The organism is Lutibacter sp., from assembly GCF_033723435.1.
Taxonomy (GTDB): Bacteria; Bacteroidota; Bacteroidia; order Flavobacteriales; family Flavobacteriaceae; genus Lutibacter.
Genome location: NZ_JAWVXC010000001.1, coordinates 115,344 through 576,716, shown reverse-complemented (window position 1 = coordinate 576,716; position 461,373 = coordinate 115,344). Strand labels below are relative to the sequence as shown.

The 461,373-nt window shown below is 28.4% G+C and carries 421 protein-coding genes, 2 tRNA genes, 2 other RNA genes and 1 riboswitch (2 of these 426 running past the window's edge); of the genes, 205 read left to right on the top strand and 220 right to left on the bottom strand.

The features are described from left to right. Positions 1–1,002, top strand: partial view of an endopeptidase La gene (gene lon / locus R3342_RS02655; protein WP_318938118.1) — the 3' portion only. Its footprint begins 1,452 nt before the window's first position; only the last 1,002 of its 2,454 coding nucleotides appear in the window; the start codon falls outside the window, past its left edge; it ends in the stop codon at positions 1,000–1,002. 47 nt (positions 1,003–1,049) lie between these two features. On the opposite strand, the gene R3342_RS02650 is transcribed toward lon, so the two are convergent. From R3342_RS02650 to ruvX, 5 genes are all read right to left on the bottom strand, one after another. Beyond that, entirely contained in the window at positions 1,050–1,781 is a 732-nt protein-coding gene (locus tag R3342_RS02650) for an SDR family NAD(P)-dependent oxidoreductase (RefSeq protein ID WP_318938117.1), read from the bottom strand. Between the two features lie 57 nt (positions 1,782–1,838). Continuing rightward, positions 1,839–2,618, bottom strand: a complete 780-nt coding sequence (mazG, locus tag R3342_RS02645; RefSeq protein WP_318938116.1) for a nucleoside triphosphate pyrophosphohydrolase — start codon at positions 2,616–2,618, stop codon at positions 1,839–1,841. A 2-nt stretch (positions 2,619–2,620) separates the two neighbouring features. After that, the gene (locus R3342_RS02640; protein ID WP_318938115.1) at positions 2,621–3,043 is read right to left on the bottom strand and encodes a DUF5606 domain-containing protein; all 423 of its coding nucleotides are present in this window, start codon (positions 3,041–3,043) and stop codon (positions 2,621–2,623) included. Positions 3,044–3,050: 7 nt separating this feature from the next. Continuing rightward, complete coding sequence (gene def / locus R3342_RS02635; RefSeq protein WP_318938114.1) at positions 3,051–3,638, bottom strand: peptide deformylase; 588 nt, start codon at positions 3,636–3,638, stop codon at positions 3,051–3,053. A 69-nt stretch (positions 3,639–3,707) separates the two neighbouring features. Further along, on the bottom strand, positions 3,708–4,121 hold the full coding sequence (gene ruvX / locus R3342_RS02630) for a Holliday junction resolvase RuvX (protein ID WP_318938113.1): 414 nt from the start codon (positions 4,119–4,121) through the stop codon (positions 3,708–3,710). Between the two features lie 94 nt (positions 4,122–4,215). Between ruvX and R3342_RS02625 the strand changes: the two genes are divergently transcribed. The 4 genes from R3342_RS02625 to R3342_RS02610 are packed head-to-tail and all read left to right on the top strand — an operon-like array spanning position 4,216 to position 8,054. Further along, positions 4,216–5,031, top strand: a complete 816-nt coding sequence (locus R3342_RS02625; protein ID WP_318938112.1) for a 2,3,4,5-tetrahydropyridine-2,6-dicarboxylate N-succinyltransferase — start codon at positions 4,216–4,218, stop codon at positions 5,029–5,031. Between the two features lie 16 nt (positions 5,032–5,047). Beyond that, on the top strand, positions 5,048–6,052 hold the full coding sequence (locus tag R3342_RS02620; protein WP_318938111.1) for a glycosyltransferase family 2 protein: 1,005 nt from the start codon (positions 5,048–5,050) through the stop codon (positions 6,050–6,052). 16 nt (positions 6,053–6,068) lie between these two features. Then, complete coding sequence (locus R3342_RS02615; protein WP_318938110.1) at positions 6,069–6,629, top strand: L-threonylcarbamoyladenylate synthase; 561 nt, start codon at positions 6,069–6,071, stop codon at positions 6,627–6,629. Positions 6,630–6,632: 3 nt separating this feature from the next. Continuing rightward, the gene (locus tag R3342_RS02610; RefSeq protein ID WP_318938109.1) at positions 6,633–8,054 is read left to right on the top strand and encodes a CCA tRNA nucleotidyltransferase; all 1,422 of its coding nucleotides are present in this window, start codon (positions 6,633–6,635) and stop codon (positions 8,052–8,054) included. Positions 8,055–8,085: 31 nt separating this feature from the next. On the opposite strand, the gene R3342_RS02605 is transcribed toward R3342_RS02610, so the two are convergent. Genes R3342_RS02605 through R3342_RS02590 form a run of 4 tightly spaced genes read right to left on the bottom strand, consistent with a single transcriptional unit; the run spans position 8,086 to position 13,187 of the window. Next, complete coding sequence (locus tag R3342_RS02605) at positions 8,086–9,912, bottom strand: ABC transporter ATP-binding protein (RefSeq protein ID WP_318938108.1); 1,827 nt, start codon at positions 9,910–9,912, stop codon at positions 8,086–8,088. Then, complete coding sequence (locus R3342_RS02600) at positions 9,912–11,627, bottom strand: phospho-sugar mutase (RefSeq protein ID WP_318938107.1); 1,716 nt, start codon at positions 11,625–11,627, stop codon at positions 9,912–9,914. The genes R3342_RS02605 and R3342_RS02600 overlap by 1 nt, the downstream gene beginning before the upstream one ends. A 60-nt stretch (positions 11,628–11,687) precedes the next feature. Continuing rightward, complete coding sequence (locus R3342_RS02595; RefSeq protein ID WP_318938106.1) at positions 11,688–12,635, bottom strand: glycosyltransferase family 2 protein; 948 nt, start codon at positions 12,633–12,635, stop codon at positions 11,688–11,690. Positions 12,636–12,650: 15 nt separating this feature from the next. Then, positions 12,651–13,187 carry a DUF4199 domain-containing protein gene (locus R3342_RS02590; protein WP_318938105.1) on the bottom strand — a complete coding sequence of 179 codons (537 nt, stop codon included), beginning with the start codon at positions 13,185–13,187 and terminating at the stop codon, positions 12,651–12,653. Between the two features lie 179 nt (positions 13,188–13,366). Between R3342_RS02590 and ffs the strand changes: the two genes are divergently transcribed. The 4 genes from ffs to R3342_RS02570 all read left to right on the top strand — a co-directional run bounded on the left by ffs (position 13,367) and on the right by R3342_RS02570 (position 15,961). Beyond that, positions 13,367–13,465: signal recognition particle sRNA small type (gene ffs / locus R3342_RS02585), an RNA gene on the top strand. Positions 13,466–13,546: 81 nt separating this feature from the next. Further along, positions 13,547–14,350: an SDR family oxidoreductase gene (locus R3342_RS02580; RefSeq protein WP_318938104.1), complete on the top strand. Its 804-nt coding sequence runs from the start codon at positions 13,547–13,549 to the stop codon at positions 14,348–14,350. Between the two features lie 51 nt (positions 14,351–14,401). Then, complete coding sequence (gene fsa / locus R3342_RS02575) at positions 14,402–15,055, top strand: fructose-6-phosphate aldolase (RefSeq protein ID WP_318938103.1); 654 nt, start codon at positions 14,402–14,404, stop codon at positions 15,053–15,055. A 102-nt stretch (positions 15,056–15,157) separates the two neighbouring features. Then, positions 15,158–15,961 (top strand): dienelactone hydrolase family protein, encoded by an 804-nt coding sequence (locus tag R3342_RS02570; RefSeq protein ID WP_318938102.1) that lies wholly within the window; start codon positions 15,158–15,160, stop codon positions 15,959–15,961. On the opposite strand, the gene uvrB is transcribed toward R3342_RS02570, so the two are convergent. From uvrB to R3342_RS02540, 6 genes are all read right to left on the bottom strand, one after another. Next, on the bottom strand, positions 15,958–17,946 hold the full coding sequence (uvrB, locus tag R3342_RS02565) for an excinuclease ABC subunit UvrB (protein WP_318938101.1): 1,989 nt from the start codon (positions 17,944–17,946) through the stop codon (positions 15,958–15,960). The genes R3342_RS02570 and uvrB overlap by 4 nt on opposite strands. A gap of 74 nt (positions 17,947–18,020) precedes the next feature. Further along, entirely contained in the window at positions 18,021–20,795 is a 2,775-nt protein-coding gene (locus R3342_RS02560) for a T9SS type B sorting domain-containing protein (protein WP_318938100.1), read from the bottom strand. A 49-nt stretch (positions 20,796–20,844) separates the two neighbouring features. Further along, positions 20,845–23,253, bottom strand: coding sequence for a T9SS type B sorting domain-containing protein (locus tag R3342_RS02555; protein WP_318938099.1), 2,409 nt, complete (start codon positions 23,251–23,253; stop codon positions 20,845–20,847). 90 nt (positions 23,254–23,343) lie between these two features. After that, positions 23,344–26,721 carry a T9SS type B sorting domain-containing protein gene (locus tag R3342_RS02550; RefSeq protein ID WP_318938098.1) on the bottom strand — a complete coding sequence of 1,126 codons (3,378 nt, stop codon included), beginning with the start codon at positions 26,719–26,721 and terminating at the stop codon, positions 23,344–23,346. 59 nt (positions 26,722–26,780) lie between these two features. Beyond that, positions 26,781–27,626: an ABC transporter permease gene (locus tag R3342_RS02545; RefSeq protein ID WP_318938097.1), complete on the bottom strand. Its 846-nt coding sequence runs from the start codon at positions 27,624–27,626 to the stop codon at positions 26,781–26,783. Position 27,627: 1 nt separating this feature from the next. Further along, positions 27,628–28,527 carry an ABC transporter ATP-binding protein gene (locus R3342_RS02540; RefSeq protein WP_318938096.1) on the bottom strand — a complete coding sequence of 300 codons (900 nt, stop codon included), beginning with the start codon at positions 28,525–28,527 and terminating at the stop codon, positions 27,628–27,630. A 91-nt stretch (positions 28,528–28,618) separates the two neighbouring features. On the opposite strand from R3342_RS02540, the gene R3342_RS02535 reads away from it, so the two are divergent. Further along, the gene (locus R3342_RS02535; protein WP_318938095.1) at positions 28,619–29,695 is read left to right on the top strand and encodes a hypothetical protein; all 1,077 of its coding nucleotides are present in this window, start codon (positions 28,619–28,621) and stop codon (positions 29,693–29,695) included. 7 nt (positions 29,696–29,702) lie between these two features. On the opposite strand, the gene R3342_RS02530 is transcribed toward R3342_RS02535, so the two are convergent. Further along, the gene (locus R3342_RS02530; protein ID WP_318938094.1) at positions 29,703–30,203 is read right to left on the bottom strand and encodes an IS1096 element passenger TnpR family protein; all 501 of its coding nucleotides are present in this window, start codon (positions 30,201–30,203) and stop codon (positions 29,703–29,705) included. A 79-nt stretch (positions 30,204–30,282) separates the two neighbouring features. Between R3342_RS02530 and R3342_RS02525 the strand changes: the two genes are divergently transcribed. Genes R3342_RS02525 through R3342_RS02515 form a run of 3 tightly spaced genes read left to right on the top strand, consistent with a single transcriptional unit; the run spans position 30,283 to position 32,642 of the window. Then, the gene (locus R3342_RS02525; RefSeq protein WP_318938093.1) at positions 30,283–30,702 is read left to right on the top strand and encodes a PaaI family thioesterase; all 420 of its coding nucleotides are present in this window, start codon (positions 30,283–30,285) and stop codon (positions 30,700–30,702) included. Positions 30,703–30,705: 3 nt separating this feature from the next. Then, on the top strand, positions 30,706–31,566 hold the full coding sequence (locus R3342_RS02520) for an alpha/beta fold hydrolase (RefSeq protein WP_318938092.1): 861 nt from the start codon (positions 30,706–30,708) through the stop codon (positions 31,564–31,566). An 8-nt stretch (positions 31,567–31,574) separates the two neighbouring features. Further along, positions 31,575–32,642 (top strand): chorismate-binding protein, encoded by a 1,068-nt coding sequence (locus R3342_RS02515; RefSeq protein WP_318938091.1) that lies wholly within the window; start codon positions 31,575–31,577, stop codon positions 32,640–32,642. Between the two features lie 187 nt (positions 32,643–32,829). Here R3342_RS02515 and R3342_RS02510 read toward each other — a convergent pair whose 3' ends face one another. After that, entirely contained in the window at positions 32,830–33,954 is a 1,125-nt protein-coding gene (locus tag R3342_RS02510) for a helix-turn-helix domain-containing protein (RefSeq protein WP_318938090.1), read from the bottom strand. Between the two features lie 137 nt (positions 33,955–34,091). Here R3342_RS02510 and menD point away from each other — a divergent pair, with 137 nt between their 5' ends. Together menD and R3342_RS02500 are read left to right on the top strand one after the other, a co-directional pair. After that, the gene (menD, locus tag R3342_RS02505) at positions 34,092–35,768 is read left to right on the top strand and encodes a 2-succinyl-5-enolpyruvyl-6-hydroxy-3-cyclohexene-1-carboxylic-acid synthase (RefSeq protein WP_318938089.1); all 1,677 of its coding nucleotides are present in this window, start codon (positions 34,092–34,094) and stop codon (positions 35,766–35,768) included. A 2-nt stretch (positions 35,769–35,770) separates the two neighbouring features. After that, positions 35,771–36,190, top strand: a complete 420-nt coding sequence (locus tag R3342_RS02500) for a DNA-binding protein (protein ID WP_318938088.1) — start codon at positions 35,771–35,773, stop codon at positions 36,188–36,190. A 56-nt stretch (positions 36,191–36,246) separates the two neighbouring features. Here R3342_RS02500 and R3342_RS02495 read toward each other — a convergent pair whose 3' ends face one another. The 3 genes from R3342_RS02495 to R3342_RS02485 form a co-directional block, all read right to left on the bottom strand. Next, complete coding sequence (locus R3342_RS02495) at positions 36,247–37,404, bottom strand: C1 family peptidase (protein ID WP_318938087.1); 1,158 nt, start codon at positions 37,402–37,404, stop codon at positions 36,247–36,249. A 7-nt stretch (positions 37,405–37,411) separates the two neighbouring features. Further along, positions 37,412–38,614: an alpha/beta hydrolase gene (locus R3342_RS02490; RefSeq protein WP_318938086.1), complete on the bottom strand. Its 1,203-nt coding sequence runs from the start codon at positions 38,612–38,614 to the stop codon at positions 37,412–37,414. 110 nt (positions 38,615–38,724) lie between these two features. After that, positions 38,725–40,287, bottom strand: a complete 1,563-nt coding sequence (locus R3342_RS02485) for an NAD(P)/FAD-dependent oxidoreductase (protein ID WP_318938085.1) — start codon at positions 40,285–40,287, stop codon at positions 38,725–38,727. A gap of 154 nt (positions 40,288–40,441) precedes the next feature. Between R3342_RS02485 and R3342_RS02480 the strand changes: the two genes are divergently transcribed. Beyond that, complete coding sequence (locus R3342_RS02480; RefSeq protein ID WP_318938084.1) at positions 40,442–41,281, top strand: 1,4-dihydroxy-2-naphthoyl-CoA synthase; 840 nt, start codon at positions 40,442–40,444, stop codon at positions 41,279–41,281. Positions 41,282–41,335: 54 nt separating this feature from the next. After that, the gene (locus tag R3342_RS02475) at positions 41,336–41,947 is read left to right on the top strand and encodes a fumarylacetoacetate hydrolase family protein (protein WP_318938083.1); all 612 of its coding nucleotides are present in this window, start codon (positions 41,336–41,338) and stop codon (positions 41,945–41,947) included. Positions 41,948–41,951: 4 nt separating this feature from the next. Here R3342_RS02475 and R3342_RS02470 read toward each other — a convergent pair whose 3' ends face one another. Then, complete coding sequence (locus R3342_RS02470; protein ID WP_318938082.1) at positions 41,952–42,365, bottom strand: hypothetical protein; 414 nt, start codon at positions 42,363–42,365, stop codon at positions 41,952–41,954. A 108-nt stretch (positions 42,366–42,473) separates the two neighbouring features. Between R3342_RS02470 and R3342_RS02465 the strand changes: the two genes are divergently transcribed. The 20 genes from R3342_RS02465 to R3342_RS02370 all read left to right on the top strand — a co-directional run bounded on the left by R3342_RS02465 (position 42,474) and on the right by R3342_RS02370 (position 63,518). Further along, a complete protein-coding gene (locus tag R3342_RS02465) occupies positions 42,474–43,721 on the top strand; it encodes a competence/damage-inducible protein A (protein ID WP_318938081.1) in 1,248 nt (415 codons plus the stop codon). 76 nt (positions 43,722–43,797) lie between these two features. Beyond that, on the top strand, positions 43,798–44,037 hold the full coding sequence (rpmB, locus tag R3342_RS02460) for a 50S ribosomal protein L28 (RefSeq protein ID WP_318938080.1): 240 nt from the start codon (positions 43,798–43,800) through the stop codon (positions 44,035–44,037). A 10-nt stretch (positions 44,038–44,047) separates the two neighbouring features. Beyond that, the gene (gene rpmG / locus R3342_RS02455; RefSeq protein ID WP_318938079.1) at positions 44,048–44,233 is read left to right on the top strand and encodes a 50S ribosomal protein L33; all 186 of its coding nucleotides are present in this window, start codon (positions 44,048–44,050) and stop codon (positions 44,231–44,233) included. Positions 44,234–44,242: 9 nt separating this feature from the next. Then, the gene (locus tag R3342_RS02450; RefSeq protein WP_318938078.1) at positions 44,243–44,395 is read left to right on the top strand and encodes a DUF4295 domain-containing protein; all 153 of its coding nucleotides are present in this window, start codon (positions 44,243–44,245) and stop codon (positions 44,393–44,395) included. A gap of 90 nt (positions 44,396–44,485) precedes the next feature. After that, entirely contained in the window at positions 44,486–45,439 is a 954-nt protein-coding gene (gene ftsY, locus R3342_RS02445) for a signal recognition particle-docking protein FtsY (protein WP_318938077.1), read from the top strand. Between the two features lie 84 nt (positions 45,440–45,523). After that, the gene (locus R3342_RS02440; RefSeq protein WP_318938076.1) at positions 45,524–47,173 is read left to right on the top strand and encodes an amidase family protein; all 1,650 of its coding nucleotides are present in this window, start codon (positions 45,524–45,526) and stop codon (positions 47,171–47,173) included. Between the two features lie 64 nt (positions 47,174–47,237). Continuing rightward, positions 47,238–48,554: a 30S ribosomal protein S12 methylthiotransferase RimO gene (gene rimO / locus R3342_RS02435; RefSeq protein WP_318938075.1), complete on the top strand. Its 1,317-nt coding sequence runs from the start codon at positions 47,238–47,240 to the stop codon at positions 48,552–48,554. Positions 48,555–48,655: 101 nt separating this feature from the next. Next, positions 48,656–49,315, top strand: coding sequence for a methyltransferase domain-containing protein (locus R3342_RS02430; RefSeq protein WP_318938074.1), 660 nt, complete (start codon positions 48,656–48,658; stop codon positions 49,313–49,315). 6 nt (positions 49,316–49,321) lie between these two features. Continuing rightward, positions 49,322–50,917 carry a bacillithiol biosynthesis cysteine-adding enzyme BshC gene (bshC, locus tag R3342_RS02425; protein WP_318938073.1) on the top strand — a complete coding sequence of 532 codons (1,596 nt, stop codon included), beginning with the start codon at positions 49,322–49,324 and terminating at the stop codon, positions 50,915–50,917. Positions 50,918–50,965: 48 nt separating this feature from the next. Then, positions 50,966–51,643 (top strand): response regulator transcription factor, encoded by a 678-nt coding sequence (locus R3342_RS02420; RefSeq protein ID WP_318938072.1) that lies wholly within the window; start codon positions 50,966–50,968, stop codon positions 51,641–51,643. Next, a complete protein-coding gene (locus R3342_RS02415; protein ID WP_318938071.1) occupies positions 51,636–52,901 on the top strand; it encodes a HAMP domain-containing sensor histidine kinase in 1,266 nt (421 codons plus the stop codon). The genes R3342_RS02420 and R3342_RS02415 overlap by 8 nt, the downstream gene beginning before the upstream one ends. A gap of 54 nt (positions 52,902–52,955) precedes the next feature. Then, entirely contained in the window at positions 52,956–53,714 is a 759-nt protein-coding gene (locus R3342_RS02410; RefSeq protein WP_318938070.1) for a phosphatase PAP2 family protein, read from the top strand. Between the two features lie 15 nt (positions 53,715–53,729). Beyond that, positions 53,730–54,458 carry an outer membrane beta-barrel protein gene (locus R3342_RS02405; protein ID WP_318938069.1) on the top strand — a complete coding sequence of 243 codons (729 nt, stop codon included), beginning with the start codon at positions 53,730–53,732 and terminating at the stop codon, positions 54,456–54,458. A 55-nt stretch (positions 54,459–54,513) separates the two neighbouring features. Next, positions 54,514–55,716, top strand: coding sequence for a glycosyltransferase family 4 protein (locus R3342_RS02400; RefSeq protein WP_318938068.1), 1,203 nt, complete (start codon positions 54,514–54,516; stop codon positions 55,714–55,716). A 2-nt stretch (positions 55,717–55,718) separates the two neighbouring features. Then, positions 55,719–56,897, top strand: coding sequence for an acyloxyacyl hydrolase (locus R3342_RS02395; RefSeq protein ID WP_318938067.1), 1,179 nt, complete (start codon positions 55,719–55,721; stop codon positions 56,895–56,897). A gap of 73 nt (positions 56,898–56,970) precedes the next feature. Further along, positions 56,971–57,627: a hypothetical protein gene (locus R3342_RS02390; protein WP_318938066.1), complete on the top strand. Its 657-nt coding sequence runs from the start codon at positions 56,971–56,973 to the stop codon at positions 57,625–57,627. A 90-nt stretch (positions 57,628–57,717) separates the two neighbouring features. After that, on the top strand, positions 57,718–58,200 hold the full coding sequence (locus R3342_RS02385; protein ID WP_318938065.1) for a PepSY-like domain-containing protein: 483 nt from the start codon (positions 57,718–57,720) through the stop codon (positions 58,198–58,200). A 100-nt stretch (positions 58,201–58,300) separates the two neighbouring features. Continuing rightward, positions 58,301–59,587 carry a TolC family protein gene (locus R3342_RS02380; RefSeq protein ID WP_318938064.1) on the top strand — a complete coding sequence of 429 codons (1,287 nt, stop codon included), beginning with the start codon at positions 58,301–58,303 and terminating at the stop codon, positions 59,585–59,587. An 8-nt stretch (positions 59,588–59,595) separates the two neighbouring features. Continuing rightward, positions 59,596–60,501, top strand: coding sequence for an efflux RND transporter periplasmic adaptor subunit (locus R3342_RS02375; RefSeq protein ID WP_318938063.1), 906 nt, complete (start codon positions 59,596–59,598; stop codon positions 60,499–60,501). A 2-nt stretch (positions 60,502–60,503) separates the two neighbouring features. After that, on the top strand, positions 60,504–63,518 hold the full coding sequence (locus tag R3342_RS02370; RefSeq protein ID WP_318938062.1) for an efflux RND transporter permease subunit: 3,015 nt from the start codon (positions 60,504–60,506) through the stop codon (positions 63,516–63,518). A gap of 22 nt (positions 63,519–63,540) precedes the next feature. On the opposite strand, the gene R3342_RS02365 is transcribed toward R3342_RS02370, so the two are convergent. The 4 genes from R3342_RS02365 to R3342_RS02350 form a co-directional block, all read right to left on the bottom strand. Next, positions 63,541–63,978: a hypothetical protein gene (locus R3342_RS02365; RefSeq protein WP_318938061.1), complete on the bottom strand. Its 438-nt coding sequence runs from the start codon at positions 63,976–63,978 to the stop codon at positions 63,541–63,543. Between the two features lie 57 nt (positions 63,979–64,035). Further along, the gene (gene lpdA, locus R3342_RS02360; protein WP_318938060.1) at positions 64,036–65,424 is read right to left on the bottom strand and encodes a dihydrolipoyl dehydrogenase; all 1,389 of its coding nucleotides are present in this window, start codon (positions 65,422–65,424) and stop codon (positions 64,036–64,038) included. 121 nt (positions 65,425–65,545) lie between these two features. Continuing rightward, entirely contained in the window at positions 65,546–67,321 is a 1,776-nt protein-coding gene (argS, locus tag R3342_RS02355) for an arginine--tRNA ligase (protein ID WP_318938059.1), read from the bottom strand. A gap of 53 nt (positions 67,322–67,374) precedes the next feature. Further along, positions 67,375–68,898: a serine hydrolase gene (locus R3342_RS02350; protein WP_318938058.1), complete on the bottom strand. Its 1,524-nt coding sequence runs from the start codon at positions 68,896–68,898 to the stop codon at positions 67,375–67,377. Between the two features lie 73 nt (positions 68,899–68,971). Here R3342_RS02350 and R3342_RS02345 point away from each other — a divergent pair, with 73 nt between their 5' ends. After that, entirely contained in the window at positions 68,972–69,469 is a 498-nt protein-coding gene (locus R3342_RS02345; protein ID WP_318938057.1) for a YkgJ family cysteine cluster protein, read from the top strand. 384 nt (positions 69,470–69,853) lie between these two features. Next, entirely contained in the window at positions 69,854–70,237 is a 384-nt protein-coding gene (locus R3342_RS02340) for an HU family DNA-binding protein (protein WP_318938056.1), read from the top strand. 441 nt (positions 70,238–70,678) lie between these two features. On the opposite strand, the gene R3342_RS02335 is transcribed toward R3342_RS02340, so the two are convergent. After that, a complete protein-coding gene (locus tag R3342_RS02335) occupies positions 70,679–71,893 on the bottom strand; it encodes a DUF1343 domain-containing protein (RefSeq protein WP_318938055.1) in 1,215 nt (404 codons plus the stop codon). Between R3342_RS02335 and R3342_RS02330 the strand changes: the two genes are divergently transcribed. Then, positions 71,893–73,128, top strand: coding sequence for an ABC transporter permease (locus tag R3342_RS02330; protein ID WP_318938054.1), 1,236 nt, complete (start codon positions 71,893–71,895; stop codon positions 73,126–73,128). The two genes, R3342_RS02335 and R3342_RS02330, sit on opposite strands and share 1 nt — an antisense overlap. 5 nt (positions 73,129–73,133) lie before the next feature. Here R3342_RS02330 and R3342_RS02325 read toward each other — a convergent pair whose 3' ends face one another. Continuing rightward, positions 73,134–73,343, bottom strand: coding sequence for a hypothetical protein (locus tag R3342_RS02325; protein ID WP_318938053.1), 210 nt, complete (start codon positions 73,341–73,343; stop codon positions 73,134–73,136). A gap of 236 nt (positions 73,344–73,579) precedes the next feature. On the opposite strand from R3342_RS02325, the gene R3342_RS02320 reads away from it, so the two are divergent. Beyond that, positions 73,580–74,941, top strand: a complete 1,362-nt coding sequence (locus R3342_RS02320; protein WP_318938052.1) for a pyridoxal-phosphate dependent enzyme — start codon at positions 73,580–73,582, stop codon at positions 74,939–74,941. Between the two features lie 48 nt (positions 74,942–74,989). Beyond that, complete coding sequence (locus tag R3342_RS02315) at positions 74,990–75,421, top strand: DUF2846 domain-containing protein (RefSeq protein ID WP_318938051.1); 432 nt, start codon at positions 74,990–74,992, stop codon at positions 75,419–75,421. Positions 75,422–75,446: 25 nt separating this feature from the next. Here the strand turns inward: R3342_RS02315 and R3342_RS02310 are convergent, their stop codons facing one another. From R3342_RS02310 to R3342_RS02300, 3 genes are all read right to left on the bottom strand, one after another. Then, on the bottom strand, positions 75,447–77,033 hold the full coding sequence (locus R3342_RS02310; RefSeq protein ID WP_318938050.1) for a peptide chain release factor 3: 1,587 nt from the start codon (positions 77,031–77,033) through the stop codon (positions 75,447–75,449). Between the two features lie 67 nt (positions 77,034–77,100). Next, on the bottom strand, positions 77,101–77,547 hold the full coding sequence (locus R3342_RS02305) for a MarR family winged helix-turn-helix transcriptional regulator (RefSeq protein ID WP_318938049.1): 447 nt from the start codon (positions 77,545–77,547) through the stop codon (positions 77,101–77,103). Between the two features lie 69 nt (positions 77,548–77,616). After that, positions 77,617–78,195, bottom strand: a complete 579-nt coding sequence (locus R3342_RS02300) for a YceI family protein (protein WP_318938048.1) — start codon at positions 78,193–78,195, stop codon at positions 77,617–77,619. 190 nt (positions 78,196–78,385) lie between these two features. Between R3342_RS02300 and idi the strand changes: the two genes are divergently transcribed. Both idi and R3342_RS02290 read left to right on the top strand, forming a co-directional pair. Next, positions 78,386–78,904, top strand: coding sequence for an isopentenyl-diphosphate Delta-isomerase (gene idi / locus R3342_RS02295; RefSeq protein WP_318938047.1), 519 nt, complete (start codon positions 78,386–78,388; stop codon positions 78,902–78,904). A gap of 7 nt (positions 78,905–78,911) precedes the next feature. After that, positions 78,912–79,322 (top strand): 6-pyruvoyl trahydropterin synthase family protein, encoded by a 411-nt coding sequence (locus R3342_RS02290; RefSeq protein WP_318938046.1) that lies wholly within the window; start codon positions 78,912–78,914, stop codon positions 79,320–79,322. A gap of 69 nt (positions 79,323–79,391) precedes the next feature. On the opposite strand, the gene R3342_RS02285 is transcribed toward R3342_RS02290, so the two are convergent. The 4 genes from R3342_RS02285 to R3342_RS02270 all read right to left on the bottom strand — a co-directional run bounded on the left by R3342_RS02285 (position 79,392) and on the right by R3342_RS02270 (position 81,811). Next, complete coding sequence (locus R3342_RS02285; RefSeq protein WP_318938045.1) at positions 79,392–79,601, bottom strand: DUF2892 domain-containing protein; 210 nt, start codon at positions 79,599–79,601, stop codon at positions 79,392–79,394. 58 nt (positions 79,602–79,659) lie between these two features. Continuing rightward, positions 79,660–80,250, bottom strand: coding sequence for a tRNA (guanine-N1)-methyltransferase (locus R3342_RS02280; RefSeq protein ID WP_318938044.1), 591 nt, complete (start codon positions 80,248–80,250; stop codon positions 79,660–79,662). 62 nt (positions 80,251–80,312) lie between these two features. Further along, positions 80,313–80,804: a tRNA (N6-threonylcarbamoyladenosine(37)-N6)-methyltransferase TrmO gene (gene tsaA / locus R3342_RS02275; protein WP_318938043.1), complete on the bottom strand. Its 492-nt coding sequence runs from the start codon at positions 80,802–80,804 to the stop codon at positions 80,313–80,315. Beyond that, positions 80,804–81,811, bottom strand: a complete 1,008-nt coding sequence (locus R3342_RS02270) for an adenosine deaminase (protein ID WP_318938042.1) — start codon at positions 81,809–81,811, stop codon at positions 80,804–80,806. The genes tsaA and R3342_RS02270 overlap by 1 nt, the downstream gene beginning before the upstream one ends. Before the next feature lie 104 nt (positions 81,812–81,915). On the opposite strand from R3342_RS02270, the gene R3342_RS02265 reads away from it, so the two are divergent. Beyond that, positions 81,916–82,455 (top strand): peroxiredoxin, encoded by a 540-nt coding sequence (locus tag R3342_RS02265; protein ID WP_318938041.1) that lies wholly within the window; start codon positions 81,916–81,918, stop codon positions 82,453–82,455. 27 nt (positions 82,456–82,482) lie between these two features. Here R3342_RS02265 and R3342_RS02260 read toward each other — a convergent pair whose 3' ends face one another. Continuing rightward, entirely contained in the window at positions 82,483–82,848 is a 366-nt protein-coding gene (locus R3342_RS02260) for a hypothetical protein (protein ID WP_318938040.1), read from the bottom strand. A gap of 623 nt (positions 82,849–83,471) precedes the next feature. On the opposite strand from R3342_RS02260, the gene R3342_RS02255 reads away from it, so the two are divergent. From R3342_RS02255 to R3342_RS02230, 6 genes are all read left to right on the top strand, one after another. After that, positions 83,472–83,957, top strand: a complete 486-nt coding sequence (locus R3342_RS02255; protein ID WP_318938039.1) for a hypothetical protein — start codon at positions 83,472–83,474, stop codon at positions 83,955–83,957. Positions 83,958–84,024: 67 nt separating this feature from the next. Then, positions 84,025–84,855, top strand: coding sequence for a DUF692 domain-containing protein (locus tag R3342_RS02250; protein ID WP_318938038.1), 831 nt, complete (start codon positions 84,025–84,027; stop codon positions 84,853–84,855). Further along, a complete protein-coding gene (locus R3342_RS02245; RefSeq protein WP_318938037.1) occupies positions 84,839–85,564 on the top strand; it encodes a putative DNA-binding domain-containing protein in 726 nt (241 codons plus the stop codon). The genes R3342_RS02250 and R3342_RS02245 overlap by 17 nt, the downstream gene beginning before the upstream one ends. Continuing rightward, positions 85,561–86,004, top strand: coding sequence for a DoxX family protein (locus tag R3342_RS02240; protein ID WP_318938036.1), 444 nt, complete (start codon positions 85,561–85,563; stop codon positions 86,002–86,004). The genes R3342_RS02245 and R3342_RS02240 overlap by 4 nt, the downstream gene beginning before the upstream one ends. A 109-nt stretch (positions 86,005–86,113) precedes the next feature. Next, positions 86,114–86,380 carry a hypothetical protein gene (locus tag R3342_RS02235; protein ID WP_318938035.1) on the top strand — a complete coding sequence of 89 codons (267 nt, stop codon included), beginning with the start codon at positions 86,114–86,116 and terminating at the stop codon, positions 86,378–86,380. A gap of 103 nt (positions 86,381–86,483) precedes the next feature. After that, a complete protein-coding gene (locus R3342_RS02230) occupies positions 86,484–86,681 on the top strand; it encodes a hypothetical protein (RefSeq protein ID WP_318938034.1) in 198 nt (65 codons plus the stop codon). A 9-nt stretch (positions 86,682–86,690) separates the two neighbouring features. On the opposite strand, the gene R3342_RS02225 is transcribed toward R3342_RS02230, so the two are convergent. Beyond that, positions 86,691–87,638 carry a hydrogen peroxide-inducible genes activator gene (locus R3342_RS02225; RefSeq protein ID WP_318938033.1) on the bottom strand — a complete coding sequence of 316 codons (948 nt, stop codon included), beginning with the start codon at positions 87,636–87,638 and terminating at the stop codon, positions 86,691–86,693. A 120-nt stretch (positions 87,639–87,758) separates the two neighbouring features. On the opposite strand from R3342_RS02225, the gene R3342_RS02220 reads away from it, so the two are divergent. From R3342_RS02220 to R3342_RS02205, 4 genes are all read left to right on the top strand, one after another. Next, positions 87,759–88,229 (top strand): Dps family protein, encoded by a 471-nt coding sequence (locus R3342_RS02220; RefSeq protein ID WP_318938032.1) that lies wholly within the window; start codon positions 87,759–87,761, stop codon positions 88,227–88,229. Between the two features lie 150 nt (positions 88,230–88,379). After that, positions 88,380–89,072, top strand: coding sequence for a helix-turn-helix domain-containing protein (locus R3342_RS02215; protein WP_318938031.1), 693 nt, complete (start codon positions 88,380–88,382; stop codon positions 89,070–89,072). A gap of 7 nt (positions 89,073–89,079) precedes the next feature. Next, positions 89,080–90,909: a SulP family inorganic anion transporter gene (locus tag R3342_RS02210; protein WP_318938030.1), complete on the top strand. Its 1,830-nt coding sequence runs from the start codon at positions 89,080–89,082 to the stop codon at positions 90,907–90,909. Positions 90,910–90,932: 23 nt separating this feature from the next. After that, entirely contained in the window at positions 90,933–91,550 is a 618-nt protein-coding gene (locus tag R3342_RS02205) for a carbonic anhydrase family protein (RefSeq protein WP_318938029.1), read from the top strand. A 5-nt stretch (positions 91,551–91,555) separates the two neighbouring features. Here the strand turns inward: R3342_RS02205 and R3342_RS02200 are convergent, their stop codons facing one another. The 4 genes from R3342_RS02200 to R3342_RS02185 are packed head-to-tail and all read right to left on the bottom strand — an operon-like array spanning position 91,556 to position 94,375. Further along, complete coding sequence (locus R3342_RS02200; protein ID WP_318938028.1) at positions 91,556–92,368, bottom strand: lysophospholipid acyltransferase family protein; 813 nt, start codon at positions 92,366–92,368, stop codon at positions 91,556–91,558. A gap of 44 nt (positions 92,369–92,412) precedes the next feature. Further along, a complete protein-coding gene (locus tag R3342_RS02195) occupies positions 92,413–93,045 on the bottom strand; it encodes a CoA pyrophosphatase (RefSeq protein ID WP_318938027.1) in 633 nt (210 codons plus the stop codon). Further along, positions 93,045–93,656, bottom strand: a complete 612-nt coding sequence (locus tag R3342_RS02190) for a trimeric intracellular cation channel family protein (RefSeq protein WP_318938026.1) — start codon at positions 93,654–93,656, stop codon at positions 93,045–93,047. Before R3342_RS02190 ends, R3342_RS02195 begins: the two co-directional genes overlap by 1 nt. Continuing rightward, the gene (locus R3342_RS02185; RefSeq protein WP_318938025.1) at positions 93,656–94,375 is read right to left on the bottom strand and encodes an RDD family protein; all 720 of its coding nucleotides are present in this window, start codon (positions 94,373–94,375) and stop codon (positions 93,656–93,658) included. Before R3342_RS02185 ends, R3342_RS02190 begins: the two co-directional genes overlap by 1 nt. A 104-nt stretch (positions 94,376–94,479) precedes the next feature. Here R3342_RS02185 and R3342_RS02180 point away from each other — a divergent pair, with 104 nt between their 5' ends. The 6 genes from R3342_RS02180 to R3342_RS02155 all read left to right on the top strand — a co-directional run bounded on the left by R3342_RS02180 (position 94,480) and on the right by R3342_RS02155 (position 100,622). Then, positions 94,480–95,439 (top strand): stage II sporulation protein M, encoded by a 960-nt coding sequence (locus R3342_RS02180; protein WP_318938024.1) that lies wholly within the window; start codon positions 94,480–94,482, stop codon positions 95,437–95,439. Beyond that, complete coding sequence (locus tag R3342_RS02175; RefSeq protein ID WP_318938023.1) at positions 95,439–96,317, top strand: hypothetical protein; 879 nt, start codon at positions 95,439–95,441, stop codon at positions 96,315–96,317. Before R3342_RS02180 ends, R3342_RS02175 begins: the two co-directional genes overlap by 1 nt. A 92-nt stretch (positions 96,318–96,409) precedes the next feature. After that, positions 96,410–97,078 (top strand): DUF4129 domain-containing protein, encoded by a 669-nt coding sequence (locus tag R3342_RS02170; RefSeq protein WP_318938022.1) that lies wholly within the window; start codon positions 96,410–96,412, stop codon positions 97,076–97,078. After that, positions 97,071–98,276 (top strand): DUF4350 domain-containing protein, encoded by a 1,206-nt coding sequence (locus R3342_RS02165; protein WP_318938021.1) that lies wholly within the window; start codon positions 97,071–97,073, stop codon positions 98,274–98,276. The genes R3342_RS02170 and R3342_RS02165 overlap by 8 nt, the downstream gene beginning before the upstream one ends. After that, positions 98,266–99,249: a MoxR family ATPase gene (locus R3342_RS02160; RefSeq protein ID WP_318938020.1), complete on the top strand. Its 984-nt coding sequence runs from the start codon at positions 98,266–98,268 to the stop codon at positions 99,247–99,249. The genes R3342_RS02165 and R3342_RS02160 overlap by 11 nt, the downstream gene beginning before the upstream one ends. 41 nt (positions 99,250–99,290) lie before the next feature. Continuing rightward, complete coding sequence (locus tag R3342_RS02155) at positions 99,291–100,622, top strand: DUF58 domain-containing protein (RefSeq protein ID WP_318938019.1); 1,332 nt, start codon at positions 99,291–99,293, stop codon at positions 100,620–100,622. Here R3342_RS02155 and ppgK read toward each other — a convergent pair. The 8 genes from ppgK to R3342_RS02115 are packed head-to-tail and all read right to left on the bottom strand — an operon-like array spanning position 100,615 to position 109,491. Next, entirely contained in the window at positions 100,615–101,358 is a 744-nt protein-coding gene (gene ppgK, locus R3342_RS02150) for a polyphosphate--glucose phosphotransferase (protein WP_318938018.1), read from the bottom strand. The genes R3342_RS02155 and ppgK overlap by 8 nt on opposite strands. Before the next feature lie 24 nt (positions 101,359–101,382). Next, a complete protein-coding gene (locus R3342_RS02145; protein ID WP_318938017.1) occupies positions 101,383–102,039 on the bottom strand; it encodes an alpha/beta hydrolase in 657 nt (218 codons plus the stop codon). Positions 102,040–102,091: 52 nt separating this feature from the next. Then, complete coding sequence (locus tag R3342_RS02140; protein WP_318938016.1) at positions 102,092–102,421, bottom strand: hypothetical protein; 330 nt, start codon at positions 102,419–102,421, stop codon at positions 102,092–102,094. A gap of 12 nt (positions 102,422–102,433) precedes the next feature. Further along, positions 102,434–103,690 carry a dihydroorotase gene (locus R3342_RS02135; RefSeq protein ID WP_318938015.1) on the bottom strand — a complete coding sequence of 419 codons (1,257 nt, stop codon included), beginning with the start codon at positions 103,688–103,690 and terminating at the stop codon, positions 102,434–102,436. Beyond that, positions 103,687–105,645, bottom strand: coding sequence for a BatA domain-containing protein (locus R3342_RS02130; protein WP_318938014.1), 1,959 nt, complete (start codon positions 105,643–105,645; stop codon positions 103,687–103,689). Before R3342_RS02130 ends, R3342_RS02135 begins: the two co-directional genes overlap by 4 nt. Before the next feature lie 40 nt (positions 105,646–105,685). Further along, positions 105,686–106,420, bottom strand: coding sequence for a 5'-methylthioadenosine/adenosylhomocysteine nucleosidase (locus R3342_RS02125; RefSeq protein ID WP_318938013.1), 735 nt, complete (start codon positions 106,418–106,420; stop codon positions 105,686–105,688). A 6-nt stretch (positions 106,421–106,426) separates the two neighbouring features. Further along, the gene (locus R3342_RS02120) at positions 106,427–107,089 is read right to left on the bottom strand and encodes an ABC transporter ATP-binding protein (protein ID WP_318938012.1); all 663 of its coding nucleotides are present in this window, start codon (positions 107,087–107,089) and stop codon (positions 106,427–106,429) included. A gap of 41 nt (positions 107,090–107,130) precedes the next feature. Continuing rightward, on the bottom strand, positions 107,131–109,491 hold the full coding sequence (locus tag R3342_RS02115) for a DUF5916 domain-containing protein (protein ID WP_318938011.1): 2,361 nt from the start codon (positions 109,489–109,491) through the stop codon (positions 107,131–107,133). A gap of 241 nt (positions 109,492–109,732) precedes the next feature. Here R3342_RS02115 and sucC point away from each other — a divergent pair, with 241 nt between their 5' ends. Next, positions 109,733–110,926, top strand: a complete 1,194-nt coding sequence (gene sucC / locus R3342_RS02110; protein ID WP_318938010.1) for an ADP-forming succinate--CoA ligase subunit beta — start codon at positions 109,733–109,735, stop codon at positions 110,924–110,926. A gap of 73 nt (positions 110,927–110,999) precedes the next feature. On the opposite strand, the gene R3342_RS02105 is transcribed toward sucC, so the two are convergent. Both R3342_RS02105 and R3342_RS02100 read right to left on the bottom strand, forming a co-directional pair. Continuing rightward, a complete protein-coding gene (locus R3342_RS02105) occupies positions 111,000–111,374 on the bottom strand; it encodes a PUR family DNA/RNA-binding protein (protein ID WP_318938009.1) in 375 nt (124 codons plus the stop codon). A gap of 79 nt (positions 111,375–111,453) precedes the next feature. After that, entirely contained in the window at positions 111,454–113,208 is a 1,755-nt protein-coding gene (locus tag R3342_RS02100; protein WP_318938008.1) for an ABC transporter ATP-binding protein, read from the bottom strand. Between the two features lie 173 nt (positions 113,209–113,381). Here R3342_RS02100 and nusB point away from each other — a divergent pair, with 173 nt between their 5' ends. The 8 genes from nusB to R3342_RS02060 all read left to right on the top strand — a co-directional run bounded on the left by nusB (position 113,382) and on the right by R3342_RS02060 (position 119,833). Further along, positions 113,382–114,320 carry a transcription antitermination factor NusB gene (nusB, locus tag R3342_RS02095; protein WP_318938007.1) on the top strand — a complete coding sequence of 313 codons (939 nt, stop codon included), beginning with the start codon at positions 113,382–113,384 and terminating at the stop codon, positions 114,318–114,320. Between the two features lie 28 nt (positions 114,321–114,348). After that, on the top strand, positions 114,349–114,801 hold the full coding sequence (locus R3342_RS02090; RefSeq protein ID WP_318938006.1) for a DUF1573 domain-containing protein: 453 nt from the start codon (positions 114,349–114,351) through the stop codon (positions 114,799–114,801). Between the two features lie 21 nt (positions 114,802–114,822). Continuing rightward, positions 114,823–115,146 carry a preprotein translocase subunit YajC gene (yajC, locus tag R3342_RS02085; RefSeq protein WP_318938005.1) on the top strand — a complete coding sequence of 108 codons (324 nt, stop codon included), beginning with the start codon at positions 114,823–114,825 and terminating at the stop codon, positions 115,144–115,146. A gap of 72 nt (positions 115,147–115,218) precedes the next feature. Then, positions 115,219–116,187 (top strand): YbbR-like domain-containing protein, encoded by a 969-nt coding sequence (locus R3342_RS02080; RefSeq protein WP_318938004.1) that lies wholly within the window; start codon positions 115,219–115,221, stop codon positions 116,185–116,187. Next, complete coding sequence (gene coaE / locus R3342_RS02075; RefSeq protein WP_318938003.1) at positions 116,184–116,774, top strand: dephospho-CoA kinase; 591 nt, start codon at positions 116,184–116,186, stop codon at positions 116,772–116,774. Before R3342_RS02080 ends, coaE begins: the two co-directional genes overlap by 4 nt. A 91-nt stretch (positions 116,775–116,865) precedes the next feature. After that, positions 116,866–118,434: a HAMP domain-containing sensor histidine kinase gene (locus R3342_RS02070; protein ID WP_318938002.1), complete on the top strand. Its 1,569-nt coding sequence runs from the start codon at positions 116,866–116,868 to the stop codon at positions 118,432–118,434. Between the two features lie 10 nt (positions 118,435–118,444). Beyond that, a complete protein-coding gene (locus R3342_RS02065) occupies positions 118,445–119,143 on the top strand; it encodes a response regulator transcription factor (protein WP_318938001.1) in 699 nt (232 codons plus the stop codon). Between the two features lie 69 nt (positions 119,144–119,212). Further along, positions 119,213–119,833, top strand: a complete 621-nt coding sequence (locus R3342_RS02060; protein WP_318938000.1) for an L-threonylcarbamoyladenylate synthase — start codon at positions 119,213–119,215, stop codon at positions 119,831–119,833. On the opposite strand, the gene R3342_RS02055 is transcribed toward R3342_RS02060, so the two are convergent. Next, positions 119,820–120,827, bottom strand: coding sequence for a glycosyltransferase family 2 protein (locus R3342_RS02055; RefSeq protein ID WP_318937999.1), 1,008 nt, complete (start codon positions 120,825–120,827; stop codon positions 119,820–119,822). The two genes, R3342_RS02060 and R3342_RS02055, sit on opposite strands and share 14 nt — an antisense overlap. A gap of 34 nt (positions 120,828–120,861) precedes the next feature. Continuing rightward, a complete protein-coding gene (locus R3342_RS02050; protein ID WP_318937998.1) occupies positions 120,862–121,311 on the bottom strand; it encodes a type I restriction enzyme HsdR N-terminal domain-containing protein in 450 nt (149 codons plus the stop codon). A 29-nt stretch (positions 121,312–121,340) separates the two neighbouring features. Here R3342_RS02050 and holA point away from each other — a divergent pair, with 29 nt between their 5' ends. After that, positions 121,341–122,345, top strand: a complete 1,005-nt coding sequence (holA, locus tag R3342_RS02045; protein WP_318937997.1) for a DNA polymerase III subunit delta — start codon at positions 121,341–121,343, stop codon at positions 122,343–122,345. On the opposite strand, the gene R3342_RS02040 is transcribed toward holA, so the two are convergent. The 5 genes from R3342_RS02040 to rlmH are packed head-to-tail and all read right to left on the bottom strand — an operon-like array spanning position 122,342 to position 126,280. Next, a complete protein-coding gene (locus R3342_RS02040; RefSeq protein WP_318937996.1) occupies positions 122,342–123,364 on the bottom strand; it encodes a M28 family metallopeptidase in 1,023 nt (340 codons plus the stop codon). The genes holA and R3342_RS02040 overlap by 4 nt on opposite strands. 37 nt (positions 123,365–123,401) lie before the next feature. Then, entirely contained in the window at positions 123,402–124,199 is a 798-nt protein-coding gene (locus R3342_RS02035) for an ABC transporter ATP-binding protein (protein ID WP_318937995.1), read from the bottom strand. A gap of 2 nt (positions 124,200–124,201) precedes the next feature. Then, positions 124,202–125,230 (bottom strand): iron ABC transporter permease, encoded by a 1,029-nt coding sequence (locus R3342_RS02030; RefSeq protein ID WP_318938162.1) that lies wholly within the window; start codon positions 125,228–125,230, stop codon positions 124,202–124,204. Then, on the bottom strand, positions 125,230–125,814 hold the full coding sequence (locus tag R3342_RS02025) for a non-canonical purine NTP diphosphatase (protein WP_318937994.1): 585 nt from the start codon (positions 125,812–125,814) through the stop codon (positions 125,230–125,232). The genes R3342_RS02030 and R3342_RS02025 overlap by 1 nt, the downstream gene beginning before the upstream one ends. Then, positions 125,807–126,280 (bottom strand): 23S rRNA (pseudouridine(1915)-N(3))-methyltransferase RlmH, encoded by a 474-nt coding sequence (gene rlmH, locus R3342_RS02020; protein WP_318937993.1) that lies wholly within the window; start codon positions 126,278–126,280, stop codon positions 125,807–125,809. Before rlmH ends, R3342_RS02025 begins: the two co-directional genes overlap by 8 nt. 77 nt (positions 126,281–126,357) lie before the next feature. Here rlmH and nadC point away from each other — a divergent pair, with 77 nt between their 5' ends. From nadC to folE, 5 genes are all read left to right on the top strand, one after another. Beyond that, positions 126,358–127,221 carry a carboxylating nicotinate-nucleotide diphosphorylase gene (gene nadC, locus R3342_RS02015; RefSeq protein WP_318937992.1) on the top strand — a complete coding sequence of 288 codons (864 nt, stop codon included), beginning with the start codon at positions 126,358–126,360 and terminating at the stop codon, positions 127,219–127,221. Continuing rightward, a complete protein-coding gene (locus R3342_RS02010) occupies positions 127,214–128,149 on the top strand; it encodes a YihY/virulence factor BrkB family protein (protein ID WP_318937991.1) in 936 nt (311 codons plus the stop codon). Before nadC ends, R3342_RS02010 begins: the two co-directional genes overlap by 8 nt. Further along, positions 128,146–128,886, top strand: a complete 741-nt coding sequence (kdsB, locus tag R3342_RS02005) for a 3-deoxy-manno-octulosonate cytidylyltransferase (protein ID WP_318937990.1) — start codon at positions 128,146–128,148, stop codon at positions 128,884–128,886. The genes R3342_RS02010 and kdsB overlap by 4 nt, the downstream gene beginning before the upstream one ends. A 65-nt stretch (positions 128,887–128,951) precedes the next feature. Continuing rightward, positions 128,952–130,328 carry a histidine--tRNA ligase gene (gene hisS / locus R3342_RS02000; RefSeq protein ID WP_318937989.1) on the top strand — a complete coding sequence of 459 codons (1,377 nt, stop codon included), beginning with the start codon at positions 128,952–128,954 and terminating at the stop codon, positions 130,326–130,328. 36 nt (positions 130,329–130,364) lie between these two features. Next, entirely contained in the window at positions 130,365–131,051 is a 687-nt protein-coding gene (gene folE, locus R3342_RS01995; protein ID WP_413468696.1) for a GTP cyclohydrolase I FolE, read from the top strand. A 65-nt stretch (positions 131,052–131,116) separates the two neighbouring features. On the opposite strand, the gene R3342_RS01990 is transcribed toward folE, so the two are convergent. Then, on the bottom strand, positions 131,117–131,473 hold the full coding sequence (locus R3342_RS01990; protein WP_318937988.1) for a DUF6249 domain-containing protein: 357 nt from the start codon (positions 131,471–131,473) through the stop codon (positions 131,117–131,119). Positions 131,474–131,609: 136 nt separating this feature from the next. Between R3342_RS01990 and R3342_RS01985 the strand changes: the two genes are divergently transcribed. Both R3342_RS01985 and R3342_RS01980 read left to right on the top strand, forming a co-directional pair. After that, the gene (locus R3342_RS01985; RefSeq protein WP_318937987.1) at positions 131,610–132,185 is read left to right on the top strand and encodes an RNA polymerase sigma factor; all 576 of its coding nucleotides are present in this window, start codon (positions 131,610–131,612) and stop codon (positions 132,183–132,185) included. Then, positions 132,182–132,598 carry a hypothetical protein gene (locus R3342_RS01980; RefSeq protein WP_318937986.1) on the top strand — a complete coding sequence of 139 codons (417 nt, stop codon included), beginning with the start codon at positions 132,182–132,184 and terminating at the stop codon, positions 132,596–132,598. Before R3342_RS01985 ends, R3342_RS01980 begins: the two co-directional genes overlap by 4 nt. Before the next feature lie 13 nt (positions 132,599–132,611). Here R3342_RS01980 and R3342_RS01975 read toward each other — a convergent pair whose 3' ends face one another. The 4 genes from R3342_RS01975 to R3342_RS01960 are packed head-to-tail and all read right to left on the bottom strand — an operon-like array spanning position 132,612 to position 134,644. Beyond that, positions 132,612–133,283, bottom strand: coding sequence for a PrsW family intramembrane metalloprotease (locus tag R3342_RS01975; protein ID WP_318937985.1), 672 nt, complete (start codon positions 133,281–133,283; stop codon positions 132,612–132,614). Positions 133,284–133,293: 10 nt separating this feature from the next. Further along, complete coding sequence (locus R3342_RS01970) at positions 133,294–133,692, bottom strand: DUF2752 domain-containing protein (RefSeq protein ID WP_318937984.1); 399 nt, start codon at positions 133,690–133,692, stop codon at positions 133,294–133,296. A 1-nt stretch (position 133,693) separates the two neighbouring features. Continuing rightward, entirely contained in the window at positions 133,694–133,969 is a 276-nt protein-coding gene (locus R3342_RS01965) for a CD225/dispanin family protein (RefSeq protein ID WP_318937983.1), read from the bottom strand. Positions 133,970–134,017: 48 nt separating this feature from the next. Beyond that, positions 134,018–134,644, bottom strand: coding sequence for a hypothetical protein (locus R3342_RS01960; protein ID WP_318937982.1), 627 nt, complete (start codon positions 134,642–134,644; stop codon positions 134,018–134,020). Positions 134,645–134,721: 77 nt separating this feature from the next. Between R3342_RS01960 and R3342_RS01955 the strand changes: the two genes are divergently transcribed. After that, positions 134,722–135,279, top strand: coding sequence for a DNA mismatch repair protein MutS (locus tag R3342_RS01955; RefSeq protein ID WP_318937981.1), 558 nt, complete (start codon positions 134,722–134,724; stop codon positions 135,277–135,279). On the opposite strand, the gene R3342_RS01950 is transcribed toward R3342_RS01955, so the two are convergent. Beyond that, on the bottom strand, positions 135,280–135,765 hold the full coding sequence (locus R3342_RS01950) for a hypothetical protein (RefSeq protein ID WP_318937980.1): 486 nt from the start codon (positions 135,763–135,765) through the stop codon (positions 135,280–135,282). A 51-nt stretch (positions 135,766–135,816) separates the two neighbouring features. Between R3342_RS01950 and R3342_RS01945 the strand changes: the two genes are divergently transcribed. After that, the gene (locus tag R3342_RS01945; protein ID WP_318937979.1) at positions 135,817–136,953 is read left to right on the top strand and encodes a cysteine desulfurase family protein; all 1,137 of its coding nucleotides are present in this window, start codon (positions 135,817–135,819) and stop codon (positions 136,951–136,953) included. After that, positions 136,953–137,921: a type I phosphomannose isomerase catalytic subunit gene (locus R3342_RS01940; RefSeq protein ID WP_318937978.1), complete on the top strand. Its 969-nt coding sequence runs from the start codon at positions 136,953–136,955 to the stop codon at positions 137,919–137,921. The genes R3342_RS01945 and R3342_RS01940 overlap by 1 nt, the downstream gene beginning before the upstream one ends. On the opposite strand, the gene murB is transcribed toward R3342_RS01940, so the two are convergent. After that, on the bottom strand, positions 137,918–138,919 hold the full coding sequence (gene murB, locus R3342_RS01935) for a UDP-N-acetylmuramate dehydrogenase (RefSeq protein ID WP_318937977.1): 1,002 nt from the start codon (positions 138,917–138,919) through the stop codon (positions 137,918–137,920). The two genes, R3342_RS01940 and murB, sit on opposite strands and share 4 nt — an antisense overlap. Continuing rightward, entirely contained in the window at positions 138,920–140,113 is a 1,194-nt protein-coding gene (locus R3342_RS01930) for a pyridoxal phosphate-dependent aminotransferase (RefSeq protein ID WP_318937976.1), read from the bottom strand. Between the two features lie 153 nt (positions 140,114–140,266). Here R3342_RS01930 and R3342_RS01925 point away from each other — a divergent pair, with 153 nt between their 5' ends. Beyond that, positions 140,267–141,607, top strand: coding sequence for an aspartyl protease family protein (locus tag R3342_RS01925; RefSeq protein ID WP_318937975.1), 1,341 nt, complete (start codon positions 140,267–140,269; stop codon positions 141,605–141,607). Between the two features lie 48 nt (positions 141,608–141,655). On the opposite strand, the gene R3342_RS01920 is transcribed toward R3342_RS01925, so the two are convergent. Next, positions 141,656–142,102, bottom strand: coding sequence for a DUF1573 domain-containing protein (locus tag R3342_RS01920; RefSeq protein WP_318937974.1), 447 nt, complete (start codon positions 142,100–142,102; stop codon positions 141,656–141,658). A 110-nt stretch (positions 142,103–142,212) separates the two neighbouring features. On the opposite strand from R3342_RS01920, the gene R3342_RS01915 reads away from it, so the two are divergent. After that, on the top strand, positions 142,213–144,837 hold the full coding sequence (locus R3342_RS01915) for a valine--tRNA ligase (protein WP_318937973.1): 2,625 nt from the start codon (positions 142,213–142,215) through the stop codon (positions 144,835–144,837). A 70-nt stretch (positions 144,838–144,907) separates the two neighbouring features. Here the strand turns inward: R3342_RS01915 and R3342_RS01910 are convergent, their stop codons facing one another. The 15 genes from R3342_RS01910 to R3342_RS01840 form a co-directional block, all read right to left on the bottom strand. Beyond that, positions 144,908–145,249 carry a tRNA-binding protein gene (locus R3342_RS01910; protein ID WP_318937972.1) on the bottom strand — a complete coding sequence of 114 codons (342 nt, stop codon included), beginning with the start codon at positions 145,247–145,249 and terminating at the stop codon, positions 144,908–144,910. A gap of 1 nt (position 145,250) precedes the next feature. Beyond that, a complete protein-coding gene (locus R3342_RS01905; protein WP_318937971.1) occupies positions 145,251–147,347 on the bottom strand; it encodes an OmpA family protein in 2,097 nt (698 codons plus the stop codon). Next, the gene (locus tag R3342_RS01900) at positions 147,344–147,817 is read right to left on the bottom strand and encodes a DUF962 domain-containing protein (RefSeq protein WP_318937970.1); all 474 of its coding nucleotides are present in this window, start codon (positions 147,815–147,817) and stop codon (positions 147,344–147,346) included. The genes R3342_RS01905 and R3342_RS01900 overlap by 4 nt, the downstream gene beginning before the upstream one ends. 88 nt (positions 147,818–147,905) lie before the next feature. Beyond that, positions 147,906–148,970, bottom strand: a complete 1,065-nt coding sequence (gene corA, locus R3342_RS01895; protein WP_318937969.1) for a magnesium/cobalt transporter CorA — start codon at positions 148,968–148,970, stop codon at positions 147,906–147,908. Between the two features lie 61 nt (positions 148,971–149,031). Continuing rightward, positions 149,032–149,727, bottom strand: coding sequence for a hypothetical protein (locus R3342_RS01890; protein WP_318937968.1), 696 nt, complete (start codon positions 149,725–149,727; stop codon positions 149,032–149,034). Between the two features lie 83 nt (positions 149,728–149,810). Then, on the bottom strand, positions 149,811–150,743 hold the full coding sequence (locus R3342_RS01885) for a peptidylprolyl isomerase (protein WP_318937967.1): 933 nt from the start codon (positions 150,741–150,743) through the stop codon (positions 149,811–149,813). A gap of 62 nt (positions 150,744–150,805) precedes the next feature. Then, positions 150,806–153,874 (bottom strand): S41 family peptidase, encoded by a 3,069-nt coding sequence (locus R3342_RS01880; RefSeq protein WP_318937966.1) that lies wholly within the window; start codon positions 153,872–153,874, stop codon positions 150,806–150,808. 215 nt (positions 153,875–154,089) lie between these two features. Then, a complete protein-coding gene (locus R3342_RS01875; RefSeq protein WP_318937965.1) occupies positions 154,090–154,248 on the bottom strand; it encodes a hypothetical protein in 159 nt (52 codons plus the stop codon). Positions 154,249–154,298: 50 nt separating this feature from the next. Continuing rightward, complete coding sequence (locus R3342_RS01870; RefSeq protein ID WP_318937964.1) at positions 154,299–155,171, bottom strand: nucleoside phosphorylase; 873 nt, start codon at positions 155,169–155,171, stop codon at positions 154,299–154,301. Positions 155,172–155,173: 2 nt separating this feature from the next. Then, a complete protein-coding gene (locus R3342_RS01865; RefSeq protein ID WP_318937963.1) occupies positions 155,174–155,524 on the bottom strand; it encodes a translation initiation factor in 351 nt (116 codons plus the stop codon). Positions 155,525–155,648: 124 nt separating this feature from the next. Continuing rightward, entirely contained in the window at positions 155,649–156,593 is a 945-nt protein-coding gene (locus tag R3342_RS01860; RefSeq protein ID WP_318937962.1) for an isopenicillin N synthase family dioxygenase, read from the bottom strand. A 37-nt stretch (positions 156,594–156,630) separates the two neighbouring features. Next, positions 156,631–157,323 (bottom strand): DUF6048 family protein, encoded by a 693-nt coding sequence (locus tag R3342_RS01855; RefSeq protein WP_318937961.1) that lies wholly within the window; start codon positions 157,321–157,323, stop codon positions 156,631–156,633. Continuing rightward, positions 157,289–157,747 carry a DUF6452 family protein gene (locus R3342_RS01850; protein WP_318937960.1) on the bottom strand — a complete coding sequence of 153 codons (459 nt, stop codon included), beginning with the start codon at positions 157,745–157,747 and terminating at the stop codon, positions 157,289–157,291. The genes R3342_RS01855 and R3342_RS01850 overlap by 35 nt, the downstream gene beginning before the upstream one ends. 5 nt (positions 157,748–157,752) lie before the next feature. After that, positions 157,753–159,162 carry a 23S rRNA (uracil(1939)-C(5))-methyltransferase RlmD gene (rlmD, locus tag R3342_RS01845; RefSeq protein ID WP_318937959.1) on the bottom strand — a complete coding sequence of 470 codons (1,410 nt, stop codon included), beginning with the start codon at positions 159,160–159,162 and terminating at the stop codon, positions 157,753–157,755. 73 nt (positions 159,163–159,235) lie between these two features. Next, positions 159,236–159,691 carry a c-type cytochrome gene (locus tag R3342_RS01840; protein WP_318937958.1) on the bottom strand — a complete coding sequence of 152 codons (456 nt, stop codon included), beginning with the start codon at positions 159,689–159,691 and terminating at the stop codon, positions 159,236–159,238. A gap of 229 nt (positions 159,692–159,920) precedes the next feature. On the opposite strand from R3342_RS01840, the gene rocD reads away from it, so the two are divergent. Beyond that, complete coding sequence (gene rocD, locus R3342_RS01835) at positions 159,921–161,162, top strand: ornithine--oxo-acid transaminase (protein ID WP_318937957.1); 1,242 nt, start codon at positions 159,921–159,923, stop codon at positions 161,160–161,162. 25 nt (positions 161,163–161,187) lie between these two features. On the opposite strand, the gene R3342_RS01830 is transcribed toward rocD, so the two are convergent. Then, the gene (locus R3342_RS01830) at positions 161,188–162,987 is read right to left on the bottom strand and encodes a DEAD/DEAH box helicase (protein ID WP_318937956.1); all 1,800 of its coding nucleotides are present in this window, start codon (positions 162,985–162,987) and stop codon (positions 161,188–161,190) included. A gap of 92 nt (positions 162,988–163,079) precedes the next feature. Beyond that, positions 163,080–164,471: a hypothetical protein gene (locus tag R3342_RS01825; protein WP_318937955.1), complete on the bottom strand. Its 1,392-nt coding sequence runs from the start codon at positions 164,469–164,471 to the stop codon at positions 163,080–163,082. Positions 164,472–164,647: 176 nt separating this feature from the next. Between R3342_RS01825 and R3342_RS01820 the strand changes: the two genes are divergently transcribed. Next, positions 164,648–166,273: an ABC-F family ATP-binding cassette domain-containing protein gene (locus R3342_RS01820; RefSeq protein ID WP_318937954.1), complete on the top strand. Its 1,626-nt coding sequence runs from the start codon at positions 164,648–164,650 to the stop codon at positions 166,271–166,273. Positions 166,274–166,303: 30 nt separating this feature from the next. On the opposite strand, the gene R3342_RS01815 is transcribed toward R3342_RS01820, so the two are convergent. From R3342_RS01815 to R3342_RS01785, 7 genes are all read right to left on the bottom strand, one after another. After that, on the bottom strand, positions 166,304–166,762 hold the full coding sequence (locus R3342_RS01815) for a hypothetical protein (protein ID WP_318937953.1): 459 nt from the start codon (positions 166,760–166,762) through the stop codon (positions 166,304–166,306). A gap of 15 nt (positions 166,763–166,777) precedes the next feature. After that, entirely contained in the window at positions 166,778–167,392 is a 615-nt protein-coding gene (locus tag R3342_RS01810; protein WP_318937952.1) for a hypothetical protein, read from the bottom strand. 31 nt (positions 167,393–167,423) lie between these two features. Further along, complete coding sequence (locus R3342_RS01805; RefSeq protein WP_318937951.1) at positions 167,424–167,966, bottom strand: RNA polymerase sigma factor; 543 nt, start codon at positions 167,964–167,966, stop codon at positions 167,424–167,426. Between the two features lie 60 nt (positions 167,967–168,026). After that, complete coding sequence (locus R3342_RS01800) at positions 168,027–169,481, bottom strand: TonB-dependent receptor (RefSeq protein WP_318937950.1); 1,455 nt, start codon at positions 169,479–169,481, stop codon at positions 168,027–168,029. Positions 169,482–169,580: 99 nt separating this feature from the next. Continuing rightward, complete coding sequence (locus tag R3342_RS01795) at positions 169,581–170,969, bottom strand: NAD(P)(+) transhydrogenase (Re/Si-specific) subunit beta (protein ID WP_318937949.1); 1,389 nt, start codon at positions 170,967–170,969, stop codon at positions 169,581–169,583. After that, positions 170,969–171,277 carry an NAD(P) transhydrogenase subunit alpha gene (locus R3342_RS01790; protein WP_318937948.1) on the bottom strand — a complete coding sequence of 103 codons (309 nt, stop codon included), beginning with the start codon at positions 171,275–171,277 and terminating at the stop codon, positions 170,969–170,971. Before R3342_RS01790 ends, R3342_RS01795 begins: the two co-directional genes overlap by 1 nt. 2 nt (positions 171,278–171,279) lie before the next feature. Continuing rightward, on the bottom strand, positions 171,280–172,392 hold the full coding sequence (locus R3342_RS01785; protein WP_318937947.1) for a Re/Si-specific NAD(P)(+) transhydrogenase subunit alpha: 1,113 nt from the start codon (positions 172,390–172,392) through the stop codon (positions 171,280–171,282). Positions 172,393–172,801: 409 nt separating this feature from the next. On the opposite strand from R3342_RS01785, the gene R3342_RS01780 reads away from it, so the two are divergent. Next, entirely contained in the window at positions 172,802–173,563 is a 762-nt protein-coding gene (locus R3342_RS01780; RefSeq protein ID WP_318938160.1) for an MBL fold metallo-hydrolase, read from the top strand. Between the two features lie 7 nt (positions 173,564–173,570). On the opposite strand, the gene R3342_RS01775 is transcribed toward R3342_RS01780, so the two are convergent. From R3342_RS01775 to R3342_RS01740, 8 genes are all read right to left on the bottom strand, one after another. Then, a complete protein-coding gene (locus R3342_RS01775; RefSeq protein ID WP_318937946.1) occupies positions 173,571–174,740 on the bottom strand; it encodes an ATP-grasp domain-containing protein in 1,170 nt (389 codons plus the stop codon). Positions 174,741–174,810: 70 nt separating this feature from the next. Then, positions 174,811–175,245, bottom strand: a complete 435-nt coding sequence (locus R3342_RS01770; protein ID WP_318937945.1) for a universal stress protein — start codon at positions 175,243–175,245, stop codon at positions 174,811–174,813. Continuing rightward, positions 175,235–175,534, bottom strand: coding sequence for a chaperone modulator CbpM (locus tag R3342_RS01765; protein WP_318937944.1), 300 nt, complete (start codon positions 175,532–175,534; stop codon positions 175,235–175,237). The genes R3342_RS01770 and R3342_RS01765 overlap by 11 nt, the downstream gene beginning before the upstream one ends. Further along, a complete protein-coding gene (locus tag R3342_RS01760; RefSeq protein WP_318937943.1) occupies positions 175,531–176,433 on the bottom strand; it encodes a J domain-containing protein in 903 nt (300 codons plus the stop codon). Before R3342_RS01760 ends, R3342_RS01765 begins: the two co-directional genes overlap by 4 nt. 68 nt (positions 176,434–176,501) lie before the next feature. Next, the gene (locus tag R3342_RS01755; RefSeq protein WP_318937942.1) at positions 176,502–177,146 is read right to left on the bottom strand and encodes a DUF4937 domain-containing protein; all 645 of its coding nucleotides are present in this window, start codon (positions 177,144–177,146) and stop codon (positions 176,502–176,504) included. Between the two features lie 11 nt (positions 177,147–177,157). Then, complete coding sequence (locus R3342_RS01750) at positions 177,158–177,877, bottom strand: phosphatase PAP2 family protein (protein WP_318937941.1); 720 nt, start codon at positions 177,875–177,877, stop codon at positions 177,158–177,160. A 5-nt stretch (positions 177,878–177,882) separates the two neighbouring features. Next, a complete protein-coding gene (locus R3342_RS01745; RefSeq protein ID WP_318937940.1) occupies positions 177,883–179,187 on the bottom strand; it encodes an APC family permease in 1,305 nt (434 codons plus the stop codon). Positions 179,188–179,199: 12 nt separating this feature from the next. Continuing rightward, positions 179,200–179,895, bottom strand: coding sequence for a VIT1/CCC1 transporter family protein (locus R3342_RS01740; RefSeq protein ID WP_318937939.1), 696 nt, complete (start codon positions 179,893–179,895; stop codon positions 179,200–179,202). A 331-nt stretch (positions 179,896–180,226) separates the two neighbouring features. On the opposite strand from R3342_RS01740, the gene R3342_RS13480 reads away from it, so the two are divergent. Next, the gene (locus R3342_RS13480; RefSeq protein WP_413468695.1) at positions 180,227–180,484 is read left to right on the top strand and encodes a CBU_0592 family membrane protein; all 258 of its coding nucleotides are present in this window, start codon (positions 180,227–180,229) and stop codon (positions 180,482–180,484) included. Between the two features lie 163 nt (positions 180,485–180,647). Here the strand turns inward: R3342_RS13480 and R3342_RS01730 are convergent, their stop codons facing one another. From R3342_RS01730 to purL, 23 genes are all read right to left on the bottom strand, one after another. After that, positions 180,648–181,289 (bottom strand): DUF6266 family protein, encoded by a 642-nt coding sequence (locus tag R3342_RS01730; RefSeq protein ID WP_318937937.1) that lies wholly within the window; start codon positions 181,287–181,289, stop codon positions 180,648–180,650. Positions 181,290–181,301: 12 nt separating this feature from the next. Further along, complete coding sequence (locus R3342_RS01725; protein ID WP_318937936.1) at positions 181,302–181,844, bottom strand: DUF6943 family protein; 543 nt, start codon at positions 181,842–181,844, stop codon at positions 181,302–181,304. A gap of 245 nt (positions 181,845–182,089) precedes the next feature. Further along, complete coding sequence (locus R3342_RS01720) at positions 182,090–182,386, bottom strand: helix-turn-helix domain-containing protein (RefSeq protein WP_318937935.1); 297 nt, start codon at positions 182,384–182,386, stop codon at positions 182,090–182,092. A gap of 334 nt (positions 182,387–182,720) precedes the next feature. Next, positions 182,721–183,701 carry a hypothetical protein gene (locus R3342_RS01715; protein WP_318937934.1) on the bottom strand — a complete coding sequence of 327 codons (981 nt, stop codon included), beginning with the start codon at positions 183,699–183,701 and terminating at the stop codon, positions 182,721–182,723. Positions 183,702–183,726: 25 nt separating this feature from the next. Further along, entirely contained in the window at positions 183,727–184,116 is a 390-nt protein-coding gene (locus tag R3342_RS01710) for a hypothetical protein (protein ID WP_318937933.1), read from the bottom strand. Further along, positions 184,104–185,924: an AAA family ATPase gene (locus R3342_RS01705; RefSeq protein WP_318937932.1), complete on the bottom strand. Its 1,821-nt coding sequence runs from the start codon at positions 185,922–185,924 to the stop codon at positions 184,104–184,106. Before R3342_RS01705 ends, R3342_RS01710 begins: the two co-directional genes overlap by 13 nt. Next, positions 185,921–187,174 carry a 5-methylcytosine restriction system specificity protein McrC gene (locus R3342_RS01700; protein ID WP_318937931.1) on the bottom strand — a complete coding sequence of 418 codons (1,254 nt, stop codon included), beginning with the start codon at positions 187,172–187,174 and terminating at the stop codon, positions 185,921–185,923. Before R3342_RS01700 ends, R3342_RS01705 begins: the two co-directional genes overlap by 4 nt. Then, entirely contained in the window at positions 187,174–189,153 is a 1,980-nt protein-coding gene (locus R3342_RS01695) for an McrB family protein (protein ID WP_318937930.1), read from the bottom strand. Before R3342_RS01695 ends, R3342_RS01700 begins: the two co-directional genes overlap by 1 nt. Positions 189,154–189,156: 3 nt before the next feature. Continuing rightward, positions 189,157–192,714, bottom strand: a complete 3,558-nt coding sequence (locus R3342_RS01690) for an Eco57I restriction-modification methylase domain-containing protein (protein ID WP_318937929.1) — start codon at positions 192,712–192,714, stop codon at positions 189,157–189,159. A gap of 2 nt (positions 192,715–192,716) precedes the next feature. Continuing rightward, positions 192,717–195,962 (bottom strand): helicase-related protein, encoded by a 3,246-nt coding sequence (locus tag R3342_RS01685; RefSeq protein WP_318937928.1) that lies wholly within the window; start codon positions 195,960–195,962, stop codon positions 192,717–192,719. 16 nt (positions 195,963–195,978) lie between these two features. After that, complete coding sequence (locus tag R3342_RS01680) at positions 195,979–196,176, bottom strand: helix-turn-helix transcriptional regulator (protein ID WP_318937927.1); 198 nt, start codon at positions 196,174–196,176, stop codon at positions 195,979–195,981. Positions 196,177–196,262: 86 nt separating this feature from the next. Then, on the bottom strand, positions 196,263–198,470 hold the full coding sequence (locus R3342_RS01675) for a Piwi domain-containing protein (RefSeq protein WP_318937926.1): 2,208 nt from the start codon (positions 198,468–198,470) through the stop codon (positions 196,263–196,265). A 2-nt stretch (positions 198,471–198,472) separates the two neighbouring features. After that, positions 198,473–198,769 carry a helix-turn-helix domain-containing protein gene (locus R3342_RS01670; protein ID WP_318937925.1) on the bottom strand — a complete coding sequence of 99 codons (297 nt, stop codon included), beginning with the start codon at positions 198,767–198,769 and terminating at the stop codon, positions 198,473–198,475. 210 nt (positions 198,770–198,979) lie between these two features. Then, positions 198,980–199,999, bottom strand: a complete 1,020-nt coding sequence (locus R3342_RS01665; RefSeq protein WP_318937924.1) for a hypothetical protein — start codon at positions 199,997–199,999, stop codon at positions 198,980–198,982. 1 nt (position 200,000) lies between these two features. Continuing rightward, the gene (locus R3342_RS01660) at positions 200,001–200,999 is read right to left on the bottom strand and encodes a DUF6617 family protein (protein ID WP_318937923.1); all 999 of its coding nucleotides are present in this window, start codon (positions 200,997–200,999) and stop codon (positions 200,001–200,003) included. Continuing rightward, positions 200,999–202,093 carry a site-specific integrase gene (locus tag R3342_RS01655; RefSeq protein WP_318937922.1) on the bottom strand — a complete coding sequence of 365 codons (1,095 nt, stop codon included), beginning with the start codon at positions 202,091–202,093 and terminating at the stop codon, positions 200,999–201,001. Before R3342_RS01655 ends, R3342_RS01660 begins: the two co-directional genes overlap by 1 nt. 6 nt (positions 202,094–202,099) lie before the next feature. Continuing rightward, positions 202,100–202,552, bottom strand: a complete 453-nt coding sequence (locus R3342_RS01650; RefSeq protein ID WP_318937921.1) for a helix-turn-helix domain-containing protein — start codon at positions 202,550–202,552, stop codon at positions 202,100–202,102. A gap of 130 nt (positions 202,553–202,682) precedes the next feature. After that, positions 202,683–204,089: a tRNA uridine-5-carboxymethylaminomethyl(34) synthesis GTPase MnmE gene (gene mnmE, locus R3342_RS01645; RefSeq protein ID WP_318937920.1), complete on the bottom strand. Its 1,407-nt coding sequence runs from the start codon at positions 204,087–204,089 to the stop codon at positions 202,683–202,685. A 31-nt stretch (positions 204,090–204,120) separates the two neighbouring features. Beyond that, a complete protein-coding gene (locus R3342_RS01640; protein ID WP_318937919.1) occupies positions 204,121–204,702 on the bottom strand; it encodes a tRNA-(ms[2]io[6]A)-hydroxylase in 582 nt (193 codons plus the stop codon). Then, positions 204,702–206,621: a monovalent cation:proton antiporter family protein gene (locus tag R3342_RS01635; protein WP_318937918.1), complete on the bottom strand. Its 1,920-nt coding sequence runs from the start codon at positions 206,619–206,621 to the stop codon at positions 204,702–204,704. Before R3342_RS01635 ends, R3342_RS01640 begins: the two co-directional genes overlap by 1 nt. A gap of 21 nt (positions 206,622–206,642) precedes the next feature. Continuing rightward, positions 206,643–208,337 (bottom strand): DNA polymerase III subunit gamma/tau, encoded by a 1,695-nt coding sequence (dnaX, locus tag R3342_RS01630; protein WP_318937917.1) that lies wholly within the window; start codon positions 208,335–208,337, stop codon positions 206,643–206,645. Between the two features lie 60 nt (positions 208,338–208,397). Continuing rightward, positions 208,398–210,179 carry an AMP-dependent synthetase/ligase gene (locus R3342_RS01625; RefSeq protein ID WP_318937916.1) on the bottom strand — a complete coding sequence of 594 codons (1,782 nt, stop codon included), beginning with the start codon at positions 210,177–210,179 and terminating at the stop codon, positions 208,398–208,400. Between the two features lie 251 nt (positions 210,180–210,430). Next, the gene (gene purL / locus R3342_RS01620; RefSeq protein ID WP_318937915.1) at positions 210,431–214,087 is read right to left on the bottom strand and encodes a phosphoribosylformylglycinamidine synthase; all 3,657 of its coding nucleotides are present in this window, start codon (positions 214,085–214,087) and stop codon (positions 210,431–210,433) included. Between the two features lie 404 nt (positions 214,088–214,491). Here purL and hisG point away from each other — a divergent pair, with 404 nt between their 5' ends. From hisG to R3342_RS01570, 10 genes are read left to right on the top strand one after another with little or no spacing between them, the layout of a single operon-like run. Continuing rightward, the gene (hisG, locus tag R3342_RS01615; protein ID WP_318937914.1) at positions 214,492–215,349 is read left to right on the top strand and encodes an ATP phosphoribosyltransferase; all 858 of its coding nucleotides are present in this window, start codon (positions 214,492–214,494) and stop codon (positions 215,347–215,349) included. Between the two features lie 12 nt (positions 215,350–215,361). Continuing rightward, entirely contained in the window at positions 215,362–216,654 is a 1,293-nt protein-coding gene (gene hisD, locus R3342_RS01610; RefSeq protein WP_318937913.1) for a histidinol dehydrogenase, read from the top strand. Further along, complete coding sequence (hisC, locus tag R3342_RS01605) at positions 216,651–217,688, top strand: histidinol-phosphate transaminase (protein ID WP_318937912.1); 1,038 nt, start codon at positions 216,651–216,653, stop codon at positions 217,686–217,688. Before hisD ends, hisC begins: the two co-directional genes overlap by 4 nt. Before the next feature lies 1 nt (position 217,689). Next, positions 217,690–218,826 carry a bifunctional histidinol-phosphatase/imidazoleglycerol-phosphate dehydratase HisB gene (hisB, locus tag R3342_RS01600; protein WP_318937911.1) on the top strand — a complete coding sequence of 379 codons (1,137 nt, stop codon included), beginning with the start codon at positions 217,690–217,692 and terminating at the stop codon, positions 218,824–218,826. Continuing rightward, positions 218,826–219,407 carry an imidazole glycerol phosphate synthase subunit HisH gene (gene hisH, locus R3342_RS01595; RefSeq protein WP_318937910.1) on the top strand — a complete coding sequence of 194 codons (582 nt, stop codon included), beginning with the start codon at positions 218,826–218,828 and terminating at the stop codon, positions 219,405–219,407. The genes hisB and hisH overlap by 1 nt, the downstream gene beginning before the upstream one ends. A 2-nt stretch (positions 219,408–219,409) precedes the next feature. Next, positions 219,410–220,135, top strand: a complete 726-nt coding sequence (hisA, locus tag R3342_RS01590; RefSeq protein ID WP_318937909.1) for a 1-(5-phosphoribosyl)-5-[(5-phosphoribosylamino)methylideneamino]imidazole-4-carboxamide isomerase — start codon at positions 219,410–219,412, stop codon at positions 220,133–220,135. A gap of 1 nt (position 220,136) precedes the next feature. Then, complete coding sequence (gene hisF / locus R3342_RS01585) at positions 220,137–220,892, top strand: imidazole glycerol phosphate synthase subunit HisF (protein WP_318937908.1); 756 nt, start codon at positions 220,137–220,139, stop codon at positions 220,890–220,892. Continuing rightward, positions 220,889–221,488 carry a bifunctional phosphoribosyl-AMP cyclohydrolase/phosphoribosyl-ATP diphosphatase HisIE gene (gene hisIE, locus R3342_RS01580; RefSeq protein WP_318937907.1) on the top strand — a complete coding sequence of 200 codons (600 nt, stop codon included), beginning with the start codon at positions 220,889–220,891 and terminating at the stop codon, positions 221,486–221,488. The genes hisF and hisIE overlap by 4 nt, the downstream gene beginning before the upstream one ends. Before the next feature lie 27 nt (positions 221,489–221,515). Then, positions 221,516–221,908 carry an acyl-CoA thioesterase gene (locus tag R3342_RS01575; protein ID WP_318937906.1) on the top strand — a complete coding sequence of 131 codons (393 nt, stop codon included), beginning with the start codon at positions 221,516–221,518 and terminating at the stop codon, positions 221,906–221,908. A gap of 1 nt (position 221,909) precedes the next feature. After that, complete coding sequence (locus R3342_RS01570; RefSeq protein ID WP_318937905.1) at positions 221,910–222,575, top strand: DUF2461 domain-containing protein; 666 nt, start codon at positions 221,910–221,912, stop codon at positions 222,573–222,575. Here R3342_RS01570 and R3342_RS01565 read toward each other — a convergent pair. Next, entirely contained in the window at positions 222,568–223,776 is a 1,209-nt protein-coding gene (locus R3342_RS01565) for an RsmB/NOP family class I SAM-dependent RNA methyltransferase (protein WP_318937904.1), read from the bottom strand. The two genes, R3342_RS01570 and R3342_RS01565, sit on opposite strands and share 8 nt — an antisense overlap. A gap of 102 nt (positions 223,777–223,878) precedes the next feature. On the opposite strand from R3342_RS01565, the gene recG reads away from it, so the two are divergent. Beyond that, positions 223,879–225,981: an ATP-dependent DNA helicase RecG gene (gene recG, locus R3342_RS01560; protein WP_318937903.1), complete on the top strand. Its 2,103-nt coding sequence runs from the start codon at positions 223,879–223,881 to the stop codon at positions 225,979–225,981. A gap of 45 nt (positions 225,982–226,026) precedes the next feature. On the opposite strand, the gene R3342_RS01555 is transcribed toward recG, so the two are convergent. Next, positions 226,027–227,127 carry a DUF2911 domain-containing protein gene (locus tag R3342_RS01555; protein ID WP_318937902.1) on the bottom strand — a complete coding sequence of 367 codons (1,101 nt, stop codon included), beginning with the start codon at positions 227,125–227,127 and terminating at the stop codon, positions 226,027–226,029. Positions 227,128–227,305: 178 nt separating this feature from the next. Between R3342_RS01555 and pheT the strand changes: the two genes are divergently transcribed. From pheT to guaB, 9 genes are all read left to right on the top strand, one after another. Beyond that, on the top strand, positions 227,306–229,732 hold the full coding sequence (gene pheT, locus R3342_RS01550) for a phenylalanine--tRNA ligase subunit beta (protein ID WP_318937901.1): 2,427 nt from the start codon (positions 227,306–227,308) through the stop codon (positions 229,730–229,732). A gap of 63 nt (positions 229,733–229,795) precedes the next feature. Beyond that, on the top strand, positions 229,796–230,830 hold the full coding sequence (locus R3342_RS01545; RefSeq protein WP_318937900.1) for a quinone-dependent dihydroorotate dehydrogenase: 1,035 nt from the start codon (positions 229,796–229,798) through the stop codon (positions 230,828–230,830). Then, entirely contained in the window at positions 230,831–231,448 is a 618-nt protein-coding gene (locus R3342_RS01540) for a LysE family translocator (protein WP_318937899.1), read from the top strand. Between the two features lie 24 nt (positions 231,449–231,472). Then, entirely contained in the window at positions 231,473–232,327 is an 855-nt protein-coding gene (locus R3342_RS01535; RefSeq protein WP_318937898.1) for a hydroxymethylglutaryl-CoA lyase, read from the top strand. Between the two features lie 137 nt (positions 232,328–232,464). Beyond that, a complete protein-coding gene (locus R3342_RS01530; protein ID WP_318937897.1) occupies positions 232,465–233,607 on the top strand; it encodes a hypothetical protein in 1,143 nt (380 codons plus the stop codon). Between the two features lie 60 nt (positions 233,608–233,667). After that, positions 233,668–234,192: an FMN-binding protein gene (locus R3342_RS01525; RefSeq protein ID WP_318937896.1), complete on the top strand. Its 525-nt coding sequence runs from the start codon at positions 233,668–233,670 to the stop codon at positions 234,190–234,192. Beyond that, positions 234,192–234,680, top strand: a complete 489-nt coding sequence (locus R3342_RS01520; protein ID WP_318937895.1) for a hypothetical protein — start codon at positions 234,192–234,194, stop codon at positions 234,678–234,680. Before R3342_RS01525 ends, R3342_RS01520 begins: the two co-directional genes overlap by 1 nt. Before the next feature lie 76 nt (positions 234,681–234,756). Next, positions 234,757–236,277, top strand: coding sequence for a bifunctional metallophosphatase/5'-nucleotidase (locus R3342_RS01515; protein WP_318937894.1), 1,521 nt, complete (start codon positions 234,757–234,759; stop codon positions 236,275–236,277). A 59-nt stretch (positions 236,278–236,336) separates the two neighbouring features. After that, the gene (gene guaB, locus R3342_RS01510; protein ID WP_318937893.1) at positions 236,337–237,806 is read left to right on the top strand and encodes an IMP dehydrogenase; all 1,470 of its coding nucleotides are present in this window, start codon (positions 236,337–236,339) and stop codon (positions 237,804–237,806) included. A 73-nt stretch (positions 237,807–237,879) separates the two neighbouring features. Here the strand turns inward: guaB and ftcD are convergent, their stop codons facing one another. Beyond that, positions 237,880–239,571 carry a glutamate formimidoyltransferase gene (gene ftcD, locus R3342_RS01505; protein WP_318937892.1) on the bottom strand — a complete coding sequence of 564 codons (1,692 nt, stop codon included), beginning with the start codon at positions 239,569–239,571 and terminating at the stop codon, positions 237,880–237,882. 152 nt (positions 239,572–239,723) lie between these two features. Between ftcD and R3342_RS01500 the strand changes: the two genes are divergently transcribed. The 4 genes from R3342_RS01500 to R3342_RS01485 all read left to right on the top strand — a co-directional run bounded on the left by R3342_RS01500 (position 239,724) and on the right by R3342_RS01485 (position 244,650). After that, positions 239,724–240,797 (top strand): NAD-dependent epimerase/dehydratase family protein, encoded by a 1,074-nt coding sequence (locus R3342_RS01500; RefSeq protein WP_318937891.1) that lies wholly within the window; start codon positions 239,724–239,726, stop codon positions 240,795–240,797. Between the two features lie 31 nt (positions 240,798–240,828). Further along, the gene (locus tag R3342_RS01495) at positions 240,829–241,497 is read left to right on the top strand and encodes an HAD family hydrolase (protein WP_318937890.1); all 669 of its coding nucleotides are present in this window, start codon (positions 240,829–240,831) and stop codon (positions 241,495–241,497) included. Between the two features lie 48 nt (positions 241,498–241,545). After that, the gene (gene namA, locus R3342_RS01490) at positions 241,546–242,610 is read left to right on the top strand and encodes an NADPH dehydrogenase NamA (protein WP_318937889.1); all 1,065 of its coding nucleotides are present in this window, start codon (positions 241,546–241,548) and stop codon (positions 242,608–242,610) included. A gap of 75 nt (positions 242,611–242,685) precedes the next feature. Beyond that, positions 242,686–244,650 (top strand): M1 family metallopeptidase, encoded by a 1,965-nt coding sequence (locus R3342_RS01485; RefSeq protein ID WP_318937888.1) that lies wholly within the window; start codon positions 242,686–242,688, stop codon positions 244,648–244,650. A 53-nt stretch (positions 244,651–244,703) separates the two neighbouring features. Here R3342_RS01485 and R3342_RS01480 read toward each other — a convergent pair whose 3' ends face one another. Continuing rightward, positions 244,704–246,053: a peptide MFS transporter gene (locus tag R3342_RS01480; RefSeq protein WP_318937887.1), complete on the bottom strand. Its 1,350-nt coding sequence runs from the start codon at positions 246,051–246,053 to the stop codon at positions 244,704–244,706. A 299-nt stretch (positions 246,054–246,352) separates the two neighbouring features. On the opposite strand from R3342_RS01480, the gene R3342_RS01475 reads away from it, so the two are divergent. From R3342_RS01475 to R3342_RS01365, 23 genes are all read left to right on the top strand, one after another. Beyond that, positions 246,353–247,219: an ABC transporter permease gene (locus R3342_RS01475; RefSeq protein ID WP_318937886.1), complete on the top strand. Its 867-nt coding sequence runs from the start codon at positions 246,353–246,355 to the stop codon at positions 247,217–247,219. A gap of 18 nt (positions 247,220–247,237) precedes the next feature. Further along, a complete protein-coding gene (locus R3342_RS01470) occupies positions 247,238–248,518 on the top strand; it encodes an ABC transporter ATP-binding protein (RefSeq protein WP_318937885.1) in 1,281 nt (426 codons plus the stop codon). Between the two features lie 5 nt (positions 248,519–248,523). Next, complete coding sequence (locus tag R3342_RS01465) at positions 248,524–249,342, top strand: class I SAM-dependent methyltransferase (RefSeq protein WP_318937884.1); 819 nt, start codon at positions 248,524–248,526, stop codon at positions 249,340–249,342. A 24-nt stretch (positions 249,343–249,366) separates the two neighbouring features. Beyond that, positions 249,367–250,275 (top strand): glycosyltransferase family 2 protein, encoded by a 909-nt coding sequence (locus tag R3342_RS01460; RefSeq protein ID WP_318937883.1) that lies wholly within the window; start codon positions 249,367–249,369, stop codon positions 250,273–250,275. Positions 250,276–250,287: 12 nt separating this feature from the next. Further along, positions 250,288–251,241, top strand: coding sequence for a glycosyltransferase family 2 protein (locus tag R3342_RS01455; protein ID WP_318937882.1), 954 nt, complete (start codon positions 250,288–250,290; stop codon positions 251,239–251,241). Further along, positions 251,241–252,182, top strand: coding sequence for a glycosyltransferase family 2 protein (locus R3342_RS01450; protein WP_318937881.1), 942 nt, complete (start codon positions 251,241–251,243; stop codon positions 252,180–252,182). Before R3342_RS01455 ends, R3342_RS01450 begins: the two co-directional genes overlap by 1 nt. Next, entirely contained in the window at positions 252,169–253,182 is a 1,014-nt protein-coding gene (locus tag R3342_RS01445) for a glycosyltransferase (RefSeq protein WP_318937880.1), read from the top strand. The genes R3342_RS01450 and R3342_RS01445 overlap by 14 nt, the downstream gene beginning before the upstream one ends. A gap of 9 nt (positions 253,183–253,191) precedes the next feature. Then, complete coding sequence (locus tag R3342_RS01440; protein ID WP_318937879.1) at positions 253,192–254,106, top strand: glycosyltransferase; 915 nt, start codon at positions 253,192–253,194, stop codon at positions 254,104–254,106. 24 nt (positions 254,107–254,130) lie between these two features. Then, a complete protein-coding gene (locus R3342_RS01435) occupies positions 254,131–254,799 on the top strand; it encodes an acylneuraminate cytidylyltransferase family protein (RefSeq protein WP_318937878.1) in 669 nt (222 codons plus the stop codon). A gap of 104 nt (positions 254,800–254,903) precedes the next feature. Next, entirely contained in the window at positions 254,904–255,944 is a 1,041-nt protein-coding gene (gene neuB / locus R3342_RS01430) for an N-acetylneuraminate synthase (protein ID WP_318937877.1), read from the top strand. 61 nt (positions 255,945–256,005) lie between these two features. Further along, on the top strand, positions 256,006–257,130 hold the full coding sequence (neuC, locus tag R3342_RS01425; protein WP_318937876.1) for a UDP-N-acetylglucosamine 2-epimerase: 1,125 nt from the start codon (positions 256,006–256,008) through the stop codon (positions 257,128–257,130). Position 257,131: 1 nt separating this feature from the next. Next, on the top strand, positions 257,132–257,917 hold the full coding sequence (locus tag R3342_RS01420; protein WP_318937875.1) for a hypothetical protein: 786 nt from the start codon (positions 257,132–257,134) through the stop codon (positions 257,915–257,917). A 21-nt stretch (positions 257,918–257,938) separates the two neighbouring features. Next, the gene (locus R3342_RS01415; RefSeq protein WP_318937874.1) at positions 257,939–259,339 is read left to right on the top strand and encodes a UDP-glycosyltransferase; all 1,401 of its coding nucleotides are present in this window, start codon (positions 257,939–257,941) and stop codon (positions 259,337–259,339) included. Next, positions 259,336–260,481, top strand: a complete 1,146-nt coding sequence (locus R3342_RS01410) for a glycosyltransferase family 4 protein (protein WP_318937873.1) — start codon at positions 259,336–259,338, stop codon at positions 260,479–260,481. Before R3342_RS01415 ends, R3342_RS01410 begins: the two co-directional genes overlap by 4 nt. Further along, positions 260,478–262,025, top strand: coding sequence for a glycosyltransferase family A protein (locus R3342_RS01405; RefSeq protein WP_318937872.1), 1,548 nt, complete (start codon positions 260,478–260,480; stop codon positions 262,023–262,025). Before R3342_RS01410 ends, R3342_RS01405 begins: the two co-directional genes overlap by 4 nt. Then, positions 262,015–263,013, top strand: a complete 999-nt coding sequence (locus tag R3342_RS01400; RefSeq protein WP_318937871.1) for a glycosyltransferase family 2 protein — start codon at positions 262,015–262,017, stop codon at positions 263,011–263,013. Before R3342_RS01405 ends, R3342_RS01400 begins: the two co-directional genes overlap by 11 nt. Continuing rightward, positions 263,010–264,350: a glycosyltransferase gene (locus tag R3342_RS01395; RefSeq protein WP_318937870.1), complete on the top strand. Its 1,341-nt coding sequence runs from the start codon at positions 263,010–263,012 to the stop codon at positions 264,348–264,350. The genes R3342_RS01400 and R3342_RS01395 overlap by 4 nt, the downstream gene beginning before the upstream one ends. A 58-nt stretch (positions 264,351–264,408) precedes the next feature. Further along, positions 264,409–265,488, top strand: a complete 1,080-nt coding sequence (locus R3342_RS01390) for a glycosyltransferase (protein WP_318937869.1) — start codon at positions 264,409–264,411, stop codon at positions 265,486–265,488. After that, the gene (locus R3342_RS01385; RefSeq protein WP_318937868.1) at positions 265,485–266,828 is read left to right on the top strand and encodes an O-antigen ligase family protein; all 1,344 of its coding nucleotides are present in this window, start codon (positions 265,485–265,487) and stop codon (positions 266,826–266,828) included. Before R3342_RS01390 ends, R3342_RS01385 begins: the two co-directional genes overlap by 4 nt. Beyond that, a complete protein-coding gene (locus tag R3342_RS01380) occupies positions 266,800–267,828 on the top strand; it encodes a glycosyltransferase (RefSeq protein WP_318937867.1) in 1,029 nt (342 codons plus the stop codon). The genes R3342_RS01385 and R3342_RS01380 overlap by 29 nt, the downstream gene beginning before the upstream one ends. Beyond that, the gene (locus tag R3342_RS01375; protein ID WP_318937866.1) at positions 267,812–269,203 is read left to right on the top strand and encodes a hypothetical protein; all 1,392 of its coding nucleotides are present in this window, start codon (positions 267,812–267,814) and stop codon (positions 269,201–269,203) included. The genes R3342_RS01380 and R3342_RS01375 overlap by 17 nt, the downstream gene beginning before the upstream one ends. Continuing rightward, positions 269,196–270,410 carry a glycosyltransferase family 4 protein gene (locus R3342_RS01370; RefSeq protein WP_318937865.1) on the top strand — a complete coding sequence of 405 codons (1,215 nt, stop codon included), beginning with the start codon at positions 269,196–269,198 and terminating at the stop codon, positions 270,408–270,410. Before R3342_RS01375 ends, R3342_RS01370 begins: the two co-directional genes overlap by 8 nt. Beyond that, a complete protein-coding gene (locus R3342_RS01365) occupies positions 270,410–271,798 on the top strand; it encodes an exopolysaccharide biosynthesis polyprenyl glycosylphosphotransferase (protein WP_318937864.1) in 1,389 nt (462 codons plus the stop codon). The genes R3342_RS01370 and R3342_RS01365 overlap by 1 nt, the downstream gene beginning before the upstream one ends. Here R3342_RS01365 and R3342_RS01360 read toward each other — a convergent pair. The 3 genes from R3342_RS01360 to R3342_RS01350 are packed head-to-tail and all read right to left on the bottom strand — an operon-like array spanning position 271,795 to position 275,066. Beyond that, a complete protein-coding gene (locus tag R3342_RS01360) occupies positions 271,795–272,979 on the bottom strand; it encodes a DUF4105 domain-containing protein (RefSeq protein ID WP_318937863.1) in 1,185 nt (394 codons plus the stop codon). The genes R3342_RS01365 and R3342_RS01360 overlap by 4 nt on opposite strands. A gap of 1 nt (position 272,980) precedes the next feature. After that, positions 272,981–274,045 (bottom strand): PorV/PorQ family protein, encoded by a 1,065-nt coding sequence (locus tag R3342_RS01355; RefSeq protein WP_318937862.1) that lies wholly within the window; start codon positions 274,043–274,045, stop codon positions 272,981–272,983. A gap of 55 nt (positions 274,046–274,100) precedes the next feature. Next, positions 274,101–275,066 (bottom strand): YheT family hydrolase, encoded by a 966-nt coding sequence (locus tag R3342_RS01350; RefSeq protein ID WP_318937861.1) that lies wholly within the window; start codon positions 275,064–275,066, stop codon positions 274,101–274,103. Positions 275,067–275,133: 67 nt separating this feature from the next. Between R3342_RS01350 and R3342_RS01345 the strand changes: the two genes are divergently transcribed. Continuing rightward, positions 275,134–275,895 (top strand): CDP-alcohol phosphatidyltransferase family protein, encoded by a 762-nt coding sequence (locus tag R3342_RS01345; RefSeq protein ID WP_318937860.1) that lies wholly within the window; start codon positions 275,134–275,136, stop codon positions 275,893–275,895. Here R3342_RS01345 and lptB read toward each other — a convergent pair. Genes lptB through R3342_RS01325 form a run of 4 tightly spaced genes read right to left on the bottom strand, consistent with a single transcriptional unit; the run spans position 275,892 to position 278,777 of the window. Further along, positions 275,892–276,626, bottom strand: a complete 735-nt coding sequence (gene lptB / locus R3342_RS01340; RefSeq protein WP_318937859.1) for an LPS export ABC transporter ATP-binding protein — start codon at positions 276,624–276,626, stop codon at positions 275,892–275,894. The genes R3342_RS01345 and lptB overlap by 4 nt on opposite strands. 10 nt (positions 276,627–276,636) lie before the next feature. Next, positions 276,637–276,987, bottom strand: a complete 351-nt coding sequence (locus R3342_RS01335; protein ID WP_318937858.1) for a carboxymuconolactone decarboxylase family protein — start codon at positions 276,985–276,987, stop codon at positions 276,637–276,639. Next, the gene (gene tatC / locus R3342_RS01330) at positions 276,980–277,810 is read right to left on the bottom strand and encodes a twin-arginine translocase subunit TatC (RefSeq protein ID WP_318937857.1); all 831 of its coding nucleotides are present in this window, start codon (positions 277,808–277,810) and stop codon (positions 276,980–276,982) included. Before tatC ends, R3342_RS01335 begins: the two co-directional genes overlap by 8 nt. Before the next feature lies 1 nt (position 277,811). Then, on the bottom strand, positions 277,812–278,777 hold the full coding sequence (locus R3342_RS01325) for a KpsF/GutQ family sugar-phosphate isomerase (protein WP_318937856.1): 966 nt from the start codon (positions 278,775–278,777) through the stop codon (positions 277,812–277,814). A 174-nt stretch (positions 278,778–278,951) separates the two neighbouring features. Between R3342_RS01325 and recQ the strand changes: the two genes are divergently transcribed. Beyond that, the gene (gene recQ / locus R3342_RS01320; protein ID WP_318937855.1) at positions 278,952–281,150 is read left to right on the top strand and encodes a DNA helicase RecQ; all 2,199 of its coding nucleotides are present in this window, start codon (positions 278,952–278,954) and stop codon (positions 281,148–281,150) included. Here recQ and R3342_RS01315 read toward each other — a convergent pair. Continuing rightward, positions 281,147–281,818, bottom strand: coding sequence for a ZIP family metal transporter (locus R3342_RS01315; protein WP_318937854.1), 672 nt, complete (start codon positions 281,816–281,818; stop codon positions 281,147–281,149). The two genes, recQ and R3342_RS01315, sit on opposite strands and share 4 nt — an antisense overlap. Beyond that, complete coding sequence (locus R3342_RS01310; protein ID WP_318937853.1) at positions 281,815–282,543, bottom strand: class I SAM-dependent methyltransferase; 729 nt, start codon at positions 282,541–282,543, stop codon at positions 281,815–281,817. The genes R3342_RS01315 and R3342_RS01310 overlap by 4 nt, the downstream gene beginning before the upstream one ends. A 136-nt stretch (positions 282,544–282,679) precedes the next feature. Between R3342_RS01310 and R3342_RS01305 the strand changes: the two genes are divergently transcribed. Beyond that, entirely contained in the window at positions 282,680–283,846 is a 1,167-nt protein-coding gene (locus R3342_RS01305) for a class I SAM-dependent RNA methyltransferase (RefSeq protein WP_318937852.1), read from the top strand. A 19-nt stretch (positions 283,847–283,865) separates the two neighbouring features. Here the strand turns inward: R3342_RS01305 and R3342_RS01300 are convergent, their stop codons facing one another. Together R3342_RS01300 and R3342_RS01295 are read right to left on the bottom strand one after the other, a co-directional pair. Then, on the bottom strand, positions 283,866–284,852 hold the full coding sequence (locus R3342_RS01300) for a hypothetical protein (RefSeq protein WP_318937851.1): 987 nt from the start codon (positions 284,850–284,852) through the stop codon (positions 283,866–283,868). Between the two features lie 142 nt (positions 284,853–284,994). Then, positions 284,995–286,017: a cytochrome-c peroxidase gene (locus R3342_RS01295; protein ID WP_318937850.1), complete on the bottom strand. Its 1,023-nt coding sequence runs from the start codon at positions 286,015–286,017 to the stop codon at positions 284,995–284,997. Positions 286,018–286,183: 166 nt separating this feature from the next. On the opposite strand from R3342_RS01295, the gene priA reads away from it, so the two are divergent. Next, positions 286,184–288,628, top strand: coding sequence for a primosomal protein N' (priA, locus tag R3342_RS01290; protein ID WP_318937848.1), 2,445 nt, complete (start codon positions 286,184–286,186; stop codon positions 288,626–288,628). Here the strand turns inward: priA and R3342_RS01285 are convergent. Further along, positions 288,625–290,847 carry a TonB-dependent receptor gene (locus R3342_RS01285; RefSeq protein WP_318937847.1) on the bottom strand — a complete coding sequence of 741 codons (2,223 nt, stop codon included), beginning with the start codon at positions 290,845–290,847 and terminating at the stop codon, positions 288,625–288,627. The two genes, priA and R3342_RS01285, sit on opposite strands and share 4 nt — an antisense overlap. A gap of 173 nt (positions 290,848–291,020) precedes the next feature. Between R3342_RS01285 and rpsF the strand changes: the two genes are divergently transcribed. From rpsF to R3342_RS01255, 6 genes are all read left to right on the top strand, one after another. After that, positions 291,021–291,362, top strand: a complete 342-nt coding sequence (gene rpsF / locus R3342_RS01280; RefSeq protein ID WP_318937845.1) for a 30S ribosomal protein S6 — start codon at positions 291,021–291,023, stop codon at positions 291,360–291,362. A 3-nt stretch (positions 291,363–291,365) separates the two neighbouring features. Then, entirely contained in the window at positions 291,366–291,662 is a 297-nt protein-coding gene (gene rpsR / locus R3342_RS01275; protein ID WP_318937843.1) for a 30S ribosomal protein S18, read from the top strand. Between the two features lie 13 nt (positions 291,663–291,675). Next, on the top strand, positions 291,676–292,128 hold the full coding sequence (gene rplI / locus R3342_RS01270) for a 50S ribosomal protein L9 (protein WP_318937842.1): 453 nt from the start codon (positions 291,676–291,678) through the stop codon (positions 292,126–292,128). Between the two features lie 128 nt (positions 292,129–292,256). Beyond that, the gene (locus tag R3342_RS01265; protein ID WP_318937840.1) at positions 292,257–294,368 is read left to right on the top strand and encodes a M3 family metallopeptidase; all 2,112 of its coding nucleotides are present in this window, start codon (positions 292,257–292,259) and stop codon (positions 294,366–294,368) included. A gap of 139 nt (positions 294,369–294,507) precedes the next feature. Beyond that, complete coding sequence (locus R3342_RS01260; RefSeq protein ID WP_318937838.1) at positions 294,508–297,636, top strand: carboxypeptidase regulatory-like domain-containing protein; 3,129 nt, start codon at positions 294,508–294,510, stop codon at positions 297,634–297,636. Between the two features lie 47 nt (positions 297,637–297,683). Then, entirely contained in the window at positions 297,684–298,154 is a 471-nt protein-coding gene (locus R3342_RS01255; protein ID WP_318937836.1) for a DUF6495 family protein, read from the top strand. On the opposite strand, the gene R3342_RS01250 is transcribed toward R3342_RS01255, so the two are convergent. Next, positions 298,135–298,818: an SIR2 family NAD-dependent protein deacylase gene (locus R3342_RS01250; RefSeq protein WP_318937834.1), complete on the bottom strand. Its 684-nt coding sequence runs from the start codon at positions 298,816–298,818 to the stop codon at positions 298,135–298,137. The genes R3342_RS01255 and R3342_RS01250 overlap by 20 nt on opposite strands. A gap of 55 nt (positions 298,819–298,873) precedes the next feature. Between R3342_RS01250 and R3342_RS01245 the strand changes: the two genes are divergently transcribed. Further along, the gene (locus R3342_RS01245) at positions 298,874–299,551 is read left to right on the top strand and encodes an RNA methyltransferase (protein WP_318937833.1); all 678 of its coding nucleotides are present in this window, start codon (positions 298,874–298,876) and stop codon (positions 299,549–299,551) included. Here the strand turns inward: R3342_RS01245 and R3342_RS01240 are convergent. Genes R3342_RS01240 through R3342_RS01225 form a run of 4 tightly spaced genes read right to left on the bottom strand, consistent with a single transcriptional unit; the run spans position 299,544 to position 303,088 of the window. Then, complete coding sequence (locus R3342_RS01240) at positions 299,544–299,912, bottom strand: hypothetical protein (RefSeq protein ID WP_318937832.1); 369 nt, start codon at positions 299,910–299,912, stop codon at positions 299,544–299,546. The two genes, R3342_RS01245 and R3342_RS01240, sit on opposite strands and share 8 nt — an antisense overlap. 1 nt (position 299,913) lies before the next feature. After that, the gene (locus R3342_RS01235; protein WP_318937830.1) at positions 299,914–301,116 is read right to left on the bottom strand and encodes an alanine dehydrogenase; all 1,203 of its coding nucleotides are present in this window, start codon (positions 301,114–301,116) and stop codon (positions 299,914–299,916) included. Then, complete coding sequence (gene tsaE, locus R3342_RS01230) at positions 301,109–301,525, bottom strand: tRNA (adenosine(37)-N6)-threonylcarbamoyltransferase complex ATPase subunit type 1 TsaE (protein ID WP_318937829.1); 417 nt, start codon at positions 301,523–301,525, stop codon at positions 301,109–301,111. The genes R3342_RS01235 and tsaE overlap by 8 nt, the downstream gene beginning before the upstream one ends. 12 nt (positions 301,526–301,537) lie before the next feature. Beyond that, positions 301,538–303,088, bottom strand: a complete 1,551-nt coding sequence (locus R3342_RS01225) for a PglZ domain-containing protein (protein WP_318937828.1) — start codon at positions 303,086–303,088, stop codon at positions 301,538–301,540. Between the two features lie 39 nt (positions 303,089–303,127). On the opposite strand from R3342_RS01225, the gene R3342_RS01220 reads away from it, so the two are divergent. The 13 genes from R3342_RS01220 to R3342_RS01160 all read left to right on the top strand — a co-directional run bounded on the left by R3342_RS01220 (position 303,128) and on the right by R3342_RS01160 (position 319,905). After that, on the top strand, positions 303,128–304,357 hold the full coding sequence (locus R3342_RS01220) for an HD domain-containing protein (RefSeq protein ID WP_318937827.1): 1,230 nt from the start codon (positions 303,128–303,130) through the stop codon (positions 304,355–304,357). Between the two features lie 30 nt (positions 304,358–304,387). After that, positions 304,388–305,446, top strand: a complete 1,059-nt coding sequence (gene lpxD / locus R3342_RS01215; RefSeq protein ID WP_318937826.1) for a UDP-3-O-(3-hydroxymyristoyl)glucosamine N-acyltransferase — start codon at positions 304,388–304,390, stop codon at positions 305,444–305,446. Continuing rightward, the gene (locus R3342_RS01210; RefSeq protein ID WP_318937824.1) at positions 305,421–306,818 is read left to right on the top strand and encodes a bifunctional UDP-3-O-[3-hydroxymyristoyl] N-acetylglucosamine deacetylase/3-hydroxyacyl-ACP dehydratase; all 1,398 of its coding nucleotides are present in this window, start codon (positions 305,421–305,423) and stop codon (positions 306,816–306,818) included. Before lpxD ends, R3342_RS01210 begins: the two co-directional genes overlap by 26 nt. Then, the gene (gene lpxA, locus R3342_RS01205; protein WP_318937821.1) at positions 306,815–307,597 is read left to right on the top strand and encodes an acyl-ACP--UDP-N-acetylglucosamine O-acyltransferase; all 783 of its coding nucleotides are present in this window, start codon (positions 306,815–306,817) and stop codon (positions 307,595–307,597) included. Before R3342_RS01210 ends, lpxA begins: the two co-directional genes overlap by 4 nt. Before the next feature lie 16 nt (positions 307,598–307,613). Beyond that, positions 307,614–308,180, top strand: coding sequence for an elongation factor P (gene efp, locus R3342_RS01200; RefSeq protein ID WP_318937820.1), 567 nt, complete (start codon positions 307,614–307,616; stop codon positions 308,178–308,180). Between the two features lie 3 nt (positions 308,181–308,183). Beyond that, positions 308,184–309,107, top strand: a complete 924-nt coding sequence (locus R3342_RS01195) for a UDP-3-O-(3-hydroxymyristoyl)glucosamine N-acyltransferase (protein WP_318937818.1) — start codon at positions 308,184–308,186, stop codon at positions 309,105–309,107. 73 nt (positions 309,108–309,180) lie between these two features. After that, positions 309,181–310,053, top strand: a complete 873-nt coding sequence (gene sucD, locus R3342_RS01190) for a succinate--CoA ligase subunit alpha (RefSeq protein ID WP_318937816.1) — start codon at positions 309,181–309,183, stop codon at positions 310,051–310,053. 89 nt (positions 310,054–310,142) lie between these two features. After that, positions 310,143–310,889, top strand: a complete 747-nt coding sequence (fabG, locus tag R3342_RS01185; RefSeq protein ID WP_318937815.1) for a 3-oxoacyl-[acyl-carrier-protein] reductase — start codon at positions 310,143–310,145, stop codon at positions 310,887–310,889. A gap of 12 nt (positions 310,890–310,901) precedes the next feature. Further along, on the top strand, positions 310,902–312,926 hold the full coding sequence (locus R3342_RS01180; protein WP_318937814.1) for a VWA domain-containing protein: 2,025 nt from the start codon (positions 310,902–310,904) through the stop codon (positions 312,924–312,926). A gap of 145 nt (positions 312,927–313,071) precedes the next feature. Next, positions 313,072–313,452: a hypothetical protein gene (locus R3342_RS01175; protein ID WP_318937812.1), complete on the top strand. Its 381-nt coding sequence runs from the start codon at positions 313,072–313,074 to the stop codon at positions 313,450–313,452. A gap of 77 nt (positions 313,453–313,529) precedes the next feature. Beyond that, positions 313,530–317,861, top strand: coding sequence for a CusA/CzcA family heavy metal efflux RND transporter (locus R3342_RS01170; RefSeq protein ID WP_318937810.1), 4,332 nt, complete (start codon positions 313,530–313,532; stop codon positions 317,859–317,861). Between the two features lie 3 nt (positions 317,862–317,864). Further along, positions 317,865–319,007 carry an efflux RND transporter periplasmic adaptor subunit gene (locus R3342_RS01165; RefSeq protein ID WP_318937808.1) on the top strand — a complete coding sequence of 381 codons (1,143 nt, stop codon included), beginning with the start codon at positions 317,865–317,867 and terminating at the stop codon, positions 319,005–319,007. Positions 319,008–319,077: 70 nt separating this feature from the next. Continuing rightward, positions 319,078–319,905 (top strand): prohibitin family protein, encoded by an 828-nt coding sequence (locus R3342_RS01160; protein WP_318937807.1) that lies wholly within the window; start codon positions 319,078–319,080, stop codon positions 319,903–319,905. Positions 319,906–319,937: 32 nt separating this feature from the next. On the opposite strand, the gene R3342_RS01155 is transcribed toward R3342_RS01160, so the two are convergent. The 5 genes from R3342_RS01155 to R3342_RS01135 all read right to left on the bottom strand — a co-directional run bounded on the left by R3342_RS01155 (position 319,938) and on the right by R3342_RS01135 (position 328,393). After that, entirely contained in the window at positions 319,938–321,068 is a 1,131-nt protein-coding gene (locus R3342_RS01155; RefSeq protein WP_318937805.1) for a glycerate kinase, read from the bottom strand. 3 nt (positions 321,069–321,071) lie between these two features. Further along, positions 321,072–322,760: a sugar phosphorylase gene (locus R3342_RS01150; RefSeq protein WP_318937804.1), complete on the bottom strand. Its 1,689-nt coding sequence runs from the start codon at positions 322,758–322,760 to the stop codon at positions 321,072–321,074. A gap of 23 nt (positions 322,761–322,783) precedes the next feature. Then, positions 322,784–324,406 (bottom strand): sodium:solute symporter family transporter, encoded by a 1,623-nt coding sequence (locus tag R3342_RS01145; protein WP_318937802.1) that lies wholly within the window; start codon positions 324,404–324,406, stop codon positions 322,784–322,786. A gap of 12 nt (positions 324,407–324,418) precedes the next feature. After that, on the bottom strand, positions 324,419–325,729 hold the full coding sequence (locus R3342_RS01140; RefSeq protein WP_318937801.1) for an MGH1-like glycoside hydrolase domain-containing protein: 1,311 nt from the start codon (positions 325,727–325,729) through the stop codon (positions 324,419–324,421). Between the two features lie 75 nt (positions 325,730–325,804). Next, the gene (locus tag R3342_RS01135) at positions 325,805–328,393 is read right to left on the bottom strand and encodes a TonB-dependent receptor (RefSeq protein ID WP_318937800.1); all 2,589 of its coding nucleotides are present in this window, start codon (positions 328,391–328,393) and stop codon (positions 325,805–325,807) included. Between the two features lie 162 nt (positions 328,394–328,555). Between R3342_RS01135 and R3342_RS01130 the strand changes: the two genes are divergently transcribed. Further along, positions 328,556–329,587, top strand: coding sequence for a LacI family DNA-binding transcriptional regulator (locus R3342_RS01130; protein WP_318937798.1), 1,032 nt, complete (start codon positions 328,556–328,558; stop codon positions 329,585–329,587). A gap of 13 nt (positions 329,588–329,600) precedes the next feature. On the opposite strand, the gene R3342_RS01125 is transcribed toward R3342_RS01130, so the two are convergent. Then, on the bottom strand, positions 329,601–330,425 hold the full coding sequence (locus R3342_RS01125; RefSeq protein WP_318937796.1) for a carboxypeptidase-like regulatory domain-containing protein: 825 nt from the start codon (positions 330,423–330,425) through the stop codon (positions 329,601–329,603). Positions 330,426–330,769: 344 nt separating this feature from the next. On the opposite strand from R3342_RS01125, the gene R3342_RS01120 reads away from it, so the two are divergent. From R3342_RS01120 to R3342_RS01105, 4 genes are all read left to right on the top strand, one after another. Further along, on the top strand, positions 330,770–331,690 hold the full coding sequence (locus R3342_RS01120; protein WP_318937795.1) for a carbon-nitrogen hydrolase family protein: 921 nt from the start codon (positions 330,770–330,772) through the stop codon (positions 331,688–331,690). Between the two features lie 102 nt (positions 331,691–331,792). Beyond that, positions 331,793–332,398, top strand: coding sequence for a diheme cytochrome c-553 (locus R3342_RS01115; protein WP_318937793.1), 606 nt, complete (start codon positions 331,793–331,795; stop codon positions 332,396–332,398). Positions 332,399–332,458: 60 nt separating this feature from the next. After that, on the top strand, positions 332,459–333,508 hold the full coding sequence (locus R3342_RS01110) for a proline iminopeptidase-family hydrolase (RefSeq protein WP_318937792.1): 1,050 nt from the start codon (positions 332,459–332,461) through the stop codon (positions 333,506–333,508). Between the two features lie 208 nt (positions 333,509–333,716). Next, positions 333,717–337,151 carry an endonuclease gene (locus tag R3342_RS01105; protein WP_318937790.1) on the top strand — a complete coding sequence of 1,145 codons (3,435 nt, stop codon included), beginning with the start codon at positions 333,717–333,719 and terminating at the stop codon, positions 337,149–337,151. A gap of 66 nt (positions 337,152–337,217) precedes the next feature. On the opposite strand, the gene R3342_RS01100 is transcribed toward R3342_RS01105, so the two are convergent. Together R3342_RS01100 and R3342_RS01095 are read right to left on the bottom strand one after the other, a co-directional pair. Then, positions 337,218–337,301, bottom strand: a tRNA-Leu gene (locus R3342_RS01100). Between the two features lie 55 nt (positions 337,302–337,356). Then, a tRNA-Lys gene (locus R3342_RS01095) sits at positions 337,357–337,429 on the bottom strand. A gap of 115 nt (positions 337,430–337,544) precedes the next feature. On the opposite strand from R3342_RS01095, the gene R3342_RS01090 reads away from it, so the two are divergent. Further along, positions 337,545–338,054: a shikimate kinase gene (locus R3342_RS01090; protein ID WP_318937788.1), complete on the top strand. Its 510-nt coding sequence runs from the start codon at positions 337,545–337,547 to the stop codon at positions 338,052–338,054. Here the strand turns inward: R3342_RS01090 and R3342_RS01085 are convergent. From R3342_RS01085 to R3342_RS01070, 4 genes are read right to left on the bottom strand one after another with little or no spacing between them, the layout of a single operon-like run. Beyond that, entirely contained in the window at positions 338,046–338,543 is a 498-nt protein-coding gene (locus R3342_RS01085) for a phosphoribosyltransferase family protein (protein ID WP_318937786.1), read from the bottom strand. The genes R3342_RS01090 and R3342_RS01085 overlap by 9 nt on opposite strands. A gap of 7 nt (positions 338,544–338,550) precedes the next feature. Beyond that, positions 338,551–339,138 (bottom strand): methyltransferase domain-containing protein, encoded by a 588-nt coding sequence (locus R3342_RS01080; protein ID WP_318937785.1) that lies wholly within the window; start codon positions 339,136–339,138, stop codon positions 338,551–338,553. A gap of 1 nt (position 339,139) precedes the next feature. Next, positions 339,140–339,925 carry an SDR family oxidoreductase gene (locus R3342_RS01075; protein ID WP_318937783.1) on the bottom strand — a complete coding sequence of 262 codons (786 nt, stop codon included), beginning with the start codon at positions 339,923–339,925 and terminating at the stop codon, positions 339,140–339,142. Then, the gene (locus R3342_RS01070; protein ID WP_318937781.1) at positions 339,915–340,283 is read right to left on the bottom strand and encodes an RNA-binding S4 domain-containing protein; all 369 of its coding nucleotides are present in this window, start codon (positions 340,281–340,283) and stop codon (positions 339,915–339,917) included. Before R3342_RS01070 ends, R3342_RS01075 begins: the two co-directional genes overlap by 11 nt. A gap of 80 nt (positions 340,284–340,363) precedes the next feature. Between R3342_RS01070 and R3342_RS01065 the strand changes: the two genes are divergently transcribed. Then, a complete protein-coding gene (locus R3342_RS01065; RefSeq protein WP_318937780.1) occupies positions 340,364–341,203 on the top strand; it encodes an FKBP-type peptidyl-prolyl cis-trans isomerase in 840 nt (279 codons plus the stop codon). A gap of 30 nt (positions 341,204–341,233) precedes the next feature. On the opposite strand, the gene R3342_RS01060 is transcribed toward R3342_RS01065, so the two are convergent. From R3342_RS01060 to smpB, 6 genes are all read right to left on the bottom strand, one after another. Continuing rightward, complete coding sequence (locus R3342_RS01060) at positions 341,234–341,947, bottom strand: outer membrane beta-barrel protein (RefSeq protein ID WP_318937778.1); 714 nt, start codon at positions 341,945–341,947, stop codon at positions 341,234–341,236. Between the two features lie 132 nt (positions 341,948–342,079). Further along, the gene (locus R3342_RS01055; RefSeq protein ID WP_318937776.1) at positions 342,080–342,718 is read right to left on the bottom strand and encodes an outer membrane beta-barrel protein; all 639 of its coding nucleotides are present in this window, start codon (positions 342,716–342,718) and stop codon (positions 342,080–342,082) included. 46 nt (positions 342,719–342,764) lie between these two features. Then, entirely contained in the window at positions 342,765–343,718 is a 954-nt protein-coding gene (locus tag R3342_RS01050; RefSeq protein ID WP_318937775.1) for a transketolase family protein, read from the bottom strand. A 51-nt stretch (positions 343,719–343,769) separates the two neighbouring features. Next, a complete protein-coding gene (locus R3342_RS01045) occupies positions 343,770–344,351 on the bottom strand; it encodes a Maf-like protein (RefSeq protein WP_318937774.1) in 582 nt (193 codons plus the stop codon). 2 nt (positions 344,352–344,353) lie between these two features. Continuing rightward, positions 344,354–345,262 (bottom strand): geranylgeranylglycerol-phosphate geranylgeranyltransferase, encoded by a 909-nt coding sequence (locus tag R3342_RS01040; protein WP_318937773.1) that lies wholly within the window; start codon positions 345,260–345,262, stop codon positions 344,354–344,356. A gap of 5 nt (positions 345,263–345,267) precedes the next feature. Continuing rightward, positions 345,268–345,726, bottom strand: coding sequence for an SsrA-binding protein SmpB (smpB, locus tag R3342_RS01035; protein WP_318937772.1), 459 nt, complete (start codon positions 345,724–345,726; stop codon positions 345,268–345,270). Between the two features lie 111 nt (positions 345,727–345,837). Here smpB and R3342_RS01030 point away from each other — a divergent pair, with 111 nt between their 5' ends. Next, the gene (locus tag R3342_RS01030) at positions 345,838–346,479 is read left to right on the top strand and encodes an OmpW/AlkL family protein (RefSeq protein ID WP_318937770.1); all 642 of its coding nucleotides are present in this window, start codon (positions 345,838–345,840) and stop codon (positions 346,477–346,479) included. Positions 346,480–346,526: 47 nt separating this feature from the next. On the opposite strand, the gene R3342_RS01025 is transcribed toward R3342_RS01030, so the two are convergent. From R3342_RS01025 to clpB, 9 genes are all read right to left on the bottom strand, one after another. Beyond that, positions 346,527–347,039 (bottom strand): phosphoglycerate mutase family protein, encoded by a 513-nt coding sequence (locus R3342_RS01025; RefSeq protein ID WP_318937768.1) that lies wholly within the window; start codon positions 347,037–347,039, stop codon positions 346,527–346,529. A gap of 112 nt (positions 347,040–347,151) precedes the next feature. Beyond that, positions 347,152–347,580 (bottom strand): Hsp20/alpha crystallin family protein, encoded by a 429-nt coding sequence (locus R3342_RS01020; protein ID WP_318937766.1) that lies wholly within the window; start codon positions 347,578–347,580, stop codon positions 347,152–347,154. A gap of 277 nt (positions 347,581–347,857) precedes the next feature. Continuing rightward, positions 347,858–348,748 (bottom strand): hypothetical protein, encoded by an 891-nt coding sequence (locus tag R3342_RS01015; protein WP_318937764.1) that lies wholly within the window; start codon positions 348,746–348,748, stop codon positions 347,858–347,860. A gap of 70 nt (positions 348,749–348,818) precedes the next feature. Further along, on the bottom strand, positions 348,819–349,508 hold the full coding sequence (locus tag R3342_RS01010) for a DUF6799 domain-containing protein (RefSeq protein WP_318937763.1): 690 nt from the start codon (positions 349,506–349,508) through the stop codon (positions 348,819–348,821). Between the two features lie 32 nt (positions 349,509–349,540). Continuing rightward, the gene (locus tag R3342_RS01005) at positions 349,541–349,909 is read right to left on the bottom strand and encodes a hypothetical protein (RefSeq protein ID WP_318937761.1); all 369 of its coding nucleotides are present in this window, start codon (positions 349,907–349,909) and stop codon (positions 349,541–349,543) included. Positions 349,910–350,185: 276 nt separating this feature from the next. Continuing rightward, positions 350,186–351,058, bottom strand: coding sequence for a hypothetical protein (locus R3342_RS01000; protein ID WP_318937758.1), 873 nt, complete (start codon positions 351,056–351,058; stop codon positions 350,186–350,188). A 57-nt stretch (positions 351,059–351,115) separates the two neighbouring features. Then, entirely contained in the window at positions 351,116–351,775 is a 660-nt protein-coding gene (locus R3342_RS00995) for a DUF6799 domain-containing protein (RefSeq protein WP_318937756.1), read from the bottom strand. Between the two features lie 167 nt (positions 351,776–351,942). Beyond that, a complete protein-coding gene (locus tag R3342_RS00990) occupies positions 351,943–353,172 on the bottom strand; it encodes a hypothetical protein (RefSeq protein ID WP_318937754.1) in 1,230 nt (409 codons plus the stop codon). 272 nt (positions 353,173–353,444) lie between these two features. Beyond that, positions 353,445–356,036, bottom strand: a complete 2,592-nt coding sequence (clpB, locus tag R3342_RS00985) for an ATP-dependent chaperone ClpB (RefSeq protein WP_318937752.1) — start codon at positions 356,034–356,036, stop codon at positions 353,445–353,447. A gap of 124 nt (positions 356,037–356,160) precedes the next feature. On the opposite strand from clpB, the gene ytxJ reads away from it, so the two are divergent. Continuing rightward, positions 356,161–356,493, top strand: coding sequence for a bacillithiol system redox-active protein YtxJ (gene ytxJ, locus R3342_RS00980; RefSeq protein WP_318937750.1), 333 nt, complete (start codon positions 356,161–356,163; stop codon positions 356,491–356,493). A 10-nt stretch (positions 356,494–356,503) separates the two neighbouring features. Here ytxJ and R3342_RS00975 read toward each other — a convergent pair whose 3' ends face one another. Both R3342_RS00975 and fahA read right to left on the bottom strand, forming a co-directional pair. Beyond that, positions 356,504–357,691, bottom strand: a complete 1,188-nt coding sequence (locus R3342_RS00975) for a hypothetical protein (protein WP_318937749.1) — start codon at positions 357,689–357,691, stop codon at positions 356,504–356,506. 107 nt (positions 357,692–357,798) lie between these two features. Then, a complete protein-coding gene (gene fahA / locus R3342_RS00970) occupies positions 357,799–359,088 on the bottom strand; it encodes a fumarylacetoacetase (protein WP_318937746.1) in 1,290 nt (429 codons plus the stop codon). A gap of 114 nt (positions 359,089–359,202) precedes the next feature. On the opposite strand from fahA, the gene glyA reads away from it, so the two are divergent. Beyond that, entirely contained in the window at positions 359,203–360,477 is a 1,275-nt protein-coding gene (glyA, locus tag R3342_RS00965) for a serine hydroxymethyltransferase (RefSeq protein ID WP_318937744.1), read from the top strand. A 206-nt stretch (positions 360,478–360,683) separates the two neighbouring features. Beyond that, on the top strand, positions 360,684–361,412 hold the full coding sequence (locus tag R3342_RS00960; RefSeq protein WP_318937743.1) for a peroxiredoxin: 729 nt from the start codon (positions 360,684–360,686) through the stop codon (positions 361,410–361,412). Positions 361,413–361,446: 34 nt separating this feature from the next. Here the strand turns inward: R3342_RS00960 and R3342_RS00955 are convergent, their stop codons facing one another. Beyond that, a complete protein-coding gene (locus R3342_RS00955) occupies positions 361,447–362,766 on the bottom strand; it encodes a DNA recombination protein RmuC (RefSeq protein WP_318937742.1) in 1,320 nt (439 codons plus the stop codon). 90 nt (positions 362,767–362,856) lie between these two features. Between R3342_RS00955 and R3342_RS00950 the strand changes: the two genes are divergently transcribed. Further along, positions 362,857–363,396 carry a 1-acyl-sn-glycerol-3-phosphate acyltransferase gene (locus R3342_RS00950; RefSeq protein WP_318937740.1) on the top strand — a complete coding sequence of 180 codons (540 nt, stop codon included), beginning with the start codon at positions 362,857–362,859 and terminating at the stop codon, positions 363,394–363,396. On the opposite strand, the gene gcvT is transcribed toward R3342_RS00950, so the two are convergent. Further along, the gene (gene gcvT, locus R3342_RS00945) at positions 363,393–364,475 is read right to left on the bottom strand and encodes a glycine cleavage system aminomethyltransferase GcvT (RefSeq protein ID WP_318937738.1); all 1,083 of its coding nucleotides are present in this window, start codon (positions 364,473–364,475) and stop codon (positions 363,393–363,395) included. The genes R3342_RS00950 and gcvT overlap by 4 nt on opposite strands. 172 nt (positions 364,476–364,647) lie before the next feature. Between gcvT and R3342_RS00940 the strand changes: the two genes are divergently transcribed. Then, positions 364,648–366,111: an aminopeptidase P family protein gene (locus R3342_RS00940; protein WP_318937736.1), complete on the top strand. Its 1,464-nt coding sequence runs from the start codon at positions 364,648–364,650 to the stop codon at positions 366,109–366,111. A gap of 14 nt (positions 366,112–366,125) precedes the next feature. On the opposite strand, the gene R3342_RS00935 is transcribed toward R3342_RS00940, so the two are convergent. From R3342_RS00935 to R3342_RS00890, 10 genes are all read right to left on the bottom strand, one after another. Next, positions 366,126–367,259, bottom strand: coding sequence for a trans-sulfuration enzyme family protein (locus R3342_RS00935; protein ID WP_318937734.1), 1,134 nt, complete (start codon positions 367,257–367,259; stop codon positions 366,126–366,128). A 15-nt stretch (positions 367,260–367,274) separates the two neighbouring features. After that, complete coding sequence (locus R3342_RS00930) at positions 367,275–368,252, bottom strand: D-cysteine desulfhydrase family protein (RefSeq protein WP_318937733.1); 978 nt, start codon at positions 368,250–368,252, stop codon at positions 367,275–367,277. A 46-nt stretch (positions 368,253–368,298) separates the two neighbouring features. Then, positions 368,299–369,600: a threonine synthase gene (gene thrC, locus R3342_RS00925; RefSeq protein ID WP_318937732.1), complete on the bottom strand. Its 1,302-nt coding sequence runs from the start codon at positions 369,598–369,600 to the stop codon at positions 368,299–368,301. A 1-nt stretch (position 369,601) separates the two neighbouring features. After that, positions 369,602–370,534 (bottom strand): homoserine kinase, encoded by a 933-nt coding sequence (locus tag R3342_RS00920; RefSeq protein ID WP_318937730.1) that lies wholly within the window; start codon positions 370,532–370,534, stop codon positions 369,602–369,604. A gap of 5 nt (positions 370,535–370,539) precedes the next feature. Beyond that, the gene (thrA, locus tag R3342_RS00915) at positions 370,540–372,984 is read right to left on the bottom strand and encodes a bifunctional aspartate kinase/homoserine dehydrogenase I (RefSeq protein WP_318937729.1); all 2,445 of its coding nucleotides are present in this window, start codon (positions 372,982–372,984) and stop codon (positions 370,540–370,542) included. A 357-nt stretch (positions 372,985–373,341) separates the two neighbouring features. Further along, on the bottom strand, positions 373,342–374,547 hold the full coding sequence (gene lysA, locus R3342_RS00910; protein WP_318937727.1) for a diaminopimelate decarboxylase: 1,206 nt from the start codon (positions 374,545–374,547) through the stop codon (positions 373,342–373,344). 162 nt (positions 374,548–374,709) lie between these two features. Further along, a complete protein-coding gene (gene pepT, locus R3342_RS00905) occupies positions 374,710–375,945 on the bottom strand; it encodes a peptidase T (protein WP_318937725.1) in 1,236 nt (411 codons plus the stop codon). A gap of 62 nt (positions 375,946–376,007) precedes the next feature. Further along, positions 376,008–376,562 carry a hypothetical protein gene (locus R3342_RS00900; RefSeq protein ID WP_318937724.1) on the bottom strand — a complete coding sequence of 185 codons (555 nt, stop codon included), beginning with the start codon at positions 376,560–376,562 and terminating at the stop codon, positions 376,008–376,010. A 7-nt stretch (positions 376,563–376,569) separates the two neighbouring features. Further along, positions 376,570–377,610, bottom strand: coding sequence for an oxidoreductase (locus R3342_RS00895; protein WP_318937723.1), 1,041 nt, complete (start codon positions 377,608–377,610; stop codon positions 376,570–376,572). A 94-nt stretch (positions 377,611–377,704) separates the two neighbouring features. Continuing rightward, the gene (locus tag R3342_RS00890) at positions 377,705–379,192 is read right to left on the bottom strand and encodes a S41 family peptidase (protein ID WP_318937722.1); all 1,488 of its coding nucleotides are present in this window, start codon (positions 379,190–379,192) and stop codon (positions 377,705–377,707) included. A 150-nt stretch (positions 379,193–379,342) separates the two neighbouring features. Here R3342_RS00890 and R3342_RS00885 point away from each other — a divergent pair, with 150 nt between their 5' ends. The 5 genes from R3342_RS00885 (at position 379,343) to R3342_RS00865 (ending at position 383,901) form a co-directional block, all read left to right on the top strand. After that, complete coding sequence (locus R3342_RS00885; protein ID WP_318937721.1) at positions 379,343–379,852, top strand: RNA polymerase sigma factor; 510 nt, start codon at positions 379,343–379,345, stop codon at positions 379,850–379,852. Continuing rightward, positions 379,839–380,261: a hypothetical protein gene (locus tag R3342_RS00880; RefSeq protein WP_318937720.1), complete on the top strand. Its 423-nt coding sequence runs from the start codon at positions 379,839–379,841 to the stop codon at positions 380,259–380,261. The genes R3342_RS00885 and R3342_RS00880 overlap by 14 nt, the downstream gene beginning before the upstream one ends. Before the next feature lie 7 nt (positions 380,262–380,268). Beyond that, positions 380,269–380,787: a DUF4252 domain-containing protein gene (locus R3342_RS00875; RefSeq protein ID WP_318937719.1), complete on the top strand. Its 519-nt coding sequence runs from the start codon at positions 380,269–380,271 to the stop codon at positions 380,785–380,787. 1 nt (position 380,788) lies between these two features. Next, the gene (locus tag R3342_RS00870; RefSeq protein ID WP_318937717.1) at positions 380,789–381,337 is read left to right on the top strand and encodes a DUF4252 domain-containing protein; all 549 of its coding nucleotides are present in this window, start codon (positions 380,789–380,791) and stop codon (positions 381,335–381,337) included. Between the two features lie 125 nt (positions 381,338–381,462). After that, positions 381,463–383,901, top strand: coding sequence for a M1 family metallopeptidase (locus R3342_RS00865; RefSeq protein WP_318937715.1), 2,439 nt, complete (start codon positions 381,463–381,465; stop codon positions 383,899–383,901). Positions 383,902–383,954: 53 nt separating this feature from the next. Here R3342_RS00865 and R3342_RS00860 read toward each other — a convergent pair whose 3' ends face one another. Further along, entirely contained in the window at positions 383,955–384,356 is a 402-nt protein-coding gene (locus tag R3342_RS00860) for a helix-turn-helix transcriptional regulator (RefSeq protein ID WP_318937713.1), read from the bottom strand. A gap of 290 nt (positions 384,357–384,646) precedes the next feature. Here R3342_RS00860 and R3342_RS00855 point away from each other — a divergent pair, with 290 nt between their 5' ends. The 10 genes from R3342_RS00855 (at position 384,647) to R3342_RS00810 (ending at position 394,498) form a co-directional block, all read left to right on the top strand. Continuing rightward, positions 384,647–385,750, top strand: a complete 1,104-nt coding sequence (locus R3342_RS00855; RefSeq protein WP_318937712.1) for a M14 family zinc carboxypeptidase — start codon at positions 384,647–384,649, stop codon at positions 385,748–385,750. Between the two features lie 72 nt (positions 385,751–385,822). Then, on the top strand, positions 385,823–386,302 hold the full coding sequence (locus tag R3342_RS00850) for an Lrp/AsnC family transcriptional regulator (protein ID WP_318937710.1): 480 nt from the start codon (positions 385,823–385,825) through the stop codon (positions 386,300–386,302). 121 nt (positions 386,303–386,423) lie between these two features. Then, positions 386,424–388,397, top strand: a complete 1,974-nt coding sequence (locus tag R3342_RS00845; RefSeq protein ID WP_318937709.1) for a dehydrogenase E1 component subunit alpha/beta — start codon at positions 386,424–386,426, stop codon at positions 388,395–388,397. An 87-nt stretch (positions 388,398–388,484) separates the two neighbouring features. Further along, positions 388,485–389,246 (top strand): MBL fold metallo-hydrolase, encoded by a 762-nt coding sequence (locus R3342_RS00840; protein WP_318937708.1) that lies wholly within the window; start codon positions 388,485–388,487, stop codon positions 389,244–389,246. A 153-nt stretch (positions 389,247–389,399) separates the two neighbouring features. Beyond that, entirely contained in the window at positions 389,400–390,443 is a 1,044-nt protein-coding gene (locus tag R3342_RS00835) for a cyclic nucleotide-binding domain-containing protein (protein WP_318937707.1), read from the top strand. Positions 390,444–390,564: 121 nt separating this feature from the next. Then, entirely contained in the window at positions 390,565–391,011 is a 447-nt protein-coding gene (locus tag R3342_RS00830) for an Hsp20/alpha crystallin family protein (RefSeq protein WP_318937706.1), read from the top strand. A gap of 70 nt (positions 391,012–391,081) precedes the next feature. Beyond that, a complete protein-coding gene (locus R3342_RS00825) occupies positions 391,082–391,525 on the top strand; it encodes a hypothetical protein (protein WP_318937705.1) in 444 nt (147 codons plus the stop codon). A 637-nt stretch (positions 391,526–392,162) separates the two neighbouring features. Further along, positions 392,163–392,435, top strand: coding sequence for a hypothetical protein (locus R3342_RS00820; protein ID WP_318937703.1), 273 nt, complete (start codon positions 392,163–392,165; stop codon positions 392,433–392,435). Between the two features lie 186 nt (positions 392,436–392,621). Then, complete coding sequence (locus R3342_RS00815; RefSeq protein WP_318937701.1) at positions 392,622–394,061, top strand: amidohydrolase family protein; 1,440 nt, start codon at positions 392,622–392,624, stop codon at positions 394,059–394,061. A 23-nt stretch (positions 394,062–394,084) separates the two neighbouring features. Next, positions 394,085–394,498: an ester cyclase gene (locus tag R3342_RS00810; protein WP_318937698.1), complete on the top strand. Its 414-nt coding sequence runs from the start codon at positions 394,085–394,087 to the stop codon at positions 394,496–394,498. 70 nt (positions 394,499–394,568) lie between these two features. Here the strand turns inward: R3342_RS00810 and R3342_RS00805 are convergent, their stop codons facing one another. Both R3342_RS00805 and R3342_RS00800 read right to left on the bottom strand, forming a co-directional pair. Continuing rightward, positions 394,569–395,489 (bottom strand): DUF6624 domain-containing protein, encoded by a 921-nt coding sequence (locus R3342_RS00805; protein WP_318937696.1) that lies wholly within the window; start codon positions 395,487–395,489, stop codon positions 394,569–394,571. Positions 395,490–395,493: 4 nt separating this feature from the next. Next, positions 395,494–395,868, bottom strand: coding sequence for a hypothetical protein (locus tag R3342_RS00800; protein ID WP_318937694.1), 375 nt, complete (start codon positions 395,866–395,868; stop codon positions 395,494–395,496). A 212-nt stretch (positions 395,869–396,080) separates the two neighbouring features. On the opposite strand from R3342_RS00800, the gene R3342_RS00795 reads away from it, so the two are divergent. The 3 genes from R3342_RS00795 to rsgA are packed head-to-tail and all read left to right on the top strand — an operon-like array spanning position 396,081 to position 398,937. Continuing rightward, on the top strand, positions 396,081–397,139 hold the full coding sequence (locus R3342_RS00795) for a sensor histidine kinase (protein ID WP_318937692.1): 1,059 nt from the start codon (positions 396,081–396,083) through the stop codon (positions 397,137–397,139). Continuing rightward, on the top strand, positions 397,132–397,818 hold the full coding sequence (locus R3342_RS00790) for a response regulator transcription factor (RefSeq protein WP_318937690.1): 687 nt from the start codon (positions 397,132–397,134) through the stop codon (positions 397,816–397,818). Before R3342_RS00795 ends, R3342_RS00790 begins: the two co-directional genes overlap by 8 nt. A 54-nt stretch (positions 397,819–397,872) precedes the next feature. Beyond that, positions 397,873–398,937 carry a ribosome small subunit-dependent GTPase A gene (gene rsgA, locus R3342_RS00785; RefSeq protein WP_318937688.1) on the top strand — a complete coding sequence of 355 codons (1,065 nt, stop codon included), beginning with the start codon at positions 397,873–397,875 and terminating at the stop codon, positions 398,935–398,937. Here rsgA and R3342_RS00780 read toward each other — a convergent pair. The 4 genes from R3342_RS00780 to R3342_RS00765 all read right to left on the bottom strand — a co-directional run bounded on the left by R3342_RS00780 (position 398,934) and on the right by R3342_RS00765 (position 402,341). After that, positions 398,934–399,932 (bottom strand): acyl-CoA desaturase, encoded by a 999-nt coding sequence (locus tag R3342_RS00780; RefSeq protein ID WP_318937687.1) that lies wholly within the window; start codon positions 399,930–399,932, stop codon positions 398,934–398,936. The two genes, rsgA and R3342_RS00780, sit on opposite strands and share 4 nt — an antisense overlap. 446 nt (positions 399,933–400,378) lie before the next feature. Next, complete coding sequence (locus tag R3342_RS00775; protein ID WP_318937685.1) at positions 400,379–400,570, bottom strand: cold shock domain-containing protein; 192 nt, start codon at positions 400,568–400,570, stop codon at positions 400,379–400,381. 166 nt (positions 400,571–400,736) lie between these two features. After that, a complete protein-coding gene (locus tag R3342_RS00770) occupies positions 400,737–401,192 on the bottom strand; it encodes a cold shock domain-containing protein (RefSeq protein WP_318937682.1) in 456 nt (151 codons plus the stop codon). Between the two features lie 231 nt (positions 401,193–401,423). Beyond that, a complete protein-coding gene (locus R3342_RS00765) occupies positions 401,424–402,341 on the bottom strand; it encodes an EamA family transporter (RefSeq protein ID WP_318937680.1) in 918 nt (305 codons plus the stop codon). A gap of 488 nt (positions 402,342–402,829) precedes the next feature. Between R3342_RS00765 and R3342_RS00760 the strand changes: the two genes are divergently transcribed. The 3 genes from R3342_RS00760 (at position 402,830) to R3342_RS00750 (ending at position 405,079) form a co-directional block, all read left to right on the top strand. After that, positions 402,830–403,261 (top strand): hypothetical protein, encoded by a 432-nt coding sequence (locus tag R3342_RS00760; protein WP_318937678.1) that lies wholly within the window; start codon positions 402,830–402,832, stop codon positions 403,259–403,261. Positions 403,262–403,342: 81 nt separating this feature from the next. After that, the gene (locus R3342_RS00755) at positions 403,343–403,774 is read left to right on the top strand and encodes a hypothetical protein (RefSeq protein WP_318937676.1); all 432 of its coding nucleotides are present in this window, start codon (positions 403,343–403,345) and stop codon (positions 403,772–403,774) included. 78 nt (positions 403,775–403,852) lie between these two features. After that, on the top strand, positions 403,853–405,079 hold the full coding sequence (locus tag R3342_RS00750) for a glycosyltransferase (RefSeq protein WP_318937674.1): 1,227 nt from the start codon (positions 403,853–403,855) through the stop codon (positions 405,077–405,079). 16 nt (positions 405,080–405,095) lie between these two features. Here the strand turns inward: R3342_RS00750 and R3342_RS00745 are convergent, their stop codons facing one another. The 3 genes from R3342_RS00745 to R3342_RS00735 all read right to left on the bottom strand — a co-directional run bounded on the left by R3342_RS00745 (position 405,096) and on the right by R3342_RS00735 (position 407,548). Next, positions 405,096–405,494, bottom strand: coding sequence for a thioesterase family protein (locus tag R3342_RS00745; RefSeq protein WP_318937672.1), 399 nt, complete (start codon positions 405,492–405,494; stop codon positions 405,096–405,098). Positions 405,495–406,030: 536 nt separating this feature from the next. After that, a complete protein-coding gene (locus R3342_RS00740; protein ID WP_318937669.1) occupies positions 406,031–406,528 on the bottom strand; it encodes a CAP domain-containing protein in 498 nt (165 codons plus the stop codon). 573 nt (positions 406,529–407,101) lie between these two features. Further along, positions 407,102–407,548 (bottom strand): MarR family winged helix-turn-helix transcriptional regulator, encoded by a 447-nt coding sequence (locus R3342_RS00735; RefSeq protein WP_318937667.1) that lies wholly within the window; start codon positions 407,546–407,548, stop codon positions 407,102–407,104. Positions 407,549–407,979: 431 nt separating this feature from the next. Between R3342_RS00735 and R3342_RS00730 the strand changes: the two genes are divergently transcribed. After that, positions 407,980–408,378 carry a NifB/NifX family molybdenum-iron cluster-binding protein gene (locus tag R3342_RS00730; RefSeq protein ID WP_318937666.1) on the top strand — a complete coding sequence of 133 codons (399 nt, stop codon included), beginning with the start codon at positions 407,980–407,982 and terminating at the stop codon, positions 408,376–408,378. A 71-nt stretch (positions 408,379–408,449) separates the two neighbouring features. Here the strand turns inward: R3342_RS00730 and R3342_RS00725 are convergent, their stop codons facing one another. The 3 genes from R3342_RS00725 to R3342_RS00715 form a co-directional block, all read right to left on the bottom strand. Next, positions 408,450–409,097: a DUF2202 domain-containing protein gene (locus tag R3342_RS00725; RefSeq protein WP_318937664.1), complete on the bottom strand. Its 648-nt coding sequence runs from the start codon at positions 409,095–409,097 to the stop codon at positions 408,450–408,452. 134 nt (positions 409,098–409,231) lie between these two features. Beyond that, positions 409,232–411,001 (bottom strand): translational GTPase TypA, encoded by a 1,770-nt coding sequence (gene typA, locus R3342_RS00720; RefSeq protein ID WP_318937662.1) that lies wholly within the window; start codon positions 410,999–411,001, stop codon positions 409,232–409,234. 303 nt (positions 411,002–411,304) lie between these two features. After that, on the bottom strand, positions 411,305–412,471 hold the full coding sequence (locus tag R3342_RS00715; protein ID WP_318937661.1) for a proline dehydrogenase family protein: 1,167 nt from the start codon (positions 412,469–412,471) through the stop codon (positions 411,305–411,307). 84 nt (positions 412,472–412,555) lie between these two features. Between R3342_RS00715 and aroB the strand changes: the two genes are divergently transcribed. Next, positions 412,556–413,623 carry a 3-dehydroquinate synthase gene (gene aroB, locus R3342_RS00710; RefSeq protein WP_318937659.1) on the top strand — a complete coding sequence of 356 codons (1,068 nt, stop codon included), beginning with the start codon at positions 412,556–412,558 and terminating at the stop codon, positions 413,621–413,623. Here the strand turns inward: aroB and bshA are convergent. The 4 genes from bshA to dnaB form a co-directional block, all read right to left on the bottom strand. Continuing rightward, the gene (gene bshA / locus R3342_RS00705; RefSeq protein WP_318937658.1) at positions 413,620–414,753 is read right to left on the bottom strand and encodes an N-acetyl-alpha-D-glucosaminyl L-malate synthase BshA; all 1,134 of its coding nucleotides are present in this window, start codon (positions 414,751–414,753) and stop codon (positions 413,620–413,622) included. The two genes, aroB and bshA, sit on opposite strands and share 4 nt — an antisense overlap. Before the next feature lie 116 nt (positions 414,754–414,869). Beyond that, positions 414,870–415,715 carry a transketolase gene (locus tag R3342_RS00700; RefSeq protein ID WP_318937656.1) on the bottom strand — a complete coding sequence of 282 codons (846 nt, stop codon included), beginning with the start codon at positions 415,713–415,715 and terminating at the stop codon, positions 414,870–414,872. Positions 415,716–415,804: 89 nt separating this feature from the next. Next, positions 415,805–417,037, bottom strand: coding sequence for an asparagine synthetase B (locus tag R3342_RS00695; RefSeq protein ID WP_318938159.1), 1,233 nt, complete (start codon positions 417,035–417,037; stop codon positions 415,805–415,807). 48 nt (positions 417,038–417,085) lie between these two features. Further along, positions 417,086–418,588, bottom strand: coding sequence for a replicative DNA helicase (dnaB, locus tag R3342_RS00690; protein ID WP_318937654.1), 1,503 nt, complete (start codon positions 418,586–418,588; stop codon positions 417,086–417,088). A 269-nt stretch (positions 418,589–418,857) separates the two neighbouring features. Here dnaB and R3342_RS00685 point away from each other — a divergent pair, with 269 nt between their 5' ends. From R3342_RS00685 to R3342_RS00650, 8 genes are all read left to right on the top strand, one after another. Then, positions 418,858–419,931, top strand: a complete 1,074-nt coding sequence (locus R3342_RS00685) for a DUF3810 domain-containing protein (RefSeq protein ID WP_318937652.1) — start codon at positions 418,858–418,860, stop codon at positions 419,929–419,931. 22 nt (positions 419,932–419,953) lie between these two features. Further along, positions 419,954–420,760: an RNA methyltransferase gene (locus R3342_RS00680; RefSeq protein ID WP_318937651.1), complete on the top strand. Its 807-nt coding sequence runs from the start codon at positions 419,954–419,956 to the stop codon at positions 420,758–420,760. 4 nt (positions 420,761–420,764) lie between these two features. Continuing rightward, complete coding sequence (locus R3342_RS00675; RefSeq protein ID WP_318937649.1) at positions 420,765–421,997, top strand: M48 family metallopeptidase; 1,233 nt, start codon at positions 420,765–420,767, stop codon at positions 421,995–421,997. A gap of 44 nt (positions 421,998–422,041) precedes the next feature. Continuing rightward, positions 422,042–424,258, top strand: coding sequence for a RelA/SpoT family protein (locus R3342_RS00670; protein ID WP_318937647.1), 2,217 nt, complete (start codon positions 422,042–422,044; stop codon positions 424,256–424,258). Between the two features lie 101 nt (positions 424,259–424,359). Then, the gene (locus R3342_RS00665; RefSeq protein ID WP_318937646.1) at positions 424,360–424,803 is read left to right on the top strand and encodes a transcriptional repressor; all 444 of its coding nucleotides are present in this window, start codon (positions 424,360–424,362) and stop codon (positions 424,801–424,803) included. Between the two features lie 11 nt (positions 424,804–424,814). Then, positions 424,815–426,086 carry an adenylosuccinate synthase gene (locus R3342_RS00660; protein ID WP_318937645.1) on the top strand — a complete coding sequence of 424 codons (1,272 nt, stop codon included), beginning with the start codon at positions 424,815–424,817 and terminating at the stop codon, positions 426,084–426,086. Positions 426,087–426,253: 167 nt separating this feature from the next. Beyond that, the gene (locus R3342_RS00655) at positions 426,254–427,777 is read left to right on the top strand and encodes an OstA-like protein (RefSeq protein ID WP_318937644.1); all 1,524 of its coding nucleotides are present in this window, start codon (positions 426,254–426,256) and stop codon (positions 427,775–427,777) included. Further along, positions 427,778–428,968: an aspartate aminotransferase family protein gene (locus R3342_RS00650; protein ID WP_318937643.1), complete on the top strand. Its 1,191-nt coding sequence runs from the start codon at positions 427,778–427,780 to the stop codon at positions 428,966–428,968. Between the two features lie 295 nt (positions 428,969–429,263). Here R3342_RS00650 and R3342_RS00645 read toward each other — a convergent pair whose 3' ends face one another. Next, the gene (locus R3342_RS00645) at positions 429,264–429,821 is read right to left on the bottom strand and encodes a TlpA family protein disulfide reductase (protein WP_318937641.1); all 558 of its coding nucleotides are present in this window, start codon (positions 429,819–429,821) and stop codon (positions 429,264–429,266) included. Between the two features lie 213 nt (positions 429,822–430,034). On the opposite strand from R3342_RS00645, the gene R3342_RS00640 reads away from it, so the two are divergent. Continuing rightward, entirely contained in the window at positions 430,035–432,914 is a 2,880-nt protein-coding gene (locus R3342_RS00640; protein ID WP_318937639.1) for a TonB-dependent receptor, read from the top strand. Between the two features lie 59 nt (positions 432,915–432,973). On the opposite strand, the gene R3342_RS00635 is transcribed toward R3342_RS00640, so the two are convergent. The 17 genes from R3342_RS00635 to R3342_RS00555 all read right to left on the bottom strand — a co-directional run bounded on the left by R3342_RS00635 (position 432,974) and on the right by R3342_RS00555 (position 456,718). Continuing rightward, positions 432,974–435,376: a glycoside hydrolase family 31 protein gene (locus R3342_RS00635; RefSeq protein ID WP_318937637.1), complete on the bottom strand. Its 2,403-nt coding sequence runs from the start codon at positions 435,374–435,376 to the stop codon at positions 432,974–432,976. A gap of 93 nt (positions 435,377–435,469) precedes the next feature. Next, positions 435,470–437,377 carry a 1,4-alpha-glucan branching protein GlgB gene (glgB, locus tag R3342_RS00630; protein WP_318937635.1) on the bottom strand — a complete coding sequence of 636 codons (1,908 nt, stop codon included), beginning with the start codon at positions 437,375–437,377 and terminating at the stop codon, positions 435,470–435,472. A gap of 3 nt (positions 437,378–437,380) precedes the next feature. After that, a complete protein-coding gene (locus R3342_RS00625) occupies positions 437,381–438,643 on the bottom strand; it encodes a glucose-1-phosphate adenylyltransferase (protein WP_318937633.1) in 1,263 nt (420 codons plus the stop codon). 3 nt (positions 438,644–438,646) lie between these two features. Then, on the bottom strand, positions 438,647–440,056 hold the full coding sequence (locus R3342_RS00620; RefSeq protein WP_318937631.1) for a glycogen synthase: 1,410 nt from the start codon (positions 440,054–440,056) through the stop codon (positions 438,647–438,649). A 123-nt stretch (positions 440,057–440,179) separates the two neighbouring features. After that, a complete protein-coding gene (locus R3342_RS00615; RefSeq protein WP_318937630.1) occupies positions 440,180–441,751 on the bottom strand; it encodes a DHA2 family efflux MFS transporter permease subunit in 1,572 nt (523 codons plus the stop codon). A gap of 3 nt (positions 441,752–441,754) precedes the next feature. Beyond that, positions 441,755–442,837, bottom strand: coding sequence for an HlyD family secretion protein (locus tag R3342_RS00610; RefSeq protein WP_318937629.1), 1,083 nt, complete (start codon positions 442,835–442,837; stop codon positions 441,755–441,757). A gap of 12 nt (positions 442,838–442,849) precedes the next feature. Next, positions 442,850–444,154 carry a TolC family protein gene (locus R3342_RS00605; RefSeq protein WP_318937627.1) on the bottom strand — a complete coding sequence of 435 codons (1,305 nt, stop codon included), beginning with the start codon at positions 444,152–444,154 and terminating at the stop codon, positions 442,850–442,852. Beyond that, the gene (locus tag R3342_RS00600) at positions 444,144–444,764 is read right to left on the bottom strand and encodes a TetR/AcrR family transcriptional regulator (protein ID WP_318937625.1); all 621 of its coding nucleotides are present in this window, start codon (positions 444,762–444,764) and stop codon (positions 444,144–444,146) included. Before R3342_RS00600 ends, R3342_RS00605 begins: the two co-directional genes overlap by 11 nt. 162 nt (positions 444,765–444,926) lie before the next feature. Next, positions 444,927–447,188, bottom strand: a complete 2,262-nt coding sequence (locus R3342_RS00595) for an aconitate hydratase (protein WP_318937623.1) — start codon at positions 447,186–447,188, stop codon at positions 444,927–444,929. A 181-nt stretch (positions 447,189–447,369) separates the two neighbouring features. Then, an RNA gene (gene rnpB / locus R3342_RS00590) (RNase P RNA component class A) lies at positions 447,370–447,675 on the bottom strand. A 159-nt stretch (positions 447,676–447,834) separates the two neighbouring features. Further along, positions 447,835–448,965: a molecular chaperone DnaJ gene (dnaJ, locus tag R3342_RS00585; RefSeq protein WP_318937622.1), complete on the bottom strand. Its 1,131-nt coding sequence runs from the start codon at positions 448,963–448,965 to the stop codon at positions 447,835–447,837. A gap of 9 nt (positions 448,966–448,974) precedes the next feature. After that, a complete protein-coding gene (locus tag R3342_RS00580; protein ID WP_318937620.1) occupies positions 448,975–449,493 on the bottom strand; it encodes a nucleotide exchange factor GrpE in 519 nt (172 codons plus the stop codon). A 96-nt stretch (positions 449,494–449,589) separates the two neighbouring features. Continuing rightward, on the bottom strand, positions 449,590–450,906 hold the full coding sequence (gene murA / locus R3342_RS00575; RefSeq protein ID WP_318937618.1) for a UDP-N-acetylglucosamine 1-carboxyvinyltransferase: 1,317 nt from the start codon (positions 450,904–450,906) through the stop codon (positions 449,590–449,592). A 17-nt stretch (positions 450,907–450,923) separates the two neighbouring features. Continuing rightward, the gene (locus tag R3342_RS00570; protein WP_318937617.1) at positions 450,924–451,541 is read right to left on the bottom strand and encodes a DUF4290 domain-containing protein; all 618 of its coding nucleotides are present in this window, start codon (positions 451,539–451,541) and stop codon (positions 450,924–450,926) included. A gap of 62 nt (positions 451,542–451,603) precedes the next feature. After that, on the bottom strand, positions 451,604–453,943 hold the full coding sequence (locus tag R3342_RS00565; RefSeq protein WP_318937615.1) for an ATP-dependent helicase: 2,340 nt from the start codon (positions 453,941–453,943) through the stop codon (positions 451,604–451,606). Positions 453,944–454,012: 69 nt separating this feature from the next. Further along, positions 454,013–455,239 (bottom strand): hypothetical protein, encoded by a 1,227-nt coding sequence (locus tag R3342_RS00560; RefSeq protein WP_318937613.1) that lies wholly within the window; start codon positions 455,237–455,239, stop codon positions 454,013–454,015. Between the two features lie 117 nt (positions 455,240–455,356). Then, positions 455,357–456,718 (bottom strand): OmpP1/FadL family transporter, encoded by a 1,362-nt coding sequence (locus tag R3342_RS00555; protein WP_318937612.1) that lies wholly within the window; start codon positions 456,716–456,718, stop codon positions 455,357–455,359. 187 nt (positions 456,719–456,905) lie between these two features. Between R3342_RS00555 and R3342_RS00550 the strand changes: the two genes are divergently transcribed. Then, entirely contained in the window at positions 456,906–457,445 is a 540-nt protein-coding gene (locus tag R3342_RS00550; protein ID WP_318937609.1) for a hypothetical protein, read from the top strand. Positions 457,446–457,477: 32 nt separating this feature from the next. Here R3342_RS00550 and R3342_RS00545 read toward each other — a convergent pair whose 3' ends face one another. Further along, positions 457,478–459,385 (bottom strand): TonB-dependent receptor plug domain-containing protein, encoded by a 1,908-nt coding sequence (locus tag R3342_RS00545; RefSeq protein WP_318937607.1) that lies wholly within the window; start codon positions 459,383–459,385, stop codon positions 457,478–457,480. 85 nt (positions 459,386–459,470) lie between these two features. Beyond that, a riboswitch (cobalamin riboswitch) is annotated at positions 459,471–459,674 on the bottom strand. A gap of 66 nt (positions 459,675–459,740) precedes the next feature. Between R3342_RS00545 and R3342_RS00540 the strand changes: the two genes are divergently transcribed. Beyond that, positions 459,741–460,874, top strand: coding sequence for an ABC transporter substrate-binding protein (locus R3342_RS00540; protein ID WP_318937605.1), 1,134 nt, complete (start codon positions 459,741–459,743; stop codon positions 460,872–460,874). Here the strand turns inward: R3342_RS00540 and R3342_RS00535 are convergent. Then, positions 460,866–461,373 carry the end of a DNA gyrase/topoisomerase IV subunit A gene (locus R3342_RS00535; protein ID WP_318937604.1) on the bottom strand. It continues 2,129 nt past the right edge of the window, so the window shows 508 of its 2,637 coding nt (coding positions 2,130–2,637); the start codon falls outside the window, past its right edge; it ends in the stop codon at positions 460,866–460,868. The genes R3342_RS00540 and R3342_RS00535 overlap by 9 nt on opposite strands.

Below are 461,373 nucleotides of genomic sequence, written 5' to 3'. Positions count from 1 at the left end.
AACACCACTTTTTACGATAATTATTTAGAATTAGATTACGATTTATCTAAGGTTTTATTTATTGCAACTGCCAATAGTTTATCTACAATTCCTTGGGCATTACGTGATAGAATGGAAATAATTAATGTTTCAGGGTATACTATTGAAGAAAAAGTAGAGATTGCTAAAAGGCATTTATTGCCAAAACAATTAAAAGAACATGGTCTGTCTTCAAAAGATTTAAAAATAGGTAAAAAACAATTAGAAAAAATTGTGGAAGCTTATACACGTGAATCTGGAGTCCGTGGTTTAGAAAAGCAAATAGCAAAAATGGTTCGTTATGCAGCAAAATCTATTGCAATGGAAGAGGATTATGAAGTTAAAGTTTCTGTTGAAACCATAGAGAAAGTGTTAGGCCCATCGCATTTGGAACGCGATAAATATGAAAGTAATAATGTTGCTGGTGTAGTTACAGGTTTAGCTTGGACACAAGTTGGAGGAGATATTTTATTTATTGAGTCCATAATTTCTAAAGGAAAGGGATTAACCATTACTGGAAATTTAGGGAAAGTAATGAAAGAATCTGCAACCATAGCGATGGAATATATTAGAGCTAATGCAAATGATTTTGGAATTAATAGTAAATGGTTAGATGAATATAAAGTACATATTCATGTTCCGGAAGGAGCAACGCCAAAAGATGGACCAAGTGCAGGTATAACTATGTTAACATCTTTGGTGTCTGTGTTTACACAACGTAAAGTAAAATCTAAATTAGCCATGACAGGTGAAATTACGTTGCGTGGAAAAGTTTTACCAGTTGGAGGAATAAAAGAAAAGATACTAGCAGCAAAAAGAGCTAATATTAATGAAATTATTTTATGTATTGAAAACAAAAAAGATATTGAAGAAATTAAACCGTCCTATTTAAAAGGAATGAAATTTCATTACGTTTCTGAAATGAAAGAAGTAATTGATTTGGCTTTAATGAAACAAAAAGTTAAAAATGCTAAAAAATTATAAAATAAAAAAGCAGCCAATTGGCTGCTTTTTTATTATGTTATTAAAGCTTAGACATTTCTAATATCTAAAATTAAACCATTTGTTAATTTTCCAGTTTTATCTAGTTTATATATCTTTTTAGCTACTTCTTTAGGTGAACTTAATTCACCATTATTATAAAAATCAATAAAACGTTGAACGGACTTAAAGTTTTCTTTTGGCGTATTTCTAGCTTTTGATTGCATATCTGTATCTACAATTCCAGGATAGATTGAAACGATTTTAACACTGTTTTCATGATGTTTTTGCTCTTTAGAAATTACTTTAGTCATCATATCTATTCCTGCTTTTGAAGCACAATAAAGCGACCAACTTTCATAAGGATTTATAGCAGCTCCCGATGAAATATTAATAATTTCTTTTTTGCAATTAAACTCTTTTGTTAATTTGATGAAAGTAGCATTTAGTATTAAAGGAGCTATTAAATTAACTTGAATGGTGTAATTAATATCTTTAGGATTTATATTTTCTATGGTATTAACAGTTCCTAAATCTCCGGCATTATTTATAAGAAGAATTTTTTTAGTATTAGTAGTATCTAAATGAGAAAATACTTCTGTTAAAGTAGGCTCAATAGTTTCTACTTTACTTAAATCACAAGAATATTGTTCTGCGGTATAAAATTTTTCTTTTATGGAACGAGAAATTGAAAAAACTCGGTAACCATTTTTATGGTAAACTTTTGATAGCCCTTCTCCTAATCCCTTATTTCCACCAGTTATAATAACTATTTTTTCCATTTTTTAACTAATTTAATCTAGTACTAAAATAATGAAAATTATGGACTATAAACAGGATTATTTATAGAATTCTTTGGCTTTATTCCAATAAATATCCATTTCAGATAAGGACATATCATGTAAAGATTTTCCTATTTTTTTTGCTTCTTTTTCTAAATATTGAAATCGGTTTATGAATTTTTTATTGGTACGCTCTAAAGCATTTTCAGGGCTAACTTTAATAAATCTGGCATAATTTATCATTGAGAAGAGTACATCGCCAAACTCTGCTTCAATATTTTTTTGGTTTCCTTTTTCAATTTCAGCATTTAGTTCCGCAAGTTCTTCTTGTACTTTTAGCCAAACTTGTTCTGGTTTTTCCCAATCAAATCCAACTCCTGCAACTTTGTCTTGAATTCTATTAGCTTTTACCAACGCAGGTAATGATTTTGGAACACCTTCTAAAACAGAGTTTTTTCCTTCTTTAAGTTTTAGTTGTTCCCAGTTTTTTTTAACATCATCTTCATTTTCAACTGTAACATCACTATAAATGTGCGGATGCCTGTGAATTAATTTTTCTGAAATAGCAGTTGCTATATCTGCAATGTCAAAAGAATCGGTTTCAGAACCTATTTTAGCATAAAAAACGATATGCAACAGTACATCACCAAGTTCTTTTTTTATTTCTTGTAAATCGTTATTAAGAATTGCGTCGCCTAATTCGTAGGTTTCTTCAATAGTTAAATGACGTAAAGATTGAAACGTTTGTTTTTTATCCCAAGGACATTTTAAACGCAACTCATCCATAATGTCTAACAATCTGCCAAAGGCTTGAAGTTGCTGTTCTCGGGTATGCATAATTATGCTTGTTCTTTTTCTTCGGTTTCTTCTTCAGAAATAGCACTAAAATCAAAGTTTGTTGAAGCTAGTAAATTATACCACTGGATAACTTTTTTTATGTTAGAAGTATATACGCGTTCTTCATCAAAGTTTGGTAAAATTTCTCTAAAATAGGAAGTTAAAACTTTACCATTTTCTTTATGACTGATAGCCTCTTTACCATTTTCTTTTTCTCCAATGGTTTTGAAAACAATTCTTAATGGAATTTCTTCTTCATAGGTATATATTGAAATTTCGTTTAATGCACTAATATTATGCATTGCTGTAATTGGAAATTTTTTGTCATCTAACAATGATTGAACTATAATTCCGCCTTTAGATTGTGCTTTTATTTCAAATAGACCTGGCTTACCATTAATAGCAACTATATCTTTTAACTCCATATAATAATTATTTCTTTTTTAATTGAGGAAATTTCATCCTGTAATCTGGATTTATTTTTCCTTTACTAATATTTTCTAATTTCTTTTTAATTAATCGTTTTTTTAGTGAGGAAATTTTATCAGTAAACAAAATACCTTCAATATGATCATATTCGTGTTGTACAACTCTGGCAGCTAAACCATCTAGAACATCTGTATGTTTTTCAAAATTTTCATCTACATATTCTATGGTAACTTTTTCTTGTCTGAATACATCTTCACGAATGTCAGGAATACTTAAACACCCTTCTGTAAAAGGCCATTCATCACCTTCTTCTTTAATTATTTTTGCATTTATAAATACTTTTTTAAAATCTTTTAAAAATGCTCTTTCCTCATCTTCAAGCTCATCATCTTCAGCAAAAGGAGAAGTATCTACAATAAATAAACGTATTGCTTTACCTATTTGTGGAGCAGCTAATCCAACACCTTGAGCACTTATCATGGTTTCCTTCATGTTTTCTATTAGCTCTTCTAAATTAGGATAATCTTTGTCGATATTAATACCAACTTTCCTTAAAACGGAATCACCATAGGCGATAACAGGTAAAATCATATAATATATTTTTGGTTTGCAAAATTACAAAGAATCAAGTTATTAGGCAAAAGGTGTATGTGAAAAAAATTATAATCTATTATATAAATAGGATTGTAAAATTATTGTTGCACTAATTTCGTCAATTAAAGCTTTGTTTTGACGTTGTTTTTTCTTCAACCCACTTTCCCTCATGCTCTGAAAGGCTAATTTAGATGTAAATCGTTCATCAATTCTTTTTATAGGGATTTTAGGGAAAGTTGTTTCCAGTTTTTTGATAAACGGAGCAATAAATTGTTCACTTTCACTAGGTTTATTATCCATTTGTTTAGGTTCACCAACTAGAAATAACTCTACACTTTCAGTTTTTAAATAGTTAGTTAAAAAAGAAAACAGGTTTTTAGTAGCTACAGTAGTTAAACCAGAAGCTATTATTTGCAATTCATCTGTAATTGCAATACCAGTTCTTTTTTCTCCGTAATCTATCGCTAAAATTCTACTCAAAATACTAACATATTTTATAAAAGTGTTCAAATTTACATAAATTGAATTATAAAACTATTTTAAACTTTATATTTGCCATAAAAGAAGTTAAAATATGAAGTTGTTAAGAGAACAAATTGAAAAAGCTTGGGGAAATAGAGATTTGTTAAAAGAATCCTCTACTAAAGAAGCTATTAGAAATGTTATAAGTTTATTAGATAGTGGAAAATTACGTGTTGCTGAGCCTACAAATAGTGGTTGGCAGGTAAATGAATGGGTAAAAAAAGCAGTAGTATTATATTTTCCTATTCAAAAAATGGAAACACAGGAAGTTGGTATTTTTGAATATCATGATAAAATACCTCTTAAAACTGGTTACAAAGAAAAAGGAATACGAGTAGTTCCACATGCAGTTGCACGTTATGGATCTTATATTTCGGCAGGAACTATTTTAATGCCAAGTTATGTAAATATTGGTGCTTATGTGGATGAAGGAACTATGGTAGATACTTGGGCTACAGTGGGTAGTTGTGCACAAATAGGTAAAAATGTTCATTTAAGTGGTGGTGTTGGTATAGGTGGCGTTTTAGAACCATTACAAGCAGCACCAGTAATTATTGAAGATGATGTTTTTGTTGGTTCACGCTGTATTGTTGTTGAAGGTGTATACGTTGAAAAGGAAGCAGTTTTAGGTGCAGGTGTTGTATTGACAATGAGCACTAAAATTATTGATGTTACTGGTGAAAAACCTGTAGAGTTAAGAGGAAGAGTTCCTGCTCGTTCAGTAGTTATTCCAGGTAGTTATAAAAAACAATTTCCAGCAGGAGAATTTAACGTGCCTTGTGCTATGATTATTGGAAAACGAAAAGAAAGTACTAATAAAAAAACTTCTTTAAATGATGCGTTACGTGAAAATGATGTAGCAGTTTAGTTAACCATTTTATTAGATGAATCTTCAACAACAAGAGGTAATAGCTGTTCCAAAAATTTCTGTAGTTATAGTAAATTATAGAAGTTGGAAGCATTTAACAAATTGTTTAAATTCTTTAAACGTTATTGTTTCAGAGAAATTTAATTTAGAAGTTGTTGTGGTTGATAATTGTTCTAATGATGGTTTTCTAGAAAAATTCAAGCAAAAATATAAGGCAGTCAAATTTATTGAAAACTCAGGAAATAACGGTTTTGCAAATGGATGTAATGTTGGAGCTAAAAATGCAAATGGAGACTATTTACTATTTTTAAACCCTGATACTATTGCGGCTAAAGATGCTTTATTAGAAATGCTCTATTTATCAAAAACTAATGAGGATTATGGTATCATTTCTTGTTCTCAGGTAAATCCTAAAGGAAAAAGAGAAAATGAAATTAGATTATTTCCTAAATTACAAACATTATTTGGCTTGTCAAGAGCAATTTTTAAACGAACTCATAAAAAAGAAATTCATAAAATTTATGATGTAAATAAGAAAGTAATATTTCCGGATTGGGTATCTGGTTCTGTTATTTTTATGAGTAAGTTTTGGTTTAATCAGGTAAATGGTTGGGATGAAAATTTTTGGATGTACTTTGAAGATGTAGATTTGTGTAAACGCGTACAAGAAAAAAAGGGTAAAGTAGTTCTTTCTAGAAATGCTAAAATTATTCACAATCATGGTGGAGCTTCAAGGTTAAACGTAAAAACAACATCCATAACTAAAACCGAAGTTATTATTTCAAAACATGTATACATAAACACACATTTTAATGGTTTAAATAAATTTATAGCTTTGATTTTGTTGGTTTTAAATACATTTTTAACCAAGTTTGTTTTGGGTATATTTGGACTCGTTTTTTATCCAATTCCTAAAATGAGATTACAATTATTTTTGTTTTTAAAAATTCTAAGTTATTATGCAAATGCAATTTTTCATTCAACTTGGATTAGTAAAAAATCATTAAATTATTCTAAATAAAACCTTTCTTTATAAGATGTTAAAGGAAATAAACAATTCATTAAAAAGTCTTAATCAAAAAGAAATTATTTTATACCCTACTGATACGGTTTGGGGAATTGGTTGTGATGCAACTTCAGAAAGTGCTGTGGCTAAAGTTTTTAAAATAAAGCAACGTTCCGAAAGTAAAAGCTTAATTATTTTAGTTAATGGAATTGAAATGCTTAAAAAGTACATTCCTACTATTTCCAACAAAATAATAGACATATTAAATACGACTTTAAAACCAACAACCATAATTTATAACAACCCAATTGGTTTAGCCAAAAATGTAGTTGCTTCAGACAATACTGTGGCAATTAGAATTGTACAAAATGAATTTTGTAAACAATTAATTACAGCATTTAAAAAACCTATTGTTTCAACTTCAGCAAACATAAGTGGTATGCCAACACCTAAAAGTTTTAAAGAAATTGATGTCGCTATTTTGGATAGCGTAGACTATATTGTAAATTTGCATCGCGAGGAAATCAATACCAAGTCTTCAACCATAATTAAAATAGGAGATAATGATGAATTAATAGTGCTTCGTGAATAATTTATGTTAAAAAACACTACCTATAACGATGCTTTAACGCATACTATTTTTGAATATATATCTAAAGCCGCAACTAATTTAGAATTAGAAACTTATGTGATTGGCGGTTTTGTTAGAGATTATTTTTTAAAGCGAAATATTCCGAAAGATATTGATATTGTGGCTGTTGGTAGTGGTATTGCACTAGCTAAAAAAGTAGCGGAGTTATTACCAACAAAACCAAAAGTACAGGTTTTTAAAACTTATGGAACCGCAATGTTACGTTTTGAAGATGTAGAAATAGAATTTGTTGGAGCTCGTAAGGAATCATATTCAGAACATAGCAGAAATCCAGAAGTTGAAATAGGAACTTTAGAAGATGATCAAAATCGTAGAGATTTTACCATAAACGCATTAGCTTTTAGTTTAAACGAAAATAATTATGGAGCATTACTTGATCCTTTTAATGGTTTAAATGATTTAGATGCTAAAATTATAAAAACACCTTTAAATCCTGATATAACTTATTCTGATGATCCTTTGCGAATGATGCGTGCTATTCGTTTTGCATCGCAATTAAATTTTACCATTGAAGAAAAATCTCTCCAAGCAATTTCAAAAAACGTAAACCGTATTGATATTATTACGAGGGAAAGAATTATGGACGAGTTTAATAAAATAATGTTGTCAGAGGTTCCGTCTGTCGGGCTTTTATTGTTACATAAAACTAAGTTGTTAGAGCGTTTTTTACCTGAATTAACAAATTTACAAGGTGTTGAAGAAGTAGAAGGACAAAAGCATAAAGATAATTTTTACCATACTTTAGAGGTTGTAGATAATATTTCTAAAAATACTGGCGATTTATGGTTGCGTTGGGCAGCTTTATTACACGATATTGGAAAAGCTCCCACAAAAAAGTTCCATAAAACAATCGGTTGGACTTTTCACAGCCATGAATTTGTAGGCTCTAAAATGGTATACAAATTATTTAAAAGACTAAAATTACCATTAAATAATAAAATGAAATTTGTGCAAAAAATGGTTTTTTTAAGCTCCCGACCAATTGTGTTAGCAACGGATGTTACGGATTCGGCAGTTCGTCGTTTAGTTTTTGATGCTGGTGATGATATTGAAAGTTTAATGACTTTATGTGAAGCAGATATAACTACTAAAAATCCAATGCGATTTAAAAAATATCATAACAATTTTAAGGTAGTTCGTCAAAAAATTAAAGAAGTTGAAGAACGAGATCATATACGTAATTTTCAACCACCAATTTCAGGAGAATTAATTATGAAAACTTTTAATTTAAAACCTTGTAGAGAAATTGGTCAACTAAAAGATGCGATAAAAGAAGCTATTTTAGAAGGAAAGATTGCAAATAATTATGACGAGGCTTATAGTTTTATGTTAAAACAAGCTGCAAAATTAGGAATTAAACAGTAGTAACTTTTTAAAATTAGGGATACTTATTCAATTAAAAAGACTGCATAGAAACTAATTTAAAATACTCCCCTTTTTTGTCTAATAATTCTTGATGTTTTCCTTGTTCAACTATTTTTCCTTTTTTCATCACAACAATTAAATCAGCCTTTTGAATAGTTGATAAACGATGCGCAATTACTAATGACGTTCTGTTTTCCATCATTTTTTCCAACGCTTTTTGTACTAACTGTTCACTTTCAGTATCCAAAGCAGAAGTAGCTTCATCTAAAACCATAATAGGAGGATTTTTAAGTACAGCACGTGCAATACTTAAGCGTTGTTTTTGTCCACCAGATAAAGTATTTCCACTGTCGCCAATATTGGTTTCGTATTTTAAGGGTAAATCTTTAATAAATTCGTGTGCATTTGCAATTTTAGCAGCCTCAATAACTTCTTCATTTGTAGAAGTCTCTACTCCTAAACTAATATTGTTTTTGACTGTATCATTAAATAAAATAGAATCTTGAGTAACAATACCCATTAAATTGCGTAACGATTTTTGGGTAATATCTTTAATATCTACTCCATCAATTTTAATACTTCCTTTATTTACATCGTAAAATCGAGTAATTAAATTTGCTAAGGTAGATTTTCCACTACCTGATTGACCAACTAAAGCAACTGTTTGACCTTTTTTTAATTGTAACGAAAAGTTATTTAAAACATATTCATCTTTGTATTTAAAGGATATATCTTCAAAAGTAATATTATCTTCAAACGATTTTTTATCAATAGCGTTTGGTTTGTCAATAATGGTATTTTCGGTTTCTAAAATAGCTAAAATTCGTTCAGCAGAAGCATTTCCTTTTTGTATGTTGTAAAATGCTGTAGTTAGGGCTTTTACTGGGTTTAGAATTAAGTAAAATAAACCAATATAAGTTAAAAACTGTTCAGGACGTAAAGCACTATTATCTCCTAAAACCAGTTTGCCACCATACCATAAAATGGTAATAATTGTTGCTGATCCTAAAAACTCACTCATAGGTGAAGCAAGTGTTTTTCTTTGTAAAACACTATTCATTAGCAACTTAAAATTATTAGTAGAATTTTGAAATTTATCTTTTATTTTGTCTTCAGCATTAAATCCTTTAATTACTCTTAAACCAGTTAAAGTTTCTTCTATAAATGATAAAAAATTACCTGTTTCTTGTTGAGCTTTAAGTGATTGTGCTTTTAGCTTTTTACTGATAGAAGAGATTATAAAACCTGAAATTGGTAATAAAATAAATACAAATAAGGTAAGTTTTGTACTTATAATTAGCATTATTGTTAATGAAATTACTATGGTTAGAGGTTCACGAACTACTGCTTCTAGTGATGTTAAAAACGAATTTTCTATTTCTTGCACATCCGAAGTCATACGGGCAATAATATCACCTTTCTTTTTTTCGGAAAAATAGGCTATAGGTAGTTCAATAATTTTTTGATATATGCTATCTCGTAAATCTTTAACCACACCATTTCTTAAAAATGCTAATACGAATGAAGCTATATAACGAAAGAAATTTTTAAAGAAAAATAAAAATAGCGTTAAAATACACACAAAAACTAAGGTTTTTATTGCTCCATCATTTTCCATTTTTTGGGAAATGAAATAATAAAAACTGTCTTGAGCATATTTCCCCAAAGAAAAAATACCGTTATAAACTGGCTCAGCTTCAATTTTGTTTTCTTGTTTAAACAATATATTTAAAACAGGAATAAAAGCTACTATTGTTAATACATTAAAAATAGCATACAAAATATTAAACAGAATATTAAGCCAGGCAAATTTAGTATAAGGTTTAGCGTATTTTATAATTTTCTTAAAGTAGTTCATTAAGCAAGTTTCATTTCTTTAATAATTCGCTGAATTTTAGCATCTAGCTTAGATTCTGTAGAGGTAGCATTTTCCAAATTATCTAAAGGAGTATTAACACTAAAATAGAATTTTATTTTTGGTTCTGTCCCACTTGGTCTTGCAGCAACTTTTGTTCCATCAGCAGTTTCATAAATTAAAACATTTGATTTTGCAATAGCAATACTTTCAACTTTACCAGTTAATAAATTAGTTTTAGTTGAAGCCTGATAATCATGCAAATACTCCACTTTAGAACCATCAATTTCACTTATAGGATTTTCTCGTAAATCTACCATCATTTTACTAATAATCTCTGCGCCATCCATTCCTTTTTTTACTACAGCAATTAAATGTTCTTTATAAAAATTATGGTTTACGTACAGTTGAATTAGTTCTTTATAAAAAGAACTTCCGTTTGCTTTAGCATTTGCAGCAATTTCACAAGCTAAAAGAGTTGCAGTTACAGCATCTTTATCGCGTACAAAATCGCCAACCATATAGCCAAAACTTTCCTCTCCACCGCCTATAAAATCTAATTTACCTTCTTCATCACGAATCATTTTGGCAATCCATTTAAATCCAGTCAGTCCAATATGAGTTTCTACACCATAACTATCTGCTATTTTATTAACTAAATTGGTAGAAACTATTGTAGAACCCACAAATTGTTTTCTGTTTAATTTACCTTGTTTTTTCCAATTTTTAATTAGAAAATCTGTCATTACACTCATGGTTTGGTTACCATTAAGTAATTGCATATCACCTTTTAAGTTTTTTACTGCAATTCCAATTCTATCACTATCAGGATCAGTTCCAATAACTATATCTGCATCAAGTTTTTTTGCTAATTCAGTAGCCATTTTTAAAGCGGCAGGTTCTTCTGGATTTGGTGAAGCTACAGTTGGAAAATCACCATCCGGAACTTCTTGTTCTTTTACAATATTAACATCGGTATAACCTGCAGCGGCTAATGCATCTGGAATCAATTTTATAGATGTTCCGTGTAACGAAGTATAAACAATTTTTAATTTCTCGCGTTCCTTAGTATCAAAAGTTCCATTAGCAACAGATGCTTTTATAAAAGCATTATCTATAGGTTTGCCAATATATTCAATTAAGTTTTCATTTGTATTGAAGTTAATTTCAGAAAAATCTAAGCTATTAACTTCATTAATTATATTAATGTCATTTGGAGGTACAATTTGACTACCATCATTCCAATATACTTTATATCCATTGTATTCTGGAGGATTATGAGAAGCTGTTAATACAATACCTGCATCGCAATTTAAATGTCTAACTGCAAATGAAAGTTCAGGTGTTGGACGCATATCTTCAAATAAAAAGACTTTTATATTATTTGCAGAAAGGACATTTGCAACAATTTTTGCAAAAGTATTGCTGTTGTGTCTGCAATCGTAAGCAATAGCTACTTTTAATTGTTTATTTGGAAAGGATTGTTTTAAGTAATTTGCTAATCCTTGAGTGGCTTTACCTAAAGTATATTTGTTAATTCGGTTAGTTCCAGCTCCCATAACACCTCGCATTCCACCAGTTCCAAATTCTAAATTTTTATAGAATCGTTCTGTTAATTGTTCAGGATCATTATTAATAAGAGTTTGAATTTCTTGTTGGGTAGTTGCATCAAAAGTGTCAGATAACCAAAGTTTGGCTTTTTCTAAAATTGTGCTCATAATCTTTAAATTAAATTTTTATGCAAAAATACTATTTAATAGTAGTTTTAAAGAAATTTATCAGCAATTAATTTTTGTTGAAATATTGTAACGTTTGGTATCGGTTTTGGTACGCAAAATAATTTCACCTAAAAAGCCTGCTAAAAAAAACTGTGTACCTATAACCATAGTAGTTAATGCTAAATAAAATTCGGGGCGTTCAGTTATTAATCTACCAGATGTATGGATAAAAAGTTTATCAACACCTAAATAGAAGGAAAATGCAAATCCAATAATAAACATAATGGTACCCAATAAACCAAATAAATGCATTGGGCGTTTTCCAAATTTGGACAAAAACCAAATGGTAATTAGGTCTAAAAAACCATTTATAAAACGATCCATGCCAAATTTAGTAACTCCATACTTTCTGGCTTGATGAAGTACTACTTTTTCACCAATATTAATAAAACCTGCATTTTTTGCAAGTACTGGAATATATCTGTGCATTTCGCCACGTACATCAATATTTTTAACTACAGTGTTTTGATAAGCCTTTAAGCCACAATTAAAATCGTGTAGTTTTAAACCAGAAGTTTTTCGTGCAGCAGCATTAAATAATTTTGAAGGTATATTTTTACGAATTTTAGAATCGTAACGCTTTTTTTTCCATCCAGAAATTAGGTGGTAACCTTCATTTTTAATTAAGTTAAATAATTCAGGAATTTCATCAGGACTATCTTGTAAATCGGCATCCATAGTTATTACTACATCTCCTTTAACTTCTTTAAAACCAGCGTTTAGTGCTTGAGATTTTCCGTAGTTTTTTTGAAATTGGATTCCTTTTACGTTATTATCTTTTTTAGAAAGGTTTTCAATTACCTTCCAAGAACTGTCTGAACTTCCGTCATCTATAAAAAGAATTTCATAAGAATAACGATTGGATTGCATAACTTTTGCAATCCAATCGTATAATTCATTTAAAGATTCTTCTTCGTTTAATAATGGAATTACTATTGATATATCCATTTAAGGTTTTAATTTTTAAATACTAGTTACTTCTTCTTTAGTTTTTTTCATAATTAAACCACCAATTAAACCTACAATTAATCCGTAAACCAAGTTAAAAATTATTATAAAAGCAGAAGTAACCATATTATTACTAAATTTCTCTTGCATTTTCATTGCATTTTCTAGTTGTTCATCACTCATGTTAGGGTAAGTATCTAACATAATTTGCTTTTTAAATTCTAATGATCTGGCATAGAATTCTGGCTCAATAAAATTTGTAAATAGTATAAAATAAATTAAAAAAATTATCGCTGAAATTAATACTATACCCAAAGATGTTTTTATTGCTTCTCCAAGTTTTAAATAGCCATTATTTTGCTCTTTTACTTTTTTAATTCCCATTACAATAAATACAACTGGAATTATAAATCCAATAACAGTTACAATCCAATGAGGTTTGTATATATTACCGAAGGCATAATTAGCTACACTGATTACAATTGATACTAATCCAAGTAACAATCCATAATTTATCATAATTTGTTTGGCTGAAGTTTTTTGTTTTTCCATGATGTTTGATTAGGTTTAAGTTTAACAAATATACTAAATAGCCTTTAATATTAATTGTTTTATAAAATTTATGCTATTTGTACGTAATAAAATATTAGTAAACAGTTAATTAAAATTGTTACATAAAAATAGTTAAAAAATGATTGGTTTAAACAATAAATGATTGTAAATTTGCAGCCTGGCAAGTCCTACACAACCAGCTCCCTTTGAATCCTCCAGGGCGGGAACGCAGCAAAGGTATTAGGTTGTAGCGGTGTGATGTAGGTAGCTTGCCTTTTTTTATGCGCTTTTGTTAAGTTTTTTTCTTCTCTTAACTTTAACTTTTTAACTTTACAACTTTTAATCTTTATCCTAATTTTATGTCTAAAGTTATATTAATAACCGGTGGTTCTTCAGGAATAGGTAAATCTGTAGGTGAATTTTTAACTCAAAAAGGGTTTATAGTTTATGGAACTAGTAGAAATCCATCAAAAATAAAAAATCATCCTTTCAAATTAATTCCTTTAGATGTAACCAATTTAGAAAGTATAAATAACGCTGTAAAAATGGTTATTAGTGAAGAAGGTAAAATAGATGTTTTAATCAATAATGCTGGAATGGGAATTACAGGCCCGATAGAAGATACGCCAACAGATGAAATGCGAAAAGTATTTGAAACTAATTTTTTTGGTGCTATTGATACTATGAAAGCTGTTTTACCACAAATGCGTAAACAAAAAAGTGGACTAATAATTAATGTTACTTCTATTGCAGGCTATATGGGATTACCTTTTAGAGGAATTTATTCCGCTACAAAAGGAGCCTTGGAATTAGTAACAGAAGCCATAAACATGGAAGTTAAAAACTTTGGAATTAAAGTAACCAACGTTGCGCCAGGTGATTTTGCTACCAATATTGCTTCAGGAAGGTATCATACACCAGTTTTCGATAATTCTGCTTACAAAGAAGTGTATCAACAAAATTTAGATTTAATGAATACGCATGTAGATAGTGGAAGCAATCCTATTGAAATGGCAAAAGCAATTTATAAAGTTATAGAAACTCCTTCTCCTAAAATTCATTATAAAGTAGGTGATTTTATGCAAAAGTTTTCTATTTTTTTAAAAAGAATACTTCCAGATAGTATTTATGAAAAGTTATTAATGAACCACTATAAATTATAATCAAATACGTATTTTTGCACAACAATTTAAATTAATTAAAAACACAACTACATGAAATTTTTTATTGATACTGCTAATCTAGACCAAATTAAAGAAGCACAAGCTTTAGGTATTTTAGATGGAGTAACTACTAATCCATCTTTAATGGCTAAAGAAGGAATAACAGGAAAAGACAATATTTTAAAGCATTATGTTGCAATTTGTAATATTGTGGATGGTGATGTTAGTGCAGAAGTAATTGCAACTGACTTTGAAGGAATGGTAAAAGAAGGTGAAGAATTGGCAGCTTTACATCCTCAAATTGTTATTAAATTACCTATGATTGCTGATGGAGTTAAAGCTTGTAAATATTTTTCGGATAAAGGGATTAAAACTAATGTAACTTTAGTTTTTTCTGCTGGACAAGCATTATTAGCTGCTAAAGCAGGAGCAACTTATGTATCTCCGTTTATTGGTAGATTAGATGATATTTCAACAGATGGATTACACTTAATAGATGAAATTCGTTTGATTTATGACAATTATAATTATGAAACTGAAATTTTAGCAGCTTCAGTTCGTCATACTATGCATATTATAGATTGTGCAAAATTAGGTGCTGATGTTATGACTGGGCCTTTATCTTCTATTAAAGGATTATTAAAACATCCCTTAACGGATATAGGTTTAGCTAAATTTTTAGAAGATTATAAAAAAGGAAATTAGTTTAAAAATTAGATATAATAATATGACCCTGCTTTTGCAGGGTTTTTTTATGATTATAATTTAAAAGTGTATATTTGACTATACTAACTAAAATATTTTACTATGAGAATTTTAAAAAAATTCAGTGTCTTTTTATTTATAATTATATTTAATGTGAGTTGTGGAGGAGGAAATGGAAATTCTATCGTTCCAAACGATAGAACAGCAGAAGATGTAAAAAATGACTTTAGTAATTTAGATATTCAGCCTGGTATTAATGACTTTACTCTAGAATCTACAGTTGCAGGTTATTATTGGAATTTTAGAATTATAGCTCCTGAAAATGTTTCAGAATCTAATAAACGCCCTTTAATTATAGATTTACATGGTGGAGCTTCAAACATTTACGAGGATGCTCATAAAGTAACTAATAGTTGTTTAGCACAACCTGCATTTGCAGATTTGAATGCATATATAATAAGTCCCAATAGTAATGGTTATTATTGGTTTGATCAAGAAAACCAGGTGCAAGTACTTGCTCTTTTAGATTTAGCTAAAACATATTTACCTATTGATGAAAATAAAATTGTAATTACAGGCTATAGTGATGGAGGAAATGGTAGCTGGTTTTATGCAGATTATTATTCTGACCTTTTTTCTGCAGCTATTCCAATGGCAAGTTCTTACAATCCTGCTAAATCTAATGGTGATGTTTTAAAAATTAATATACCTTTATATGTAATTCACGGAGGAGATGACGAGTTATTTCCTGTTGCTCAAACAGAAGAATGGGTAAATCAGTCAATTGCAGCAGGTAGTGATATTACCTTTGTAGTAGCTGATGGTTTAACTCATTTTGAACCTTGTGATTATGTGGATTATTTAAAAGATGCTTCAGTTTGGCTTCAAACAGATGTATGGAATTAAACTAATTCTTTTAACTTCTTAATTTCGTCTCTTAACTTGGCTGCAGCCAAAAAGTCTAAGGCTTTGGCAGCTGTTTCCATTTGCTTTTGTTTTTCACGAATTCTTTTATCAATTTCAGATTTTGAAAGATAACTTAATTCTTCATCGGCAGCTAAATTTACTGTATTATCATAATGATAAGAGGATATAGTATTTTTTGCTAATGTGTTTTCAATACTTTTTCTAATTTGAGTAGGAGTAATGTTATTAGCGGTGTTATAAGCTATTTGTTTTTCTCTTCTACGTTCTGTTTCATCTATGGTTAATTGCATACTTTTTGTGATTTTATCTGCATACATAATAGCCTTTCCTTCTATGTTTCTAGCGGCTCTTCCTATTGTTTGAGTTAAAGAACGATGTGAACGTAAAAAACCTTCTTTATCAGCGTCTAAAATAGCTACTAAAGAAACTTCAGGTAAATCTAATCCTTCACGTAAAAGGTTAACTCCAATAAGTACATCAAATAAACCTTTGCGTAAATCGTTCATAATTTCAACTCTTTCAAGTGTATCAACATCAGAGTGAATATACCTGCATCGAACTTGAATTCGACTTAAATATTTAGTTAATTCTTCTGCCATTCTTTTAGTAAGAGTTGTAACTAAAGTTCGTTCATCTTTTTCAACACGGATTTGAATTTCTTCAATTAAATCATCAATTTGATTGATGCTTGGACGGACTTCAATTTCAGGATCTAATAAACCTGTAGGTCTAATAACTTGTTCTACAAAAACACCTTCTGTTTTCTGTAATTCATAATCGGCAGGAGTTGCACTTACATAAATAACTTGATTTTGAATTTCTTCAAATTCATCAAATTTTAAAGGTCTATTATCCATAGCGGCAGGTAATCTAAATCCATAACCTACTAGGTTTTCTTTCCTAGATCTATCTCCACCATACATTGCGTGTACTTGGGGAATAGTTACATGACTTTCATCAATAACCATTAAAAAATCATCTGGAAAATAATCTAATAAGCAGAAAGGTCTAGTTCCAGGTTCTCGCTGATCTAAATAGCGAGAATAGTTTTCAATTCCACTGCAATAGCCTAATTCACGTATCATTTCTAAATCGAATTCAGTACGTTCTTTCAATCGTTTAGCTTCTAAATGTTTACCAATTTCATTAAAATAGTCAAATTGTTTTACCAAATCATCCTGAATGTTTTTAATAGCATTTTGTAAAACATCAGGAGAGGTAACAAATAGATTAGCAGGATAAATTTTAAGATCTTCAAATTTTTCAACTACTTTATTATTTTCAACATCAAAACTTTCAATTTCTTCTATTTCATCTCCAAAAAAGTGAATTCGGTATGCATGCTCACCATAAGATGGGTAAACGGTAATTATATCTCCTTTAACTTTAAAGGTACCACTACTTAATTCAGTTTCAGTTCTAGAATATAAACTTGCTACTAATTGATGTAAAAATTTAGTTCTTGAAAGAACTTGGTTTTTGTGAATTGAAATAACATTCTTTTTAAACTCTACTGGGTTTCCAATTCCGTAAATACAAGAAACAGAAGCAACCACAATAACATCTCTTCTTCCTGAAAGTAATGCTGAAGATGCACTTATTCGCAACCTCTCAATATCTTCATTAATAGATAAATCTTTTTCAATATATGTTCCAGTAACAGGAATATAAGCTTCTGGTTGATAATAATCATAATACGAAACAAAATATTCTACAGAATTATTTGGAAAGAACTGTTTAAACTCTGAATATAATTGAGCTGCAAGTGTTTTATTATGCGCTAAAATTAGGGTTGGTTTTTCAACTTTTTCAATCACATTTGCAACAGTAAAAGTTTTCCCAGAACCAGTAACCCCTAATAATGTCTGATATTTTTCATTGGATTGTATGCCTTTTATCAATTGATTAATTGCTTCTGGCTGATCTCCTGTGGGTTTAAAATGTGAATCTAATTTAAAATGCATGGTACAAAAGTAAACTAATTTGAGTTGAATTTTGTTTGCTGAATTGTGTAAGTTAAGATTTGAAGAAAAATTAACTATTTTCTTAATAAACTGAAATGCCCTTTGTAAGTTTTAGTTATATTATTTTTGTCAGTGACATTAATAGAAAACCAATAATCGTCTGAATTAAGCCTTTTTCCATTATAAAAGCCATTCCAATTTGAGTGTGGGTCAATGCTTATAAGATGTTTCCCAAACCTATTAAAAATGTTTATGTTTGAATAGGTGAAATCACTAAAATTTAACCCTTTTATTTCCCAAATGTCATTAATACCATCATTGTTTGGTGTAAAAAACTTCGGGAAACCTAGCACAAAAATTAATTTACTTGTAACTCCACAGTTGAATTTATTTTTTAGATAAATAGTATGTGTTCCTGGCGATACATCTGTAAAGACATTTTCCGGTTGGAATTCACTAAAAGGATTATCTAATGCGTATAAATTATCATTATTTAAATTGGTATTAATAATGATGATACTGTCATCTATATTAATATCAACATTAGTAACAATAGGAGGGGATACTTTTTTAACATTAAATGTTACTAGTTTCTCACAATTATATAATTTATCAGTAATTGTAACTGTAACTACTTCTTGGGAAGGCTCAATAATGCTGTATGAAGAACTTCCATTACTCCAGTAATACGTGTAATTATCTTTTTGGTCAAAAGAAATAGGAGCATTAATAGTTACTGGAAAATCGTTTTCACAGATATTTAAAGTTTCATCAAATGGAACTATTGGAAAATGATTAATTTTTAGGCCAAAAGTTCCTGAACCATAACAAACCCCATTATTGCTAGCTTTAAAATAAATTGTTTTTTCCGACGAGATGTAATCTGAATTTAATGGATTTGTTTCATTAATTGCATCTGTTTTAGTTTCATAATAACTAATTTCAACTGTGCTTGGTAAGCTAAGTGAAGTTTTTATATCTGTAGTTTTTTTATTTAAATCAAATTCTCCCATATTATCGTTAGCTTCACAGCCAACTAAATCGTCAGTTTCAAGTAAACTACTAACTACAGCAGTTAGTTTTACTTTGCCAAGGCTATAACAATCAGAATCTTTATACATTATTTTAGCAAATAAAATTTGATCTGGAGTTATGTTTGTATAGGTTGTTGGCAATGAATGCTGGTTATAATTATCATCCTCGGCATCTGTTTCATTTAAATAAAAATAAACTAAATAATCATCTGGCTTATGCAGTGTTAGTTCGTCAATAGCACTATTTAAATTAAATGTAGCCAAACCATCATTTGGATTACTGTCATATGAATCACATTGAGATAATTCATATGTTGAGTCAAGAATTTCTGGTTTTTCTTTAATTATTACATCTTTAGTTAATGGATCTCCTTCATCTCCATCAACTGTTTTAGTTAGTGTTACCGTATATGTACCAGGAGCGCTGTATTGGTGTGTTGTGTCAAAATCAGTAGAAGTTGTTCCATCTCCAAAATCCCAAAGAACACTATCAATAGGTTCTAAAGAAGTTATAAAAAAATGTGTATAATCCCCAAAACAAGTAAATTCGTATTTAAAATTAAATAAAAATAGAGATTGAATAAAAGGAGGTAGACCTAAAGTAGCTTTATTTCCTCCTAAACTAATTTTATTATATTCAAAATCACATGCAGTGCCTTTTTCTTCAGGTTTATTAATTACGGAAAGAAAACCACTATTGTAATCTTTATAACCTGCTCTATATATTTTGTCATCAATAGCAAGTTGTAATGCTCCTGCAGAATTGTCATTCTTAACTATTAACACTTTTGATGTTGCAATATTATCTGCAGTTAAATCAAATTGATATAATGAACTTCCATCAGATTCAGCGTTACTATCAAAATGATTGACTGTTACATATAATTTTTTTGATTTTGATGAGAATTCAATACCATACGGATTGTCTCCAGCCATTAATAAATTTTCATTAGTAACTTTGCCTGTAGCATTATCAAAATCATATAATAAAACTTTCCCTGTATTCCAAACTAATAAATTAGTTTTTGGAGTTCTTTCATTATTTTTTCTACTTGAGTAATGTGCAATTGCTAATTTTTTACCATTTGGAGAAGATTTTAAGTAGCCAATTGCGTTTCGTAGATATCCACCAGTTTGAATATCGGTAGGTGTAGAAGATATTACAGGAGTGCTGTTAACTCCATTATAGTCAATTCTAAAAGCATAAAATCTATTTGTAAAATTAGTAATTACCCAAAATGAATTACCATCAGCATGTTGAATAGCAGTAATTTTTTCAGAACATTTAAACGCTACCTCATTACTATGATGCTGGTTATAAGTAATTAAATGTATATTTTTTTTAAGAGGGTTTATCCCCCCTAAACCTCCATTTAAATTCATATCAACTTCAGAATAATTTAATCCATCAATACTACCATCATCTGTATCATTAATTGTTGTATCATCTGCATTTTTCTCATCTGGTTGATCTACAGTGAAAATATAATAAATTGATGGATTATTTGGATTTGGGACTATAATAGCGGATTGCGTACTAGATTTATGTCCAAGTAAACCTGTCCCATTTTGCATTATAGAATTATTTGCATCCCAAACTGTTGAACCATCTGTATAAAATAATAGATTTCCTTGTGGATCCGAAATTGATGCGCAACCTTCAATTGTTTCTAAAGCCCCTGTAAGAGGTACTGGAGTCCCAGAATTAAAGTCTAATCCAGCACCATATCCAAAGTACCAATTAGCAGCTTCTCTTTGGGAGAAAGCGAGAGTTATATTTAATAACAGAAGTAATATGGCTATTTTTGATTTCAACTATATAACAATTAAATGAGGTTAAATATATTAAAAAAGAATCATACGGCTATCTTCTTATTAAACTAAAATGACCTTGGAGTAACCTACCATCCTCTAATTCAACACGATACCAATAATCTGTAGAAGGTAAAGGATTACCTTTATATAAACCATTCCATCCATTACCTAAAGGATTTAAAATTGCAATTAATTTTCCAAACCTATCAAAAACGTATATTTTAGAGTTTGGTTGATTTTCAATACCAGTAACCTGCCAAGTATCATTTATTCCATCATTATTTGGAGTGAAAAAATTTGGAATACTAATTATATTTACTTCAACACTTGCTTCTAAACAATTATCAAGATCTCTAATTGTAACAGTGTGTAATCCTCCAGAAACATTTTGAAAAATGTTTTCAGTTTGAAAATCTCCAGAATCCAACGCAAATTCATAATTACTATCAGGCAAGCTATTTGTATTTACAGTTATGCTATTATTTGCTGTACTATCTATAATTTCAAGGTTGTTTACACCAAAATTAGGAAGTGGCTGCATAGGAGCAATAACTACTTGAATACTTTTTGACATCTGACAATTACTGTTATTAGTATCTGTTGCTGTAACGGTATAAGTATCTCCAGTATCTACAACAATTTGTTGAGTTGTACCATAATTATCTCCATTGCTATTTGTCCATAAATAAGAATAGTTTCCTAATGGGTTTTCTGCTCCTATTGTTATATTAGAAAAATTTGAACATAGAGTAATATTTGGTTGAAGATCAAAAGTAGGCATAGGTGTTGCTTCTAAATTAATCTGAGCAGTTTCAAAACAACCTGTTGTGTTTTCAATTCTTGCCCAAACTGTAGGTTGTGTGCCGTTTGAAAATGAAGTTTGATTTGAAATTAATGCATTTGAATCGGCATTTACTGCTGCAATTGAATCTGTGTAATAAGTAAAAGTTTCATTAAGGTAATTTGCAGAAATTAAAGAGTTAGCATCTTCTAAATTGAAATTTTGAATACCGTCAAAGTTGTCATCACATTCTGTAAGTGTAACAGGAGAAGTTACTACTGGTGAATCATAAATAGTAATATCTAAAGTTAAATTAAATGGATTTGCACCTATTGTTCCTGTAGCAGTTACTGTAAAAACTCCTGAAGAAGTAAAAATATGTGTTGGATTTTCTAATGTTGATGTATTATCTACTCCAGAAGTTGGATCTCCAAAATCCCAAGTAATAGTAGTTGGAGGAGAAGAGGAATTAAAGTTGAATTGTGTAGGTAATCCAAAACAAACATCATTCGCGGTAATATTAGGCTCTTCAAAATACGATTGCATAAATGGAGGTAAACCTTCTACAACTTGGTGAGTAGGAAAAGTTTCTCCTAAAGTTACATCAATTGCTTCATGTACGTAATTACAAGCAGCTCCAATTCCTTCAGGACTATTGATAACTCCTAAATAATTTGTACCTACTTGATTAATGCCTGAAACAGATAAAGCTCGGTATATTTTACCATCAATTGCAAGTTGGAGAGCTCCACGTGTATTAGTTTTAGAAGAGTGAATTAAAGTTCTATTATTAGCATTTGTTAAATCAAATTGATATAATTTTCCTGGAGGTGCAGAATAATTTCCAGAAAGTTGACAAGTGGTAACATAAAGCCGTTGCGATTGCGGAGAAAATTCTACGCCGTAAGGAATATCATTGGTATCATCAAAATTAAGTGTGGTTTCATTACTAACAATTCCTGTTGAAGTATTAAAATCATAAATACGCATTTTACCTCCTGGGCCAAAATTTGCACAAGCAATTTTGCTACCATCGTTTGAAATTTTTAAATACCCTCTAGAAGCAAAAGGAGATCCTGTAGTAACTGTTGAAGTTATTGGAGCATTAATACCTGTAGCATCAATTTGCCAAGCATAAAATGTATCGTCAATAAAAGTAAGTAACCAAAAGGAGTTATTGTTTGCGTGTTTTATGGCCATTACTTTTTCATAACCATTTGCAATTAATTGTACATTTTTAGTTGTAATATCTCCATTTCCACCGTTAAAGGTTAAATCTACTATGGAGTAGTTTATACCCATATTATTATCTGTTGAACCAACAACATTTTCATCTGCAGTGAAAATATAATACTGGTCGGCATTATTTGGTTTCGGAACGATAATTGCAGATTGTGAACTTGAGGAATTTCCATTCAATCCTGTTCCATTAGGCATAATATTATGGTTTTTGTCATAAACCGTAATGCCATCTGTATAAAAAAGTAAATTTCCTGAGGCATCACTAATTGTTGCGCATCCTTCAAAAGTGGATAACTGTCCGTCAGTTAAAACTACTGGAGAACCTGAATTAAAATCTAACCCTGCATTTTGACCAAAATACCAAATAGCAGCTTCATTTTGCGAAAAGGTCAAAATTGGCAAAAGAATTAGCCAAAAAATCATAATTCTTTTCATAGTAATAAAAAATAGCTATAGGTTAAATATAAAATAAATATCTTGTTTATAATAATTTATAACTATAAAACCTTGGAAATATTGTAGAATTTATCGTCTGATTAAGCTAAAATGGCCTTTTTTAATTCTTACATTTCCATCTTTATCAATAAGTTCTACGGAAAACCAGTAATCAGATGCTGGTAAGTACTGACCATTAAAGACACCATTCCAACCTTCGCCTTTTGGGTCGATATTGGTTATTAGTTTTCCAAACCTATCAAATATAAAAATAGTTGAGTTTGCATAAAAATTTTCATTTACACCTAAAACCTTCCAAGTATCATTTACACCATCATTATTTGGGGTAAAGAATTTTGGATAACCAATTACCGAAACATCAGTTTGAGCAATGCCACAGTTGTTTTTGTCTTGAATATAAACAGTGTGAATTCCTGGAGCTACATTTGTAAAAACAGGCTCATCTTGGTAATTTCCAAAACTGTTGTCTAAGGCAAATTCATAGTCTCCAATTCCAAGGTTATTGGTATTTATAGTAATAGAATTATTTTCAGAATCATCTACTATTTGAATATCATTTTGGGAAATAGCAGCAATAATTGATGGATTAACTTGAATGGAATGAGGGAAAGATTCACAATTATATTGTGATGTTGCAATAACGGTGTATTTACCTTCAGATGATATAATTGCATTAGAAGAATTACTAATAACGGTATTATTTTCATCTGTCCATTGATAGGTGTAATTTCCTTTAGGATTGTATGTAGTAAGTGTTATTGGATTCAAATTTTGACAGTAAATTGCTGTGCTATCTAGCTCAAATTCAGGTCTTTTATTAACAGTTAACTGTAAATGAGGACCAAGTCCAAAACAAGCACCATTATCTTCACTTTCCACTCTAACATAAATAGTTTGGTTTTCAGAAATTTCATTAGAATAAGGATTGTTTTTATCAATCTCATTTTGTTCTAATTGCGCATCATTTAAATTTCTATAATAGGAAACAGTTAAATTTTGTCCAGATGGAAATTGATTAATAATAGCCGTATCATTTTCTTTTAAAATAAAAGTAGATATTCCATCATTTATATCATCTAAATCACAAGTAGAAACTGTTTTTAAATAATTGGTAGAAAAATGTGTAGAAGAAACTAATAAATCTATTTGAGCAATTCTATAACAACCATTCTCATTTTCTATTCTAGCATAAACGGTGCTTTGTGTTTGGTTAGAAAATGGATATGGATTAATGGAATTATTTCCTGAATTAGCATCATCTGTATTTAAATAATACGTTACGGTTAGAGAGGAATTATTATTATTATTGGTTAAATAAGTATTTGCTTCGGTTAAATTAAAATCTGTAAAACCATCACTTGTACCATCTTCATCACATTGTTTAAATTCAAAATAATTGGTAATGGTTGGTAATTCAAATACTTCAATAATAAAGGAGGTAGAATTTATGCAATTAGGATTATTATTGTTAACAATTTCAGCATAAATAGTTTGTGGATTACTTGTATTTTGAAAATTATTAGGAGTCAAAACAGGATTACTTAAAGTGGCATCTGTGAAATAGGTAATTGTAAAGTTATTTGAAGATTGTCCGTTTAAAATTTCAGAATTTTTACTATTTAAATTAAAAGTTTCTATTCCGTCTGTATCCGTTCCAGTAATGTTAGAGTCACAAATGCTATAATTTGAAATAGTTGTAGGAGGATTAGGAGTTTCAAAAACAGTTACTACAAAACTTGCAGTTTCATAACAAATAGGATTATTTTTATTTTGAATTCGTGCAATTAAGGTATCAGAACTATATGGTGTATTGTTTGTGTAATTTACTAAAATAGTATTGGTATTATTATCTGCATCTATTTGATTTTTAAAATAAAGCACTTCAAATTCATTGGGGTCTTGCCCATTTAGTACTTCAGAATCTTTTAAAGTATGTAAATCAAATGTATAAAAACCATCATTATCATTATCACATTGATTAATATCAGATGGTTGTGTTATTGTTGGTGGGTTATAAACTTCTAAAGTAACTTCTCCTTTATAAGTAATTCTAAATCCACAGTTATCTGTAGTTTCAACAGTAAGATAATATGTACCAGCTGAAGAAGATGTAAGAGAACCTAAATTAAGAGACGCTGTTGTACTAACTACATTGTTATTAAATGTCCATTCGTAAGTTGGGCTTCCTGTTATGTTTTCAGCAGTAATAGAGTAGGTTTCACCTATGCAACGTTTAACAGTTGTTTTATTAATATTTTGATTAGAATTATTGTCTGTAATTTCAATTGGTAAAAGCAAAGAAGCAATAAAAGGAGGAAGACCTTGCATAGCAACACCAGGGCTTAAATTTATTACATCTGTTTCAAAATCACATGCAGTTCCTAACTCGTCAGGAGCATTAATTGCGTCTAAAAATTGAGTTCCGACACTATAATTTACAGGAATAGTTGCGTAAATTTTTCCATTCGGAGCCAATTGTAACGCACCTCTAAATCCTAATTCATTATGTATTAATATTTTAGAGGCGGTAATATTACTGCTATTTAAATCAAATTGGTAAAGTTTATAAGTGTAGTCATTCGTTGGCTGATTATAAGAAGCAGTTGAGCAGTATAGTTTAGTAGATAAAGTTGAAAATTCAACACCATATGCTTGATCAATATAATTACTATTTGAAAGTAACATTTCACCATTATTTGTAGTTATTCCATTGGTATCATCAAAACTATATAATAGTAAATTGCTATTAGGACCATAAGTTGCACTAGCTAACTTTTTCCCATCAGGAGAAACTTTTAAATAACCTCTTGGGTCATTAGCATAATTATTTACGGTTGAGATTACTGGTGTAGCAATTAAACCTGATGTATCAATTTTGTAACTATAAAAGGTATTATTAACTAATGAAATTACCCAAAATGTATTGCATTCAGATCCTTTTACAGATGTTACTTTTTCAGTCCAATATGTATTTAAACCATTAGATAAATCGATAGGATTACCAATTACATCTCCTAAACCTCCATTAGCAGTAATATTTACGGTATAACATTGTAGTCCTTCTGTTGGTTTAACTAAATTTCCTTGGTTATCATAATTGTTTGCTCCAACAGTAAAAATATAATAAAGGTTTGTGTTACCTGGATGAGGTACAATTATTGCAGATTGAGAACTTGAAGGATCTCCTTTTAAGTTATTCCCATTTGGCATAATAGATCCGTTTTTATCCCAAACTTTAGTTCCATCTGTATAAAAAAGTAAATTTCCATTTGCATCAGAGAAAGAAGCACAACCTTCGTAAGTAACTAAATTTCCAGTAATAGGTGTTGGCGTAGAGGAATTAAAATTAAGCCCAGCACTTTGTCCAAAAAACCAATTATTAGCTTCTCCTTGTGAAAAAGCAGATATTGAGAATATTAGTAAGAAAATTTGTGCTATCTTTTTCATTCTATTTGGTTGTTAGAATGTCAAAAATAGGAATAACTATTTAATTAAATAAATGTTGTTTATAAATCTCTAACTTTTAATAATTTGTAGGATAGAAAAATAAAAATAGCGGTCCAAATAAGAACAATTATAACATCTAATGGTTGTACGGAAAAATCTTTAGATAAATTTTCACCAACTTGTTTTGCAACTGTTTTTACCGCACTTAATCGAGTAAAAGGTTCTTTTATTAGGTTAGACATTGCTTCTAAAGGTAAAAAGCGCATAATGCTGTTTACATGTTCTGTAGTATTTGTAGCGTCTTTAAATTGCCAAAATAGATAGCCCTTTAAAATACTTTCTCCAAAAAACCAAACTAACATTCCTCCAACTGCAAAAGCAGAACGTTTAACTAAAATTCCTAAAAATAATCCAAAGGAAAAGAAGCCAACTAATTTTACAAAAAAGGCTAATAAATATTCTAAATCTGAAAAAACAATAGAAAATTCTGTGAAATCAGAATAAATATATCCTAATATCAAAGAAACTACAAATACAAATACAGTAGAAATTAGTGCTAGTAAAATAACTGTATAAAATTTAGAAAGCACAAATTCTTTTTTGCTTAATCCATCAATTAAATTTTGCTTTAAAGTTTTATTGCTGTATTCATTAGCCATCATAGAAACTATTACAAGTAATAGAAAGAATTTAAAAATAGAGGCTATAAACGTGTTAAAATGCCAAATATAAGGGAAGTTAAAAATACCTTGTTCGGCTAAATGAAATTGTACGGGACCAATATCAAAATTTATTGCTGCAATTAAAGCTATTGAAGTAAGTAATACAAAATAGATGATTATTAATACTCTACTTGCACGGTTATATTTTAATTTATGGAGTTCTATATTTAAAAGACGTAGCATGTTAATTGTTGTTAGTAAGTGTTAAAAATTGTTGTTCTAAACTTGGTTTTCTTTTTACTAAGTGTGTTAAAACAATTTTGTGATTAAACAAAAACTCGTTAATTTCATTTGCAGAAATTTCTTTATTTAGAGTTGCAATTACCAATTCGTTTTCAATTTTAGTTGTTGAAATTCCATCAAATCCTGCAAGCACTTTTTGAAGATTTTCTAATTCGGTATTGGCTTTAAGCTCAACAATACCATGAGAAGCAGTCATTTCATCAACTCTGCCAGAATATAATTTAATGCCATTTCTTATTACTACTACATGCGTACAAACTTTTTCAACTTCATCTAATAAATGTGAAGCTAACAAAATAGTTGTACCATTTTGAGCAATATTTTTTATAATTTCTCTAATTTCATGAATTCCCTGAGGATCTAAACCGTTTGTTGGTTCATCTAAAATTAAAATTTCAGGGTCATTTAACAATGCAGAAGCAATAGCTAAACGTTGTTTCATTCCTAATGAAAATGTTTTGAATTTACTGTTTCTTCTTTCAAATAAATGAACAGCTTTAAGTTTTTCGTTAACTTTTTCAGATGAAATTTCTTTTATTTTACAAACCAATTCCAAATTTTGGATAGCGGTCATATATGGATAAAAGTTTGGGCGTTCAATAATTGCTCCAACTTTTTTTAAAGCTTCGTGGGTAGATAAATCGCCGTTAAACCAGCTAAAACTTCCTGAAGTTTTATTAACTACGTTTAAAATAATTCCTAAAGTTGTAGATTTACCGCTTCCGTTAGGTCCTAGAATTCCATAAACATTCCCTTTTTTTATATCAAAAGATAAATTGTTTACAGCATGAACCTTTCCAAATTTTTTGTTTAGTTGGTTAATGGTTAAAATAGTTTCCAAATTTTTTGTGTTTAGTATAAAATTAAGACGATAATTTGTATATTTTGTTACAGCAATATACTAAATTTGGAAAAGAATGCGAATATAAATTATGGAAGAAAAGTTAATTTCAAAAAAAAAACCTGCATATCCAATAAACGATGAGTTGTATTCTTACCTTACAGACTACAATCGAAATATTAAAATTCCTATTTTTTATGAAGATTTGCTTCGTTTTGATGGTGCAATTGTAGTTTATGATAAAAAAGGAGAAGACTCTTTATGGGTTAGAGTTTATTATAGTGAGCATGAAAGGGATGAAATTGATTTGAGTTTAAAGCAAATGTACATGATTTTGCATGGTGATGGTACTGAAGATTCGTTGCCATATTTAACAGTTGATGCTATTGACTATTGCACTTTTGGTAATTCAAAACCTTTCCGAGTTAAAATTCGTAATATTTTAAATGATAATTACTCATATATTTATGTGAAAATTGCAGATGCTTCAAGGGTTTATGGTTTGGAATTAGAGCATATTTTATCTCCAAACAACATCAATTTTTTAATTTATAAAGATACTTTAATTGAAGAACACGTTTTAGGTGTTCCGGGTGATGTTTTTTTGGAAGATATATTACCAACTGTTTCAGAACAAGGCAGAAAAAAGATTTCTAAAGAATTTGTGAAATTTAATGAACGTTGTATGATTCGTTTATTAGGCGATATGAGAGCATACAATTTTGTAATAGTTGCTTCTTACGATTTTGATCAGGTTGAATATAGAATTAGAGCTATGGATTTTGACCAACAAAGCTATGAAGGAAATTTAAAAGTATATTTTCCACAATTTTTTAAAGATAATTATCCGTTTGTTAAAATGGTATCAGAAAGTTTGCATGAAGAATCAATTGAACAGTACAAAAAAGAAGAAAGATCTGCTATAGCTAGAAGGATTAAAGGAGATCATGAAAGAATACATGATTTATTAAACTGTATGATGAAGGATAAAATATCTACTTCAGAAAAAGTAAAACAACTTAAAAACGATTTATTTAAATATACCAAAGATGTTAAATTTAAAAAAAGTAACAATATGGGAGATATTCTAAAAGTTGGTTTTGATTTTGTAGTTAGAAATTATGAAAATGTGAACACATATTTACTTAAAGGTAAACGAGAAATATAATAAATGTTTAATAATTTTCAACATCAAAATCTTCAAAATTATCAAAATCATCAGATTCATTAAAATCGTTAAAAGTATCTAAATCATTTTCGGCAATAAACTCTTTTTCAGGAGCTTTTTCTGGCGTATTTCCAAATTGAAAAATAACTTTAGGTGATTGATTTTCAGTAGATTTTATAGTGTTTATGAATTCAACAAAAAATGTCCACATCGCAAAAAAATCATATACATAAATTAGTTTGTCTCCTTTATTAATAAAAATATCTTTTAGCTTAGTATTTTGCATTGTTGGAGCACTTTTATCTTCCGACATATTAAATAAAGGTATTTCTTCACCTTGTTCCCATTCATTATTTGCTTTAAAAAATGAAGCCATCTCTTGACCTTTAAATCCAAATGATTTGGCAATAGCTAAATGAAACTCCTCTAAATTACTATTTTCATCAATAACAATGTCTCTAATAACATCTGTAGGTACATCTAAAATAATTCTAACTCGGTAAGCCATTTTAAGTTTGCTATAATTTAATGCAAAGGTACTATTTAAACTTTTAAATTATTATTTTTACAGAGTAACAATTTAACTTATGACTTCAAAAGAAAAAACATTGGCTCATTTAAATAGTTTGTGTAAAAATACGCTAATGGAAACCCTTGATATTAAATATATAGACTTTGGTAATGATTATTTAGTAGCAACTATGCCAGTAACAAGTAAAGTTTATCAACCAGATGGAATTTTAAATGGAGGAGCCAGTATGGCTTTGGCTGAAAGTGTTGGTAGTCCAGCATCCATGTTAGCTGTTGATCCTGAAAAATTTATGGTTAGAGGGATTGCGTTTACGGCAAATCATGTACGAAGTGTAAAAAGTGGTAAAATAACAGCTACAGCAACTATTATTCATAAAGGTAGAACTACACATTTAATTGAAATTAAAATTACGGATGATTTAGGTAAATTAGTATCTCATTGTAAGCTTACCAACATTATTTTACCAAAAAAATAATCCATGAGAAAACGCTTAAAACAAGTTTTAAAAATAATTGGTTTTTTATTTTTAGCAATTATAATTCTTGTTGTTGTACAATTTTATAGGTTTTCTACTCCAAAAACAGATGTGGCAATTTTTAAGGAATTTAAAAGCCATAATGTTCCTGTTTTTATTTATAAAAAAGAATTTAAAAGTTTTGATTATAGAGTTTTAGCTACTCAAAAAGTAGTGGATACAACAAAACCAACTATAGTCTTTATTCATGGTTCTATTGGTTCTGCGTTAGATTTTAAAAAATATATGCTAGATAGCGTTTTGCGAAAAAAAGCAAATTTAATTAGTTATGATAGAATTGGATATGGAATTTATCAAACGGGAAAAGTTCAAGAATCTATTGCTTTTGAAAAGGAAATGTTAGAAAATTTAATAGCTAAGCTTAATCCAACTAAAACCATATTGGTTGGTTATTCTTATGGCGGTCCAATTGCGTTATCTTCAAAAAAGAAATATAAAAAAATAGTTTTGTTAGCACCAGCAGTATATTCTAATCAGGAAAATATGCCTTGGTTACTTAATTTATATAAATGGAAAATTACACGTTGGTTAGTGCCTAAAACATGGCAAGCAGCTTCAAAGGAAAAATTAACTCATCAAAAAGATTTGCAAAATTTTGAAAAATCTTGGAACGATAATCCTTCAAGCATAATTTGTATTCAAGGAGATAGCGATTGGATTGTTCCGTATAAAAATTCCTTGTTATTACAGCAACAAATTTCTCCCGAAAAATTTAAATTGGTAACCTTAAAAGATGCAGGGCATGGTTTAGTTTGGACTAATTTTAAGGATATTAAGCAGGTATTGATTCAGCAACTTAATTAGTAATTATAGTGAATAATTTTGATAGATATATAAAAGAAATCATTCAAACTTTTAAGTCTAAAAGTCCATTTGTAGTATTTAAAAAACCAAATGAATTTAAATTAATAGCTTATTTTATCAACACAAAAGAAATAGTTTATCTATCTGATTTTAAGGAAGAAGGTTTTGTTTTTTCTCCATTTAATAATAACGATACAATTTTATTTCCATTAAATAAATGTGTTAAAAAAGAAATTACTTTTAAGGAAGAAGATGTAATTAATAATGATTTTAAAAGTAGTTTCATTTTAAAAAATGATGAAGATAAAACTTCTAAACAAAAACATATAAAATTAGTTCAAAAAGCAATTGATTTTATAGAAGATGGTAAAGCAGATAAAATTGTACTTTCTAGGATGGAAAAAATAACTGCTTTAAACTTTGATTTAGAAAAATCCTTTAAAAAGATGTTAGGAAAGTATCCAAATGCCTTTGTGTATATTTGGTTTCATCCAAAAATTGGATTATGGATGGGGGCAACTCCTGAAAAGTTAATTTCTGTAGAAAAGAATACTTTTAAAACCATGGCTTTGGCTGGTACGCAAGTTTATAAAAATAAGCTTGATGTTAACTGGAAACTAAAAGAACAGAAAGAACAGCAATTTGTTACTAATTATATTGTTGAAACTATAAAGCCTTTTTCGAAAGAGGTTAAAATTACCAATCCATTTACAGTTAAAGCAGGAAATTTATTACATATTCGAACTGATATTTCTGCAAAACTAACCTCAAAAAACACTTTAAAACCATTAATTTTTGCTCTGCATCCTACACCTGCAGTTTGCGGATTACCTAAAAATGTAGCAACAAAATTCATTTTAGAAAACGAAAATTATGATAGAAGTTATTATACAGGTTTTTTAGGAGAACTGAATATTCAAAATAAAAGTAATTTATTTGTGAATTTAAGGTGTATGCAGTTAAAAGGAGATAAAATTCATATTTATGTAGGCGGCGGAATAACCAAAGAAAGTAGTGCTGAAAAAGAATGGGAAGAGACTGAAAATAAAGCTTTGGTAATAAAAAGTGTTTTATAAAAAAATACTAAGATTAACATTTGTTAGCAATTTTTGAATTTTTCCTGTGTGGGGATACTTGATAAATAGCAAATAGCAAACTTCCCAATTGAAAACGTAACCTTAGTATTTTTATATGTTATAAAATTACTTGAATTTGGTTTTTAGCAATACCTAAATCGTAAAAAATAAGTTTCAAATCGTAAAATTATGAGTTCTTTTTTCTGTAATTGGTAGGAGTTTGGTTTTCAGCTTTTTTAAAAATTCGTATAAAGGAATTTACAGATCCAAAACCTGTAATATCGCTAATTTCTGTAATTGGTGTTTTTGTTTTTTTAACTAGCAATTTTTTAGCTTCTTCAATTCTGTAGCTATTTACAAAGGCATTAAAATTATCGTGAAAATTTTCATTAATAATATGTGATATATATGTTCTGTTAGTACCAATATGATTAGCAACATCCCAAATACTTAAATCTGGGTGTAACCATGGTTTTTCTTTTTTAAAATAATTCAATAATCTATTTTCAATGGCAGCCATTTCTTTGTCATAAATTTCATGTTTTTTAGAACTACCGTTTAAATTTTCTATAGAAGGAATTTGTTTTAGCCCAACAATTGCAAGTATTATATATAAAAGAGTAAAAATAATACTTAAATATAGCAGTGAAAAATCGTTATTTGAAAATTGTACTCTGCCCATTAATGTAATATAAAAACCAGGGATTGACATTAGTGCAATAAAAGAAATAGTTATTGTATAAAAATATTGCAACTGATAATTATCTAGATTAGAAAATGAGTTAGCTATAGATTTTTTCCCAATTAAAATAATTCTAATAGCTAAAAAAGTATATAAAACTATTTGTAAAAGATGAATTATTCTTCCTAAATCATAAATAAAATCTAATGTATTTGCAGGTTTTGTTGTTAATGTTGTTCCATAAAGGTTATTATTCATATAAACTTGAAAGTCTTCTGGTTTAGCAATAATAGAAGCAATTATCATTATTATAGCAATTAGTATAGATGGAATAAAATGATAAATCCATTTTGCTTTAACAATTTTAAAATTAAAAGCGCTAAAAAGGTACAAGTAGTAAGATGGATAAAAAGCTAAAAGTGCTGCTAGAAAAATAAAATCGTAATAATGTACAATTTGCCAATAATTGTAGAAAGCCAAAAAGTTTCCGAAAAAAACTAAAAAACTAATTAAAAAAAAGAATCCTAGTAATAACCTGTTTTTAAGTTTTTTTGTGGAAAGTGTAACTAAAAAAATAGCTCCAAATGCAGTAATAAAAAGTACTAATAATAAAGCAGTTAACTTAATCAAGGATTTTAATTTTAGAAATTAAAATTATATTAAAATTTCTAAAATTAAAATGATAATTATCAAGTTAGGCTAAACAAAAAAATAAAAATATAATAAGTATAAACTTTATGTAACTTTGCACTTTAATTAAATAATAAATGCCACAACAATCTAAAAATAAATTAGCCCAATTAGTGGTAAAAAGTTGCGAAAAATTCAAAATTGAAAAGGCTGTAATTTCACCAGGCTCAAGAAATGCCCCACTAATTATTGAACTAGCAAATTCTAAAAAAATAGAAGCCTTGTCAATTGTTGATGAGCGAAGTGCTGCTTTTTTTGCGCTTGGAATTGCGCAACAAACTAAAAAACCTGTTGCTTTAGTTTGTACTTCTGGTTCGGCCTTATTAAATTATTATCCAGCAATTGCAGAAGCTTTTTATAGTAATATACCGTTAGTTGTTATTTCTGCAGATAGACCTTTGCATTTAATTGATATTGGAGATGGTCAAACTATTCGACAAGAAAATGTTTATAAAAATCATATTTTATTTAGTGCAAATTTAGGATATGATAAAGATAAATCCCATTGTGAAAAAGCAATGGAAATAGCCGTAAAACAAAACGGGCCTGTACATATTAATGTTCCTTTTGATGAGCCTTTATATGAGACAGAGCAAGAAATTGTTAAAGAAGAAAACATAGATATAGAAAGTAAAAAGTTACCTAAAAGTTTATTGAACGAAACTCCTTTAAATGTTAATGAACTTCAAAAATATGCAACTATTTGGAATGCTTCATCCAAAAAAATGGTTATTGTTGGGGCACATTATCCCGATGAACTTTTACAAATTCAATTAGAACATCTTGTAAAAGATCCTTCTGTATTGGTTTTAATTGAAAACACAGCAAACGTTTGGAATTCTAAATTCATTAATAGTATTGATAAATTAATTTTTCCTTTTGTTGAAGATGAATTAGAAAAATTTCAACCTGAAATTTTACTCACTCTAGGTGGTTTAATTGTTTCTAAAAAAATAAAACAGCATTTAAGAAAATACAAACCAAATCATCATTGGCACGTAGATTCAAAAACAGCGCTGAATACATTTTTATGTTTAGAGCATCATTTTAAAGTTTCGCCTACCTTATTTTTTAGCCAATTTTTCTTTTTAACCAAATCAACAGAAAGTAATTATCAACGTTTTTGGTTACATAAAAAGGAAATTCGTTTAAAAAAGCATCAAGAATTTATAGATAACTGTGATTTTTCGGATTTAAAAGTTTTTAGTCAAATTTTAGCAAGTATCCCAGACGATTCTCAATTGCAGCTTAGCAATAGTTCCATAATTAGGTACTCGCAATTATTTGATATTAATAAAACATTATCGGTTTTTTGTAATAGAGGAACAAGTGGTATTGACGGAGCAACAAGTACTGCAGTTGGAGCGGCATTTGCTAGTAAAAGTAATACCGTTTTTATTACGGGTGATATTAGCTTTTTTTACGATAGTAATGCGCTTTGGAATAATTATATTCCTGCAAGTTTTAGAATTATTTTGATTAACAATGGAGGAGGAGGAATTTTTAAATTTATTCCTGGTCCAAGTACAACAAATGCTTTACAGTATTTTGAAACACCTCATGATTTAACTGCGGAGCATTTATGTAAAATGTTTAATTTTGAATATCAAGTTGCAAGTTCAGAAAAAGAAGTTCAAGAAAATTTAGTTACATTTTATCATTACTCAGAGAAACCAAAATTATTAGAAATCCAAACTCCAACAGAGGTAAATGATAAAATTTTAAAAGCATATTTTAAGAATTTAAAAATATAATAATGGAATTAAAAGTAGGAGATAAAGTTGATTTAATAGTTGGAAGAAGTACTAATATTGGTTTTACAGTTTTAGTAAATCAGGAATATGAAGGATTATTATATAAAAATGAACTTTATCAAAAAATTGAGGAAGGGCAAAAATTAGTTGGCTATATTAAAAAAATTAGAGAAGATGAAAAGTTAGATGTTAGTTTGCAACCTCTTGGATTTAAGCAAACTATAGTTAAAAATGAAATTATTATTTTAAATGCATTAAGACAAAATGAGGGTTTTGTTGACTTAAGCGATAAAAGTTCTCCTGACGATATAAAATATAAATTAGGAATGAGTAAAAAAGCTTTTAAAAAAGCAATTGGAGGGTTGTTTAAACAAAAACTTATAACTATTTCAGAAGAAGGAATAAAATTAATTCAGCAGTAATTTCTTTAAATAAAAAAAGGCGTTTTTAAACGCCTTTTTTTATTTTTTATTGAAAGTTAAATTTTCAACTCTTTTTTTGTAGTATCATCTAAGCCTTTCTTATTTACTAAAACCGAAATTGCTTTTAATTTAAAGTAAGCTTTACTCATATAAACATAACCACCATTACCAATACGATCTCCAGTAGTTCCCCAAGAATTTTTTACTTTGTAATATTCATTGTTATTTTGATCTTTAACTAAACCAACAATATGCATTAAATGATCATCTGTGGTATCGTAATTTTCAAACTCTTGTTGTCTATATTCAGGTGTAATTTTTTTCTCAGTTACAATATAAGTCATAGCTTTTGCATCGTCAGCAATGTCTTTAGGCTCAACTGCTACACCATATTTTTGTGAGAATGTTTTTTCTGAAACATCACAATCTATAGCTAAAGTATATCCTTTTTTTAAGGCAGTATCTACAGCTTTTACTAATTCATCTATAGGTAAATTATAAAAACTGCCATTTGCAAAATTATCTGGTATATTTAAAATAAACTTAGTGTAAAAAGGTTGTTGTAAAAAGGAAGTTAAGGTTACATAATCATTAGGATTAATTCCTGTCATTTTTAAAAACGATTTTGGAGTATAATAAACTCCATCATACATAAATTTTTCTGGCACTTTTCCTATAGTAACGTTTAAAATAGAATCTATTTCTTTTTTCCAATTAGGATGTTTAGAATGTTTGTCATTTTTTATATAAGCATCTAAAACTTTTTTTAGTTTAGGAACTATTTTTGAATGATTATAATTAGTTTCTCCATTTACTAAACCTGAAAAAGCACTTTGAGGAACCAATCCATATCTACTAACAGAATTAAGCACATCATGAGCTAGACCTCCTTCATCAAATTGAGTTTTACCTTGTCGCATTACGTAATCCCAAGCTTTAATAGGGTAGGTATTCCTAACTGTATACATTTCAGAAATATCGATGTTTTTTCCAGTATTTTTATAAATTTCAGATTCAAGAAATGAAGTTGTAGAAAAGCTCCAGCAAGTTCCTGTATAGCCTTGGTTTTTAACACTAGAAGCTTCAATATCAATAACTGGTGTAAATACATATTTTTGCGCAGTTGGTATTTTTACATTAACTACATTACCTTCTTGAGCAAAAAATAGTTGGGTTATTGCTAAAAAAGCAATTGAAAATAGTTGTCGTTTCATTATTAATTTAGTTTTTTGGGTTTTGTTCAATATAAGTGCCATCTCTTTTTTGTAGCACTCGTTCAATATTTTTGTAGTAGCCATCCGCATTTGGATCGTCTTCTGGTAATTTCATATAGCCGTTTTTATAATATTTTAGGGCCTGTTTTAATTTACCACCTGTTTCATAATATCTACCAATATAATAGTCGCCAATAGGAGAATCTTTATATAATTTATTAATCATTTCTCCAAAATCTTTTAAATAATCTCCGTTTTCTTTGTCTAAAATTATAGGTTCAATAGCAAAAATATCTTGAGGTCTAATTTTTAAATTACTTCCAAACAAGTATTCAATTTCCACGTATTTATTTTCTAAATAAGCAATAGCATCTGGAGGAGATAAATCCTTGATATTTTTATCAAATTCTTCTTTAGAAATTGCAGCATACATTTTAAAAATAAAAGCTAAAGCATTTGGAATAGATTCTCCAATAGAAGCAGTTTTAGTGCTATTATCAAAATAATTGTATTTATAAATAAACTTTGGATTGTCTATATTTTTAAGAATTAAATTGGTGTTTTTTATACTATTTTCTCTTTTCGAGGAATTATAATTTCCATTACTTACATAATAATACCTATTTTCATCTTTTAAAGTAGTTGCTTTTTGCTGCAACATAGTTGGAATATCCATTGCATAGTATGGATTTATATTAATAAAAGCATTAAAAGTAGGATAATCTTCCACTAAAAAATAATTGATAAAATTTGCGGTTAATGTATTTCCTACAATGGTTTTAAAAGGCGATATTCTATAATTCTCTTCAAAATAGCTAATTAATTCACTTTTAATAAATCGATAAAAAGCTGCTCCTTCAGCTGTTGGTAAACTATTTTCTTTTTGATAAGAACAATCTTTGTAACGTTCATCAAACTGGTTTTGGTTTATGCCTACAATAATTTGTTCTGGAGCTTTGTCTTTTTTTGCAAATAAAATAGAATTGCCCACATATACATCAAACAAATATTCGGCATCTAAAACAATTGTTAATGGATAAACTTTAGTAGAATCAGTTTTGTAACTATCAGGAATATAAACTTTTAAATATCTTTCATTTCCTAATTCTCTGGAATCAAACTTTTTGAGAGTTATATTTTGGGAAAAACTATAGCTTGAAATAAATACTAACAGATAGAAGAAAATGCTTTTTAGTGAGGTAAATTTCATTGTCTAAAATTAAATAGTTTTTTAATAAAAGTCAAAACTAAGCAAAAATTAAATAGTTTTGCGAATTTAAAATAGAACGAAAAACTTAAATTAATAGTGTAAAAACACCATCAATTTTGAAACTTTTGAATTGCTGCTTCAGCACATCGTTCACCATCCATAGCAGCAGAAACAATACCTCCAGCATAACCACCACCTTCGCCACAAGGAAACAAACCTTCAATTTGTGGATGTTCTAAATTTTCTTTTCTTGGAATATTAACAGGAGATGATGTTCTAGATTCTACACCAACTACGTTAGCTTCTTCTGTATAAAATCCATGCATTTTTTGCCCAAAAGCGGCAAATCCTTTTCGTAATCGTCCCCCAATAATTTTAGGCAGTAGTGAATGTAAAGGAGCCGATTTAAGTCCTGGTTGATACGAAGTTAAGTTTAAATTGTTAGACAATCGTCCTTCAACAAAATCGGTTAAACGTTGTGCAGGTGCAGTTTGGGTTCTTCCGCCAGCATTAAAAGCCATTTTTTCCAAATCTTTTTGAAATTCTAATCCTTTTAAAACTCCAAATTGTTCGTATTTATATAAATCTTTTTCTGCATTAATTTCAACTACAATACCTGAATTTGCAAACTTATTATTTCTTTTGGAAGGCGACATTCCGTTAACTACAATTTCGCCATTAGCAGTTGCAGCAGGAACAATAAAACCACCTGGACACATACAAAAAGAATAAACACCCCGTTCATTTACTTGATGTACAAGGCTATAAGATGCAGCGGGTAATATTTCATCTCTTTCTCCTTTGCAGTGATATTGAATAGAATCTATAATTTGTTGCGGGTGTTCTACGCGAACTCCCATTGCAAAAGATTTTGCTTTAAGCGCAATATTTTTTTTATACAATAAATAGTATATATCTCTAGCGGAATGTCCAGTTGCTAAAATAACTGCTTTAACATTAAGTTCTTTACCGTTTTGTAATGTTATGGATTTCAGCTTATTATCTTTAATGTTGAAATCAGTTACTTTGCTTTCAAAATGAATTTCTCCGCCATATTTTAGAATAGTTTCACGAATGTTTTTAACAAGTCTTGGCAGTTTATTGGTGCCAATATGTGGATGAGCATCAATTAAAATTTGTTCGGTTGCTCCGTGAAAAACTAAATTTTCAAAAATTCTACGAACATTTCCTCTTTTTAAACTTCTAGTGTAAAGTTTTCCATCAGAATAAGTGCCAGCGCCACCTTCGCCAAAGCAATAATTAGAATCATCATTGACTTTATGAAACTGGTTTATAGCTCTTAAATCACGTCTTCTTTCATTTACTTTTTTCCCTCTTTCTAAAACTATTGGTTTGTATCCTAATTCAATACAGCGTAGTGCGGCAAACATTCCGGCAGGGCCAAATCCAATAATATGAACTTCTTTTGCGGCAGAAACATCTTTATAATTAAAAGTATAAATGGAAGATTCAGGTAGTTTCTCGTTAATATAAACGGCTACTTTATAGTTAAAAACAATTACAGCTTTTCTAGCATCAATAGATTTTCTAAGAATTTTTACCGCAGAAATCTCAGATTCCTCAATATGTAAATTATTAGCAGACTTTTTGATTAAAATGCCAGCTTGCTTTTCTTCATTCAGATTTATTCGTAATTGAATTTCCTTTACCATAAGGCAAAACTACTCAAATTTTAAATAACAATCTACTGAATATTTTCTGCATTTTTGATTTGTAATTTATAGTAATTTGTATAAAGCATTCTTTTGTGTAATCTTTTTTTTACCCATTAAAATGCGTTATTTTTACACTTTAATTTTTATTGAAATGGAAAAAATAAATTGGAAAACAGTCAAAGAATTTGAAGATATAACCTATAAAAAATGTAATGGTGTTGCACGTATTGCTTTTAACAGACCGAATGTTAGAAATGCTTTTAGACCAAAAACTACTAAAGAATTATACGACGCTTTTTACGATGCACAAGAAGATACTTCTATTGGAGTAGTATTATTGTCAGCGGAAGGGCCTTCTACAAAAGATGGTGTATATTCATTTTGTAGCGGTGGAGATCAAAAAGCACGTGGTCATCAAGGATATGTTGGAGAAGATGGCTATCATCGTTTAAATATTTTAGAAGTTCAACGTTTAATTCGTTTTATGCCAAAAGCTGTAATTGCTGTGGTTCCAGGCTGGGCTGTTGGAGGCGGACATAGTTTGCATGTGGTTTGCGATTTAACTTTAGCAAGTAAAGAACATGCTATTTTTAAACAAACCGATGCCGATGTTACTAGTTTTGATGGAGGTTATGGTTCGGCTTATTTGGCTAAAATGGTTGGACAAAAAAAAGCACGTGAAATATTCTTCTTAGGAAGAAATTATTCTGCACAAGAAGCGTATGAAATGGGAATGGTAAATGCAGTTATTCCTCATGAAGAATTAGAAGATACTGCTTATGAATGGGCGCAAGAAATATTGGCTAAATCACCAACTTCTATTAAAATGTTAAAGTTTGCAATGAATTTAACGGATGATGGTATGGTTGGTCAACAGGTTTTTGCAGGCGAAGCAACACGTTTGGCTTATATGACGGATGAAGCTAAAGAAGGAAGAAATGCTTTTTTAGAAAAACGAAAACCAAACTTTGAGAAAAAATGGATTCCTTAATCAAGGAATAAAAAATAGAATTACATTGATAACAAAATAAATCACCACAACTTTATGAAAATAATTTGCATTGGACGTAATTACGCCAAACATATTGAAGAATTAGAAAACGAAAAGCCAAAAAATCCAGTAATATTTTTAAAGCCAGATTCTGCAATTTTAGCTAAAAAGCAACCATTTTTTATTCCGACTTTCTCTAATGATGTACATTATGAAGTAGAAATATTAGTTAAAATTTGTAAAGTTGGTAAATATATTGATCAAAAATTTGCGCATAAATATTACGATGAAATAGGGTTAGGTATTGATTTTACAGCTAGAGATATCCAGGCTGATTGTAAAGAAAAAGGTTTGCCTTGGGAAAAAGCTAAAGCATTTGATGGAAGTGCAGTAATTGGAAATTTTGTAACCAAAGAAAGTTTAGGAGATTTAAATAGTTTAAATTTTACATTGCAAAAAAACGATCAAGTTGTTCAAAATGGAAATACTAATGCTATGCTTTGGAAAATAGATGAATTAATAGCTTACGTTTCACAATTTTTTACATTAAAAAAAGGAGATGTTTTATTTACAGGAACTCCTGCAGGAGTTGGTAAAGTTACAGAAAATGATGTTTTAATTGGTGCTATTGAGAATCAACAATTTTTTAGCGTTAAAATTAAATAATAACTTAAAAAGTAAATAAAATAGGGCGATTTGTATTTGGTTCTTCCTTTCTGTGCTCTTTTAAAATATCGTAGCCATAATGTGTTTTTACTAATTTTTTAAAGTTAAATAATAATCTAGGAAATTCTTTTAGTAACTTTTCAAAATCAGATTTAGGCGATTTTTGCATAAAAAAATACAGAATCTCGGTATATGCTTTTGTTAATGTCTTGTTGAATTTGTTGCTGTTTAACGCATTTTTGAAATAGTTTTCTTTAATTTCAACAGTTTTATCAACAGCTTCATCCATGCCGTATTTTTTAATTAAAATCCATGAAAGCCTTAACATCGTTTTGTGGGTGAATAATTTTGGACTTAAAGAGCAATTTTCAATTTTTTCTAAAAGTTCGCTATCGCTAAAATTGAGGACTGAGTTCATGGGCTTTTAATTTTTTTAGGTTACTTTTTCTTCTTTAAAGATAAGATGCAAAATTGTGTAAAAGGTTGCGTGCTAATTTGTACATTTACAGCCCAAATAATTATATAAATGCAAGCGGAAATAATTACTATTGGAGATGAAATCTTAATAGGTCAAATATTAGATACAAATTCAAAATGGATTGCAGAAGAACTTAATAAAATAGGAGTTTCTGTATATCAAATAACTTCTATCCAAGATGAGAAGGAACATATTCTAAAAGCATTAAAAGAAGCTCAAAATAATGTTGATATAGTAATTATTACTGGAGGATTAGGGCCAACTAAAGATGATATTACTAAACATACCTTAACAACTTATTTTAAAGATACATTAGTTTTAAATGATGATGTTGTTGAACATATAAAAAAGATGTTCGCAAAAATTAATTATCCCTTTACCGAAGTAAATAAAAATCAAGCGTTAGTTCCTAAAAAGTGTATTCCATTAAAAAATAAATTAGGTACTGCACCTGGAATGTGGTTTTATCAAAATAAAAAAGTAGTAATTTCATTACCGGGAGTTCCTTATGAAATGAGAGGATTAATGAAGAATGAAGTATTACCAAAATTAAAAGAAACTTTCAAATTAAACTATATAATTCATAAAACCATTCAAACTTACGGAATGGGAGAGAGCGTATTAGCAGCAAAAATTGAGGATTGGGAAAATAATTTACCAAGTTTTATAAAATTAGCATATTTGCCATCTTTTGGAAGAGTTAGATTACGTTTGTCTGCAAAAGGAAATGATAAAAAAGAACTTGAGTTTAAAGTAGAAAACGAAGTTCAAAAACTAGTTAAATTAATTCCTGAAATTATAGTAGGTTTTGAAGATTCTGAAACTATTGAGGTTGTAATAGGTAAATTATTGACTCAAAATAAACAAACTATAGCAACTGCCGAAAGTTGTACAGGTGGTAATATTGCACATAAAATTACTTCAGTGCCAGGAGCTTCGGCATATTTTATTGGCTCTATTGTTTCTTATAATGTAGCTATAAAATTAAACGAATTAAAAATAGACAAAGAAATAATTGAAAAATATTCTGTAGTTAGCGCAGAGGTTGCCACAGCAATGGCAAAATCTATACAACAAAAGTTTAAAACCGATTACGCTATTGCTACAACAGGTAACGCAGGTCCAACAACAGATGAAACAGATAAAACAGTTGGAACAGTTTTTATTGCAATTGCTACTCCAAAGGGTATAATAACCAAAGAATTTTATTTTGGCAAACCTCGCGAAAAAGTAATTGAAAGGGCTACCAATAAAGCTTTAGAAATGTTAAAAGAAGAAATTTTAAAAAAGGAGTAAAATAAGTTTGTGTATTTAGATGGATTATTATAATTTTGCATCTCGTTTGAGATTACACTAATAAAGGTAAAGAAATATGTCAAGAGTTTGTGAACTTACTGGAAAAAAAGCAATGGTTGGAAACAATGTTTCTCACGCATTGAATAGAACAAAAAGAAAATTTGACGCTAACTTAATTAAAAAGCGTTTTTATATTCCTGAAGAAGATAAATGGATTACTTTAAAAGTAGCTACTTCTGCATTAAAGAATATTAATAAAAAAGGAATCTCTGCAGTTCTTAAAGAAGCAAGAGAAAAAGGTTTTTTAAAAAAATAATTATTAAGAAATGGCAAAGAGTAAAGGTAATAGAATCCAAGTGATTTTAGAGTGTACAGAGCATAAAGCAAGTGGTATGCCTGGTACTTCAAGATATATTACAACAAAAAATAAAAAGAACACTCCTGATAGAATGGAAATTAAAAAATTCAATCCTATCTTGAAAAAAATGACTGTTCATAAAGAAATTAAATAATATAGGACCATGGCAAAGAAATCAGTAGCATCGTTACAAACAGGATCAAAAAGATTAACCAAAGCTATTAAAATGGTAAAATCTCCAAAAACAGGAGCTTATACTTTTGTTGAAGCTATTATGGATCCTGCAAACGTAAAAGACTTTTTGAGCAAAAAATAATATTTGTTCTTAATAATCATATAAAGCTACTTTCAAAACCAATGAAAGTAGCTTTTCTTTTTTATATTTATACTATTAAATACTAGAAAAATGAATTTGTTTAAAAAAATTTTTTCCAAAGAAAAAAAAGAAACCTTAGATAAAGGGTTAGAGAAAACTAAAACTTCTTTTTTTTCAAAATTATCTAAAGCTGTTGCAGGAAAATCTAAAGTAGACGATGATGTATTAGATAATTTAGAAGAAATTTTAGTTTCTTCGGATGTTGGAGTTAATACTACACTTAAAATTATTGAACGTATAGAACTACGTGTTTCTAAAGATAAATATTTAGGAACGGATGAATTAAATGTAATTTTAAGGGAAGAAATAGCAGGACTTTTAGCAGAAACTAATGCTGGTAATGAAACAGATTTTACTATTCCTGACCAAAGAAAACCTTATGTAATAATGGTTGTTGGAGTTAATGGCGTTGGAAAAACTACAACTATTGGAAAACTAGCTTCTCAATTTACCAAAAAAGGTAAAAAAGTAGTTTTAGGAGCTGCAGATACTTTTAGAGCTGCAGCAATAGATCAGCTACAAGTTTGGGCAGATAGAGTAGGAGTTCCTATTGTTCGTCAAGAAATGGGAAGCGATCCTGCATCGGTAGCGTTTGATACATTAAAATCAGCAGTAGCACAAAATGCAGATGTTGTTATTATTGATACTGCAGGAAGATTACATAATAAGGTTAATTTAATGAACGAGTTGACCAAAATTAAACGTGTAATGCAAAAAGTAGTTGAGGATGCACCTCATGATGTTTTATTAGTTTTAGATGGCTCTACAGGACAAAATGCTTTTGAACAAGCAAAACAATTTACTAAAGCTACGGAAGTTACTTCGTTAGCAGTTACAAAATTAGATGGAACAGCAAAAGGAGGAGTTGTAATTGGTATTTCCGATGAATTTAAAATTCCAGTAAAATATATTGGAGTTGGGGAAGGAATTGATGATTTACAAGTATTTAACAAAATTGAATTTGTTGATTCGTTTTTTAATTAATTACATAATATATTATATTTGAAAACCTTTTATAAATTTTATAAAAGGTTTTCTTTTTTATATCTTTAATAAAATATTCTTCCGATGAAAAAAATCTTATTTTTAATTGTATTTGTAGTATTAGTAACTTCTTGTAAAAAGAAAGAATTACCAGTAGTTTTCAAAAAATATAATGAAACTTCAGAAATTGAAGCACAACAAAATCACAAAATAAATAGAATGCGTTTTAAACTCATTCAATCTAAATATTTAGATATGAATGAAGTTTTTAAACCATTTGAAAACGATTTAGCTTATTTCTCAGAAGAAGATTACAATAAGTTGAAACCTTTACTTATTGAACAAGATATCCCTTCCATACAAAAATCAGTAACTGAAGGTAAATTAACGTATGAAAAAATAGCTTTATTTTATTTATATAGAATTAGAAAGTTTGAAAGTAATAACGATTTAGCTTTGCATAGTATTATTGCGCTAAACCCTAATATAATTGCTGAAGCAAAAGAAAAAGATAAAAACAGACCTGATAATATAATTAATACATTATACGGATTACCAATTCTTTTAAAAGATAATATTGACACAAAAGAAATGCCAACTACAGCAGGTGCTTATGCTTTAAAAGATAATAAAAATACAGAGGATGCATTTATTGTTACAAAGTTAAAAGAGCACGGAGCTTTAATATTAGGAAAGGCAAATTTAAGTGAATGGGCATATTATTTTTGTAGTGATTGCCCTGTGGGATATAGCGCTATTGGCGGGCAAACCTTAAATCCTTATGGTCGAAAAATATTTGAAACTGGTGGTTCAAGTTCAGGAAGTGGTGTTGATGTTGCAGCAAATTATGCAGTTGTTGCCGTTGGTACAGAAACTTCAGGTTCAATCTTATCACCTTCAAGTCAAAACTCAGTAGTTGGGCTAAAACCAACGGTAGGTTTGTTAAGTAGAACAGGAATTGTTCCTATTTCAAGCACTTTAGATACACCAGGTCCAATGACTAAAAATGTAATAGATAATGCTATTTTTCTTGCAGCTATGACTGGTGAGGATGTTAAAGATAGTGCAACGAAAGGGCATAATCAACAAATTAATTATTTAGAAGGTTTAAATTCAGCTACTTTAAGAGGGAAAAGATTTGGAGTTATAAAACAATTATTAAACGATTCGATTTATAAAGTAACAATTAATAAATTAAAGAATGCAGGTGCTGAAATTGTAGAGTTTGATCCTCCACAAGTTGAATTAAATGGTTTTTTAACATTGTTAAATATTGACATGAAAAACGATTTACCAAACTATCTTAAAAATTATGCAGATAAAAATGTGTCTATAAAATCAGTTCAAGATGTAATAAATATAAATCTGTTAGATAGTTTAAATAGAGCACCTTATGGACAACAACTATTTGATGGAATTGTGTTAGACACAACTTCAACAAAAACTTTTAATACTGTAAAAGAGCAATTACATGCTAATGGTGTAAAATACTTTAAAACTCCTATGGATGAATACAATTTAGATGCAATTTTATCGATTAATAATTATTATGCCGGATATGCTGCTGTTGCAAAATATCCTTGTTTAACTGTTCCAATGGGGTACAAAAAGACGGGAGAACCAATTAGTTTAACATTTATATCTCAACCTTTCCAAGAACAAAAATTACTACAATTAGGTTACGCATTTGAAAAACTCACAAAAGTTAGAAAGTTACCAGAAAATTATAAATAATGAATATAGGTAATTGTAAACTATCAAAATGAAAATTAGTACTTTTGCGCTCCAAATATAAGAGATGAGAACTAAAGCTAAGAAAGAAAATAAGATAAACGTAGTAACTTTAGGTTGTTCTAAAAATGTTTACGATAGTGAGGTATTGATGGGACAATTAAAAGCAAACCAAAAAATTGTAGTTCATGAAGATGAAAATGATGAAGGTAATATTGTAGTAATTAATACTTGTGGATTTATTGGAGATGCTAAAGAAGAATCTATTAATACTATTTTACATTACGTTGCAAAAAAAGAAGAAGGTGAAGTAGATAAAGTTTATGTAACAGGATGTTTAAGTGAACGATATAAGCCAGATTTACAAAAAGAAATTCCAAATGTTGACGAATATTTTGGCACTCATGATTTACCCAATTTATTAAAAGTTTTAGATGCAGATTATAAGCACGAATTAATAGGAGAACGTTTAACAACAACACCAACACATTATGCTTACTTAAAAATTGCAGAAGGATGTGATCGTCCTTGTTCTTTTTGTGCAATACCATTAATGCGTGGAAAACATGTTTCTACACCAATTGAAGATTTGGTAACTGAAGCTACTAAATTAGCTAAAAAAGGAATTAAAGAACTCATTTTAATTGCTCAAGATTTAACCTATTACGGTTTAGATATTTATAAAAAAAGGGCTTTAGCTGATTTATTAAGAGCATTGGTAAAAATTGACAGTATTGAGTGGATTCGTTTGCATTATGCCTTCCCGACTGGATTTCCTTTAGACGTTTTGGAAGTAATTAATAAGGAACCTAAAGTTTGTAATTATTTAGATATTCCACTGCAACATATTAATGATGAAGTTTTAAAATCTATGCGAAGAGGGACATCGCATGAAAAAACAACTAATTTAATTGCAGCATTCAGGAAATCTGTACCAGATATGGCAATTAGAACTACGTTAATTGTAGGTTATCCAGGAGAAACAGAAGAAGCTTTTCAGGAATTAAAAAATTGGGTGCAGGAAATGCGTTTTGAACGTTTAGGAGCGTTTGCCTATTCTCATGAAGAAAATACACATGCTGCTAATTTAGAGGATGATGTTCCTGAAGAAGTAAAACAACAGCGCGTTAATGAAATTATGGATTTGCAAAGTCAAATTTCATATAACTTAAATCAAGAAAAAGTAGGTAAAACTTTCAAATGTATTGTGGATAGAAAGGATGGTGCTTATTTTATTGGAAGAACTGAATTTGATTCTCCAGATGTAGATAACGAAGTGTTAATTGATGCAGCGAAGCATTATGTGCAAGTAGGTAAATTTGCGCAAATAAAAATTACTTCTGCAACTGAGTTTGATTTATATGGAGAACCGATAAAAGATTAACATCATTTTAAGTTTTTTTGAAGGGTAAAAATAACCTTTTCTGTATTTTCGAAAAACAATCAAAAACTGTACATTGCTAAACAATTTACAACTATAAAATAATGGATGAAAATACTAAAAATCAATCAGAAGATTTTAATTATCAACTTCATTGGAATAATGCATATCAAAAAAATCCATTAACAAGTTTGGGGTGGTACGAAGAAAAATCAATTCAATCTTTTAATTTAATTGAAGAATGCAACTTACCAAAAGATGCATTGTTATTTAATGCAGGTGCTGGTGCAACCACGTTAATTAATGATTTATTAAAGCATGGATATACAAACATAGTTGTTAACGATATTTCATCAGTCGCTTTGACAGAGTTGAATAAAAATATAACCATTCCAAAAAATGCAGAGGTTAATTTTATTATAGATGATTTAACCAATCCAACAGAATTACTTAACCTAAAAAATGTTGATTTGTGGAATGATAGAGCAGTGCTTCATTTTTTTACTACAGAAAATCAACAAAAAAGCTATTTTAATTTGGTAAAATCAGCAGTTAAAAAAGGTGGTTTTGTTATTCTTTCTGAATTTAACTTAGAAGGCGCTAAAAAATGTAGTGGTTTACCTGTGTTTAATTATAATGTAGCTATGTTGCAAGAGCGTTTAGGAGATGAGTTTAAGTTGCTAAAAACATTTAATTACACTTATTTTCAACCTTCAGGAAATCCAAGAGAATTTGTATACACTTTATTTCAAAGAAAAGAATAATAAATTATGATAGTTCAAGGTATTTCGTATAAAAATACTGGCTATTTTTCTAAAATAGTAACAGATTATTTAAAGCAAACTGCTGAACTAAATAATTTTTATGGAAATTTTCCAGATTTAGAGGGATTTAAAAAACAACTGGAACTTAAACAATTGTCTTTTAAATCGGAAAATAGAAAAACTTTAGTAAAAGTATTAGATAGCCAATATAAAAAACTAAATATAAGTGAACTTACTCAGGGAAATATAAAACTTTTAGGAGAGGATAACACGTTTACTATAACCACAGGACATCAATTAAATATTTTTACTGGCCCATTATATTTTTTATATAAAATTGTATCTGCTATTAACTTGGCTAAACAACTAAAAGAAGCCTATCCTAATTATAATTTTGTGCCTGTTTATTGGATGGCAACAGAAGATCATGATTTTGAAGAAATTAATTACTTTAATTTTAAGGAAAATAAGGTTAAATGGGATAGAGAAAGTAGTGGTGCAGTTGGCAGATTGAAAACAACAAATTTTTATAAAGTCTATCAAGAATTTTCAGAGTTGTTAGGAACTTCAAAAAACGAAGAATATTTAAAAGAGTTATTTAAAAAAGCATATTTAAACCACACAAATTTAGCAGCTGCAACAAGATTTTTGGTCAACGAGCTTTTTGGAAAGTATGGTTTAGTTATTATAGATGGAGATAATAATGTATTAAAAAAACAATTTATTCCAATAATTGAAGATGAATTATTGCATCAAACTTCATTTAAAGAAGTTACAAAAACCAATGAACAACTAAAAAAATATTCCTATAAAATTCAAGTAAATCCAAGAGAAATAAATTTATTTTATTTAAAATATTCTATACGAGAACGTATAGTTTTTGAAGAAAATAGCTACAAAATAAATCAAACAGATTTAGTTTTTACTAAAGATGAAATTTTAGAAGAATTATACAATTATCCAGAACGATTTAGCCCAAATGTTTTAATGCGAGGACTTTATCAAGAAACTATTTTGCCAAATTTATGTTATATTGGAGGTGGAGGAGAACTGGCATATTGGTTTCAGCTTAAAAATTATTTTGAAAAAGTAAACGTCACATTTCCAATACTTTTATTACGAAATTCAGCATTGTTTATTTCAAGTAAACAAATGCAAAAATTACAAAAGTTGGGTATTTCAATTTCCAATTTATTTAAAAAACAAGATGTTTTAGTAAGCCAAAAAATAAAGGAGATTTCTAAAGTTGAAATTGATTTTTCTACTCAAAAAGAATTTTTAGAACAACAATTTGAGTTGTTAAAAGAAGTTGCTAAACAAACAGATTATTCCTTTTTAGGAGCAGTAAATGCTCAAGAAAAAAAGCAGTTAAAAGGGCTTAACAATTTAGAAAAGCGATTGCTAAAAGCTGAAAAACGCAAATACGCAGATATAGTTGATAGAATTAAATTAATACAAAACGAATTATTTCCAAATCAAAGTTTAGAAGAACGTACTCGTAATTTTTCTGAAATTTATATATTAGTAGGAAATGACTTAATTCCTAAATTAATAGAACATTTAAAACCGTTAGATTTACAATTTACTGTTCTGGAATATTAATTTTAGTAAATTCTAATTTTATTCTAAATTTAAAGATATTCTTGTAAAGTGAAATTATTACTTATAGAAGACGAACCAGAATTAGGAAAAAGTATTCAAAATTATTTGGATGCTAGTGGATTTGTTTGTGAATGGGTAACTACTATTTCTTTGGCAATTGAAAAAATAGAACTGTATGAGTATGATGCTATTTTATTAGACTTAATGCTGCCTGACGGAAATGGCTTTCAGATATTGAAAGAACTTAAAAGTCGGAATAAAAAAGATGGCATTATAATTATTTCTGCTAAAAATACACTAGAGTCGCGTATTGAAGGCTTTAAAATTGGAGCCGATGATTATCTTACAAAACCTTTTCATTTATCAGAGTTATTAGTGAGAATTCAAGCTTTAATTAGAAGAAAAAATTTTAACGGAAATAATATTGTTATTTTTAATGAAATAAAAATTGATATTCTTTCAAAAATTGTAAAAGTTCATGATAAGCAAATAGACCTTACTAAGAAAGAAATAGATTTATTATTGTATTTAATAGGAAATAAAAATAGATTATTATCTAAAAATGCTATTGGAGAGCATTTATCTGGTGATATGGCAGACATGTTAGATAATTTAGATTTTGTTTACGCACATATTAAAAATTTGAAAAAAAAATTAAAAATTGCTAAAAGTGAAGAATATATTAAAACCGTTTACGGATTAGGATACAAATGGCAAGATGACTGAAAAATTACTTCATAAAACGCAAAAAAAATACATCATTTCTGCCATAATAATTTTAATTATTATTTCCCCTTTATTTTATTTTATTAGTAAACAAATTTATTTAAATAATGCAGATGAAGCTTTAAAACTTCGTGAATTTCAATTTAAACAAAATACTATTTCAAATCTTAAAAAATCAGATATTGATTTATGGAATAAATTTAATACGGATATTAAAATAAAACCAGCATCTAATTTACGTAAAGAAACTTTGTTTTTTTCAACTTATTTTGACGAAATAGATCAAGAAGAAGAAGTATATAGAGAAATTAATACCCCTATTTTTATAGAAGGAAATCCTTATACGTTTACCGCTAAAATTAACATGGTAGAATCCGAAGATTTAATGTTGAGTATTGCTTTATTTTTTGTGATACTTATCTTATTATTATTGTTAGGGTTTTTTATTATTAATAGAAAAATAACCCTTCATTTGTGGAAACCTTTTTATGATACATTGCATCAAATTGAAATCTTTGAAATTGATAAAAACAAGTTGCCAAACCTATCTGAAACTAATATTGAAGAATTTAACAACCTTAACAATAGTATTCAAAAATTGGTAGAAAGAAATAGTATCATTTATAAAAATCAACAGGAATTTGTTGAAAATGCAGCTCACGAACTTCAAACTCCTATTGCAATTTTTAAAGCTAAAATTGACACTTTAATTCAAAATAAAGATTTAACGGAAGAACAAGCTGAATTGGTTTCATCTATTGATGACACAATTGCAAGATTAGATAGGTTAAATAAAAATCTGCTGCTTTTATCTAAAATTGATAATAGTGAAAATTATGATAAAGAGCAATTTTCAATCTCTAATTTAATTAATAAACAATTATCATTTTTTAAGGAACAAGCTTCTCAAAAAAATATTAAAATTGAAATAAATCTAATTGAAGATTTTTGGGTTGAAGCAAATATTTCTTTAACTGAAATTTTAATAAATAATTTATTAATGAATTCTATTAGACATAATTCCGTAAATGGTAAAATTAAAGTGGTTATTTCTAATAATAGATTAATTATTTCTAATACGGGAATGGATAAAGCACTATCTAAAGAAAAAATATTTTATAGATTTTCAAAAACGGATAATTCTAAACAAGGTAATGGTTTAGGGCTTGCAATTGCTAAGAAAATTGCCACCATAAATAACTGGGATATATCTTATAATTATTCCAATAAATTACATTCTTTTTCGGTAACATTCTAAATTCAAAATTTCTTCTAAATTGATTAACATCTTTGGGTTTTTAAATAACCTAAAATGCTAAAACAATTTTATCTACTCCTAATTTTGTTACTTCTAAGTTTATCTGCTATTTATGGGCAAATTTCAAATGGTAAAACTTTAGATTCAATTAAAAGGTCAAAGCACTCCTCAAATAAGTTTTTTACAATTAAAAAAACCATTCTTCCAGTAACATTAATTGGAATAGGAGTTCTTATTAATAATACCCATTTTGAAAAGAAATTTCAAATAGATTTACGAAATAAAGTAGGAAATACTTATGAATTTAAGATAGATAATTATGTACAATTTATGCCAATAGCAGAAATGTATGTAGCAGATGCTTTTAAAATTAAAGCCAAAAACCATTGGTTTGATCAAACAAAATATTTGTTCATCTCTAATTTTATTTCTGCATCAATAACGCACAGTTTAAAAAGAATTACAAATAAAACAAGACCAAACGGTTCTCTGCATTCATTCCCTTCAGGTCATACAACTTTTGCATTTACAAATGCAACGGTTTTATATAATGAGTTCAAGGATACCTCTCCGTTTTTAGCGTATAGTGGTTATGCTTTTGCAGCTACAACTGCCACGTTTAGAATGCTAAATAATAAACATTGGATGTCTGATGTTTTAGTTGGTGCAGGAATTGGAATTGTAGTTACACAACTAGTCTATTATTTTAAGCCGTTAAAAAACTTTAATCCATTTAAAAAAACTAAAGGAGTAGCTATAGCTCCTTTTATAGATAATAAACATTTTGGAGTATTTACACAAATTACATTTTAATTAAATTTTATTTAAATGAATACGAATAAAAAAGTATTAATTACCACATTTTTAATTCTTTCTGCCACCATATTAACCATTCAAACTGCTTTTAGCCAATTTTCAATCGGAGGTTCATATGGGATTCAAATTCCAGGAAGACAAGATCTTAAATTTAAACAGTATGACACTAATGGAAACTTAACAGAGTATTTAAAAACAACCTATGTTTTTAGTAATATTTCTGCTATGAGAAATTTACATTTAACCTATTGGCAGCATAAATTAGGTTTGCGTTTAGAATATTTAAAATGGGAACATAATAGTACGGCAAAAAGGTATTTAATAAATCAATTACCAGAGTTTAATACAACTGAAGAATCTAGAGGTGGTGTTTTTATTATGGGGCTGATGAGAACCAGATTTCCTTTTAAAAAGACTAAGGAAAATTCATTCAATCATAAAAGCTATAGTTATTTTGGTTTGGGGTATGGCGTAGTAAAAACTGAAATAAACCACGGAAAACAAGCCGATATTAAATCAGGTTTGCAAGCAACTTGTGGTATTACCATTCCAATTACAAAAAAATTAAGAGGCTTAGTAGAAGCAAAATATATTTTAACGCATGATGCAGATAATGCAAGTGCCCCTGTAGGAACTACAGTTATTGATACTTCCGGACATTGGACTTTATTTAGGTTCGGACCTCATTTAGATACAAAGTACCACACTATACAAATAGGTATTCAATGGGATATTTTTTAAACCTTAATCTTACCAGATGTACAAATTATAACTTGGATAAACTTAATTTTTAATAATGACTAAAAAAATAAAAATTGGTTATGTAACAGCAAGTAATCCAATGGACAAAAAAAGTTGGTCTGGTACACATTATAAAATGTTTGAATCTCTTAAAAATGAATTTGAGGAAGTTTACGCATTAGGTCCAATAAAAAAGCCAATACTTTTAAAAGCAACACTGTTAGTATATACATTAACTCACTTTCTTTTATTTTTTAAAAAATTTAAAAAAAATCATAGTAAATTATTAAGTAAATATTATGCCTATAAAATTAATAGAATACTTAAAAATAAAAATATTGATGTTCTTTTTGCTCCTGCTGGCTCAGTAGAGATTGCCTATTTAAAAAATACAATTCCAATATGCTATTTGTCAGATACTTCCTTTGGACAAATCACTAACTATTACAGTAGTTTTTCTAATATATCTCGCTTTTCTTATAAGGAAGCAAATTTAATTGAGCAACTAGCAATAAATAATTCATTTACACAAGTATACTCTTCCAACTGGGCAGCCAAATATGTAATAAACAATTACAAAGCGGTAAAAGAAAATGTTTTTACCGTAAATTTTGGTGCAAATATTGACTTTATACCTCAAAACATATTTTTAGAGAAAGACTTTAGGAACACTATTAATTTACTTTTTATAGGGGTTAATTGGAAACGAAAAGGAGGTGACATTGTTTTAAAAACATTTGATATTTTAGTTAATAAAGGATATGATTTAACTTTAACCATTTGCGGATGTATTCCTCCAAAATTAATGAACAAACCTAATATAAAAGTAATCCCTTTTTTAGATAAAAATAACAAAAAAGACCATGGTGAATTCTTGAATATATTATACAAAACCCATTTACTATTTGTACCTACACGTGCCGATTGTACTCCAATAGTGTTTTGTGAAGCAAATGCATTTGGGATTCCTGTAATAACAACAAATACTGGAGGCGTAAATGCAATTATTAAAAACGGAGTTAATGGATATGCTTTACCATTTAAATCAACCCCAAATGATTATGCAATTAAAATTCAATCTCTTTTAGATTATCGATTAATATTAAATAGTATAGCTATAAGTTCACGAAAAAAGTTTGAGAAGGAATTAAATTGGAAAGTTTGGGGAGTAAAAATGAGAGAAATTCTTTTGTTTACAGCTGAAAAAAATACAAAAATTAGTAAAAAACAAGTTTCTAAAAGGTTATGGATTAATTAAAAATGAGGACTTTTCTAGCAATTTTATATGTAATTCCTTTTATTGTTTTTTCTCAAACAAATAAAAAGTTAGAACCCCGTATTCTTAATAATTTTAAAATTCAAATAGGCTATCAAAATGGCTATGTTTTTGCTACTAACGATTTTATTAAAGGTATTAATGGAGAAAATAATAGAATAAATGCATTTCAAGCATTTACTTTAAAATTTTCTAAGCAAACTACAGGTATTAATAAATGGGAACAATTGTTTAAATATCCGAGCTATGGTGTTGGAATATATTTAGCCGATTTTCATAATCCAGAAGAAATAGGAACTCCAATTGCATTATACGGTTTTTTTAATGCACCCTTTAAAAGATGGAGTAAGCTAACTTTTAACTATGAACTTGGGTTTGGGGCTACATTTAATTGGAAATCTTTTAATCCAATAACCAATCAATATAATATAGCAATTGGTGCAGGGCAGTCATTTTTTATAGACGCAGGTTTAAACTTAGAATATCGTTTAAACAAAAAAATGGATATTGCTGCAGGTTTTTCTTTTACACATTTTTCTAATGGAGCTTTAAAAAAGCCAAATAAAGGAATAAATAACTTAGGTCCTAAAATTAGTTTTAAATACAATCTAAAGGATCGTCCTTTTTTTATAAAAAATAATCTAAGTAGCTATATTGGTGAAAAAGAATGGTTAATTTCAGCTTTTGGAGGTATTAAAAACGTAATTTTTGATAACGCAAATATTGATATTATTGAAAAATATGAAGGATTAAACTTTCCTGTATTTGGTGTTTCTACAGTATTTAATAAACAAGTAAGTTATAAATCAAAATTTGGGATTGGTATGTCTTTTTCATATAATGGAACTTTAGATGCTCAAGTGGCAATTGAAAACAATCAGCTTGAGCCAGTTGAAAGTGCGTTTAGCAATAAAATTCAGATTAGTATATTTCCTTCGTATGAACTAATTATTAATAAAGTATCTTTAATTGTGCAACCTGCATTTTATCTTTTCCGTAAAAAAATTAAAAATAAAACACCTGTTTTTTATCAAAAAATTGGTATAAAATATCATTTTTCTAATAATTTATTTGCTGGAATAACATTACGGGATTATAGTTTTCATGTTTCCGATTTTATTGAATGGAACATAGGATATAGAATTAAATGGAGGGAAAAATAACTACTTAATGGAAAATAACAGTTCAGAATTTCTTCTAAATTAGGTTGCAAATTTGTGTAAATAATAATAAGACATGAAAAAAATAACAATTTTAACTATCGGAGCAATAATGATATTGTTCCAAACTTCAGCACAAACCAGTGTAAAATCAAATTCTAATCCATATAATGAGTTGGATAAAATTTTATCACCATTTGAAGATATGACAGAATATGCTTTAGATGATAATTATAATGGTGTATTAAAATCACTAAATAAAGTTGAAGAATTAAAAAAACAATTAATTTTTAAAAAATACATTTTGAGTGGAAGACTAGAAATGCTAAATCCTAAAATTAAAAAACTTAATGAAGCTGTAAAGCAAAAGAATTATAAACAAATAGCATTAGTTGCTACAGATATTTTTGAATTTAATGTTACCAATTATATAAATAGTTATAAAATAAAAAATCAAATACAAATTGAACATATGGATTATTTGGGGTTTGAAACCCTAGCACTTTTACAACAGGATAAAATAGATTGGGAAAAATTAAAAAGCACAATACTAGATGTTAAAAAGAAATGGAAAGGACTTAGCGTTAATGTTAAAGACTCAAATTTAAAAGCTTCCTTCAATTCATTATTTCAAGGGCTTCTTTTAAGTACTAAAAATAAAGATATTAAAATGTTAGAAATTTTAGCTTCTATGGATTTAAGTTTAGTAGATGTGTTAGAAAAAAGCATATAAATTAAGTTTTATATTAACCAAAAATTCAAAATAAATTCTAAATTGAGTTGCACCTTTGTTTAAAATAGTAGTAATCTAAAATTAATTAAAATGAAAAAATTAACATTTTTATTTACAGGAATAATCTTAATATTTACACAAGCTTGTGCACAAACTTCAATAAAAGTACCTGCAAAAGTAAAAGCAGCATTTTATCAAAAATTTCCAAATGCTAAAAAAACTGCTTGGGATAAAGAAAATGCTACAGAATGGGAAGTAGAATTTAAACTAAACGGGGAAGAATATTCTGCTAATTATACTTCAGAGGGTATTTGGAAAGAAACAGAACATGAAATTTCCAAATCTAAATTACCAGATGCTGTTAAAAGCACTTTAGATAATGAGTTTAAAGAGTTTGATATAGATGAATCTGAAGTGTCTGAAACAGCAAAAGGAGTTGTATATGAATTTGCTTTAGAAAATGATATTAAAAATTTGGAAGTTGCTATTTCTCCAGAGGGAAAAGTAATTAAAAAGGAAGTGAAAAAAAATAATGATGAAGATAGAGATGCGGATAATGAAGATAACGATTAATAGTAAATAGTAATTTTAAGAAGTCGAATTGTTAATTCGGCTTTTTTTGTTTAATCGTAACATATAAAAATATTTTTAAATTAGTAGTAAATAAAATTATATGAAAAAATATATATTAATAATTATTGGTGTTTTAGGTTTTATTTTTTCTTTAAATGCTCAAACACAAAATCTAAATTATTTTATAACTAAAGCTTTAGCTAATAGTCCATTATTAAAAAAACAAATTAATAACAATAAGATAATTGATATAGATTTAAAGCAGTTTAATGCTATATATAAATCACCAAAAATTAGTTTAAATAGTAGTATTTTATTTGCTCCAATAATTTCAAAAGATGGAACTACGAATAAATTTCAATTAACTTCTTCAGGAAGTACTAATTATATAGGCTACGATTTAGGAGCTAGTAATGGCGGACAATATCAAGCAATTACTTCCATTACTCAACCACTATTTACGGCTAAACAGTATAGCGTACAAAAAAACAATGTTTTGCTTACCAAATCAAAAAATGAAAATAAGATAGCTTTAACAAAAGCCGACTTAAAACAGTTGGTAACACATCAATATATTTTGTGTTTACAAGCACAAAAAAAACAGGCAAATAATCAGAAAATAATTCAAGTGATTAAAACACAACTTGAACGAATGAAATTTTTAGTAAAATCAGGTGTTTATAAATATTCGGATTTAAAATTACTTGAAATAGAATTACTGAATTGGCAAATTGCGTATAACCGTTCAACTACAGATTATCTTACTAATTTTAATGCCTTAAAGTTGTTGTCTGGAATTAATGACACTAAAATATTTACACTAGCCGATCTTCAATTGTCATTAAATTTGATCTCTAAAAAAACTTCTATTTTTTTAAAAAAATATGTTCTGGATAGTTTATCTATAAATGCTGAACAAAAAATTTCAGAATTAAAATATAAACCACAAGTAAGTGCTTTTAGCGATGCAGGTTTAAATGCAACGTATACACCATCTTTAGATAGATTAGGGTTTAGTGTAGGTCTTTCCTTAAATTGGAATTTATTTGATGGAAGACAAAAACAGCTTAAAAGAAAACAAAACAAAATTCTGTTAGATAATATTATAATTGATAAAAACTATTTTGAGAATCAAAATACCATCAGAAAAAATAATATTTTAAGTGAGATAGAAAGTGTTAATAATCAATTATTACTAATAGATAATCAAATAAAAAAATACAACGATTTACTTGATTTATACAAAATTGAAATTAATAAAAGTCTAATTTCAGTTTTAGAATTAAAAACAGTTATAAATGATATTGCTGCAAAAAAACAAGAAAAAACAAATACTTTAATGCTTAAACAAATTTTAATTAACTCCTATAATTATTGGAACAATTGAAAAAATATATGAAAAATAGAATTTACATCGTTTTAATATTAGTGCTGTGTTTAGGGCAATCTTGCAAAAAGAAGTCTTCTAAGATTATAAATAATTTGCCTGCTCCAATAGTAAATGTAGTGCATCCAACATTAGAAAAAATACATGATAATGTTCAAATCAACGGTCAAGTAGTTTATTTAAATAAAACAAACATTAAAGCTCCAATTTCAGGATATGTGACTCTTGTGAATGCAAAACTAGGCAATTGGGTAAATAAAGGAAGTATTTTATTTAAAATACAGACTAAAGAAAGCAAAGCTCTGCAAGAATCAGAATTAAAATTGGATAAAAACTTTGGAATAATACCTATACATGCAACAATATCGGGTTCCATAAATTTAATAAACATTACCGATTCAGGCGTCTTTGTAAATCAAGGAGATTCTTTAGCTACTATAGTAAAAAGTAATGATTTAGCAATTCAAGTAAATACACCTTTTCAATATTATAATTTACTCAAAATAAATAAAAATATAGAAATTATTTTACCAAATAAGGAAACGATACTAGCAAAATTTTATAAAGCTATACCAACAATTGATCCTATTTCGCAAACACAACAAGTATATTTTAAATTAACAAAACCTACAGAATTACCAGAGAATTTAAATGTAATTATAAATTTACAAAGCAAGCAAAAACCAGCGGTAATTACTTTACCAAAAGAAGCTGTTTTAACTAATGAAACGCAAAATGAATTTTGGATTATGGAAGTAAATAAAGATTCATTAGCAATTAAAACTATAATACAAAAAGGGCTTGAAAATAATGGTAAAGTAGAAATAGTTTCTCCTAAATTAGATTTAAAAAGTAGTATTATTAAAAAAGGGGCTTACGGTTTGCCAGATAGCACTAAAGTAAAAATTAACTAGTTATGGATAAAATATTTGTAAAATATAAAAGTCCGATAACTGTAATTTTAATACTTGTTTTAGTACTTGGAGCTTTTTCTTATAAAAATTTAAGCACTTCTCTTTTTCCAAATGTAACGTTTCCTAAAATAAAAATAATTGTAGACAACGGACAACAACCTGTAGATAAAATGATGGTCACTGTAACAAAACCATTAGAAAATGCAATAAAGCGTGTAGAAAATTTAAGATTGATTAGGAGTGTAACTAGTATGGGAAGCTGTGAAATTTCAGCATTTATGGATTGGGGGTCCGACATAAATGTAAATAAACAACGAATTGAATCTAGGATTGCACAAATTAAAAACGACTTACCTCCTAATGTTCAAATAACAGTTGAAAAAATGAATCCATCCATTTTACCAGTTATGGGTTACTCATTACAATCTGATGTAAAAAACCAGGTAGAACTCAAAATGATTGGTGAATATATTGTAAAGCCATATCTATCAAGAGTTAAAGGTGTTGCTGCAGTTGAGGTAATTGGTGGAAAAACTAAGGAATATCAAATTGTTTTAAATCAAAAAAAACTCAGTCTTTTAAAATTAAGCCCTCAACAAATAATGGATGCCATACAGCAAACGGGATTTATAAAATCTAACGGCTATGTGGTAGATTATAAGCGTCTTTATTTAACCGTAACAGATGCTACCATTAAAAATAAAAAGGCGCTAGAAAATTTAGTAATATTTAATGATGCTAAAAGAGAAATTACTATTAGCGATATTGCAAAAGTTCAAATAGCTGAAAAAACCGAATTTATTAAAATTAAAGCGAATGGTAAAAATGTGCCTTTAATTGCCGTATTAAAACAACCAAATAGTAACCTTATTAATGTTGCCTATTTGGTTACCCAAAAAATTTCAGAGCTTAACAAAATATTACCAAAAGGAGTTAAACTTGAACAATATTATAACCAAGCTTCTTTTGTAGGAGATAGTTTAAAAAGTATTATTGATGTGCTTTGGATAGGACTGGTTTTAGCCATAGTTGTAGTCATATTTTTCTTGAAATCTTTTAAAGCAAGCAGTGTAATGCTAATTACTATCCCAATTACTTTGGGGTTAACTTTTATTGCGATGGAAGCTCTTGGTTTTGATTTAAATATTATGACCATAGGCGCAATTGCTGCGGCTATTGGATTAATAATTGATGATGCAGTTATTGTTATAGAACAAATTCATAGAACCCACGAGGAGTTTCCAGATAAATCACCTAAAGAATTAGTGGGTAAAGCCATTAAATTTTTATTTCCTGCAATGGTTAGTTCCTCATTAAGTACCATAGTAATTTTCTTGCCATTTGTGTTAATGACAGGAGTTGCTGGGGCTTATTTTAAAGTATTAACGGAGACAATGATTCTTACACTAGTAGTTTCATTTATAGTTACTTGGTTGGGACTTCCAGTAATTTATATACTTTTTTCTAAAAATAAAAATAGTATAGAAAAAGAGCATGTATTTGTTGAACGTAAGTGGGTGAATTTTTTTCTAAAACGAACTTATATTAGCTTAGGTTTAAGTGTATTGTTAGTAATAAGCATTTTATTAATCTTACCGAAATTAGCAACTGGCTTTTTGCCAAAAATGGATGAAGGGTCAATTGTTGTAGATTATAGCAGTCCACCAGGAACTTCTTTAGAAGAAACCGATAGAATGTTAAATGAAGTAGATAAGATATTAGATAATATTCCAGAAGTAAAGGCTTATTCTAGAAGAACGGGCACACAAATGGGCTTTTTTATTACTGAGCCAAATAGAGGTGATTATTTAATTGAATTGAATAAGAAACGGAAAAAAACAACGGAACAGGTAACAGACGATATCCGAAAACGAGTTGAAGCTTCAATTCCTGCATTAACGACTGATTATGGTCAAGTAATAGGTGATATGTTAGGTGATTTAATGAGTAGTGTACAGCCAATTGAAATAAAAATATTTGGTACAGATCATAATAAATTAAAAGAATTATCAAAATTAATTGCTGCAAAAATTGATCAAGTAAAAGGAACAGCAGACGTTTTTGATGGTATTATTATTGCAGGTCCAATGTTTAAAATTTATCCAAAAGAAGCTATTTTAAAACAATATGGACTTACCGATGTTGCTTTGCAAAGCCAAATCCAAACGTATATTAAAGGAACTGTAGCAGGCTCAATTTTAGAAAAAGAACAATTAACAAATATCCGAGTATTACACCCTGAAAATTATAAAACTCCATTAGAAAAGTTAAAACATGCGGAAATAAGTACTGCAAATGGAACATATTTACCATTGTCTACTTTTGCTGAATTTTCTATAGAATCTGGAGTATCTGAAATTGATAGAGAGAATTTACAGACTATGGGAGTAGTAACTGCACGTTTAAATAATAGAGATTTGGGAAGTGTTATGAAGGATATAAAAAATTCACTATCTAAAATTAGCCTGCCATCATCTTATCAAATTGAATATGGAGGATCTTATGCAGAACAACAAAAATCATTTAATGAATTATTAATGATATTAATTATTGGAGGGTTGCTTGTTTTTACAGTGGTATTATTTATGTTTAAAAACTTTAGGATATCTTTAAGTGTTCTATTAGTTAGTGCTTTAGGAATTTCTGGAAGTATAATAGCATTATATTTAACTAAAACACCGCTTAATGTAGGTAGCTATACAGGAATAATTATGATTATAGGTATTATAGGCGAAAATTCAATTTTTACCGTACATAAATTTTTAGATGAAGCCAAAAACAATTCAACAAATAAAGCAATGATACTTGCAGTTTCTGCTCGTTTAAGACCAAGTTTAATGACTGTATTATCTGCAATTGTGGCGTTAACACCTTTAGCTTTAGGTATTGGCACAGGAGCTCAAATGCACCAACCACTAGCTATTGCAGTTATTGGAGGGTTTATAATTGCGTTACCACTAATATTAATAGTACTGCCAACGCTTATTTATAAGTTTATTAAAATAGATAAATATTAATAAGGAAAGGGAAAGACTTAATTTACTCTTCTGGAATATTAATTACAACAGGACTAAAAGAAATGTCTTCTTTTAAAAAGTGAAAAGTTATTTTGATAATTTTTTGTTGTTGAATTTTTTCAATTTCCTTTTCAGTTGCTTCAAAATCAATTTGTGTGAAACTAAATGGTGTATTTTTTAATTCATCCGATTCAATCTCTTCGTGTTCGGAATTTAAAGTTAATGTTTCATTTTCAAAATAAAAGGTTAAAGAACAACCTTCTTTTTTTATACGAGTAGAAAAAGTACCTAAAATTGCTGTTTTAACAAAAGGAAAACCTCCTAACTCTTCAATATCTAAATAAACCGTATTATATTCGTTTTCCGCAAATTTAGTCCCATCATTATACTTAATTTCAGGATAATCACTTAGTTTTTCAGAAGTAGTTTTTACAGGCTTTTTTTTGAAAAATGAAAACATAGTTTATGGTATATGAAAACATCGCCAAACTAAAATTTTAGTTTGGCGAATAAATTTTTATAAATGTATTACTTCATCGTAAGCATCAGCCACAGCTTCCATAACAGCTTCACTCATAGTTGGATGAGGGTGAATTGCTTTTAAAATTTCGTGACCTGTAGTTTCTAATTTTCTAGCTACTACAGCTTCAGCAATCATATCGGTTACACCAGCACCAATCATATGACAACCTAACCATTCGCCATATTTTGCATCAAAAATAACTTTAACAAAACCATCTGGTGTACCAGCAGCTTTTGCTTTACCAGATGCAGAGAAAGGAAATTTACCAATTTTTAGCTCATAACCTTGTTCTTTTGCTTTAGCTTCTGTTAAACCAACACTTGCAATTTCTGGAGTAGCATACGTACAACCAGGAACATTTCCATAATCTACAGGTTGAGTTGGTAATCCAGCTATTTTTTCAACACAAGTAATGCCTTCTGCAGAAGCAACGTGTGCTAATGCTGGGCCAAGAACAACATCTCCAATAGCATAATAACCAGGAATGTTAGTTTGATAAAAATCGTTTACTAAAATTTTATCTCTATCGGTTACAATACCAACATCTTCTAAACCAATATTTTCTATATTCGATTTAATTCCAACAGCTGAAAGCACAATATCTGCTTCTAAAATTTCTTCTCCTTTTTTAGTTTTTACTACTGCTTTAACTCCTTTACCAGATGTATCTACAGATTCTACGGAAGAATTAAGCATTACTTTAACACCTGCTTTTTTAAAGGAACGTTCAAATTGTTTAGAAATTTCTTCATCTTCTAATGGCACTAAATGAGGTAAAAATTCAACAATAGTAACTTCTGTACCCATAGCGTTATAAAAGTGAGCAAACTCAGAACCTATTGCACCAGAACCTACTACAATCATTTTTTCAGGTTGTTTAGGTAAAGTCATTGCTTGTCTATAACCAATTACTTTTTTGCCATCTTGTGGTAAATTTGGTAATTCGCGTGAACGTGCTCCTGTAGCAATAATAATATGGTCAGCATCATATTCTGTAACCTCACCTTTCTCGTCAGTTACAGCTACTTTTTTGCCTGTTTTTATTTTTCCAAAACCTTCAATTACATCAATTTTATTTTTTTTCATTAAAAATTGAACTCCTTTACTCATTCCTTCGGCAACACCACGACTTCTTTTAATTACGGCATCAAAATCTTTATCAATGGCTTCGGCTTTTAAACCATAAGCGTCTACGTGCTTTAAATAATCATATACTTGTGCACTTTTTAATAATGCTTTGGTTGGTATACATCCCCAGTTTAAGCATATTCCACCTAGGTTTTCTCTTTCTACAATTCCAACTTTAAAGCCAAGTTGCGATGCTCTAATAGCAGTTACATATCCTCCAGGTCCACTTCCTATAATTAGTATGTCGTATTTCATAAGTTTTAATTTTCTAAGTTAACAGCTGTTTACACTGCAAATTTAAGTATTTATTATTTTTAATTTTTAAAAGTTAATCTTAAATAACTAAAAGGATTTCGATATCCTGTTCAACCTTTGACTACATTCTTTTAGGAACATTAATTCCTAATAGTTTAAATGCAGATTTTATAGTTTCACCAACTTTTTTAGAAAGTTGGGTTCTTCTAATTTTTTCTTGTTCATTTTCACATCCTAAAATAGGAACACTTTGATAAAAAGAATTGTATTCCTTTACTAAATCGTAAGTGTAATTAGCAATTAATGCAGGACTATGATTGGCTGCTGCATTTTGAATAATTTCAGGAAATAAAAATAATTGTTTAATTAAAGAGCGTTCTTTTTCGTGTAAAGGCGATTCTCCAATTTCTAATGTTGTATTATAATCAAAATCGGCCTTTCTTAAAATGGACTGAATTCTGGCATAAGTATATTGAATAAACGGACCTGTGTTACCTGCAAAATCAACGGATTCCTCTGGGTTAAATAAAATTCGTTTTTTAGGATCTACTTTTAAAATATAGTATTTTAAAGCTCCTAAACCAATGGTTTTATACAATACCTCTTTTTCTTCCTCAGAATATCCTTCTAATTTTCCTAGCTCTTGAGAAATAGTACGAGCTGTATCGGTCATTTCTAACATTAAATCATCAGCATCTACCACAGTTCCTTCTCTTGATTTCATTTTTCCACTAGGTAAATCTACCATTCCGTAGGATAAATGATAACAATTTTTAGCCCAACTATATCCTAATTTTGATAGGATTAAAAATAGAACTTTAAAATGATAATCTTGTTCATTACCAACAGTATATACTAACTCTTCAAGGTCAAAATCTTTAAAACGTTCAATAGCAGTTCCAATATCTTGCGTCATATAAACGGCAGTTCCATCGGCACGTAATACAATTTTTTCATCTAAACCATCCTCGGTTAAATCAATCCAAACGGAACCATCTTCTTTTTTGTAGAATATGCCTTTTTGTAAACCTTCAGCAACAATATCTTTTCCTAATAAGTAGGTATTACTTTCGTAATAATTTTTATCAAAATTTACACCTAATTCTTTATACGTTTCATCAAAACCATCAAATACCCATTGATTCATGGTTTTCCAAAGCGTAACCACTTTTTTATCACCAGCTTCCCATTTACGTAGCATTTCTTGCGCTTCTAAAAGAATTGGAGCTTGTTTTTTTGATTCTTCTTCTGTTTTTCCTTCAGATATTAATGTTGCAATTTCTTTTTTATATTCCTTATCGAATTTTACATAATAATCGCCAACTAATTTATCTCCTTTTAAACCCGTACTTTCAGGAGTTTCCCCATTTCCATAACGTTGCCAAGCTAACATGCTTTTACAAATATGAATTCCTCTATCGTTTATTATTTGGGTTTTATAAACTTTTTTACCTGCAGCAGCAATAATTTCAGCAACAGAATAGCCTAATAAATTATTTCTAATATGTCCTAAATGAAGCGGTTTGTTAGTATTTGGCGAAGAATATTCTACCATTACTGCTTTATCTTTTGGATTTGGAGCTACAAACCCAAAATTTTTAGTTTTATAAATAGCGTTAAAACTGTTTATAAAAAAAGAATCGCTAATAACTAAATTTAAAAAACCTTTAACCACATTAAAACGGGTTACTTCTGCAACATTTTCAACTAAATATTCCCCTAGTTTTGTGCCTATCTCTACAGGATTTCCTTTTATAGAGCGTAAAAATGCAAATACCACAATGGTAAAATCTCCTTCAAAATCCTTTTTAGTAGCTTGAAATTCAACGGAATTAATAGTAACTCCATAAATTTCTTGTAAACCGTTTTTAACTGCCTGTTCTAGTATTTTTTGCATTATTCTATTAGGTAATAAATTGAAGTGCAAAAATAGTAAATTACAATTTGTTTTTACTGTTTTATAAATTCAAATTCAGTAAAATCAAAATCAGGATTAGGAACATCTATATGTAATTTTGAAACGGCTCCATTTTTATCTACATCAAACCATAATTTTCCTTCTGGTAATGAAGCTAAATGTTTTGGAAAATTAATGGTAAAAATAGATCCATTCCAATGTTTTAAAACACCGTAAAAAATAGGGGTTTTGTCCATTGTAAAATAAAGCGCATTATTTTTAATAGATACCGTTACCGTACCATACATTTTATCTCTATAGATACCTGTGTAATCTTTTAGTGGTAAAGTTTTTGGATCAAGTTTATTTCGTAAATCTTCATTTTTTTTAGATTTAACATTTGCAACACTATCCTGCTTTTTTTTGTAAGAAAGGTACATAGCAGACCAGTCTTTTCCATCTGTTTTACCAGTTAATAAAACATCTAAAATTTTATTAGTTAAAGCACTGGACACCCAATTTATAGAATTGGTTAAAATTACAGCACCTATTTTTTTTTCAGGAATATAAAAAGATTTAGAAATCATTCCGTCATAACCGCCACTATGTGAAACTACTTTGTAACCTTGATAATCTTGTAAACTCCATCCTAATCCGTACGATTTAAAATGTACTTTTTCATCATTATCGCGTACAGAAAAATTAGTATGTGGTGTAGTTAATTGATTAAAACTTGTTTCTGAAAAGTATTTTTTACCATTTACAGTTCCTTTATTTATATTTAATTGAATCCATTTTGCAAAATCGTTTGCAGAAGAAATAATTCCACCAGCTGGAGCAATATTATCCCAATTAACCCAATCTAAAGCTATGTTTTCACCATTTTTATAATAATAAGGTGTGGCATAATTGGAGGTGTTTTTAAGCTGAGAAGTAGAAGTTAGTGTTCTATTCATTCCTAATGGCTTAATAAAATGTTTGGTAACATAATTTTGCCATGATTCTCCGGAAATTTTGGTTAAAACTTCACCTGCAGTTAAAAAAGCAATATTTGAATATCCAAAAGTAGTTCTAAACTCGTATTTAGGTTTTAAATATTGTTGTGCTGTAATAATTTCTTTGGGTGTTTTTGTAGTAGCATACCACAATAAATCGCCACTAAAAGTAACTAAACCACTGTGATGGCTAAGTAAATCTTCAATAGTAAAATGGTTGGTAACATAATCATTATACATTTTAAAATAAGGAATATAATCTACAACATTGTCCGTCCATTTTAATTTTTTTTCTTCTACTAATTGCGCTAAAGAAGAAGCGGTAAAAGCTTTTGAATTGGATGCAACAGCAAATAAAGTATTGGCATCAACTTTCGTTTTTTTAGCAATGTTTGCATAGCCATAACCTTTACTAAAAACAATAGAATCGGCATTTACAATGGCAATTGCCATTCCAGGAACTTGCCACTCCTTTAAAGATTTTTCAAAATAAGCATCTAATGATTTTAATTGTGTAGTTGTTTGTGAAAATAAAAGTGTTGAAGTAAGCACAAACGTTATAAATAAATATTTTAATTTCATGATTTTTGATTTGAAAACGAATGTAATAAATATTTTTTTAGTAGTTACAAGCCTAACTGTTTATATTTGCACTATGGATAAATTTTTAAAAGAATTACCAAATTTAGCGGCAGATAAGTTAGTAGAGAATAAAAAATATTTTGCAAAATTAAAAAAGCGAACTCCTAAAAAGTTAGATTTAATAATGCAAGATTTACACTTTAAGGAATTTGAAAAAACAGATTGTTTAACTTGTGCTAATTGCTGTAAAACTACAAGCCCAATTTTTACTGAAAAAGATATTCAGCGTATTGCAAAGCATTTAAAAATGAAGGTTGTTAATTTTATTGCACACTATTTAGAACGTGATGCAGATGATTTTTATGTGTTAAAAACAGCTCCTTGTACTTTTTTAGATTTACAAGATAATACTTGTTCTATTTATGATGTACGCCCAAAAGCTTGTAGTGAGTATCCACATACTAATAGAAGAAAATTTATTCAGCTAACTAATTTAACTTTAAAAAATACTGAAATTTGCCCAGCAGTTTTTAATATTGTAGAAGCATTGAAAGAAAAGGTACCTTTATAAAAAAGTAAGTCCCACCGAAGCAAGACTCAAGATTTTTCATCTACGTTCTTCTGTTTTTACAAGTAATTGTTCAAATTTAGTAGTTAGTGAAGTTTTGTTACCAAAAAATAGGGTACGTTTAATCATAGCTTTATTTTTAAGAGTATTTATATAACACTTAAATATACTTATAATTAAACATTTAAAAAAAGTTTGCGAAAATAATAAAAAAAAGAAGTAAAATTACTTCTTTTTTGGAACAAATGCATTAGTTTTCAACATTACATTGTGTAAAACAAAAAGAGAACACAAAATCTTAAAATTCATACTTATGTTATCTTCGTATGGTAATAAAATAGTTTTATTACTGCCCCCAAAGGGTATAATTATTTAATTTTTAGAAATATGGTTAAAATAAAAGCCATTCCTAGAGCAAACCCATTAGATGCGGCTGCTCAACCAAAATTTTATGCACATGCTATTGCCGATGGGACGGCAGATTTAGAGCGTTTGGCATATTTAGTGTCTAACCACAGTACGGTACGCGAATCAGATTGTTACGCAGTACTGAAAGCCTTGCAGTTTTTTATTATTGATGAGTTGAATCAAGGTAGAATTGTGAAACTTGACAATATTGGTAGTTTTCAAATTGGAGTTCGCTCTAATGGTATGGAACTTGCCGATGAGGTTAGTGGTAATACGGTACGAAGTGCCCATTTGAATTTTAGGCCAGCAAAACCGTTGCGTAAAATGCTTGCCAATGTTGAATTTAAATTAAGTAACGGCTAGCACCCTTTTTTTAATTTAGTTTTAGTAGAAACCCTGATAGTTCCAGCTGTCAGGGTTTTTTTATGTGGATTAATTAAAAATTAACTTAGCGATTTTTTTAAATATAACGGTTAAGTTATTTAAATTGCTAAGGAGAGTTGCATAAACTGCTCTAGCAATTTGAACAAATTGCTTAGTATTATTTTTTAATGGATAAGTTATTTTTTTTTACAAAAAAAAGCTCAAAATAAAACGGCTAGCACCACTTTTTTTGAGCAATAGTTTTAATAGAAACCCTGATTGGTTCCAGCCAATCGTTTATTTCATAGTGTAAAAGTAATTTACAGATTTGAGTTCAACAATGTTTTTAACATTTATTTTCAGGTAGTGGAAGATAACTATTAAACTTTAAAAATTAATAAAAAGGTCCAATTTGCTAAAAAATTATTTAATTTATTTAAATTAATACATTAAATACTTTGCCCTTATTTTTTTAAACTTTTTAATGGCTGGTTGCCATGATTTATGAATTTCTTTTGCAGACAAACCTTTTTTTAATTGTTGTTCTAACAAGGTATTTCCGGCATGTTTTGTAAATGTAGCTCCAAAAAAAAGTTTGTTTTTAGGCGTTTTAGTATAAGCATCAACTAGCCACTTAATGTTTATATAGTTTAATTTAGGAACATTTTTTAAAGATACGCCATAGCATAATTTGTTTTCAAACTTTGGATGTTTAGCTCCAAAATTTGGTTTGGGAGTATAACTAAAATCACTTTTTGGAAAAAATGGCGCTCCATATTGTTGAAATTGATTTTCAGTTCCTCTACCAGCATTAATAATAGTACCTTCAAAAAAACCTAAACTTGGGTAAAGATTAATCGCTTTATCATTAGGTAAGTTAGGGGAAGGGCGAATAGGTAAAGAGTAATGACTTTGGTGTGTGTAATTTTTTAAAGGGATAACTGTTAAATTGCATGGTATGCCGTTTTTTAACCAATGTTCGCCATTTATCATTTTAGCGTACTCGCCAATGGTCATTCCATAAACTAATGGTACAGGATGCATTCCTACAAAACTTTTATATTTTATGTCTAGCGTTGGTCCATCTACATAAAACCCATTTGGATTTGGTCTATCTAAAACCATAAGCGGAATATTATTTTCGGCACATGCTTCCATTACATAATGTAGCGTGGAAATATAGGTGTAAAAACGAACACCAACATCTTGAATATCAAAAATTACTAAATCAATACCGTCTAATTGTTCGTTAGTTGGTTTTTTATTTTTACCGTAAAGCGATACAATTGGTAACCCTGTTTTAGCATCCGTATTATTGGCTACAAGTTCGCTAGCATCTGCAGTTCCTCTAAATCCGTGTTCTGGTGAAAAAACTTTTTTTATGGTAATATTTAAGGCTAATAAGCTATCCACTAAATGTGTATAATTACTTCTACTTTTAATGATTACCGAAGTTGGGTTGGCAACTATAGCAATGTTTTTATTTTGTAAAAATGGAACATATAATTGGGTTTGTTGCGCTCCTGTTTTAATTGGTTGGCTGTTTACAGAATTTATTTTTTTAGTTAATTCTTGTCCGCAGGAAATCAAACTAAAAAATAATAAATAAAACAGTAAGAAATATGTATTTTTGAAGAATTTAGAAATTAAAAACATTGAATTACGAATTATTTATTGCCAAACGGATTATCGCTACAAAGCGGTATAAAAGTAGTATATCATCACCAATAATAAAAATTGCAAGTATTGCTATAGCAATAGGTATAATTATTATGATGATTTCTGTTGCTACAGGTATTGGTTTGCAAAAAAAAATTCGTGAAAAAATAGCAGGATTTAATGGTCATATACAAATTACAAATTTTGACAATAATAATTCCAAAATAACTTTAAAACCTGTTTCTACAAAGCAAAAGTTTTATCCTAAGTTTAAATCTATTACTGGCATAAATAATATTCAGGTATACGCGACAAAGGCTGGGATAATTAGAACGCCAACAGATTTTGAGGGAATTATTTTTAAAGGAATTTCTAGCGATTATAATTGGAGTTTTTTTAAAGATTATTTAGTAGCAGGAAAGTTGCCAAATTACAATGGAAAAGTATCTAATGAAGTTTTAATTTCAGAAGAAATTTCAAACAGATTACATATAAATTTAGGAGACGAATTTAATATTTTATTTGTAAAAGATAATCCTTCAAAAGCACCATGGATTAGAGTGGTAAAAGTGGTTGGTATTTATAATTCTGGATTTCAAGAGTTTGATGAGAATTATGTTATTGGGGATATTAAGCACATTCAAAAAATGAACAGATGGAATGCAGACGATGTTGGAGGTTTTGAAATTATCCTAAATAATTTTGACAATATAATACCTAAAACTAAAGAAATATATCAGCAAATTGATTCTACTTTAAATTGCGAAAATATTGTAGAAAAATATCCTGCTATTTTTGAATGGATAGGTTTATTTGATAATAATATTTATTTGATTATTACTATCATGATTTTGGTTGCAGGTATTAATATGATTACTGCATTATTAGTTTTAATACTGGAGCGTACCCAAATGATAGGAATTTTAAAAGCGTTAGGTTCTCCAAATAAAAGTATTCGAAAAATATTTTTATACAATGCTACTTATATCATTTTAAAGGGATTATTTTGGGGTAATTTAATAGGATTATTGTTGTTAATTGTTCAAAAATATGGAGGAGTAATTACCTTAAATCCAAATACCTATTACGTAAATCAAGTACCAATATATATAAGTTTTAATTATATTTTACTCTTAAATTTAGGTACCCTAATTTTATGTTTATTAATGTTATTAATTCCTTCCATAATTATAACAAAAATAAATCCATCAAAATCTATAAAATTTGAATAACAACATTATTTAGTAGGAAGAATAGTTCCATTTTTTTCTAAATATTTTTTATGCACTGGAGTTTTTAAAGGTAAAGTAATGTTTTCTGTTTGAGTAATTTTTGTATTCTGATGGAATACAGAATCTAATTCTACTTTGTGACTATCAGGTTTTAAAATGAAAAAGTTTAAAGAGAATGAAGCAACAATAGTTAAATAAAGTAATTTAAATTTCATAATAAACAATCTTAATATTAGTAATTAAATTAACTTTAGTGGGGAAAACAATTATTAAATTGTTTCTAAAATATTAGCAATTATTTGTAGGGATAAATAATTGCAGCTAATATATAAATAATATATTATTAATCAAACAGATAGGTTTAATTAAGATGTTAAAATAACAAAATTTACAGATTTTAATATTTCGTAAATTATAATTACTTGTTATCTTTGCCACCTCAAATAATAATATGAATTACGCACAAAATATATTAGGAACTATTGGTAATACACCTTTAGTAAAATTAAATTCCATTGTAAAAGATATAGATGCTTTAGTATTAGCTAAGTTAGAAACTTTTAACCCAGGAAACTCTGCTAAAGATAGAATGGCAGTTAAAATGATTGAAGATGCAGAAAAGCAAGGATTGTTAAAGCCGGGAGGAACCATTATTGAAGGAACATCTGGAAATACAGGTATGGGATTAGCTTTGGCAGCGATCATTAAAGGGTATAAACTGATTTGTGTAATTAGCGATAAACAATCCAAAGAAAAAATGGATATTTTAAGAGCAGTTGGCTCAGAAGTAATTGTTTGTCCTACCGATGTGGAACCTGAAAATCCACGTTCGTATTATTCTGTTTCTAAAAGATTAGCTACGGAAACTCCTAATTCTTGGTACGTAAATCAATATGATAATCCTTCTAATTCGTTAGCGCATTATGAGCAAACAGGACCAGAGATTTGGGAACAAACTAAAGGTAAAATTACTCATTTTGTTGTAGGAGTAGGTACAGGTGGAACAATTTCAGGAATAGGAAAATATTTAAAAGAAAAAAATCCGAATATAAAAATATGGGGAATAGATACCTATGGCTCTGTTTTTAAAAAATATCACGAAACAGGTATTTTTGATCCAAATGAAATTTATTCGTATATCACAGAAGGTATTGGAGAAGATATTATACCTAAAAATGTGGATTTTAGTGTAATTGATGGTTTTACTAAAGTAACCGATAAAGATGGAGCAGTTTATACAAGAAAATTAGCCAAGGAAGAAGGTATTTTTTGTGGTAATTCAGCAGGATCAGCAGTAAAAGGATTATTACAATTAAAAGAGCATTTTACCAAAGATGATGTAGTTGTGGTATTATTCCATGACCATGGAAGTAGATATGTTGGAAAAATGTACAATGATGAGTGGATGCGTGAACGCGGATTTTTAGATAGTGAAAAAGTAGTTGCTTTAGATTTAGTTAAAGAGCATATTAATGCACCACTTATTACCGTTAAAACAGAAGAGTTAGTATTCCATGCTATAGATAGAATGCGAGCAAATGATATATCGCAACTACCAGTGGTTGATGTTACAGGTTTTGTTGGTTCTGTAGATGAAAGTGATTTATTTAAGCTTTATTTTAATGATAAGGAAAGTGCAAGCACACCAGTTAAAAATGTAATGAGTGAACCATTTCCAATAGTTAAAAAAAATACTTCTATTGATGCTATTTCAAAGTTAATTAATAAAGATAATAGTGCTGTTTTAGTAGATTTAGAAGATGGAAACTACCAAATTATTACTAAAAACGATATAATTAATGCTATTCAGTAGTTTATTTAAGATGTAATATTTAAATTTATACTATAAAAAATAAATAAAATGAAAAAAATATATCTAATAATTTTTATTTTATCTTTTGGTATAAATATAAATGTAACCGCACAAAACGCTGATTTAAATAGCGAAAATACAGGTAAAATTTGCTTTATTCGTTCAACAGGATTTATGGGCTCGGCAAGTGCTTTTAAAACCTTTATAGATGGTAAATTTGTTTGCAAATTAAATAATAAAAGATACTCTATACATGAAGTTCCGGTTGGAAAACATAGCTGCTCAGTTCAATTTGGAGGTAAAAAATCTAAAGAACGTGCTGAAAAATTTGAAGTTGAAGTAAAACCAGGAGAAATTACCTATGTTCAAATTGTATTTGAAACAGGTATTTTAATCAATAATATTTATTGTGAAGAAATAACTAAAAATACGGCACTTAATAAAATGAAAAAATTAAAAGAGGATAAAAAATGCCTCTAAACAATAGTTAAGTACTTATAAAGAGTTAGAACTCACTTGTAAAGTGGAATTTTATAGTTGGGTATTTACTTTGAGTCATTTGAATAGTAAAAGCGGAGTCTGCTAAAAACACCAATTGACCTTGTTTGTCTTTAGCTAAATAACGTTGTTTTACACGTTTAAAATCTTTAAACTCCTCATTTTTTTCATCTTCAGGTTCTACCCAACAAGCTTTATGCACAGGTAAGTTTTCGTAAGTACATTTGGCACCATATTCATGTTCTAAACGGTATTGAATAACTTCGTATTGTAAAGCTCCAACTGTACCAATTATTTTTCTTCCGTTAATATCTAGGGTAAATAATTGAGCTACTCCTTCATCCATTAATTGATCTAAACCTTTGTATAGCTGTTTGTATTTTAATGGGTCGGCATTATTTACATACCTAAAATGTTCTGGTGAAAAGCTAGGAATTCCTTTAAAATTTAAAACTTCATTTTCGGTTAATGTATCTCCAATTTTAAAATTTCCAGAATCTTGTACACCAACAATATCCCCTGGAAATGATTCTTCTACAATTTGTTTTTTTTCTGCAAAAAAAGCATTTGGACTAGAAAACTTCATTTTTTTATTTAACCGAGTATGTAAATAAGGTTCATTTCGTTTAAAAGTACCAGAAACAATTTTAACAAAAGCTAATCTGTTTCTATGATTTGGATCCATATTTGCATGAATTTTAAACACAAATCCAGTTAGTTTTTCTTCTTTAGAATCTACTAAACGTACATCTGCCATTTTTGGTTGTGGAGAAGGTGCAATTTCTATAAAGCAATCTAATAGTTCTTTTACGCCAAAATTATTTAAAGCAGATCCAAAAAATACAGGTTGTAGGTTTCCTTCTAAATATTCATTTTTATCAAATTTAGGGTAAACTTCTGTAGCTAATTCTAATTCCTCACGTAATGTATTTGCTGCTTTATTTCCAATAATATCATCTAATTCAGGAGTAGAAATATCGGTAAATTCAATTCCTTTGGTAACCGTTTGTTTATTTTCAGAAGAAAATAGATTTATTTTTTTTTCGTAAATATTATAAATCCCTTTAAAATCGTATCCCATACCAATTGGGAAACTTAATGGAGTTACGTGCAGCCCTAATTTTTGTTCTACTTCATCTAATAAATCAAATGCATCTTTACCTTCACGGTCTAATTTATTAATGAAAACAATCATAGGAATTTTACGCATCCTACAAACTTCTACTAATTTTTCTGTTTGTTCCTCTACACCTTTTGCAACATCAATTACCACTATAACACTATCTACAGCCGTTAAAGTTCTAAAAGTATCTTCTGCAAAATCTTTATGACCAGGAGTATCTAATATATTGATTTTCTTATTTTTATAGATAAATGCTAATACCGAAGTTGCAACTGAAATACCACGCTGGCGTTCAATTTCCATAAAATCGGAAGTAGCACCTTTTTTTATTTTATTATTTTTTACTGCACCAGCTTCTTGTATGGCACCACCAAATAGTAATAGTTTTTCTGTTAAGGTAGTTTTACCAGCATCGGGATGCGAAATAATTCCGAAAGTACGTCTGCGTTGTATCTCTTCTAAAAAAGTCATGTACAAAAATTTGAGGTGCAAATATATGGCTAAATAGATGAATAGCCAATTCCAAAAGAATAGAATATTAACCTCTAATTTTATCGAGAAGGTTGTTTAGTTGGGTTATTTCATTTAAGGATAAATGATGAATTTTAGCATCAAGGTCATCTTCTTGTTTGTCAATTTTTGCTAAAATATCTAATCCTAGTTGTGTAATTAATATGTCTTTTTGTCTTCTATCTTGTTTGCATTCTTTTCTAATTACTAGTTTTTTTGCATGCATTCTATCCACAATTCTGCTTATGTCAGAGTTTTTATCCAACATACGCTCTTTTACCAAACCTATACTAGAAGTACTAGGGTATTGTCCTCTTAAAATTCGAAGTACATTAAACTGAGTAGGGGATAATTTAAAAGGTTTTAAAATATCATTGAGCTGGTTAGTAAGATAATTTTCTGTATAATGAAGATTTACTCGTGCTTTTGAATATTCATTTCTGAATTTACTTTGAATTTCTTCTTCAATTTTCATAAGTGTTAAATTTAGATAATATAAACAAATGCAAACTATTAATTTAAATAGTTTGCATTCAGGATAAAATTATTTTTTTATTAACTCTACTTTACAAGAAATATTTACATCTTCACCAATAAGTAATCCGCCAGCTTCCATGGTTGAATTATATTTTAAACCAAAATCAACTCTATTTATGGTACCTGATACTTTTAAACCAGCTCTTGTGTTTCCCCAAGGATCTTTAATTGTACCACCATAGGTCATTTTTAAAGTGATTGGTTTAGTAACGCCATGTAGGGTTAAATTACCTTTTAAATTGTAAATTCCATCAGAAACTTTTTCAACTGCTGTGCTTACAAAGGTCATGGTAGGATATTTTGCAACATCAAAAAAGTCAGCACCTTTTAAGTGATTATCTCTTTTCTCGTTATCTGTTGATACACTGTTTATAGCTACAGTAAAATTAATTTTAGCATCGGAAAAATCATCTTTAGTGGTTTTAATATCTCCATCAAATTTGGTAAACTGACCTTCAACTTCGGATATTACCATATGTTTTACGGAAAAATGCACAGAAGAATGTGCTTTATCAAAATTCCAAACGGTTTGTGCACTTGCAAACGTAACTGCTAATAGTGCGAATAATAAACTTATTTTTTTCATTTTTAATTGTTTTAATTATTAGTACTTTGCAAATATATGTTAAAACATTATATGTTGCAACATATAAATAATAAATTTTATAAGTATTTTATTTTTAGTTTATTAAATAATTGTAAATCAATATATTATGATTTAAAATTAAATTTTAATCCCAAGCTTAAAAATTGTAAATTTGTAAATATTTTATAAAATGAAAGAAGAACAAGTTATATTAGTAAACGAAAAAGATGAGCAAATAGGTTTAATGCCTAAAATGGAAGCGCATGAAAAAGCAGTATTACACAGAGCTTTTTCGGTATTTGTTTTTAATGATAATAATGAATTATTATTACAACAACGTGCAGCGGATAAATACCATTCCCCATTATTATGGACAAATACTTGTTGTAGTCACCAACGTGATGGAGAAACTAATATTGAAGCTGGTAAAAGACGTTTACAAGAAGAAATGGGGTTTGTTTGTGAGTTAGAAGAAAAAACTTCGTTTATATATAAAGCTCCCTTTGATAATGGCTTAACGGAACATGAATTAGACCACGTTATGGTTGGAAGTTATAATGAAAATCCTGTTATAAATAGGGAAGAAGTTGAGCGTTTTAAATGGATGAAATTAGAAGATGTTAAAAATGATATAGAAGCAAACCCTGATGTATATACCGAATGGTTTAAAATTATATTTGCTAAATATTATAGTTTTTTAAATACTTAAAATAGTTATGAAAGTTACCGTTAATAGAAAAGCACATTTTAATGCAGCGCATAGATTGTATAATTCAGATTGGACAGATGCCAGAAATGCAACAGTATTTGGCAAATGCGCTAATCCTAATTATCATGGGCATAATTATGAATTAATAGTTTCTGTTAAAGGTGAAATCCATCCAGAAACAGGATTTGTAATGGATATGAAAATTTTAAAAAAATTAATTGAAACTGAAATAGAAGAAAAGTTTGATCATAAAAACTTAAACGAAGAAGTAGAAGCATTTAAAGAACTCAATCCTACAGCTGAAAATATAGTAGTGGTAATTTGGAATAAATTACGCGCTAAAATTGATAAAAAATTAGAGCTTTCTATTACTTTATATGAAACACCTAGAAACTTTGTAAGTTATTCAGGAGATTAAGTTAATAAAAACATTCTAAATTATTATACAAACAATTTAGAATGATTTTTATTTTTAGATAAAAACTTTTTAGGATTCTTTTTTCTTACAAGTATTTATTCCAAGAGGTAAATATAGCGGACAAAAGCTAATTAGGCTTGTTAATACAAAAATTGCAGCTAAAGCTAGTAAAACAATACCAAGTGTACCAGGTATAATTCCTTGCCAATATAAAATAACAACAACAACAGCAATTAAAACTCTGATAATTTTATCCGTAGAACCCATGTTTTTTTTCATTTTTAGACTTTTTTTAAGATTAATAATTACCTAAAAGTATCAAATTTTTTAAAAACAATTATTCTTTTTTGTTTTTATTTAATTCATCCTGCAATTTTCGCATAACTTTTTGTTCTCGCTCTAAAGCTTTTGTTCTATGCTCATTGTATTCGTTTTCTAACTCCTTTAAAGTTTCTTTTGTATGCTGTGTTATACTATTACTTTGTTTGAATTTGGATATAAAAAATGCAAGTAATAAGGCTAATACACCAATTATAAAAAATAAAATAGATTTAAATGTGGCTTTTTTTATTTGCATTCCTAAAAAGGAAATACTTTGTTTTTCATTAGTTAAGGTTTCAATATTTCTATTGGAACTTTTTATACTGGCTTGTAAACTATCAATAGTAGCTTTTTGCTTATTTATAGTTTGATAATTTACTATAATTTCTTTCTGAGATTTAACCAACGAATCTTCTACGTTTCTTTTTAATTTTTGTAACCAATTATATTGAACAACTTTATAGTTTTGGTATCTGTTTGATTTCTCTATCAGATAATTAAATTGATTTTTTACAGAACCTGTATCGATAAATTTTTTGTTAATTTGACTAAATCCACTCCAGGAAATTAGCACTGTGGCAATTAATAAAGCTAACTGTTTTTTCATAAGTTAAAATTAGGTTTTTTTAGTAACGATATATGTAGTTACTTATTGCACTTTTATAGCTATTATATAAATCTTTTATCGGATTTAAAATGGTATTTATCAATATCTTTTTTATCTGCTAACCAACCTTTTTTTGTGTTAGTTCTATTATCAAAATCTTCAAAGTAGGGTTTTATATCTATTAAAGGCGAATCATTCATCATATCTACATCTAAAATATGAATTTTATTTCCTTCTATTTTTTCAATTTCTACTACGGAAATACCTATTTTATTTGGTCTTTTTGGAGAACGAGTGGCAAATATACCTTTTGGCGTATCGTCCATAAAAGGAATAACCTCTAATTTTGTGTTTTCCACTAAATGCAATTGGTAAATTAACATAATATGCGAAAAACCATCTACCCCTTTTAATCCTTCACTAAATTTTGGAAACACTTCAATAATACCTTTTATACCTTTAGCTCCAATAGGTTGAATTGGCATGTTTTCTGGCGTTTTCCAAGGGGTTTTGATAATTCCAATTGGCTCTAATTCAATTTTTTGCGAGTTCATTAGCTATTTAATTTGTAATAATTTTCTAATTCATTCAAGTAAATTTGTTTTGTTTTGCTATCTAAAAATGAATATTGAAAACTATTTTTTGCTAATTCATATAAATCCTTTTTAGTTAAATTTAAGGCTTCTTGAATTTCTATATAGTTCTGATTTACTTGTCCGCCAAAATAAGCAGGATCATCCGAATTAATAGTAATTTTCAACCCTAAATTCATCATTTTTTTAAGAGGATGCTTTTTTAAATCGGTTACCACTTGTAATGCAGTGTTAGAAAGCGGACAAACCGTTAAAGCTATGTCTCTTTTTTTAATTTCTTCAATTAAAGTTTCGTCTTGTAAAGCATTATTTCCGTGATCAATTCTTTTAATTTTTAAAATATCTAAAGCTTCCCAAACGTAATCTGAATTTCCTTCTTCGCCAGCATGTGCAACAGGAATATAGCCTTCTTTAATAGAAGCTTCATAAACATTTTTAAATTTTGAAGGTGGATTTCCTTTTTCAGAAGAATCTAATCCTACCGCTGTAATTTTATCTTTAAAAGGGAAAGATTGTTCTAAAGTTTTAAACGCATCTTCTTCGCTTAAATGACGCAAATAACTCATTATTAATAAGGAGGTAACTCCTAATTTTTCTTTAGCAACCTCACAAGCTTTTGAAATTCCATTAATAACTGTTTCAAAAGCAATTCCACGTTCTGTATGTGTTTGAGGATCGAACATAATTTCTGTATGACGAACATTTTGTGCTGCACATTTTTGCAAATAGCTATAGGTTAAATCGAAAAAATCTTGTTCTGTAATTAAAACGCTTGCGCCTTGGTAATAAATATCTAGAAAATCTTGTAAACAATTAAATTTATACGCTTTTTCAATTTCTTCCACGGAGTTATATGGAATGCTAATTTTATTTCGATTGGCTATTTTAAACATTAAAGCAGGCTCAAATGAGCCTTCTATATGTAAATGTAATTCAGCTTTTGGTAAGTTTTCAATAAATTTTTTCATGATATGCTATTAATCCTTTATTAGTTTTAGCTAATAATTTTTATTTTGTGTTGCAAAATTAAGGCATTTAATAAATTTAAAGGATATTTGTTTAAAAATAAATTATGATGAAATATAAGCTATTAATTATTATAATGATTGTTATAGGCGTTATTATTTATAAAAATGAAAACAAGGATATGAAAAAAATTGAAGTAGGAGATCCAATTCCTAATATTACTTTAAAAAACGAAAATGGAGTTGAGGTAAATATTAATAACATAAAGAAACCATTAATAATCTATTTTTATCCAAAAGATGAAACACCAGGATGTATAAAAGAGGCTTGTAAATTTAGAGATGAGTTTCAAAGCTTTGTTGATTTAGGGGTTCAGGTTTTTGGAATTAGTGGAGATTCTTCAGCTTCACATAAAAATTTTAAGGAAAAATATCATTTACCTTTTACCTTATTGGCGGATACGAATAATGAAGTTCGTAAAGAATTTGGAGTTCCTAAAAGTTTACTTTTTTTACCTGGTAGAGTTACTTATGTAGTAAATGAAAAAGGGATAGTAACTTATATGTTTAACAGTCAGTTTGGTGCTGAAAAACATATTGAAAATGCTTTGAAGTTTTTAAGAAAAAATAAGACTGCTATCAAATAATAGCAGTCCTATAACATTCAAAATTTGTCAAGAGGCTTTTGAAATAGTTTCTTTTAATTGAAGCTTAAATATTGCTTTGCAAATTATAGATTCATTGTTTTTACTTTCTTTATTTACTAAAACCAACAAGTTTAGTTCTTGATTTTTTAACGCTATTACTTCTGCATTTAACTGTAATTTATCATCTAAATAAGCGTTTTTTAATAATTTTAATTTAAATAGTTTAGGTGTTTCGTTAATCATATCTTCTTGATTAGAAAGTAAACTCCATACAAAACCTTCCATTTGTTGGTATAAAACATTTGGCAATAAAGCTTTGTTATTGTTAATGTCGTTTTTAGTTACTTTAAAGTTTTTTTTAGGTGTTGAAAAAATATTTTGCAATGCTTTCATGATATTATTTTTAAGGATTTTTTTCAGTGAGTAATGGTATTTTGTTTTTCAGTGTGTAGATATAATTATGCTGTTGGCGCATTTGTTTAATGGATTTGGATAAGGATGTTTTCATAATATAAATTATTTAGGTTTTTAAAATTGCTGTAAAAAAAAAGTGCCTTTTATAAAAAAGCACTTTTAAATTAGTTTATAGTTTTTGTTTATTATCTATCTATTTTATAAAAAGTACTTTTAACTATATATACAGGTTGGCGCTTCATAAAATGCGAATATTGCATCTGATTAAGCGAAATAATTGTGGAAACACAAAAATTCATAATTTCCAAAATAGTACTATGTATATTTTCTAATACTTTCATAATTACTTCAAAAGTAAAATTTTATTTTTAAAATCAAATTCTTAGCGTCTTTATTTAACAATTTTAACTTTTTGTTTTAAATATTTAACAAGATAAAGTTAATAAATACACAAAAAAATCAGGTGTTTAATAAAGTAAGTGGAATTATTATATATTTAAAATGAATTTAAAGATGTAACTATTTTTTTGATTTTTTTGTAAAGAACTAAATTTAGTTGCGTCTATACTTCAGAATAACAATTAATTTTTAAATACTAACTTATGAAAAATTTCAAAAAAACTTCATTATTAACTGGCTCATTAGTAGCTGGCGTTTTACTTTCAACTTCTGATGTTGCTGCAACAAACAACTTAACATTTGATTATTTGGGAACAGGAGCAACCGTTAGAACTCAATTATTAGCAAACGGAACAGTTAATGTTTTAACTTCAGTTACTGAAGGTTTAAAATCTATTGAAGGTAAATGTGGAGACAAAAAATCAGAAACAAAGTCTAAAGAAGCAAAATCAAAAGACGCAAAATGTGGCGAAGGTAAATGTGGTGATAAAAAAGCTGCTAAAAAAGCCGAAGCAAAGTCTAAAGATGCTAAGTGTGGAGAAGGTAAATGCGGAGATAAAAAATCAGAAACAAAGTCTAAAGAAGCAAAATCAAAAGACGCAAAATGCGGTGAAGGAAAATGTGGAGATAAAAAAGCTAAAAAATCTGAAGTAAAATCTAAAGAAGGAAAATGCGGAGGTAAAAAATAACTAATTTATAAAATATGGTTGATTAGAACCTTGTTTCAATCAACCATATTTATTTAAAAAAATAAATATGGTAGGAATTGGTTATAGAAAGGATTTTGCAGAAGAATTTTCAAAAAATACATTAAATCCAGCATTTATTGAAGTTGCACCTGAAAATTGGATAAACGTAGGTGGTTATTACAAAAAAATGTTTGATAAAGCTTTAGAAAAGTATCCGCTTTTTGTACACGGTTTGTCACTTTCTGTTGGAAGTCCAGAAGGAATTGACGTAGCTTTTGTAAAACAAGTAAAACAGTTTTTAGAGGAAACTAAAGCTGTAGAATATTCGGAACATTTAAGTTTTTCTAAATGTGAAAATGCACATCTTTTTGATTTATTACCAATGCCATTTACTGAAGATGCCGTAAAAAACGTTTCCAAAAATATCAGACAAGTTCAAGATATTTTAGAGCGAAAAATAGCAATTGAAATAGTAAGTTATTATTCTCCAATTGCACCTGAAATGAGTGAAATTGAATTTATAAACAACATAGTTTCTGAAGCAGATTGTAATTTGCTTTTAGATGTAAATAATGTTTATGTAAATGGATTTAACCATAAATACAATCCAAAAGAATTTATTCCTCAATTAGATTTATCCAAAGTAAAATATATACACATGGCTGGACATACTAAGGTTGCGTCAGATTTAATTATTGATACGCATGGTGAAAATATTATTGATCCTGTATATGATTTGTTTCAATTTACTATGGAATTAATGCATAGAGATATTCCTGTTTTGTTAGAACGTGACTTTAACATTCCTGAATTAGAAGTTTTACAATACGAAATGGATAAGTTAACAACTATAAAAGCTAATGCTCTTAAAAAATACAAGAATGCAATTATTACCTAAAACTTTTCAATACCAAACAGATTTAGCAAATTATTGTAAAACAGGTGATTATATTTCTATTCCTGGAGTAAATGAAAAGAATATAAAACATTATCGCAGATTAGTTTTTAACAATGTTTATGACAGTATTACCTCAGCATATCCTATTACAAAAAAATTATTTGGAAAAAAGAAATGGAAAAAAGTAGTTAATCGATTTTTTAGTTCACAAAAAATTCAAAGTTCACAAATTTGGTATATGCCAAAAGAATTTAAGGATTACGTAATTAGTCACGAAAACAAGTTACTTAATAAATATGCTTTTTTAGCAGATTTATTACAATTTGAATGGCTTGAAATTGAGGTGTTTATGATGCCTGATGAAATTATAGAATATCTTACTGAAACTAACTTATATTATATAAATCCTGAAATAAGACTTATAAAAACAACATATCCAATACATTTAAAAAAAGCTAAAAATATTACAGAAGAAGATAAAGGGAATTATTTTATTTCATTACACAGAAACAAAGAAACTGGCGCAGTAGAATTTACAAATTTGTCTATTCCTTTTGTAGATGTTTTAGAAAATTTAATGGAAAAGCCTTTGACAGAAAACGCTATTTTAAATATTTTACAAAAATATGTGGAGTTAACAACTGCAAAAAGTGCTTTTCATCAATTTGAACAAATAGCTATTACTAACCAATTATTATTTAAAAAATGAAAAAACTAATTACATTCAACCAGAATTTAGGAAGAAAATTAAGCAAGTTAAAGGATTTACCATTGTTATTTTTACGTATAATATTAGCCGTTGGATTTTATGGTCCAGCAATGATGAAGTTAAAAAATATAGATGGTATTATTTCTTGGTTTGCAGATATGGGCATGCCAATGCCTGCTTTAAACGCTTATTTGGCAACTGCAACAGAAAATTTAGGAGTTTTATTTTTAATTTTAGGTTTTTCAACCCGTATTATTTCAGTTCCGTTAATTATAGTAATGATAGTTGCTATTAAAACGGTTCATTTAGCAAACGGATTTGAATCGGGCAATAATGGTTTTGAAATTCCATTATACTATATTTTAATGCTATTTACGCTATTTATTTATGGTCCAGGAAAATACAGCTTAGATTATTTATTTAATAAAAGAATTAAGTAATATCACAATTTATTAATAGATTACTTTTTTAATTTTTTAAAATAAATTAATTTTTATGTTATTGTATTTAAAACTCGTAAATTTGTAGTATTATAAAAAAATATAAATTATGGCGAGTATAAGAATTTTAAAGAAGGATATTAATTACGTATTAGGTGATATTATTGAAGAATGTTACACTTGGGAATTATTAAATCCTAAAGCAGATACTAAAAAAAGTGAAGCTATTATAGATGAAGCAATTGCTGCCTTTGACGAATTAATTGATAAAATTAATTTAAAAAATATTGAAAATAAAAAAGAGCATTATAGAAAAATTGAAGCAGAGTTAGAAAAAAAAGCTAATGATTTAATTACTAAGGTAAATAAACTTTAAAAATCTAAATAAATAATTGTTTATTGTCTTGTTTTTTATTAAATTTATACAATAATAAATAATATTAACACGTTCTTAAATTACCAACTTAAACCTCTAATTTATGGCAAGAGCAATGTTTGAGTACACTAAAGTAGTACTCCAAAAGGTTAGCTTTAATAAAGATTTATTTAAAAAAGAATTAGAAAAAGCAATTAACCGATTGCTACCCTATGAGCTAAAAGAATTGTATTTATGGTTGAAAGAATTTACTTCTAATAAACCAAATCTTCAAGCGTGTTTAGCAATAGTTAAAAATTAAAAAAGGAGCTTATAGCTCCTTTTTTTTATGTAATGGACTTATAATTTGTACATCATTAAAAGCTATTACACCTCTAATAATACTATCAATTATATTTTTTAAGGTATCAATTAAATGTATTTTTAATTGTGATTTATGGTAAATAATACTTACTTCTCTCGCTGGAATAGGATCATTAAAAGTTCGAAGATTTTTTTTGTCTTTTTCCGTTAAATCTAAAGTCTGCAGATAAGGTAATAGTGTCATTCCTAAACCTTCATTTGATAGTTTTATTAAAGTGTCAAAACTGCCACTTTGTATTTGAAAATTTTGAAAATTAACTTTATTAGCATTACATAAATTCAAAATGTTTTCTTTAAAGCAATGACCGTCTTCAAGTAATAAAATATCATCAATATCTAAACTATCTACATTTAAGTTATTTTCTTTATGTAATCTATGTTCTTCAGGTACATAACCAACAAATGGTTCATAGTAAATTACTTTTTCTTTAATGTTTTCATTTTCTAAAGGAGTAGCTGCAATTCCAACATCAATATGCCCATCTTCTAATTTTTTTATAATTTCTTCCGTGGTTAACTCTTCAATTTTTAAATTTACTTTTGGATACTTTCTAATAAATACTTTTAAAAAAAGTGGTAATAATGTTGGCATAATGGTAGGTATAATACCTAATTTAAAATCGCCGCCAATATATCCTTTTTGTTGTTCTACAATATCAGTAATTCGATTACTTTCATCTACAATAATTTTGGCTTGTTCTACAATTTTTTTTCCAATTTCAGTAAGTTGAATTGGCTTTTTACTTCGATTAAAAACTTTAGTGTCTAATTCTTCTTCTAATTTTTGAATTTGCATACTTAAAGTGGGTTGTGTAACAAAACTATGTTCACTTGCAACCGTAAAATTTCTATGCTCTGCAACAGCTAAAACATATTTTAATTGTGTGATAGTCATACTATAAATATTTTAGATAAAGATATTAAAACTATCAATAATAATTATGTTTATTTACATCTTTTTTTCACGAAATTTGTGTAAGAAATAAATAGATATAAACAATTAAAATTTAGAAATATGAAAACAACATCGATTGGATTAAATGTAAAAGAAGCAGACAAATTAATAGTTAGTTTAAATGAATTATTAGCTAATTTTCAAATATATTACCAAAGTTTAAGAGGATTACACTGGAATATTAAAGGAAAATCGTTTTTTGAATTACATGTTAAATTTGAAGAGTTCTATACAGATTCTCAAGAAAAAGTAGATTTAATTGCGGAACGAATTTTAACTTTAGGAGGAACTCCTCTACATACCTTTGAAGAGTACATAAGTTTATCTGAAGTTAAAGTAGGTAAAAATATTGTTGATGGAGAAAATTCGGTTAAACTAATTGTAGATTCTTTATCTAAATTGTTAAAATTAGAACGCGTTATTTTAGAGCAATCTGATGAAGCAAATGATGAAGGTACAAATGCAATGATGAGTGATTTTATTGCAGAGCAAGAAAAAACAGTTTGGATGCTAAATGCTTGGTTAAGCTAAAAAAGTAACCCAATAAAATTAAAAGTCGTTATATTTTATAACGACTTTTTTTTGATTATTATTTAAATTGATAGTTCTATTATAAAAAATAATAGTAAAATGTTTTAAATTAATAGTAATACTATTATATTTACACTTTAAGAATTATAAATGGAAAATTTATCAATACATATTAAAGTAAGCCCAGAGCTATTTATAAAAAATCCAGCGGATTCTAAATTAGGGCAATCTATCCTTTCAGAGAGTTTAGTTCTTATAGATCAACTAGGTTTTGAAGCTTTTACTTTTAAAAAGTTAGGAGAAAAAATTGGATCACCAGAAAGTTCTGTTTATCGGTATTTTAAAAGTAAGCATACGTTATTACTTTATTTAACGTCATGGTATTGGAGTGCTTTAGAGTATCAATTAGCTTTTGAAACAGCAAATCAGCCATCTGAAATTGAAACGTTAAAAATTGCTATTAAATCATTATCAAAGCCTCTTGTATTACCAAAAAATTCTTCGTTTTTAAATGAAACATTATTGTGTAAAATTGTAATTACAGAATTTATTAAAACGTATCATACAAAAGCTATAGATAGAGAAAATAAAATGGGATATTTTAAAGCTTACAAACAATTAGTTGAAAGATTAAGCACCATTATTTTAAATGTTGATAAAAGTTTTAAATACCCTCATATGTTGGCCTCAACAATTATTGAAGGCATACATGAGCAAAGATTTTTTGCTTCACATTTGCCATCTTTAACCGATGTTTCAGCAGAGTATAAAATTGTTGAAAATTTTTATTTAGATATGGCTATTAAAATGACAAATAAGAATTCAGTGGATATAAAAATATAATAGATTTATGAAAAAATATTTTGATTTTAAGTACTTTAAAGGGGATTTATTTGGTGGATTAACTGCCGGATTAGTTGCATTACCATTGGCGTTGGCCTTTGGAGTTAGTTCTGGTTTAGGGCCAAGTGCCGGTTTATATGGAGCCATTTTTGTAAGTTTTTTTGCCGCTTTATTTGGTGGTACAAATACACAAATATCTGGTCCAACTGCACCAATGACTGCTGTGAGTATGGTTGTAATTGCAGGGATAGTTGCTTCATTTGAAGGAGATGTAAGTAAGGCACTTCCAGCAATTTTAACAGTTTTTTTACTTGCGGGTTTAATACAGGTAGCATTAGGAGTTGTAGGTTTAGGGAAATATATAAAATATATTCCATACCCAGTGGTTTCTGGATTTATGACCGCAATTGGAGTTATTATTTTGATAACTCAAATTATGCCTGCATTAGGTTATTATCCAAAAGAAGATGTGGCGTATGTTAATACATTTAAACCTCAGGCAGAAGAGATTATTCTAAATAATATATTAAAAGATGAAGTAGGAGATGGTATTTTAGTTTTAGAAGATTTTAAAGAAACTTTAAGTAGAGCTAAATCGATAGGTCAAGATGATATTTTGAAAGAAGCTAAAACTATAGCTGCAAAAGAGTCTTCAGGTATTGTAGGAGCGATTAAGGTTTTACCGAATGCTTTAAGCAATATAAATTGGTTAGAATTACTTTTAGCACTTGGCACAATTATAATTATTTATGGATTCAAATACATTACTAAAGCAGTTCCAAGTACGTTAATTGCACTATTAGTTATGTCTGGAATTGCCATTGGCTTTAAACTTAATTACAGGCCAATAGAACAAATTCCAAATGGTTTACCAACTCCAATAATTGAAATTTTTTCAAATTTTAAGTTAAATAGTATTACACCATATATTTTTACAGCCATAACATTAGCATTACTTGGAGCAATTGATTCCTTATTAACATCAGTTGTGGCGGATAATATGACTAAAACAAAACACAAACCTAATAAAGAGCTAATTGGCCAAGGTATAGGTAATAGTATTGCTGCATTTTTTGGAGGAATTCCTGGAGCAGGAGCAACAATTAGAACAGTTGTAAATATCAATTCAGGAGGGAAAACCAGATTATCTGGTATGATAGCAGGAATTTTATTATTATTTATTTTGTTAGCATTAGGTTCTGTAGCATCTCAAATACCTGCAGCTGTTTTAGCGGGAATATTAATTACCGTTGGTATTGGTGTTATGGATTATAAAGGCTTAAAAGCAATTCCAAAAATGCCAGTACCAGAAGTAACCATTATGTTGGTAGTTTTAGTATTATCATCTGTTTGGAATTTAGTATATGCAGTAGGTATTGGTTTAGTAATAGCTTCTTTAATTTTTATGAAAAAAATTGGGGATTTAACGGCGAAAAGATCAGATGTTAAATCTTTGAAAGCAGAAAAATCTTGGCCTGATGAAATCGATTTTCCTGAAGAACTAAAAGAAAAAGTATTTATAAAACATATTAAAGGACCGTTATTTTTTGGATCAACTAGTAATTTTCAAGAATTAGCAAAACAAATACCGGATTCCGCAGAAATAATAATTATTAGAATGGGAAGAATGCAATATATCGATCAATCTGGTTTATATGTAATTGAAGATATTTTGGTGGATTTGGTTGCTCAAGGCAAAAAAGTACTATTGGTTAATGTTACAGAACAGCCAAAATATTTGTTAGAAAGGATTGATATAATTCCAGATTTAATACCTCAAAATCAAATTTTTAAGGATTTTAAATCTTGTCTAAATTGGATAAAAAATCAAAAATAAAATATAATTAAAAGCATTTATAAATGAGAACACTTACAAAAGAATTACAAGCAAATATTACACCAAAAGACGCACATAAAATTTTGGTTGAAGGTAACAATCGGTTTATTCAAAACTTAAAAGCAAATAGAAATTTAAAAGCACAAGTTTTAGCAACAAGTGAAGGTCAATTTCCTTTTGCTGTAATTTTGAGTTGTATTGATTCGCGTGTGCCAGCAGAATTAGTTTTTGATCAAGGTATTGGCGATGTTTTTAGTGTAAGGGTTGCAGGAAACGTAATTAATGAAGATGTACTAGGCTCTATGGAATATGCTTGTAAAGTAGCAGGTTCAAAAATAGTTGTAGTTATGGGACATTCAAATTGTGGTGCTGTTACCGCAGCTTGTAATCATTATGAGTTAGGAAATATCACCCCTTTATTAAGTAAAATTAAACCATCTGTTCTTGAAGTTAGTAAGGGTAAAGAAAAGTTGTCTTCTGCTGAAATTGAAGAAGTTAGCCATTTAAATGTTACGCATGCTATTGAAAGAATTAGAGAAGAAAGTCCAATTTTAGCAGAATTAGAAACAAAAGGAGCTATTGAAATAGTAGGAGCAATGTATAGTGTTGAAACAGGTAAAGTAACTTTTTTAAATAACTAAATGGTTTAATATAAATTCCAGAATTCCCTTTTTTTGTTTAAGGCTTCTTCTCGTTGTTTATATTCATCAGCTGGTATTACTTTTAACATGCTAGGGTCTTGCTCTATTTCAAATTCAATCCTTTTTACTATTTCATCAATAGTTTCATTATCATAATCAATATTCATGGGTTTTTTGATTACCATGGATTGAAGGATATTTCGTTTTTTAATCATTAACCCTTTTTTATCGAAAGACCTTCTAAAACCATCAATTACAATAGGAATTACAGTTGGTTTGTAAGTTTTAATAATATGAGCTGTACCTCTTCTAATTGGGTTAAATGGTTTTGTAGTTCCTTGAGGAAAAGTAATAACCCAGCCATCATCTAAAGCCTTTTTAATATTACTAATGTCTGACATTTTTACTTGTCTATTCACATTTTTACCAGCGCTTCTCCAAGTTCTATCAATAGAAACAGAGCCAACATAGGCAAATATTTTAGGTAATAATCCTGATTTCATAGTTTCCTTAGCAGCAACAAAATAAATGTTAAGCTTTGGGTTCCAGATGTAACCAATGTTTTTTAAAGAATCAACTCTTCCTTTTAATGCGGCATTAAAGACGTGCATCATAGCAGCAACATCTGCAAAATAAGTTTGGTGGTTAGATATAAATAATACGTTTGTGTTAGGTAAGTTTCTAATAATTTCAGAACCTTCAATTTGAAGTTTATTAAAACGGCGATATCTTCCGTGTGAAATTACCCCAAATATTCTGATAAGCCATTTTTTTAAAAATAAAATATGTCCAAAAGGATTCCTTTTAAATATTGGCATTTGTTGGTTTAATTTGAATGAGGTGCAAATTTACTAAAAATACTCTAAATAGTTTTTAATAATTCTCTAATTTCACTTAGCATCATGGCTGTTGCTCCCCAAACAATAGTTTTATTTAGCATAAAACAAGGAACTACCATTTTTGTAGCGTAAGAGGTAGTAACTTTAGTTGTAGTTATGCAAGATTCTGATAATAAATCTGTTAGATTAACTTTTACAATTTTAGCTACCTCATTATTCAACTTAAAAGTGGGAGAATTTGTTATAACACCCATAAATGGAGTAACTAAAAAATTACTTGGTGGAATATATACATTAGTTAATTGCTTAAAAATAGTTATTTCGGAAGTGTTTATTCCTATTTCTTCATTAGTTTCTCTAATCGCAGTATTTTTAAGGTTTTTATCTGCATTTTCAAACTTTCCTCCTGGAAAACTTATTTGAGAAGAATGAGTTCCTTTATAGTTTGCTCTTAGCGTTAAAACAAGTTCTGTTTTTTTATTTTCATTTGGATAAAACAAAGCTAAAACAGCAGATTTTTTTGCGCTTTCATCAATAATCATTTCTTTTAAATAAGATTTTCTAGATGCTGGAGCAAGTTTAAATTGCGCATCAATACCTCCTAATTTTTCGTTTTGAAGTTTAGTAATAGCTTGTTCAAATAAAGGAAAGTCCATTATTGTTTGGTATAAAAGGTTGGTAAGGATAAATGATATTTAACAGCAATAATTCTAATAGCTATTACAATTGCAATAGTTAAGCTGTAGCTAAAAATTTGAGGTGCCATTAATTTTGTTAAAATAATGTAAGTAATTGCACCAAAAACACAAGCTGTAGCATAAATTTCTTTTCTGAAAATTATAGGAATTTCATTACATAAAATGTCTCTAATAACTCCTCCAAAAGCACCTGAAATAGTACCTAGTGTTATGGAAATAATAGGATTAAAATTTAATTTAATTCCTATTCCTGTTCCTATAATTGTAAAAATTCCAAGTCCAATAGTGTCAAATAAAAATAAAGATTTACTTAAAAATTTTATTTTATTTCTAAAAATGATTGCAAATAATACCGCTAAAATAATTACATATACATACATAGTATTCTCCATCCAGCTTACAGGTTGTCTTCCTATTAAAATATCGCGTAAAGTTCCACCGCCAAGTGCAGTTACAAATGCAACAATAAAAATGCCGAATGGATCAAATTTTTTTTGCATTGCAATAGATGCTCCTGATATAGCAAAAACAAAAGTTCCTAATAAGTCTAATAAATAAAATAACTGCATTACATCTGTTGTGTATAAAAATTATAATCTTTAATAACGGTTTCTATAAAATCTACGGCTCTTAAATCTGTTTTTATATCGGTAAGTTGAATAACTTTATCTTTTAACGCATTTATTGTGTTGTAATTTCTTTTTCTTAAAGCAGTTTGGTATAGGTTTTTAATGGTTTGTAAATCTTTGTCGCTAAGTAATGTAACTTGTGGAAAAGTTGGTTTATATTCATTACTAATATCAACATTTAAAGTGTCATGAATAGATATTCGTTTTTTTTCAGAAATTACAGTAGTATTTGCAGCTAAATCACCTAATCGTTGTCCTTTTCCATTTAATAAAAGGGTAAGTAAAGCAACAGATCCTGATGCTAAATCAATATCAATTAAGCGTAGCATCCATCTTATTAAATAACTACCAAAAGTTGGTTTTGATCCATCAATTTTTGTAACTCTGATGCGTAAAAAATATTTACCTGGACTTTGTCCGTTCATTAAAACTTCAAATAGTAGGCTGTAGAAAAATATGGGTAAACTTAGTAGTACATATACAACAATTAGTGATTCTGAAGGTATATAGCCTAAACTGTTTAATATTAGAAAAATAATTATGTAATATCCTATAATTATAAGTGCATCAATAATAAAAGCTAAAATGCGATCGCTAACTGGAGCAACATTTTGTTTTATTCTAATATTTTGAGCAGTTTCAATTTGAAAATTTTCCATTTTTAATACGCAACTTTTTGGCTGATAACTTTTGATTTTCTACATTCGTTAATCAAAATGATTAATTAATATTTTAATGTTAATTCATAACAAAAATATAAAAAATGCGTGAAGCATCATTTATAAAAAAAAATAAAAAAAAATGGCTATTGTTTGAAGATGTTTTAGAAAAAAAAACAACTATTTCACCCAATAAACTTTCCGACTTATATATTGAAATTACGGAGGATTTAAGCTATGCAAAAACGTTTTATCCTAAAAGTAATACAGAAGCATATTTAAATAGTATTGCCGCAAAATCACATTTAAAAATTTATAAAACTAAAAAAGAAAGTAAAAATCGATTAATTTCTTTTTTTAAAACAGAATTTCCTTTAGAATTTGCCAATTATCATAAACCATTATTTATTGCATTTTCAACTTTTGTGTTTTTTGTAATTATTGGTGCATATTCGGCGTCACAAGATGCTTCATTTGTGCGTTTAATTTTAGGAGATAATTATGTGAATATGACTTTGTCAAATATTGAAAAAGGGGATCCAATGGCAGTTTATAAAAGTATGGGAGAAACCACAGCATTTTTAGTAATTACCATTAATAATATTAAAGTAGCTATGATGGCTTTTGTATTTGGAATGCTATTTTCAATTGGTACATTATTTATAATGATGCGTAATGGAATAATGTTAGGTTCATTTGCTTATTTCTTTTATGAAAAGGGATTACTTTGGGAATCCTCTAGAACTATTTGGCTGCACGGAACTATAGAAATTTCAGTAATAATTATTGCTGGTTCAGCAGGTTTAGTATTAGGTAATGGTTTACTTTTCCCAAAAACTTACACAAGATTAGATTCTTTTAAAAAAAGTTTTAAAGCTGGATTAAAAATTATGGTGAGTACAATACCATTTTTTATAATTGCGGGCTTTATGGAAGGTTTTGTTACCAGACACAATGAAATGCCTGACTTTTTAGCTATTTTAATTATTGCATTATCGTTACTGCTAATTGTGTACTATTATATTTTATACCCTATTAAACTAACCAAACAAACAACAAAATAATGGAAGATTATAACTTTATTGAATTTAAAAAGGAGCGAGATTTAGGAGCAATTATTTCGGATACTTTTGCATTTATTCGTCAAAATTGGAAAGATTATTTTATTACCATATTAAAAATAGTAGGACCAGTACTTTTAATGACTCTAGCAGTATTAATATTTTATTTATTGGCAATATCTGATATTTTCAACAAATCCGCTATGGAAAGTAATCCTGGAGGAGTTTTTTCTAAATTACTTTCTTGGGTATTTGCTATAATGTTTGTATATGTTATGTTATACTCTTTACTTTCAATGACATCTTTGTTTTTTATTAAATCTTACATAGACAATAAGGGAAAACCAGATTTTCATGAGGTAAAAGAACAAGTTTATAAAAATGTATGGAAATTTTTAGGATTAGGAATTTTAGTAGCAGCAGTAACCGTTTTAGGAGCTGTAATGTGTTATTTACCAGGTATCTTTTTAGGAGTGACTTTATCTTTAGCAACTTCTATATTAGTTTTTGAAGAGCGCAGTATTAGCGATTCTTTTTCACATTCTTTTACTTTAATTAAAGGCGAATGGTGGAACACTTTTGGCGTTTTAATTGTAGTTTGGTTATTGATAGGTCTTTTAGGTCAGGTTTTTTCAGTGCCTACTTTAATTTATCAGTTTGTAAAAATGGGAACAGTTGCAGGAAATAATGATCCAACCAAAATTTTTGAAGTATTTAAAGATCCTATTTATTTAGCTTTAAATATAGGTGCTTATGTGTTTCAATTTATGTTGTATTCCATTCCATTAATATCTACAGTTTTTATTTATTTCGATTTAAATGAGCAAAAAAACGCTACAGGAACTTTTGAAAAAATAGATAATTTAGGAAACCATAATTAATTACGTTTTTAATGTTAAAAAAATTCATTTTATATAGTTTATTTCTTTTTACAATAACTGTCTTTTCACAAAAAAAAGAGGAAACTATAAAAATGGACACAATTAACATCACACAAAAAATGTTTGATGTTAAAAATCTAGAAAAGTATAAATCTAATAAAGAATTTGATTATACCGAACAGACTGAAAAACCAGAACCTACTTTTTTAGAAAGGGTTTTGAATTGGTTAGGACGACAGTTTTTACGGTTCTTAGAATGGCTTTTTGGAGTTAAATACGCTAAAGGAATACTGGCAACTATTTTAACTGCTTTGCCGTATGTTGTAGCAGGATTAGTTTTATTTTTATTGATTAAGTTTTTCATAAAAACAAAAATTAAATCGGCAGTTTCATTGACAAATAATAAGTCTGTTATAAACTTTTCTGAAGATGAAAAGTTACTTCAAAATGCAGATTTAGATGCTTTAATAAAAAAATCAATTTCAGATAATGATTATCGTTTGGCCGTAAGATTTTTATACTTAAAAACGTTAAAACAACTTACAGATAAAAAACTGGTAGTTTGGGAACAACAAAAAACAAATGAAGATTACACTAACGAAATATCTGTAAAACAACTAAAAAATGCTTTTGAAAATATTACACGCCTTTACGATTTTGTTTGGTATGGTGATTTTAAAATAAATAAGGTACAATTTAATAGCATAAATAATGATTTTGAAACAACCCATAACTTAATTAATGCGCAAAAAAATGGATAAAGCTTCAAAAATATATCTGACAACTTTTATCCTATTAATTTTAGGGTTTATTTATATACAAAGCACTAAAAAAAAGCCAATTAATTGGTTCCCAAGTTATGTGGCAAAGCATAAAATACCTTATGGAACATATGTTTTAAAAGAAGAGCTTCCAAAATTATTTCCATCTACTAAAATTAAAAATAGTTATAAACCACCGTATTTATATTTAAAAGATTCTACGTTAACTGGAACCTATTTTTTTGTTGATGATGCAATTAATTTTGGTAAAGCGGAGCTTTATAGACTATTGAATTTCGTTAAAAGAGGAAATGATGTTTTTATTGCAACCCACGGAATAAATATTGACACATTAGGGTTTAAAACCAAGAGATTGATTAGTAAAAATTTAGAGGATAAAGTTTTTTTTAAATTCAATAACAAAGTATTTAACAATAAAGAATTTTATTTTGATAAATATTTTGATAATCAGGTTTTTACAAAAATTGATACTGCAAACACTACTGTTTTAGGTTTTACCGGATATTTAAATAATCAAAATAAACGAACAGAGAAAGGAGTTAATTTTGTGAAATATAAATATGGCAAAGGCAATTTTTATTTTTATACTTTTCCTGAAGTTTTTACAAATTATACGATTTTAAATTCAAAAAATACCCAGCAAACAGCTAATGTTTTATCTTATATTAGAAGTGATATTCCTATAATTTGGGATACTTATTATAAAACAGGGAAAACACGGATTACTTCGCCCATACATTATTTGTTAAGTTCAAAATCACTTAAATACGCATATTATGTTATGCTTTTAGGAGTGTTGTTTTTTGTTGTTTTTAAAGGAAAAAGAACACAACGGAGTATTCCAATTATAACACCATTAAAAAATCAAACGTTAGCATTTACACAAACTATTGCTAATATGTATTTTGAAGAGGAAGATCATAAAAATATTGCTGAACAAAAAATAAACTATTTTTTGGATTATATCAGAACTACATTTCACATCCAAACTACAAACATAAATGAAGAATTTTATACAAAAATAGCTAGTAGAAGTGGGAATTCATTTGAATTTGTTCAAAAAATATTTTTAGAATGTGATAGTATTCATTTTAAAAATACCATTACCAAAGAAGAATTGATAGCATTAAATAAAAATATTGAAAAATTTAAAAATAAAAACTCATATGGAAAATAATGATGTAAATTTTAATAATAGAATTGATTTAGAAGGTTTAAAACAAGCAGTAATAAATATTAAATCGGAATTAGGAAAAACAATAATAGGTCAAGAAAATTTTATTGATTTATTGTTAGTAGCATTATTAGCCGACGGTCATGTACTTATTGAAGGAGTTCCAGGGGTTGCAAAAACAATTACGGCAAAACTTTTAGCAAAAACTATAGAAACCAATTTTAGTAGAATTCAATTTACACCAGATTTAATGCCGAGTGATGTACTTGGAACTTCCGTGCTAAATATGAAAACCTCAAATTTTGAATTTAAAAAAGGTCCAATTTTTTCCAATATTGTGTTAATTGACGAAATAAATAGAGCACCAGCAAAAACACAAGCTGCATTATTTGAAGTTATGGAAGAACGTCAAATTACTATGGACGGAATAACCTATAAAATGAATCCTCCTTTTATAGTTTTAGCTACGCAAAATCCAATAGAACAAGAAGGTACTTATGCGTTACCAGAAGCTCAATTAGATCGTTTTTTATTTAAAATAGCAGTTGGTTATCCAAGTGAGTCTGAAGAAGTTCTTATTTTAAAAACACATCAAAATAGAAGAGGAGTATTACCTCAAACTACTATTTCCACAATAATAAAAGAAGAAGAATTAAAACAATATAAAGAACGTATTTATGAAATTTTGGTGGAAGAAAAATTGATGAATTATATTGCTCAATTAATTACAAAAACTAGAAATCATCCACATTTATATTTAGGAGGTTCTCCAAGAGCAAGTATTGCAGTTTTAAATGCATCTAAAGCAGTTGCTGCAATTAACGGACGAGATTTTGTTATTCCAGAAGATATCAAAAAAGTAATAGTTCCAATTTTAAGGCATCGACTTATTTTAACTCCAGAACGTGAAATGGAAGGACTTACTACAGATAAAGTAATTGAAATGATTGTACAATCTGTTGAAGTTCCTAGATAGTTAAAATTAAAAAAACAAAAGCTAAAATTGTAATAGTAAAAATGAATATTTTTAAAAATTTGTATTTGCACGAACGCTTTTTTAATTACCTAAGTATAATTGCCATTACATTTTTAGTGTCTTTTTGGGTTTCCATATTGTACAGTATTGCTTGGCTTATGCTAATAAGTTTAACTATTGTATTTTTTATGGATATATACCTTCTTTTTAGAAAGAAAAATGGCATAAATGCACATAGAATTCTTGGAAATAAATTTTCGAATTCTGACGAGAATAAGGTTCCAATTTTTGTTGAAAGTAATTACAATTTTACAATTGAATTAAAAATAATTGATGAATTACCTTATCAATTTCAGAAAAGAGACTTTCTTAAAGAACCAACTTTAGAAGCGTTTAAAACGTATAATTTTGAATATTCAGTAATACCTTTTGAAAGAGGAGAATACAAGTTTGGAAATCTTAATATTTATGTATCTTCTTTCTTTAAAATAATTTCTAGACGATATAAATTTCAACAAAATCAAATGGTTGCAGTTTATCCATCGTATTTACAAATGCGTAAATATGAATTTTTGGCAATGAGTAATCGTTTAACAGAATTTGGATTAAAAAAAATAAGAAAAATTGGGCATACTTTAGAATTTGAGCAAATTAAAAACTATGTTAATGGCGATGATGTTAGAACTATAAATTGGAAAGCAACGGCTAAAAAAGGGCAGTTAATGGTTAATCAATTTCAAGATGAAAAATCGCAACCAATTTATTCTATTATTGATGTTGGAAGAGTTATGAAAATGCCTTTTGAGGAGTTAAAATTGTTAGACTATGCTATTAATGCAACACTTGCTTTTTCGAATATTGCAATTAAAAAAAATGATAAAGCAGGATTAATTACTTTCTCCAAAAAAGTAGATACTATTATTGCAGCAAGTAATAAAAAAACACATTTAAATACTATAAATGAGGCGCTTTATAATGTAAACACAAATTTTACAGATGCAGATTTCGGATATTTATATGCAATGACAAAAAGAGTTATTAAGCAGCGAAGTTTAGTTATGCTTTATACCAATTTTGAGCATATGTCTTCTTTAAAAAGGCAGTTAGCTTATTTACAGGCAATTTCAAAATACCATTTATTAGTTGTAATCTTTTTTGAAAATACCGAGTTACAAAATTTGTTAAATGTAAATGCTGAAGATTTACAAACCATTTATCACAAAACTATTGCTGAAAAATTTGATTATGAAAAAAAACTAATTGTAAAAGAATTAGAGAGTAGAGGTATATATGCTATTTTAACCAAGCCAAAAAACTTAACCATAAATGTTATTAATAAATATTTAGAGTTTAAATCTAAAGGATTTATTTAAGCTTATATTTAGCAGCTAAAGCGGCACCAATTATACCTGCATTATTTTCTGATTGAGCAGGAACAATTTTTGTTTCAATATTAATTTGTTTTTCAAATTTTTCTAACTTTTTACTTGCTCCCCCACCAACAATAAATAAATCGGGAGATAATAATAAATTAATATGTTCAAAATATTCGTTTAAACGTTTACCCCATTGTTTTTTACTCAAATCGTCTCTTTTTCTAGCTGCATCCGAAGCATATTTTTCGAAAATTTCACCATCTTTATATAAAACATGTCCTAATTCAGAGTTTGGTAATAATTTTCCATCTAAAAAAATACCAGAACCAATTCCAGTTCCAATAGTAATCATAATAACAACTCCTTTAACGTTTTTACCAGCACCAAAATTTACTTCGGCTAAACCTGCCGCATCAGCATCATTAACAATATAAAAATCATTGCCAGTTTTTTTTTTAAAAAGAATATCTACTTGAGTTCCTTTCCATTTTTTATGTAAGTTACCGCCAGAAATACATTTACCATGTTGTAGAGGGGTAGGGAATCCACAACCAACAACACCTTCCCAATTAAAATGTTGCACTAACTCTTTTATTGTTTTTGCTACATTTTCGGGAGTTGCAGGTTTAGGAGTTAAAATTCTATGTCTTTCTGAAACTAGTTTTCCAGTTTCTACATTAATTATTGCGCCTTTAATACCGCTTCCTCCAACATCAATGCCTAATATTTCCATTGTTGTAATTATTAAAAATTAAATTTAGATTCTTTCTTCTAACCATTCTTTAAAATCGAAAAAGTTTGGAGGAGAAACTCCATGACCAATAGGATAGGTTTTAAAAATTGTTTTTATTCCTAGGTTTTGTAAAAAGCTAGGTGCCTTTTCAGCCCAGCTTATTGGTATTACTTGGTCTACTGTTCCGTGTGAAATAAAAAAGTCTAATTTTTGGTAATCGTTATTTTTTATATTTTCAGGCAGAAGTTTTTCATTAATATAGCCACTTAACGCAATAACTTTTTGCACTTTTTCTGGGTAATTTAAAGCAATTGAGTAACTTAAAATAGTACCTTGACTAAACCCTAGTAAAATAGTTTTACTAGGTTGTATATGGTATAATTGCTGAAGTTCATTAATAAAAACTGCAATCTTTTCACGTGCTTTTATTGCTTCAGGAATATCTGAAAAATTACCACCTTGTGAAGTGTTAAAATTAATTGTGTACCAAGCATAACTGTTAAATCCAAGTTCTAATGGAGCTTGTGCGCTTACAATTAATAAGTTTTCATCTAATTCTTGTGCGAATGAAAATAAATCTTGTTCATTACTTCCATAGCCGTGTAATAATAGTAGAAGAGTTGTGTTTTCAGAATAATTTTTTGGCTCTTTTACTATGTATTTTAGGGATAATTCTTTCATAAGTATAAATAAAATCGTTTTTTTAAACGATTTTATTAGTTCAATATTTTAATTAAGCGACTCCTTTAAACCAATCTTGAAATAAATCGCCTAGAAATGGTATTTTCTTTTCTTCTCCTTGTAATACTCCTATAAAACCAATAATCCATAAAACAAACAACAAGAAATTAATACTACCATAAACCCAATAGCCAGTATATCTAGCAACAATAAAAGAGTTAGCTAATGAAAATAAGGATAATCCAATCATTTGACGAATGTGAAATGCTGCAAAAGCATTTTTTTTATCCTTGTTCATAATAAAAGCTATTAGTGTTCCAATCCAAGTTATATAACTAATGATAGCAACTGTTTTTCCTTCGATTACTGTTTGATTATCCATCTATTTAATTGTTTAGTTAATTTCATATTTATTGTTTGCAATAACTCCGTAAACTTTTCCTTTTAGTTTTTTATCTAAAAATACGGAATTTTTTGATGTAGATGAAATATGATCTTTATTAAATACATATTCTTCTTTTGGATTGAATAAAGTGATGTTTGCTTTATTTCCAACAGTAATTGAATGAATAGGAATATTAAATATTTTTAAAGGATTTGTAGTTAAACATTTTACAATAGTATCTATATCTAAAACTTGATTGACTGCTCCAAAAAAACTTTCTAATCCAATAGTTCCAAATTTGGCTTTTTCGTATTCTAATTTTTTATGTTCTATATCTATAGGGTTATGATCACTAGTAATAATATCAATTACGCCTTCTTTAACCCCTTTAATAAGTGCTTTAGTATCTTTTTGTGTTCGTAATGGAGGTAAAACTTTAGTGTTTGCATCAAAACTACTTATTTCATCATCATTTAATATCAAGTGGTGAGCAGCAACACTACACGTAACGTCTAATCCTTTCTTTTTGGCTTCTTTAACTAATTTTACCGCTTTTTTTGTTGATATTGTTGGAATGTGCAATTTGCCTCCAGTGTATTCTAAAATGTATAAATCACGAGCAATTTGCAATTCTTCAGCTAAAGATGGAATTCCTTTAAGTCCATATTTAGTACTATTTTTTTCTTCATTTACAAGCCCTTCAAGAGCAATAGAATTATCTTGAGGAAAACTTATAACAAGCCCTCCAAAATTTTGAGTGTAAAGTAATCCTATTTTTAACAGATTAGCATTAGAAACAGATTTGTTATAATCTCCAAAAGCAATAGCTCCAGAATTTTGCATATCAAATAGTTCAGCTAAATCTTTTCCTTCAGAATTTTTTGTAAATGCTCCAATAGGATATAATTGTGTTGTAGTTTTAGCAGCTTTATTTTTTATAAATTCAATTGCTGCTTTGCTATCGGTAACAGGATTTGTATTTGGATTTACAGCAACTGCTGTAAATCCGCTTTTAGCAGCTGTTTCTAATCCGTTTTGTATGGTTTCACGTTCTTCAAAACCGGGTTCTCCAAAACAGACACTAGTATCAAACCAACCTTGTGATACGTGTAAGTTTTCTAAAACTATTTCCTTATAACCAGTAGGTTTTTTGATAGAAGTAGCTATTTGAGTAATAGCACCATTTTCAATTAAAATATCTTTTTTTTGATGATGAAATTTGCTGGTTTCATCAATAATAGTTGCTGATTTTAAGAGTAATTTCATAGTTTAAAATATTTTAATAAACCTATTTCTAAAAGCAAAAATAGTACAGCTAAAGCTAAAAACCATTTAAAAAGATAATTGATTTTTTGTTCCGTAGCTATTTTTTCAAAAACTTTAGGTATTGAGTTTGTAATTGTTACGTTTTTTTGTCCGTTAAAAGTTTTTTCTAAATTCATATACTCCAATTTGCTTTCATCTCTGTTATAATTAAAAGCAAGTGTAGTTATTAATTTATTTTGAGTAATAACTTTATAAAATCCACTTTTTTGGATTTGATTCTGAAAATTTAGATGCACTTTATTTTGATAACTTGTTTGGAGTGGAATAAAATGATTTTTATCGTTCTTAATAGTCAAAACTTCATCCTTTGGTAGTTTGTAATTTATGTCAATACCATTGTTAGAGCCAATAGTATAAGAAATTTTAGAAGTATTAAATTGTTGTGTTGCCATATTGTAAAATACAGGAACAATTAATGGTGATTGTGTAAAGTTAGTAATGTTATTTTGCAAAGGAGAAGCAAACCAATATACTAAACTGTTTTTATGTTTAATTGAAGCAATGAAAGGTTCATTAGAAGCTAATTTTAAAGCAGAAGTAGCATTATTTAAAGAAGTTTTGTATGTAATTTTAGTTTTAGGATATTCAAAATTATTTATTTTTCTTTCAAAAACTTTTTTAAATAATGGATGTTGAAAATTTATAGAAGTTATAAGCCGTTCTTTTTCTTTTTTTTCTTGAATTTTTCCTGAATTTAAGACACTTAATAAAGTATTGTATGAATTAATGTCTGCATTAGCTGATGGAATTATAATTAAAACGCCTCCTTTTGCCGTATATTCATTTAAAACCGATAATAAATCTGTAGTAATTTTGTCAAGTTCATTAAGTATAATTACCTGTTGATTTTGTATTTGATTATAATCTAATTTATTTAAAGAATAGTTGTGATAATTAAACTCTGAATTGGAATAAATTTTAGTTAAAAAAGAAGCATTATTTCCAATACTTAATACGTCTAATTTTTTAGGTTTATTTATGCTAAAATAAAACGTATTATCAAAAGAAATGGCATCGCTATTAATAGTTAATTTACCTAAAAAATTTGTGGTGTTTGGAATTGAAAACGGTATATTTTCAATAGTAGAGTTATTAAATTTACAAGTAGCTTTTCCAGATAAAATAGAATTATTAAATAGAGATACAGCAATTTTTTCTGACGATTTTTTAGAGCTTTTAATAACTACATTAAGCAAAATTTCATCAATTGTTTTACTTACAACATACACGGAATCAATATAAAAGTTCTGGTTGTTTTTTGGAAGTGTTTTTATTAAAATATTTGAGCTGTTTACATTTGTAAAGCTGAGTTTATTTTTATTGTTAATATTTTGAAAATCAGATATTAAAATGTTTTTATATAAAGTGTTAGATCTTTTGTTTTTTTGTGAATTTATTTGAAGTAAAATAGTGTTTAAAAATTGTTTTTTTGGAGAATAGTCTACATTTAACAACGTAGTTTGTAAGCTTTTTGAATTTAATTTCAGATAATTTTTTGTGTTGGTAAACAAACTGAATTTTTCTTTTGAAAACTCTGTAGCTTTAATTATTTTCTGAATATTATTTTTTAGTAATTCACCGCTTTTACCTTCGGCTTGCATACTAAAAGAATTATCTAAATAAATATTGGTTTCTAATTTTTTATTAGATGTTTTATTTGGCCAAAATGGTTGTGCAAAAGCAATAACTAAACTTATAAAAATGAGTGAGCGGGTTAACAATAAAATCCATCGTTTTAATTGCTCACTTTTACGGGTTTGATCTTGAATATTTTTTAGAAATTGAACGTTAGTAAAGACTTCTTTTTTGTAACGCTGAAAGTTGAATAAATGAATAACTATCGGAATGATAAGAAGGAAAAGTGCGAATAAAATTTCCGGATGCTTAAATTGCATTATTCTAAAAGTTTTTCAAAGATATAAAAATTAGAGAGTATTATGCAAAATAGTTTTTTAAAATACCCAAAGCATAATTGCTGGCAATGGTATCAGAAAATTTTGAAAAATCTATGTTGGCATTATCATTAGCTTTGTCAGAAATAATACGAATTATTGAAAAAGGAATATTATATTCATAACAAACTTGAGCAACCGCAGCACCTTCCATTTCTACACAAGTTGCAGTTGGAATTAGTTTGTTTAGTTTTTTAATTTTTTTAATGCTTGAAATAAATTGATCTCCACTAGCAATATCTCCAAAAATTACTTTTGGTGCTGTAATATCAAAAAGTTGCGCATCAGCTTTTGTTATATAACTGTTATAGTTTTGTAAAAATTGATTTGTAGCAGTTAAAAGTTTATCCGAATTACTAGTTTCTAAATATTTCTTTTTTAGGATTGGAATTTCTAATTTTTCATAAAAAGGACTAGCATTTAAATCGTGTTGAAATAAGTTTTTCCCAATAACAACATCTCCAATATTTAAAGTTTCAATTATACCGCCAGCAACGCCAGTAAAAATGATTTCATTTACATCAAAATCGTTTATAAGCTGTGTGGTTGTTGCAGCGGAAGCTACTTTTCCCCATCGCGAAAAAACTAAAATTACTTTTTGGTTGTATAAAGTACCAGTGTAATAAGTTCGCATTCCTTTGATTGTAGTAGAAACGTTTTGAAGTTGATGCAGTAAGGCTTGAATTTCCTCTTGCATTGCGCTAATAATTCCAATCATAAAGTCTTAATTAATAATTTTACCATCTTTCATTTCTAACTTTCTATCTGCCATTTCAGCCAATTCTCTATTATGAGTTACAATAATAAAAGTTTGATTAAACTTTTTACGTAGCTCAAAAAATAGTTCGTGCAACTGTTTTGCTGAAGCGGAGTCTAAATTTCCACTAGGTTCATCGGCAAAAATAACATCAGGATTATTAATTAAAGCTCTGGCAACAGCAACACGCTGTTGTTCTCCTCCTGATAATTCATTTGGTTTGTGGTTAATTCTATCGGAAAGTCCTAAAAAAGTAAGTAATTCTATTGCTTCTTTTTCGGCTTGTTTTTTAGTTTTATTGGCAATAAAAGCAGGAATACAAACATTTTCTAAAGCTGTAAATTCAGGTAATAATTGATGAAATTGAAAAATAAAACCAATATGTTTATTTCTGAATTCAGATAGAAGTTTATCTTTTAAAGTAAGTACGTTTTTATGATTTATTTTAATTTCGGAAGCATTATTGTTGCTTGGTTTGTCGAGTGTTCCTAAAAGTTGTAATAAAGTTGTTTTTCCTGCTCCAGATGGCCCAACAATTGCAACAATTTCTCCTTTTTTAATAGATAAATTAATTCCTTTTAAAACTTCTAATTCTCCGTAAAATTTATGTAGGTTTTTAGCTGTAATCATAGTGAAAAATAATACGGTGAAAATACGGAATTAAATTAAAACTACAACCAACGTTTTAAGTTGTTATAGTCTAAATAATAAATAAACTTAACTGAAAATATGGAAGTTTTAGGTTGTTTAAATAAATTATCTAAATTGTCCTTAAATTTTAAATGAGATAATTCATCAGAATTAAAAATAGAATTACGGTATAAAGCTACTAATTGACTTCCTGGTGCAAACTCCCAAGCATAACTCAAATCTAAATTCCATATATTGTAGTTTATATCATTTTGTTCATTATAAGTACTAGCATCAAGTGTTCCTTGTTTGTTTAACTCATAATAATTTGAATCATATTGTACAGGAGACCAATAATAACGGAACGAGAGAGATAATGAAGATTTAGTATTAAAACTGAATTTACTTGAAATGGAGTTAGTAAAACTTTTAATATCTCTATTACCAAAAATAATACTTCCATCATCTAAATTGGTGACCCATCCTTTGTCATTAGCTGACTTTGAATATTGAAATTTATAAATAACCTGAAATTTATTTGAAAAGCGATATCTTGGAGATAAAACAAGCTCTTTGTGTGTGTTTGAATTATTATAGCGAGAAGCAAAACTAGCTCGAATATCATAAGCAAATTTTCTTCTATAGTCACTTGAAACCCACCCATTAATATTAAAATATCCATTTTGTTTAAGAAACCTACCTTCAGTTCTAGGCTCATAGAAGTCATTAATACTTCCAAAAAAAGTTTCCATATAACCTCCAAAAGCAAAACGAGTTTTGGTAACGAAAAAGTAATTAAGATGTAGGTTATGTTGTGCAAACTTGTATGGATTATTTTGGTAGTTTATTTCGCTACCTAATGTAATTCGATAATCATTAAATGTATTTGTGGGTTTAAAAATCCGGTAAGAAATTTCACCGTAATAATTGGTGTAATTGTTTCTTCTTTGATAGCCTAAATCATTAATATCAAATTTATTATTGCTAAGCCAACTACCAATTTCATATTGAAAATTTCCAGATATTTTTTTTAAGAATAATGTAGCAGCATATCCAGTTTTTGTATTTTCTTCTCTAATATTACTTAATTTAAAATCTCCATAAAGCCCATATTTATTTTTTTTGTCAGCAACATCTACTATAAAGGCTGAAACGTTAGCATCTCTAAAACTACCATTTCTTAAAACGCTTGTATTTATAAAGCTTATAGATGAGTTTTTGTTAAATTGCTGATCTAACACTAAAACATTATAATTCGCTAGAGGTTCTGTAAGTATTTCTCTAGTTTTGTCAGTTACAGTGTCTTTTATTTTTGCGTATGTTTTTTCAGTTATTGCATTAAAAACACCAATTCCTAATCCTTTTTTTGTTCTACCTGAAATTTTTATTGCATTCAGCATATTAACTTTTGAAGGATTGTTTATTATTTTCTCACTTGAAGTAATAGTATCTTCAACTTTATCGTATAGAACAGGGTTGCTTCCAATTCTACGAGAATAGAATAAATCACCTTTGCTAAATAGTTCTGTTCCTTCTGTAAAGAAAGCACGTTTTTCTGAATATTGTTGTTCAAACGGACCTAAATTAAGAACCTGATCATCAAAAGCTGTTTGACCAAAATCTGGAATTAATACGGCATCTAATGTAAAACTCTCATTGATTCCGTATTTTAAATCCATTCCTACACTAGTTTTCAATTCAGAATCCCCATCATAATTGGTATTGGTAGCTGATGCGTATGGAGAAAAATTTAATCGAGTAGGAGGTTTAATATTTTTAATACCTGTTAAAGTTCCTGAATATTGAGTAAACACACCAATTTTTTTATCAATGTAATTCCAAACGTATTGTTCATTTAATTTGTTAATTCTTCTATGAAAATTAATACCCCATGTTTGAATTGGTGAATTTGAAAAGCGTAAAGCAGAATAAGGAATTTTAACTTCAATTGTCCAACTATCTTTATTAATTTTTACGGCACTTGACCAAACGGCATTCCAACTAAAGTCTTCCCCATTTGAAGATACTTTAGCATCCGCTTGTACACCTGTTGCCATTACTACGAATTCAGTATCATTTTGGCCATCATTATTAGGGTTAATGCTAATCAAAAAAAAGTCAGTTTGACCAAATTGGTCTCTGCTACTAAACTGCATCGGAATTTTGTTAGGCTCTTTGTCATATAAAGTAACTCCAAAATAAATAGCCTCATTATTATAAGCAATTTTAACTTCAGTTTTTTTATCATTCCTTTCTTTTGTTCCATCTCCAGGTTGGAACATTACAAAATTTTTTGCAGGTTGAGCTTTTGACCAAAAAGGTTCATTAAGAATTCCATCAATAGTAGGAGGTTTTTTAATTCGTAAAGCCTCAACAGATTTTGGCTTTTGTTGTGCTTTCATTAAAGAAAAAACGAATATAAAAAGTAATGACAGGTAAAATTTCATCAATAGAAATAGAATTCAGTTTATAAAATTCAAAAATATTTAACATTATATCGATATCGTCTTAAATAAATGTTAATAAAATCTAAATTTTGTTATTTTTTAATGGATATAATGATGAAAACTTTTTTTATTATTCAAATAGAACTTTTGATAAAATTAGTACATTTGTGCATATTTAATAAAACCGTTATTTCTAATGAATTTACACGAATATCAAGGAAAAGAATTACTAAGTAGTTTTGGTGTAAGAATACAAAGAGGTATTGTTGCCGATAATCATAAAAAAGCGGTGGAAGCTGCTAAACAATTAAGTACTGAAACAGGTACCCAATGGTGGGTTGTTAAAGCACAGGTTCATGCAGGTGGCCGTGGAAAAGGAGGAGGAGTTAAACTTGCAAAAAGTTTACAAGAAGTAGAAACAATTTCAGAAAGCATTATTGGAATGATGCTAAAAACACCTCAAACACCTCCACAAGGTAAAAAAGTAAATCAGGTTTTAATAGCTGAAGATGTTTATTATCCAGGAGAATCAGAAACAGAAGAATATTATATGTCTGTTTTATTGAATAGAGCTACTGGTAGAAATATGATTATGTATTCTACAGAAGGTGGTATGGATATTGAAACTGTTGCGGATAAAACACCTCATTTAATTTATACAGAAGAAGTAGATCCTGAGTTAGGTTTATTGCCTTTTCAAGCTAGAAAAATAGCATTTAACCTAGGTTTATCAGGTAATGCTTTAAAGGAAATGATAAAATTTGTAACATCTCTATATACAGCTTTTGTAAAATCAGATGCTTCATTATTTGAAATTAACCCAGTGTTAAAAACTTCTGACAATAAAATTCTAGCAGTTGATTCTAAAGTTGTTTTAGATAATAGTGCTTTATATCGTCATAAAGATTTAGCGGAATTAAGAGATTTACGTGAAGAAAATCCTATTGAAGTGGAAGCAAATGCAGCTGGACTTAATTATGTAGATTTAGATGGTAATGTGGGTTGTATGGTAAATGGAGCTGGTTTGGCAATGAGTACCATGGATTTAATTAAGCAATCAGGAGGAGAGCCTGCTAACTTTTTAGATGTTGGTGGTACTGCAGATGCAAAACGTGTTGAAATTGCATTTAGAATTATTTTAAAAGATCCAAATGTGAAAGCAATTTTGGTAAATATTTTTGGAGGAATTGTACGTTGTGATAGAGTTGCACAAGGTGTAATTGATGCTTATAAAAATATGGGCGACGCTATTAATGTGCCAATTATTGTTCGTTTGCAAGGAACTAATGCTATTGAAGCTAAAGAATTAATTGACGCAAGTGGTTTAGATGTAATTTCTGCTACTGAATTCCAAGAAGCTGCAGATAAAGTTCAAGAAGTTCTTTCTTAAATTATATAAAGTATAGAAATAAAAAAACCGATGATTAATAATCATCGGCTTTTTTTGTGAATAAAAATACTTTTTAGATATCTTCAAAATTTACATCGGTAAAACTATCCGTACTTGGATTTGTTTCTTCTCCGTTAAGTTCAGAAGGTCTTTTAAAATCTTTTTGGTGACGTTCAGATATAACTTCTTCACCTTTTTCTTCCAAAATATAATTTGTGGCTGCTTTTAGCATTTCATTAAATTCAGAAAAATCTTCCTTGTATAAATAAATTTTGTGTTTTTTGTAATGGAAAGAACCATCATCATGTGTAAATTTTTTACTTTCTGTAATAGTTAAGTAATAATCTTCAGCTTTTGTTGCTCTTACATCAAAAAAATAAGTTCTTCTTCCTGCTCTTAGAACCTGTGAGAATATCTCTTCTTGTTCTAAATGATCTTTTTCGTTCATATTTAACTTTCTAAATTATTAATCTTTTTATTAGATTTATTCACAAATCTATAAAATTATTTTGCTAATTGCACAATTTTTAAATTTCTTTTTCTAAAAGTTGTTGTTCAAATAAGGCTTTATAATAGCCTTTTACGTTAACTAACTCATTATGTGATCCTTGTTGAATTATTTTTCCATTATCAAGTACAATAATTTTATCAGCATTTTTAACAGATGAAATTCTGTGACTTATAATTATAGTAGTTTTATGCTTGCTAACTTTGTATAAATTGTTTAAAATAATTTCTTCAGTTTCAGTATCAACAGCAGAAAGACAATCATCAAATATTAAAATTTTTGGATTTTTAATAATTGCACGTGCTATTGAAATACGTTGTTTTTGTCCGCCAGAAAGTGTTACGCCACGTTCACCAACATAAGTATTGTAACCTTCATTAAATGCAATAATGTTTTTATGAATGTAAGCGTCTTTTGCAGCTTGTTCAATTTCATTATCTGTGGCATTTTCTTTTCCAAATTTGATATTGTTTTTGATAGTATCTGAAAATAAAAAAGCTTCTTGAGGAACAAAACCAATATTTTGACGTAAATCGTTTAAGTTGACTTCTTCAATATTTAAATCATCTATTAAAACTTCGCCAGAAGTTACATCGTATAATCTGGCAATTAAATTAATTATGGATGTTTTTCCTGAGCCAGTATTTCCTAAAATGGCCAATGTTTTTCCAGCTTCAATTTTAAAACTTACATTTTTTAATGCAGTAATATCTGTATCGTCATAAGTAAAAGATACATTTTTAAATTCAATATTTCCGTTGATATTTGAATGTAATTGCGTTTTATTTTGAATTTCAGGTTTTTGATTTAAAAACTCATTTATTCTTTTTTGTGAAGCTTCAGCTTGTTGTACAATAGAAGTAACCCAACCTACAACTGCAACGGGCCAAGTTAACATATTAACGTACATAATAAATTCTGCAATTACCCCTAATGAAATGGTACCTGCCATATAACGTAAACCACCAACATAAATAACCATTATATTACTTAAACCTATAAGTAAAATCATTAGTGGGAAAAATAAGGCTTGAGCTTTATAAAAGTTTATATTTTTTTCTTTTGCGGTATTTGCTAAATTTTTAAAACTACGCATCGCACTTTGTTCTATTCCATAGGATTTTATGATACTTATTCCTGAAAAGGTTTCCTGTGCATTTGCTGTTAATTTTGATAAATATTGTTGAATTAAGGTGCTTCTTTTATTAATTACTCTACTTAAAATATAAATGGAAATAGATAAAATAGGTAATGGTAATAAGGTGTAATTAGTTAAAACTGTATCTATTTGATACATTTTTATAATAGCCACAACAAATAAAACCAACATATTAATGGTGTACATTATTGCTGGCCCAAAATACATACGAACTTTAGTAACATCTTCGCTAATTCTGTTCATTAAATCACCCGTTCTGTTTTTTTTATAAAAATTAAGCGAAAGGTTTTGGTATTGCTGATAAATTTCATTTTTTAAATCGAATTCAATTAAACGAGACATTACAATAATAGTTTGTCGCATTAAAAAAGTGAAAAAACCTGAAAGAAGTGCAGCACCAATTATTAATAAGATGTTCATTAGTAATTCCGATTTTACATCTGCTAAATTGGTTACTAACCCATTTTTATAATCTCCGGCAACATTAATAGATTCCCTTATAATTTGAGGAACTTGAAGTGCTAAAAACTTAGAAGCTATGGTTATTATAATACCTAATAATAATCGATATTTATATTTTGAAAAGTATTTATTTAAATATTGTAATTCTTTCATAAAACTAAAAAAACATGTTTTTTTAAATCACGAATATACAGCAATTAATGCATTATATTATGGTTTGAAAAAAAATTAAAAAGGTTATTAAAAATGATAAAACTAAATCTATTTGTTAAAAAAATATAGTATTTTTGCGCAAAACTAATAAATAAAATTGTAAAGTTCTTTCTATGATTAATAGGCGCCATGTTAGAGTTAAAGTAATGCAATCTGTATATGCAATATTACAATCTAAAAGTGATAATTTAGATTATGAAGAAAAATTCCTGTTAACTAGTATTGATAAAATGTACGATTTATACGTGGTGATGCTTCAACTTTTAGTAGAAGTTAAAAACATGGAAATAAATCATATTAATATAGCTAAAAAGAAATTTTTGGCCACAAAGGAAGAATTAAATCCATCTACAAAATTTATTGATAATCAAGTATTTAAGCTATTAGAGGAGAGTAGTTCTCTAAATCAGTATATTGCTGCTAATAAATTAAATTTCTGGAAACTAGATTCAGAATATACTGCTGAAATTTGGAATAAAACTAAAAAAAGTACTTTATATCAAAATTATATAAATTCAAAAGAGTCTTCATTTATAGAAGATAAAGAATTTGTTGTAGAGTTGTTTAAAGAATTTGTAGCTCCAAATGATAAACTAGCAGATTATTTTGAAGATAAAAATATAACTTGGGTAGATGATATTCCATTTGTAAACACTTGGATTGTAAAATCTTTATCACAATTAAAACCAACTAAACCATTTTTATTAAAGGATTTATATAAAGATGATGATGATAAAAAATTTGTATTGGATTTGTTCAGAAAAGTAGTGTTAAATCATACAGAATTTGAAAAAGAAATTGTAGATAAAACTCCAAATTGGGATACAGAAAGAATTGCCGAAATTGATATGATTTTGATTAAAATGGCAATTGCTGAATTTTTAAAATTCCCATCCATACCAGCACGTGTAACTATTAATGAATATATTGAAATTTCAAAAGATTATTCTACTGAAAAAAGTAGTTACTTTATTAATGGTGTTTTAGATAAGATTTTAAAAGATTTTACAGAATCAAAAAGAATAGAAAAAATTGGGAGAGGATTATTATAATTTAATACTTTTACAAAAATTTTAAATCATGAAAAAAACAACAATCATTTTAATTGCTATAATTAGTTTAGCAGTATTGTCATGTAAAGATAATGCAGCTTCAAAAGTTAAATCTAAAAATATTGAAACAGCAAAAGCACGCGATGCTAAAATGAATAACGGAATGCCTGTTATTGCGTTTGATAAAAAAGCATACGAATTTGGTACTATTAATGAAGGCGATAAAATTGATGGTTCATTTACTATTTATAATAAAGGTAAAGCAGATTTAGTAATTACAGGGGCAAGAGCCTCTTGTGGTTGTACAGTTCCTTCTTGGCCAAAAGATGCTATTAAACCAGGAGATTCAGCGAAATTAAATTTTGTGTTTAATTCTAGAGGGAAACGAGGAAAACAAAACAAATCCATAACTTTAAGAACAAATACGGAAAATGTTACCGAAATAATTAGAGTAACAGGTGATGTAATACCAAAAAAATAATAAAAATTAAATATAAAAAGTATGTATAACACTATATTTTTACAAGCAGCAGGAGGAAGTTCATTAACAAGTATGTTACCATTTTTATTAATGTTTGTGGTAATTTATTTTTTTATGATCCGTCCACAAATGAAACGTCAGAAAAATGAGAAAAAATTTCAATCAGCTTTAGCTAAAGGTAATAAAGTAATTACAACAAGCGGTATTCATGGTAAAATTGTGGATATTGTAGATAGCGATAACACGGTTATTGTTGAAACAGGGGCAGGGAAAATTAAATTTGAACGATCTTCAATCTCCATGGAATTAAGTAAAAGGTATTTAGCTCCAAAAGATAAAAAATAAGAAGAATTACTTCGAAAAAAAGTGAGCCATACAGCTCACTTTTTTTGTATATTTAAGTTTTATTTTATTGTAATGAAATCTAATGTAAAATCTTCAGGTTTTTCAAACGCTACTAAACGTAAAATTAAAGAGTTTGTTATTTTTTTAGTATTAACTTCAATTATTTGGTTATTAATGGAGTTGTCTAAAACGTATACAAGTACAGCTGTTTTTAGGGTGGAATATAAAAATTTACCAGCAAATAAATTAATTCAAAATAAACCAGCTGAAGCTTTAGAAGTAGCTCTAAAAGCACCTGGATTTTCTCTTTTAAGATATAAAATTTGGGATAATAAGGTTAATTTAAGTTTAGCAAATTTACGTAAAACTAAATCTAAATATGTACTATTACCAAATTTGCAAATTGCATATTTAAACTCTCAATTACCTAGTGAAACAGAAGTTATTAGAGTGTTAACAGATACAATTTCATTAGATTTGGGAATTAATAAAACAAAAAAAGTTAGTGTAGTTTCTTCTGTTGATTTGAATTTTAAATTAGGATATGGATTAACAAAAGCCTTAAAAATAAGTCCTGATTCTGTGTCAATTACTGGTCCAGAAAAATTTATTGATTCAATTAATCAAATAGAAATGGTACCTATTAAATTAAATGATGTTAATAAAAATATTAGTGTTACAGCTAAATTAAAATTACCTTCAAAAAGTGAACATGTTTTAATAAGTGCTAAAAATGTTAAAATTACTGGCGAAGTAGATAAATTTACAGAAGGTAGTTTTACAATTCCTGTTAACATAATTAACAAGCCTAAAAATTTATCAGTCAACACTTTACCAAATGAAGTGGAAGTTGTTTTTCAATCAGGATTAGCCAATTATTCAAAAATTAATAGTAAGAGCGTTCTTATTGTTTATGATTTTAATCAATATAAAAAAGATACATTAATACAATTTTTAACTCCAATTATAAAGCAAAAAAGTGATTTAATAACTTCACTTAAAATAAATCCAAGTAGAGTGCAATTTTTTATTCAAAAATGAAAATAGTTGGTTTAACAGGAGGAATTGGAAGTGGTAAAACTACTGTTTTACAGTGTTTTATGGATATTGGTACTGCAACTTATATTGCAGATGTAGAGGCCAAAAAATTGATGAATAATGATGATGAATTAAAATTTCAAATAAAACAAATTTTTGGTGATAAAGTATACAAAAACGGAAATATTGATAGAAAATATTTAGCAAGTATTGTTTTTAACGATGCTTTAAAACTAGAAAAACTAAATAAATTAGTACATCCAAAAGTGCAGCAGCACTTTAAAAGTTTTGTAGAAAAATCCAAGAACACCATTCTTATTTATGAATCCGCAATTTTATTTGAGAGTGGCAGCAATAAGCTCTGTGATTATATAATTACTGTTGTTGCTGATTATGAAACTAAAATTAAGAGGCTGAAGTTGCGTGATGGTGTTTCTGAAGATGAAATTAAGGCAAGAATGCAACATCAACTGAATGATGATTATAAAATTGCAAAAGCAAATTTTGTGATTGAAAATAATAATATAGAAAACACAAAATCCCAAATTAGTACTATTTATAAAATATTGCAAAAAGACGATATTGAATAAGCATTATAACCAATAACTGTTAAATTATTAAATTTTTGTTAATATTATTTGAAATGCCAACTTCTAATTGTTAAAAGTTTAATTTTGAAAAATGGGGAAACGCGTATTTTTACTCATCACAATTTTAATGAGTATTGCTTTAATAGGCATTATTTTTGTTCAAGTTTTTTGGATTAAAAATACTATTCAAATAACCAATACACAATTTACATCGAATGTAAAATTTGCATTGGCAAAAGTTTCGGAAGAGATAAAAAGTCGTGAATTTTCTGAGTTTTACAATAAATTAAACAGCTTATATCAGAAAGGTGAAAAGTTAAAAGATTCGGATGTTCGTAATTTTATTTATGAAAAAATAGATACTACAAACAATGAAAAGTTTACCTATTCACAAAGTATAATTGAAGCAAATTATAAAATACCAACTGAGTTCTTTGACAACGATTCTATAAATTTTAAAGAAATATTTAGTAAAGAAAAAGTAGTGGTGGTTAAAAATCAAACCATGGATGATAATTTAAAAACATCTAATCCACCACAAGAAAGTTACGTTAAATTAACCAGATTTAAAAGTGCTGAAAAGGCTTATTTAGAACATTATTTTGACATAATTACTCATAAATTACCAATAAATAAAAGAGTAAGCAATAGAGAATTAACTAATAGACTGACACAAGAATTAGAAAAACGAGGAATTAATACAAAATTTAAGTATGGTATTTATAGTAACGGATTAGCCACTCAAGTAAAAAGTGGTTATTTTAGAAAAGAAGAAGGTAAAAGTTATAAAGTTCCGATGTTTACAGATGCAGAAGGTAAGAGCAATTACCAGCTATATGTTACATTTCCTGAAAAGAAAAACTTCATTTTAGCATCTATTTCTAAAATACTAATTTTATCTGTGTTTTTTATTTTAATTATCATTTTATCTTTTGTAACAGCATTATATCAATTAGTTAAGCAAAAGCAAATTTCAGAGATAAAAACGGATTTTATTAATAATATGACTCATGAGTTTAAAACTCCAATAGCAACTATAAATTTAGCATTAGACTCTATAAAAAATCCAAAAATTATAAGCGATAATGATAAAGTTCTTAGATATGTAAAAATGATTCGTGATGAAAATAAGCGAATGCATGCACAAGTCGAAAATGTTTTAAGAATATCTAAATTAGAAAAAAATCAATTAGATGTTAGTAAGGAAAAAGTTGAAGTACATGACTTATTGAATGAAGCTATTACCCATGTAGATTTACTTATAAAAAATAGTGGAGGTTATATTAAATTAAAACTAAATGCTCATGCCACAGAAGTACTGGCAAACCCATTTCATTTAGAAAGTATTATAGTAAATATGTTAGATAATGCTATTAAATATTCAACTGAAGCACCAAAAATTACAATTAGTACAGAAAATTCCCCAAAAAATATAATTATAAAAATTGCAGATAAAGGAATAGGAATGAGTAAAAGTGTACAAAAAAATATATTTAAAAAATTCTATAGAGAAGAAACAGGAAATATACATAATGTTAAAGGCCATGGTTTAGGACTTGCATATGTTAAAAAAATAGTAGAAATTCATCAAGGGGAAATTTATGTAGAAAGTGAAAAAGGAAAAGGAAGCACTTTTTTCGTTAAATTACCTTTGATATAAAACATTAAATATGGAAAATAAAAGAATTTTATTAGTAGAAGACGATCCAAATTTTGGAACCATTTTAAAAGATTATTTAGCTTTAAACGATTACAATGTTACTTTGGCTAAAGACGGTTTAGAAGGTTTAATAATGTTTAAAAATGATGATTACGATTTATGTATTTTAGATGTTATGATGCCAAGGAAAGATGGATTTTCATTAGCACAAGATATTCGCGCTACCAATACGGAAATACCAATCATTTTTTTAACTGCTAAAACTATGAAAGAAGATGTTTTAAAAGGATATCAAGTTGGTGCAGATGATTATCTTAATAAACCTTTTGATTCAGAAGTGCTATTATACAAAATAAAAGCAATTATGCAGCGTAAGGAAAATGAAGAAAGCAAAGAAGAAGAAACTTTTGAATTTGAAATCGGTAAATTCCATTTTAATTCTAAATTACGTCATTTATCTTTTGAAGGAGGAGAATCACTAAAACTTTCTCCAAAAGAAAGTAAATTATTAAAAATGCTTACACAGCATAAAAATGATTTAATGCCTAGAGAACTTGCTTTAACAAAGATTTGGCGCGACGATAATTATTTTACTTCTAGAAGTATGGACGTTTACATTGCTAAACTTAGAAAATATTTAAAACAAGATGAGAATGTAGAGATCCTAAATATTCATGGAGAAGGATTTAGGCTGATCGACAAGAGTTAAATTATAAAAAAGACCTGCTTATGCAGGTTTTTTTTATGTATTTTGTTTAAATTTGGGTAAATAGAATTTATGGCAGAATTAATTAAAATATATGAAGAAAACCCTAATGAAAAAGCCATTGATAAAGTAGTTTCTATTTTAAAAAAAGGCGGACTCATTATTTATCCAACCGACACCGTTTATGGAGTAGGTTGTGATATTACCAATACAAAAGCTATGGAAAAAGTAGCTAAAATAAAAGGAGTTAAACTAGATAAAGCTAATTTCTCATTTATTTGTAATAATTTAAGTAATCTTTCTGATTATGTAAGGCAAATTGATACTCCAACCTATAAGATTTTAAAAAAAGCTTTCCCAGGCCCTTTTACATTTGTACTTCCTGGAAATACCAACCTGCCAAAATCATTTAAAAATAAGAAAACAGTTGGAATTCGTATTCCTAATAACAATATTATTAGAGCTTTGATAGAAAAATTAGGAAACCCAATAGTATCAACTTCTATTTACGATGAAGATGATTTATTGGAATACACCACAGATCCAGAATTGATTTTTGAAAAATGGCAAAATAAAGTAGATATTGTAATTGATGGAGGTTTTGGAGGAAATATTCCTTCCACTGTAATTGATTTATCTGATGGAAAATTTGAAATATTACGTGAAGGTAAAGGAGATTTTAATTCTTTATAAAATCGTAGAACGTTTTTTGTTTTAAAATAAAATACCTCCAAATTGTACTTTTAACTAAAAAATAATCGTTTTTCTGATTAAGTTTATTTCTTTTTTTGAGCATTTTAGACAAGTTTTTATAAAAACTAAAATGCGCTTTTAAAATGGCAAAAGTATGCTTTGGTTTTAATTCAAATATAAATTTAATACCTGCAACTCCATCTAAAACTAAACGAGTAAAAATAATTGGAAATAAAGATTTTTTCGGTAAATTTTTGACTAAAGAAAACAGACTATTTCTAAAATTTAAAAATGTTTTCTGAGGATTTGTTTCTTTTAATGTAGCCCCGCCTACGTGATAAACATTAGATAAACCAACATATTTAATAGTATTTTTATTATTTTGAGTTCTCCAGCACAAATCAATTTCTTCTTGATGTGCAAAATAGTCTTCATCAAATCCTCCTAATTTTTTATATGTAGCAGATCTTATAAAAAAGCAAGCTCCTGAAGCCCAAAAAATTTCTTTAACATCATTATATTGTGCTTTATCTTTCTCAATATCATTAAAAATTCTTCCTCTGCAAAAAGGATAGCCATATTTGTCAATAAAACCACCTGCTGCACCAGCATATTCAAACTTCAATTTATTTTTGTAATCTAAAATTTTAGGTTGAATAATTACGGTGTTTTCTTCATTTTTAAAAGTAGAAATAATGGGTTGAAGCCAATTTTCAGTTACTTCAACGTCTGAGTTCAACAAACAATAAATATCTGCATTTACATTTTGTAGCGCTTCATTATAACCTTTTGCAAAACCGCCATTTTCTTTATTTTGAATTATTTGTATAGTTGGATAATTTGTTTTTAAAAATTGTATAGAATTATCTGTAGACGCATTGTCAGCAACAAATATTTCGGTATTTGGTACATTACTATGTTTTAGAACAGAAGGAAGAAATTTTTCTAATAATTTTTCGCCATTCCAGTTTAATATTACAATTGCTATTTTCATACGTGCAAACTTATAGTAATTACTTTTACAAAGTCTATTTTTTTATATAATTAGGAATGGTTTTTAGAAAAATATAAGTTTCATTTATTTTATCCATTTTACAAAAATAATGTTCTAATCCGTTAGTAACTATTAAATAATTAGCGTTTAATTTCAAATTATATCTAGCAATTTGATCAAAAGTATTTTGATTTATTTTTACAGATGGCGCTTTACATTCTACAATAATATCTGGCAATCCTTTGTTATTAAAAACTAAAATATCCGTTCGTTTTGTTAAATTATTTAAAATTAATTTCTTCTCTACAGCAATTAATGAAATTGGGTATTTTTTTTCTTCCATTAAATAGTTAACAATATGTTGCCTAACCCATTCTTCAGGAGTTAAAACCACATATTTTTTTCTTATAATATCAAAAATAACATAGTTATTTTCGCTACTTTTGATTTTGAATGTATATGTGGGCAAATTCAACGGTTGCATATAACAAAAATGCTAATTTTTTTTTATAAATGAGTGACGTTACAAAAATAGTTTCTGATATTAAAAACAGAAATATTAAACCAGTTTATTTTTTAATGGGTGAAGAACCTTATTACATTGATAAAATTTCAGAATATATAGAAAATAACGTTCTTGCTGAGGAAGAAAAAGGTTTTAATCAAATGGTTTTATACGGAAGAGATGTTACTATAAGTGATATTGTTGATAACGCCAAAAGATTTCCTATGATGGCTGAATACCAAGTGGTTATTATAAAAGAAGCTCAAGATTTGGTAAAAACTATTGAAAATTTATCTGAATATGTAGAAAATCCTTCTCCAACAACAATTTTAGTTCTTTGTTACAAGTATAAAACTTTGGATAAAAGAAAAAAACTATATAAAACGCTTCAAAAAAATGGAGTTGTTTTTGAAAGTAAGAAGTTATATGAAAATCAAGTAACCGAGTGGATTAAAAAAATATTATCTAAAAAAAACTTAAAAATTGAACTGAAATCTATCCTAATGTTAGTAGAATTTTTAGGAACGGATTTAAGTAAAATTAGTAATGAGTTAACAAAATTAGCTGTTGTTTTACCTGAAGGTTCTACAATTACACCAAAAGACATTGAAGAAAATATTGGGATTAGTAAAGATTTTAACAATTTTGAATTACGTAAAGCTATAGGAGTTAGAGATGTTGTAAAAGCAAACAGGATAATTAATTATTTTGGTCAAAATCAAAAGGCAAATCATATTACAGTTACCATTTCTTTATTAAATAGTTTTTTTACACAAATTTTAATTTATCATAGTTTAAAAGATAAATCTAGCAATAGTGCTGCAAGAGCGTTAGGAGTAAGTACGTTTTTTATTTCAGATTATAAAACAGCAGCTCAAAATTATCCAATGCGAAAAGTTTCTACAATTATAGGATTAATAAGAGATGCAGATGTAAGAAGCAAAGGTGTTGGTGCAAATGCTTTACCCGCAATTGAAATATTAAAAGAATTAATTTTTAAAATAATTCATTAGTTGGTTAAAGCAATTCTATTTTCTCTATTTGCTATTTCCCAAGCTGTATAAAACACCAATTTAGCTCGTTTTGATAATAAATCGTAGTTAATTTTATCTGGAGTATCAGTCATTTTATGGTAATCTTTATGTGTGCCGTTAAAGTAAAAGATGATTGGAATATTATTTTTTGCAAAATTATAATGATCAGAACGGTAATAAAAACGATTTGGGTCGTTTTCATCATTATAAGTATAGTCTAAATTTAAATTTGTAAACTTTTCATTAATTTCTTCACTTAAAAAGTGTAATTCTTTGCTAAGTTTATCTGAGCCAATTAAATAAACGTAATTAGTATTGTTTATATGCGCATCATCAACTCTACCAATCATATCTATATTCAAGTCTGTTACAGTTTTATCTAAAGGAAAAATTGGATATTCAGAATAATATTTTGAACCTAATAATCCTTTTTCTTCACCAGTAAAATGCAAAAATAAGATGGAACGTTTTGGCCCATTACCTTCATCAACAGCTTTTTGAAATGCTTCTGCTATTTCTAAAATAGCCACTGTTCCAGAACCATCATCATCAGCGCCATAATAAATGCCAGTATTGGTTTTCCCTAAATGATCATAATGTGCAGATATTACTACTATTTCATCTGGTTTTTCTGTTCCTTTTATAAAAGCCGCAACGTTTTCTGAAGGATTTAAATCTGGTTTTAAATTTGAAGTTGGTATGGTTTGAAAGTAATTATCATCATTATTAGGCGATTTTATTTTATGATCAATATAAAAAGTCTTTAAATATTCTGCAGCAAGTTTTTGTCCAGGTTCTCCAGTTTCTCTTCCTTCAAATTCATCAGAAGCAAATTGATATAGAAGTGTTTTTAAATCACTTGTATTTATGGTGTTAGCATAGTTGGTTGCAACAGCATTAGTAATTAAATCGGCATTTAAAGATTTATCAAGTGTGTGGGTATTACTTCCGCAACTAAAAGCAATAAGGGTTAAGGTAATTAGTAGTAATTTTCTCATAATTAATATATTGACTTCCTCAAATATATCAAAAAAATCAATTAGATTTTGAAATGGTAAATTGTTTCATTTCTTTATCAAAATGAATTAAACTGGATGAGAATAAGTTATTTAGTTGGTTGTTTTCAATTAAGTTATTGGTTTTACCAGTAACAAACTTTTTTGGAGTCATTAACCATAATTCATCTGCTAATTGTAGAGCTAAGTTAATTTCGTGAGTTGAAATTATAATGGTTTTTCCATATTTATCCGCTAATTTTTTTAGTAAAGTAAACGTTTCAATTGTATGATGGATATCTAGATGAGCAGTAGGTTCATCCAAAATTATAATATCTGTATTTTGAGCTAATGCTCTGGCTATTAAAACTTTTTGTAGTTGCCCATCGCTTAATTGATAATACTTGGCTTGCATTAAATGCTTAGTGTTTGTTTCTTCTAATGCAGTTTCAATAATTTTAATATCCTTTGTATTTAATTGTCCAACCCAATTAGTGTAAGGTTGCCTTCCTAATGCAATTAATTCAAAAACAGATAAACTACTTTCAGGCAATTTTTCTGTTAAAACTACACTTAATTGTTTTGATAAATTAGAGTTAGAAATTTCATTTAGGTTTTTTTGATTAATAAAAATATCTCCATCAATTGCTGGTTGAACTTTAGTTAATGTTCTTAATAAAGTAGATTTTCCTATTCCATTTTTTCCCAATAAACAAACTAAATTTCCAGGTTTTAAATCTATATTTAAATTGGAAGCTATCAAATTTATATACTTTTTTGAAGTATATCCAATACTTAAATTATCTGTTTTTATAATATGTTTTTGGTTATTTTCCAATTTTAATAAATTTTTCTTTTTCGTATTAATAACCAAATAATAATTGGTGCTCCAAATAAGGATGTTATTGCATTTATAGGCAAAGTATATTCGCTATTTGGTAATTGTGCAATGCTATCGCAAATTAACATTATTATAGCGCCACTAATAGCCACTGCTGGAATTAATGTTTTATGGTTTGAGGTTTTAAATAATAATTTAGTTAAATGTGGAACCGCTAAACCAATAAATGCAATTGGACCAGAAAAAGCTGTAATTACTCCTGTTAATAAACTTGTAGAAATTAAGGTTATATTTCTGGTAAGTTTAATATTAACTCCCATACTTTTGGCATAGTTTTCACCTAACAATAAGCTGTTAAGAGGTTTAATTATAAAAGTCACTAATAATAAACCTATTAAAAATATGACAAAAAATGTGCTAATTTCATGCCAAGTTAAATTGCCTAAACTACCAAAACTCCAAAATAAATATTGTTGTAATTGATTTGCACTACTAAAATATGCTAAAACACTTATTACAGCAGCAGTTAAACTGCCAAACATTAAGCCTATAATTAAAATTGACATAGTGTTTCTAACTTTTATTGCAGCTAATAAAACTGCAGATAATACCAAAAAAGCCCCTAAACTTGCAGCTATTGCTAAACCCCAATTAGTATAAGCAAATGCGGTAATATTAACGCCAATAAAAGAAGCTCCTAAAATTAAAATGGCAACTCCTAAACTTGCTCCAGAACTAATTCCTAGTACAAAAGGACCAGCTAAAGGATTTCTAAATAAGGTTTGCATTAGCAGGCCGCTTATAGATAAACCCGAACCAACTAAAATAGCCGTAATTGCTTTTGGTAATCGGTAATTAAGTATTATAGTTTTCCAAGCATCATTTTTAGTGTTTTCATTTAATAAAGCAAGAAGTGTTTGTTTAAATGGAATAAATACAGATCCTAAACTTATATTTAAGATAAAAATTAAAACAAGAGAAATTGTTAAAATGGTAAAGGTTTTATGATATGAATTTATTGGATAAATCAAGATTTATTATTTAAAAAATCAATTAACTTTTTTATTGCTTTACCTCTATGACTAATTTTTCCTTTTTCATCTAAACTCATTTCAGCAAAAGATTTTTCATATCCAGATGGCTTAAAAATAGGGTCGTAGCCAAAGCCACTTTCTCCTTGTTTATTTTCTAAAATAGTTCCTTTGCAAATTCCTTCAAAAAGGTATTGTTTCCCATTTAAATTTAAGGCAACAACAGTTCTAAATTGTGCTTTTCTATTTTTTTTATTAGAAAGATTAGTAAGTAATTTTTCTATATTTTTTTCTGAATTATTATCCATACCAGCATATCTGGCCGAATAAACTCCTGGTTCGTTATTTAGTGCTTCAACTTCTAAACCAGTATCATCGGCAAAACAATTATGACCAAATTTCTCGGTAATATAATTTGCTTTTAATATAGCATTGCCTTGAAGTGTGTTTTCGGTTTCAGGAATATCCTCAAAACAATTAATTTCTTTCAAGCTAATTATTTTATAATCAGGGAGTAATTGTTTTACTTCTATTAATTTATGGTTGTTATTTGTAGCAAACACTAATGTTTTGTTATTCATGATGATAAGGTTCATTTTTTAAAATTGTAAAAGCGCGGTAGAATTGTTCTACAACAAATAAACGAATCATTTGATGAGAGAAAGTCATTTTAGATAATGCTATTTTTCCTTGGGCTTTTTTGTAAACATTTTCTGAAAAACCATAAGGGCCACCAATTACAAAAACTAATTGTTTAATACCGGTATTCATTTTTTTTTGAAGGTAATTAGCAAATTCAATAGAGCGCATTTCTTTACCTTTTTCGTCTAATAAAACTAAAACATCAGTAGGTACTAATTTTCTTAAAATCAATTCTCCTTCCTTTTCCTTTTGTTCAAGCTGACTTAAATTTTTAACATTTTTAATATCTGGAATTATTTCTAATTCAAAATTAATGTAATGTTTTAACCTTTTTTGATAACTTTCAAATAAGGTAATTAAATTTTTATCGTCGGTTTTACCAATAGCTAATAATTTAATTTTCATTTGGTAAATATAAAAAGAATTAAAGAGGTTTTTTTTGAAAATAAAAAAGTTATTTTTGTTTTTAAAATAAGGCTTATATGATTTCTGAAAAACAGTTTGAAAAAGAAATTAACATTATTATAAAAAATGCTATCCGTGAAGATGTTGGAGATGGAGATTATAGCTCTTTGGCTTGTATTCCAGCAACAGCTAAAGGAAAAGCAAAACTTTTAGTAAAAGAATCTGGAATAATTGCAGGTGTAAGTTTAGCGGAAAAGATATTTCATTATGTAGATGAAAATTTAAAAATGGAAACTTTTATTGAAGATGGAGAGCAAGTTGAAATTGGAGATATTGTTTTTTATGTAAATGGTAGTTCTCAATCCATTTTAAAAGCGGAACGTTTGGTGTTAAATGCAATGCAACGAATGAGTGCTATTGCAACAAAAACAAATCAATTTGCTAAAATTTTACACGGAACAAATACTAAAATATTAGACACCAGAAAAACTACACCAGGTATTAGAGCTCTAGAAAAATGGGCAGTAAAAATTGGTGGTGGTGAAAATCATAGATTTGCATTATACGATATGATTATGTTAAAAGATAATCATATTGATTTTGCTGGAGGAATTACTTCTGCAATTACTAAAACAAAAAAATATTTAGCAGAAAACAATCTTGATTTAAAAATTATTGTTGAAGCTAGAAATTTAGAAGAAATAAAAGAAATTTTAAAAAATGATGGTGTTTATCGTATATTAATTGATAACTTTAATTTTGAAGACACAAAAAAAGCAGTTGCATTAATTGGCGATAAATGTTTAACTGAATCCTCAGGAGGTATTACTTTAGAAACTGCTAAAGAATATGCCGATTGTGGAGTAAATTTTATTTCATCAGGTGCATTAACACATTCTGTTTATAATATGGATTTAAGTTTAAAAGCAGTACATGAGTAAACCAATTGAAGATAATCTTAATAAAGTTCCAGTTGTAAATTGGATTGTTAAACTTGGAAAATCTATTAAAATTCCAGGTTTAAGAGGAATGTCTTTATATGATGTTATTGAAATGTATGTTTTAGGAATTGTAAAAGGAGCATTAACTTCAAGGGCTGGAGGAATTTCTTTTAGTTTTTTTATGGCCTTATTTCCTTTTTTACTATTCATTTTAACCTTAATTCCGTATGTGCCTATTGATGGTTTTCAACAGGATTTTTTATTTACAATTGAGCAGTTATTACCTCCAAATACAGCAACTTCCGTTCAGGAAGTAATAACAGATATTGCTAACAATAGGTATGGTGGTTTATTATCATTTGGGTTTATAGCATCTATCTTTTTAATGACGAATGGTGTAAATGCAATTTTAGGCGGATTTGAATATTCGTATCACATAACTGAAATGCGTAATATTTTAAGACAATATTTTATAGCAATGGCTATAGCAATTTTACTTTCTTTTATTTTGGTAATTACTGTAGCAATTATAATTTATTTTCAAATATTTATTAGCGATTTAAAAACTCATGGTTGGTTAGAAAATGATGTTTTTTGGATAGAAAAAGGAAGGTTTTTACTATTTGTAATATTGCTATTCTTCTCTGTATCTGTGCTTTATAAGTTTGGAACAAAAGAAGTGAAACAATATTCATTTTTTTCACCTGGAACTGTCTTAACCACATTACTTACCTTAGTTAATTTTAAACTTTTTGCTATTTATGTTTTAAAATTTGCAACGTATAATAAATTATATGGATCTATAGGAACTTTACTAGTATTAATGTTATTTGTTTGGTTGAATTCTATAATTCTATTACTAGGTTTTGAGTTAAATGCAAGCATAAATAGCTTAAAAAAGAAACATTTAAAATTTGACAATTTATGAAAGTAATTGCAATGATTCCTGCAAGATATGAAGCTAGTAGATTTCCTGGTAAACTAATGAAAGATTTAGCTGGAAAATCAGTTATATTAAGAACTTACCAAGCTGTTAAAAATTCTAAATTGTTTGAAGATGTATATGTAATAACCGATAGCGATATTATTTTTAATGAAATTACTAATAATAATGGAAAAGCTATAAAAAGCAAAAAAGAACATGAATCGGGTAGCGATAGAATTGCAGAAGCTATTGAAAATTTAGAGGTTGATATTGTTATAAATGTACAAGGCGATGAACCATTTACACAAACTGAACCGCTTTCAAAATTAATAGAAGTATTTAAAAACGATAAAAATAGGGAAATAGATATTGCTTCTTTAATGATTAATATTACAAACGAAGAGGAAATAAATAACCCAAATAATGTTAAAGTAGTAACAGATGAGCAAAATTTTGCCATGTATTTTTCGCGTTCACCAATTCCTTTCCCTCGTGAAAAATCGAAAGCTACATATTACAAACATATTGGGATTTACGCGTTTAGAAAAGAAGCATTATTAAAATTTACCCAACTACCAATTAATAACTTAGAAGCTGCTGAAAAGCTTGAAAACTTACGGTTTTTAGCAAACGGATTAAAAGTAAAAATGGTAGAAACCAATCATATAGCAATAGGTATTGACACTCCAGAAGATTTAGAAAAAGCAAATACAATTTTTAAAAATAAAAAGCATTTGTAAATCAATACTTCAAAAGCTTTATTTAGTTTTATTTATTTTAGATATTTGCAAATTAATAACTAAAAATGGCACAAAAACCAAGCATACCAAAAGGAACACGAGATTTTACTCCTACTGAAGTTGCAAAACGTAATTATATATTTTCAACGATAAAGCAAGTTTTTGAAACATATGGATTTCAACCAATTGAAACACCATCATTTGAAAACTCTTTAACTTTAATGGGAAAATATGGAGAAGAAGGAGATAGATTAATTTTTAAAATATTGAATTCTGGAGATTACTTAAGTAAAGTAGATGAATCGCTTTTAATAGAAAAAAATAGTTTACAAACTACCTCCAAAATTTCAGAAAAAGCATTGCGTTACGATTTAACAGTACCGTTTGCTAGGTACGTTGTGCAACATCAAAATGATATTGTTTTTCCTTTTAAACGTTATCAAATGCAACCTGTTTGGCGTGCTGATAGACCACAAAAAGGACGTTTTCGTGAATTTTATCAATGTGATGCGGACGTAGTTGGAAGCAAAAGTTTATGGCAAGAAGTTGAGTTTGTTCAATTATACGATGCTGTTTTTAGTAAGTTAAAGTTAACAGAAACGACTATCAAACTTAACAACCGAAAAATTTTAGCGGGAATTGCTGAAATTATTGGTGAAAAAGATAAATTAATTGATTTTACAGTTGCTTTAGATAAATTAGATAAAATTGGAGCTGAAGGTGTAACTAAAGAGATGCTTACTAAAGGAATTTCAGAAGAAGCCATTAAAAAAGTGCAGCCATTATTTAATTTTAAAGGTACAAATAATGAAAAGTTGAATCAATTAGAAGAATTACTAAAAAATTCAGAAGAAGGAATTCAAGGAGTAAATGATTTAAGATTTGTAGTTAATAACGTAGAAATTTTAGGTTTACAATCTGCTAATTTAGAGTTAGATGTTACTTTAGCTCGAGGTTTAAACTATTATACAGGAGCAATTTTTGAGGTTTCAGCTCCAAAAAATGTAAAAATGGGTTCTATTGGAGGCGGAGGTAGATATGATGATTTGACAGGAATATTTGGATTAAAAGATATGAGTGGAGTAGGAATTTCATTTGGGTTAGACCGTATTTATTTAGTTTTAGAAGAACTAAATTTATTTAACCAAGTAGAATTGCCGACACCTAAAGTTTTGTTTTTGAATTTAGGAGAAAAAGAGGCTGGTTATTGTATGAAAGCCTTAATAAAATTGAGAGAGCATAAAATAAAATCAGAATTATATCCTGATGAAGCAAAAATGAAAAAACAATTAAATTACGCAAATAGAAGAGAAATAGAATTTGTAGTAATTGTGGGAACTAACGAAATAGAAACAAATAAATTCACGCTTAAAAATATGCAAACCGGTCAACAGCAACAATGTAACTTAGAAGAATTAGTTAATATTACTACTTCACATTAAAACAAAGTTGTAAATTTGCATTTTAATTAAATAAATATGTTTGAAGGTAAAAAAGGAATGGTAAACAGTATAGATGACATTGGAGATAATCATGTTGGTTCTTCAGCAAAAACACCTTTAAGAGATGATGCTTTTGTATTATCAGATGAAGAAAAAATAAATAAAATTGAAAAAAGTGTTAAAGATATTTTAGACACTTTAGGAATGGATTTAACCGATGACAGCTTAAAAGGAACTCCAAAAAGGGTTGCTAAAGCTTATGTAAAAGAAATTTTTGGAGGTTTAAATCCTGAAAATAAGCCAAAATTATCCACATTTGAGAATAATTATAAATATGGTGAAATGTTGGTAGAAAAAAACATTGTAGTTTACTCTACTTGCGAACATCATTTATTGCCAATTGTTGGTAGGGCTCACGTAGCATATATTTCTAATGGTAAAGTTATAGGCTTATCTAAAATGAATCGAATTGTAGATTATTATGCAAGAAGGCCTCAAGTACAAGAGCGTTTAACTATGCAAGTTGTACAAGCATTACAAAAAGCTATGGGCACAGAAGATGTAGCTTGCGTTATTGATGCTAAACATTTATGTGTAAATTCTCGTGGAATTCGTGATATTGAAAGTAGTACGGTAACTTCGGAGTTTGGTGGAAAATTTAAAGAAAAAGATATTAAACGAGAGTTTTTAGATTATATTAAAATGGAGACAGAATTTGAATAATTTATTCATAATAATTCATAAAAAAAAGCACTCATTGGAGTGCTTTTTTTATTATATAATATAGTTTATTCTTTCTCAACTAACTTTTTAGATAAATTAAACCCTATAAATAATCCTAGTCCAGCCATTAAAAATATAGATCCAGTATAACCAACTTCTTCTTGTATAAGAGTATATGCAGCTAAAATGGATCCTATAAAAACACCTGCACCAATACCCATAAGTAGCACAGAAATGTTTAATATTAATATTTTCCAAATAGGTACTGAAGATCTTTTTTGAGCTTTAGCACTAAAAAAAATACTGGCATCCGCTCCTTTTTCAATTAAAGCTAATCGCTCTTTATTTCTTGTGGAATAATGCAGGTAAAATATTCCAAAAATAATTATAAATAAAGCAATAAATACTGGTCCTGGTCCCATAATATAAAATTTTTAAGTTTTTAAATTGTTTCATTTGGTATGACGAGTATTGTTTTAATTCGGTTACAAAAAATGCATATTATTTTTTTGATGTAACTTGTAACCATAGGTTACTTAAAATCGTCAAACCATTAAAATGGACAACCAACCAGACGAATACTATATATTACAAACCTTAAATGGAAATGTAAATTCCTATGCTTTTCTTGTAGAAAAGTATAAACATATGGTGTATACACTAACCATTAGAATTGTGAAAAATAGGGAAGAGGCAGAGGAAATTTCACAGGATGTTTTTGTGAAAGCATATGAAAAATTAAATAGTTTTAAAGGAGAATCTAAATTTTCCACTTGGCTCTATAAAATAGCATATTACGCAAGTTTAGATTCTATAAAAAGAAATAAAAGACAATTAAACTCTGAAAATATTGAAACGGTTAATGAAATTGATTTTGGAAATGTACAGGATGCTTTACAAAATTTACAGGATAAAGAAAGAAAAGAAATAATTAATGATGCGCTTTTAAAATTGTCGGAAGAGGAAAGAATAATTTTAACGCTGTTTTATTTTGAAGAAATGTCTATAAAAGAAATATCAAAAGTTGTAAATTTATCTATAGATAATATTAAGATTAAACTATTTAGATCTAGAAAAAAGCTTGCATCAATTTTAAAAAATGTAATTGAACCACGAACTATTAACTTGAGATGAAAACTAAAAAAAACATAGAATACTTTACAAGATATGTAATTAAAGAATCTAGTATTGAAAAGCCTTCCGTTGATTTTGTCGGCAAGGTTATGAATAGAATTGATTTAGAAAGAATTCCAATTTATGAAAATAAATATAAGCCATTAATTTCTAAACTTGGCTGGATTATAATTTCTATAGTGTTGATTTTGTCTAGTATTTATTTTTGGTCTAAAAAGTTTAGTTCATCTAATTATTTGTCTGAATTAAATTTATCCTTTTCAACTAATTTAAGTTTAACTAAAATTTTTAATGAAATAAACATTCCAAGCACTTTTACATTTGTATTTTTATTTTTTACAATATTGGTAGTAATTCAATTGCTAATTATTAAAAAGTATTTTGATAAAGCAATTTTTAAAAAATATGCCTAAATTTAAGATACAACTATTTAAATATTGAGTTGTTTTGATGAGTTTTAATAGCTCTTTTCGCTAAAATAATTCCAATAATTAATGAAACAAAAGCTCCTAAAGATATGCCTGGAATAAAATTTATAAATAGGAAAAAATCATAGGCGCCATGAAAAATAATTGCTAAACCTAATCCAATTAAATTCCATTTAATTTTATGATTTGAAAATTTAGCTATTCCCATAAAATATCCCATAATAATAGCAAATACAGCATGAGCAGGAACTGCAGTAACAGCTCTAATTAATGCCACTTGAATACCTCCATCAAAAACATATAAAAGATTTTCCACAAAAGCAAAACCCATAGAAACCATTACAGCATATATAATTCCATCGAAAGGCTCGTTAAAAGCTTTTTTAGGTTGAGCGTAATACCTAACTATTATGTATTTGCTAAATTCTTCTACTAATCCAACCATAAAAAATGCTTTTAAAAATTGATGAAAAACATTTAATCTATCAGGATGAGGAAGTAGAATATCATACAAAAAATATAAAATACTACTAATTAAAATACTTGCAATAGCACCAAATAAAAAATTATATAGAAGTAATAACTTGGGTTCTTTTTCAAATCTATCTTTTATATAAATGTATATAATTACAGTAATTACAGGAGCTGTGGCTGATAAAAATAAATTCATGATTATTTATTTAATGAGGAGCTAATAAATTGAATGGGTAAAAAGGTAAATTTCTTAATATCCAAAATACTAATATTATAATTAAAATTATCCAAGGAGTTTTAGGATGATAAATATAATTGTATATGCTTTTATTAAAAACAGTATTTAATAAACTTATTATTAAATGATACGCTAAAATAAGTATTCCAACTATGTAAAGTATATTTTGTTTTAGAACTCCAATAAAATGAAAATGTAACAATTCATAGGTTGCTCGTTGACTACCACAACCTGGGCAGTAAATGCCTGTAGTAACATATAAAGGACATTTTGGAAAATAATTGACATTATAAGGATTAATATAAAAATACAGTAGAGCAAGAAATAATCCTAAAAATAGAAATCCGAAATATTTTAATTTCACCATTCTAATTATTTCCAAGACTTAAAATTGTAATTCCTAATATACTAAATATAAAAAAGTAAATAATTACATAATACAAAACAGATAAAACTAAACCCCAAGTCATCCACTTTTTAGCGCTTTTCGAAGATGCAATAGCACCTTTATAATCACCACCAGCAAATTTAGAATTTACCTGGCTAGCAAACACAATACCTACAATTCCAAAAGGTAAACAACAAAAAATTGTTACTAAAATAGATTCTATTAGATAATTTTTAGGAGGCTTTTGGAAGTCCATAATACAAAATTTAAAGTTTGATTATAGCTAATGTAAAAAATTAAATTATTATAAAAGCATCCATTTGAAGAGAAAATGTATTTCGGCCGCAATTTGAAGGTTTAGAGCTGTATATCTTTCTATTTTGAATAAATTGGTGTCAAATGAATTTGGGTTTGGATATTCTAAATGAAATAATTTTGCGGTATCCGTTATATATGGTGAAATTGTGTTTTGGTTTTCAGAAACTATTATAGCTATAAAAGGAGATTTATTTGTTGGGTCATAAACAGATTTTGAAAATATTAATCCTGTTCCAGTAAAATTATTAGAATTTATCAAATAGCTTGAATTTTGATGCGAGAAATCAACAAGTTGAAATTTAAAGCCAATTTTTTGAAGTGATTTTATAGTATTTTTATGAACAGAACTTACCGAAATTCCGCCAGAATAGGATTGAATATTTTTTAGTTTGAAATAATGAATTGCAAAGGAACTCCAAACTTGTAATAATTGACTTATTTTACTATTATCTTCATCAATGAAATTTAAATTTACAAACGATTGATTTTTTAATTGATCCGCAATAAACTCAGATAGTTTAATAAGTGAATTTAACCTCTGTTTAGGTATGTCATATCTAATTATAGCATTTTCAAAAAATGTTGAAGTGTTCTTTTGAACAGTTTGTAACATTATAAATTCTTTTTTTGCTAAAATATTAGTTTAACTTTGCTTAAATATGTTTAAAAAATTAAAATAAGGTTAACAAAATGAAGTTTAAAGTAAATGATAAAGTTGCTGTAATTGATGACCTTATGCAAGGCAAAGTTATTGCAGTTTCTAAAGAAAATGTTCAAGTGGAAACCACTGATGGATTTATATTTAATTTTTCACCTTCAGAATTAGTTGTAATAAATGAAAATCAGAAAGAATTAGCAAAATTTAGCGATATAAACAACGAGCATTTAATTGAAAAAGTAACAGAATCTTCAAAAAAGAATAAACCCAAATTTAAAAGCAACTTAAAACCAGATAAATTACCTCCGATGGAAGTAGATTTACACATTCAAAATTTAACTTCAACTACTAGAGGATTAGATAATTACGATATGCTTACTTTGCAAATTGAAACAGCCAAACGAAAATTAGAATTTGCTATAAGAAATAGAATTCCTAAAGTGGTTTTTATTCACGGAGTAGGTGAAGGAGTTTTAAAATCGGAATTAGAATTTTTATTTAAAAAATATCCAGTGGAATGGTACGAAGCTTCTTTTAAAAAATACGGTTTAGGCGCAACGGAAGTTTATATCTACCAAAATCCAAAATAATTAATTGGTTAATTGTAAGGTTCCAAAATTAAATGTTTCAAAAAACACTTTTTGGTCACCATCTTTAAATAATAAATTGGTGATAGTTATAGTATAATCGTAACCAGTTATAATATCGTTTTCTTTTACGGCAGTTGTTGTAATATTAATTTCTCCATCAGTGGCATTTAAATCTTTTAAAACATTTGGGCTAGCTGGTGGAATTGACTGACAAAAATAAGTGGTTCCAATTGCTGCATCAAAAATGCGATAATTTACCTGAATAGGACTTGAAATAGGATAGCTTTTAGTACCTTCTGTTGTGTTTATTTCATCAGGAGATAATGTTAATATCATCACTTCCTTTTTTTCAGTATTTGTAATATATAAAATATATTCTCCACAATGATTTACAGTTTCTGTAAAGTCAAAACTAGGCACTTCAAAGTTGCCGTCATTGCACGAATTTAAAATTAGTGCTAAAAGTAAAATTACTATTTTTCTCATACGTCAAAAATAAGAAAAGAAAACCATATATTTTAAGTAATTTTGCTAATCATGAAAACCATTTATTTAGATAATTCGGCAACAACACCAATGTTGCCTGAAGTGATTGATAGTGTTACTGAAGCCATGAAAAGCACATTTGGTAATCCTTCATCAACACATCAATTAGGAAGGAAATCAAGGGCGTTAGTTGAAAATGCTAGAAAAAGTATTGCAAAACAATTAAAAGCATCTTCAGCAGAACTATTTTTTACTGCTGGTGGGAGTGAAGCAGATAATTTAATTTTACATAATGCTGTTACTAATTTAGCCGTAAAAACTATTATTTCTTCAAAAATTGAGCATCATGCTATTATACATACTATTGAACATTTAAGGCAAAAATATGCTGTTGAGGTTAAATGGGTGAATTTAAAATCGAATGGAGCAATAGATTACCAAAATTTAGAACAATTATTAGAAAATACTTCGTCCAAAACTTTAGTTAGTTTAATGTATGTAAATAATGAAATAGGAAACTTATTAGATTTAGAAAAAGTATCCGATTTATGTACTAAATATGAAGCCTTATTTCATTCAGATACCGTTCAAGGAATTGGGCATTTTGATATAGATGTTACTAAAATACCTATAGACTTTTTTACAGCAAGCGCACATAAATTTCACGGACCAAAAGGAGTTGGTTTTGCTTATATTAAAAAAGGATTTGGAGTGCAACCTATTCTGTTTGGTGGAGAACAAGAAAAAGGAGCTCGTGCAGGAACTGAAAATATTCATAGTATTTTTGGAATGCAAAAAGCATTGGAAATAGCTTGCAATAATTTAGCTGAAGAATCTGCATATATTCAATCTATTAAGAATCATTTTATTAATAGTTTAAAATCTAATTTTAAAGACATTAAATTTAATGGATTATCAGAAAGCGAAGCAGAAAGTAGTTATATTATTTTAAATGTTCGTTTTCCAAAATCGTACCCAATGTTATTATTTAATTTAGATTTAAAAGGAATTGCTGCATCTGGCGGAAGCGCTTGTCAAAGTGGAAGCTCAAAAGGATCTCATGTTTTGTATGAAATTTTAGACGATGAAGAAGCTTTAAAAACGTCTGTCCGATTTTCATTTAGTAAATTTACAACCATAGCTGATATTGATTATGTGATTTCAGTTTTAAAAGAATTGATACAATAATGTTAAATTATGCCTTAAAATTTAAACCCATATTAAAACAAAAAATTTGGGGAGGAAATAAATTAGTAAATATTTTACATAAAGAGTCTAAGGATAAAAACATAGGAGAAAGTTGGGAAATATCAGGTGTTGATTGTAACGTTTCTATAGTAGCCAATGGAAAATTAAAAGGAGTATCCTTAAAAGAATTAGTACAAAAATATAAAGGGAGTTTGGTAGGAGATAAAAATTATCAGATTTTTAATGACAAATTTCCATTATTAATTAAATTTATTGATGCTTCGCAAGATTTATCCGTTCAGGTACATCCTAATAATGAGTTGGCTAAAAAGCGCCATAATTCCTTTGGAAAAACAGAAATGTGGTATATTATGGAAGCAGAAGCAAATTCAAATTTAGTTTTAGGCTTTTCAAAATCAATTGCTTCAGAAGAATATAAAGAGTTATTAAAAAAGAAATCTATAACTTCTGTTTTAAATTTAGAAAAGATAAAAAAAGGAGATGTTTTTTTTATAGAAACCGGAACGGTACACGCTATTGGTGCTGGAGTAGTTTTAGCAGAAATTCAACAAACTTCAGATATAACATATAGAATTTACGATTGGGATAGGGTAGATGACCAAGGAAAATCTAGAGAGTTACACACCGATTTGGCAATAGACGCTATTAATTTTTCTACAGAAATTGATGCAAAACAAAAATATGGTGATTCATTAAACGAATTAAATAGTTTGGTTTCTTGTCCGTATTTTAGAACTAATTTTATTCCAGTTAAAGGAAATTTAGTTTTAGATTATACCAAAACAGATTCCTTTGTAATTTTTATGTGTGTAGAAGGTTTTGCAACTATAATTATTAATAATAATTCAGAAACTATTAATTATGGAGAAACTATTTTAATTCCAGCAAATACAAATATGGTAAAAATAGATTCAGAAAATTGTAAATTATTAGAAGTCACAGTTTAAATAATATTCACTTCCATTTCTAAATTAATATGGAAGTTGCTTTTTACAGTTTCTTGTATTTTTTTTGCAAGGTTGTATATTTCTTCTCCGGTGGCATTTCCATAATTTACTAGAACTAAAGCTTGTTTTTCATGTACACCAGTATCTCCAAATCGTTTACCCTTAAATCCACATTGTTCAATTAACCAACCTGCAGGGATTTTTATTTCATTTTCTGAGATGATATAATTAGGGATATTTGGATACTTTTTATTTAAATTTTGAAATAATTCCTTGTTAATTATTGGGTTTTTAAAAAAACTACCGCTATTTCCAATTTCCTTTGGATTTGGTAATTTACTTTCTCTAATAGAAATAACAGCATTAGAAATATCTTTAATATTTGGCTCAGAAATGTTTTGTAAATAGGTTTTTATAGCTCCGTATGAAATATTTGTTTTATGATGATTTTTAGTCAGTTTAAAAGTTACATTGATAATAATGTACTTGTTTTTTAATTCGTTTTTAAAAACTGAATTACGATAACCAAAATTACATGCTTCTTTAGTAAATGTTTTAATTTTTCCTGTAGCAATTTCTAATGCTTCTAACTGATAAAAAGTATCTTTAATTTCAACACCATAAGCACCAATATTTTGAATTGGCGAAGTTCCAACATTACCAGGGATAAGAGATAAATTTTCTAATCCACCATAATTTTGTGATATACACCAAAGTACAAATTCGTGCCAGTTTTCACCAGCTTCAGCGGTAACAAATACAAATTCTTTTTCCGTATCGTTGACTATAATTCCTTTTAAATTTAAGTGAACAACTAATTTATTTATATTAGAAGTTAACAGCATATTACTTCCTCCACCTATTAAAAATAGATCTTTTTCAGAAGCGATAATTTTTTTTAAATCAGAAAGTGAATTTATTTCAACAAATCGATTAGCAATTACATCAATTCCAAAAGTATTGTATTTTTTTAAAGATATATTTTTTTGAATATTCAATTATAAGCTATTATAGGTTTCAATTCCTTTCTTTAAAATTTCAACAGATTTTATTAAATCTTCATTTTTTAATACATAAGCAATCCTAACTTGTTTTGTGCCAAAACCAGGAGAAGAGTAAAATCCTGCAGCTGGAGCAACCATTACAGTTTCATTATTTAAATTAAAATCTTCTAATAACCATTGTGCAAATTTATCGGTGTTATCAACAGGAAGTTGAACTACACAATAAAAAGCACCTTTTGGAGTACCAATTTTTACGCCTTCAATTTTTGATAATTCACGAATTAAAGTATCTCTTCTACTTTTATACTCATCATTTACTTCTTTAAAATAAGATTCGGGAGTTTCTAGCGCAGCTTCACTAGCAATTTGAGCAAAAGTTGGCGGACTTAAACGAGCTTGTGCAAATTTTAAAGCAGTACTTATAACTTCTTTGTTTTTAGAAACTAAACAACCAATTCTAGCGCCACACATACTGTAACGTTTTGAAACAGAATCAATTATAATTGCGTTGTTTTCTAACCCAAAATTATGTAAAACAGATTGGTGAGGTATATTATCGTACACGAATTCTCTATACACTTCATCAGCAATTAAAAATAAATCGTGTTTTTTTACTATTATAGCTAACTTTTCAATTTCCTCTTTTGAATATAAATAACCTGTTGGATTACCAGGATTACAGATTAATATTCCTTTTGTTTTAGGAGTGATTAATTTTTCAAATTCCTCAATAGGAGGTAGAGCAAAGTTGTTTTCAATTTTTGAAATTACTGGAACAACTTTTACACCAGAAGAAGTTGCAAAACCATTATAATTAGCATAAAAAGGTTCTGGAATTATAATTTCATCACCAGGATCGGTAATACTTCCCATCGCAAAAAGTAATGCTTCCGAACCGCCAGTAGTTACAATAATTTCATTTGCAGTTACATTAATGTTTTGCTTTTTGTAATAATTAGCAATTTTAGTTCTGTATCCTTCAGAGCCTTCCGATCTGCTGTAAGCCAATACTTTAACCGAATTATTTTTTATTGCTTCTAATGCTACTTCTGGGGTTTTTATATCTGGTTGCCCAATATTTAAGTGATATACTTTAATTCCTTTCTTTTTCGCATTTTCAGCGTATGGCACCAATTTTCTAATTGGTGATTCTGGCATATTTTTCCCTTTTAATGAAATAGAAGGCATAATTTTTTAAATTTTAAATCTATGCTACAAAATTGCAAAAATTAATTCAATTTTGTTTAAATATTAGCCAATTATTAAAGGTTAAAATTATATTAAAAATTATGTTTATAACCATTGTTTTTGTAGCTTAACAAAATGATAAAAAATTGGTTTATGAATACAAAATTCAAATATTTATATTTTGTAATTTTACTAATCTTATTTAATGGAGTTGCTTTTTCTCAAACTCCATTTAGATTTGTTTCTGATGCCAAAAAACAAACCGTTTCATTTAAACTTATTAATAATTTAATTGTATTTCCAATTGAAGTTAATAATAAAAAGCTGAACTTTATTTTAGATTCAGGTGTAGGAACAACTATTTTATTTAATATTCAAAAAAAGGATTCTGTAAAGTTGCGGAATGTTAAGCAAGTTAAATTAAAAGGATTAGGTAGTGAGGAACCTGTTGACGCAATTTTATCTACAAATAATAAGTTTAAAATTAAAAATATTGTTAGTGCTAATCAAAAACTTTATGTAGTTTTTAATGATTTTTTTAATCTTTCTTCAAAGCTAGGAACTACAATTCATGGAATTATAGGCTATAATCTATTAAAAGATTTCTTGATTAAAATAAATTATGGTTCAAAAAAAATAACATTTTATAACCCTATTAAAAATAGTTTTAAAGGTTGTTCTAAGTGTACAGAATTTAATTTAGAGTTTTATAAATTGAAACCTTATATAAATGCTGGAGTTAAGATAAATGAAAATAAACCTAAGATTTCAGAAGTAAAACTTCTAATAGATTCTGGCGGAAGTGATGCGGTATGGTTATTTGAAAATACACATCCTGATATTAAATCCCCAACAAATTATTTTGATGATTATTTAGGGGAAGGGCTTAGTGGATCTATTAAAGGAAAGCGATCCAAAATTGAAGCTTTGATTTTAGGTAATTATGAATTAAAAAAACCGACAGTTTCCTTCCCTGATTCTATATCCATTGTTCATGCGCTTCAATTTAAAGAGCGTAATGGTAGTTTAGGAGGAGATGTTTTAAAACGTTTTACGGTGTATTTCGATTATAAAAAAAGTAAGCTATATTTAAAAAAGAACAGTGCTTTTAAAGACCCATTTAGATATAATATGAGCGGAATAGAATTAGCATATAATGGGAAACTAATAGTAAAGGAAAGTAGTGTTAATGTATATCATATTGGAAGCAAATCTACATCTGAAAAAAAGTTTATTACTGACGTTAGTTATAAATACAGCTTTAAACCATCCTATATTATTCATAGAGTAATTAAAGGTTCTCCAGCTTCTGAAGCAGGTATTTTACCAGGTGATATTTTAATAAAAATTAATGGAAAATATTCTTACGATTTAAAACTAGAAGAAATTGTTGAAAAATTTTATCAAAAACAAGGCTCTATAATTACAGTTGTAGTTGAGCGAAATGGTATAGATTATTTATTTAAATTTAAATTAAAAAGCAGATTAAAATAAAAAAACTCTCCAATTGGAGAGTTTTTTAATAATTATTTTTACTTCGTTTTAGTTTGCAGACATCGCAGGTTTCTTTTTAATCACTGCAGATTCTGGTTTAATTACAATACCTTTAATTCTAAGTACTTTAACTTTTTCTGAAGCGTTAGAAAAAATGGTAATAGATTTTGAAAATCCTCCAGGTCTATTAGTTGCGTATTTAACCTCAATCTTTCCTGTTTTACCTGGCATAATTGGTTCGGTTGGTTTAGTTGGAACGGTACATCCACAACTAGATTTAATATTTGAAATTACCAAAGGTGATTTACCAACATTAGTAAAATTAAATTCACGAACACCATTGGCATTCAAATCTATTTTACCATAATCAATCACTTCTTTTTCAAATTTAAAAACCGGAGCATTAGAATTTACTGGGGTTTTTGCTTCTTGCTTTTCTTGTGCATTCATGGTAAAACCAATAAATGCCATAATTACTAATACTAATTTTTTCATCTTTTTAATTTTAAAGTGTAAAGTTAGTTATTTTTTTATGCTAACAAAATATTTTAAGTTTATCTAATAATTGTACATTTGCCAATCGTATTACAAATATTAGACCAAAAATGAGTTTAGCATCAAAATATAATCCTAAAGAAACGGAAACTAAATGGTATAACTATTGGATGGAAAACAATTATTTTCATTCAACTCCTAATGATAAAAAACCTTATACTATTGTAATTCCACCGCCAAATGTTACCGGTGTTTTACATATGGGGCATATGCTTAATAATACAATACAAGATGTATTAATTAGGAGAGCAAGGTTAAAAGGGTTTAATGCGTGTTGGGTTCCTGGTACAGACCATGCTTCCATAGCTACAGAAGCAAAAGTAGTTGCAAAACTAAAAGAAGAAGGTATTGAAAAAAAGGATTTAACTCGTGAAGATTTTTTGAAGCATGCTTGGGATTGGACACATAAACACGGAGGAATTATACTTGAACAACTTAAAAAATTAGGTGCATCTTGTGATTGGGAACGAACTAAGTTTACCATGGATGAAACTATGAATCAATCTGTAACTAAAGTTTTTATTGATTTATATAATAAAGGATTGATTTATAGAGGTTACAGAATGGTAAATTGGGATCCTTCAGCTAAAACTACTTTATCGGATGAAGAAGTTATTTACGAAGAAAAACCAGGAAATTTATATTATGTAAATTATAAAATTGAAGGGACAAATGACGTTTTAACTATTGCTACAACACGTCCAGAAACTATTTTAGGAGATTCTGCAATTTGTATTAATCCTAATGATGAGCGCTTTGCACATTTGAGAGGTAAAAAAGCTATTGTTCCAATTGCCAATCGTATAATTCCAATAATTGAAGATGAATATGTAGATGTGGATTTTGGAACAGGTTGTTTAAAAGTAACTCCAGCGCATGATCCTAATGATAAAATTTTGGGAGAAAAACATCAATTAGAAGTTATTGATATTTTTAATGATGATGCTACACTAAACTCTTTTGGATTACATTATCAAGGAAAAGATAGATTTGTTGTTCGAAAAGAGATTACAAAAGAACTAGAAAACATTGGTGCTTTATTAAAAGTAGAACCTTATATGCATAAAGTTGGAACTTCTGAAAGAACTAAAGTTGTTATTGAACCAAAAATTTCAGCACAATGGTTTTTAAAAATGGAAGAAATAGTAAAACCAGCTTTAAAGGCCGTTTTGGAAGACGAAGAAATTAAATTTTTCCCAAAACATTATAACAATACTTACCGTCATTGGTTAGAAAATATTAGAGATTGGAATATTTCTCGTCAACTTTGGTGGGGACACCAAATACCTGCTTATTTTTATGGGGATGGAGTAAACGATTTTGTAGTTGCTAGTTCTAAAGAAGAAGCTGTTAAATTAGCTTCTGAAAAGTTAGGAAAAGAAATTTCTGTGGAAAGTATAAGTCAAGATCCAGATGCTTTAGATACTTGGTTTTCATCTTGGTTATGGCCAATTTCTGTTTTTGATGGAATAAATAATCCAGATAATGAGGAGATTGAATATTACTATCCAACCAACGATTTAGTTACTGCGCCTGATATTATTTTCTTTTGGGTAGCTCGTATGATTTTTGCTGGTTATGAATTTAGAAATGAAAAACCATTTAGTAATGTTTACTTTACAGGAATTGTTCGTGATAAAAAGCGAAGAAAAATGTCTAAATCACTCGGTAATTCACCTGATCCAATTGAGTTAATGAATAAATATGGAGCAGATGGAGTTAGAGTAGGAATGTTATTAAGTTCAGCTGCTGGAAATGATTTGCTATTTGATGAAGAATTGTGTGCTCAAGGACGTAATTTTTCTAATAAAATTTGGAATTCGTTTAGATTGATAAAAGGTTGGGAAGTAGCAGATATACCACAACCAAAAAGTGCAAAAATAGCTATTGATTGGTATAAAGCAAAATTTCAAAAAGTACAAAAAGAAGTAGAAAGTTCTTTTGATCAATATAGAATTAGTGAGGCTTTAATGAATATTTACAAACTAATTTGGGAGGATTTTTCTTCTTGGTTTTTAGAAATGGTTAAGCCAACATATCAACAACCAATTGATTCAGAGACTTTTAATGCAGTAATTGAGTTACTCGAAAATAATTTAAAAGTATTGCATCCATTTATGCCATTTATTTCTGAAGAAATTTGGCAGAATATTGAAGATAGAAAACCAAATGAGGCTTTAATTATTGCAGAGTATCCAAAATATACTACTGTAGATGAAACTTTAGTAAAAGAGTTTAGTTTTACAAAAGAAGTTATTTCTGAAATTAGAGCAATTAGAAAAGATAAAAACATTTCCTTTAAAGAAGAGATAGAAGTTTTTGTTTTAAATAATGAAAACGTTAGCCAAAAATTTGATTCTATTATCGAAAAAATGGGTAATCTTTCAACTTTTAAAACCGTTTCTGAAAAAATAGATGGCGCATTAAGTTTTAGAGTAAAATCTAACGAATATTTTATTCCTATTAACGTAGCAATTGATGTTGAAGAAGAAAAAGCTAAATTATTAGAGGAATTAAAATATACAGAAGGTTTTTTAATTTCGGTTCAAAAAAAGTTAAGTAATGAGAGGTTTGTAAATAATGCACCAGAACAAGTTATTATAAATGAGCGAAAAAAAGAGGCGGATGCTTTAGCTAAAATTGAAACTTTAAAAGCAAGTTTAAGTAATTTGTAGAGTAATTGGATGATTTTCAGTTGCTTTATTGATTACATGAAACATGTTGTGAAGAATAATTAGATGTTTTTTAGCTAACCTGTTCTCCGTTTTTTAAATTTTCAGAAGTGGTTTGCAGTAATACAATTTCATTTTTAGAATTTGCTATTCCTAATACTAAACACTCACTTAAAAAATTTACAATTTGTTTTTTCTTAAAGTTAATAATTGCAATAACTTGTTTGTGTAACAATTCTTCTTTTGTATATAAATCTGTTATTTGAGCACTTGATTTTTTTATACCAATTGTTCCAAAATCAATAGTTAATTTGTAAGCTGATTTTTTTGCTTTTGGAAAATTTTCGATTTCTATAATAGTTCCAATTCTAAAATCTACTTTACTAAAATCTTCAAAAGTAATTTCTTGTTTCATTTTAATTATCGTGTACAATAAATTCAGTTCTTCTATTAACTGCATGCTCGGCTTGGGTACATTTTACACCGTTTTTGCATTTATTTAGTATTTCAGTCTCTCCGTACCCTTTTCCAAAAACACGGGTTGAATCAATTCCTTTTGAAATGATATAATTAATAGTAGCTTTCGCTCTTTTATTAGAAAGTTTCATATTATAATCATCTGGGGCACGGCTGTCGGTATGTGATTTAACTTCTAAACGAATGTTTGGATATTTATTTAAAATATCAACTACTCTGTTTAGTTCAATAGCAGCATCTTTTCTAATATTTGATTTATCCAAATCAAAATAAATTGGTTTGGTATTTATCATTTTTTGCTTTCTTACAATAACAAATTCTGTATTTGGTTGTAAAAATAGTTTATGATTCACAATTTTTCCATCTACGGAATTGGTTATGATGCTTGCAACATCATCATAATAATTTTTTTGCGAAGCAACTATTCTATATGGAGTAGAACATTTTCCGTAATAACTAAATTTAGCTTCGGTATCCAATTTTAAGGAATCTATTAAAGTATTGTTTTTAAACAGTTTTACAGTAGCACTTGGTAAAAGTTCTTTTGTTTTTTTATTTAAAATTTGCCCGGTAATTAATTGATTACAAGTTAAAGGAGCTAATAGTAATGTTTGGGTAATTTTAATTTTATTTTCAACGGTTGTTTTAAATTTGTATTCTGTAGGAATGAATCCTTTTTTAGAGGCTTTTATGGTATAATTTTGACTACAATCTAAATCAAATTGATATTTATATCCTTTTCTAATGAATTGTTTATCTATGAATACATTATTTTTATACAAAGATACTTCAACAGAATCCAGCATTTTTTTAGTTAATTTATTGAAAAATAATCCTGAAATTAATTGATTACATTCTAGCCCATTTAAGGCAATAGTTTTCTTTAAATTAGAGCTAGATTTACTACTAAAATCAACTGCTACATCTTCATAATTATTTTTAGATGCTTTAATAGAATAGCTTTGGTTACACTCCAATTTAAATTTAAAAGGATTGGATGTTGTATTAATTTCTTTTACTATTAATTTATCATCTTTAAATAAAGTTACTTCAACAGAATCTAACTTTTTTCCAGTTTTTTCATCTATAAAGTTTGCTGTTATGTAGGAATTACAAACAACATTTTTTGGTTTAAATGCGTAAATATCAACATCACCTTTACCATTTTCACGGCTTGAAGTAAAAAAACCGGAGTTAGATGTTTTATTTATTACAAAGGCAAAATCGTCTGCTTTTGAATTTATAGGAGATGGTAAATCAATTGGTTCTTGGTATTTTCCATCTTTAAATTCACTTTTATAAATATCTAAACCTCCTTTACCTTTATGTCCATAAGAAGAAAAATATAGGTTATTATCTTTATCCACAAAAGGAAACATTTCATGTTTGTCGGTGTTAATTTTTGGACCTAAATTTTTTGGCCAGCCAATAGAACCATTTTTGTAGATTGTAGATACATATAAGTCTAAACCACCATAACCGCCTTCCATATTACTGGAAAAAAATAATTTAGTACCATCTCTACTAACCTCAGGATTTTTAATAGAATAGTTTTTACTATTAAAAGGCATTGGTGTAACGTTGGTTAATTTATAGTTTTCATCAATATTTGCTCTAAATAGATATAAAGGCTTTCTATCGTTCATGTCTTTTCTTAGAATATCATCATAATAGTTATTCCAAACAAAATATATAGTTTTTAAGTCGGGAGAAAAAGTAACATCACATTCAAAAAATTTATTATAAACTTCTTTTGAAAAAGTATTGGTTTGTATAATATCTCCTTTATCGGTAATTTTTCCTTCGTATAATTCTAAAAATAACTGTCTGTTGTTTTTTCGTCTATTCTTTAAAAAAGGTTTGTCATTTTTTACTTTTTTAGAAGAGGCGTAAAGAATAGTATTATTTTTAAGATAGGTAACTCCTAATTCAGCATATTTAGAATTTATAGAAGTGTTAAAAACTTCGTAATTGGATTCTTGTGCAATTAAACTAAAATTTAAAAATAAAAATAAAAGTAGTAATCTTAAATTCATACGGCAGCTCTTTTTATTAATAGTTTTTCAAAAACCCAAGCAGGGCCAATTAATAAAAATTGTAAATCTTTAAAAAAGGATGGTTTTTTACCTTCTAATTTGTGCCCATAAAACTGACCTACCCAAGCAACTACAAATAAAATTATGGAAGTAGGTAATAAGGGAACTAATTCTCCTAAAAAATAATTTCCAACTAAACAAACTATGGAAAATGTTAGCATTTTAACAAAAATATTAAAAGATAATCTAATATAAAATATAAGTAGAATAAGAAGAACTAAGGCTGCCCAATTTTCAATAAAAGGATTATGAATATTTAAAGTAGTAGAAATTATATCTGAATTTATACTCATAAATAATCCGACAATACTAAAAAATATTACTGGCACACAAATAAAATGAATTTGTTGGTTAGTTTTATTTTGATGACTTTCTGCATACTCATCAAACCATTGGTTTAGTGATTTCATTTAGTGTGGTTTAATTTTTTTGAAAGTATAATATTACGAAAATTCCTATGAAATTAATAATAAAATTTAAATCGATTTTTAAATAGATTTATAACCATTTTTTTCTTTTAAAATAGACAAGCATGCCAACAGCAATACTAAGCATAACAGCCAACATGATAAAATAACTATATTTATAATGAAGCTCAGGAAGTATATCAAAATTTGTTCCGTAAATACCAGCTATAAAAGTAAGAGGAATAAAAATAACGGAAAAAACAGTTAGAAATTTCATAATATCATTCAGCCTAGTGCTCATTGTAGTATGATAAATATTTAGCTGGTCGGATAAAATTTCACGGTAATTATCTGTAGCTTCAACTGCGTGATTTATGTTATTTAGCAATTCTTTAAAATGTATTTCTGAACTTTCTGCAATTAAATCTGAATCTAGTTTTGATAAGGTTAAAATCATTTCTTTTGCAGGATTGATATTTTTCCTCAAAAAATTTAATTCTTTTTTATAGGTATTAATTTCATCAATTACACTTTGATTTGGATCATTAATAAGCTTTTCTTCTAAATCTTCTATTTTATCACCAAATTCACTAATCATAAAAATATAATTATCTACTACAATATCAAGTAAGGCAAAGGCAAGATAATCTATTCCAGAATTTCTAATTCTTTTTTTTTGATCTCTAATACGGGTTCTAACAGGTTCAAAAACGTCTCCTTTTTTTTCTTGAAAAGAGATAAGTACTTTTTCGGTTATTACTAGACTTAAATTCTCAACAATTATATCATTTGTTTGCTCATTTTGTTGCAACATTTTTATACTAATTAAAATACAATTAGAATGTTCAACCACTTTAGGTCTTGCTAAAGTATCCATAACATTAGCTAAAATTAAAGTGTCTAAATTAAAGCCGTTAGCAATTTCCTTCATTATTTTTTCGTTATGAAGGCCGTCAATATTAAACCAAGTTACTGTATTTTTGTGCTGATATTTTAAAACTTCTTGCACAGTTTTTATAGCAGATTCTTCTAAATTGTTTTCATCAAAATCTATAATTCGTAATAAAACATTTTCTAATTTTTTTTGACCTCTAAAATATAAAGCATCTGGACCGATACCTATTTCTTTTTTTTGCTTTTTAATAAGTTTAGACATAGTGTAATCGCTAAAGTATTGAGTTAAAGAAATAAAATTTGTAGAAATATAAGTGTTTAAGCTATTTCTTTTCCAACCTTTTAATATTTCTTTTAGCTCTTTTATTTCCAGAATCTAATGCTAAAGATTTTTTATAATTATTAATGGCATTTATAGTATCTCCACTTTTCATATAAGCTTCGCCTAAGCTATCATAAACATTAGAACTATTAGGATATAATGCTACATTAATACTAAAAATTTGAATTGCTTTTTCAAAGTTTTTATTACGTAATTCCTTATAACCAAATGAATTAAAATTACTTTCTTTTATTGCACTGTCTAAAGAATCCTTTTTCTGAATAGCTAAATATCCTTGTAAAGCTTTACTATATTCCGCATTTTTTAAATATTCACTTGGGATTTTTTCATCTTCCTCAAGTTTTTTATAGTTATAAATTATCGCTTTTTCTTTTTCTTTAGGAACTAAAACAATGTATTCTTTTCCATCTGAAGGATTTGTTAAAAACTGAATTTTTTCATTCATTTCTTTTACAAAAAAAGTGTCGTCATTTACTTTTAAAGGTTTAATTTCTGTGGCACCTCTCCATTTTAAAAATAAAACGTTCTCTTTAAAATAAACTTCAATTAATTCGTCGGAATTATACAGATAACGTCCAGTAGTTTTTTTAATAAAAGATTCGCTGTTTTTTGGATTATTACAGCCGATAATAATAAGCGATACAATAATTAGGGAAAGAATACTTTTTAATTTCATAAAATTAACTATTTAAGTAAAAGTAAAAAAAAATCGTCTAAACTTTAAATTTAGACGATTTTAAAAAGTATTAGTTACTTTATTTATTTTACATCCATTAACTCAACATCAAAAACTAAAATAGCATTTGGAGGAATAACTCCACCAGCACCTTGACTTCCGTATGCTAAATTTGATGGAATTACAAATCGAGCTTTATCACCAACTTTTAATAACTGAATTCCTTCATCCCAACCAGGAATAACTTGACCAATTCCTAAAGTAAAGTCTATTGGTTGTTTTCTAGAATATGAAGAATCAAAAACTTGTCCATTATCTAATTGGCCTTTGTAATGTACAGAAACCACACTTCCTTTAGTTGCTTTTTTTCCATTACCTTCTTGAATTATTTTATATCGTAAACCACTTACCGTTTCGTTATATCCTTCTGAAAGTTTATTTAAAGCTTCTTGTTGTGCTTTTTTTGCTTCTGCTTCTCTTTTTTCGCGAGCTCCTTCAAAAACTCTAAATGCTTCTATTGCATTAAAATTTTCAGCAGCTTCACCAACTCTAATAATTTCAATAGATTCAATTAAATCGTCTTGAGCAATAGCATCAACAACATCTTGTCCTTCAACCACATTTCCAAAAACGGTATGCTTATTATCTAACCAAGGAGTAGCAACATGAGTAATAAAAAATTGACTTCCGTTTGAAGCAGGTCCAGAATTTGCCATAGATAAAACTCCTGGTCCACTATGTTTTAAATCAGGATGAAATTCATCGTCAAAATTGTAACCTGGAGAACCGGTACCAGTACCAAGTGGGCAACCACCTTGAATCATAAAATCAGGAATTACTCTGTGAAATTTTAATCCATCATAATAAGGTGTTCCTTGTGGTTTTGCTGTATTTTCTAAATTACCCTCTGCTAAAGCAACAAAGTTACCAACAGTTCCAGGTGTTTTTTCTAACTCTAAGTTTACTAAAATTTCTCCTTTCGAAGTATTAAATTTTGCGTATAATCCGTTATTCATTTTCTATATTTTTATAATAATTGCAAAGATACGTACTTAAATTTTATACAAAAATTATATAGTTACTTATTCAATTTTTTCAAAATTATTTCAATAGCTTTATTTAATTGTGGATGTTTTTTATTTAAACGATCTTTAAAATTTTTACCAACATATACATCTGGATGCACACCTACAGACTCTAAATCTTTACCATCCAAAGTATAGCATCCCCATGAAGGTAAACGATAGTATGAACCATCAATTAGTTGTTTTCCAGAAGTAAATATAATCCATCTATACGTTTCCGTTCCAACAATAGTTCCTAATTTAAGTGCTTGGAAGCCAGCAGCAGTCATTTCAGCATCAGAGAGAGATTGCTCATTAACTAACAAGACGATAGGTTTATCTCCATAATTAAAGTTTGGTTGTCCTGTAATTTTACCTCCACGATATTTCCAATTTAAATATTTTTTTTGACTTAAAAATTGAAGTACTGCATCATGAACATTTCCACCTGTATTATATCGTAAATCAAGAATTAATCCATCTTTACTGGCTTCATTACTAACTAAATCTTCTTTGAATTTTATTAATTCATCTTGTGTCATATTTTTCATATGTACATATGCAATTTGATTGTTAGATTTTAAATCAACATAATTTTGATTATTTTCTTGCCATTCATCGTATAATAAATTCCGAATAGTAGTGTATGGAGAAGGATGAATATTAACGTTAAAATCAGAGCCATTTCTTTCAAAAGTTAAAGTAATTTCACTTTCGCGTGGAAATTTCGCATCACTATTTAAAATAGGAGTTGAAAAATATAATTCTCTATTTGTCTTTTTATCAATTGAAACACCATTAACAGCTATTAATTTATCTCCTTTTCGAATGTTTTTACCTGTAATATCTGTAGGCCCATTTTTAATAATTCTATCAACTATAAATGGTTTGTTGTTGTTAAATAGAATTCCAGTTCCTAATGTCGTGGTTTTGTAATATGTGTTTTCCTCTTCTCCATTTGAGTAAAATCCATAATGAGAAGTATTTAATTCACCAAGCATGTCATTAAAAATTAATCGTAAATTAGCACGACTTGTAACAAAAGGAAGATATTTAGCATACTCATCTCTCAGTTTTTGCCAATTTTGACCATGAAAATTTCCATCATAATAATTTTCATCCATTCCGGCCCAAGCTTCGTAAAACATTTGAGAAAATTCTTTTTTAAGTGATTTGTTAAAGTTATAATTAATCTCAATTTCTTTTAATTTATTAGAAGCTATATCAATTGTATTAATTTTTCCATCAATAAGAATATAGTTGTTTCTCTTACAAGCCACTAGTTGATACCCTCTAATTGTTTTATTGCTGATTTGTTCTGTTTTATTTTTTTTAAATGGCTCAATAGTAGTTTTCCATAATTGTGTTTTTCCCTCACTATGATTAGAAAGGTAAATAATATATGTTTTTTTATCTTTTTTTAAAACGATTGGATTTTCTTGTTGACCAAAATCTGGACTAATTCTTTTTAAGCGATTCATTAATCCATTTTTGTTTATTTTTATTAAAGGTTTTATCACTTTATCATTTTTAGTAGTGTCTTTTTCCTTAAACAAATCATTATACTTATCTATTTTAAAAGGAGCTTCATACTTATCTAAAGCCATCTGATAAATTTTAGAATTATTTGTGCCAAGAGGATAACTAGGATTCAATCTATCTGATGAGAAATAGATATATTTTCCATCTGGAGACCAAATAGGAGAATTTTCTGAAACTTTTGTATTAGTTAAGTTAAGAATACTTTTGGTTGTAATATTATAAACAAAAATATCAGTTTCAAAATCTCTGTAGGCGTTATACATAATATATTTATCATCAGGTGAAAAGTAAGGATTTGAATTATCAAGTGCCCAAAGTTCATCTTTTATGATTACGTTACTTTTAAAAGTGTTTAAATCTATAATACTAATATTATTTCTACCACTAATATAAACTCCTTTTGTACGGTCGCTATTTAAAGTAAGTTTACGATTATTCATTAACGTATTGGTTAGCTGTTTTTCTTTAGAAGAGCCTTCAGCACTAATATAAAACCAATTATAGAACCCTTTTGTAGACTCAGAATATACTAAGGATATATTATTTTTTAACCATTTAACTTCGTGTACCGCTTCATTTGAATTTGTTTCAATTTCTCTAATAAATTTTCCTTTTATATCAGAAACAAATAATTTTCCTCTAGAAACGAAAGCTATTTTTTTTTCGTCAGGTGAAATGTCAAAAAATGTGATTTTACCTTTTACATTATATAATTGTTTTTCATTAAGAGTATTGTTTTTAAAAATATGAATATCAGGAGTAGTTGTTTTTCCACTTAAAACATCGTAAACATGAATTTTATAATCTTTTCTAAAAACAATTTTGTCTCCATTAGCACTTACTTTAGGCCACATAATTGAAGTTGAAAAGTTTGTAAGTTGCTTTTTTTTGCCATTAGCCGTTATTGTATATAAATTGTATTCTCCATTAGCTTCATCAGACATAAAATAGAACTTACCATTTTTATCAACTGTTACACCAAAATCTTTTCCTCGATAAGTTGTATATTTTTTATATTCTTTTGTTTTTAAGTTGTAGGATTTTATATCTGGGTTATAGTCGCCTTTGTAACGTTTTCTATTCGCAAAACGTCCACTTTCCCATGATTCATTAAAATAAATTTCATTGGTTAATGGATTTTCAACAACATTCTGTATTGTATTAAAATAATTACTAAATAATCTTATAGGTGTTCCGCCATTTTTGTTAATACTATAGGTAGTTATTGAATTATATCTATTAGAAGTGAAATATATTTTAGAGTTGTCCCAACTCCATGAAGTTACATTATCATTACTTTCAAGAAATGTTAATTGTTTGATTTCACCTCCTTTAAGAGGCATAATATAGACATCATTGTTCCCGTATTGATTACTAGTGAAAGCTAACCATTCTCCATTTGGAGATACACTTGGGTTTGTTTCTTCACCATCCATTGCAGTTAATCTGTAGGCATTACCCCCAATTGTTGGTACCTTCCATAAATCACCTTCATAACTAAAAATAATAGTTTTGGCATCAGGTGTTAAAGTTTGATTCATGGTGAAATATGTTTTTTTTGATTGAGAAAAAACAATAGAAGTAAGAAAAATTAATAGTATACTTAATACATTTTTAAAGGAATTCATATTAAAAAGTTTAATTTAAAAATTGATTTTAATTTAAGAAATAAAGATAATTATTTGATTAAGAAATCCTTATATTCTATGTAAAAAAAAATCCGCCTATTGGCGGATTTGATATTTTAAATTTTTAATTAATCAACAGTAGCAACAATGTTGGTTTGTGAGGTAGTTGTCTGTTGAATTTGAGTGGCATCACTAGTTAATCCACATCCTTTTTTTGTTGATTTACAGGAGCTTAACAACAATAAAAATAAAGCTACTTTTAAGAAATTAAAAATATAATTTTTCATTTATAATTAGTTTGATCTTTTAAAGATAACGAAATTATTTTATAATTATTTTATGAAACTAATTTGTCTAATGTATATTTTATTAATTTTTCTACAGATGCTCCAGGATTATTACTAAAATTACCAGTAGCTCTATTTGCAATAATACAATTCATAGAGCAGGCATGATGACCTAATAATTTTGATAAACCATAGATAACGGAAGTTTCCATTTCTAAATTGGTAATTTTCACCCCATTAAATTCAAAATTGTCAATTTTATGATTTAATTCAGGATCTTGAATAGGTAATCGTAAAACACGACCTTGAGGTCCGTAAAAACCTATTGCAGTTGCAGTAACTCCTTTAAAAGTTAAATCGCTTTCTAATTTAGCTTCTAATTCACTACTGTTAGATACAATGTAAGGTCTTGCTTTTTTTGAACTCCAATTGGTATGCTTTATAAAAGCATCTTCAAAATCAGAATTAAAAATATGTTCAGCATCATAAGAATGTAACACTCCATCAAAACCTAATCCAAATTTTGCTAAAACAAAGCTATCTACCGGAATATAATTTTGTAAAGAACCAGAAGTTCCAATTCTAACAATATTTAACTTTGTTAATTCTTTTTTTATGGTTCTGGTTTCTAAATCTATATTTACTAAAGCGTCTAATTCATTTACAACAATATCAATATTATCAGGTCCAATCCCTGTAGATAATACGGTTATTTTTGTTCCTTTATACGTTCCTGTAATAGTTCTAAACTCTCTTTTTTGAGTCTCAAATTCAATAGAGTCAAAGTGTTTTGCAACTTTTGGCACTCTATTTTGATCACCTACAAAAATTATATTTGTAGCAATATTTTCTGGTTTTAAATTTAAGTGATACACACTTCCGTCAGGGTTCAGAATTAATTCTGATGATTGTATTTTACTCATAATTAGCCGCCTACGCGTTTTACATTATATCCTTCTTTGGTTAGGATTTCTATTATTTTATTTCTGTAATTACCTTGAATAATAATTTCATTATCTTTTACACTTCCTCCAACTCCACATTTAGTTTTTAGCAATTTTCCAAGAGTTTTTAAATCTTGTTCAGTACCAATAAAACCACTAATTACGGTAACTGTTTTACCGGCTCTTCCTTTGTTAGAAAAATGTGCTTCTAAGTATTGATTTTTGGGTGCTAAAGTTTTAGTTTCTACTTTTTTTTCTAATTCAAAATTAGCATCGGTAGAAAATACAAATCCTCCTAAATCTTCAAGGCTATTTAGTTTCTTTTTACTCATTTTTTTCAAAAAAATACCTACAAAAATATGAAAACTATATCCAAATAACTTCTTTTTTATAAAAAACTGTAAAGGTGTAGATATTTAGTTTAAGGTTAATTATTGAAAAATTTTACTGTAGATATTACATTAAACCAAGTTCGCGTAATCTTTCATTTAAAAATTCACCAGCAGTAATATCATCATATGCTTTTGGGTGTTCATTATCAATGCATTCTAAAAGGCAATTTAATGACATTTCACTAACAGGATGTGTGAAAAACGGAATAGAATAACGTGGTTTATTCCAATCTTCTTTTGGTGGATTTACAACTCGGTGTATAGTAGAGCGCAATTTATTATTAGTTAATCGTTCTAACATATCGCCAACATTTATAACTAATTGTTCCGGTAATGCAGTAACAGCTATCCATTCTCCTTGTTTATTTTGAACTTCTAATCCTGATGCTGAAGCACCCATTAATAAAGTTATTAAATTAATATCACCGTGGGCTGCAGCTCTAACAGCTCCTTTTGGTTCCCCAACTATTGGAGGGTAATGAATTGGACGTAGTATGCTGTTTCCATTAGTTACGTATTTATCAAAATAAAATTCATCTAAACCAATATATAATGCTAAAGCACGTAAAACATATATTGCAGTTTTTTCTAACATTTTATAAGTTTCCATTCCTGTTTTGTTAAAATTTGGAACTTCATTTACAATAACATTATCAGGATATTCTTCTTTTAGTTTGTCATTATTAACAACTTCTTGACCAAAATGCCAGAATTCTTTTAAATCACCTTCTGTTCTTCCTTTAGCACTTTCTTTTCCAAAAGAAGTATAACCTCTTTGGCCGCCAATTCCTTCAATTTCATATTTTTGTTTGACAGCGTTTGGTAAATCAAAAAAATTCTTTACTTCTTTATATAAGTTTTCAGATAATTCATCAGTTAAAAAATGACCTTTTAGAGCAACAAAACCAATTTCTTCATAGGCTTCGCCAATTTCTTTTATAAACTTTTGCTTTCTTTTTTCATCGTTAGATAAAAAGTCAGATAAATCTACAGAGGGTATATTTTTCATTTTTTTAATTATTAGTAAAATTTAAAATTACAAAAAATTATTTTTTCTTTTTGATAATAGGAATTAAGTAACTTAAAGTGTAGTTAAAACTAACACCAGAATCGTTTAAAAATACTCTATTAAATCCAGGAACATACAAATTTTTGAAGTTTTCAGGTTCTTTAGTAGAAATCATTTTGTTAAAACTTACGCTTGTTCCTAAATATAAATTTTTAAGAGTTTCTACTTTCATTCCAAATACTAAAGCATACCATTGTGCATTTAATCCACTGAATTTTGTACCTATTTCTATAGGAGAACTGTTAAAGTAGGTTCCGTTTGCATTTGGCGTATAATTATTTAGTGTTTGGCTAAAAAAGCTAATTCCATAACGTAAACCTACATAAATTTCATTTCGCATTCCTACCCAGTTTTTATATGCATTATAGTTAAAACCAACTTTAATGTAGGATCCTTTTGTAGTAAAATTTAAATAGTCTTCGTTAGTTGTTTTTGTAGTATTACCAATTTCAGTAGCAAGATAATAGTTGTTTAAAATTCGAATATCGCCAACCATTTCTATTTCTTTATTTTGTTTATCAAAAAAAGTGATAATTGGTTTACTGACATCAATACCTAATCTAATTCCATACGATTCTTGTTTTTTAATTGTATCAGTATTTTGCTGTGCATAACTTTGTATGCTAAACCAACAGCTAGTGATAAATATTAATATGTGCAGCTTTCTCATCTGAAATTGTTGTATTATTAATAGTTATGCTTTTAATCCAATTATTGGTATTGTTGCTAATTTGTAGATTATCAAAAATAGTTTTATAGCCACAAGAACGAGATACAAAAACATCATTTCTTGAATAGGAAAACTCAATGGTATCTTTAACAGAATTATTTTCGATTATATATTTTGTGGTATTTTCAGTTAAATCTAAAGGAATAGCAATAGAATCTGTTGAAACTCCTTTATATGCACTAAGTCCATTTTTATTTATTGCCCAAACTGAATCTAATTCTACTTTTTTTAATTCGGTTTGAAGTGTATCATTATAAAATCGAATAATTAAGTTTGGCGTAATAGCATCAATACAAATATCATCTTTTTCACAACTTAAAAAAGCGGTGATTAAAATGATGAAAATTATTATTTGTTTTTTCATTTAAACTATTTTAAAGCTAATAAAATTACGTTTTCAACGTGATGCGTTTGTGGAAACATATCTACAGCTTGAGTTTTTACAATAGTATACTGTTCTTTCATTAAAGCCAAATCTCTAGCTTGTGTTGCTGAATTACAACTAACATACACAATGTGTTTAGGCAAAATATCTAATAATTTTGCTACTACATTTTTGTGCATTCCATCTCTTGGAGGATCGGTTATAATTACATCTGGTTTTCCATGTTTTTCAATAAAAGCATCGTTAAAAACATTTTTCATATCTCCTGCAAAAAATTCAACGTTTTTAATTTCATTTAATTGTGCATTAATTTTTGCATCGGTAATTGCTTCAGGCACGGATTCAACACCAATTACTTTTTTGGCTTTTTTAGCTACAAATTGAGCAATAGTACCAGTTCCGGTATATAAATCGTATACAACTTCATTGCCAGTTAAATTAGCAAAATCACGCGTAATTTTGTACAATTCGTATGCTTGTATTGAATTTGTTTGATAAAAAGATTTTGGACCTATTTTAAATTTCAAATTTTCCATTTCTTCAAAAATATGATCTCTGCCTTTAAATAAGATGATATCTTGATCATATAAAGTATCGTTACCTTTACCATTTATTACATATTGTAATGATGTTATTTCTGGGAATTTTTCAGCCAAAGCATTAAGTAGACCTTCTCTTTTTTCTTTATTCTCTTTAAAAAACTGAATAACTACCATAATTTCTCCGTTAGAAGAAATTCGAATCATAATAGTACGTAAAAAACCACTTTGTTCTCTAGGATTAAAAAATGCTAATTCGTTTTTAATACCATAATCTTTAATAAAATTCCGAATAGCATTTGATGGTTCTTCTTGTAAATGGCACTTAGATATATCTAAAATTTTATCCCACATTCCTGCAATATGAAAACCGCAAGCATTTCTATTATTTATATCTATTTCTGAATTTATTTCTTCTAAAGTAAGCCATCTGCTATTAGAAAATGAAAATTCCATTTTATTCCTATAATAATATGTTTTTTTACAACCTAATATTGGGGTAATTTCAGGTAATTCCAAATGACCAATTCGTAATAGGTTGTTAACTACTTCATTTTGTTTATATTCTAATTGATATTTATAATCCATATGTTGCCATTTGCAACCTCCACAATTTTCAAAATGATCACAAATTGGTTCTGTTCTTTTATCGGAATATTTATGAAATTTTATGGCAGTTCCTTCAAAATACGCTTTTCTTTTTTTAAAAGTTTTTATATCAACAATATCTCCAGGTACTGTATTATTTAAGAAAATAACTCTTCCATCAGGAGCTTTTGCTACAGTTTTTCCACGAGCACCAGCATCTATTACTGGAATATTTTCAAATATTTGTTGCGTTTTTTTTCTAGCCATGTTGCAAATGTACCATTTTAACATAAAAAAAGCACCTCTAAAAAGAGATGCTTTATCTGTATTTATATATTTTTTATTTTACGCTTCTAATGTAAGCAGCTAATGCAGCTAATTCTTTATCCGTTAAGTCTTTTACAAAACCGTCTAAATTAGCTTTCATAATTGCAACTTGACCAGGATCAGTATCTACAATTGGCTTAGATTCTTCTTTTAAAAATTTAACAATACTTCCATTGCTTTCAGTGTAAGCCTTGTTTATGTCTTTAATTGCAGGGCCAATAACTTTTACAGCTGGTTGGTGGCAAGTAGCACAAGTTTTTTCAGTAAATAATTTTTTACCTAATTCTACATCGCCCGCAACAGCATCTGTAGTAGTTTCTGCTTCTTTAGTTACTGGTGTACTTTCTGGAGTTGTTTCAACAGCTTCAACAGGAGCTTTTACCTCTTTTTTTACTTCTTCTTTCTTTTTTTCACCGCAACTAGCAAAAATTAGTGCAGCTAAACTTAGAACTAATACTGATTTTTTCATTTTATTTAAATTAATTAGATGACTACAAATTTATCTAAAAATAATAGATTAATGTGTAATATAGTTTACAAAATATCAAAATTTTGAGAATTAATATTAGAAATGTTATTAACACTTTATAATTTAGAAATTTTAATCCTAATTTTTTGTATTTTTGGGCTCTCAGAGGATGATTTCTCTCCTAAATAAGAAGGAATTGATAGTTTTCAATTTTTAAACTTTTTTTACGATGGTTTCAGATAAAATTTCATCAACACAAGCAATTGAATTAGAAAATAAATACGGTGCTCATAATTACCACCCACTTCCTGTAGTTTTAAGTAGAGGAGAAGGTGTTTATGTTTGGGACGTAGAAGGAAAACAATACTACGATTTTTTATCAGCGTATTCGGCTGTAAATCAAGGTCATTGTCATCCTAAAATTATTAACGCATTAAAATCACAAGCAGAAAAATTAACACTTACTTCACGTGCATTTTACAATGATGTTTTAGGAAAGTATGAGCAATATGTAACTTCTTACTTTGGATTTGATAAAATATTGCCAATGAACTCAGGGGCAGAGGCAGTGGAAACGGCTATTAAATTATGTAGAAAATACGCCTATGAAGAAAAAGGTATTCCAGAAAATGAAGCAGAAATAATTGTATGTAAAAATAATTTTCACGGAAGAACAACTACCATAATTTCATTTTCTAATGATCCTGAAGCAAGGGAAAATTTTGGACCTTATACGGCAGGTTTTATTAAAATAGAATATGATAATTTACAAGCTTTAGAAAACGCATTAAATTCAAGTAAAAACATTGCAGGATTTTTAGTTGAACCAATTCAAGGTGAAGCAGGTGTTTATGTACCTTCAGAAGGTTATTTAGCAAAAGCAAAAGATTTATGTGAAAAGCATAATGTTTTATTTATTGCGGATGAAGTTCAAACAGGTATAGCTAGAACTGGAAAATTATTAGCTGTGCAATATGAAAATGTTGTGCCAGATATTTTAATTTTAGGAAAAGCGTTAAGTGGAGGTGTTTACCCAGTTTCTGCAGTTTTAGCAAATGATGCTATTATGCAAGTAATTAAACCAGGTCAACATGGTTCTACATTTGGAGGAAATCCGTTAGCAGCAGCAGTTGCTATTTCAGCATTAGAAGTAATTGAAGAGGAGAAATTAGCCGAAAACGCTTTTAAATTAGGACAATTGTTCAGAAACGAAATTCAAAAGTTGGTAGATTCTTCTAATTTGTTAAAATTAGTAAGAGGAAAAGGACTATTAAATGCAATTGTAATTAATGATTCTGAAGATAGCTCAACAGCTTGGGATATATGTTTAAAACTTCGTGATAATGGTTTGCTAGCTAAACCTACACATGGAAATATTATTAGGTTTGCACCACCTTTGGTGATGAATGAGGAACAACTATTAGATTGTGTTTCTATAATTAAGAAAACCTTTGAAGAATTTGAAAATTAAAAAAAGCGGCATTTGCCGCTTTTTTTTATCTTGCTCTTTTACGTTTTGAAAAATTGTTTGGAGCTCCAGAATTTGAATCTTTTCTAGATCGTTTTCTGCCAAACCCACTGAATTCTCCTTTTGGTTTACTATCTCTACGTTTTTTTCTGTCACTTCCGTTTCTGTTAGAATCTCTTCTTCCGCCACCTCTTCCGGAACGTTTTTTTTCTGTAATTTCAACATTTACACCTCTACCTTCAAAATCAATATCATTTTCTTTAAAAGTTGCTATAGTTTCTTCAGTGTAATTTTTGTCTAATTCAAAAAATGAAAACGTATCTAAAATTTCAATTTGTCCAATTTCAATATTATTTGCAATTTTTTGTTCGTTAATTAAACCAATTAATCTAGCTGGATTTAGTTTATCTTTTCTTCCAATATTAATAAAGAAACGAGTCATGTTTTCATCATTTCTACTTCTTCCTCTTGAATCGGAACGCCTATCACTTTGCATATGCTCACTATCGTTTAAGTCAGGAGCATTTTGATAATAAGTTAAAAAGGTGTTGAACTCTAGTGAAACGAATCTTTTGATTAATTCTTCACGATCTAAACCTTCTAATTTTTTGTAAATTGAAGGTAAAAAATCATTTATTTCAGTTTCGTTAACTTTAATATCGTGTACTTTATCAATTAATTTTAAAAGTTGATTTTGACAAATTTCTTTTCCTGTAGGAATAGGAGTACTTACAAACTGTTTTCCTATTAATCTTTCAATAGGGCGAAGTTTCCCTTTTTCTCTTTGGGTAACTATAGCAATGGAAATACCTTCTTTACCAGCTCTTCCAGTTCTTCCACTTCTATGGGTATAAGATTCTATTTGATCTGGTAATTTATGGTTTATAACATGAGTTAAATCATTAACATCCAATCCTCTGGCAGCAACATCTGTTGCTACTAAAAGTTGTAAGTTTTTCTGTCTGAATTTATTCATAACACTATCACGTTGAGCTTGAGATAAATCTCCGTGAAGTGCATCTGCATTATATCCATCTTTTATTAACTTATCTGCAATTTCTTGTGTTTCTCTTCTTGTTCTACAAAAAACAATACTATAAATATCAGGATTAACATCTGCTATTCTTTTTAAGGCAGGATAACGGTTTCTTTCTGAAACTACAAAATATTGATGTGTAACTTTATCTGCTCCTATATTTTTCTTTCCAGCGCTAATTTCTACTGGCTTATGCATATAATTTTTAGCAATACTTTCCACCTCTTTTGGGAAAGTTGCTGAAAATAGTAAGGTTTGTTTTTCTTTAGGAGTAACCGCAAGAACTTTATCTAACTCATCTTTAAAGCCCATGTTAAGCATTTCATCTGCTTCATCTAAAACTAACCATTTTACATTGGATAATTTTAATTGCTTTCTGTTAATTAAATCCACCGTTCTACCTGGTGTACCTACAACAATTTGAGATCCTTTTTTTAATTTTCTAATTTGCTCTTCAATATTAGAACCACCATAAACAGCAGTTACTCTAAAATTATCAATATAGGTAGAAAACTCTTCAATGTTTTTAGCTATTTGTATTGCTAACTCTCGTGTTGGAGATAAAATAATTGCTTGTGTATTTTTGCTTTCAGTATCAATTTGTTCTAAAATTGGTAAGCTAAAAGCTGCAGTTTTACCCGTTCCTGTTTGAGCAAAAGCTTTTAAATCTTCTTTTGATGCTAAAACTTGTGGAATTGCTTGGGATTGAATTTCTGTAGGATTTTCGTATCCTAAATCGGTTAAGGCCTTAATAATATTTTTATTAAGCCCTAGCTCTTTAAATGTCGACATTCTGTATATATTTGTGATCTACAGACGCCCATCCATAAACCGGTTAAAAAACGTGCAAAGGTACACTTTAATTTTGTTTACAAGATATTTTTTTAATTTAATTCTAATTTATCTAATTGAGAGTTTAAATACTTAGAATCTAGGTAAGTAAAACCATTAACTACAATTCCTTTTTTATTTACAATAATAACACGTGGGTAATTGCTTGTTAAATACTGTTTTGCATAACTATTATTAGTTAATGTATATTGATTATTAATATTTAATAATTTTAAATTAGGGTCATTTTTTAAATCGCTATTTTCATCTTGTAAGTGAATACCTATAAATAACATATTTGGATAAGTGTAAGTTAAATACCTAATTCTGCTTGCCAAATAATCGGTAGACATATATTCAGTTGACCAAAAATAAATTACTGTTTTTTTATCTTTAATAATTTTATTTATAGTTTTAACTTCATTAGAAAGTGTTTTCACCTCAAAATCATGTAAAGGAGTATTATTTTTAACATATTTACTGTCATGTACCAAACTTTTTAATTGATTTTTGTAATCATTATTGGTACAGTTTTGTAAAAAATAAACTAATGCACTTTGATCAATACTACAAGTAGGTTCACTTTTTAAAAAATCGTTTATTACAACTCTTCTAAGTAAAGTGTTTTTAAATTTTTCTAATTTAATGTGATTTACAATTTCATGTAGTAGTGTATTTGTTAATTTTTTTTCTGAAATAACCTTATTTTGGTAGCTTAAATTATATAAATAGCTAACTATATAATTTTGGTATGGATAAAAGGAGACCAAAGATTTTTCATTTAAATTAATTTTACTTCTATATTTATAGAAATCTGAATTTATAATAGGAAAATCTTTTTGTTTATGCGCTATTCTATAGTAATATGGATAAATTTCTTTTAAACTATATAGTGGAAAATAAATAGCAGTATTAACCAATTTCCTATAATTAGTACTTATTTTATCTTTTTCAAGCGAAGCAAAATCCTTAAAAGTTGCTTCACGTTGTTTTGCTAAGGAATCAATTTTATGTTCAAAATCATTTTCGTTTAAGTTAAAATGGCGTGACATTGCTTTGTCATCTCTTTCATTTTGCAAGAATAAATTAATTAAAAATTCATTTTTGCTACTTCCTTTGCCGCTAAAAACTAAAGATTCATCAAAGTTCCAAGTATTTAATCTCACTAAAACACTATCGGAAGGTTGCAAATACACGTATTGAAATTCATTTCCATGTTTAAAAGTGTATAAGCCTTCTGCTAAGTTTTTAAATTTAGTTATAAATCGATTTTTTTTATTTAAATAGATGGTATCCATAACAGCATCATCCTTTAAAAATAATACATATTTTGATTTTGGGTTGATAATTTCACCACCAAAATAAGTATCAGACTTTAAGGTTTGACTCTGTTCAGAACAGCCAAATAGTGTGATTAAAAATAAAGATGTTATTAAATATCTCATATACTTTTGATTGTAACAAAAATACATACATGTTAATAGGCTTGTTGTTAAATAGATGTTAATTTAATTGTTAGTACAAGTATATATTAATTAACCTTTAGTTAAATTAATTATAATTCATTTAAATTATTACTTTTGCAAAACTTTTAAAAATACATTACAAAATATTACATAATATGCTATCAGTATCAAATTTATCAGTTCAATTTGGAAAACGAATTTTGTTTGATGAAGTAAACACCAAATTTACAGTTGGTAATTGTTACGGAATAATTGGAGCCAATGGTTCCGGAAAATCAACATTCTTAAAAATAATTTCTGGAAAAATAGAACCAACTTCTGGTCAGGTTCATTTAGAAAAAGGAAAAAGAATGTCGGTTTTATCTCAAGATCACTTTGCTTTTGACGAATACCCAATATTAGATACAGTAATGATGGGGAATAAAAGATTGTACAATTTAAAAAGAGAAATGGATGCCATTTATGCAAAAGAAGATTTCTCAGAAGAAGATGGCGTAAAAGCAGGTGAATTAGGTGTTGAATTTGAAGAAATGAATGGATGGAATGCTGAGAGTGATGCGGCGTCTTTATTATCTTCTTTAGGAATAAAGGAAGAAATGCATTATAATTTAATGAGTGAATTAGATGGTAAATCTAAAGTTCGCGTATTATTGGCACAAGCTTTATTTGGAAATCCAGATGTATTAATAATGGATGAACCAACTAACGATTTAGATTTTGAAACTATTGGTTGGCTAGAGAATTTTTTAGCTAATTATGATAATACCGTAATTGTAGTTTCACATGACCGTCACTTTTTAGATGCAGTTTGTACTCATATTTCAGATATTGATTTTGGTAAAATAAATCATTATTCAGGAAATTATTCCTTTTGGTATGAATCTAGTCAACTTGCTGCAAAACAACGTGCTCAGCAAAACAAAAAAGCTGAGGATAAAAAGAAAGAATTAGAAGAATTTATTCGTCGTTTTTCTGCAAATGTGGCAAAATCAAAACAAGCAACTTCACGTAAAAAAATGATTGAACGTTTAAATGTTGATGATATTAAACCTTCAAGCAGAAGGTATCCAGCAATTATTTTTGATAGAGAACGAGTTGCAGGTGATCAAATTTTAAATGTAGATAATTTATCCAAAAAAGTAGGAAATGAAACTTTGTTCTCGGATATTCATTTTAATTTAAATAGAGGAGATAAAGTAGCTTTAATTTCAAAAAATTCTAAAGCAGTTACAGCTTTCTATGAAATTTTGAACGGAAATGATAATGCTGATGACGGTAAATTTCAATGGGGAGTTACCACAACACAATCGTATTTACCATTAGATAATACAGAATATTTTACAGATGCTAGCTTAAATTTGGTAGATTGGTTAAGACAATATGCTAAAACTGAAGAAGAACGTGAAGAAGTTTATTTAAGAGGGTTTTTAGGTAAGATGATTTTTAGTGGAGAGGAAGCTTTAAAAAATTGTAATGTACTTTCTGGTGGTGAAAAAGTAAGGTGTATGTTATCTAGAATGATGATGATGAGAGCAAATGTTTTAATGCTTGATGAACCAACAAACCATTTAGATTTAGAGTCAATTCAAGCATTTAATAACTCATTAAAAAACTTTAAAGGAACCGTGATTTTTTCAACACATGACCATGCATTTGCACAAACTGTTGCCAATAGAATTATTGAAATTACACCAAATGGAGTAATTGATAGATTTACTACGTTTGATGAGTATTTGGATAATCCAAAAATAAAAGAGTTACGTACAAAAATGTACAAATAAAAAAAGGAGCCAATTGGCTCCTTTTTTTATTTACTGTCCTTGCATCATTCTGCGCCTTTTCCCTAACTCTTGTAGCATTTTTCTATTAAAATTTCGTTCTGTTTTTTGTAATAGCAATATTTTTTTGGAAGAAATAATTGATGATAACTCTTTTACCATGCTAAATTTAGCATCAGTTATTTTTTGTTGATTTTTTAATGATTTAGCAATTAGCTTTTTTGCTTGTTCATTGGTAATGTTATCAATACTGCCTGCTAAACGAATTTGTTTTTGAGTACTCATTTCTGAATCCATTTTTAAATCTTGAATTTTTTGAGTATATAAATTATAAACAGGCCAAAATTTTTCAGCTTCTTTTGGAGTTAAGTTTAATGCATTAGTAATGTACGAAGTTTTTAATGCTTTAATTCGTTGCCTCTGCATTTGTTGAGCTTGAATCAAATTAATGCTAAGTACAAAAAGTATAAAAAGAGTAATTAATTTTTTCATTTTTAGTAAATTTAATTAGTTTTCATAGATAATTTCATCTAAATTTTCTTCAGATAAATAGTTTACAACTACACTATCCGTAACCGTTGAATCAAAAATTTCATCATTTTTTAGTTCATCTTCAGTGTAAAGCGATGCAATGCTTAAAATATCTACATCATTTCCTCCACTTTCAAAATAACTTTCAATAGCAGCTGTTGGAAGAGAATCAAAAGTATATTTTTTGGATGTTGTATTTAAATAAATAAATAGTAGGAGTGAGGCTGCAATTGCAATTGGAGCTATAAATTTTGTAAAGTTTTTAAGAGTAATAACCTTTGATTTTCTTTCAGATTTTAGTTTGATAAATACTTTATCTTCAATTTCATCAAAATAATTATCAGGAATTATAGCTGTATCATTTTTTTGTATAGCTTCAGCTTTTAGCTTTGTTACTACGATATCTTCAATGGAATTAAAATAATCGTTAGGTACTTTAAAATTGTTTTTCTTAGAAAATTTTTCAGTGTTTAGTTTTGAAATCACATCATTTTCAATTTCATCAAAATAATCCATAGGAACTTTAAAACCACTAGTTTTTATTTGGCTTTCAGTTAACTTAAAATTGCTATGTTTATTTTTTGCTTTCATTTATTATTAGACTGTTTAAAAAACAGTTGGTTTAATTGGTTTTTATATAGGCTTCAATTTTTTTAACTGCATGATGATAAGATGCTTTTAAAGCTCCAACTGATGTATCTAAAATTTCGGCAATATCGCTATATTTCATCTCATCAAAATATTTCATATTAAATACTAGTTGTTGCTTTTGAGGAAGTGTTACAATAGCTTTTTGAAGGAGAATTTGAATTTCGTCTCCAGAATAAAAGGAATCATCCTCTAAATTTTCAGCCATTTTAAATTGTAGTTCGCTAATATCTACTTGTTGTTTATTAGCTTTTTTATTAATAAAAGTTATGGCTTCGTTTGTAGCAATTCTGTACATCCAAGAATAAAGTTTACTTTTTTCATTAAAGGAATTAATATTTTTAAAAACTTTAATAAAAGTATTTTGTAAAACATCATCAGCATCGTCATGTGACAAAACAATTTTTCTGATATGCCAGTACAAACGCTTTTTGTACAATGACATTAGTTCTCTAAATGCCTGTTCTTGTGTGTTTGCGTCTTTTAATTGAGTAACTAATAAATTTTCTTCTGTCACAGGTTAAATTTAGTTATTAGACAACTAAATTTATAAAAGGTTTAATAATAAAAAAAATAATTATTTAATATTACTGAATTTTCTTTTTGAATATCCAAATAATCGTTCTTTTTTTATAATGTCGGCAATACCTTTAGGAAGCATTTTTTCCCAACCAGCCTTTCCTTCGGCAATCATTTGAAGTACTTTTTTTGCAAAAATATCTAAAATTTCAGGATTATAATCTTCAATATCTAATACTTTACCATTGTATTTAAAAAATTTGTACAATTCCTTCATACGAGGGTGAACTTTTAAATTTTCACTAGTAGTAATTTCTCCTGTTTTTTTATCTTTTAATGGATACAAATATACTTTTAAGTCTTTAAAAAATAGTTTTCCAAAGGCTTCTAAAATTCCACCACTTAAATCTCTATAGTATTTTTCATCAAATATTTGAATAAAATTAGGAACACCCATTGCTAATCCAATTCTATTTTTGGTATATTCTGAAAAATATTCAACCAATTTATAGTATTCTTTATAATTGGTTATCATTACATTTTGACCTAAGGAACATAACAGTTCAGCACGTTCTAAAAAATCTCGTTCATCAATTTCACCTTCAGAAATTAAATTTGATAATGTAATTTCAAAAATAACTTTAGTGTTTTCTTTGGTTACTTTTTTTTCTTTTAAGAACAGCTTTTGAGCTTGCTCATACATATCCATGTTTACTTTAGTAACTGGTCTAAAACTTCCGCGTAGAGCTAAAATATTAGCTTTATATAATTGTTGTGCAGGTAATAAATTATTACCATCAGGTCCAAACATTACAGCATTTGTCATTCCATTTTTAACAAGTAACAAGCTTAATAATCGGTTGTCAATATATGAAAATCGTGGACCAGAAAAATTAATCATATCAATTTCTAACTGATCATTTTCAATATTGTCGTATAATGATTTTAATAATTCTTTTGGATTATCATTAAAATAGAAGGCTCCATAAATTAAATTTACGCCTAATCTTCCTAATGTTTCTTGTTGTAATTTAGCATCGGTTTCTTTAAATCGAGCATGTAAAATAATTTCGTTATAATCTTCAAGTGGGTCTAACTGAAATTTTAGACCAACCCAGCCATGTCCTTTAAATTTTTTAGCAAAATCAATTGTTGCAACTGTGTTTGCGTAAGAAAAGAATATTTTGTTTGGATGATTTTTTCTGTGAAGCCTATCTTCAGCCAATTCCATTTCATAGGCTAACATTTTTTTTAATCTATTTTCCGTAACATATCTATTATCTGGTTCAATCCCATAAATAGCATCAGAAAAATCTTTATCATAGGCGCTCATTGCTTTAGCAACAGTACCAGAAGCACCGCCGGCTCTAAAAAAATGACGAACTGTTTCTTGTCCGGCACCTATTTCGGCAAAAGTTCCATAAATATTTTTATTTAAATTAATTTTAAGAGCTTTTGCTTTACTGGTAGGAATATCGTTAAATTCAATATCACCTTTTAATTTTAGTGTCATTTTGATTTTTTAGTGGTGCAAAATTACAAAAAACAAGTCCTAAAAAAAAAGAGAGTGAAATAAATTTTCACTCTCTTTAAATATTTGTAAATAAGGTTTTTACATGCCTTTTAATTCATTAACCAATTTACTTAGAACTTCTTTAGCATCTCCAAATAGCATAGAAGTTTTTTGGTTATAGAATAATTCATTTTCAATACCTGCATAACCAGGTTTCATACTTCGTTTATTAACAATAATATGTTTTGCATTTTCAACCTCTAAAATAGGCATTCCATAAATTGGACTTGAAGGATCGTTATGAGCTGCTGGGTTAACAACATCATTTGCACCTACAACAAATACAACATCGGTACTAGCAAATTCAGGGTTTACGTCATCCATTTCTGCTAATTTATCATATTCCACATTAGTTTCGGCAAGCAATACATTCATATGTCCAGGCATACGTCCTGCAACAGGGTGAATTGCATATTTAACATCAATACCTTTACTATCTAACAATTGTTCCAATTCGTGAATTACGTGTTGTGCCTGAGCTACAGCTAAACCATAACCAGGAACTATAATAACTCTTTGAGAATAATTCATTAAAATAGCTACATCACTTACAGATGCTTTTGTAATGCTTCCAGTTATTTGATGACCTTCAGCATCATCACCTGAACTACTACCAAAAGCTCCAAATATTACATTTGATAAAGAACGATTCATAGCGTTACACATAGCAAATGTTAAAATTGTACCAGCAGATCCTACTAATATACCTCCAGTTAACATTACCATATTTCCATATAAGAAACCAGCAAATGCAGCAGCTAATCCAGTAAAGGAATTTAATAAAGAAATTACTACAGGCATATCAGCTCCACCAATTGGAATAACTAATAAAACTCCATATAATAATGCACTAAAGAATAAAGTATATAATAAAATAGAACTTGAAGTTCCGCTTATAACAATAAATGCTCCAAAAGCTAAAATACCTAATAGTATTACATTGTTTAAAAGATTATATTTTGGTAAACGAATTGGTTTTCTCATAGTACCATTCAATTTTGCCCAAGCTATCATACTACCAGAAAAGGAAACACTACCAATAATCATTCCTGCAACAATGGTAAGAATATTTAATTGATTACCTAAATTATGATGAAATTCAATTAATCCAATTAACGCAGCACTTGCACCACCCATACCATTAAATAGCGAAACTAATTCAGGCATTTTGGTCATATCTACTTTTTTTGCAATAAGCCATCCAGCAATAGTACCAATAATAATTGCAATTGCTATTAGCACATAAATTATGATAGGTACTTCTCCTTGGTACAAAAATAAAGTACCAAAAATTGCCAATGTCATACCTGCGGCTGCTATTAAATTTCCTCTACGAGCAGTTTCAGGATGCCCTAACATTTTTAATCCAACAATGTAAGTTATTGAGGCGATTAAGTATATAAATTCGAGACTAAATGTATATTCCATTATTTTTTCTTTTTAAACATTTCTAACATGCGATCGGTTACAACAAAACCACCAACCACGTTTAAAGTTCCTAGTAATACAGCTACAAAGCCTAATGATAATGCTAGTATATTTTCAGGTTCAGTACCTAGCATTACTAATATTGCTCCAATAATTACCACACCGTGTATGGCGTTTGCACCAGACATTAATGGTGTGTGTAATACTGCTGGCACATGACCAATTACTTCTACGCCCACAAAAATCATTAATATAACAATGTATATCATTTGTAGGTTACTGCTTATAAAATCTATAAATTCTGTCATAATTATTTAATATTTCCGTTTTGTCTAATAGTTCCATCTTTTACAATAAGAGTTTGATCTGTAATTTCTTCTTCTAACTCCCATTTAAAATTAGTTTCATCTGTTAAATGCATAATAAAATTATACATGTTTTTAGCATATAAATCACTTGCATTTGTAGAAACACTTTCAGGAGATATAGTTGTGCCAATAATTTTAACACCGTCTTTTATAATGGTTTTGTCCATTACACTTAGTTCGCAATTACCTCCTTGTGCAGCTGCTAAATCAATTATTACTGCACCATTTTTCATTTGTTTAACTTGTTCTTCAGTAATTAAAATTGGTGATTTACGTCCTGGAACCATAGCTGTAGTTATTACTAAATCAGCTTGGAATAACGATTTATTAACTGCTTCTTTTTGTCTTCGAGCATAATCTTCAGAAGCTGCTTTTGCATAACCTCCTTCAGATTCTTCACCTTTATTATCAACAGTAATAAATTTAGCACCTAAAGATTCTGTTTGTTCTTTGGTTTCTAATCTAATATCTGTTGCTTCAACTACAGCACCCAAACGTTTAGCTGTTGCAATTGCTTGTAAACCAGCAACTCCAACTCCGTAAATTAAAACTCTTGAAGGAGTAATAGTTCCAGCTGCAGTCATCATTAAAGGGAAAATTTTAGTCATTTCATAAGCTCCTAAAATAACAGCTTTATAACCAGCTAAGTTGCTTTGTGAACTTAAAACGTCCATATCTTGTGCTCTTGATATTCTTGGCATTGCATCCATAGAAAAAGCTGTTGCACCTTTTTCAGCTATAGATTTTATAAGTTCAGGATTTGATTTGTGGAATAATTGACTCATTAAAATGTGACTTTTATCCACTAATTTTAAATCCTCTTCTGTAAAAGGGTTTATTTTAACTAAAATGTTAGCTTCTTTATAAACTACACCTCTTTTTTCAACTACAGCTCCAACATTTGTATAGTCAGAATTTTTAAAGGAAGATGAAATACCTGCATCTTCTTCCACAATGACTTCAAATCCTTTGTCAATAAGCTGTTTTGAAATAGTAGGGGAAATTGAAACTCGCCTTTCGCCTTTTTGAGTTTCTTTTAATATACCTATTTTCATTATAGTTTTGGTTTTAATATTTATTATAATTATATGGTTTGTTCAAATTTAAATTAAAATAAAAAACTAGCTGTTAAACTAGTTATATATTTATATTTTTTTATAAAATATTCTCAGAATTTGTCATAATATTAAAGCTAATAATAATTTGAATAAAAGTCTTTAATATTAATAACATTTTCTATTTTTTTATTGACCGTAAAAATACGTATTTATGTATATTCAAAAGTTGACATAAGTCAGATTTTAAGTTATTTTTGCTGTATTTACCATTTTGATGAAAATTATGTAATAAATATTACAAATTAGTGATTATTTTATTTTCGAAAATGACAAATAACTACTTTTATTACTAAATTTATTAACTAAAAAATAAAGATTCGTTGTACTTTTATCATATTACATGAAAATTAAAATTACTTTTTTAGGAACTGGAACTTCACAGGGAATTCCTGTAATTAATTGTGATCATCCTGTTTGTTTATCAAAAGATAAAAAAGATAGAAGATTAAGAACTTCTATAGCTGTGGAATGGGGTAATAATAGATATATTGTTGACTGTGGTCCTGATTTTAGGTATCAAATGTTACGCGCTAAAATTAACAAAATTGATGGTATTTTATTTACTCATGAGCACGCTGATCATACAGCTGGATTAGATGATATTAGACCATTTAGTTTTCAAATAGGAGCAGTGCCAATTTATGCAAAAAAAAGAGTTGTTGAGAATTTAACAAAACGGTTTGATTATATTTTTGTAGAAGCAAATAAATATCCTGGAGCGCCTAGTGTAGTTGTTAATGAAATTGATGATAAACCTTTTTACCTTAACCATTTAAAAGTAACACCAATTCAAGTTTCACATAATAAACTACCAGTTGTTGGATTTAAATTTGAGAAAGTTGCTTATTTAACAGATGTAAAGACAATTTCGGATAAAGAACTTGAAAAACTTAAAGATTTAGATGTTTTAATTATTAGTGCGTTAAGAATTAAACCTCATAAATCGCATTTAAATTTAGAAGAAGCTTTAGCTATTATAGAAAAACTGCAACCTAAAAAAGCATATTTAACACACATTAGCCATTTAATGGGTTTTCATGCTGAAGTTGAAAAAAGTTTACCTAAAAATGTTTTTTTAGCTTATGACCAGTTAGAAATTGAGGTTTAAAATAGTTTTAAGCAGTTATATATTTTTTTAAGTTAGAAGTTAAAATATTTTTTAATTCCTGTTTATTCTCTTCAGAAGTTTCCGTAAATAATATTCCAAAAATAGCATGTTCAACAATAGAAATTTTTCTCATTTCAATAGGATTTTCAAAATCTTCTAATAATAAATCGTAATCAAAACTTTTAACTTTATCATTAGGAATTCCTGAATTATTATCTAAAGCAACTAAACTATAAATTTTGTTTTTACTTTCTTTAAATATTTTATCCCAATCAGGTTTTTGTCCAGTTAAAAAATAATGGTAAGCATTAAATCCGTAGGCATGATATGCTAAATCTGCAGTTGTACACCAGCCACCAAAACGTAAAGGATTAACTTCAATTGGAATAATTTTACCGTTTTTGTCTATTCTTATTTCAATATGAATTGGAAAATTAGTTAGATTAACTTTTTCAGCTAATTTTTCCATAAAAAGTTGCACTTTTTCTAAATAGGTTTTAATTATGGTTGTAGAAGTAGAATAGACTCTATCACTAACATCATCGCCCGAAGAAAATAGGTGGTGTGTTATATTTAAAATAATAGGTTTTTTATCTGCATTAAAATAGCAATCTACTGCAAATTCTTCTCCTTCAATACATTCTTCAGCAATAAAATGATTAGTGTTAACTACTCCATTTGGATAATATTTTTTAATCTCTGTAATTTCAGATTTTATTTTCAAAACTTTTTTAGTCCATTCATTAAAATTACTAACTTTATGAACACCTAAACTAAAAAAACCAACTGTTGGTTTTAGTATGCATGGGAATTTAAAATTTTCAACCGAAGTAGTTTCTAATTCACTAAAATTTAATCCTTTAAAAAAATAGTTAGGAAATAATTCTTTTATGGTTTCTCTAAGTTTTAATTTGTTTTTAAATAAATTTATTTCTTTTGGTCTATTTGAAAACTTCAAATTTTCTTCAACCCAACTAATAGCATTTTCGGAATTTGAATATATAGGAATGGTTGGATTTTCTTTTACTAATTTTATAGCCTCACTTTCTGAAATCCAATTAATTTTTTCATTTTTTATTAATTCTTTTGCTGTGGAAGTAGCTATAACAGGTAAATTATAAGAGGATAAAGTTTCAATTAAAAATTTTGAAACGTAGGGTTTGTCTATTAATATCATATTGCAGTTTAATTATCTTTTTTGGATGATTTATTTTAAAGTGCAAAATTACTTGAAATTAATGATATTTTTAGTTACAATTGTATCTTTTCGGAATAATCATCATAGGAATTTTAAGATTATTTAATAAACTGTTTTCAACGCTTGAAAGAAATAGTTTTTCGATGAAATTATGAGTGTGATGTCCAATTATTAATAATTCAGCATCCCAATCTTCTGTCATTTTTATAATTTTAAGTATTGGTAAACCAATCGTCTCAAAATCAGTTATTTTAATTTCTGGATTGTTACTTTTTATTTTGTTTATAAGCTTTATAGCTTTTTCTTTTTCATTTTCTTCAATTTCAAAAGGCATTATTCCAGCAGCAATATTTCCAATAGAATACCTAACTACATAAACTATTTCTATAGAGGCATTTATTTGTTTTGCTAACTTTAAAGCACAATTTGCTGCATTTAAAGCAGATTCACTTCCATCTATGGCTACTAATATTTTAGAAATCATCTTCGTATAATCTTAATTTATTTTTTAAGGAAGTTAACTCATTATTTAAGTTTTCTACTTTTTTTAATAGATTAAATGCAACGTCAATACCTTGAATATTTATATTTAAATCATGGTGCATTCTAATCATTTTTTCAATATCATTAATTGTTTCAAGCGGAACGCAAGGAGTTTTATTATAAGTTATTATTTCAATTAAACCTATATCGTGTAATTGGTTAAAAAAAGAAACTTCTATTTCATAATTAACACAAAGTTCCCTTATTGGTATAAATTCAGTTACTTTCATGAGTTTCTTAATTTTGCAAGTTCACTAAATAATTCTTTTTCTTTATTGGTTAAATTGGTTGGCGTTTTTATTTGATAAGTTATAAATAAATCTCCAAACTGACCTTCTTTTTTATAAACAGGAAATCCTTTTCCTTTTAATTTTATTTTGGTTCCATTTTGAGTTTCTGGTTTAATTTTAAGTTTTACTTTTCCTTCAAATACAGGAATAGTAATTTCTCCACCCAACATTGCAGTATATAAATCTAAAGGAATAGTGGCATATAAATTATCATTATTTCTTTTAAATTTTGAGTGATTTAATATTGTAAATTTAATGTGTAAATCTCCATTTGGTCCTCCATTTATTCCTTTTCCACCATGCCCCTTAATTTTAATGATTTGCCCATTTTTAACTCCAGCAGGAATAGTTAGCCTTATATTTTTTCCATTAACCGTTATGGTACGTTTGTGAGTTTTGTAAACATCTTCTAAAGTAAACTGTAACTCGGCACTATAATCTTGTCCTCGAAATTTAAGAGGATTACTTTTGCTTCCTGCTCTAGAATACGCACCACCAAACATAGATTCAAAAAAGTCGGAATAATCTTGATCTTGAAAACTTCCAAAACTTCTTCTGTTTTGGCTTTGCTGATATTGTTTTTGTTGTTGTTCTGCTTTTTCGTAAGCTTCCGCATGTTGCCAATCTTTACCGTATTTATCGTATTTTTTTCTGTTTTCTGGATTACTTAAAACTTCATTAGCTTCATTAATTTCTTTAAATTTTCGTTCGGCTTCTTTGTCATTAGGGTTTAAATCTGGATGTAGTTTTCTCGCTAATTTTCGGTAAGCTTTTTTAATATCATTTTCTGAAGCAGTTTTAGGTATTCCTAATATTTTATAATAATCTATAAAACTCATTTTAGGCTAGATTTTAACTCAAAGTTAGCGAAAAAGTTTTAAAAAATAAGAGGATGATTTAGAATATATTATGGATTTTTAAATACAGTCCATTTTTTCTCAATTTCAATAAATTTCCCTGAAATAGAATCTAAATCGCTAGTAATATCTGCACTTTTTTGATTTAAAGGTAATTGGTTTTGAACATAATTTTGATGATGATTTTTTTCATCCCAAAATGTATGCACCAAATAATTTAATTTGTTTTGTTCATTTATCGAAAATTTTCCACCTAACATTCCTGTAGCATTTTTCATGGATGGAATCCAAATCGATTTTTGAACTTCTTCAAAATGATTTGTTTTATCATTTTTTACAATACAATCTGCAATTCTGATAAATTTGGAATTAGTTATGGCTACAAATATATTTTTCGATTCCCCTTCCATATTCATTAAACTATTAAAATAATTAATTGTAATTGAAGAGTAGGTTGTATCTTGATAACTATCTAAAAAAATAGTATCGTGTAAATTCTCCATAAAATGCAACAAGCTTTCTTTATTTTTCCAAAAAACTATAATGTGAGCTTCATTTGTATTTTTTAAATTCCAACCACCTGTTTGAGCAATAAATCCTTTAGATTCAACTGTTCTTTTCCATTTTTCTTGTGCTATTGTAAATTGTTCCTTTTTAGCAATAGGAACATCACAAACAATCCATTTAATATACATTTTATCTATTATTAAAATTGATAACTAGCATAAAAACCATAAGTATTATCATTATAAGACGGATAAAAAGATACATTTTTAACCTTTTTAAAAGGATTAAAGTTTTTTAAAGGCTGAAAATAATATACTAAATTGGTAACAGCAATTCCAATTCCAGCACCTACCAAAACATCCGATAAATAATGCTTGTTATTAAGCATTCTAAAAGCGCCAACTGTTGTCGCAAAAGCGTAACCACTGTATGCTAAAGTAGGAGAAGTATTGTAGAACTCATGATAAAGTACGGTTGCATTTGTAAAAGCAACGGTGGAATGACCAGAAGGAAAGGAATCTGGCAATCCGTTTGGCCTTAATTTATGGTTTGATTTTTTAATTAATTCTGTAATACCAACAGAAAATAAATTAGAAATAAATAAATATTTTCCTTGGTCAAACCAATGATTTTTACTTTTAACGCCAGCTATATCTGCAATGTACATTTGCGCAACTGGAGCAAAAGCTAAATAATCTTCAATGTTGGTTCTATAATTTGTTCCAACGCTATTACGAATATCTTTTTGAAATGTTTTTTCAAATGTACTTTTATTAATAATTAAACCAACTCCAATAAGAGAAGCAGGTAAAATACTTTTTTTTAATAAATTGTTTTTACGAAGTGAGTCTCTTTTAATAACTTGGGCATTTAATATAATACTACTAAGCAGTAGAACTAAAATCAATTTTATTTTCATAAGTATTATTTTGATCTTTTTATAGATTCGTTTTTAAATTTCTCCGATTTCTTATAAAAATATTCTATAAGAAAAGAAACAAGTATAACAGAAATAGCTACTATAACTCCAATGCGATTTGATTGATATTGTTGCGTAATTAATACAAACAAAGCTATAATACACAACATAAAACCAATTAAAGGAATTATTTTATTGCCATTAATTTTTTTCGATAATTTTAAGCCAGCTAAATTAACCATCGCAAAAATTAATATAAATCCTACGCTTCCTGTAGTTGAAATAGTTTCTAAATTTAAAGTGTTTGTAAGTATTAATGTAATTATTGCAGTTATTATTAACCCAACAGGATGATTCCATAATTTATAGGTAAATTGGTGAGGTAACTCATCATCTTCTCCTATTTCATAATTTACTCTACTTCCTCCTAATAAAGATGCATTAATTGCCGAAAATGTTGAAATTAAAGCAGCAATAGTAATTATAATAAAGCCAGGTTTGCCTAACATTGGTTTTGCAGCTTCTGCCAAAACATAATCTTGAGCAGTTGCAATTTCTTTAAAAGGTAATGAACCTACAGTTATAATTGCAATTATAACATATAATAAAATCACAAAAATTACAGCGAAATAATATGCTTTAGGAATATTTTTTTCAGGATTTATTATGTCAGGAGCAGCATTTGCAATTAATTCAAATCCTTCGTAAGCTACAAAAATAACCATTCCACCAGTAATTAAACTTATCGGTTTTTCCCAATGGTGAATAGATAATTGAGAAATATTTGGATTACCAAATAATCCATATATACCAATAAAAACAAATAGTAGCAGTATAATTAACTTTATAAATACAGCATAAGCCTCAATAGCTCCAACAATTTTTATGCTATAGTAATTAATTAAAGTTGCTAAAATGATTATTATACTTGAGTAAAAATGGAATTCTAAAGAATTACTAATAGGTAATTTAAATAGGTTAGGAGCATAGGAACCGAACGCAGATGCATATAGTGATAACATTATAATATAACCTATCCAAAGTAAATTATTGATTCCTCCGCTAAAAACCGATCTACCAAATGCGTTATTAATAAATTTAACCGTGCCACCTCTATCAGGTAATGCAAGTGATAATTTTACATAACTGTAAGAAGTAATTAAAGCTATTATTCCCGCAATTAAAAATGCAATTGGAGTTCCACCTTTTGCTAATGAAACAGCTAAGCCTAAAACAGCAAAAATTCCACCACCAACCATACCTCCAATTCCAATGGAAATAGCTTCTTTTAGCTTTATTTGTTTATTCATTAATAAATTATTTTAAAACATTGAATCAAAAAATTTTGCTACAGCAAATGCTGCAATTGCAGCTACAAAACCAATAAAAGTAACTTTTAAAGCTCCTTTAATTGGTGCTTGACCTGTAACTTTACTTTTAAAATATCCAAAAATAAACAAACTTAATAGCGTTAAAATTGCTGAAAATAAAAGACCTTCTGTAGGTGTGCTGGTAAAAAAGTAAGCTGAAAGAGGTATTAATCCTCCAATTATATAGGATATTCCAATGTTTGCGGCACTATTTCTAGCTCTTTTTGGATGTGGTTTTTCTAAACCTAATTCGTATTTCATCATAAAATCAACCCACTTGTCTTTGTCTTTTGCCATTTCATCGGCAATTAGTGTTTGAGTTTCATCATTTAAACCATACTCTGCAAAAACATCTTTTACTTCTTGTTTTTCTTTTTCAGGAATAGCTTCTACTTCAGCATATTCTTTTTCTAATTCAGATTGATAGTGTTCTTGCTCTGTTTTTCCAGCTAAAAATCCACCTAACCCCATTGCAATACTACCTGCTACAATTTCTGCAATTCCTGCTGTAATTATTATGGTATTACTGTCTACAGCTCCACTTAAACCTGCTGCTAAAGCAAATGGTACTGTTAAACCATCAGACATTCCAATAACAATATCAGTTATAAAATCAGAGCTTTTTAAATGTTCTTCTTTATGATCCATAAAATATTTTAGTCATTAAATTTAGTCGGTAAATTTACAATTATTTAATTGAGATTTATTTTTAGATTTTAACTTTGAATAAAAGCTAATTTAAACACATTTTTTATTTTTTTAATAATACTTGTAAATTTTAACTTAATATTAAAATTTTTACATATACTTTTACTGTAGAATAATAAACTTTAAATATATAGCATGGCTAAAGGACAAGACGCAAAGAAGAAAGTAAAAAAAGAACCTCTGAAAACTGCAAAAGAAAAAAAGGCGGCTAAAAGAGATAAAAAACCAAAATACGAATAGCTTAATAAAATAAAGTTATATTGATTTTTGTATGAATTTAACAGATTGGTTAGGTTTTATTGGTGTTTTTCTGATTTTATTAGCATATTTTTTAAACACATTTGGAATAATAGGAACCAAAAATTTGAACTTTATTTTACTAAATTTAATTGGTTCAATTTTGGCTTGTTTGGCTTCAGTTTTATTAAAATATGTTCCTTTTGTTTTATTGGAAGCCATTTGGGCTATAGTTTCCTTAATTTCTTTATTAAAATATTTTAAACTTTTTATTTTCCGATACAATAAATGAAGTTTAACTGTAAATCAATCAGTTATGGGTTTTGGGCAACAAATAGGGTACAAAACTTGTCAAATAAGTGAAGTTAGGTGATTAACTTCAATAGTTTCAACACTACAAATATAGTATAAAAAAACCGCTCATTTGAGCGGTTTATAAATAAAAACACCAAATGTTAATTAGCTGTTCCAGAGCCTAAATAAACACTATTTGATACGAGACTACCATCAGCAGAAATAAATGCCATAAATAGCTCAACTGTACCTCCTGCATAAGTTGTTGGTATTGGTACAATTTGAGAACCTACAGTTCTATCAGAACCATCAAGCAATGAAATAGATTCTTTCTTTGAAGGATTGTAAACCAATAACATTGCTTTATCTGTAGCATTCGCATTACCCTCATCGGAATTATCATCCCAATTGAACGTTACTTCTCCGGCAGTTGTTAGATATGTTGAAGGATTTAAAGCACCAGATAAACCTCCTCGACTCACTAAAGCGTTTGGATAGTCAATTACAAAGTTAGGTTCAGTTCCTGTAATTGCATTATTTAACACATACGACATTGCAGCGTTAAATTCTGTTTTTTTAACAGCCAACCCTTTATAACCTAACTTAATAAAAGGTTTTACAGCTTGTAAAAATTCTAAAGTGGTAGTAAACTTCGTTCTTTGGTTTACTTGACCAACAGTTCTTGGATTGGCTACACTTGAAGGTTTAATTCTAATGTAGTCAATTCCTTTCCAGCTTCCTCCGATAACGTTTCCAACCTTACCTGAAAGACCTCCTAAAATACCTTGAGCAATTTTACCCATAACATAATTAATTTAAATGAAACATACTTTTCTTTGGAGTTGGTACGGACTTGGTACAGTCTTTAACCAACACAAGTAATATATGGCAAATACTATGCTAATAGATTGATTTGGTTTTTGTTGCCCTATATTGCGCTTAGAAAATAGACTTTGAATGTATGATACTTTTAAATCTGCCATTTTTGAAATTACTTTTTGAAGTTCTGCTTCCTTTTTACAAATAACTGACACTATATTAATATACTTTTGCAATTGAACATCATCGTTTTGCATTGTTATATATGCGTTTGTTAAGGTTTTTTTGCAATCATTTATGGAAATGAATGGAATAACACTTTCTTTTAAATAATAAGCATAAAAACCACCTATTTGAAGTATCATAGATAAATGATAAAGTGAGTGTTTTTCTTCCTCTGTTTTAGAGATTACTACAAAACAGTTATGACAAGGATTTGATAGCGGTTTTCCGCTGTTAAGCCTTTTGTTTAGGATAAAAAAATGAGGGTTCGAGTAGGTTCTTCCGATTTGGTGTGTTTTTAGTTCAAAAGTTGACATAGCTATCCAATTAAAATTGCTTCGCTACGCTTCGCACCATTAATTTTTAAAAGAAAAACAATAAAAAAAGAAAGCTGTATTTGCTTTTGGCGTGGATAAGGCTGTCAAGGTTTTTGGATAAAAGCTTTTTTGAGAAAAGTTGTTTAATGATTGTGAAAAATGTTTTTGAAAAAAGTTTTATTCAAAACCTGTAGGGTTTGACCTTTATAGCCTTGCGCGTTGGCTGTGGTAGCCACATATATTTGCTATTTTTTTTTATTTATTGACTGTTCTTCTAAAACATCTAAAATATCTTGTTTTTTGTATAAGATTCTGTTGCCCATACGAATTGGATTTAAAATACCGTGTTTATTCCAAGAATGTAATGTTACTAAACTGATTCTCAAATAATCGGCTACTTCTTGCCTTGTTAATAATTCATCATTTTGCTTTTTAGATAATTCTTTAAGGTAATTTTCAATTTTTAGCATTAGTTTATCTGCTACCTTATTCGCTAATTCATCTACTGTTACTTCTGTAATTTGGATTGTTTTTGTTACCATATTTTTCTTTTAAAGTTACAATTTATGCGGTTGGTAAAGCGGCTATTTTACATAATTGGGTTATAGCTTACAGCTTTGATGATGTAGGGGTGAAGTGGCTGTACTATAACTACCCGTTATGTAAATATAGCTTGGGAGAGTTTAGGGTTTTTATGATAAAATAATGATATAATAGCTTGTTGTAGCTTTGGTTTGATTTTATGAAAAACCAAAGCTGCAATATGCTATTACCAATAAGACTAAAAAAATGCTAAACTTGTATGGTAAGTGGAACAACACAAAAGATAAGGACTTGTTGCCATAGCAATAATTTAGATTTTGTGTTGTGGGGAGCTTATTTCAACATTACATCTTTTAATGAGCCTATAAATTTATAGTTGTTTCCTTCTTCAGTTGCGGTATTATCTTTGAAATACAAGTCATATAATTCGATGTGTGTATTGTCAAATATTTTTATTTTTTCCTGTTTAATGTGTTTTACTTTTCCATTCTTTGGATAAGGCATTACTATAGAAGTATCTATTATTAAAGTTTCAGGAACATCACCTGAAAAGCCAAAAATATTATACCAATTTTTCCCACTTTTACTGCGTAGTAAATGCGCTATAAATGTGGCATAGGCTATGGCTTGTGACATTACTTTTTCTGGAGGTTCTGATGGATTGTATTCATCTTTCAATTCCATTACACACAATCTTACCTGATAATCTTCGTGTTTTACTCTTGCTAATATGTCAATTCCTCCACCTTTTCGAGCATACTTAATTTCTTTTTTACTTGCGGTTAAAGGTGTAGGCATTTGAAAAAATGAATTAGCCAAAAGTACTGGTTGAATGTTGTAGAGTGATTTTAAACGTTTTTTCTGTTGTCTAAATTCAGATAATAAAGATGATTCTAAAGCGTGTTCTGGACTTTTGCCTCTTTTATATGTACTTTCTTTAAAGGCTTTTCTATATTCACTTGCTGTTATTCCTTTCCAAAGAACATTTTTTAATGATAATTCGATATTGAACCATTGTTTATTTTTTTCTTCTTTGTCTTTAGTAGAAATAGTTACAGTATCGTTTTTAACTGTTAAGGTTGCAACGCTTTGACCTTTGAACCTTAAATCATAATGTAGGGTGTATTTATTTTTTAAATCACTAATTTTTGAATAGAGATGAAAAGGCCACTGGATATTAAACTTTCTTCTGCCGTTAATATGGTTTTGCGTATTTAAAGTTATGAAATTGGCATATCTATTGAATCTATTTACCCATTCTTTATTATCGTTTAGCTTTTTGCTTACTTCTTTTTGCGTTTGAATAAAATTCATTTTTTGATAATTTTACGTTATAAAACTAAATTGTTATTCGAGGATCTATTTCAGTGCTATTTTCAAGCATTACTATATCATTATGAAACACTATTACCACTCTGTTTTGTTGTAGTTTTTCCATTAATTCTTTTGTGAGTTCTAGAATTGCATTTTTAAAAGCACTTTCTTCCAATGGAAATTTTGGATAATTAATGAAATCTAATTTTATTGAAGGTTCTACTTGACCACTTAATACAATTTCACATTCTGAAACAGCAGCACTTAAATAAAGTTCTTTATGTTCAATTAATTTGTTTTGAACAACTTGTAGATTAGTAATTACATCATTTTTAGACCATAACTCTCTTGAATAGCCTTTTTGTAAGCCTATTGTAACTGTAGCTGTATATTTATTAGAATTTAAACTAACCATTGTGTTAAGTTTTTACCATTACAAGACAAAGCATTTTTTAAGTCATCCAATGTAATATTTGAAATACTTTGATCTGTATAGGCTCTATTGATTGATTCAAGTACTTTATCAATTTTATGAGGACCTTTAGCAAGTATATTTAAAAAATCTGCTTTTGAATATTCCTTTGGCGGATTCCCTGTCATTTCAGCATTGTTAACTCCTAATCTTTCCCAATTAATGAATGTAAATTCTGGAGTTGAAAATGTAATTGTGCCATCATTATCAATTTTATACACATTATTAGCAACAATAACATTCGCTGTATATGAAATAGCAGGTAAGGTAATAGTAAAAACCTTATTTTTTTCAATAACAACTTCTCTTTTAGGTAAATCTATTCTCTCTAAATCCTCTATAACCTTAAAAGCTGCGTCTATGTCGTTTTTATAAATAGGACTATCAATATCATTGTGTGACATAGGGTTTAACAAAATTGTTTTATAGGTTTTTAAACCATCGATAATTGCGTCTGGAATTTCTACTTCTAAATCCTTATAATACGATTTAAGCCTGTTTATTAAAGTATCTAAACTTGGTGGTTTTAAAAGACCTTTTACTACTTCACTTAATGTAAAAGTTTCAGGTAATTTATCTTTTAATGTTTTTTCTAACACCTTACGTAAAGCATTGGCAGCAGCAGGATAATCATAACTATTTTTATAGAGTTTCGCTTTTTCAATATCTGATTTCACATCATCATTTATTTCAGGACCATCTGAACCTTTATAAAATTCTAAAAACTTCCAATTTGATAACTGTAATTTTGCAACTTCGTACCAATGTCGGTCATAGGTTGTGATAAATATTTGAAACTCTTCAAATTCAGGTTCTTTTAATAAGGTTATTAATTTTAAGCGATGCTCATTATCTAAACCAATTAAAATATCATCTAAAAAAAGCACTTTAATATCACGTGAAAAAGGGGATTGACTTAATATTGCTCCTAAAAATATACTTATAGCAATTGCAGATAGTTTTGCTTCATTTAATGCAAAATGTGGGTGATGTGTATCTAATGACCTACCATCACTTGTAATCTGCAAAGCTATTTTTGGTTTAGTAATTTCTCCTTTATCATTGACATTTATTCTGTGGCGTAAAAAATTTATTTCTAGACCAGGAACTAATTTGTTTAATATACTATTTACAGAAGGCCCAAGATAATCACTACCACCTGTGAAGAACAATCTATCAAGAGCATTATTAAAAGTAACAGCTTTTTCTTCTACAGCTTTTCTTTTTTGAGTTGCGTGATAATACTTACTGCCGCCATAAGGGATTTTACTTTCTTCTAATAAAGCTTTCCAAAGCTTTCCAAGTTGTACCCCACCTGTAACTGTTTGTGATTTATAGTGCTTTAAAACTCCATTAATTACTAAATCGAAAATGTTAAGTTCATTATCTAATTTTACATTATGTACCCCCAAAAGATGCTTGTATGTGACAAAACTTTTAAGACGATTTGCATCTGTTATGCTTGGAATATTTGTATTTCTTCCTGATTCTGACAAAGAATTGCTAGTATTATTATCAAATGTAACTTCAATAGTACAATCTGTATTTCCATCGTTTAAGTATAAATTGCGTAATTCTGCCATATTGATATTCTCAACACTAGATTGAAAAAAATCTTTTAAGGCATAATAAAAGGAACTTTTACCACTACCATTTTCTCCATAGATAAATACATTTTTGCCACTAACTTTAATGTCTTCTGATTTTTTAAATGCTTTATACTTGTTTATGGTTATGTTTTTAATTTTCATACTACATCTTTTGTTGGAATTTTAACACCTATTTTATAGAAATTCTCAAATTGTCTTATTGGATTGAGGAAAAGTTTATCGTCTAGGTTTTCTAATATGTCATTAGTTTGGTCAGGATAAACTATTAAACAATTTAGTAGTGTTGACTGCCATAACTCCTTATTTATTTTAGTTTTCGCAAGTGTTTTTTTATCTCTAGCATAACCGCTTAATTGCCTGATGTCATTAATTTCATAATTATTGTTGGCATACAATTTTTTGTATTTTGCATCAATTACAAGCTCTTTCCCTTCTGTAATACGTAAATAATCTAGCTCGCCATAATTTGCGTTGAACTGAAAAATAATATCCTTTCTACCAAACTTTTCCTTCAAAATCCCTAACACATAAAATTCAAATAGTTTAGGCATATCAATCCAATATGGATATACATTTATTTCTTGATTAGTGGTTATTGAATTAATATTATAGCCATACCTTTTAATAATCATTTTTGCTAATTCTAGACCTCTTTTGTATTCGGGAAAAAAATTATCGTTTTTAAAATATTTTATTTCAGATGTTGTAATACTTGAATTAACAGTATTGAATGTAGGGGATATGTAACTAATTAGGGTTTCAAATCTATTTTCTGAAGTATTAAATGACTTTAGATATTTAATTGAAAATAGCAAAGCTTTTTTTAAGATTCGGTTTTCAGGACTATCAATACCAAATTCTTCGAATGCACAAAATGCAGATAAATTTTTGTTTCTAAACAGGTTTTGTTTTACGGTTTTAGACACTAATATTTTACCTCTTACATTTCCATAAATATTTTGTTCAACTTTGTAATAACTCTTTCTTAAACCTTTTTTTACTATAATTGATAATAATTGTAAAAAACTAACAATAATTAATGGTGTTATTAAATCTAGCTCTTGTTTAACTTTTATAGGTTTAGCATCTAAATCGATATAAAATAAATCCTTTCCAAAACTTGCCATTTCAGGGTGTTGCATACCCTTTGATAACATCGATAAATAATTAATTTTAGTTGTTTCTGTATCTAATTTAGGTGTTACATTTAGAATGTTTTGTGTAGAACCTAGTCTAGTTAAACCAATAAAATATCCTGTCTTAAAAAAGCCTTTTTCTAAATCAATTTCATCCACTAATTGATTTAGATTTTTTAATAAATCAATTAATTCTAACTCATTTAAGTCAAGACAAATAGAATGCTCTTTAATATGTATTCTTTTAGCACTCATTAAATATTACTTGCCAACAAGTCTTTTATTTCATCTTCTGCTGAAGGTAGTAAAATGCCATCTTTGATATATTCCTTCAACAAGGGTATTATTTCATATTTTAATTTGTAATACAAGTCTTTACCTTCCACTAAAAAGTAACTATGACCTATTTGAATGTCTTCAATATTAAATTCTGGAGATAAATTATTTTTTATCACATTGCATACTTTTTCAAACAATGTTTTAGAATTAGCATTTGTAATAACTTCGCTATCTGCTAAAACAGGTATAAATGTAAATCTTCTTCTAATAGCATAATCCAAATGGCTAACACTTCTATCAGCAGTATTCATTGTGCCAATTATGTACAAATTATGAGGTAATGTTATGTCATAGCTATTTTCAATTTTGTACATACTATTAACAGATTTACCTCTATACTCTAGGGCATAAATTAATTCTCCCAAAACACTATTTAGATTGGCTCTATTAATTTCATCAATAATTAACACAAAGGCTTTTTCTTGATTTTCTGGCTTTAATGCTTCAGCAGCTATTTGTCCAAGAATCTTATTCTCAACATCATAAGATATTTTTTCATTTACCACATTCACTTTTATTCCTCTAACGAAATCATCATAGGTATAGGAGGGGTGAAATTGAATAATTTTAACATAAGCATTGTCTTCTATTTCAGGTTCTTTATTAAAGATGCTATTTTCAACAGCTTCAATAATTGACAATTCTTTATTTGAAGTTTCATCGGTTAACCATTCTGCTATTTGTTTGGCTAATCTTGTTTTACCTGTTCCTGGAGGTCCTTGAAGAATTAAATTTTTAAACTTAATTGAAGAATGATTAATCATAGTTTTTTGTTTATTTCTTATGTAATCTAAAATTTGAAATGTTTCAGGGTAGCATTCTTTGAATTTCTCAATTGTATTATGTGTAGCGTGACTAAAACCATCCCATTGCCCTAATGCTGTTGATCCAATTTTTCTATCTTCTTTTACTAACCAAATAATCTTAATCATCAAATCGTCTTGATAACCATTTGGGATATACTCATTATCTATTATTACACCAATACCACCCAACCATTTGGTACCTCTTCTAACTAGTACAATATCTCCTTTTTTATATTCTTTTAATGGGTATTTGGTGTTTTCGTTTTTAAATGCACTACCTGTATAGACACCGTTTTTCTCAACAAAATCATCAAAATAATCTCCTTCGTTCTGACCTTGAGCATTACTACTTACTTGGCAATACGTATTTGAGATTCGTAGTTGGTCTTGTGAATTATTATTTAAGAAGTAATTGAATAAATTGATCTCATAGAAATAACAACCTGAAAAATTAGATTTTAATTTTTGTAAAACCTCATTGTATGGCTTTATACCTTCTTCTTCAATTTGTTGGGATATTAGTTTTAATTTATCTAATGAATCGAGTGGTAACGTATTCATTCGTGTATCAAATGGCATATATTTAATTGGATCTATTAAAAACATTGCTTGCGTTAGCTTTGTTACTCCAACATTTTTTAAGGAAAGTACAGTTAAAAAATCATTGTTATTGATTTCTTCTTCTAAAAAAATTTGCTTAAATAGCTTCCACAAGCATTCATTCCCAATTACCTCATCTTGATTGTTTACGTATTTACCTTTTTTAAAAAATAAGCTTAATGTGTTTGGTGTCGGTGTTGGAAAAACAAAATCTGTTGGTAAATCAATCTGCAAATTACAAACTTGTTTAATAGATTTAAAAATGCGTTTTCTTTGGTTTTTTGTATTCTTCTGGGCTAAAGAATAAATAATTGAAAATGGGTCTGTAATTGGGTAATTTAATATTGCTGTACCTTCTTCAAATAATTCATTAGCTAGGTCTAGTAGTAAAGAATTACGGTTATCATTGTTTTTGCTAATCTCAAATATTTTAGAAGCTACAGCTTTAAAATAGGGAGCCCAATCGTAATAGATAGTTTTTGATTTCATTGATTAGGATTTTAAAGCCTCTCTAATAATACGTACTTCTTCTATACTATCTAAGGTTTCTATGGCGTAGCGTACAGGATGGTCTGGGTGATATAAACGTTGGTACTCACTTTGTATAATACCTAACTTTTCTTCAGGACTTCTACTATTGTTAATAGGTTTGAGGTCAGTAAGATGTTTTAATATTGTTTTGTTAGCAAATTGAAATTCATTGGGTAAAAACAACTCAAAAGAAACTGCATCTAAAACTAGTTCAAAGAAAGAAAACAAGTCTGTATCAATATTTTTGAATTGAGTGATAGAACCTAAATAATCAACTATTACCTCAATAGATTTTTGATTGTCATAATTTGTTTTTGGTATGTAAAGCTTTCTTACATTTTTAGGTTTGACTTGAGCAAATGTTCGACCTCCTTCTTGAGAAAATTTATTATATAAAAAAGCATTTACTGTTGAATTTAGAATTGCCAGAATAAATTTATACTGAAACGGACAATCCTTCTTTTTCTTAAATACTAAAATACTATCTATAACATAATAAGACTCTTTATCAAAAGTAGCTCTTATCTTATCAGAAGTTTGTCTCATTATTATTTTTTCTTCTTCAAAAAGTTTAGGATAACGTTGTCTATTTAAAGAAAACCAAGGCATAACTCCTGATTTTGCTTCACTGCGATTATTTAATTTTTCTTTAAAAGGTTCTAAATAGCTTTCAATATTTTTATAATTAGAAATTTCTGTGCTTCTATCAGTATAAATTAGACTATGTTTAGTGTTCTTTATTTTATACTTATCTATTTCTCCACCAACAAGAACAGGCTTTAGTAGTTCTTGTTCAAAATTGTTTTCTTTTGCAAATTCAGATTCTACTCTAAAAATTTTATCACCACCCGTTGAGATACCACTTGCCATTTCTTCAGCAATGTCATCAATAGTTACTGATACCTCTTTTAGTTTTTTTATAATTTCAAACTCGCTTTCGCTTATTCCAAATACAGAAGCCGGAACTTGTAAAGTTGAAGCAACTGAAGTTTCAGAAAAAATAGATTTAAAATCTAAAATATGTTTATCTACATTTCTTAAATCAGCATATTTATAAGTTCTATTGTAATTACTTTTTCCTATAGTATTTAAAAATATACAAGAAGGAACTGTTGCTGTGTTGAATACACCGTCACCTAAATTAATAGCAATATGAAAACTATTTTTACTTAACAATAACCTACGTGTTTTTTCATATTCCGATTGAAATAGTAGATTATTAGGTACAATATAATTCAAAACTCCATTTTCTTTTAAGAGCCTTATCCCATTAGATATAAAGTAGTTAAAAGTATCAGGTGTTCTCATATGAACATCTGAAAATTGATTTTTAAATAACGTTTTTTCTTCTTTTGAGAGCTTTGCACCGTATGGTGGATTCCCTATTAGAATATCAAACCCACCTTTTTTGTGCCATACTTCAGAGAAATATAGTTTAAAATCGAAATCTATTGTATAACCTGCAAAGATTTCGGCTGTATCTAACAACTCCCTTATTTTAGTATTTATGTTATTACGTAATTCTTTTTTACGCACTGCATTTGTTACGTTATAAAATTCTTCTTTTAAAGCTTCTAGTTCCTTTTCTACCTCTAAATCTCGCATTGTGCCATCTGGCATTCCAATTAATGAATTACCACACACAATTTTGTAGTCAAGATTTGGTAAGGTTTCAATTGGTTCTAAATCGTCTTCGTCAACTACCAATGATAACCATAAACGTAAACGTGCAATATCAATAGCAGAGCGGTCTATATCTACTCCGTAAATACTTTCTTGAATAATGTGTTTTTTAAGGCGGTACACATAACGACTTTCACTTACACTTTCACGTTCTTTAAAATCGAAATGTTTAAGCTTATTGTTTAAATAATTAAAACTTAAGTGCGGCTTTAACACTAGTTGAGCAGTTACCAATTCGTGTAATAAGCCTACAGGGAATGCGCCCGAACCAATTGCAGGGTCACAAATGCGAATTTCAGTTAATTTTTTATCTATATTATCGGCATTTTCACGTACACTTTCTGGTAGTTGAAATTGATAGGTTTTTGTTGCCCCTCTTGCTGCTACACGTACATCGTTTTCTAATGCTAAATGGCCTTCACGAATGTACTGTTCTATATCTTCTTTAGGAACTGTAATTTCATTGACTTCTGATTGTATAGCTTGTTGACCATTTTTACCCTCGTTGCCAAACATATTGGTTTGGTCGTTGCCAAATTCTTGATAAGCACCATTGTAGTTGTTTAGTGCATTGTCTAAATAGTGAATTAAACTCTCTTGACACATATAATGTACAATTTCACGAGGCGTATAAAATGCTCCTTTGCTTTTACGTTCTTTAATGTCTAACATATTTTCGAAGACTTTCCCTAACATTTCGGGGTCAACTGCTACTTCTTTATCTAGCGGTTCGTCTTCTTTTATGGTGAAGTTGTAACGGTCAAAAACATCTAGAATACCTGTGCCAATATCTCCAGATTTGTTTTTTTCATCATTTCTAAACAACTCAACAGGTATTGAAACATTTGCATTTTTCCAATCGTATGGTGCTTCAAACAAACCACCATTTAAAAATGGGATACGAGCGTTAAAGCGTGGGTAGAAAGAATTGTCATTATTACGTTCTTTTGCCAATGCTTCATAGAACAAATATTGTAAATAGTCTTTAAAGAAGTTTTTATTTTCTTCTAAAGATTCATCAAATAGTTGTTGTAAAAATTGTCTTTGTCCAGCACCCCACTTTTCATTTTTTGGTACACCTAACCATCCTTTTTTCTGTAAGAAGTATAAGAATACAATTTGCCCTAATAATTTTTTAGTAAAACCAGCAGCATCTAAATCGTTATTCTGGAATATAGATAGTTTTTGTTTGTCAAAATACTCATAGACTTTTATGTAGAGATTTTTATATTGCTCGAAAAACTCATCGGTTACACGCTCAATACTAAAAGCCTTTTCTAATTCAGATATGGTAGGGTTGTTGGCTATGTTTTGTAATAAGGGTAATAGTTGTGTTTTAGCAGTATGCGATTTTTCGTATTTACCCACTAAAAACGAATAGCGTTTAGCAGGCGTAAAATCTTTACGCATTTTTACTTTTTGCTTTTCTTCGTCTAAATAGGATTGGTATTCCATTTTTATAAACGAAAAACGCCAGTCGAAACCTTCATCTTCTTTAGAATAAAAAGCTACTAAAGCATAATCTTTTTCAAAATTATTAAGGTGTTTAATTACAAAGTTTCTTAATGCTGTACGTGCTCTTTCTAATTTAGAAACGCTTTTAACTTGTACAATCAATACATCTAGAGCTTCACCTTCTGGATCTATGTATTTACCTATACGTTTGTAGTAACTAATGTGGTCTCGTTGGTCTTCCCATATTGTATTACCACTTGCTTTGTATGGTTTAATTTCAAAATCGTTTAATAAGTTTTGAATGAAATTGGTAAACTGTGCTTCATCAAAAGCATTATTAAATGTTTTATCTATTAGGTTAATAGCAGTATTTTTATCCATAACTAATTTTTGGTAATATATCCTGAAAGAATGACTTCTCTTTTTTGGAATTTAATATTGTTTTGGTTGTTGATATCCATTTGTATACGTCCATATTTTCTTAATATTTGTAAAACGTGTAATGGTTCAATCACTTTTTCAAGTTCTTTTTTTACAATTTGAGCTGTTTTTTTAGCCATTTTCCCCTCTTTGAGCGTTGCTTTTACAGCGGCAATAAACTCTTCATCAGTTTCGGTAAAACCTTTAAAATTTTTAAAGAGTTTGTCTTTTATAACACGGTCTTCTATGTATTTAGCATTAGAACGACCTCTATTGCCTGTTACTTCTTCTTTTAATGTTGTATCAAGTGTAAATTTAGCCCTATTTGTTTCTAACATATTAAAGAAATTAGTAGGTACTTTTTCTCTTGGTGTTTCAGGTTCGCATTCTAATTTGTGCACTGCATCAAAGAAAGTAGCTTCATTAGACTTGCCACTTTGGAACTGATAAAACTTTTTAAGCTTCCCAATTCTAAAAAAAGTAATCATTTTTTGAACTTCTAATTGACTATTTTTAAATCCGCTACGTGCTTTTTTAGGTAGGGTTTTAATGCGCTCAAATAAGTCTGGGTCATTGTCTCTTATTTCTCTAATGATTTCTAAATATTTTAATTCAGAATCACCCACTTCATCTTCACCAGAATAGGCTTTTTTATTATTTAACGTATTAAACAATTCTTGACTTCCAAACTCCTCACCATCACTTAAATACTTTGCATCTTCCCCTAAAATATCGTGAAACATTTGAATTTTGTTCGTGATATTTATCTCTAATCCTAAATGCGCATCGGAATGTGTCGTTGGAAAAAAGTTATAGATATACACAAAATCAAATGCACTCCCTAAACGATTTACACGACCAGCACGTTGTAATACTCTAGTTGGATTCCAAGGTAAATCATAATTAACCAATACATTAGAACGGTGCAAGTTGATACCCTCTGCTAATACATCGGTAGTAATTAAGAAGCGAATATCATTTACTTGGTCTTTCTTTTTTCTGTTTGGGTCGTAATTGCATTGAATAATATCTCTTGAAACGTTTTGATTAGATAGGAGGGTAGTATTGGTATGCCTACCACCTACACTGGAAAAAAACATTACTTGGTTTGGAAACTCATTTAACAATGCTTCGTATAAATAATCACCTGTCTCTTTTGATTCTGTAAAAATAACAAGCTTATTCTTTTTTAATATTTTATCTGATTTTAGTTCATTTATAAATTTTTTTAATTTTGGATCATCATAAACGGTTTCCCATATTTCCTTAATATATTCAAGAATTAATAAGTCTTTATTTAACTGGTTGAGGAAGTTTTCTGTAAAATCTTCAGATTTATATTTATGCGCTTTGTCTTCATTTACAAGCTCTTCAAGTTTTTCAATATCATCATTTTCTAGTAAATCGTATACATTCACTTTTTTACTAATATAAATAGTACCAGATTTGTACATATCAATAAAGTTCTCGTAGGACTGAATAAATCGACTAATACTCATTCGGAAGGCATAGAAGCTACTTTCTAAACGTTTTACCAAAATACCTTTCATAAATCCACCAACATTACGTTGCTGTTGCTTTTCAAATTCAGAAAGTTGCTTGTTCCCTTTGTAAAATAAAAGCGGTGTATAACGTGCGTAGGTAAACTGTACCAACTGTTGGATGGTTGCTTTAAAAATTTCTTCTAATTTACCTTCGTATTGATATACAATTTTATTTGGGTCGTTGAGAGTAGGAAAAACTAAACCTTGTTTTTGCATATCGTTTTTGAAGTATGTCATTACATCATTACGAGTTCTCCTAACCATTACATAGCGCAACACATTGTTACGAATATCGTCTGAAATTTCTTTGATAAGTTTTTTGTATTCAGGATCTGCTTTATCTACTTTGTTAAGACGTGTTCTTAAACCTGCAAAATGTTTTTCAAGATTTGGAACTCCTGGTATTGTTGAGTTTTTTGGTGATTGGAATAATTTTAGTTGCGCGAAAATATCGTTTATAGTATTGTTAAGAGGTGTTGCACTAACTAGAATTACTTTTTTGTTAGTACAAATTTCTAATAAATCAGCGTATGCTTGTGTACCTTCATTTCTAAATCTATGAGCTTCATCTACTACAATATAATCGTAGCGATCTGTTCCTTTTTTAAGAATGTGAGGTAACTTCCCTAATGATTCTACCTCAAAACTTCTAATTCCAAAATCAAATAATGAATCTCTCCAATAATCCTTTAATACTGGAGGGCAAATTACTAAAGTTCTACCTAATAATTGTTGCAATAACAAAGCAGTAATAAAGGTTTTACCTAATCCTACTACATCTGCTAAAAACACCCCATTGTATCGGTCTAATATTTTTTTAGCTTGAATAGCTGCTTGACTTTGATATTTTAATTTCATAAACCCATCAGGTAGAAAAGGGTCAAACTCATCTTCAAGGTTAATATCTTCTTCTAAATATTCATAAATTAATTTAAGATACAATTGATAAGGTGTTATGTTTTCGCTTAACCAAGTCTTTGTTTCAATAGTATCAATAAAATCTTCTGAAATATCAACTGATTCAGCCCATAATTTATTGAATTGGTCTTCTGCAAAAAGTACATCTCGTTTGGTTCTCAACTCCACATTAAATTCACGATTAGCCACTAAACCAGATTCAGAAAAATTACTTGAACCCGTAATTACAAAACCATAATCTCTATCATCAGGCTTAAATTTCCCTATGTACACTTTTGCGTGTATATTTTTAGAAGGATATGCTCTAATTTCTAACTTTTTCCCATTCCCGTGATATGCTTTATCAATTTCTGGGTCTTGACATTCTGTATTTAGAAACTCGATGAACTTTTTTATTCCTAACTCTAATTTATCTTCAGTGTCATTAGCATCTTCAATTTCCTTTTTTAAGTTTTTTTGATAAATCTTTTTGGTTCTTTTATGGGATTCAAAATCTATAACACCTAACTCTTCATTGTGAGCAATAATATCATAAGAATCTTTATCTACATTTAAACCAACCAAAATTCTTATTTTTTCAAGTGGTTCTAATGATTCATACATTCTATGAAAGCCACTCAATCTGAAGTAACCGACTAAAATATCAAAAAGTTGGGTATCTTTTAATGTTGATTCAAATCTACTTAAAAGGCTATGTCCTTCTTCGTTTGTAAAAAATGTTAAATCTGTTTGGTCTATTTTTGACATTTGCAAAATCCTATTGTTAAAGTTGTTTTCTATCCATAATTAACTCTTTAGCTTCTACATTTAAAATGTTAGCTATTTCATACAAGACCTCAAGACTTGGTTGATTTCTGTTTTGTACATAACCATTTACAGTATTAAAGCTTTTACCGAGCTTTTCAGCTAACCATACTTGTTTAATACCTTTTTCTTCTAATACTTCTTTTATACGATTCATAGAGTAGAAATTGAAACTATAAATATACAATTTACTTTGTGTTAATATAATGTATTACGTTATATTTTTACAATGAGAATTACACGTTATAAAAACCATAATGTTTCTTGACCATAGGGAGGAATTGTGTTGCCATCAAAACGAGGAGCTATTTCAGCCACCATTTCTGGGTATTTGATAGTTATAGGTACATTTTGTTGACGTAATGACTTCCAATACAGCCTACTGAATTGATATACTTGTTCAATTAGTTTTTTTATGATTTTAGTATCGGATAAGGCTTCAGACGTTGGACTTGTAATTCTTAATTTTACAGGAAAAGGAAAACTTTCTGTAGATGGATATGTTTTACTATCATCATATCTTGAATTGTTGAAAAGTAAATATTTATGTTCTGATTTACTGATATTGATAAATGTTCCACTTTTTGGCATTAGTCTACCATACCAATTTTGGTCAAAAGCAATCAAATCTTCTGATTTTGTTTTGTTTATATTCACTATGTATAATGGGCAATCTAATTTCAATTCATTCATCATTTCTAACACAGGTTCTACTTCTTCGTTTTTCATTTCTTTATAAAAATGAATGACCACTTTATCTGGGTTTTGCTCTACATTAACATATTGCCAAATAGCATGACTAATTGCACCTGCTAATTTATGAGTGTCTGATTTGCTGAAATATTGAAACTCATTGAACTTACCATTGTTTTGGAAACTGAAAGCACTTGCTACATAACGTATGTTTTCTTCAACATTTTTAAAAGCTCCAACACCAATTACTAATTCTTTTTTTGGTGTAATGTTTAATTGCCAAGGAATACCTTCTAATTTAGCCAATATTGCTAAAGAAATATTTGTTAAATCATATACATAACCACTGCTTCTTTCTGGGTTTCTCCTATATTTATTATTTTTTTCGATAAACTTATTGACATCAATTACTTGAGATACAATACGTCTTAATAATAATTGTTCTTTGACTTTATAATAGACTTGTTTTTTAGCTAAATCTTGTTCATATTTTGAAAAAGGACTTAAATAAATGGCTACATATGTAACATCAGATTTTAAATTTAGGTTTTTGATGCCTTCGGAAATTTCTGGGAGTGGATTTTCTTTATTCTCGAACATAATGCTAAACCCTTTTTCAACGTGGTATAATACTCCAGCATATTCTTGTAAACCTCGATACCATTTTAAGCCACTTTGCAAATAGTTTTGAAGGTCTTTAGTTTCATCAACGAAGTCTTTGTGGAAAATGTAAAATAGATGTATGTTTTTATGAATTTGAGTACAAGGTTTAAATGGTTTTAACCTTTTAAAATCAAAAGTTGGTTTTTGACCTACTGTACCATCACTAAATACTAAATCATTACATTCTTTTGATACTTCTCCTATGCGCTTTTTTTCTACAGGTAAATAGTAGTTGCAATTGATAGGAATTATTTTCTTGAAATCAGTTTGTACTAAAAACTGTTTTATGAATTTATCTATTTTAGTTTTATAATGTATGTACTTATTTCCTTTTTCTCTTTTGTCAGCTTCATAACCTAATGCTGTTCTAATTTGATTGTTAAATACTGCATAGGTTTTTGAATAGTCATTCTCATATTCCTGAAGGTATTCAAACTTATGATATTGTCTGTTGTATATGACACCTGTTAGTAGTGTTGGTGAAATATCTTCTACTAATTTTGAAACAGGTGTTTTAAGAATTTTTGTAGTACCATCATAAGCAATTACAAATTCCCCAGAATCACTAACTTCCTCAAATTGTAGTTTTAAGGTAAACTTATCATATTTGGCAAAAGTTTGATTTTTAAATGAAGCATCTTTTATCCATACTTGAACATCTTTTACAAAATTGGTTTTAACAACTTTCTTTCTATTTCTAAAATATTTTCTTAATATCCAATTAAAATAATGCTTGAGTAGTTCTTTAGGTTGTTCATTTAGATTTAAGGTTAATGGTTGATAACCTTCCTTTTCAAAATTAAATGATGTGTAAATTGCATCAGGATTTTCTTTTTTAATATCTGGGAATAGTTCCTCAATATCAGCTACTTTGTAATAAAATTTACCTTGAATTTTACTATAAGGAATCGTGCCATTTGAACGTAATGTTTGTAATGTTCTTTTACTAATATGAAGCGTTTGCATTACATCTTGATTGTCTATCCACGTATCTTTTAAATGTTCAGCTCTTGTTGCTTTTAAAAGTTCTATACGTGCTTTTAAGTCCTTAATTTCTTGGGATAAAGCCAAGATTAAATCGATTATTTCAGCCATAATTAAATCCTTCCTTTTTTTATTAGATAATCAGCTGCTTGTTTCTCGATTTCATCTTGTGAATCCATCCGATTACGCAATAACCATTGGTCTAATTCCTGTCGTTGGAAATAGATTTTTTTACCATTAGGTTTGTAATGTGGAATAGCTCCCGTACTTGTTAATTTATACAAGTGCGATTGAGAAAGTTCCAAATACTTACAAGTTTCATTGAAATTCAATACTTGCTTTTGCAATCTTTGTTGTTCTTGTAACAACTTTTCGATGCTTTCTAAACGTTCTAAAATATTAACGTCCATCTTTTAAAATTTTTAAATTAAAAATGGACTTATGCGCATTAGTCCGTCATTGATTATCAACGACAAGGCAAATATGCGAATAGAAGCTTGGTACTATCTAGAATGTGAAAACTGGTATTAGTAACAGTCAGACAATGTGTTAGTTACTGAAATATTGGTATTATGGTATTGGTATTATAGATAGATAATACCACATTAAAAAAGGAGTGTTTAAGATGTAATATTTAATTCTTTTTTATAATCGTAACCAATTTTATTAAGCCAAGAAAGAAATAAATCCCACTGCGGTTCAACCCATTGAGAGCATAAGAGATAATCATTACAAAATAATTCTCTTTTATAATATCTTCCTCTACCATTATGGTCTTCTGGACTTCTTGTTTTATATCGAAGTACTTCAAAATTTATATCAAAGGTGTCTTTTGAATATTCTGGCTTTTGAAGATTTAATATTTCATTTTCAGAAATAAGATTTTTAGAAAAAGCATCTCTAAAGCAATGCTGTACAAATTGACCTATTAACATATTATCTATTTGACGTTTATTTTTGTTAATAGATTTTCTAATAGTTTTAGGTTTTGTGGTGTCTGTTTGAAATTGATTTTTTCGGCTATCTAATTGTAATAGTTTAACAGACCTTGCGAAAAGCTCCATTGTATCATTTTCATCATTGATGTTTTTGATTAAAGGATCAACAATTACATTGTAAAAATCATCATTTGAAATAAAATCAATAGAAATATTACTATCTTCAATTAAGTCTTTAGCCTTTTCAATTAAGTCATCGATTATATTTTGAGTTGCAGGGTTTGTTTTTGGAGAAATAAAGTAGGAGTTAAATTTTTCATATTCATTGAAATAGGATTGCATAATAAATATTGTTCTGAATATTTTTTTAACCACACGAATTGCAGTTTCTTCTTTACTACCATAATTTAACCCTGCTGTATGAAAAGCAACATCAATTCCAAATACTGTATTTTCAGTAGTGTTAATTCCTAATACATCAATTTCAGCTTGTTTCATAAGCTGCTCAAAAGAAGAGTTTTTAAATATGCCTTCAAATTGAGGAGCATTTGCAATTTTATTAAATAAATTTCTTGCTCTATTTTGTTCAAATTCAGTTACAGTCCAATTACCACTTGTTTTCCAATTAGTTTGTACAATTCTGCATCCTTCAAGATGCTTTAAGTAACTGTAAATTAAAGATTCTCCAATTTCAATTTTCATATCAACTTATATTTGATAACCAATAATGAGCATCAATAATTTTATAGTATTGATGCTTTTTTATGCCTTTAAAATTACGAAACTCTTTATTTGCGTCACTACCATTTCCATATCTATTTGCGAAAAATTTAGTAATATCTCTTTCTTTAATAGTTTTTAAAGGAGAAAAAGTACGTTGATTGAAATAATTCATATTGTAAAGTCTAAATATGAAAGCTGCTAATATTATTTTGTTCCCTTTTTTTGAATTAAAGGTGTAGTTATTATCAATAATTTCATTTTCAAATAAACGCTCTTCAGCAATTAAAAATTGAGTTTCTTTTGAAGGGTTAACAATTTCTGAATATGCTAAAATTTTAGGATTAGAATCCCTTGATTCTAAATCACCTTTAATAGCTTTGAATTTTTTTGATTTTGTAACAGTATTTTTGGTTTTAATAGGTTTCCCTTCATATGGTTTAATTAATAAATCTATTTGAGGTTCTTCATTAAAAAATACTTCGTGTAATTCATCAATAGTATAAATTTCTTCATCGCTGTATTCTGAAAATCGTTCTTGAATTTCCATAAATAACATCATAGCATTTGTTTTAAGAAATGAAATAATATAAGATTCATCAGATCTATCATTAAGGGTAGGTGTTAAGTATAGATTTACATTAACATCATTTTCAGCTATATATTTACTAATTTGAGTTAAATAACTTTTAATTCGATTGTATTCTTTGGTATATATAAAAGATAAATGACTAGATGTAGAATTTATTTCAAGAGCGTCAATAATACTATTAAAGTTTTTGATGTACTCATTCTCAATTAGTTTATTGTAATACTTACGTTTATTGGAATACGCTTTTTTATAATCGATTTCAAATTTAGGTGTCGTATTATAAAATTCTTTTTCCAAGCGATTTAAAAGTTCTTTAAATTGGTTGTCTGTTCTTGTATCGTCAGAAACTTTTTCAACGTATAACAAGTCTATAAATAAGTCTTTAGCCATTATAAGTCCAATTTAATTTTATTAGCTGCTTCTTTCTTTTTGCTGTCTATAACTTTAGCATAAATTTGAGTTGTTTTTAACTCTTTATGCCCTAAAAGTTTTGAAACTGTGTAAATATCAGTGCCTAAAGTTAGTTGTAGGGTAGCGTAGGTATGACGAGCGCAATGGAACGTGATTTTTTTAGTAATTCCTGCATTCATCATCCATTGTTGCAGTTTTAAATTAGTCCAGGCACTATAGTGTAAATTACCAAATACTTTTTCATCTGGTTTGCCTTCTTCTCCTAATAATTCTCTTGCTTGTTCTGAAATAGGTAGTGTTTCTGCGCCTTTAGTTTTCTTTTGTCTAAACCTAATGTAATAACCCAATTCATTTGAGTGTTGAATTTCTGACCAAAGTAATTTTTCAATATCAGACCAACGTAAACCTGTTAAAGCTGAAAATATAAATGCCTTTTTTAATAATGGTAGTTCACATTCTGTTTTTACTGCTTTTTGCAGTTCCTCAAGTGTTAAAAACTCTCGTTGAGGTTCTCCTTGCTTGAAATATTCAACACCATTGGCAGGGTTTACTTTTAAAATACCATCTTTAACCGCTTGTTTTAATGCAGCGCAAAACTTTCCAAAGTATGAATATTTAGAGTTTTGAGATAGTTTTTTACCAGCTCTTGCCATTGCATCTTTACCTAAATAATCTTTGAATTTTTGAACAAATATTTTATCAACTTCTTGAAAACTAATATCTGTTTTACAAAAGGTTTTTAAATGCTTTAGCATACTATTCCAATTGCCATAATTACCAGAACTTGTATTTTTCTTTTCGGCTAATGTTGTAACATATGTAATAAAACTACCTTTTAGTTTTTCAATATCTTGGAAACCATAAATACCATTTTGAACTTCTAATTGTCTTTGCGCACAAATGGTTTCGGCTAATTTTTTAGTTTTCTTATTTAAATCTCTTTCCGTTTTGTTTTTAGGATTTGGATTCAAATATAATCGTAGGTACTCCGATTTGCGGCTTCCTTTATGATAATAATCTAAATACAGGCTAATTTTATTATTCTTTTGGCGTTCTCTTAAAGTTACTTTCATAGGCTATTAATTAAAAAGGTTTTCTATTTGCCATCTGGCTACAATTCGTTTTCTACCAAATGGAACTGCTTTTAAACGTCCTTGTTGAATCATTCTTTGAACAGTCCATCTACTAACACCAATTAGTTGAGATACTTCTGTAACACTTAAAAAATCTTTATTGTTTACTGTATTTGGATTGATAACTTGAACAACTTCTTTTTGTTGTTGCATATCTTCTGTAAGTGTGGCTTGAATCTTTTCTTCACGCATACGTGCTTTATATGCTCTTTTTGCACACGTATCACTACAGTATTTTGTTACTGTTGTTCGTGCTGTAAAGGCATTACCGCAATGCTTACAATTTTTGGGGATGTATAAATTACTGCTCATAAATGGTGCTTTATGTAGCGTTATGGTGCAACGTGGGGCAATATGGTGCATCATTTCGCTTTTATTTTCGCCAACAGATTTGGGCAACAAATCCGTATTTTAGGCAACATATATACAACAAATTTACATTAAAAAAGGCAAAAAAGCAACAAAAAAAGGAAGATAAAAATATGTAACTATATGAAAAATAGGTATATAACAAGAAAAGGAAATGTGATTACTTCCCAATACAAAAATTAGCAAAAATATTACCAAGTAAATCATCGGTAGTAATTTCTCCAGTAATTAATCCAAGGTTATGAAGAGCTTCATGAATATCTATGGCTAATAAATCGGAACTAATGTTGTCATCTATTCCTTTTTGAACATCATTTATTGCAATTAACGCATTATTTAAAGCTTCAAAATGACGTGAGTTACTAACTATAGTTTCATTATTACTTAAAGCTCCTGTATTTGCTAGTTCTATTAATTTTTCAATTAAATTTTGTATTCCAGTTTTTTGTTTAGCAGCAATAAATAGAATATCATAATTTTTAAAAATAGATTTTGTTTGTGCTATAATTTCATCAGATACTAAATCTACCTTATTAGCTATTATGAGTGTTTTTTTGTTTGAATACTCAGTTTTAATTTTTTTTACCTCGGCTAATATGGTATTTAAATCAGATTTTTTATTTTTAATGGATTCTAAATCAAATAAATAAATAATTAGCTGCGCTTGCTCAATTTTTTCAAAAGTCTTCTTAATTCCAATATTTTCTACAAAATCTTCTGTAGTTCTTATACCTGCAGTATCAATAAATCTATAGGCTACTCCTTCAATAATTATTTCATCTTCAATAGCGTCTCTAGTAGTTCCTGCAATGTGGCTTACAATAGCTTTTTCTTCGTTTAAAAGTGCATTAAGTAAGGTTGATTTACCAACATTTGGTTCTCCAACAATTGCTACTGGAATACCATTTTTTAATACATTTCCTAAGGCAAAAGAATCGATTAACTTTTTAAGAATTTTACTAATTTTTGTAATTAATAATGCAAATTCGTCTCTGTCGGCAAATGCAACATCTTCTTCCGAAAAATCGAGTTCTAATTCAATTAAACTGGCAAAATTTAGTAATTGTTGACGTAAGGTTTGTATTTCAGAGCTAAATCCACCTCGCATTTGCTGTAATGCTACCTGATGTGAAGCTGCTGAATCTGATGCAATTAAATCTGCTACAGCTTCCGCTTGGCTTAAATCCATTTTTCCATTTAAAAAAGCACGTAACGTAAACTCACCAGGATTAGCATTTCTTACACCATTTTTTAAGAATAATTGTATAATTTCTTGTTGAATATAAACCGATCCGTGACAATTTATTTCTACTACATTTTCACCTGTATAGGAATTTGGATTTTTGAAAACAGAAACTAATACTTCATCAATAATATGATTATTTTCGATAATATTTCCTAAGTGAATAGTATGCGATTTTACTTTTGTTAAATCTTTTTTTCCAAATTTTGAATGGAAAAAAGTATTTACAATTTCAATTGCTTTTTCACCTGACAATCTAATAACAGCAATTGCTCCAACACCTGAAGAAGTAGCTAAAGCAATAATAGTATCGTTATTATTCATGATATTTAATTTTTGTAAAAATACAAATTGTTTATCCGTGAATAGATTCTTTATCTCCTAAATCTTTCATAATCTCAGCTTCAAAAATCAATAAGTCTTGCCACTTTTTATCAACTTCTGCACGATTACCATATTTTCTGGCGAAATTTAAAAATAAACTATAATGATTTGCTTCGGAAACCATTAAATCTCTATAAAATTTTGCTAAACTTTTATCTTTTAAATTTTCAGATAATAATCTAAATCTCTCACAACTTCTTGCTTCAATTAGTGCAGCATATAATAACCGGTGTATTAATTGTGTAGTTCTGCTTCCACCTTTTGGAAAAAACTTTAAAATTTTATTTACATATTCATCTTTCCTATCTTTTCCTAATGCAACTCCTTTTAATTGTAGCTTATCGTGTACTAATTTAAAATGGCTCATTTCTTCTTTAACAATGCTAACCATTTCGTCAGCTAATTCAGAGTATTCAGGAAAACTCATTATTAGAGAATTAGCTGTTGCTGCAGCTTTAAGTTCACAATGAGCATGATCAATTAATATTTCATCAATATTTTTTTCGGCTATGTTTGCCCATCTTGGATCGGTTGGAAGTTTTAAACCTAGCATTAGGAATCAAATTTAAATTTAAGTTTTTGTAAGCTTTCATCAGCACCAACTAAAGTTATAACATCACCTAAACGTAACCGAGTATAACCGTGTGAAACTAATAATTGACCTTTTCGTTTTACGGAAAGTACTAAAACATCGGAAGGTAAGCGTAAATTTCGTAAGCGAATTCCGTGAATGTCTTTATTTCGTATCTCAATATCAATCGTGTCTTGATCGGAATCCATTCCTAATAATAATGAAGCTGCATTTGGAGAACGAACAAAATGATCTAATAAACTAACCATTGCTGTTGCTGGGTTAATTATTAATGCACCTAATTTATGGAATTTTTCAAAGTAACTTCTGTCATTTAATCTAACTATTACCACTTTTGTCCCGATATTTTCATAAATAAACGTTGCTAATTTTAAATTTTCTTCATCAGAAAGTAATAAAACAATAGCTTCATAATTTTGTAATTCTAATTGTTGTAATTGTTTATTTACTAAAGATTTTAAGCATATTACTTCAAATTCTTTATCTACAACTAAGTTTTCTGATTCAATTTGAGCAATATTTACTTCCCAATTATTTTGCTTTAATTGTTTTGCTAAAGCTAAAGATTGATTTTCAAAACCAAAAATTATAGCATTTTGATTATCGGGTTTACTTTTCTTTTTAGCTTTTAAATGACTCTCATGTAAATAATTTAAAGACCATTTAAATAGAGGAGGTCCAATTAATTGATTCATTACAATAACTGCAATTACTATAGTTTCAAATTCATGTCCCCAAATAGGGAATTCTTGAGAAATAATTGTAGCTAATCCTAAAGCTACGCCAGCTTGTGTTAAATAAGGCATCCAAGCAACTAAAGCAAATTTCTTTGGGTCTTTAGCTAAATATACTCCAGCTGCACCACTTATAAACATCGTAAATAATCTTAAAAAGAAAAAACCAATAGCTATACTAAAGACATTAATTAAAGTGTGTACTGATAAAGAAGCTCCAGTTAAAGTAAAAAATATAATATAAATAAGTGGGCTTATTTCTTTTAGTGTTTTTGAAAATTCTATTCTATGTTTACTATAATTAGTTAAGGAGAAACTTGCAATTATACATATTAATAAGGGCTCTAAAGCAAATTCAATATGTAAAAGTTGATGAACTTCTAAAGTAATTAAATGAGAAAATAGATAAATTCCATATCCAATTAAAATGATAGCAATTCCCTTTAATTGTTTATCAGCTTTAGTTAAAAATGGAAGAGCTAAAAGTTTTCCAAATGCCAAACCTAAACCTATAGAAGCTATTAATTCTATAAATAAAACAATAAAGAAAAGTAAATTAGTAGGTTCATCATTTATAAAAGCTTTTGCAATAGAAATACTTATTGCAAATAAAATAATTACTAAAACATCTTTTATTACCGTAACTCCCATAACTGTTTTAGTAAAAGGTCCATTAGCTCTTAATTCATCAATAACGGCAATTGCTGATGATGGAGAACGAGCAACAAAAATGGTAGCAAAAAGTATTGCTACAGCAATTTTATGCGTAGTGGGCATATCTGCCATAAACGGAATTAAATCTGCTACAAAATAAATGACAAAAGAACTTAAAATAAATGTTATAAAAAGTTGGCTTATAGTCATCCATTTTATACTATTTAATCTACTTCTAAGCTCTTTTAAATATAATTCAGAACCTGCTGAAAAAGCTATAATTGATAATGCTATTTCATTTAAAAAGTTTAACTCTTTTAATGCTTTTGGTGGAATAAAATTTAAAAATGAGGATCCTGCAATAATTCCTGTAATAATTAAACCTGTTATTAATGGGAATCTTTTCTTTTGGAAAATCTTAGCAATTTCATTTGCCGCAATGGCAACTATTAAAAAGCCAATTAAAAAAGTTATGATTAATTTTATGCTCAAAATTATATTGGGTATTAAAAATTAAACGTCTAAATCAAAAGTTGTTTTTAGCATTTCAATAGCGCTATTTTTTTCTATTAACTTTTGATATTTTTCTTGAGGAGTATAAGCATATTTTTTTGTTGCTTTCTCATTAACATGAATAATAATACTTATTTTAAAATTATTAAGGTTTTTTCTTAAATATTTCAGCAAAGGATTAATGCTAACCTTTAGCTGATTTTCCATCACAAAATTTGGTAATTCTAGATGGAAATTTTGTTCTTTAATAACTGGACTATTAGCTGTCATAATTGCTGCTAAACTATTTTTCCCTTTTTCTTTTAATTTATCCGCATAAGTTAACCATAATCTAATAGCTTCATTTTCGGTAAAATCATCTTTTGGTAATCCTTCTACTTCTTCAAAATCTACTTCAATTTTAGCTATTTCTTTTTTGTGATTTATACTTTTTAAAGAAAGGGGAGAAGGCCTCCTATTTTCAATTTTTAAATCAGGTTTTACTAACTTTTTAGTAGGAGTAACTACTTTAGGCTCTATAGTTTTATTCTCCTTAATTTTTTTGAGAGGTTTACTTAAATTAGGATTGTACAGTGTATTATTTTGAGATTGAAAATGCAGTGCAGCAATTATGTAAGGTTTGTTATTTTTTTTTTCTCCATCAAATGTGATGGAGGCTAATTGCATTATGGTAAGTTCAATTAACAACCGCTGATTTTTACTGCTTTTATAATTCAAATCGCATTGATTTGCAATATCAATTGCTTGAAGCAAGAATCGTAAGTCACATTTTTCAGTTTGAGAAAGGTATTTTTTCTTAGTATTATCACCAACTTCTAGTAGTTCTGTAGTTGTTTTATCTTTTGCAACAAGCAAATCTCTAAAATGAGAGGCCAAACCAATAATAAAATGATGACCTTCAAAACCGCGTGCTAAAATGGCATTAAAATGCACTAATAATTCTGGGATTTTATTATCTAAAATTAAATCTGTAGCAATAAAAAACTCATCGTAATCTAAAACGTTTAAATTTTCGGTAACTGCTTTTCGTGTTAAGTTTTCACCTGAAAAGCTAACAACTCTATCAAAAATAGAAAGGGCATCACGCAAAGCACCATCTGCTTTTTGAGAAATTATATGTAAAGCATCATCTTCAGCAGTTATACCTTCTTGTACTGCTATATTTTTAAGATAATTTTTGATGTCTATAACACCAATTCTTTTAAAATCAAAAATTTGACAACGTGATAAAATAGTTGGAATTATTTTGTGTTTTTCCGTAGTTGCCAAAATAAAAATAGCATGTTCTGGTGGTTCTTCTAATGTTTTTAAAAAAGCGTTAAAAGCAGCAGCAGAAAGCATATGAACCTCGTCAATAATATAAACTTTGTATTTGCCTGTTTGTGGAGGTATTCTAACCTGATCGGTTAAGCTTCTTATATCATCTACGGAATTATTAGAAGCCGCATCTAATTCAAATATATTAAATGCAAAATCTTCATCTGTTGTTTTATTTGTAGCCTGATTAATTTGTTTAGCTAAAATTCTAGCACAAGTTGTTTTTCCAACACCGCGTGGACCAGTAAATAATAGTGCTTGTGCTAAATGATTACTTTTTATAGCATTTTCAAGCGTATTTGTTATTGCTTGTTGGCCAACAACATCATTAAAAGTTTGTGGTCTGTATTTACGTGCCGATACTATAAAATGCTCCATACAACTAAATTCGTTTACTGCAAAAATATAAAAATCAATTTAACTTTTTATCTAAAAAGATTATTGATCAATATCGTAAATTTTATTGTATAAATGTTTATATTTTTCAAGAATTTCAATTCTTTTTGGTTTCATAGTAGGAGTAAGTAATCCGTTATCAATTCCCCATACCTCAGGAGTTAATTCAAATCTTTTAATAGTTTCCCATTTACCAAAGTTTTTATTTCCCTTGTCAATTTCTTTTTGAATTCTTTCAATAACATGAGGGTTTTTAATTAAATCTTCATTATTTCCTAAAATTGGTTCGTGATGTATTTTAGACCATCCTCTTAAAAACTCAAAATTTGGTTGAATTAAAGCTGCTGGCATTTTTTGTCCTTCTCCAATAACTAAAATTTGCTCAATAAAACGGGATTGCTTCATTTCGTTTTCAAGTAATGCAGGTACAATGTATTTACCTCCAGAAGTTTTAAAAATTTCTTTTTTTCTTCCGGTTATTTTAAGGAAACCATCTTTATCTAATTCACCTTTATCACCAGTATGGAAATATTCTCCAGTCATTACGCTTGCAGTTTTTTCAGGATCCTTATAATAGCCTTTCATAACATTTGGACCTTTTATCAAAATTTCACCATCTTCGGCAATTTTAACTTCTACATTATCAATTGGCTTACCAACGGTTCCAATTCTCATCATGTGATTTTTGTACATATTAACAGAAACAACGGGAGAAGTTTCGGTAAGTCCGTAACCTTCCATTATATGCATTTTTGCAGCAGTAAATATACGGGCTAAACGAGGTTGTAAAGCGGCACTACCAGAAACCATTGTTCTTAAATTACCACCTAAGGCTTCTCGCCATTTGCTAAAAATAAGTTTATTGGCAATTGCTAATTTTTGATGGTAAAACCAACCGTTTTTTCTATATGGTTCGTATTTTAATCCAATATCAACAGCCCAAAAGAATAGCATTTTTTTAATACCTGTTAGTTCAGTTCCTTTAGCAATAATACCATCGTAAACTTTTTCAAGTAATCTTGGAACAACAGACATAAGTGAAGGTTTAACTTCTTTTAAGTTTTCTCCAATTTTATCAATTGCTTCAGCAAAATAGATAGAAGTTCCAGAATATTGATACAAGTACAACAGCATTCGTTCAAAAACATGACATACAGGTAAAAAACTTAAAACTTTCATTTCTCCTTCAATAGGTAATCTAGGATAACTATCAATTACATTACTTACTAAGTTATTATGTGAGAGCATAACTCCTTTTGGTCTTCCAGTGGTTCCAGAAGTGTAAATTATTGTAGCTAAATCATCTGGTTTAACGTTGTTTTTAAATTCTTCAACTTGTGCTTGGTTGCTTTCATCTTTACCTAACTCTAAAACTTCTTTCCAATTTTTACAATTTTTTATTTCTTCAAAAGAATAAATTTCTTTTAAAGTTGGCACATTACCTTTTATGGAATTTGCTTTAATAAATAATTCTTCATCGGATAGAAAACAGTGAGTTACTTCGGCATGATTAAAAATGTATTCGTAATCATCCTTAGATATGGTTGGATAAATAGGAATATTTAATGCTCCTAATTGAGTAATTCCAATATCTAAAATATTCCATTCCGTTCTGTTGGTAGATGAAATAACGGCAATTTTATCTCCTGGTTTAACACCTAGTTTTAATAAACCTCTACTAATGGCATTTGCTTTATCTATATATTCTTGAGAAGATGTAGACACCCAAGTTCCATTATATTTGGTAGTTAGTGATTCTTTTAAATTATATTTTTCTAGTTGGTAGTATGCAAAATCGAATGAACGAGTAACTTTTATAGGCATCTTATATAGTTTGTTTGTGTGTTTGCAAAGTATAAAATTAATAAGGAATTTACAATAGTTTAATCATATATGTTATTTTTGTTACTTATAGCTATTATACTATTAAAATATACCTAAAAACATTTAAGTATATACTGTTTTATATTGAAGTAAAACTTGTTTAATTACAAGCTTGTTTTTTATTTTTAATACGTATAAAAAAAGGACTTATTAAAAATAAAGTCCTTTAAATATTTTATAGCTTTTTGGGCTTATTTTTCTAACCACTTCCTAGCATTCACAAAAGCCTCAAGCCAAGGCGATACTTCATCTTTTCTGTCGGAAGGATAATATGCCCAGTTCCATTTAAAAATAGAACGTTCAATATGTGGCATAGTTACTAAATGGCGACCATCAGCTGAACTTAACATAGCTACATTATAATCAGAACCATTTGGATTTGCAGGATAACCTTCATAACCATATTTTCCAACAATATTATAATTATTTTCAGGAAGAGGTAAGTTAAATTTCCCCTCTCCGTTTGAAATCCAAACACCTAAAGTACTTCCTTCTAAAGACGATAACATTACCGAATTATTTTTTTGAATAGTTACAGAAGTAAAATTACTTTCGTGTTTTTGAGAATCGTTATGAAGCATTTTTCCGTGAACTTTATGCTCAGGATTAATTACTTCTAATTCCATAAATAGTTGACAACCATTACAAATTCCAACGGATAATGTATCTTTTCTAGCGAAGAAATTATCCAATGCTTTTTTCGCTTTTTCATTATATAAAAATGCACCAGCCCAACCTTTGGCAGAACCCAATACATCAGAATTTGAAAATCCACCAACAGCGCCAATAAACTGAATATCTTCCAACGTTTCTCTTCCAGAAATTAAATCGGTCATATGCACATCTTTTACATCAAAACCAGCCAAATACATAGCATGAGCCATTTCTCGTTCGCTATTACTTCCTTTTTCCCTTATAATTGCAGCTTTTGGCTTTTGTTTAGAGTTTATAACTGGTAATTTTCCTTCAAAGTCTTTTGGGAAAGTATAATTTAAAGGTTGATTTTTATAATTATCAAAACGTTCTTTAGCTTTATTGTTGGCACATTGTTTATCATCTAATAAATAAGAAGTTTCAAACCAAATATCTCTTAATTCAGGAATGTTGAAATTGTAAGTTTTAGCATTGTTTTTAATTAAAACACTATTACTTTGAATAGCTTTACCAATTTCAAAATATTGAATATTATTTTCTTTTAAAATAGAAGCTATATTTTTATCTGAACTTTGGAAAATAATTCCGCTATTTTCAGCAAATAATAGTTTTATAATATCACTTTCATTAATTTCAGAAAGGTTTATTTCTAAACCAATTTCTTGCTGAGAAAAACACATTTCTAGTAAAGTAGTTATCATTCCTCCTGATGAAATATCGTGTCCAGCTAAAATTTTATTTTCTTTAATTAACTGTTGAATGGTATTAAAAACAGTTTTAAAATACGCTGCACTTTTTATTGTAGGTGTAAAAACTCCTAAATTTCCATTAATTTGGGAAAATGAAGAACCACCTAATTTGAAATTTTCATTTGATAAATTAATGTAATACAGCTTGTTATTTTCTTTTAATTGAATAACTGGTTCAACAACTTTTGAAATTTCATTACAATGTCCTGCGGCAGAAATAATTACAGTTCCAGGAGCAATCACTTCTTCATTTTCATATTTTTGCTTCATCGAAAGAGAATCTTTTCCAGTTGGAATATTTATCCCCAATTCAATAGCAAAATCTGATACTGCTTCAACAGCTTTATATAAACGTGCGTCTTCTCCTTCGTTTTTACAAGGCCACATCCAATTTGCAGATAAAGAAACAGAAGTCAAATTATCTTGAAGCGGTGCCCAAATAATATTAGTTAGTGCTTCTGCTATGGCATTTCTACTACCAGCTACAGGATCAATAAGAGCACTTATAGGCGCATGACCAATAGAAGTTGCAATTCCCTCTTTGCCGTTATAATCTAATGCCATTACGCCGCAATTATTTAAAGGTAATTGTAAAGGGCCAGCACATTGTTGTTTGGCAACTTTTCCGCCAACACATCGATCTACTTTATTGGTAAGCCAATCTTTACAAGCTACTGCTTCTAATTTTAAAACTTCACGGAGGTAATCTTGAATATTTTCTTGTGTATAAATAAGTTCACTATAATTTCTTTTTACAGTACTATCATTCATAATAGTTTTTGGAGAACTGCCAAACATATCCAATAAATTCAAATCCATTGGTTTGGTATTGTTTTTCTTCGATTCGAAAGTAAATTTTAAATCGTTTGTAACTTCACCAACTTCATAAAAAGGAGCTCGTTCTCTTGCAGAAATTTTTTGTAATTGTTCAATATCTTTTTCATGAATTACCAATCCCATTCGTTCTTGAGATTCATTTCCAATAATTTCTTTTGCTGAAAGTGTTGGATCACCAATAGGTAATTTATCAATTTCTATAATTCCACCTGTTTCTTCCACCAATTCGGATAAGCAATTAAGATGACCACCAGCTCCGTGATCATGGATAGAAACAATTGGGTTGTGTTCATTTTCAACCATTCCTCTTATTGCATTTGCAGCTCTTTTTTGCATTTCAGGATTTGAACGTTGTACAGCATTTAATTCAATTCCACTTGAAAATTCGCCAGTATCTGCAGATGAAACAGCAGCACCTCCCATACCAATTCGGTAATTATCACCACCTAAAATTACTACTTTATCTCCTTTTGTAGGTTTTTCTTTAATTGCCTGATCAGCTTTTCCATAACCAATCCCACCAGCTTGCATGATTACCTTATCGAAGCCTAATTTTCTGGTTACATCATTATATTCAAAAGTTAATAAAGAACCTGAAATAAGTGGCTGTCCAAATTTATTTCCAAAATCAGATGCTCCGTTAGATGCTTTTATTAAAATATCAATTGGAGTTTGATATAACCAATCCCTTTCTTGCATATTTTTTTCCCAAGGCCTGTCTTGTGTTAGTCGAGAATAGGAAGTCATATACACAGCGGTTCCTGCTAAAGGCAATGACCCTTTTCCACCAGCTAATCTATCTCGTATTTCACCTCCTGAACCAGTTGCAGCACCATTAAATGGCTCAACTGTGGTTGGGAAATTATGTGTTTCTGCTTTTAATGAAATAACGGATTCAAAATTTGTTGTTTTGTAAAAATCAGGTTTGTCAGCTGTTTTTGGTGCAAATTGCTCTACAGTTGGACCTTTTAAAAAGGCAACATTATCTTTATATGCTGAAACAATAGTGTTTGGATTTGTTTCAGATGTTTTTCTAATTAATTTAAATAAAGAAGATGGCATTTCTTTACCATCAATTACAAAACTTCCATTGAAAATTTTGTGACGACAATGCTCTGAATTTACTTGTGAAAATCCGAATACTTCAGAATCTGTTAATTTTCTTCCTAATCGATCACTTAAATTATTTAAATAGCTAATTTCTTCTTCGCTTAAAGATAAACCTTCTTTTAAATTATACGCTTGAATATCTTCAATTTCTAATATTGACTCAGGTTTACTGTTTATTGTAAAAATATCCTGATTTAATTGCTTGTATTTTTGAAATAACATTTTGTCATATAGAGCATCTTTCGTACTCGCAACAAACTCTTCAATACGTTGAATTCCTTCAATTTGCATGTTTTGAGTTATTTCAACTGCATTTGTGCTCCAAGGTGTAATCATCGTTGCACGTGGACCAACAAAAAAAGCATCGATTGATGCTTGATTTAATTTTTTTTGGTTACCAAAAAGCCAAGTTAACTTATCGATATTAGTTTTTGAGAGTTCTTTTGATGTTGAAACTGCATAAATTTTTTCAGCAATGTTTCCAAAGAAGTGAATCATAAGAAGCTATTTAGTTCGTTATTTTTAGTTCTGCAAATTTAACTAAATATTTGAAATGTATTTTTAACCGATTAGTAGTTTTGAATAACTTATTAAAAGGTTTTAAACAAATTAAAAATTGAGACAAAAAATATCACAGTGTTAATTATTTAACAATTTCAAACGTTTACGTAAAAAATAGCATTAAATTATATCAAGGCATCTAAATAATTTTATATATTCGCATAAAATTAGACAAATGAATACTAATCAATTACATCATCGTCATTTCAAAACTTGTACTCAAGCGAAATGATAATGTATTGATTTTATTTAAAATATATTTTAAAAACCCGTTTGAGTAAATCAAACGGGTTTTTTGTTATAACCAACCGTTTATTTACTCAACATTAATAAGTAAAAAAATGAGTAAACTTAAAATTGCCGTACAAAAAGACGGTAGACTGAATAAGGAATCTCTGCAGATTTTAAAAGATGCTGGTATTTATATTGAAAATGGTAAAGATCAGTTAAAGGCTTCAGCAAGCAATTTCCCGTTAGAAGTTTTGTATTTGCGCAATAGTGATATTCCACAATATTTGCGTGATGGCGTAGTTGATATTGCAATTATTGGAGAAAATTTATTGATAGAAAAAGGCAAAGATATCCAAATTGTAGAACGGTTAGGGTTTTCTAAATGTCGAGTTTCTTTGGCAATTCCAAAAAATAACAAATACAAAAGTATTCAAGATTTAAACGGTAAAAAAATTGCGACTTCTTATCCAAATACTGTAAAAGAATATTTCGCAAAATTTAATGTTACGCCAGATATTCACTTAATAAATGGCTCTGTAGAAATTGCTCCAAATATAGGATTAGCAGATGCAATTGTTGATATTGTTTCAAGTGGAAGTACCTTGTTTAAAAACAATTTAAAAGAAGTAGAAGTTTTTTTGAAAAGTGAAGCTGTTTTGGCTGCTTCACCAATTATTTCAGAGGAGAGGCAGAAAATATTAAATACGTTGCAATTTAGAATTCAAGCGGTGTTAAAAGCTAGAAAATCACGCTATATTTTAATGAATGCACCGAATGACAAAATTCAAGATATTATTAAAATTTTACCAGGAATGCGCAGTCCAACAGTTTTGCCATTGGCTGAAGAAGGATGGAGTTCCATTCACACAGTAATTGCTAAAGATACTTTTTGGGAAGTAATTGATGAGTTAAAAACTCTTGGTGCAGAAGGCTTATTAGTGGTTCCAATTGAAAAAATGGTTTTATAAAATTTATAAAAAATGAAAAAAATTAATAATCCTCCAAAAGTTGAATGGTCAAATATTCTAAAACGACCTTCAAAGTCTGTTGCAGCAATAGAAGAAACAGTTACTGCTATTTTTGAAGATGTAAAACGAAATGGTGATGAAGGTGTAAAACGATATTCTTCAATTTTTGATGGAGTCTCTTTGAAATCCTTTTTTGTTACTGAAAATGAATTTAAAGCTGCTGAAAAATCAGTTTCTGAGGAATTAAAACAAGCAATACAAGTTTCAAAAGATAATATTACTAAATTTCACGAAGCCCAAAAAACTTCTAAAATTATGGTCGAAACTACTAAAGGAGTTGTTTGTTGGCAAGAAAAACGACCTATTCAAAAAGTTGGTTTGTATATTCCGGGAGGAACAGCACCGCTTTTCTCAAGTGTTTTAATGTTGGCAATTCCTGCAAAAATAGCAGGATGCAATGAAATTGTGTTGGCAACTCCAACTAATAAACAAGGGGAAATTAATCCAGCTATTTTATATGCAGCTCAGCAATGTGGAGTTACTAAAATTTTAAAAGTAGGAGGAATCCAGGCAATTGCTGCTCTTACTTTTGGAACAGAATCCATTCCAAAAGTTTATAAAATATTTGGTCCTGGTAATCAATATGTTACAACAGCAAAACAATTGGCAACAAAATTTGGAGTTGCAATTGATATGCCGGCTGGGCCAAGCGAATTATTGGTGATGGCAGACGAAACTTCAGATGCAAGTTTTGTAGCTTCTGATTTGTTGAGCCAAGCTGAACATGGAGTGGATAGTCAAGTAATTTTAGTGTCAACATCAGAAGAAAAAATTAAAGAAGTTGAAAAGGAAATAGAAATGCAAATAAAAGTGCTTCCAAGAAAAGCAATTGCAGAAAAAGCCATTGAAAATTCCAAATTAATTTATATATCCGCAAAAGAATTAGCTCTTGAATTAATCAATGAATATGGTCCAGAACATTTTATTGTTTGTACAAATAAAAATGATTTTTATATAAACGGAATCCAAAATGCAGGTTCAGTTTTTATTGGAAATTATACTCCTGAAAGTGCTGGAGATTATGCTTCAGGAACCAATCATACATTACCAACCAATGGTTATGCAAAAGCATATTCAGGGGTAAATTTAGATGCCTTTTTAAAAACCATTTCATTTCAGGAAATTTCTGAAGTTGGAATTCAAAATATTGGAAAATCTATTGAAATTTTAGCAGAAGCTGAAGGTTTACAAGCGCATAAAAACGCCGTTACATTACGATTAAATAGCTTAAAAAATCAGTCATGAAAATTGAGCAACAATTAGTTAGAGAAAATATTAAGGTATTGCAACCTTATTCTTCCGCTCGTGATGAATTTAGTAATACGGAGCGAGAAATGATTTTTTTAGATGCTAATGAAAATCCGTTTGATAATGGTGTAAATCGTTATCCAGATCCACAACAGTTGGAATTGAAAAAAGAATTATCCTTTTTAAAAAATGTGTTAACTACTCAAATACTTTTAGGAAATGGCAGTGATGAAGTGTTGGATTTACTTTTTAGAGCATTTTGCGAACCAAAAGTTGACAACATAATTACGTTACCTCCAACTTATGGAATGTATAAGGTTTTAGCCGAAATTAATGCTGTTGAAAACAGAGAAGTTTTATTAACAACTGAATTTGAACCTAACATAAATGAAATCATTTCTAAAGCAGATGAAAATACCAAACTATTATTTTTATGTTCACCAAATAATCCAACAGGTAACTCATTTTTAGAAAAAAATATAGAAACATTATTACAATCTTTTAAAGGATTGATAATAATAGATGAAGCTTATATTGATTTTTCCTCAAAAAAAAGTTGGTTAAAAAAATTGAACGAATTTCCTAATTTGGTAATTGTTCAAACTCTATCAAAAGCCTATGGAATGGCGGGAATTAGATTAGGAATTTGTTATGCTTCCGAAGAAATTATTTCAATTCTAAATAGAATTAAACCACCTTATAATGTAAATGCTTTAACCCAACAAAAAGCTTTAAAAAGAGTATTAAATCCAACTAAAGTAAAGAAAGAAGTCAATAAAATTTTAAAACAAAGGAATAAATTGATTACAAAATTGAGCGAAATTTCATTTGTTGAAAAAATTTATCCAACTGATGCAAATTTTGTATTGATAAAAGTTGATAATGCTAGTAAAAGATATAATCAATTATTAGAAAAAGGTATTGTAATTAGAAATAGAGCCACACAACCACTTTGTAAAAATACATTACGCTTAACTGTTGGAACAAAAAGAGAAACAAAATTGCTGATTAACGCATTAAAAGAAATTTAAAATGAAGAAAAGAGTGTTGTTTATAGATAGAGATGGAACTTTAATATTAGAGCCTTTTGATGAGCAAATTGATGCTTTTGAAAAATTATTTTTTTATCCAAAAGTGTTTCAATATTTAGCAAAAATAGCAAAGAATCTTGATTTTGAATTAGTTATGGTTACCAATCAAGATGGCTTAGGTACAGTATCTTACCCAGAAGAAACTTTTTGGCCAGTTCAAAATTTTGTAATTAAAAGTTTTGAAAATGAAGGTGTTGTTTTTAAAAAGATATTTATTGATAAAACGTATCCAAGTGAAAATGCGCCAACTAGAAAACCAAAAACTGGATTATTAACAGAATATTTTTCAGAAGATTATGATTTAGAAAATTCATTTGTAATTGGTGATAGATTAACAGATGTGGAATTGGCTAAAAATTTAGGTTCAAAAGGAATTTACTTAAATACGAATACTAATTTAGGTACTTCTGAAATTTCGGTTAAAGAACATGATTTAAAACCTTTTATCACTTTAGAAACTAGTGATTGGCAAAAAATTTATGAATTTCTAAAATTAGAAAATCGTACTGCTGAAATTATAAGAAATACAAAGGAAACCCAAATTCAGATTGTATTAAATATTGATGGAACTGGTAAAAGTGATATTTCAACGGGAATAGCTTTCTTCGACCACATGCTCGACCAAATTGCGCGTCACGGAAATATGGATGTAACAATTAAAGTTAAAGGCGATTTAGAAGTGGATGAACACCATACTATTGAAGATACAATGATAGCTTTAGGTGAAGCTTTTTCAAAAGCAATAGGAAACAAGTTAGGAATTGAACGTTACGGATTTTGTTTGCCAATGGATGATTGTTTAGCTCAGGTTGCTATAGATTTTGGAGGAAGAAATTGGTTGGTTTGGGATGCCGAATTTAAACGAGAAAAAATTGGTGAAATGCCTACAGAAATGTTTTATCATTTATTTAAATCTTTTACTGATAGTGCAAAATGTAATTTAAATATTAAAGCTGAAGGCACTAATGAGCATCATAAAATCGAAGCTATTTTTAAAGCTTTTGCAAAGTCAATTAAAGCTGCAGTAAAACGCGATACAGAAAAAATGATTTTACCAAGTACAAAAGGAATGTTGTAATGAAAATTGTAATTATAAATTACGGAGCTGGTAATATACAGTCAATAAAATTTGCTATCCAGCGATTAGGCTTTGAAGCTATTTTATCAGATAGTCCAAAAGAAATTAAAGAAGCGGATAAAATCATTTTTCCAGGTGTAGGAGAAGCAAGTAGTGCAATGCAAAAACTTAAAATGTCTGGTTTAGATCAACTAATCCCAACGTTAAAACAACCAGTATTAGGAATTTGTTTAGGAATGCAATTAATGTGTAATTATTGTGAAGAAGGCAATACCAAAGGATTAGGAATTTTTGATGTTGATGTTGTTAAATTTGAAGATAGTGTTAAAATTCCTCAAATAGGATGGAATCAAATTGAAAATTTAAAATCCGATTTATTTAAAGGAATAAAAGAAAAGGAATTTATGTATTTAGTGCACAGTTATTATGTTCCATTAAACATTGAAACTATTGCAACCACTGGTTATGGTGTAAAATACACTTCAGCAATGCAAAAAGATAATTTTTACGGAACTCAATTTCATCCTGAAAAAAGTAGTTTTTCTGGTGCACAAATTTTGAAGAACTTTTTAGAATTATAGCTATGAGAATAATTCCAGCAATAGATATTATAGATGGCAAATGTGTACGACTTTCAAAAGGAGATTATGCTACTAAAATTATATATAATGAAAATCCGCTAGAAATTGCTAAACTATTTGAAGATCACGGCGTTAACTATTTGCATTTGGTAGATTTAGATGGAGCAAAAGCAAGTCATATTGTAAATTATAAAGTGCTAGAAAATATAGCTTTAAATACTAATTTAAAAATTGATTTTGGTGGAGGTTTGAAGTCGAATGAAGATTTAAGAGTTGCTTTTGAAAGTGGAGCAAATCAAATTACAGGAGGAAGTATAGCAGTTAAAAATCCTGCTATTTTTAAAAATTGGTTACAACTTTATGGAGCGGATAAAATTATTTTAGGAGCCGATGCCAAAGATGAAAAAGTAGCTGTAAGTGGTTGGCTAGAAAGTTCTGAGGAAAATCTGATTCCTTTTATTCAAAAACATGAAAATGAAGGAGTTAGTTATGTAATTTGTACGGATATTTCTAAAGATGGTATGTTGCAAGGTCCCTCATTTGATTTATATCAAAAAATATTGAATGAAACTAAAAATATAAAATTAATTACTTCTGGCGGAATTTCAACTTTTGAAGAATTGCCAAAACTGGCTGAAATGGGTTGTGAGGGAACCATTATTGGAAAAGCAATTTATGAGAATAGAATTAGTATGAAGGAAATTGAAAAATTTATTTTAAACAATTAAAATGTTAACAAAGAGGATAATTCCGTGTTTAGATATAAAAAATGGTAGAACTGTAAAAGGAGTCAACTTTTTAGATTTACAAGATGCTGGTGATCCGGTTGAATTAGCCGAAAATTACGCAAAAAATGGTGCGGATGAATTGGTTTTTCTAGATATATCAGCAACAGAAGAGCGTAGAAAAACATTAGTTGATTTAGTATTGCAAGTTGCAACAACCATAAATATTCCGTTTACGGTTGGTGGTGGAATTTCATCTGTTGAAGATGTAGAAATATTACTAAATTCAGGTGCTGATAAAATTTCTATAAATTCTTCTGCAGTTAAAAATCCTGAGTTAATAAATGAATTAACGGCAAAATTTGGTAGTCAATGTGTGGTTGTTGCTATTGATGCTAAACAAATAGATGGGGAATGGTTTGTACATTTGGTTGGGGGAAAAGTACCAACTGAAATCAAATTATTTGATTGGGCTAAGGAAGTTGAACAACGAGGTGCTGGTGAAATTTTATTCACTTCAATGAATCATGATGGTACAAAAAATGGTTTTGCAAATGAGGCTTTAAAAAAATTGAGTGGTTTGGTAAATATTCCAATTATTGCTTCAGGAGGAGCAGGAACAATGCATCATTTTGTTGATGCTTTTACAAATGGAAAAGCAGATGCAGCGTTGGCAGCAAGTGTTTTTCATTATAAAGAAATTGATATAATAGATTTAAAAAAAGAACTTAAAAAAAATAAAATTCCTGTTAGATTATGACAATAGATTTTAATAAATATGAAAATGGTTTGGTTCCGGCAATCATTCAAGATGCTGTTACCAAAAATGTATTAATGCTTGGTTTTATGAATTTCGAAGCTTATGAAAAAACTTTGGAAATTAAAAAAGCTACTTTTTTTAGCCGTACAAAAAACAGATTATGGACAAAAGGTGAAGAAAGTGGAAATTATTTAAATGTAGTTTCTATAAAAAATGATTGTGATAATGATACGTTATTAATTAAGGTAAATCCAGTTGGGCCAACTTGTCACAAAGGATCTGATACGTGTTGGAATGAAAAAAATAAACAAACATTCGGATTTTTAACCAAACTTGAAAATGTTATAAAAAGTAGGAGAAAAGAAGCTAACTCATCAAAAAGCTATGTTGCTTCTTTGTTTGAAAAAGGTATTAATAAAATTGCTCAAAAAGTGGGAGAAGAAGCCGTGGAAGTTGTAATAGAGGCGAAAGACAATAATGACAATTTATTTTTAAATGAAGGAGCCGATTTGTTATTTCACTTTTTAATTTTGTTACAAGCAAAAGGGTTTTCTTTAAAAGATATTGAAACTATTTTAAAGCAAAGAGAAAAATAATATTTAATAATTTTATAAAACAAAAAAATGAAATTTCATACTAGAAAGTGGGTAAAACCAGAAGATTTAAACCCAAACGGATCTTTATTTGGAGGAAAATTATTGTCATGGATAGATGAAGAAGCAGCTTTGTATACCTGCATTCAATTTAATAATCAGAAAGTGGTAACTAAATTTATGACTGAAATTAATTTTATAAGTTCTGCTAAGCAAGGAGATATTATTGAAATTGGAATACAAGTTGTAAAATTTGGAAGAACATCTATTAATTTACGTTGCGAAGTTCGTAATAAAATGACTCAAGAAACCATAATTGCTATAGAAAGCATAGTATTAGTTAATTTAGACGAAAATGGAAAACCATCACCACATGGTAAAACCCAAGTAGAATACGTTGCCGATCGATTAAAAAAGGAATAAGATGTTACAAAAATCAAATTTAGAAATACTTACAAAACTAAAAACTAATAACAATAGAGAATGGTTTGCGTCTCATAAATCTGAATTTTTAGTCGAAAAGCAAATAGTAGAAACATTTTTTAAAGCTATTTTGGAAAATTTTAAAAAACACGATAGCATTGAAAGTTTAAAAATGTTTCGTATTTATAGAGATGTTCGCTTTTCAAAAAATAAAGAACCTTATAAAACACATTTTTCAGGTCATTTTGTACGTGCTACAAAAAGTAGAAGAGGAGGCTATTATCTTCAAATTAGTCCAAATAATAGTTTTTTAGCAGGTGGATTTTGGGATCCAAATAAAGAAGATTTGTTTCGTATTCGTAAAGAATTTGAAATGGATGCTGTTGAAATACGTAAAATAATAGCTGAACCAAATTTCAAAAAGTATTTTGGTAATTTAAAAGGGAATTCTTTAAAAACTGCTCCAAGAGGTTTCGATAAAGAACATCCGGATATAGATTTAATTCGGATGAAACAATTTATAGCAGTTCGTAATTTTTCAGATGCAGAAGTATTATCTCCTAATTTCTTAAATGAAGTAGATAATTCTTTTAGAGCCTTACGTCCGTTTTTAAATTATATGAGTGATGTACTTACTACGGATTTAAATGGAGTTTCAATTATTTAACTCTTTTCAACAAAGCCATATAAAACCCATCAAATCCAGATTTGTATGCAGAAACTTTATTTTCTTTTATAAATTCAAATTCAGGATGATTTTTTAAGAAATTTGTTACTTGATTTTCGTTTTCAGAGGGTAAAATAGAGCAAGTTGCATACACTAATTGTCCACCATTTTTAACTAAAGCAGCATAATTTTCTAATATTTCAGCTTGTGTTTTTTTAATATTCTCTATAAACTCAGGTTGAAGTTTCCATTTGCTATCTGGATTACGTTTTAATACTCCAATTCCACTACAAGGAGCATCAATTAAAACTCTATCAGCTGTGTTTTTCATCTTTTTCATCACTTTAGAGGATTTAATTACTTTTGTAGTTATATTAAAAGCTCCAGATCTTCTAGTTCTAATTTTAAGTTTCTTTAATTTACTCTCGTAAATATCACAAGCTGTAATTTGACCCTTATTTTCCATTAAAGATGCTAGATGCAATGTTTTACCACCAGCACCAGCACAAGTGTCAATTACACGCATTCCCGGTTTTACTTCTAAAAAATCAGCTACTAATTGAGAAGATGCATCTTGTACTTCAAATAAACCTTCTTTAAAACATTTAGTTCTAAACACATTAGCTCTTTCTACTAGTTTTAAAGCATCTGTATAACCATCAATAAAAATGGTTTCAATACCTTCTTCGGCTAATCTTTTTTGCAAATTTGCTTTTGTGGTTTTTAAAGTATTTGTTCGTAAAACTACATCTGCTTGTTTGTTTAGCGCTGTAACTTCATTAACCCAGTTGCTTTCGCCTAATTCTTTAATTCCCAATTCGTCTAACCAATCCGGAATAGATTCTTTAAAAATTCTTATTTTTTGAAGTTCATCAAATTTACCTTTAATTCTTCTTTTAGGAACTCCTTGTAATTGATTCCAATCTGGTAAATTATATCCTTTTAAAACAGCAAACACTGCAAAATTTTTCCATACATTTTCCGTAGAATAATGAGATTTTGTCCCAGCAATTTCATTGTACAAACGTTTCCATCTTACCATTTCATAAATAGTTTCCGCAACAAATTTTCTATCTCTTGCACCCCAACGAGCATCTCTTTTTAATGCTTTTTGAACAACTTTATCGGCGTATTCTCCCTCATTAAAAATTAATTTTATGGAATCTATTACTGTAAATACTAAATTTCTGTGTAATCTCATTATAAAAAAATTAAGAGTGCAAAGATACAATATTTGTTGGTACTTAAATTGTAATTGTAATTAGTAATTTGAAAGTGTATCTTCGTATTTTTAAATGTTAAAGTGATTACTAATTTACATACTTCTATAACGTATTTAAAGGGTGTTGGACCTAATAGAGCAGACTTGCTGAAAACGGAATTAGGGATACATACCTATTCGGATTTAATTAATTTTTTTCCGTTTAGGTATATAGATAGAACTCAATTTGTTAAAATAAATCAATTGCAACAAAATACTGCCGAAATACAAATTGTTGGTAAAATAACTTCATTAAAAACAGTACAACAAAAAAGAGGAAGCCGTTTAGTAGCAACATTTATGGACGAAACCGGCACTATGGAGTTAATTTGGTTTAGAGGTGCTAAATGGATAAAAGATACTTTAAAGTTAAATATCCCGTATGTAATTTTTGGGAAAACAAATTATTTTAATGGTTTTTATTCTATGGCACATCCAGAAATGGAGTTGGCGTCAGCGTATAAAAAAAACTTAAGAACGGCTATGCAGCCAGTTTATCCTTCTACGGAAAAATTGTCTAATAAAGGAATTAGCAATAGAGTTATTTCTAAAATTATGCAAAGCTTATTTCAAGAAGTTGGAACAGAATTTAGAGAAACTTTATCCGAAGATATTATTAAAAATAATCAGTTAATTTCCAAAAGCGAAGCCTTATTTAATATACATTTTCCAAAAACTCAGGAATTATTAGCAGAAGCACAAAAGCGTTTAAAATTTGAAGAATTATTTTTTATTCAGTTACAACTTATAAGAAGAAAAATGATAAGAAAAGCCAAAATTAAAGGCTTCAATTTTGAAAAAGTTGGCACATATTTTAATTCGTTTTATAAACAAAACTTACCTTTTGAACTTACAAATGCGCAAAAAAGAGTATTAAAAGAAATTAGAAAAGATATTGGTTCAAATGCACAGATGAATCGCTTATTACAAGGCGATGTAGGCTCTGGTAAAACTATTGTAGCTTTGTTAGTAATGTTAATTGCTTTAGATAATAAATATCAAGCAACGTTAATGGCGCCAACAGAAATTTTGGCAACACAACATTACAATTCCATTGTAGAACTTTTAAAAGGAATGAATGTAACCGTTAAATTACTAACAGGATCTACTAAAACTAAAGAACGGAAAATTATTCATAGCGATTTAGAATCTGGAGATTTACAAATTTTAATAGGAACACACGCTTTAATTGAAGATAAAGTAAAATTTAAAAATTTAGGAATTGCCATTATTGATGAACAACATCGATTTGGTGTTGCGCAACGCTCAAAACTTTGGAAAAAAAATGAATTGCCACCGCATATTTTAGTAATGACTGCCACTCCAATTCCTAGAACTTTAGCAATGAGTGTTTATGGTGATTTGGATATTTCTGTAATTGATGAATTACCTCCAGGAAGAAAAGAAGTTAAAACTGCACATCGGTACGATGCAAATAGACTTTCCGTATTTAAGTTTTTAAAAGATGAAATAGCCAAAGGAAGACAAGTTTACATCGTTTATCCATTAATTAATGAATCTGAAGCTATGGATTATAAAGATTTAATGGATGGTTACGAAAGTATTTCTAGAGATTTTCCTAAACCAACGTATCAAATTAGTATCGTTCATGGTAAAATGAAAGCGGAAGACAAAGAGTTTGAAATGCAGAGATTTATTAAAGGCGAAACTCAAATAATGGTTGCAACTACTGTAATAGAAGTTGGCGTTAATATACCAAATGCAAGCGTTATGGTTATAGAAAGTGCGGAGCGTTTTGGACTTTCACAATTACATCAATTACGTGGTAGAGTTGGGCGAGGAGCAGAGCAAAGCTATTGTATTTTAATGACTAGTTTTAAATTATCTAATGAAGCTAAAATTCGGTTAGACACAATGGTTAGCACTAGTGATGGATTTAAAATTGCAGAAGTAGATTTGAAGTTACGCGGACCAGGTAATTTAATGGGAACTCAACAAAGCGGCGTTTTAAATATGAAAATTGCAGATATTGTTAAAGATGCACATTTGCTAAAATTAGCTCGAACGGTTGCTATTGATTTATTAGAGGAAGATTCTACTCTTACAAAACCTGCAAATAGATTTATTAATATTGCTTACCAAGAAATTTCAAAAAATAGTACTATTTGGGCAAATATTAGTTAAAAATGGGTTTCTAAAAAGTACTTCTAAAAACCCATTTAAATTAATTTAAATTTTCACACCCAATTCTCTTAATAATTTTTCGGAATTAGCTTTTACATTTGCTGGAGGATTTAAGGATAATGCCTTTTTTAAATTTTTAATGGCATTCTTTTTATTTCCAATAATTTTATATGCTTCGCCTAAACTATCATAGCAGTTTGGATCAGATGGATTGTTTTTAACATTTAACTTAAAAAACTTAAGAGCTAAATCGTTTTGTTTTTGATTTAACATTTGATATCCCATAGCATTTAATTGTCGTTTATTAGCCATAGATGATGCTTCGTCTAAAATTTTAATAGAAGCATCTTGTTCACCCATTTTGGCTAAAATTCTAGATTTAATTAACAAATTAGTTGCTGTTTTCTTACTATAAAATTGTCCGCTTATTGCTTTGTTTATCCAATCTAAAGCTTTGTTTAAATCACCTCCATTATTTAAAGCAAAATTAGCTGCTTGTATCCAACTTTGATTTGAAAAACCTGGTGAGTTTTGAAGTTCTTTTCTAATATTATTCATAACAATTTTTGTTACCGGAACTTCAATTTTAAAAGGAATTTCTTTGGTGCTCCATTTTAAAGATACAGTTGTAGAAGTTGGGGTAACTTTACTAAAATCATAAGTAAGTAATTCCTCGTTATTTATAGGTTTAGTTTTTACATTAACACGTAGCGCATCTTCTTTCGGATTGTAAAAAAAACTTCCCCAAGCAGTTGAATTATTAGAAAAAATAATGGTCGCATCACTGTTTTCGTAAGCAACAATATGCAATCCGTAAATACCAGCTTTAATAGGTTTTCCTTCTATAGAAACATCATCTGAAAAGGAAATAGTTGTATTTTCATCAGCTCCAGCTCTCCAAGGGGATTCTTTTGCTGTGCCAAATCCTAAATTTTTCATCCCATAAGGAACTAATTTTCCCCATATTTCTCTTCCTTTAACGCTTGGTCTTGAGTAATTAATAGTTATAGTAGTTATACCTACTTTTTGAGATACACTAGCTTGTTGACTTACTCTTGGCAAAGTTAATTGTGCAAAAGCATTGTTTCCTGTAAAAGAGAGTGCTACAAATGAAATAACACCAATAATAAAGTTAAAAGTTTTCATGTTAAGGAAGTTAGTTAAGTAATTAATAATATTCTAATATTACAATTTATAATAGAATTTGAATGTTAAAAAAAGTATAATTGTAATTTTATTAAATGAAATAGATTAAAAAAATCAGCTGTTATTAACACAACTGAATTCTATTTTTTATCTTTGCAAATCGTAAAAAGAATATAGAATGAAAATATCATACAATTGGTTAAAACAATTTTTAAAAATTGATTGGGAAGCAGAAAAAACAGGTGAATTGTTAACTGATTTAGGACTTGAAGTTGAAGGCATTGAACGTGTTGAATCTATAAAAGGAAGTTTAAAAGGAGTTGTGATAGGTAAAGTAATTACCTGTGAGCAACATCCAAATGCAGATAGATTAAAAGTAACTACTGTTGATTTAGGAAATGGAGCTCCTGTTCAAATTGTTTGTGGTGCACCTAATGTTGCAGTTGGTCAAACAGTACCTGTAGCAACGGTTGGAACTATGTTATACGATGAAAAAGGCGAAGGATTTAAAATTAAAAAAAGTAAAATTAGAGGCGAAGAAAGTTATGGAATGATTTGCGCTGAAGATGAGTTAGGTTTAGGAAGTAGCCACGAAGGAATTTTAGTTTTAGAAGATTCTATTGAAGCAGGAACTAAAGCTGCAGAAGTTTTTAATATTGAAGCCGATGAAGTTTTTGAAATAGGATTAACTCCAAACCGTGCGGATGCTATGAGCCATTTTGGAACGGCAAGAGATTTACGTGCAGGTTTAGCGCATAAAGAAATTTATATAGAATTAATTTCGCCGTCAGTAAGTGATTTTAGAGTAGATGATAGAACTTTAAAATTTGATGTTGAAGTTGAAAATAATGAAAAAGCTCCACGATATGCAGGAGTAACTATTTCAGATATTACCGTAAAAGATTCTCCTGAATGGCTTCAAAACAGACTTAAAGCTATAGGTTTATCACCAATTAATAATGTAGTAGATGTAACCAATTATGTTTTGCATGAATTAGGTCAACCTTTACACGCTTTTGATGCAGCTAAAGTTAAAGGGAACAAAATTTTAGTTAAAACGTTACCAAACGGAACTAAATTTACAACTTTAGATGGTGTAGAAAGAAAATTACACGAAGAAGATTTAATGATTTGTGATGCTAATAGCGAGCCTATGTGTATTGCAGGAGTTTTTGGAGGAATTGATTCTGGAGTTACCAATAATACTACTTCTATATTTTTAGAAAGTGCTTATTTTAATCCAGTTTCTATTAGAAAAACAGCTAAACGTCACGGATTAAATACGGATGCTTCTTTCCGATTTGAACGCGGAATTGATGTAAACTTCACAAAATATGCATTAAAACGAGCTGCAAATTTAATTATTGAAATTGCTGGCGGTAAAATATCTTCTGAAATAGTAGATTTATATCCAAACAAAATTGAAGATCATCAGGTTTTTTTAAGTTACGAAAAAATGGATCGTATAATTGGAGTAGAAATTCCAAGAGAAACGGTTAAAAACATTTTGGCGTCTTTAGAAATTAAATTTAATAGCGTTACAGATGGAGGTTTAGGATTAACTATTCCATCTTACAGAGTAGATGTTACCAGAGAAGCTGATGTAATTGAAGAAATATTACGTGTTTATGGTTATAATAATATTGAATTTTCTCCAAAATTAAATATGTCTATTTCTGCTAATGATTTTGAAGAAGTTAAAATAAATAACTTAATTTCAAATCAATTAGTTTCCCTTGGTTTTTATGAAACTATGGCAAATTCACTTACTAAAGAAAGCTATGTTTCTTTATCTGAATCTTTAAAAAAAGAACATAATATCGAGATATTAAATCCTTTAAGTAGTGATTTAGGTGTGATGCGTCAATCATTGTTATTCAGTGGTTTAGAATCTGTAATATATAATGTAAACAGAAAAAGAACTTCTTTGAAATTTTTTGAATTTGGTAAAACGTATCATCAATTTGAAAATGGAAAAAGTGAACAAAAACATTTAACTTTATTTGTTTCAGGTACTGCTAATAAAGAACGTTGGAATGCTGTTTCTAAAAACACAAATTTCTTTTATTTAAAAGGTATAGTAACTACTATTTTATCTCGTTTAGGAATTAATAATGTAAAACCTGTACCAACTAAAAACGATGTTTTTTCTGAAGGGTTAACATTAAGTTTAGGTAAAACTAAATTAGTGGATTTAGGTGTGGTTAAAAAACATATTTTAAAAGAATTTGGCATTAAACAAGAAGTTTTATTTGCCGATTTTAATTGGGAAAATGTTTTAAAATTAGTTGGTTCTTCAACTATGAAAGTTAAATTATTACCTAAATATCCATCGGTTAAAAGAGATTTTGCCTTATTATTAGATAAAGAAGTTACTTTTAATGAAATATATAATTTAGCTTATCAAGCTGAGCGAAACTTGCTAAAAGAAGTAGATTTATTTGATGTTTATGAAGGAGATAAATTACCAGAAGGAAAAAAATCGTATGCAGTAAGTTTTATTTTACAAGATGAAAATAAAACACTTAATGATAAGCAAATTGATAAAATAATGGAAAGGTTTAAGCAAACCTTTGAAAAAAATGTAGGAGCAACCTTACGTTAATAACTATTTTAAACCTTTAGATTTATCTAAAGGTTTTTTTTATTTTTGCATAAACCAAATTCAATGTATAAAAGCATTATTCGTCCGTTATTCTTTTTGTTTGATCCTGAAAAGATTCATCACTTTACCTTTTCGTTTATTAAAAATAGTTTTAAAATTCCAGGAGTTTCAGCGCTTGTTAGAAAACTATTTACCGTTGAAAATCCTAAATTAGAACGAAAATTATTTGGACTTACATTTAAAAATCCTGTTGGTTTAGCAGCCGGTTTCGATAAAAATGCAGCGCTTTATAATGAATTAGCTGATTTTGGTTTTGGTTTTATTGAAATTGGTACGGTTACTCCAAATCCACAATCAGGAAATCCTAAAAAAAGATTATTTCGTTTAAAAAAAGATGAAGGTATTATTAATAGAATGGGATTTAATAATAACGGAGTAGAAATTGCAGTTAAACAACTTAAAAAAAATAAAAACAAAGTAATAATTGGTGGAAATATTGGTAAAAACACTGCAACTTTACCTGAAAATTATACCAATGATTATATAAAATGTTTTAACGAACTACATGATTATGTAGATTATTTTGTACTGAATGTAAGTTGCCCAAATGTAGGAAGTCATGCAAAATTAACCGATAAAGATTATTTAGTAGAACTTATTACCACTATTCAAAAAGAAGGTTTAAAATTCAAAAAACAAAAACCTATTTTATTAAAAATTGCGCCCGATTTAAATACAAATCAGTTAGATGAAGTAATTGAAATTATAACTAAAACAAAAATTGAAGGCGTAATTGCAACTAACACATCAATTAGTAGAGATGGATTAAAAGCTTCTGATGAAATGTTAAATGCAATTGGTTATGGTGGATTAAGTGGAAAACCAATAAAAGATAAAAGCACCGAAGTAATTCGATATTTAGCTAACAAATCAAATAAAGCATTTACTATTATTGGAGTGGGAGGAATTCATAGCGCAAAAGATGCTTTAGAAAAATTAAATGCTGGTGCAGATTTAATTCAAATTTATACTGGGTTTATTTATGAAGGTCCATCATTAGTTAAAATGATAAACAGAGCTATATTAGAAAATAATTAAATGAATTACGAAATTCTTATATCATTTATTGGAGTATCTATGTTGCTGACTTTAATGCCAGGTCCAGATATATTATACGTATTAATGCAAAGTATATCCAACGGAAAAAAACATGGTATTATTACCGCATTAGGTTTAGTTTCAGGCATAATAATTCACACATCTTTAGTAGCGTTTGGAGTTTCGGCACTTATTAAACAATCGGAAAGCTTGTTTTTTGGACTAAAAGTGTTTGGAGCCTTGTATTTGTTGTTTTTGGCTTATAAATCCATTACAGAAAAAGAAGTTATAGAATTAGAAGCAAATGTTTCTAAGATTAATTCGTGGAAACTTTATAAAAGAGGGTTTATAATGAATGTAATTAATCCAAAAGTTTCTATTTTCTTTTTAGCTTTTTTCCCTGGTTTTTTATACAGTTCAAGTCAAAATACAGTAATTCAATTTTATGTTTTAGGTTTTATTTTTATGGCTCAGGCATTACTAATTTTTAGTGTAGTTTCCATTATATCAGGTCAATTATCCAATTATTTAAAAAGCCACAAAACTTTTCCAAAAAATATAAAATGGTTTAAGGTTTTAATTTTTGTTGCAATAGCTTTTTTTATATTATTTTCATAATTGGTTTTGTATATTTGAGCAACCATGAAAAAAGTAAAAATTATTGAGTGCCCACGTGATGCTATGCAAGGAATAAAATCGCATTTTATTCCAACAGAAGCTAAAGCTCAGTATATAAATGCTTTATTACGCGTTGGTTTTGATACTATTGATTTTGGTAGTTTTGTATCTCCAAAAGCTATTCCGCAAATGAAAGATACTGCAGAAGTTTTATCAAAATTAGATTTAAGTACTACTTCTAGTAAACTTTTAGCAATAATTGCAAATATTCGTGGAGCAGAAGATGCTTCTAAATTTGAAGAGATAGATTATTTGGGTTACCCATTTTCTATTTCAGAAAACTTTCAAATGCGTAATACAGGAAAAACAATTGATCAATCTACTATTATTTTAGAAGAAATTTTAAATATAGCAACAAAAACCAATAAAGAAGTAGTAGCTTATTTATCTATGGGGTTTGGAAATCCTTATGGTGATCCTTGGAATGTTGAAATTGTAGCTAATTGGACGGAAAAATTAGCTAAAATGGGAGTGAAGATTATTTCATTATCCGATACTATTGGTAGTTCTGATGCTAAAATTATTGATTACCTATTTTCTAATTTAATTCCAGCTTATCCAAATATAGAGTTTGGTGCACATTTACACACCACACCAACTACCTGGTTTGAAAAAGTTGATGCAGCTTTTAAAGCAGGGTGCAATAGGTTTGATGGAGCAATTAAGGGTTATGGAGGTTGCCCAATGGCTAAAGATGAACTTACAGGTAATATGCCTACTGAAAAGTTAATTACTTATTTTAACCATCAGAAAGTTAGTACCAATATTAAGGCTATGGCTTTCGAAAGTGCTTATAACGAGGCTCTTAAAATATTTTAAATTTTACTTATTTTTTTCGTTTACTGACATTCATCATATTATTTAGAATTATTATAAATAAAACTTTCTAGTTTAAAATCACTTTGTTACTTTTGTTACTTATTTATAATAAGTCTAAATAAAAATAACAATTAAAAATGAAAAAAATTACAATTGCAGTTTCTGTTATATTAATCTCATTAACAGGTTATTCACAAACAAAAACAAATAATTTACAACAAAATTCAGGACAACGAATTTTAGGAAATGTTACTACATCTGGCGTTACTATTGGAGGTTATGCACAAGTAGATTATAATGAACCAGATGGTTCAACATCAGGAGATTTAGATGTTCATCGATTAGTAATGTTATTAGGTTATAAATTTAATGATAAAGTAAGTTTTTTAACGGAAATTGAATATGAGCACGTAAAAGAAGTTTTTGTAGAACAAGCATATATTTCATATAAGGTAAATTCTAATTTTAATGTTTTAGCTGGATTGATGTTAGTTCCAATGGGGATTATAAATGAATATCATGAACCAACAACTTATTATGGAGTTGAACGGCCTAATGTAGATAAATATATTGTTCCAACAACATGGAGAGAAATAGGAGTTGGAATAAACGGTAATATTTATAATGCATCCATAAAATATCAATTTTACGTGTTTAACGGGTTTAGTTCGTATAAAGATGGCGTTGGATTATTACGAGGTGTGGATGGTTTAAGAAAAGGTCGTCAAAAAGGTGCAGAATCTAATGTTAGCTCTCCAAATTTTTCAACCAAAATAGATTATTATGGTATTCAAGGCTTGCGTTTAGGTTTGTCAGGTTATTTTGGGCGTTCTCAAACAGACGATACCACTATTGAAGATTCTACTGTTGGAATTACTATGATTGGTTTAGATGCAAGGTATCGTTACCAAAATTTTGAATTCAGAAGTCAATATATTTATACGAAGTTATCCGATACTGAACAATACAACACATTAATAGGTAGTGATTTAGGATCAGAAATGAATGGTTTTTATGGAGAAGTTGCTTATAGTTTTAACTTAAAAGGTGTAGAAAAAATAACTCCATTTTTACGTTATGAAAAGTACAATACTCAGGCTAAAACAGCAGGAAGTTTAGTTAAAAACTTAGCAAACGATAAAAACGAGTTAGTGTTTGGTTTAAATTATAAAGTAGCTAATGGAGCAGCTTTTAAAGCAGATTATCAACTTGTAAATAATGCTATTTCAGGAAGTGAAACTTCAAAACAGTTTAATGCAGGTATAGCAATTTGGTTTTAATAATTACTTTAAAGAAGCAAATTATAATAATTTGCTTCTTTTTATTTTAAAATTTAAAAGATGAAAAAAGAAATCTTATTTTTTATAGTTTTAACAGCTTTGGTGGCTTTTAAACCTATTAATAAAATAGATAAACTTATTAATAGTGAAATAAAAAAGACGTTTGTAATTGATAATTTCACTATAGAATCAATTAAAGTTAAAGAAGATTTAAATAAAGAATTACCTATAAAAATTACGGATTCAAATTTTAAAAAAATAAATATTGATAGTAAAAATTTAGGCTATTATTACCAAGGTAAAGCTTTTGGAAAAGTGGATTATTTTGACTTTTTAGTTATTTTTAATTCGAATTTGGTTATAAAAAAAGTAAAAATATTAGTTTATCGAGAAGATAGAGGAGGTGAAATAGGCAGTAAAAGATGGCTAAAACAATTTATTGGAAAAAGCGTGGATAATTCCTTAAAATATGGAAATGATATTGCTGGAATTTCGGGAGCAACTATTTCAGCTAAATCTATTACTTTTCAAATGGAAAAATTACTACAAAGCATTTCTATACTACATCGTAAAAAAATAATTTAATGCAAGTACACGGATTAATACACAAATTACCTAAGGAGATAAAAACGGTTATTGCAATTTTTATTATCGTTTTAAGTGTTGGATTTTATGGAGGAGTTAGTTTTATAAATAAAACTACATCTATGCAACCATCAGGTATTGAAACCCAATATTTAGGAAATGAAAATAATGAGAATGCTGAAATTATGAAATTCAAAAAAAGTGAGCATGAGGTTTTAACTATCATACATAATCATATTTTATCTATGTCGGTTATATTCTTTCTTTTATCTTTAATTTTATCTACTACTTCTATTAATAAACAAATCAAACATTTTTTAATGTTTGAACCATTTGTTTCTGTAGTATTAACTTTTGGAGGGATTTATTTTTTATGGAAAGGCTTTATTTGGGTTAAATATGTTATTATGTTTTCAGGAATTTTAATGACATTAAGTTACACATTAGCAGTAATTATAATCATCCAACAACTTTTTGCGAAAAAATAGTTAATTAAAAAACTAAGCTATAATCTGCTTTTATATTATTGTAATTAAAGTTAAGTTTGCCTTTTAAACTACAAAAATGAAAAAATTAGGCTACTTATTAATAAGTCTTTTGCTTTTGTCAACAACAAGCTGTACAAAACAAAACAACGAAATAAAATTTACTTTTTTACAATTAAATGACGTTTATGAAATTGCTCCATTAGAAGGAGGAAAAGTAGGAGGAATGGCAAGAGTGGAAACTTTGCATCAACAGTTATTAAAAGAAAATCCAAATACCTATATGTTTTTAGCTGGAGATTTTTTAAATCCTTCTTTGTTAGGAACACTTAAATATAAAGGAAAAAGAATTAAGGGAAAACAAATGATTGAAGTTATGAATGCTATGCATTTTGATTTAGTAGCATTTGGTAACCATGAGTTTGATTTGAATGAAAATGAACTACAAGATCGTTTAAATGAATCTAATTTTAAATGGATTGCAACTAATTTAAAGCATAAAAAAGGAGATACAATTTTACCTTTTTCAATTTTAAGAAATGGTAAAATGCAAAATATTCCAAAAACAGTAACTTTTGAGGTTAAAAATAAAGAAGGCAAAGCTATTAAAATAGGATTTTTTAGCGCAACAGTAAATGCAAATCCTAAAGATTATATTGTTTATGATGATTTTTATAAAACTGCTAAAAAAGCATATAATTCATTAAAAAACAACGCAAAGATTGTTTTTGGATTAACTCATGTTACTAAAGAAGATGATACAAAAATATTAAAAATGCTTCCTGAAGTTCCTTTAATTATGGGAGGTCATGAGCATGTAAACATGTCTATTCCTGTTGGAAAAGGAAAAGTAACTAAAGCCGATGCAAACGCAAAAACAGTTTATGTTCATAGAATAACGTATAACACTAAAACAAAAAAAGTAACCATAAACTCTACATTAGTTAACATTGATGATAAAATTAAGCCAGATGAGAAAGTGAAAAAAATTGTAGATAAATGGGGATTGTTTTTAGATGAAAAGTTGAATAAAATTTTAGATAATCCAGGAGCGGTGCTTTATCATACAAATGTTCCTTTAGATGGCAGAGATACACCAATTAGAAGCGTACAAACAAATTTAGGAGAACTCATTACAAAATCTATGGCTTATGCTTTTGATAACAAGGTAGATTGTACAATTGTTAATGGAGGATCTATTAGAATTGACGATCAGTTATCAGGAGATATTACAGGTTTTGATATTTTTAGAGTTATGCCTTTTGGAGGAGGCATTTTAAAAGTTAAATTAACTGGAAGTTTACTTAAAGAAGTATTGGAATATGGAAGAGAACATGCAGGTAAAGGAGCTTATTTACAACGCTATTTAGCAACCTATAATACAGATAATGAAACTTGGTTAGTAAATAATAAAAAAATAATAGACACTAAAATATATACCGTTGCTTTTAGCGATTATTTATTAAAGGGGTATGACATTCCGTTTTTAACTACTGAAAATAAAGGAGTTGTAAGTGTTTATACTCCTAAAAAAACAGAAACTGCAAACGATATTAGAAAAGTAATTATCCATTATTTAAAACACTTAAAAAATAAATAGGTTAAAATCAATTAAAACATGTAAATTTGCCTGCAATTAATTTTAAAGTTGATTGCATTATGATTTCCAATTCTTCAAAATTTGTAGGTGAAGGTTTAACTTACGATGATGTTTTATTAATTCCAGCCTTTTCAGAAGTACTTCCAAGAGAAGTAAATATTCAATCTAAATTTAGTAAAAATATAGATTTAAACGTTCCTATTGTTTCCGCAGCAATGGATACAGTTACTGAATCTGAAATGGCAATTGCTATGGCTCGTAGTGGTGGTATAGGAGTTTTACATAAAAACATGACCATTAAAAAACAAGCAGCAGAAGTAAAAGCTGTAAAACGTTCTGAATCAGGTATGATAATTGAACCAGTTACGATTACTAAAGACGGAACTGTTGGTGATGCAAAAAACTTAATGAAAAAATATAGCATTGGAGGAATTCCAGTGGTAAATGCTCAAACAAAGCTAATCGGAATTATTACGAATCGCGATTTAAGGTTTGAAAAAAATAATACTCGAAAAATTGAAGAAGTTATGACTTCTGAAAACTTAGTAACAGTTTCTGTTGGTACTTCTTTAAAACAAGCTGAAATCATTTTACAAGATAATAAAATTGAAAAACTACCTGTTGTAGATGAAAATTATAAACTAGTTGGATTAATAACTTATAGAGATATTATAAAAGTTCGTGAAAATCCAAATGCAAATAAAGATCAATATGGGCGTTTAAGGGTTGCAGCTGCAATTGGAGTTACAGGTGATGCACTTAAAAGAGCATCTAAATTAGTTGCTGCAGGTGTAGATGCTTTAATTATTGATACAGCTCATGGACATACAAAAGGTGTGGTTGGAGTTTTAAAAGAAATTAAAAATGAATTTCCTCAAATTGATGTAATTGTTGGTAATATTGCTACTGGTGATGCTGCAAAATATTTAGTAGAAGCAGGAGCAGATGCCGTAAAAGTAGGTATTGGACCAGGATCTATTTGTACTACTCGTGTAGTTGCAGGTGTTGGATATCCTCAATTATCAGCAATTATTGAAGTCTCTAATGCTATTAAAGGTACAGGAATACCAGTAATTGCAGATGGAGGAATAAGATACACTGGTGATATTCCAAAAGCTATTGCTGCTGGTGCAGATTCTGTTATGTTAGGTTCTTTATTAGCAGGAACAAAAGAGTCTCCAGGTGAAACTATAATTTTTGAAGGAAGAAAATTTAAATCTTATCGAGGAATGGGTTCTGTGGAAGCTATGAAAGAAGGTTCTAAAGACCGTTATTTTCAAGATGTTGAAGATGATATTAAAAAATTAGTACCAGAAGGAATTGTAGGAAGAGTTCCTTACAAAGGAGAATTATTTGAAACCATGCATCAGTTTGTTGGAGGATTACGTGCCGGAATGGGTTATTGTGGTGCTAAAGATATTCACTCGCAAAAAGAAGCTAAATTTGTTAAAATTACAGCAGCCGGAATGATGGAAAGTCATCCACACGATGTTACTATTACTAAAGAAGCTCCTAATTATTCAAGATAATTTTAAAACACTTCGACAAGCTCAGTAATACTAAATTTAGAACGTCTGAAGCTTGTAGAAGTGTTTTTATAGATTACATTTTACTATCTATATATTCCATAATTTCTTTTTCAATTAATATGGTTTTATGGTATATATCCGTAGCTTTTTTAATTATATTTTCTGCAAAATCTCTATCTTTAATATCTTTCGCATTTATACGTACATTAAAATAAGCACCAGTTACTGCAGTTTTTGCACATAAAATTCCTACTCCAGCATCGGATAATGAATTTTGTAAGCCATTATAAACCATTTCTTTCATTACTTCCATAGAATTATAAGAAGTTTCCATTACTTGAAAAGGTATTTCTGTTGCATATTTAGTTGCAGTTTCAATGGCATTTTTTCTAGCTAATTTTTCTTCCTCCGTTTTTTTTGGCATTCTAAAACCTTCAATAATTTTATTAAAAGCATTAGTATCTTCATCTACCAAAAAAAGTAATTGATTTTTATAATTTTGACCTTTTACAGCCCAATCAGAAAAGTACTCCCATTTATCGTCCCAGCCAGGTTTGTGGGCTGAAAGGTTAGCAACCATAGTTCCTAACGAAACTCCTAAAGCACCAACATATGCAGAAATAGAACCACCACCAGGAGCCATAGATTCCCCAGCGGTTTCTTCAGCAAATTCTGTAACTGTTAAATCTACTAGTTTTTTAGAATCTTCTTTTAATAGATATTCAATTATTTTTTCATTAGGATTAAAAGGCTTCAAATCATCTAATCCTAGTGATTTTATTGCTATTTTTATTTTTTCAGCTTCAGAAATACCTAAAGATCGTTCTTGTTTTTTTAAGAAATAATCCGCAGCATCTAGCATTGCTTGTAAAGGAATTAATCCAATTAATTCGGAACCTGTAACACGTAATCCTCTTTTATCAGCAGCTTTAACTGTTTCATCAAAAGCCACATGCATAGAGGTGATATTTATATTGGTTAAATTATAGGATATTTGAGCAATTCCATATTCTTCAATAAACCAGCCAATACCTTTTACTGCTTTTAGTTTTCCTGGAATACGAACAGGTTCTCCATTTTTATCTAATACTTTTTTACCTGTGGAAGAATTTCCTTCTCGTTTAATTCTACCAGCTTCACGTATGTCAAATGCAACCGCATTTGCTCTACGAGTAGAAGTAGAGTTTAAATTTACATTATAGGCAATTAAAAAGTCGCGAGCAGAAATTGCAATGGCACCAGTTTTTTTAACAGACTCGTTGAAATTTGCTGGACCAAAATCTGGTTTCCAATCTGGGTTATTTAATTTTTCTTTTAAACCTTCATATTCTCCAGATCTGCAACTAGCTAAATTTTTTCTTTTTTCTTCTGTTGCAGCATTTTCGTAAAAATATCCTGGAATTTCCAACTCTTCTCCAATACGTTTTCCTAATTGGTGTGCGTATTTAGCAGTTTCTTCCATAGTTATTCCAGCAATAGGAACTAATGGACAAACATCGGTAGCTCCAAAACGTGGATGTTCTCCAGAATGTTTACTCATATCAATTAGTTCTGCTGCCTTTTTAATTAGCCTAAAAGCTGCTTCAATTACATTTTTTGGTTCTCCAACAAAAGTAATTACGGTTCTATTGGTAGCTTTTCCAGGGTCAACATCTAACAATTTTACGCCTTCTACAGTTTCAACAACATTAGAAATTGCTTGTATTTTATGCATATCGCGTCCTTCACTAATGTTTGGAACGCATTCTATTAATTGTTTGTTCATTTGTATATATAATTTTGTGGTTCAAATTTAACACGATAATTTGATTTTTAATATTACTACCCTAAAATAATTACAAGCTTTTTTAAGGATTGTTTATTTAAATTCTATTTTTGTAATGTTGATGTACAGAAACAGAAAATTGACCTATAAAAATGACAGTAAATAAAAAGAAAGTACTTATTACGGGAATGGCAGGCTTTATTGGCCATCATTTAGCAAAATTATTAATAAAATCAAATTATGAAGTAGTTGGATTAGATAATATTAATGATTATTATGATCCTAAGTTAAAATTAGCTAGGTTAACGGATTTAGGTTTTGATATTAGTAAAATAGCATACAATAAATTATTACAAAACGATACTATTGCTTTTGTAAAATTAGATTTAACAGATTTAGAAAATATAAAGCAACTATTTAAGGAGCAGAAATTTAATTATGTGGTAAATTTAGCTGCACAAGCAGGTGTAAGGTATTCTTTAAAAAATCCACATTCGTATGTAGATAGTAATATTACGGGGTTTTTAAATATTTTAGAAAGTTGTAGAGCTTATCCAGTAGAACATTTAGTTTTTGCATCTTCAAGTTCAGTTTATGGGCTTAGTGAAGAAATTCCTTTTAAAGAAGATAATTGTACCGATCATCCATTAGCAATGTATGCTGCAAGTAAAAAAGCAAATGAAATGATGGCGCATTCCTATGCAAATTTATATAATATTCCGTGTACAGGATTACGTTTTTTTACGGTTTACGGACCTTGGGGACGACCAGATATGGCTTTACATATTTTTACAAAAGCTATGGTAGAAGATAAAGAATTTGAAGTTTTTAATAATGGTAATATGAGTAGAGATTTTACTTATGTGGGTGATATTGTTGAAAGTGTAAAACGCTTGTTGCCTCTTCCTCCAAAAGAAAATAATCCAGAGTTTAACCCAAAAAAACCGATACCTTCTAAAAGTTCCAAAGCGTACCAGCTTTTTAACATAGGTAATAATAGTCCGGTAGCTTTAATGGATTATGTGCATGCTGTTGAAAAAGCATTAGGCAAAAAGGGAAAAATTGTTTTTAAACCAATGCAACCAGGGGATGTTCAAAGCACCTATGCCAATGTGGAGAGTTTATTTAAGTATATAAATTTTAAACCAGAAACAGAACTAGAAGATGGCATTAAAGCATTTGTAGATAAATATTTGGAGTTAAATAAAGAAAATACTAATACTTAATTAAGCATAAATTTCATTTATCAGTAAGCCTATGACAAATAAAGTGGCAAATGGATTTAAAGGTGTAATATTCGATTTAGATGGTACACTTATAAATTCAGTTGAAGATATTGCGGATGCGATGAATGTTATGCTGAAACAAAATGATTTACCTACTCATAATCTGAAAACCTACGAACAGTTTCTAGGAAGTGGAATCAGGGATTTATTGAAGAAGGCAGTAGCTAAAAAAAGTAATGAAAAGGAGTTTATGGATACATGTTGGAATGAAATGATTGCTATATATACTTCAAATTGCACTAATAAAACAAAGCCATATAACGGAATTATTAATTTACTAGACACATTAGTTTCCCAAAAAATAGAAATGGCAATACTAACCAATAAAGCTGATCATCTTGCAAAAAAAATAGTAGCAGAACTGTTTCCTACTTATAATTTTGAAGCCGTTATTGGATTAACCAACGAAGAAGCAAAAAAACCGAACCCAGTTACAGCGATTCAAATTAGTAAAAAATTTAATTTGAATCCAAATGAAATAGTATTTGTAGGAGATAGCGGAATTGATATGCAAACAGCAACAAATGCAGGAATGTTTGCCGTTGGAGTTGCTTGGGGTTATAGAGATAAAAATGAATTGATTGCAAATGGCGCAAAATTTATACTAAATCATCCATCGGATTTATTTAAAATTTTGTAAATATTAGGGAATCTAAAACATAAATTAATTTTATTTAAAAGGATTAACATGATACACTTATTTTCACCATTAAAAATTAAAAATATACAGTTAAAAAACAGAATCATAGTTTCACCAATGTGTCAATATTCAAGTGAAGATGGTTTTGCAAACGATTGGCATTTGGTACATTATGGTAGCCTAGCAACAGGAGGATCTTCTGCAGTAATTATGGAAGCAGCTGCGGTTTGCCCGGAAGGAAGAATTTCTCCTAACGATTTAGGTATTTGGAAAGACGAGCACATCCCTTTTTTAAAACGAATAACCCGTTTTATGGAGCAGCAAGGCTCTGTTCCAGGTATTCAATTGGCACATGCAGGAAGAAAGGCAAGTCATTCACGTCCTTGGAAAGATGCCACAACAAAAGATCAAGACCTTAGTTGGCAATGTTTAGCACCAAGTGCTATCCCTTTTCAGGAAGGAGATACAATTCCAACAGAAATGAGTATTTCAGATATTAGCAAAACCATTCAGTATTTTCAGGATGCTGCAAAACGGAGCAAAGAAGCTGGATTTAAAATAATAGAAATACACGCAGCACATGGTTATTTAATTAACGAGTTTCTATCTCCTGTAAGCAATAAAAGAATAGATATTTATGGTGGAAGTTTTGAAAATAGAATTCGGTTTTTATTAGAAGTTATAGCAAGTATTCGAAAAGTTTGGCCAGAAGAAAATCCGTTATTTGTAAGAATTTCTGCAACAGAATGGTCCACAGAAGGATGGTCAAACGAGGATTCGATTAAATTAGCAGAAATTTTAAAAGCAAAAACTATTGATTTAATAGACTGTTCAACTGCAGGGAATATAGCAGGTGTTAAAATTCCAATTAAACCATTATACCAAGTTGAGTTTGCTGAAAATATTAAAATAGCTACGGGTATTTTAACAGGAGCAGTTGGTTTAATTACTACAGCTGACCAAGCAAACAGTATTATTACAGAAAATAGAGCAGATGTGGTATTTTTAGGACGTGAATTATTGCGTGATCCGTATTTCCCTTTACGGGCAGCATCTGAATTGGAATTAGAAATTACTTGGCCTGTGCAATATGAAAGAGCCAAGAAAAATTAAAATTAAAATTGAAATCTGAATTTTAATTTTAGATTTGTAGTAGAGCATTAAAGAAATCCATTTAAACAATCATAGATGAAAAAAATAAACTTCCTTTTAATTGTATCCTTTTTTTTGATAAATACTTTCCCACTTTTTTCTCAACAAACAAATTCACAAAAAGCATTTGCTTCCTTGTTTTACAATACGCAAGTTAACCAATATCGAAGTGCTGATGGAACACCTGGTGAATCTTATTGGCAAAATCAAGCAAATTATAAGGTTCAAGTAGCTTTAGATACTACTACAAATATTATTTCTGGAAAAGTAGAGATTGATTATCATAATAATAGTCCAGTTGCGCTGCCTTTTGTATGGTTGCAATTAGATCAAAACATAGCTAAACCTGATTCTAGAGCTGCGGCGTCATCGTATTCTGAATCGTTGTTAAAAACTAGTCAAAAAGGATTTCATATTAAAAATGTTAAAATATTCGTTGAAAATAAATGGGTAAATGCTGACTACCTTATTAATGATACACGCATGCAAATACGATTGAATAGTGATTTGACAGCTAAAAAAGGGCAACTAAAAATAGCAATTAACTACGATTATATTTTAGGCGAAAATGATGGTAGAGCTGCTATTTTATCAACCAAAAATGGAAAAATTTATGAGGTCTCTTATTTTTATCCTCGAATGTGTGTATTTGATGATATTCGAGGTTGGGACACAAAACCTTTTTTAGGAGCAGGAGAATTTTACTTAGATTATGGTACAATTGATTACAGTGTTACTTTACCAAAAGGAATGTTAGTAATGGGATCTGGGTCTTTATTAAATCCGAAAGAAACGTTAAATAAACAAGACCTTGCAAGACTAGAAATTGCAAAAAAATCGGATAAAACAGTTGTAATAAGAACACCTAAAGAAGTAGAAAAATCGGTTAAAAAAACAAAAACAAAAAACTCAGAACAGGTTACTTGGCATTTTAAAATGGAAAATACCCGAGATGTTGCTTGGGCTGCTTCTACAGCCTTTGTATGGGATGCTGCCAAAATAAATTTGCCGAAAGGTAAAACGGCGTTAGCTATGAGTGTATATCCAGTTGAAAGTGTAGGCGATACTGCTTGGAGCAGGGCTACGGAATATTTAAAACAGTCGGTGGAATCCTTTTCAGATAAATGGTTTGTGTATCCGTATCCGGTTGCTATTAACGTAGGTGGAAGAGTAGGTGGAATGGAATTTCCAGGTATTACGTTTGATTATTGGAAAGTAACTTCAAAACATTTATATAGTATAATAGCACACGAAATTGGACATAATTGGTTTCCAATGATTGTGGGAAGTAATGAACGTAGATATGCTTGGATGGATGAAGGTTTTAATACTTTTGTGGATATTTATGCGCAAGCCGAATTTAACCATGGAGAATATGCTCCAAAACGAGATGGAGAATATGCTCCAAAAGGTGGTAATCCTGCAGATGAAATTGTTGCTATAATGACCAAACCTGAAATTCCCGTAATTATGACAGCCGCTGATAATTTTAAAAGGGAAGATACTCATCCGGTTTCTTATTTTAAAACAGCATTTGGATTGGTTTTGCTACGTGAAGTAATAGTAGATCCCCAGCGTTTTGATTATGCTTTTAAAAATTATGTAAAACATTGGGCATATAAACACCCTACGCCTTACGACTTTTTTAGAGCTATGGAAAATGGTACTGGTGAAGATTTAGCGTGGTTCTGGCGAGGTTGGTTTTTTAATAACTGGAACCTTGATCAGGCAGTTACGGATGTTCAGTATATAAACAATGATCCAAAACAAGGTGCTTTAATACAACTGGAAAACAGAAATAAATTAGTACTACCAGTTTTAATGCGTATTACGGAAAGCAATGGAAAAATTAAAAATATAAAATTGCCTGTAGAAATTTGGGAGCGTGATTCACATTTTACCTTAAAATTAGATAGTAACAGCAAAATTAAAACAGTTGAATTAGACCCTGAACATAAATTACCTGACGTAGATAGAAGTAATAATAGTTGGAATAATTAAACCGTTTAAATAATTTTAAATTAAAAAATGTAATTCATATAGGTTTGCTAAAATTAGCTAATTTCCACTATTGGATTTGTGTTTGAATCAACATCTGCACCATGGGTAAGTTTTTTTAACTTTTTAACAAAAAGCACTAAAACAAGACCAAAAGCAACGCAAAAAATAAATACGCTTATAAAAATGGTTTTCTCACTTGTGTTTTGGGCAGCTTCACCCAACATCCCAGCTAATTTATTCCCCAGGCCTGTAACCATAAAATATATCCCCATCATTAGGGAAGCATATTTAACAGGAGCTAATTTAGTAATAAAAGATAAGGCAACTGGAGAAATACTCAACTCCCCAATAACATGTAATAAATATACTGCAAAAAGCCAATAAACAGAAGCTTTTCCATCGAAAGAAATAGAAGCATTTGAGGCAGCTTTTGCCAATAATAAAAATCCGAAGCCCATGATTATGGTACCAATTCCCATTTTAAATAGTGAAGAGGATTCTTTACCCATTTTGCGCCATTGAGTCCATAAATAAGCAATAGGCATTCCAAATAAAATCACATAAAAAGCAGGAAGTGCTTGAAAGTAGCTAGCTGGAATCACAAACCCCATTATTGATCTGTCAATTTTATCTCGAGCAAACAAATTCATGAGTCCACCAGCCTGTTCATAAGCTCCCCAAAAAACAATAACAATAATAAATGATAAAATAAGTACTAGCATCCTATCTTTTTCAATAGAGGTTAATTTTACTTTTTTTCGAATGCCATTTTCTTTTATCACAGGCACAAAATTTCCAACTGTTTTTAAATATTTTTGTCCAAACATATACACAATTTGACCAATTGCCATTCCAATTCCTGCTAATCCAAATCCATAATGCCAATTGATTTCTTCTCCAACATAACCCACAATTAATGGAGCAGTAAATGCACCTATATTAATTCCAATATAAAAAATAGTAAAAGCGGTGTCTCTTTTTACATCACCACTTTTATACAGGCCTCCAACCATTGTTGATATGTTTGGCTTTAAACCTCCAACACCCAAAATAATTAAAACAATGCCTGTGTAAAAAGCCCATAAAGTGTCAAAAGCTAAAATAAAATGCCCTATACATAATAGAAATCCACCCAATAACACGGTTTTTTTCTGACCTAAAAATCTGTCTGCTAATAATCCACCTGGAACCGACATCACATATACCATCATAGTATACCATCCGTACAATTCTAATGCCGATACATTATTCCAACCCATTCCCGGGTTTAATGCAGTGGTTTTTGCTGTCACATATAATACCAAAATAGCACGCATTCCGTAATAAGAAAAGCGTTCCCATAATTCTGTAAAAAATAATATGTATAATCCTTTTGGGTGACCCCACAATGTTTGGTTGGGCATAGTAAACTTGTTTTTCGACGGCCAAATATAGTATTTATAAAGTAAAAAGTGAAGAAGATGAAAATGGACTGATCATGAAACTTTTAGTTCGAGTAGCAAAATTTACATCCTTGCAGGTTTGTAAGTAAGAATAGGTTGGTAGTTAATGGCATGAGTAAATAATAAAGATTGCTCCACTTTATTGGAGTTGATTAATAAAATTGTATGGCAGTATATTTTTAAAATAAATAGCAATAGAGTATATTTACCAAAACCATAATTTTATATAATAATTAATAAAGTCTTTTTAACCCTAATTGATGGCAAAGCATTCTAAACAAGATGATTGGTTGTTTGAAATAACCCCAAAAAATAAATTACTGAGTTTAAACTTAAAAGAAGTTTGGCAATATCGTGATTTATTAATGCTTTTTGTAAAACGTGATGTGGTTACGTTATACAAACAAACAATTTTAGGCCCGCTTTGGTATCTAATACAGCCTTTATTTACGTCTATAATTTTTACGATAATTTTTAACAAAGTTGCAGGTATAGAAACAGGTAATATTCCACCTTTTTTATTCAATTTAGCCGGAGTTACCTCATGGAATTACTTCAAAGAATGTTTAACAGCTACTTCAGACACTTTTAAAAAAAATGCAAATCTTTTTGGAAAAGTGTATTTTCCAAGAATTATTATGCCAATGTCTATTGTTATTTCTAATTTATTAAAATTTGGAATTCAATTAGCTGTTTTTATAGGTTTTTATGTCTTTTATGTAGCTAAAGGAATGACAATTTACCCAAGCAATTTAGTATTATTATATCCAGTTTTAATCCTTATAATGGCAATGCTAGGTTTGGGATTAGGTATGATTATTTCGTCTATGGTAACCAAATATAGAGACTTAACTTTTTTAGTTGGTTTTGGGGTGCAATTATTAATGTATGTTTCTGCAGTAATGTACCCAATTTCCTTAATAAAAGAAAAGTTAGCAGGATACTCATGGATTGTGGAATATAACCCAATGGCACATATTATAGAAACCTCAAGGGTAATGCTTTTAAATGATGGAAAAATAGATGCCAACGGAATAATTTATGCTACTGTAATAACTATAATTATATTTTTTGTAGGTTTAATTATTTTTAATAGAACCGAAAAAAGTTTTATTGATACGGTTTAGGGGAAAGTTAAAAGGAATATGAGTAATACCATTTTAAAAATAGAAAACTTATCTAAACAATACCGTTTAGGAACCATTGGTACGGGTACTATTAGTCACGATTTAAATCGCTGGTGGTATAAAGTACGAGGAAAAGAGGACCCATTTTTAAAAATAGGCGATGTAAATGATCGAGCAACAAAAGGAACTTCTGATTATGTATGGGCTTTAAAAGATATTAATTTTGAAGTACAACAGGGAGAAGTACTAGGTATTATAGGAAAAAACGGTGCGGGAAAATCTACCTTGTTGAAAATATTATCTAAAGTAACTAGCCCAACTACAGGAAGTATAAAATCTAGAGGAAGGATAGCCTCCTTATTAGAAGTAGGTACAGGTTTTCATCCAGAGCTTACAGGCAGAGAAAATATTTTTTTAAATGGTGCTATTTTAGGGATGACTAAAAAAGAAATTAACAGTAAATTAGAAGAGATTATTTCTTTTGCAGGGGTTGAACGTTATATTGATACACCTGTAAAACGCTATAGTAGTGGAATGACGGTGCGTTTGGCATTTTCTGTTGCCGCACATTTAGAACCAGATATTTTAGTGGTAGATGAAGTGTTGGCAGTAGGCGATGTGGAGTTCCAAAAAAAAGCTATAGGTAAAATGCAGGATATTAGCAAGGGGGAAGGGCGTACGGTGTTGTTTGTGAGTCATAATATGGCTGCTGTACAGAATTTATGCACTAGAGGAATTGTGTTAGAAAATGGGCGTGTTGTTTTTAAAGGTATTATAGATGATGCGGTTGACATGTATTTAAATAAATCTACGAATAATGCATCTAGAAAATGGCCTGTTTCTCAAGCCCCAAAGTCTGACTTTGTTAGGCTGTTAGGAGTGAAAGTTTACAATAAAAATAATGTTGTTGCAATTAATCATTCAATAGCAGATAAAATTAAAATTGAATTCACGTATGAAATTTTGAAAGAAAATCAGTTATTTACGCATGGTTTTAATTTGTTTAATAATCAAAATTTGCACGTGTTAAGTTCACATGATAAAAATTCAATGACACTAAGAAAGTCCTTACCATTAGGGATTTATTCAAAGACAATAACAATTCCTGAAAATTTTTTAGCTGATGGATATTATTTTTGCAGCTTTGCAATTATGCGTTATAATCCGTTTCATGTTGAATTACATGTAATGGATATAGTAGGGTTTAATGTTATTGATGAAATAGGTGAAAATACAGCTAGAGGTAGTTATTCTGGAAGATTTCCTGGAATAATAAGACCACTATTAAATTGGGATTAATAGATATGAAAAAATGGACAGGAGAGAGGTTAGAAACATTTGTTTATTCAAGAGATACAATTGATCATTTACATAGATATGTTATTGCTTTAAATTTTGTTAGAAATAAGATTGTTTTAGATATAGCTTCTGGAGAAGGTTATGGAACTAATCTTTTAGCGAAAAAAGCAAAATTTGCATATGGAGTTGATATAAGCGAAGTATCAATAAATAAGGCTAAATTAAAATATAGTCAACAAAATCTGCAATTTCTGGTAGGAAGTACAAGTAGAATTCCTATTGATAGTTCAAGTGTTGATGTAGTTATTAGTTTTGAAACAATAGAACATCATGAGCAACATAAGGAAATGATGCTTGAAATAAAAAGAGTTTTAAGGCCAAACGGAATTTTAATTATTTCAACTCCAGATAAATTATATTATTCTGACAGAAGAAATTTTGAAAATAATTTTCATGTTAAAGAATTATATAAAAGAGAATTTGTAGAGTTGTTATTTAAATATTTTAAGAACCTGCAATTGCTTACCCAACAATTTGTTAATGGGAATTCAATAATTTTAGATGATAAAAATAAAAATAGAATATCATTGTATACAGGAGAATATTTAAAAATAGAACAGAAAGAATTTGAGCCTTTGTATATGATTGCAATTGTATCGGATGATGTATTTAAAAATCAAAATGATTCAATTTTTGATGGAAATGAAATAACAAATAAAGGTTTAGAGATGCAAAATAGTATTATATATAATTCAAAATCATATAAATTAGGGCATTTTATATTAAAACCGTTTAAGTATTTAAAAAAAAAATTGAATAGATGAATTTAATTAATTACATAAATATTAATGCTAGCAATAGTAATTCCATATTATAAAATCACTTTTTTTGAAGAAACTTTGAAATCTTTAGCAAGTCAGACAGATAAAAGCTTTAAGGTTTATATTGGAGATGATGCTAGTCCAGAAAATCCTTTAAACGTACTAAAAAAATATCAAGATCAATTTAATTATACTTATCATAGATATAATGAGAATTTAGGAGGAACTTCATTAGTTAAACAATGGGAAAGATGTATTGCAATGGTTGAAGATGAGGAATGGGTACAAATTTTAGGAGATGATGATGTGTTAGATAAACACAATGTAAAATCATTTTACGAAAACTTACCTGAAATTAAGAAAAAAAATATATCAGTTGTTAGGTATTCAACTTGTAAAATAAATGAACTAGGAGATTTAATTTCAGATATTTATACCCATCCAAAGATAGAAAATGCAGTAGATTTTTTATTTAGAAATAAACGAAATTCTTTAAGTGAATATATATTTGGAAGAAAAAAGATTACTAGTATTGGATTTAAAGAATTTCCACTAGCATGGTGCTCAGATATTTTAGCAGTATTAGAATTTTCAGACTTTAAAGGTATATATACTATAAATGAAGGTCTTGTATATATTAGAATTACAAATATTAGTATTTCAGGAAGTTTAGATAATATTAAATTAAAGAATTTAGCTTCAGAGGAGTTTTCTAAATATATCATTTTTAATAAATTTTATTTATTTGATAAAATTCAACGTCTTAGACTATTAATAGGTTATGAAGTAGCTATTAAAAGAAATAGAAAATTTAAAATAAAGGATTGGTTTGTTTTAACTAAATTATATTTAAAAAATTTTAACATTTATTATTTCCTTAAATTTTTAAGACGAAGTGTGATTTATACGTTTATTGAAGGTAGTTCTTCAAAATAAGAGTAATTCTTTATGAAATTCAATATTACAGTAATAATTCCAGTATTTAATGCCGAAGAGTTTATAGAAAAAGCTCTCAATTCGGTTTTAATACAATCTGAGGTAAATGAAATTATTATTGTAGATGATGGTAGCACAGATACTTCATTTCAAATTTGTAATAGGTTAGCTAAGGATAATGTAATAATTAAAATTTTTCAACATCCAGATAAAAAGAACTATGGGCGTTCAGCAAGTAGAAACTTAGGGATTAAAAATGCAAGTAGTAAGTATATTGCTTTTTTAGATGCAGACGATTATTATTTACCTAATAGATTTACTAAAGATATTGAAATTTTAGAAGCACACCCTAATATTGATGGCGTTTATAATGCAATAAGCGCCCATTTTTATAGAGATTCTACCATTATTGAAAAGGAAAAACTGAAATTAACAACTATTAGGGATAGAATTGCACCAGAAAACTTATTCGAAAATATGGGACCTATTGGACATATGGGATATTTTTCTGGCATAGGGTTAACAGTTAGGAAAACTATTTTTAATAAAGTGGGTTATTTTAATAATATACTTGAAGTTGCAGAAGACACGGAATTATGGATAAAAATGTCATTAAAAGCGAATTTACAATCAGGAATTATTGATAAACCTGTGGCTATGCGTGGTGTACATAAACAAAATACTTCATTTAATAATGATAGTTTATATGCTGTAAATAATTTAAAAATGTATGAATCTTTATTAAATTGGTGCTATAAAGAACATATTAGAATTTCAAAAATTGATTTAATATGGAAAAAGGTTTGGATTAATAGAGGTTTAAATAATACTAAATTAGTTGATGATTTGTTATTTTGGTTTAATGCAATAATTAAAAATCTAAAATTATTAAAATTAAAAAGAGTATATAAAACATTCCCAATCTTAACAAGAATTAAGCGTATTTTTACATTTAAATTAGTTTAATGAACTCACAATTGGTTTCCATAATAATTCCAGTATTTAATAGAGAACTATTAATAGCTGAAACGTTAGATTCTATTTTACAGCAAAGTTATAGTAATTGGGAATGTATTATAGTTGATGATGGCTCAACAGATGCTACTGAGAAAATAATATTAAAATATTGTAAAAAGGATAGTAGGTTTAAATATTATAATAGGCCAACAGACAGATTAAAAGGTGCTAATGCTTGTAGAAATTATGGTTTTGAATTAAGTCAAGGAGATTATATTCAGTGGTTTGATAGTGATGATTTAATGCATAAAGATAAATTGAAAAAAGAAGTAGATCTTTTGAAACATTCATCTGCAAACTTTGTTGTTTGTGAAGGCGTAGAATACGAAGGCAATACTCAAAATGTAATCCAATATTGGAATAATATATGTTCAGAAAACCCACTGATAGACCATATCATGGGAAAGGTGAACTTTCATACTAATGGGCCTTTGTTTAGAAGAGAGTTTTTAAATAGTAAAAAGCTGTTTAATGTAACACTTCAAAGGAAACAAGAATGGGAATTTTATTCAAGGTTACTTAGTTTTTCGACAAATTATATATGTCTGAATGAGGTGCTATACTATTTTAGATCTCATGAAAATAGTATAAATGGCAATAATGAAATTAGTACATTATATTCTAGGATAAAAGCAACTAATTTAATTTTTGAAAATGTAAAGAATCGATTAGATAAAAATAGTTTAGCTATATTGCGTGAGCACTTTTTACATAAATCTATCTTTCATTTTAAATTGGCAAAAGAATCTAAAAAAATTAATTTGATATATTTTAGTGTTAAAAGTACTTTTATGTTATTCAATTTTGACTTTTTTGTTAAAGCCATAAAAAAAATAATTTATAAGCCTAAAATTTTAAATAATATTTTTAGTAAAAATGAGAATAGGTAATAATCCTTATAAAGATAAAAAACTTGAAAGCACAAATTATACACATCATGTGATAATACCTGTTTTTATACCTAATGAAGAAGCTTATTTTAAAGATGCATTTCAAATTTTTAAGTACTGTTTAGAGTCTTTATTTAAAACATGTCATAGTAAAACATACTTTACAGTTGTTAATAATGGAAGTTATATTAAAATTGTAAATTATTTAAATGAATTATATGGTCTTCAAAAAATCCATGAAGTTATTCATACTGAAAATATAGGTAAACTAAATGCTATTTTAAAAGGGGTTGTAGGTAATACTATTAATTTAGTAACTATTACAGATGCAGACGTACTTTTTGAACAAAATTGGCAACAAGAAACCGCAAAAGTATTTAATATATTTCCAAAAACTGGAGTAGTAGGGTTAATTCCACAATTTAAATTATTTGAAAGTAACTGTAGTAATGTATTGTTTGATACTTTTTTCTCAAAAAATGTACGATTTACAGAAGTGTTTAATAAAAATGAATTAAAACAATTTTATAAAAGTATAGGGTGGGACAAAAACTATAACTCTAGTTATTTGGAAAAGCACTTAACTATTAAAAATGGAAAAAATTCAGCAATAATTGGATCGGGTCATGTAGTTGCAACATATAAAAGAGAGTTGTTTGAAACTATTACAACTTACATCAACGCTAAAATGGGGGCCAATTCAGAAGCATATTTAGATAGATTACCTTTAAAAAAAGGACTTTGGAGGTTAACTATAAATGGTAATTTTGCTTTTCACATGGGGAATGTAAAGGAATCTTGGATGGAAGATAAGTTGCATATTATTAATAATTTAGATGATGTTTGTAGCTTAATAAATTTAAAGAATAGTAAAAAGATATCTAATTTTCATTTTTTTATTAAAAATAGGCTTTTTCCAAGGTTATTTTCAAATAAAAATTTTAGAAAACTATACTATAGGTATAAAAAGTTACCTAAAAAAATGATTTCTAATTATTAGAGGTGAGATATGAAGGAAACTCTAAAATTTTCAATACTTATTACTACTAAAAATAGGCTTGAAGAATTAAAATATACACTTCAAGAAATAGAATATTTACTTAATAGAAAAGATGTAGAATGTATTATTTGTGATGATGGTTCTACGGATGGTACTTCAAGTTTTATTATAAACATGTATCCTACAATTAAATTAATTAGTAATAAAAAAAGTAAAGGATTAATTTATAGTAGAAATAGATTACTTAATTTAACCTCGGCTAATTTTGCTATTTCTTTAGATGACGATGCACATTTTATCACAAATAATCCTTTAGAGATTATTGAAAATTATTTTAAAAATAACCAACAATGTGGTGTTTTAGCATTTCGAATTTATTGGGGGAAAATTTCACCAAAAGTAATCGATACAACCGAACAATCAATTAGAGTTAAAGGATTTGTTGGTTGTGGTCATGTTTGGAATATGAAAGCTTGGAATGAAATCCCAAATTATCCTGATTGGTTTGTTTTTTATGGAGAAGAAGATTTTGCTGCTTTTCAACTATTTAAAAAGGGATGGCAAATATATTATGTGCCTGAAATAGTAGTACATCATCGAGTTAGTTTACAGGCAAGAAAAAATAAAAAAGACTATCAAGTGCGTTTAAGACGTTCATTACGTTCGGGATGGTACTTATATTTTTTATTTTATCCTTTTAAATTAATTCCTAAAAAAATGATATATACTTTATGGATGCAAATAAAATTAAAGGTTTTTAAAGGAGATTTTAAAGCTTTAATTGCAATTATTCAAGCATTATTTGATGTTGCATATAATACATTTAAATTGAGCAAAAATTCTAATAGGTTAACTTCAGTTGAGTTTAAAGAGTATAGCAAACTTCCTAATACAAAATTGTATTGGAATCCTAAAAATCAATAAAATAGTCCGTATTTTTACAATAGAATGAAAAAACTTAAAACCATTGCAATCATACCAGCTCGTGGCGGTTCAAAAAGATTACCAAATAAAAACCTGTTACCATTAAATGGTATTCCACTTATAGTACACAGCATAAATTATGCAAAAGAAAATAATATAGATAAGATAGTAGTATCAACAGAAGACAGAACTATTAAAGATATTGCTTTAAAAAATAATGTAGAAGTTTTGGATAGACCAAAGCATTTAGCAGAAGATAATGCTACAACCGTTTCAGTTATGAAACATGTATTAGAGCATAATAAAGAAATTTTTGATACAGTAATATTATTGCAACCAACCAATCCTTTACGTCCTGTTAATTTATTAAAAGAAGCATTACAAAAATTTAAAGAAGGCAATTACGATAGTTTAATGACGGTAACAAGGAATCATCAAAAATTTGGAAAAATAGTGCATGACCGATTTGAGCCTTACAACTATAATATAGGACAACGCAGCCAGAATTTAGAACCATTATATTATGAAAATGGCTTATTATATATTACAAAAGCATCCTTAGTTTTAGAAAATAAAATTTTAGGAGAAAATAATCATCCTTTTATTGTAAATCATCCTTTTGCTAGTGTTGATATTGATACTAAAGAGGATTTTGAATATGCAGCGTATTTAATGAAACGTCACTTTGAGTAATTTTGAAAAAATCGTATCGAGAAGTGCTTTAAAATAGTTATCTATACGCTTCTCACTCGAACTGAAGATAAATTAAAGCGTTTAAAAAAATAAAGATAAAGAAAATGAATCCACATATAGAAATATCAGGAAGAAAAATAGGTTTAGATTTTCCTCCATTAGTAATTGCTGAAATAGGGATTAATCATGAGGGTTATTTAAAAACTGCTTTTGAAATGGTAGATGCTGCTAAACGAGCAGGTGTTGAGATGGTTAAACATCAAACACATATTGTAGAAGACGAAATGAGTAGTGCAGCAAAAAAGGTTATTCCAGGCAATGCAAAAGTATCTATTTATGAAATTATGAAACGTTGTTCTTTAAATGAAGAAGATGAACTAAAATTAAAAGAATACGTGGAAAAAAAAGGAATGCTATTTATTTCTACTCCTTTTTCAAGAGCAGCTGCAGATAGATTAGAACGCATGCAAGTAAAAGCTTATAAAATAGGCTCTGGAGAATGTAATAATTATCCATTATTAGAACATATAGCAACATTTGGTAAACCGGTAATTTTAAGTACTGGAATGAACACCATAGAAAGCGTAAAAAAAGCAGTCAAAATTTTTAATGAACATAAAATTTCGGTTGCTTTATTACATACAACTAATTTGTATCCTACACCAGTTCATTTAGTACGTTATGGTGCAATGGTAGAAATGCATAAAGCATTTCCAGATAAGGTATTTGGTTTGTCGGATCATACGCTTAATAATAATGCTTGTTTAGGAGCGGTAGCCTTGGGAGCAAGTATTTTAGAGCGTCATTTTACAGATACTATGGAGCGTTCGGGACCAGATATTGTTTGTAGTATGGATGAGCAAGCATGTTCGGAATTGATTAAAGGGTCTAAGGAAATATGGCAGATGAGAGGAGGAACTAAAGCACCTTCTAAAGAGGAACGAGTGACTATTGATTTTGCTTTTGCAACAGTTTGCAGTATTGCAAATGTTAAAAAAGGAGAAAAATTTACTAAAAAAAATATTTGGGTAAAACGTCCTGGTACAGGAGAAATTAAGGCAGAACATTTTAATTCTATTTTAGGAAAAAAAGCAAAAAGGGATATTTTATATGATGAACAATTGTGTTGGGAAGATGTGAAATAGTTCACCACTTCTAGTAAAAAAAGGTTGTCGATATAATTTTAACAAGAATTAGGAAAAGTAAATGAAAAAAATAGTTTTTTTAACAGGTACTAGAGCAGATTTTGGTAAAATAAAATCCTTGTTACAAATTCTTCAAAACCATACTGCGTTTGAAGCCAATGTTTTTGTAACAGGAATGCATTTACAACGGCAATATGGTTATACTTTAATAGAAATAGAAAAAGCAGGGTTTAAAAATATTTCTACTTTTGAAAACTTTACGAACGAAACTACTATGGATTTAACCTTAGCTAAGACTATTGAAGGTTTTTCCGCATATGTTAAAAAAGTAAAACCGGATTTAATTGTAGTTCATGGTGATAGGGTTGAAGCTTTAGCGGGAGCCATTGTTGGAAGTTTAAATAATATTTTAGTTGCACACATAGAAGGAGGCGAAATTTCAGGTACGATTGATGAATTGATACGCCATTCCATTAGCAAACTGAGTCATATTCATTTTGTATCTAATAAAGAAGCAGAAAATAGGTTGCTTCAAATGGGAGAAATTTCCAATTCAATTTTTGAGATAGGATCACCAGATATAGATATTATGTTTTCTAGTAATTTACCGGTTATTGCTGAAGTAAAAGATTATTATGATATTACTTTTAAAAGTTATGCAATTGCTATGTTTCATCCAGTAACTACGGAATTTGAACATCTTGAAACATATGCTGAAAATTTTGTTTCGGCACTTATAGAGAGTAATAAAAATTATGTGGTTATTTATCCAAATAACGATTTAGGTTCTTCAAAAATACTGGATGCATATCAAAAATTAAATACGCACAAAAACTTCAGAATTTTACCATCTTTACGATTTGAATATTTTTTAACCTTATTAAAAAATGCGAATTTCATAATTGGAAATTCAAGTGCAGGAGTTAGAGAAGCACCATATTATGGAGTACCGACCATAAATATTGGTACTAGACAGCAAAACAGAGTTTTGAGTAAAACTATTTTGAATGGTAATTATTCAAAAACTGAAATTCTAGAACAAATTAAATTTGTGGAATTAATTCCTAATATGGAGGTTAAAAGTAATTTTGGAGGAGGAAATTCTGCTCAAAAATTTATAAAAATTTTAAGTGATAAAACACTTTGGGAAATAAGTCATCAAAAACAATTTAAGGATTTAAATTAGAATGATTGATAAAACTAAAATAGCTATATTAACTACTGTTGCTAATTTTGAATTATATAAAAAGACTTCACAGTTTTTCCCGAAAGACATAAAAAGGTATGTAATAGATGGTAGAAAAGGTATGTACGGTATTCACAGTATTAAATACATGATGAAAAAACTAAAAGGAAAGGGAATTGAGTGGCTTGTTATGGCAGATGAGGATGTTGTTTTTACCAAAAGTGATAAGATTTTTACTCTTATTAATGAGATGAAGAAAGAGAACATCACTGTTTGTGGTGTACGTGATGGAGGAGTAATACCTCATAGAAAGCAAAATCCATGGACTATTAATACTTTTTTTTCTATTTTAAGTTATAAAGAAATAGAAGCTATTTGGAATGAAAAAGAGGTTTTAAAAAATCAGTATGTTTTAGAAAATGAATTTGATGATAATTTATCTAATTTAATAAATGAATTTGATATTAAAAGTATATATGAACCTTATTATTGTTTTTATTTTTGGTTAAGAAGAAGTGGGAAAAAAATACTTTTTCTTGACGCTAAAATATGTAATGATGAAATTTCAAACTCTGTTTTATTTAAAGATGAAATATTTTTATACCATACTTGGTATGCAAGAAGTTATGGTGTAAATGAAATGCATACAAAAAGGATAGATAGCGTTATTAATCTAATTAAAACTAACGGTAAAAACGAAAATTTTACAATTTTTATAGATAATTTTTTTGTGGTTAAGAAAAAGTTTAAGGCATTGAAAAATAGAGTTTTTAAAAAAATAAATTAGAGTAAATTTTAAATAGATTTAATGAATAGAAATAAGAAAATATTTATTTTTTTACCAGATGGAGTTGGACTTCGAAACTTTACTTTCACTAATTTCCCAGAAATAGGAAATGGAAAAGACTATGATATTATTTATTGGAATAATACTGTTTTTCCAATAGAGCAAATGTTTAAATACAATGAAAAAAAAGTAGATTATTTAAAACCAAATCCTTTAACTGATGTTTTTAAACGCTCTCGCACTAAAATTGAATTAAAACAGAATTATCGACAATTTAAAGATTCAGCTTATTTAACATATATCTTCCCACAATCTTATAAAACACTTAAGTCTGCAATAAAGAGTGCATTTGTATCTTTTTTAGCAGTACTTTTTAATTATAACAAAGATCTAATTTTTATTAGAAAAGTAATAAAAAAGTTAGAAAGAAGATCTAGATACTATAAGCGTGTTAAATTACAATTACAGAAAGAGAAACCTAATTTTATATTTTGTACTAATCAAAGACCATTATCAGGTATTTCTCCTCTTTTAGCAGCAAAGGATTTATTCATTCCTACAGGAACATTTATTTTTTCATGGGATAATTTACCAAAAGGAACCTTAGTTGTAGAAACTGATTACTATTTTGTATGGAGTGATTATATGAAAATGGAGTTATTACAATACTATCCTTTTATTAATGAGGATAAAATTAAAGTTGTTGGAACACCACAATTTGAAATGCATTTTGACAAAAAATTGATTCAGTCTAGGAAAGTGTTTTTTAAAGAAAATGGATTAGAAACAGAAAGAAGGTATATATGTTTTTCAGGAGATGACATTACAACCTCACCATATGATCAATTTTATTTGAGAGATATAGCTAATTCCGTCAGAAAATTGAACATTTCAGGGTATAATTTAGGTGTTATTTTTAGAAGGTGTCCTGTAGATTTTTCAGATAGATTTGATAATATTCTTGAAGAGTTTAGCGATGTTATTGTATCCATTAATCCAGATTGGAAAAAATATGGAAATGCATGGAATACAGTTATGCCTACTCCAAATGATTTAAAAGTTTTAGTAAACACTATTAAATATACTGAAGTAGTAATAAATATAGGATCATCTATGGTTTTTGATTATGCTTGCCATAATAAACCATGCATTTATATAAATTATAATACAGATGAGGTTGATATTAATAAATGGAATATTAACACTATTTATAAGTATATTCATTTTAAATCTATGCCAAATAAAGAATGTGTTGTTTGGCTGAATGATAAAGATGAAATTGAACTTAAGTTAAAAAATATACTAAATAATTCTAGTAAAACAGTTGTTAATGCTAAAAATTGGTTTAAAATTATAAATATAGAAGATCCAAAATTAGCTTCTGAAAATATATGGAATGAAATATCCAAGATAATATCATGAAAATAGCTTTTTTGACTCCAGAATATCCCCATCCAAAAATAAAAAATGCAGCAGGTATAGGAACCAGTATTTTTAATTTAGCATCTGAATTAATTAGGAATAAGGAACACGTAACTGTTTTTGTATATGCGCAGGATAAAGATGAAGAGTTTGATGATAATGGAATTAATATTGTAAAAATAGCATTAAAAAAATATAGAATTTTAGGTTGGTTATTGTATAGAAAACATATTGAAAGAATTATTAATACGCATATTTTTAAATCTAAAATTGAACTTTTAGAGGCTCCTGATTGGACAGGTATTACTGCTTTTATGAAGTTAAAATGTCCTATAGTAATCCGTTTGCATGGATCTGACGCCTATTTTTGTCATTTAGAACAAAGAAAGCAAAAATGGAAGAATTATTGGTTTGAAAAATTGGGATTAAAAGAAGCGGATAGTATTATATCAGTTAGCCAATTTACTGCAATTAAAACAAAGGAATTATTTAATATTAAAAGTAATATTAAAATAATTCATAATGGAATTGATGTAGAAAAATTTACTCGTTCTGAAAGAAATTTGATAGAAGCTAATAGTATTTTATATTTTGGGAGTATTATCCGTAAAAAAGGGGTATTGGAATTAGCAAGTATATTTAATGAGGTTATTAATAATAATCCTAAGGCATCCCTTACATTAGTAGGGAAAGATGTTATTGATATATTAGAAAAAAAATCTACAAAAATTTTGTTTAAGGATAAACTTACAGAAGAAGCTAAAATAAATATTAGTTTTGTAGAAGAAGTTTCATATAATGAAATTCAAAAGTATATTTCAAAAGCATGTGTTATTGTTTTACCTAGTTTTGCTGAAGCTTTCCCTATGACATGGTTGGAGGCAATGGCAATGGGAAAAGCATTAGTAACCTCAAATATTGGTTGGGCAACAGAGTTAATGATTGATGGAAATACAGGTTATATTGTTTCTCCTATTAATCATAAAAAATATGCACAACGAATAGTAGAACTTTTAGATAACAGCCAATTGAATAAGCAATTTGGCGAAAATGCTTATATCCAAATTAAAGAAAATTTTTCAAAAGAAATTATTTATAAAAAGAATATTAAATATTATAAATCAATTATTGGTAGTAAATGATTGTAGTTTATCATAAAAATAATAAGATTACTAAAATTATTAATTCAATTAATGAAGAAGAAATTCAAATTGTAATTGAAGATATTCAACAGTGTTTACTATCTCTTTCAGAAAAATTTAAAAATACATTTATAGTCTGGTGTCTTGTAGATTTAGAAGAATACTTAAATTTAAAAGAAATTTCTAATTTGGGATTGCATTCACTAAAAATGGTTTCTTTTGAATCTTCAGAAAAATATTACATAGATACTTCTATAGGTTTTATTGAACAAACACCTTTTATTAAGGTTAATAAGGAAGTTCAATATCCAACTTGGTTAATGTCATCAGATGTTGGTATAATACATACATCTGTTTTGTTAAAGTTTAATTATCTTTTAAAATACAAGCTAACATTTGATTTCTTTTTAAACACTATTGCAAAAATTGGAATAAAAAATGGTTTATTATGCTATTCTAATCCGTTACTATTAAAAAAAGGTTTTCCTGAAATAATTAAAAAATCTGTTTCAAAAAATGAAATGTTTCATTTTATCAAATCAAATTATAAGTACAGATGGATGTTTTTGTTTTTGTTTAATCAATATGTTTATAAAAAGAATTTTTTAGGATTGAATTTTTTAGGATCTTTTTTTAAAAAAAAGATTTTAAATGAAGTTTCATTTAATGATATCAACATTAAAAATGATGAACAAATTGAAATACCTACAATTGATGTATTAATACCAACATTAGGAAGAGAAAAGTATTTGAAAGAGGTATTACTTGATTTGTCTAAGCAGATAATTATGCCGAAAAAAGTAATAATTGTAGAGCAAAATCCTATTCGAGGAACAGTTTCTAAATTAGATTTTTTATCTGGAAAATGGCCCTTTGAAATTGATCATATATTAATTTATCAACAAGGTGTTTGCAATGCAAGGAATTTAGGCTTAAAAAAAGTAACTTCTGACTGGGTATTTTTAGCAGATGACGATATTCGTTTTGATAGTAACTTATTAAAAGATGCTTTTAAATACATAAATTTATACAGAGCTAATGCAATTAATTTAAGTTGTCTTCAAAAAAATGAAACAGAAAAGCATACAATAATTTACCAATCCACTACTTTTGGTTCAGGCACGAGTATTGTTAACTCAAAATATTTAAAAAACAAATTCTTTGATATGGCGTTTGAGTTTGGTTATGGAGAAGATAGTGATTTTGGAATGCAATTGCGTAATAATGGGGTTGATATTTTGTATCTGCCATTTGTAAAAATTTTACATTTAAAAGCACCTGTTGGAGGTTTTAGAAAAACAATAAAGCATAAGTGGGAATTGGAAACTATTCAGCCAAAACCATCTCCAACAGTAATGATTTATAACTTAAAACACTTTACTAATGAACAAAGACAAGGTTATAGAACTACATTGTATTTTAAATTTTATAAAATACAGTCTATAAAAAATCCATTTAAGTATTTAAAAATAATGAATAAAAGATGGGACAAAAGTATGTATTGGGCAAATTTTTTAATAAAAAAGTATTCCAATGAATTTTAGTCTTATAATTTGTACATATCAACGCCCAAAAGCTTTATTAAACTTATTGAATTCTGTTCAAGAACAAGAACGGTATCCATATGAAATTCTAATTATTGATGGCTCAGTTGATAAAGAGACTAAAAAAATGTTAAGTCAACATAATTTTATGAATGTTCATTATTTTTTGGTAGAGGATTCGGATAGAGGCTTAACAAAACAACGAAACTATGGCATTTCTAAAGTTTCTAAAGACATAGATATTGTTTGTTTTTTAGATGATGATACAATTTTAAGTCCAATATATTTTGAAAATTTATTAAAAACTTATGCTGAACATCCAAAAGTTATTGGTGTAGGAGGATATATTATTAATGAAGTAAAATGGGAAGAAAACAATACAGTAAATTGCACTAAAAATTATTTTTGTGTTGACGGTTTTAAAAGAAAAGAAGGGACTCGTTTTAAATTAAGAAAGTGGTTACATCTTATAGATAGTACTCCACCAGGCTTTATGCCTACATTTTCTCATGGGCGTTCTATAAGCTATCTGCCTCCTTCAAATAAATCGTATCTAGTTGAATTTTTTATGGGAGGTGTTTCTTCTTTTAAAAAGGGTCTATTCCATAAAATTAATTTTTCAACTTATTTTGAAGGATATGGTTTGTATGAGGATATGGATTTTTGTTTAAGAGCTTCACAATTAGGTGAATTATATGTAAATACAGCAGCAACATTAGAGCATCATCATGAAGAAGCAGGGAGACCTAATAAATATACCTATGGAAAAATGGTAGTACGTAACGGTTGGTATGTATGGCGTGTTAAGTATTCAAATCCTACCTTTAAGTCAAAGATGTTATTTCATTTAAATGTAATTGTGTTAATGAAAATACGTTTTTTTAATGGATTTTATGGTAGCCATAAAATAGAAGCATTTACAGAGGCATTTGGAAGATTGGTTGGATGGTTTACCTTATTTTTGAATAAACCTAAAATTAATAGATGAAGTTTGCAATCATAACACATGCAGTACATAAGCTAAAAGATAAAAATATTTATGCTTATGAGCCATATGTTCGCGAAATGAATTTATGGTTAAAATATGTAGATGAGGTAGAAATTATAGCTCCGGTTTCTAACGATGATATTTTTTCTATAGAAAGCAAGTATCAATTTAAAGACCGTCATTGCGAACATAGTGAAGCAATCTCTTTAAAGGAACAGATTGCCACGTCGCAAACTCCTCTCAATGACGAACAAGAGAAACAGAATGCTTTGCCATCAATTCCTTGCAATGACAAAATTAAATTAATACCTATACCTTCCTTTGATATTACTTCGATAAAAAATGGAATAAAAGCAATATTTAGAATCCCTAAAATTTTTGTACGAATATATAAAACGATGCAAAGGACAGACCATATTCATTTACGTTGTCCTGGGAATATAGGGTTGTTAGGATGTATTGTTCAAATATTTTTCCCTAACAAACCAAAAACTGTGAAGTATGCAGGTAATTGGGATCCTAAAAGTAAACAACCATTAAGTTATCGATTTCAAAAATGGATAGTATCCAATACTTTTTTAACTAAAAACACAAAAGTACTAGTGTATGGAGAATGGTCTAACCAAAGTAAGAACATTGTTCCTTTTTTTACGGCAAGTTATTCTGAGGAGGAACTGCAAGAAAAACAAAAAAGTCTTCGACAGGCTCAGATTGACAATGCAGAAGAACAGATTGCCACGTCGCGAACTCCTCGCAATGACGAAAATAATAGTCACCCTGACCTTGTTGAAGGATTTGATGATAAATGCATTCACTTCATATTTGTAGGTGCATTAACCAAAGAAAAACAACCTTTGTTAAGTGTAAAAGTTGTACACGAATTAAAAATGAAAGGATATAATGTTCAATTAAATATGTATGGAGAAGGTATTGAACGTAATCATATAGAACAGTACATACAACAAAATCAGTTGAGAAAAACGGTAATTTTACATGGTAATGCATCAAAGGATATAGTAAAAAACGCATATAAAAAAGCACATTTTTTACTTTTTATTTCAAAATCAGAAGGTTGGCCAAAAGTTGTTGCAGAAGCTATGTTTTGGGGTTGTTTACCAATTTCCAGTAATGTATCTTGCATTCCGTATATGTTAGGAAATGGGAGTAGAGGAACAATGGTAAATACTGAAATAAAAGAAATCGTTTCTGTAATTGAAGATTATTTAGAGCATAATGAAAAATATGCAGAACACGTGAAAGAAGCAATAAAATGGTCAAGGCAATATACATTAGAAAAGTTTGAAAAAGAGATAAAAAGTGTATTATTGTCATTCTGAGCTTGTCGAAGAATTTTGTGGTAATAATTATAAATTCTAAATGAAATAGAATTAGTGAATGAATAAAAAACTAAAAGTCATACAACTTATAGATTCTCTAAATCCAGGGGGAGCAGAAATGATGGCAGTAAATATTGCTAATGGTTTAGCAGATAATGGTGTAGGATCGTATTTATGCACGACACGTTTAGAAGGGGATTTAATAGCAAAAATTAGTAGTGACGTTGGTTATTTGTTTTTAAATAAAAAATCATCTTTAGATATAAGTGCCTTTTTGAGATTAAAGAAATTTATAAAAAGAAATCAAATATCTATAATTCATGCACATTCCTCATCGTATTTTATTGCAGTTTTAATAAAGTTAGTTTATTCTAATGTTAAAATTATTTGGCATGACCATTATGGAAATAGTGAAAATTTGAAAGATAGAACCAAATTTCCTTTAAAAGTAATGTCCAATTTGTTTAATGTAGTAATTTCAGTTAATCAATTATTAGAGAAATGGGCTATACAGAATTTAAGTGTAAAAAAAATATATGTGCTTTCTAATTTTGCTAATTTTAATTCTGATTTTCAAAAGGTTACCTTTTTAAAAGGAGAAGAAGGTAAAAGAATTATTTGTTTAGCAAATTTACGAGAGCAGAAAGATCATATTAATTTATTAAATGCATTTAAAAATATTCAAAAAAAGCTTCCAACTTGGACATTACATCTAGTAGGGGTTGATTTAATGGATAATTATTCTATTGAAATTAAATCTTTTATTAGCAAATACCAATTAACTAATTCTATATTTTTGTATGGAAATCGCAAAGATATACCCTTTATATTATCGCAAGCTAGTATAGGTGTATTATCTTCAAAATCAGAAGGTTTGCCAGTGTCTTTGTTAGAGTATGGATTAGCAAAATTACCTGTAGTGGTTACTGATGTAGGAGATTGTTCAAATGTGGTTGCAGATGATGTCAATGGATTAGTAGTCCCTCCAAATAATTCGAAAAAGTTAGAGGAAGCTATTTTAAAACTGATAAAACAGGGAAATAGTGCAAAGATTATGGGAGAAAAATTATTTGAAATGGTTGTTTCAAAATTTTCTAAAGAAAACTATATTTCTAAATTAATTAAAATATATAATTGAATAGTAATACTTCATACGGTAGATTAGTTTTAGCAATACTTCATCTTGTTTTAGGTGTTTTTTTGCTTATAGGTATTGTTGCAAAAGTGTATTCTATCTTAATAGTGGTGTTTGGTATTTTATTTATTATAAAATCAAAAAACGAGTATAACGAGGCCATACTTTGGAGTGCTTATTTAGTAGGAGCAGAGGTGTTATTTAGAATGTCAGGAGGGTTGTTTTTTTATGAACTTTCTAAATATGGGGTATTACTATTTTTACTTATTGGTTTGTATATTGAACGTAAAAAACACCATATATCTGTGACTTATTTAGTGTATATTTTATTATTATTAATAGGAATTGCTTTTGTAAATATACCTTTTACGGAATCTATACGAAAAGCTATCACATTTAATTTAAGTGGTCCTATATTATTAGGTGTTTCCGCAATATATTTTTATAAGCGGAAAATAACTTTACAAAAGTTAATGGCTATGTTATTTTATATGGGGTTACCTGTAATTTCTATGTTAAGCTATCTTTTTTTTGAAACACCAGATATTAAGGATATTAGATTTGGTGGAGAAGCTAATTTTGCTACATCAGGAGGGTTTGGACCTAATCAGGTAGCGACTATTCTAGGAGTAGGTATTTTTATTATTATTATTCATTTGTTTCTAAAAAAGAGAATATTTTCTTTCTTATTAGCAGATAGTTTTCTCTTAATTTATTTAATATTTAGGGGGCTGTTAACTTTTTCTAGAGGAGGAATAGTTACTGCTTTTTTAGCAATAGGATTTTTTACTTTTTTTTATATACGGTCAACTAAAGATAAATTAAAAAACACATTTAAATTTATAACTCTGTTTGTGTTTTTAGGTATTTCTTTGTTATTATACACTTCCAATTTAACTGGAGGAATGTTAATGAACAGATACACGAATAAAAATGCAGCAGGTATAGAAAAAAAGGATATTACTACTGGTAGAGCTACCATTTTTGAAACGGATATAGAGGGTTTTTTAGCACATCCTTTTTTTGGTTTAGGAGTTGGAGGTAGTAAATTTTATAGATTGGATAAATTGGATAGTTATGCAGCTTCGCATAATGAAATTAGTAGATTGTTAAGTGAACATGGTATGATTGGATTAGTTATCTTGTTTCTATTAATCCTAGTCCCAATAAAAAATATACGTGGACAATCTAATTTGGCTATCGCTTTTTTAGGGGCTTTTTTTATATTTTGGTTTTCAACCATAAATCATTCTGCAATGCGAATTGCTTTTCCTGGATTTATTTATGGACTTAGTTTAATAACTTTTAAAAAAGATGAAGAAACTAGTTTATATAGGGAATAATTTTGCTAAAAAAAGCAATTACCACTCTGCAATGGAGACCTTAAGTAATTTATTGGTATCTAATGGATTTATGGTAATAAAAAGTTCTTCTAAGAAAAATAAAATTGTGCGTTTAATAGCAATGTGTATAACTATTATAAAACATAGAAAAAGTGTAGATTATATACTTATAGACACTTTTAGCACCATAAACTTTTATTATGCACTAGTAACTTCTCAATTGGCAAGAATATTAAAATTGAACTATATACCAATTTTACATGGAGGCAATTTGCCAAATAGATTAGATAAATCACCAATTTTTTCAAAATTAATGTTCCATAATTCTTATTTAAATATTACCCCATCCAAGTATTTAGAATTTGAATTTAGTAAACGAAATTTTAAAACCTATTATATACCCAATGGTATTAATATAAATGATTATAGTTTTAAATTAAGAAATAATATACAACCCAAACTATTATGGGTTAGAGCTTTTGATACTACCTATAATCCATTATTAGCTATAAAAGTATTATCTAAATTAAAGGGAAAATATCCAATGGCTACATTATGTATGGTTGGACCAGATAAGGATGGTACCTTGCAGAAAGCAAAACAATTAGCAAAAAAAATGAATATAGCAGATGCTATTACTTTTACCGGAGTATTAAAAAAAGAAAACTGGCACGTACTTTCCAAAAACTATGATGTTTTTATAAATACTACAAATGTAGATAATATGCCTGTAAGTATTATAGAGGCAATGGCATTAGGCTTTCCTATTGTTTCTACAAATGTAGGTGGTTTATCATATTTAATTGAAAATAATATAAATGGAATTTTAGTAGCATTAGATAATGCAAATGTAATGACAGATGCTATTGTTAAGCTACTTCAAAATCCAACAAAAGTTGAAAAATCATCCTTAAATGCAAGGAAAAAAGCAAGTACTTTTGATGAGCGTTTAATCTTAGAAAAATGGAATGAAATCTTAAAGGATGAAAATGACAGATAGTATTTATAAAATAAGTCCAGTTATTTTGCAAAACCTTTATATATCATTGTATGGGGCTTATTGGAAAAATAGGAGATATGGTGGTTGTTTTCTTCAGAAAATTGAAGAATACAAATTACATGAAGCCTATTCAGAAAAAGAATGGGAAAATTATCAAGAAATTGAGTTAAGAAACCTTTTAAAATATACTTTTAAAAATGTTCCTTTTTACCAACAAAAATATTCTGATGAAGGATTTAAATTAAATGATTTTGAGAATTTTAAATTAGCAGATTTAAAATCATTACCAATCTTAGAAAAAGAAGATTTAAGAAAATACGGAAAGAACCTTTTGCTTTCAAAAAGCAAAGATAAAGGAAAATTTTATTCGAGTAGTGGAAGTACAGGAACTCCGATAGAAGTCTATTTGAGTAAAAAGATGCATCAAAGTTGGAGCGCATTATATGAAGTACGGGTTAGAAATTGGGCAAATTTAAATTTCAATGCTCCTAGAGCTATGATTGGAGGCAGAAGAGTTTTACAAAACACTAAATTGAATCCTCCCTATTTTAGGTATAATTATTTTGAAAAACAGGCATATTTTTCAGCTTATCATATTTCAAAAGACACAACAATAGATTATGTTTTAGAATTAGAAAAAGTTAAAAGTGAGTATTTAGTAGGTTATGCTATGAGTATTTATTTATTAGCAAAGAATATAAATAATTTAAAAATTAATGCACCAAAATTAAAAGCAGTACTTACCTCAAGTGAGAAACTTACAAAACATATGCGTGAAACAATTGAATTAGCTTTTAAATGTAAAGTTTTTGACGCATATAGCGGTATTGAGGCTTGTGGTTTAATTTCAGAAAACGAATTTGGAGAATTACTTTTTAGCCCTGATTCAGGTATTTTAGAAGTAATAAATAAAAAGGGAGAAAGTTCAAAATTAGGAGAAGTAGGGGAAGTTATATCTACAGGTTTTTTAAATTATGATCAACCTTTAATTAGATATAGAATAGGAGATCAAGTAATTTTAGAAAAGAACCAAAAAACAAAAAGTGGTGTGAATTTTCCAAAAATTAAAGAAATATATGGACGGAATGAAGATGTTATAGTAGGAAATGATGGAAGAGAAATGGTTCGATTTCATGGAGTATTTATTAATATAGATGGATTAATTATGGCTCAAGTTCTTCAAATTAGTTATACTCAAATTGTAATAAAACTAGTAGTTGATTCTACTTACAATATAAATAGTGAAAAACAAATTATAACAAGAATTAAAAGTCAGTTGAGCGGTATTAATGTTACTATTAAATATGTTGAGGCTTTAGAAAATACAAAAAATGGCAAATACAAAGCAGTTATTTCAAAATTGAAAAATGAATAATAAAGTTATTTGGATTATAAATCAAACAGCTGGTAAGTCTACATCAGGTTGGGGAGAGAGACATTACCAATTTGCAAAGTATTGGGCGAAGAAAGGCTATGAAATAGTTATTATTTCAGGATCATATAATCATTTATTTATTAATCAGCCTAAAATATCTAATAAGACCTTCACTTTTGAAAATGTTGAAAAAGATATTACTTTTTGTTGGGTGAAAATCCCCAAATATTTTGATGGAGGTTATCGAAAATTTTGGAGCAATATTATTTTTATGATAAAGTTGTTTTTTCTTCCAAACAAAAAATTAAGAAAGCCATCTCATATAATAGTTTCTTCAATGCCCATTTTTCCAATCATTAATGGATACATGTTTAAGAAACGTTTTAATTCGAAGAAATTGATTATTGAAATTAGAGATCTATGGCCATTAACTCCAATTTATTTAAAAGGATATTCAAATAATCATCCATTTATCAAGATTGTGGCTTGGTTTGAAAAATTTGCTTATAAAAAATCAGATTATATAGTTTCGTTACTTCCAAATGCACATTTATATATTAATTCTATTTCAAAAACTCCTGAAAAATTTGTTTATATTCCAAATGGAATGGATGAAGAAGAATCTAATATAACTAAAGTTTCAAAAAATATTTTTGATAAAATTCCTGAAAATAAATTTATAATTGGTTATGCAGGTACCTTAGGAATGGCAAATGCTATGGAATATTTTATAGAAGCATCACAAAAGCTGAAAAATAATGATGAGATTCATTTTGTAATTGTTGGAGATGGTTATTTAAGAAATAAATTTATAAATCAAACTAAAAATAATTCTAATATAACATTTATAGATAAAATTCCTAAAAGTAATGTGTCAGAAATGTTAAGTTTTTTTGATGTTTGTTATGTAGGTAGATATAATAGAAAACTCTATAATTATGGAGTATCTTATAATAAATATTTTGACTATATGTTGGCAAAAAAGCCAATTTTAGAATCCTCAAATTCTATCAATAGCCCTGCGGAAGAATCTGGTTGTGCAACAATAGTTGAACCTGAAAATGCTAATGCTATAGTTAGGGGTATTTTAAAATTAAGTAAATTATCAAAAAAGGAATTAGAGTTTATTGGAGAAAAGGGGTATTGTTATGTAAAAAAATATCATAACTTTGAATATTTAAGTAACCAATATTTAAAACTTTTTTAATGCCCCAATCTAATAAAATACATTTTAGTATTTCTGAGCGTAAAATTTATTTACGCGTTTTGGATTTGGTGTTTTTATTAGCGGGTTTTTATGTATTAACTAGTCTTTTTGATTACCCTTATTTTACATTTTCTAGTCCAAAAAGTTTGACTTGGACACTTCTATTAATATTTTATATTAATTTTTTTGGAGAAATTTTTGAAATGTATCAATTAAAAATAGCTAGTGATGTTTATTTAACCTTACGTAGTTTATTTATCACGGTAATTTTTACAACTATTTTTTATGTATTTACACCTGTGCTTTCACCTGAATTACCAGAAAATAGAATTCAGATTGCCTATTTTATTTTAGTCCTTTTTGGAACTATTTTTTTGAATAGATGGCTATACATTAAACTTATTTTTGCACCACGATTTTCTAAAAATATATTAATTATTGCAAATGCAGAAACCGTTGAAAAGTTGCTTAATTTGACTAAAATGGATTTAAAATCGAATCATTTTGTTGGATATATTTCAAACAAACAACTTTCACAGTCAGAAATACCATACATTAATATTGATTTGATTAATTTAGAAAATTATGTAAATGAACATTACGTTAATGAAATTATTGTTGCTTCACCTAAACTAAATTTAGATTACAATAAAATTAATACGCAGTTAATTGAATTGTTTGAAAGTGGTATGATAGTTAGGAGTGTGGATGATTTTATTGAGGAAGAAACAAGTAGAATATCTGAAGATCATTTATCTGAAGATTTCTATAATAATTTTACATTTAGTAAAAGCCATCAAAATAACTTATATCTGGCATTTATGCGTTTTTTAGATATTATATTTTCATTGATTGGAATTATAGTTCTAATGCTTTTAACACCTTTTATATTTATAGGTAATTTAGTTGGAAACAGAGGAAAGATGTTTTATAAACAACAAAGAGTTGGCAGAAAAGGAAAAGATTTTACTATAGTGAAATTTAGAACTATGGTTTCTGATTCAGAGAAAAATGGAGCAGTTTGGGCGGAAAAAAATGATGAAAGAATAACTCCTTTTGGGAAAATTCTAAGAAAATCTAGAATTGATGAGGTGCCACAGTTTATAAATGTGCTAAAAAATGATATGAGCCTTATTGGTCCACGACCTGAACGCAGAGAGTTTGTAGAAAAATTAGGGAAAGAATTACCTTTTTACGCTTTAAGGCATGTTATTAAGCCAGGTTTGACAGGTTGGGCACAAGTTATGCATCCTTATGCAAATTCCGTAGAGGATCAGCACAAAAAGCTACTTTATGATTTGTATTATATTAGAGAACGAAACTTAACTATGGACTTTAAAATTATTATGAAAACTATTAGTACTATTCTATTTTTTAGAGGAACTTAGTTAGTAATAGTTGTATTTCTATATTTAATCAAATAGGAATATCTAATAATTAGAACAAGTAGAAAAGGAACAATTGCTAAATTAAATACTTGTACTTTTAATATCCAAATAATAAAAGTTAGTGCAATAAGAAGTAATAAAATCCTATTATAAGTAACTATCCATTTAGGTATTTTATTTTTTAATACTACAAAAGCAATAAATAGGTTTGGAGCAAAAGCCCATAAAAAATTAAGATTTCTGTAGGTTGCTGTATGTGATGTGGCAAACCATAATAATAAAACAATTACACCTATAATTCCTGTAATAAAATACAATAAAAAATCAATGGTTTTAGTCCGTTTATTCTTTTTAAAATCATTGTAAGTTATAAAAGCTATAAGTAAACTTAGTATTAATATTATGTTTACAGGTGAGAATAAAGAGTAGTGTTGTATTGTTTTTTTTGACGATAAAACAGTTGTCTCTCTTTCTACTAAAGGCTTGGTTTGATTATCTTCTGTTGTAATAGTTGCATTTTCAAACGTTTTAAAAATATAATCGGGTAAAAAATTATAATCTTTTTTATTTGCTTTTTTATCAATTACAGAACCTAAAGCTAAGTCAATTCCAAATTTTGCCCATTTAAAGTTAGACGTATAATCAGCAATTAAATCGCGATGTGTTTTGTTGGTTTTAATGTAATTGGTTGTAAAATGAACTTTATCTTTTAAAATATTTTGAATGATATCTTCAATTTTAGTTGCGCAATTATTGTAGAAAAAATCATACTGATAATATTTATTCTGAGGTTTAGCATTATTTTCTAAAAAGTCATAAACTTTCTGGACATCTACAGGAGTTAAATTTAATTCTTGTGCTTTTACCCATCTGTTTTCATAATTATATTCTCGTAAAAAACGAAGAAAACTAGAAGTAGAAAGTTGGTAAGTTAGTTTTCCTTTTGCAAAGTTTAAATAAAAATTAGGGGCATTAAAATCAAAAGTACCGTAATTATAAATTTTATCTAATTGCAAAACTGGATCATGAACCCTAAAAGCACTGTGTCCAAATGCAGAATATAATTCACTGCCAGGTCCGCAAGTAATAACACTAACGGTGGCTTTATTGGATAATTTTTGAGCGTTTAATTGAAAAACAGCACAACAAAAAATTAGGAAGATTAAATAAATTTTTTTCATATTATCTAAAATAATCAAAGTCAACTTTTAATGAAAAAACATTAGAATATAAGGCATTACCAACGTTAGCTATGTTAGTTAAAGCATAATCTATTTGAATGCCTTTGTACTTAAAACCTACTCCAAAATTGGGTTGTAATACTAATTGTTTACTACCATCAAATTGAGTTTCGTTTTGTAAATTACCAATACCACCTCTTAAAAAAACTAAATCAATATAGGAAACTTGAAATCCAAAGGCAGGATTAATACTTACAAAATCGCTGGCAATAATGTCATTAGTTTTAGTAAATCGCATATTTAAATCAATTTCCGTAAGTAAATTGATATCACGTGTAATTGCAAAATTTCTAGCGACACCTAATTGCGCTTTAGGCAATGTTAATTCCGTAGTTTCTGGTAATTCTTGATTTTGACCTGGAATTGCATTTTTAATTTTTTCAAATTCAGACGCATTTATGCTCCAAGTATTAAAAGTTGTGGTGATATCGCGTAACATTAAACCAAACTTCCATGAATTTTTTTCATAATTAAGTGCTGCATCAAAACCAAAGCCCCACGAAGAAGCAAATTTTCCAATTATTCTATGAACAATTTTAGAGTTAAAGCCAATGTTTAAGCCTTCTATATTTAATTGTCTAGCGTAGCTAAAATTTAATGCATAATCTGCTGCAGAAAATAAACTAATTCGGTTATAATCTATATTTCCTTCGCTATCAATAAGTTCTGTGGTGTTTAAAATATCATCTACACCAAACCTAATAACTGAAATTCCAAGTGCACTTCGGCCATCTATTGGCATTGCAAAACCTGCATAATCATATTTTCCAATACCAGCAAAATATTCGGAATGCATTAAGGCACCTTGATAGTCTTCAATTCCAATTAAACCCGCAGGATTCCAGTATCCAGAATTAACATCATTACTGGTTGCAACTACCGCTTTACTCATACCAAATGCAGCAGCATCTACACCAATATTTAAAAATTCATTAGAATATTTTCGAGTAGTTTGTGCTACTATTATATTGGATAGGAATAATAGAAAGATTATGCTTTTTTTCAAGACATCAATTTTAATAAGCGAATGTAAAAAAACTTTAGTAATAAACCTTTTAAATCTATAAAATGCTGTTGATAAATTGTAAAATACGTTCTTCGCTCCAAGTATTTTTGTGAGCTATAATGGAAGTGTTAAACCCAACATGACCACCATATTTTGGTGTTTCAAACATAACGTGGTTGTTATTTTTACAAATTTTAAATGGATAACAGCTTTCCGATAAAAAAGTATCATCCAAAGCATTTACTATTAGTGTGGAAGTATTAATATTTTCGATAAAATTAATACTGCTATTTTTTAAATAATAGTCATTTGCATCTTTAAAATTAAATAATGGCGCAGTTACTACATTGTCAAAATCTTCAAAGTTTTTGGATTTAATAATTTTTTCTTTTGAAAGATTTAAATTAGGATGTCTATTTATAGTTTTCATGGCTTTATGTTTTAACGTTTTTAAAAATCGATTTAAATAAAGTTTATTCTGTTTATTACTAAGTGCTTCTGATGAGCCTTTTAAATCACATGGAACAGAAAAAGCAATGCCTCCTTTTATTATAGAGTTTACATTTACACGTTCTCCTAAATATTTTAAAAGGATGTTACCACCCATACTGTAGCCTAATAAAAAAATATTTTTGTAGGTATAATTTTTTATAATATAATCTATAACTAAATTTAAATCGTCAGTTTTTCCACTGTGGTAGGAGTATGGCTGACTGTTTGGTTCTCCACTACATCCTCTAAAATTAACAGCAATAGCATCTATTCCATTAGCGTTAAGAAATTTTATAGCAGATATAATATATTTTGATTTAGAACTTCCTTCTAATCCGTGTAATGCAATTACACAAGTTTCTGCATTGTTTGTAGAAAAATCAAGATCTAAAAAATCATTATCTGGTGTGTTAATTCTTTTTCTATTGTAAGTTATATTCTGATTATATATTAGAGTTTTAAAAGCGGTATTTATATGCTTATTTTTAAAAATAAAATTTGGAGTATAGTTAGATTTAGTTACTGGCATAAGCGTTCCTTAAAATATTATGGTAAAGTACAAAAAACATTTACTAAATTTACTGAAATTTATAATAATGACTTTGAAAAAACAAGTACCAAACTTAATTACTTTACTTAACTTATTATCAGGAAGTATTGCTGTTTACTTTGCAGCAAACAATGCTTTAGCCTTAGCGGCTTATTTTGTGTTATTGGGTATATTTTTTGATTTTTTTGATGGATTTACAGCTCGTTTATTAAAAGTACAAGGAGAATTAGGAAAACAATTAGATTCGCTTGCTGATGTAGTTACAAGTGGTGTAGTTCCTGGGATTATAATGGTACAACTGTTATTAAATTCATTAAAAAATAAACATTGGGAATTTTCTATAGGATTAGATAAACCAGATTTTAGTTATTTTACCACGCCTTTTTTTATTTCACTGATAGGCTTAATTATAACTTTAGGAGCTGCTTATAGGTTAGCGAAATTTAATTTAGATGAAAGACAAACCAGCTCTTTTATAGGTTTGCCAACACCTGCAGCAGCTTTGGTAGTAATTTCTTTTCCTTTAATTTTAGAGTATTCTAATAACCAATTTTCAATTATGTTAATTGAAAATACCAGTTTCTTAATTGGAGTAACGTTGGTTTTAACTTATTTGATGAATGCTGAAATTCCGTTATTTTCTTTAAAGTTTAAAAATTTTAATTGGAAAAACGATTTTATTAAAATTCTTTTTATTGTAATAGCTATATTATTAATTGTTCTTATAAAATTTATAGCAATACCAATGATAATTTTAGTATATGTATTATTTTCTCTGATAGAGAATAGGTATACATTAAAAGATTAGAGTCTTTTCTTTTTAAGTTCAAAATCTTTACCTAAATAGACACGTCTAACAGTTTCATCCGCTGCTAATTCACTTGGAGTTCCTTCTTTTAAAATACCTCCTTCAAACATTAAGTAAGTTCTATCAGTAATAGCTAAAGTTTCTTGTACGTTATGATCCGTAATTAAAATACCAATGTTCCTATCCTTTAAATGTGCTACAATACTTTGAATATCTTCAACAGCAATTGGGTCAACACCAGCAAAAGGTTCATCTAATAAAATAAACTTTGGATCGGATGCTAATGCTCGTGCAATTTCAGTTCTTCTACGTTCACCTCCAGATAACAAATCGCCTCTGTTTTTTCTAACATGTCCTAAACTAAATTCATCAATTAGTGATTCTAATTTTTTCTTTTGCTCATTTACGGATAAATCTGTGAATTGTAATACCGATAAAATATTATCTTCAACAGATAATTTTCTAAACACAGATGCTTCTTGTGCTAAATACCCAACACCTTCTTGGGCTCTTTTGTACATTGGGTAAGTAGTAATTTCTTTATTATCTAAAATAATATGACCTTCATTTGGCTTAATCATACCAACAATCATATAGAAAGAAGTAGTTTTTCCTGCTCCATTTGGCCCTAATAGTCCAACAATTTCACCTTGTTCTACTTCTAAAGATATGCCTTTAACTACATATCTGCTACCATATTTCTTTTTAATATTATCTGCTTTTAAAATCATAAGTGATTTTTTATTTAGTGCTGTTTTCTAATAGTTCCCAAAACTCATAAGCTCTTCGTAAATGCGGAATTACAATAGTTCCACCAACTAAAGTTGCAATAGATAAACTTTCCATAACTTCTTCTTTAGTAACTCCTTCTTTAAAACACGTTTCTAAATGATATTTTATACAATCATCACATCGTAAAACAGTAGAAGCAACTAACCCCATGAGTTCTTTTGTTTTAACATCTAAATGACCTTTTTGATAAGCGTTTGTATCTAAATTAAAAATCCGTTTGATAACTTTATTATCTTCAGATAATAATTTATCATTCATTTTCTTTCGATACTCATTAAATTCTTCAAGTTGTTTATTCATTGCTTTTCTCCTTTTTTAGTTCATTTTTTAGAACCGCTTTTGAAATAAAAATGCTAATTTCATATAATCCCATAATTGGTATAGTTACAATTACCTGACTAATAATATCTGGAGGAGTTATTATTGCTGCTAGTAAAAGTACTACTACTAATGCATGTTTTCTGTATGTTCTTAAAAAATCAGGAGTTACTATACCCATTTTAGTTAAAAAATACATTACTATAGGTAATTCAAAAATAAAACCACTTGCTAAAACGGTAGAACGCATTAAGGATATATAGGATCCAATTTTAATATTTCGTTCTACTAAATTACTAACAGAATAATTTCCTAAAAAGTTAACAGATAAAGGAGTTATAATATAGTATCCGAATAAAACTCCGATAAAAAATAAAAATGAAGAAATTATAATAAAGGTTTTGGCACCTTTACGTTCTTTATCATATAATCCTGGACTAATAAATTTCCAAAATTCCCATATAATGAAAGGAAACGCCAATATAATTCCTGCAGTTATAGATGTCCAGATATGAACACTAAACTGTTCACCCATTGCTAAACTTTGAAATTTAAAAGGAATATCTGTTATGCATAAACCATCTGCTCCAAAAAACTTAGATACATTACAGAAAAAACGATAGGTTATAAAATTTGGGTCTTTTGGTGCAAATATTATAGTGTCAAAAATAAAGCCTTTCATTAAAAAAGCTATTATACCAAATACAAAAATTGCTAATGCAGAGCGTACTAAATGCCAACGCAATTCTTCTACGTGGTCTAAAAATGACATTTCGCTAGTATTTTTACGTTTTTTTTTCTTCATTCTAAAAAATTCCTTCTTTTAATAAATCGTGTAAATGTACAACTCCAACAAAAGTAGTATTGTCTTCTACTAAAATTTGGGTTATATTATTTTCTTCTAGCATTTTTAGAGCATTTATAGCCATTTCATTACTTTTAATAGTTTTAGGGTTTTTGCTCATAATATCTTTTGCAATTAAATGACTAATATCACTATTTGTTTCTAACATTCGTCTTAAATCACCATCAGTAATAATACCAACAATTTTATTACTTTCAATAACAGCAGTTGTTCCCAAACGCTTTTTAGAGATTTCTATAATAACATCTTTTATAGGAGTATTAGGACTTACTTTTGGTAATTCATTTTTATTTATTAAGTCATTTACTCGCAAATATAATTTTTTTCCTAAAGCGCCACCCGGATGATATTTAGCAAAATCTTTACTGGTGAAATTTTTAAGTTCTAATAAACAAATTGCTAAAGCATCTCCCATAACTAATTGAGCAGTTGTGCTAGAAGTTGGTGCTAAATTGTTTGGACAAGCTTCTTTTTCTACATAAGAATTTAACACATAATCGGCATTTTTACCTAAAAAAGATTCTATATTTCCTGTAATTGCAATAATTTTATTACCGTAATTTTTAATTAAAGGAACTAAAACTTTTATTTCTGGAGTGTTACCACTTTTTGAAATACAAATAACCACATCATCATTTTGAATAGTTCCTAAATCCCCGTGAATAGCGTCCGCTGCGTGCATAAATATTGCTGGTGTGCCTGTTGAATTTAGGGTTGCAACAATTTTAGTAGCTATATTAGCGCTTTTCCCAATTCCAGTAACAATAACTCTACCTTTAGAGTTATAAATAAAATTTACTGCATTTTTAAAATCGTCATTTAAAAAATTTACTAAATTCGCAATTGCTTTACTTTCGTTAAGAATAGTTAGTTTAGCATTTTCAATAATTGAATTATTATTTTTCAAAAGATTATGTTTTTGAATTAAAAAAATGTTATACCTTTAAATAGCAAACAAAAATAAATTTATTTAATTAGATATTTGAATAAACTATGAAAAAAGTTAAAACTAACTGTAAAAGGAATTAAAAACACTAACTGACTAACGTAGTTAGCTGGTAAAATAATTTTTAAAGTAAAAATGAATAGTTCGGATTTAGATTTAAACGGCGCTTTAAAAAAATATTTTGGATTTGATAAATTCAAAGGCTTACAAGAAAAAGTAATAAGAAGTATTTTAAACAACAACAACACCTTTGTGGTAATGCCCACAGGTGGCGGAAAATCATTATGTTACCAATTACCAGCTTTGGTAAAAGAAGGTACGGCTATTGTAGTTTCTCCATTAATAGCTTTAATGAAAAATCAAGTAGATGCCATTAGAGGTATATCTGAAAATCAAGGAATTGCACATGTATTAAACTCTTCTTTAAATAAGACAGAGGTTAGTAAAGTAATGAGTGATATTGAAAATGGTATTACTAAACTATTATATGTTGCTCCAGAATCTTTAATAAAAGAAGAATATGTTGATTTTTTAAAAAAACAAAACATATCTTTTGTTGCTATTGATGAAGCACATTGTATTTCAGAATGGGGGCATGATTTTAGACCTGAGTACCGGAATTTAAAGAATATAATTAAACAAATAGATGATGTGCCAATTATTGGTTTAACTGCTACAGCAACTGAAAAAGTGCAGGAAGACATCATTAAAACCTTAGGATTATCTAATCCAAAAACGTTTAAAGCATCGTTTAACAGACCAAACTTATTTTATGAAGTTCGTCCGAAAACAAAAAATATTGAGTCTGATATTATTAAATTTATTCGTAAGCATCAAAATAAATCTGGGATTATTTATTGTTTAAGCAGAAAGAAAGTTGAAGAAATTGCACAGGTTTTACAAGTTAATGGTATAAAAGCTGTTCCATATCATGCAGGTTTAGATGCTAAAACCAGAAGCAAACATCAAGATATGTTTTTAATGGAAGATATTGATGTAGTTGTAGCTACCATTGCTTTTGGAATGGGTATTGACAAACCAGATGTTCGTTTTGTAATTCATCATGATATACCTAAAAGTTTAGAAAGTTATTATCAAGAAACTGGAAGAGCAGGACGTGATGGAGGAGAAGGTTACTGTTTAGCATTTTATGCATATAAAGATATTGAAAAATTAGAAAAATTTTTAGCAGGAAAACCAATTGCAGAACAAGAAATTGGTAATGCACTTTTACAAGAAGTTGTTGGTTATGCAGAAACTTCTATGTCTCGTAGAAAATATTTATTGCATTATTTTGGAGAAGAATTTGATGAAGTAAATGGAGAAGGAGCTACCATGGATGATAATGTAAGAAATCCAAAGAAAAAATCGGAAGCTAAAGAGGAACTTAAAATAGTTTTAGAAGTTGTAACAAAATCCTTTCAAAAATATAAAGCAAAAGAAGTTGTAAATATCTTAATTGGCAAAGTAAATGCTTTGTTAAAATCTCATAAAACGGAGGATAAAGATTTCTTTGGTGTTGGTAAAAAACATCCTGATAAATATTGGATGGCGTTAATTCGCCAAGCTTTAGTGGCAGGTTTTTTAAGAAAAGAAATTGAGGAATACGGTGTAATAAAAATCACTAAAAAAGGAACTGATTTTATAAAAAATCCTTCTTCCTTTATGATGACAGAAGATCATACTTACGATTCTGAAAATGATGATTCTATTATAACTAACACTAAAAACAGTGGAGGAGGATTAGATGAAACTTTAATGAAATTATTAAAGGATTTGCAAAAATCGGTTGCTAAAAAAAATGGTGTACCACCTTATGCCGTTATTCAAGAAACTTCGTTAGAGGATATGACTTTAAAATATCCTGTAACTATGGATGAGTTAAAAAATATTTATGGTGTTGGAGAAGGAAAAGCTAAAAAATATGGTAAACCATTTGTTGAATTAATTGCCAAATACGTAGAAGAAAATGATATAGTTAGGCCAGATGATATTGTGGTAAAAAGCACTGGAGTTAATTCAAGTTTAAAACTTTTTATTATTCAGAATACGGATAGAAAACTTCCTTTAATGGATATAGCCAAATCTAAAGGCTTAACGTTTAAAGAACTTATTGAAGAAATGCAGAGAATTGTTTATAGCGGAACAAAATTAAATATAGGGTACTGTATTAATGGTTTGTTAGATGAAGAGCAACAAGAAGAAATATTTGATTATTTTATGGAAACGGAATCAGACAGAATTCAAGATGCTTTAGATGAATTTGATGGCGATTATGATGAAGATGAACTTCGTTTAATGCGAATTAAATTTATTAGTGAAGTTGCTAATTAAGCCAAAAAAGCAACAGACATTCCAACTAAAATAGCTGTAAATTTTAATAAATTAAATTTATGGTCTTTAGAAGATTCAAACAAAATAATGGTGGAAATATGTAAAAAGACTCCAATAATTATAGCCATTATTTCTGATTTATAGCGAATTAAAAACTGGCTATTTTCTCCAATAAAACTTCCTAACGGCGACATTAATGCGAAAACTAATAAAAATACTACGGCATATTTTTTTGGAATTGTAGATTTTACAAAAAAAGTTCCTAAAATAATTGCTACAGGTATTTTATGTACTACAATTGCCCAAAGTAAATGTTCATGATGTAAATTATTTGCTAAAGGAATTCCTTCCATAAAGGCATGAATACTTAAACTTATAAATAAAGCCCAAGGGAAAATACTAGTATTTTGTTCATGAATATGTCCGTGTTCAGCGCCTTTGGAAAAAAAATCTAAAACTAGTTGTAGAATTAATCCAATTAAAATATAAATACCAATAGTTTTATTATATACTTTGTAAACTTCTGGTAATAGATGTAGAATTGAGATAGCTAATAAATAAGCCCCACTAAACGACAATAATAATTGCACGGTTTTAGTGCCAGGTTTGAAACCATAAACAATTATGATTCCAATTAATACAGATGCTATTAAAACTAAATATGTCATTCTAAAACTAATATTAATCTATCTGAAGTAGCTTCATTAAAGTCTTCTAATTGGTAATTTCCAAACTGATGTTTTATATTAAAACCAACAGTTTGCATATAATTTTTAGCTTTTTTTAAATCAATACACTTAACTTTTTCAATAAATTCATGTTGCTTATTATCTGCGAAAAAATTGATTTGTTTATGCACAAAGCCATTTTCAATAAATCTATGGATTTTAAATGTTATTCCATCTATAGTTTTTTCTTCAAAAGGAACTAAGGTTTTATATACTTTTTTGGTATTCATAAAATCTATAACTGCAACCCCATTATCCTTTAGACCATTTTTTATGTTCTTTAGAATTAAAATATCTTCAGCATCTTCTTCAAAAAAACCAAAACTAGTGAATAAATTAAAAATAGCATCAAATTTAGAAGAAAAAGGAATTCGCATATCATGCTCATAAAAATGTAGCGTTTCATTTTCAAACTGTTTAGCATAATTTATGCTGTTTGAAGATAAATCTGCACCCAAAACATCAAAACCAAGCTTATTTAAAAAAATTGCGTGTCTTCCTTTTCCACAACCTAAATCTAATAATTCAGCATCTTTTTTAAGGTTTAAAAAAGACACTAAATTTTGCATAAAAAGTTGTGCTTCGTTATAATCTCTATTTTTATATAAGGTGTGATAATACTTGGTGTTAAACCAAGAAACAAACCAGTCTTTTGTATCGCTCATAGGTTGAAATTGCTTACAAAAATACTAAATTGTTTTAAGTATAAGTGCTATTTATTTGTAGTATTATCTATTCAATACCTAATTAAAAGGTATTTTATGTCATTTATAATAGTATTTTTGTGCATATTTTAATTATATGAATCACGATTTTAAAATGGTTGCCACTACTTTGTTCGGATTAGAAGAAGTATTAGCTACCGAATTGAAGAATTTAGGAGCACAAAAAGTAGAAGTAGGAGTTAGAAGTGTGTCTTTTTTTGGAGATAAAGGCTTTATGTATAAAGCAAATTTGGCATTAAGAACCGCTATTAGAATACTTAAACCTATTAAAAGTTTTAAGGTTTTTGATGAAGATGATTTGTATAAAAAATTACAAGAAATTAACTGGGAACGAATTATGAACGTAGATTCTACGTTTTCAATTGGAGCAGTAGTAAATTCAAAACATTTTACAACAAATTCACATTATATTTCTTTAAAATCAAAAGATGCTATTGCGGATTATTTTAGGCATAAATATCATAAAAGGCCAAATGTAGATACTAAACATCCTGATGTGAAAATACATGTACATATTCAAAAAGATTATTGTACGGTTTCCTTAGACAGTTCAGGCATGTCATTACATAAACGTGGTTATAGAACAGCTACTAATATTGCTCCAATTAATGAAGTTTTAGCTGCCGGATTAGTATTACTTTCAGGTTATACAGGTGATTGCAATTTTATTGATCCTATGTGTGGTTCTGGAACTATTTTAATTGAAGCTGCTATGATTGCAAATAATATTCCTGCAAATATTAACAGAGTTGAATTTGCCTTTGAAAAGTGGGAAAATTATGACGAAGATTTGTTTTTTGTAATTCAAGATTCCTTATTGAAAAAAATTAAAGAATCTCATTTTAAAATTATGGGATTTGATAAAGCTCCTTCCGCTATTCGTAAGGCTCAGGATAATGTTAAAAACGCTAATTTAAGTGAGTTTGTTGGCGTGCATCACGTTAATTTCTTTAATTCGGTAAAAGAAGTTTTTGGTAGAACCATCATTCTATTTAATCCGCCATACGGAGAACGATTATCTATTGATGTTAAAGAGTTTTATAAAAAAATTGGAGATACTTTAAAAAACGGTTATCCAGATTCTACAGTTTGGTTTATTACTTCAGATTTTGAAGCTTTAAAACATGTTGGATTAAGAACTTCTAAAAGGATTGCCTTAAAAAATGCAGATTTAGATTGTAAATTTGTTAGATATGATATGTATGAAGGAAGTAGAAAACAAAAAAAAGTGCTACCTGAGTAGCACTTTTAATAACAAACAGTTAACTTCTTCTTTTTCTTTCGTTGTTTTTTGAACTTTCTCTTTTTATAGGTTTTCTGTTTGTTGATTTGCTAATTCCTCTTTTATTATTTGCTTTTACTGTTCTTCGATTATATGTTGTATTTCCCTTAGTCTGAGTTATACTTGATCTTTTAACTACACTTCTTCTTTCATAAGTTTTGTTGTTATTAGCTCTTGTATTTTTATAACTTCTAACAGGTTTTTTATTTACATTAGTAACGGTTCTTCTAACTGTATTAGAGTTGTTTCGCCTATTTACTGTATTTGAAATTCGTTCATTTCTTTTTTTAGGAATTTTATTGGTTTCAAATCTCCTGCGAGTAGTATAGGTATTTCTTTTAGTTCCATAAGAACGATTATTGTTATTATAATAATGATTGTTTCTATTTCTATAATAAGTATATCGTACTGGTTTATAATGATGTCTGTAAGGTTTATAACTTACAATTCTGTAATTAAACAAAGGTCTTGCAAAGTAATTGTGGTAATGGTTAAATACATAATTACGGTTGTATCTGTTTATGTATCCAGTATAATGCGTATAATATCCATATCTATTATAAAACACGTGTAAACCACCTATTCGTACTAATCTTCCATATCTATAGTTAATGTTTACATTTCCTATTTGAGAAACTCTACCATAATAATCGTAATAAATAGGTACATTTTCTACTTGAATTACAGCGCCATAATCATCGTATTGAACGTAGGCATCATAATTATAACCTGAGTTAAAACTAATATTTACGTTTCTACCTCTAACTCCAATATTAAAACCATTTCGTGGATTAATATAAAAATCAAATTCACCATTTTGAAAAACAGCAAAAGTAATTCCTTGTTCAACAAATGTAAAATTTTCACCATAATCATTATAATATTGTTTCTCAACTCCGTTAGCATTTGCTTTAAAACTAAAACTCGTTATTAAAAATGCTACTATTAAAAATAATTTACTTTTCATAATTCAAAATTTTAAGGTTACTACTATAGTTTGGAAAGTAGTTTCTGGTTATTGAAATACAAACAGCGTGCCAAAAAAAAACTACCCAATTGATTTGAGTAGTTTTTCCTAATAAATATAAGGCTTTTAAGCTTTTATAAATTTAAATATCTTTTGGTAATTCTCCTGTTAAAGAATTTAAGAATGCTACAATTGCAGTTGTTTCTTCCACAGTAAGATCTTTGTTTAATTGAACTTTTCCCATAATTTTTACAGCTTCATCTAAATTAGAAACACTTCCATCATGAAAATAAGGATAAGTTTTAGCTACATTTCTTAATGATGCGGATTTAAACACATATTTATCCGATTCTTTTTTGGTAACATCGTATTTACCATTATCTATTTTTTTGCTTTTTGTATATTTCCAATAGTCATCATAAACTCCAAATTTTTGAAAAATATTACCACCTATAGCTTTACCTGAATGACAAGCAATACATCCTTTATCAATAAATAACTGTAAACCTTCTTTTTCCGTTTTTGTTAAAGCATTTACATCTCCAGCAATAAAGTTGTCAAATTTAGACGGAGTAATAAGTTTACGTTCAAAGGCACCTATAGCATTCTTTATATTTTTAAATGAGATAGGATCTTTATCTTCTGGATAAGCATCTTTAAATAGTTTTTGATAACTTTCAATTTTGCTTAATCTACTTATAACTTTTTTTTCACTAGGCATTGCCATTTCAACAGGATTAAGCATTGGTCCACCAGCTTGTGCTTCAACATCTGGTTCTCTACCATCCCAAAATTGAGCTATATGTAGTGCGGCATTATAAACAGAAGGAGAGTTTCTTGCTCCAAAACCACCATCATTTCCAGGAGAAGTACTCAAATTATCTACACCATACGTTTTTAAATTATGGCATGTATTACAACTTTCTGTATTATCTTTGGATAATCTATTTTCAAAAAATAAAGTTTTACCCAACAGTACTTTTTCATTTGAAATTGGGTTAGCACTATTTTCAGCTATTAGTGGTAATTTTCCAAATATGCTTTTCGCACTTTGTTGTAAAGCAGTGTATTCTGGAACTACTTGCGTATCCTTTTTTTGTTTTTTTGTATCATTACATCCTAAAAAAAGTAACGATACAATACCTAAAATTAATAATTTTTTCATTTTTTTTACTTTAAATGTATAACTATAAATTTACTTAAATTAGAACAGATAAAAGGTAACTTACATTACAATATTTGTAAGGTTTGCTTTTATATATTATTTTATTTAAAATCCAAGTTTATTAATTAGATTTTAAATATTTTTACTTTTTAAAAAGACCAAAACCTTGAGCTACTTTATAAATGTTATTCTGCCAATTCCATTGCCAAAGTTATTTACTTATAAAATAACGGATGCGGAAGCTGAATTTTTACAAAAGGGAATGCGAGTAGCAGTTGAATTTGGTAAATCTAAAATTTATACAGCTTTAGTTTCTTCTATTCATCAAAACGCTCCTATTGGTTATGATGCCAAAGAAATTTACCAAATTTTAGATGATAAACCAATTGTAAATGAAATTCAATTACAACATTGGGAATGGATTTCAAAGTATTATATGTGTTCTTTAGGCGAAGTTTTTAGATCTGCATTACCATCGGCTTTTTTATTAGAAAGCGAAACGGTTATTCAAGTAAATTCAGGTTACAAAGATGATCAATCACTTTCTGATGATGAATTTTTAATATTTGAAGCGTTACAATTTCAATTGCAACTTTCTGTAAATCAAGTAATAGAAATTTTAGAAAAAAAGACTGTTTTCCCTATTATAAAAGATTTAATTGAAAAAGAAGTTATTGTAGTTAAAGAGCAAATTTATGAACAATACAAACCTAAATTAGTTAAATACATTCAGCTAACTCAATTTTGGAATTCAAATGAAAAACTTCCTGAGTTATTAGAAAAATTAGCTAGAGCAAAAAAACAAAGAGAATTAATTTTAGCATATTTTCAATTAAAAGCTACAAAAAAAGATATAAAAGTTGCTGATTTACAGGAAGGTTTTGGTGCATCTCCAGCAGTTATAAAATCTTTAGTAGATAAAGAAATTTTAGAGTTGTATTATATTCAAACTGATAGAATAAATTTTAAAGGTAAATCTGAAGAAGTTAAAGAATTAACATCTTCTCAAATCACTGCATTTAAAGCAATTAAAAACAACTTTAAAACTAAACAGACTGTTCTATTAAAAGGAATTACAAGTAGCGGTAAAACAGAAATATATGTTAAATTAATTAAAGAAATACTTCAAAATAAAAAACAAGTACTTTATTTGTTGCCAGAAATAGCTTTAACTACCCAATTAATTGAACGATTACAGTATTATTTTGGAGAATATTTATCCGTTTTTCATTCCAAATATTCTATGAACGAGCGTGTTGAAGTTTGGAATAATGTATTAGAAAATAAACAAAAAGCTCAACTAATTTTAGGTGCTCGTTCTTCACTTTTTTTACCATTTTCAAATTTAGGATTAATAATTATTGATGAAGAACATGAACCATCTTTTAAACAATATGATCCTGCGCCAAGATATCATGCCAGAGATGCAGCGATTGTTTTAGCAAATCAACATAATACAAAAGTTTTGTTGGGTTCAGCTACACCAAGTATTGAAACTTTTTATAATGCATCTAAGGGAAAATACGGACTTGTAGAATTAAATGAACGTTTTGGAAAAGTATTATTACCAGAAATATCTTTAGTAGATATTAAAGAAAAATATCGAAAAAAGAGAATGAAAAGACATTTTTCCGATGATTTAATTTTACTAATAGAAGAAGCTCTCAAAAACAAAGAACAAGTTATTCTTTTTCAAAATAGGAGAGGATTTGCTCCTGTGGTAGAATGTGAAACATGTGGCGAATCTCCACAATGCCCAAATTGTGATGTTAGCTTAACCTATCATAGTCTTAAAAACCAATTACAATGCCATTATTGTGGTTATAAGCAAGCAATGCCACATAATTGTTTTGCTTGCGGAAGCGAAAAATTAAACACTAAAGGTTTTGGAACAGAGCAAGTTGAACAAGAATTGCAACAGCTTTTTCCAAACACCAATGTTGGAAGAATGGATTTAGATACAACTAGAGGTAAACATGGATATCAAAAAATTTTAGGAAAGTTTAAACATCATGAAATTGATATTTTGGTTGGAACACAAATGTTATCAAAAGGATTAGATTTTGAAAATGTTTCTTTAGTTGGTATTATGAATGCTGATTCTATGTTAAATTTTCCAGATTTTAGAGCTCATGAAAGAAGTTATCAATTAATGGTTCAAGTTGCAGGTAGAGCAGGTAGAGCAAAAAAAAGAGGAAAAGTAATTATTCAAACATTTAACCCGTATCATCAAATATTACAGCAAGTTTCTACACATTCATTTGAAGAAATGTATAAAGAACAGTTAAATGTGCGTTGGCAATATAAATATCCTCCATACTATCGCACTATAAAAATTATTATAAAACATAAAAATTATATTACTTTAAATGATGGCGCTCAATGGTTAGGAACATCTTTTTCAAACGTGTTTAAAGAAAACGTATTAGGCCCTGCGGTTCCTTCAATTTCAAAAATTAGAAATTTATACATTCAGCATTTTATTATTAAAATACCACCAAAACAATCTATTGTTAAAACTAAAGAGGTTATTAATCAAATAAAAAATACATTTCAGGCGGTTAAATTATTTCGTTCTATTAAATTTATAATTGATGTAGATAATTATTAAAATTCATATTTAATAAAACCTCTAAAATTGAAAGGAGTTCCTGGTATAAAATGTATTTCTTCTATGCTTTCAGGTTCATTAAATAAACGAGTTTCGGTTGCAAATTGTGTTTCATTCCATTCTGTATTTAATAAGTTTTCAATATTAAAGCCAAAAGTTACATGATTACTAATTTTATAGCCAGCATTTATATTTGTAACAAAATATCCTTTTGCAATAATGGAGTTATCTTCATTTGCAGGTCTGTTTTTAATATGCCTAAATCCTAAAGAACCATATAATCCACTTGGATGAATGATATCTAATCCACCAGTAAAAGTTAGGTCAGGAGCTAAAGGAATATAATCGTTTCCTTTTTCTTCTTCAATAGATCTTGCATATGCATAATTTAAATCAGTATGAAAAAAAGCCCAGTCATTTAATTGGTATCGAGCACCTATATCTACACCTTTGCGAACCGATTTACCACTTGGTTCAACAATAGCAGCATCGCCTACATATACAAATTCTTGTTCCAAATACAAATACCATAAAGCTCCATTTAAAATTAATTTTGAGTTAGGCTTCCAAATAAAACCTAAATCACTACCATAGGCAGCTGGTAAAATAGATTTTTTAGTTTCTGAAACTACTACACGAGTATCGTTTGAATGAAAACCTTTACCAGATTTTAAATAAAACTGTAGGTTTTTAGAAAAACTATATAAAAAATTTAACTTTGGACTGAAAATTGTTTTTGTTGTAGATTGTGTTTGATATGTATCACTTAACTTATCATCATACATAAATTTAAAATAATCTAACCGAAGTGCTGGGTTAAGCATAAACTTACCAAAACTTATTTCGACATTCAAATACGAAAAAAGGTTAGTTTCATTTACATCACCTAACGCTAATTTGTTTAATGTGGTTTTTCTGTTTACCGTATGTGATAATTCATCATTATTGATTAAATCATTACGTAGCCCTATACCTAATTGCGAAAGTACTTCTGTAGTATTTGTACTAAATTTTTTATTCAGTTCACTGGAAAAGCCAAAAAGCTGCCTATTTTCTTTTTGTCTAATTTGATCTCCATTAATTGAATCTTCTAAAAAGAAGGTGAAATTGGAATATAGTTCAAATGCATATTTTGTGTAATAAACTGTGTTTTTTATAAACGATTCTTCATCTATATTTTTAGTGTAATGCATATTAAAATTGGTTCTACTAGTTGTACCTCCTTCAGTATCATCTATTGCTCCAAATCTGGATATTAATCCTGAATTTACAGCTCGTTCTGGAATTTGGCCTGAAGCATCCCATTTACTAGAAAATGTTGAAACTAAAAATGATAACCAATCGTTATGATTTAATTGAGTTGTATATTTTCCAATTAAATTAATGCGATTAAAATTTTGTGGACTATCAAAAGGTCCATCATTTAAAATATATTCAGTAGCTATGTATGCATTTTCAGAATCTTTATTTAAAATATTTAGAAGTCCTAAAACACGGATATAATTGAATTGTCCTAATTCAGTTTTAATCGTATTTTTTTCTAAGTGATTTTTAGTTTCAAACCCAACATAACCTGCTGTTGTAAAATTTCCTTTATTAGCATAATAAGTTCCTTTTCCAAAATCTATTTTTTGTATAATTTCAGGAATTAAAAAATGTAAATCGGCATAACCTTGCCCATGTGCATGTGAAACCATATTTACTGGCATGTCATCAACTGTTATGTTTACATCTGTTCCATGATCAATATCAAATCCACGTAAAAATAGTTGTTCAGCTTTTCCGCCACCTGCATGTTGTCCAATTATTAAACCAGGCACTTTTTGTAAAATTTCTTGAGAAGATTTAACGGGGTTTGTCTCAATATTTATTTTAGTAAATAGATTTAAAGCATTTAATTTTGGTTCAATTATAACTTCATTTAATGATATTGTTTTTTCCTTTAGTTTAATTTCTATTTTGTGGTTGAAAGTTGTTAATACAAATTCTGTAGTTTCAAATCCAACGTGACTTATTTTTAAGTGATCTCCAATTTTCATGTCAGTAATGGTAAATATGCCTTTTGAATCGGTATGTACATGAGTATTTGATTCTGAATGAAACACGTAAGCACCTTCAATAGGTTTTCCAAATGAATTTATTATTTCACCTGTAATTTCTTGAGATTTAATGTGTTGAGATATTATTGCTAGGGACAAAAAAAATATAAATTTTCTCATTTAAGCCTGAAATTTATAGTTATATAATTAGTTAAATTAAAGATATTTAAAATTTAAAAATTGGTAGGTTATGCATGTTACATTATTACAAAATATTTTTAGTGAACCCATTTGATGCTTAACAATAAAATTGTATATTTGCACGCTTAAAAGTAAAACTTAAATTATTAATTATGAATCATTACGAAACTGTTTTCATTTTGAATCCCGTTTTATCTGATGTTCAGGTAAAGGAAACAGTAAAGAAGTTTGAAGACTATCTTGTTTCTAAAGGTGCCGAAGTGGTTTACAAAGAAGATTGGGGCTTAAAAAAATTAGCTTACACAATCCAAAACAAAAAAAGTGGATTTTACCACTTATTTGAATTTAAAGCTGATGGTAGTGTTGTAGCTCCATTTGAATTAGAATTTAGAAGAGATGATAGCGTTATGCGTTATTTAACTGTTAAGTTAGATAAACATGCTGCTGCTTGGGCTGAAAAAAGAAAAGAAAGAGTTAAAGCATTAAAAAAATAAGCCATGGCAAACATTGAACAACAATCAAAAGGAGGAAAACAAGGTGAAGTTCGTTACCTAACTCCATTAGATATTGACACTAAACAGGTAAAAAAATACTGTAGATTCAAAAAAAATGGCATTAAATATATTGATTATAAAGATGCTAAATTTTTATTATACTTAGTAAATGAGCAAGGTAAAATTTTACCTCGTCGTTTAACTGGAACCTCTTTAAAATACCAACGTAAAGTTTCAGTAGCTATCAAAAGAGCTCGTCATTTGGCATTAATGCCTTATGTAGGAGATATGTTAAAATAAAAGAGGAACAATTATGGAAATTATATTAAAACAAGATGTTGAAGCCTTAGGCTTTAAAGATGATATTGTTACTGTTAAAAATGGTTATGGACGTAACTATTTAATTCCTCAAGGATTTGCAGTACTAGCAACTACTTCTGCTAAAAAAGTATTAGCAGAAACTTTAAAACAACGTGCTTTTAAAGAAGAGAAAATAATAAAAGATGCCACTAAAATTGCAGACGCAATTAAAGATTTAGAAATTAAAATTGCTGCTAAAACAGCTGATAATACTAAATTATTTGGTTCTGTAAGTAACGCTAATGTTTCAGAAGAATTAGCTAAAGCAGGTCATGAAGTGGATAAAAAATACATTAAAGTAGAAGGAGGAACTATTAAAAGAATTGGAAAATACAATGCAACAATTAGATTACACCGAGAGGTAATTGTTGAGTTACCAATTGAAATTATTGCGGAAGCAAATTAATAGTTTTCATTCTGAACATATTTAAAACTCACTTATTTTTTAAGTGAGTTTTTTTTTGCAACAAATATTGTTGTTAAATCCTAAAAGCATTCCTAAATTTACCAAACATTTATTTAAAATATTTAAAAATGAAGAAAATACTAATATTGACCATTTTATCGATTACTATTTTATCGTGTAATCAAAATAACAAAAAGACTTCCATGCAAAATGACGAAAACAACAATCCTTTTTTTAAAGAAAGTGCATTGCCTTATAGCGCACCAGATTTTACTAAAATAAAAAACAAGCACTTTAAACCAGCTTTGCTAGAAGCAATGAAACAACAATCTAATGCTATAAACAAAATTGTTGAAAATTCAGAAAAACCTACTTTTGATAATACCATTCTTGCTTTAGAAAAAAGTAAAAAGATGTTAGATAGAGTTGAAAATGTTTTTAATGCTTTAACAGGTGCAAATACTAACGATACTTTAAAAAAAGTGCAAACAGAAATATCTCCTTTAGAGGCAAAACATTTTGATGAAATTTACCTAAATAATAAATTGTTTTCTAAAGTTAAAAACATTTATGATAATCGCGAAAATTTAAAGTTAGACGCAGAATCTTTAAAATTAGTAGACTACTACTATAAAAAATTCATTGCTGCAGGAGCAAATTTATCTGATGAAGATAAATCCAAACTTAAAGATATTAATGCGCAACTTGCAACTTTAAGCACAAAATTCAACCAAACCTTATTAGCAGCAGATGCAGCAGCAACTATTGAAATTCACGATGTTAAAAAATTAGCAGGTTTTTCAAAATCTCAAATAGCTAATATTAAAGATAAAACAAAGGAAAATACTTGGTTACTTACTATTACTAACACTACACAACAATCTCAATTACAGTATTTAAAAAATAGAGATGTTCGTAAACAATTATTTGAAGCTGGTTGGAATAGAACTAATGGAGGAAAATATGATACCAAAGGTATTGTAACAAAAATGGTAGAATTAAGAGCTCAAAAAGCAAAATTACTTGGGTTTAAAAATTTCGCTTCTTGGAGATTGCAAAACACAATGGCTAAAAAACCACAAGCTGTGTTAGATTTGTTTGCAAAATTAGTTCCAGCAGCTACTTCAAAAGCGAGAAAAGAAGCTGCAGAAATTCAAAAAATGATTAAAAAAGAAGGTAAAGACTTTAAACTAGAACCTTGGGACTGGAATTTTTATGCTGAAAAAGTTAGAAAAGCTAAATATAATTTAGATGAAAATGAAGTTAAACCATATTTTGAACTTAAAACAGTTTTAGAAAAAGGTGTTTTTTATGCAGCAACTAAATTATATGGAATTACCTTTAAAAAAAGAACGGATTTACCTACTTACCAAAAAGATGTTATGACTTACGAGTTGTTTGAGGAAGATGGTACACCACTTGGTTTGTTTTATGCAGATTACTATGCTCGTCCTTCTAAAAGTGGAGGAGCTTGGATGGATAATTTTGTAACGCAGTCTACTTTATATAACAAAAAACCTGTTATTTATAATGTTATGAATATTGCTAAACCAGCAGATGGAGAACCAACTTTATTAACTTTTGATGAAGTAGAAACTATGTTTCATGAATTTGGACATGCTTTACATGGGTTTTTTGCAAGTCAACATTACCCAAGTTTATCAGGTACATCTGTATCCAGAGATTTTGTAGAATTCCCTTCTCAATTTAATGAACATTGGGCATTATATCCTGAAGTTCTTAAAAATTATGCTTTAAACTATAAAGATGGAAGTAAAATTCCTAAAGAATTAATTACTAAAATTAAAAATGCAAGTACTTTCAATCAAGGATATAGTTTAACAGAAGTTTTAGCAGCTTCAAATTTAGATATGCTTTGGCATACTATTTCTGCAGATACTAAAATAGATGATGTGAATCAATTTGAAAATAAAGCTTTAAACTCTGTACATTTATTAATGAGAGAAGTTCCAACTAGATATCGCTCTACTTATTTCGCTCATATTTTTGCAGGAGGATACGCAGCAGGATATTATTCATATTTATGGACAGAAGTATTAAGTCATGATGCATATGATTATTTTACAGAACATGGAGGTTTAACAAGAGAAAATGGACAACGCTTTAGAAATATGGTTTTATCTCGTGGAAACACATTAGAATTAGAAAAAATGTATGAAGATTTTAGAGAATCAGCTCCTAAAATTGAACCAATGATAAAAGCAAGAGGTTTAAACTAAAGATTTAAACCTTATTTAATTACATGTAAAGTTTTTAACAATATTTGGTTAATAAACTAAAAAAAGCCTACTCAATCAGTAGGCTTTTTTAGTTAAATTTGGGTTCATTAATTCAAATCTTAATTTAATTTTAAATCATATGAAAAAACAATTACAATTTTCATTATTAATTACCGTTCTTAGTTTTATTACTGGTTTTTCACAAGTAACAACTTCTAAAATACAAGGAATTGTTAGTGATGAAAATTCACAAGGACTTTATGGAGCAAATGTAGTAGCAAAGCATTTACCAACAGGTACTGTGTCAGGCACTATGACACTTGAAAGTGGACGGTTTTCGCTTCAAAATTTACGTGTTGGAGGTCCCTATACCATTACTATTAGTTATTTAGGCTATAAGACAATTGAGTATAAAGATGTGTATTTATCTTTAGGAACTGCGTTTGATGTTAATGCAAAAATGGAGAGTGAAAGCCAGCAATTAGGAGAAGTAGTTATTACTGGCGGTAGAAATGCTACATTTAATAATGATAGAACAGGAGCAAAAACTAGCGTAGGTAAAAGAGAATTAACAAGTCTTCCAACTATTTCCCGATCAGCATCTGATTTCACAAGATTAGATCCTTCTGCATCTTCAAACGGGTCTTTTGGCGGTAGAAATGATCAATACAATAATTTCACTTTAGATGGTTCTATTTTTAATAACCCATTTGGATTAGATGCTGCAACGCCTGGAGGTCAAACAGATGCACAACCAATTTCATTAGATGCTATTGACCAAATTTCAGTTGCTACTGCTCCGTATGATGTAACTTTATCAGGATTCACAGGAGCTTCAGTAAATGCAGTAACAAAAAGTGGTACTAATAAAGTAGCGGGTACTGTTTATGGATATTATAGAAATCAAGATTTTACAGGAAGTAAAATAAAAGGGCAAAAGATATTTGTTCCTAAACTAGAGCAAACTCAATATGGATTTAGTGTTGGTGCACCAATAGTGAAAAATAAATTATTTGTTTTTGCAAACTTTGAAAAAGATGATAGAACGGACTTGGGACAAGACTGGTTACCAAATACAGGTACAGGAGCTATAAACGAATCTCGTGTTGCTTTGCAAGATTTATTAGATGTTCAATCTGCTTTAAGAGGAATAGGATATGATCCAGGTGAATTCCAAGGTTTTACACATAAATCTAAAAGTACAAAAGGAATTATAAAATTAGATTGGAATATTAATGATAACAACCGTTTAGCTTTTATTTACAACTTTTTAAATGCATCAAAAGATAAACCTGCACATCCAACAGCATTAGGATTTAGAGGTCCAAATTCTCAAATATTACAATTTCAAAATTCAGGATATCAAATTAATAATAACATCCAATCTTACTTAGTTGAATTAAACTCAACTTTAGCGGACAATGTTAGTAATAAATTTCAAATAGGATATACCCATTTTGATGATTTTAGAAATCCAATGTCAACACCAATGCCAGCTTTCAGAATTCAAGATGGAAATGGATCTAATTACATTGTAGCAGGTCATGAACCTTTCTCTATTCACAACACTTTAGATCAAAAAGTATTTCAATTTTCCGATAATATGAATATTAGTAAAGGAAATCATAATTATACTTTAGGATTTTCATTTGAAAAATTCAAATTTGCTAATTCCTTCAATTTAGGAGCTTATGGATTTGGGGATAGTAGAGGGTATGTAGGTGCATTTTTTGGAGATTTTGCTGATATGAACGCTTTTAATACAGCTATAAGCAATGGGTTGTTAGCAGACGCTATGGCAAACGCACAAAATGTTTTTGATACAAATAATGCTAGTAATTCTTGGAATTTAGCGGAAACACATGTTGGTCAAATGGCATTTTATTTACAAGATGAGTGGAATATAAACGATGATTTTAAATTATCTTATGGAATTAGATTTGATAAACCACTTTTCTTTGACTCAAGTGATAAAGCACAAGATGTAATTGATTTCCCTGGAAATTTCTATGATCCTAGTATTCCTTATACAGATCCTTCAACAGGGCAAACAGTTTATTTAAACTCAACAAAAATGCCTAATAACCAATTTTTAGTTTCACCAAGATTAGGATTTAACTGGGATGTTAATGGAGATAAAATTTTACAAGTTAGAGGAGGAAGTGGGATATTTACTGGTCGTTTCCCTTTTGTTTGGTTAGGAAATCAAATAGGAAACCCAAATGTATGGTATTACGAAGTAGTAGATCCTAATTTTAAATTTCCTTCAGTATGGAGAACTAGTTTAGGATTAGATTATAAATTAGAAAGCGGAGTAACGTTAACAACCGATTTATCTTATACAAAAGATATTAATGGAGCACAGGTACAAAACTGGGGATTAAAAGCACCATCTGGAAATTTATCTGGTGTTGATACAAGAGCTATTTATACTTCTTCGGATAAAGGAAATAATGCTTATGTATTTACTAATACAAATAAGGGAAGAACTTTAAATGCTACTTTTAAAGCCCAAAAAACTTTTGAAAATGGTTTGTTTGTAAGTTTAGCTTATAATTATTTAGATTCTAGAGATGTTAACTCTATTGAAGCTGAAATTACAGGAGATGCTTTTGATGCAAATCCAGTTGTAGGAGATGCAAATGCGGACATATTAGGTTATTCAAAATATGGAGATAAACATAGAGTTATAGGTGTTATTTCAAAATCTTGGAAATACGGTGCTGATAATAAATGGAGCACTTCGGTAGCTTCCTTTTTTGAATATGCACAAGGAGGTAGATTTTCTTATACTTATGGAGGAGATATAAATAATGATGGATCAGGTTTAAATGATTTAATATATGTTCCTACTACAGCTGAAATTAGTCAAATGACATTTTCAGGTGCTGGACAAGGTGCAGCATTCGACCAATTTATTGCTCAAGATAGCTATTTAAGTGGAAGGAGGGGAAATTATGCAGAACGCTATGGTGCAGTTTCTCCTTGGAGAGGAAAATGGGATGTTAAATTTATTCAAGAATTAAAAATATCAAAAGATAATTCTATACAATTCAGTGTGGATATTTTAAATATAGGAAACTTAATTAATTCTGACTGGGGATTAGTACAACAACCAAATGCAATTCAACCAATTGGAGTTAGTGTTGATGGTTCAGGAAACCCAACGTATACGTTTGATCCAAGTCTTCAAAAATCATTTGTTTATAATAGTTCATTACTATCAAGATGGCAAATGCAATTTGGATTACGATATATATTTAACTAAAATATTTTTTTAATTTTGAACCGCCCAATTGGGCGGTTTTTTTTATTATGAAATATAGACAGCTAACAAAAGAACAGTTTCAAGAACTAAATTTAGAATTTTCTAAGTTTTTAGCTACGCAACAAATTGATAAAAATGAATGGGAGCAACTGAAAAATGAAAGACCTGAAATAGCAGAAGAAGAACTTGCAATTTTTAGTGATTTAGTTTGGGATGATGTTCTTTCTAAAACTAATTACATTGAACATATTTCGGAACATCATTTAAATGTTTTTAAATGTTATTCGAAAGAAATAGTTAGAATTTATGTAAAATGCACTAATGCTTCAAAAAATTTTTTAAAGGAAGATGATTTTAATTGGTTTTTAAAAAATCCATTGGATGAAACTTTTGAATATTATAAAGCATCAAAAAAATACTTAGAAGAAAGAAATCTAGAAATTTTTAAGTTGATAGAAATGGGCGGACAAATAAGTGATGGAAAATTGTTTGATAGCCTTATTCAATTAATAGATTAACTACTTTTGGAACTCCTAAAGTTGCCTTTTCAGTAATTTCTATAATATTTAAATTTTCAGTTTTTTGGTAAGATTCAATTGGATTTATAAAATAAATTGGAATAGAAGTTTTAGTGTAATATATTAAACTTGAAGCAGGATATACTTGCATAGATGTTCCAATAATTATAAAAACATCTGCAGTTTTTACTATTTCAATTGCTTTATTTAATAAAGGTACTTCTTCTCCAAACCAAACAATATGAGGTCTTAATTGATTGTTTTCTTCACAAACATCTCCAATATTTAAATCTTTTTTCCAAGAATAAACTAAATTTGGATTTATAGTGCTTCTTACTTTCAATAATTCTCCATGTAAATGAACTACATTTGTGCTTCCTGCACGTTCATGCAAATCATCTACATTTTGTGTAATTATTTGAACATCAAAATACTTTTCTAATGTAACCAATTTTTTATGAGCATTATTTGGTTTTACCTTTTGTAATTGGTTTCTTCTTTTATTATAAAAGTCTAATACTAATTCTTTATTTTTCTTCCAACCAATTGGAGAAGCTACTTCCATAATATCATATCCTTCCCACAAACCTCCTGCATCTCTAAAAGTTTTAAGACCGCTTTCGGCACTAATTCCTGCACCTGTTAAAACCACAATTTTTTTCATTAAAACTAATTTTATTTCAAAAGTAAAATTTTATATTTGAAGTAATACAAAAGCAATGGTAGATTATAAATTAATTACATATTTAGAACAGTTTGTTTCGGAAAGGCGAAGAGATTTATTTAAACAAGTATTGGAACAAAGAACTCGTCATTTTACAGTTGCAATTGAAGATATATATCAATCTCATAACGCTAGCGCTGTAGTTAGAAGTTGTGATGTTTTTGGTATTCAGGATATTCATATTATTGAAAATAAATATACGTTTAATACTTCTAAGCAAGTAGCTAAAGGCGCTCAAAAATGGTTAGATTTTGAATATTACAGAAAAAGAAATACAAATAATACTTTAAAATGTATTGAAAATTTAAAAAGCAAAGGTTATCAAATTGTTGCAACAACACCACATAATGATTCTTGTTATTTACAAGATTTTGATGTTACAAAAAAGTCAGCTTTCTTTTTTGGAGTTGAAAAAGCAGGATTATCAAAGGATGTACTTTTAAATGCAGATGTAAATTTAAAGATACCAATGGTTGGTTTTACGGAGAGTTTAAATATATCTGTTGCTGCTGCAATAATACTGCAAAGTACCACCGAAAAATTAAAAAAATCAAATGCTAAGTGGCAACTATCTAATCTTGAAAAAGATGCCGAATATTTAAAATGGTTGGAAAAATCTATAAAAAGTATTAAAAAAATTAAAGAGCATTTTTATACTAAAACTTCTATTTAACAACTACTTTTTTAATGGTAGCAATAGAGTCGCAATTTTTAATAGTTACGGTTATGTTTTTTAATTTATTTCTCCCTTCAATATTATACTGAAAACAACTATCTATTTTAATTTTGTTCCACATATCTACATCTCCATCTTTTAAAACTTGCAAAACTTGTAAACTATCTATTTCTTTATTTTTAAATAAAGTAGAAACTTCCTCAGAAAAAATAAGTTGTTTTTTGCTAATATTTTTTAAAACACGTGCATTAGGCCAATAGTCAAAAGAACTGCTTTTTTTGGTTAGTACGAAATTAACAATAACCACACCAATAAATAATCCAACTAAATAATAGGGTAAACGTTGTCTAAAAGTCATATTACAAAAATAGTAAATTTATATCTCTAAAAGGTAAATTAAACCAATCGGCAACAGTTTTGTTGGTTAAAATTCCGTGGTAAAAATACATACCTTTTTGCAAACTTTTATCAAAACGTGCAGCATTTTCAAATCCACCTTCTTCAGCCATTTTCATTAAATAAGGAGTGAAGATATTACTTATGGATACAGAAGCCGTTCTTGCATATCTTGAAGGAATATTTGGCACACAATAATGCACGATGCCAAGTTTTTTAACGGTTGGACTTTCATGAGTAGTTACTTCTGAAGTTTCAAAACAACCACCTCTATCAATGCTAACATCTACAATTACAGCGCCATCTTTCATATTTTCCACCATTTCTTCGGTTACAATAATTGGGGATCTAGATTTTCCTCTAATAGCTCCAATTGCAATATCACATCGCATAAGCGCTTTTAGTAAGGTTTTAGGTTGAATTGTTGAAGTATATATTGGATGGTTTAAACTGTTTTGTAAACAGCGTAATTTAGTTATAGAATTATCAAAAACTTTAACTCTAGCACCTAATCCTAAAGCGGATTTAGCAGCAAATTCACCTACAGTTCCAGCTCCTAAAATGACTACATCAGTTGGAGGAACTCCACCAATATTTCCAAATAATAAGCCATTTCCTTCACTATTTTTACTCATTAATTCAGCAGCAATTAATATAGAAGCTGTTCCAGCAATTTCACTTAAAGATTTTACCACAGTATAAACGCCTTGTTCATCTTGAATATAATCAAAAGCTACAGCTGTAATTCGTTTTTTTGCTAAAGTTTCAAAGTATTTTTTTGTTTGGGTTTTTAATTGTAAAACTGAAAATAATACACTTTGAGGATTCATGTAACCAATTTCCTCAATGGAAGGTGGTTCAACTTTTAGAACTATATGACATTCAAAAGCTTCTTTAGCGCTATATACAATTTTAGCTCCAGCATCCGAAAAATCTTTATCACTAAAATTAGCTCCTTTTCCTGCATCAGTTTCAATAATAAATTGATTTCCTTGTGCGGTTAACGCAGCAATGGCATCAGGAGTTAAACAAACTCTTTTTTCTTGGTAATAGGTTTCTTTTGGGATGCCAATAACTAATTTCCCTTTTTGTTTGATTATTTCTAACGTTTCTTCTTGGGGAATTAGTTCATGTTTACTAAAAGGAGATTTAATTTTTTTACTCATTATTTTTTAGTTCGATGGTTCGCTGTTGATTATTATTTATACTTATAGTAATAATAGTTGACTTTAAAGGTAATAAATTTTCCACTTTATTTGGCCATTCAATTAAACACCAATTATTACTGTAAAAATACTCTTCAATTCCAATATCTAAAGCTTCTTCTTCAGCTTCTATTCTATAAAAATCAAAATGATAAATATGTTCAGAAGATTTTGAACGATATTCATTAACTAACGAGAAAGTTGGCGAACTAACAACATCTAAAGAGCCTAACTGCTTAACTATTTCTTTAATTAGGGTAGTTTTTCCAGCACCCATTTTTCCATAAAAAAGTAAAATTTTAGAATTTGCATTTGCTATAACTTCTTTAGCAATTTCTGGTAATTCATTTAGATTGTATTTTTTTACCATAAGATTAAAATATTATTTTGGTACAAATATAGCACAAGGAATTATCATTTCCTCTAAGGAAATTCCTCCATGTTGAAATGTATTTTTATAATATTTTACATAATGATTGAAGTTGTTTGGATAAGCAAAAAAATAGTCTTCTTTTGCAAAAATAAAGGAACTATTAAATGCTATTGTAGGTAATTTAACATCTTTAGGATTTTTAACTACAAATACTTCTTTTTCTTCGTAGGTTAAGCTTCTTCCTGTTTTGTACCTAAGATTAGCACTAATATTTTTATCTCCAATAACTTTAGAAGGCTCTTTAACATTTATGGTTCCGTGGTCTGTTGTAAGAATTAATTTTAGTCCTAATTTTTGTGCTTTTTGAATCATTTCTAACAAAGGAGAGTTTAAAAACCAGCTTCTAGTTAATGATCTGTAGGCTTTATCATCATTGGCTAATTCTTTAATAACTTCCATTTCTGTTTTAGCATGAGATAACATATCTACAAAATTGTAGACAATTACGGTTAAATCATTTTCCTTAATGGCATTAAAATTATCTGCAAGTTGTTTACCGCTTTTTAAATTGGTAATTTTAAAATAAGCGGTTTTTATATTTTGATGTAATCTTTTTAATTGAGCATTTAAAAAATCTTCTTCGTGTAAGTTTTTACCACCTTCATCGGTATCATTTTTCCAGTAATTTGGAAATTTTTGTTCCATTTCTGAAGGCATTAATCCCGAAAAAATAGCATTTCTGGCATATTGTGTTGCAGTTGGTAAAATACTATAAAAAGCTTTTTCTTCCTTTTTTTTATAATATTTATTTATGATTTGTTCTAATACATAAAATTGATCGTAACGCAAATTGTCTATTAATACTAATAAAGTTCCTTTTGATTGGTTTATTTCTGGAAGAATTGCTTTTTTGAATAGGGTGTTAGACATAATAGGAGCGTCTTCATCCTCTATCCAATCTGCATAATTTTTCTTAATAAATTTAAAGAATAATGAATTGGCTTCTTTTTTTTGGCTTTCTAAAATTTCTACCATTCCAATATCATTAATATTTTCAAGTTCTAATTCCCAGTAAAGCAGTTTTTTATATATTTCAATCCAATCTTTATAACTATTTACCATTGCCAAATCCATTGCTATTTTTCTAAATTCCTGTTGGTAGTTAGAAGTAGTTTTTTCGGATATTAATCTGGAATTATCTAAGTTTTTCTTTAAGCTTAATAAAATTTGATTTGGGTTTACAGGTTTAATTAAATAATCGGCAATTTTGTTACCAATAGCTTCTTCCATAATGTATTCCTCTTCACTTTTAGTTATCATTACGATAGGAATGTTAGGATGGATACTGTTAATTTCTAATAAAGTTTCTAAACCACTTAACCCAGGCATATTTTCATCTAAAAAGATAATATCAAAATTTTTCTCTTTACATGTTTCAATTGCATCGGCACCATTTGTACAGGTAGTAACTAAATAATCTTTTTTTTCTAAAAAAAGGATATGAGGTTTTAATAAATCTATCTCATCATCCACCCATAAAATGTTTATATTGCTACTCATATTGTTATCTTTGCAGTATTAGTTATAAAAATAATTATTTTGATCGAAAAAAAATCAAATAAACTTAAAATATTAAACGATCCAATATATGGCTTTATTATCATTCCAAGCGCTTTAATATTTGATTTAATAGAACATCCTTATTTTCAGAGATTAAGACGAATTTCACAAATGGGATTATCGTACTTAGTTTATCCAGGAGCTCATCATACAAGGTTTCATCATGCAATTGGTTGTATGCATTTAATGCAAAAATCGGTCCAATTATTACGATTCAAAGGTGTTATTATTACCAAAGAAGAAGAAACAGCACTTTATGTTGCAATTTTATTGCACGATATTGGTCACGGAGCATTTTCTCATGCATTAGAGCATAGTATTGTTTCTAATATTAATCATGAAACTATTTCGTTGAAATACATGGAAGTTTTAAATGAGGAGTTTAATGGTCAGCTTTCATTAGCTATAGAAATTTTTAAAGGAAATCATCCAAAGAAATTTTTATATCAACTTATTTCCAGTCAGTTAGATATGGATAGGCTAGATTATTTAAAGCGCGATAGTTTTTATACCGGTGTAGCAGAAGGAAATATAAATTCGGAACGTTTAATTACAATGCTTAATGTAGTTGATAATCAATTAGTTGTTGAGGAAAAAGGAATTTATTCTGTAGAAAAGTTTTTAATAGCTAGGCGCTTTATGTACTGGCAAGTATATTTACATAAAACAGGAGTTGTAGCAGAAAAGCTTCTTGAAAAAGTTTTAAAAAGAGCAAAAGAATTAGCTTTAAAAGGAGTTCAATTACCAGCAAGTAAATCGTTTTCTTATTTCTTATATAATAAAATTGACAACAATAATTTTACTAGAGATACTTTAAAAATATTTGCGAAACTAGATAATTACGATGTGTTTTCATCCATTAAAGAATGGATTTCAAATGATGATGTAATTCTTTCAAAACTTTCAGAAAGCTTAATAAATAGGAGATTACCTAAAGTTATTCTTCAAAATAAACCTTTTACAGAAAACCAAATAGAAACCGTTAAAAAAGAAGTACAAAAAAAATTAAATTTATCTTCTGATGAATTAGATTATTTTGTTTTCCATGGTGAAATAAATAATCAGGCTTACAATAAGGCAGACGCTATAAATATTCTGTTTAAAAATGGTGAAGTTGAAGACATTACAAAGGCATCCGATCAATTAAATATTCAAGCTCTTTCAAATAACGTTTATAAGTATTTTATGTGCTTTCCTAAAAATAGGTAGTGTATTAGTTTTTTTTTACTTTTGTAGGCAATGAAATTTACAGCAAACCAAATCGCAGAAATTTTAGAAGGAACCGTAGTTGGTGATGAAACTATTGAGGTAGATAAGCTTTCTAAAATTGAAGAAGGAGAAAAAGGTTCCTTAACTTTTTTGTCTAATCCAAAATATACACAATTCATTTATTCTACAAATGCTTCTATTGCAATTGTTAATAATGATTTTGTTCCAGAAAAAGCAATAAAAACAACCTTAATAAAGGTAGAAGATGCATATAAATCTTTTTCAAAATTATTAGCCTATTATAATGAAATTCGTCTAAATAAATCAGGTATTGAAACGCCAAGTTTTATAAGCGAATCTGCAACTTTAGGAGAAAATATTTATGTTGCAGCTTTTTCCTATATTTCTGATAATGTAAAAATAGGTGATAATGTTAAAATTTATCCTAATACATTTATAGGAGATAATGTTCAAATAGGAGATAATACTATAATTATGGCAGGAGCTAAAATTCATTCCGATTGTATTATTGGTGAAAACTGTGTTTTACATGCAGGAGTAGTTTTAGGTGCTGATGGATTTGGTTTTGCACCAAATGCAGAAGGTGTTTTTAGTAAAGTTCCCCAAATAGGAAATGTTATAATTGAAGACAATGTAGACATTGGAGCTTGTACAACTATTGATAGAGCTACATTAGGTTCAACCATAATTAGAAAAGGTGTAAAATTAGATAACCAAATTCAAATAGCACACAATGTTGAAATAGGTGAAAATACAGTTATAGCAGCACAAACGGGTATTGCAGGTTCAACAAAAATTGGATCAAGCTGTATGCTTGGCGGGCAAGTAGGAATTGTAGGGCATATTACTATTGGAAATAACGTTAGAATACAAGCGCAATCTGGTATTGCCAGAAACGTAAAGGATAATGAAGTAATTCAAGGCACACCAGCAATTGGTTATGCAGATTATAATAAATCATATGTGTATTTTAAAAAGCTACCTGAATTAGTAGCAACTATTAACTTATTAGAAAAAGAAATTAAAAGTTTAAAAGATTACAATGAGTACCAATCAAAAAACCATTAAATCGGAAGTTTCACTTTCTGGAGTAGGATTGCATACAGGCAATCAAGTGACTATGACGTTTAAGCCAGCACCAGAAAATCACGGAATTTCCTTTGTAAGAGTAGATTTAGAAGGCTCTCCTGAAATTGAAGCAAGTGCTGAATATGTGGTAAATACAGAAAGAGGCACAAATTTAGAAAAAAGAGGTGTTTTTGTAAATACATCAGAACATGTTTTAGCTGCGGTAACAGCGTTAGATATTGATAATATTAAAATTGAAATAGATGCAGCAGAACCACCAATTATGGATGGATCTTCTATTCATTTTATTGAAGCATTAGAAAAGGCCGAAATTATTGAGCAATCTCAAAAAAGAAATGAATTTATCGTAAAAGAAATTATTTCATATAAAGATGAAGAAACAGGAAGTGAAATAATTTTAATGCCAAGCGATGAGTACCAAATAACCACTATGGTAAATTTTGGAACTAAAGTTTTAGGCACACAAAATGCAACTTTAGATTCTTTGAAAGATTTTAAAGAAGAAATCGCTGCAGCAAGAACTTTTAGTTTTTTACATGAGTTGGAAACTTTATTAGATCATAATTTAATTAAAGGAGGAGATTTAAATAATGCCATAATTTATGTAGATAAAGAAATTTCTGCCGATACTATGGAAAAACTAAAAAAGGCATTTAACAAAGAAAGTATTTCTACTAAACCTAACGGTATTTTAGATAATTTAACGTTACGTTGGCCTAATGAAGCTGCCCGACATAAATTGCTAGATGTTATAGGAGACTTAGCTTTAGTTGGAACAAAAATTAGAGGAAAAGTAATTGCAAATAAACCTGGACACTTAGTAAATACCATTTTTGCAAAAAAACTCCAAAAAATGATAAAACAGGAAAGGAGAAATAATGTACCAAAATTTGATTTAAATAAACCTCCATTAATGGATGTAAACAAAATCATGAGCATTTTGCCACATAGACCTCCGTTTTTGTTAATAGATAGAATTATAGAATTAACAGATTCTATGGTAGTTGGCATGAAAAATGTAACTATGAATGAACCTTTTTTTGTAGGTCATTTTCCAGAAGCACCAGTTATGCCTGGAGTTCTACAAATTGAAGCTATGGCACAGTGCGGAGGTATTTTAGTGTTAAGTTCAGTGCCAGATCCTGAAAATTATCTTACTTATTTTATGAAAATGGATAATGTTCGTTTTAAGCAAAAAGTATTACCAGGAGATACGTTAATTTTTAAAGCAGAGTTAATGTCACCAATCCGTAGAGGAATATGTCATATGCAAGCTTGTGGTTATGCTAATAATAAATTAGTGGTTGAAGCAGAACTTATGGCACAAATTGTAAAAAAAAATAAAGCATGAATCAACCTTTAGCGTATATTCACCCTGGAGCAAAAATAGCAACTAATGTTGTAGTTGAACCTTTTACAACTATTTATAATGATGTTGTTATTGGTGCAGGAACTTGGATTGGATCGAATGTTACCATAATGGAAGGAGCAAGAATAGGGAAGAATTGTAGAATTTTTCCTGGCTCCGTAATTTCAGCAATTCCACAAGATTTAAAATTTGATGGAGAAGAGTCTTTGGCAATTATTGGAGATAATACAACAATAAGAGAATGTGTAACAGTAAATAGAGGAACTAAAGCCTTGGGTAAAACTCAAATTGGTAATAACTGTTTGATAATGGCAACTTCTCATATTGCACATGATTGCCTAATAGGAAATCATTGTATTATTGCAAATGGATCTGTAATAGCTGGTCATGTAACTTTAGGAGATCATGCTATTTTAAGTGGATTAGTAGCTATCCATCAATTTATTCATATTGGATCACATGCAATGGTTTCGGGAGGATCATTAGTTAGAAAAGATGTACCACCTTATACTAAGGCAGGGAAAGAACCTATTTCTTATATAGGAATAAATTCAATTGGACTAAGAAGAAGGGGATTTACCACTGAAAAAATAACAGAAATTCAGAATATATATAGAATTTTATATCAAAAAAATTACAATACCACACAAGCTTTGGAGAAATTAGAAGCTGAAATGGAAGCAACTAAAGAAAGAGATCAAATTATACTTTTCATTAAAAATTCTCAAAGAGGGATAATGAAAGGATATACAGGAAGTTAACTTATAAAAAAACACAATGGCAACAACATCAGATATCAGAAATGGATTATGTATAAAATATAATAATGACATTTTTAAAATTGTTGAATTTTTACATGTAAAACCAGGAAAAGGACCTGCATTTGTAAGAACAAAATTAAAAAGTTTATCTACCGGTAAAGTATTAGATAATACATTCCCAGCAGGAAGAAAAATTGACGATATACGAGTTGAAACTCAAAAATTTCAATTTTTATACCCAGAAGGAGATACTTTTCATTTTATGAATACTCAAGATTATAATCAAATCACGTTACAAAAAACAGCTTTAGATAGTCCCGAGTTATTGAAAGAAGGCGAAGTGGTAACTATCATTATTAATACTGAAGATAATATGCCTTTATCCGTTGAAATGCCTAATAGTGTAATATTAGAAGTAACACACACAGAACCAGGTGTTAAAGGTAATACAGCAACAAATGCCACTAAACCTGCAACTGTTGAAACTGGAGCGACCATAAATGTTCCTTTATTTATTAATGAAGGAGATAAAGTAAAAATTGATACAGCAAAAGGAGCATATTTAGAACGAGTAAAAGAATAGCTCATGAAATTACCTCGTACATATTCCTTAGAGGAAATAGCAGAAATTACAGGAACAACTTTTGTTGGACCTCCAAATTTCCCAGTAACAGGATTTAATGAAATTCACGTAGTTGAAGAAGGGGATGTAGTTTTTGTAGATCATCCAAAATATTATGATAAAGCATTAGAATCAAAAGCAACAGTAGTTTTAATAAATAAAAAGGTAAAGTGTCCACAAAATAAAGCTCTTTTAATTTCAAAAGATCCATTTACAGATTTTAATAAATTATCCAAGCATTTTAATCCTTTTAAAAAAGCGAATAGAGCTAAATCTTCTACTGCTACAATAGGTAAAAATTCTATTATTCAACCTAGTGTTTTTTTGGGGAATAATGTAGCTATAGGTAAAAATTGTTTAATTCACGCCAATGTTACTATTTATGATAATGTAATAATTGGTAATAATGTAACCATCCATTCTGGAACAATATTAGGAGCAGATGCTTTTTATTATAAAAAAAGACCAGAAGGATTTGATAAATTAATTTCAAGTGGTAGTGTTTTAATTGAAGATAATGTAGATATTGGAGCACTTTGTACTATTGATAGAGGAGTTTCTGGGATTACTACTATTAAGAAGGGAACTAAAATTGATAATCAGGTTCAAATTGGCCATGATACTATTATTGGAGAACAATGTTTAATCGCTTCCCAAACTGGAATTGCTGGTTGTGTTGTTATGGAAGATAAAGTGGTTGCCTGGGGGCAAGTAGGAACGAATAGTGGTATAAGAATAGGTAAAGGTGCAGTTATTTTAGGACAAACAGGCGTTACTAAATCTATTAAAGGAGGAAAAACTTATTTTGGAACACCAGTTGAAGAATCTAGAACAAAACTAAAAGAGATAGCACAAATAAAACAGCTTTTAAAAAGTCAAAAAAAATAACGAATTACTACTTCAAAAGCATAATAAAATATAAATTTGTAACAAGTTTTAAATTTTAATTAAATATACATAAATGAGTGTTTTAGTAAATAAAAGTTCAAATATAATTGTACAAGGTTTCACAGGAGGCGAAGGTACTTTTCACGCAAGTCAAATGATTGATTATGGCACTAATGTTGTTGGAGGTGTAACACCAGGAAAAGGAGGACAAATGCATCTAAATAAACCTGTATTTAATACAGTACAAGATGCTGTAGATAAGGTCAAAGCAGATACTTCTATTATTTTTGTACCACCTGCTTTTGCTGCAGATGCAATTATGGAAGCTGCAAACGCAGGTATTAAAGTAATTATTTGTATTACTGAAGGAATTCCTGTAGCTGATATGGTAAAAGTTAAGGCTTATATTGAAGATAAAGATTGTCGTTTAGTTGGTCCAAATTGCCCAGGTGTAATTACCCCAGAAGAAGCTAAAGTTGGTATTATGCCAGGTTTTATCTTTAAAAAAGGAAATGTAGGCATTGTTTCTAAATCGGGAACTTTAACTTATGAAGCAGCAGATCAAGTTGTAAAAAATGGCTATGGAATTACTACAGCAATTGGTATTGGTGGAGATCCAATTATTGGAACTACAACAAAAGATGCAGTAGAAATGTTTATGAATGATGACGAAACTGATTGTATTGTTATGATTGGTGAAATTGGCGGTCAATTAGAAGCGGAAGCTGCAGAATGGATTAAAAAAACTGGTAATAAAAAACCTGTAATTGGTTTTATTGCTGGACAAACAGCTCCTAAAGGAAGAACTATGGGACATGCTGGAGCTATTGTTGGAGGAAAAAATGATACAGCTCAAGCAAAAATGGAAATATTAAGACAAAATGGAATTCACGTTGTGGAATCTCCTGCTAAAATTGGAGCAAAAGTAGCTGAAGTTTTAGGTTAATATTAAAATAAATAAAATGGAAGCTTCCTTTTAAAAGGAAGCTTTTTTTGTATCTAATTTGTATATTTGAATTTACAAAAAACTAATAAATGAAACTTTTAGAAAATAAAAATACACTAATTACAGGAGCAACTCGTGGTATAGGAAAAGGAATTGCTCTTGAATTTGCTAAGCAAGGGGCAAATATTGCATTTACTTATAATTCATCCATTGAAGCTGCCCAAAATTTAGAAAACGAATTAAGTTCTTATGGAATTAAAGCAAAAGGATATCAATCTAATGCAGCAAGCTATGAGGCAGCACAGGATTTAGCAAAAGAAGTTTTAAATGAATTTGGAACTATTGATGTTTTAATTAATAATGCTGGAATTACTAAGGACAATTTATTAATGCGAATTACTGAAGAAGATTTTGATAAAGTTATTGAAGTTAATTTAAAATCAGTTTTCAATTTAACTAAAGCGGTTATTCGTCCTATGATGAAGCAAAGAGCAGGTTCAATTATTAATATGACTTCAATTGTAGGAATAAAAGGTAATGCAGGACAAACTAATTATGCAGCTTCAAAAGCAGGAATTATAGGATTTACTAAATCTGTTGCACTAGAATTAGGCTCTCGTAATATACGTTGTAATGCTATAGCCCCTGGGTTTATTGAAACTGAAATGACTGCAAAACTGAATGAAGATGTGGTACAAGGCTGGAGAGATGCAATTCCTTTAAAAAGAGGAGGAAACCCAAAAGATATTGCAAATGCGTGTGTGTTTTTAGCGTCTGATATGAGTTCATATATTACAGGACAAACATTAAGTGTTGATGGCGGTATGCTTACTTAAATAGTATTTATTTTGACTACAATTACAGTTTTATTAATAATTACAGCATTTTTTACTGCTTTAATAATAACTGTATTTCAATATTTTTTTAAATCAAAAAACGAAGGGAAAGTCAAATATTGGCTTTCTCTTTTACGTTTTTTAAGTGTTTTTTTAATTTTAATTGTATTAATAAACCCATCTATTAACAAAACTAGTTATCAATTAGTTAAACCAAAACTGTTTGTAGCTGTTGATAATTCTCAATCTATAAAGTTTAATAAAAACGATTCTATTGTTACTAGTTTGATTAAACAAGTGAAGAATAGCAAACAATTAAACTCTAAGTTTGATATTAATTATTATAGTTTTGGTGATAAAATTAAAGTTTTAGATAGTTTAACTTTTAAAGAAAAAGCAACCAACTTGTCACTTCCTTTGGAGACTTTTTCTGAAATAGCTCCAATTTCCAAATCTCCAATAATTTTAATTTCCGATGGAAATCAAACTGCAGGAACTTTAGATTATACAAACATTAAAAACACTGTTTTTCCAGTTATAGTTGGTGATACAACTACTTTTGAAGATATTAAAATTAGTAATGTAAATGTAAATGCAACTACAAATATTGATAATAATTTTCCTGTAGAACTATTTATTAATTATGATGGCAAACTGTCTGTAACCAAAAAGCTAACTATCTACAATGGTAAAAAGTTGGTATTTTCTAAAGAAATAAGTTTGACTAGAACTGATAATAGTAAAAATTTATTAATTTATTTAAAAGCAGCACAAAAAGGGAATCAATATTTTAAAGCAACTATTGAACCTATAAACAATGAAAAAAATAAACTTAATAATACTGCATATTTTAGTACTAAAGTAATTGATAATCCAACAAAAATTGCTATTATTTCTACTATAAAGCATCCAGATATTGGAGCTTTAAAAAATGCTATTGAAAGTAAAAAGCAATTTAAAATTACTTTAACAAATAATTTAAATAAAAATATAAATATATCTGATTATCAATTATATATATTGTATCAACCTGATGTAAAATTTAATGCTATATTTAATAAAATTAATAATTTAAATAAAAATTATTTTATAATTTCTGGTTTGCATACAAATTGGAATTATTTGAATAAAGCACAAAATTATTTTACAAAAAATGACCTTCAAAAAAGTGAAAAGTTTGAATGTTTTTTAAATGAAGATTACAGTAAGTTTAATGTAAAAAATATTGATTTCACTAATTTTTCGCCATTGACATCTAATTTTGGTAATTTCAAATTTAATCAATCGTATCAAACATTATTATTTAAAAAAATTAATGGAATTGAAACCAAACAACCTTTATTATCAACATTAAATGATGGTAACCGAAAAGTTGCTTTGTTAAGTGGAGAAGGTTTGTGGAGATGGAGGATGCAAAGTTTTGCTAAAAATAAGACGTTTATAAATTTTGACAATTTTATAGCAAGTTTAATTCAATATTTATCTGGAGAGAAAACTAAAAATAGCATTAAGGTCACTGCTAAACCTATTTACAATACTAATGAAAAAGTTGAAATAAGTGCTATTTATTTTAATGAAAATTTTGAAATTGATACAAGAAATAAAATTTGGTTGACCTTATTTGATGAACATCAAAAGCAAATAAAAAAAATTCCGTTTACTGTTAATGAAGATCAATATAAAGTTTTTATATCTAATTTAAAATCAGGAAATTATTGGTATGTTATTAGTGATAAAAATCAACATATTTATTATAAAAATAATTTTAAAATCACTAACTTTAATATTGAGGAACAATTTCAGAATTCTAATACCAAAAACCTAGCTGTTTTAGCTAAAAATACCAATGGAAAATTAATTTATCCCAATGAATTAGGGGATTTAATCACAAATTTGGTTAATAATGATAATTACCAAGTTATTCAAAATAAAGTAAAAATTAACGAATCTTTAATAAATTATAAGTGGATTTTATTTTTGATAGCTTTATTTTTAAGTGTAGAATGGTTTGTTAGAAAATATATTGGAAAAATGTAATCTAATCATATAAGTTTTCTTCAACTTTAAACGTTAGTATTTAATAGTTTGTGACAGATAATAAATAAAATTGATAATTAGATTAAAAAAAACAATAAAATATAAATGCAAATTATTTTAAAAGATTTCATATTTGCAATATCCGATGAAGAAAGTATTAGTAATCATATTGTCCTATACCATTTTATTTCAAAGTTTTAACTTTAAAATAAATGATATTTTAATGATTCCTAATCTTGTACAACATCTTAAAGTTCATATAAAAAATGGGGATAGTATTGTTGATTTTATTTCTTTACACTATGGCAATAAATATGCGAGCCATAAGGATAAAGACAAAGAGCATCAAAAATTACCATTTCATAGTGACACAAACTCTTTTTATAAAGTAAATTTTCTTGATTTTACAGATAAAACAGCTAATATTTCTACAGAATTTTCTTCTGAAAGCAAAAACTTTATTTATGTAGAGTTGTTTGTTAATCTTTTAGAACACTCTATTTTTCAACCTCCTAAAATAGCATAATTAATTTCGTTTTTTAACAAGATAATCTATTAGTAATTAATTGATTGTCTTCATTTTAAATAACTAAATAATTAATTATGTTACAAAAAATTATTAAGCTAAGTATTAGCAATAAACTCATTATTTTATTAATTACAGCTGCTATTTTTGGTTTCGGTTTATTCTCATTAACTCAAATACCAATTGGCGCTGTTCCGGATGTTACAAATAACCAAGTACAAGTTATTACTACATCCAGAAATTTATCAACACAAGATGTTGAACAATTTATTACTTACCCAGTTGAATTAGAAATGGCTAATTTACCTGGAGTAAAAGAAATTAGATCCGTTTCAAAATTTGGTTTATCCGTTGTAACCATTGTTTTTGATGATAATTTAGGAACTTATTTACCTCGTCAATTAATTGCCGAAAAAATTAAATCAGCTTCAGAAAAAATTCCTCAAGGTTTTGGAACACCTCAAATGGGACCAATTACAACAGGGTTAGGAGAAATATATCAATATATTTTAGACACTAAACCTGAATATAAAGACAAATATTCAGCTATGGAACTAAGAACTATTCAAGATTGGATAGTTAGACGTCAACTTTCGGGTATTCCTGGAGTAGTTGAAGTGAACACTTGGGGAGGTTATTTAAAGCAGTATGAAGTTGCTTTAAATCCTGAGAAACTTAAATCCATGGATATTACGCACACTCAAATTTTAGATGCTATTCAAAAAAATAATAGCGTTGCAGGAGGTGGTTATATTGAAAAAACTAATGAAAGTTATTTTGTTAGAGGTGAAGGGATGATTAAATCATTAGACGATATTAAAAATATTGTTGTAAAAAATGTTGAAGGTGTCCCAGTTTTAATAAAAGACATAGCAGATGTTAATTATGGTTATGCAAATAGATTTGGAGCAATAACTGGTAATGGTGAAGGCGAAAAGGTGCTAGGACAAGTTATGATGCTTAAAGATGGTGATTCTAATAAAGTAATTGAAGCTGTTAAAGCACGTATTGCTGAAATTCAAAAAATGTTACCTGAAGGAGTTTATATTAACGGTTTTTTAGAACGAAGTGAATTAATAGGAAAAACAACATTTACAATAGCTGAAAACTTAGTTTTAGGAGTTATAATAGTAATTTTTGTAGTTATTTTATTACTAGGAAGTTTTAGATCAGGTTTAGTAGTTGCATCTGTAATTCCATTAGCATTACTATTCACATTATCTATGATGTATGTTTTTGGAGTAGATGCCAATTTGATGAGTTTAGGAGCTATTGATTTTGGTATTATTATAGATGGAGCAGTTATTATAGTTGAATATATTGCATACAAAATAACACATAATAGAAAAGAATTAATGTTACTTTCAAAAAGTGACAGACAAAATAGTATTGATGAAATTACTTATGAAAGTAGTTCTAAAATGATGACTTCTGCTGTTTTCGGACAGTTAATAATTTTAATCGTTTTTATACCAATACTATCACTAAGTGGTGTAGAAGGAAAAATGTTTAAACCAATGGCAATGGCGTTTAGTTTCGCATTAATTGGTGCAATGTTTTTATGTTTTACTTACGTGCCAGTTATTTCTTCCATTTTCCTAAAACCAGAAAAAGTTACAAAAGATAATGTTTCAAAAAAATTAATGGCTTTTTTCTATAAATTATATGAACCTGTAATTAAATGGGCATTGCATCATAAAAAAATAGTTATAAGTTCATCTATAGCTTTATTAATTTTTACAGTGGTATTGTTTAGTAGAATGGGAGGAGAATTTATTCCAACATTAGATGAAGGTGATTTTGTAATTCAGCCAGTTTTAAAAACAGGAACAACTTTAACTAAAACTACTGAAATAACTACTAAAATTGAACAAATTTTATTGAATAATTTCCCTGAAGTATCCCAAGTAGTTTCACGTATTGGAGCAGCAGAAGTCCCTACAGATCCAATGTCTATGGAAGAAAGTGATATTATAGTTAAATTAAAACCTAAAGGAGAATGGGTTTCTGCAGAATCTAAAGATGAATTAGCAGATTTATTTAAAGAAAAACTATCCGTAATTCCAGGCATTGAAATTGAATTTACACAACCTATTGAAATGCGTTTTAACGAATTAATTACGGGTGTTAGAGCAGATGTTGCTGTTAAAATTTTTGGAGAGGATTTAAAAATATTAGCAAGTAAGGCAAATGAAATAAAAAATAAAATTTCTAATGTTGAAGGAGCTTCTGATATTACCGTTGAAAAAGTTGCTGGATTACCTCAAATGACAGTTACTTACGACAGAAAGAAAGTTGCTAGATATGGATTAAATATTGTAGCATTAAATCAAGTTGTTTCTATGGCTTTTGCAGGTCATACATTAGGTAATGTGTTTGAAGGAGAACGAAGATTTGATTTAGTAGTTAGGCTTCAACCTAAATTCCGTAAAAACATAGAAGATTTAAAGAATTTATATGTAGATACTCCATCTGGAAATAAAGTACCATTACATGAGCTAGCTACTATAGAGTATACAAAAGGACCTGCTAAAATATCAAGAGATAATACTAAAAGACGAATTGTTGTTGGTATTAATGTCAGAAATAGAGATATGGAATCTGTAGTAAATGATGTTAGACATATAATTGATACTCAAGTAAAATTACCTGTTGGTTATACTGTTTCCTATGGCGGTCAATTTGAAAATTTAAATAGCGCCAAAGCACGTTTAAAACTAGCTGTACCAATTGCGTTATTTTTAATCTTTATTTTATTACACTTTGCTTTTAATTCAATAAAAGATGCATTAATGATATACTCAGCAATTCCACTTTCAGCAGTCGGAGGTGTTTTACTTCTATCTTTAAGAGGTTTACCGTTTAGTATTTCTGCAGGTGTAGGATTTATTGCATTGTTTGGTATTGCGGTGTTAAACGGAATTGTACTTATTGAACATTTAAAATCATTAAAAGAACAAGGAATGGATGATGTTAATGAACGAATATTAAGAGGAACTAAAGAGCGTTTACGTCCAGTTATTTTAACTGCGGCAGCAGCAGCATTAGGATTTTTACCAATGGCGATTTCAACAAATGCAGGTGCAGAAGTGCAACGTCCATTGGCAACTGTAGTTATTGGTGGACTTATTACAGCTACTGTATTAACTATGGTAGTATTACCAGTTTTATATGCAATTTTTGATACTAAAAAGTTTAAAATTAAAAAAAGAAGAAAAGGAGCATCATCTACTTTAGTATTGTTACTATTGTTAATACCAGCAGTTAGTTTTTCACAACAAAAAACTATTTCATTAAATGAAGCAATTTCATTAGCAATTGAAAATAATAAACAATTGAATATTAAAAATTTAGAACATGAAAAAAGTTCAAAATTAATTAATAGTGCTTTTGATATTGCAAAAACTAAAGTGTATTACGAGAAGGATAGAACTAACTTAGGTGTAGATGGTAAACCATTTGAAACTTATGGAGTAGATCAGATTATTGAGTTTCCAACAATTTATTTTGCTAGAAAAAAAGCAAATAAAATTACAGTAAACTTAACTGAAATATCCTACGAGATGGCTAAAAATGATTTAATAAAAAACGTGTCAAAATCGTATTATAAAATAGTTTACTTACATGAAAAATTAAATCATTTAATTTATATTGATAGTTTGTATCAAAATTTTTCTAAAGCAGCTAAAAGAAAATATGAGCTTGGTGAAACCAATTATTTAGAAATGATTACCTCACAATCTAAATACAAGCAATATGCCTCAGAATTAAGCCAGCTTAAAAATGATATTACTATTGCATATCAAGAGTTAAACATATTGCTTCAAACGGATGAAAGTTATAAAATATTAACAGAAAAATTATTAAAACTTCCTGTAAAAGAAGTCAGTATTAATACACATTTAGTAAATAGATATTATACACAAAATAGTAAATTATTTAAAGCTAAAAAAGGAATTGAAACTCAAGGTTTATTGCCCGATTTACATTTTAATTATTTTAATAGTAAAGATTTAATTGCCAATAATTCCGTAAATAGTTTTCAAGCAGGAATTTCAATTCCATTGTTTTTTGCTGGAAAATCATCAAAAATTTCAGCAGCAAAAATAGATAGCGATATTGCAGAGGAACTTGCTTTTGATGCTAAATTAAAATTAAAATCTAAATATTTGAATTTACTTGAAGAACTTAAAAAAAATGAGTCTCAATTAAAATATTTTGAAGAAAATGGTAATTTTTTAGCACAAGAAATTTTAAAAACAGCAACGGCAAGTTATAAAAATGGACAAATTGATTTTTATCAATTTATTCAAAGTATTGAAACTGCTAATCAAATAAATATAAACTATTTAATTAATTTAAATTCCTTTAATCAAATAGCTTTAGAAATAAACTATTTAAACTTATAAATCATGAAAAATTATATAATAAACACACTATACATAATTTCAATTTTTACGGTATTGGTTTCATGTAATGATTCAAAACCAACAGCTAAAAATGAAAAAACAGAGATGGAAACTGCTAGTTTAATTGAAATAACAAAACCTCAATTTGAAACAGCAAAAATGGAGTTAGGAAATGTTTCCTTGCAAAAATTTAATGAAACTATACAAACAAACGGTATGGTTGATGTTCCACCAGCTAATAGAGCAAAAGTAAGTGCTATTATGGGCGGTTACATTAAAACAGCTCCTTTATTAGTAGGTAATAAAGTAAAAAAAGGACAACTACTTTTAACTATTGAAAATCCTGATTTTATTGAAATACAGCAAAATTATTTAGAAGTATCTCAAAAGTTAAATTATTTAAAAAGCGAATACGATAGACAAAAAACATTATTTGCTGAAAAAATATCCTCTCAAAGGAACTTTTTAAAAGCAGAAAGCGATTATAAAAGTGCTTTAGCTTTGCATAATGGATTGTCTCAAAAACTAAAGTTAATGAATATAAATCCATTAAATATTGAAACTGGTAAAATAACATCCATATTGCCAGTTTATGCACCAATTACAGGAAGCATTACTATGGTTAACGCAAGTGTTGGAAAATTTATGAATACTTCAGATGTGTTACTTGAAATTGTAAATAATGAGCATAAACACTTGGAATTAGTCGTATTTGAAAAAGATGTTTTGAAAATTAAAAAAGGTCAGGAAATTAAATTTAAAATACCTGAAAACTCAAATAAATCTTATAATGCCGAAGTACATTTAATTGGAAAATCTATTGATGACGTAACCAGAACAGTTAAAGTTCATGGACATTTAAAAGATGAAAATGAGCCATTTTTAGTTGGTATGTTTGTTGAAGCTCAAATTTTGGTCAATTCCGTTGAAAAAACAGCTTTACCAACAGGTGCATTATTGGAGGATAATGGAAACTATTATATCCTAGCTCTTAAGGAAGATAAAGGTACTTCTATGAATTTTGAAAAAGTTAAAGTTAATATTGGCTCAAAATCTGAAGAATGGGTTGAAATAATAGACAAGAATTCAACCTTACAAAATGTAAAAGTATTAACAAAAGGCGCATTTTTACCTAAACAAGAATAATTTAAATACTATACAAAACTGAATTTGTAGATTCAGTTTTGTATTTTTATGGAAAATTAAACTTAAAAAAATGAGCAACGAACAATTTCAACTACCAAAAACACTAATGCCAATTATACTTTTAGTAATTGTTGGTATTATTTTTATTTCAAAATCAACTGTAAATATAGATGCTGGGGAAGCAGGTGTTTTATGGAAACGCTTTGATGGAGGAGTAGTAACTGATAAACCACCATTAGGCGAAGGATTTCATATAGTAGCTCCTTGGAACAATGTTGTGGTATATGAAGTTAGACAACAAGAACTGTTTGAAAAAATGAAAGTACTTTCATCAAATGGTTTAGATATTTCTTTAGAAATGACTGCTTGGTTTCAACCAAAGTATAATGAGTTAGGAAAATTACACCAACAAAAAGGAGAACAATATCAAGATAAAGTTATTGGACCTGTATTAAGATCTGCAGCAAGAAGTGTTGTTGGGCGTTATACTCCAGAAGAATTATACTCAAGTAAAAGAGATACAATTCAATTAGAGATTTTTAAGGAATCAAAACGAATTTTAGATAGTCAATATGTTCAGTTAAATGAAGTTTTAGTAAGAGATGTTACATTACCTTCAACTATAAAAGATGCAATTGAACGAAAATTAAAGCAAGAACAAGAATCTTTAGAATATAAATTTAGAATTGAAAAATCTAAGAAAGAAGCAGAAAGGCAAGTAATTGAAGCTCAAGGTAAAGCAGATGCTAACCGAATATTAAGTGCTTCATTAACGGATAAAATTCTTCAAGATAAAGGTATAGATGCTACTATACAATTATCTAATTCATCAAATAGTAAAGTTATTGTTATTGGAAGTGGAAAAAATGGAATGCCAATAATTTTAGGAAATCAATAAATGACTAATTAATTATAAAAAGAGCCAACTTTTTAGTTGGCTTTTTTTATAATTTTAAGCTGGTTAAAAATTATTTTTTCAATATAAAATTTTGCATTACTCATAGCTTCATCAGTAGAAACTTTTAATTCCATTATTGAATTTAAAGCAATGGGATTTAATTTAGCTAGTATTAACTGTTTATCTTCTATAATTCCTGAAACAATGCATACCGGAATATTAAATTTTTTAGCTTCTTCACAGATTCCTTTAACAACTTTGCCCTCAAGTGTTTGTTTATCAATACTTCCTTCACCAGTAATAATTAAATCAATATTTTGTTTAAAATAATTATTAAAATTGGTTTGTTCAAACACAAAGTTAATTCCTGAAACCAACTGAGCATTTAAAAAGGATAAAGCGCCAGCACCTAAACCTCCAGCTGCTCCAGCACCTTCTATATTTGCAACGTCTATTTTTAAACTTTTTTTAACCTGAGTATCAAAATTTATTAATCCTTCATTTAAAATTTCAATTTCTTTTGAATTTGCTCCTTTTTGTTTTGCATACACAAATGCTGCTCCATTTTTTCCATATAATGGATTTTTAACATCACAAATTATTTTAAAATTAATTTCACTTAAATTAAATTTTACATTTTTAGATGAAATTTTAGTAATGTTTATTAATTCTTTACCAATAGGTTTTATTATAGAATTATTGCTATCAAAAAACTCATATCCTAATGCGGCAGCCATTCCTATTCCAGCATCGTTAGTAGCACTACCTCCAATAAAAAGTACAATATTTTTAAATCCTCTTTCAACAGCATCGGCAATTAGTTCTCCTGTTCCAAAAGTTGAAGTATAAAAGCAATTTCTTTCATTTTCTTTTAATAACTCTAATCCTGAAGCTTTAGACATTTCAATAAATGCAGTATCTTTTGAAGTTTTATAACTGGAAACAATAGTTTCAAATATTGGATTTTTAACTCTTAAAAAAACTGTTTCTAAGGTTAAATATTGTTCTAAAATATCAAGCGTGCCTTCGCCACCATCAGCTAAAGGATGTTTTATACATGTTATAGAAGAATCAAATCTTTTTAATCCTTTTTCGACTGCATTACACACTTCTTGAGCAGAAAGAGAACCTTTAAATTTATCAGGAGCAATAACTACTTTCATATTTTATGATTTATACCAAACAAAATTATAAGGTTTAATTTCCCAAGTAGATTCTTTAATTTCTTTTTTATTAATTAAATCAAAAACATTTTGGGATAATGCATTTATTTTAATGGATTTGTTCCCGAAGTTAAAAGTTGCATAAATAACTTGATTTTCAAATTCTCTTTTTATTACAAAAATAGATTTTTGAATTACTCTATAACTTGCTTTTCCAAAAGGATTAAAGGCTTTTTCAGAAGTTCTAATACGTAATAGAGTTTTATAATTAGAATAAACCATATTTCTTAAAGAATTTTTATTATTAAGTTCATCTTTAAGCATATCAAAATCTAATTTTTCTCTATTTATTCTTCTGTTTATACCTGATTCTTCAACTCCTTTATAATAATTTTGTGATCCAATTAATGAATGTATGTATATTCCAGGTATTCCAGGAATTGCTAACATTACTGCTTGAGTTAACAACATTTTATTTGCACGAAACTCATCATTATCATTTTTATTACTTAAAATATCCATATAATTACAATTCAATTCATATGGAGATTGAGAACCGTCTTCATTATTTTTGTAGGATACTTTTCCATTATGTTTTATTGTCCATTTAGCTAGTTCATTAATTTCATCATCTGAAATTATGTTTTGTAAAGGTCTAACCCCAATGCCATCGTGACTAGCAGTGAAATTAAAGAAACAAACTTTATTGCTAGGCAATTTTAATGAAGTTGCCCAATTTGTAAGTGTTTCTACATTGTTTTTCATAATGGAGTAAACAAGAAGAGGAGCCAAGGTGAAATTGTAAACTAAATCAGCCTCATTTTTCCCATCACCAAAGTAAGATATGTTTTCATTATGAGGAACATTTGTTTCGGTAATAAAATATATATTTTTGGTAATTGAAGTAATAATTTTTTTATAAAGCTGAATTATAGTATGTGTTTCAGGTAGGTGGATACAACTTGTTCCAATTGTTTTCCATAAAAAAGCTACAGCATCAAACCTAATAAATTTGGCTTGCTTACTAATATAAAATAAAAGCACTTCTAAAACTTTTACAAAAACTTCAGGAGAAGAAAAATTTAAATCTACTTGATCTTCGCTAAAAGTGGTCCAAATATGTCTTCTTGATTTATTTGTATCCTCAAATTCTGTTAATAGAGGTAACGCTCTTGGGCGTACTACTTTTGATAAATCAGCATTTGGATTTACATTTATAAAATAATCTTTAAAATTTTCTTCATTATTTAAATAGGATTTAAACCAATTTGATGATTTTGACATGTGGTTGATTACAGCGTCAAACATTAAATTACTGTTTTTAGAAAGTTTATTAATATCATTCCAAGTACCAAAATCTGGATTTACTTTAAAATAATCAGATACTGAAAAACCATCATCTGAAGTAAATGGAAAAAAAGGAAGAAGATGAGTCGTATTTATTTCAGGTAAACAGTATTCGCCGATAAAATCATTTAAAGTTTGTAAATGGGTTTTACCACCTTTTTGAATATTATCTCCATAAGTAATTAGAATTACATCTTTTTCAGATAAAGGAGTTTCGTTTAAAGAACTTAAACTACTATATTTTTCAAGTAATTCTTCAACTTTTTCAATAATCCAATCTGATTTTTCTCCATAAAGGTTATATAACGAATTTTTAATTTCGTTTTTGTGTAAATTAAGTTTCATTTTAAATATTAAGTTAAATATGTTTAAATATTACCTAAAATGTTAGGTAATTCTAAACTAAAAACAATAATTGCTATAAAAAATAGCACAAGTATTAATACTTCTTTTGATAAAAAGTCTGATCTTTTCAATTTGAAATTAATATTGGTATTTATTTTAGTTTTGGAGGTTTTAAAAACTTCACTAAAAACTATTGCTAAAAGCATTGTAGCAATAAAACCAGTTAAATTAAACCAAATCCAAAAAATATTATCAAAATTATATTTAATAAGTAAATTAAGTACTACACCACCAATAATTCCAATATTCATTCCAATATGATTTACTCTTTTAAATAAAATAGCAAGTACAAATGTTGCTAATATAGGTCCGTAAAATTGTGATGAAATTATATTAATAAGTTCTATAACTGTTCCTTTACTTCCCCCAAAAAGATAAGCGGCAGCAATACAAACTGCTCCCCAAAACAAAACTGCATACTTTGAGAATTTTATATATTTATCTGTACTTATTTTTTTAGAACCTCGGTTAAAGAAATCTTCAATACTAACAGCTCCTAACGAATTAATTGTAGAACTTAATGATGACATTGCAGCAGATAAAATTCCAACAATTAATATTCCAATTAAACCATGAGGTAAATATTTTGTAATAAAAACAGGAATCATTAAATCAGCTTTTATTCCATTAGCTAAAAACTGTTCGGGATAATGAGTTTTAGTCATTTGTGTGATATCATGTAAAAAATCCGGCATTAAATGCACTAAAGCACCAATAATTAATCCCATTATGCAATACACTAAAACCACAGGAAAACGAAGTAGTCCATTTGCTAATAATAATTTTTTGATAGTTTTTTCATTTTTAGCAGAAAGCAATCTTTGAGCTTGTGTTTGATCCGTTCCGTAATAAGATATGTATAAAAATAAACCACCTAAAACCATTGGCCAAAATCCAAATTCATCACCATTTAAACCTAAATTTGAAAAGTTAATTACTTCAAGTCTTTGCGGATCAAATCCATTAAAATTACCAGATTCTTGTAATAAATTCCAACCATATACTAAGCATATTACTAGTCCTGCAAATAAAATAATCATCTGAATAGCATCTCCCCAAACAACAGCTTTCATTCCTCCTTGATAGGAGTATATAAGCGTTATAACTGAGATAATAATTATAGTCCAATGAAAACTAATTTGCAAAACAGCCTGTAGAATCATAGCAATAGTGTAAACCATTACACCTGTAGCTAAAGATCTACTTATTTGAAATACAACGCTTAAAGTAATTCTAGTTGAAGTTGAGAAACGATTTTCAACATATTCATATATACTAACAATATTGGCTCTGTACAAAGGTGGAATTATAATTAGCATAATACCAATCATTGCTAATGGAACTGCAAATTCAAACGTTAACCATTTCATTCCTCCATTTTGAGCTAAACCAACAAAAGCAGGAGCAGAGATAAAGCTTATTGCTGATAATTGGGTTGCCATAGTGGAAAGGCTTAATGGAAACCAGCCCATGTCTTGTCCACCTAAAAAGTAATCTTTAGCATTTTTATTTTCCTTAAAAAAATAACCTAATCCTAAAAATCCAAAGGAATATAAAATTACTACTAAATAATCAAGCCAATTCATATATGTTTATCTTTAATTTTTAATTAAATCAATATATAAAGCAGCGCTCCACGAAAAGTTAGCTCCTCCATATCCTGTTATGTTTTTTGTGTATTCAGATTTTCTGGCATCAAAATATTCAAAAAAACCTACTTTTTTAATAAGTTCAAATGTGTCATTTTTCAATCTATCAGCTAATTCTTTATAAACATAATTATGTAAACCATAATAAAGTATCCAATTAATATTTATCCAAACAGGACCTCTCCAATATTTTTTAGGATTATATTTTTCACTGGTTGGATCAAAAGAAGCACATAAATACATGTCAGATTTTCCAAATTTTGTAACTAATGTATTTATTAGTTTTTCTGCTCTTTGTTTACTTGGAATTTTAGCAAACAAAGGAGTAAAAGAGGATGAAGTAATTAATTTTATTGCTTTTTCATTTTTCATATCATAATGAATATAAGCTTCTAACTCTTCATCATATAATTTATCATTAAATGATTTTATGCTTTTGTTTTGCCACTTTTCAAGTTGTTGAATTTTATCTTCGTTTCCTCCAATAATCTTATATAAGTTTATTAAAGCTTCATTTGATTTAATTAGCATAGCATTAAATAAAGGATCTTGAACTAAAAAAGGGGAGGACTCTGCAATTTTTTCATCATCATAATGACATTTTTTTGCAATATCTACTAAATATAAATAATTATTATACTCAATGTTTGTAGGTCTTTGAGATGCATCTACGTGATCCGTATCTCTTCTTTCAAATTCATAGTTTGGTGAATCCATAGTATCCCAAATTTCATCCCAGATTGGAGAATTATCTGTACCGGATTCCCAATTATGATAAATATAAACTAACCCTTCATTTTTTGGATCTCTATTTTGATAAAAATATAAATGATTCAAATATACTTTATCAATTATGGATTTGATAAAATCTAACATATCTGATTTATCTTCCACAATTTCATACATTTTTTCTAATACAAAACCGGTTACTGGAGGTTGTGTTAAACCTGTAGTTTTATATTTTTTTGTTGCGTATGGATTTAAGTTAATTTGATAAAATTCAGGTCCTGGAAAATAAGTATCACTTTCGTTATGAAATATAATATGAGGTAAAAAACCGTTAGACCATTGTGCGTCAAGTAATGTTTTTATTTCAGATTTTGCTTTATCCGTATCATAATGTGCATACCCAATTGCAATAAAACCTGAATCCCATTTCCATTGAAAAGGATATAATCCTTTACATGGAATTGTAAATCCTTTTTCTTGATAATTAGAATCTAAAATTTGTTTTGCAGTATTTTCTAATGATTTTACCATTATAATTGTAGGTGTATAAAAGAATACATTAATAGGACTTAGCCTATTAATGTATTCAAAAACAAAGTTAACTTATTAAAAATTAAATGTAATATTCATAAATAATCTTGCAGGTAATATTGGTCTACCTACAAAATATTCTTCTTCTGTTTGGTTGTTTCCTAAACGAGGAGAACCTTCTGTAATTCCTTCAGAATTGAACATATTGTAAACCTGCATTCCTAAACGTAATGTTTCATTATCTTCACTTAAAGGGAATGTGTATCCAAGATTTAAATTAGTAACACCAAAACCATTTAATTTTATAGTATTAGCATCATTTGAATATTTATCTCCATTATAGTTGTAAGATATATTTCCATCAAATTTTGAATCGTTATAATTTAAGCCAATTTTAGTTAAGAAATTAGGTTGTCTTCTTAATTTATTTCCTTCTAAAGTTGGGTCTGATTCAGATTTAGTTAGTTTATGATCTTGATAAGTTATTGTTCCATTTAAACCAAAATTCTCAGCAAATTTCCAATTCCAAGTTCCTTCAACACCATAAGTTCTAGTGTTTTGTTTGTCAACAGCTTCTTCAAAACCACCACCTGGAGCATTAATAAAACTAATTGATCTTCTTCCAGTTAATGTAGTTAAATAGGTAGCAAAAGTTCCTGAAAAAGTACTGCTTCCGTATTTTAAACCAAGTTCGCCTTGTATAATTTTTTCTGTTTTATAAGATGATGGATCTCCTGCAGCATCAAATTTAGTACCTCTTAATTCAGGGAAGAAATAACCTCTAGAAAAGTTACCATACACGCTTAAATTATCATTAATTTTGCGTAATGCAGCTAAAGCAACAGCAAAATCAGTTGCAGAAACATGCCCTCTATTATAACTTCCATTACCCCAAACTACATTATCTAAATTTGTAATTCCTGTATTATCGACAGTGTAAGATTGAGTTCCTTCATTTCTAATATCTCCAGAAGCATTTTCAACTCTAAATCCAACATCAAAATTCCATTTATCTAGTTTTACTTCATCTGTTAAAAAGAAAGCTATTTTATTACTTGAAATATTTCTGTTTGTGTATGCAGTTCCTCTATTTGTAACTCCATTAATACTATAGCCAGAAAGTTCAATTAATTTTGGTCTATTGTTATATTCACTTAAATAATTAGTTATAACATTAAAATCACCAGCTTCTGAACGAGAAAGGAAAGTTCCTCCTGTAATATTATGTGCTCCTGCTTTTTTTGTTAATTTAAATTCACCAACCAATTCTCTGATAGGTCTATTTCTATCTAATATTCTATTTTCAAATAATAATGCATTTGAAGCTAATGGAGCACCATTTAAGTAACTAAAAGTTCCGCTTGTAATTCCTCTGGTATCCATATATTCTTGTTGTGTTTCAACAACTTTTGCTCCACTAACACCACTTCCGTCTAAAAATAAATTGAATTGATGTTTGTATTTTGAATATCTAAATTTTGCGTCTAATTTTAAATCATCTGTAAAATTATGTTTAAAATTAGCCATTAAATAACCTCCAATTGTAGAAACTCCATCTCTAATTGGAGAATGATAAATACCATCAGGAGTAGGGTAAGAGATATCAGCTGCAGCTGAAGTTTGCAAGGTCATAATTTTTTCACCATCATTACCTATAGGTCTATTTCTTGTTCCTCCTTCTAAAGGGTATGGTAAAAAGAATTGTACTTGATCATCAATATATTGACCAGAAACGATTAAAGAACCTTTTTCCGTTACCTTTTTAATATTTCCGCGTAATTGATAACCTTCTGTAGGTAATCCTGTTTTAATAGGACCTTCATCATAACGATAAAAACCAGAAAGTGCGTAATATAAATTAGAATCTTCACCACCTAATTTACCAGCAGTTAAAAAGTCTGCTTTATAACGTGATTTAGTTGCAGTTTCTAATCTAACAATGTTTTGTGGAGTATCAGTACCTGTTATACTAGTATAGTTTATAATACCAGCAACAGACCCAACTCCATATAATATAGAGGAACCACCACGTACAAATTCTAGACTTTTCATGCCTAAATCATTTCTAAAATAAACATCATGAGCAGATGAGTTTAAACCAAACGTACTTAATACAGGCATTCCATCTATTTCTAATGGATTAAATTGAAATTGACCTCCAGAAGGCAAACCTCTTACAAAAACATTTGAAGCAACTTCACCACCACCACCTTCAGTAGTAATACCTGGTACACTTGCTAAAATATCAGCTTGACTACTAGTATTTACTTCAGCTAATTGTTTTGCGCTAAAAGATGTAATTGATAATGGAGTTTCTTTTTGTGATCTTCTTGTTGAAGTTGCTGTTAAAACAATGCCATCTAAGCTTTCAACACTCTCTTTAAGCATAAAATCAACCGTAGCGTTATTTGAAAAATCTATTTTTTTTGCTTGAGTTTCATAACCAAGAAATACAGCTTTAATTTCTTGAGTTCCTGTTAAATTTGAGGAAAGTTCATATTTACCTTCAAAATTTGTGGTTGTTCCTTGGGATGACCCCGTAATAACAACATTTACTCCAGGCAATGGATTACCAGATTGGTCCGTAATAGTTCCTTTCACAGTAATTTGCGCAAAGGTAATAGACCCTATTAATAATAAGAGTACTGTAAAGTATTTTTTCATAAGTATATAGTTTAAATTAATATTTCTTTAAAATCTGAGCCTAAATTAAATTAATATTAAATAATTGTAATTAAAAAAATATCAATTACTAACGCAAACGTTTGCGAAAACGATTGCATAAAAGAAAACATTTGTACATTTGTAAATATAATTCTGAAATGTATGGCAAAAAAAAATGTAACTACCCTAAAAAAAATAGCAAAAGAATTAGGAGTATCCGTTTCAACAGTTTCAAGGTCATTAAATAATCATCCAGATATTAGCGATATAACAAAAGGTAAAGTTTTGCAGGTAGCTGAGAAATTAAACTATCTTCCAAATTTGTTTGCTAAAGGGTTTAGAGCTCATAAAACTAATATAATAGGTGTAATTGTTCCTGATATCTCTCATTATTTTACTGCAACTTTATTGAAAGGAATTATTAGAGAAGCTGAAATAAAAGGTTTTAAAGTAATTATTTCTGAATCGAGAAATAATGAAACTAAGCAAACGGAAATGTTGCAAACCATGATGCAATTTGGTGTAGATGGAATTTTATTGTCGTTAACACGTAAAACTATTAAAGTAGATGAAATTATTAAAATAAGAGAACAAATACCTTTAGTTTTATTTGATAAAGTTTCTAAAAAAGTCCCTTGTACTCAAGTTGTAATAGATGATGAAGATGCAGCCTTTAGAGTAGTTGAGCATTTAATTAATTTAGGTAAGAAACGAATTGCTATAATTAAAGAGTTAGAAAATTCTTCCATATCTGAATTGCGATATATGGGATATTTACGAGCTTTAAAAACGTATAACTTGCCTATGGATGAAAAAATTATTTTAAGTGCATCGGATATATCCATGCATCAAGGAAAACGATTTACCAATATCTTATTGAGTCTTAAAGAAAGGCCTGATGCGGTTTTTGCGATAACGGATGGAACAGCAATTGGAGTTATAAAAACGCTTAATAAACATGCTATAAAAATTCCTGAAGAAATTGCTGTTGCAGGATTTAGTAATTCTGCTAATTCTATTATTATTGAACCAAAATTAACTACTATTGATCAACCAGGGAATAAAATAGGAGCAACTGCAGTAAAATATTTGATTGATGAAATTAATAACGAAAATGAAATTGTAAACAAAACGGTAGAAATTAAAACTAATTTAATTGTAAGAAATTCTACTTTTAAAACCGTATTGGTATAACAGATGTTAAAATTTAATTTTTGTTTTCGTGTTTTATAGTGCTTCCTTTTTTTATTGCTTTATAATTTTCGTAACATAACAAAACAGCTTCAATAAGTTGTAAATCACTAGCAGATTTTATAAAATAATCGGAATAATTACATTGGTTTAACAAATCATTAAGTTCCGCAGCATCCATATCTAAATACTCCATCATCAATTCTCGGTTAAATTTAGCTTCTAACATAGAACGTAAATGATCATCATCTTTTAGTTTTTTTAACTTTCTAAGTTGCTTAGGTTTTTTACCAAACAAGTTGTACACAAAATCAATTGGTCTAAATAATGCATCAACAGGAGAATTAAAATTTTTATTAGGTTTTACACCAACTTCATAAGTTTGTGGTAATCCATTTATATGAATTCTAGCATATTTATCTTTAGGAACATTTTTAGCATCAATTTCTAAAACACCTATTAATTTAGTAGCATTAACAACTACTTCTTTTAACTGTTCTGTTTTTTGATGTAATTCAATTACTAATTCATTTCCTTTTAATAAATCATTTGTTATTTTTAGCTTAATAGATTGAAATCCAACATAAGATATATAAAGCGTATCGTTTGCTCTAGTTTCAATTTCAAATTTACCATCGTCATCAGAAACAGAACCTATTACGGAATTTAAATTAAAAACATTAGCTCCTGCTAAAGGTTTTTTTGAAAGATTATCTATTATTTGTCCTTTTAAAGCAACTGAAAATGTTATTGGACTAATAGTGTCTTTTAATATAGTTTTTTGCGAAAATCCTGTTACAAAGGAAAATACAAAAGCGATGTATATAATTCTTTTAAGCATATGCAATTATACTAATTTAAAAAGAAATAATTGTTAAATAATACTAAAAGAAATAAGGCTTTTTTTAAATTAGATCTTTTTTTAAGATGATGTAATTTTTAAAATATATTTTAGTTATTCGTTTAATTATCTTATTTTTAGGAAAACAAAAAAAAATCACTCCATAAATTAAACTTAAATAATTTACTATTTTTTATTTAAGAAAGACTTTTTAATTATTGTTTACTATTCAATTTTGATATGGAATAGTAATATTTTGAATACTAACTAAACTATTAAATAATTTGAAAATATTAATCTTATTTGATTAATAAGTTCTGGTTATTTATTATAAATCATTAAAAATGAGTGTAATTAAGATTTCTACTGCGCAAATTTCCCCTATATTTCTAAATAAACAAGAAACTTTAAAAAAAGCTTGCAAAGCAATACTTGAAGCTGGGAAAAATGGAGCAAAATTAATTGTTTTCCCAGAAGCATTTATTTCAGGGTATCCCGATTGGGTTTGGCTAATCCCAAATAGTAAAGGCGCTGAATTAAATAAGCTTTACATTAAATTAGTAGAAAATGCTGTTTCAATTCCAGATGATTCCACAACACAACTTTGCAAAGCTGCAAAAGCTGCTAACATAAATGTTGTAATGGGAATTAATGAAAAAAATTCGGAAACGAGTAGTGCCAGTTTATATAACAGTCTTTTATTTATTAATGATGAAGGAGAAATTATAGGAAAACACAGAAAGTTAATACCAACAGGTGCTGAACGTTTAATTTGGGCGCAAGGAAAAGGAGATACACTTAAATCATATCTAACTTCTGCAGGAATAATTGGAGGGCTTATTTGTTGGGAAAATTTAATGCCTTTGGCTAGAAATGCAATATATCAAAACGGCGCACAAATTATGGTTGCGCCTACTTGGGATAAAAGTCCAAATTGGCTTTTAAGCATGCAACATATAGCTAGAGAAGGAGGTGTTTTTATTATGAGTACTTGTATGTCACTTAAAATGGAGGATATTCCTGAAGAATACGAATTTAAAAAACTTTATCCTAAAGGTAGAGAATGGATAAATACGGGTAATAGTTGTATTATTTCCCCAAACGGAAAAATTATTGCTGGCCCTTTAGAAATGGAAGAAGGAATTATATATGCAGATATTGATTTTGACGAAATTATAGCTGCTAAACGTATGTTTGATGTAGTTGGTCATTATTCTAGACCAGATGTATTTGACTTTAAAATAAGACGATGGAGCGTTAAGTAAAAATTAAAAATAGGAAAATTGAACAAAGGGAGGATTTTATGGATAATTTAGATTATTAAACTTTTAATAAATAAACTAATTACTAACTAAAACTTAATCAAAATGAAAAAATTAATTTTTTATAGCTGCTGTATTGTGACTATTGTATTTTTATCTAAATGCAAAAAAGCTAAAGCTTTGGATATGAATAAAAAAGAGGCTTACAAACCTATAGATACACTTCAGGAAATGATTACTAGAGGTGCCTATTTAGTGAACACCATTGGTTGTGATGATTGTCATTCTCCAAAAAAAATGACACCAAAAGGCCCAGTACCAGATTTAGAAAGACGTTTTAGTGGTTACTCAGGTGATGAACCTTTGCCAAAAATTAATAAAAATGATATTGAGCCTGGTAAATGGATGCTGATGAATGGCGACTTAACTGCTTTTGTAGGTCCTTGGGGAGTTTCTTTTGCATCAAATCTTACACCGGACCCAACCGGATTGGGTAATTGGACATTTAAAAACTTTAAAACAGCATTAAGTGAGGGTAAATTTAAGGGGATTGAAAATCAAAGAATGCTTTTGCCTCCAATGCCTTGGCAAAACTTTAGAAAGTTAACGGATAGTGATTTAAGAGCTATGTTTGAATATTTTAAGACGGTTAAACCTATAAATAATATTGTTCCAAGTCCAATTCCGCTAACAAATATTAATGATAAATAAAAGTTGATATTTTTATATATATTTAAAAAAATTTAAATCAACTTTTAAATCATTATGATTATGAAAAATAACCTATTTAAGATTTTAATCTTATTACCTTTATTCTTTGGGTGTTGTAAAACAGAAACTTCCGATAAAAAATCGGATTATAAATCAAGCTATTTAGATTATTCCAAAAGTGATGATCAATTTACAGGTGGTATTAAGATGATTCCTATTACAACTTCTAAAGGTACATTTAAAGTTTGGACGAAGCGAGTAGGGAATAACCCAAAAATAAAAGTATTACTACTTCATGGAGGTCCTGGAGGAACCCACGAAGAATTTGATTGTTTTGATGGTTATTTCCCTAATCAAAGTATTGAATATATTTATTATGATCAATTAGATTCCTATTATAGCGATAAACCAAACGATTCTATTTTATGGACTACAGAACGCTTTGTAGATGAAGTTGAACAAGTTAGAAAAGCCTTAAACTTAGACAAAGATAATTTTTACTTATTAGGCCAATCTTGGGGAGGTATTTTAGCTATGGAATATGCATTAAAGTATCAAGATAATTTAAAAGGTCTTATCATTTCTAATATGATGGCAAGTGCTCCTGAATACGGAAAATATGCTAATGAAGTTTTAGGTCCTAAATTACCTCCTGAAGTTTTGAAAGAAATTAAAACAATGGAAGCTAATAATGATTATGCAAATCCTAAATATGAAGAACTACTCACAAATTATTATTACACACAGCATATATTAAGAATGCCTGTAGATAAATGGCCAAATTCTGTCAATCTGCTTTTTAAGCATTTAAATCCAAATATCTACGTATACATGCAAGGACCAAGTGAATTTGGAATGGCAGGCAATGCAACACTTAAAGAATGGGATGTTTCAAAACGGTTAAAAACTTTAAAAATTCCAACATTGGTTATCGGTGCAAAATACGATACAATGGATCCAAAATATATGGAATGGATGTCTAATCAAGTGAAACATGGGAGATATTTATACTGTAAAAATGGAAGTCATTTATCACAGTATGATGATCAAAAAACATATTTTAATGGACTAATTAAATTTTTAAAAGATGTAGATAGCGGAAAATTTTAAATATATTTTATAATAAATAAAAAAGCCAGTTAAAAAAACTGGCTTTTTTTTCTATATAACATTATTTATTAACAGTTAGTTCCTTATTTTAAAATAGATGGATAAAAAAATGTTAATAACCAGCCTGCAATTAAAATTAGCTCAAATAATTTTTTAAAAATTAAAATTATCTTTAAAAAAAATATTTTATTAACTCAAAACCCCTTATATGAAAAAACTATTACTCTTATTTTTATTTATAACTTCAATAAGCTTTAGTCAACAAGCTTACTATAACGATGTTGATTTAACAGCTAATGGATTACAACTACGAGATAATTTAGCAACAAAAATTATTAATACCCATACACACTATTTATCTTATGCGGATGTCTGGGAAGCATTAAAAATTACAGATTTAGATCCAGCAGATCCAACTAATTCCAAAGTCCTTCTAATTTATGGATATAGTGATACTGATGGTAATTATGTCACAGATAGAACTAGAAGCAAAACTGCAAATGGAGGAACTGCAGGAACAGATTGGAATAGAGAGCATACTTATGCAAAATCACTAGGAAACCCAAATTTAGGTACCTCAGGACCTGGTTCTGACGCGCATCATTTAAGAGCTGCAGATGTTAGCTTTAACTCTCAAAGAAGTAGTAAAAAGTTTGCTGCAGGAACAGGTAATGCAGGCGATTCCAATGGAGGTTGGTATCCAGGGGATGAATGGAAAGGAGATATTGCTCGTATGATGATGTATATGTATTTACGCTATGGAAACCAATGTTTACCATCAGGAGTTGCTATTGGATCAACAAATGCCGTTGATTCTAATATGATTGATCTATTACTTCAGTGGAATGCAGAGGACCCTGTGTCACAGGAAGAAGATAATAGAAATGCATATTTAAGTGATGCAAATAATACATATGGACAAGGAAACAGAAATCCTTTTATTGACAACCCTTATTTAGCTACCAAAATTTGGGGAGGTCCTACGGCTGAAGATAGATGGAACACTGTAGCAGACACACAAGCGCCTACAACACCAACAAACTTAACAGCCTCAAATATAACCAGCACAACTGCAGATTTAAATTGGACAATATCTACGGATAATGTAGCGGTTACTTCTTATGATATTTATAAAGATGGTAATTATTTTGCTACTTCTACTTCAAATACCTATATTGTAACTGGGCTTACTCAAAATACTACATATAATTTTACAGTTTACGCAAAAGATGCAACTGGAAATACTTCAACAGTAAGTAATACAGCTATGTTTACTACTTTAGCAGGTACTGGAGGTGGAGGAGGAAGTTCTACTGAACTATTCATTTCAGAATATATTGAAGGATCTTCTTATAATAAAGCCATTGAAATTGCAAACTTTACTGGAAATTCAGTTGATTTATCGCAATATACTATCAAAAAACAATCCAATGGAGCGGGAGCTTGGTCAAGTGGGTTAGTATTAAGTGGTCAATTAACATCGGGAAGTGTTTTTGTTGCTGCAAATAGTAATGCAGTAACTGCAATAACATCTTTAGCTAATATTTTAAGTTCGGGAACCGAATTATCTTTTAATGGTAATGATGCAGTTGGATTGTTTAAAAATGGTATTTTAGTTGATATTATTGGCACCTTTAATGGAGGTACAGCTAATTTTGCAAAAGATGTAACTTTAAGAAGAAAAAACACAATAGTTTCACCAAATATAACTTATACAGTTAATGAATGGGATTCTTATCCAACAGATACTTTTGATGGATTAGGGAATCATTCAATTACAGGAGGAACACAAGATACACAAGCGCCTACAACACCAACAAACTTAACAGCCTCAAATATAACCAGTACTACTGCAGATTTATATTGGACAGTGTCTACAGATAATGTGGCGGTTACTTCATATGATATTTATAAAGATGGAGCTTATTTAGCCTCATCTTCAACTAATTCATATAGTTTAACAAATTTAGCTGTTGGAACATCTTATAGTTTTACAATAACAGCAAAAGATGCTGCAGGAAATGTTTCGACTACAAGTACCCCTTTAACAGTTACCACAATTGATACACAAGCACCTACAGCACCAACAAACTTAACAGCTTCTAATATAACTAGCACAACAGCAGATTTAACATGGATAGTATCTACGGATAATGTAGCGGTTACTTCTTATGATATTTATAAAGATAATGTTTATTTAGCCTCATTAGCTACTAATACCTATACTGCAACTGGGCTTACTCAAAATACTACATATAATTTTTCAGTTTATGCAAAAGATGCAGCTGGGAATATTTCAACGGTAAGTAATACAGCTACATTTACTACTTTATCTAACTCAGGTGGAGGAGGAAGTTCTACTGAACTGTTTATTTCAGAATATGTTGAAGGTAGTAGTAATAACAAGGCTATTGAAATAGCAAATTATACTGGAAGTTCGGTTGATTTATCGGTATATACATTAAAAAGAAATGTTAATGGAGGTACAACTTGGGGAACAGCATTACCTTTATCTGGTACGCTAGTTAACAATGATGTATTTGTAATTGCTAATAGTTCTTCATCAGTATCTATTTTAAATGTATCTAATTTAACTTCTAGTGCTGATGCAATGCTTTTTAACGGTAATGATCCTGTTGGTTTGTTTAAAAATGGAGTTTTAATTGATATTGTAGGCCCTTTTAATGGAGGCACAGCTAATTTTGCAAAAGATGTTACTTTACGTAGAAAAAGCACAATAGTTTCCCCAAATACAACATATACAGTTAGTGAATGGGATTCTTTTCCAATGGATACTTTTGATGGTTTGGGAACGCATTCAATTACAGGAGGAACTCAAAATACAAATGTACTTTTCTCCAATTCTTTTGAAACTGGTTGGGATGGCTGGATTGATGGAGGTACGGATTGTTATAGAATTAATAGCGCTAAATCATTTGATGGTAATTATTCTATACGAATTAGAGATAATTCTGGAACTCAATCGGCAATGACTTCTAGCTCATATGATGTTTCTGCATATGATAACTTAGAAATTAAATTTAATTTTTATAGTTATAGCATGGAAGCTAACGAAGATTTTTGGCTTCAATATTTTGATGGTGGATATTGGAAAACAGTGAAAGCTTTTGTAAGTGGTGTTGATTTTACTAATGATACTTTTACTGCTGAAACCATAAATATATCTTCAGCTACCTATAATTTCCCTGTGGATGCACAATTTAGGTTTCAATGCGATGCAAGCTCTAATTCAGATGAAATTTATATAGATAATGTTATAGTAACAGCAAGTTCAGGAGTTGTAGCAGCTGCAAAAAATAATATTAAAACGATTGCTAAAAAGCAAATTTCATCTGTTAGTAATAATTTACCAGAGATTGAAGATATGGGAATTTATCCTAACCCTGCAGTAACTAATAGCGTTTTAAAAGCTGAAATTGATATTGAAGATGCTATTGTTAATGTTCAGGTAAAAATAATGAATCTTCAAGGAAGATTGGTTAAAGTATTGAATTTTAAAAATGTGAAAAGTGAGTTTTTTGAGAAAAATTTACAATTAACTAATATTGAAAGTGGTGTGTATTTTGTAAATATTTCTACAAATAATGGACTTTCAATTACCAAGCGATTAATCGTAAAATAATAAAAAAGGATTATAAAAAAGGCTTCAAAGTTTTATTTTGAAGCCTTTTTTATTTAGCTAACCTCGTGCACATAACAGGAGTCGAACCTGCACGAACAATTGTTCACTGCCCCCTCAAGGCAGCGCGTCTACCAATTCCGCCATATGTGCTATTTAATAACTAATTTAAATAAAAAAAGTTAAGCGTTTAAACTTAACTTTTTTGTGACCTGGCTGGGGCTCGAACCCAGGACCACCTCCTTAAAAGGGAGGTGCTCTACCAACTGAGCTACCAGGTCAATAATGTACCTCATTATTGCGAGTGCAAATATACTATCTAATCTTTAGATTGCAAGTTTTTTATTATAGTTTTTTAAACGATATTTGTTATCGTTATTTTTAAAGTAAATTTTTATGAAAATAGTTTTAATTGGTTATATGGCTAGTGGAAAATCTGTAGTAGGAAAATTGCTTTCATCAAAAATGAATATTGATTTTGTGGATTTGGATGCATATATTGAAAATCAAGAAAAAATGTCTATTGCCAATATATTTTCAAAAAAAGGAGAGATTTATTTTAGAAAAGTAGAAAGTTTGTATTTAGATCAATTATTAAAAGTAGATAAAAACTACATTATATCTACTGGAGGAGGAACTCCTTGTTATGGAAATAATTTGAAGGAGATTAAAAGCTCTGCAATATCCATATATTTAAAAGCTTCTATTAACGTAATTTATAATAGGTTGTTACATGAAAGTGAACAACGACCAATAGTTTCTGAAATACCAAAAAATAAATTAGAAGAGTTTATTGCTAAACATTTATTTGAAAGAAGGTCTTTTTACGAACAATCCAATTTTACGGTTGATGTTAACGATAAAACTATAGATGAAATAGTTACTGAAATTAGGCAGTTAGTCTAAAACAGCAAAAGCTTTATCTTTTTCAAAAACTATAGAAACATGTTCTTTCATAGAAGTTGAAAGTGAAATTCCTTTAAAATCGGCTTTTACAGGATATTTTTTATGATTTCTATTAACCAAAACGGCGGTGTTAAATCGTTTTAAAGGAACCTCTAAAAAATGTTTTACTCCATACATTAAAGTAGTTCCGGAGTTTAAAACATCATCAACTAAAATTAGAGCTTTATTTTTATATAAGTCTTCACTTACATCAGTGTTTATAGGTTTTATAGGCTTTTTTTTATCCATTAAAACCTCAACTAAAATAACTTTAATAGAAGAAATGTTTTCAATTATATTGGCAATATTTGTTGCGAAAATATATCCATTTCCATGAATGCCAGCTACAACAATTTCTTTTTCATTCCAATTAGCTTCATAAATTTGATATGCAATTCTTTTGGTTTTGTTTTGAATTTGCTCGTTGGTTAAAATTATGGATTGTTGCATAGAAAAATTATTTTCGTTCAAAGATAAAAAAGAATTCTCTTTCTTTTCTTGGTTTTATAGAATTATGACTTTTTTCTAAAGTTTTTATGTTAAATAACTTAGAAAATAATGTCAAGTATTCATCTTTCGATCCTCCAAACGGAGGTCCTTCATTAGTTAATTCAAAATCAAATAATAACCCTACTAATTTTCCACCTTTTTTTAATAAGCTTTTCATTTTAGTTACATAATTACTTCTAAAATGAGGATCTAAAGCACAAAAGAAAGTTTGTTCAATAATTAAATCATAAGTATTATTATGGTCAAAAAAATCTTGATTAATTAAATTTTCTTTTGGAAAATCTGGAATTTTTTCTGCTAAGTTTTTTAACGGAATTTCTGCTATATCAATTACAGTTATATTTTTGAATCCTTGATGATATAAATATTCTACTTCATGACCATTTCCGGCACCAGGAATTAATATACTTATGTTTTTATTTTTTAACTGATTTGTGTATTCTTTAATAGGAGTGGAGATATACCCAATATCCCAACCAGTTTTATTATTGAGGTATTTGTTTTCCCAATAAGTTTTATCAAATCTTGATTTCATTTTAAAGCGATTTAATTAAGCCTCCATCAATAGGCAAATTAGTTCCGGTGATGTACGATGCATATTCAGAAGCTAAAAAACTAACTAAATAACCAAATTCTTCTGGTTTTCCTAATCTTTTCATAGGAACGGAATCCGTTAATGATTTTAAAATTGAATCAGAAGTAATTCCTTTAGATTTCGCTTGTAAAGCATTTAATTCTTTAATTCGTTCTGTATCAAAAAGGCCAGTTAAAATATTGTTTACCGTAATACCATTAGCCGCAACACTATTTGAAAGTGTTTTAGCCCAAGTAGTTACTGCTGCTCTTATAGAATTTGATAAAACTAAATGTTCCAAAGGTTCTTTTACAGTTAAAGATGTTGCATTAATAATTCTGCCGAAGTTTTTCTTTTTCATATTATCAATAGCTAACATGGTTGTAAAAACTACCGATTTAAATAATAAATCGAATGCTTGTTGATATTCATCTATATTCTTTTCAAATACATTGCCTCCTTTTGGTCCATTAGTATTATTAATTAAAATATCTACGGTATTTAATTTAAAATAATTAGTAATTATGTTTTTATAAGAATCGAAATCTGTAAAATCTACTACTAAAATTTTATGATTTTGGTAGTTATTTATGTTTAATTCTGACTTAACTTTTTCAAGTTTCTCTTTATTACGAGCCATTAAAGTCACTTCAGCGCCGCATTTAGCTAATTGTAAAGCAATAGCTTTTCCTAATCCTTGAGTACTTCCGCCAACTAGTGCTTTCTTGTTTTTTAAATTAATCTTCATTTGTATAATCTTCTATATCTCTTCTGTCTTTTTTTGTTGGTCTTCCAACTCCTTTTTTTCTATAATAATCTTTTGAGTATTTCAGTAATTCTACTTTATCAAACTCTTCTTTAGGAGTAATATCTTTTCTGTAGATGTCTACTAATTTTGCACCAACACGATTTGTAGGAATATCTAACACTTCTATCTGATAATTCATCTGGTTTTTCCGGATAGTTAATTTATCACCATTAAATACTAATTTGGATGGTTTGGTTGAAGTATTATTTATTTTAACATGCCCTTTTTTACAAGCTTCAGTAGCAATATTTCTGGTTTTATAATATCTAATGCACCATAAGTATTTATCAATTCTCATATAATAAAGTTAAAATTTTACTTTTATCTTTCGTCAAAGATAGGAAAATAGTATCTTGCGACCTCTAAAAATTAGAACGAATGAATTTTAAAAATTTACTTATAATAATTGCATTAGGGTTATTTATTTTTTCATGTAATAAAAGTAATAATACTACTTCAACTTTTGATGCTGCCCAACAGGCAATTGATGATGATGCTACTCTTGTAGAATATTTACAAACACATTATTTGAATGATGCAGATGGGGGTATTTGGACGATAACTAATGGAGAAACACCATTAATGGACCAAGTTGAAACTGAAAATATTACTAAAGATGATATTAATTATAAATTATATTATTTAAAAGAAACAGAGGGAGTAGGAGATGCCGCGGAAAAAATAGACTCTGTTTTTGTTGATTATACAGGAATGTTAACTGATAGCACGGTATTTGATTCTAAAAAATCTATATGGTTTGATTTAACAAGTATTTTATATTCAGGTGGTGCAACCGGGTTTGCTTATGGAATGGAAAATTTCAAGGGAGGTACTAAAGTAATTAACCCTGATGAATCATTTTATTATGAGAACTCAGGTAAAGGTATTATTTTTATGCCATCTGGATTAGGGTATGGAAATATAGCCCAATCCGTAATACCTACAAATTCTCCTTTAATTTTTCAAATCACATTGAATGCAGTTAATGAATCTGACCATGATAATGACACTATTTTATCCAAAAATGAAGATGTTAATGGAGATGGGGATTTAAGTAATGACGATACAGATGGTGATGGAGTTGCAAATTATTTAGATGTAGATGATGATAATGATGGTATTCTAACAAAAGATGAAGACGCAAATGGAGATGGAAATCCTTTAAATGATGATACAGATGGAGATGGAATTCCAAATTATTTAGACGCTGACAGTTAAAAAAAAGCTTCTCAATCGAGAAGCTTTTTTTTAGTATAAACAATTGTGTGCATGCCACTTAGTTTTTGATCTTCTTCTTTCAGGTTTATTAAAAGAAATAAGTGGAATGCTAATAGTTAATTCTATTTGGCTTGGATTGTAGGAGTCTAAATAAGCAACATTAGTACCATAAGTTGCTCTAACAATATCTACACGTTGAGATTTTTCTTGGGTAATTCCATAGGTATAACGAAGGTCTACAATAGCTAAATCAAAATCTAACTGAAAACCAGCATTAATTCCTATTACAGATTTTTCGAAAAGAATAGGGGATTCTACTCCTTCAAGAACTATTTCATTATTCATTTTGTAATTTGCTCCTAAATATATAGAAGCAGGTCTAAAAAATCGATATCCAAAAAGCAGGGGAATATTTATAGTTTTAGCTTTCCAATTGGAGGTTTTTAAAGCTAAAGGATAACTATTATTTAATTTTGTAGTGTTAATTTCTGTTTGAATGTAAAATTTGTTAAAGTTAATTTTAGCAAATAGTCCAAAAGTTAAACCAATTTTACCGTTGGCTTTATAATTATAATCATCAATAGGTGTTACATTTAAGCCGCCTCCAGATGCAGTTCCTAAATGAAATAAATCACCGATGTTATTATAATTTATACCGCCTTTAAGTCCAATGTTAATTTCTTGACTTTTAACAGTATAAATAGTTAAAATATAAAAAACAAATAGTAGGGTTTTCTTTATCATTTTTGGTTGGGGTTTTGTTTTATAAAAAATAAATATATAAAATAAAATGATATTATGTAGTAAAGTTATTATATTTATAAATAAGAAAGGCTCCATTATTGGGAGCCTTCTATCATTAAATTAATTTTATTTTTAATGTTTATTTGTATTGGATAGTCTATAAGATAAACTGAAAATAATTTGTTCAGGTCTAGTATCTAACCTATATGTAGGAATTGTTCCTCCTAAAATAAGTTCCTTAAATTCTGCTTCATTTTTACTTAAACCTCTTTCGTATCTAATATCTAATCCTAATTTACCAAGTTCAATCGAGGCTCCAATATTTAATCCAACAGTAAAATTATTTTTAATATTTTCATAATTTAAACCTTTGAAATCGTTTTTTAAAACATATTGAAAAGCTGGACCTGCAAATACATTTAAAGGACCTATTACTTTAAAACCAACTAAAACAGGGACGTCTAGTTTTGAGAGTTTATAATCATTAGTTTGAGAATTTAATTCATACTCACTTGTGGTTTTTGTATAAACAAGTTCGGGTCTAATATAAATAGCTCCAAGATCTAATTTACCATAAAAACCAACATTAAAACCTGATTTTCCTTTTCCTTTGTTGTCAATTAAGTTTGTTCCTGTATCACTAATTATCTGCGTAAATTTTCCATTTGAGTTATAACTTATTCCGGCTTTAATACCATAGCCACTTTGTGCTGAAGTGAAATAAATGATTCCTAAAAAGGCAAATAAACTTAGTACAATTCTTTTTTTCATAAATTTTATTTTTAGATTACTTATGTTAAACGAAAAGATAGCTGAATTATTTTCTTTTTATAACTTTATTAACGGCTTTAGTAATGGCTTTATCATTTAATCCATATTTTTCCATTAATTCAGCAGGAGTTCCAGATTCTCCAAAACTATCATTTACAGCTACAAATTCTTGTGGAACAGGATTTTGTTCTGCTAAAACTCTAGCAACACTTTCTCCTAAACCTCCAAATTTATTATGCTCTTCAGCAGTTACAATACAACCAGTTTTAGCAACGGATTTTAAAATAGTATCTTTATCTAATGGCTTAATGGTATGAATATTAATAACTTCTGCACTAATTCCTGATTTTTCAAGAATTTCTGAAGCTTGTAATGCTTCCCAAACTAAATGCCCTGTTGCTACAATAGTAACATCATTACCTTCTGTCAATTGGATAGCTTTTCCAATTTCAAATTTTTCACTTTCAGGCATAAAAACAGGAACTTTTGGTCTTCCAAATCTTAAATAAACAGGACCAACATGTTCTGCAATAGCCAATGTAGCAGCTTTAGTTTGATTATAATCACAAGTATTAATTACGGTCATTCCTGGAAGCATTTTCATTAAACCAATGTCTTCTAAAATTTGATGTGTAGCGCCATCTTCGCCTAAAGTTAATCCGGCATGTGAAGCACATATTTTTACATTTTTTCCAGAGTATGCAATAGATTGTCTAATTTGATCATAAACTCTTCCAGTAGAAAAGTTTGCAAAAGTACCTGTAAAAGGAATTTTTCCGCCAATAGTTAATCCGGCTGCAATACCCATCATATTTGCTTCAGCAATACCTACTTGAAAAAACCTATTTGGATGATTTTCAATAAATTTTTCCATTTTTAGTGAGCCTACCAAATCGGCACAAAGTGCAACAACATTTTCATTTGTTTCTCCTAATTCTGCTAATCCTGCTCCAAAACCTGATCGCGTATCTTTTTTTTCTGTAAACGTATATTTTTTCATGTATATATTTATTAAAAATCGGTCAAAATTAAGCTATTTAAAACTAACAAACTAAAAATTAATTAATTCTTCATAAAGTTTATCAATTGGCAATCCCATAACATTAAAATAACTACCTTCTAATTTAGTAACTCCAATAAAACCAATCCATTCTTGAATACCATATGCTCCAGCTTTATCAAGGGGATGATATTTTTCTACATAATAATTTATTTCGTTTTCCGATAATTCTTTAAAATAAACCTTAGTGATTGAGGAAAATGTTTTTTCTGAATTTATAGTTTTAATACAAACTGAAGTTATTACTTCATGCATTTTGCCTGATAATAAACTCAACATTTTAACTGCATCTTCTTCATTTTTTGGTTTTTCTAAGGAATTATTATTTAGCCAAACAATAGTATCTGCAGTTATAACAATTTCATTAGTATTTAATTCATTTTCAAAAGGTTTTGCTTTTAATTTTGCTAAATAATTGGTAATAGCCATACCTTTTAAATTTGAAGGATAATGTTCATTTACATGTTTTACTTTTACAGTAAAAGGAATATTTAATTCTTTGAATATCTCCTGTCTTCTAGGAGAAGATGAGGCTAGTACTATTTTATAATCTTTAAGTTTATTTGCTAACATTTTTATTTTATTAAGGATATAATTATAATTGAGTTAATTCCTAGAAACATAATTATTTTTAGAAACACACTTATTTTATGTGTTTTTTTATAGGATTTTAGTTTCCATAACTTAAATGAAATATAAATTAACGGAACAAGACAAGTTGCTGATAGATAAATGGTTAAAACTAAATAATGAATATCTAAATTTAGAATAATAAGTAATAGTAAAAAAATGGGTATTAATGTTAATATAGAAACTGCTTTTAGAATTCTTTGTACACCAAAAATAATTGGTAAAGTTCTCATATTTAATTTATAATCCCCTTTTATATCTTCTAGATCTTTAACTAATTCTCGTATTAAATTAATAAAAAAGGAAAATGTTGAAAGCGCATATATAATTATAATTGTAATGTATTGATTAATATTTTCTATTTGATAATTTATATCTAAAATAGCAATTAAAAGCATACTAAACGCCACTAAAAAAGCTATTAGAAAATTTCCAATAAATGGTTTTGATTTTAAATATTTAGAATACCAATTTAATAGGAGAGAAGTTCCCATAAAAATAAAGATAAAGGAAGGCTTTTTAATATTTAAAGAAAAAATAATTCCTAAAAAAACACCTATACTATTTATAAAAACATACAAGTTTTTGACTTTTTTAACCGATATAAATTTACTAACAATAATAGCGTCTGGTTTATTTATGATGTCTGTATTAACATCATTGATATCATTAATTATGTAGCCAGCAGCTGTTATAAATATAATGGCAGACCAAAACAACAGGAATTGAACAGTAGTTAGGTTAGAAGCAGTATTTAAACTTGGAAATAATAAAAATTTAACTAAAAAAAACACATAGGTAATTAGTAACAAATTTTTCCACCTAATCAAGTTTAAAAAATGCACTAATTTCATTTTGGCTAATTAAAATTCTTTTTTAATCTTGATAAATTAATTTTATTTTCCCTATCTCTTATTACTTCTCTTTTGTCGTAATTTTTCTTCCCTTTACACAAGGCAATTTCTAATTTTGCCCAACCCTTATCTGTTAAAAATAATTTAAGTGGAATTATTGTTAACCCAACATTTTGAACTTCTTTTTGTAATTTTTTTAGCTCTTTTTTATTTAATAACAGTTTACGTTCACTCTTGGGTTTGTGGTTATAAGCATGGCCATATATATATTCTTCAATAAACATATTAATTACAAATAATTCACCATTTTCACTAAACTCACAAAAGCTTTCTGTAATACGCGCTTTACTAGCTCTAATAGATTTAATTTCAGTACCAGTAAGCTGAATTCCAGCAATGTATTTATCTAGAATTTCATATTCAAAACGAGCCTTTTTATTTTGTATGTTTATTTTCTTCTGCATAATATTATTGTAAATGTAAATCATTTAAAATTTCAATAACCATGATAAATATCATTTTTTTTTATTTTAAGCTATTTATGTTTGCAAAATTATTAATTAAAATTCACAATAATGAAAAAATTACTATTAAGTACTATTACAATTGCATTACTTACAATAAGTGTTAATGCACAAGAGAAAAAAGCAGAATTTAATAAATGGCAAGCACGTTTTAGAATTATTTCTGTGCAACCAGATCAAAAAGCAACAATAGAAACCATAGGAGGAAATGTTGACATTTCTAATACTATAGCTCCAGAACTAGATTTTACGTATTTCTTTAGCAAAAATTGGTCAGCTGAATTAATTTTGGGAACAACTAAACATGATGTAAAAGCTATTTCTACAGCTGTTGGTGATATTGAATTAGGTAATGTTTGGTTATTACCACCAACTTTAACTTTACAATATCATTTTGCAACAGAAGGATTAAGACCTTATTTAGGAGCAGGTTTAAATTATACCATATTTTACAATGCAGATCAAGGGCCAACAGCTGACAATGTTAGTTACGATAATTCTGTTGGAGTTGCTTTTCAAGGAGGTTTTGATTTTGACTTAAATGAAAAATGGTTTTTAAATTTTGATGCTAAATATATATTATTATCAACTACTGCAACTGTTGATGCAACAAGTGCTTTAGGAGCAACTGTTAAGGCAGATGTAGATATTAATCCGTTAATAATTGGAGTTGGAGTTGGAATGAAATTTTAACTTCACTAGTTTACTATAAATAAAAAAGCCACTTATTGTGGCTTTTTTTATAAATCTATTTTCAATAAAACAGAAGTTTTAGAATTTTCACTAACCGTAACTATATATAAATTAGAATTATTAGAATCATCAATTTCTGGATATTTATTTTCGCCTATTATTTTATTTGCAAATAAAGGAGTAGTATTACTATGACCAACAATTAAAACATTTTTTCCTTTAGTACTATTTTTAAAGCTTACGGAATATAAATTTAAAGGATTGTAAATTTCAATAGAAACTTTATTAGTATCAGCAGTTGGTTGTGCAGTTTGTTTCGTTCTTTTATAATTTGTAACATAAATTTTATCAAACTTTATGTTTTTAAATGTCGAAGCCCATTTTTGTGCTCTTTTTAATCCAATTTCTGTTAATTCAGGATCTTTATTGCTAGGATTAGTTCTGTTTTTTTCAGCATGACGAATTAAATAATAGGTTGTTGTTTTATTTTTTTCTTTTTGAGAGTTCATAGTTAAAACATAGCTTAAACTAATACATAAAATTAAAAAATATTTCATCATTTTAATATGTTTGCTACTAAGATAAATAAAAAAACTCCTTTTAAATCGGTAAAAGGAGTTTTTTAATAAATATACTAAAATAAGTGTTTTTCAAATTAAGCTCTATCTAAATTTATTCAACTTCAATTAATTTTGGAGGAATTGGTTTTGCTTCTTCCTTTTTAGGTATAGAAATTAGTAATTCACCATTTTTATAGCTTGCAGTTATTTTTTCACTAACTATAACATCTTTAGGTAAATTAAAACTTCTTTCAAACGATTGATAACTATATTCTTTTCGAGTATATTTATCATTAATATCTTCATTTTTTGACGTTTTTTCAGAAGAAATGGTCAAAATATCATTATCTAAATTTATTTTAAAATCTTTTTTGTCCATACCTGGAGCAGCTACTTCAACCGTAAATTCATTTTCATTTTCTTTAATGTTTACAGCCGGTAATGTTGTATTAGTATCAGAATAATTAGATAAGGACCAATCTTTTAAAAAATCATCGAAAATACTTGGCATTACAGGAATGCCACTGCTTTTTACTAACATAATTTTATATTTTAAGGTTAAACATTATTTTTAATACTATTAAATAGTTTACTCCAAAAAAAATACCAAGTTCAAAAAAATGACAAAATTTCATAAAAAAATAAATAAAATGTCTTTTTGACAACTGGTTGTTAGATACTTATTTGTTAGATACTTATAAAAATAACTCCCTTTAGCATTCACTAAAAGGAGTTATTACAGTTTGCATCTATTTATCACATCAACTCAAAATGTACAAACCATATTTACTAATGTTTTGGAGTTTTGCATTCTTTCATTAAAACGTATAAGTTAAACCTACTACCCAATAAAAAGTTTCTTTTAAATTTTCTTTAATAACCGTTGTTTCATCCATTAACAAAGTTGCTTCGTTTTGAGGAAATACTACAGCAGGTATAAATGAAATTATAAATGAATTTTCAGTGTACCACATTGGCATACTTAATTCATAAGCCATTATATTAAATTTTTGACCTTCTTGTATTGCAATAGTTGTTGCATCAGTAATTGTACCTACTGAACCAGCACCGTTACCACTACCACTACGAATTTTACTATTTATATAATATTCTTCATAAAAATTTTGTGATCCTAAATAAGCACCAATAGTAGGTGAAATTTGAAATTTTTCATTAGAAGAACTAAAATCATGACTTATTTCTGAGGATAAAAAGAAATCGGTATTACTATTTTTGTTAAAATAGGAGCTTGCAGATACGGATAAATTAAAAACATTAAAATCATAATCTAAACTTGCTGTTAAATCAGCTTGAACATCAGAAATAACATTATAGCTATCATTATTAAAAAAATATTTTGTTACAGATAAATCACCTGAAAAATCATTAACCGAAAAATCAATACCAGCAGTTAGTAAAAACAAGTCAATTCTACTTTCATTTGCTTTTGTTAAGTATGAAAAAGAACCTTTTGCATACAAACCAGATTTATGATGATATAAAACTGAAGGATATAAATACGGAGCTGAAATAGAATCTTTTCTTCCCATAAAAACAGCATCACTTATATAGTTTATTGATATTAAACCATAAGATACTTTGTCATTATTCTTTTTTTTAGAAGAGCTTTTATCGTATTGAGCAACCAATGTATTACTGGCAAATATGAGCCATGCCATAATTATAAGTCTAAGTTTTATATTCTTCATTATTGATGATTTTAAATTAAATTAAAAAAATGGGTTTTAAGTTTAAAACCCATTTAATAACTTCTACTTTTTATTTTCTACCAACACCTTTTTTAATGCTTTTTTTTACATTAACTTTCTTTTGAACACTTTTTTTAATCATGTTTTTTTTGACGTTCATATTTTTTTTAGCATTCATGTTTTTATTTGCAATCTTTTTTTGATGCATATAGGTGTTTTTAAATTTTTCACCATCTATATTTAAACACTCACCATCTTTTAATCTCAACTGTGCCATATTTTGATTTTGATAGGTGCCATCAGGATTAACAACTGTACCATTATTTAGTTTAAATTGGTTTTGTAATTTATTTTGTGATTGGGTTTTTAATTGATAAACCTCACCATCTATCATCATTAATTGATATCTATTTTGATTACGAGCTTGAGCTTGTTCTGGTGTTAAATTTTTATCTTCTTGTTTAATTTTATAGCGATATTGATATTCATTTTTATAGAAATTACCATCACTATCTAAACATGAGCCATCACGTAAACGCAATCTATCTTGATCTTTTGTAATGTATGTACCGTCAGGATTAACAACAGTACCATCATTTAAAGCTATTTTATCGTGTAGGCGAATTTGATCTTGATCTCTAATTTGTAAAACATCACCATCAACTAGCATTAAACGGTCACGAGTTCTATCTTGATCTTGAGCTACTAATCCTATAGTTCCTAAAACTATAAACATTAAGGAAAACATTATTTTTTTCATCTTGTTATTATTTTAATTATTATTCAATACTTTTAAAACTTAAATAAATTCATAAGTTGTTGGTATAAACTAGGGGAGTCTAAACATGATCCATCTTTTAATCTAATTCTATCCATATCTTGATCTCCAGTACAATCTTCATCAAGACAAGATCCATCTTGTAGTTGTAATTTAATTTTGTCTTGATCTCCACTTGTAACACCTAATGTAGTTAAATCGATACACGATCCATCGCGTAAGCGTAATTGTAATTGATCTTGATCACCAACTATTACTACGCTACTTTCTGTATCTAAACAAGAACCATCACGTAACTGTAATTTATCTTGTATTCTGTCTTGAGCTGTTAAAACTATGGTTCCCATAACCATAAGAATTAAAAATGAAACTAATTTTTTCATCACATTAAAAATTTATATTTATAAAATTATTTTAAATACAGTATTTAATTTAGTGAGAGATTATAATTTAAAATAAAGAGAATTATAATAATAGTATATTCTAAATTTTAAAGTCTCTGTGAGGTTAGACCTTCTGTAATTAAAAAAGTTTGCCATGAAAAGAATTAAATAGTAAAATGTTAGTATGGATATTTTTTTAAAAGTATATAAAAGAAAACTCCTTTTAGATTTTGCTAAAAGGAGTTGTTATTGTGTTTGTTTATTATTTAAATTAGCTTAATTAAATGTATAAGTTAAGCCAACTATCCAATAAAAAGTTTCTTTTAAATTCTCTTTTACAACTGTTGTTTCATCAATTAATAGTGTTGCTTCATTTTCTGGAAATACTACTGCTGGTAAAAATGAAATTGTAAATGATTTTTCGGTGTACCACATTGGTAAACTTAATTCATAAGCCATTACATTAAATTTTTGACTTTCTTGTATTTCAATAGTTGTAATTGTAGTTTCAGTAACTCCACCAGTACCAGAACCGTTTCCAGAACCACCAGTACCTTGGCTACGAATTTTAGTGTTTATGTAATATTCTTCATAAAAATTTTGAGAGCCTAAATAGATGCCTGCAGTAGGTGAGATTTGAAATTTTGCATTAGAAGAGATAAAATCATGGCTTATTTCAGATGATAAAAAAATATCGGAACTACTACTTTTGTTAAAATATGAACTTGCTGTGGCGGATAAATTAACAATATTAAAATCGTAGCTTAACGTAGCAGTTAAATCAGCCTCAATATCTGAAATCACATTATAGCTATCATTATTAAAAAAATATTTTGTAACTGAAAAATCACCAGAAAAATTATCACTTGCAAAATCAAACCCTATTGAAGCTAAAAATAAATCAACTCTACTTTGATTTTCTTTAGTTAAATAAGATAATGATGAAGTTACATAAAATCCAGATTTATGATGATAAGTTAAACTAGGGTATAGGTAAGGAGTACTAATTGAATCCTTTCTACCCATAAAAACAGCATCACTTACATAATACATTGAAGTTGAAAGATATGATCCATTTTCATGCTTAGTATTTGTTTTATTACTTTTTGTTTGCCCTGTTAAATTATTATTTAACAGTATAACTAGCATAAAAATTATCAATTTTACTATTTTTAATACATTCATCATACTTTTAATTTCAAATGCTTATTTACCTTTTTTGATTTGGATCTTTTTTTGAATGTTTTTTTTAGGCATCTTTTTAAGAGCTTTCATCTTTTTTTGATTTACCATTTTTCTATGCATATATGTATTTTTATACATTTCACCATCCATATTTAAACATTCACCATCCATTAATCTAAGTTGTATTCTGTCCCTTTGATAGGTTCCATCAGGGTTTACAACTAATCCATTTCCTAAATTAAGTTGTTCACGAACTTGTTTTTGTACTTGATTTCTAATTTGATACAATTGTCCATCAATATTCATTATTTGAAATCTGTTTTGATTTCTAGCTTGAGTTTGTGCTTCTGATAACCCTTTGTTTTCTTGTTGAACTTTATATCTGTATTGGTATTCATTTCTGTATAAAATACCATCATTATCCAAGCAAGAGCCATCTTTTAATCGTAATTGTATGCGATCTCTTGTTTGATAAGTTCCATCAGGATTTACAACTGTTCCGTCATTTAAAGTAATTTTGTCTTTAAGTCGAATCTGATCTCTGTCTCTAATTTGAAGAAGGTCCCCGTCTACCAACATTAATCTGGTTTGATCACGATCTTGAATTTGGTCTTGATCTTGAGCTACTAACCCCATAGTTCCCAAAACTATAAAGGCTAAAAATAATATTATTTGTTTCATCTTACTTATATTTATATTATTAATATTTCAATTAAAATTATCCTTAAAATAAATTAACAACAATGATTAGTATCAAGTTTTCGTATGATGAAAATCAGTTTTTAAATTAAAAGCCCATTTTATTTTTTTAATAAAATGGGCTTTATTATTAGTTAAATAATCATTATCTAATGATTTCCGTGTCCTCCGCCAGATCCAGATCCGCTTCCTCCACCACTACCAGTAGTTTTTGGAACTATTAATATATCCATATATGTCAGATTATTTTGATGATCAATTATGCCAGTACCACCTCTTGAGCCTTCACCTGAATCACCACCATCGTCATCCTCTGAAGATGCAATAGTTTCTTCCTCTTCAATTGGTAATAAAATTTCAGTATTACTATCAAAGAAAGTATTTAAATTTGTAACATCATCAAAGCTAAAAGTGATTCTATAATATCCATCTCCGTCATTCATTTTTCTCATATTCCAAGTGTATCCATAAATAATTTTTCCTTTTACATTTACTTCAGCATTAAAATATCCAGGACCATCACTTGCTTCATATACAGCTAAATTATATAAAGGATTGTCATTTACTAAATCATCTTCAACATCGTCATTTTCTGTCCATCCATTTCCTTTGTTCCAAGTTAAATTTTGACCTATTCTTTCACCAAATTCATTATGTATATATAGATCTTCTAAATTTTTAACATTTAGTTTTTGAATAGTTAATCGTGCATTTGGTGTAAATACAGTAGCTATATCAGCTGGTCCGTAAACTATTTCATTAGCTAAAGTTGTTTGCAAGCCATGAACTTCATCTTCACCCCAACTATAGGTATGTCGCATAGCGTATTCTACAACCTCACCATCTCCATTATAAGAGGTTGTATTTTCATATAATACAATTTCTGTACGAACTTGAGATTTTAAACTCCAATCTATAGATTCTAAATTATCACCCCAATCTACACCATCAACATTAATAGGCACTGTTGGTATCCAATTTGTAGCTTGCCATTCATTGTTAAGATCTTTTTGAATGTACGCTTTGTATTCAGTTTCAATACAAGGAACAACATCGCCAATGTATGGTCCACAACTGTATAATGGTGCTTGAGGATCAATAGGATCTTCGCCCCAAACTCCCCACCAAGTTCCAGTTAAAGAAACTGTTCCCATAGTTCCTCTAAGATCTTTAGCTTCTCCATCAGACCAGATAACAGGGAACGATAAGTTATTACCTGCTGTCTCTTCTTCTGCAGTTACATTTTTCCCTCCTTTAGCATCTAATTCAACACTGTTGAAATTGACACCGTCTGAAATAATTTCGTCTTTTGTACATTGCGTTAAAAATAATGCTGCGGACATCATTCCAATACTTAAAAATAATTTTCCTAATTTCATAATATAAATTTTTTAATGTTAATAATTAATATATAGTTTTTACTGCTTAATGATTTACTATTTTCGCTTTACCATTAAAAAAAATTAAATACCGAAAGCATAACAAATCAAGTATGTAATTATGAAATTTGGAATGATTACTATCAATTTTGTGTATGATTAATATCAGGAGTAAAGATTTAATGTGTATTTAATAAATATGAAAATTTATAAATAAAAAAGTTCTTTATGTTTTTCATAAAGAACTTTTAATCATTTTTTTATTTTAATTTTTATTTATTTCTGAATACTATTTTACCGTCAAAAGCATCCACTAAAATAGAACTAGTTGCTGTAACTTTTCCTGATAAAATTTCTTTAGAAAGTTCGTTTAATACTTCTTTTTGTATAACTCTTTTTACTGGACGAGCTCCAAATTGAGGATCAAAACCTTTAGTAACAATATCATTTATAGATTCTTCAGTAAAACTTATTTGGATATCTTTAGTTTTTAATAACTTAGAAAGACTATTTAACTGTAATTCAACAATTTGATGAATTTCTTCTTTGTTAAGAGGTGTAAACATAATTATTTCGTCAATTCTGTTTAAAAACTCAGGTCGAATAGTTTTCTTTAATAAATCAATCACCTCATATTTAGCAGTTTGCGTAATAGAATCTCTATTATCCATATCAATATTTTCAAATTTTTCTTGAATAATATGTGCTCCCATATTTGAAGTCATTATGATAATAGTATTTCTAAAATCTGCAACTCTACCTTTATTATCAGTTAACCTTCCTTCATCTAAAACTTGTAACAAAATATTAAACGTATCAGGATGTGCTTTTTCAATTTCATCTAATAGAATTACAGAATATGGTTTTCGTCTAACAGCCTCTGTTAATTGTCCGCCTTCATCGTAACCAACATATCCAGGAGGTGCACCAACTAATCTACTAACTGCATGACGTTCTTGATATTCGCTCATATCAATACGGGTCATCGCATTTTCATCGTCAAACAAATACTCCGCCAAAGCTTTTGCTAATTCAGTTTTACCAACACCAGTTGTTCCTAAAAACATAAAAGTTCCAATAGGTTTTTTTGTATCTTGTAAACCAGCTCTTGAACGTCTAACAGCATCTGAAACAGCTTGTATAGCTTCATTTTGGCCAACAACTCTAAGATGTAACTCATCTTCTAAAAGCAATAATTTTTCGCGTTCGCTTTGTAGCATTTTAGAAACAGGAATTCCAGTCCATTTTGCTACAACTTCAGCAATATCATCACGAGTAACTTCTTCTTTAATTAAAGCATTATCTTGATTTTTAGCTAATTCTTTTTGTAAAGCACTTAATTTACTTTCCTCTTCCTGAATTTTTCCATATCTAATTTCAGCAACTTTACCATAATCGCCATCTCTCTGAGCTTGTTCGGCTTCTACGTTATAATTTTCTATAGCTATTTTGCTTGCTTGAATTTTATCTACTAACTCTTTTTCGCTAGTCCATTTTGCATTTATACTAGAACGATCTTCTTTTAAATTAGCAAGCTCTTTTTTAAGATGACTTAATTTCTTTTCATCTTTTTCTCTTTTAATTGCTTCAATTTCAATTTCTAACTGCATAATTTTTCTATCCAAAACATCTAATTCTTCTGGTTTTGAATTAATTTCCATTCGCAATTTAGCAGCAGCTTCATCCATTAAATCAATAGCTTTATCCGGTAAAAAGCGATTAGTAATATAGCGTTGCGATAATTCTACAGCAGCAATTATTGCATCATCTTTAATTTGAACTTTATGATGATTTTCATATTTATCTTTTATACCTCTTAAAATTGAAATAGCGCTTTCAGTATCTGGTTCATTTACCTGAACTTTTTGAAAACGACGTTCTAACGCTTTGTCTTTTTCAAAATATTTTTGGTATTCATCTAGGGTAGTGGCCCCAATTGCGCGCAATTCGCCTCTAGCTAAAGCAGGCTTTAAAATATTAGCTGCATCCATAGCTCCTTGGCCACCTCCAGCACCAACTAAAGTGTGAATTTCATCAATAAAAAGGACTATTTCTCCGTTAGCTGAAGTAACTTCCTTGATGACAGATTTTAATCGTTCTTCAAATTCTCCCTTGTATTTCGCACCTGCAATTAGAGCTCCCATATCTAAAGAAAAAATTTGTTTATCTTTTAAATTTTCAGGAACATCTCCTTTTACAATTCTATGAGCTAAACCTTCGGCTATTGCGGTTTTACCAGTTCCTGGTTCACCAACTAACATAGGGTTGTTTTTAGTTCTACGAGATAAAATTTGAAGAATTCTTCTAATTTCTTCATCTCTACCAATAACAGGATCTAATTTTCCTTCTTTGGTTAACTGATTTAAATTTCGAGCATATTTATTCAAAGAATTATATGTATCCTCAGCGCTTTGTGAAGTAACTTTACTTCCTTTTCTTAATTCTTCAATTGCACTTTTTAAGTTTTTTTCAGTAACTCCTTGGTCTTTTAAAATTTGTGATGTAGTGTCTTTTGTTTTTAAAATTCCAACAAGTAAATGTTCAATAGAAACGTATTCATCTTTTAAATTTTTAGCTTCAGTTTCTGCATTTGAAAGCATTTTAGATACGTTTCTTGATAAAGTAACATTATCTCCTCCTGAAACTTTAGCATAGCTATCGAGTGTTTTAGTAATTAGTTGTTTAAGTAAATCTATATTTATTCCTAATTTTTTAAGAATAAAAGGAGTTACGTTTTCATCAACTTCAAATATAGCTTGTAAAATATGTGAATTTTCTATTTCTTGATGACCATAACCTTGAGCAATTTTTTGTGCTTCTTGTATGGCTTCTTGTGATTTTATAGTGAATTTATTAAAGTTCATAATCTTTATAGTTTTAGTTTCTATATTTACATTTCAAAATGTATTCCAAGAATAAAAGAAGATAGAAAACGGTCATTTTGTCTTTTTTTAAAAAGGTTTAACGACATTTTGTCTTTTAATGAATATGAATTGGATACAATTTACAAATTTAAACCAGCTAAATGAAATTATAGAGGAATCTAAAATTACACCTGTTTTAATATTTAAACATAGTACACGATGCGGAATAAGTAGATTTGTTCTTAAAAATTTTGAGAGAGAATATGATATTCCTTCAAATAAGTTGCACTTATATTTTTTAGATTTAATTGCTTTTAGAGATATATCTAATGAAGTTGCTAATAAATTTAATGTTCGTCATAAATCTCCACAAATAATAGTTATACAAAATGGAGAAGTGGTTTACGATGAGTCACATAATCAAATAGAAGTATGCGATTTAAAGCAAATTATTTAATTAGGTACATTTATCTAAAATTATAATTAGAAATTATTGCTTTAATTTTCTTTTTTAAGTTTTCACCACTATCATAAATCATTTGTTCATTACTTGGAAAAGGAATTCTATGATAATTTAATAAATCTAAATTATTTTTATTTATTGCTTTTTTGTTACCAGAATAAGTTGCGTAATGATGTTCAAACACAAATTCACTGGTTAAAGGGAAGCTCTTTACTAATTGATTGGTATTTAGGTTATAATAATTAATTTGACCTACTACTTGTACCGACTTAAATTGACTGAATTTATGTACTTTACTTCTAATTGTTTTAAACTTATCTACTTTAATTGTATTTCCTAAACTGTCTTTAACTTCATTACCGTTACTATCTGTTAAATATTTCCAGCCATCTTTAACCTGTTTTTCTTGAATAATAACTTTTTCGTGTAATTCTTCTGGAGAAATATTAATTTCTCTAAAGTTAATATCTAGTTGAAAATCATAAGGTTGATTTGGTAGTTTTGTTGTGTTGTAAACAGTCCAAAGGTTATTTAATTTGTAGGTGTTAAAATTTAACAAGTCCTTTTCTAAACGAATAGGAATAACTTTATTCGTTTTGTTTTTTAAAGTTACATAAACAAAATCGGTTCCTTTATAATGTGCTTCTTCTAATAAAGATATTGTGCTTTTGTAATTTGGATTTATATTATTTAAATATTTTAAATCGTTATAAATATTTCTAAATTCAATTTTAGATTGTGAAGTGTTTAATTTATGTTCAGCTTTATTATATAGATAAAGTGATAGTTTATCTTTATAAGTTAAAATATCCGAAGTATAATCTTCAAAATGAAATTTAGCATTTTTTCCTTTGTTTAAAATAGGTAAAGGAAGTAAAGGTTTTATACTTTCTTGCCTGTTATTTAGCAAAATATATAAATTATAGATACTTTCTAGATTTGCTGGATTTCCATCTGCTTTTAAATATTTAATTTTTTCTTTATCTCGTGTAACTGCTTTTGAAAAAGCCTCTTCCAACATTAAAACATACGATTGATTGCTTTTTTTTGTTTTGTTACTTCTTAAGTTTTTTAACGCAATGTTAATTGCTTCATCATAATTACCAATATTAATTGCTTGCTGTGTTTTTTTTACACTACTACAAGAAATAAGAAGTATTGTAATTGAAAATAATTGAAGTATATTTTTCATTTTGGGGCTATTTAAAATTGGATAGTTGTTATAATTATGTCAAAAATAATCAAAAAACCCTAAAAAAGGCTTTTTAGGGTTTTTAAGATTGTTAAAAGCAGTAAATACTATTTATTTTTCAAATTTACAGGTGGTAATATTTTTCCTGTACATTTACCAAAGCCAATTCTAACTTTATCATTTTCGCAATAACCTCTTAAAATTACATTATCACCATCTTGAAAGAAAGTTCTTGTAGTACCATCTTTTAAAGTAATAGGTTCTTTTCCTCCCCAAGTAATTTCTAACATAGAACCATAACTACCTTTATTTGGGCCTGAAATTGTTCCGCTACCCATCATATCACCTGATCTTACATTACAACCGTTAACGGTGTGATGAGCTAGTTGTTGGGCCATACTCCAATATAAATACTTAAAATTAGATTCACTTAATAGGTTTTTATCCCCATTTTCAGTTTTTAAAATAGCTTTTAATTTTATATCAAAACTAGTGTCTGTCCTTTTTTGTTGTAAATAGGGTAGTACCTTATCTTGTTTAGGTCCTTCACATCTAAAAGGTTCTAAAGCATCCATGGTAACTATCCAAGCGGAAATAGTAGAAGCAAAGTTTTTACCTAAAAATGGTCCTAATGGAACATACTCCCATTTTTGAATATCTCTAGCGCTCCAATCGTTTAGTAAAACCATTCCAAATATATTCTCAAATGTGTCGTCGATATGTATTGGTTCACCTAAATTATTAGCAGCTGTTGTAATAAAAGCAGTTTCTAACTCCATATCTAATAATTTTGAAGGACCAAATACAGGCTCGGATGCTCCATTTGGGAGTGTCTGTCCGTAAGGTCTATGAATTGAAGTACCTGAAACTACCACAGAAGATGAACGACCATGATAACCAACAGGTATATGCAACCAATTAGGCATTAATGCGTTATCTTCTCCTCTAAACATTTTACCAACATTAGTTGCGTGTTCTTTACTTGAGTAAAAATCAGTATAATCTCCAACATCAATAGGCATAAGCATTTCTACTTCATTAACATCAAAAATTATAACTTCTTTGTGCTTTTCGTTATTTTGTAAAGCTGGATTATTAACATCAAATACATCTGCAATTCTATTTCTTACAAGTCTCCAAGTTTTTCTACCATCTGCAATAAAATCATTTAATGAATCTTGCATAAACATATCATCTGTTAAAGGAATTCCATCAAAATAACCTAATTGATGAAAAGCTCCTAAATCAATGGCAAACTCTCCAATTCTAGTACCAATTGTAATAATATCATCTTTAGTAATAAACACTCCAAAAGGAATGTTTTGTATAGGAAAATCACTTTTTTTATCAACTTGTAACCATGATTTTCTATCCGGATTGTTAGCAGTTATTTGCATCTATATAAATTCTAAATTTTTATTTAATTTTTCTAATCAAATATAGATGTTTCTTATTAAATGCAAAATGAAATTAGTAAATTTGCTTGAATTTTAACTAATATATAACAAGTAATGCAACACGACACTATTATTTTCGATCTTATTGAAGAAGAAAAAGAAAGACAAACCAGTGGTTTAGAATTAATTGCCTCTGAAAATTTTGTTAGTAATCAGGTTATGGAAGCTATGGGTTCCGTTTTAACAAATAAATATGCAGAAGGTTATCCTAATAAAAGATATTATGGAGGCTGTGAAGTAGTAGATGTTGTTGAGCAAATAGCTATAGATAGAGCTAAACAATTATATGGTGCTGAATATGTAAATGTTCAGCCACATTCAGGTTCTCAGGCTAATGCAGCTGTTTATCAGGCAGTATTAAAACCTGGAGATAAAATTTTAGGATTTGATTTATCTCATGGAGGTCATTTAACTCACGGTTCTCCAGTAAATTTCTCTGGAAAATTATATAAAACATCATTTTATGGTGTAGATAAAGAAACTGGAGTTTTAAATTATGATAAAATTCAAGAAATTGCCACTGAAGAACAACCTAAACTAATAATAGCTGGAGCATCGGCTTATTCTAGAGATATAGATTTTAAAAGGTTTAGAGAAATTGCAGACAGTGTAGGAGCTATTTTATTGGCAGATATCTCTCATCCTTCAGGATTAATTGCAAAAGGCATATTAAATGATCCACTACCTCATTGTCACATAGTTACTACTACAACGCACAAAACTTTACGTGGACCAAGAGGAGGAATGATTATGATTGGTAAAGATTTTGAAAATCCTTTTGGATTAACTCTAAAAAGTGGAAAACTTAAAAAAATGTCTACTTTAATAAATGCAGCTGTTTTTCCTGGAACACAAGGAGGACCATTAGAAAATGTTATAGCTGCTAAAGCCGTAGCTTTTGGTGAAGCATTAACGGATGAGTTTTTACAATATCAAGTACAAGTGAAAAAAAATGCGGCTGCAATGGCTAAAGCATTTATGGATAAAGATTATCATATTGTTTCTGGAGGAACAGATAACCATATGATGCTTATTGATTTACGTAATAAAAATATTACTGGTAAAGAAGCAGAAAATGCTTTGGTGAAAGCGGATATTACCGTAAATAAAAATATGGTACCTTTTGATGATAAATCTCCATTTATTACTTCAGGAATAAGAGTAGGAACTGCTGCAGTTACTACAAGAGGATTGAAAGAAGAAGATATGAAAACTATTGTTGATTTAATAGATGAAGTTATACAAAACTTTGAAAATAAATCTATTATTGAAAATGTAGCGGTAAAGGTAAATGATATGATGGAAAATAGACCTTTGTTTAAATGGTAATATTTTTAGGTAGAAACAACATATTAAATCCCGCTAATTGCGGGATTTTTTTTTGGCTTTGATTAGCTAATTAATTTTAAAATTTGTAAATTTAATATTTAACTATAATATGTATTTATACTTAAATTATTTATATCAATTATAATTATAGTGTAACGCATTTAATTGGTTTTACTTTTGGAATATAAAATTTAAAAACAGATAAAATGGAAACACAACAAGCACAACCAGAATTTACATCTATGCCAAGAATAGGGGATAAGGCTCCAGAATTTAAAGCAGTAACTACACAAGGGGAAATTAATTTTCCGGGAGATTATAAAGGTAAATGGGCTATTTTATTTAGTCATCCAGCTGACTTTACACCTGTTTGTACTTCTGAATTTATAACATTTGCATCGTTAGAAGATAAATTTAAAAATGCAAATTGTGATTTAGTAGGTTTATCTATTGACGGATTATATAGCCACATAGCTTGGTTACGCTCTATTAAAGAGAAAATTGAGTATAATGGTATGAAAGATGTGGATGTTAAGTTCCCGCTTATTGAAGATATTACCATGGAAATTGCAAAAAAATATGGTATGATTCAACCAAACGAAGATACTACAAAAGCTGTAAGAGCTGTATTTTTTGTTGATCCAAAAGGAATTATTAGAGCGATAATCTATTATCCTTTAAGTTTAGGAAGAAATTTTGATGAATTATATAGAGTGTTAATTGCATTACAAACTGCAGATGCTTTTGAAGTTGCTACACCAGCGGATTGGAGACCTGGGGATGATGTTATTATTGGTCCAGCAGGATCTTGTGGAACTGCAAAAGATAGAATGGATGGTAAAGAAGATATGAATTGTAAAGATTGGTATTTCTGTTCAAGACCATTAGCTAAAGATGTAGTTTTAGACAAGGTATTAAAAGATAAAAATTTCTAAACCAACAAAAAATCCCGCATTTTGCGGGATTTTTTTATTGCTCTTCCGAAGCTCGTTCTAAAAGTTTATCATTTATTATTTTACTAGTTTTAACTCCTAGTTTTTTAATGTTTTCTACTTTTTTAATTAAATTTCCTTTTCCAGTAAGTTTTTTCATAGAAGAATCATAAGTGCCTTGTACGGTTTTTAATTGATTTCCTACTTTTATCAAATCGTCAGTAAGATTAACAAACTGATCGTATAATCTACCAGCTTGTGTAGCAATTTCTATAGCGTTTTGTTGTTGTTTTTCATTATTCCACATACTATCAATAGTTCTAAGTGTTGCTAAAAGAGTAGTAGGAGTAACTATTACAATGTTTTTTTCAAAGGCTTTATTATATAGTTGATTATCCGCGTTTAATGCAATAGCAAAAGCAGGTTCAATAGGAACAAATAATAAAACGAAATCAGGCGATTCCATAGCGTAAAGGTCTTCATATTTTTTAGCACTTAATTGTTCAATATGCCTTTTAAGTGAATTTACATGTTCTTTTAGAAAACTTTGTTTTTCAGCTTCATCTTCTGTGCTTATATATTGTTCATAAGAAGTTAAAGATACTTTGGAATCAATTACCATTTTTTTATTGTCAGGTAAGTGAATAACTACATCGGGTAATACACGTTTTCCATCTTCATTTGTAAAACTTTGTTGCACAAAATATTCTCTTTCTTTTTCTAAACCAGATTTTTCTAAAACGCGTTCTAAAACTAATTCACCCCAATTTCCTTGCGTTTTACTGTCACCTTTTAATGCTTTAGTTAAATTAATTGCTTCTTTACTCATTTGTAAATTCAAATCTTTTAGATTGCTTAATTGCGCCTTAAGTGAGGCATGCATACCAATACTTTCTTTTTGAGTATCTTCAATCTTTTTTTCAAAATTTTGAATTTTTTCTTGAAGGGGATTTAAAATGGTTTGTAAGTTTTCTTTATTCTGTAGCGTAAACTTAGACGATTTATCTTCTAGTATTTTAGATGCTAAAATTTCAAAATCTTTGGCGAATTTATCTTGTAGTTTTTCAACATCTTCTTTGTAGGTACTAAGCTTTTCATTTAAATTTTTTATTTCAGAAACTTGCTGACTAATTTGTATATCTAACTGATGCTTTTCTTCATTTGCTTCTTTAATACTGTCATTTAAATTATTGATAATATTACTGTTAGATTCTTTTTCTTCAAGTAAAAGTTTATTTCTTAAGTTTAATTCAGTTGTTATTTTTTCTAAATTATTTTTGGTTAAAAGTTTTCCAATTAAATAACCTATTACAACAAAAACAATTGCAATGATTACATCATAAATTATAGCATTCATTTCTTTTATTTTAGTATATAAAAGTAAGATTTTTATCTTTGTTGCATAAACTTCTACTTTAAAATTAAAAAAGGAGTTATTAACAACCTTATGAAAATATTTTCTAGATTTATTTTGTTCACCATTTTTAGATGGAAAATTGTTGGTGAGTTTCCCAAAAACTTAAAAAAATATGTAATTATTGCTGCGCCGCATACACATTGGCTTGATTTTCCTTTGGGTATTCTAGTGAAATGGGCAAAAGGAGCTCCCATTAATTATATAGGAAAAGCTTCGCTATTTAAACCTCCGTTTGGGTTTATTTTTAGATGGCTTGGTGGTGCTCCTGTAAATAGAAGCGAGAGTACTAATAAAGTGCAGGCTATTGTAAATATTTTTAATACTAAAGAAAAATTTATTTTAGCCTTATCACCAGAAGGAACTAGAAAGAAAGTAGATAAATGGAAAACCGGTTTTTATTACATTGCAAAAGGAGCTAACGTTCCAATTGTTATGGCTACTTTAAATTTTAAAGACAAAGAAGTTAAAATTTCAGAGCCATATTACATTACAGAGAACATGGATAAAGATTTTAACTTCTTTTATGATTTTTATAAGGATTCTGTAGGAAAAATTCCTGAAAACACTTAACCTTTATAAAATGGCAATTTAACTACAGTTGCAGCAATAGCTTTATTACGAACTTGAATATTAATTTCAGAGCCTAATTTTGCATATTCTTTTGGAACATAACCCATTCCTATTCCTTTTTTTAAAGAAGGGCTCATTGTTCCTGAAGTAACTTCACCAATAGTATTTCCTTCATTATCCACAATAGCGTATTCATGACGAGGAATACCTTTACCTGTCATTTCAAATGCTACTAGTTTTTTTGTTACACCTTCTTCTTTTTGTTTTTTAAGCGCTTCTACATTTACAAAATCTTTAGTGAATTTGGTTATCCATCCTAAACCTGCTTCAATTGGTGAGGTGGTGTCATTTATATCATTTCCATATAAACAAAAGCCCATTTCTAAACGCAATGTATCACGAGCAGCTAACCCAATTGGTTTTATACCAAATTTTTCACCTGCTTTAAAAACTGCTGTCCATATATTAACTGCATCTTCATTTTTAAAATAGATTTCAAATCCTCCAGATCCTGTATAACCTGTAGCAGAAATTGTTACATTTTCAATACCAGCAAATGTTCCAATTTTAAAAGTGTAATACCCCATAGATTTTAAATCTACATCTGTAAGGCTTTGTAATGCTTCTGTAGCTTTAGGGCCTTGAACAGCTAATAAAGATATTTCATCAGATTGGTTAGTCATTTTAACTCCTAAATCGTTATGACTAGAAATCCAGTTCCAATCTTTTTCAATATTAGAAGCATTTACCACTAACATATATTTTTCTTCATTTATTCGATATACTAATAAATCATCTACAATTCCACCATCATTATTAGGCAAACAACTATATTGAACTTTGCCATCGAATAATTTTGAAGCATCATTAGAAGTTACTTTTTGTATAAGTGATAAAGCATTTTTTCCTTCTAAAAAAAATTCTCCCATATGAGAAACGTCAAAAACACCTACACCGTTTCTAACGGTTAAATGTTCTGCGTTAACCCCTTCGTATTGCACAGGCATATTATAACCTGCAAATGGCACCATTTTAGCACCCAATGATTCATGAATATGTGTTAAAGCTGTATTTTTCATTTATTTTAAGTTTTGTAGTGCAAATTTACTAAATATTAAAAGAAATGAATTTGATTTAAATCATTTTTTAAAGCGTACCATATTTAGTTTAAAATAAATTTAATTTTTATATTAAGCTTCTAATTTATTCTTTTGTTTATATTTGATTCTGCAATATTTTACAGCCTTTATTATGAAATTAAATCGTTTATTTACTCTAATTCTATTTATTATTTCTTTCAGTTTATTTTCTCAAAACAATAATCTTCCACAAGATTATTTAAGTAAAGAATTTCATCAAAACAGACGAGAAAGCCTTAGAAAATTATTACCTCCAAATAGCGTTGCTGTATTTTTTACAAATGCAGTAAGAAACAGAGCAAATGATGTTAATTATGTGTATCATCAAGATCCAAATTTTTATTATTTAGCCGGATATAATGAACCAAATGGAATTTTGTTGATTTTTAAAGACAATCAAACTATAAACGGAAAAACGTTTAATGAACTGCTTTTTGTTCAAAAAAGAGATGAATTTGCAGAAATGTGGACAGGTAGAAGGCTAGGAGTTGAAGGTGTTAAAGATAATTTAGGTTTTACAGTAGTTTATAATGGTGATGATTTTAAAAAATATCCTATTGATTTTTCAAAATTTGATAAAGTTTTATTTAATCCGTTTAAAAATGATGTAAGAGATACTAAAAACTCTGCGGATTTATTTGATTTAATTAAAGACTTTAAAACCAAAGTTTCTTTTGATCTGGTTAATTTAAAAACACTTCAAAATGATAAAATTTTGGAGCAAACTAAAAAACGAATAGATACTAAAACTTTAACTGTTCTATTAGCAGATTTAAGAGAGATTAAAAAGCCAGAAGAATTAAAACTGCTAAAAAAAGCTATTAATATCTCAGCAATTGGTCAAAATGAAATGATGAAAGCTATGAAGCCAAATATGTCAGAAACTGAGGCACAAGGAGTACATGAATTTGTGTATAAAAAATACGGAGCGGAATACGAAGGATATCCTTCTATTGTTGGTGCAGGAAATAACGGTTGTATTTTACATTATGTTGAAAATAACAAACCAAAAGTAGGAGATGGAAATTTAATTTTAATGGACTTAGGTGCTGAATATCATGGTTACACAGCCGATGTTACCCGAACAATACCAACTAATGGAAAGTTTACAAAAGAACAAAAACTGATTTATGATTTAGTTTATAAAGCTCAAGAAGCAGGTATTGCACAAGCTAAAATTGGCAATAAATTCAGTTCAACTACAAATGCGGCACGAAAAGTTATTAATAAAGGATTAGCTGAATTAGGAATAATTGACTCTGAAGATACTTATCATAACTATTTTCCTCATGGAGCAACACATCACATTGGTTTAGATGTTCATGATTTAACTAATTATGGCAACTTTAAAAAGAATATGGTAATAACGGTAGAACCAGGTATTTATATTCCAGAAGGAAGCAATTGTGATAAAAAATGGTGGGGAATTGCCGTAAGAATTGAAGATGACATTTTAATAACCAAAAATGGTCCCGTTATTTTATCTGCTCTTGCGCCAAGGAAATCTGACAAAATTGAAAAAATGATGAAATTACCTAGTGTATTAAACGATTTTAATTTACCAAAATTAGATTAATTTAAGCAAATGGTTTAATCAGATAAAGCCTGTTGCCAATCTGCAATTAAATCATCTATATGCTCAATTCCAACAGATATTCTTAACAAATTAATTGGAGTAGTACTATTTTCACCTTCAACAGATTTTCTATGTTCTATCAAACTTTCTACACCTCCCAAACTTGTTGCCGTTGTAAAATACTTTAATTTAGTGGAGATAGTAAAAGTTTCTTTTTCATCACCTTTAATCAAAATGGAAATCATAGCTCCAAAACCATTACGTTGTTGCTTTTTTGCAATAGTATGTTGAGGATGACTTTTTAATCCAGGATAAAGTACTTTTTCAATTTTAGGATGACTTTCTAAATATTTAGCCAATTTAGATGCATTTTTAGCCTGTTTGGTAATTCGCAAATGTAAAGTTTGTATTCCTCTACCAATTAGCCAACAATCAAAAGGTGCAGGAACTGCTCCGGATAATACTTGAATATCTTTTATTTTCTCAGCTAATATTTTATCATTAACCACTACACAACCTCCTAAAACATCGCTATGTCCACCAAAATATTTAGTTGTAGAATGCATAACAAAATCTGCTCCTAATTGTAAAGGATTTTGAAAAACTGGAGTAAGCCAAGTATTGTCTACAGCACAAAGTATATTTTTAGTTTTTGCGATCTTAGTAATTTCTTGAATATCGCTAATTTTTAAAAGTGGGTTAGAAGGTGTTTCTATCCAAATTAATGCTGTGTTAGACTTAATAGCTTTTTTTACGGATTCTAAATTAGACATGTCAACTAAATCGAAACTCAAGTTCCACCTATTTAAAATATTTTCCATTAATTTTTTAACGGCATAATAGCAATCATCTGGTAAAATAATATGATCTCCGCTTTTTAAAGTTTGAAATACAGCACTAATTGCTGCCATACCTGATGAAAAAGTAAACGCATAGTTGCCATTTTCAAGTTTTGCAATGGCAGTTTCAATAATGTTTCTGTTAGGATTGTCACTTCTTGAATATATTAAATCATTATTATACGAAGCATCATTATTACGTTTGTAAGTGCTAGACAAATAAATAGGAGTACTAACAGGTCTTGAATTCTCAAAAGAATTTTCAGTGCTTTTTATAGCAATAGTTTCAAATTTTGGATTTTTTTTCATGCTATATTTTAAAAATTATGAAAGTTTATCTGCATAATAGAAATTTGCTGGAATACCTCCAGTATGCCAGAATAATATTGTTGAATTTTCAGGGAGTTTTTTATTTTTTAACATATCTAGCATTCCGTAAAAAGCACGACCAGTATAAACAGGGTCTAGTAAAATTCCTTCAGATTTAGCAAGTAAATCGATTGCATTTACTTCATTTTCAGTTATTTCACCATAAGAAGCATCGTTATAGTTTTCAATAAGACTACATTCTTTTAGCGAAATTTCCTTATTTAAATTCAATTTATCAATCCCTTCGTTTATAATAGAAAAGACTACTTTATCTAAAGAAACACCAGCTAACTTACTTTTATCAATAGAAATAGGGTATAATTTAGTTTTTAAATTATAAAGCATTTTCCCTAATTGCATTCCAGCTTGTGTACCACCTGAACTTGAGGCAAAAAAAATTGCATCAATTTGAAGTTTTTGCTCTTCTATCTGTGCTGTTAATTCTTTTATAGCATCTACAAATCCCATAGCTCCTAATAAATTAGAACCTCCATATGGAATTATATAAGGTGTTACCCCATTTTTCTTTAATTTACGGTGTAATTTATCAATATCTTCACCTTTTCTATTATTACCTGCAAAATGAATAGTTGCGCCTAACTGTTTTGAAAGCAATAAATTACCTGTAAAGACTGAAGGTTTATCGCCTCCTAATAGCAAATGACAATTTAAATTAGTTTTTGCACAAGCTGCTGCAGTTTGCCTGCAATGATTGGATTGCTGAGCTCCTGCAGTAATAACCGTGTCGCATTTTTTATTTAAAGCATCTTGAATTAAATATTCAAGTTTACGAGTTTTATTACCTCCTGTAGCCAATCCTGTTTGATCATCACGTTTTATATAAATTGTATACTTTGATAATATTTTCGAAAGATTTTTTAATTCCTCAATTGGAGTTGGAAAGAAACCTAATGAAAATTTTGAATCCATCATTTTATTTGTTTAAAGCTAAACTACTATATTTATTTTTAAATAAATACTACATATTTAATAAAAACTTTTTTAAAACTTTATATGTAGAAATTAGTATTGAAACTTTCTTTTTATCAATCACTGCTTTAATTTGTGTAGGAAATTCAATAGTTTCATTTATTACCGGCTCAACTACATCTAAAAATTTTACTGGATGAGCTGTTTCTAAGAATATTCCTTGAATATTATTTGTGTTTTCGTCTATGAATTTCTTTAAGCCCAAATAACCAACAGCACCATGTGGATCCGCAATATAATTACTGTTTTGTTTAATTAGTAACATTGCGTTTTTAGTTTCATCATCCGTAAAAGAGTAGGAGCTAAATTCTTCTTTTAATTTAGAAAAATCATTTTTGTAAATTTCCAAAATACGTACAAAATTACTTGGATCACCAACATCCATTGCATTTGAAATAGTTTGTTTTGATGGTTTTGGATTGTATTCTCCTGTTTTTAAATAATTTGGAACTACATCATTTATATTTGTTGAAGCAATAAAATGTTTAATAGGTAATCCTAACTGCTTAGCCATCATTCCCGCACAAATATTTCCAAAATTCCCACTAGGAATAGAAAAAACTAAATCTTTATGCTTGTTTTTTAATTGTTTATAAGCAAAAAAGAAATAAAACATTTGTGGCAACCATCGTGCTACATTTATTGAATTTGCAGAAGTCAAGTTTTTAAAAACCGTTATATCACAATCTAAAAAAGCTTTTTTAACCATTGCCTGACAATCATCAAAAGTACCATCAACTTCTAAAGCTGTAATATTTTTACCTAAAGTTGTCAATTGTTTTTCTTGAACTTCACTAACTTTTCCGCTTGGATATAAAATAACCACGTCAACACCTTCAACACCTAAAAAACCACTTGCTACTGCACCTCCTGTATCTCCTGAAGTTGCAACTAAAACTGTTACTTTTGCTGTGTTATCTTTTTTGTTGAAGTAGCTTAAACAACGAGCCATAAAACGAGCTCCAACATCTTTAAAAGCCATAGTTGGTCCGTGAAAGAGTTCAAGTGTAGCGATATTCTTATCTACAGTAACAACAGGAAAATTAAAGCATAAAGTTTCTTTAATAATTTTCTTCAATTCTTTTTCAGGTATTTCTTCAGAAACAAATTGTCGTATTACTTCAAAAGCAATTTCTTCTTCAGAAAAATATTCAATATGATTAAAAAAGTATTTGGTAAGAGGTGTTATTTTTTCAGGAAAATATAATCCTTTATCTGGGGCTAAACCTTTTATAACTGCTTCTTTAAAAGAAACTTTTGGCGCTTTTTTATTTAAACTATAAAAGTTCATATTATTTAGTATCTAAAATTTTAATTCCTTTATTATTTACTTTTGAAACATGTAAATCGTATGCTATTCCAACTTTATTATAAACCGTTTTCATAGCCTCTGAAACTTCTAAAGCTTTTTTTTCTCCTTTACTTAATACAAATATAGATGGTCCTGAACCTGAAATTCCACAACCTAATGCTCCAGTTTCTAAACAAGTTTGTTTTAGTTTATTAAATCCTGGAATTAATTTTGATCTAACAGGTTCAGCTACAAAATCTTGTAATGATCTACCAATTAAATCATAATCATTAGTGTGCAAACCACTTATTAATCCGCCTACATTGGCCCATTGTTTAGTAGCATTTTTTAAACTTACCGTTTGACTTAATAATTTTCTAGCTTCAGAAGTTTTAATTTCAATTTGAGGATGAATTATGGTTACTATTAAATCTTTGGGTGTTGGAATTTTAATAATATCTAATGGATTATAACTTCTAATTAGTGTAAAACCACCAAAAATAGCAGGAGCTACATTATCGGCATGTGCTTCACCAGATGCTAATTTTTCACCTTCCATAGCGAATCGAACTAAATCTGTAGTATTAAACGGGCTACCTAATAATTCATTAATTGCCCAAACAGCACCCGCAGAACTTGCTGCGCTACTGCCAATTCCACTACCTGGTTTAATTTTTTTATTGATCTCAATTTCAAATCCAAATTCAATATTAGTTTCCGCTAATAAAGCCAAAGCAGCTACTCCTGCAACATTTTTATTTGTTTCTAAAGGCAAGTTTTGATCATTAATTTTAGTAATTTGAATACCTTTTTGAGGAACTTTACGAATAATCATTTCATCTCCAACGGTATCTAATGCAAATCCTAAAACATCAAATCCGCATGAAACATTTGCAACAGTGGCAGGCGAAAATATTTTGATTTCATTTTTCATAAGGCTTAATTATTTCCAATTCTTATAATGTCAGCAAATAACCCAGAAGCTGTAACATCTGCGCCTGCACCGGCTCCCTTGATAATTAAAGGTTGTTCCTTATAACGCTCGGTATAAAATAGTACAATATTATCTTTGCCATCTAAATTATAAAAAGGATGGTTAAAATCTACTTCTTTTAAGCCAACATTAGCTTGACCCTTATCAAACTCAGCTACATATTTTAATCTACAATTATTTTTTGAAGCATTTTTTTGTAGTTTATTAAAATGTTCTGATTCCTTTTTTAAAGTTTCCATAAAATCAGAAACAGAAACTGCTTTTAAGCTAGATTCAGGTAAAAAAGATTGATTTTTAATATCCTCTAATTCTAATATTGTTCCACTTTCTCGGGCTAGAATTAAAATTTTTCGCATTACATCAACACCACTTAAATCAATACGCGGATCAGGTTCTGTGTAACCTTCAACACCAGCTTGTTTTACTACTTCATAAAAAGAATTTTCTTCATTAAAATTATTAAATATAAAGTTTAAGCTACCTGAAAGAACTGCCTGTATTTTAGTTACTTTATCTCCTGAAGCAATTAAATTTTTTAAAGTGTCAATAATTGGCAAACCGGCTCCAACATTTGTTTCAAATAAAAATGGAGCATTGTATTCTCTAGATAATTTTTTTAAGGTACTATAATTAGAATAACTTGAAGAACAAGCTATTTTATTACAAGTAACTACTGCGATATTTTCCTTCAAATAACCTGCATATAAGTTAGCAATAGTTTCATTTGCTGTATTATCTACAAAAATGCTGTTTCTATAATTAAGCTGCTTTACTTTTAAATAAAATTTTTCTAAATCAAGAGGTTGTTCAGCTTCATCCAAATTTTCTTTCCAATTGTTTAAATCAACTCCATCTTCAGTAAAAAGCATTTTTTTAGAATTTGTTAGCGCAATTACTCGTACTTGCATTTTAAGATTATCTAATAAATACTGCTGTTGATTTTTAATTTGTTGCAATAATTTTCCTCCAACATTACCAACTCCTACAATAAATAAATTTAACTGTTGAATTTGATCTTCAAAAAAGGTTGAATGAACAGTATTCAAAGCTTTTTTAATATCTTTATGTGTAATTACAGCAGATATATTTTTTTCAGAAGCACCTTGAGCTATAGCTTTGATGTTCACATTATTATTACCCAAAGTGCTAAATAATTTTCCACTTATACCTTGATGGTTTTTCATGTTTGCTCCAACTAAAGCTATAATAGCATTATTTTCATCTACTAAAACTTCTTGAATAGAATGTTGGCTAATTTCTAATTGAAATTCATTATGAATTGCATTAACGGCTGCTTTTACATCCGCGGAATTAATTGCAATACAAATAGAATGTTCGGATGAGGCCTGTGTGATTAATGAAATATTAATATTTTTATTTGCAAGTGCACCAAAAAAGCGTTGTGCAATTCCGGGAATTCCTATTAATCCTCCTCCTTCAAGTGTTAGTAAGCTAATATTTTCAATGTGACTAATTCCTTTAATGGAGTTATTTGTAGTAGATTCTGAAGAAATTAAAGTACCTTTTGCTTTAGGCTTAAAAGTATTTTTAATTAAAATTGGTATTTCTTTTCTAAGTACTGGCTGTATTGAAGGTGGATATAAAACTTTTGCTCCAAAATGAGACATTTCCATGGCTTCTTGGTAAGTCATTTTTTTAATAGAAAATGCTTGTTTTACAATTTTCGGATTAGCAGTAAACATTCCGTTTACATCCGTCCAAATTTCTAATTCATCTACGTTTAATGCAGCTGCAAAAATAGCTGCAGTATAATCAGAACCGCCACGACCTAAAGTAGTTGTTTCATTACTTTTATTAGAGGCTACAAACCCAGGTAATACAGTAATTTTACTTTTTGAATGTGCAAAGAAATTATGAATATTTTCATTAGATAAATTAAAATCTACTTTAGCATTTCCAAAAGCTGAATTTGTTTTTATCAATTCCTTAGAATTTTTCCAAGATGCTTGTAATTTATTTTCATTTAAAATCGCAGTCAAAAGTAGGGAAGAAGCTAATTCTCCATTACTTACAATTTTATCCGATGTTTTTGAAGTTAATTCATTTACTTTAAATACTCCTTCTAAAACATCTGTTAAGTTTGAAAATAACTTTTCGAGTTTTGAAAAAATTTCCTTTTGATTTTCAGGTTTAATTAATGTATCTATAATTTCAGAGTGCTTATTCTTTATTTCTTCTATTAAAACTAAATATTTTTTATCTTTTTGTCTTGCTAATTGTGCAACTTTTAGAAGTAAATCAGTAACCCCTCCTAAAGCAGAAACAACCACTATTTGATTCTCAATATTATTTGCTTCTATAATATTGATAACTTGTTTAATTGCTGCTGGATTAGCTACTGAAGATCCTCCAAATTTTAAAACTTTCATTATATGTTATGTTTGATGGGTATTTACTTAAAAATTTAATTGAATATTCCTTGTTTCAATTTCTTTGAAAACGAATATATAAACGGATGATATGAATAGAATAATAACCCTAAAGGGTAATAATGGTAGTAGTGATAGCCATAACAAATACACGCATAATAGATGCGGTTTCTAATAAAGAATATGTTTTTGTTATTTGCATAGGTCAAAAGTAATGGTTTTTTTAAATAATCAAAACTTTAGCCAAAAAAATATTAAATATTTGAGTTTAGCTATAGTTAAAAGGTATTATGATATAAATTTAGCTAGTTGTTTAAAATATATTAAACGAATGAAAATATTCAACATTTAAAGTTATTATAAATCTACAACAACTTGATTTCTAATTAAATCGTCGAAATTTTCTTCTTTTCTTATTAAATAATCTTTACCTTTAAATACCATAACTTCTGCAGGACGATATCGAGAATTATAATTAGATGCCATAGTAAAGCAATAAGCACCAGCATTATTAAAGCAAAGGGTATCACCTTCTCGTATTTCACTAATTCTTCTGTTAGAACCAAACGTATCCGTTTCACAAATATAACCAACTACCGAATAAAAACGAACTCTTCCATTTGGATTAGAAATATTATGAATTTGATGATACGAGTTGTAAAACATTGGACGAATTAAATGGTTGAAACCAGAATCAACTCCAGCAAAAACAGTTGAAGTGGTTTGTTTTACTACATTAACATTTGCTAAAAAATAACCAGCATCGCTAACTAAGAATTTTCCTGGCTCAAACATTAACGTTAAATCTTTACCATATTCAACGCAAAATTCATTAAAACGAGTAGAAAGCTTTTCTCCAAGTTCCTCAATATTAGTAGAAATATCTCCTTCTTTATAAGGAACTTTAAATCCACTTCCGAAATCAATAAAATCTAAATTATTAAATTCTTTTGCGGTATTAAATAAAATTTCTGTAGCAGCTAAAAACACATCTATATCTAAAATATCTGAACCTGTGTGCATATGAATTCCATTTATATGCATACCTGTATTTTCAACAATTCTTTTAATAAGCGGTACCTGATGTATTGAAATTCCAAATTTAGAATCGATATGTCCAACTGAAATGTTTCGATTACCACCAGCCATTATATGTGGATTTATTCTTAAACAAACTGGAATTTTTGGATAATGGTGACCAAACTGTTCTAGAATAGATAAATTATCGATATTAATTTGAACTCCAAGTTCTGCAACTTTTTCAATTTCCTGTAACGATACCCCATTAGGTGTATAAATAATGTCTTCAGGTGAAATTCCAGCAGCTAACCCAAGCTGAACTTCCTGAATAGAAACGGTATCAATACCTGCATTTAATGTTTTAAAATATTTTAAAATGCTAATATTTGAATTTGCTTTAACCGCATAATTAATTTTTAAATTTTCAACTTGTGAAAAAGCAGTACAAATTCTATTAAATTGAGTCTCAATTTGGTCTACATTATAAACATATAAAGGACTTCCATATTTTTCAACTAGCGTTGTTAGCATTTCATTATTCATAATTGTGTATATTTTGAAGTTTTCAAAAATAGAAAAGAATTTATCATTGATGAATATTTATATTAATAATAACAATATTTAACATGTTGTTAAATATTTAAATAAAAACATAAAAAAACTCCCTTCAAATGAAGAGAGTTTAAATATTACACTAATAAAAAGTTATTTTTTTGCTCTTTCTGCTGTTAGTTCTGCAATTTTAACTACTACATCGGTAGCTTTTTGAATTGCTTCTGCTGCCACAAATTCATAACGTCCGTGGAAGTTATGTCCACCTGCAAATATGTTTGGACAAGGTAATCCTTTATAAGATAATTGAGAACCATCTGTACCACCTCTAATTGCTTTAATTAAAGGTTTAATGTTTAGTTGTTTCATTGCTTCTTCAGCTATATCCACCACATGCATTACTGGCTCAATTTTTTCACGCATATTAAAATATTGATCTTTAATTTCAACGTCTACAAGGTTTTGACCTAATTCCTTATTTATTTTATCTGCAACTTTTTGGAAAGTTTCTTTTCTGTTTTCAAATAATTTAAAATCGTGATCACGAATTATATATTGTAACACAGTTTTTTCAACTTCACCATTCATGGTATGTAAATGATAAAATCCTTCATAACCTTCTGTTTTTTCAGGAACTTCATCTTTAGGTAAACTATTTATAAAATCACTTGCAATTAACATAGAGTTAATCATTTTTCCTTTTGCATAACCTGGATGAACTATTTTACCTGTTACCGTTACTTTTGCTCCGGCAGCATTAAAGTTTTCATACTCTAGTTCTCCAACAGTACTTCCATCCATAGTGTAAGCCCAATCAGCACCAAATTTTTCAACATCAAACATATGAGCTCCTTTTCCTACTTCTTCATCAGGGGTAAAGCCTATTCTAATTTTTCCGTGTTTAATTTCAGGATGATTAATTAAATATTCCATAGCTGAAACAATTTCCGTAACTCCTGCTTTATCATCAGCTCCTAAAAGCGTAGTTCCATCGGTTGTAATTAAAGTTTGACCTTTATATAAAAGCAAATCTTCAAAATAACTAGGAGATAAAACTATATTTTCTTCTTTATTTAAAACGATATCTTCTCCATTATAGTTAGGATAAAATTGAGGTTTAACGTTTTCAGCAGTAAAATCTGGACTAGTATCAATATGAGCGATAAAACCTATAGTTGGTACTTCATAATCTACATTGGATGGCAAAGTTGCCATAATATAGCAATTGTCATCTAAGGTAACATCCTCTAAACCAATTTCTTTTAACTCATCTACTAAAATATGTGCTAAATTCCATTGTTTTTCGGTACTTGGAAATGCTGGATTTTCTGGATCTGACTGTGTATCAACAGTCACATACTTAACAAAGCGATCTATAATTTGTTGCATATTTTTAATTTTTTGTCAAAAATAAGCATATAAGCAAGTTTATACAATGTTATTATCATAAATTATTGCAAAAATTGGATAGTTTTTAATATAGAAATGGATTTACAAATTCTATCATTAATTAATTGATCTCCATAAATTTCAGAAGTTGCATTTATATACGATTTGTCAGAGTTTTTAATAGTTATATTTAATTGATGGTACGTATAACCATTTTTGGTACCATTTACTAAATACCAATATGCAGGTTTATTTAGGAAAGACTCCTTTCCAAAAGCATATTTATTTAACTTTTTTAGAAATAATAACGAATCTAATTTTTTATTATAATCGTTATTTAATTCAATATTTCCTTTATGAAAAGAAACTCCTACTATAAATGATTTTGTCAACTCTTTTAAAGTGTCAGCAGCATAAATTTCAGAACTATTAATGTCGTAGTAATAATTTGTTTTCCAAGATTTTGGAATTTTTATATTAAAGTTATTATTGAAATCTTTTGTTTTATTGTACTCATAACTTTTAGAAGAAGAACAATTAAGGCTAAATTCTAATTTTGATGGTTTTTCACAACTAATTATCCCTATAATTAATATTAATAAAAAGGCATATTTCATATAATTACTAGTATTTAAGTTCCATTTTTGCAAGTACATTATTACCTGATAACCAAGCTGTATTATGGTTTACAAATCGGATAGAATAAAAACCTTTATCGCTAAGTTTTTTCCATTTTTTTCCAGAATTTGCTGAATAAAAAATACCGTTGGTAGATACTGCTACTATTTTTTCCCCTTTTGAGTTTGGAACATATTGCACACAACTTACATAATTTGGAAAAGTATTTTTTGCAATTGCACTCCATGTTTTTCCTCCATTAGTTGTAATTGCTTTATTTACAGATTCACCAAATTTATTGGTATAATCTCCTCCTGCAATAATTCCATGGTTTTCATCAAAAAAATCGACAGAATAAATCCCGGTAGTATTTTTTCCACTAACAATAGGAGTGTTGCTAGATTTCCAAGTTTTACCTTTATCTAAAGAATAAAACACATGAGATTTTAATCCGCCTGTTACAATCCATGCTTTATTATTTAAAACTTTTAAGTTAGTGTTACTTGCTGCAAAAGCAGCTTCTCCTTCAGCCATTTTAGGTAGATTTGAGCAAGGTACTTTGTTCCATGAATTTCCTCCGTCATTAGTTTTTATAAGGGAGATGCAGTTTTCTGTTGGATCTCCAATTGCAATACCGTTATTCTCATCAAAAAATTTCATTGAATCATAAAAAACCTTTTTGTTTGTCTCTTTATAAACTAAGCTTAATGAATCATTTTTAAATTTGTAAAGCAGTGCGGGATTGCTAACGCTTAAAATAAAAACTGCATTTTTTGTAGATGCTATAGATCTGAATTCTGGTTTAACAGAATCCTTTGTGATTTTTTTAAAAGTAGAAATTTCACCTTTATTATTTATTATTCCAAATATTCCATTAGAACCAGTAAATGCTAAAGTGGAGTCACTTAGAACATTTATTGCTCTAATACTGCAACTATCTATTTTAAAGTTTGTAATTTGAACTTTAGGTATTTTAATTTGTGTTTTGTTATTACATCCAAATAAAACAATAAGGATAAACAATAAAAAAGGAGATATTCTTTTCATTTAAGATTGGGTTTGCGACAACTCAAATATAGCTATTTATTTAAATAAAAAAAGGCAGGAAAACCTGCCATTTAATTTAATATAGATAAAATGATTAGTTTAAAAAATCATTTGTAATATACATTTCTTTATCAAATTTATTTTCTAAAGGAAGAACTTTTAAAGGAGAAATATTTTTATCTTTTATAGAAGAGCTTTTAGCAGAAATTCCTCTAATATCATCTAATGCAGCTTTTAAAACTACTTCATTTTCATCACCAAATGGAAGAATATTATTCCAGTATTCATATTCAACCACTTCTATATCAGGAGTAAATCCTTGGGTATAATCACTTTGCTCTAATTTATTAAAAATTTGAAATACAATTGGTTGCATTGCATTTTTATGATTTGGATTTGCTGAAGACTGACTTGTATAATCTGAACTTGGCGAATCGTATAAAGTAATGGAACCAACATTTTTACCGTAAGTTGTTGTTCCAATAACTTTAACTGACATATAAGGTTTTAATCCGTTAATAATCATTTCACTTGCAGATGCAGTACTATGAGATGTTAATACATACAATCGACTAAGCGTAGTTAATTTATTAATGGATTCTTCACCTGTTTTTGCACCTGTGACATCATAATCATTTTGAGTATCTTGAAAAGTGTAAGTGCTATTTTCATTAGTATGCTTACTATTAAATTTTAACTCGGCAAACTTATCAGATGTTGTAGTAGATCCATCAATCATACTTGCTAAATATGTAGAAGTTTCAACTGAACCACCACCATTTAAACGTAAATCTAAAATCAATTCGTTAATTCCTGCAGCTTTTAAATCTGCAAATGCAGCATTTAACTCATCGTTATAAGAAGATCTAAATCCATTATAAACTAAATAACCAACTTTTTGGCCATTAATATTGTCAAAAACTTTAGTTAAATAAACTGGATTATCGGAAACTTCAGTAGCTGTAATAGTTTTATCACCAGCAGAAGTTAATGCTCCATTATTTTCAGTTACAAATGATAAAGTAACAGTATCATTAGATAATTTACTTACTGTATTATTATAATTAGTTTCATTCAAAACAACACCGTCAATAGCATTAATTATATCTCCACGTTTTATACCTGCATCAAATGCTGGCGAATTATTACTTACATAACGAACATATAATATTATATCGCCATTTGCATTAATCTTAACGCCTTGCAGTCTAAACCCGAAAGATAAGGATATGCCTTGAAATTGTTTTTGTTGTTCTACATAATCTTGTATAAACCAAGAGAATCTATCTGTATTACCCGCATCAAAAAGCAAGCTATTAAATAAATCTTCAGGGGTTGAATATTTATTTAAATAGGTAGCGTAGCTTTCCGGATTATCATCTTTTGTGTCGGCTAAATTAGAAACGTTAGATTGCCAATTATACCACGAATTCATGCCTTTCCAAACGAAATTATTAATAGGATTATCTATACTAACTGTGTTAGTAGGGTTTACTATTGGATCGTCATTATTTTTTTTACTGCATCCTGCAAGAATATTAACGAATAGAAATAGAGCTAAGATATAGCTTATTTTTTTCATGATTTTTTGATTATTATTTAAGGTTATTTTTTATAATGTCGAAATTTATAAAAAAAAACACACATTATTTATGTTTCATGTTACAAAAACGTAACTTGTTCGTCATAATTGTGAAAACGAACTAAAAATTTGTAGAAACCAGACTTAAAAATGAAACAATCGGAGTTTTTGAATACGGTAATGCCATTTAAAGATAAAGTTTTTCGTTTGGCAAAACGATTACTAGTTTCTACAGAAGAAGCTGAGGATGCAACGCAAGAGTTATTTTTTAAGTTATGGAAAAACAAAGAAAACTTAAAAGCGTATAATAGTATAGAAGCATTTGCAATGACTATGACAAAAAATTATTGTTTTGACAGACTAAAATCTAAACAAGCAAGTAATTTAACATTAGTTCATAGCAACTATAGAGAAAAGGATGCCTCACTACAAAAAAAAGTAGAATTAAATGATAGTATTAGTTTAGTTGAAAAGTTAATAGAAAAATTACCTGAACAACAAAAATTAATCATTCAATTAAGGGATATAGAACAATATGAGTTTGAAGAAATTGCAGAAATGTTACAAATTAAACAAACGGCAATTAGAGTCAGCTTATCAAGAGCAAGAAAAACAATTAGAGAACAATTAACAAAACAACATCAATATGGAATTAGCTAACATAGAAAAGTTGTTGGAAAAATACCTAAATGCAGAAACTACCATTGCAGAAGAGAATGAGTTAAAAGCTTATTTTTTAAGTGATAATGTAGCTCCACATTTACAAGAATACCAAGGAGTATTCAATTATTTTTCAGCTAGTAAAAATGAGCGATATACTAAAACCATCCAATTAAAAAGTCAACCGTGGAATTGGAAATGGTTAACAGTAGCAGCCTCATTAATTTTACTAATAAGTGTTTATACTGGTTATGAAAAAAATCAGGAAAGAAAAGCAGAAAAAATATATGCAGAAACGCATATGGCTTTATCAATGCTTTCAACAAATTTACAAAAAGGAACTGTTGCAATAGGTGAATTGCAAGAGTTTGAAACAACAAAAAACAAAATTTTTAAACAATTTAAATAATCAAAAAATGAAAAAAATAATTTTAATAGCAGTTATGCTTATAGGTTCCTATACTTCTTTTGCTCAAACATCCGTTTTTGACAAATTTGAAGATATGGATGATGTAACAACCGTTGTTGTAAATAAAGAGGCTTTTAACATGTTAAGCTCTTTTAAAGGAAATGATCCTGAATCACAAGAATACGTTAAAATGGTTCAAAATTTGAAGTCGCTAAAAGTATTTACTACAGAAAGTGCCAAAATTGCAACCCAAATGAAAAACGTAGTAAGTAGCTATTTAAAAACAGCTAAACTTACTGAATTAATGAGAGTAAAAGATAAAGACGCTCATGTAAAAATTTATGTACGAAAAGGTAAAGATGAAAATCATGTAAGTGAACTATTAATGTTTGTTAGTGATTTACAAAATAAAGCAGATCAACAAGCAGTTATTTTATCACTTACTGGAGATATTGATTTAAATAAAATATCTGAATTAACAAGTACATATATACCAAAAAAAGGTAAACAACATAAAGAACAATAAAATGAAATTAAGTTTTACAATAAAAGGCCTTTTATTAGCAACCGTTTTAATTTTGATTTCGTGTGATTCAACACCATCATTACAGAAATACATAGTTGATAGTAAAGAAAATAATGAATTCATGTCTATTGATATTCCAGCAAGTATTATACAATTAAAAAATGTTGATGTTTCTGAAGAAGTGAAAAATACATTAGGTACAATTAAAAAAATGAATTTTTTAGCATTACAATTAAATAATGACAATCATAAATTGTATGATTCAGAAAAGCTAAAAGTTAAAAAAATTCTTAAAAATCCTAAATACAAACAATTAGTTAGGTTTAAAAGAAATAAAAGTAATGTAAGTGTAAGCTATTTAGGAAAAGAGGATGCTATTAATGAAGTAGTTCTGTTTGGTTCAGATAATGAAAAAGGATTTGCGATTGTTAGAATTTTAGGAGAGAAAATGAATCCTTCAGATATTATAAAACTTTCACAAGACATAAAAATTGATGGAAACTCTAATCAAATTAAACAATTAGAAAGTCTTTTTAAAAGTTTAAACTAAACAAAATTTCTACATCAAAATAAAAAAAGCCATACTACCTACAGTATGGCTTTTTAACTACTTATTAACAAGTAAACTATTTTAAAATAGTATTTTTGAAATCTTAATTAAACAGTAGTAACCTAATGAAAAAAATAATATTTGCTATATTTTTAATTTCTTCAACATTTATAGTAGCCCAAAACACAGATTATAGAGCTGAAAGAACTAAAATTAATGATTTAGTTCACACCAAATTAAAAGTGAATTTTAATTTCCAGAAAAGCCAAATGAATGGTGAAGCCTGGGTAACCTTATCTCCGCATTTTTACCCAACAAACAAAGTAGTTTTAGATGCTAAAGCTTTTACGATAAAACAGGTTAAAGTAAACGATAAACCTGCAGAATATAATTACTCTGATAATGAGATTACTATTGAGCTAGGTAAAACATATACTAAAGATGAATCTTTCATTGTATATGTTAATTACATAGCAAATCCTGAAAAAGTAAAACAAGGAGGAAGTGAAGCTATAACCGATGCAAAAGGGTTGTATTTTATTGATCCAAAGGGAGAGGACCCAGATAAACCAACTGAAATATGGACTCAAGGTGAAACAGAATCTAATAGTTGTTGGTTTCCAACCATAGACTCTCCAAATCAGAAAAGTACTGAAGAAATTTACATGACTGTTCCCGATAAGTACGTAACGCTTTCCAACGGTAAATTAGTAAGTCAAACTAAAAATAGTGACGGTACAAGAACAGATTATTGGAAAATGGATAAAAAACATGCTCCGTATTTATTTTTTATGGGAGTTGGAGACTTTAGTATTGTAAAAGATTCTTGGAATGGCATTCCAGTTGATTATTATGTAGAAAAGGAATATGCACCTGTAGCTAAAGAAATTTTTGGAGAAACACCTGAAATGATTACTTTTTTTTCAAACATAACAGGAGTTCCATATCAATGGAATAAATACGATCAAATTGTGGTTAGAGATTATGTAAGTGGAGCAATGGAAAATACTACAGCTGTTGTACATGGAGAAGGAGCTCAACAGAAAAAAGGACAGCTTGTAGATGAAAATCTTTGGGAAAATACTATTTCACATGAGTTATTTCATCACTGGTTTGGAGATTTGGTAACTACAGAAAGCTGGTCAAATTTAACTGTAAATGAATCGTTTGCTACCTATGCAGAATATTTATGGCTTAAACATAAATATGGTAATGATAAAGCAAATGCATTAATGTATGAAAATCAACAAAACTATTTAAACAGCAATAATGACAGTAAAGATTTAGTTCGTTTTTACTACAAAAACAGAGAGGATATGTTTGACGTGGTAAGTTATCAAAAAGGAGGAGCTATTTTATATATGTTAAACGATTATTTAGGCGATGATGCTTTTTTTGCTGGACTTAAAGAATATTTAACCGAACATAAATTCGGAACAGCTGAAGCAGAAGATTTGCGTTTAGCATTAGAAAAAGTAAGTGGTAGAGATTTAAACTGGTTTTTTAACGAATGGTATTATGGAAATGGTCACATAAAAATGAATGTAACTTATGATTATAACACTATTAATAAAACGGTAACAGTAAATATAAAGCAGCAAGAAAAAACTTTTGTATTTCCTTTAAGTATTGATATTTATGAAGATAATCATAAAGTTAGACATAATGTGTGGGTAAGCCATGCAGATGAATCATTTACGTTTAACTTTAATAAATTACCAAAACTAATTAATATAGATGCTAAACATGTTTTGTTAGCTGAAATAAAAGAAAACAAAACGTTAGATAATTATATTTATCAATTTTATCATGCTCCTCATTATCTAGATAGAAAATTAGCTTTACAAGAAATTGCTAAAAATCAAACAACTAGTAAAGAAGCGTATTATGCGCTTATTAAAGCTTTAGACGATCCTTACTACGAATTAAGAATTTTTGCTTTAGAACATATCGATTTATTTCAAAAATATAATAAAAAAGATGCTATTGCTAAAATTGTACAATTAGCTAAATCAGATAAAAAGACTTTGGTTAAAGCTGCAGCAATTGATGTTTTAGGCAAATTAGTAGATACTATTTACAAACCAATATTTGAAAAAGCTTTAAATAGCGAGTCTTTTGCAATGACAAAAAGTGCTTTAGTAGCTTTATATCAAATAGATAAACCCGCTGCATTAAATAAACTAGCAACATTGAATAAGGACACTAAGGAAAATTTAGCATCTGCAATTACCACTATTTACATCAATGAAAGGGATACAACAAATTTACCTTTTATAGCAAGCCATGTGCTTTCAGGGATGTTTAATTCTACAGATAAACAAACTCAAAATTTATATGGACAAGGGTACAAAATGATTATTGAGAGTGGTAACGTTAAAGCCATTTCTAATTTAACGGATAGATTTGTAACACTTGGCAAACGATACAAAAAATTTAAGTTTGATAAAATGGCTGTTAATATGATGAATCAAATTGTAAACGTTCAAATGCAGTCTAAAAACACTAATAAAGATAAGATAATTTTAATAGTTAGAAAAGGAATTGCTCAATTATTGAAATAGAAAATTATAAAATAAAAAGATTAAAGGCTTTATTAATTTAATAAAGCCTTTTTTTATGGAGTATAGTTTTTAAAGGTACCATTTTTATAGAAAACTACAATCCGTTCAATAGCTAAATCATTTGAATTAGATGAAGATTGTAATTTATTAGTTTCTGATAAGTCTTCTACAGCTATTTCTTTTTTTACATTAGAAGATAGAGTAGAAGTGATTTCCGCATTTTCTTCAACTTTAGGAAATGTTCCCTTTCCATTTAACAACCAGTATAATTCTACTTCAGGAAAAGCTTTTAATATTTTTAACACAAATTCTAAGCTAGGTTTATTCCTGCCAGATAATATATGAGAAATACTTGAACGTTGTACTTCAATTTTATCAGCCAATTGTGCTGCTGAAATTTCATAGTAATTCAGCATTAATTTAAGTCGTGAAGCAAATTCTTCTACGTTTACCATTGTAACCTTTCTTATTGTATACAAATGTAATTAAAGCTAATATCTAATCAAAATTAAATAGAATATATTTTAATAAACAAGTTAAATATAGCAAACTATTAATATAAGTAATCACATATAATATGTTAATTTATAGCGCATTATATTTTTATAATCAATTTTATTGATTGTTTCACTTTTAACCCTAAAATAACGAAATGAATTCGATTACAATTGTATATGGAATTGTAAAAATACTGAATTACAAATGTAAACTTTGTAATATTTACATTTGTAATTTATATTGAGAAATGAATACATTAAACATCCATAAATTATTTACTGATTATTTAAATTTTTTCGAGAACACTTTAAAAGGAAGAAGAATATTATTTAATGATATAGAGTCATTAATAAAAAATCTTTCCGCTAAATTCAAAAAGGAAATTTTAGGATTTTCTGAAAATAAAATTCCGATTTATAAGATTACAATTGGCAATGGTAAAACTAAAATATTAGTTTGGTCACAAATGCATGGTAATGAAAGTACTGGAACTAAAGCTGTTTTCGATTTTTTTAATTTTATAGAATATCCAACAAAAGAGGCTTCAGTATATATAAAGACTATCCTTGAAAATTGCACAATTGAATTTATACCAATGCTAAATCCAGATGGAGCAATTCTATTTACAAGAGAAAATGCATCAAAAATCGATTTAAATAGGGATGCAGTTAATCAAAAAGCTATTGAAAGTAGAATATTACGAAAAGAATTAGAGTCTTTTAATCCATCGTTTTGTTTTAATTTACACGACCAACGTTCTATTTTTAACGTAGAAGGGACTTCAAATCCGGCCACAATATCTTTTTTAGCTCCTTCCGAAGATAAAGAAAGAACTTTAACTAAAGGACGAAAAGAAACCATGAGCGTTATTGTAGCTATGAATTCTGTCTTACAAAAAATAATCCCTAATCAAATTGGTAGATATACAGATGAATTTTATCCAACTGCTACTGGAGATAATTTTCAAAAGTTAGGATATAATACTATTTTAATTGAATGTGGGCATTTTAAAGATGATTATGATAGAGATATAACTAGAAAGTTCAATTTTATTGCGCTATTACAAGGGTTTTATTTTTTAGCTACTGCAAATAATTTTAATAATTATCAAGCTTATTTTGACATCCCAAATAACAACAGTTTATTTTTAGATAAAATCTATAAGAATGTTAAGATGCCAAATAATATGGTACAAGATATAGGAATTCAGTATGTATTTAAGTATAACCACCATAAATTAGAAAGAATCGAGCATATTGAAAAAATTGGGGACTTAACAAATTATCATACTTATACTACAATAAAATCACAAAATTTAGATTTTAACCAATTGAAATTATCAAATTCGTAAATAATTTGTGCATTAATGGATTTTTTTTGATAAATTTGCACTTAAATATTTTATTTTTAATAAAAACGTAGTATGAAAAAATTTGTATTAGATGAGATAGATCATCAAATATTAGATATTTTAATAGAAAATGCAAGAACACCATTTACGGATATTGCTAAAAAATTAGTTGTTTCAGCTGGTACCATTCATGTTCGTGTAAAAAAAATGGAAGATGAAGGCATTATTAAAGGTTCAACTTTAACTCTTGATTACGAAAAAATGGGTTATTCTTTTATTTCACATGTTGGAATATATTTAGGAAAAACTTCAAAAACAAAACAAGTAATTAAAGATTTAAAGAAAATACCAAATATTACTATTGCTTATGTTACTGCAGGGAAATATAACATTTTCTGTAAAATAAGAGCAAAAAACACTACCCACGCTAAAGAAATTATTTTTGAAATAGATGATATCGATGGCGTTTCAAGAACAGAAACTATGATTTCTCTTGAAGAAAGCATTAATGACAAAACTCGTTTAATGCATTCTATTTTTAGAGAATTATAATAAAAATGATAAGAAAAAAACCTTAACAATCTTCGTTAAGGTTTTTTTTTATACCTATAATTCTACTACTTTTGATTTCTTGAATTGTAAAATTCAAACTACCAACTAAAATTAAAAATTAATGGATTTTAATCGTCAAGATTATACTGATGAGGAATTGTTAGAATTATATAAACTAATTTTAAAACCTCGTTTGATTGAAGAAAAAATGCTTATTCTTTTGCGTCAGGGCAAAATTTCCAAATGGTTTTCCGGTATTGGACAAGAAGCTATACCTGCTGGAATAACCAAAGCCTTATTTCCAGACGAATTTATCTTACCAATGCACCGTAATTTAGGTGTTTTTACTACTAGAAATATTCCTTTGCATAGACTATTCTCGCAATGGCAAGGAAAAAAAGGTGGTTTTACTAAAGGTAGAGATCGTTCTTTTCATTTTGGAACTAAAGCATATAATATTGTTGGAATGATTTCTCATTTAGGGCCGCAACTTGGCGTGGCAAATGGTATTGCATTATCGTATAAGCTAAAAAATGAAGCCAAAGTTACAGTTGTATTTTGTGGTGATGGAGGAACAAGTGAAGGCGATTTTCACGAAGCTTTAAATGTAGCATCTGTATGGAATTTACCTGTTCTATTTTGTGTGGAAAGTAATGAGTATGGTTTGTCAACTCCTTCTAGCCAGCAATTTAAATGTAAAAATATTGCAGACAAAGGTATTGGTTATGGTATGGAAAGTCATATTATTGACGGAAATAATATTTTAGAAGTTCATAAAAAGGTAAGTGAACTAGCTAAAAGTGTTCGGGAAAACCCAAGGCCAATATTACTAGATTTTAAAACATTTAGAATGAGAGGGCATGAAGAAGCTAGTGGAAATAAATACGTACCTCATGAATTATTGGAAAAATGGGCGACAAAAGATCCTATTGAAAATTTTCAGGAATTTTTAAAAAATGAGAATATTCTTAAAGAAGAATCAGAAGTAGTTATTAAAAAAGAAATAGTTGAAGAAATAAACAAAAATTTAAAAATAGCTTTTGATGAAGAAGAAACTTTTTCAACTATTGAAGATGAGTTAAAGGACGTTTATGCACCTTTTCACATAAATGAACAGAAACCAAGTGAAACAAAGAAAAATATGCGTCTTGTGGATGCTATTTCTCTAGGTTTAAAACAAAGCATGGAAAAACATAATAATTTAGTTATTATGGGACAAGATATAGCTGAATACGGAGGTGTTTTTAAAATTACACAAGGTTTTTTAGAGCAGTTTGGAGAAGAACGAGTAAGAAACACTCCAATTTGTGAATCTAGTATTATAGAATCTGCTTATGGATTAGCCATAAATGGATATAAATCTGTAGTAGAACTACAGTTTTCAGATTTTGTAACCTCTGGATTTAATCCAATAATAAACTTATTGGCAAAATCATTTTATCGCTGGGCTCAAAATGCAGATATTGTGTTAAGAATGCCTTGTGGAGCAGGAGTAGGAGCTGGACCTTTTCATAGTCAAACTAACGAAGCTTGGTTTACTAAAACTCCTGGCTTAAAAGTAGTTTATCCTGCTTTTCCTTATGATGCTAAGGGTTTATTAGCAACCGCAATTGAAGATCCAAATCCTGTTATGTTTTTTGAACATAAAGCATTATATAGATCTGTATATCAAGATGTACCAACAAATTATTATACAATTCCTTTTGGAAAAGCTACAATTTTAAATGAAGGAAATAACGTTAGTATTATAACTTTTGGCGCTGGTGTTCATTGGGCTTTAAGTGAAATTAAAAACAATAATATTGATGCGGATATTATAGATTTAAGAACTTTGCAGCCATTAGATTTAGAAACCATCTTTACTTCTGTAAAAAAGACAGGAAAAGCATTAATTTTACAGGAAGACACGTTATTTGGAGGAATTGCTTCAGATATTTCTGCTTTAATTACTGAAAATTGTTTTAAATATTTAGATGCTCCTGTAAAAAGAGTGGCAAGTATTGAAACTCCAATTCCTTTTGCTAAAAACTTAGAAGAACAATTTTTACCTAAAAATAAACTACATAAAGCATTAGAAGATTTATTAAATTATTAATGACAATTATTTAATTATCAGATATTTATAATTTTCTGTTAATTATTTAAAATATGTATCTTTGAAAAGCTACTAAATTTTTAAAATATGAAACGCATTCTCATTTTCTTGCTTTGTACTGTAATTTATACATCTGCTGGAGCACAAATAGCTAATCCTGATACATATAATACTAAAAAAGGGGATTTAATTATACAACCTTTAATTCATGCTAGTATGATTTTAACTTGGGATTCAAAACATATTTATATTGATCCAAGTCGTATTGAGGAACTAAATTTTAATTTTCCTAAAGCAGATCTCGTTTTTATAACGGATATTCATGGAGATCATTTAAATATAAAAACCTTAAAAAAAATTATAAATCCCAACACAATTTTAGTAATGCCTTTAGCAGTACAACAAAAATTAAAGGACGCAAACTTAAAAAATACGGTAATCACTATGCGGAATAATGAAAATAAAAAAATATTGGGTATCCGTGTAAATACAATACCTATGTACAATCTTCCTGAAAGTAATAAGTCTTATCATGTAAAAGGAAGAGGAAATGGTTATGTGCTAGATTTTAAAGGTAAACGTGTCTATATTTCTGGAGATACAGCTGATATTAAAGAAGTGCGTAATTTAAAAAATATAGATATTGCTTTTATTTGTATGAATTTACCTTATACAATGACTGTAGAAAATGCAGCAAGCGCAGTTCTTGATTTTAAACCCAAAATTGTATATCCGTTTCATTATAGAGGTAAAGGAGGTTTTAGCGATGTAAATAAATTTAAATCAATAGTTAATCAAAATAATACCTCTATTCAGGTGAAATTAAAAAACTGGTATCCTAAAAACTAACCTTTAAAAAAAATCTTAAAGTAATTATTTAATCCTTTTTATAGCTATCTGATAATTATCATTATAATCTCTTTTTAACTTTTGTAATTTTAGTAACTACATCAATTATTAGGTAATTGTTGTAAATTTTAAAAGTTTAAAAGGGTTTGGTTTATGTTACTTAAAATAGCATTAATAGACGGAAATGAAGAGCAATTAAATCGTTTAAAAGAATTACTTTCTCTTGCTAATTATGAAGTTGTAACCGCAAACGATCAAAAGTCTGGTTTAGCAATTGTTAAATCAAGTTCTCCAAATTTAATACTTTCTAATTTAGATTTACCAGAAATGGATAATGGGTTGTCGTTTTTTAACAAATGTAACAATCACACAAAACTTAGAACTATTCCTTTTGTTTTTATAGCTAAAAATGCTACCAAAGCTTTAATTCGAAATCTAATGGATTTAGGAGTAGATGATGTTATTAGCGCTCCGTTTAAAAAATATGATGTTCTAAAAATATTAAAATCTAGATTGAAAAGGGCAGAAGCATATGGAAATAAAAATTCCTTATTATATCAAAAACCAGTTAATTTATTAACTATCAATAATTTAAAAGATGTTTTATCTCAAAAAAAACTATACAATTTTAAGGCTAATGAAACTATATATTGTACGGGAAATAAAAGCAATCACATTTTTTTAATTAAGAGCGGAATAGTTAAAACTTTTAAAACGGATGATTTAGGAAAAGAATTTATTACTAGTTTTTTTACCTCGGAACAATATTTTGGATATACTTCATTTATAAAAAATCAACCTCATTTTGAAAACGCAAAAGCTATTACATCTACTTATTTATACAAAATTAGCAGAGAAGAAATAATGACTGCAATTCATAATAACAATTTGATTCTATTTAATTTTATAGATGTTTTAGTAGATGATTTAATTAAGCAAAAAAAGCAGTTAATTCTTCAAGCGTATGGATCTGTAAGGAAGAAAACGGCAGAAACATTGTTAAATTTTCAAAATAGTTTTCCTTTATCAGAAGAAGCTACAATTACTATAAACAGAACCGATTTAGCAGATTCTATAGGAATTGCAAAAGAAACGCTAACAAGAACGCTCCATGATTTTAAAGATGAAAAATTAATAAGTTTAACACCTAAAAGCATCACAATTTTAAATAAAAATAAACTTAAAACAATAACATAATCAGTAGTTTTATTGACCATAATCAATTAATTAATTGATTGCAATCATTGTGTTTTTTTTGTTAGAAATGTATCTTTAGAAGTGAAAATAAAATAATGTTCAACTTTTAAAAATTTAAAATATGTCACTGGTGAAATTTAATAGACGTTTTCCAATGTTCGATCAAATATTTCCAGATATGTTACATACTGAACCTTTTTTTACCGATACTTTAATTTCAAATGATAATTGGATGCCATCTATAAATGTAGTTGAAAATAAAAATAATTTTGAAATAGAGGTAGCTGCACCAGGTTTTAATAAAAAAGATTTTAATGTTTCTATAGATGAAAATATATTAACAATTTCTGCGGAAAATAAAAAAGATTTAAAAGAAGAAGATGAGAGTAAATTCACACGACAAGAATTTTATTATAACTCATTTGAAAGATCATTTACTTTGCCACAAAGTGTTGATCTAGATAAGGAAATTAGTGCTAAATACAAGAATGGTGTATTAAGAATTCATTTAGAAAAACTTGAAGTTTTAAAAAATGAAGATCACAGAAAGATAATTGAAATAGCCTAATTTTCTAACAAAAATCCGAGAAGTATAATTGTATACTTTTCGGATTTTTAACTTGTAAAATCCTAATAAAATGTTACATACAATTCCAAAACAAAAAGCGCCAATTATTTATAACAGTTTTGAATATTTACATAAAAAAACTCAAAAATGGTTGTTAGAAATTTATTTTATTAAGACAGAATTAAACTTTTTAAAAGAATTAATATCTGAGCATGTGATTGAAATTTGCAAATCAGATAATTTTAAAGATGCAAAAATGTATTTAACAGGTATTGAACATGAAATTTCTTTAAATGATAAATTAACTGAATCAATTAAGGATCATGCTATTAATTTATCACTTTTAGCAGAAGGAGTATACCTATCTAAACAACAAGAAATTAGAAAAAATCATACCATATTAAAAATTGAAGTAGATAATTATATAGAAAATTTAAAATATATGAAACAACAAACTTTTGAACTTATTTTAAGAGTTATGAATAAAAATAAAAGTAAAAAGTTATTAAAATAATTTTTAAACGTTTAATTATTGATATTGCCGTTTTCAGATAAAAGTTCTTAATTTTTATGAAATAAATATTTAGTTGATAGTGGTTAAATTAAATTTAAAACGTAATCATTAGTTGGTATCAACTAAAAATTTTAAGGTTAAATTAGAATGACACAATTTTTTGGGGTAAATTAAGTGGTTAGTTTTAATTAAAGATTTCATAATAATTATTTTAAATTAAAAAAGAATTTTATTTGAAAACGGTTTTGTTATTTTAATAAATAGGGGTTTCGTTTAATTTAACAAATAAACTATTTAACATAATATAAATTATAGTACAATATTTGTATATTTCATAATAATACAAAAAATAAAAGTTATGAAAATTGTAGTCAATTCGACTTTGAAGGTAAATGAGAATGGTAAAATATGGATAAGAGATAATTAAATTCAGAAAAGTGGAAATCTTGATGGGATCCTTGGAGTATTAAGACTTCAAGATGAGAATTGAATGTTGAAAATGCTGAATCGATTAAAATACAATTCCTAAATTATGCTTAAATTATGTAACTAAACAATGATAACTCTTACTAATTAGATACTAACACGTTGTAATTTATTGCACGAAGAATAAATTATCAATTAAAAAAATAAAGTTATGAGTTTCGGAGGTTCAGTTTCAGCAATGATTACTACGCTGAAAAATAATTCACGTAAAAAAAATAAAACCCATTTTAATAGAAAAGGAATGCCTGTTAAATCTTCTAATATAAGATTAGATGAATTACTAAAAGTTAAAGCTACACAACAACAATTATCTGAAATTAGAAAAAAAGTAAAAGAAGAAAACAGAAAGTCAATCATACAATCAATTATCTTAATAATTCTAATATTTGTTGCGTTCTATTTTGTAAATAAATTTCTATTTTAAATTAATAAATTACACCCTGTTCTTCTACTCTCCTACCGCTATTTTGTGGAAGGAGTATCCATTTAGGATTTACAAATTTTGTTCGAATTAATAAACTTGAACTTTTAATTCTAAATTTATATCTATTTTTAACATCTTATAAATCAAAATGGAAAACTTTGATAAAACATTTTTAAATAATTGATCATGAGTATTTTAAAAATCGCAAAACGCATTGTATTAGTTACTGTAGCTATAATTTTTATTTTAATAATTATTTTTTGGTCACTTGTTATAATTAACAATAAAAACACAGCTTATTTAAATATAAATGAGCATAAAGCCTATCAAAACACATCCTATATTATAAAAAATGTTAATATAGTACCAATGACTAAGGATACTATTTTACTAAACAAAAATGTATTTATTAAAGATGGAATTATAGAATTAATAGGAGGTAATTTGCCAAAAGCAGATTTTCCAATTATTGATGGTACTAATAAGTTCTTATCTCCTGGTTTAATAGATATGCATGTACATGTTTGGGATAAATACGATTTAGGATTGTTTTTAGCTAATGGGGTTACAACTATCAGAAATATGTGGGGAATGCCACTACATCTACATTTAAAAAAGGAGATTAACGAACATAAAATTATAGCTCCTACATTTTTTACTGCTACCCCAAAATTAACAGGACCAAATGATGCTGGATTGGATAAAAAGCAAATAGAATCGCCTGAGCAGGCAAAAATGCTAATTAAAAAATACAAAAAGCAAGGATATGATTTAATTAAAACTTATGCGGGATTACCTGAAAATATTTTTAATGCAATTTGTGAACAGGCTGCTGCATCAAATTTAAGAATTGGCGCTCATCCAAGCAATTTAGTAGATTATAACTATCATTTTAAGCCCATTTTTGAAACGGTTGAACACACAGAAGAAATTGCTCAAACTGCCTTAAACTTTAACATTACATCGCATAGAATTGATTCTATAGTACGTTTTTATTTAAAAAATAATACCTCTCATACCCCAACCTTAAGTGTTTTTCATAACATAATTGATATTTTAAATAAAGAAGATGACATATTAAAAAGCAGAAATGCTACATATATGAATCAAGCTTTTATAAACTTCGGTTCTAAAAATGATTTAAATAGGTGGAAAAATGATAAAAAAAATGATAAAAATACTTTGAGTAGAATTTCTAATCAACATTTAGAACATCTCAAAATTTTAAAAAGAATGCATGATATGAGTGTAAATATAGTTTGTGGCACTGATGCTGGAATTATGTTTAATGCTCCTGGTTTTTCAATACATGAAGAACTCCAATATTACAAAGATGCCGGTTTAAGTAATTATGAAGTTTTAAAAACAGCAACTATTAATGTGAGTAAAGTAGACAAAAAATACCAAAACTTAGGTTCAATAGAAATTGGAAAAGTAGCTAATCTATTGCTATTGAATGATAATCCGCTTATTAATTTAGAAACTTTAAAAAAACCTAAAATTGTGTTTGTACAAGGAAGAAAATTAGAAACGAGCGATTTAGAAATTTTTAAAGCAAAAGCAAAACAAAGAAATAATACTATTATTTCTACAATACGCTTACTTAGTGGTATGTTATTTAATTAAAACTATCATTTAAAAAAACAAAGATGAATAAAGAAGCTTTCCTAAGAGAGTTTATGGAAGAAATTTGGAATAAAAAAAGGTTTGATAAAGTTGAAAGATACGTTCATAAAGAATATTCTATTCATCTTGATACAGCTGACCCTTGGGAAGGAAAAACCTTATCACATTCTGAGTTTAAAGAGCGTTTGAAATTTTCATTTGATTCATTTCCAGATATGAATTTTGAAATAACCTCTGCTATATCGGAAGAAAATCATGTAGCAATAACTTGGATTTTAACAGGCACAAATCTTGGAATGATTGGAGACTATCCTCCTACTAATAAGTCCATTAAAACAAAAGGATTTACCATTTATTATTTTAAAAACAATTTAATTAGTGGACATACACAAGTATTTGATAGAGTAACCGTAATGAAACAGTTAGGGTTTATTTAAAATAACATTACAGCATAAAAAAATAGCTTGGAACATCTCCAAGCTATTTTTTATTAATCTCAAACCTAATCTACTTTTTTTGTTTAACTGTCCAATTGTAGTTTATTTTTCTTTTCAAATAGTCTTTTAAAGGTTCTAATCCTATTTCTTTTCTACGTTTATCTACATATTCAGGATCTTTAATAGGAAATGGTTCAAGAGTACGCTTTTTAGTGTAGCGAAATTGCATACCATATAGTTGAAGTTTATTTTCATTTACAAGAATTCTATCTTGAATTTTTGCAAATTCCATACAACTTCCTTCTCCTTCTAAGCACGACTGCTTTATTTGAGGTAAGTATTTTACTCTAACAGCATCACTTTCGTTATGATTAATTACTAATAATGGCGCATCTGCTGCTAATTTCCCAACGGTTGAATATTTTGGCCAACCAAATTTTTCTATCAGACTCTGCATCTTTTTATAATTATCTTTTCCAATTTGTTGTTTAAATGCTCCTAAAGGATAATACCATTGCGGAATAAAACCATTTTTCATATAGGACTTCCTTGCCTGTTTTACATAATAATCAAGTACTTGATCTTTCATTATTATCCGTAGCAATTCCTTAGCATAATTAGGCTCTTTAAGCATTCCATTCTTTTTTTGAAACTTTTCAAGTTGATTATTTTCGATTTCATTCCATCGAGAATCATTGGTTAAAGAAAATAAATCCGAATCTGCTAAAGCCCATAACCTACTATCCTCTTTTAAAGCTACATTTAAATAATGGTAAGCACTATCTATTTGATATGCCAATGCATAGGCACAAGCAAGATTATATGTATTATCCTTGTTATTTGAGTTCTTAAAATATTCTTGTTTATAAACAGCAATTGCTTGTTCTAATTTTCCTTCTTTTCTTAAAGAATCCGCTTTTGATGTTAATGATTGTGAAAAACAAACATTAGCAAAAAAGGATAAAATCAATACGCTCAATAATTTTCTCATACCATTAAGATTTTATACTTTTTTTATTAATAGCTTTTAGTGTTTTACAAATGATGTGAAGAGCAACACCCAGCACTGGCGTAATTAATGCGTAAGAAACGCCTGTAAATATTAAATTTGGAGCAACGCCTCCTGCTTTTCCCACAAAATAAAAACTATGCATAAATCCTAGTAATAAGGATAATACAGCTAATATTAATATCCAATTTGCTGCAATATTAATTCTTGAATTATGATAAGCTACTAAATCCTTATCTGTATTATTTTTAACAGTTAATTTTTTAAAAAAATGGTAAATAGAAACCATAAAAAAAATGGCAAAAGAAATAACAAACTTTAAATCGCCATGTGTAATAAATTCCGTAAAAGGCATTCTCATAATAATATATTTTTAAATTATATCTCAAAACTATTGATTAACAATATTGAATTTTTTGTTTTGCGATAATTAAAGCATTTACTATGTGATTTAACCGTTTTAATTTGTGTTTTTAATTTTCCATCTGGTTTTTGTTAAATCCCTTGCATAATAGGTAGTTCATCTCATATTATATTGAAGCTTTGTATATTTTTACGATATTAGCATTTATAATGAGTTGGACAATACTAAAACATCGTATTTTTTTTATTCATATCCTTTTCTGGATTATGCTTTGGGTGTTTTACGTCCTCTTTTTTAGTTACCATTCAAGCGCTACAGAGTTTATTCTTATTTTTTCTGGTTTGCTTGTTTTAATTACTACTATTCCAACTTATTTAACCATCAATTTTATAATTCCTAAATTTTTAAATAAGAAAAAATATAAATTATTTGGAATTTATACATTCTCTACCTTCCTTCTTACTACAATTTTAATTTTGCTTTTACTTATTATAAGTATTGGATACAGAGAAAACACGAAATTTAATGACTTACCTTCTATGGGTAGAAATTATATTTATATAACTATTTTGGTTTACCTTATTGTACTGTCATTAAGTTTTTTTAGTATTTGGAGAATAAATACTCAAACAACTATAAAAAACAGCCTACTTAAAAATCAATTATTAGTATCTAAATACGACTTAAAAAAACAGGAATTAACTTATTTAAAAAATCAAATACATCCACATTTTTTGTTTAATTCGTTAAATACCATTTATGGTTTAGCTTTAAAAAAATCAAAAGAAACTCCTGAAGTTATACTAAAACTATCTGATTTGTTGGATTATATCTTGTATCAAAAAAACAAACCTGTTATTTTATTAGTTGATGAAATTAAACATATTGAACAATATGTTGATTTAGAAAAAATTAGATTTAATGACACTTTAAAAGTTGATTTAAAAGAAGAAATAAAAAATCAAAACATATTAATTGCCCCTTTAATTTTATTGCCTTTTGTTGAAAACGTTTTTAAACACGGAAGTATTATTGATGGCTATTTAAACGTAATTATTAATATTTCTGTTATAGAAAATGTTTTGCGTTTTACTATTAAAAATACATTTAAAGAAAAAAACACTTCATCAGGTATAGGTTTAAAAAATGTTAAAGAGCGTTTAGAAATTTTATATCCTAATAATTATGATTTACAAATTAAATCATCTTCAAATTGGTTTGAAGTTCAATTAGAAATAAACCACTTAAAACCGAAGAAATATGTCTAACATAAAATGTATAATTGTTGATGATGAACCAACAGCTAGAGATATTATCAAAATTCATATTGAACAAATTCATGATATAGAAATTGTTGCGATCTGTAAAAATGCGATTGAAGCCATCAATGCTTTAAACAACCATACAGTTGATTTAATTTTTTTAGATATTAATATGCCCGATATGTCTGGAATTTCATTGGCAAAAGCAATTTCAAATACCACAAAAATTATTTTTACAACAGCTTACAGAGAATACGCTATTGATGGCTTTGATTTACAAGCAGTAGATTATTTATTAAAACCTATTTCATTAAGTCGTTTGGCAAAAGCAATCCAAAAATTCAGAACTGAAAACAAACATAGTAATTGGCAAAAAGATTATATTATTGTCCGTTCTGAAAGAAAAATGGTAAAAATAAATTTTGATGAGATAGTGCTTATTGAGAGTTTAAGTGACTATTTAAAAATACATACTACAAAAAAAATAATTGTAACCAGAGAAACAATTTCTAATATAGAATCAAAACTTCCTAATAAAACATTTGTAAGAGTACACAGATCATTTATAGTTGCCATCCCTTTTATTAATTCCTATACTTCTGAATATGTAGAAATGAAAGGAAAAACTATCAGCATTAGTAGAACTTATAGAGATTCATTTTTTAAATTAATGGAAACTGAATAAATCAATAATAGTTTTAATTATTATATTAGCTATCGTTAATCTTTACTAACACATATGACAATTGAAGATTTAGGATATACTACTGAATTAGAAAAATATAGAAAGGAAAACAACTTAGATTCTTTTGAAATAGGTCGTGTAATATCTGAACATAAAACTAGATACGTAGTAAAAACTAAAAATGCAGAATATGATTCTGAACTCATTGGAAATTTAAGGTTTAATTCTGAATCAAAATATGATTTACCTGTAGTTGGAGATTGGGTTGCTATTTCTATCTATGATGATAAAGCTTTAATTCACTCAGTTTACCCAAGACACTCTACCCTTGAAAGAAAGGCTGCAGGAAAACTAATTCAACCCCAGATAATTGCAACAAATATTGACTATGCATTAATTATTCAATCTGTTAATAGAGATTTTAATATAAACCGAATAGAACGCTATTTAACAATATGTAATTCTTCTAAAATTAAACCAATTATAGTGTTAAATAAAATTGATTTAATTAAAAAATTAGAATTGGAAGATATTTTAAAAAAGCTGTATAAAAGAATAAAAAATATTCCAATTATTGCAATAAGTAACCAATCTAAAATTGGATTAGATATAGTAAAATCTAAATTAACAAAAGGTAAAACATATTGTTTATTAGGATCATCAGGCGTTGGAAAATCTACTCTTATAAATAACCTAGTTGGCAAAGAATTAATGGTAACAGGTGAAATTAGTGAAAGTATTGATAGAGGAAAGCACATTACTTCTCATAGAGAATTAATAGTTACTGATAATGGAATATTAATTGATAATCCTGGAATGAGAGAAGTTGGAATTACAAATTCTGTAACCGGATTAGAAAATACGTTTGATGAAATTTTAAAATTATCACAAAATTGTAAATTCAAGGATTGTACTCATATAACAGAAATTGGTTGTGCTGTTATAGAAGCCGTTGATAATGGGAAAATTGACATAAACTCTTATGAAAACTTCCTAAAAATTAAGAAAGAAAAAGAACATTTTGAATCTACAGCTGCTGAAAAACGTAAAAAGGACAAAGATTTTGGCAAAAAAATAAAACAATTTAAGAAGACAAGAAAATCAAATAAGTACTATTAAGCAGATGCTATACCTGTATTTATTTCAGGTGGCTTTTGATTCCCTAATTCTTTTAACCTACGAAAGTGAGAAGCAAGTGCACTAAAAACATTAGGTTTTAAATTATAGGTAAATCCATATTCTTCAGCTGTAGTTTTTATAATACCAGCAATGGCAGGATAATGAACATGGCATATGTTTTGAAAAATATGATGCTCAATCTGAAAATCTAGCCCACCAATATACCAACTGAACAAACCATTTCTTCTTCCAAAATCTGATGTGGTATGAAGTTGATGAACTAACCAATCGTTTTTAACCTGTTGATCTTTACCAGTAACAAGTTGGTCTGTACCCTCCACTACATGTGCCATTTGAAATATTGTACTCATAATCATCCCAGCGGTTACATGTAAAGCTATAAAACCAATTAATATTTGCCAAAAAGCAAAATCTGTAAAATATAAGGGTAATCCAATAATAATGGTAAAGTATATTATCTTAATAACAATCAGCTTTACAAGCTGCCAAGTTGGATTAACATTTTGCTCTTTGGTGATTCCTTTTCTGTTATACTCTAGTAATACTCCAATTTCACCAAACAGTCTTGCAAATGTCATGAGGCCATATAGTGGAAAAGCATAAAAATGCTGATAACGATGGTACTTTTTAAGAGGTCCATATTGACACAAGCGAATAATCTTTAAATTAGAAATATCAGGATCATATTTAAAAATATTAGTAAACGTATGATGCATTATGTTATGCTGTATTTTCCAATTAAATATATTGCTGCCTAAAAGAAACATGGTAGACGAAGCAAGACCATTTACCCATTTTTTTGAAGAATAAGCATGGTGAACTCCGTCGTGCATAATTGACATCCCCACACCTGCTTCCCCTATTCCCATAATAATGGCTAAAACTAATGCCATCCAAGGAGATACAGGCATAGTGAGTAGTATTATAAAAGGAACTATATATATACATAAAATAATTACCGACTTCAGGTACATATTAAAGTTACCATAAATAGATTTATTATTATCCTTGAAATAGGCACGCACCCTTTTTCTCACCTCATAGGCAAACTCTCGCTCCTTACTGTTCTGCCTCACAAACTTAACGCTTTCCATAATGTTAATTTAAATTAAACTATACACATGTAATTTATTAAAAAAAACTATATTAAGCAATGATTTAGTATAATTTCATTAAGAAAATAGTGCTTTTTTAGTAGTTAGCGTCATTTTTTTACACTATACTATTTAACTCTTATTTCAAAATTAGTTAATTTATTATTTGGTTTTGAAGTTGTTTAAAAATTAGTAGGAGTACTTTAAAACAATTACATTCTAACTCTATGATGCTACCTTCTTATATTTAAGATATTAAATAATATCCATAAAAAAAGCCTGTCAATATTGACAGGCTTTTGTTTAAAAATTAAAGCGTATATATGTTAAATTACTTTTACGTTTATTGCGTTTAATCCTTTTTTACCTTCTGCAAGATCAAATTCAACTTCATCGCCTTCACGAATTTCATCTATTAATCCAGAAATGTGTACAAAATGTTCTTTGTTTGAACCTTCCTCCGAAATAAAACCAAAACCTTTGGCTTCGTTGAAGAACTTTACTGTTCCTTTACTCATTTTAAAAAATTTAATTTAATAATTGTTTATTATTTGGCAAATATAGTTTTAAATATTTGATTTTCAGTAATTTTTATAATAAAATTTTAAATTAAACTTAAAAAAATAATATTTATGTTTATAATTTTCAATTATTTAACTAACAGATAATTAACTGATGGAATTATTATATTTTTTTTACACGAACTGCGTTCATTCCCTTCATTCCTTTTTCTAATTCAAAAGAAACTTTATCATTTTCTGAAATTTCATCAATTAACCCACTTACATGAGTAAAGAATTTTTCTTGCGTTTCTGTATCAATAATAAAACCAAACCCTTTTGAAGAATCATAAAAAGATACTTTTCCTTTTCTTACTGGATCAAAATCGGCATCATCAGTATCAGCTTTTTTAGGAATACCAATTTCAATACTTTCTGCATCTATTTCAACTTTCATGCTTGGATCTGGTGGTGTGTCGGTTAAATTACCATTATGATCAACATAAGCAAATTGAATTCCTTCTCCTTTTTCTTTAGCTTCTGCTTTACGCGCTATTTTTTTCTTTTGTTTTTCTTCTCGCTTTTTTAAACGTTTTTTTTCTTTTTCTATTTTGTTAAAGGTTTGTTGCGATTTTGCCATTCAATTTATTTTAAATTTATTTAATTATGTAGTTCCTAAGAGAAAGTTGATAAGCTAAATTAGTACCTGAAAAGATAAATGCAAATAAAAGTTTTAGCTAAAGTGAATTTAAATATCGTTCAATATCATCTTTATAACTTGTACAAAGATAATATTTGTATTTTAATTTGGAAGAATATTAACAACCTTTTACTAATTAAACAATTATAATTAAATTCTTTTCTTTTTAATTTACTTCCTAAACCTTGAAAAAATAACAATTTTTTTCTTTGTATTAATAAAATAAACACCCGTTAATAAAATTATTGCTGCAAAAATAGATTGCATAGTAATTTGTTCATTTAAAACATACCAGCCTAAACCTAGAGCTATAATTGGGTTTACATAGGTTGATGTTGCAACCTTTTCTGGAGAAACTACTTTTAGTAAATAGTTAAAAGATGTAAAAGCTATAATTCCTCCAAAAATTATTAGCAAAGCAATAGAATATTGAGCTTGTATGCTCCAAGAAATTGGTGACGACCAAGTTTCTCCAAATAAATAACTACTAACAAGCAACATAATTCCACCTAAAAACATTTGATAGCCTGTGTTTACAAAATAATTTGAAGGTAAATCAGCCTTAGCAACAAATATGCTTCCGTATGCCCAACTTACTAAACAGGCAAATATCATAACCATTCCTAAAATACTATTTTCCTGGCTAATTAATTGTTTTTGAGATACTAATAAATAAATACCAACAATACCTAAAACTACGCCAATTACAGATCCAGTTCCAATTTTTTTGCCCTCTAATATTCTCATTAGTATTAAAACAACTAATGGCTGAGCTGAAATTTCTAAAGCTGCAAAACTACTATCCACATATTTTAAAGCCCATACAATTACTCCGTTTCCAAAAGTTAGAAATAAAAAACCCGCAATAGTTGTGTTTAATAATTGCTTTTTAGAAATAGAAATTTTTTTACCAGTTATAATTGCTATAATAAAAATTAAAACGCCAGCAATTATAAACCTTACAGCAGCTAACATAAACGGAGGCAATTCATTAACCGCAATTTTATTAAGCATAAATGTAGAGCCCCAAATTACATATATTGCAAAAAAAGCAAGAACTATTAACAAAGTATTTTGAGATTTACTCATTTATATTTAATTTTTTTGAAGCAACAATATTAGTCAAAAAAACATTTACTTTTTGACTTAATTTTAAAATAGTTATCAAATTTAAGTTTGAAGCTATAAAGTTTTTCTTTTAACACTTTTAAGTTTTAATAAAACGCTATTATTTTTTTAACAAAAAGCAGTATAATTATTTAAAACCAATTTAAATTACTCATTTTATGTAACTTGTGTTACCTTTTAATTTTACACTAAAAGGAATGAAAATTATATTATAAAGTATATTTTTCAACTATTTGTAAAGTAATATTAAACTAATCAAATAGCTTATAAACTGTAACTTTCTTTACATTTAATATGAAAATGTTGTAGGTTTTTATTCTTTTAAATCATCTGATTCAAAACACTTAAATAAACAAAAATTCATACTAATTTGAATTATTATCAATTTTGAAATCCTTAATAATTTCACTAATATTATGTAGTAATTTTAATATTTAATTCTAATAATTATGGATATTTCAGCAAATAAACAACTAAAAGATCAATTTTCAATTGTTAGTTCATTAGGGTTAATTTGGTACCTGTTAGGTACATTCGCTTTTTTTGACCATATATATATGTCTGACAAAGTAAAAAGTGGATTATCTTTAACCGAACAAGCTTTTTACGCTAATACTCCTTTATGGGTAAATACTGTATTTGGTATTGCGGTTATTGCTGGAGTTTTGGGTTGTATTACTTTACTCTGGCATAAAAGAATAGGTATTTACTTATTAATAATTTCATTGATTTCCATATTAATAAAATTCTTTTATATAGTTTTAATACAAAAGATAATAGAAGTAACACCAGAAAAAATAGTTTGGAATGTAGTTATAATTGCAGTAGTTTCCTTTTTGACTTGGTATGCTAAAGAAGCTAAAATTAAAGGGTTAATTTAATAATATGTTTTTACTTTGATAATTCATGAAAAATAATTAATATTATCATAATCAATTAATTAACTACTTAATCAACTAATTATGAATAACAAAACCAAACAAAACACAAGCCGCTTTTACATTATTAGTGTTTTAGCATTAATTTGGAATATTTTAGGTGTAATTGCTTATTTAGGTCAAGTTTATATGCCTCAAGAAATAAAGCAAGCCCTTCCTCCTGCTGAGCAATCTTATTATGCTAATGTACCTAGCTGGGTAACTGGAGCATTTGCAATTGCTGTTTTTGCCGGAGCGTTAGGATGTATTGCACTTTTATTAAAGAAGAAAATTGCAATATCTCTTTTATTTATTTCATTAATAGCAGTTTTAGTTCAGTTTGTATATAATACTATAATTCAAACAGATATGGAAGTAACTGTTGCGAAATTGGTTTGGCCAGTTTTAATAATTGCAATTGCTATTTTTCTAGTATGGTTTTCAAAAGACTCTAAAACAAAAGGTTATATTTCTTAGCATTAAAGCTAATATTAATATTACAAAGCCTGGATTTAAAATCTAGGCTTTTTTATTTATTTAAAGTATTTTTGAGAGATGAAAAGACTGCTAATTATTGGCTTACATTGGCCCGAACCATCAACTACCGCTGCCGGAACAAGAATGATGCAGTTAATACGTTTTTTTTTAGAAAACAAATATCAAATTACATTTGCGTGTTCTATTCCTAAAACTACTTATTCTTATAATTTAAATTCCTTAGGAATTAAAACTGTAGAAATTGAATTAAATAATTCATCTTTTGATAGTTTCATAAGGCAATTAAAACCCCATATAGTATTATTTGATCAGTTTATAACTGAAGAACAGTTTGGTTGGCGAGTTGCAGATAATTATCCAGATGCAGTTAGAATATTGGATACTGAAGATTTACATTTTTTACGTTTGGCTAGAGAACTTGCTTTTAAAAAGAAGGAAAAAATTAATTTAATTAATGACACAACAAAACGTGAAATAGCTAGTATTTATAGGTCGGACTTAAGCTTAATCATTTCAAAATCAGAAATGGTATTATTAAAAAAAGAAATTAAAATTGACTCTAAACTTCTTCATTATATTCCTTTTTTACAAACAAAAATAGCTGTAAATACTTTAAAAAAGTTTCCTAACTTTAAAGAAAGGCAACACTTTATTACTATGGGTAATTTTAAACATAAGCCTAATTATGAATCCGTTTTATATTTAAAAAAAGAAATTTGGCCAAAAATTCGTAAAAAACTACCTAAAACAGAGTTGCATGTTTATGGCGCATATTCTAATGAAAGAATAAAACAAATGCATAACCAAAAAGAAGGTTTTATTATTAAAGGATGGGCAAATAATAAAGAAGAAGTATATAAAAATAGTAGAGTTTTTTTAGCTCCTCTCCTATTTGGAGCTGGTTTAAAAGGTAAATTAATTGATTCCATGATTTATGGAACACCAAATATTACTACTACTATTGGTGCTGAAGGTATGACTAGGAATTCGAAGTGGAATGGATTTATTGAGGATAATTCAGAAGAGTTTGCTCAAAAAGCTGTTGAGTTATACAATCACGAAGAAAAATGGCTAGAATTTCAGAAAAATGGAAAAGAAATTATCAACAATTGTTTTAACAAAAATAAATTTGACAAAAAACTCCAGATAAAAATCAATGAAATTTCTTCAAATCTAAAAGAGCACAGAGAACATAATTTTATTGGACAAATTTTACAATACCACACTTTAAAAAGCACTCAGTATTTATCAAAATATATTGAAGAAAAAGAGAGAAAAAGGTAATAAATTATGTTTTATTTTATAAAAAAAGATCGCTTATTTCCTTAGGAATTCTAACTGGTTTCATACTTTTTTTATTAACTAAAACCCAAATAGTTTTTGCTTTTACAAGTAATTCATCGTTTCTTTTTATATAAACTATCCGTTCAGATTTAACTCCATAATTATCTTTTATCCAAGTTGTTATATTTATTTCATTATTCAACTTAGCTGATTTTAAATAATCTATTTCATGCCTTAAAACTACCCAAGCATAGTTTTTATCATACTCTTTATTTGTCACTAAATTCCAATGTTCTTCAGCCGCATTTAAAACCCAGTTTAAATATTGAATATTATTAACATGGTTTAAGTCATCTATATCATTTTTACTAACTTTTATAAGAAAAGAATAATACTCATTTTTGCCGTTTTGCATACTTAAAAAAATCAAAAATTATTTATTTTTGGAAGGTATTAAATTTATTTATTTTAGCTTAAATTATTGCTTAAAATATTATAAAAAAATAATTGTGTATAAACTTGTTATCTATTAAATTTACAAAACCTACGTTCAAGAACACATTGTTTTTTAAACTTTGGATAACTTTAAAATTAAATTTACAGTCGTAATAAATTGTTTATAAAAAATTTTCGTGGGGACGACAGTTTTTTCAATGAGTTGCGACTGTTTTTTTTGTAATAAAAAGAACAGTTACCATAAATCTTAAAATACTACTTTTGTGGGGACAATGATTATAAGACTTTTGTAACTGCTCTAGTAAAAAAGGGACGACAGTTTTTTCGTATTATAATGTAATACAGCGATTTATCGGTTTAATTATTTTTCCTAACTTGTTTTTGAATTGAAAATCAGGAATTAAAGTATTTATATAAATTTTATTCTTTTTAATTCTGTTAGAAACTATATTGCTGGCTTTCTTCTCTGCTAAAATCATAATTATATTTTTTAAGTTATTTTTTGATAAACATTAAAGTGTAATACTCTCTTCCTAAAGAATTTGTTTCAGTAGAAATACCAAAATGTGTAAAGTTTTTATTTTCAATTAAAGCTCTATGCGAATCACTTTTCAACCAAGCATTAACTACTTCTTCTGAAGTGCTATAACCATACGCTACATTTTCACCTACAGATTTAGCTCCAGCATTTTCCATTAAATCTTGTTGACGCTCTTCAAATCCACTATGATCTACATTACCAGTCTCTACCATATAATCTGTATGTGTATTTGCTACATATGAGACTATATCTAATTTTTTTAAGGTAGGACTACCTATTGAATTTCTGTAAGAATTAATTTGATCAAGAACACCATTTTCTAATGCACTATATTCTACTGGTTTTAAATTTAAATCTTTAACAGATGTTATGCTATCTCCTTCAGGAGAACAAGAAGTAATTAATATACTTAAAATAAAAAATAACGAAAATTTGAATTTTGAAAAATTCATGCTAGTTGGGGTTTTGGGGTTAACTTAATTTGTATACGTAAAATACAGCCGCAATTATATCATAAAATTCACCGTTGTGGGGAGGGCTAGTTCTTTGATTGTATTGCGGCTGAAAAAAACTACATTCATAGGTTTAACTAATTCTAAATTAAATTTAAAATTAGTATTAGTTAAATTATGGATGCTAAATGGTTTCAAAAGCAATGGGGTTTTACTGTTACTTTGAAACTTGCTGCTACAGAACATAGCAGCTGGAATGATTATTAAGGGGATTAATAATATACTCATGTCTTTGGGGTTTTGACTTTATTTGGGTTGATTTTAATATTCCTTTTTTTACTTTTTTGTCTTTTAATAAAGAGGTAGAATCAAGGGTCTTACTAACCATCTAACTTTGTCAAAGCATTTTCGGACTGCTTTTTGAAGTATGTGATTCCAGAGAAACTACCTCTAAGGTTGATTTACTTAATTTTCTTACTTTTCATTTAATTCTTACTATAAATGTTAAGTTCAAAATGCAATTATTTATGGGGTGATAAACACTTGCACTATGAACTAAGGTTTGGGGTTGATTTATTTATTCCTTATTTTATTCAATAATGTGTTGAGAGTTTTTAATTCATTAGTGTTTAAATTTGAAACTGTAGATTTCTCAAAATTTGTTTGAGTAATGTCAATCTCAGCTAATAAATTTAAGCCTTCATCCGTAATTCTAATATCCACTTTCCTCCTATTCTCTTCATTTTGGATTCTTGATATTAATCCTTTTAACCTTAGTTTTTCAACTAATCGTGTTGTATTGCTATTCTTACTAACCATACCTGCTTGCAATGTTAAAAGGTCTGTAGGCTCACCATTTAAATCTCTCAAAGAACGTAAAACTTGATATTGTTGAATTGATAAGGCATATTGTTTTAGATGCTCTGAAAATATTTCATTCATCCAGTTACCTGTAATTAATAGATTATTAATTGTATAATCAGGTAAGTTTAACTCATCCTTTTTATCATTTTTATTCAACTTCGGGGGGACAACAATTATCTATACTACTATTGTATAGACATCAAATGTATATACAATTATTTTATTAACCAAATTTATTTGTTAAAAACTTCTATTTTTTTATGAAATATTTAGCATAATTTAATGAAATTGTGATGTTATTATTCTAAAAATACAAATCAATTATCAAGATAAATATGTTTATATAATACTGTATTACAGATATTTATATAATATTATGATAAAATTATGGCATTGTACTCCAATTTATTTTTATACCTCCATAAAAAATTAAAATATTTTTTTGAACTTATATGAAAATTGTTAATAACTCTGCTTTAACACCCTTGTTTTGAGGTATTAAATGCAATAATTATTACTTAAAATCGTAACAATGGTTGCAGTATACCTTGCTCCTATCTACTAATTTTGTTTAAAAATTTAAAATTATGAAAACACTAGTTGCAATTACTGCTCAAAATAGAAAGACAATATTTGAACATGCTGGAAAATGTAGGAATTTTTTAGTGTATACTATTAAAAATAATGTAATAACAGATAAAAAATTATTAGAATTAAAAAAAGAAGAAATTTTACATAATGTATTGCATGATGTAAATACGACTTCCGTTTTATATGATGTTGATATATTATTAACCAGAGGAATTGGTAATGGTGCTATTCAAAAATTAGCTAAACATAATGTTGCTTGTTATAAAATTGAAGAAACCGATCCTGATATGGCAATTGATAAACTAATAAAAGGAACCTTAGAAGCTGTAGCTCCTGTATCTCATGAATCTTCTGGTTGTAATTGTGGACATGGACACAAGCAACATTGTCATTAAAGCAATATTTAGATTACTTTACAAAAAGAAACGCTTTACATGTTAGCAAAGCGTTTCTTTAAAAACTTATATTAATTATTTCCGCAGTGTTCTAAATCGCTATTTATTATAGCATTAAAATCTTCCAAAGAAATATATTGAGGTTCATAATTAACATTAATAGAATCTAATTGATTTATAAAGCTTCTCAAGTGGTTTCTTGAACCACATTTTAAACTTTCGTAAGTATTTATTATCATATTCTCATCCGTTCGCGATATTAAGTCGTCTAAGTCTTTAATATCTAAATCTTCAATAAAACAACCAACAATTAAAGCATCTGTTAGTGAAGTATTACTTTTTTCAACTAATTCATTATATAAATTTTGAAGCGTTTGATTACTAAAAACTCCAATAGTAGCTGATGCAGGATCTTCTAAACCATAATTTATTAAAGCTTTTAGAACGCTATCCATATGTTTTTGTTCACTAGAAGAAATATTATTAAAAATGCTTAAACCATATTTATTATATGAATTTATATAAACATCTCTAGCTAATTTTTCTTCTTCACGTGAAAATAACAAATCGTTTTCTTCATCAGAGGTTAAAATATCATTGGTTTGATAATAAGTACTATTTAAAAGATACTCATCTGAAGCTTTGTTTTCATCTGTTTCACATGAAGCTGCTATTATAACAGTTGTAATTAATAAGGTGATTTTTTTTAAGGTATGCATGCTTTTAATTTTTTTAGAATAATAAATTAGACCTACAAACTTTGAAAAAGTTTAGTATGTTTTTTATTTATTCTAAATTTAAGGAGCAACCAAAAAATAAAATATTACTAAAGATTGATTTTAAGCTAATTACACTATTTAAAACTTATTTTACGCATACGTAAACTTTTCGGAGTAACTTCTAAATATTCATCATCTTTAATGTATTCCATACACTCTTCCAATGAAAAATCAATTTTAGGGGCTATTTTAACACTGTCATCCGTTCCAGATTTTCTTACGTTTGTAAGTTTTTTACCTTTAATTAGATTTACAGCCAAATCTTCTTGTTTATTAAATTCTCCAACAACTTGACCTTTATAAATATCTTGGTTAGGTTCTATAAAAAATTTACCTCTATCCTGTAATTTATCTATAGCGTATGCTGTAGCTTTACCAGTTTCAGAAGAAACTATGGCTCCATTTACAGAAGTACTAATTTCCCCTTTATAAGCATCAAATCCTCTTAACCTATGATTCATAATTGCTTCACCAGCTGTGGCATTTAACACTTTATTTCGTAAACCAATTAAACCTCTTGATGGAATATCAAACTCTAAATGTTGAAAATCTCCTTTTGGTTCCATTACTAATAAATCTCCTTTTCTTAAAGAAACTAAATTAATGGCTTTACTTGCAGATTCTTCAGGAACATCAATAACTAATGTTTCATAAGGTTCTGATTTAACACCATCAATATTTTTAATTATAACTTGAGGTCTACCAACTTGCATTTCATAGCCTTCCCTACGCATAGTTTCAATTAAAACTGATAAATGTAATATTCCACGTCCAAATACAATAAATTTATCTTCTGTATCTGTGTTTTCTACACGTAAAGCAAGATTTTTCTCTGTTTCTTTATATAGTCTATCTCTTAAATGGCGAGAAGTAACAAATTTACCTTCGTTACCATAAAATGGTGAATTATTAATAGTGAACAACATACTCATGGTTGGTTGATCTACTTTAATACGAGGCAATGGTTCTGGATTCTCTATATCTGCTATTGTATCTCCAATATCAAATCCTTCCAAACCTGTAATTGCACAAATATCTCCACTTCTCACAGATTCTACTTTGTTTTTCCCTAAACCTTCAAAAGTGTGTAATTCTTTAATTCTAACCTTTTTGGTAACACCATCTGCTTTGCATAACATATAATCTTTTCCAACTGCTAAATCTCCTCTAAAAACTCTCCCTATTGCAATTCTTCCTACAAAAGAAGAAAAATCTAAAGAAGTTATTTGCATTTGAGGAGTTCCTTCAAAATAAGGTGCTTCAGGAATGTGTTTGATAATAGCATCTAATAATGGAATAATATTATCAGTAGGTTTGTTCCAATCAGTATTCATCCAACCTTGTTTTGCTGAACCATAAATAGTTTCAAAGTGTAATTGATCTTCTGTAGCATCTAAAGCAAACATTAAATCGAATACTTTTTCATGTACTAAATCGGGTGTACAGTTTGGTTTATCTACTTTGTTTACAACAACTATTGGCGTTAATCCTAGTTCTAAGGCTTTACCTAATACAAAACGTGTTTGAGGCATTGGACCTTCAAAGGCATCTACTAAAAGTAAAACACCATCAGCCATTTTTAAAACTCGCTCTACTTCTCCTCCAAAATCGGCATGGCCAGGAGTGTCAATAATATTAATTTTTACACCTTTGTAATTTACAGAAACATTTTTAGAAAGAATAGTAATTCCTCGTTCACGTTCTAAATCATTGCTATCAAGTAATAACTCTGTATGGTGTTTTCGTTCATCTAAAATTTGTGCTTGATCAATAATTTTATCCACCAAAGTAGTTTTTCCGTGGTCAACGTGCGCAATAATTGCTATATTTCTAATAGATTTCATGTTCTGATTTTTAAGAAGTTGCAAAAGTAGTTGTTTTATTTGGTTTATTTAAATAAAAGGCACAAAGAATATTTTTTAAATATTTTTTATAAATTTGAATAAAAACACCTAATATTATGAATATTTTTAGTGCTATTGCTTTATCTAACTTGAATTGGGGGATAATTGCGTCTACATTTATGTTTTTAGTTTTTTTAATTTTAATTATTGTAGTAATTAAATTAACTAGTCCAAAGAAAAAAAGTTGAATTAAAAAAGAGCTGATTTAATCAGCTCTTTTTAATATTAATATAAATTATTTATTTACATTTTTCTTCTAAGTCTTTCCGCTTTTAATAGTTCTAATTCTCTATTGGTTTGTCCGGCAACAGAAGTATTTTCTTCTGCACGTCTAATTAAATAAGGCATTACGTCTTTTACAGGACCAAAAGGAAGATATTTAGCAACATTATAACCTAACTCAGCTAAATTATAACTTATATGGTCACTCATCCCAAATAATTGACCAAACCAAATACGTTCATCATTTTTTTCTAACTTATGTTTATCAATTAATTCCATTAATAAATAAGAACTTTCCTCATTATGAGTTCCTTCAAATATAGCCATTTCATTAATGTTTTCAACCATATAAGTTAAAACATCATTATACATTTTATCTGTAGCTGCTTTATTTACACATATTGGATCTTTATAACCAAATTTTTCAGCGCGTTCTCTTTCTTTTTCCATATAAGCGCCTCTAACTAACTTCATTCCTATTTGAAAGCCATCTTTTTTTGCTCTTTTATGTAATTCTTTCAAATAATCTAACCGATCCCAACGATACAATTGTAAAGTACCAAATACTACTACTTTTTTGGTGTTGTATTTACGCATCATATCTTCTATTAAATCGTCTGCAGCAGTTTGCATCCAAGTTTCTTCTGCATCAATTAATAATGGTATATCAGCATCGTAAGCTGCCTTACTTATTGTATCATATCTTTCTACAATTCTTTTCCATTCTAACTCTTCATGTGCATCTAAAGGTTTACCTTCTGTTATTTTTTGATACAAATCAAAACGTCCTAAACCTGTTGGTTTAAATACCGCAAAAGGCAAACTATCTTTTTCTTTACCAAATTTAATTGTGTTTAATGTTTTTTGCATAGCAAAATCAAACTGAACTTCATCTTCTTTTCCTTCAGCAGAATAATCCAATACAGAATGGACATTTTTGGTGTACATTTTATCAATTACAGGCATACAATCTTCTTCGGTTACTCCACCACAAAAATGATCAAATACTGTAGAACGAATTAAACCTTCAACAGGAAGGTGTGTTTTAAGTGCAAATTTGGTAAGTACTGTGCCAATTTTAACTAAAGGCTCTCTTTTTATCATTTCAAATAGATAAAAAGCTCTATCTAGTTCTGAATCAGACTTTAGAGCAAATGCTACTTCGGTGTTATTAAATATATTTTCCATGTTGTATATCTTTTTGCAAAGATACTCACGAGAGATTTAATATTTTATGATTTTTATCCTTATTTTGCAAAAAAAATCACATAAATGACATCTATTTTATCAAATAATTATTTTGTACACTTTTCAAACTCAGGATATTTAAAATTTGAAGAATTTTTAGAAGATTTTAAGCCTTCTAAATGCTTTATTTTAGTAGATGAAAATACCCGTAATTATTGCTATGATAATTTTGTAACTAAACTTTCAAAACAGTATCCATTTGAAATAATTGAAATACCATCTGGTGAATCGTTTAAAAATTTAGAAACTTGTAATTTTCTTTGGAAAAAATTAACGGATTTAGGTGCAGATAGAAAAAGTTTACTTGTAAACTTAGGAGGAGGAGTTATTACTGATATGGGAGGATTTACTGCCTCTACCTTTAAAAGAGGTATTCCATTTATAAATATTCCTACCACTTTATTGAGTATGGTAGATGCGTCTGTAGGAGGAAAAACAGGAGTAGATTTAGGTGTTTTAAAAAATCAAATAGGTTTATTTTCAAACCCAGAAATGGTTTTAATTGATTCCAATTATTTAGAAACTTTATCGCCTAGAGAATTACTTTCTGGTTTAGCTGAAATAATTAAATATGGGCTTACTTACGATATTCAATTATGGAATGAAATAAAAACATTTAAATCATTAACAGTAAGTAATATAACTCCGTTAATTTATATATCTATAGCAATTAAAAATGAAGTAGTTTCTGAAGATCCTAAAGAGAATGGTTTACGAAAAATACTGAATTTTGGACATACATTAGGACATGCAATTGAGTCTTATTTTTTAGAGTCAAAAGATAAGGTGACTTTAACTCACGGAGAAGCAATCGCTGTTGGCATGGTTATGGAATTGTATTTATCTCACATAAAATTTAATTTCCCCTTAAATTTAGTAGAAGAAGTAAAAAATAAAATACAAGATTTATTTGGAAAGGTTGAAATTTCCTCCACTGATTTTAATGCTATCATTGATTTACTGATTCACGATAAAAAGAATATCAATGGAAATGTAAACTTCGTTCTTTTAAATTCTTTTGAAAATTGTGAATTAAATTGCACGGTAGAAAATTCGTTTTTAATTGATGCGTTTAATTATTATATAATTTAACAACAATCGGCTAACACTTCTTTATAAACCTTTAAGTATGCAGGTAAAATTTGATCAAGGCTAAACTTTTTTGCTTGTTCAAATGCGTTTTGCTTAAACTGTTTTAGCACAGCTTCATCTTTTAAAATGCTTATAGCGTTTTTAGCCATTTCGTCTGTATCACCAACATTGCTTAAAAAGCCTGTTATTCCTTGTATATTAACTTCAGGTAAGCCTCCAGTATTTGTAGAAATTACAGGAGTTTTAGCAGCCATAGCTTCTAAAGCTACTAATCCAAAACTCTCAGTTTCAGATGGTAAAATAATTAAATCGGAGTAGCAAAGTAATTTATTAACTTCTGTACTGTTTCCTAAAAACAGAACATTTTTTTCAACTTTTAATTCCTTTGTAAGTTTTCCTATTTTTTCTCTGTCAGGACCTTCTCCAACCAATAATAATTTAGCAGGTATTTCTTTTTGAATTTTATAAAAAGATGTTATTACATCTTCTGCTCTTTTTACTGGGCGTAAATTACTTATGTGAATTATAATACGCTCATTTTCATTAGCAATAGCATTTCTTTGACATTCAGGAGAAACAATATCCGGATATTTTGTAAAGTCGATAAAATTATAAATTACATGAATTGGTTTTCTAATAGAAAATAAACGCAAAGTATCCTGCTTTAAACTTTCCGATACGGTAGTAACTACATCCGAATTATTTATACTAAATTCAACTGCTGCTTTATAATTAGGATGACTTCCTACAAGCGTAATATCTGTTCCGTGTAATGTAGTAACTACTTTAATTTCAATACCTTTTTCTAATAGCATTTGCTTGGCCATATAAGCCGCATATGCGTGTGGAATAGCATAATGTACGTGTAATATTTCTATAGCATGTTTCTCTACTTCTTCTACTATTTTTGTAGAAAGTGCTAATTCATAAGGTTGAAAATGAAATAATGGATATTCTTCAACAAATACTTCGTGAAAATGAATATTATTAGAAATAAAATCTAAACGAACAGGCTGTTTATAGGTTATAAAATGTACTTCGTGACCTTTTTCAGCTAAAGCCATTCCTAATTCTGTTGCTACTACTCCACTACCTCCAAAAGTTGGATAACAAACTATACCTATTTTCATTTAAATATTATTTTTTTGAACAGACGTAAATATAAAAGTATTATTACAAAAATTCAATTGGATAAACTTAATTATATCACAAAAAAAATCCTGCTAATAAATGCAGGATTGTATTTTTAATAATCTCCTAAAGTTTCTGGATTTTGTTGTAAAGCACTTTCTAGCTGAGCATCACTTGGTGGTTTTCCATGCCAAGCATGTGTATTCATCATAAAATCTACTCCATTTCCCATTTCAGTATATAATAATATACATACTGGTTTTCCTTTTCCTGTTTTAGATTTTGCTTCATCTAAACCAGCAATTATAGCTTCAACATCATTTCCTTTTTTTACTTCTAATACTATCCAACCAAAAGCTTCAAATTTAGCTTTTAAATCACCTAAAGGCATTACATCATTTGTTGCTCCATCAATTTGTTTTTGATTATAATCAACAGTAGCAATATAATTATCTATTTTTTTACCTGCAGCATACATTGCAGCTTCCCAAATTTGACCTTCATCTAATTCTCCATCTCCGTGTAATGAATATACCAATCTATCATCTCCATTTAACTTTTTTGCTTGAGCTGCACCTATAGCAACACTCATTCCTTGTCCTAATGAACCTGATGCAATTCTAACACCTGGTAACCCTTCGTGAGTTGTTGGATGACCTTGTAATCGTGTTCCTAATTTTCTGAAAGATGCTAATTCTTTCACAGGGAAAAAACCACTTCTGGCTAAAACACTATAATATACAGGAGAAATGTGTCCGTTAGACAAAAAGAATAAATCTTCATTTTTCCCATCCATAGTAAAATCAGTAGAATATTTTAATTCTTTTTGATATAAAACGGTTAAAAATTCCGCACATCCTAGAGAACCTCCTGGATGTCCAGATTGAACCGCATGTACCATTCTAACAATATCTCTACGGACCTGTTGGGTAAATTCTTTTAATTGTTGTGTTGTTGACATTTAATTAAAATTTAATTTAAAGCAACAAAAATACTGTTTTAAAATGGTGAGGCAAGAAAAAATAGAAAATAAATTTAAAACGCGTTTGTTTAGGTTTTTTGCTTTTTCTTTTTAGCTGCAGGAAACAATACATTATTTAATATTAACCTATAGCCTGGTGAATTAGGATGTAAATCGAGTTCAGTTTTTAAATCTCCAACTCTATGCTGATAATCCTCAGGATCATGCCCTCCGTAAAAAGTAAACATTCCTTTTCCTATAACGCCATGAATATAACGAGCTTCTCCATTATTCATATTTTTCCCCATAACTAATATGTTTGGCTTTATAGTATTTTTATCAAAAGCTGTAGTTTGCCCCATAAATCCTTTAATATATTGCGTATGATCTTGACATAACATAGTTGGAATTGGATCCCATTTTGCTGAATATTCTTGTAAGGTGAAATAATCGGAAGTACGTTTTATTTTTCTTTTATTCGTCATATCTATAGAAGAAAATTCATATACTAAAGGATTTCTTTCTAATTTAAAATTCTGAAAAGCAAAAGTTGTATTAAAATCTAATTTATCTTGATAATTTAATTCTGTTGGATCTCCATCAAACATACTTTCGCAAATATCTGTGTTTTGAGCTGCCAAGGCAATATCAAAACTATCTGTTGCAGAGCACATTGCAAACATAAATCCTCCTCCAATTACAAAATCTCTAATTTTTTTAACTACAGCTAGTTTTTCTTTCGAAACTTTATTAAATCCTAGTTTTTTGGCTAATTCCTCTGCATTTTTCTTTTGTTCTATATACCAAGGAGCATTTCTGTAAGCTCCATAAAATTTTCCATATTGACCTGTAAAATCTTCATGATGTAAGTGCAACCACTCATATTGTAAAAGTTTATCATTTAATACATCCTCATCATATATTACATCAAAAGGAATTTCTGCATACGTTAAAACAAGAGTAACGGCATCATCCCAAGGCATTTTATCTTTTGGAGAATATACAGCAATTTTTGGAGCTTTTTCAAGCACAACTGCATCTGTATTTTTTGATGGACTACTAATTTCTTTTAAAATATTTGCAGCCTCTACATCCGAAATTATTTCAAATGTAACACCTCTAATTACACATTCATTTCGAGTTTCTTTTGTATCCTCTAACAAAAATGAGCCACCTTCGTAATTTAATAACCATTTTGCTTTATGACCATGTTGAATTGACCAATAAGTTATTCCATAAGCTTTTAGGTGATTTTTTTGTGTAACTGCATCCATCGGAATTAATATGAAAGATGCAAACATGGTATTGGATAAAACAACCATGAAAAAAAACAAAATTATTTTTTTGAGTTTCAAAAGGTGAAATTTTGGTTAAAATGGAAAATCTTCATCTTCCTCTTTTTTTGTAGTTCCAAAAGCTTCTTCTGCAGTAGGTGCATTCATTTTAGATTGAAATTCAAAACCACTATCTTCATCTAAGTTACTAAACTGAGCTAAATGACCTGTAAATTTCAGTTTGATATTATCTAAACCTCCATTTCTATGTTTTGCCACAATAAATTCTGCTTGGCCCTCACAAGGAGTTCTTTCTTCATCATCCCATTCGGTATTTCCATAATATTCTGGTCTGTAAATAAAGGAAACTATATCTGCATCTTGCTCAATAGCTCCAGATTCACGTAAATCAGATAATAAAGGTCGCTTACTTCCTCCTCTAGTTTCCACAGCACGAGAAAGTTGTGATAAAGCAATTACAGGAATTCCTAATTCTTTGGCTAATGCTTTTAAGTTTCGAGATATTGTAGATATTTCTTGTTCTCTATTTCCTCCACCTTTTTGTGCTGAACCAGCAGTCATTAATTGTAAATAATCAATAATTATTAATTTAATTCCGTGTTGTGATGCTAAACGTCTGGCTTTTGCTCTTAAATCAAAAATAGATAATGATGGTGTATCATCAATAAAAATAGGTGCTTTTGATAAATTTTTAACTTTTACATTAAGTTGTTCCCATTCGTGAGGTTCTAAATTACCTTTTCTTAATTTACCTGATGATATTCCTGTTTCACTAGAAATCATCCTAGTAATTAACTGAACTGATGACATTTCCAAAGAAAATATTGCAACAGGCGTATCAAAATCAATAGCCATATTTTTTGCCATGGACATTACAAAGGCTGTTTTACCCATACCTGGCCTTGCTGCTATAATAACTAAATCGGATGGTTGCCAACCTGAAGTTAATTCATCTAAACGTGTAAATCCAGTTGCAATACCGCTCATTCCAGATTGATTGGAGATTTCCTGAATTTTATCGATTGCCTGTTTTACTAAGCCTTCCGCAACTTCTGAACTCTTTTTTAAATTTCCTTGAGTTACTTCAAATAATTTAGATTCTGCATCGTCCAATAAATCAAAAACATCTACTGTTTCGTCATATGCCTCTTCAATAATTTCAGATGAAATAGAAATTAATTTACGCTGAATATATTTTTGAAGAATAATACGAGCATGAAACTCAATATGTGCTGATGAAGATACTTTTTGTGTTAAATTTATTAAATAAAAATCGCCTCCAACTACATCTAAATTACCAGATTGCCTTAACTGATTAGAAACGGTTCGTAAATCAATTGGCTCTGTATTTTGAAATAAAGTATAAATCGCATCATAAATTAATTGATGAGCTTCTTTGTAAAAAACATCGGAATGTAAAATGTCAATAACATCGTCTACTCCTTTTTTGTCAATCATCATTGCTCCTAAAACAGCTTCTTCTAAATCAATTGCTTGAGGTGGCAATTTGCCTTTTTCAAGGTTTATTACTACGTTCTTTTTAATTTTTTTAGAAGATATAGGTTGAATGTTTTTCACAAAAAAATAGTTTATTTATTTATAAATCAATTAATTATAAGAAATATGCATAACTACTTCTTATGGGTTAAAAATAAAAAATTAAATTAAGATATTAAATAACAATCTTTAAATTTCTCACAATTTTAAACTTAAGCAAATGTAATTTTTAATCCTTTAAAATACACATCTAAATAATTATTTTGTACACATATTTTGTTTACAACTCACTTTTTTGTTAATAACTAATTAAATAGCTACTCTACTTTTAATTTTTATATTTTTGGAACATGAAAAAAACAAAAGTTTATAAAATATTAGCTGTCATTTTAATTTTACAATGGGCTTTTATTCAATTATTAGCAATGCACCCAAAGTTAATTGAGTTGTATTATACCAACGGATTATATAAAATTATTTCAACTATACTTAGAGTTTTATTAGGTTGGATTCCTTTTTCTGTTGGTGATATTTTTTATTTTGCAGTAATTATTTTATTAATTATAACTGTATATAAGCTAATTAAATATAGAAAAGTTCAATTAAAACCTACTTTTTTTAAAGCTGTTGGAATTTTTTCAGTTGTTGTTTTCTTCTTTAATTTTAACTGGGGACTAAATTATTTAAGAGAACCATTAACTTCAGTTCTTGGTATTTCAAATTCTCCATACTCTACTAACGAATTAATTGTTTTTACTAAAAAGTTAATTAACAAAACTAATAATATTCACTACCAAATTGCTAAAAATGATACTATTGTAATAGCTAATCCAAGTACAAAAAAGCAACTTAGAAGTATGGCTTTTGATGCTTATAAACAATTAGAAGTTCAAAACCCAACTCTTAAATATAATCACTTTTCAGTTAAAAGTTCTTTATTTAGTGTACCGTTAACTTATATGGGATTTGCAGGATATTTAAATCCATTTACTAATGAAGCTCAAGTAAATTATTTAATTCCAAAAAATGATTATCCAGCAACCGTTTGTCACGAAATGGCGCATCAAATAGGAATTGCTTCAGAAAGCGGAGCAAATTTTGTAGGTTATTTAGCTGCAATTAATTCAAAAGATTATTATTTTAAATATGCAGGATACGTTATGGCACTTAAATACTGTTTATTTGAAATTTACAAAAAAAATCCATCCGAATATAAAACGCTCAAAAAATCTATCAACAACGGAATTTTGAAAGATATACAACAGAATCAGGATTTTTGGAAATCGTATCAAAACTGGAGCGAAAAATACTTTAAAGGTTTTTACAATTCCTTTTTAAAAGCTAACAAACAAAAAGACGGTATTAAAGAGTATAATAAAATGGTATTCTTGTTAATTAATTATTATAAATCGCATAATTTATAGTTATTAAACATATTTTTGCATTATGCATAAACACATTAGTAGTTTACAAAATAAGTTTATAAAAGAACTTATTCAGCTTAAGGAAAAGTCAAAACTTCGTAAAAAAACAAATCGCTTTTTAATTGAAGGATTACGAGAAATTTCTTTAGCTATTAAGGGTAATTATTCTATTGAAAAATTAATAATTGATACCTCAGTTATTTCAATGTCAAAAATTGAAGAATTACAAAAAACCATTAATTATTCTATAGAAATTATTGAAATTTCGAACGAAGTCTATAAAAAATTAGCGTTAAGAGATTCTACTGAAGGAATTTTAGCTTTAACTGAAGGAAAAAATCATACCATAAACAACATAAAATTTAAGCATGAAAATCCTTTAATTTTAGTTGCTGAAGCACCTGAAAAACCAGGAAATATTGGTGCTTTATTAAGAACTGCAGATGCAGCGGGAATTGATGCTGTTTTTATCGCAAATCCAAAAACCGATATGTATAATCCAAATATCATTCGGTCTAGTATAGGTTGTGTTTTTACAACTCAAATAGCTACAGGTACTACGCAAGAAATTATTCAGTATTTAACCGCTAATAATATTGAAATGTACGGAGCTGCATTAACCGCTTCAGTAGAATATCAAACTATAAATTATACAAAACCTTGTGCAATAATTGTAGGCACAGAAGCAACCGGATTAACCAATGAATGGCTACAAAAAACTACAAAAAATATAATCATTCCAATGAAAGGAGTTATAGACTCTATGAATGTTTCTGTTAGTGCAGCAATAATTATTTTTGAGGCTATTAGACAACGAAATTTAAAATAACCCTATGAATCCTACTACTCTATTTTATATATTAATAGCCATTATTATGGCTAAATATTTATTTGACACATTTTTAAACTCTAAAAATGCAGCTCATTTTAACGATGCTACTCCAAAAGAGTTAAATGATATTTATTCTGAAGATGAATATTTAAAATCGCAAAATTATAAGAAAGTAAACCATAAATTTTCTTTAATTACAAGCACATTTTCTCTTATCATTACTATACTTTTTTTTATGGTTGATGGATTTAAAATAGTAGATTCCTTTGCCAGAAATTTTTCGAGAAATGAAATTATAATAGCGTTAATTTTCTTTGGAACTATATTTTTTGCCAGTGATATTATAAACATACCTTTTTCCTGTTATAAAACTTTTGTTATTGAAGAAAAATTTGGCTTTAATAAAACCACCTTAAAAACATTTATTTTTGATAAAATTAAAAGTTGGCTTATGCTAATTATAATTGGAGGAGGAATTTTAGCCCTTATCACGTTATTTTATAAATTAACTACTAATAATTTTTGGTGGTATACTTGGATTTTAATTAGTGGATTTAGTGTCTTATTAAATCTTTTTTATTCTAAATTAATTGTTCCTATTTTTAACAAACAAACACCTTTAGAAGAAGGCGAATTAAAAAATGCTATAGAACAGTTTGCAGATAAAATAGGATTTAAAATTCAAAATATTTATGTAATTGATGGTTCAAAACGTTCTTCTAAATCAAATGCGTATTTTTCTGGATTTGGAAGTCAAAAACGTATTACTTTGTACGATACTTTAATTAAAGATTTAACTACCGATGAAATTGTAGCTGTTTTAGCGCATGAAGTTGGTCACTACAAAAACAAACATATTATTTATAATATGATTTTAGCGATTTTATTAATGGGATTCACCTTATATATTCTATCGCTATTAGTTGGAAATTCAACATTATCTCAAGCCTTAGGAGTTACAACAAACAGCTTTCATATTGGCTTAATTTCATTTGCAATTTTATATAGTCCAATTTCTGAAATAACTAATTATTTTATGAATATGTTATCTAGAAAGTTTGAGTATCAAGCAGATGATTATGCAAAAAATAATTATAATTCAGCAGCATTAATATCCGCTTTAAAAAAATTATCAAAAAATAGCTTAAGCAATTTAACTCCTGATAATTTATACGTTAAAATTCATTATTCTCATCCAACTTTATTACAAAGAATTCAGAATTTAAAAAAATAATTTTAGTCATTGCCTATTAAATTTTAAAATAGTAATTTTAATCTATGACCTACAACTTAAGCACAGAAGAGGAAAACAAAGAAATTACCAAGCGATATAAAGATTTGCTTAAAGGTGCTTATCAATCATTTACTGCAACAGATAAAAAAGAAATTCGAAAAGCATTTGAAATTGCTGTTGAAGCACATAAAAATCAGCGAAGAAAAACAGGCGAACCTTATATTTTTCATCCAATTGCAGTTGCAAAAATTGTAGCATACGAAATTGGTCTAGGTACAACATCCATTATTTCGGCTTTGCTGCATGATGTTGTTGAAGACACTGAGTATACTTTAGAAGATATTGAACGATTGTTTGGAGAAACTGTTGGTAGAATTGTAAACGGACTTACTAAAATATCTCATTTAAATAAAGATAATGACACTTCTTTACAAGCAGAGAATTTCAGGAAAATGCTACTCACTTTAAATGATGATGTTCGAGTTATTCTGATTAAAATTGCAGATCGTTTGCATAATATGAAAACGATGGATGCAATGCCAGTACATAAACAGCTAAAAATATCTTCTGAAACCTTATATATTTATGCTCCATTAGCCCATCGATTAGGACTATATAATATTAAAACCGAATTAGAAAATTTAGGGCTTAAATATACTGAGCCAGATGTTTATGATGATATTAAACAAAAAATCACTCAAAGTAAAGACGAACAAGATAAGTATATAGAATCGTTTTCTAATTTCATTAAAAAATCCTTAGATAAAGAAGGTTTTAAATATATAATAAAAGGAAGACGAAAATCAATTTACTCCATTCGTAAAAAAATGCTAACTCAAGGGGTTTCCTACGATGAGGTTTATGATAAATTTGCTATTAGAATTATTTATGAATCTACTTTAAAAGATGAAAAATTTGATGCTTGGAAAATATATTCTATTGTTACAGATCATTTTAGACCAAACCCAAGTAGATTACGAGATTGGATAAGTCAACCTAAATCTACTGGTTACGAATCCTTGCATATTACTGTAATGGGACCACAAGGTAAATGGGTAGAAGTTCAAATACGTTCTGCTCGAATGGATGAAATTGCTGAAAAAGGCTACGCAGCACATTATAGATATAAAAATCAAAATGAACGAGAAAGTGGATTAGATGATTGGCTAAATCGTATTAAAGATTCCTTAGAAAATCCTAACGGAAATGCAATAGATTTTGTTGAAGATTTCAAGCTAAATTTATATGCCAAAGAAATTTTTGTCTTCACTCCAAATGGTGATTTAAAAGCACTACCTAAAAATGCAACAGCACTAGATTTTGCATTTGCAATTCACACCCAAGTTGGTATGAGTTGTAGAGGAGCTAAAATAAACGGAAAATTAAAACCTATAAGCCATGTGCTAAATAGTGGCGATCAGGTAGAAATTATTACTTCAAAAAATCAAAAACCAAGCTTTGGTTGGTTAGATTTTGTAGTAACTGCACGCGCAAGAACTCGTATTAAAAACGCATTAAGAGAAGATGAAAAACTAATTGCTCAAGAAGGAAAAGAAATTTTAATTCGAAAATTAAAACATATAAAGATAAATCTAACAGAGAAAGTTGTTAATGAACTAGTAAGTTATTTCAAATTAAACACAAGCAAAGATTTATTTTTTAGAATTGGAAATGGATCTATTGATAATAAACAATTAAAAGAATTTGCTGCTAAAAGAAATAATACAATTGTCAATTTTTTCAAAAATAGAATAAAGCGTAATCCAAATACTGAGTTAATTAATAAAGATGAAGTAACTGAAAAATACGATTCTTTAGTATTTGGTAAAGATGAAGAACAACTAGATTATAAAAAAGCACCTTGCTGCAACCCAATTCCTGGAGATAAAGTTTTTGGATTTATTACAATTAATGATGGTATAAAAATTCATAAAACCGATTGTCCAAATGCAGTAAGTTTACGTTCTAATTATGCGTATAGAATTATCCCAGCAAAATGGATTGATTCTACAAAACAAGAATTTAAAGCCATTTTAAAAATTCACGGTATAGATCACGTAGGTATGGTAAACGAAATTACTCAAGTAATATCTAACAATATGAATGTTAATATTCATAGCTTAAATATCTCAGGAAACGATGGTATTTTTGAAGGAAAAATACTATTAAGCGTTAAAAATAAAACACAATTACAGAAATTAAGCGATAGTATAAAAAAGATTGAAGGAATTGATAAGGTTGACCGAATTTACAAATTATAACTATTAACAATGTAAAGTTGAAAACTACCTAATTAACTCAAATTAAATTAAAAAATTAAAAGTAACTTTGTAAAAATAGCAATAAGCTTAAAATTAATTATATGAATAAAGAAAATCAAACGATCGTAAAAAACGTGTTCATTAACTTTTTAGAAGCTAATAAACATAGAAAAACTCCAGAACGGTTTGCTATTTTACAAGAAATCTACGATTTGGAAGTTCATTTTGATATAGAATCTCTTTACATTCAAATGAAAAATAAAAACTACAGAGTTAGTAGAGCAACCTTGTACAATACTATTGAATTACTTTTAGATTCTGGTCTTGTTAGAAAACATCAATTTGGTAAAAACCAAGCTTATTATGAAAAATGCTATTTTGATAAACAACACGATCATGTTATTTTAACTGATACAGGAGAAGTTATTGAATTCTGTGATCCACGAGTTCAAACTATCAAAAAAACAATTGAAGATACTTTTGATATAAAAATTCATAACCACTCACTTTATTTTTACGCAACAAAAAACAATATAAACAACTAATCTATATTTAAATGAATGTAAATTTATTACTAGGACTACAATGGGGAGACGAAGGTAAAGGTAAAATTGTAGATGTCCTTACCGCTAATTATGATTTAATTGCACGATTTCAGGGCGGTCCAAATGCTGGTCATACATTAATGTTTGACGGTCACAAACACGTATTGCACACCATTCCTTCAGGTATTTTTCATAAAAAAGCTAAAAATATTGTTGGAAACGGTGTAGTTATAGATCCTGTAATATTTAAAAAAGAAATAGAAGATTTAGCTAAATTTAATTTAGATATACCTTCAAAATTATTTATCTCAAGAAAAGCACATTTAATATTACCTACACATCGTTTATTAGATGCAGTAAGTGAAGCTTCAAAAGGAAAAGCTAAAATTGGCTCAACATTAAAAGGAATTGGACCAACTTACATGGATAAAACTGGTAGAAATGGTATGCGAGTTGGTGACTTAGAACTTTCTGACTGGAAAGAAAAATACAAAGCATTAGCCGCTAAACATTTAAAAATGTTAGATTTTTTTGATGTAGATGTTCAATTTGATTTGGAAGAATTAGAAACAGAATTTTACGAAGCAATTAAAGTTTTAAAAACAATACCTTTTATTGATAGTGAAGAATTTATTAATTCCGCTTTAAAAAATAATCAATCTATCCTTGCTGAAGGAGCACAAGGCTCTTTATTAGATATTGATTTTGGAACCTATCCATTTGTAACTTCATCAAATACTACAGCTGCAGGAGCTTGTACAGGTTTAGGAGTAGCTCCAGGTAAAATTGGTGAAGTGTTTGGTATTTTCAAAGCATATACCACAAGAGTTGGTTCTGGACCATTTCCTACTGAATTATTTGATGAAGATGGTGCAAAAATGGCTAAAGTTGGAAATGAGTTTGGTGCTACTACTGGTAGACCAAGAAGATGTGGATGGTTAGATTTAGTAGCGTTAAAATACGCTGTACAAATTAATGGAGCAACACAATTAATGATGATGAAAGCAGATGTTTTATCAGGTTTTGATAAAATTAAAGCTTGTACTTCATACAATTACAAAGGAAAAGAAATTACACATTTACCTTACAATATTGAAGCACATAATGTTACTCCTATTTTTACTGAATTTGAATGCTGGAATGAAGATTTAACTTCAATAACAGATTTTGACACATTACCAATACAACTTAAATCGTATATTAAATTTATTGAAAACTTTGTTGAAGTTCCAGTAAAAATTGTTTCTGTTGGTCCAGACAGAAAGCAAACAATAATGAGATAATTTAAAGAGTACAAATTAAGCGTCATAACAAGTTACTTAAAGAATTCTATTTTGGTTAAGAGATTATTTATGCTTACTTACCTTGTTATGATGCTATTTTTATTTTAGTTTAATTTCCTAATTTGCTACTCACTTTTTTGTTAGTTTTGTACAAAATAAATTAGAGTTTGAAAAAATTACTTTTATTAAGTTTTTTGTTATTAGCTACTTTTGGTTTTTCTCAGTCAAAAAAAATTAAAATTCTTAGAGCTGACAACACTTTTGTTAAACCTGAATTTCCAGGTGCAACTATTTCCATGGGAAATGTTTTTGTAGAACATGAAGGAGCAACACTTAGATGTGACAAGGCTTATATTTATCAAGATAAAAAATTGATAAAAGCAATGGGTAACGTTATTGTAAATCAAGGAGATACAATTATACAGCATAGTAAATACACGGATTATGATGGTATAAAAAAAATAGCTACTTCATGGGGAAATGTTGTTTTAAAAGATGAATTAATGACTTTAAAAACAGATACTCTTCAATTTGATAGAAACCAACAAAAATTATATTATAAGTGTAGCGGTACTATTATTGATTCAACCAATGTATTAAAAAGTAAAATAGGAAATTACTATCTTGAAACTAATAAATTTCAAGCATTTAATAATGTTACTGTAACTAATAAAGACAGCGATTTAAAAACCAATCATCTAGAATATTACACGTCATCTGGTATTGCTGAACTATTTGGGCCTTCAACAATTAAAGGAGTTAAAGATTCTATTTATACTGAAAGAGGAACTTACAATTCTAAAACAGATATTTCCACCTTTGTAAAAAACTCAAAAATATTTTATAAAGACAGAACTATTGAAGGCGATAGTTTATATTACAATGGAAATCTTGAATTTGCTTCTGCTACAAATCACATAAAAGTTACAGATACCATTAACAAATCTATAATTAAAGGGAATTATGCAGAATATTTTAAATTGAAAGATTCTGTATTTATAACTAAAAAAGCACTCGCAATATCAGCCGTTGAAAAAGATTCTTTATTTATGCATAGTGATACTATTATGGTTACTGGCAAAGTAGATGATAGAATAGTCAGAGCTTTTAGAAATGTAAAATTTTTTAAAACAGATTTGCAAGGTAAATGTGATTCTCTAATTACGAATGAAAAAACAGGAGTTACAAAGCTATTAGTTAATCCTGTTTTATGGGCTCAGGGAAATGAAATTGTTGGAGACACTATTCATTTAATTTCAAACTCTAAAACAGAACAGTTAGATTCCTTAAAAATACTCGGAAATGCTTTTATGATTCAAAAAGATTCGGCTGGTTTTAGTCAATTAAAAGCACGAAACATGTATGGTAAATTCTTTAATAACAAATTATCTTCGTTAGATGCTATTGGTAATAGTGAAGTTATTTTTTATATTAGAGATGAGCATCAAAAACTAGTTGGAATTTCAAAAATGCAAAGTAGTAAAAATATTTTTATCACTTTAGAAAACAACCAAATTAATACGGTAGATTTTAATGTAAAACCAGAAGGGAAAACGTATCCTCCATCAAAATTACCAAAAGAAGAAAAATTATTAAAAGGTTTTATTTGGAGAGAAGATGAACGACCAATTACTAAAGAAGCTATTTTTATTTCAGATAAACTAAAACCTAAAATAAAGAGTAAATTATAATTGAAAAAAGATTTCTTTAAATATCAAGCACAAACATCCTCAAATCCTTTAGCTATTGAAATTTTAAAAGCGGTAGGTAATTATGTTTATGATATTAACGGCAAAAAATATTTAGATTTTATAGCTGGAGTTTCCGCAAATACCTTAGGTCATAATCATCCCGCTATTTCGCAAGCTATAAAAGATCAGGTAGATAATTATACTCATGTAATGGTTTATGGAGAGTTTATTCAAAAACCACAAGTTGAGTTATCAAAATTATTGGCTCAAAATTTACCTAAATCCTTAGAAACAGTTTACGTTACCAATTCTGGAACAGAAGCTTCTGAAGGCGCTATAAAATTAGCAAAACGATATACTGGCCGTTATGAAATAATTGCAGCTAAAAACGGCTATCATGGCAATACACAGGGATCTATGAGTGTTTGTGGTGCAGAAATTAAAAATAGTGCATTTAGACCACTAATTCCAGGCATTAAATTTATATCATTTAATAATGAAGTTGATTTAGCTAAAATCACAACCAAAACTGCTGCAGTTATTTTAGAAACTATACAAGGTGGTGCTGGATTTATTGTTCCTGAAAATAATTATTTACAAAAGGTGAAAAAGCAATGTGAAAAAGTTGGTGCATTGCTAATTCTAGATGAGATTCAATCAGGAGTTGGTAGAACAGGAAAAGTATTTGGGTTTGAAAACTATAATGTAATTCCTGATATCATTGTTACTGGAAAAGGATTAGGAGGTGGTATGCCTATTGGGGCCTTTATTGCTTCTTATAATATGATGGCTTCTCTAAGAGAAAACCCCAAATTAGGCCATATTACTACATTTGGTGGGCATCCAGTAATTACCGCTGCTGCTGTTGCAACTCTAAGCGAGCTACTTAATTCCAACTTAATGGAATTAACTTTAAAAAAAGAACAGTTATTTAGAAAACATTTAATTCATCCTTTAATCACAGAAATAAGAGGAAAAGGTTTAATGTTAGCTGCAATAGTTGAATCTAGTGAAATAGCCTCTAAAGTAATTTTAAGAAGCCTAGAAAAGGGTCTACTCCTATTTTGGTTATTATTTGAAGGAAAAGCCATTAGAATAACTCCTCCTTTAACAATTACAGAAAATGAGATTATAAATGGTTGTACAATTATTAATGACTGTTTAAATGAAATTGTAACTGAAACCACCTAGTTTTCAGTAATATATTGTTAATTATTTGTTAATATAGTACCTTGTTATACATAATAGAGTAACAAAATTGTTACAAAGGCGTCATTTAATAAAAAACCATTAAAATCTATATAAAATGACAACTTTAAATTTAAACTTACAGGAAAACAAAAAAAAGGTAGTATTTGGTAATTTTACAAACACAAAACGTTTACAATGGAGTACTTATAGAAGATATGATTACTAAAATTATGAATAGTAAATTAATTAAGACGCTCTACTTCCACACCTTTAAATCCTAAAAAACTAAATTCAATCAGTTTTTTAGGATTTCGTTTATAATATTTCTAGTTTTATCACTATTCCAGTCAGCAGCACCAACTTTTTCAATTAAAATACTACCATTTTTATCTACTAAAAAACTTGATGGTATACTATTTGTTTTTAAGAATTGATTTGGTGGAGTTGAAATTGAATTATAAACAGGTAAATTATAGTTATTTTTATTAAAAAAATCAGAAACTTTTCCCCAATTTTCATTTGTAACAAATATAAAAATAACTTTATCTTTATAATCGTTATATAATTTTTGTATCATCGGCAATTCTGCTTTACAAGGTGGACACCAAGTTGCCCAAAAATTAACAAAAACTACTTTTCCTTTTACTTCTGAAAAATTAATATTTTCAGTATTCAATCCTTGTAATTGCCAATCATAATTTTTAATAGAGACTCTATCCTTAACATTTTCAACAGATGGTGAAAAAGCAACTTGCCTTAATAACCAAATTCTTGTAGGAGAGTAAATTAATAAACCCATTGCTAACACAAAAACAACATTTGAAAAAAACTTTTTATTTAGCTCAAAAATCATAGAAACAATATTTAAATTTTAATAATAACGGATAAATAATATATCTTATTTCAAAGGTACTTTTTATTCTTTTCTTAATCATTTTTACAACAAAAATAAACATATATTTTTCGTATTTTTTTAATAACTATGTAACATTTTTTACAATATATATTTGGATATATTAAATATTTAACCATAATTTGTTATATATTTTACTAAAAACATAAAATTATGAAACAAAAAAGACGCATTATTTTAAGTATTTTTTTACTTTTTACAATAGTGATTCATGCACAATCGTATCAAGTAAATGGAAAAGTAACCGATGTAAACAATCAACCTTTACCAGGTGTTTCGGTAATGGTTGAAGGAACTTCACGCGGTACTACAACTGACTTTGATGGAAACTACATGATTAAAGTAAGTTTAAATGAAAACTTAATATTTTCTTACGTTGGTTATAACGAAAAGAAATTACAAATGGATGGCACTAAAACATTTAATGTCACATTAGCATCTGGAGTTTCTTTAGATGAAATTGTTGTAGTTGGTTCAAGAAATCCAAATAGAACAGCAGTAGACACACCTGTACCTGTTGATGTAATTGATGTAAGCGAATTAGTTACAGCTGGTCCTCAAGTAAATTTAAATCAAATACTTAACTATGTGGCTCCTTCTTTTACTTCTAATACACAAACAATTTCTGATGGTACAGACCATATAGATCCAGCTTCCCTAAGAGGTTTAGGTCCAGATCAAGTATTGGTTTTAATTAATGGAAAAAGAAGACATACTTCTTCATTAATTAATGTTAATGGTACTTTTGGTCGTGGTAGTGTTGGTACAGATTTAAACACAATTCCTGCTGCATCAATTGAACGTATTGAAGTTTTGCGTGATGGAGCTGCTGCACAATATGGGTCTGATGCCATTGCAGGTGTTATTAATATTGTTTTAAAAAGAAGCACAGATAAGTTAGATGTTAATATCACTAATGGCGCTAATTTTTCTAAAAATTCAAATGAGCAAACTGGAGGCGTTGATGGTGTAACTACTAACATAAGTGCTAATTATGGATTAAAACTTGGTGACAAAGGTGGGTTTATAAACTTTACTGGAGATTTTGATGTAAGACAAGATTATAATAGAATGAAAGAATGGGAAGGAAATGTATTTAATTTATACAATACAGTTGAACGTTATGCAAAAAATGATGGTTATGATTTATCAAAACTATTAGATGACGATGTATCTGATGTTATTACTTATGGTAATATGGCTGGACTAAATTTAGATCCAAATGCAACTAAAGCTGATTTACAAAGTATATTATCTGCTGATAATACTACTGCAGAATTAGCGGCACGTGGACTAAATAGAACTGATTTTAATATGAGAGTCGGACAATCAGCATTGCGAGGAGGACGCTTTTTTGCTAATTTCTCTCTTCCTTTAGGTGAAGCAGGTACTGAATTATATTCTTTCGCAGGTGTTAGTTCTAGAACTGGTAATTCTGCAGGTTTTTATAGATTACCAAACCAAAGTAGAACTTATACACCGGCATATTTTAATGGTTTTTTACCTGAAATTAATTCAACAATTGTAGATAAATCTATTTCTGTTGGTATTAAAGGAAAAGTTTCTGATTGGGATGTAGATTTTAGTAATACTTGGGGTAAAAACTCATTTTTATACACTATAGGAAATACATTTAACGCTTCTATGCAAGGATCTTCTCCTACTACTTTTGATGCTGGAGGATTCTCTTTTATGCAAAATACTACCAATTTAGATATTAGCCAGTTTTTTGAAGATACTATGGCTGGCTTAAACATTGCTTTCGGTGCTGAATATAGATTAGAAAATTACGAAATTATTGCTGGAGAAGAAGCTTCTTACGCACAATATACTGCTGATGGACAAGTAATCACTTTAGCTTCGCAAGATCCAGCAAGAGACTTTTTCGGAAATGCTAGACCTGGAGGATCTCAAGTATTCCCTGGATTTAGCCCAAAAAATGAATTATCTCGTGGAAGAAACAGTGTAGCTGGTTATTTTGATATGGAAGCTGATTTTACAGATAACTTTTTAGGAAGTTTTGCTGTAAGATATGAAGATTATTCTGATTTTGGTTCTACACTTAACTTCAAAGTAGCTACAAGAATTAAAGCAAGTGAAAACACCAATATTAGAGCAGCTTTTAACACTGGTTTTAGAGCTCCTTCTTTACAACAAATATATTTTAATTCAACATCAACTATATTTGATCAAAATGGTGATCCTCAAGAAGTGGGTACTTTCTCTAATGATAGTAGAGCTGCAAAATTATTAGGAATTCCTAAATTAAAACAAGAAACTTCAAGAAGTGTTAGCTTAGGTTTTACATCAAAAATACCAAACTTAAATTTAACTTTAACTGTTGATGGTTATTGGGTAGGTATTAATGATAGAGTGGTTTACACAGGACAATTTAAAGGACCTGGAACTGGTACTGAATTAGATAATTTATTAGCCCAAGCTAATGCTACTGCAGCTTCATTTTTTGCAAATGCAATAGATACTGAATCTAGAGGTATTGATATAGTTCTTACAAATGATGCAAATATAGGTGCAAATGCAAAATTAAAATCTGATTTATCTGCTACATTCTCTAAAACTATACAAGTTGGTAACATTAAAGCCTCACAAGTATTAGAAAATGCAGGTTTAGTTGGAACGTATTTTCCTGAAGACAGTAGGATTTATTTAGAAAAAGCAGTTCCTAGAGCAAAAATTAATTTATCTAACAGTTATACTACAGATAAATTTAATATCTTTTTAAGAAATGTATTGTTTGGAAAAGTAACAGAAGCAACTACTAATATTTTAAGACAACAAGAGTTTGGTACAAAAGTAGTTACAGATTTATCTTTTGGATATCAAGTTTCTGATAACTTAACTGTTACTGTTGGGGCGAATAATTTATTTGATATTTATCCTGATCGAGCTGCTCAATCATTTTCTGATGGTGGTAATAACCGAAGTGGTGGTAGATTTGACTGGTCTAGAAGAGCACAACAATTTGGCGTTGCAGGTAGATTTTTATTTGCAAGACTTAGCCTAAATCTATAATAAATACAATTTATTTAAAATAAAAAAGGTTTCTCACAAATGAGAAACCTTTTTTATTCCTATAATCCAATTATATGGATTTCTGTAAACTCTTTACTCACTATAATACTATTTTCTTCTATATTAAATTTAGCCATATCCATTTTTTCATTATCAATTTCAATACTACCAATCTTAAAAGGCAATCCGTGTAATATTATTTTAAAAGTATTATAAGAAGTAATATACTTTCCTTCTTTAAATTGTTGTATAGTTAAGGAATCTTCTTTACCAACTAAAGTGAAATTTCTAAGACTAAATCTACCTTTTTTATAATCATAACCATCAGAAGCATCCTCATAAACTTTAGATTTTTCTTTTCCGTTCTTAAAATAAATATCTAAGGTTAATTCTTCAATAACTTTTTCACCAACGTACTGCTGAATTGGATATTTTGGTATTATAGCACCTTCTTTAATATAAATAGGCATACTATCAATATCTGCATCCACCCATTTTTCCTCTCCTCCATTTACAACTTCCGCATCCCAAAAACTAAACCACTTACCTATTGGAAAATACATTCGTCTACCTTTTGCATTTGGTTCTATTATTGGGCAAATTAATATTTTATCTCCATATACAAATTCATCGTTTCTATAATGCGTATGATGGTCTTCTTGATCAAAAAGCATAAGCGATTTTAAAATAGGAATTCCTTCATTTGCATATTGCCAAAAAGAAGTATACAAATAAGGTAATAATTGATAGCGAATTTCAATAAATTTACGAACAATATTGGTTACGTTAGTATCAAAAGAAAAAGGTTCTTGTTCTCCGTGATCTCCTGATGAATGTGTTCTACAAAATGGATGAAAAACGCCAAGCTGAATCCACCGTGTATATAATTCACCATTTGGTTGTTCTGCAAATCCTCCTATATCCGATCCAACAAATGAAAAACCTGACATACACATACGTTGCGCTTGTGCGTTAGCAATTGCTAAATGTTCCCAACTAGCAACATTATCACCTGTCCAGCTTGAAGTATAACGTTGTGTACCTGAATATGCAGCTCGTGTAATAACAAAAGGACGCTTTGGATAAGAGAATTTTTTTAAACCATGATACGTTGCTCTAGCCATTTGCATACCATAAACGTTATGAGCTTTTCTATGGCTACAATAATTGCCATCGTAATTATGCCTAACATCATTTGGAAATGTTTTCCCTGGAACTTCCATTACTGCAGGCTCATTCATATCATTCCAAACTCCTTTTACACCAATATCTTCAATCAGTTCTTTAAATAAATTAGACCACCATTCTCTAACTTCTGGGTTTGTAAAATCAGGAAAATAACAATCTCCAGGCCAAACTTTACCTTTCATATAAGGTCCATCTGCTCTCTTACAAAAATAATCCTTTTCTAAAGCTTCTTTAAAAACAGGATAATCAGTATCTATTTTTATTCCTGGATCAATAATAACAATGGTTTTAAAGCCATCATCAGCCAATTCTTTTACCATTTTTTTTGGATTCGGGAAATACTCTTTATTCCAAGTAAAACATCTAAATCCATCCATATAATCAATATCTAAATAAATTGCATCACAAGGAATTTTTAATTCTCTGAATGTTTTAGCTACCTGTTTTACCTTACTTTCAGGGTAATAACTCCATTTACATTGGTGATAACCTAATGCCCAAAGTGGTGGTAATTGGTGAGGACGACCTGTTAAATCTGTATAAGAACTAACCACATCCGTCATTTTTGGACCATAAATAAAATAATAATTCATTTCACCTCCTTGCGCCCAAAAACTGGTAACATTTCTGCGTTCTTGACAGAAATCAAAAAAAGATCTAAAAGTATTATCGAAAAATATTCCGTAGGCTTTTTTATGATGTAATCCTGTATAAAATGGAATATCTTTATAAAGTGGATCTGTGTTCCTTCCAAAAGAATATGAATCCGTTACCCAATTTTCAAATCTTTTCCCTTTTAAATTATTTGGAATGGATTTATCTCCCAAGCCAAAATAACTTTCTCCTTCTTGTGAAACTTTAGATAATTTAACAATATCACCACCATATTCATAACTTTCTTCCCAGTGAAATCCTAATTCATCTTCGCAAATTAACTCATTATCCTTAGCGTCAAAAATAGAAATATGTAAATTTTCTTTGAATATTTTACAAATTAATTTTGAAGTAGTTACAATGTAATATACATCGTCTTCTGTAATTTCAAGTTTATTAAAACCACTTGCTGCATGTTTTGTTATAGCATAAGAAAAGTCATTTTCAAAAACGCCTTTGGTTGTGTATCTAAAACGTAAAACACTATCGCGCCTAATAGTAATTTGTAATACTACATTATTACTTGTTGTAAAATATAATTTATCAACATCTTTTTTGAAGTCTATTATTTGGTTAGGAAACTGATTTCCTTTTTTAACTAAATCTGTGTTTATTATCATAAATCGTTCTTTGCATAAAAGTTACAAACTTAAAAAAATTAGGAACTCAAGGCGTAAATCTTTATTAAAAAGATTTCATAAAATTTAAAATCATTAATTAATTTGAAATACAACCATTCCTAGCGGAGGAATAGTTATTTCTGCGGAGCTTTTTTTAGAATTCCAACTAATTTCTTTAATAGCGATTTGTTTTGAGTTTTTTATGCCGCTACCACCAAATATTTTTGCATCACTATTAAATATTTCTTTTAAAAAACCACTACAAGGAATTCCAATTCTGTAATTATAATGAACTTTAGGAATAAAGTTACATACAACAATTATAGCATTATTAGTGTTATCTTTTCTTATATAAGAAATAACAGAATTATCAGAATCATTATAATTAATCCATTCATAACCATCCGTTTCAAAGGATTTTTCGAATAATTCAGGAGTGTTTTTATAGAACGTATTAAGTGCTTTAAAATATCTTTTAGTTTTTTGATGAGGCTCAAAATCTAGTAGATTCCAATCCAAACTTTTTTGAAAATCCCATTCGTTATATTGTCCAAATTCACTTCCCATAAAAATTAATTTAGTACCTGGATGTGTGTACATATAGCCATATAAAAGTCTTAAATTAGCGAATCGTTGCCATTCATCACCTGGCATTCTTCCTAAAATTGAGTTTTTACCATGTACCACTTCATCATGAGATAAAGGCAACATAAAATTTTCTGTAAAAGCGTAAGTTAAGCTAAAAGTAATATCCCCTTGATGGTGTTTTCTATAAATAGGATCCTTCTTAAAATATTGCAAAATATCATGCATCCAACCCATCATCCATTTCATGCCAAAACCTAAACCTCCAACAAAAGTTGGTTTGGAAACCATTGGGAATGAAGTAGATTCTTCTGCTATAGTTTGAACATCAGGAAATGCTTTATAGACAGCTTCGTTAAATTCTTTTATAAATTGTATAGCATCTAAATTTTCTCTTCCTCCAAATTCATTTGGATCCCACTCACCTTCTTCTCTTGAATAATCTAAATATAACATTGAAGCTACAGCATCTACACGTAAACCATCAATATGATACTGTTCTAACCAAAAAATAGCATTACTAATTAAAAAGGAACGAACTTCATTTCGTCCATAATTAAAAATCAAACTTTTCCAATCTGGATGATAACCCTTTTTTTTATCGGGATGTTCATATAAGTTAGAGCCATCAAAAAAGCCTAAACCATGAGCATCATCAGGAAAATGAGAAGGAACCCAATCTAATATTATTCCTATATTTTTTTGATGAAATTTATCTACTAAATATTTAAATTCTTCAGGATATCCAAAACGAGAAGTTGGCGCAAAATAACCAGTAATTTGATATCCCCAAGAAGGATCGTAAGGAAATTCCATAATTGGCATAAATTCTACATGGGTAAAATTCATATCTTTTACATAATTTACCAATTCGTCCGCCATTTCTGTATAAGATAAAAATCTATTCTCTTCTATCATTTTTTTCCATGAGCCTAAATGAACTTCATAAACAGAAAATGGTTGATTTAAAGCATTTTTATTTTTTCTAATATTTAGCCATTTTTTATCTTTCCATTTATAATCATCATTCCAAACTATTGAAGCTGTTTTTGGAGGATGCTCACATCTACGAGCATACGGATCTGCCTTTTCAGAGATATAATTATTATTAGAGGAATAAATTTTATACTTATAAGCCGTTCCTTTTTTAACAAACGGAATAAATCCTTCCCAAATACCAGAAGAGTCCCAACGCACATTTAATACATGCTCAGTATCATTCCAATAATTAAAATCTCCTATAACGGATACTTGTTTCGCACTTGGTGCCCAAACAGCAAAATAAGTACCTTCTACTCCATCTATAGATAAAATATGAGAACCAAATTTTTCGTATAAGTTATAATGTTTTCCTGCTTTAAATAAATTTATATCAAATTCTGTAAAAAGACTATATGTAACTACTTTGTCTATCATCCACTAAATTATGAAGCCATTAGGTAAAACAGCGCCTTTTTTAACTACCACAATTCCTTCCCTTACCACATAGGTGTCTGTTTCAACATCTTTTAAATGGTTTCCTCCATTAATTCTAACATCGTTTCCAATACAACAATTTTTATCTAAAATGGCATTTTTAATAAAACAACGCTTTCCAATACCCATGGAGACAATAGAATCATCTAGTATTTCATCTATAGATTGATAATAATCGCTACCCATCATATACGTATTAATTATAGTAGATTCTTTATCTATTTTTGAACGAACTCCAATAACTGAATGTTCAATTTTTCCTGCATCAATTATACAACCTTCAGCAATAACGGTTCTGTCTAAATTAGTTCCTGAAATTTTTGTTGTTGGCAACATTCTAGGATGTGTATAAATTCGTTTTGCTTTACTATATAAATCAAACTCAGGAAATTTATCCGTTAATCCTAAATTAGCCTCAAAAAAGGATTCTATAGTACCAATATCTGTCCAATAACCTTCATATTGATAACTTAATACTGGGTGTTTTTCAATTGCTTGAGGAATAATTTCTTTTCCAAAATCAATAGTATCAGGATTACTCATTAACTCTTTTAATAAGCCTTTATTAAAGATATAAATTCCCATAGAAGCTAAATAATTTTTACCTTTTGCTTTCATTTCATCGCTAACTTCTGAAGTCCAATCTGGTAATAATTTTGCGTCTGGTTTTTCAATAAAAGAAGAAATAAAATTATTTTCATCGGATTTTAAAATTCCAAAGGAAGGAGCTTCTTTTTCATTTACAGGAATGGTAGCAATAGAAATTTCTGCTTTACTTTTAATATGAGCATTTACCATTTCTTTAAAGTCCATTTGATATAGCTGATCTCCTGATAAAATTAAAACATATTCATAATTATGTTTATTAAAATGATGCATACTTTGCCTAACAGCATCTGCCGTACCTTGAAACCAAGTGTGATTTGTTGGTGTTTGTTCAGCTGCTAAAACATCTACAAATGCAGAACTGAAAAAGCTAAAATGATACGTGTTTTTTATATGCCTATTTAAAGAAGCCGAATTAAACTGTGTTAAAACATACATTCTTTTTATGTCCGAATTTATACAATTTGAAATAGGAATATCTACCAATCTATATTTACCGGCAATAGACACAGCAGGTTTAGAACGTGCATGCGTTAATGGATATAATCTTGAACCTTGTCCACCACCTAAAATTATGGCTAAAACTTTATCATTTATCATAACTTAATCTTTTAATGAATTATATATATTTATGTATGAGTTTGCTGAAACTTCCCAAGAATAATCTTTTTGCATACCTCGTTTTCTAACTTTCTTAAATTCATCTTGATTTTTATATAGCTCTAAAGCTCTATCAATTGCATTTGTTATATCTTTTACATTTACTTCCTCATGCACTATACCAATTCCTCCTACTTTAGATATGTCAATAACAGTATCTTTCAATCCACCTATACTTCTAACTACAGGAATAGTTCCATATTTTAAAGCATATAACTGATTTAAACCGCAAGGTTCAACCCTTGAAGGCATCAATAAAAAATCGGCTCCTGCATACATAATATGAGCCAGCTTTTCGTTGTAACCAATATACGAATTATATTTCCCTTTAAATTTAGTTTTTAAGTTTTCTAACTTTTGCTCAACTGCTTTACTTCCCGATCCCAATAATAAAATTGAAATATCATTTTTTAATAAAGTTTCTTCAAAAACTTCAGGTAATAAATCCGCTCCTTTTTCACCTACTAACCTACCAATAAAAATAAACAAAGGCTTTGTAACCTCTAATTTAAATTGCTCACACAAATATTTTTTATTTATTTTTTTTCCAGATTGTACTGAAGTAGTTTTATATTGTTTAATTAAATAAGTATCTGTTTCACTATTCCAAACATCAGTATCAATACCATTTAAAACTCCTATGCATTTTTCGGATTCATGATTTAAAAGCATTTCTAATCCATTTGCAGAATATATAAGTTCATTCATATAACTTGGGGAAACTGTTGTAACACGCCAAGCACATTTAATAGCCGCAGCAAGCGGATTGATACTTCCATCCCAATCTAATAACCCAACGTTTTTAAAGTTAAATGCTGGAATTAAATTCACTTTTTCATGAGTAAACCATCCTTGATATTGAGCATTATGAATAGTTAAAACAGTAGGAATCATTTTTAAACTGTCATATCTAACACATTGTGTCATCATAAAAGGAATTAATCCAACATGATGATCATGACAATGAACTATATCTGGTTTCGTTTCCCAAGTTAATATCCAATCTAAAGCTACTATTTGAAAAGCTAAAAAGCGTTCTGTATCATTTTCAGAATACACATAGTTTTTAAATAATAAATCTGGAATATCAACTAAATAAATAGTAAAACCCAATTTTTTTAATTTGGGAGTTAAAATTCGATATTTAAATGTTGAAAATCCTAATTGAATTGTAGATTCAAACAATACATTGAACTTATTTTTTTTTGTAAATTCAATATCATAAAAAGGCATAATAACCTCTGAACTAATTGTTTTTGAATTTTGATATTTTGGTAAGGATCCTACAACATCTGCAAGTCCTCCAACTTTTGCAATCGGATAACACTCAGCACTAAAATGAGTAATTTTCATAGAAATGATTTATCCTGAAATTTACAAAAAAAAATAACTAACCTAAACTATTAAAACTTAAAAAAATATTAAATATGTTTTAATTTAATTTAGATTAGTTCATTTTAGAAAGTTCATAAAAAACTAATGAGAACTTACACTTTTAACCTTACCAGCTCCTTTTTTAATTAATAGGACAAATGGTACACATATTAAAAATAATATGCCTAAGTACAAAAATACATCCATAAAAGAAAGTACAGCACTTTGTTTGGTTACCGATAAATCCAATATTTGATAAGCTTTTTTGAGCGATTCATTAACGCTAAATCCTTTACTCATAAAAAAGTGTTGTAAACCGTTAAGACGTTCTTGAACTTTAAAATTAATTGCTGTAATATTTGGTATTAGTTCTACTCTATGTTGTTGATTTAAATTAGCTATAACCGTTGTAATTATAGCAACTCCAAATGAGCCACCTAACTGACGCATCATTCCTGTAAAAGCTGCTCCATCTCCTATTTCTTTTCCTTTTAATGTTGAAAGAGCTAATGTTGTAATAGGAACAAATAACAGTCCTAAGCCAACTCCTCTTACAACTAAAGGCCAAAACATTGCTCCAGCTCCAGTATCTGGAGTTAATACTAAATGCATCCATAAACTATACAGAAAAAAGATAGAGAATCCAGCTGCAACTAAATATTTTTGGGAAACTCCTCTCTGCAACATTTTACCTATAAAAGGCATCATAATTCCTGTAGTAATAGAACTAGGAATTAACAACAAACCTGCATCCGTAGCTGTCCAACCAAGTATAGATTGTGTATAAATAGGAATAATAAAAGTTGAACCATATAAACCAAAGCCAAGTATAAAAGTCATAATTGTACCTAACATTAAATTATTATTCTGTAAAACTCGTAAATTAACAATTGGATGTTCATATACTAATTCTCTCCAAATGAATGAAATTAATCCAAAAAATGAAACTGCAGTCAATGCTTTAATGGTATTGCTCTCAAACCAATTATCTTGTTGTCCGTGTTCTAAAACAAACTGTAATGAGCCAATAAAAGCTGCTAAAAATACTATTCCCCACCAATCTACTTGCCAAGCTTTTAATTTTTCTCCAAACTTCGGACTTCTAACATATAATATAGTTAAAATAGCTGCTACAATACCTATTGGGATATTAATATAAAAGATATAAGGCCAAGAATAATTATCTGTAATATAACCACCTAATGGAGGTCCTAAGGTTGGCCCTACAATTACACCCATCCCGTAAATTGCCTGAGCCATTCCTCTTTTTGCTATTGGATAACTTTCCGTTATAATTGTTTGAGCTGTTACTAATAAAGCTCCTCCTCCTAAACCTTGAATAAATCTAAAAATTATTAACTCCCAAAGGCTTGTAGAATTACCACATAAAAATGAAGCCGTGGTAAAAATAATAATTGAAGCTGCAAAATAATTTCTTCTTCCAAATTGTTTGGAAAGCCAACTAGTCATTGGTATAATAATAACATTTGCAATGGCATAAGCAGTTATTACCCAAGCAATATCATTTAAGGTTGCTCCTAAATTACCTCTCATATCATTTAATGCCACATTCACTATTGTTGTATCAACAATTTCCAAAAGTGCGCATAAAACGGCAGTAATAGTAATAATTGTACGCCTAAAACCGTACTCTACTAAACTATCTTCTTCCATAATTTATTTTATGTGAACATCAACCACTACGTTCATTCCTGAACTTAATCTATTTAACTGTTCTGCATTATTCTCTTTTGTAAAATCGATTTTTACAGGTACACGTTGTACTGTTTTTACAAAATTTCCGGTTGCATTATCAGGAGGTAAAATTGAAAACCGAGCACCAGTTGCAGGTGAAAACGCAGATATTACACCTTCAAAATCTTTATCAGGAAAAGCATCCACTTTAATAGACACTTTTTGTCCAATTTTCATTTTTCCTAATTGTGTTTCTTTAAAATTGGCAACTACCCATTTATTATCCGTATTAATCAAATAAAAAAGTGATTGACCAGCCTGCACCAATTGCCCTACTTCAAAACCAATACTAGAAAGCTGTCCATTAACTGGTGCTGTTACAACTGTGTAACTTAATTGTAATTGTGCAGCAGATAGCATAGCTTCTGCACTCTTTAAATTAGATTTGGCAACAGCAACCATACTTTTTGAAATTTCAGTTTCAGTAGCCGCAACTTTTTGCTGACTTGAAGTTACTTTTTGTTGATTTTTAATAATTTCCAGTGATTTTTCAGCTTCTTGTTTTGCTGCTAATGCTTGCTCATATTGTTGGGTAGTTATGGAATGTTTATCATATAAATTTTTGTAGCGCTTAAAATCATTCTCGGCGCGCCACAATTTTATTTTTGCTACTTCAATATTTTGATTAGCAGATTTAACATGTTCATCAGAAGCTTTTGCACTTGCAACATTAGAATTAATTTTGGAATTGGCAACTATAAGCTGACTTTTTGCTGCTTCTACATTAGCTTCAGCTTGATTTAATTTAGAAATATAATCTCTATTATCTATTACAAATAATGTATCTCCTTTTTTAACAAACTGATTATCTACTACATACACTTTTTGAATATATCCGCCAACATGTGGGATAATTGCTGTCATATTAGATTGAACTTGTGCATCATCAGTTCCTTCGTGATAAAATGAATTTATGAATTTATAACCTGCATAACTTACACCAATTAGCACAATTACTGCTAAAATTAGTTTTAATTTTTTGGATGGTTTTTTGGATGGTTCCATATTATTTTTTTCTTAGTTTAATAGTTTTGAATTTAAATTTCCTTTTGCATTTGCTAATTTATAATAGGCTAATAATACTGTAGCTTTTGCATTCTCTTTATTTATTTTTGATTGTAATTGTTGCACATCTGCCTCTAATAAATCACGCGTATCTGCTAAACCATTATTAAATTTATCGTTTACAATTCTATAATTTTCTACCGCTTGTATTTCAGATTGCTCATAAACATTCAAATTTGATATAGCCAGTGTGTATTCTTGCTGAGCATTTTCTACTTGAATTTTTACAGCATCATTTAATTTATCTAATTGATAATTTAATTCATCAGCATTAATTTTTGCCATTTTAACCTGACTTTTATTTTTGAAAATATTAGAAAAATTATAAGAAATTCCGACTCCAACATTCATAGCATTATATACTGTAAAAAAATTACCAAGTTTAAGTGCTGCATATCCTCCACTTAAACCAATGGAAGGATAATAACTGCTTTTTGCAACTTTCACTTCATTTTTAGCTGCCATTAATTGGTATTCAAGTGCTTTAGTATCAGCTCTTGAAACTAACGTATCTGATTTAGGCATTTCAATTACATTTTTGAAATTTAAATCATCAATTGAAATTTTGGTGTTTTCAGGAAGTTTTAAAAATTTTACTAGTTGATAATTAAGCATATAAGCATTTTTTTTAGCTTTAGAAAGCGCTAATTCAATAGATGCTTCTTGCAATTTTACTTTTAACAAATCATTTTTAGCTAATAATCCATTTTCTTCCATATTTGAAAAATCTTCAACACGTTGCTTAGCGTTTTTCAGATTTTCGCTAACTAAACGAATTGCTTTTTCAGATTTATATAAATTAATATAGGTTTCAATAGTTTGCATACTTAACTGTTCTTTTCCATTTTCTGTTTGAAGCTTTGCAGCAGTAAAATTATTTGAGGAAGCTTTAATACTGTTTTTAATTTTAAAACCTGAAAAAAGTGGGACAGAAATATTTACTTGTCCAAGTAACAAATCATTTACTTTTGGTGGCGCACTTGAAGAGCTTTCGCCTAAATTTAAATTTACATTAGCGTTGGTTAAATAATTATATTGTCCAGATAATTTTACATCAGGATATTGGATTGCTTTAACACTAGCTAATTTATTTTTTGCAGATGTTATATTTAAATCTAATATTTTTGATTGGTCACTATTTGAAAGAGCCATTTTTACGGCATCTTTTAATGATAACTGGATACTTTCTTGAGCATTTATTTGCCCAGCACTTATCATAATAAGTATAAGAACAAATCCGATTTTTTTAATTTTCATTTGTTAATAAAGCTTTAATAGTTTGTTGAATGTGAGGAATAAGAGTTGCTACAATAAAGTTGTCTACTTCTTTTTCATTTTGTAAATCAAAATTTTTCATATAATATTTTTTGTTGTAATAAATATGAAAATAGGTGCCGATTATAGTTGCAAAAATTAACGAAGTATTTATATTTTTTGAAAAGAAACCTGCATCTTGTCCTTCTTTGATGAAATTTTGAATTAAACTTGCATTTTCCTTTTTTTGATTATTATAACCATCAAAGTTAATTTCACGATTGTTATTTGAATATTCAAAATTTACAATTTTGTAAATGTGTCTATTTCTATGAATTCGTTGAATAATTAAGGTAACTATTTCATTTAGTTTTTCAAAATAAGATTTTGATGATGCAAGAATATTTTCAAACTCCATTTTAAAATCTGTACTTCTAAAAAGCAAAATTCCTTCTAACAATTTTTCTTTTGAACCAAAATAATAAGAAACCATTGCTATATTTATGTCTGCTGCTTTAGCAATTGTTCTAATAGAAGTGCCATCAAATCCCTTTTCAGCAAACAACTTTTCAGCAATTTTGAGGATATGAATTTTTTTTTCATTTAGTTCCATAAATCTTTATTTAAAATAACGACACAAAATTAAACAAATGTTTGATTTAAACAATTGTTTAAATATTAATTTATAAAAATTTAACAGATATCGTTTTCGTAAAGTGTATCAACAAAAAAATCCTTCTTAAAAGAAGGATTTTTAAAATATATTTATGGATTATTAAGCGTTTTCCTTTTTAATTAAATTAAGTGCAGAACCCTCATTATACCAATCTATTTGATTAGAATTATAGGTATGATTTAATTTAATAACGTCTTTACTTCCATCCTTATGAACAATTTCTAAGGTTAATTGTTTATTTGGTGCAAATTCATTTAAATCTAAAAAGTTGAATGTATCATCTTCTTGTATTAAATCATAATCAGCTTCATTAGCAAACGTTAATCCTAACATACCTTGTTTTTTTAGGTTTGTTTCATGAATACGTGCAAATGATTTTACAATAACCGCAACAACACCTAAATGACGAGGTTCCATTGCTGCATGCTCACGAGATGAACCTTCACCATAATTATGATCACCAACAACAACACTCGGTACATTGGCAGCTTTATAAGCTCTTGCAGTATCAGGTACAGCTCCATAAACTCCAGTCAACTGATTTTTTACTTTATTTGTTTCTTTATTAAATGCATTTACAGCACCTATTAACATATTATCTGAAATATTATCTAAATGCCCTCTAAAACGTAACCAAGGTCCAGCCATAGATATATGGTCTGTTGTACATTTTCCAAAAGCTTTAATTAATAATTTTGCTCCTTTTACATTATTTCCAATTGGTTTAAATGGAGTTAATAATTGTAAACGTTCAGAATCTGATTTAACATTTATACTAACTTTAGTTCCATCTGCAACTGGTGCATCATAGCCAGGATCTTTTACATCAAAACCTTTAGGTGGCAATTCAAAACCTGTTGGTTCTTCTAACATTACTTCTTCTCCATCTTGATTTATCAATTTATCTGTTAATGGATTAAAATCTAATTTACCTGAAATAGCTATAGCAGCAACCATTTCTGGAGAAGCAACAAAAGCATGTGTATTTGGGTTTCCATCTGCTCTTTTAGAGAAATTTCTATTGAAGGAATGTATAATAGTATTTTTTTCTTGCTTATCAGCTCCTTCTCTAGACCATTGACCAATACAAGGTCCACAGGCATTGGTAAATATTTTAGCATCTAACTGTTCAAAAATATCTAAAATTCCGTCACGCTCAGTAGTATAACGAACTTGTTCAGAACCTGGATTAATACCAAACTCAGCTTTAGTAGTTAATTTTTTATCAACTGCTTGTTTTGCTACAGAAGCAGCTCTTGATAAATCTTCATAAGAAGAGTTTGTACAACTTCCTATTAAACCCCACTCAACTTTTAAAGGCCAACCATTTTTAGTTGCCTTTTCAGTCATCTCACCAACAGGAGTTGCTAAATCTGGTGTAAATGGACCATTTAAATGTGGCTTTAATTCAGATAAATTAATTTCAATTACTTGATCAAAATATTTTTCAGGGTCTGCATAAACTTCATCATCTCCGGTTAAATATCCTGCAATTTTATTAGCTTCATCTGCAACTTCATTTCTTCCAGTAGCACGTAAATAGCGTTCCATTGCTTCATCATAACCAAAAGTTGATGTAGTTGCTCCTATTTCAGCTCCCATATTACAAATAGTACCTTTACCTGTAGCAGAAAGTGATTTTGCGCCTTCTCCAAAATATTCTACAATTGCTCCAGTACCACCTTTTACAGTTAAAATACCTGCAACTTTTAAAATAACATCTTTAGGAGCAGTCCAACCAGAAAGTTTTCCTGTTAATTTAACTCCTATTAATTTTGGGAACTTTAATTCCCAAGGCATCCCAGCCATTACATCCACAGCATCAGCTCCTCCTACACCAATTGCTACCATTCCTAAACCTCCTGCATTAACGGTATGAGAATCTGTTCCAATCATCATTCCTCCTGGGAAAGCATAATTCTCTAATACTACTTGATGAATAATTCCTGCTCCAGGTTTCCAAAAACCAATTCCATATTTATTAGAAACTGACGATAAAAAATTAAAAACTTCACTACTATTATTTATTGCGTTTTGTAAATCTTTATCCGCTCCTAATTTTGCTTGTATTAAATGATCGCAATGAACAGTTGTAGGTACTGCTACTTTAGCTTTACCAGCTTGCATAAATTGTAAAAGTGCCATTTGAGCTGTAGCATCTTGGCAAGCTATACGATCTGGAGCAAAATCAACATAATCTTCACCTCGTTTAAAAGCCGTTTTAGAAACTCCATCCCATAAATGGTTATATAATATTTTTTCTGCTAAAGTTAAAGGTCTACCAACTACTTTTTTAGCAGCATCAACACGTTCAGTCATACGAGAATAAACGCCTTTAATCATATCTATATCAAATGCCATAAGTATATATTTTGTTTTTATTATTTCTAGTCGCGAAATTACAAAAAAACCTACTCTTTTAAAAGATTTTTACCTTATTACTCATTAAGTTATTAATAATTTAATTAAATCTAATTAAATTACTTATTAATTAATTATTAAGAAAAAAAATGAATAAATATTAAAAATATAACAATGTAAAAATAAAAGTAGATCTGTAAGCCGGATTCTGTATTTCAAAAAGATGAAATCCTTATCATTTATCTAGACTTTAAATTGCTCTAAAGTTCAATCTGCCTACCCCTTGAAATAGAGCGAGTAACTCTAAAATTTCAATATACATGGCATTGCACCGTATAGAGTTTACCTGGTTTCACTACAGCCGAACTGTACTTGCTTTCTGTTGCACTTGTCCTCAACTTTCGTTGGACGGATGTTATCCGCTATACTACTCTGTGGTGTCCGGACTTTCCTTTCCAATTAATGGAACGATAAGGCGACCTACTTTTAATTTGCAAAAATACGCTAATAAAAGTTATAAAAAAACCCACTCAAAATTTGAGTGGGAAAATTGCTATGAAAAAGAAAAAGTGTTATCAGTTTATAAACTAATAACACTTCAAATATAATTTTTTTATTGAATAAATTATAGAAAAAAAATATTTTTTTATGAAAACATATCCTTTACCTTTTCAAAAAAAGATTTATCATTTTTTGAAGGATTTGGAATAAAATTTTCATCATCTATCATTTTTTCAAAAAATTGTTTTTGCTCTTTAGATAAATTTTGTGGAGTCCATACGTTAATATGCACTAACAAATCACCACTTCCATAACGTTCAATACTTGGTAATCCTTTACCTCTTAATCGTAATATTTTTCCTGATTGAGTTCCTGGCTCAATTTTAATTTTTACTTTTCCAGAAACTGTATCAATATTTTTTGAAACTCCCATTACAGCTTCTGAGAAGTTAATGTATAAATCATGGTGTAAATTAGTTCCTTCACGTTTTAAAGTTTCATGTTCTAATTCTTCCACAACCACAATTAAATCTCCATCAATAGAATTATTTCCAGGAGCTGCGTTTCCTTTACCATTTACTTTTAGCTGAACACCTTCTGTAACTCCTGCAGGAATTTTAATAGAAACTGTTTCTTCTTTTTGAATTAAACCACTATTATCTGCATTTTTAGGCCTTTTATCTAATATTTCTCCTGCTCCGTGACAGGTCGGACAAGTACTAGAAGTTTGCATTCTACCTAATATAGTATTGGTAACTCGCATAACTTGACCACTACCATGGCAGGTTGAACAAGTTTTAAAACTAGCTCCTTCAGCTTGTACTTTTCTACGAACTTTTACTTTCTTTTCAACTCCATTTGCAATTTCTTCTAAAGTTAATTTAACTCTAATTCTTAAATTACTTCCTTTTACTCTAGCTCTTCCTCTAGAAGAACTTCCTCCAAAACCACTAAATCCTCCACCTCCAAATGCACCTCCAAAAATATCTCCAAATTGACTGAAAATATCTTCCATATTCATGTGTCCTCCTTGGAAACCTCCTCCTGCTCCACCTTCAAAGGCTGCATGACCAAACTGATCATAACGAGATTTTTTATTTGGATCGCTCAAAATTTCATATGCTTCAGCTGCCTGCTTAAATTTTTCTTCCGCAGTTTTGTCCCCCGGATTTTTATCTGGATGATATTTTAAAGCTTGTTTTCTATATGCTTTTTTAATTTCGGCCTGAGTAGCAGATTTGCTTATTTCTAAAACTTCGTAATAGTCTATTTTCATGTTTATAAATTATTGTCCAACAACTACTTTTGGATATCTTATTATTTTATCACCTAATTTATATCCTTGTTCAATAACATCAATAATTTTACCTTTTAAATCATCTGACGGAGAAGGAATTTGTGTAATTGCTTCGTGTAATTCAACATCAAAAACATCACCTGATTTTACTTCCATTTCTGTTAAACCTTTTTGAGATAAGGAATTTTTAAGTTTATTATTAATTAATTCCATTCCTTTTAGTAACTCAGAATCATCCGCTTTTTTAATTTCTGCCAACCCTCTTTCAAAATCATCTAAAATTGGTAATAAAACTGTCATTAATTCCTCATTGGCAGTTTTAAATAATTCTATACGTTCTTTAGAAGTACGTCTTTTATAATTTTCGAATTCAGCAAACAATCGTAAAAATTTATCTTTTTCTTTAGATAAATCTTCTTTTAGCTGTTCTTCAGCACTAATTTCAATAGTTTCTTGTTTTATATCTTCGTTATCCTTTTCTTTTTTATGTTCCTTCTTTTTACTCATGGCTATTCTTAAAAATTTAGTTTAGTATTAGCAATTTTTTTGCCAATTTAAATTAAATGACAATATGACATAAAAAAATCTCGTAAAAACGAGATTTTATACACATTGTTCTGTTCTTGTTATTTTCGCCCCGATAGCTCTAAGTCTTTCATCAATATTTTCATAACCCCTATCAATTTGTTCAATATTATGGATTGTACTTGTTCCTTTTGCTGAAAGTGCAGCTATTAATAAAGAAATTCCAGCTCTAATATCTGGTGAAGTCATAGTTGTTCCTTTTAAGCTAGATTCGTGATTCATTCCAATTACAGTAGCTCTATGAGGATCACAAAGAATAACTTTTGCTCCCATATCAATTAATTTATCCACGAAAAATAATCGGCTTTCAAACATTTTTTGATGAATAAGAACACTCCCTTTTGCTTGTGTTGCTACCACTAAAACAATACTTAATAAGTCTGGAGTAAATCCTGGCCAAGGCGCATCAGCAATAGTTAATATAGAGCCATCCATGAAATTTTGAATTTCATAATTTTCCTGTTGTGGAATAAAAATATCATCTCCTTTCTGAACTAAATTAATCCCTAGTTTTTTAAAAACTGTAGGAATTAATCCTAAATCATTCCAACTAACATCCTTAATAGTTAGTGAAGATTTTGTCATAGCAGCCATACCAATCCAGCTACCAATTTCAATCATATCAGGTAAAATTTCATGCTTACAACCTTGTAATTTTTTAACGCCTTTTATATTAAGTAAATTTGAACCAACACCTGAAATATCAGCTCCCATGCTATTTAACATTCTACATAATTGTTGGATGTATGGTTCACAAGCTGCATTATAAATTGAAGTAACTCCTTCAGCTAAAACAGCAGCCATAATAATGTTTGCAGTACCTGTTACGGAAGCTTCTTCTAAAAGCATTGAAGTACCTGTTAAATGGTTGGCTTCAACACCATAAAACCTTTCATCATGGTTATATCTAAATGTCGCACCTAATTTAATAAACCCTTCAAAATGAGTGTCTAACCTTCTACGCCCTATTTTATCTCCTCCTGGGCGTGGAATATATCCTTTTCCAAAACGAGCTAACAGTGGTCCTACAATCATTATTGAGCCTCGTAAAGAACTACCCTCACGTTTAAATTTATCGGATTCTAAATATTTTAAGTTTATTTCATCTGCTTTGAAAGAATAAGTATGTTCCTCTAATTGTTTTACTTTAACTCCTAATTCTGATAAAATAAAAATTAATTTATTTACATCTCGTATATCAGGAATATTACTAATAATAACCTCTTCATCAGTTAATAAAACCGCGCAAATTACTTGTAACGCTTCATTTTTTGCTCCTTGAGGTGTTATGCTACCGCTTAATTTATGACCTCCTTCAATAACAAATGTTGCCATATTATTTTTTTAAGTAGTTATTTCTTTTTGTTTTTTGAACGTTGTTGCTTAGGATTGGCCTTTCTTTTTCTTAATAAGTTCCTACTTTCTGTTAATTGTTCATTTAAAGGCTCTAAATCTATTTTTCCATTGGATAAATCTAATAGATGTTTATAAATTACAGTATCTTCTACAGTATCTTTATTCCAATTTAGGTAACACTTTTTCATGTGGTTTGCAATTGCAAAATATAATGCTTCACGTTGCTCTCCTTCTTCCCATGTTAAAGCAGTATCAATCATGGTTTGAATATTAGTTCCGTAGAATTTATATTTAGTAGCTGATTTAGGATAAGCTAAAGGCTCTGGTTTTTCCTCAAAAATTTCCTTATCAATTTTCCCAAATGGTGGTGTAACATTTAATTTAAATTCTGACATTATAAATAACTGATCCCAAAGTTTGTGCTTAAAATCTGGCACATCTCTTAAATGTGGTTGAAGATTTCCCATAACATCCACTATTGCTTTTGCCATTTTATCTCTTTCTTCATCATCTTCAATTTTTACGCAATAATCTATTAATTTTTGAATATGTCTTCCGTATTCTGGAATAATTAAATGCGGTCTTTCTGAATTGTATTCTAAATCAAATTCCATCTATCTATTTCTGTTTATATTTTATGCAAATTACAACTTAATAATTGGTTTTACAATGCCTATTAGCTAATTATTGTAAGCTTTGCAAATTGCAACAATAATTTTTTTAATCCAACGGAAGCAAAATTAATTTCTGCTTTCTTACTAGCTCCTGTACCTTCTAAACTAACCACTTCTCCCTTACCAAACTTAGTATGAGAAACTATATTGCCTACAACAATAGAATTATCAAATAAATTATTGTTTTGAGCAGTAGTATTTGTAACTTTTGTTAAATTTTTAGGTGCTTTAAATTGTAGATTAGGTTCTTCCGTTTTTTTAATTTGTTTTTTTACAGGAGTTCTTTGTACTGGTTTTTTAAATCGAATTTTATGTTGTGGTACACTTCCAAAGATATCTTCATTAATAAATTTGTTTTGTGGTATTGGAGCTCTTTTTACTTTTAAATACTCTAAGAATTCTTCATCAATTTCTTCTAAAAATCTGCTTGGCTCACAATCTATTAATTTTCCCCAACGATACCTAGTTTGCGCATAGCTTAAATATGCTTGCTTTTCAGCTCTTGTAAGTGCTACATAAAATAACCTTCGTTCTTCTTCCAATTCACTTCTTGTATTCATACTCATTGCAGAAGGGAATAATGTTTCCTCTAATCCAACAATATATACAAAAGGAAATTCTAATCCTTTTGCTAAATGAATAGTCATTAAAGCAACTCTTGGAGTATCGTCTTTTTTATCATTGTCAAAATCTGTAGCCAAAGCAACATCTTCTAAAAAAAAAGCTAAAGAATCGTCTTCGTCCTTTTCTTTTTGAACTTCAATAAAATCTTTTACTCCATTTAATAACTCTTGAATGTTTTCCACTCTACTAACTCCTTCAGGAGTTCCGTCTTTTTCTAAATCACGTATTAGTTTTGTTTGTTTTACAACAAAATCGGCTATTTCAAAAGCATTTTTAGATTGCGCTTCAATTTGAAAATGCTGAATCATTGTAACAAAATTGGAAAGTTTTGTTTTAATTCCTGCATTTAAATTTAAATCTATTTTAGATAAATTCTGTAAAATTTCGAAAATAGATTTTTTATAATGATTTGCTGCTACAGATAATTTATCCATAGTTGTATTCCCAATTCCTCGCGCTGGATAATTAATAACTCTTTTTAAAGCTTCTTCATCATTTGGATTTATCAATAATCGCAGATATGCTAAAATATCTTTTATTTCTTTTCGCTGGTAAAAAGATAATCCGCCATAAATTTTATATTTAATATCTTTTTTTCGTAAAGCATCTTCAATTGCTCTAGATTGTGCATTGGTACGATATAATACTGCAAAATCAGAATTTTTAAGCTGTAAATTCATAGCATTTTCAAAAATAGAATTTGCTACAAAACGACCTTCTTCAGCTTCAGTGTAAGTTTGCATTACTTTAACTTTTGCGCCTCTATCATTTTCCGTCCAAACTTGCTTATCTAATTTGGTTTTATTTTTTGCAATTACACTATTTGCTGCTTCTACAATATTTTTTGTAGAACGATAATTTTGCTCTAATTTAAAAATGGCAACTTTATCATAATCACGCTGAAAATTTAATATATTTTGGATATTTGCGCCTCTAAATGCGTAAATACTTTGAGAATCGTCTCCAACAACACAAATATTTTGAAAACGGTCTGCTAAAGCTCTAACAATTAAATATTGTGAATGGTTTGTATCCTGATACTCATCTACTAAGATATATTTAAATCTATCTTGATATTTTGCTAAAACTTCAGGAAACCGAGTTAAAACTTCATTAGTTCTAAGTAACAAATCATCAAAATCCATTGCTCCAGCTTTAAAACATCTATCTACATACTGCTCATAAATTTCACCCATTTTTGGACGTTGAGCCATTTTATCTGCAGCTATTAACTCAGGATCATTAAAATAAGCTTTAACTGTTATTAGACTATTTTTAAAAGAAGAAATTCTACTTAAAACCTGCTTTGGTTTGTATTTATCTTTGTCCAATTGCATTTCTTTAATAATTGAAGAAAGCAATCTAACAGCATCTTGTGTATCGTAAATAGTAAAATTTGATGGATAACCTAAATGATGCCCTTCCGAACGTAAAATTCTTGCAAAAACAGAGTGGAAAGTTCCCATCCAAAGATTTTTAGCTTCGGAATTACCAACAACCGTTGCAATACGATTTTTCATTTCTCGTGCTGCTTTGTTAGTAAATGTTAATGCCAATATATTAAAAGCATCTATATTTTGATGCATTAAATGAGCAATTCTATAAGTTAAAACTCTTGTTTTACCAGAGCCTGCACCAGCAATAATTATCATTGGGCCTTCTTTGTGTATAACAGCAGCTTTTTGCGATTCGTTAAGATTTTCTAAGTAAGTATTCACAGGAATTCAATAAAATTCAAAAGTACTATTCCAATTTAAGTTAAGCAATAAAAGTTATTGACAACCCTTTTAATTTTTTTTTTCTCTTAAAAATAAATTAGGGAGTAACATTAGTAGTAAACCTATTACCAATAAAAAACTAAAAAAAAGCATTTCTAAATTGTAAAATTTTAACGCATTAAACTTAAACAAAAATAAAAATCCTTGATAAAATAACAGAAATTCAGTACCAATAATCCCAATCAAAAAAGTAAATGTTCCTATTTTTGAAACAGTAGATTGTATTTCTAATTTTTTAATTTGAAGTAAAAACAAAAACAACATACATGTCATAAAACCTAGCGTAAACAAATGTAAATAACCTATTATAAAGTAATGTTTTAAAGCTAATGACTGAGTAACTATGTAAGGTAATGCAGAAATTATTTGAATGAAAATTTTTAAGACATAAGAAATTATGGAAACTTTTAAAAGTAGTTTTGAAATATATGACCAATTTAAATTATTAATATTTTTTTGAAGAATTCTAATTAAATAAAATAGTGATATTAATTGTGAAATCGATGCTAAAAACCCTATAAAATTAAATACTATAGATACATTACTCCACAAAATAGATAATGTATAAGCTGGTATACAAGCTATATTTAGAAATATAAAAAATTGATTTTGATGTTTTGTAGAAATGCTAATACTTTGACTTTCAAACAGCTTAAATAATAATCCAAAAAGCACAAAAACAAAATACCCGTTATATAAAAAATGAAGATAAAAATAAATTGTATTATAATACAAAATCGATTTTCCTTGTGTAATTATTACAAATGCTAAAAACCAAGTTGCCAAACTAGATAACAAGTAATAATATATACCAAACCGAATTAATTTTGTCGATATATTCTTCCCTTTAATATTTTTTAATAATTGAAAAGAAATAACATAACTTGCTAATCCAAATACTACCAGTAAAGCTATAGAAATAGATTTATAACCAATTAAAGGAAAGCTTATTAACATTAAAAAAATAACAATTAAAATAAAGCGAATCAATGTATTATAAATTTTTATAAATGTTGATTTATCTTTTATAAATAAATTGGTTATTAAAACTAAAGAAGCAATGTAACCCCAACCTAAAAATGCAACATGAGAGTGAGCTTGTAAGATATTTTTATAGCTGATTGCTTCTGTTGGAAAGGTAAAACTCCATCTAATAATTAATCCATAAATAGCTGCTATTAATAATAGAATAAAAGCAGAACTAACTATAAAATCTTTCTTGTTCTTATAAATCATTTTGTAAAAGTAATATTCTCAAATTAAATATTATTTATAAACTAAATCTTAAATTTAAGCGTAAAAAAAGGCTTCAAAAAGAAGCCTTTAAAAAAAATAAATTAATTCAAGTAATTATTATTTTTTAAATTTATATGTTAAACCAACCATAATCATATCTGTTGTCATTGAATAACTAACATTTGTTCCTGGGACAGCTCCATAAGGATTTGTAGGTGATGCCATCATTGGATCTAAAATAGGTCCACTTGTTTCTCCATCACTAGTTCCATGATGATAAACTCCGTTTAACATAAAATTATCATTAATTGAGTAGCTAAACCCAAATTGAAGTGCATTTTTAATAACCGCAGTTGCTGGAGTTGAAAAGAAAGCTAACTCTGAATCAATAGGGTTACTACTATAAGTATAACCAACTCTTAAAGGTAATTTTTTGATACCTTTATATTGAATACCTGCAGACAAAATGTTTATGTTTTTCCAACCAAATCCTTTAACAGAACCTGTGTTAGTCCAACCTTTTTCAGCAAATCCATCAGTATTTTCATAATCTACTCTTCTGTAATCTAAAGCAAAATCAAAATCTTCCATTGAATATCCTAAACCAAAAGATAAAATAGCTGGGTAATTCATTTTAAAATCAACATCTGGTGCTGCAGAACCATCTAAATAAGTGTTAGAGAATGTCATATCGCTAAATTGTTGCTCTGTTTTATAAGAAACCCCTAATTTTATTCCTCCATCTGAATGATAAAATATACCAAATTGAGCTCCAAAACCAATAGCAGAAGCTTTATCAGAAACTGGATAACCTAAAGTCATACTTGGAGAAGCAATTGGATTTGGTTCTAATTTTAATGCTGCATAATTTAGTGTTGGTTCAACACCTATAGACAAATTTTTAGTGATTTCATAAGCCCATGTTAATCCAACTTGTAACAGCATATAATCTGATTTTAATTTTCCAAAACCTCTTAAACCTTGAGGCCAATTTATAGGGTTAGAATTAGTAGGATCCCATGATGGATTTGGATTTCCATTTAAATCCATAGGCAAGTTAGTATCTTGAGGAAAAGTAACTCCAAATCCACTAATACCGAAAGCAGAAACTCCAAAAGTATGTTTACTTCCTTCTTTACCCCAAACCATCGCTAAAGCAGGCATTGGAGAAACAGGTCTGTCATCTAAAGTTGTTCCTGAAACTGCTGGAGATCCTGGATATAACATATTTGCAGGTAAACTTGAACTCAATTCTGGTGCTGAAAAGAAAATACCTAAATTGAAGTCTAATATCTTACTATCAAAAACAGAGATAGCTGCTGGATTCCATTGTAATGCTCCACTAATATCTAACGGTTGTGCAGTAGATGCTCCTCCCATAGACATATTAACTGCACCTACACCTTGCATGACATGGCCTGCTTGTGCAAAAACAGCTGAGGTAAACAATACTACTACTAATCTTAATAAATTTTTCATAATTTTAATTGTTAATTAATGTTCTTTTTAATTGTAACAAATATTACTTTTTAGTTAAATTATTTTTTTATTAAATGTTACGAGAACAAAATTAATTTGTTTACTTATTATATTCACTGATATTTGTCAGGATTAATTACAATAATTGAAAAACTTATAATAAATTTGCTGTTAAATTCCATATAATATGTTATTTATCCAAAATATTGAATTATCTAAAATTTTTGAATTGTTGAGTTATACGATTCCTTCTATAGTTACTGGACTAGTTGCTTTTTACTTTTTTAAACTTTATACTTCTAATGAAGTTCAAAAAATGAAGTTAAATCTGCTTAAAGAAAATAAAAAAACTACTTTACCAATTAAGCTTCAGGCATATGAAAGAATGGCGCTTTTTTTAGAACGAATAACTATCTCTAAATTAATTGTAAGAATTTCTTCTGTAAATGATGATAAAGATGCCTACGCAATAGGTTTAATGGAAACTATTGAAAAAGAATTTGAACACAATTTAACACAGCAAATTTATATTTCAGAAGAGAGTTGGGATGCTATTACTGCTTCAAAAAATGCTACCATTCATATAATTAGAACTAATTTGAATTCAGAAGCTATAAAAACTGCACAAGAATTGCGTGAAAAAATTATAGAAACTACTGCTACTAATCCATCACCTTCTTTAGCAGCTTTAAAAGTTTTAAAGAATGAAGTTCATAATTTTATTTAAAAGCTGACAAAATTTGCCAGCTTTTAATTATGCTAAAATTTGAAATCTAACCCAATTTTAAAATTTCTTCCTTTAGTTGTATAACCTATAGTTTCAATATAATTTTTATTAAAAATATTATTAACCTGAATAAATAGTGATAAATTATCTTTAATTAATTTGTGACTTCCATAAAAATCTACCAAACTATAACCAGCAATATTTATATTGCTTCCGCTTCCCCATTGATCAAAATAAGTACGTTTTGAAATATTTTTAAAATGAAAAGATAAATAGGTATTTTTAAGTGCAGAAGTTTCCAACGTTACCATAAATTTATTTTTAGGAATATAATCTATATCATCACTTTTTAAAGTATAAGCATAGCCTAAATTAAAATTAATTTTTTTAATTACATTTAGTTTCAAGTTTGCCTCAATACCTTTAGCATTTGTTTTATCAACTGCATTTGAATAAGTTATATAATCTGGTAAAATAATAGCATTTTTATCTTCTCTATAAAAATAAACTGTAGAAAAATCTATTTTATTTAAAACTTCAAATTCAAAACCACCTTCTATAGTTTTATTTTCTTCTGGCTTTAAATTAATATTTCCATATTGTGAAAAAAGTTGGTATGTACTTGGCGCAATAAATGCTGTACTATACGAAGAAATTAGCTTTATATTTTTAGTAATATTATAAGAAGGATTAAAATTATAAACCCAATGATTTCCATATTCACTATGATTGTTTAAACGTGTACCAATACTTACATTAACACCACTTAATGAATTGTAAATCATATTAGTATATATATCAAAAATAGTATAATTAGCTAAATTTTCATCAATATTTCCATAAGGTGAATTTGTATTATTTTTTTGTTCTTGATATGTTAAACCAGTAATTACTTGAAGCCTTTTAGCTATTTTATAATTATTAACTACATCTATAAAATAAGTTTTACCAGTGTACTCAAAATGATCCGTAGAGCTAGTCCAACTATTAAAACTATCAAACATTCTATCTATTTTATTGTAAGAAACTATTGCCTTTAATATTCCTTTTTTATAGTCAAAATTAGAAGAAATACCAACCCTTATTTGTTTGTTAAATCCATTATTAATTTTAGAATCTGTAAAGGCTCCTGCGTCATAATCATAATTATCTTTGTCATAATTTCCAAACAAATTCACTTTAAAATTAGAAGCCACAGCATAACCAAAATTTATATAAGAATTTGTAGTTAAAAATTTATCTTTTTCAAAACTTGTAGCACTATTTTCACTACTTGCTTCAGATAATCCATTGTTTAAAGAAGTATTGAGTGTTGCCAAATAATTGAACTTTTTTAAAGTTCCATTTATAGATACATTTTGTTGAAAGTTATGTAAATTTAACTTTGTATCTTCTGATGAATTATTAGTGCCTGCAGAAGTTTGATAATTTAAAGCAATTGGCTTGCTAGATGATTTTTTTAAGATGATATTAATTACTCCAGTTGCCGCGCCCGAACCATACAAAGTACTTGCAGCGCCATTCATAATTTCAATAGATTCAACCTGATTTAGAGTAAGCAAACGCAAATCGTAAGTCGTAGTAATTCCTGAAGGATCGCTTACAGGAATTCCATTTATCAATACCAAAACTTGACGATCTCTTCCTCCTCTTATGTAAACACTTTTGTTTTTACTAGCGGAACTATTTACTCCATTAATTTCAATTCCTGCAAAATTGCTTAAAACTTCTGCTACTGATTTTCCTTTTGAATTTTCAATTTGAGTTGGTGAAATTTGATAAATAATTTTACCCACTTTTTCTTTTTCAGTTGCAAATTTTGTAGCTGTAATCACTACTTCTTTCAACTGCTCAACCGTATCTTTAACCTGCTGTGCATTTACAGTGTTTACTGTAAAAATGGTACAAATAACCACATAATAAATGAATGATTTTTTCATTTTTTTTCTTTTGATTTAATTAATAAAATAAATCAGGAAAATTTTTTAAGTATAGTAAACCATACCCAAACCTTTCGCCCGAAAGTTTGAACTATCTGATTTTGGCAGGTCTCCTGGCTTGCGTATTGTTATGTACCTTCCCGTTAAAACAGTGGTATAAGTGGTATAACAATCACCGAAATATTCGGCTTCAGCTTACAGTTGCGGGAACAGCTTCGGATTTTAACCGAATTCCCTTTTCACTTTGTTTGAGAAATCAAACATAAGAACCATAATCGAGTACAAAAATAGTTAATTACATTAGATTATTTACATTAAAAATGGAAATACTACATTTGTGAAAATTAATAAATGTATGAAGTTTAAATATCCTTTTATATTTATAATTATCGGGGCTCTATTTATATTAAATAGTTGTAATTCAGCAGTTAAAAACAAAATAGAAGATAATAATATAGTTGATAGTGTCAACATTAAATACGCAAAAGGTTTTGATATTCAACACTTTAAAAATTATACTAAATTAATTATTAAAGCCCCTTATCCTAATTCAAAAGAAGTTTTTGAGTTTAAATTAGTAAAATCTAAAAATTCTAAGATACCTAATTCTATTCAAATTCCAGTTAAATCATTAGTTGTTACAAGCACTACGCACATACCAATGTTGGAATTATTAAATGAAGAAGATAAATTAATTGGTTTTCCAAATACTAAATACATTTCGTCTAAAAAAACCAGAAAACTTATAGATGAAGGATTTGTTAAAGATTTAGGAAATGAAGAGCAAATAAATACGGAGCTTTTATTGAATTTACATCCTGAAATTGTAGTTGGCTTTACCTTAAACGCTTCAAACAAAATGTTTACAACCATTGAAAAATTAGGAATTCCTGTTATATTTAATGGTGATTGGTTTGAAGAAACACCTCTCGGAAGAGCCGAATGGATTAAATTTTTTGGAGCTCTATTTAATAAAGAAAAGTTAGCTGATAGTATTTTTAATAACATAGAAAAAAACTATTTAAACGCTAAAGCTATTGCTTTAGAAGCTACAAAAAAACCAACTGTAATTTCAGGCGGACTTTTTAAAGATATATGGAATTTACCAGCTGGAGATAGTTTTGAAGCTACTTTTTTGGCAGATGCAAATTCTGATTATTTGTACAAAAACACCAAAGGAAAAGGTAGTTTATCCTTAAATATTGAAAATGTTTTTGAAAAAGGAAAAGATGCTGAAATTTGGATTTCTCCTAGTTTTTATACTAGCTTAAAACAACTTAAAAATGCAAATGATTTGTATTCAAAGTTTAAGGCTTTTAAAACCAAACAAATATATTCTTATGCTGATAAAAAAGGTGCAACAGGAGGAATAATATATTTTGAATTAGCACCCGCACATCCAGATTTAGTATTAAAAGATTTGATTAAAATTACTCACCCAACCTTATTACCAAATTATAAACTCACTTTTTTTGAGAGGTTAAAATAGTGTTATTTGACCATCATCATCTAGAGGTAAATCCTTTTTATCAGATGATTTATTTGCGTTTTTTTCGTTTACAATTTCACCTTTTGAACTTTCAACAACCTCTTCATCATTTACTTCTACTTCGTCAACACTCAATGGCTCATATGGTAAAGGGTCCAATAAATTAACCTGTTTAATTTTTTCGGAAGTTAATTGATTACCAAGTGCTTTAATACCTTTTACAGCTATAAACTCCTCAAAATTAATAGTTTCCGACTCTAAACTACGTTTTGAAAATTGAATTTCAGCCATTGGTCTATAATCTGTTGCTACAATTTCTAATTGCGATTTTGGATGATCTGAAACAAATAATTCTTCTTTATTTGGATTGTCAATCATAAAACGTTTTACGTAATACTTTTCTTTTTCTCCATCAAAATATATAGCTGAAATTGGTTTCTCAGGAATCCATTTTTCTAGCACAATCATATCGCTATCAAAATGAGTAGTTAGTTCTGGT

Excerpts from the sequence above, each read along its gene's own strand:
- R3342_RS02650 (WP_318938117.1), bottom strand. The coding sequence starts at position 1,781 with ATGGAAAAAATAGTTATTATAACTGGTGGAAATAAGGGATTAGGAGAA.
- mazG (WP_318938116.1), bottom strand. The coding sequence starts at position 2,618 with ATGCATACCCGAGAACAGCAACTTCAAGCCTTTGGCAGATTGTTAGAC.
- R3342_RS02640 (WP_318938115.1), bottom strand. The coding sequence starts at position 3,043 with ATGGAGTTAAAAGATATAGTTGCTATTAATGGTAAGCCAGGTCTATTT.
- def (WP_318938114.1), bottom strand. The coding sequence starts at position 3,638 with ATGATTTTACCTGTTATCGCCTATGGTGATTCCGTTTTAAGGAAAGTT.
- R3342_RS02625 (WP_318938112.1), top strand. The coding sequence starts at position 4,216 with ATGAAGTTGTTAAGAGAACAAATTGAAAAAGCTTGGGGAAATAGAGAT.
- R3342_RS02620 (WP_318938111.1), top strand. The coding sequence starts at position 5,048 with ATGAATCTTCAACAACAAGAGGTAATAGCTGTTCCAAAAATTTCTGTA.
- R3342_RS02615 (WP_318938110.1), top strand. The coding sequence starts at position 6,069 with ATGTTAAAGGAAATAAACAATTCATTAAAAAGTCTTAATCAAAAAGAA.
- R3342_RS02610 (WP_318938109.1), top strand. The coding sequence starts at position 6,633 with ATGTTAAAAAACACTACCTATAACGATGCTTTAACGCATACTATTTTT.
- R3342_RS02605 (WP_318938108.1), bottom strand. The coding sequence starts at position 9,912 with ATGAACTACTTTAAGAAAATTATAAAATACGCTAAACCTTATACTAAA.
- R3342_RS02600 (WP_318938107.1), bottom strand. The coding sequence starts at position 11,627 with ATGAGCACAATTTTAGAAAAAGCCAAACTTTGGTTATCTGACACTTTT.
- R3342_RS02595 (WP_318938106.1), bottom strand. The coding sequence starts at position 12,635 with ATGGATATATCAATAGTAATTCCATTATTAAACGAAGAAGAATCTTTA.
- R3342_RS02590 (WP_318938105.1), bottom strand. The coding sequence starts at position 13,187 with ATGGAAAAACAAAAAACTTCAGCCAAACAAATTATGATAAATTATGGA.
- R3342_RS02580 (WP_318938104.1), top strand. The coding sequence starts at position 13,547 with ATGTCTAAAGTTATATTAATAACCGGTGGTTCTTCAGGAATAGGTAAA.
- fsa (WP_318938103.1), top strand. The coding sequence starts at position 14,402 with ATGAAATTTTTTATTGATACTGCTAATCTAGACCAAATTAAAGAAGCA.
- R3342_RS02570 (WP_318938102.1), top strand. The coding sequence starts at position 15,158 with ATGAGAATTTTAAAAAAATTCAGTGTCTTTTTATTTATAATTATATTT.
- uvrB (WP_318938101.1), bottom strand. The coding sequence starts at position 17,946 with ATGCATTTTAAATTAGATTCACATTTTAAACCCACAGGAGATCAGCCA.
- R3342_RS02555 (WP_318938099.1), bottom strand. The coding sequence starts at position 23,253 with ATGAAAAGAATTATGATTTTTTGGCTAATTCTTTTGCCAATTTTGACC.
- R3342_RS02550 (WP_318938098.1), bottom strand. The coding sequence starts at position 26,721 with ATGAAAAAGATAGCACAAATTTTCTTACTAATATTCTCAATATCTGCT.
- R3342_RS02545 (WP_318938097.1), bottom strand. The coding sequence starts at position 27,626 with ATGCTACGTCTTTTAAATATAGAACTCCATAAATTAAAATATAACCGT.
- R3342_RS02535 (WP_318938095.1), top strand. The coding sequence starts at position 28,619 with ATGGAAGAAAAGTTAATTTCAAAAAAAAAACCTGCATATCCAATAAAC.
- R3342_RS02530 (WP_318938094.1), bottom strand. The coding sequence starts at position 30,203 with ATGGCTTACCGAGTTAGAATTATTTTAGATGTACCTACAGATGTTATT.
- R3342_RS02525 (WP_318938093.1), top strand. The coding sequence starts at position 30,283 with ATGACTTCAAAAGAAAAAACATTGGCTCATTTAAATAGTTTGTGTAAA.
- R3342_RS02520 (WP_318938092.1), top strand. The coding sequence starts at position 30,706 with ATGAGAAAACGCTTAAAACAAGTTTTAAAAATAATTGGTTTTTTATTT.
- menD (WP_318938089.1), top strand. The coding sequence starts at position 34,092 with ATGCCACAACAATCTAAAAATAAATTAGCCCAATTAGTGGTAAAAAGT.
- R3342_RS02500 (WP_318938088.1), top strand. The coding sequence starts at position 35,771 with ATGGAATTAAAAGTAGGAGATAAAGTTGATTTAATAGTTGGAAGAAGT.
- R3342_RS02495 (WP_318938087.1), bottom strand. The coding sequence starts at position 37,404 with ATGAAACGACAACTATTTTCAATTGCTTTTTTAGCAATAACCCAACTA.
- R3342_RS02490 (WP_318938086.1), bottom strand. The coding sequence starts at position 38,614 with ATGAAATTTACCTCACTAAAAAGCATTTTCTTCTATCTGTTAGTATTT.
- R3342_RS02485 (WP_318938085.1), bottom strand. The coding sequence starts at position 40,287 with ATGGTAAAGGAAATTCAATTACGAATAAATCTGAATGAAGAAAAGCAA.
- R3342_RS02480 (WP_318938084.1), top strand. The coding sequence starts at position 40,442 with ATGGAAAAAATAAATTGGAAAACAGTCAAAGAATTTGAAGATATAACC.
- R3342_RS02475 (WP_318938083.1), top strand. The coding sequence starts at position 41,336 with ATGAAAATAATTTGCATTGGACGTAATTACGCCAAACATATTGAAGAA.
- R3342_RS02470 (WP_318938082.1), bottom strand. The coding sequence starts at position 42,365 with ATGAACTCAGTCCTCAATTTTAGCGATAGCGAACTTTTAGAAAAAATT.
- R3342_RS02465 (WP_318938081.1), top strand. The coding sequence starts at position 42,474 with ATGCAAGCGGAAATAATTACTATTGGAGATGAAATCTTAATAGGTCAA.
- rpmB (WP_318938080.1), top strand. The coding sequence starts at position 43,798 with ATGTCAAGAGTTTGTGAACTTACTGGAAAAAAAGCAATGGTTGGAAAC.
- rpmG (WP_318938079.1), top strand. The coding sequence starts at position 44,048 with ATGGCAAAGAGTAAAGGTAATAGAATCCAAGTGATTTTAGAGTGTACA.
- R3342_RS02450 (WP_318938078.1), top strand. The coding sequence starts at position 44,243 with ATGGCAAAGAAATCAGTAGCATCGTTACAAACAGGATCAAAAAGATTA.
- ftsY (WP_318938077.1), top strand. The coding sequence starts at position 44,486 with ATGAATTTGTTTAAAAAAATTTTTTCCAAAGAAAAAAAAGAAACCTTA.
- R3342_RS02440 (WP_318938076.1), top strand. The coding sequence starts at position 45,524 with ATGAAAAAAATCTTATTTTTAATTGTATTTGTAGTATTAGTAACTTCT.
- rimO (WP_318938075.1), top strand. The coding sequence starts at position 47,238 with ATGAGAACTAAAGCTAAGAAAGAAAATAAGATAAACGTAGTAACTTTA.
- R3342_RS02430 (WP_318938074.1), top strand. The coding sequence starts at position 48,656 with ATGGATGAAAATACTAAAAATCAATCAGAAGATTTTAATTATCAACTT.
- bshC (WP_318938073.1), top strand. The coding sequence starts at position 49,322 with ATGATAGTTCAAGGTATTTCGTATAAAAATACTGGCTATTTTTCTAAA.
- R3342_RS02415 (WP_318938071.1), top strand. The coding sequence starts at position 51,636 with ATGACTGAAAAATTACTTCATAAAACGCAAAAAAAATACATCATTTCT.
- R3342_RS02410 (WP_318938070.1), top strand. The coding sequence starts at position 52,956 with ATGCTAAAACAATTTTATCTACTCCTAATTTTGTTACTTCTAAGTTTA.
- R3342_RS02405 (WP_318938069.1), top strand. The coding sequence starts at position 53,730 with ATGAATACGAATAAAAAAGTATTAATTACCACATTTTTAATTCTTTCT.
- R3342_RS02400 (WP_318938068.1), top strand. The coding sequence starts at position 54,514 with ATGACTAAAAAAATAAAAATTGGTTATGTAACAGCAAGTAATCCAATG.
- R3342_RS02395 (WP_318938067.1), top strand. The coding sequence starts at position 55,719 with ATGAGGACTTTTCTAGCAATTTTATATGTAATTCCTTTTATTGTTTTT.
- R3342_RS02390 (WP_318938066.1), top strand. The coding sequence starts at position 56,971 with ATGAAAAAAATAACAATTTTAACTATCGGAGCAATAATGATATTGTTC.
- R3342_RS02385 (WP_318938065.1), top strand. The coding sequence starts at position 57,718 with ATGAAAAAATTAACATTTTTATTTACAGGAATAATCTTAATATTTACA.
- R3342_RS02380 (WP_318938064.1), top strand. The coding sequence starts at position 58,301 with ATGAAAAAATATATATTAATAATTATTGGTGTTTTAGGTTTTATTTTT.
- R3342_RS02375 (WP_318938063.1), top strand. The coding sequence starts at position 59,596 with ATGAAAAATAGAATTTACATCGTTTTAATATTAGTGCTGTGTTTAGGG.
- R3342_RS02370 (WP_318938062.1), top strand. The coding sequence starts at position 60,504 with ATGGATAAAATATTTGTAAAATATAAAAGTCCGATAACTGTAATTTTA.
- R3342_RS02365 (WP_318938061.1), bottom strand. The coding sequence starts at position 63,978 with ATGTTTTCATTTTTCAAAAAAAAGCCTGTAAAAACTACTTCTGAAAAA.
- lpdA (WP_318938060.1), bottom strand. The coding sequence starts at position 65,424 with ATGAAATACGACATACTAATTATAGGAAGTGGACCTGGAGGATATGTA.
- argS (WP_318938059.1), bottom strand. The coding sequence starts at position 67,321 with ATGCAAAAAATACTAGAACAGGCAGTTAAAAACGGTTTACAAGAAATT.
- R3342_RS02350 (WP_318938058.1), bottom strand. The coding sequence starts at position 68,898 with ATGAAATTAAAATATTTATTTATAACGTTTGTGCTTACTTCAACACTT.
- R3342_RS02345 (WP_318938057.1), top strand. The coding sequence starts at position 68,972 with ATGGATAAATTTTTAAAAGAATTACCAAATTTAGCGGCAGATAAGTTA.
- R3342_RS02340 (WP_318938056.1), top strand. The coding sequence starts at position 69,854 with ATGGTTAAAATAAAAGCCATTCCTAGAGCAAACCCATTAGATGCGGCT.
- R3342_RS02335 (WP_318938055.1), bottom strand. The coding sequence starts at position 71,893 with ATGTTTTTAATTTCTAAATTCTTCAAAAATACATATTTCTTACTGTTT.
- R3342_RS02325 (WP_318938053.1), bottom strand. The coding sequence starts at position 73,343 with ATGAAATTTAAATTACTTTATTTAACTATTGTTGCTTCATTCTCTTTA.
- R3342_RS02320 (WP_318938052.1), top strand. The coding sequence starts at position 73,580 with ATGAATTACGCACAAAATATATTAGGAACTATTGGTAATACACCTTTA.
- R3342_RS02315 (WP_318938051.1), top strand. The coding sequence starts at position 74,990 with ATGAAAAAAATATATCTAATAATTTTTATTTTATCTTTTGGTATAAAT.
- R3342_RS02310 (WP_318938050.1), bottom strand. The coding sequence starts at position 77,033 with ATGACTTTTTTAGAAGAGATACAACGCAGACGTACTTTCGGAATTATT.
- R3342_RS02305 (WP_318938049.1), bottom strand. The coding sequence starts at position 77,547 with ATGAAAATTGAAGAAGAAATTCAAAGTAAATTCAGAAATGAATATTCA.
- R3342_RS02300 (WP_318938048.1), bottom strand. The coding sequence starts at position 78,195 with ATGAAAAAAATAAGTTTATTATTCGCACTATTAGCAGTTACGTTTGCA.
- idi (WP_318938047.1), top strand. The coding sequence starts at position 78,386 with ATGAAAGAAGAACAAGTTATATTAGTAAACGAAAAAGATGAGCAAATA.
- R3342_RS02290 (WP_318938046.1), top strand. The coding sequence starts at position 78,912 with ATGAAAGTTACCGTTAATAGAAAAGCACATTTTAATGCAGCGCATAGA.
- R3342_RS02285 (WP_318938045.1), bottom strand. The coding sequence starts at position 79,601 with ATGAAAAAAAACATGGGTTCTACGGATAAAATTATCAGAGTTTTAATT.
- R3342_RS02280 (WP_318938044.1), bottom strand. The coding sequence starts at position 80,250 with ATGAAAAAACAGTTAGCTTTATTAATTGCCACAGTGCTAATTTCCTGG.
- tsaA (WP_318938043.1), bottom strand. The coding sequence starts at position 80,804 with ATGAACTCGCAAAAAATTGAATTAGAGCCAATTGGAATTATCAAAACC.
- R3342_RS02270 (WP_318938042.1), bottom strand. The coding sequence starts at position 81,811 with ATGAAAAAATTTATTGAAAACTTACCAAAAGCTGAATTACATTTACAT.
- R3342_RS02265 (WP_318938041.1), top strand. The coding sequence starts at position 81,916 with ATGATGAAATATAAGCTATTAATTATTATAATGATTGTTATAGGCGTT.
- R3342_RS02260 (WP_318938040.1), bottom strand. The coding sequence starts at position 82,848 with ATGAAAGCATTGCAAAATATTTTTTCAACACCTAAAAAAAACTTTAAA.
- R3342_RS02255 (WP_318938039.1), top strand. The coding sequence starts at position 83,472 with ATGAAAAATTTCAAAAAAACTTCATTATTAACTGGCTCATTAGTAGCT.
- R3342_RS02250 (WP_318938038.1), top strand. The coding sequence starts at position 84,025 with ATGGTAGGAATTGGTTATAGAAAGGATTTTGCAGAAGAATTTTCAAAA.
- R3342_RS02245 (WP_318938037.1), top strand. The coding sequence starts at position 84,839 with ATGCAATTATTACCTAAAACTTTTCAATACCAAACAGATTTAGCAAAT.
- R3342_RS02240 (WP_318938036.1), top strand. The coding sequence starts at position 85,561 with ATGAAAAAACTAATTACATTCAACCAGAATTTAGGAAGAAAATTAAGC.
- R3342_RS02235 (WP_318938035.1), top strand. The coding sequence starts at position 86,114 with ATGGCGAGTATAAGAATTTTAAAGAAGGATATTAATTACGTATTAGGT.
- R3342_RS02230 (WP_318938034.1), top strand. The coding sequence starts at position 86,484 with ATGGCAAGAGCAATGTTTGAGTACACTAAAGTAGTACTCCAAAAGGTT.
- R3342_RS02225 (WP_318938033.1), bottom strand. The coding sequence starts at position 87,638 with ATGACTATCACACAATTAAAATATGTTTTAGCTGTTGCAGAGCATAGA.
- R3342_RS02220 (WP_318938032.1), top strand. The coding sequence starts at position 87,759 with ATGAAAACAACATCGATTGGATTAAATGTAAAAGAAGCAGACAAATTA.
- R3342_RS02215 (WP_318938031.1), top strand. The coding sequence starts at position 88,380 with ATGGAAAATTTATCAATACATATTAAAGTAAGCCCAGAGCTATTTATA.
- R3342_RS02210 (WP_318938030.1), top strand. The coding sequence starts at position 89,080 with ATGAAAAAATATTTTGATTTTAAGTACTTTAAAGGGGATTTATTTGGT.
- R3342_RS02205 (WP_318938029.1), top strand. The coding sequence starts at position 90,933 with ATGAGAACACTTACAAAAGAATTACAAGCAAATATTACACCAAAAGAC.
- R3342_RS02200 (WP_318938028.1), bottom strand. The coding sequence starts at position 92,368 with ATGCCAATATTTAAAAGGAATCCTTTTGGACATATTTTATTTTTAAAA.
- R3342_RS02195 (WP_318938027.1), bottom strand. The coding sequence starts at position 93,045 with ATGGACTTTCCTTTATTTGAACAAGCTATTACTAAACTTCAAAACGAA.
- R3342_RS02190 (WP_318938026.1), bottom strand. The coding sequence starts at position 93,656 with ATGCAGTTATTTTATTTATTAGACTTATTAGGAACTTTTGTTTTTGCT.
- R3342_RS02185 (WP_318938025.1), bottom strand. The coding sequence starts at position 94,375 with ATGGAAAATTTTCAAATTGAAACTGCTCAAAATATTAGAATAAAACAA.
- R3342_RS02180 (WP_318938024.1), top strand. The coding sequence starts at position 94,480 with ATGCGTGAAGCATCATTTATAAAAAAAAATAAAAAAAAATGGCTATTG.
- R3342_RS02175 (WP_318938023.1), top strand. The coding sequence starts at position 95,439 with ATGGAAGATTATAACTTTATTGAATTTAAAAAGGAGCGAGATTTAGGA.
- R3342_RS02170 (WP_318938022.1), top strand. The coding sequence starts at position 96,410 with ATGGACACAATTAACATCACACAAAAAATGTTTGATGTTAAAAATCTA.
- R3342_RS02165 (WP_318938021.1), top strand. The coding sequence starts at position 97,071 with ATGGATAAAGCTTCAAAAATATATCTGACAACTTTTATCCTATTAATT.
- R3342_RS02160 (WP_318938020.1), top strand. The coding sequence starts at position 98,266 with ATGGAAAATAATGATGTAAATTTTAATAATAGAATTGATTTAGAAGGT.
- R3342_RS02155 (WP_318938019.1), top strand. The coding sequence starts at position 99,291 with ATGAATATTTTTAAAAATTTGTATTTGCACGAACGCTTTTTTAATTAC.
- ppgK (WP_318938018.1), bottom strand. The coding sequence starts at position 101,358 with ATGGAAATATTAGGCATTGATGTTGGAGGAAGCGGTATTAAAGGCGCA.
- R3342_RS02145 (WP_318938017.1), bottom strand. The coding sequence starts at position 102,039 with ATGAAAGAATTATCCCTAAAATACATAGTAAAAGAGCCAAAAAATTAT.
- R3342_RS02140 (WP_318938016.1), bottom strand. The coding sequence starts at position 102,421 with ATGGATAATCAAACAGTAATCGAAGGAAAAACAGTTGCTATCATTAGT.
- R3342_RS02135 (WP_318938015.1), bottom strand. The coding sequence starts at position 103,690 with ATGAAATTACTCTTAAAATCAGCAACTATTATTGATGAAACCAGCAAA.
- R3342_RS02130 (WP_318938014.1), bottom strand. The coding sequence starts at position 105,645 with ATGCAATTTAAGCATCCGGAAATTTTATTCGCACTTTTCCTTCTTATC.
- R3342_RS02125 (WP_318938013.1), bottom strand. The coding sequence starts at position 106,420 with ATGATTGGAATTATTAGCGCAATGCAAGAGGAAATTCAAGCCTTACTG.
- R3342_RS02120 (WP_318938012.1), bottom strand. The coding sequence starts at position 107,089 with ATGATTACAGCTAAAAACCTACATAAATTTTACGGAGAATTAGAAGTT.
- R3342_RS02115 (WP_318938011.1), bottom strand. The coding sequence starts at position 109,491 with ATGAAAGCACAACAAAAGCCAAAATCTGTTGAGGCTTTACGAATTAAA.
- sucC (WP_318938010.1), top strand. The coding sequence starts at position 109,733 with ATGAATTTACACGAATATCAAGGAAAAGAATTACTAAGTAGTTTTGGT.
- R3342_RS02105 (WP_318938009.1), bottom strand. The coding sequence starts at position 111,374 with ATGAACGAAAAAGATCATTTAGAACAAGAAGAGATATTCTCACAGGTT.
- R3342_RS02100 (WP_318938008.1), bottom strand. The coding sequence starts at position 113,208 with ATGAAAGAATTACAATATTTAAATAAATACTTTTCAAAATATAAATAT.
- nusB (WP_318938007.1), top strand. The coding sequence starts at position 113,382 with ATGATTAATAGGCGCCATGTTAGAGTTAAAGTAATGCAATCTGTATAT.
- R3342_RS02090 (WP_318938006.1), top strand. The coding sequence starts at position 114,349 with ATGAAAAAAACAACAATCATTTTAATTGCTATAATTAGTTTAGCAGTA.
- yajC (WP_318938005.1), top strand. The coding sequence starts at position 114,823 with ATGTATAACACTATATTTTTACAAGCAGCAGGAGGAAGTTCATTAACA.
- R3342_RS02080 (WP_318938004.1), top strand. The coding sequence starts at position 115,219 with ATGAAATCTAATGTAAAATCTTCAGGTTTTTCAAACGCTACTAAACGT.
- coaE (WP_318938003.1), top strand. The coding sequence starts at position 116,184 with ATGAAAATAGTTGGTTTAACAGGAGGAATTGGAAGTGGTAAAACTACT.
- R3342_RS02070 (WP_318938002.1), top strand. The coding sequence starts at position 116,866 with ATGGGGAAACGCGTATTTTTACTCATCACAATTTTAATGAGTATTGCT.
- R3342_RS02065 (WP_318938001.1), top strand. The coding sequence starts at position 118,445 with ATGGAAAATAAAAGAATTTTATTAGTAGAAGACGATCCAAATTTTGGA.
- R3342_RS02060 (WP_318938000.1), top strand. The coding sequence starts at position 119,213 with ATGGCAGAATTAATTAAAATATATGAAGAAAACCCTAATGAAAAAGCC.
- R3342_RS02055 (WP_318937999.1), bottom strand. The coding sequence starts at position 120,827 with ATGAAAATAGCAATTGTAATATTAAACTGGAATGGCGAAAAATTATTA.
- R3342_RS02050 (WP_318937998.1), bottom strand. The coding sequence starts at position 121,311 with ATGCAACCGTTGAATTTGCCCACATATACATTCAAAATCAAAAGTAGC.
- holA (WP_318937997.1), top strand. The coding sequence starts at position 121,341 with ATGAGTGACGTTACAAAAATAGTTTCTGATATTAAAAACAGAAATATT.
- R3342_RS02040 (WP_318937996.1), bottom strand. The coding sequence starts at position 123,364 with ATGAGAAAATTACTACTAATTACCTTAACCCTTATTGCTTTTAGTTGC.
- R3342_RS02025 (WP_318937994.1), bottom strand. The coding sequence starts at position 125,814 with ATGAATAACAAAACATTAGTGTTTGCTACAAATAACAACCATAAATTA.
- rlmH (WP_318937993.1), bottom strand. The coding sequence starts at position 126,280 with ATGAAAATTAAATTATTAGCTATTGGTAAAACCGACGATAAAAATTTA.
- nadC (WP_318937992.1), top strand. The coding sequence starts at position 126,358 with ATGATTTCTGAAAAACAGTTTGAAAAAGAAATTAACATTATTATAAAA.
- R3342_RS02010 (WP_318937991.1), top strand. The coding sequence starts at position 127,214 with ATGAGTAAACCAATTGAAGATAATCTTAATAAAGTTCCAGTTGTAAAT.
- kdsB (WP_318937990.1), top strand. The coding sequence starts at position 128,146 with ATGAAAGTAATTGCAATGATTCCTGCAAGATATGAAGCTAGTAGATTT.
- hisS (WP_318937989.1), top strand. The coding sequence starts at position 128,952 with ATGGCACAAAAACCAAGCATACCAAAAGGAACACGAGATTTTACTCCT.
- folE (WP_413468696.1), top strand. The coding sequence starts at position 130,365 with ATGTTTGAAGGTAAAAAAGGAATGGTAAACAGTATAGATGACATTGGA.
- R3342_RS01990 (WP_318937988.1), bottom strand. The coding sequence starts at position 131,473 with ATGGGACCAGGACCAGTATTTATTGCTTTATTTATAATTATTTTTGGA.
- R3342_RS01985 (WP_318937987.1), top strand. The coding sequence starts at position 131,610 with ATGGACAACCAACCAGACGAATACTATATATTACAAACCTTAAATGGA.
- R3342_RS01980 (WP_318937986.1), top strand. The coding sequence starts at position 132,182 with ATGAAAACTAAAAAAAACATAGAATACTTTACAAGATATGTAATTAAA.
- R3342_RS01975 (WP_318937985.1), bottom strand. The coding sequence starts at position 133,283 with ATGAATTTATTTTTATCAGCCACAGCTCCTGTAATTACTGTAATTATA.
- R3342_RS01970 (WP_318937984.1), bottom strand. The coding sequence starts at position 133,692 with ATGGTGAAATTAAAATATTTCGGATTTCTATTTTTAGGATTATTTCTT.
- R3342_RS01965 (WP_318937983.1), bottom strand. The coding sequence starts at position 133,969 with ATGGACTTCCAAAAGCCTCCTAAAAATTATCTAATAGAATCTATTTTA.
- R3342_RS01960 (WP_318937982.1), bottom strand. The coding sequence starts at position 134,644 with ATGTTACAAACTGTTCAAAAGAACACTTCAACATTTTTTGAAAATGCT.
- R3342_RS01955 (WP_318937981.1), top strand. The coding sequence starts at position 134,722 with ATGAAGTTTAAAGTAAATGATAAAGTTGCTGTAATTGATGACCTTATG.
- R3342_RS01950 (WP_318937980.1), bottom strand. The coding sequence starts at position 135,765 with ATGAGAAAAATAGTAATTTTACTTTTAGCACTAATTTTAAATTCGTGC.
- R3342_RS01945 (WP_318937979.1), top strand. The coding sequence starts at position 135,817 with ATGAAAACCATTTATTTAGATAATTCGGCAACAACACCAATGTTGCCT.
- R3342_RS01940 (WP_318937978.1), top strand. The coding sequence starts at position 136,953 with ATGTTAAATTATGCCTTAAAATTTAAACCCATATTAAAACAAAAAATT.
- R3342_RS01930 (WP_318937976.1), bottom strand. The coding sequence starts at position 140,113 with ATGCCTTCTATTTCATTAAAAGGGAAAAATATGCCAGAATCACCAATT.
- R3342_RS01925 (WP_318937975.1), top strand. The coding sequence starts at position 140,267 with ATGAATACAAAATTCAAATATTTATATTTTGTAATTTTACTAATCTTA.
- R3342_RS01920 (WP_318937974.1), bottom strand. The coding sequence starts at position 142,102 with ATGAAAAAATTAGTATTAGTAATTATGGCATTTATTGGTTTTACCATG.
- R3342_RS01915 (WP_318937973.1), top strand. The coding sequence starts at position 142,213 with ATGAGTTTAGCATCAAAATATAATCCTAAAGAAACGGAAACTAAATGG.
- R3342_RS01910 (WP_318937972.1), bottom strand. The coding sequence starts at position 145,249 with ATGAAACAAGAAATTACTTTTGAAGATTTTAGTAAAGTAGATTTTAGA.
- R3342_RS01905 (WP_318937971.1), bottom strand. The coding sequence starts at position 147,347 with ATGAATTTAAGATTACTACTTTTATTTTTATTTTTAAATTTTAGTTTA.
- R3342_RS01900 (WP_318937970.1), bottom strand. The coding sequence starts at position 147,817 with ATGAAATCACTAAACCAATGGTTTGATGAGTATGCAGAAAGTCATCAA.
- corA (WP_318937969.1), bottom strand. The coding sequence starts at position 148,970 with ATGTCTAAACTTATTAAAAAGCAAAAAAAAGAAATAGGTATCGGTCCA.
- R3342_RS01890 (WP_318937968.1), bottom strand. The coding sequence starts at position 149,727 with ATGAAATTAAAAAGTATTCTTTCCCTAATTATTGTATCGCTTATTATT.
- R3342_RS01885 (WP_318937967.1), bottom strand. The coding sequence starts at position 150,743 with ATGAATAACGGATTATACGCAAAATTTAATACTTCGAAAGGAGAAATT.
- R3342_RS01880 (WP_318937966.1), bottom strand. The coding sequence starts at position 153,874 with ATGAATCAAACTTTAACACCTGATGCCAAAACTATTATTTTTAGTTAT.
- R3342_RS01875 (WP_318937965.1), bottom strand. The coding sequence starts at position 154,248 with ATGAAAAATTATATTTTTAATTTCTTAAAAGTAGCTTTATTTTTATTG.
- R3342_RS01870 (WP_318937964.1), bottom strand. The coding sequence starts at position 155,171 with ATGAGTAAAATACAATCATCAGAATTAATTCTGAACCCTGACGGAAGT.
- R3342_RS01865 (WP_318937963.1), bottom strand. The coding sequence starts at position 155,524 with ATGAGTAAAAAGAAACTAAATAGCCTTGAAGATTTAGGAGGATTTGTA.
- R3342_RS01860 (WP_318937962.1), bottom strand. The coding sequence starts at position 156,593 with ATGAAAAATATACCCTCTGTAGATTTATCTGACTTTTTATCTAACGAT.
- R3342_RS01855 (WP_318937961.1), bottom strand. The coding sequence starts at position 157,323 with ATGAGAAAGCTGCACATATTAATATTTATCACTAGCTGTTGGTTTAGC.
- R3342_RS01850 (WP_318937960.1), bottom strand. The coding sequence starts at position 157,747 with ATGAAAAAACAAATAATAATTTTCATCATTTTAATCACCGCTTTTTTA.
- rlmD (WP_318937959.1), bottom strand. The coding sequence starts at position 159,162 with ATGGCTAGAAAAAAAACGCAACAAATATTTGAAAATATTCCAGTAATA.
- R3342_RS01840 (WP_318937958.1), bottom strand. The coding sequence starts at position 159,691 with ATGAAAAAATCAGTATTAGTTCTAAGTTTAGCTGCACTAATTTTTGCT.
- rocD (WP_318937957.1), top strand. The coding sequence starts at position 159,921 with ATGGTTTCAGATAAAATTTCATCAACACAAGCAATTGAATTAGAAAAT.
- R3342_RS01830 (WP_318937956.1), bottom strand. The coding sequence starts at position 162,987 with ATGTCGACATTTAAAGAGCTAGGGCTTAATAAAAATATTATTAAGGCC.
- R3342_RS01825 (WP_318937955.1), bottom strand. The coding sequence starts at position 164,471 with ATGAGATATTTAATAACATCTTTATTTTTAATCACACTATTTGGCTGT.
- R3342_RS01820 (WP_318937954.1), top strand. The coding sequence starts at position 164,648 with ATGCTATCAGTATCAAATTTATCAGTTCAATTTGGAAAACGAATTTTG.
- R3342_RS01815 (WP_318937953.1), bottom strand. The coding sequence starts at position 166,762 with ATGAAAAAATTAATTACTCTTTTTATACTTTTTGTACTTAGCATTAAT.
- R3342_RS01810 (WP_318937952.1), bottom strand. The coding sequence starts at position 167,392 with ATGAAAGCAAAAAATAAACATAGCAATTTTAAGTTAACTGAAAGCCAA.
- R3342_RS01800 (WP_318937950.1), bottom strand. The coding sequence starts at position 169,481 with ATGACACTAAAATTAAAAGGTGATATTGAATTTAACGATATTCCTACC.
- R3342_RS01795 (WP_318937949.1), bottom strand. The coding sequence starts at position 170,969 with ATGGAATATACATTTAGTCTCGAATTTATATACTTAATCGCCTCAATA.
- R3342_RS01790 (WP_318937948.1), bottom strand. The coding sequence starts at position 171,277 with ATGACAGAATTTATAGATTTTATAAGCAGTAACCTACAAATGATATAC.
- R3342_RS01785 (WP_318937947.1), bottom strand. The coding sequence starts at position 172,392 with ATGAAAATAGGTATATTAAAAGAAACTCAAAAAGGCGAAAGGCGAGTT.
- R3342_RS01775 (WP_318937946.1), bottom strand. The coding sequence starts at position 174,740 with ATGATATTAATAGACAAACCCTACGTTTCAAAATTTTTAATTGAAACT.
- R3342_RS01770 (WP_318937945.1), bottom strand. The coding sequence starts at position 175,245 with ATGATTTCTAAAATATTAGTAGCCATAGATGGAAGTGAATCTGCTTTA.
- R3342_RS01765 (WP_318937944.1), bottom strand. The coding sequence starts at position 175,534 with ATGAAAGTAACTGAATTTATACCAATAAGGGAACTTTGTGTTAATTAT.
- R3342_RS01760 (WP_318937943.1), bottom strand. The coding sequence starts at position 176,433 with ATGAGTTTTATAGATTATTATAAAATATTAGGAATACCTAAAACTGCT.
- R3342_RS01755 (WP_318937942.1), bottom strand. The coding sequence starts at position 177,146 with ATGTATATTAAATGGATTGTTTGTGATGTTCCTATTGCTAAAAAGGAA.
- R3342_RS01750 (WP_318937941.1), bottom strand. The coding sequence starts at position 177,877 with ATGAAAATAAAATTGATTTTAGTTCTACTGCTTAGTAGTATTATATTA.
- R3342_RS01745 (WP_318937940.1), bottom strand. The coding sequence starts at position 179,187 with ATGAATAAACAAATAAAGCTAAAAGAAGCTATTTCCATTGGAATTGGA.
- R3342_RS01740 (WP_318937939.1), bottom strand. The coding sequence starts at position 179,895 with ATGGATCATAAAGAAGAACATTTAAAAAGCTCTGATTTTATAACTGAT.
- R3342_RS13480 (WP_413468695.1), top strand. The coding sequence starts at position 180,227 with ATGAATTTAACAGATTGGTTAGGTTTTATTGGTGTTTTTCTGATTTTA.
- R3342_RS01730 (WP_318937937.1), bottom strand. The coding sequence starts at position 181,289 with ATGGGTAAAATTGCTCAAGGTATTTTAGGAGGTCTTTCAGGTAAGGTT.
- R3342_RS01725 (WP_318937936.1), bottom strand. The coding sequence starts at position 181,844 with ATGTCAACTTTTGAACTAAAAACACACCAAATCGGAAGAACCTACTCG.
- R3342_RS01720 (WP_318937935.1), bottom strand. The coding sequence starts at position 182,386 with ATGGTAACAAAAACAATCCAAATTACAGAAGTAACAGTAGATGAATTA.
- R3342_RS01715 (WP_318937934.1), bottom strand. The coding sequence starts at position 183,701 with ATGAATTTTATTCAAACGCAAAAAGAAGTAAGCAAAAAGCTAAACGAT.
- R3342_RS01710 (WP_318937933.1), bottom strand. The coding sequence starts at position 184,116 with ATGGTTAGTTTAAATTCTAATAAATATACAGCTACAGTTACAATAGGC.
- R3342_RS01705 (WP_318937932.1), bottom strand. The coding sequence starts at position 185,924 with ATGAAAATTAAAAACATAACCATAAACAAGTATAAAGCATTTAAAAAA.
- R3342_RS01700 (WP_318937931.1), bottom strand. The coding sequence starts at position 187,174 with ATGAGTGCTAAAAGAATACATATTAAAGAGCATTCTATTTGTCTTGAC.
- R3342_RS01695 (WP_318937930.1), bottom strand. The coding sequence starts at position 189,153 with ATGAAATCAAAAACTATCTATTACGATTGGGCTCCCTATTTTAAAGCT.
- R3342_RS01690 (WP_318937929.1), bottom strand. The coding sequence starts at position 192,714 with ATGGATAAAAATACTGCTATTAACCTAATAGATAAAACATTTAATAAT.
- R3342_RS01685 (WP_318937928.1), bottom strand. The coding sequence starts at position 195,962 with ATGTCAAAAATAGACCAAACAGATTTAACATTTTTTACAAACGAAGAA.
- R3342_RS01680 (WP_318937927.1), bottom strand. The coding sequence starts at position 196,176 with ATGAATCGTATAAAAGAAGTATTAGAAGAAAAAGGTATTAAACAAGTA.
- R3342_RS01675 (WP_318937926.1), bottom strand. The coding sequence starts at position 198,470 with ATGGCTGAAATAATCGATTTAATCTTGGCTTTATCCCAAGAAATTAAG.
- R3342_RS01670 (WP_318937925.1), bottom strand. The coding sequence starts at position 198,769 with ATGGACGTTAATATTTTAGAACGTTTAGAAAGCATCGAAAAGTTGTTA.
- R3342_RS01665 (WP_318937924.1), bottom strand. The coding sequence starts at position 199,999 with ATGAAAATTGAAATTGGAGAATCTTTAATTTACAGTTACTTAAAGCAT.
- R3342_RS01660 (WP_318937923.1), bottom strand. The coding sequence starts at position 200,999 with ATGGCTAAAGACTTATTTATAGACTTGTTATACGTTGAAAAAGTTTCT.
- R3342_RS01655 (WP_318937922.1), bottom strand. The coding sequence starts at position 202,093 with ATGAAAGTAACTTTAAGAGAACGCCAAAAGAATAATAAAATTAGCCTG.
- mnmE (WP_318937920.1), bottom strand. The coding sequence starts at position 204,089 with ATGAATAATAACGATACTATTATTGCTTTAGCTACTTCTTCAGGTGTT.
- R3342_RS01640 (WP_318937919.1), bottom strand. The coding sequence starts at position 204,702 with ATGCTAGGTTTAAAACTTCCAACCGATCCAAGATGGGCAAACATAGCC.
- dnaX (WP_318937917.1), bottom strand. The coding sequence starts at position 208,337 with ATGGAGCATTTTATAGTATCGGCACGTAAATACAGACCACAAACTTTT.
- R3342_RS01625 (WP_318937916.1), bottom strand. The coding sequence starts at position 210,179 with ATGCCTATAAAAGTTACTCGTTCATTCGATTTTGCATACTACCAACTA.
- purL (WP_318937915.1), bottom strand. The coding sequence starts at position 214,087 with ATGATTCACTTCTTTGGAAACATTGCTGAAAAAATTTATGCAGTTTCA.
- hisG (WP_318937914.1), top strand. The coding sequence starts at position 214,492 with ATGAGTAAACTTAAAATTGCCGTACAAAAAGACGGTAGACTGAATAAG.
- hisD (WP_318937913.1), top strand. The coding sequence starts at position 215,362 with ATGAAAAAAATTAATAATCCTCCAAAAGTTGAATGGTCAAATATTCTA.
- hisC (WP_318937912.1), top strand. The coding sequence starts at position 216,651 with ATGAAAATTGAGCAACAATTAGTTAGAGAAAATATTAAGGTATTGCAA.
- hisB (WP_318937911.1), top strand. The coding sequence starts at position 217,690 with ATGAAGAAAAGAGTGTTGTTTATAGATAGAGATGGAACTTTAATATTA.
- hisH (WP_318937910.1), top strand. The coding sequence starts at position 218,826 with ATGAAAATTGTAATTATAAATTACGGAGCTGGTAATATACAGTCAATA.
- hisA (WP_318937909.1), top strand. The coding sequence starts at position 219,410 with ATGAGAATAATTCCAGCAATAGATATTATAGATGGCAAATGTGTACGA.
- hisF (WP_318937908.1), top strand. The coding sequence starts at position 220,137 with ATGTTAACAAAGAGGATAATTCCGTGTTTAGATATAAAAAATGGTAGA.
- hisIE (WP_318937907.1), top strand. The coding sequence starts at position 220,889 with ATGACAATAGATTTTAATAAATATGAAAATGGTTTGGTTCCGGCAATC.
- R3342_RS01575 (WP_318937906.1), top strand. The coding sequence starts at position 221,516 with ATGAAATTTCATACTAGAAAGTGGGTAAAACCAGAAGATTTAAACCCA.
- R3342_RS01570 (WP_318937905.1), top strand. The coding sequence starts at position 221,910 with ATGTTACAAAAATCAAATTTAGAAATACTTACAAAACTAAAAACTAAT.
- R3342_RS01565 (WP_318937904.1), bottom strand. The coding sequence starts at position 223,776 with ATGAGATTACACAGAAATTTAGTATTTACAGTAATAGATTCCATAAAA.
- R3342_RS01555 (WP_318937902.1), bottom strand. The coding sequence starts at position 227,127 with ATGAAAACTTTTAACTTTATTATTGGTGTTATTTCATTTGTAGCACTC.
- pheT (WP_318937901.1), top strand. The coding sequence starts at position 227,306 with ATGAAAATATCATACAATTGGTTAAAACAATTTTTAAAAATTGATTGG.
- R3342_RS01545 (WP_318937900.1), top strand. The coding sequence starts at position 229,796 with ATGTATAAAAGCATTATTCGTCCGTTATTCTTTTTGTTTGATCCTGAA.
- R3342_RS01540 (WP_318937899.1), top strand. The coding sequence starts at position 230,831 with ATGAATTACGAAATTCTTATATCATTTATTGGAGTATCTATGTTGCTG.
- R3342_RS01535 (WP_318937898.1), top strand. The coding sequence starts at position 231,473 with ATGAAAAAAGTAAAAATTATTGAGTGCCCACGTGATGCTATGCAAGGA.
- R3342_RS01530 (WP_318937897.1), top strand. The coding sequence starts at position 232,465 with ATGAAAAAAATTACAATTGCAGTTTCTGTTATATTAATCTCATTAACA.
- R3342_RS01525 (WP_318937896.1), top strand. The coding sequence starts at position 233,668 with ATGAAAAAAGAAATCTTATTTTTTATAGTTTTAACAGCTTTGGTGGCT.
- R3342_RS01520 (WP_318937895.1), top strand. The coding sequence starts at position 234,192 with ATGCAAGTACACGGATTAATACACAAATTACCTAAGGAGATAAAAACG.
- R3342_RS01515 (WP_318937894.1), top strand. The coding sequence starts at position 234,757 with ATGAAAAAATTAGGCTACTTATTAATAAGTCTTTTGCTTTTGTCAACA.
- guaB (WP_318937893.1), top strand. The coding sequence starts at position 236,337 with ATGATTTCCAATTCTTCAAAATTTGTAGGTGAAGGTTTAACTTACGAT.
- ftcD (WP_318937892.1), bottom strand. The coding sequence starts at position 239,571 with ATGAACAAACAATTAATAGAATGCGTTCCAAACATTAGTGAAGGACGC.
- R3342_RS01500 (WP_318937891.1), top strand. The coding sequence starts at position 239,724 with ATGACAGTAAATAAAAAGAAAGTACTTATTACGGGAATGGCAGGCTTT.
- R3342_RS01495 (WP_318937890.1), top strand. The coding sequence starts at position 240,829 with ATGACAAATAAAGTGGCAAATGGATTTAAAGGTGTAATATTCGATTTA.
- namA (WP_318937889.1), top strand. The coding sequence starts at position 241,546 with ATGATACACTTATTTTCACCATTAAAAATTAAAAATATACAGTTAAAA.
- R3342_RS01485 (WP_318937888.1), top strand. The coding sequence starts at position 242,686 with ATGAAAAAAATAAACTTCCTTTTAATTGTATCCTTTTTTTTGATAAAT.
- R3342_RS01480 (WP_318937887.1), bottom strand. The coding sequence starts at position 246,053 with ATGCCCAACCAAACATTGTGGGGTCACCCAAAAGGATTATACATATTA.
- R3342_RS01475 (WP_318937886.1), top strand. The coding sequence starts at position 246,353 with ATGGCAAAGCATTCTAAACAAGATGATTGGTTGTTTGAAATAACCCCA.
- R3342_RS01470 (WP_318937885.1), top strand. The coding sequence starts at position 247,238 with ATGAGTAATACCATTTTAAAAATAGAAAACTTATCTAAACAATACCGT.
- R3342_RS01465 (WP_318937884.1), top strand. The coding sequence starts at position 248,524 with ATGAAAAAATGGACAGGAGAGAGGTTAGAAACATTTGTTTATTCAAGA.
- R3342_RS01460 (WP_318937883.1), top strand. The coding sequence starts at position 249,367 with ATGCTAGCAATAGTAATTCCATATTATAAAATCACTTTTTTTGAAGAA.
- R3342_RS01455 (WP_318937882.1), top strand. The coding sequence starts at position 250,288 with ATGAAATTCAATATTACAGTAATAATTCCAGTATTTAATGCCGAAGAG.
- R3342_RS01450 (WP_318937881.1), top strand. The coding sequence starts at position 251,241 with ATGAACTCACAATTGGTTTCCATAATAATTCCAGTATTTAATAGAGAA.
- R3342_RS01445 (WP_318937880.1), top strand. The coding sequence starts at position 252,169 with ATGAGAATAGGTAATAATCCTTATAAAGATAAAAAACTTGAAAGCACA.
- R3342_RS01440 (WP_318937879.1), top strand. The coding sequence starts at position 253,192 with ATGAAGGAAACTCTAAAATTTTCAATACTTATTACTACTAAAAATAGG.
- R3342_RS01435 (WP_318937878.1), top strand. The coding sequence starts at position 254,131 with ATGAAAAAACTTAAAACCATTGCAATCATACCAGCTCGTGGCGGTTCA.
- neuB (WP_318937877.1), top strand. The coding sequence starts at position 254,904 with ATGAATCCACATATAGAAATATCAGGAAGAAAAATAGGTTTAGATTTT.
- neuC (WP_318937876.1), top strand. The coding sequence starts at position 256,006 with ATGAAAAAAATAGTTTTTTTAACAGGTACTAGAGCAGATTTTGGTAAA.
- R3342_RS01420 (WP_318937875.1), top strand. The coding sequence starts at position 257,132 with ATGATTGATAAAACTAAAATAGCTATATTAACTACTGTTGCTAATTTT.
- R3342_RS01415 (WP_318937874.1), top strand. The coding sequence starts at position 257,939 with ATGAATAGAAATAAGAAAATATTTATTTTTTTACCAGATGGAGTTGGA.
- R3342_RS01410 (WP_318937873.1), top strand. The coding sequence starts at position 259,336 with ATGAAAATAGCTTTTTTGACTCCAGAATATCCCCATCCAAAAATAAAA.
- R3342_RS01405 (WP_318937872.1), top strand. The coding sequence starts at position 260,478 with ATGATTGTAGTTTATCATAAAAATAATAAGATTACTAAAATTATTAAT.
- R3342_RS01400 (WP_318937871.1), top strand. The coding sequence starts at position 262,015 with ATGAATTTTAGTCTTATAATTTGTACATATCAACGCCCAAAAGCTTTA.
- R3342_RS01395 (WP_318937870.1), top strand. The coding sequence starts at position 263,010 with ATGAAGTTTGCAATCATAACACATGCAGTACATAAGCTAAAAGATAAA.
- R3342_RS01390 (WP_318937869.1), top strand. The coding sequence starts at position 264,409 with ATGAATAAAAAACTAAAAGTCATACAACTTATAGATTCTCTAAATCCA.
- R3342_RS01380 (WP_318937867.1), top strand. The coding sequence starts at position 266,800 with ATGAAGAAACTAGTTTATATAGGGAATAATTTTGCTAAAAAAAGCAAT.
- R3342_RS01375 (WP_318937866.1), top strand. The coding sequence starts at position 267,812 with ATGAAAATGACAGATAGTATTTATAAAATAAGTCCAGTTATTTTGCAA.
- R3342_RS01370 (WP_318937865.1), top strand. The coding sequence starts at position 269,196 with ATGAATAATAAAGTTATTTGGATTATAAATCAAACAGCTGGTAAGTCT.
- R3342_RS01365 (WP_318937864.1), top strand. The coding sequence starts at position 270,410 with ATGCCCCAATCTAATAAAATACATTTTAGTATTTCTGAGCGTAAAATT.
- R3342_RS01360 (WP_318937863.1), bottom strand. The coding sequence starts at position 272,979 with ATGAAAAAAATTTATTTAATCTTCCTAATTTTTTGTTGTGCTGTTTTT.
- R3342_RS01350 (WP_318937861.1), bottom strand. The coding sequence starts at position 275,066 with ATGCCAGTAACTAAATCTAACTATACTCCAAATTTTATTTTTAAAAAT.
- R3342_RS01345 (WP_318937860.1), top strand. The coding sequence starts at position 275,134 with ATGACTTTGAAAAAACAAGTACCAAACTTAATTACTTTACTTAACTTA.
- lptB (WP_318937859.1), bottom strand. The coding sequence starts at position 276,626 with ATGATTTTAAAAGCAGATAATATTAAAAAGAAATATGGTAGCAGATAT.
- R3342_RS01335 (WP_318937858.1), bottom strand. The coding sequence starts at position 276,987 with ATGAATAAACAACTTGAAGAATTTAATGAGTATCGAAAGAAAATGAAT.
- tatC (WP_318937857.1), bottom strand. The coding sequence starts at position 277,810 with ATGAAGAAAAAAAAACGTAAAAATACTAGCGAAATGTCATTTTTAGAC.
- recQ (WP_318937855.1), top strand. The coding sequence starts at position 278,952 with ATGAATAGTTCGGATTTAGATTTAAACGGCGCTTTAAAAAAATATTTT.
- R3342_RS01315 (WP_318937854.1), bottom strand. The coding sequence starts at position 281,818 with ATGACATATTTAGTTTTAATAGCATCTGTATTAATTGGAATCATAATT.
- R3342_RS01310 (WP_318937853.1), bottom strand. The coding sequence starts at position 282,543 with ATGAGCGATACAAAAGACTGGTTTGTTTCTTGGTTTAACACCAAGTAT.
- R3342_RS01305 (WP_318937852.1), top strand. The coding sequence starts at position 282,680 with ATGAATCACGATTTTAAAATGGTTGCCACTACTTTGTTCGGATTAGAA.
- R3342_RS01300 (WP_318937851.1), bottom strand. The coding sequence starts at position 284,852 with ATGAAAAGTAAATTATTTTTAATAGTAGCATTTTTAATAACGAGTTTT.
- R3342_RS01295 (WP_318937850.1), bottom strand. The coding sequence starts at position 286,017 with ATGAAAAAATTATTAATTTTAGGTATTGTATCGTTACTTTTTTTAGGA.
- R3342_RS01285 (WP_318937847.1), bottom strand. The coding sequence starts at position 290,847 with ATGAGAAAATTTATATTTTTTTTGTCCCTAGCAATAATATCTCAACAC.
- rpsF (WP_318937845.1), top strand. The coding sequence starts at position 291,021 with ATGAATCATTACGAAACTGTTTTCATTTTGAATCCCGTTTTATCTGAT.
- rpsR (WP_318937843.1), top strand. The coding sequence starts at position 291,366 with ATGGCAAACATTGAACAACAATCAAAAGGAGGAAAACAAGGTGAAGTT.
- rplI (WP_318937842.1), top strand. The coding sequence starts at position 291,676 with ATGGAAATTATATTAAAACAAGATGTTGAAGCCTTAGGCTTTAAAGAT.
- R3342_RS01265 (WP_318937840.1), top strand. The coding sequence starts at position 292,257 with ATGAAGAAAATACTAATATTGACCATTTTATCGATTACTATTTTATCG.
- R3342_RS01260 (WP_318937838.1), top strand. The coding sequence starts at position 294,508 with ATGAAAAAACAATTACAATTTTCATTATTAATTACCGTTCTTAGTTTT.
- R3342_RS01255 (WP_318937836.1), top strand. The coding sequence starts at position 297,684 with ATGAAATATAGACAGCTAACAAAAGAACAGTTTCAAGAACTAAATTTA.
- R3342_RS01250 (WP_318937834.1), bottom strand. The coding sequence starts at position 298,818 with ATGAAAAAAATTGTGGTTTTAACAGGTGCAGGAATTAGTGCCGAAAGC.
- R3342_RS01245 (WP_318937833.1), top strand. The coding sequence starts at position 298,874 with ATGGTAGATTATAAATTAATTACATATTTAGAACAGTTTGTTTCGGAA.
- R3342_RS01240 (WP_318937832.1), bottom strand. The coding sequence starts at position 299,912 with ATGACTTTTAGACAACGTTTACCCTATTATTTAGTTGGATTATTTATT.
- R3342_RS01235 (WP_318937830.1), bottom strand. The coding sequence starts at position 301,116 with ATGAGTAAAAAAATTAAATCTCCTTTTAGTAAACATGAACTAATTCCC.
- tsaE (WP_318937829.1), bottom strand. The coding sequence starts at position 301,525 with ATGGTAAAAAAATACAATCTAAATGAATTACCAGAAATTGCTAAAGAA.
- R3342_RS01225 (WP_318937828.1), bottom strand. The coding sequence starts at position 303,088 with ATGAGTAGCAATATAAACATTTTATGGGTGGATGATGAGATAGATTTA.
- lpxD (WP_318937826.1), top strand. The coding sequence starts at position 304,388 with ATGAAATTTACAGCAAACCAAATCGCAGAAATTTTAGAAGGAACCGTA.
- R3342_RS01210 (WP_318937824.1), top strand. The coding sequence starts at position 305,421 with ATGAGTACCAATCAAAAAACCATTAAATCGGAAGTTTCACTTTCTGGA.
- lpxA (WP_318937821.1), top strand. The coding sequence starts at position 306,815 with ATGAATCAACCTTTAGCGTATATTCACCCTGGAGCAAAAATAGCAACT.
- efp (WP_318937820.1), top strand. The coding sequence starts at position 307,614 with ATGGCAACAACATCAGATATCAGAAATGGATTATGTATAAAATATAAT.
- R3342_RS01195 (WP_318937818.1), top strand. The coding sequence starts at position 308,184 with ATGAAATTACCTCGTACATATTCCTTAGAGGAAATAGCAGAAATTACA.
- sucD (WP_318937816.1), top strand. The coding sequence starts at position 309,181 with ATGAGTGTTTTAGTAAATAAAAGTTCAAATATAATTGTACAAGGTTTC.
- fabG (WP_318937815.1), top strand. The coding sequence starts at position 310,143 with ATGAAACTTTTAGAAAATAAAAATACACTAATTACAGGAGCAACTCGT.
- R3342_RS01175 (WP_318937812.1), top strand. The coding sequence starts at position 313,072 with ATGAAGAAAGTATTAGTAATCATATTGTCCTATACCATTTTATTTCAA.
- R3342_RS01170 (WP_318937810.1), top strand. The coding sequence starts at position 313,530 with ATGTTACAAAAAATTATTAAGCTAAGTATTAGCAATAAACTCATTATT.
- R3342_RS01165 (WP_318937808.1), top strand. The coding sequence starts at position 317,865 with ATGAAAAATTATATAATAAACACACTATACATAATTTCAATTTTTACG.
- R3342_RS01160 (WP_318937807.1), top strand. The coding sequence starts at position 319,078 with ATGAGCAACGAACAATTTCAACTACCAAAAACACTAATGCCAATTATA.
- R3342_RS01155 (WP_318937805.1), bottom strand. The coding sequence starts at position 321,068 with ATGAAAGTAGTTATTGCTCCTGATAAATTTAAAGGTTCTCTTTCTGCT.
- R3342_RS01150 (WP_318937804.1), bottom strand. The coding sequence starts at position 322,760 with ATGAAACTTAATTTACACAAAAACGAAATTAAAAATTCGTTATATAAC.
- R3342_RS01145 (WP_318937802.1), bottom strand. The coding sequence starts at position 324,406 with ATGAATTGGCTTGATTATTTAGTAGTAATTTTATATTCCTTTGGATTT.
- R3342_RS01140 (WP_318937801.1), bottom strand. The coding sequence starts at position 325,729 with ATGGTAAAATCATTAGAAAATACTGCAAAACAAATTTTAGATTCTAAT.
- R3342_RS01135 (WP_318937800.1), bottom strand. The coding sequence starts at position 328,393 with ATGAAAAAATACTTTACAGTACTCTTATTATTAATAGGGTCTATTACC.
- R3342_RS01130 (WP_318937798.1), top strand. The coding sequence starts at position 328,556 with ATGGCAAAAAAAAATGTAACTACCCTAAAAAAAATAGCAAAAGAATTA.
- R3342_RS01125 (WP_318937796.1), bottom strand. The coding sequence starts at position 330,425 with ATGCTTAAAAGAATTATATACATCGCTTTTGTATTTTCCTTTGTAACA.
- R3342_RS01120 (WP_318937795.1), top strand. The coding sequence starts at position 330,770 with ATGAGTGTAATTAAGATTTCTACTGCGCAAATTTCCCCTATATTTCTA.
- R3342_RS01115 (WP_318937793.1), top strand. The coding sequence starts at position 331,793 with ATGAAAAAATTAATTTTTTATAGCTGCTGTATTGTGACTATTGTATTT.
- R3342_RS01110 (WP_318937792.1), top strand. The coding sequence starts at position 332,459 with ATGAAAAATAACCTATTTAAGATTTTAATCTTATTACCTTTATTCTTT.
- R3342_RS01105 (WP_318937790.1), top strand. The coding sequence starts at position 333,717 with ATGAAAAAACTATTACTCTTATTTTTATTTATAACTTCAATAAGCTTT.
- R3342_RS01090 (WP_318937788.1), top strand. The coding sequence starts at position 337,545 with ATGAAAATAGTTTTAATTGGTTATATGGCTAGTGGAAAATCTGTAGTA.
- R3342_RS01085 (WP_318937786.1), bottom strand. The coding sequence starts at position 338,543 with ATGCAACAATCCATAATTTTAACCAACGAGCAAATTCAAAACAAAACC.
- R3342_RS01080 (WP_318937785.1), bottom strand. The coding sequence starts at position 339,138 with ATGAAATCAAGATTTGATAAAACTTATTGGGAAAACAAATACCTCAAT.
- R3342_RS01075 (WP_318937783.1), bottom strand. The coding sequence starts at position 339,925 with ATGAAGATTAATTTAAAAAACAAGAAAGCACTAGTTGGCGGAAGTACT.
- R3342_RS01070 (WP_318937781.1), bottom strand. The coding sequence starts at position 340,283 with ATGAGAATTGATAAATACTTATGGTGCATTAGATATTATAAAACCAGA.
- R3342_RS01065 (WP_318937780.1), top strand. The coding sequence starts at position 340,364 with ATGAATTTTAAAAATTTACTTATAATAATTGCATTAGGGTTATTTATT.
- R3342_RS01060 (WP_318937778.1), bottom strand. The coding sequence starts at position 341,947 with ATGATAAAGAAAACCCTACTATTTGTTTTTTATATTTTAACTATTTAT.
- R3342_RS01055 (WP_318937776.1), bottom strand. The coding sequence starts at position 342,718 with ATGAAAAAAAGAATTGTACTAAGTTTATTTGCCTTTTTAGGAATCATT.
- R3342_RS01050 (WP_318937775.1), bottom strand. The coding sequence starts at position 343,718 with ATGAAAAAATATACGTTTACAGAAAAAAAAGATACGCGATCAGGTTTT.
- R3342_RS01045 (WP_318937774.1), bottom strand. The coding sequence starts at position 344,351 with ATGTTAGCAAATAAACTTAAAGATTATAAAATAGTACTAGCCTCATCT.
- R3342_RS01040 (WP_318937773.1), bottom strand. The coding sequence starts at position 345,262 with ATGAAATTAGTGCATTTTTTAAACTTGATTAGGTGGAAAAATTTGTTA.
- smpB (WP_318937772.1), bottom strand. The coding sequence starts at position 345,726 with ATGCAGAAGAAAATAAACATACAAAATAAAAAGGCTCGTTTTGAATAT.
- R3342_RS01030 (WP_318937770.1), top strand. The coding sequence starts at position 345,838 with ATGAAAAAATTACTATTAAGTACTATTACAATTGCATTACTTACAATA.
- R3342_RS01025 (WP_318937768.1), bottom strand. The coding sequence starts at position 347,039 with ATGATGAAATATTTTTTAATTTTATGTATTAGTTTAAGCTATGTTTTA.
- R3342_RS01020 (WP_318937766.1), bottom strand. The coding sequence starts at position 347,580 with ATGTTAGTAAAAAGCAGTGGCATTCCTGTAATGCCAAGTATTTTCGAT.
- R3342_RS01015 (WP_318937764.1), bottom strand. The coding sequence starts at position 348,748 with ATGAAGAATATAAAACTTAGACTTATAATTATGGCATGGCTCATATTT.
- R3342_RS01010 (WP_318937763.1), bottom strand. The coding sequence starts at position 349,508 with ATGAAAAAAATAATGTTTTCCTTAATGTTTATAGTTTTAGGAACTATA.
- R3342_RS01005 (WP_318937761.1), bottom strand. The coding sequence starts at position 349,909 with ATGAAAAAATTAGTTTCATTTTTAATTCTTATGGTTATGGGAACCATA.
- R3342_RS01000 (WP_318937758.1), bottom strand. The coding sequence starts at position 351,058 with ATGCTAGTTATACTGTTAAATAATAATTTAACAGGGCAAACAAAAAGT.
- R3342_RS00995 (WP_318937756.1), bottom strand. The coding sequence starts at position 351,775 with ATGAAACAAATAATATTATTTTTAGCCTTTATAGTTTTGGGAACTATG.
- R3342_RS00990 (WP_318937754.1), bottom strand. The coding sequence starts at position 353,172 with ATGAAATTAGGAAAATTATTTTTAAGTATTGGAATGATGTCCGCAGCA.
- clpB (WP_318937752.1), bottom strand. The coding sequence starts at position 356,036 with ATGAACTTTAATAAATTCACTATAAAATCACAAGAAGCCATACAAGAA.
- ytxJ (WP_318937750.1), top strand. The coding sequence starts at position 356,161 with ATGAATTGGATACAATTTACAAATTTAAACCAGCTAAATGAAATTATA.
- R3342_RS00975 (WP_318937749.1), bottom strand. The coding sequence starts at position 357,691 with ATGAAAAATATACTTCAATTATTTTCAATTACAATACTTCTTATTTCT.
- fahA (WP_318937746.1), bottom strand. The coding sequence starts at position 359,088 with ATGCAAATAACTGCTAACAATCCGGATAGAAAATCATGGTTACAAGTT.
- glyA (WP_318937744.1), top strand. The coding sequence starts at position 359,203 with ATGCAACACGACACTATTATTTTCGATCTTATTGAAGAAGAAAAAGAA.
- R3342_RS00960 (WP_318937743.1), top strand. The coding sequence starts at position 360,684 with ATGGAAACACAACAAGCACAACCAGAATTTACATCTATGCCAAGAATA.
- R3342_RS00955 (WP_318937742.1), bottom strand. The coding sequence starts at position 362,766 with ATGAATGCTATAATTTATGATGTAATCATTGCAATTGTTTTTGTTGTA.
- R3342_RS00950 (WP_318937740.1), top strand. The coding sequence starts at position 362,857 with ATGAAAATATTTTCTAGATTTATTTTGTTCACCATTTTTAGATGGAAA.
- gcvT (WP_318937738.1), bottom strand. The coding sequence starts at position 364,475 with ATGAAAAATACAGCTTTAACACATATTCATGAATCATTGGGTGCTAAA.
- R3342_RS00940 (WP_318937736.1), top strand. The coding sequence starts at position 364,648 with ATGAAATTAAATCGTTTATTTACTCTAATTCTATTTATTATTTCTTTC.
- R3342_RS00935 (WP_318937734.1), bottom strand. The coding sequence starts at position 367,259 with ATGAAAAAAAATCCAAAATTTGAAACTATTGCTATAAAAAGCACTGAA.
- R3342_RS00930 (WP_318937733.1), bottom strand. The coding sequence starts at position 368,252 with ATGATGGATTCAAAATTTTCATTAGGTTTCTTTCCAACTCCAATTGAG.
- thrC (WP_318937732.1), bottom strand. The coding sequence starts at position 369,600 with ATGAACTTTTATAGTTTAAATAAAAAAGCGCCAAAAGTTTCTTTTAAA.
- R3342_RS00920 (WP_318937730.1), bottom strand. The coding sequence starts at position 370,534 with ATGAAAAATGAAATCAAAATATTTTCGCCTGCCACTGTTGCAAATGTT.
- thrA (WP_318937729.1), bottom strand. The coding sequence starts at position 372,984 with ATGAAAGTTTTAAAATTTGGAGGATCTTCAGTAGCTAATCCAGCAGCA.
- lysA (WP_318937727.1), bottom strand. The coding sequence starts at position 374,547 with ATGAATAATGAAATGCTAACAACGCTAGTTGAAAAATATGGAAGTCCT.
- pepT (WP_318937725.1), bottom strand. The coding sequence starts at position 375,945 with ATGCAACAAATTATAGATCGCTTTGTTAAGTATGTGACTGTTGATACA.
- R3342_RS00900 (WP_318937724.1), bottom strand. The coding sequence starts at position 376,562 with ATGAAATATGCCTTTTTATTAATATTAATTATAGGGATAATTAGTTGT.
- R3342_RS00895 (WP_318937723.1), bottom strand. The coding sequence starts at position 377,610 with ATGAAAAGAATATCTCCTTTTTTATTGTTTATCCTTATTGTTTTATTT.
- R3342_RS00890 (WP_318937722.1), bottom strand. The coding sequence starts at position 379,192 with ATGAAAAAAATAAGCTATATCTTAGCTCTATTTCTATTCGTTAATATT.
- R3342_RS00885 (WP_318937721.1), top strand. The coding sequence starts at position 379,343 with ATGAAACAATCGGAGTTTTTGAATACGGTAATGCCATTTAAAGATAAA.
- R3342_RS00880 (WP_318937720.1), top strand. The coding sequence starts at position 379,839 with ATGGAATTAGCTAACATAGAAAAGTTGTTGGAAAAATACCTAAATGCA.
- R3342_RS00875 (WP_318937719.1), top strand. The coding sequence starts at position 380,269 with ATGAAAAAAATAATTTTAATAGCAGTTATGCTTATAGGTTCCTATACT.
- R3342_RS00870 (WP_318937717.1), top strand. The coding sequence starts at position 380,789 with ATGAAATTAAGTTTTACAATAAAAGGCCTTTTATTAGCAACCGTTTTA.
- R3342_RS00865 (WP_318937715.1), top strand. The coding sequence starts at position 381,463 with ATGAAAAAAATAATATTTGCTATATTTTTAATTTCTTCAACATTTATA.
- R3342_RS00860 (WP_318937713.1), bottom strand. The coding sequence starts at position 384,356 with ATGGTAAACGTAGAAGAATTTGCTTCACGACTTAAATTAATGCTGAAT.
- R3342_RS00855 (WP_318937712.1), top strand. The coding sequence starts at position 384,647 with ATGAATACATTAAACATCCATAAATTATTTACTGATTATTTAAATTTT.
- R3342_RS00850 (WP_318937710.1), top strand. The coding sequence starts at position 385,823 with ATGAAAAAATTTGTATTAGATGAGATAGATCATCAAATATTAGATATT.
- R3342_RS00845 (WP_318937709.1), top strand. The coding sequence starts at position 386,424 with ATGGATTTTAATCGTCAAGATTATACTGATGAGGAATTGTTAGAATTA.
- R3342_RS00840 (WP_318937708.1), top strand. The coding sequence starts at position 388,485 with ATGAAACGCATTCTCATTTTCTTGCTTTGTACTGTAATTTATACATCT.
- R3342_RS00835 (WP_318937707.1), top strand. The coding sequence starts at position 389,400 with ATGTTACTTAAAATAGCATTAATAGACGGAAATGAAGAGCAATTAAAT.
- R3342_RS00830 (WP_318937706.1), top strand. The coding sequence starts at position 390,565 with ATGTCACTGGTGAAATTTAATAGACGTTTTCCAATGTTCGATCAAATA.
- R3342_RS00825 (WP_318937705.1), top strand. The coding sequence starts at position 391,082 with ATGTTACATACAATTCCAAAACAAAAAGCGCCAATTATTTATAACAGT.
- R3342_RS00820 (WP_318937703.1), top strand. The coding sequence starts at position 392,163 with ATGAGTTTCGGAGGTTCAGTTTCAGCAATGATTACTACGCTGAAAAAT.
- R3342_RS00815 (WP_318937701.1), top strand. The coding sequence starts at position 392,622 with ATGAGTATTTTAAAAATCGCAAAACGCATTGTATTAGTTACTGTAGCT.
- R3342_RS00810 (WP_318937698.1), top strand. The coding sequence starts at position 394,085 with ATGAATAAAGAAGCTTTCCTAAGAGAGTTTATGGAAGAAATTTGGAAT.
- R3342_RS00805 (WP_318937696.1), bottom strand. The coding sequence starts at position 395,489 with ATGAGAAAATTATTGAGCGTATTGATTTTATCCTTTTTTGCTAATGTT.
- R3342_RS00800 (WP_318937694.1), bottom strand. The coding sequence starts at position 395,868 with ATGAGAATGCCTTTTACGGAATTTATTACACATGGCGATTTAAAGTTT.
- R3342_RS00795 (WP_318937692.1), top strand. The coding sequence starts at position 396,081 with ATGAGTTGGACAATACTAAAACATCGTATTTTTTTTATTCATATCCTT.
- R3342_RS00790 (WP_318937690.1), top strand. The coding sequence starts at position 397,132 with ATGTCTAACATAAAATGTATAATTGTTGATGATGAACCAACAGCTAGA.
- rsgA (WP_318937688.1), top strand. The coding sequence starts at position 397,873 with ATGACAATTGAAGATTTAGGATATACTACTGAATTAGAAAAATATAGA.
- R3342_RS00780 (WP_318937687.1), bottom strand. The coding sequence starts at position 399,932 with ATGTACCTGAAGTCGGTAATTATTTTATGTATATATATAGTTCCTTTT.
- R3342_RS00775 (WP_318937685.1), bottom strand. The coding sequence starts at position 400,570 with ATGAGTAAAGGAACAGTAAAGTTCTTCAACGAAGCCAAAGGTTTTGGT.
- R3342_RS00770 (WP_318937682.1), bottom strand. The coding sequence starts at position 401,192 with ATGGCAAAATCGCAACAAACCTTTAACAAAATAGAAAAAGAAAAAAAA.
- R3342_RS00765 (WP_318937680.1), bottom strand. The coding sequence starts at position 402,341 with ATGAGTAAATCTCAAAATACTTTGTTAATAGTTCTTGCTTTTTTTGCA.
- R3342_RS00760 (WP_318937678.1), top strand. The coding sequence starts at position 402,830 with ATGGATATTTCAGCAAATAAACAACTAAAAGATCAATTTTCAATTGTT.
- R3342_RS00755 (WP_318937676.1), top strand. The coding sequence starts at position 403,343 with ATGAATAACAAAACCAAACAAAACACAAGCCGCTTTTACATTATTAGT.
- R3342_RS00750 (WP_318937674.1), top strand. The coding sequence starts at position 403,853 with ATGAAAAGACTGCTAATTATTGGCTTACATTGGCCCGAACCATCAACT.
- R3342_RS00745 (WP_318937672.1), bottom strand. The coding sequence starts at position 405,494 with ATGCAAAACGGCAAAAATGAGTATTATTCTTTTCTTATAAAAGTTAGT.
- R3342_RS00740 (WP_318937669.1), bottom strand. The coding sequence starts at position 406,528 with ATGAATTTTTCAAAATTCAAATTTTCGTTATTTTTTATTTTAAGTATA.
- R3342_RS00730 (WP_318937666.1), top strand. The coding sequence starts at position 407,980 with ATGAAAACACTAGTTGCAATTACTGCTCAAAATAGAAAGACAATATTT.
- R3342_RS00725 (WP_318937664.1), bottom strand. The coding sequence starts at position 409,097 with ATGCATACCTTAAAAAAAATCACCTTATTAATTACAACTGTTATAATA.
- typA (WP_318937662.1), bottom strand. The coding sequence starts at position 411,001 with ATGAAATCTATTAGAAATATAGCAATTATTGCGCACGTTGACCACGGA.
- R3342_RS00715 (WP_318937661.1), bottom strand. The coding sequence starts at position 412,471 with ATGGAAAATATATTTAATAACACCGAAGTAGCATTTGCTCTAAAGTCT.
- aroB (WP_318937659.1), top strand. The coding sequence starts at position 412,556 with ATGACATCTATTTTATCAAATAATTATTTTGTACACTTTTCAAACTCA.
- bshA (WP_318937658.1), bottom strand. The coding sequence starts at position 414,753 with ATGAAAATAGGTATAGTTTGTTATCCAACTTTTGGAGGTAGTGGAGTA.
- R3342_RS00700 (WP_318937656.1), bottom strand. The coding sequence starts at position 415,715 with ATGTCAACAACACAACAATTAAAAGAATTTACCCAACAGGTCCGTAGA.
- R3342_RS00695 (WP_318938159.1), bottom strand. The coding sequence starts at position 417,037 with ATGGTTGTTTTATCCAATACCATGTTTGCATCTTTCATATTAATTCCG.
- R3342_RS00685 (WP_318937652.1), top strand. The coding sequence starts at position 418,858 with ATGAAAAAAACAAAAGTTTATAAAATATTAGCTGTCATTTTAATTTTA.
- R3342_RS00680 (WP_318937651.1), top strand. The coding sequence starts at position 419,954 with ATGCATAAACACATTAGTAGTTTACAAAATAAGTTTATAAAAGAACTT.
- R3342_RS00675 (WP_318937649.1), top strand. The coding sequence starts at position 420,765 with ATGAATCCTACTACTCTATTTTATATATTAATAGCCATTATTATGGCT.
- R3342_RS00670 (WP_318937647.1), top strand. The coding sequence starts at position 422,042 with ATGACCTACAACTTAAGCACAGAAGAGGAAAACAAAGAAATTACCAAG.
- R3342_RS00665 (WP_318937646.1), top strand. The coding sequence starts at position 424,360 with ATGAATAAAGAAAATCAAACGATCGTAAAAAACGTGTTCATTAACTTT.
- R3342_RS00660 (WP_318937645.1), top strand. The coding sequence starts at position 424,815 with ATGAATGTAAATTTATTACTAGGACTACAATGGGGAGACGAAGGTAAA.
- R3342_RS00645 (WP_318937641.1), bottom strand. The coding sequence starts at position 429,821 with ATGATTTTTGAGCTAAATAAAAAGTTTTTTTCAAATGTTGTTTTTGTG.
- R3342_RS00640 (WP_318937639.1), top strand. The coding sequence starts at position 430,035 with ATGAAACAAAAAAGACGCATTATTTTAAGTATTTTTTTACTTTTTACA.
- R3342_RS00635 (WP_318937637.1), bottom strand. The coding sequence starts at position 435,376 with ATGATAATAAACACAGATTTAGTTAAAAAAGGAAATCAGTTTCCTAAC.
- glgB (WP_318937635.1), bottom strand. The coding sequence starts at position 437,377 with ATGATAGACAAAGTAGTTACATATAGTCTTTTTACAGAATTTGATATA.
- R3342_RS00625 (WP_318937633.1), bottom strand. The coding sequence starts at position 438,643 with ATGATAAATGATAAAGTTTTAGCCATAATTTTAGGTGGTGGACAAGGT.
- R3342_RS00620 (WP_318937631.1), bottom strand. The coding sequence starts at position 440,056 with ATGAAAATTACTCATTTTAGTGCTGAGTGTTATCCGATTGCAAAAGTT.
- R3342_RS00615 (WP_318937630.1), bottom strand. The coding sequence starts at position 441,751 with ATGGAAGAAGATAGTTTAGTAGAGTACGGTTTTAGGCGTACAATTATT.
- R3342_RS00610 (WP_318937629.1), bottom strand. The coding sequence starts at position 442,837 with ATGGAACCATCCAAAAAACCATCCAAAAAATTAAAACTAATTTTAGCA.
- R3342_RS00605 (WP_318937627.1), bottom strand. The coding sequence starts at position 444,154 with ATGAAAATTAAAAAAATCGGATTTGTTCTTATACTTATTATGATAAGT.
- R3342_RS00600 (WP_318937625.1), bottom strand. The coding sequence starts at position 444,764 with ATGGAACTAAATGAAAAAAAAATTCATATCCTCAAAATTGCTGAAAAG.
- R3342_RS00595 (WP_318937623.1), bottom strand. The coding sequence starts at position 447,188 with ATGGCATTTGATATAGATATGATTAAAGGCGTTTATTCTCGTATGACT.
- dnaJ (WP_318937622.1), bottom strand. The coding sequence starts at position 448,965 with ATGAAAATAGACTATTACGAAGTTTTAGAAATAAGCAAATCTGCTACT.
- R3342_RS00580 (WP_318937620.1), bottom strand. The coding sequence starts at position 449,493 with ATGAGTAAAAAGAAGGAACATAAAAAAGAAAAGGATAACGAAGATATA.
- murA (WP_318937618.1), bottom strand. The coding sequence starts at position 450,906 with ATGGCAACATTTGTTATTGAAGGAGGTCATAAATTAAGCGGTAGCATA.
- R3342_RS00570 (WP_318937617.1), bottom strand. The coding sequence starts at position 451,541 with ATGGAATTTGATTTAGAATACAATTCAGAAAGACCGCATTTAATTATT.
- R3342_RS00560 (WP_318937613.1), bottom strand. The coding sequence starts at position 455,239 with ATGATTTATAAGAACAAGAAAGATTTTATAGTTAGTTCTGCTTTTATT.
- R3342_RS00555 (WP_318937612.1), bottom strand. The coding sequence starts at position 456,718 with ATGAAAAATTTATTAAGATTAGTAGTAGTATTGTTTACCTCAGCTGTT.
- R3342_RS00550 (WP_318937609.1), top strand. The coding sequence starts at position 456,906 with ATGTTATTTATCCAAAATATTGAATTATCTAAAATTTTTGAATTGTTG.
- R3342_RS00545 (WP_318937607.1), bottom strand. The coding sequence starts at position 459,385 with ATGAAAAAATCATTCATTTATTATGTGGTTATTTGTACCATTTTTACA.
- R3342_RS00540 (WP_318937605.1), top strand. The coding sequence starts at position 459,741 with ATGAAGTTTAAATATCCTTTTATATTTATAATTATCGGGGCTCTATTT.